The following is a 461373-nucleotide window of genomic DNA, read 5'->3' as shown; positions in this document are numbered from 1 at the left end:
AGTCATCCAGGGCAAAGATGAAGGCGTGGTAGTTCTCGCTCGACGGCGTATCGTCGCCGGACAGCTTCCAGACGTTGTTCACCTTGAACGGGCGCTGGATGCTGTTGTCGGAGATCAGCACCGAGTCGGCGGAGAGCAGGCCCAGGATGTCGCCCTGGTCGTTGCACTGGGTGCCGGGGGCGGTGACGTAGGTGATGTCGTCGGCCAGCATGATGGTGCCGTTGGCCACGATGCTCACCCGGCCGCGGAGGCGGCCGCTCACCACCACGCTTCCGTTCACGTAGACCACGCCCTTGAAGTTCGGGTTGCGCCCGAGCGGGATCAGGTACTCGTCGTCGCCGGTACGCCGCGGGGTGAGCGCGGCCAGCGGGCCGAGGCGGCGAAGCACCCAGGAGCCGCGGAAGGTCCGGGTAGCCGCATCGGTCACGGCTGCCTGCGGGGTCAAGGTGTCGATGGCCGGATTGCCGGTGCCACTGGGACCGAACAGCACCGGGTCGCCCCCCAGGTAGCATCGCTTGCCTGGCAGGTTCAGCAGCGCACGGGCGGCGGCGATGGCGGGCGCGTTGTTGGCCGAGATAGAGTCGACGTAGCGATACTCGGCCATCGATGTCAGCCAGATGCCGGCGGTGCCGATGCCGCCGCAGTTGTCGGAGTACATGTTGGGGTCGTTCGTGCTGTTGTATCCGCCATAGTTGCCGTGCGCACCAGTGGGCGTCACCAGGGTGCGGCGCGCACCCACGTAGTTGCGGTTGTTGTTGTCGGTCGCCGCCACGCCGGTGATCCGGGCCTGGAAGACGCGCATAAAGCCCTCGTCCCAGTCGAACTGGCCGTTGCCGTTGACGTCGATCGGGATGAACTCGATGCGCACGCTCGGCGTGCGGGTGTTGCCGGTGCCCATCGAGGGGGTGATGTCGTAGTCGCCACCGACAGCGTCGGACTGCTGGGCGAAGCTCTGCATCAGCGCGAACTGGGCGGCCGTGGGCCACGGCACCGTGCCGGTGCCGGTCTGGTAGCCCTGCTGGAAGTTGCCGGAGCTCGGGTTGCCCACCGACCCGGCCACCTGCACCTGCCCGGTGAAGAGCACCCGGTTGGCGCCGGTGCAGCCGCTCTGCAGGTAGAGGTTGGTGTTGGAGAAGAACGGCCCCTGCACCTGCTCGCTGCAGCCATACACGATGGCGCCACTGGTCCAGCTGTTGATGGCCACCGCGAACTTGGACCACGACTCCTGCGTGAGCAGCAGGCGCCGGGCCGCCACCGCGCCGCGGGGGTCGGAGATCACCGAGACGATCGAGGCCAGGTTGAGGCCGTACTGGCCGGCGCTGCCGAGGCCGCCGGTGCGGCCGCCGGAGCGGCCGGCGTAGATGGAGCGGGTGTAGCCCGGGATGACGTTGCCCTGGGCGTCGCGCACCGGCTGGTTGAGCTGCAGCACGGTGTCGCCGGTGGCGGGGAGCATCCCCGGGTTCCGGTTGAGGGAGTCGCGCCCCATCTCGAGCCCGGCGTCGGCGGAGGACTGCAGGCCGGCCTCGCGGGCGTGGTAGCGGCTCACCAGCGCGTTGTTGCCGGACATCATGATGGCCCCGATGGCGATGGCCGCCACCAGGAAGGCCAGCATGAGGGTCATGATGAGCGCCACGCCGCGTTCATCGCGGGGGACGCGGGGCAGTCGGCGGATCGGCATACCGGGCTCCTTCACGGGCAACGGGGCGGTGCGCATGCGTCAGTTGGTCAGGGCGGTGTCGACCACGAAACTCGACACGTTGGGGGTGCAGTCCTGGGCCACCACGGCGAAGCGGTACACCACGCCGGCGGTGTTGCCACCCGAGACCCAGGTGTAGTTGGCGCTGCCGTCGGCGCGGACGTTGCCGAGCAGCTCCCACGGCGGGGAGGGGACGGCGGTGTCATCGTGCCGGTAGATGATGTACTGCCGCACGTCCATCTCGGCGCCACCGTCGTCCGGGGAGGCCGTCCAGTAGAGGCTGTCGGTCTCGCTGCCGGCCACCCCGTCCCACCAGGCAGTGACGGTGACGGGACCCAGCGGGGTACGGCCGCAGACGATGGGCTGGGGGAGGCCGTTGTTCGGCACCTCCACCACCGTGGACACCGACCAGCGCCGTTCGTCCACGCCGACCTTGCCGTTGGTGACGCGGAAGTTGAGCCGCACGGCGCGGACGCTGTCGGGAAGCTGGTACGCCAGGGAATCCGCCGTGGTGATGCCGCTGATCAGGGGCCGGCGCATGAGCGGCAGGTTCCCGTTCGGCACCGTGATGAGGGTGTTGGACGAGATCCGGAGGTACTCGAAGAACGGCCGGCCCAGGGAGTCGGCCATGATGTTCCGGGCCACCACCGTCGGCGCCAGCGCATTGAAGCGCAGGCTCAGGGTGTAGTCGTCGGTGCGGCCGGTGGTGCCGTCCGCCGAGAAGTACAGGATGACGGTCTCCGCCGAGCCGGTGGCGCCATTGGCCATCCGGTAGTTCACGCTCGGGTAGGTGTAGGTCGGCGACGAATTGGGGATCGTCGTGGCCGCGGCCGAGTCCCAGGCCACCGCGCCCACGCTGTCGGCGTCGGGATTGAAGTACACCGCCCAGCGCATGTCGGCGGTGTCGCTCTCGGCGTAGTCGGCGTTGAAGGCAAAGGTGTTGCCGTCGCCGTAGACGATCATGGGCTGGGTGCCGGCCACGCCCGCCCCCTCGGTGCGGATGATGCGCTCCAGGGTGGTGATGATGTACCGGCCATTCTGGTACAGGTCGGTGCGGTCGGCACCGGTGGCAAAGCCGCGGGTCTGCGAGCGCAGCAGGGCCACCGCGCTGCCCATGACCAGCGACAGGACGATCAGCGCGATCATGACCTCGAGCAGCGAGAAGCCGGCGCGGCCGGAGCGGGCAGGGCGTGCGGTCATGGGCGGGCCACCATGTTGGTGAGGCTGATCGTGTCCCCGGGCAGGGTCGGGTCGGTCACCCGGACCGTGATCGTGGTGAGGTCACGCGCCGGCGAGCCGGTCTGGTCCCGGGTCACGTAGGTGCGGCGCCGCATGCCGGGAAAGCCGGGGAACCCGGTGGTGTCGGCGGCGGGCCCCGTGCCGAAGTTGCTCACCAGGGTGGTGTACCGCGGGTCCGAGGCCACCATCTGCATCCGGGCCCGGGCCACCTCGGTGGCCATGGTGCGGGCGGTGGTGGTGCGCACCCCGTGCATGAAGACCGCGACGAACCGGCCCAGGCCGGCCAGCACCACGGTCAGGATGACGATCGCGATCATGACCTCGATCAGCGTGAAGCCGCGTCGACGCATGGGAGTCCTCACTTTCCGCTCACCCAGGTACCGTTGGCATAGGTCCACCAGAACGCCCGCCCGGTGGCTTGATCGATGGCCACCGCGCGCTGCTTGAAGGCGCCGCGCGACATGCCGGCCTGGTCCTGCGCGTACGCCTTGGCCGTGGTCAGGTACAGCCCGCCCGACTCGTTGGCCGTGCCGTCGCGGTGGAACACGATGGCCGGCAGGCCGCCCTGGGTGCGGGTGAAGCTGCAGACCGCGGCCCCGAAGGCCAGGGCGGTGGCGCCGCTGGTGCGGAACAGGACGCCCTCGTCGAGCGGGGCATTGCTCACCCGCTCGCCGTTCTGGATCACCCCATCGTTGTTGCGGTCCTCGTGCAGCCGGAGGGTGCGGTTCACGGTGTCCACCGCCACCCACACGTCCATCTGGAGGCTGACCGCCTCCCGCTGTGCGTGGGCAAACGTGAGCGTGACCGTCCGCATGGCGGAGTTGGCCTTGGCGCCTTCGAAGTCGATGCGGGGGAGCCCGACGGCCGCCACGATGCCGATGATGATGATCGTGATCATCGCCTCGACCATCGTGAAGCCCGCCTCGGCGCCGGAGCGGCGCCCAGGTGCGGGGGACGGCATAGCAGGGAACTGCATGTTCCACACTCCAGGCAGCCGGGCTGTCTCGGGGAGACCCCTGGCTTTGCGTCCCGCCGTCGCCGACGGTTTGCCGTTCACTGGGAACCGCTGGCCAATGTACGGGGCAAAGCCCATAGGGAGTGAGTGAGCGGCATCACGGTGGACGCTCGCCCCCTTCGGCCTCTCACACCCTCGCCCGGCAGCAAGGGGCAAGAAGTACGCCCTCAGGGTGAATGCGGTCAACTCATTGCACAGCAATGGGTTGCAGGAGTGTCGCGGGGGGTACGCCACAGGCATGGCCGCGCGGATCGCGGCGAACTGCCTGACGGGACCGGCGCTGGCCTTCCGGACGGCCCCCCGCGTGCACCCTGAAGGGTCCCTGCACCATACACGACCCTCCCGCATCCCACAAGCGATTATCCGGTATGGACTTGGGCCGCCAAGCGCTTGCCGCCCCACCCGGATGCACCTACCTTTTGGGCCGCTCAGCCTCCCTCCACCTCCAATCAGCGACGCACGATGGCGGATACGACTCTCATGGACAAGCTGGTGTCGCTCTGCAAGCGGCGCGGCTTCGTCTTCCAGTCTTCGGAGATCTACGGCGGCCTCGGCTCGGTGTGGGATTACGGGCCGCTCGGCGTGGAGCTCAAGAAGAACGTCAAGGACCGCTGGTGGCGCGCCATGGTCCACGAGCGGGACGACATCGAGGGGCTCGACGCCGCCATCCTGATGCATCCGCGGGTGTGGGAGGCGTCGGGCCACGTGGCCGGCTTCACCGACCCGCTGGTGGACTGCAAGACCTGCAAGGCCCGCTTCCGGGCCGACAAGCTGCAGGACGCCCAGTGTCCCCAGAAGCCCAGCAAGAAGCCGGGGGAGCACAGCGCCTGCGTGCTGACCGAGCCGCGGCTGTTCAACCTGATGTTCAAGACCTTCATGGGCCCGGTGGAGGAGCAGGCGGCGGTGATCTACATGCGCCCCGAGACCGCCCAGGGCATCTACGTCAACTACCAGAACGTGCTCAACGCCTCGCGCCAGAAGGTGCCGTTCGGCATCGCCCAGATCGGCAAGGCGTTCCGCAACGAGATCACGCCGGGCAACTTCATCTTCCGGACCCGCGAGTTCGAGCAGATGGAGATGCAGTTCTTCGTCAAGCCGGGCACCGACGGGGAGTGGTTCGAGCGGTGGCGGGAGCAGCGGATGGCCTGGCACCACAGCATCGGCCTGGCGCCGGCCAGGCTCCGGTGGCACGCGCATGGCCCCGGGGAGCTGGCCCACTACGCCCGGGCGGCGTACGACATCGAGTACGAGTTCCCCTTCGGCTGGAACGAGATCGAGGGGATCCACAACCGGGGCGACTTCGACCTGGGGCGGCACCAGGAGTACTCCGGCAAGAAGCTCGAGTACTTCGACCAGGCCGCCAACGAGCGCTACCTGCCGAACATCGTGGAGACCTCCGCCGGCGCGGACCGGGTGACCCTCACGCTGCTGGTGGATGCCTATCGTGAGGAGGAGGTCGAGGGGGAGACCCGCGTGGTGCTGGGCTTCCACCCGGGCGTGGCGCCCATCAAGGCGGCGGTGCTGCCCCTGGTCAAGAAGGACGGGATGCCCGAGCGCGCCGACCGGATCTTCCACGCGCTCAAGAAGCAGTTCCCCTGCTTCTACGACGACAGCGGCGCCATCGGGCGGCGCTACCGCCGCATGGACGAGGCCGGGACGCCCTTCTGCTGCACCGTCGACGGCCAGACCCTCGAGGACGGCACCGTGACCGTCCGTGAGCGCGATGCCATGACCCAGGTCCGGGTCGGCGAGGCGCACCTGATCGACTGGATCCGCGAGCGGCTCTAGGCGGCGCCGTGCCCGGAACGCACGAGGGCTCCCCCCGGGATCCGGGGGGAGCCCTCGCTGCTTCAGGGATAGCGGGCTAGAGCAGCGCCTCGGGCACCGGATCCGGCACCGTGGCAGGGCTCGGGACGCGGCGGTACACCCGCTCGAAGATCGGGGTGGCCATGAGCGTGGTGACGATGGCCATCAGCACCATGATGGTGAACAGGGTGGGGGTGATGATGCCCCGCTCCAGGCCGATGTTGAGGATGATGAGCTCCATCAGGCCACGGGCGTTCATCAGGGTGCCGATGGCGAGGGCATCGCGGTTGTTCTCGCCGTTGATCCGGGCCGCGGCCCAGCAGGCAAAGCCCTTGCCCAGCGTGGCCGCGAGGATCACCGCGCCGACCAGGACCCACAGGGCGGGGGTGTTCACCAGCCCGATCTTGGTATTGAGCCCCGAGTAGACGAAGAACAGCGGCAGGAGGAACGTGGTGGTCATGGGGCCCACCAGCCGCTCGATCTCGCGGGCGAACTTCCCGCGGGGCATGGCGATGCCCATGATGAAGGCGCCGAAGACGGCGTAGATGTGGATGAAGTCGGTGAACCACGCCCCGAGCATGACCAGGCTGAGCACGGTGGCGAGCATGCCGTTGCTCATCTTCCCCTCACGCTCCACGATGGCGCCGAGGCGGGCCAGCAGCGGGCGGAGGAACACCATGACCACCACCACGTAGGCGATGCCGCCGCCGATGGCGGTGGCGGCAAAGGCGGGATCGTCGGTGAAGCTCGCCAGCACCACGGCCAGCACGCACCAGGCCGCGGCGTCATCGAGCGAGCCGGCGGCGAGGGCGAGGGTGCCGAGGGTCGTCCCCGCCAGGCCGCGCTCGTAGATGATCCGCGCCAGCATGGGGAAGGCGGTGATCGACATCGACGCGCCCATGAAGAGGATGACCTCCGTGGCGCTCGCGCTCGGGGCGAAGAACTCCGGCTTGCCGTGCAGGAAGAGGGCGATGGCGCCGCCCAGGCAGAAGGGGGCGATGATCCCCGCGGCGGAGATCGACAGCGCGCTCCGCATCCGCTTCTTGATCAGGTTGACGTCAAACTCGAGCCCGATCGTGAACATGTACACCGCGAGCCCGATCTGGGCGACCGCGAACAGGATGGTGTTCGAGGCCTTGGGGAACATGTAGTCCTTGGCCAAGGGGAAGAGCAGGCCGAACAGCGACGGCCCCATGACCACGCCGGCGATCATCTCGCTGACCACCTGGGACTGGCCGATCCGGGTGAAAATCATCCCCATCACCCGGCAGACCCCGAGGATGAAGGCCAGCTGGAGGAAGAACAGGACCGACAGGTCAAAGTTCGACATCAAACAATCTCCGGCGGAGGGGAAGGGCCTGCCCCAGTCTTCAGCAAGCGCGGTGCCGCCATCCCGGCCCCCGGGAACGGCATTTCCCGCGGCTTTCGCGGGCCCCGCCCCACAGCGCTGTGGCACTTGACCCACATCCGGGCCGGGACGACCCTTCCCGGGCCCGGCCCACCTCCCAGGAGTTCCCGTGCCTACCCGGCGAACCAGCGACACCCACGCCACCACCCTCGGCGGACGGACCCTCCGGCCCGAGAGCCTGATGATGAGCTACGGGTATGACCCGAAGCTCTCGGAGGGAGCGATCAAGTGCCCCATCTTCCAGACCTCGACCTTCGTCTTCGAGTCGGCGGAGGCGGGCAAGGCGTTCTTCGAGGTGGCGTACGGGCTCCGGGAGCAGGGCGCCACCGAGCGGTCCGGGCTCATCTACAGCCGCCTCAACAATCCCGACCTCGAGGTCCTGGAGGACCGCCTGACGCTGTGGGACGGCGCCGAGGCCTGCGCCGTGTTCGAGAGCGGGATGGCGGCCATCGCCACGACCCTGCTGGCCTGCGCCCGCCCCGGCGACGTGATCCTCTACAGCCGCCCCCTCTACGGCGGCTCGCACCACCTGCTGCAGCACTTCTTCGCGCAGTACGGGGTGGAGGCGATCGGCTTCCTGGCCGGGGCGCCGCTGCCCGTAGCCGAGGCGGACCTGCTGCGCGCCGTCGGCGGCCGCCCCGTGGCGGCCATCCTGATCGAGACGCCGGCCAACCCGACCAACGCCCTGGTGGACATCCAGGGCGTGGCCGGCCTGGCGCAGCGGCTGGCCCACGGAGGGCGCCGGCCCATGGTGGTGGTGGACAATACCTTCCTGGGCCCGCTGTGGCAGCAGCCGCTCAAGCACGGCGCCGACCTCGTGGTCTACTCGGCCACCAAGTTCCTCGGGGGCCACAGCGACCTGATCGCCGGCGCCTGCCTCGGTTCCCGGGAGGCGCTGGCGCCGGTCCGCGGCCTGCGCACCTTTCTTGGCACGATGGCGGGACCCTGGACGGGGTGGCTGCTGCTCCGCAGCCTCGAAACCCTCAAGATGCGGATGACCGCATCGATGAAGAACGCCCGCTATGTCGCGGACTTCCTGCGGGACCACCCCCGGGTGCGCGCGGTGCACTACCTCGGCCACCTGGAGCCTGGACACCCGATGTACGACGTGTATCGCCGGCAGTGCAGCGCGCCCGGCTCGCTCATCGCGCTCGAGGTGGAAGGGGGCGAGGCCGGGGCGTTCCGGTTCCTCAATGCCCTCAAGCTGGTGAAGCTGGCCGTCAGCCTGGGCGGCACCGAGTCGCTGGCGGAGCACCCCGCGTCCATGACCCACGCGGACGTGCCGGCGGAAGTGAAGGACGGGCTCGGCATCACCCCCGGGCTGGTGCGCCTCTCGGTGGGGGTGGAGCACTTCGAGGACATCGTGGCCGACATGGAACAGGCGCTGGCGGCGGTCTGACCGGTGCGCTTCGCCGACTTCGAGGCCCTCATCCGGCGGCTCGCCGCGGAGGTCCCGGCGGAGTTCCTCGAGGGCGTGGCCGGCATCGAGGTGCTTCCCAAGGCGTTACCCCACCCGGAACGCGCCGAGATCTACACTCTCGGCGAGTGCATCCCCTTGCCGGTCGAGGGAGGCAGGGACAGTGAGGTGGAGAGCCGGGTGGTGCTCTACCATGGCTCGTTCCAGGCGCTGGCGCGGCTCCAGCCCGAGTTCGACTGGCGGGCGGAGGCGTGGGAGACCCTGACCCACGAGCTGCGCCACCACCTGGAGTGGCGGGCCCGGGTGCCGGACCTCGAGGCCTTCGACTGGGCCGCGGAGCAGAACTTCGCCCGGATGGACGGTGCCCCCTTCGACCCGGACTTTCCGCTGTCGGCGGAGCGGGCGGGCGAGGGGGTGTTCCGTCTGGACGATGACTTCTTTCTTGACCGGCCGGTGCGGCGCCTGCCGGCCGCGGTGGCGTTCGGCTGGCACGGCACGGCGTACGCCGTGGCCGTCCCGGCAGGGGCGCACCTCCCGGCGCTCCTGACGGTGGTGGACGGGGTCGCCGAGCCGCCCCCGGGGGAGTTGGTGATCCTGTTGCGGCAGCCGCCCGGGCTCCTCGACCTCTTCCGGCGGCGGCTGCCCCCGTACCTCGGAGAGGTGCGGGCCCGTGCCGCCCCGGGCCCCGGGGGGCTATTTTCTCCCGGCGGGGCGTGAGCCCCCCTAAGGAGACGAAATGCGCGCAACGATACTGGCCCTGGCGTCCGCCCTGCTGCTCCCGGCCGCGCTGGCCGGGCAGGCCGCCACCCCCGCGTACCGGGTCGGCGTGGTGAGCGAATCCGGGGACATCGTGACCTGGCTGTGGGCCCGCGGGGGGCGACTCACGGTGGACCGGGTGATCCCCGTCGGGATCATGCCGGCGGACATCGACGGGCCGCACAACCTCGCGGTCTCGCCCGACAGCCGGTTCTACTTCATGTCGATCGCCCACGGGACGCCCTTCGGCTCGCTGTGGAAGATGGACGTGCACGGCGACACGCTCGCGGGCCGGGCCCCGCTCGAGATGTTCCCCACGACCATCGGGATCACGCCGGACGCCGAGCTGGCCTTCGTGGCCAATTCCGACTTCCACGGCGACCATCCGCGGGTGAACCTGATCAGCGTGGTGCACATCCCCACGATGACTACCATCACCCACCTCCCGGCGTGCGACATGCCCCACGGGGTCAAGCCGAATCACGCCGGCACGCGGGTCTACATCTCGTGCATGAACAGCGACGAGTTGCTCGAGATCGAGGTGGCCACCCTGCGGATCACCCGGCGCGCGTCCACCGGGGCCGGGCACGACATGAACGCGATGGCGGGGATGGACCACGGGACGATGACCCACGCCCCCGCCGCGGCGGCGGCCTCCGCTCCCGCCCCCGCCGCCGCCGGCGGTGAAAGCTGCGCGCCCACGTTCGTCTCGGTCTCGCCCGACGACCGGACGCTGTACGCCGCCTGCAACCACGGCAATTCGCTCCAGGTGTGGGACGCCGCCACCCTCACCAAGGTGAAGGAGATCCCGCTCGGCGCCGGCGCCTACAACGTGGAGCCGTCGCCCGACGGGCGCTGGGTGATCGTCACCAACAAGAAGGCGCAGAGCTTCAGCCTGGTCGACGCGGCGACCCTCACCGAGGCGGCGCGGGTGCCCACCACCAAGAAGATCGTCCACGGGGTGGCCTGGTCGCCGGATGGGGCGTACGCCTTCATCAGCCAGGAGTCGATCGGGGCGGATTCCGGCGCGGTCGACATGTTTGACCTCGCCGCGCGCAAGACCATCGCCACGATCGGGGTGCCGGCGCAGCCCACCGGCATCGCCATCCACGTCCTCCGCCCCTAGTCCACGAGCCCCTGCCATGACGCACGAGACCCTGACGTCCCTGCCCGGCGCCGACGTGATCGGCCGCGCCAAGCGCTTCTTCCAGGACCGGGTGCCGGGAAGCGCCGCATTCCCCGAGAAGGAGGGGCCCGCCTTCCTGACCTTGCGCGGGCAGGGCGGCGAGGAGATTGCGCTGGGGGTGTCACCGGTGCCGGGCGGCACCCGGGTGCGGGCCTCGACGCTGCTGTTCGACCAGGGTGTGGCACGGTTCCTCTCCACCCTGCCGGTCGTCGCGGAGGGCGCATGAGCACGATGCCGGTCCGGATCATGGTGGAGGATGCCTGGGACGAGGTGACCCTGGACCTGCCGGCGAGCACCCCGGTGCACGACGCCAAGCGCCGGGCCCTCGCGCTGACCCATCGCATGGGCGACGTGTCGGGGTACGTCATCAAGTTCCGCGGGGCCGAACTGTTCGACGAGGGCCGTTCGCTGGCCGACCACGGGGTGGTGGCCAACGCCGCGCTGATCGTGCTCCCCCGCCGGCGCCGGCCCGTCCGGTAGGCCGTGCAGAGCGCGCCGCCGCCCGCGCGCGGCCGGGCGATGACCATCCTCGCCGTCGGGTTCCTGGTGCTCGACGGCGTTCTGCTGCTCCTGGCCGGGTTGTGGACCTATCGCTGGGGACCCTTCCTCGGGGGGGCCACCTGCCTGGCCGGGGCCGCCGGCGTGGGGTGGCTGTGGCGGCGCCACCAGCGGCAGGTGGCTGACCTCGCCGCGGCGCGACAGGCCGTGAAGGCGGAGGTGCTGGCCCTGCGGGCCCTGGTCCGCGGCGAGCGTCCGGAATGAACCCCGTCGCCGTCTTCACCCATCCCGACTGCATCCGTCACGATCCCGGCCCCGGTCATCCCGAGGCCCCGGCGCGGCTCATCGCCGTGGTGGAGCGTCTCGAGGATGACCCGCGGGCCCGGATCGCGGTGCCCCCGGCGGGCGGCCGCTTTGACCTGCTGGCGGTGCACCCCGAGACTCACTTGCGGCACCTGGAACAGTGGAGCGCGGGCGGGGGCGGGGTGGTCTCGGTGGATACCATCACCAACGAGGCCAGCTGGCCGGCGGTGCTGGGGGCGGTGGGGGCGGTGATCGCCGCGGTGGACCACGCCCATGCCGGACGGGGCCACGCCTTCGCCGCGGTCCGGCCGCCGGGGCACCATGCGCTGGCCCAGCGGGCGATGGGCTTCTGCCTGGTGAACAACGTGCTGGTGGGCGCGCGCCGGGCGCAGCGGTTCGGGCGGGAACGGGTGCTCGTGATCGACTGGGACGTGCACCACGGCAACGGTACACAGGCCCTGATGGAGCATGACGAGACCGTCCGCTACGTCTCCCTCCACCAGCACCCCTGGTACCCCGGGACCGGGATGGCGGAGGAGCGCGGGGTGGGCAACGTCTTCAACGTGCCGCGGGGCCCGGGCGCGCCCGCGGAACGGTACGTCGAGGACCTCTGGGCCGCGATCGTGGCGGCCACCGACCGCTGGACCCCGGAGATGGTCTTCCTCTCCGCGGGCTACGACGCCATGGCGGGGGATCCGCTGGGCGGCTTCACGCTCGAGGCCCGCGACTTCGTGACCCTCACCACCCGGCTCCGCGAACGCCTCCCCAGGTCGCCCGTGGTGGCCGTCCTCGAGGGGGGCTACGTGCCCGCCCGGGTGGCGGAGGGCGTGGCCGCGACCGTCGGCGCGCTGCTGTAGCCTCCCACCACACCCCGCGCGGGCCTACAGCGGCACCGCGGCGCGCAGTACATTACCTGCCCACCCACGCCACCTGGAGCCGTTCGATGTCGTCATCCCTGCGCATGGAAGCCGAGGTCCTGAACCTCCGGACCCGCCATCCGTTCATCATCTCGCGCGGGGGGCAGAGCGACTACCGGACCATCTGGGTGCGCCTGGTGGACCACGACGGCGTCGAGGGCTGGGGCGAGGCCGCGCCGGCGCGCATCTACGGCGAGTCGACCGAGACGGTGCTGGCCTCGCTGCAGAACTACGCCGAGCACCTGGCGGCGAGCCCATTCCACCTCGAGGACATCGAGCGCCAGTGGGAGACGCAGATGCGGCTCAACCCGGCCGCGCGCTGCGCCCTCTCCGCCGCGCTGCACGACCTCATGGGCAAGAAGCTCGGCGTCCCGGTGTACCAGCTGTGGGGCCTCAACCCGGCCAAGGCGCCCCGCTCCACCTTCACCATCGGGATCGACACCGCCGAGAAGCTGCGGCAGAAGGTGCTGGAGGCGGAGGAGTACCCGATCCTCAAGATCAAGCTCGGCACCGACCGGGACGTCGAGATCCTCAAGACCATCCGCGACCTCACGGCCAAGGAACTGCGGGTGGACGCCAACACCGGGTGGAACACCAAGCAGGCCATCCGGATGCTGCCGGTGCTCGAGGAGTTCGGGGTGACGGTGCTGGAGCAGCCGCTCCCCGCCGATGACCTCGACGGCCTGGCCCAGGTGACCCGGCACTCCCGCATCCCGGTGATCGCGGACGAGAGCTGCCTGGTGGCGGCCGACATCCCGCGACTGGTCGGCAAGGTGGACGGCATCAACATCAAGCTGGCCAAGTGCGGCAGCCTCCGGGAGGCGCTGCGGATGATCGCGATCGCCCGGGCGCACCACCTGATGGTCATGGTGGGCTGCATGATCGAGAGCTCGATCGCCATCACGGCGGCGGCGCACTTCACCCCGCTGGTGGACATCGTGGACCTCGATGGCGCGGCCCTGCTCGCCAACGACCCGTTCGCGGGCGCCACCATCGCCGGCGGCCAGGTCCGCCTGCCCACCGGTCCGGGGCTCGGCCTCAGCCGCCGATGACCCCGGCGTTCGGGCTGGTGGCGCTCCCCCTGCCACTGGCCCAGCCCTACAGCTATCGCGTTCCCGAGAGCCTTGCCGACCGGGTGGTACCGGGCGCGCGCGTGGTGGTGCCGGTCCGCCAGCGCGAGGTGGTGGGCGTCGTCGTGGCGCTCACCGACGAGGCCCCGGCCCAGGCGGCGCGCGACATCCTCGCCGCGCCGGATGACGAGCCCGCCCTCCCCGCCGCCCTGCTCGAGACCGCGCGCTGGATCGCCGGCTACTACGGCGCGCCGCTCGGCCTGACCCTCCGGGCCATGCTGCCGGGGGCCCTCTGGGGCGAATCGCGGGTGCTGGTGGCGCTCACCGGCCGCGCGGTCCCCGGGGGCGTGGCGGGCGAGGTCGGCGCCTACCTGGAGCGGAAGGGCGGGGCGGTGGCGGTGGCCACGATCGCCCGGGCACTCAAGCGGCCGGTCTGGGACCCGATCAACCGGCTGGCCCGGGTGGGGGCGGTGTCCCTGACGGTGGAGGCGGCCGACACCGACGCGGCAAGGCAGACGGAACGCGTGGCCGCGCTGGCGGAGACGCTCCCCTCGCTCGCGGAGCGGGAGACGCTGTTCCGGCGGAGCCCCGCGCAGCGCGCCCTGCTTGAGGCGCTGGAGGAGTTGGGTGGCCGCGCGCCGGTGCGGCACCTGCTCGACCAGCTGGGGCTCTCCCGGGCCGGCCTCGACGCCCTGGTGCAGCGCGGGCTGGTGGGCATCGAGGAGGTCGAGGCCGCCCGCGACCCGTTCCGCGACCTGCCATCCTCCCCGCCGCCCCCCACACCGACCCCGGCGCAGGTGGCCGCCCTCGCGCAGATCGCCGCGCTGGCGCCCGGCGACGGGGCGCTGTTGTTCGGGGTCACGGGGAGCGGCAAGACCCTGGTCTACCTCGAGGCCATCCGCGCCGCGCTCGCGGCGGGCCGCGGGGCGCTGCTCCTGGTGCCGGAGATCGCCCTCACGCCGCAGACGGTGAGCCGGGTGCGCGGCGTCTTCGGCGACCAGGTGGCGGTGCTCCACAGCGGTCTCTCGGACGGGGAGCGGGCCGACGCCTGGCGGGCGCTCCGTCGCGGGGAGCGGCGGGTGGCGGTGGGCGCGCGGTCGGCGGTGTTCGCCCCGGTCCGGGACCTCGGCGTGATCGTGGTGGACGAGGAGCACGAGGCCAGCTACAAGAACGGTGAGGCGCCGCGCTACCATGCCCGCGACGTGGCGCTGGTGCGGGCCCGCCTGGAAGGGGCCCGGCTGGTGCTCGGGAGCGCCACGCCCTCGCCCGAGAGCATGCACCGGGTGGGACCACGGCTCACCCTGGTGCGGCTGCCGGAACGCGCCGGCCTGCAGCCGCTTCCGCCGGTGGAGCTGGTGGACCTGCGCTCCGCCCCCCGCGTGCGCGAGGCCGGCCCGCTGCCCTGGACGGCGCCGCTCGACGCCGCGGTGCTCACCGCCCTGGCGCGGCAGGAGCAGGTGCTGCTGCTGCTCAACCGCCGCGGCTACGCCGCCACGCTGCAGTGCCAGGCCTGTGGCGCGGTGCGCCAGTGCGGCCAGTGCAGCATCTCGCTCACGGTGCACCAGGCCCCGGCGGGGCTGCGCTGCCACTACTGCGGCCACGACGAGCCGATCCCGGCGGCCTGCGTCGAGTGCGGCGGGGCGGTGCAGCGGATGCGCGGGGTCGGGACCCAGCAGCTGGAGCGGTTCCTCGCCGGGCGGTTTCCGGAGGCGCGCCTGGCGCGGATGGACCTCGACACCACCAGCACCCGCTGGTCGCACCAGGCGATCCTCGACCGGGTGGGCCGCGGCGAGGTCGACATCCTCCTCGGGACGCAGATGATCGCCAAGGGGCTCGACTTCCCCAACGTGACGCTCGTCGGCGTGGTCGACGCCGACACCGGGCTGCACCTGCCGGACTTCCGCGCCGCGGAGCGTACCTTCCAGCTGCTGGCGCAGGTGGCCGGCCGGGCGGGGCGGGGCCCAAAGGGCGGGCGGGTCGTGATCCAGACCGCGAACCCCGCGCACTACGCCCTGACGATGGCCGCCCGGCACGACACCGAGGGGTTCCTGCACCTGCTGCTGGAGGAGCGGCAAGCGCCGCCCTATCCGCCGCTCGCCGCGCTGGTGAATGTGGTGGTCTCGGGGGAGGTGGACACCCAGGTGGCCGATGGCGCGGCAGAGGTGGCCGCCTGGTGCACGCGCCTGGTGGAGCACCAGGCCCTGCCGGTGAGCGTGCTGGGCCCGGCGCCCTGCGCGCTGGGCCGGATCAAGGCACGCTGGCGCTGGCACCTGGTGCTGCGTGGCGAGTCCGACGCGCTGGGCCGGATCGTGCGCTACGCCACCGGCCGTCTCCCCACGCCGGACGGAACCCGGGTGGTGCTGGACCGGGATCCGGTGAGCCTGCTGTAGTCGAGTCCCTGGCCCCGCGGCAGCGCGGCGGCCGTCACGCGCGGGAGGAGCCTGCATGTCCGACGAGCTTGGTGCCCTGTACCTGCGGGACGCCATCGAGCGCTTCAAGGCCCACAAGAAGCTGGGGGAGCGGGCCATCGCGCAGGTGTACGATGGCGGGCTGGCGCGCACCCTCGACCCAAACGCCAACAGCATCGCCGTCCTGGTGAAGCACCTGGCCGGCAACATGCGCTCGCGCTGGACCGGCTTCCTCACCACCGACGGCGAGAAGCCGGATCGCGACCGCGACGCCGAGTTCGTCGTGGCGCCCGACGTGTCGCGGGCGGAGGTGCTGCAGTGGTGGGACGACGGCTGGGCCCGGCTGTTCGAGGCCCTCGGCGCCCTCCGGCCGGCCGACCTGACCCGGACGGTGCTCATTCGGGGCCAGCCCCACAGCGCGCTCGCGGCCATCAACATCCAGCTGGCCCACTACGCCTATCACGTGGGGCAGATCGTGCAGCTGGCCCGGCACCTCGCGGGGGCGCAGTGGCAGACGCTGTCGGTGCCGCGGCGGAAGCCCTCGTGAGCCTGGCGTTCGTGGCGGGCGCCACCGGGTACACCGGGCGCGAGGTGGTCCGGGCGCTCCGCGCACGCGGGATCGAGACCGTGGCCCACGTCCGGCCCGACTCGGCTCGCCTCGCCGAGTGGCGCGACCGCTTCGCGACGCTGGGGGCGCGGACCGATGCCACCCCGTGGGATGGCCGCGCCCTGACCCAGGCGCTCACCATGCTCCGGCCCGATGCGGTGTTCGCGCTGCTGGGCACCACGCGCGGGCGGGCCGCGGAGGCCGCCCGCGCGGGTCGGGACGAAGGCTATGAGGCCGTCGACTACGGCCTCACCATGGTGCTGTACCACGCCGCGGCGTTGTCGGGCGGGACGCCGCGCTTTGTCTACCTCTCCTCCGCCGGGGTGCGCGAGTCCGGCGGGAATGCCTACCTGCAGGTGCGGGCGCGGGTGGAGCGGGCGCTGCGGGAGGGTCCGCTCCCCTGGGTGTCGGCGCGCCCCTCGTTCATCACCGGGCCGGACCGGGACGAGGTCCGCCTGGGTGAGCGGATCGGCGCGAAGGTGGTCGACGGCCTGCTCGGGGCGGCGGCGCTGCTTGGCGGGAGGCGGCTATGGGCGCGTTATCGCTCCACGACCAACGCGGCGCTGGCGGAGGCGCTGGTGCGGCTGGCGTTCGATGCGGGCCGGGTGAACCGCGTGGTGGAGTCGGAGGAGCTGCGGTAAGGCGGCGGGGAGGGGCAGCGCCCTTCCCCGCCCCTGGATCAGAACACGACCTGCAGCCCCGAGGTGAGGTAGCGGTCGGTCTTCTTGAAGCCGGGCTCCGGCTGGTTGTCGAAGCGAATGACGTAGCCCGCCTTGAACGCGATGCGCGAGGAGAGCGGCGCCACCAGCGCGGTCTCCGAGTTGACCCGGGTGTCCGAGCCATCCTCGAAATTCTGCAGCACCTCCGCCCCCTGCTGGAAGTACGCCGCCGCGTTGAGCATCTGCTTGAACAGCAGCGCCCCGCGGCCGCTGGCGAAGTTGTCGCTGAGGCCCGCCAGGTCCCGCTGCTGGTTGGCGGCGGCGCCGGCCTCCAGCGTCAGGGAGGTGCGCGGCTGGACCACGGCCTTGAGGCTCAGGCCGGCGCCCTCCTCGAACCGCCGCGAGATGCCGGCGAACTCATTGCGGTCCCACCCTCCCAGCCCGTACAGCGCCAGTCGCGGCGTCAGGGCGTAGTCGGCGCGCAGGCCCGCAGTGTAGCTCTCCGCGGACTTGGTGCCCTCGGTGCGGCCATAGACCGCCCCGAAGCCCTGCGCGAGGGTCCAGCGCCCGGAGGTGTAGCTGGCCTTCTCGCCGGCGTTGAGCGTGGTGGTCGAGGTGTTCCCCGACGTATTGACGAAGCCGAAGTCGGTCTGGAGCGTCCAGGGCCGCTTCGGCGCGGCCTCCTGGGCCAGCACCGGCTGCGCGGCCACGAGGGCCATGGCGAGGGCCAGCAGCCGGCCGTACACATGCGATTGCATTGGTCGTGAGTTCCTTGCGGGAGACGGGTGGGGCTACTTCTTGGCGACGGACTCTTCCTTGAGCACCTTCTTGGAGAACATGAACACCAGCCAGGCCACGATCACGAAGTTCACCAGCGCCGCCAGCACCAGCCCAATCTGGAAATTCCCGACCGTCCAGGTCTGCCAGTCGCCGCCCGGCAGCACCAGGCCGACCACCGGCATCAGCAGCCCATCCACGATCGCCTTCACCAGCTCGCCCGCCTTGCCGCCGATGATCACGCCGATCGCGAGGCCGATGACCCCGTATTCCTTCAGGAACTTCATGAACTCGCCCTTCATGGCACGCCTCCTCAGGGGGAAAAAGGCGGCCGGTGGGTGCGCACCGCGCGCCCACCGGCCGGTACTGGAACATCAGTTGGTGCGGCTCAGCTCCACCCGGCGGTTGGCCGCGCGGCCCGCCACCGTGGTGTTCTCCTGCACCGGCTGGTCCGGGCCGTACCCCTTGGCCGTCAGCCGGGCCCCGTCAATGCCCTTCCCGATCAGGTAGTCGCGCACCGCGTTGGCCCGCGCCGCCGACAGCCGGGTGTTCGTGGCCCGCGACCCGGTGTTGTCCGTGTGCCCGCCCACCTCGACGGTCACGTCCGGGTTGTTCGCCAGCGACTCCGCCACCCGGTCGAGCACCGCCGTCGATGCCGGCAGCAGCACGGCCTTCCCGGTCTCGAAGTTCACGCCCTCGAGCACCAGCGGCTGGCCCGCCTGGAACAGCGCCGCGCAGCCCACCGCGTCCACCGTGGTCCCCGCCGGGGTGTCCGGGCACTTGTCCACGGCGTTCAGCACGCCGTCCCCGTCACTGTCCGCCGGGCAGCCCGTGGCATCCACCGCCGTGCCGGCCGGGGTGTTGGGGCACGTGTCGGCCGCATCGAGCACGCCGTCGCCATCGCTGTCCTTCGGGCAGCCATTGGCATCCACCGCCGTGCCGGCCGGGGTGTTCGGGCACCGGTCCGCCGCATCCACCACGCCGTCGCCGTCGCTGTCCTTCGGGCAGCCGGTGGCATCCACCGCCGTGCCGGCCGGGGTGTTCGGGCACTTGTCCGCCGCGTCCACCACGCCGTCGCCGTCGGCATCCTTGGGCAGCGAGCAGCCGGTGGCGTCCACCCGGTCGCCGGCCGGGGTCGCCGGGCAGCGGTCGAGGTTGTCGGTCACGCCATCGCCGTCGGCGTCCTTGGGCAGCGAGCAGCCGCTGGCATCGACCTTGTCCCCGACCGGGGTGGCCGGGCACTGGTCGGCCGAGTCAGGCACGCCGTCCTGGTCACGGTCGCCGTCGCCGTGCTTGCCGAGCAGCAGCGACAGGCCGGCCTGGAAGCCCCAGTTGAGGTTGTGGTCGGCCTGCTGGACGCCCAGCGCCGGGAACGGGCCGCCCTTGCTCTCGGCCGAGGCGATGTAGTCGAGCGTGCCGTCGAGCCGGATGCTCAGGGTGCCGCCGGTGCCGAGCCGCAGGCCCGCCAGCGCGCCCGGGCCGCCCTTGCTCTCCTCGTACCCCTTGCGGAAGAGGTTGTGGGCATAGCCGCCGCCCAGCAGGAAGGCCGTGTGGCCGCCGATCGGCAGGTTGTACACCAGCCGCCCGTGCAGCGGGAAGTTGCGCACGTACACGTCGGTGGACGTGTAGGTGGGGTTGTAGGCGGCGTCGGCCTCGAGGGCGAGGTTCGTGAGGACGAAGATGCCGAGCCGGCCGCCGACGCCCACGCGGTCGTCGAAGTTCAGGTCGGAGTCGTAGTGGGAGAAGCGGCCGAACGCGCCGACTTCGACCGTCCCCGGCGCCTGCGCCACCAGCGGCGCGGCGGCCAGGGCCAGCAGGGTGGCGGGAATCCAACGCATCCTTCGCATCATCAGCCTCGTGCAGTGGGGGGAGAAGGCGCTGCCGCGCGGTCCCGCAGCAGCGTGAACAGCAACTCGGCCAGGTCCGGCAGGGGCCTGGGGCGGGTGATCAGCAGGTCCACCGCGTGGCTCGCGGCCAGCGCCTCGTCCGGCTCGAGGGGCGGCGCAAGGAGGCACACCACCGGCGGGTGGACGGCCAGGCGGGCCCGGGCCGCGAGCGCGATCCCTTCCGCCGCCCGCCGCCCGAAGTGGTAGTCCGTCAGCATCACGTCGTAGGCGGTGACGCCGAGCTGATTCCAGGCGGTCTCGGGGTCCTCGGCCTCGTGCACCTCGAACCCGCGCATCCGGAAATAGTCCGCCACGGAGAAGCGGATGCCGCGCTCGCCGTGGACGAGCAGCAGGCGCCGGGTGGCCTCGGGGGACGAAGGATCGTAACGCATCGCTGCCCGCGCCTTGGCAAGGGCAGGGCCACCACGATGGGCCCGGGCGCGGGGCCGGATGTGCTTGCGGGGCAAGAACTTGGCGGGAGGCCGCGGGCCGGCCGGGGGACGGGAGGAGGCTGTCGTCCGGGGCCGGGACGGCCGGTCCAGATTCAGGACGCCATCAGCTGCCGCGCGCGAGGATCTGGCGGGAGAGCGAAACGAACGCGTCTTCCACTCCCTCGCCGGTCTTGGCGCTGGTCTGGAAGATGGTCCAGCCTTTTTCCTTGAGCCATTCCTGCTGGGTGGCGCTGATCCCCCACTGGCCCCACAGGTCGGCCTTGTTGAGGCACAGGACGAAGGGCAGCTCCTCGGCGCGGCCCGCGGCATTCTCCTGCAGGCCGAGGGCCACCTCGAGGGTGTCCTGCCGGGTGCCGTCGGCCACGAGGATGTAGCCCGAGGCGCCCTTGAGGTACTGCAGCCGGACCCACTGGTAGCGTTCCTCGCCTTGCAGGTCCCACAACATGAGGTTGAGCGTGTGGTCGTTCACCGCCACGCTCTTCTTGTCGATCTTGACGCCGATGGTCGAGAGGTACTTCTCGGAGAAGACGCTGTCGACGAAGCGCCGCACCAGGCTGGTCTTGCCGACGCCGGGCGCGCCCATCATGCAGATCTTCTTCTCCAGGACCGTCATCTAGGCCTCCGCCGCTGGTGCATGTGCCGCGAGCAGCCGCCGGGCGAGCTCGCCGAAGGTTTCGTCCACGCCCGCGCCGGTGCGGGCGCTGGTCTCGTACACCGTCCACCCCTCCGCGCGGAGGGTGGCAAGATCGCCCGCCGTCACCTGCGCCTCGGCCGCGAGGTCGGTCTTGTTCACCACGAGGAGCCAGGGGATCCCGGGCAGGAGGTCCCCGGCGCGCGCCACCAGGCTGTGGGCCACCTCGAGGGTGGCCCGGCGCGTGGCGTCCGCCACCACGAGGTAGCCGGCCGAGCCCCGCAGGTACTCCAGCCGCGCCGCCTGGTGCTCGGCCTCGCCCTGCAGGTCCCACAGCATGAGGTTGAGCGTGTCGGGCCCGACGGTGACGACCTTGCGGTCGATCTTCACGCCCACCGTGGCCTGGTAGCGCTCGGAGAACAGGCTCTCCACGAACCGGCGCACCAGGCTGGTCTTGCCCACGCCGACCGCGCCCAGCATGCAGAGCTTCTTCTGGAGCACGCTCACGGGGCCGCCTCCCCCGCGGGCAGCAGGAGGGTCACCAGGGCACGGGCCGAGCGGCGGAGGGCCCGGACCGAGTCGGTGACGGCCACCCCGGAATCGGGGGGCAAGGTGGTGAGCGCCACCGGCAGCGTCGGCGGGAGCAGCGGCACCAGGGCGTCCCGGGCGGTCTCGGCCCGCAGCCGCCGCAGCCGCTCGTTGACGTCCTCGTTGCCCACGTCATCGGCGGAGCCGGCGAGCACCAGCTGCAGGGTGAGCCCGAGCCCGCGGGCCACGCTGTCGAGACGGGCCACGTCGGCGGCGAGCGCCGAGAGCTCCTGCGCCGCGGCGCCCTCCACGGCGGCCACGCCGCTCGGGAAGCGCAGTCGGCGCCCCTCGACCGCGGCCACCAGGGGCGCCACGGCGGGGAGGTCACGGGCGGCCATGCGCTCCTCACGGTAGGTGCCCACGCCGCTCAGCGCCGGCGCCAGCCCGCCGGCCCGCGCAAACCACTCGGCGGTGGCGGCGCCGCCGGCCACCAGGGTGTCGCCGGCCACGCGCAGGGTGACCGTGGCGGGGGGCGCCAGCGCCCGTTCCGCCCGGCGCAGCACGAAGCCCGGCAGCAGGGCCACATAGGGCTGCCACTGGCCACGCACCTGGCTCGTGTCGAGCCGGAACTCGCCCAGCAGCGCCGCGGGGTCGCTGGCGAGCGGGTCGCGGAGGCCGCGCACCACGAAGCGGCCGTCCTCACGCGTGGCGTGGGTCACCACCACCCCCGGCTCGTTGCGCAGCCGGGCGACGTAACGATCCCAGCGGTGCTGCCGGATCACCGCCGGGATCCCCAGGAACAGCAGCAGCCCCGCCGCCACCGCCAGCAGCAGCCAGGTGCGCCAGGGGGCGTGCCCGGCGGCCGGGCCGTCGCGGGTCTCGGCCAGCAGCAGCGCCTCGAGCTTGGGGCGGCTTCGGTCGAACACCGAGGCATCGCCGTTGAACTTGAGCAGCTCGGGGGCGTGGGCCGCCTCGATCTCCTCGAGGGTGCGCTGCAGCTCCACCCGGAGCTCCACCGGCGCGTGGCCCCGGATCACCGCGGCGAGCAGGGTCCGGCCGCCCTGTTCCACCCACACGGTCAGCTCGCCGACCTGCATCGTCTCCAGCATCTCCTCCTGCGCCACCTGGAAGGAGTCGCGGGCGAAGTCCTGGATGGCGGTCAGCATCCCGGCCACCATGTCGGGAGCCTGGGCGGCGATGCTCTGCGCGGTGAGGTGGTGCAGCAGCAGCCCGCTCTCGCGGTGCACCAGGAACACCTGCTCCACGCGGTACAGGAGGGTGTGCCGCAGCACCACCTCGGCGAAGGAGGCGCCGGTGCGCATCGCCTCCCAGCGCCAGGCCAGCCCCTGCAGCGAGAACGACTGCTCCAGCGCGTGGTTCACCGACTGCAGCAGCCCCGCCAGCGCCTGGCTGATGGCGCGGCGGATGGCCGGCCCCATCACCGGGAAGAGGGCGTCGGCGAGCGGGCGGGGATCGCGCTTCACCGAGGAGGTGAGGGCCCGCTCGACCACCGGGGCCAGCGCCACGGGGTCGTCGAGCCGCTGCTCCAGCCGGCGCACCGCCTCGCGCTCGCGCCCCACGATGATGGCCCGCAGCCGTTCCACGCCGTCGTCGGGCGGCGTGGCGGCGCGGCGGCCGGGCGGCTCCGCCGGGGCCGCCGCGACCGCGGGGTCGGGCAGGGGAGGCGCCTTCACGTCAGGCGTCATTCGGCTTCCGGTCATCGTCCGCCAGCCGGGCCGCGAGTTCGGCGAAGAGGGCGCCGAGCGCCGCCCGGTCGGCCTTGCGGGTGTGCAGCTCGTCCGCCTCGCGCTTGAGGGCCCCGCCCAGTTCGGCCGAGCGGCGGTTGAGCTCCTCGGCGAAGTTGGCCGCGTGCCGCGCGAGCTCGCCCCGCAGGTCGCGCTGGGTGCGGGCGATCTCCTCGCCCGACTCCTGGAAGCGGCGGTCGGCGGTGCGGTGCACCGTCTCCAGGCTTCCCGCCAGTTCCTGCAGCTGGCTCACCCGGCCGCGCTGCTCGCCCGAGATCCGCTCGTTGAGCGTGTCCATCTCGCGGCGGATGTACTCCTCGAGGGAGGCGTAGCGCTGGCGCAGCTCCTCGCGGAGGTCGGCGGAGTCCTTGAGCAGCCGCTCCTCCAGCTGCGCGAAGCGGCGATCGTAATCCCGCATCTGCGCGCCGAAGATGATGTCGCGGATCTGGTCAATGTTGCCGCCGGTTTCGGCCTGGTCCATGGCTGCCTCGGAATGACGGGGTCGGGCGCGGGCCCGTGCTACGCCCTGGGCACCGCGATCTGGTACTGCTTGAGTTTCTGGTACAGCGAACTGCGGGGGATGCCGAGCCGCCGCGCGGCCGGCTCCACCTTGCCCTTTTCCTCGCGCAGCACCCGCTCGATCTGCTGGCGCTCCAGCTCCTTGAGCGTGAGCCCCCCCAGGTCCGGTGCCGCGGCGGCGGGCGGCGCGCCGAAGCCGGCCTCGAAGCGGAGGTCCGCCGCGCGCAGCTCGGTGCCGTCGCCCAGCAGGGCGGCGCGCTCCAGCACGTTGCGCAGCTCCCGGATGTTGCCCGGCCACGGGTAGTGGGCCAACGCCGCGAGGGCGTCGGGGGCCAGGCCGATGGCCGGCCGCCCGATGTCCTGCGCCAGGCCGTCCAGCAGCACGCGGGCCAGCGCGGGGATGTCTTCCACCCGGTCCCGCAGCGCCGGCACCGCCAGCGGAAGGGTGCTGATCCGGAAGTACAGGTCGCCCCGGAACTGGCCACCGGTCACCCGGGCCGCGAGGTCCTGGTGGGTGGCCGCGATGAGCTGCAGGTCCACCTGCCGGTCCCGGACATCCCCGACCCGCCGGAAGCGCTGTTCCTCGAGCACCTTGAGGAACTTGGGCTGGAGCGCGGGCTCCATGTCCCCGATCTCGTCCAGGAACAGCGTGCCCCGGTGGGCCAGGTCGAGCAGCCCCACCTTGCTCTGCACCGCGCCGGTGAAGGCGCCGCGCTCGTGTCCGAACAGCTCCGACTCCACCAGTTCGCGGGGGAGGCCGGCGCAGTTGAGGTCCACGAAGGCCTCGTCCGCCCGGGGGCCGTGGGCGTGGAGCCAGCGCGCCACCACGCCCTTGCCGGTCCCGGTCTCGCCGCGAAGGTACACCGGCCGCTCCGCCCCCGCGACCCGGCGCGCCTCCGCCGCCAGGGTCCGGATGGCGGCGCTGGTGCCGAGAAACGGGTCGACCGTGCGGCGCTCCTGCCGTGCCTTGCGGGCCAGCTGCTGCTGCCGGTTGCGCTGGTGCTCCAGGCTCCGCTCCAGCACCACCAGCAGGGCCGGCAGCGTGACCGGCTTGGTCAGGAAGTGCTCGGCGCCTTCCTTCATGGCCTGGACCGCGAGCTCCACGGAGCCGTGCCCGGTGAGCAGGATGACCGGCACCTGGTCGGCGATGGCGCGCAGGCGCGGCAGCAGCTGCAACGCGTCGCCGTCGGGGAGGCGGTAGTCGCTGATGACGGCGTCAGGGGGCGCGGCGCGGAATGCCTGCTCCGCCGCCAGGGCGGTGGCCGCCTCCTCCACCCGGTACCCCCGGGTCTCGAGGAAGTCGCGCAGGCCGAACCGGATGGCGGCGTCGTCATCCACGATGAGAATGCGGTTGCGCGCCATGGGCTCAGCCGGGGAGGAGGGGCAGGGTCACGGTCAGGTGCGCGCCGCCGGCGGGCCCGTTGGCGGCGGTGAGCCGGCCCTCATGTTCGGCCACCACGCGCTGCGCGATGGCCAGGCCCAGGCCGGTGCCGCCCTGGCGGCGGGTGAAGAACGGCTCGAACACCCTGGGGAGGTCTTCGGCGCGGAATCCCGGTCCCTCATCGCTCACCGTGAGGGTCACCTCACCGGCCTCCCGGCGCACCTCCACCGCCACCAGCACCTGGCCGTCCTTCGGGGAGTGCTGCACCCCGTTCTCCACCAGGTTCTGCAGCAGCTGCTGGAGCCGTGCGGCATCCATCCGGACGGCCGGGCCGGTTGCCGGGCCGGTGCGGGCCAGCCGCACGCCGTGCTGCTCGGCCACGGGCCGGCAGCCGCCCAGGGCCTGGGTGACCACCCTGGCCAGGTCGCCCGGGACCCGCTCAGTCCGGGCTGGCTTGCCGTATTCGAGCAGGTCCCGCATCAGGCGGCTCAGGCGCTCCACCTGCTCGCCCAGTACCTCGAGGTAGGGCTGGAACTCGGGGCGCTCCCCGAAGCGGGCCCGGAAGGCATCGAGGGTGGAGGAGATTCCGAACAGCGGATTGCGGACCTCGTGGGCCACGCCGACCGCCACCGCCCCGAGCCGCTGGGCCCCGGCTTCCACCTCGGCCCGGGCCCGCTCCAGCTGGATCTGCTCGGTCACGTCGTGGATGATCTCGTACAGCAGGGTGCGCCCGTCGAGGTGGCAGGGGCCGGCGTAGATCTCCACCAGCCGGAGGTCCCCCGAGGCGAGGCGGTGGGGGAAGCCGCGGTAGTGGCCGCCGACCAGGGAGGCGAGGAGCAGCGCCTGCCGCACCTCGTCCTCCGGCAGGGTCTCGATGCGGGTGACCGACATCCCGCGCAGGGTCTCCCGGGGATAGCCGTAGAACGCTGCCGCCGCCGGGTTGGCATCCACGATCACGCCCTGCTCCGGGTCGAGCAGCAGCTGGACCGCCCCCACCTGCTCGAAGCGCTCGCGGTAGTGGGCGTCGGTGGTGGCGAGGGGAGGCGTGACGAGCATCTCGGGGGGTGGCGGATACCGGTAAGCTGCAGGAACCGGGGCCGGACCGAAAGAGGGGCATCCGGCACGGCAAACGGCGCGGGGGCACCCGCCGACCCCGGGAGGGGAGGTCAGTTCCCCCCGTGGCCGTCAGGCACCCCCGCCGGTCCCGCCGGTTCCGTGTCCCCGCCCTAGCGGGCGGCCCAGCCGATCTCGGCGCCCACGTAGTAGTTGCGCCCCGGCGCGGGCTCGAAGACCCGCCCGAAGGCCCCGTTGATGGTCAGGGCGCTCACGTAGGTGCGGTCGCCCAGGTTGTTGATGCCGAGGAACGGCCGGATCCAGGCGCCCCCGGAGGTGCCTTCCCAGCTGAGCCGGAGGTTGGTCACCCCGCTGCCGATGCCGGGGATGTCGCCGGTCGACGGCTTGGCGCCCCAGCCCGAAACGTAGATCGTGTTCTTGTCGTCCGCGAAGAGCGACGAGGACATGGTGTGGTCCAGGTCGAGTGCGAAGCCCCGGATCGGGCCGGCCCGGAGTCCCAAGCGGATGAAGGCCTTGGGCACCCCAGGGAGGCGCTTGCCGTCCAGGGTGTCGACGGTGGCGCCGGTGACGATCCGGTACGTGTCATACCGGTAGTTGGCGTAGGTCCAGTTGCCGAAGACGCGCAGCGGCTCCGCCACCCGGGCGCTCACCCCAAGCTCGATGCCGTCATTCTTGAGCCGCCCGGCGTTGGTGAAGTAGCCGCGGCCGCTCACCTCGCTGAACTGCACGATGGCGTCCTTGACCCGTCCCACGAACCCGGCCACCGAGTAGGTGAAGCGGCCCGCGACGCCCCGGGCGCCCAGCTCGTAGTTCACCGAGCGGGAGGGATCGATGGTGGTATTGAACCCGCTCGTCGAGTTGGGCTGGTTGGCGAGCTCGGTGGTGGTCGGGGTCTCGAAGCTGGTGGAGACCGTCACGTAGGGGCTGAAGGCCTGGTAGCGCAGCCAGGTGGCGCCGAGGTTCCCGGAGGCCGCCGACATGGTGCGATCGCCGGTGCCATCCACGCCATCGAGCAGGTGCTTGTCCGCCACGTCGAAGCGCACCGCGTCATAGCGGAGGCCGCCGCTCAGGGCGAGGTCGGCCGACGGCGACCAGTGCAGCTGCAGGAAGGGGCCCACCTCCGTCACCTTCTCGAGCTGGCTCTGGATCAGGGTGTCGGGCTGGCCGTCCACCGAGCGCCAGCCGCGGCGGTCGTCCCGCATGGTCTGCAGGTCGAGCCCCGCGACCACCCGGACGGCGCGCTCGGAGCGTCCGAGACGTTGGTCGCCGGCGAGGCGCACGCCCCCGGCCTTCCGGCCGATCTCGTTGTAGATGCCCACGTTGGCGCCGGGCCCCTGGGGCGGCGGCGAGCCGAGGGCGTTCTTGAGGTCGCGCTGCACGCCGAAGAGCGCCACGCTCCATTCACCGCGCCCGGTGAAGTGCCGCGCCGTGACCGCGAGCTGGCCCTGCCACAGGTCCTTGTCGGCCCGGCGGCGGATGCTGTTGGCGGAGGCGGAGTCGGGGTTGGCAAGGAACTCCGTGGCGGTGAGGGCGCCCGGGTTCCGCGCGATCGGGGCATCGGTGTACCCGAAGCGGAGTCCGATGGTGGTGGCCCCGCCCAGGAGGTAGTCGCCGCCCAGGTTGAGCTGGGTGAACTCGCTGCGACTCCACTGCCGGCTGCCGTCGGCGGTGGTGCGGGACAGCGACAGGGTGCCGCTCGCCGCGCCGCGCCGCGCCGTGGTGCGGCTGTGGATCCGGAACAGCCCGAACGACCCGCCCTCGGCCCGGACCGACTGGGAGAACGGCCCCGGCCCCGCCGGCTCGGTGGTGAGCGAGACCACGCCGCCCGAGGCATTGCCGTACAGCGAGCTGGAGGCGCCGCGCAGCACCTCGATGCGGCCGAGGTTGGCGAAATCCACGTTGTTGAGCTGGCTCTGGCCGTCGGGCAGGGTCTGGGGAATGCCGTCGAGCATCACCTTGATGCCGCGCAGCCCGAAGTTGGAGCGGGTACCGAAGCCCCGGATGACCAGCCGCTGGTCGAGGTTGAAGTTGTAGCGATTGGCGACGTAGACGCCCGGGAGGTTGTTCAGCGACTCGTCCAGCCCGAGGTTGGCCTGCGCCCCCTTGAGGTCCCGCGGGTCGACCACGCTGACGGCGGCCGGCACCCGGCTCACGGTCTCCTGGGCGCGGGTCACGGTCACGGTCAGTTCCGGGAGCACGCGCGCGGTGTCCCGCGCGGTGGAATCCCGGCGGGCCGGGACCTGGGCCGCCAGGGGCGCGGCAAGGAGGAGCACCAGGGCACCGCACGACACAGCTCGCATCACGACTCCCGATGGGGTGGGTGAAAGCACGCAGCGCGACGCGCGCGCGACCGGCCCAAGGCAGGTCTTGTGCCGGGCATCGATCCATGCGTCCACGGGTCGTCTCCCGCCGGCGCTGGCTCACCAGCCGCATGGGTGGTGGGCCATTTCCACCAGCGGTGGGGCAAATCCCCCATCCCGGCTTGCCTTGAATCACCCTCCGGCCATCCCTTAGATTGCGGCACCCTATGACGCCGCAAGAGTATTCCGCGCCGGACTTTACGGCCCCCGCGCTGGCCCGTGCGCCGGAGGCCCGCTTCGAGGCGGTCGCGGCCGACGGCGTCCTCCCCGACGGGTTCTTCTCCACCTCCAACCTCCCCACCTACGTCCGCGCCGGGGGCCGCTGGCACCTGCCCACCCGCCCGCGGATGGACTGCGCGATCGTGGAGCGGAGCGATCACCTCGAGGTGATCGAGCCCCGGCGGCTCCGGCGCGGCGAACGCGTGGCCATGGGGCTGGCCGAGGACGGCAGCGAGGGCATCTACGTCCACACCGCGGGCTTCCTCGGCGGCGCGCACAGCGCCAACGAGTTCCGCTTCATGTCGAGCGAGGTGAGCCGCGAGCGGCCGGTGAACTACGAGGAGCTCGCGGCGCGGCTGATCGAGGAGAAGCGGCGCGGCGGCTTCCTGATCTGGGTCGCGGGGCCGGCGCTGGTGCACGCCCGGGCCCGGCACGACTTCGAGTGGTTCATCCAGCAGGGGTACGTGCACGCCATGCTGGCGGGGAACGCCGTCGCGGTGCACGACATCGAAGCCGCCATCTACGGCACCACCCTGGGCATGAGCAGCACCGGCAAGCCTACCGACGGTGGGCACGGCCTGCACATGCGGGCCATCAACCAGGTGCGGGCGCTGGGGTCCATCGAGGCGGCCGTGGCCTCGGGGCTGGTCCACAGCGGCATCATGCATGCGCTGGTGACCCGGAAGATCCCGTACGTGCTTGCCGGCTCCATCCGGGACGATGGCCCGCTGCCGGGCATCCACACCGACGCGCTCGCCGCCCAGGACGCCATGCGGGAGCAGACGGTCCATGCCACGGGGGCGATTCTCATCGCGAGCGCCCTGCACGCCATCGCGGTGGGCAACATGCTCCCCGCCTACCATACCCGGTACGACGGCGTGCCCACCCCGCTGATGACCATCTGCGTGGACCAGACGGAGTTCGTGGTGCACAAGCTCAAGGACCGCGGCACCCACCAGGCGTACGGCGTCGTCACCAACGCGCAGGACTTCATGCACGTCCTGCGGTTCTACGTCGAGAAAGGCACCCGCGCGTGATACTCAATCAGCCCGGATCAGGCTGGGCCCGGCTGGCCGGCCAGGTCGCCGCCGAGATCCCGGTGACCGAGGTCGATGGCGTCTGGCAGTTCCGCACCATCCGGAAGGACGGGCGGGAGTGGGGGACGGCGATGATCTCCCGGGTGGACGGGCCCGCGCAGGAGCGGCGCCGGATCTACACCGCCCGCTTCATGCACACGCTCAAGGGCAAGGAGCGCGGCAAGTTCGAGGCGTTCCTGGAGGAAGTCGGCAGCGGGCCGGTCGAGACCCTGGGCGACCTGCTCGCCGGGGTGCGCCGTCGGCTGGAAGACGAGGACCCGCGCCCGATCCCGGTCGCGGAGTGGTTCCCGGTGCTGGATGGCGCGGCTCAGCCGGGCTGAGGGGGAGGTCCTCCTCGACCGGTTCCGGCGCCACCTCAAGGATCACGGCCAGCCGGTCACCCGGCCCCGCCAGCAGATCGCCCGGGTGGTGCTGCTCTCCGATGAACACCTGTCGGTGGAACAGATCCGGCGCCAGCTCCTGGCGGCCGGCGCCTCCGTGGGGCTCGCCACGATCTACCGCACCCTGGAACTGCTGGTCGAGAGCGGGCTGGTGCGGGCCCACGACTTCGGGCAGGGGTACCGGCGCTACGAGCCGAACCCGCCCCAGCCCAGTCACCATCACCTGATCTGCCTCCGCTGCGGCCGGGTGGAAGAATTCCAGCACGAACGGCTCGAGCGCATGCTGCCGATCATCGCGGATGAGCACGGGTTCAAGGCGGAGCGCCATCGCCTCGAGCTGTACGGCACCTGCCGGGAGTGTCAACGGAGGGCGTTTGGCTGACTTTTCGCTGCTGGTTGCGTTCAGTGCCGGGATCCTGAGCTTCCTCAGCCCGTGCGTGCTGCCGCTGGTGCCTTCCTACATCGGGTTCCTCACCGGCCTCTCGCTCGACGAGATGAGCTCGCGCCGCCGGGTAGCGTTCACGCACGCGCTGCTCTTCGTGCTGGGGTTCACCCTCGTCTTCCTGCTGCTCGGGGCCACCGCCAGCGCCCTGGGCCGGACGCTCGCGTTCCACAAGGTGTGGCTCCAGCGCCTCGGCGGCGTGCTGATCATCGTCTTCGGGCTGGTGTGCCTTGGGGTGATCAAGTCCAATGTCCTGCTGCAGGACAAGCGCGTTCACCTGCAGGATAAGCCGCTCGGCTTCCTCGGGTCCGTCCTGGTCGGCATGGCGTTTGCCGCTGGCTGGACGCCCTGCATCGGCCCCATCCTGGGCGGCATCCTCGGGCTCGCCTCGGCGGCCGACACCTTCGGGCGGGGCATGCTGCTGCTCGGCGCCTATTCGGCGGGGCTGGCGGTGCCGTTCCTGCTGGCGGCCTGGGCGGTGGACCGCTTCCTGGCCTGGTTCCAGAAGTTCCGGCCCTACCTCCCCTGGGTGATGCGGGTGAGCGGCCTGCTGCTGATCGTGGTGGGGGTGCTGCTCATCACCGGCCAGTTCACCCGGCTGGCGGGGTTCCTGCAGGGCCTGACCCCTGCGGGGCTGCTGGAGCGGTTGTAGGGCCGGCGGGCCGGGGAGCACCGGGCGATTGGGCGGGTAAAGTCTATCAAACCCATAGGGTCAACCGGACATACCGATGACTTGGCACGCCTGGTTCACGCTCGCGGTCACGCTGCTCACGCTGGTCCTCCTGGTCAAGGACCTCATGGCCCCGGCCAACGTGATGCTCGCCGCCGCCATCGCCCTCCTCCTCGGCGGCGTCATCACGCCCGAGCAGGCCTTCGCCGGGTTCGGCAACCCCGCGCCGATGACGGTGGCCGCGCTCTACATCCTGGCCCGGGCCGCGGAGAAGACCGGCCTGCTGCAGCCGGTGCTGGAACGGCTCCTCGGCCAGGGCCACGGCGGGCGCTGGGCCATGACCAAGCTCCTCGTTCCCTCGGCGGCCGCCTCCGCCTTCCTCAACAACACCCCGATCGTCGCAATGATGATCCCCCAGATCCTGCGCTGGTCGGACCGGGTGCGTGAGTCGGCCTCGCGCTACCTGATGCCGATGTCGTTCGCGGTGGTGCTGGGCGGAGTCATGACCACGATCGGGACCTCCACCAACCTCGTGGTGTCGGGCATGCTGCACCAGGCCGGGGGCGCGCCGCTCGGCCTGTTCGAGGTCACCCCGGTGGGCCTCCCGGTGGCCATCATCGGGCTCATCACGATGATCATCACCGTGCCCTGGCTGCAGCCCGACCGGCGGCCCACCCGGGCCCAGCTGGAGGAGAGCGTCCGCGAGTTTGCCGCCACCATGACCGTCGTGCCGGGCGGGCCGCTCGACGGGGTGGAGGTGGAGGCGGGGGGGCTCCGCAACCTGCAGGGGGTGTTCCTGGCCGAGGTCGAGCGCGACGGCGAGCAGATCGTGCCGGTGGCGCCGAACCAGGTGCTCCGGGGCGGGGACCGGCTCAACTTCGTGGGGCGGGCCGACAACGTGGTGGACCTGCAGAGCCGCCGCGGCCTGGTCTCGGCCGAGGCGCAGCACATGTCGCACTTCGACTCGGCGCGGCACGGGTTCTACCAGGCGGTGGTGGGCGCCAACTCGCCGCTGGTGGGCAAGACGCTCAAGGAGGTGGAGTTCCGGCGGACCTACCAGGCCGCCGTGGTGGCGATCCACCGCAGCGGGCAGGCGGTGGCGGCCAAGCTCGGCGAGGTCAAGCTCCGGCTGGGCGACACCCTGCTGGTGCTGGCCGACCCCGGCTTCCGGGACCGGTGGCGGGACCGGAACGACTTCCTGATGGTGGCGGCGATGGACGGCACCCCGCCCGCGGTCAGCCGCAAGGCTTGGATCGTCGGGGTCATCGGGCTGCTGATCGTGGGAGTGGCGGGGGCGGGCTTCGTCCCGATCCTGCAGGCGGCGCTGGTGGGGGTAGTGGCGCTGGTGGCCTTCGGCGTGCTGACCGCCACCGAGGCGCGGAACGCCATCGAGCTCGACACGATCATCGTCATCGCGGCGTCGTTCGCGCTGGGGGCGGCGATGGACAAGTCGGGGCTGGCGGCGGTGGTGGCAAGGCTGGTGCTCGACGCCTCCGGGGGGCACAGCGTGCACGGGGCGCTGCTCGGGCTGGTGCTCGCCACGGTGGTCACCACCGAGCTCATCACCAACAACGCCGCGGCGGCGCTGCTCTTCCCGATCGCCTTTGCCAGCGCGCAGCAGCTCGGCGTGGACCCGCGTCCCTTCGCGATCGCGGTGGCGGTGGCGGCGTCCAACAGCTTCCTGACGCCCATCGGGTACCAGACCAACACGATGGTCTACGGGCCGGGGGGCTACCGTTTCTTCGACTACGTGCGGGTGGGCCTGCCGCTCACCATCACCACGGTGATCACCACGGTCCTCGTCATCCCCTGGTGGTGGGGGCTCTAGGCGGTACGGGGCGCCGCCTCAGGCGTGCGGCGCCTGCTCCTCGAGCTCCGCCTCGACCTCCTGGCGCTGCAGCAGCTCCCAGTAGCGGCCCTGCCGGGCCATGAGGTCGTCGTGGACGCCCTCTTCCACGACCCGGCCCCCGTCCAGCACCAGGATCCAGTCGGCATCGCGCACCGCCGAGAGGCGGTGGGAGATGATCACCCGGGTGCGCTGGGCCAGGGCGTCGCGCAGGCCGCGCAGGATGCGCAGCTCGGTCTCGCCGTCCACCGCGGAGAGGGCGTCGTCCAGCACGAAGATCGGCGGGTCCTGGGCCAGTGCGCGGGCGATGGCCGTCCGCTGCCGCTGCCCGCCCGAGAGATTCACGCCGCGCTCCCCGAGCATGGTGTCGATCCCGCGGGGCAGGGAGGGGAGGGCCTCGACCAGCTGCGAGGTCTGGATCACCCGCTCCAGCCGGCCGTCGTCCGGCGCGCCCAGCAGGACGTTGGCCCGCAGGGTGTCGCTGAACAGGAAGGTCTCCTGTGGCACGAAGCCCACCACCCGGCGCAGGTCGTCGAAGCGCAGGTCGCGCAGGTCCACCCCATCGATCAGGATGCGGCCCCGGTCCGGGTCGTAGCTGCGGACGATCAGCTCGGCCAGGGTGCTCTTGCCCGAACCGGTGGCACCCACCACGCCGAGCGACCCGCCGGCGGGCACGGTGAAGGAGATGTCGGAGAGCACCTCGCCGCGGTCGTGGGCGTTGGGGTAGCGGAACGCGACCCCCTCGAAGGCCAGGCTCCGGGCGGTGGCCGCGGGCGGCAGCTGGCGCGGGGTGGCGGGCTCCTGGATGGCCGGCACCGCGTCCATCAGTTCGTTGATGCGGCCCATCGAGGCTTCGCCCCGCTGCACCAGGTTCACCACCCACCCCAGGGCGATCATCGGCCACACCAGGGTGACCAGGTACACCCCGAAGGCCACGAACTCGCCGGCCGTCATGGTGCCCTGGATCACCAGCCCACCCCCGACCCAGATCACCACCGCCGCCCCGAGCCCGCCGAAGAGGGCGAGCAGGGGGTGGAAGGCCCCCGCCACCCGGGCCAGGGCGAGATTGCGGCCGGCGTAGTCCGCGTTTAACGTGCTGAACCGCGCGATCTCCGCCGCCTCCTGGCGGTAGGCGCGCACCACGCGGGCGCCTGACAGGTTCTCGTGGACCGCGCTGGAGAGATCGCTGAACGCCGCCTGGATGCGCTGGCTGCGGCGATGGATGGCCTGCCCGAACGCCACCATGCCCACGGGCAGGCCCAGCAGCGGCAGCAGGGCCAGGCCGGTGAGGCGCGGGCTGATGTGCAGCATGTACGGCAGCACCAGGGCGGTGCGGACGATCGTGTCGCTCAGGTACATGAGTCCCGGCCCGGCGACCATGCGGACGGCCAGCAGGTCGTTGGTGGTGCGGGCCATGAGGTCGCCGGTGGCGTAGCGGTCGTAGAAGGCCGCCGAGAGCCGCTGCAGGTGCTGGTACAGCCGGTCGCGCAGGTCGGTCTCGACCCGGCGGCTCACGCTGTTGAGGGACTCGCGCATGCCGTAGCGCGCGATGCCCCCCGCGGTGGCGACCGCCAGCAGGCTCAGGATGGCCTGCCGCACCGTGGCGGCGGTGCCGCCACCACCCAGCGCATCGATGCCCTGCTGCAGGAAGCGGGGCGCGAGGGTGGTGAAGAAGTTGGAGAGCAGGACACACACGAAGCCGGCGGCAAAGACGGCCCAGTAGGGCCGGGCCGCGGGCAGGAGTCGCCGAAGGTGGAGCATCGTTCATCAATGTCGCCCCGTCGCGCCGCGCCGGGCAAGTCATCTGGAGAGGGAGGTCCCATGGTACGGAAGCTCAGCACCGGTCTCGCGCTCGTGGCCCTGATCGCCTGCGGCAAGGGCGGCGGGCAGCAGGCCCAGGCCGACAGCCTGTCGCGCGACCTCCAGCTGGCCCCCGCGGAGTCGACCACGGCGCTCAACGACCAGCCGGCACCGGCGGACACCGCCGCGCCCACGCCGGCCACCGTCCCCGCGCCCGCCCCGGCCCCCGCGCCGGCGCCGGCGCAGCCCAAGCCCAAGCCGACGGCCAATCCGGCCACCGCGCCCGCGCCGGCGGCGCCCGCGCCCCGGAAGATGACCCTGGCCAGCGGCACCAGCATCGACGCCAGCGCCAACGACTCGCTGCACTCCCGGCACAACAAGGTGGGCGAGAAGTTCCACGCCACCATCAGCGCCGACGTGAAGGACGCCCAGGGCCGCGTGGCGATCCCCGCCGGTTCCGTGGTGACCTTCAAGGTACTGGTGCTCGAGCCGGCCAAGAACAAGAACGACGAGGACGGCCGGGTGCGCATCGCGGCCGAGGAAGTGGTCATCGGCGGCACCGCCTACCCGATCACCGGCGAGGCGGGCACCAAGTTCATCGAGCACGACCTCAAGGGGCAGGGCGTCACGGCGGGCGGCGCGGTCCGGGTGGGTGCCGGCGCGGCCGGCGGCGCGGTGGCCGGCAAGGTGGTGGGTGGCAAGACGGGCGCCGTGGTGGGCGGCATCGCCGGTGCCGTCGGCGGGGCGGTGCTCGCCAACCAGACCGCGGACCGCGACGTGATCGTCGCGCCGGGGTTCAAGGTGATCTTCACCCTGGGCGCGGACTTCACCATCACCCGCTAGGCTGCCTCCAGGTCCGCGGCAACAGCAAGGGAAGGCGCGGGGCATCCCCCGCACCTTCCCTCGCTCGTTTCCCCCCCCGTTGTCCCCGCCTAGTAGCCCGCGCCGCCCCCCCCCAGCCGCGGATCCGAGACGCCCTGCCACCCGGTGGGCGTCCGGATGATCGCCTCGACGTCCCCCCAGCGGCCGCGGTACTCGAGGGCATGTCCCAGCGCCTCGAGCGCGGCGATGGCGCCGGGCTGGAACCCGTTCCGCTCCAGGCGGATGGCGTCGGGCAGCGCCTGGTGGTGCATGCGGGGTGCCGCCACCGCGTCGGCCAGCGACATCCCGTGGTCGATCACGTTGGAGATCACGTGGTACACCTGGGTGATGATCGTCGGCCCGCCCGGGGTGCCCACCACCAGGTAGAGCTGGCCCTCGGGGTCCAGGACGATGCTCGGCGTCATGGCGGAGAGCATCCGCTTGCCCGGCTGGATCGCGTTGGCCTCGCCCTGGATGAGGCCGTAGCCGTTGGGCTTCCCCGGGGCCGTGGTGAAGTCGTCCATCTCGTCGTTGAGCAGGAACCCCGCGCCCGAGACCGCCACGGCGCTGCCGTAGCTGTCGTTGAGGGTGGTGGTGCAGCTGACGGCGTTGCCCTCGGCATCGACCACCGAATAGTGGGTGGTGGAGTTGCCGTCGCGCAGGGTGGGATCGAACGGCGGCGTCGGCGTGGCGTGCGACGGGTCGATCTGCTGCCGGAGGGTAGCGGCGTACTCCTTCGAGAGCAGTCGCTCGAGCGGCATGCGCACGAAGGCCGGGTCACCCAGGTAGATGTTGCGGTCGGTGAAGGCGCGCCGCATCGCCTCCGCCTCGCGATGCAGCAGGGCCGGCGAGCCGAACGGGGGCAGCCGGTCGTAGCCCTCGAGGATGTTGAGGATCAGGCCCAGGGTCACGCCCCCGGAGGACGCCGGGGGCATGGAGTAGATGGCATAGCCCCGGTAGGTGATCCGGACCGGGTCGCGCCAGATGGCCCGGTAGGCGGCGAGGTCCTCGTGGCTGATCAGCCCGCCGCCCCGCGCCATCTCCGCCACGATCGAGTCGGCCACCCAGCCCCGGTAGAACCCGTCGGCGCCGTGGTCGCGGATGGCGGTCAGGGTGCGGCCCAGGTCCGCCTGCACCAGGGTGCTGCCGGGGGGCGGCGCCTGGCCGTTCTCCGGCAGGAAGTAGCGGCGCGAGGCGGGGAAGGTGTACAGCCAGGCGCGGTAGCCATCGATGGAGCGGCTGCGATAGTCGTCCACCAGGAACCCCTCGGTGGCGAGCCGGATGGCCGGATCCAGGACCGAGGCCAGCGGCAGCCGACCAAAGCGCTGGTGCGCGGTCACCATGCCCGCCACCGACCCCGGGACACCGGCGGCGAGGTGCCCCTTGTCGGACAGGGCGGTCGGGTCGCCGGAGCGGTCGAGGTACATGTCGTGGGTGGCCCGACCTGGCGCCGCCTCGCGGTAGTCGAGCGCGGCGGTGGTGCCGTCGGCCATGCGGAACACCATGAAGCCGCCGCCACCGATGTTCCCCGCCTCGGGGTGCACCACCGCCAGCGCAAAGCCCACGGCCACGGCGGCATCGACCGCGTTGCCGCCGGCCTCGAGCACCTGCCGGCCCACCTCGCTCGCAATCGGGTTGCCCGAGACCACCATGGCCTGCCGTCCCACGGCCACCCGCGCCTTGCCGGCGAGCGGCCAGGCCGGGTTGATCCCTGCGGTCGGCGCCGGCACCGTCGGGCCGCTGCGGGAGGTGATCGGGCCGGAACTGGTGCAGGCGGTGCCCAGGGCAAGGCTGGCGAGCAGGAGCGAAGGGACGCGGAGGCGCACGCGGGTCTCGGGGGCCAGGGGATCGGGTTGTTGCTGGGGCGGATGGACCTCCCCTAATTTACGGCGCGCACCCCGCGCCCACCAATGACCGACTCCTTCCTCGACCCGCGACTGACCGAGCGGCGCAACCCGCGCACCGCCGGCATCGACCGCGCCACCGCCCTGGAGCTGGTGGACCTCATCAACGCCGAGGACCAGGCGGTCCCGGTGGCGGTGGGCCGGATGCGAGCGGAGATTGCCCGGACCATCGACCATATCGAGGCGGCCTTCCGTGCGGGGGGCCGCCTCTACTACATCGGCGCCGGGACCAGCGGCCGTCTCGGCGTGCTCGACGCCTCCGAGTGTCCTCCCACCTTCGGCACCGACCCGGAGCTGGTCACCGGCATCATCGCCGGGGGCTTCAAGGCCCTCGTCCGCTCGGTGGAGGGCGCCGAGGACGACCTCAACGCCGGCATCGCCGAGATGGATGCCCACCGGGTGCGCAACGTCGACGTGGTGGTCGGGATCGCCGCCAGCGGCTCCACGCCCTACGTGCGCGCGGCGCTGGGGCGGGCCCAGGCGCTGGGCGCGCGCACGGTGCTGGTGACCTGCGCCGAGCCGCCGCAGGTGCTGCGGGACACCTGCGACGAGTGCATCGTGCTCCGGGTCGGTCCCGAGGTGGTGACCGGCTCCACCCGCATGAAGGCCGGGACCGCCACCAAGCTGGTGCTCAACATGCTCACCACCGGCGCCATGATCCGGATGGGCAAGACCTGGGGCAACCTGATGGTGGACCTCCGCGCCTGGAACGCCAAGCTGCAGGACCGCAGCGAGCGGATCCTGATGGAGGCCACCGGGGTGTCCCGGGACCGGGCCCGCGACCTGCTCCAGGCCGCCGCGGGCCGGGTCAAGCCGGCCATCGTGATGGAGCGCCGCGGCGTGGACCTCGCCGGTGCCGAGCAGCTGCTGGAGGCCCACCAGGGCCGGCTTCGTGAGATCATCGGTGACCCCCCGGGAGTGACCACCCCATGACCGAACGCCCGACCCTCGCCGTGGGCCTGATGTCCGGCACCTCGCTCGATGGCGTGGACGCCGCCTTGGTGCGATTCGAGGGCCCCACCCGCTGCCAGCTGCTCGGGTTCGAGACCCGGCCCTACAGCACCGCCGAGCGGGAGCAACTCCTCGCGGCGATCGCGGCCGGCGGCGCGCGGGAGCTGGCGCTGCTGCACGTGCGGCTGTCCGAGTGGGCCGTGGAGGCGGTGGAGGGGGTGCTGGCCGAGACCCACACCCGCGCCTCGGACCTCGGGTTCATCGCCATGCACGGCCAGACCATCTGGCACGAGCCACCGGCCGTGAGCTGGCAGCTCGGGGAGCCGGCGGTCCTGGCGGAGCGGTTCGGGGTGCGCGTGGTGAGCAACTTCCGCGCGCGTGACGTGGCCGCGGGCGGGCAGGGCGCGCCGCTCGTGCCGATGGCCGACAGCCTGCTCTTCGGCCATCCGGAGCATGCCCGGGTGCTGCTCAACCTGGGCGGCATGGCCAACCTCACCCTAGTGCCGCGCCGCTCGGCGGAGCAGGGGGTGCTGGCCTTCGACACCGGGCCCGGCGTGGCGCTCATGGACGCGGTGGCGCGCATGGTGGATCGCGCGCTCCGGTTCGACCACGACGGCCGCCTGGCCCGGCAGGGGCGGGTGCACGAGGCGCTGCTGGCGGCCCTGCTCACCGACCCGTTCTTCAGCCAGGCGCCGCCCAAGAGCACCGGGCGGGAGCGGTTCGGTCTGGCGCTGGCGGAGCGGATCCACCGCGAGGCGCCCGGCGCCGACGGCGTCGCCACCGCGGTGGAGCTCACGGCGCGGACCGTGAGCGAGGCGCTGGCCCGCTGGGTGCCGGGCACCCCGGAGGTCATCGGCTCCGGGGGCGGGATGCACCACCCGGTGCTGCGGGAGCGGCTCGAGGCGCTTCTCGGCGCCCGCGGCCAGTCGCTCGCCCTGTTCGATGACCTGTTCTTCACCGGCGACGCCAAGGAGGCGGTGGCGTTCGCGCTGCTGGGGTACCTCACCGTCCACGGGCAGCCCGGGAACATCCCCGCCGCCACCGGCGCCGCCGCGCCACGGATCCTCGGGCAGGTCACGCCCGCATGAGGCTGGCGCGCCTGGTGCTCCCGGCCCTGCGCTGGCGCCGGGAGACCGGCTTCCACCACGAACACGAGGCCATCGACGCCGCGCTCGCGCTCGGCGTGGGCGGGTTCATCCTCTTCGGTGTCCCCGGCGCGCGTGCCGACGAGGTGGCGGCCCTCACCGCCCGGATCCGCGCCCGGGCCGGGCGGCCGCTGCTCCTGGGTGCCGACCTGGAGCGGGGCGCGGGCCAGCAGGCCCGGGGCCTCACGCCGGTGCCGCCGCCGGCCGCGCTGGCGAGCCTCGAGGACGAGGCCGCGATCGCCTGGGCGGGGCGCGTCACCGCGCGCGACGCTCTCGCCGTGGGGCTCAACTGGATCTTCGCCCCGGTCGCCGACCTGGACCTGGAGCCGGAGAACCCGATCGTGCAGACCCGTGCGTTCGGCGCGGATCCGGCGCGGGTGGGCCGGCAGGTGGCCGCCTGGGTTGCCGCCTGCCAGGCGGAAGGGGCGTTGGCCTGCGCCAAGCACTATCCCGGGCACGGTCGTACCCGCCACGACTCGCACGACCGGCTGCCGACGGTGGACCTCCCGCTGGCCGCGCTGACCACCAGCGACCTGGTGCCCTTTGCGTCGGCGGTGGCCGCGGGCGTCGGGTCGGTGATGACCTCGCACGTGGCCTTTCCCCGCTGGGATCCGGCCGGCGTGCCCGCCACCCGCTCGCCGGTGATCCTGGGCCACCTGCGGGAGGCGCTCGGCTTCCAGGGGCTGGTGGTCACCGACGCGTTCATCATGAGCGGCGCGCAGGCCGGGATCACCGAGGCCGCGGCGGCGGTGGCCTCGATCGCCGCCGGGTGCGACATCCTGCTCTATCCCGGGGACCTCGCGGGGACCATCGCCGCGCTCGACCGTGCCGCGGCCGACGGGACGCTCCCCGCGGATCGCGTGGCCGGCGCGATGCGCCGCTACGGGGAGGCGCTCGCGCGGGTGTCGCACGCCCCGGGAACGGCCGAACCCGATCCGGCCGGTGCGGCGGCGCTCGCGGGCCGCCTGCTGGCGCGCGGCGCCCGCCGCGGCGAACTGCCGCCGCGGCTGGCGGGCGTGGAGCTGGCGGTGGTGGACGATGACCAGGGCGGATGGTACGCGCCGGGCCCGAGCGACATCGTGCGCCGCACGCTCGCCGCGCGCGGTATCGTCGAGTCGCATGGTGGGGCGCGGGTGGTGCTGGCCTTCGCGGAGCCGCGGGCCGCCAAGGGCCGCGCCGGCTTCGGGCCCGAGGCGTGGGCCCGCCTGGCCGCGCTGGTGCCGGGCGCCGCGCTGGTGGTGCTGTTCGCGCACCCGCGCCTGCTCGACCAGGTGCCCGAGGGCTGCCCGGTGCTGCTGGCCTGGCACCGGCAGCCCCTCATGCAGCAGGCGGTGGCGGGGTGGATCGCGGAGCGGCTGGCACCGGTGGGCGCGCCGCGCTGAGCGGCGACCGGCCGCCACCGGCCCTACCCGTCAGACGGTGGCGGGGCGGGTCCTGGGGGAGAGCGGCGGCAGCTGGCCCCGGCGGGCCACCGCCTCCGCCGCGCCGGTGAGCGGCGGGCCCAGCATCAGCTGCTCCAGGGGCACCGGCTCCCCGATCGCAAAGCCCTGGGCGTAGTCCACCCCCAGCGTGCGGAGGGTCTCCAGGGTGTCGAGGTTCTCCACCCCCTCGGCCACCACCTTGAGCCGCATGACGTGCCCCACCCGGGTGATCGCCTCGACCATCGCGTACTCCACCGCATCGGTTTCGATGTGCCGCAGGAAGGCCCCGGCGATCTTGAGCGCATCCACCGGCAGGCTCTGCAGGTAGGCAAAGGACGACATCCCGCTGCCGAAGTCATCCAGCGCGAACCAGCAGCCGATGGCCTTGAGCTCGCGGATGAAGTGGGCCGCCAGCGCCAGGTTGGCGATGGCCGCCGTCTCGGTGATCTCGAAGCAGAGCGTCTCGGGCGGCAGCTGGTGCCGCGCCAGCATCTCGCGCACGTAGGCGAGCATGCTCGGGTCGCCGAGCGAGGCGCCGGAGAGGTTGATCGAGGCGATCGGCACCGGGCCCTGGCGCACCGCCCGGTCGTAGAGCGTCATCACCTCGCGCACCACCCAGCGGTCCACCGCCCCCATCAGGTTGTAGCGCTCCGCCGCCGGGATGAACGCGCCGGGCGCGATGATCGACCCGTCCCGCTCGATCAGCCGCAGCAGCACCTCGAGCCGGGGCGGCTCGTTGGGCCGCGAGACCAGCGGCGCGATCACCTGCCCGTAGAGCCGGAAGCGCTGTTCCTCGAGCGCGCTGGTGATGCGGGAGACCCACTGCATCTCCCCCTGGCGCACCGCCAGCAGCACGTCGTTGGGTTCGTAGAAGTGGACCCGGTTGCGGCCCCGCTCCTTGGCGGCATAGCAGGCGGCGTCGGCGTCGCGCAGGATGGTGGCCAGGCTCTCGCTCTCCGCCGTGATGGGCACCACCCCGATGCTCACCCCGAGGGCGAAGGGCTTGCCCTCCCAGACGAAGCGGAACTCCTGGATGGTCTCGAGGAGGTCGTGGGCCACCCGGGCGGCCTGGCCCGGCGGGCAGTGCTCCAGCAGCACGCCGAACTCGTCCCCGCCGAGCCGCGCCAGGGTGTCGCGGCGGCGGATCTTCCGGGTCAGCGCCTGGGCCAGCTGCCGCAGCAGTTCATCCCCCGCCACGTGGCCGCAGGTATCGTTGACCACCTTGAACTGGTCGAGGTCGAGGAAGCAGAGGGCGTGGGTCACCGCCTCCTGCTGCGCCCGGGTGAGTGCCCGGCCCACCCGGCGCTCGAACTCGTGGCGGTTGACCAGCCCGGTGAGGAAATCGTGGCTGGCCTGGTGGGCCAGCTGCCGGGCCAGGCTGCGGGCGCGGCTCACGTCGTGGAAGATGAACACCGCGCCGAGGATCTCGCCGTCGGCGCCGGCGATCGGCGCCGCGCTCTCGTCGATGGCGAATTCGCGCCCGTCCGGCCGGATCAGCAGCGAGAAGTTGGAGCGCCCCACCACCCGGCGCTCCCGGAGGGCGGTCTCCACCGGGTTCTCCAGCGGCTCGCGGGTGGTCTCGTGCACCAGGACGATCTGCCCCGCGATCGACTCGCCGATGAGGGCCGCCGGCGTCTCGCCGAGCAGCTCCGCCGCCACCGGGTTCAGGTACTCGATGACCCCCAGCGCGTCGGTGCGGATCACCGCGTCGCCGATCGACCCCAGGGTCACCTCGGCCCGTTCCTTCTCCTCGGAGAGCCGCCGCTCCAGCTGCTTCCGCTCGGTGATGTCGCGCGCCAGCGTGGAGTAGAAGTCCACCACCCCCTGCTCGGTGCGATGGCAGATGAGTACCTGGGACAGCGTCAGCTCGCGGCCATCGGCCAGCAGCAGCGTGCTTTCCCCGCTCCAGGTGCCCCGGTCCTCCGCCGCCTGCCGCGCCTCGGGACGGAGCAGCACCCGCGCCGCGAGCAGCGAGGCGTCCTCGGTGCCGCCGGCGCCCAGCAGCAGGCGGCGTCCCGCTTCATTGAGGTAGAGCGGGGAGCCATGCGAATCGGCGAAGCAGACCGGGTCGGTGGTGGACTCGAGCACCGCGGCCAGCCGGTGCTGCAGCGCGGTGAGCGCCACCGCCCGGCGGCGGGCCAGCATCACGCTGGCGAGCACGGCCAGGAAGAGCAGGAGCGTGAGGCCCAGCGCCACCAGCAGTGCCCGCCGGGCCGTCTCTGCCACGTGGTAGGCCTGGGCCACCTCCGCCTCGACGGCCAGTCCCAGCCCGAGCTGCGCGTCCCACTCCCAGGCGCCGACCACGGCCCGGCCCTGGAAGTCGCGATAGCCGTCGAGGTCGAGGTCCGCGCCGCGGTCCACGGCCGCCCGCGCCATCCGGGTGAGCTGCTGGGTGCCGGGCTCCACCAGGCGGCTCTCCTGGCCCCAGGGGGGCAGGCTGACGCTGCTGCCGAGGATCCGGCCGGTGCGGTCGAAGAAGTAGACCTGCCCGAGGCTCCGGTGATGGCTCTGGGCCGCGATCTGCTCCAGCTCCGCCTGGGCGGGGAGCGCGAGCCCGAGCACCGCCACCGTCACCCCCTGCCGGTCGCGGATGGGCGCCAGCGCGGCCACCGGTCCGGTCTGCCCCGATGCGAGAAGAAAGGTGCTGACGGTCGGGAGGCCGTCGAGCGCCCGCTCGAACGGCTCCTGCATGCTGGGAGGCAGCCGCGAAGGGAGGGTGGCCGGCCAGCGGCCGAGGCTGCGCCCGTCCACGTCGAAGATCCAGAAGCCCCGGAGCGAGTTGGCCCGGATGCCCGGATCGAGCACCCGCTCGAGTTCGCGGGTGGCCAGTTCGGTGGACCGCCCCCGGTCGGCGGCGCTGACCAGCGCCGCCACGGCCTCGCCGAGCGAGCGATCGGAGGCGAGGCCCGCCACCAGCACCTGCTGGCGGGTCACCCAGTGATGGGTGGCCTCCCGCGCGTTGGCAAGCACGGTGGTGAGGCCGGTGCGGACCGTGCCCCGGACGGCCTCGTTGATGCGGTCCAGCGTCCACCAGGTGCCCGCGGCCGCCCCGGCCACGAACAGCACGATGCCCCCGAGCGCGGCGCTGCTCAGGAGCCTGCCGAAGATGGCGCGGAACATGGCCGTCGGTTTGGGGGGCATTCCGCTCATCATGTGAGCGGGAGGGGCGTGGGGGCGGTGACCCCCCTCACCCCGGGGGGTTATTCGGTCTCGGCGAGCAGCCGCTGGGCAAAGCGCACCGGAACCCCGTACAGGATCCGGCCGTTGCTGCCGGGCTGACCCCCGTACAGGATGCCGATGACCACCCCGGTCCGGTCGAGGATCGGGCTGCCGCTAGAGCCCTGGGCGCCGTAGCCATCCAGCTGCACCAGGGTGGGCTGCACCCGGCTCACGGTGCCCAGGGTCACGGTCGAGGCCACCCCCACCGTGGTCCAGTCCCGGCCACCGGCCAGGTCGAGACCGAGCGGGTAGCCGAGCACGGCGGCAGGCTCTCCGGGCTCCACGGTCCGGAGGCTGTCGGCAAGGCCCTTGATCACCGGGAAGCCGCGGTGCACGCTGGCGCGCAGCAGCGCCAGGTCGGCGTCGGCGGCGACCTTCACCAGATCGGCCCGGAAGTTCTGCCGGGTGCCCTCGAACACCACGCCGATCCGGCTGGCGATGGTGCCGTTGGAATCCACCACCACGTGCTTGTTGGTGAGCAGCAGCCCGCCGGTCGGGTCGGAACGGACGGCGAAGGCCGTGCCGGTCACCACCCGCCCGCCGGGGAATTCCACGAACACCATGGCCATGGCGTCGCGGTTGGCGGCGGTGAGCGCCCGCGCGTCCATGGTGGCGGCGCCCGCGAGCGAGCGTTGCTGCCGGAGCGCCGCCTCGAGCCGGGAGCGCAGCTCAGCGATCTGCGCCTCGTCGTTGGGCGCGTCGGCCAGCAGCGCCCGCAGCTGGCCTGCCTCGGACTGCGCCGAATCGAGCGCCGCCCGGAGCCCCTCGCTCCCCTGCGAGAGCAGGGTGATCTGCTGCATCAGGCTGTCCACCGTGCCCAGGAGCAGCTGCCGCTGCGCCGCCAGCACCCGGTCGGTCTGGCGCACCTGCCACAGGTAGGCGGCCGCCACCACCAGCAGCAGGGCGAAGAGCCCCAGGGTGGTGTTGCGGAGCGACTTGGTCTGCCGCCGCACCTCCATGCGCACCTTGGTCTGGGTGCCGGGGCCCGGGGTCCGCCGCGGGCTGCGCTGTTGCTCCGGGGTGAGCTTGGGGGCGGGGGGCGGGGCGGGGGGCTCCTGGCTGCCGAAGACCACGGTACCCCCGCCCTGGGCGCCGGGCGCTTCCCCGGCCGGCGCGGAGCCCGCGCGCTGGGCGCCGATCACCGTGAATTCCACCCGGGGCCCGTTGGCGCCGAAGGTCAGCACGTCGCCCGAGGCGAGCACGTGCTCCCCCGTGAGCTTCTTCCCGTTCACCAGGGTGCCGTTGGTGCTGCCGAGGTCGCGCAGGACGTAGAACTCACCCACCAGGGTCACCGCGGCGTGGCGGCTGGAGACGTCCAGGTCCTTGTCGGCGTCGAAGCGGAGCTCGGACTGCGGGTGCCGGCCGATGCTGATGTGGGCCTGGCTGAAGATGTCGGTCTGGCCGGTGCGGGAGCCCGAGAGAAAGGTGAACTGGGCTTTCATCCGGGGCCCGTCAGCGGCTGCCGAAGGCGAGGTAGAGGGCGGCGGCCAGCGCCAGCAGCGCGAGCAGGCCGAGCAGGGCGCGGCGGGGAGGCGCGGGCTGCTCGCTGATGGGGACGGGGGCCGGGCTCCCGGTGTAGACGGGGACCGGCTCGGTGGTGGTCTCTTCTTCCCGCAGCGGGTAGACCTGGTGCCCCACGCCCGCGGCGCCGTCCGGCTCGGCCAGCCCGTCGCCGCCGAAGCGCGCCGCGATCGCGGTGATGTTGTCGGGGCCGCCGCGCTCGTTGGCCAGGGTGATCAGGCGGGAGCAGAGATCGACCAGCTCCGTCGCCTCCGCGGCGACCTGGGCGATCTCCTCCTTCTTGACCTGCCCGGAGAGGCCGTCGGAGCAGAGCACCAGCAGGTCGCCCCGCCGCAGCGCCTGGTAGGTCAGGTCCACCTTGACCCGGGGGTCGGGGCCGAGCGCCTGCAGGATGATGTTGCGCCGCTCGCTCTGCTCGGCCTCTTCCTCGGTGAGCTCGCCCGCTTCGACCAGCCGCTGCATGAGCGACTGGTCCTTGGTGATCTGGGTGATGCCGCCACGGCGGACCAGGTAGGCGCGGCTGTCGCCCACCTGCGCCAGGTAGAGGTCGGCGCCGAAGACCCCGGCCACGGTGGCGGTGGTGCCCATGCCGCGCACCTCGGGGTGATCCTTGGCGTGCTGGTGGATGCGGTTGTTGGCCAGCTCCACCGCCTCCTTCATGCGGTAAGCGAAGCGCTGGGCGCTCACCTCGCCGTCGTCGGCCCAGACGCTCGACATGTGGCTGAACACCACGTCGGCGGCCATCCGGCTGGCCACCTCGCCGGCGGCGGCGCCCCCCATGCCGTCGGCCACCATGAACAGCGTCCCGCGGGCCCCGACGTCGTGCTCGCGCACGTCGGGCTGGAGGCTCGCGACCTTGCGGGTCAGGTCCGCGACGAGGAAGGTGTCCTCGTTGTGGTCGCGGGTCTTCCCGACGTCGGTCTTGCCGAAGACGGAGATGTGGATGCTGCCTTGGGCCATGCGGTTCCTCAGTTCCCCAGCAGCTGCTTGAGACGATTGATGAGCCCCTGCGTCTGCTCGCTCGGGCGCAGATCGTTCGACCGGTTGGCCCAGGTCAGCGCGTCGGCGTACTTCTCATCCTGCTGGTACGCCGCGGCCACCATGTTCGCCGCGGCGGCGCGGACGGAATCGGTGACGTCGCGCCGGCGGTAGATCGCCTCCGCCTTCTGGCGGGCGGCGTCCCGGAGCGCGGGGTCGAAGATGTCCTCGACGTCGGGGAGGACCACCGTCGCGCGTGGTGGATCGGACGCGCCGGGGTTCGAGGTGCCGCCCGGCGTGGTGCCGGGCGTGGTGCCGGGCGTGGTCCGCCCGCCCGCGGGCCTGACGTTGCCGGGTTCCACCGGTTTCGCGGTGTCGGGGTTGCTCAACTGGGTGACCGGACCGGGGTCGGTGCCCGCCGGCCTGCCGGTATCCGCCGCGACGGGCTGATGAATGCTGTCGCCGGTGCCCGTGCTGTCCGACCCGCCGCCCAGCAGCGCGTCCTTGAACAGGAACCCGCCCCCGCCCAGCACGATCACCGCCGCCGCCACCGCGATCGGCACCATCGGCAGGCCCGCCTTGGCCGGCGGGGCGCTCGGGGCGCGGGACCCGGCCACCTGGGTCGGCGGCGCGGCCTTGGGCGCGCGCCCCGCCGCGGGGTCGACGCGGGTGGCGGGGACGGCGGCCTTGAGGTCCTCCGGCTTGACCACCTGGGTCCCGGCCTCGACGTCCACCGCGCCCATCGAGTGGGTGGCGAGGGCCTTCACCTCGCGGGCCAGTTCGCCGGCGGTGCGGTAGCGCTGGTCGGGATTGCGGGCCAGCGCCCGGTCGATCACCCGCTGCACCTCCGCCGGGAAGCGCACGTCCGGACGCGCCACCGCCAGCGGCAGCGGGTCGTCGGTCAGGCGCTTGATCATGGTCTCCTGCTGGCTGTCGGCGGGGAAGGGGCTCGCCCCCGTCAGCATCTTGTAGAAGACCAGGCCCAGGGAGTAGAGGTCGCTCCGGCCGTCGACGCCGTCCCCCGCCAGCTGCTCCGGGCTCATGTACTCCGGGGTGCCCACCACGAAGCCCGTCTTGGTGACCTTCTGCGCCTTGCCGTCGTCGCCCCCGATGGCCTTGGCGATCCCGAAGTCCACCACCTTGACGGTGTCCTTGTCGCGGGCGGTGATCACCATGATGTTGTCGGGCTTGAGGTCGCGGTGCACGATGCCCAGGTCGTGGGCTACCTGCAGCGCCTCCGCCGTCTGGGTCACGATGGCCGACGCCCGTGCCAGCGGCAGGATCCCGGCGTCTTCCATGAGCCCGCTCAGGCTCTTGCCCTCGATGAACTCCATGGCCAGGTAGATGAGCCCGTCCGGCGTCTCGCCGAAGTCGTAGATGGCGCAGACGTTGGGGTGGCTGATCCGGCTCGCGTTGGCCGCCTCGCGGTTGAAGCGGCTGATGGCGTCCGGGTCGCTCATCGTGCCCGGCATCATGATCTTGATGGCGCAGCGGCGGCCCATCTTCACGTGCTCGGCCAGGTACACCTGGCCCATGCCGCCCTCGCCCAGCTTCTTCGTGATGTGGTACCGCTCGGCGATCACCTGGCCCAGCAGGTCGCCCGCCGCCCCCGACTTCCGGAGCGGCGTGCCGTCCCGCTGGCAGAAGAGCTGGTCGTCGCCGTACTCGGCGGCGCAGGTGGTGCAGACCTTCATGCGATCTCCGCGCGCAGCATCTGGTCCCCGACGAGCAGCCGCGCCCCGGGGGGCACCCGCCGCTCGCCCTTCACCGCCACCGCCACGCCGTTGCGGCTGCCGGCGTCCACCAGCACGAAATCGGCGTCCTCGCTCCGGATGAGGGCGTGCAGCGCGCTCATCGAGGAGTCGTAGGGGAACTGCCAGTCGCCCTGCTCCCGCCCGATCCGCACCGAGCGTCCCGGCGAGAGGGTGAGGAGGTCCCGCGCGCTGCCGTCGCCCCGCACCTGCGCCAGGTTGGCGATGTCGGCCGCGGGGGTGAGGCTCCCCAGCCGGCGGGTGGCGTCCTGTTCCGGCGGACGCGGGCCGGGATAGCCCAGCCGACGGTAGCGCAGGATCTGGCTGCCGAGCAGGATCAGGTCGCCGTCGGACAGCTTGTGGGGCTCCTCGAGGTAGAGCCAGGTGCCGTTCTTGCTCCCCAGGTCACGCAACGTCAGGATGCCGTCGAGGAACAGGAACTGCGCGTGCAGGGGGGAGAGGTAGTCGTCGTCGGGGAAGTTGATGTCGGCGCCCTGCCGCCCGAGCGTGGTCACCGCGTTCACGAGCGCGAACCGCTGGGCCACCTGCCCGCCGCGGTCGAGCAGCGCCAGCTGGGGGACGCTCGCCGGGGCCTTGGCGTTTCCGGGCGTGGGGACCAGCGGCTGGGGCCCGGTGCTCCCGAAGGCGGCGCCGCAGGCGGGGCAGAACTTGGAGCCCTGTTCATTGAGGCGGCCGCAGCGGGTGCAGGCGTGCGCGGCCCGGGCCTGCGTCAGGCGGGTGCCGCACTGGCCGCAGAAGGGCAGGTCGGCCGTGACCCCCGCGTTGCAGCTGGGACACTTGAGGCCGGGTCCGCCCGCCGCGCCACGGGACACCTCGGGTGCCGGGGGCGACATTACGCCACTGCCCCGGACCGGGGCGCGGCGAATCGCCGACCGTTACACGCCAGGCGCTTGATGATGGTGCATTCCTCGGACAAGGGCAGTGCGGGGAAGGGTTCCCTCAGCAATCTAGGATTGCCCGGGTGGAGCGTCAACGGACGATCTGCCCTAAGTCGCGGTGGCTGTGTACCTTGCAGTCCATGGCCCTCCCGCGCCACCGGCGGCACCTCCTTCCCCTCCTCCTGCTGGCCGGCTGCGGCCACCTCCCGGCGCCCGCGGGCCCTGCCCCCGGCGGCCTTCCCCCGGTCCCCGAGGTCCACGGCCCGCTCGACCTCCGGGTGGTCTATCCCGGTCCCAACGATCTGGTCGAGGCACGCGACTCGACCTTCCTGTTCGGGAGCCTGGGCGACGGTCGCGCCACCCTGACCGTCGACGGCGCGCCCGTGCGGGTCTGGCCCAACGGCGCCTGGCTGGCCTGGGTGGCCGTCCCCCCCGATTCGGCCCCGGCCTTCAGCCTCACCGCCCGGACGGCGACCGACAGCGCCCGGCTCGAAGTCCCGATCCACCGCCCGGTGCGCTACCAGCCGCCGGCGGCGGCGGTATGGGTGGACAGCACCAGCGTGAGCCCGGCGAGTCGCGCCTGGTGGCCGGCGGAGGAGTACCTCCCGGTGAGCGTCCGCGCCGCCGCGGGCTCGGAGGTCCGGCTGGTCCTCCCCGACGGCGCGCGGGTGCCGCTCGTGCCGGATCACGCCCCGGGGGAGGTCGCCTGGGGGATCCGCGCCTTCGACCGTGACACCACGCGGCTGGCCCAGCCGCCCCAGGCCGATCGCTACGTGGGGATGCTCCGCGGGCGTGCGCTGGGGACCTCACCGGGCGCCGTCCTGGGTGGAACCGGGGCGGGCTGCTGCCTGGCCGAGGGGCCGGTGATCATCGAGGCGATCCGGGGGGCCGACACCGCGCGGGCCCAGTGGCCACTCCACCTCGCACTACTCGACACGCTGCCCCTCGTGGCGGAGCTCGACGACGACACCGCCGGCCGGGGCGGCAGCGACAGCCTTACTGTTGGGCGCGCCCGTCCGGGCGCCACCTACCACTGGTTCTTTCCCACCGGCACCCGCGGCGTCGTGACCGGCCGGCTGGGCGACGACCTCCGGCTCCGGCTCTCCCGCGGCCAGGAGGCGTGGGTACCCGCCGCCGACGTCGTCGCGCTGCCCCCGGGGACCCCGGCCGTGCGGGCCACGGTGCTCTCCCTGACCGTCACGCCCCTCCCCGACCGGGTGGTGCTGCGCATCCCGCTCACCGCCCGGGTGCCCTTCCGCCTGGAGGAGGAGCGGGGGCGCCTGACCCTGCGGCTCTACAACACGGTGAGCGACATCAACTGGACCCGCTACGGCCCCGACGACCGCTGGCTGCGCGAGGTGCGCTGGGTGCAGGCCGGCTCCGACGAGGTGACCATCACCCTGGAGCTGGCCGGGGCCCTCTGGGGCTACCGGACCCGGTGGAGCCGCAACGACCTGCTGCTCGAGGTGCGGCGCCCGCCGGCGGTGGACCGGCGCCACCCGCTGCGCGGCCGGCGGATCGTGGTCGATCCGGGGCATCCGCCCGCGGGCGCCACCGGCCCCACCGGGCTGCGCGAGGCGGAGGCCAACCTCGCGGTCTCGCTGGCGCTGGCGCGGCTGCTCGAGGCCGATGGGGCCGAGGTGATACTCACGCGACGCACCGACACCGTGCTCGACCTCGCCACCCGCCTCCGCCTGGCCGACTCGGTGGAGGCGGAGGTGCTCGTCTCCATTCACAACAACGCCCTGCCGGACGGGGTCAATCCGTTCACCAACAACGGCTCGAGCGTCTTCTACAATCACCCGCGGAGCCTGCCGCTGGCCCGCGCACTCCAGGCGGCGCTGGTGCGCCACCTCGGCCTGCGCGACCTCGGCGCCGCGCGGGGTGACCTCGCCCTCACCCGGCCGACCTGGATGCCGGCGGTGCTCACGGAAGGGCTCTTCATGATGCTGCCGGAGCAGGAGGCGGCCCTGCGCAGCCCGGCGGGACAGCGGGCGTACGCCCGCGCCGTGCGCGACGGGCTCCTCGCCTACCTGCAACGTGTGGCAGCGGAGCCGGGTGCCGACGTCCCCTAGCCCGAGAGCCGTTCCAGTGGCGTGTCGTTCCCGTCCATCCTTGAGACTGATGCCGATTCGTCGCGTCCTCGCCATCCTCTGCCTCGTCGCGGGTGCCGTTACCGGCGCCGGGCGGCTCGTGGCCCAGTCCCCCGAGGACCGGGTCGCGGTCGAACGCTTCCGCGACTCGCTGGACACGGTGGCCGACAGCGCCCCGGTCATCGCCCTCGAGCAGCGCCTCATCGCCGCCGCCCGGGCCGACCGCAACAACGCCATGCGCCACCTGCACCTCGGCTTCGTGGCCCTGCGCCTCGGCGAGCTGGGCAGCAAGACCCGCTTCGAGGACGCCGCCGGCGAGTTCCAGTGGGCCACCGAGCTGGAGCCCGAGTGGCCCTGGGCCTGGTACGGGCTCGGGATCGCCGAGGACCGGGTGGGCGACAGCGAGATCGCCCTGGTGTCGGGCCTCCAGGCGATGTTCGGCAAGGATCACCTCACCCGCGCCGCCAACGCGTACGCCCGCTCGATCCAGGCCGATCCTTCCTTTGTGCGCGGGCTGGTGGAGCTCGCCGCCACCGCGCTCCGGCAGCGGATCAACGTGAAGACCGCCCTGGCGCGCGAGGCGCTGCGCCAGGCGGCGGCCACCAGCGCCGCCGCCAACCCCGAGGTGCTGCTCTTCCGCGGCCGCCTCGAGCGTGAGGTCGGCGACGTCGACTCGGCCCGCGTGGCCTTCCAGGGGTATCTCGACCGGGGCGGCAACGAGGGCCTCGGCCTGCTCGAGATGGCCCGCACCGAGCTCGTGGCCGGCCAGCTCGTCGGCCAGCGGCCCTACTACCAGGGGGCCGTCCTCGATGACCCCGCGTCGGTCCGGGAGTACCGCGCCGACCTGGCCCTGGTGGCCAACGACAGCGCGCTCGCCGAGTACGACGTCAGCACCGGCGCGCGCCGGGTGGCGTTCCTGCGGCGCTTCTGGAACCAGCGGGACCGCGCCGAGCTCCTGGCCGATGGCGAGCGGCTGCGGGAACACTACCGCCGCCTGTACTATGCCAAGCGCACCTTCCGGCTGGTCTCCTCGAACCGCCACTATGACATCGTCGAGCGCTTCCGCAGCGGCAGTCGTGACTACGACGATCGCGGCATCATCTATATCCGGCATGGCGAGCCCACCCGGCGGGCCACCTACAGCGCGCCCGGCGTGCAGCTCAACGAGTCGTGGATGTATGAGCGGGCCGACGGCAACATGGTGTTCCACTTCCTGGCCCGCGAGGACGTGCAGGACTACAAGCTGGTGGAGAGCCTCTTCGACGTCCTCGGCTTCAGCGACGCCCTGGCCCTGCGCGGCGACCGCGACAATACCGCCACGGGCCGGGTCAATGAGCTGCTGCTCACCCGGGACCGGCTCGACCCGGTCTACGGCCGGCTGATGCAGGCCGGGAGCGCGGGGTCGCAGCGCTACCTCACCGAGGAGCGCCGGCTGGGCCGCCACAGCATCGACCGCGGCACCCGCAGCGACAGCTACGAGCTGAGCTACGCCCGCAAGCTGCGCCTGATGACCGACGTGGTGGTGGCCGGCCAGGACTCGTCCGGCAGCTTGCTCCACGTCTCCTACGCGATCCCCGGCTCGGCCCTCAAGCCCATGGTCTCCGAGCAGGGCCACCTCTATCCGGTGCGGGTGCGGTTGAGCGTGGTGGACCGCACCGGGCGCCCGGTCGTGGCGGTCGACAGCACCCGCTACTTCCTGAACGCCGTGCCGGTGCCGGACAAGGAACACCTGGTGGGCGAGCTCCGCGTCCCCGTCCTCCCCGGACGGCTCACCTACCGGCTGGCGGTGGAGCAGGGCAGCGACAACGGCGTGGTGCTCGCGGCCGACACCATCACCGCAGGCGACTTCTCGGGCCGGACCTTCGCCCTGAGCGGAGTGGTCCTCGGCAGTCGCGCTACCAACGTCACGTGGCGTCCCGTCCCGACCGACACGGTCTGGTTCAATCCGCTGCGGCGCTACAGCCGGGCGGCGGCCATGCAGATCTACTATGAAGTGTATGGCCTCCCCGCCGGTGCCCCGTTCACCACCGAGGTCATGGTGATCAAGCAGGGCGGAGGGGGATTCCTCGGCCTCTTCGGGTCCCGCAAGCCGGCCATCCGGCTGGGCTTCCAGGACCAGGCAGAGGGTCCCGCCACCCGCCTCAGCCGCGCCGTGACGCTCGACCGCCTCTCCCCCGGCAAGTACGAGCTCCTGCTGATCGTGAAGGACGCCGCCGGCGAGACGCGACAGAGCCTCGCGGGCTTCGAGGTCGTCCCCTAACTCTAGAACTTCAAAGCACTTGACTCACCGCGCCGTTCCCCTCTAGGTTCGGCCATGTTCTGTTCACGGTGCGGAACGGAAGTCGACAAGCCCACGCAGTTCTGCCCCACCTGCGGCCTCGATCTGCGGGTGTCGACCCCGGTCCAGGCGATTGCCACCGGCGATGTCACCGAGCTCGACATCGTCCGCGAGGCCCTGGCCGAGGAGTACGAACTCCTCGAGGAGCTGGGGCGCGGCGGCATGGCGATCGTCTATCGCGCCATGGACAAGCACCTCGAGCGCGAAGTCGCCATCAAGGTGCTCCCCTTCTCGCTCGCCTTCGACGCCGAGTTCGTCGAGCGCTTCACCCGTGAAGCGCGCACCTCCGCCCAGCTCGAACACCCCAACATCATCCCGATCTACCGCGTCGGGAAGACCGGCCGGGTGATTCACTTCGTGATGAAGTTCCTGCGCGGAGGGTCGTTGTCGCGGGTGCTGGCCGAGCGCAAGAAGCTCAACCCGCCCGAGATCCGGAAGCTGCTGGCCGACGTGGGGAGCGCCCTCGGCTACGCGCACAAGCGCGGCATTGTCCATCGTGACATCAAGCCCGACAACATCATGTTCGACGAGTTCGGGCAGTGCGTGGTGACCGACTTCGGCATCGCCAAGGCGGGGAGCGGCTCCAAGCTGACCGGCACGGGCATGTCCATCGGCACGCCGCACTACATGAGCCCGGAACAGGCCCGCGCGCAGAGCACCGATGGCCGGAGCGACCTCTACAGCCTCGGCGTGCTGGCCTACCAGGCGCTGGTGGGCGAGGTGCCCTACGACGGCGAGGACAGCTTCTCCATCGGCTACAAGCACATCATGGAGCCGATCCCGGTGCCGCTGCTCGACACCGTCGAGGAGCGGCGGCTGTTCGAGATCATCAAGCGGCTGATCGCCAAGGATCCCTTCGACCGGTTCCAGGACGCCGACGGACTGCTCAAGGCACTGGAAGGGCAGCCGCGGGAGTCGGTGATGCAGCGGCGGGTCTCCGCCGCGCAGGCCATCCTGGCGGTCCAGTCCACGGCGCCGCTGTCCGCCTCATCGGTGCCGCTCAATCCCGTCTCCGGCTCCAATCCCGCGCAGCCGCGGCGTCCCTCGGACTCGGTGATGCTTCCCGGCGAAGCCCGCCGCCCGGTGATGCGCCGGTCGGTGGTGGCGCAGGAGCCGCCGCCGGTGAGCTGGGTGCCCTGGGCGCTTGCCGGCATCCTGGTGCTCGGGTTCATCCTGGGCGGGCTCTACCTGTACCGTGCCGGCGTGCTGGGCGGCCCCGTCCGGCCCGACAGCGCCCCTGCCGCGGTGCCTGCCGACTCCCTCCAGGCCGACAGCGCGCTGCTCGATGACGCCGACGGCGGCACCGAGCCTGGCCGTTTCGGCGACCCGTCGTCCGGTGAGGCGCCGATCAGCCGGCCGGCGGCGGCCCAGGCGGCCCCGGAGCGGCCGCCGGCCCCGGTGTCCACCGACAGCGGCACCCTGCAGTTCACCCCGCTCCCGTCCGGGACCGCGCTGTACATCGACTCACGGGTCGAGACCCGGGTCGGCTCCGGGATCCGGCTGCCGGCGGGCTGGCACGAGATCGGGATCTCGGCGCCCGGGTTCGCCCTCTACATTGATAGTGTCCGGATCGAGCCGGGGCGGACGGTCACGCTCTCGCCCAACCTGAGCGCCAGCAACTCCCCGACGCCGCCGGTGGGCTCGGCGGCGGAGTTGCGTCAGCGGGCACTCGCCCGGCTCGATTGCGACAATCCCTCGGCTGCCAACCGGTTTGGCCAGGCCTGCTACGACTCACGGCCCCAGCCCCTCGGCCCACTCCGCGTGGGCGTGCCGGCCGGGGTCCGGGGGACGCCGAGTCCGGTGATTCTGATCGTGAAAGTGTCGCGACAGGGCCGAACGCTCGCGATCAGGACGCGACAGCGCTCCAGCGACGATCGCTTCACCGCGGCCGTCGAGGCCTATGCCCAGTCGCTGCAGTGGACCCCCGCCATGCGCGAGGGCCAGCCGGTTGATGGCTGGACTCAGGCGCCCTTCCAGCCCGACATCCCATGAGCACTCCCCGGATTCACCCCACGGCCTTTGTCGCGCCCACCGCCGCCGTGATGGGCGACGTGGAGCTCGGTGAGGAAGCAAGTGTCTGGTACGGCGCGGTGCTCCGTGGCGACACCGACCGCATCCAGGTGGGGGCCCGGACCAATCTCCAGGACGGCACGATCATCCACGTGGACGAAGGGGTCCCGTGCCGGGTCGGGGAGCGGGTGGGCGTGGGGCACCGGGTGATCCTGCATGGCTGCACTGTCGAAGATGACTGCCTGATCGGCATGGGGAGCATCATCCTCAATGGTGCAGTGGTGGGGCGGGGGAGCTTCGTGGGGGCCGGGGCGCTCATCCCCGAGGGGATGGAGGTGCCGCCAGGGATGCTGGTGATGGGCATGCCCGCGCGGATTGTCCGTCCGGTGGACGAGCGCCTGGCTTCGCGGATCGCGCAGACGTGGCAGCATTACGTGACGCAGGCGCGCCGGCATCGCTCTGGCTCTTTTCCACTTGTCAAGTGACGGCGGCGCGGTTGGCGAAGGCGAGTGGGCGCTCCCGGAACGGCCGCGGATTGATCGTCGGCACCTTTGTGATGTGAAAAGCAGTTTTCCGCGCGATTGCGTGGGTTTCCCGCGTATTGTCGTTGGGCCCCTCCGTTTCTACTTTTGACTCCCCCGAAGTTGACGATTCCGTGATCTGACAACGGCTGTTTGGTGACACCTCTCGCCCCGACTGCAGGGACCGCCATGGCGATTTCCAACGATTCGAAGCACGTGCTCGACCTGTCCGCCAACGCCATCACGGTGCTGGAAAAGCGCTACCTGATCAAGGATGACCAGGGCAAGCCCACCGAATCGTCCCCCGACCTCTTCTGGCGCGTGGCCCGCACCATCGCGGAGCCGGATCGCCGGTACGGCGCCTCCGCCGGGGCCGTCGAGGCCCTGGCCGAGGCGTTCTTCGGCCTGATGGCCCACCGCATGTTCATGCCGAACAGCCCCACCCTGATGAATGCCGGCCGGCCCCTGGGCCAGCTGTCGGCGTGCTTCGTGCTCCCGGTGGAAGACGCCCTGTCCAACGGCCGCAGCGGCATCTACGACACGCTGCGCTCCATGGCCTTGGTGCACCAGTCCGGCGGGGGCACCGGCTTCTCGTTCTCGCGGCTGCGGCCCAAGAACGACATCGTCCGGTCCACGATGGGCGTGGCCAGCGGGCCGGTGTCGTTCATGAGCCTCTATGACGCCTCCACCGATGTCGTGAAGCAGGGTGGCACCCGCCGGGGCGCCAACATGGGGATCCTCCGGGTGGACCACCCGGACATCATGGATTTCATCACCTGCAAGGACGACATCACCAAGATCACCAACTTCAACATCTCCGTCGCCGTCACCGACGCCTTCATGGCGGCGGTCGAGGTCGATGGCGAGTACGACCTGATCCACCCCAAGACCCAGCAGGTCGTGGGCAAGCTCAAGGCCCGCGAGGTCTGGAGCCGGATCATCCACGGCGCCTGGAAGACCGGCGAGCCGGGGGTGTTCTTCATCGATCGCGCCAACCAGTACAACCCGGTGCCGCACCTCGGCGCCTACGAGGCCACCAACCCCTGCGGCGAGCAGCCCCTGCTGCCGTATGACGTCTGCAACCTCGGCTCGATCAACGTCGGGTACTTCGTCAAGGACGGCCAGGTCGACTGGGAGCACCTGCGCCAGGCGATCCACCTCTCGACCCACTTCCTCGAGAACGTGATCGACGCCAACAACTACCCGCTGCCCGAGATCGACGACCTCTCCAAGCGCATCCGGCGCATCGGCCTCGGCATCATGGGCCTGGCCGACCTGCTCATCCGGCTGGGCATCCCGTACGACAGCGACGAGGGCGTGGAGATGGGCCGGCGGATCATGGCCTTCCTCGACGAGGAGGCCAAGGTCGAGTCGGAGCGGCTCGCCAGCCAGCGTGGCGTCTTCCCGGAGTGGGAGAAGAGCATCTGGGGCCCCGACGCCAGCTGTGGCCGGGATGCCCAGGGCAATCGTGTCCGCCCCATGCGCCGCCTGCGCAACTGCAATGTCACCACCGTGGCGCCCACCGGCACCATCTCGATCATCGCCGGCTGCAGCTCCGGCATCGAGCCGCTGTTCGCCGTGGCCTTCATGCGCAACCAGGCCGGCGTCCTGATGCCGGACGTCAACGAGGATTTCGTTGCCACTGCCCAGCGCGAGGGGTGGTATTCCGAGGCCCTCATGAAGCAGATCGCCGAGGCCGGCACCATCCACCTCCCCGAGGTCCCGGAGAAGTGGCAGCGGGTCTTCGCCACGGCCAACGAGATCCAGCCGGAGTGGCACATCCGGATGCAGGCGGCCTTCCAGGCCCACAACGACAGCGCCATCTCCAAGACCTGCAACTTCGCCAACGACGCCACCGAGGAATACGTCGAGGAGATCTACCGCCTCGCCTTCTCCCTGGGCTGCAAGGGCGTCACCGTCTACCGCGACGGCAGCCGAGACATGCAAGTGCTCTCCACCGGCTCCACCGCCAAGAAGGTGGCCGAGCAGGCCACCAGCTCCGGCAAGGCGGAGGCCCGCGCCGACCTCGACATGTCGGGAGGCGCCGAGGCGCCGGCCCGCGCCGATGCCGCCGACCTCCATGGCGAGATCGCCGAGATCCGCGCCGAGAACGAGCGGCTCCGCCGCATGGTCCTCGACCTCGAGGCCGAGAACCTGCAGCGTCGCCAGAAGCGCTCCCGGCCCGAGATGCTCCGCGGCATCACCCGGCGCGTCGAGACCCCGCTCGGCACCCTCTACGTCACCATCACCGAGGACGACCGGGGCCAGCCCTTCGAGGTCTTCATGAGCCTCGGCAAGGCCGGCGGGGCCATCATGGCCGACGTCGAGGCCATGGGCCGCCTCATCAGCCTGGCGCTTCGTTCCGGGATCCCGCTCAAGGAGATCCACCGCCAGATCCGCGGCATCAGCTCCGACCGCGCCATCGGCCTCGGCCCCAACAAGGTCCTGTCGGTCCCGGATGCCGTCGGCATCGCCATCGAGAAGTGGATGCAGGAGAAGGCCGGCATCCAGCAGGAGCTGCTGCCCACCGGCGGCCAGCCGGCGGCCCTGCCGCCCACGTCCCTGGTGCCCACCGTCGCGCAGGTGCAGAAGTCGGTGGCCCCGGGCGGCGAGCAGCTCCACTCGGTGCACCAGCAGCCGGTGCTCACCGGTGCCTGCCCCGATTGTGGCTCGCAGCTCGAGTTCGCCGAGGGCTGCATGAAGTGCCACGTGTGCGGGTTCTCGGAGTGCGGCTGAGGTAGGCCGCTCCGCGGCGGCCCTGGCCGCGCGGTGCCCGGGGGGGATGTGCCAGTCGGGGCTGGCCATCCCCCCTTGGCGCATCTCCCGTCGCCCTCCCGGCCGGGGAGGGGCAGATTGCAGCAGCCCCCCGATCCGGCCGGCCCCCTCCGCAGGAGTGCCGATGGACTACCCTCGCGAGTACCTCCCCGCCGCCGAGCTGCCCCGCGCGGCGAGCCCGCTGCTGCAGCACCTGCTCGATACGTACCTCTCCGAGACCAACAAGACCGCCGCCGTCTGGGCCGAGCTCCGCGATGACCAGCTGGGGTTCCGGCCGCACTCGAGGAGCAGCACGGTGGGCGAGATCCTCAAGCACCAGCTCCTCTCCGAGCGGCGCTTCTTCGCCGAGTTCATCGGGCTCGCCGAGCCACCCGCCGCGGAGCTGTTGCCCCCGGGGGAGCCGACGGTGGCGGCCTACATCGACCGGTACGTGGCGCTGGCCCGGCCGCGCCTGGCGGCGCTCGCCGGCCGCGACGAGGCGTTCTGGCTGGGCCACGTTCCGTTCTTCGACGTGACGCGGGAACGGATCTGGGTGTTCTGGCGCCGGGTGCTCCATACCGCGCATCACCGGGCCCAGGTGGGGGTGTTCCTCCGGCTCCTGGAAGACCGCGTGCCGCCCACCTACGGCCCGACCGCCGACGTGACCTGGGCCGCCGCCGACCCCACCCGCACGGTGGCGGCAGCCGAACGCAGGCAGTAGCTTGGCACTCGACGCAGGATTCCGGCGACACACCTTTACCGAGGTTCGTGCCATGTCCGACCAGTCGGGCGAACTCGCCCCGATCAAGCCCGAGCGCATCGCGCAGGAGCTGGCCAAGTTCCACGCCGATCGCCAGAGCGGGAACTTCAAGACTCCCGTGCTCGACCAGAAATTCGCCCGCATCGTGCAGGAGCTGCGCGCGCGTCGCATCGACGGCACCCGCGAGGAGGTCCGGGCCGCCCTCAAGCCGCTGGTGGACAACGGCTCGATCTCGGCCGGCGAGTGCGACCGGCTGCTCACCCAGCTGGGGATGGGGTGAGGCCCACCGCGGCCTGATGTTTCCTTCCCGCGCGGCCAGGCAGACCGTCCCCACCAGGGACGGTCTCGTGTTCCGGGGCCGGTGACCGTGCGCCGGCTCCCGCTCGGTCCCGGCCTCCCGCCCGTCTCGGTGATCGGGTACGGCGGGATGCACCTCTCCATCACCGACCGCCCGCCAGAGTCCCAGGCCATCCGGGTCATCCACGCGGCGCTCGATGCCGGGATGACCCTGATCGACACCGCCAACGCCTACTGCCTCGACGCGGCCGAGACCGGGCACAACGAGCGGCTGATCGCCCGGGCGCTCCGGGAGTGGCCGGGGCCACGCGAGCGGGTCGTGGTGGCCACCAAGGGCGGGATCGTGCGCACCGGCGGACGCTGGGACCGCGATGGTCGGCCGGCGAGCCTCGTCGCCGCCTGCGAGGCCAGCCTCACGGCGCTCGGCGTGGAGCAGATCGGGCTGTACCAGCTGCATGCCCCGGATCCCGCGGTGCCGTTCGAGGAGAGCATGGGCGCCCTGGTGGCGCTCCAGCACGCCGGGAAGATCCGCTGGATCGGCCTCTCCAACGTGTCGGTGGAGCTGATCCGCCGGGCACAGGCGCTGGGGCCCATCGCCACCGTGCAGAACCGCCTCAACCCGTACTTCCGCGAGGCCCTCGCCGACGGCGTCGTGCGCTACTGCGGGGAGCGTGGCATCGGCTTCCTGGCCTACAGCCCGACCGGTGGGGGCCGGCTCACCCGGAAACTCCCGGCCCACCCGGTGCTGGCGGCGATGGCCGCCCGGCGCGGGGTCACCGTCCACCAGCTCTGCCTGGCCTGGGTCCTGGCACAGGGGCCGAGCGTGGTGGCGATTCCCAGCGCCCGGACGGTGGACCACGCCCAGGACAGCGCCGCCGCGGGCGCGCTGGCGCTCGGGACCGCGGAACTCGCCGAGATCTCCGCCGCCGCCTTCGACCGCACCTGACGCCTCCCCCTCCACGATTCCGGGGCCTCCCGCCCGGGATATATTTCCCGCCATGTCATACGCCCAGCGCCGACTGACCGTCACTGCCCGGGTCGGGGACGTTCCCGTGGGCAGCGCGCATCCGATCGTGGTGCAGTCCATGACCAACACCGACACCGCCGACGTGGCGGGGACCATCCGCCAGGTGGCGGCGCTCGCGCGCGCGGGGAGCCAGCTGGTGCGGGTCACGGTGAACAACGAGGAAGCGGCCGCGGCGGTCCCGCACATCGTCGAAGGCCTGGAGCGGGCGGGGGTGAGCGTCCCCATCATCGGCGACTTCCACTACAACGGGCACCTGCTGCTCACCCGCCACCCCGGCTGCGCGCGGGCACTGGCCAAGTACCGGATCAATCCCGGCAACGTGGGCGGGAAGCGCGCCGACGAGAACTTCCGCGCCATCATCGAGGTGGCGCTGGCCCACGACAAGCCGGTGCGCATCGGGGTCAACTGGGGGTCACTCGACCAGATCCTCCTCACCGAACTCATGGACGCCAACGCGCGGCTGCCCGAGCCCCGGGACGTCCGCGACGTCATGCTCGACGCCATGCTCGAAAGCGCGCTCCGCTCCGCCGCCCACGCCGAGGCCCTGGGCATGGGGCACGACCGGATCATCCTGAGCGCCAAGGTCTCGGGCGTGCAGGATCTCGTGGACGTCTACCGGATGCTCGCCGCGCGCTGTGACTACCCGCTGCACCTCGGGCTCACCGAGGCGGGGATGGGGGCCAAGGGCATCGTGGCGAGCGCGGCGGGGCTTTCCATCCTGCTGCAGGAGGGAATCGGCGACACCATCCGGGTCTCGCTGACCCCGAAGCCCGGGGGCGACCGGACCGAGGAGGTGCTGGTGGCCCAGCAGATCCTCCAGTCGCTCGGGCTGCGGAGCTTCACCCCGCAGGTCACCGCCTGCCCGGGATGCGGCCGCACCACGAGCACCTTCTTCCAGCAGATGGCCGAGGATATCCAGGGGTACCTCAAGGAGCGGATGCCGGAGTGGCGGGCGCACTATCCCGGCGTCGAGGAGCTCAAGCTGGCGGTGATGGGGTGCGTGGTGAACGGGCCGGGGGAGTCCAAGCACGCCAACATCGGCATCTCGCTGCCGGGGACGTTCGAGGAGCCGAAGGCGCCCGTGTACGTGGATGGCCGGCTGATGGTCACCCTCAAGGGAGACTCGATCGTCGCCGACTTCCTGCGGATCCTCGACGAATACGTGGACACCCGGTATGGCGCTGCCGCTCGATCAGGTCCTGCGTGAGCAGCCGGTGACCGGCCTGGCCCTGATGTTCGGGGCCGGCCTGGTCACCAGCCTCACGCCCTGCGTCTACCCCATGATCCCGATCGTCGCGGGCGTGCTGGGGGGCGCCGCGACCGCCGGCCGCGGCTGGAAGCGCACCGCTCTGCACACCGCCATCTACATCCTGGGCGTGGCGCTGGTCTACGCCTCCCTCGGCCTCCTGGCGGGCCTCACCGGCTCGCTCTTCGGCGCGGTGAGCTCCAATCGCTGGGCCTATTTCGCCATCGGGAACCTGCTGCTGGTCTTCGGGCTGGCGATGTTCGACGTCTTCCCGCTGGCCGCGCCGCAGCGCCTGCTGGCCTGGGCCAGCCGGTTCGGGGGCGGCTCGCCCGGGGGCGTGTTCGCCATGGGCGCGACCTCGGGCCTCGTGGCCGCGCCCTGCGGGGCACCGGCCTTCGCGGCGGCGCTGACGTTCGTGACTGCCACCGGGAGCGCCGTGTGGGGTTTCCTGTACCTGTTCGTCTTTTCCCTCGGGATGACGGCGCTCCTGGCCGTGGTGGGGCTGGTGGCCGGGGCCGGGGCCGCCCTGCCGCGGAGCGGCCGGTGGACGGCCTGGGTCAAGCGGGGGGCCGGCGTGGTCCTGCTGGGGATGGCGGAGTACTACTTCATCCAGATGGGAAAGGTCTCCTGATGCGTCGCCTGGTTTCCACCGGCGGGATCGCCGCCGCGCTGCTCTTCGCCCTCCCGCTCGCGGGGCAGGGGGAGTCCGGGATCCCGCTCGGGACCCGGGCACCCCTGGTCAGCGTGAACGACCTCGATGGCAAGGCCGTGGACCTCGGCCAGTGGGTGGGGAAGAAGCCGGTCCTGATCGAGTTCTGGGCCACCTGGTGCTCCAACTGCGAGGAACTGCTGCCCCGCTTCGTGGCGGCGCACCGCGAGTTCGGCGACCGGGTGGAGTTCCTGGGGGTGAATGTGACGGTGAACCAGACACCGGAGCGGGTGCGCCGTTACCTTGAGCAGCACACGGTCCCCTTCCGCATCCTGTACGATGACCGGGGGGCCAGCACCCGGGCCTACCAGGCGCCGGCCACCTCGTTCGTCGTGATCCTCGACGCGGCCGGCCGGGTGGTCTACACCGGCGTCGGGGCGGACCAGCGATTCGAGCCGGCGCTCAAGCAGGTGGCTGGCGTAAAGGAGTAACTGATGCGACTGCACGCCCTCCTCATCCCGGCCTTGGGGGCCCTCCTCGCCGCCGCCCCCGGGGGTGGCCCAGGCGGCTCCCGACAGCGCCATCGGTCGTCCCACCGCGGTACTGGTCGACGGGCCCCGGGTCGGCGACCGGGCCTCCGACTTTTCCCTCCCGTGGGCCTCCAGGGACGGGGTGGTCACCACCGAGCCCTGGTTCAGCCTCAGCGCCCAGCGGGGCCGGGTCGTGGTCCTGGCGTTCTTTCCGCGGGCCTTCACCCCGGGATGCACCGCGGAGATGCGCACCTTCGCCGAGCAGTATACCGAGCTGTTCGGGGACGACGTGGTGGTGGTAGGGATCAGCGCCGACTCCCTCGAGACCCAGCAGCGGTTCGCCGCCAGCCTGGGGCTGCCCTTCCGCCTCCTGGCCGACCAGGACCAGCGGGTGGCCCGGGCGTACGGCAGCGCCGCCGACCGCCCCGGCTACAACCGCCGTACCGTCTACGTCCTCAATCGGAAGGGCGAGGTGAGCTACACCGACCTCCGCTTCCGGGCCCTCGAGCCTGACTCCTACCGTGACCTTGGCCGGGCCGTGGCTGACGCCCGGCAGGGTCGTTGACACCCACTCCGGATCGCTGCCGATGACCGTCCCCCGCCGCCCGCTGTGTGCCGGATCCGCCGCCGTCCTCCTTGCAGCACTGCTCGCCGGCCCTGCCCTCGCGGCCCAGAGCGGCGGCACGCTCCCCCCACGGGAACCCAAGGTCGCCTGGGACCTGGGGCCCACGCGCGGGGGCTGGTGCGTGTACTTCCTGATGGCGCCCAAGGCGGCCGGCGAGCTGCTGCTCCGCGGGGCGCGGGCCGTCCCCGCCCGGGAGGATCCTGCCCTCCAGCCCGCCCTCCGGCGGGTGATCACCGACGAGCCGACCTACGCCGACTGGATTCCCGCCCAGATCTGCACCTGGTACACCGAGGGGGTCTCGGTCAACCGGCGGGCCTACGACCGTGGTGATGGTGGCAAGCAGCTGGCGCTCTTCTGGTGGGGGATCAGCGCCACCGGGGAGCGCCTCGGCGCCCGTCCCGGCCTCTCCCAGGTGGTCCTGGGTACCAACAGCTCCGGGCTCAAGCGCCAGATGCAGCTGGAGTTCGTGGAGATGGAACGTCTGGAGATCAACCGGCTCCCGGTCAAGGAGTCGGAGGACGAGGAGTTCTCGTTGAGGCTGGGCCGGACCACCGTGGCCTTCGCGGGGCACCCCAGCCCGGACTCGAGCCTGGCGGTGGCGCCCGTGTCCTACCAGTCGGTCGTGAAGGGGGAGGACAACCGGATCTGGCTGGTGGCGTTCCAAGCCACCCCCACGGGAATTGCCGGGTTGTCCGGTTCGCTCCGGATCCAGGGAAAGGGAGACCTGGCCAAGTCCCTCACGGAATCACCGATCCGGCTGGTCGGCCATCTCGTCACCGGTGGTACGGGGCGTGTGGATTTTGTCGAATAAACGGTAGCGGGGCGTGGTGCTCGAGCCGACGACAGCGACCCCGGTGGGCCCAGCCCGCCGGGGTTTTCCACGTCCACCGCGGTCCCTGACTCGTGCTCAGGGAAGATGGGGATCGAGGCCGGACAAGGGTCGAAAGAGGGCTCCGAGTTCTCCCCATCGGCAGGCCGGACCCGCCTCTGGGCAACGGCGTCACTGTCACTTCGATTGTATACACAATCTGTGCATAGAATACCCAGTACTGACGACACTGTCGCCAGTTACATTATCAACATCCAGCGAGTGCTTTTTCCCATTGTGGGCATTGTGGTTAGCTGATTGACTTCAAGTGGAAAACAAGGTGGCGGTCTAGTGCTTTGTCCGGATGGGTTCTACTGGCCAGCCTGCGGCCATTTCCCCATTCCACATGTGGAAAAACCAGCCAATCCACAGACGTTGGTGACTCCTGGCTGGGCTGCCGAGCGGGTTGCGCCGTTGGTGTCGCGTTGTGGAAAAGTAGCAATCCATGCAACTCCGGATTTCTGGTCTGCCGGTGGTGAACGCAGAGGTCCCCGGACTAAGTTGGGTTGTGGATATTCCCCTCGCCGTCCCCGCCAGTGGCCTGCTCCGCGGAGGCCGGGTCCTGTCCCTGATTCCCGGGGTGGAGGGAGACGCCATCTGGTGGCAGGATGGGGTCATCCGGGCGGTCGGGGCGGCGCGGGAGCTGGAGCGGCGGGTCCCCTCGCGGGTGGCGCGCTTCGACCTCCCCCGGACCCTGATCACCCCCGGCTTTGTGGACGGCCACACCCACTTTGCCATGTGGGCCCAGAACCGGCGGCGGGTGCACCTGGCCGGTGCCGCCCGCCGGTCCGAGGCCCTGCGCCGGGTGGCCGGCGGGGTGCCGGAGCAGGGCTGGTTGCGGGGGCATGGCTGGGATGCCAACCGGTGGGAGGACGCCCCCGACCGCCGCTCGCTGGACGCCGTGACCTCGGTGCCAGCGTTCCTCGAGTCCATTGATATCCACGCCGCCTGGGTCAACTCCGCCGCACTCGCAATGGCCGGTATCGGACGTGACACCCCCGACCCGGCCGGCGGGCGGATCGTGCGGGACCCCGGCGGCGAGCCGACCGGGGTCCTGCTGGAGCGCGCGGTGGACCTGGTCCGCCGGGTGCTGCCCGACCCGGATCCCTCCGCCATCCTGACCGGGCTCCGGGAGGCCCAGCAGGCCGCCCACCGCCTCGGGCTGACCGGCATCCACGACGTGGAGGGGCCGGACGCGCTTCGGGGGTTTCGTGCCCTCGAGGCGGCCGGGGAGCTCCGCCTGCGGGTCCTCTTCCACCCGCCGGTCGCCCAGCTCGGCGACCTCCTGGCCGCCGGCGTCCGCAGCGGGCTCGGGACCCCGTGGCTCCGGCTGGGCGGGGTGAAGCTGTTCCTGGATGGCAGCCTGGGCAGCCGCACCGCCTGGATGCTGGAGCCCTATGAGGGGACTGCGGAGCTCGGGGTGCCCCTGGCCGAGGCCGGCAATGCCCGTCGCGTGGTCCGGGTGGCGGCGGAGGCAGGCATCAGCCTGGCCGTCCACGCCATCGGCGATGCCGCCGTGCGCCAGGCCCTCGACCTGCTCGAGCCGCTGCCGGGGACCGCGCTGCCGCACCGGATCGAGCACTTCCAGTGCGTGCACCCCGATGACCTGGGCCGCGCCGCGGCCCGCGGCATCGTGCTCTCCATGCAGCCGGCCCACCTGCCGGCCGACGTCGGGCTCGCGGAGGAGCGCTGGGGCGGCCGCGGCCGCGGGGCCTACGCCTTCCAGGGTCTGCGCCGGGCTGGCGCGATCCTCGCCTTCGGCAGCGACGTGCCGGTGGCGACCCCCGACCCGCGCCACGGGATTGTCGCGGCGATGGCGCGGGTGGCGGCGGATGGCAGCTTCGGGGAAGGGTGGTACCCGGAGGAGCGTCTCACCTTTGAGGAGTCGGTGCGCGCCTATACGGTGGGCAACGCGATCGCCGGCGGGGTGGCCGATCACAGCGGTCAGCTCGCGCCCGGCTTCGACGCCGACCTGGTGGTCTGGGGGATGGACGCGGGCGCGGAACGGGGGGACTGGCTGGCCGTGCGCGAGGCGGAGGTCCGGCTGACGGTGGTCGGGGGGGAGGTCGTGTACCGGCGCTGAATCACCTCCTGGCCGGCCCCGGTCCGGGGGATTCCAGGCCGCGTTTCACGCCGTTCCGTCACCCCCTCCGCGCGATTAGACTCCCACCACGCCAAGCCATCCGCCCAGCCCGAGGAGTCCCGTGCCAGAGTCCGCCATCCGCCGCACCAAGATCGTGGCCACCCTCGGGCCGGCCTGGGCCCGGCCCGATCAGATGCATGCCCTCTTCGACGCGGGCGTGAACATCGTGCGGGTCAACGCGTCGCACGGCACCCCCGAGATCCGGCGGGAGTGGATCACCACGGTGCAGCGGGTGCGCACGGAGCGGAAGGAGTCGATCGGCCTGTTGCTCGACCTGCAGGGTCCCCGCATCCGGGTGGGCGTGCTGCCGCAGCCGGTGATGCTGGTGAAGGGGGCGCAGGTGGTGTTCGCGCCGGAATCGGTGGTCACCGCGGGCGAGATCCCCACGACCTATGACGCGATCGCCCGCGACGTGCATCCCGGCGCCCGGATCCTGCTCAATGACGGGCTGCTCTCGGTGCGGGTCAACGACATCCAGGGCGACCGCGTGCTCACCACCGTGGAGTATGGCGGCGAGCTCAAGTCCAACAAGGGCATGAACCTCCCCGGCATCGAGGTGAGCGCGCCGGCGCTGACCGAGAAGGACCGCGAGGACGTGGTCGACGCGGTGGCGCTGGGCGTGGACTACGTCGCGCTCTCGTTCGTGCGGAAGGCCGCCGACCTCGACCTGCTGCGGCGGCTGGTCCCCAAGGGCATCAAGCTGGTGGCCAAGATCGAGAAGGACACGGCGCTCCGCGACCTCTGCGGCATCCTCGAGGCCTCGGACGCGATCATGGTGGCCCGCGGCGACCTGGGGGTGGAGCTGCCGTTCGAGGAGGTCCCGCTGGTGCAGAAGCGGATCATCCGCGAGGCCAACCTCCACGGCAAGCCGGTGATCACCGCCACCCAGATGCTCGAGTCCATGGTGCACGCCCCGGTGCCGACCCGCGCCGAGGCCTCGGACGTGGCCAACGCCATCCTCGACGGCACCGACGCGGTGATGCTCTCCGCCGAGACCGCAGTGGGCGAATACCCGCTGGAGGCGGTCCGGGCGATGGACCGGATCGCGCGCGAGATGGAATCGCACCGGCAGGGCCGCAGTCCCGCCTTCGACGCGGCCGTCGGCCGCCGTGCCGGGGAGTCGGACGACAAGCGGCACCCGCGCCCCGGCGCCAGCACGATCCCGGCCCGCACCGAGGACGCCATCGGCGTCGCGGTCTGCGCCGCCTCGGAGCTGCTGCATGTGCCGCTGATCCTCTGCTTCACCAGCAGCGGCTTCACCGCCCGGAAGGTGGCCACCTACCGACCCACCGTGCCCATCGTGGCGGCCACGCCCGAGGCGGAGACCTATCGCCACCTGGCAATGGTGTGGGGCGTGCTCCCGATCCAGACGGCGCACTCGAGCGACTACGACACGCTGCTCTCCCAGGCGCGGACCCAGATCCTCGACCGGGGGCTGGCCCGGCCGGGCGAGCGGGTGGTGGTGACCGCCGGGGTGCCCTTCGACGTGCCCGGCACGACCAACCTCCTCAAGATCGAAGCGCTCTGAGGGTGCGGCTCACCTTCCTCGGCACCGGCACCTCGTTCGGGGTCCCGCAGATCGGCTGCCGCTGCGCCGTCTGCACCTCGTCCGACCCGCGCGACCGCCGGTCACGCTCCGGGGCCCTGGTCGAGGCGGGGGGGCGCACGCTGCTGATCGACACCGCGCCGGAGCTGCGCCTGCAGCTCCTGGCCGCGGGGGTGGAGCGGGTCGACGCGGTGCTCTACACCCACGAGCACGCCGATCACCTCAACGGCATCGACGACCTGCGGATCTTCTCGGTGCGCTCCCGCACGCCGCTCACCTGCTACGGACCGGCCGAGACGCTGGCCCGGGTGCGCGAGGGGTTCCGCTACATCTTCGACCAGGACGTGCACGCCTTCGAGGGCACCTCCAAGCCGCTGCTCGAGCTGGCCGCGCTCGAGCCGGGGGTCCCGGTGGAGATCGCGGGCATCCCGGTGCTGCCGCTGGCGTTCGAGCATGGCTACCTGCGGGTGTTCGGCTACCGCTTCGGGCCGGTTGCCTACATCACCGACGTGAAGGCCATCCCGCCGGCGGCCTACGGCGCGCTGGCCGGCCTCAAGGTGCTGGTGCTCAACTCGCTGTGGTGGCGGCCGCACCCGACCCACCTCTCGATCGGCGAGGCCATCGAGACCGCCCGCGCCCTGGGCGCGGAGCGGACCTACCTGACGCACCTCACCCATGAGACGGGGCACGCCGAGCTGGAGCGGCAGCTGCCCCCGGGCGTGTTTCCCGCCCACGACGGACTTTCGATCGAGGTCACGGCATGAAGCTGCAATACGGACGGATGCTCGGCGACCGGCTGGACGGCGTGCACGGCCTCCCGCGCCCCCGGCTGCTGGAACTCACCCGCCGGTTCGGCGACGTGCAGGCGGAGGTGCGCCGGCGCCGCGGCCAGGGGGAATACGGCTTCTACGGGCTGGGCAGCCAGGACGCGTCGGTGCAGCAGATCCGGCGCTTTGCCGACGGGGTGGGGCAGGCGTTCGATCACGTCCTGGTGCTCGGCATCGGCGGCTCCGCGCTCGGGATGAAGGCGCTGCTCAACGCCCTCAAGCGCCCCGCCTGGAACGAGCTCGACGACGAGGGCCGGGAGTTCTTTCCCCGCCTGACGGTGCTCGACAACGTCGACCCCACCTCCGTCGGAGAGGCGCTCCGCCGGATCGATCCCCGCCGCGCACTCGTCAACGTCATCAGCAAGTCGGGCGGCACCGCCGAGACCATGGCCCAGTACCTGGTGGTGCGGCAGTGGCTGGAGGCGGCGCTGGGACCCGCCGCGGTGCGGCACCTGGTCTTCACCACCGACCCGAAACGGGGCGCCCTGCGGGAGATCGCCGCCCGGGACGGTATCGCCGCCCTGGAAGTCCCCGCCGACGTGGGCGGCCGCTTCAGCGTCCTCTCGCCCGTGGGCCTGCTGCCCGCGGCGCTGGTGGGCATCGACATCGAGGGGCTGCTCGCGGGGGCGCGCACCGCGCTCGTCAAGGCCGACGCGGACGACCTGCTGCGCAACCCGGCCGCCCTCTGGGCCGCGCTGCACTGGGCCGCCGACACCTCGCTCGGCGCCCGGATTCATGTCCTGATGCCCTACACCGACCGGTTGCGCGAGTTCGCCGAGTGGTTCCGGCAGTTGTGGGCCGAGAGCCTCGGCAAGGCGCGGGATCGCCGGGGCCAGGAGGTCCATACCGGCCCCACCCCGCTCGGGGCCGTCGGGCCCACCGACCAGCACAGCCAGGTCCAGCTGTTCATGGAAGGCCCCTACGACAAGGTCGTGACCTTCATGGCGGTGGACCGTCTCGGCGAGGACATCACCATCCCCGCCGGCAAGGACCTGCCCGCCGACCTGGCCTACCTCCCGGGGCATACGCTGGCCGGGCTCTTGCAGGCCGAGTACCAGGCCACCTCCGCGGCGCTGGCCCGCATGGGCCGGATGAGCTGCGCCCTGCACCTGCCGGAGCTTTCGGCGGCCGCGCTCGGCGAGGCCATCATGTTCTTCCAGCTGGCCACCGGGTACGCGGGGGTCTGGTACGGCGTGGACCCCTTCGACCAGCCGGGGGTGGAGCTGGGCAAGCGCCTGACCTTTGCCGCGATGGGCCGCCCCGGGTTCGAGGCCGAGCCTCTGGGCCTGCCCGCCGGCGATGAAGCATGACGGACCTCCAACACCCACAGGATGCCGACCCCATGCGAAGCACCCGTTCTGCCGCCCGTGTCCTGACCCTCGCCGGCCTGCTGGCGGGTACCGCGCTCCTGCTCCCCGCCGGCCTGCGGGCCCAGGCCCTGCTGCGCCCGGGCACCGAGGCGCGCGGTGAGCTCAAGTCGGGCGACCTGCGCCTCGACGACAACACCTACGCCGACCTCTGGCGCTTCAGCGGGACCAGCGGGCAGCGGGTGCGGATCACCATGCGCTCCGACGCCTTCGATGCCTACCTGAGCATGGGCTGGATCGATGACAGCGGGGAGTTCCACCTGGTCGAGTCGGACGACGACGGCGCCGGCGGCACCAATCCCCAGGTCACCGCCGTCCTGCCGCGGAGCGGCGAGTTCGTGGCCCGCGCCAACACGCTGAGCGAGGGCGAGACCGGCGCCTACACCCTGCTCCTCGAGACCGATGTCACGGGCGATGCCCCGGTGGCGGCCGGTGGCGGAGGGGCCGACCGGCCCCGCGTGGTCGGCGCCATCACCGTCGGGACCCCGGTGTCCGGCGAGCTCAAGCAGGGCGACGAGGTGCTCGACGACGACAGCTTCGCCGACAGCTACAGCCTGCGCGGACGCAGCGGCCAGACCCTGGCCATCACGCTGACCTCCGCCGACTTCGACGCCTACCTGGCCGTCGGCCGCCTGGTGGATGGCGCCTATGTCAGCCTCGAGAGCGATGACGACGGGGCCGGCGGCACCAACTCCAAAGTCGACGTCACCCTGCCGGCCGAGGGCGACTATATCGTCCGGGCCAACACGCTCTTCAAGAACAAGACCGGCAGCTACACCCTGCTGGTCACGGCGGGCGGCGACGCCCTGCCGGTCGAGGCGCCGGTCAGCACCGGCGGCAACCCGCTGGTCTCGAGCGTCCCGGGCGCGCACATGCCCGTGGTGCTGGGCCAGGAGCTGCGCGGCACCCTCGGCGCCGGTGACGAGAAGATCTCCGATGGCAGCTACGCGGACATCTGGGTGTACCAGGGCCGCGCTGGAGAGACCCTCACCATGATCCAGCGGTCCACCACGATCGACGCGTACCTGACGTTCGGCCCGGTGACTGACGGGCGGTGGAGCTGGGAGAAGAGCGACAACGACGGCGCCGGGGGCGATGACGCCAAGCTGGTCGTGACCCTCGCCCGCGACGGCGAGTACTGGGTCCGTCCCAACGCCCTGTTCTCGGGCGAGGGGGCCTACACCCTGATGGTCACCAGTGACCGCGCCGGGCCGGCCGCCGCGCCCGCCGCCGCCCAGCCCGCGCCGCCGTCGCAGCCGGTGCCGGCCGCGGGGCCGCTGCAGTCGGGGCTCAATCTCAGCAAGGCCATCAAGGGCCAGCCGGCGGGCGCCGCCCGGCGCGAGGTGAAGGAGCTCAAGAAGGGCGAGGAGACGCGCGGCCGCCTCACCGAGGACGATGAGGACAGCGGCGACGGCACCTACGTGGACACCTGGTACTTCGAGGGACGGAAGGGGCAGGTGGCCATCATCACCATGAAGTCAGAGGACTTCCGGCCCTACGTGCTGCTGGGGCGCGCCCCCTCCGGCGACGCCACCTTCAGCTCGATCGAGAGCGAGGGGGCGCCGGTGGGCGAGCCGGCGAAGATCACCCTGGAGCTGCCGGCCAACGGCCGGTACTGGATCCGGGCCAATACCTTCGACAAGCTCACCGGCCGCTACACGCTCAAGCTCAGGATCCGCTAGCCGCGAGTCCCCCGGCGTCGGTTTGACGCCGGGGGGCCCACCGGCCTAGATTCGACCATTCCTGGTCTGTAACTCACAAGAGGACAGAGACTTATGGCCGATCACCGCGCCGATCTCATTGCCCTGTACGGTGGCGCCGTCGCGCGCGCCGGTGAAGGGGTCACGGTCCGCACTCCCGCGGCGCTCGCGTCCGAGACCACCGATCGGGTGGTCTGGGAGGCGGTGTTCGGGGCGCCGGCCGTCCGGGATGCCGCGCGCTGGCTGCTGTGGGAACTCGGCCAGGCGGTCGGGGCCCGCCCCGCGTCGATCGCGGCGGTGTACTTCGCCCGGGGGCGCGGGGAGTGCCGTGGGTTCACGGTGCCCGCCATCAACATCCGGATGCTGGCCTACGACTCGGCCCGGGCGGTGTTCCGCGCCGCCAGGGCCCGCAACGCCGGCGCCATCCTGCTCGAGATCGCCCGCTCGGAGATTGCCTACACCGAGCAGCGCCCGGCGGAGTACGTGGCGGTGATGATCGGCGCGGCGCTCCGCGAGGGCCACTACCTCCCGATCTTCATCCAGGGTGACCACTGCCAGGTGAACGCCAGGAAGTACCAGGCGGACCCGAAGGCGGAGGTGGAGGAGGTCAAGCGCCTGATCCAGGAGGAGGTGGGCGCCGGGTTCTACAACATCGACGTCGACACCTCGACGCTGGTGGACCTCTCGAAGGAGACCCTGCTCGAGCAGCAGCGGCTCAACTTCGAGCACGCGGCGGAGATCACCGCGTTCATCCGCGAGATCGAGCCGGCGGGCTTCTCCGTCTCGGTGGGCGCCGAGATCGGCGAGGTGGGCCACAAGAACAGCACGGTGGAGGAACTGCGCGCGTTCATGGACGGGTACATCCCCTCGCTGCGGCGGGTGGGCGACCTGGAGGGGATCTCCAAGATCTCGGTGCAGACGGGGACCAGCCACGGCGGCGTGGTGCTGCCGGACGGCTCGATCGCCAAGGTGAAGCTCGACCTCGACGCGCTGGCCGCGCTGTCCACGGCGGCGCGCGAGGAGTACGGGATGGCCGGCGCCGTGCAGCACGGCGCGAGCACCCTGCCGCCGGACGCCTTCGGCAACTTTGCCCGGCTGGAGACCGCGGAGATCCACCTCGCCACCAATTTCCAGTCGCTGGTCTTCGACCACCCGGCGCTGCCGGCGGAGCTGCGCCAGCGGATGTACGCCTGGCTCGACGCCAACGCGCAGAGCGAGAAGAAGGCCGGCGACACGCCGGAGCAGTTCTACTACAAGGCGCGCAAGAAGGCGATCGGGCCGTTCAAGCGTGAGGTCTGGGGGCTGCCGGCCGCGGCGCGCGCCGCGATCGGCGCGGACCTCGAGAAGACCTTCGGCTTCCTCTTCGACCAGCTCCAGGTGGCCGGCACCGCCGACCTGGTGCAGCGCCTGGTGCGGGCGCCGTACCAGTCGCACGCGTCGCTGGAGCGGGCGCTGGTGACGGCCGAAGACGATGCCGAGGCCGGGGAGTGACCATGAGCCGGGATGACGAGCGGGACGTGGTGTACGTGGAGCGGGACGGCGGGTCGCTCAAGCCGATCCTCTTCGGGGCGCTGCTGGGCCTCGCGGCGGGACTGCTCTTTGCGCCGCAGAGCGGGGCGGAGACGCGGCGGGCGCTCAAGCGGCGGTTGCGCAAGGCGCGGGCGCTGGCCGAGGAGAAGATCGGCGAGCTCTCGGAGAAGGTGAGCGACGAGTGGGCGCGTCCGTCGCCGGCGCCGACCGCGACGGAGCGGCGTGACGAGGTGCGCAGCGAGCTGGAGCGCCGGCTGGCGGAGGCCCGCGCCCGGCGCCGCGCGCCCGAACCGGCCGACGAGGACGAGGAGCCGGTCGCCTGACCGCGGGTGAGGTTGTCGCCCGCCTCCGCGGTGCCGGGGCGTTCCTCCGGCGGACGGTGCACCAGGCGGACCGCCACAACATCCTGTTCCTCGCGAGCGCGCTGACCTTCGACGCGCTGCTCGCGGCGATCCCGCTGCTGCTGCTCCTGCTGGTGGCGCTCACCCACGTGGCCCACCTCTCGCCCCGCTCCAGCGCGCAGGATCTCCACCAGCTGTTCCAGCGCGTGGTGCCGCCGGCGGCGAGCGCGGGGGGCACGGGGCCGTTTGCGGCGGTGGAGCAGTTCCTGCTCGGCTTCACCCGGGCCCGCCTGACCATCTCGCTGTACGCGGTGCCGCTCTTCCTCTGGTTCGCCACCCGCCTCTTTGCCTCGGTCCGCACCGCGCTCACCCTCGTCTACGATGTGCCGCGCCGGCCGACGGGCCAGCACTTCGTGCTGGGCTTCCTCGCGGGCAAGCTGCGCGATGCCGTGATGGTGCTCTTCACCCTGGCGCTGCTGGTGGGGAACGCGACGCTCACCACCGGGCTCCGGGTGCTCAACACCCGTGGGCAGGACCTGATCGCCCGCTGGCCGGGGCTCGGCCTCCTGGTCGGGTCCATCGGCCGGAGCGTCAGTGAGGTGGTGGCGTTCGTCTTCTCCGCCGCGCTCTTCTACGTGGTCTACCGGCACGCCTCGCCCCGCCGCCTGCCGCGGCGCGCGGCGCTGGCCGGGTCGCTGTTCACGGCGCTGCTGTTCGAGGTGGCCAAGCGGTTCTACGGCTGGTACCTGCACAACCTGGCGGTGGCCGACCGCTTCTCCGCCGACGCCAACCTCGGCGCGGTGATCCTCTTCATCCTCTGGCTCTATTACACCGGCGTGGTGTTCCTGCTGGGCGCCGTGGTCGCGGAGACCTTTGACCTGCTGGGCCGCCAGCGCGCCAGCCATGCCCGGCCCGTCGTGGCCGGTGGTGGCTGACGGCGCCCGCGCGGGCTATACTCTCGGGCGGACCGGCAGGGGCCGGCCCACCAACGCAGCTTCACCTCCAGCCCTCCCGCCATCCTCATGCGACTGCTGACCGCCCTGCTGCTGCTGCCGACGCTGCTCTCGGCCCAGGAGTTCGACTTCTACGCCCGTGGGCCGTACCGCGCCACCGTGCCGCGCCCCGACGCCCTCAACGGCTATCCCGCCGGCGCCCAGCACACGATGTACCACCAGCAGCAGCAGGCCTTCGACCGGATGATGGCTGCCGCGCCGGACCGGGTGCGGAGCGAGGTGATCGGGCGGACCGTGGAAGGGAAGGTGATGCGGCTGCTGATCATCTCGGCGCCGGAGAACCTGGCACGGCTCGACGAGATCCGGGACAACCTGGCCCGGCTGGCCGACCCGCGGCGCACCACGGCGGCGGAGGCCCGGGCCCTGGCCGAGCGGACCCCGGTGACGGTCCTGCTCACGCATTCGGTGCACGGCAACGAGCCGGCGGGCTTCGAGGCGTCGATGCAGACCGCCTACCAGCTGCTGGCCTCGGACGAGCCGGCCACCCTCGAGATCCTCCGCAACGTGGTGGTGCTCATCAACCCGTCGCAGAACCCCGACGGGCACGAGCGGTTCGCGGCCTGGTCCAACTCGGTGGCCACGGGCACCGACGACCCCGCCGCCGTGGAGCAGACCGAGCCCTGGGCCATCTGGGGCCGGTTCAACCACTATCGCTTCGACATGAACCGGGACCTGCTCGCCCAGTCGCAGGCCGAGTCGAAGGCCCTCGCCTCGGTCTACGTCCGCTGGCGGCCGCAGGTGGTGGCCGACCTGCACAGCACCACCTCGCAGTACTTCTTCCCGCCGGTGGCCCAGGCCCAGAACCAGAACCTGCCCGCGCGCACCTACGGCTGGTTCGAGCGCTTCGGTCGCCGCAATGGCCAGGCGTTCGACGGCTTCAGCTGGCAGTACTACGTCCGCGACGTGTTCGACTTCTTCTATCCCGGCTACATCGACATGTGGCCCACGATGCGGGGTGGGGTCGGGATGACCTACGAGACCGATGGCGGCCCCGAGCTCAAGAAGCGGAAGGACGACGGTACCTGGGTGACGTTCGAGATGGCGATCGCGCACCACTATGTGGCCTCGCTCGCCACGCTCGGGTACGCCGCCGAGACCCGCGCCGAGCGACTGCGCGATTTCCATGAGTTCCACGCCACCGGCATGGCCGAGGCGCAGCGCCGGCCGATGCGCCGGGTGCTCTTCTCGGGCGCCGACCCGGTGCGGCTGGCGTGGCTGGTCCGGCGGCTCACCGGGGAGGAGATCGAAGTCGTACGCCTCACCCAGCCGTGGACCACCCTGCGCGCCACCTCCTACTACGGCGGCGCAGCCGCGCGGCGGACCTTCCCCGCGGGGACCTACGTGGTGGACTTCAACCAGCCCGAGGCCCGCCTGGCCACCACCATGCTCGAGCCCCGGGCCGCCTTCGATTCCGGCTTCGTGCGCCAGCAGCTGGGCCACTATCAGCGCAACCAGCGTCGCGGCGAGGAGAGCGACCGCGAGGGCTACGAGTTCTACGACGTTACCGGCTGGTCGCTCCCCTTCACCCTCGGCCTCGACGCCTGGTGGACCGACGATACCACCCGGGTCACGGCCGAGCGGCTCACCGCCGCGCCACCGCTGGTGGCGGCGGCGCCGCCCCGGGCGCGGTCGGCGTACCTGTTCGGCAACGAGAGCGAGGCCGGCGCCCGCCTGGCCATGCGACTCCTGCGCGAGGGCGCCAAGGTCGGCGTGGCCACCCGTACCCTCACCGCCAACGGTACCGGCTTCCCGGTCGGGACGTTCGTGGTGCGGGTGCAGCGCAACGCCGAGACCGTGCATGCGCGGATCACGGCGCTCGCGGTGGAGCTCGGGGTCCCGGTGACCGCTGCCCAGTCGGCGTTCCCGGACTCGGGACAGTACGGGGTGGGGAGCGAGACGGTGGAAGCGCTCCACGCACCCCGCATCCTCCTGGCGGCGGGTGAGGGGGTGGACCAGACGGCGTTCGGGGCCCTGTGGTTCTATTTCGAGCGGGAGCTCGGCATCCCCGTCACGCTGGTGAACCTGGCCACCCTGGGCTGGATGGACCTGGCGCCGTACAATGCGCTGATCATCCCCGACGGTTCCGCCGGCCGGATGTACCGGGAGCTCGGGGAGGGCGGGGCCACCCGGCTGCGGCGCTGGGTCGAGGAGGGCGGGGCCGTCATCGCCGTCGGCGACGCGGTGGAGCTGGTGGGCCGCAAGGAGGTGGCGCTGACGACCGTGGCCACCGTCACCGGCGACAGCGCCGCCGCCAAGGACACCACCGTCACCGGGGGCGAGCCCATCGGCCCGCCACTGGTGTCGCCCACGGCGGCCGGCGGCAATCGGCCCGAGTTCATCCCGGGCAGCATCTTCCGCGCGACGCTCGACCGCACCCACTGGCTCACCTTCGGCTACGATCGCGACCAGCTGCCGGTGTTCCTGGAGACGAGCGCGCTGCTCAAGCCCTCGGAGAAGGGCGCGAACCCCGTGGCCTTCACGGGGGCCGACCTGCTGCTCTCCGGCTGGAGCTGGCCGGCGAACACCGAGAAGCACCTCCGCAACAGCGTCTACGCGGCGGTGGAATCCTCGGGTCAGGGCCAGGTGGTGCTCTTCGCCAGCAATCCGGTGTACCGCGGGTTCTGGCGCGGTCCCGCCAAGCTCCTCACCAACGCGGTGCTGATGGCCCCGGGGCGGTGACCGCCCCCGCGCTCGTCCTGCTCGCCGCCGGGCTGGGCAGCCGCTACGGGGGGCTCAAGCAGCTCGATCCCCTGGGCCCGGGCGGCGCCACCCTCATGGACTACGCCGTCTTTGATGGCTGGCGCGCCGGCTTCGGGGCGGTGGTGTTCGTGATCCGGCCCGAGATGGCGGAGGCCTTCGAGCAGCAGGTCGGGTCCCGCTATCGCGGGCGGCTCCCGGTGCGGGTGGCGTTCCAGCGGGCGGAAGCGCTGCCCCCGCCGTTCACGGTGCCGGCGGGCCGCACCCGGCCGTGGGGCACCACCCAGGCGGTGCTCGCGGCCCGGGAGGCCGTCGAGGGGAGCTTCGCCGTGCTCAACGCCGACGACTGCTATGGCCGCGACGCCATCGCCGCCGCGGCCCGCTTCCTCGCCGCCACGCCGCCGGACGCGCCCGACCACGCCGTCGTCGGATACCGGCTCGACCAGACGGCGAGCCCCGCGGGCGGCGTGAACCGCGCGGTGCTGCGGGTGTCCCCGGAGGGGCTGCTGCAGGGCATCACCGAGACGCGGGACCTGGTGGCCGGCCCGGGTGGCGACTTCAGCGGCATCGGACCGGGGGGCCATGTCCAGGTGGCGAAGGACACCCCGGTCTCGATGAACCTCTGGGCCTTCACCGGCGCCATCTTCCCGCTGCTCGAGGCGGCGTTCCTTCGGTTCCTCGAGGCCGGCCCCGGCACGAGCGGGGAGAGCTACCTCCCCGACGCGGTGCAGGAGGGCCTCGACCGCGGCCAGGCGCGCGTCCGGGTGCTGCCCACCACCAGCCGCTGGTGCGGCGTGACCTACGCCGCCGACCGCGAGTGGGTCCAGCGCCAGCTGGCCGCAGCGGTGGACCGCGGCGACTATCCCGCCGCGCTGTGGCCCTGAGTCCGGGCCGCCTCGCCGCGCTGCTCGCGCGCTTCCGGGTCCACCCCGACGCGCCGCCTGCCCTCCAGGGGGGCGGCCACATCAACGACTCCTACCTCGTGACCGGCGCGGGGCCCGGCGGCCCCGGGCGCTTTCTGCTGCAGCGCCTCAATCCGCACGTCTTCCCCGACGGTGCCCCGGTCATCACCAACGCGGCGCGAGTGGCGGCCCACCTCGCGGCCGCGGTGCGCGCGGACCCCGTGGGTGGAGCGGGGTGGCGCGTGCCCGAGCCGCTCCACGCGGACGACGGCGTGCCCGGCTGCCGCGATGCCGACGGGGCCTGGTGGCGGGTCTTCCCCTGGCTCGACGGGGTGCGGGCCATCGAGCGGGTCGGGACCCCGGCGGAGGCCTTCGCGGTGGGGCGCGCCTTCGGCCGCTTCCACGCGATGCTGGCCGACTTTCCCGGGCCTCCGCTCGTCGAGACGCTGCCGGGGTTCCACGACACCCCCGCCCGCCTGGCCGCATTCGATCGGGCGGTGGCCGGCGCGGTCCCGGACCGCCTGGCGGGCGTGGCGGCGGAACTCGCGTTCGTGGAGACGCACCGCGTCTGGGTGGGACTGCTCGCGGCGGCGGACCTCCCGTGCCGCGTGGTGCACAACGATGCCAAGGCCGGGAACGTGCTGCTCGACGCCGCCACCGGCGAACCGGTCGCGGTCATCGACCTCGACACCGTGATGATGGGCACGCTGCTGCACGACGTCGGCGACCTGATCCGCTCGGGTGCCACCCACGCCGCGGAAGACGCCGCCGCGGAGGCGCCGGTGGCGGTGGACGTGGCGCAGTTCACCGCACTGGTGGAGGGGTTCGCGGCGGGCCTGGCCCCGGTCGGGCTGGCGCCCGCGGAGCGTGGGCTCTTCGTCGCGGCGGGGCTGGTCATCACCTTCGAGCAGGGGCTCCGGTTCCTGGCCGACCACCTCGCCGGCGATCGCTACTACCGGATCGATCGGCCGGGACAGAACCTCGACCGGGCCCGGGTGCAGTTCCGCCTGGCAGCGGCCCTCGGGCAGGGGCGGCGGGAGCTGGAGCGGATCGTCGCCGCCGTGTTCGGCGGGTAGCCGCGGGCGGGAGAGGGGACGGGGGCAGGGGAGCGCGACCGGCGCTCCGCTGCCCCCGTGGCGCATCGGGCGGTCCCGGGTCAGCCGGACGTGCTGCTGCCCCAGATGCGCGGCACCAGGCGCAGCAACCCGACGCCGCTGACCACGAAGACCACGAGCCAGACCAGGGCCTGGCTGGTCCGGCCATACAGGAAGCTGCCCGTGCCGAAGAGCGCGGCATAGACGAAGGCGATCCCCGTGGCCCAGCCGAGCAGCGCGAGGGGGAGGCTGTCGTCGGCCGGCCCCACGCCCGCCTCGGCCCGGACCGAGGCCCAGCCCGGCCCCGCCGGCCGCACCAGGCGGTAGAACGTGACCAGCTGGGCGCGCGCCGTGGGGGCGGTCAGGAGCGTCGTGGCCACCCAGGCCACGGTGGTGATGCCCACCGTGGCGAGCAGCGCCACGTGCGAGGGGATGGCAAGGCCGGCGCGCGGGGCCAGGGTGAAGCCGACGGTCGCCACGAAGCTCGCGACCATCGCGGCGATCTCGCTCCAGGCGTTCACCCGCCACCAGAACCAGCGCAGCAGGTACAGCAGCCCCGTCCCGGCGCCGACCGAGAGCAGCAGGTCGAACGCCTGCCGGGCCGTGTCCAGCACCATCGTGAAGCCGGCCGCGACCACCATCAGCAGCGCCGTGGCGATCCGGCCCACCATCACGTAGTGGGCCTCGGTCCGGCCGGGGCGGTAGAAGCGGCGGTAGAGGTCATGCACCAGGTAGCTGGTGCCCCAGTTGAGGTGGGTGGAGATCGTGGAGACGTACGCCGCCAGCATGCCGGCGATCATCACCCCCATGAACCCAGGGGGCAGGAACTTGAGCATGGCGGGGTACGCCATGTCGTGCCCGATCAGCCGCGGGTCCACGTAGGGGAAGGTCCGGGCGATGTCGTCGAGGGTGGGGAAGACGAGCATCGAGCAGAGCGCGACGATGATCCACGGCCAGCTGCGGACGGCGTAGTGCGCCACGTTGAAGAAGAGCGTGCCGGCGAGGGCATCGCGCTCGCTCTTGGCGGCGAGCATCCGCTGGGCGATGTAGCTCCCGCCGCCCGGTTCCGCGCCGGGGTACCAGACCGACCACCACTGCACCGCCAGCGGGATCACCAGGACCGAGAGGGTGAGGCTCCAGTCGCCGAAGTCGGGGACCAGGTTGAGCGTGGCCGGGTCGGTCCGGGCGATGAGCCCCGCGAGGCCGCCGACCTCCGGCTGGCGCAGCGAGAACACCGCGAGCGCGATCGCGCCGGTCATCGCGATGCCGAACTGGATGAAGTCGGTCACCAGCACCCCCCACAGCCCCGACGTGGCGGCAAAGAGGATGTTGAGGACCGCGCAGATGAGGAGCGTCTGCACCATCGGCCAGCCCAGCACCACGTTGGCGATCTTGGCCGCGGCCAGGTTCACCGTGGCCATGATCACGCAGTTGAAGAACAGGCCCAGGTAGATGGCCCGGAAGCCGCGGAGCAGGGTGGCGGGCCGGCCGGAGTAGCGGATCTCGTAGAACTCGAGGTCGGTGAGCACGCCGCTGCGGCGCCACAGCCGGGCATAGAAGAAGACGGTGGCCATCCCGGTGAGCAGGAACGACCACCACGCCCAGTTGTTCGCCACGCCCTTCTCCCGCACCAGGTTGGTCACCAGGTTGGGCGTGTCGGTGCTGAAGGTGGTGGCCACCATCGACACGCCGATCAGCCACCACGGTGCCGCGCGGCCCGAGGTGAAGAACTCGGCCGTGCTCTGGCCGGCCCGCCGGGCCAGCACCAGGGCCGGGATGAAGGAGACCACGATCGACAGGACGACGATGGCCCAGTCGAGCGGCGTGAGCGTCATGGACGGCTCCGGGGGGGGCGGAGGGCGTGCCGGCGGATGGCGGAAGGAAGGCGACGAGTAGAAATGAAAGTGCCCCAGGCACCCCGAAGCGACACTGGACATCGCTTAGCGCTGCTACCGGCGAGGTCCTGACGCGGTTCGCGCGCCAGCGCCCTTCGGACCTGGGGCACCGGGAATGTAACCCGCGGGCGGCGGCCCGTGTACCCCCGCGCCGCCGAGCCGTCTAGCCGATCCGCCGCCGGGCCGACTACCTTCCCCGCCATGGCTCTCGCGCTCGCCCGCAAGTACCGCCCCCGCCGCTTCAGCGACCTCCTGGTCCAGGACCACGTCGCGCAGGTGCTGCGGGGCGCCGTGGTCAAGAACCGGGTGGGCCATGGCTACCTGCTCACCGGCCCCCGGGGCGTGGGCAAGACCACCGCCGCCCGCATCCTGGCCATGGCGCTCAACTGCGAGCGGAAGGGCCAGGTGGATCCCGCCGGCGAGCCCTGCGGCGCGTGCGACAGCTGCCAGCGGATCTGGACCGGCGTGGCCAACCTCGACGTGGTCGAGATCGACGCCGCCAGCAACCGCGGCGTGGACGATGCCCGGGAGCTCCGGGAGCGGGCGATGTACGCGGCGAGCAAGGAGGGCCACCACAAGGTGTACATCGTGGACGAGGCCCACATGCTCACCCGGGAGGCCTGGAACGCGCTGCTCAAGATCCTCGAGGAGCCGCCCCCGGGGGTGGTGTTCGTCTTTGCCACCACCGAGCCGCAGAAGATTGCCCAGAGCGCCGCCCCCGTGCTGTCGCGGCTGCAGCGATTCGACTTCCGCCGCATCGGCGCCGGCGCCATCCGCGACCGCCTGCGCGGGGTCCTCGAGGCGGAGTACATCGAGGCCGACGACGACGCCCTGACACTCATTGCCCGCCAGGCCGATGGCGGCATGCGCGACGCCCTCTCCGTGCTCGACCAGTGCCTCTCCTTCGGCGAAGGGCGGGTCACCGCCCTCCGGGTGCGCGAGATCCTCGGGCTGGTGGCCGACGACGCCTACGGCGACCTCCTCGGCCTGCTGGTGGCGCGGCAGCCCGCCGGGGTCTTCGCCCTGCTGGACCGCCTGGAAGACGCCGGCGCCGACCTGATCGAGTTCATGGGCGGGGCGGGGGATGCGCTGCGGTCCCTGCTCATGCTCGAACTCGGGGCGCGCCCCGATGGGCTCACCGAGGCGCTGCTCCAGACCCTGGAAGGGCTCCGGGGCCAGCTCGCGGTCGGGGACCTGGTCCGGATGCTCAAGCTCCTGGGCGATGCCGAGGCGGGGATCCGCCGGAGCGCCAGCCCGCGGCTCGCGGTCGAGACGCTCCTGCTCCGCTGGGCGCTCCTGGACCGGACCGTGGATCTGGAAGCGGTCCTGGCGGGCGCCGGCAGGCCCGATCCGGGTCCCGCCGGGCCCCCCAGGCCTCCGGAGACCAGGGCGGCGGCCGTGCCGGCGCCAGCGGCTCCCCCCCGCCGGGGCGCACCGGAAGCCGCCGCGCCGTCCGTGCCGGCCCCCGCGCCCGTCGCCCCGGCTCCGGCTGCGCCGGCGATGGTGCGGGCGGAGTTCACGCTGGAGGGCCTGGTCCGGTCCTGGCCCGACCTGGTGGCGGTGGCGCGGGCCCAGGGGCGCTTCCTCGGGGAGGCCATGGCCTCGGCCCGCCCCGCGGCCGCGGAGGCGCCCATGGTCACCCTTACCGTCCCCGACGGCAACCCGATCCACGTCGAGGGCCTGGAACGGCAGCGAGACGCGGTGCAGGCGCTGCTCAGCGAGGCCCTCGGCGCCCCCGTCCACCTGGGGATCACGGCCGGCGGCCCCGGTCCCGGGAGTACCCCGAGGGCCCGCCGGCTGAGCGAGTCGGAATCCCGGGCCGAGCGCCTCCGGGTGCTCAAGGGCCGGGACCCGGCGCTGGAAGCGGCGGCGGAGAGCCTCGATCTCGAGGTGCTGGAATAGGGCCCGGATTGCTTGCCTTGGCCCCCCGGTACCTCTACTTTCCTCAGACTTTGCAGGGACTTAGCGATACTCCTCCCATGGCGGATTGGCAGCAGTTCATGCAGCTCGGCCAGCAGATGCAGGGGCGTCTCCAGGAGCTCCAGCGGAACCTGGCGGAGACGACCTACGACGCGCAGGCCGGAGCCGGCCTGGTGCGGGTCACGGTCGATGGCAAGGGTGCGCTCCGCGCGTTGTGGATCGATCCCGAGGCGTTCGCCGGGCGCGATGCCGAATTGCTGTCGGACCTGATCGCGGGGGCGGTGGCCGAGGCCCAGCGACGGGCCGCCGAGGCGCTGCAGGCGGAGATGCGGCGCGCGGCCCCGTTCCCCTTTCCCCTCCCGTCGTAGGCCGTGGGCGCCCTGGACGACCTGGTGACGGAGTTCGCCCGGCTCCCCGGCGTGGGTCGCAAGACTGCCCAGCGGCTGGCGCACCACCTGGTACAGCAGCCGGGCGAACGGCTGACCCGGCTGGCTCAGGCGCTGGTCTCGGTGGCGGAGCGGGTGCGGCCCTGTACCGTCTGCGGCAACGTCGCGGAGGGCGAGCGCTGCGACATCTGCCTCGACGCGCGGCGGGACGCCGGCCTGATCTGTGTAGTGGAGGAGCCGGCGGCGGTGACCAGCCTCGAGCGCGCCGGGGAGTATCGCGGCAGCTACCACGTGCTGGGCGGCCGGCTCGATCCGCTCGGCGGGATCGGTCCCGAGGCGCTCCGGCTGGACCAGCTGGTGGCGCGGGTCCGGGCCGGTGGGGTGCGTGAGGTCATCCTCGCCACCAATCCCTCCATGGAGGGTGAGGTCACCGCCACCTACGTGCAGCAGCTGCTGGCCGGCGCGGCGGTGAAGGTGAGCCGGCTGGCGCGGGGCCTCCCGGTGGGCGGCGACCTCGAGTACGTCGACGGCGTCACGCTGGCGCACGCGCTCACCGCGCGGCAGGAGCTCCGCTGATGGCGCGGCGTGGCGCGGTGTTGTTCGGCCTGGCGGCGGGGGCGGCCGTGGGGTGGTGGCTGGCGGGGCAGCACCGGGCCCGGCACCGGACCGACCTGTTCAGCCCGCGGCCCCTGCAGCGCCTTGCGGCGCTCTCGGGGCTCGGCGGGGCGGTCACCGTCGAGAACGTGCGGCTGCTCCGGGACTACCTCGAGTGGGAGCGTCACCCGATGCTGCTGCGTCGGGCGCGCGCGCTGGTGCGCCAGATGGAAGCGGCGCTGGGCTAACGGAAGGGGAAGCGATGTCAGGTGCCTCCAGCTGGTCATTCCGGGAGGAGGATTCCACCCGGATCCACGCGATTCTCACCGGCTTCCTGCGCGAGTCCAACGCGCGGACCGGGATGATCGTGGACCGGACCGGCCAGATGGTGGCGGTCGTGGGCGAGGAGCCGAGCTTCGACCCCACGGCGTTCGCGTCGCTGACGGCGGCGGACTTCTCCGCCAACGACCAGCTGGCGCGGATGATCGGCGAGCCCGAGTTCGGCAGCCTGTTCCACCAGGGGGAGAAGGAGTCGATGTACCTCGCCGATATCGCGCGGCGGGTGATCCTGGTGGTCCTGTTCGACAACCGCACCACGCTGGGGCTGGTCAAGCTCCGGGTGCGGGCGACGGTCCTGGAACTGCGGCAGGTCTTCGAAGAGATGTTCACGCGGGGCGCGTCCGGCCAGCCAACGGTCGAGACGGGCTTCCTGGGCGAGGCGGAAGATGAGCTCGATAAGCTGTTCGGGGCCTGAGGCGGAGTGACGATCCCATGTCGATGATCAACTACGCCTCGCGCGAGATCAACTGCAAGCTGGTCTACTACGGACCGGGTCTCGGCGGGAAGACGACGAATCTCGAGTTCGTCTACAACAAGGTCGCCCCCAACAGCCGGGGCAAGCTCATCTCGCTCGCCACCGAGACGGAGCGGACGCTCTTCTTCGACTTCCTCCCGGTGGACCTCGGCACCATCCGGGGCTTCAAGACCCGGTTCCACCTCTATACCGTGCCGGGGCAGGTGTACTACAACGCCTCCCGCAAGCTGATCCTCAAGGGCGTCGACGGCGTGGTGTTCGTGGCCGACAGCCAGATCGAGCGCATGGAAGCCAACATCGAGTCCATGCAGAACCTGTACGACAACATGGCGCAGCACGGCTACAACCTCACCAGCATCCCCTTCGTGGTGCAGTACAACAAGCGCGACCTGCCCAACGCCGCCACCATCCGCGAGCTGCAGTCGGCGCTCAATCCCGGCTGGCCGGTGGACGATCCCGCCAAGCAGAAGGCCGCCCCCGACCCGTACCACGAGGGCGAATTCCTGCTGGAGCAGCTCGATGGCCAGTGGGTGGAGCGGGCGCCGTACTTCGAGGCGGTGGCCATGACCGGCGACGGGGTCTTCGACACCCTCAAGGCGGTCAGCAAGCTGGTCCTCAAGAGCCTGGGATCCTAGCGGCCCCCGGCCGGCCCGGGCCCGCGTGCGCCGCATGGTGAAGGAGCTGGTATGACCGGTGCCTCCGGGCGCGACGCCAGCGGTCCGGGACAGCCCGTCCGCCCTGCGGCCGAGACCTGGAACCTGCCCAACCTCCTCACCCTGGTCCGGATCCTCCTCACCCCGGTCATCGCGCTCCTGCCGTTCATCGACGGCTACTGGCCCAAGCTGGTCTGCTTCCTGATCTTCCTCTTCGCGGCCGTGACCGACGTGGTCGACGGCTACCTCGCCCGGTCCCGCAACCTGGTCACCGACCTGGGCAAGCTGCTCGACCCGCTCGCCGACAAGCTGCTCCTGTTCGCCACGATCATCCCGATCTACTGGATCTCCCGCACCCGCCACAGCCTCTACGACATCCCGGTGTGGGGCAGCATCCCGCTGTGGGTCTGTGTGCTGCTGATCGGTCGCGAGCTGGCCATGACCGGCTTCCGGTTCTGGGCCCAGCGCCGCGGCATCGTGATCCCCGCCGCGGGCGCCGGCAAGCTCAAGGCGACGATCCAGAACATCTACATCGGGGCCACCTTCCTCTGGTTCACCTTCCGCGACGCGCGGAAGCCGATGGGCTGGGAGCACAACCGCCTGGCCGAGTACTGGAACCAGTTCCACGGCGGCGTGGTGGCCCTCACGCTGGCGCTGGCGACCGCGCTCACGGTGTACTCCTTCGCGGTGTACATGTACCGGTACCGCGCCCTTTTCAAGACCAATCACTGAGCCGCGGCCGCGTGGCCATCGAACTCCTCACCATCGGCACCGAGCTGCTGCTCGGCCAGACGGTGGACACCAACGGCGCCGAGCTGGGCCGGGCCTTGGCCGCCGCCGGCATCCCCGTGGTGCGGCGCACCTCCGTCACCGATGACCCCGCCGCCATCCGTGAGGCCGCGAGCCAGGCCCTGGCCCGCACCGGCGCGGTGCTCACCACCGGGGGGCTCGGGCCCACCGCCGACGACATTACCAAGAAGCTCATCGCGGAGCTCTTCGGCATGCCGCTCACCTTCCGGACCGAGGTCTGGGAGGCCCTGGTGGCGCGCTTTGCCCGGGCGGGGCGGGTACCGGCGGAGCGCAACCGCTGCCAGGCGGAGGTCCCCGAGGGCGCCGTGATCCTCCCCAACCGTTGGGGGACCGCGCCCGGGCTCTGGCTCGAAGGCCCGCCCGGACTCGCGATCCTGCTGCCCGGCGTCCCCGCCGAGATGCGGGGCCTCCTGCACCACGAGGTGCTGCCCCGCCTGGCCCCGCGGGCCGGCGGCCGGGTGGTCCGGTCCCGGACCCTGCGCACCTCCGGGATCCCGGAGTCGAGCCTGGCGGAGCGGCTCGACCAGGTCGAGCACCGGCTGGCGCCACTCTCGCTCGCCTACCTGCCCGGCGTCGCGGGTGTCGACCTTCGGCTGACGGCGTGGAACCTCGCCCCCGACGCCGCCGACGCGGCCCTGGCCGCCGGCATGGCCCTGCTGCGGGAGGGGGCCGCGGGGTGGGCCTACGGGGAGGAGGACCAGGACCTGGCGGCCCTGGTGCTTCAGGCGGCCCGCGAGCGGGGGCTGCACCTCGGGACGGCCGAGTCCTGCACCGGCGGCGGCATCGGCGCCCGGCTGACGGCGATTCCCGGCAGCTCGGAGGTGTATCGTGGTGGCGTGGTGGCCTACGACAACCGGCTCAAGGTGGACCTGCTCGGGGTCCCGGAGGAGCTCCTGGCCCGCGCGGGGGCGGTGAGCGCCGAGGTGGCGGAGGCCATGGCCAGCACGGCGCTGGGCCGTCTCGGCGCCGACCTGGCCATCTCAGTGACGGGGATCGCTGGCCCGGGCGGGGGCACTCCCGAGAAGCCGGTCGGGCTCGTGTACCTGGGCCTGGCCACCCGGGCCGGGGTCCGGGCCACCCGCCACCAGTTCCCGGGTGATCGCGAGGATGTCCGCGCCCGGGCCGGGCAGATGGCGCTCTTCCGGCTGCTGCAGGAACTCACCGGCCAGGACGGGCAGGCCGGTCCCACTGTGTAGGCTTCTCCCGCTCATCCCCTGACAGCCCGGGCCGATACTGCAAGGGACCCCCACGCTTCCCCCGGTCGCCTGCGTGCCGCGGGAGCCGTGGAGCTGGCCCGACCAGGACCCGAGGATGCGCCGACTCCATCTGTTGCTCTGCTGTCTCGCGCCTGGCCTCCCGGCCTGCGGGGGGGCGTCGCCTCCGGAACTCCGCATCGGCATCAACCCGTGGCCGGGGTACGAGCACTTCTTCCTCGCGCAGGAACTCGGGCTGTACGACACCACGCTGGTCCGGGTTCGGGTCGTGGAGCTCAGCTCGCTGTCGGACACGCGCCGGGCCTTCGAGCGTGGACAGCTCGACGCGTTCACGGGCAGCACCATCGAGTTGCTCAAGGCCCGGGAGCTTTCCTCCCGGCGCCCGCGCCTGATCCTGGTCAGCGACTACTCCGACGGGGCCGACGTGGTGCTGGCGCGGCCAGGCATCCCGGACCTCCGGTCGCTCCGGGGGCGCCGGGTCGGGATCGAGCCGGGAACCCTCAACCTGTACCTGCTGGCGCGCGCGCTCGAGGGGGCCGGACTGGCCCTGGCCGACATCGAGCTCGTCCCGGTGGATCTCCCGCAGATGCCGGCCGCCTTCCGCCGCGGGGCGGTCGACGCGGTGGTCACCTACCCGCCGGCCTCGCTGGATATCGCCGCGCTGCCCGGCACCCGGACCCTGTTCTCCAGCCGTGACCTCCCGGGCGAGATCCTCGGCATCGCCGCGATCGACAGCGCCTTCCTCGCCGCGGAGGGGGCGGCCGTCACGGCGCTGCTCAGGGGGTTCGAGCGGGCGCGGCAGTATGCCCTCGCGCATCCCGTCGAAGCCGACGCCCGCATGGCCGCGAGGGAGCGGATCTCGCCACAGGCCTTTCGGGCGGCGCTCGACCAGGGCATGCGCCTGGTCGCGCTGGCGGAGCAGGAGCGCTTCCTGGGTGCCGATGGCAAGGCCGCCGAGGTCCTGTCCCGCACCCACCAGATCCTGGTGTCGGTCGGGGAACTGCGGGGGCCGCAGTCGCTCGACCGGGTGCTGGCCCCCGAGGCCACGGCCGCGGTGCTCGGGAGTCCGCCCCGGTGGTCGGCGCCATGATCTGGTCGATTCCTCGCCCGCGGACGCTTGCGTTGAAGGTGTCACTCCCGATCGCGCTGGCCGGTGGCCTGCTCGCGGGGCTGGCCGCGGCCATCAACCACGCGCTGGTCGACCGGGAGGTGGAGCGCGCGGCGCGCGGCCGCGGCATCGCGCTGGCGCACGCCGTCGCCCTCGCGGCCGAGACCCTCTCCGATCCGACCGACCTGGCACGCTTCGTCTCCGCGCTCGGGGCCGAGCCGGGAGTCACTCGCATCGCCGTGGCGATGGGCACGCCACCCCGGGTGGTGGCCTCCACCCGGGGTGACTGGTTCGGGCGCCGCCTCGATAGTACCGCCGCCGAAGCGCTGCCGCGCCTGCTGGCGGATACCGCGATCGGCGAGCGCGAACTGGTGGAGGCCTCCCCCGACGCCGCCGAGCTGACCTTCGCCCTGCGCTTCCTGCGGCCGGGCAAGGTCGGTCTCGGGCACCCCCTGGAGTACGCCGGGGTCTCGGTCCGGCTGAGCCGGCAGGCGCTGCTGCAGTCGGCGACCCTCACCACCACCCGGATCACACTCCTCAGCCTGGGGGCGGCGCTCGGCATCCTGCTCGTCACGGCGCTCGCCGTGGACCGGCTGGTGCGCCGCCCGCTATACCGTGTCGGGCAGGCGGTAGCCTCGGAGGATGCCGCGGGGCTGGGCGCCGTCGTCCAGGCGCTCCCCGAGGATGAGGTCGGGACGCTCGGGCGCCGCCTGCATGACGCGATGATGCGCCTGGCGGCCTCGGAGGAGACCCTGCGGCACACGCTCGAGCGGACCGGGGAAATCATCTTTGCCGCCGACGCGGCGGGGCGCCTCACGCTGGTGAGCTCCGCCTGGGCGCGGCTCACCGGGCTGCCGGCCACGCAGATGCTCGGGCGGCCCCTGCCGGACCTGGTGCACCCGGACGATCGGGACCGCGTGGCCGAGGCCCTGGTGGCCCACCGGGCCGTTGCCGGGCCGCAGCGCGTCTTCACCTGTCGCCTCCCGACCCAGGACGACGGGGCATGCTGGGTCGAGCTGACCCTTGCACCGACCCGGGTGCCGTTCGACTGGGCCCAGGGGATCGCGGGCGCACTGCGCGACATCACCCGCGAGCGGCTGGCCGAGGCGGCCCTCCGGCAGCAGGCCGAGTTCGAACGGGGAGTCCTCGATTCCATGGACGCCCAGGTGGCCGTCCTCGCCCCGGATGGGACCATCCACGCCGTGAACCGGGCGTGGCGTGAATTTGCCGCCATGAGTGTCGGGGCGGGCGAGGACTGCCCGCGGAGCGCGGGGGTCGGCTCGAACTACCTGCAGGTCTGCGCCGGGGCCCGCGGCCAGCGGAGCGAGGAGGCCCTCCCGGCGCACGAGGGCATCTCGGCGGTCCTGGCAGGCCGGCTGCCGCGCTTCGAGCTCGAGTACCCCTGCGACAGCCCCACCGACAAGCGCTGGTTCTCCCTGCAGGTCACCCCGCTCGGCGATCCGGTGCTCGGCGCCGTGGTGGCGCACCACAACATCTCTGAACGGAAGCAGGCGGCGGAAGCGCTGGCGCTCGGCGAGGAGCGGTTCGCCCTGGCGGTGCAGGGCACCAGCGATGGCATCTGGGACTGGAATGTCGTCGAGGAGCGGGTGTGGTACTCTGCCCGCCATGTCGACCTGCTGGGCGTGGCCGCGGAGGAGCTGAGCGGCGCCCCGGAGGAGTATCTCCGGTACGTTCATCCGGAGGACCAGGAGCGCTTTCACGAGGCCTTCACCCGCGGCCTCGCGTCGGGCGCACCCGTCGACGTCGAGTACCGCGCGCGGCACGCGGACGGGACCTGGCGCTGGCTGCGCGGGCGGGGGCAGGCGGTCTGCGACGCTACGGGCCGGCCCATCCGCATGGCCGGTTCCACCAGCGACGTCACCGCGCGCCGTCAGGCCGAGGAGGCGCTGCATCGGTCCATGCGCGAGCTGGCCGACGCGCGTGATCGGGCCGAGGCCGGCACCCGCGCCAAGTCCGAGTTCCTGGCCATGATGAGCCACGAGATCCGGACGCCCATGAACGGCGTGATGGGCATGACCAACCTCCTGCTCGACACCCCCCTGGACGCCGAGCAGCGGGAGTTCGCCGAGACCATCCGGGCGTCCGCCGACGCGCTGCTCGCGGTGATCAATGACATCCTGGACTTCTCCAAGGTCGAGGCCGGCAAGCTGGCGGTCGAGGCCGTCCCGACCGACACCCGGCGCGCGGTGGAGGAGGTGGCCGACCTGCTGGCCCCGCCGGCCGCGGAGAAGGGGCTCGAGGTGACCGTCTCGTTCCCCGGTGACCTCGACCCCCGGCTGGTGACCGACCCCGGCCGCCTGCGGCAGATCCTGCTCAACCTCCTGGGCAATGCCCTCAAGTTCACCGAGCAGGGTTCGGTGACCATCGAGGTCAGCGAGCGCCGGGAGCCGTCGCGTCGCCTGCTCGCCTTTGCGGTGCGGGACACCGGGATCGGAATCCCACCCGAGGCCATGGCCCGGCTCTTTCAGTCGTTCGAGCAGGCGGAGGTCGCCACCACGCGGAAGTACGGCGGGACCGGCCTGGGCCTCGCCATTTCGAGCCGCCTCGCGGAGCTGCTGGGAGGATCGCTGGAAGTCGAGAGCGCGCCCGGCGAGGGCAGCTGCTTCACGCTCGTGCTGCCGGCGCCCCTGGCCCAGCCGGAGGCGTCCGGGCCGGCACCGCGGCCGCTGGTGGGGAGACGCGTCCTGGTCGTCGACGACCTGCCGCTCTCCCGCAAGGTGTTCCAGAACCAGCTGCGGCGGGTCGGGGCCGAGGTGCTGCTGGCCTCGGGGGCGGAGGAAGGCCTGCAGCTGCTCCGGGGTGAGGCGGGGGCCGCGCGGCGGGTGGATGTGGTGGTCGTCGACCACCTGATGCCCGGCACCGACGGGGTGGGCTTCGCGGAGGCGGTGCTCGAGGGGTTCGGCGCCTCGGCCCCCCGGATGCTGCTGGCCTCCTCGAGCGGGCTGCGGGTCGCACGTCCGGAACTGTTCCAGGCGATGGTCAGCAAGCCGGTGCCGGAGGCTCGCCTGGTGGCCGAACTCGAGCGCTGCCTCAGCGTGGAAGTCGCGGTCCAGGCGCCCCCGACTGCCGCGCCGCCCGCGGCGTCCGCGGCGTCCGAGCCCAACCCGGGTCCGCGCATTCTCCTGGTCGAGGACAACGTGGTGAACCAGAAGGTGGCCACCAAGATGCTCCGGAAGCTGGGCTGCCGGGTGGATGTCGCGGGGAACGGCATCGAAGCGGTGGAGATGGTCGGCCATTTCACCTACGACCTCGTCCTCATGGACTGCCTCATGCCAGAGATGGATGGCTTCACGGCGACCCGGTTGATCCGCGAGACCATCGAGTCCAGCCGCCTGCCCATCATCGCCATGACCGCGAATGCCATGCAGGGTGACCGGGAGGCCTGCCTCGCGGCCGGCATGGACGACTACCTCACCAAGCCGGTAGGAATCGAGGACCTGAACAGCCTCCTGCAGCGCTGGCTGCCGATCTCCGGGCCCGCGCCCGCGCCCTGACAGCCTGCCAGACTGGCCCACTCTCAGGGCACGCCCGTTGCTGTTATCTTTGGTTCGACCGCAACGAGGCGATCTGGCAAGTGGATGACAGACAGGATCTTGAGGGTACCCCCCTCCCCGAGGATACCGCTCCCACCGGCGATGCGGGTGCCCGCGGCGGCGGGGTCCGCCGATCCGGCCGTTGGCGGGCTGCCGCTGGAGCCTGCACCCGAGGCCATCCGGCGGCTGGAAGACGAGGTGGCGGCGGCTCGTGACCGGCACCTGCGTCTCGCCGCCGAGTACGACAACTACCGCAAGCGGGCCGCACGGGAGCGCGAGGAACTGACTCATCGCTCTCAGGCCGCGCTCGCCGTCCGGCTGCTCGATGTGCTCGACGATCTGGACCGGGTGGTGGCCGGCGCCACCACCGGCAGCGGCGATGTGGTGCAGCAGGCGCTGGTCATGATCGACCGCAAGCTGCGCAAGGAGCTGGAAGCCGCCGGCCTCGAGCGCATCGACCCCGCCGGCCAGCCGTTCGACCCCGCGATCGCGGAGGCGGTGTCGGTCATCGCCCCGCCGGCGGCCGCGCAGGATCACACCGTCGCCGCCACCTTCCAGGCCGGGTATCGCTTCAAGGGCGGGCTGATCCGCCCCGCCCGGGTCCAGGTGTATTCGGCCGAAGGGCATGCCTGACCGTGGCCCGGGACTTCTACCAGGTCCTCGGGGTTCCCGATAGCGCGACCCCGGACGAGGTCAAGAAAGCCTACCGGCGGCTTGCCAAGCAGTACCATCCCGACGCCAACCCGAACAACCCGCAGGCCGCCGAGCGCTTCAAGGAGATCTCGGAGGCCCACTCCGTCCTCGCCGACGCCGACAAGCGCAAGCAGTACGACCAGATGCGCCGGCTGGGCGCCTTCGATGGCGGCGGCTTCCGTCGCTCCGGCGCCTCCTCGGGTGGGGCCGGCCGTCCCGCCGCCGGGACCACGGGGGGCGCCGGTCCGGGGACGGAGAGTTTCGATTTCTCCGACCTCGGCAGCTTCGGCCTGGGCGACATCTTCTCCTCGATCTTCGGCCGTGCCGGCGCCGGCGGGGCGCGGCGCGAGGACACCTCGGCCGACGCCATCGAGACCCTGGTGGAGATCCCCTTCCGCGTGGCCGCACTCGGTGGCAAGGTGCCGGTGCGCCTGCCCCTGAACGAGACCTGCCGCAGTTGCGCCGGCAGCGGGGCCGCGCCGGGCGCCAAGGTGACCAGCTGCCCCGAGTGCAACGGGCGCGGGTCGGTCACGTTCGGCCAGGGGGGCTTCGCGGTGAGCCGGCCCTGCCCGCAGTGCCGGGGCCGCGGCAAGATGCCGTCGATCCCCTGCCCGGCCTGCCAGGGGGAGGGCGAGGTGCGCGCCGAGCGCGAGGTGCTGATCACCGTCCCGGTGGGCACCGAGTCCGGGACCAAGGTCCGGCTCAAGGGTCAGGGCCAGCCCAGCGCGCCCGGGCTGCCGCCCGGCGACATCCTCGTGACGTTCCAGGTCCAGGCCGACCGGTTCTTCCACCGGGAGGGGCTCGACCTGGTCTGCGAAGTGCCGATCAACCTGGCCCAGGCGGTGCTCGGCACCCGGCTTCGGGTGCGGACGCTGGATGGGAAGAAGGTGGTGCTCCGGATCCCGCCCGGCACGCAGCCGGGGCGGAAGTTCCGGATCAAGGGCCTGGGGATCGAGAAGGGGGAGCGGAAGGGCGACCAGCTGGTGCAGATCCAGGTGCAGATCCCGGAGCAGGTCACCCCCGAGCAGGAGGAACTGCTCCGCAAGTTCGCCGAGGCGAGCGGACTCGCGATCTAGCTCAGCGCTGGGCGGTGGGAAACTCCCCGGTCAGTCGCCCGGTCTCGCGGTAGCTCTCCACCAGCACCCGATGGGTGGCCAGCTCCAGTTCGGGGGCCGGGGGCTGGCGCTGGGTATAGCGCCCATCCGCGGTGAGGTCCCACGCCTGCCGGTTGTCCTGCCACATCAGCACCAGCAGGTCGCGCAGCGCGGCCCGGTGCGCCGGGTCGAGGATCGGCGTGACCGCCTCGATGCGCCGGTCGAGGTTGCGCGGCATCCAGTCCGCGGAGCCGATGTAGACCTCCTCGTGCCCGCCATTCAGGAAATAGAACGCCCGCGAGTGCTCCAGGAACCGGCCGATGATGCTGATCACCCGGATCCGCTCACTCACGCCCGGGATCCCGGGGCGCAGGCAGCAGATGCCGCGCACGATCAGGTCCACCGTGACCCCCGCCTGCGAGGCCTCGTAGAGCGCGTGGATCAGCGGCGCGTCGACCAGCGCGTTCATCTTGGCCAGGACCCGCGCCGGGCGCCCGGCGCGGGCGTGCTCCGCCTCCCGACGGATCATGGCCAGGAAGCGCTCCCGCATCCCCCGCGGGGCGGTGATCAGGCGCCGGTAGTGCTGTGGCGCGGCGAAGCCGGTGAGCACGTTGAAGAGGTCGGTCAGGTCGGCGCCCAGCTCCGGGTCCGCCGTGAACAGCCCGAAATCGGTGTAGAGCCGGGCGGTGCGGGGGTGATAGTTGCCGGTGCCCAGGTGCAGGTAGCGGCGCATGGTGTCCCCCTCGCGCCGCACCACCAGCATGACCTTGGCGTGCGTCTTGAGCCCGGCCACGCCATAGCTCACGTGCACGCCCACGTCCTCCAGCCGCTGGGCCCAGCGGATGTTGTTCTCCTCGTCGAACCGCGCCTGCAGTTCGATCAGCACCGCCACCTGCTTGCCCCGCTCGGCGGCCTGGGCCAGCAGCCGGGCGATGCTCGAGTCGCCCCCCGTCCGGTACAGCGTCAGCTTGATCGCCACCACGTCGGGGTCATCGACCGCCGTCTGGATGAACCGCTCCACGGAGCCGGTGAAGCTCTCGTAGGGGTGGTGCACCAGGATGTCCCCTTCGCGAATCACCTCGAAGATGTTCCGGGCCGAGCCCATGCGGTGCTGGGTGACGGGGTAGTGCGGAACGTCCTTGAGCGCCGGCAGGTCGATCGCCGCGGCCAGCGAGAGCAGGTCGGCCGTGTCGAGCAGGCCGCTGACCTCGTAGACGTCGTCCGCGCCGAGCGGGGCGGCCTGCGCCTCCTGGGCCGCATTGAACTCGGAGAGCAGCACCTCGCGGATGGAGTGCGGCAGGTTGGGCGCCACCTCCAGTCGCACCACCGCCCCGAACCGCCGGTTGCGGACCTCCTCCTGGATGGTGCTGAGCAGGTCCTCGGCCTCGTCGTGGTCCACCTCGAAGTCGGTGTTCCGCGTGATGCGGAAGGGGAAGCAGCCCAGGATCTCCACGCCGGGGAAGAGCGCCTCGATGTTCGCCGCCACCAGCTGCTCCAGGGGCAGGTAGCGCCATCCCTCGCCCACCCGGACGAAGCGGGGGAGGATCTTGGGCACCTTCACCCGCGCAAAGCGGTCCTCGCCGTCAGCGGCGCGCAGCGCCACCGCGAGGGACAGGCTCAGGTTGGAGATGTACGGGAACGGGTGTGCGGGGTCCACCGCGAGGGGCGTGAGGACGGGGAAGACATTGGCGTGGAAGTAGCGGTCGAGCTGGCCCCGTTCCTCGTCGGTCAGGTCGGCGATGTCGAGGAGCACCACGCCGTGGCGGGCCAGGCCGGGCAGGACCTCCGCGTGCAGCGTCCGGCCGTGGACCCGGACCTGCTCCCGCACCACTGCCGCGATGTGGCGCAGCTGCTCCTCCGGCGTCTGCCCGTCCGGGGAGCGCTCCGCGTAGCCGGCCGCCAGCTGGTCCTTGAGGCCGGCCACGCGGATCTGGAAGAACTCGTCGAGGTTGGAGCTGAAGATGCCGTGGAACTTGAGCCGCTCGAGCAGCGGGGTGCGGGGATCCTCCGCCTCGTGCAGCACCCGGCGGTTGAACTCGAGCCACGAGAGCTCGCGGTTGATGTACAGCGCGGCCTGGGTCAGGTCCGGGGCGGGCTCCGGACGGAGGTCGGCCTGGGGCAGGGTGGCGTCGGTCACAGGCCGGAATCTACCGCCCGACGGGGCGAGAGCCAGTCATCTGTAACGGCCGTGTCACGGGCGGTGGCTAGCGGCGGATCACCTTGACCTCCCGCTCGCCCACCATCAGCGAGAGGAACAGGCTCACCAGGCTGATCAGGAGCCCCGCCCAGAAGGCCGGCCAGAAGCCCGCGACCCGGAAGCCCAGGTCGAACTGGGCCGAGAGCCAGCCGGTCAGGAGCAGCAGCAGCGCGTTGATCACGAACAGGAAGAGCCCCAGCGTCACCAGCACCAGGGGGCAGGTGAGCAGGGTGAGCAGCGGGCGCAGGAAGGCGTTCACCAGCCCGAACAGCACCGCCACCAGCAGCAGGCCCACCGGCCCCCGGTCGTAATCCACCCCCGGCACCACCTGCACGGCCACGTACAGCGCCAGGGTGTTGATCAGCCAGCGGACGAAGAGGCTCCGCATCAGGCCGCCGGCCGGAGGTACTGGTCGCACCAGTCGAGCACCGTCGCCCACCACAGCCGGCGGTTGCGCGGCTTGGCCACGAAGTGGTCCTCGTCAGGGAAGTAGAGGAACTTGGCCGGGATGTCCCGCAGGCGGAGCGCCGTGAAGGCCTGCAACCCCTCCGAGATGTCCACCCGGTAGTCGAGCTGGCTGTGGATCACCAGCATCGGGGTGCGCCAGTTGCCGGTGAAGTTGGCCGGCGACCACTTCTCGATCGTGGCCCGCGCGGCCGGGTCCCACGGCAGCCCGCCGAACTCCCAGGTCGGGAACCAGAGTTCCTCGGTGGTGCCCGCCATGCTGAGCGGGTTGAAGATGCCGTCGTGGGCCACCAGGGCCTTGAACCGGTTGGTGCGCCCCGCCATCCAGTAGACCATGTACCCGCCGTATGACGCGCCGGCGGCCGCCATCCGGGTGCTGTCCACGTACGGAAGCCGCGCCAGGATGTCGGCGCCCTTCATCAGGTCGTCGTAGGGCAGCCCGCCCCAGTTGCGGCTGATGCTGTTGGTGAAGGCCTGGCCGTACCCGGTGGAGCCGTGGAAGTTGACCGCCGCCACCACGTACCCGCGGGCGGCGAACATGGCGTAGTTCCAGCGCCCGTGCCACTGGTCGAGCCACGCCCCCTGCGGCCCGCCGTGGATCAGGTAGATGAGCGGGTAGCGCCGCGCCGGGTCGAAGCCCGGCGGCTTCATGATCCAGCCGAACACCGAGTCGCTGGCCCCGCCCACGAAGCCGAACTCCTCCAGCGCCGGGATGTCCCAGGCGCCGAAGCGGTCGTCGTGGACGTGCGTGACCTGCCGGACCATCTTGCCCTCAGAGGTCGTGGCGAACACCTCGGCCGGCCGCCGCGCGGTGGAACGCAGGAAGACCACCACGTCGGCCCGGCTGGCCAGCTGGAAGCCGGTGCTGGTGCCGCCGCTGAGCAGGCGGGTGGCGCGCCCGGTGGGTACCTCGACGCGGTAGAGGCTGTGCCCCCCGCGCTCCTCCACCTCCGCCAGGACGGCGCGGGCATCCGGCAGCCAGTGGAAGGCGGAGATGCTGAGGTCCCACTTGGGCGTGACCGAGAGCCGGCGCCCGCTGGCCCGGTCGTAGAGCATGAGCTGCTGCCGGTCGGCCTCGAAGCCGGGGGTGGCCATCGACAGGTAGGCGATGTAGCGCCCATCGGGAGAATACTGCGGAGAGTGGTCGTTGCCCCGCGCGCTGGTGATCGCCTGCCGGGCCGAGCCGTCGGGTCCCATTACGAACACGTCGTTGTTGGTGCTGGTCGCCAGCGCGCTGTCGGAGTTGTAGACGATGGCCAGTTCGGTCCCCACCGGCGAGACGGCGATATCGGCCCCGCCCAGCGCCAGCGGCGGGACGTCACGGTCGATCGGGGTGATGTCGGTGGTGGTGCCGTCCGCGAGGTCCACCCGGAAGAGGTGGGAGCGGACGCCGAGCCGCCACTCGTTCCAGTGCCGGTAGAAGAGGTCGGTGAAGATCCGCGCCTCCGTACCCCACGGCGCCGCCCGCCGCGCGGCCTCGCTCGAGTCCCCCCAGGCCACGTCGGTCCAGAAGTACAGCGCCTTGCCGTCCGGCGACCAGAGGAAGTCCGAGACCCCCTCGCGGACGCTGGTGACCTTGACCGCCTCGCCGCCCCGGATGGGCATGCGCCAGATCTGCGGCCCGCCCTCCCGGGTGGAGATGAACGCCAGCACCTTGCCGTCGGGCGACCAGCGGGGCGCGCGGTCACTGCCCGCGGCGGCCGTGGCCTGCCAGCTGTCCCCGCTTGCGAGGTCGGCCAGCCAGATCCGGGTGCTGCTCCGGTTGTCCTGGAGCGAGGGTGTGGACACCGTGAAGGCCACCAGGCTCCCGTCCGGGGTCACCTGGGGATCAGCCACGCTGGGCGCCGTGATGTAGTCCTCGATGCCGATGGCGCGCGGCGCCTGGGCCGCGAGCGACGCCGAGGAAAGGAGGGACGCGAATACGACCGACGAGAACGCACGCATCAGGCAATGACTCCGCCGCCGAGCACCTGGCCGTCCGCGGCGTACAGGACGCCGGACTGGCCCGGGGTGATCGCGCGCACCGGGGTGGAAAGGACGAGGCCGAGGCCGGCCGCGTCCATGCTGTGGACGGTGGCCGGCACCGCGGCCGCACGGTACCGTACCTGCACCAGGCAGGTGTCGCCGCTCTGGAGTGGCTCGGCCAGCCAGTTGAGCTCTCCCAGCCGCACCTGGTGCCCCAGCAGGTCGTCGGCCTCACCAACGACGACCTCCCGGGTCTCCGGCCGGATGGCCACCACGTACCGTGGTGTGGTGGCCCCGCCGGGCAGGCCCCGGCGCTGGCCGATGGTGTAGCGGGCGAATCCGTCGTGCTCGCCCAGCCGCTCGCCGGTGGTGCTCACCAGCGGGCCCGGGGTGAGGGCCGCGGCGCCGGCGGGCAGGTGCTGCTCCAGGACCTGGACGTAATCGTCGCCCGGCACGAAGCAGATCTCCACCGATTCCGGCTTGTCGGCGGTGGCCAGGCCCAGGCGGCGCGCGTGCGCACGGGTCTCCGCCTTGGTGAGCGCGCCCACCGGCGTCAGCATCCGCGTCACCACCGCCCGGTCGATGCCCCACAAGAAGTAGCTCTGGTCCTTGGCCGGGTCGGCCCCGCGGTAGAGGCGTCCGTCGCGGGCCTGCGCATAGTGCCCCGTGGCGATCGCGGCGCAGCCCAGTGCATCGGCGTGGGCGAGCAGGTCGCGGAACTTGGTGAAGGAATTGCACCGCACGCAGGGGATCGGCGTCCGCCCGCGGCTGTACTCCGAGACGAAGTTCTGGATCACGTCGCGGCTGAACCGGTCCTCGAGGTTGAGGACGTAGTGGGGAATGCCGAGCGCGTGGCAGACGTCTCGGGCGTCGTTGATGGAGTCGAGGGAACAGCAGGGCCGGTCAGGCACGCTGTCACCGTAGCAGAACAGCTTCATCGTGGCCCCGATGACCTCGTAGCCCCGGGCCACCAGCTCCGCGGCTGCCACCGAGCTGTCCACCCCGCCGCTCATCGCCACCAGCACCCGTTCAGCCACGACTCAGGGCTCCCGTCGCCGCCCGGGCCCGGGCCACCGCCTCGGGAAAGACCGCCACGGCCGCCGCCACGTCGCCCGCGGTGCTGTCGTGCCCCAGGCTCAGGCGCACCAGCCCGCGCGCCAGGCCGGGAGGGACCCCCATCGCGGTCAGCACGTGCGACGGCTCCACCGCGCCGGTGGCACAGGCGGAGCCACCGGAGGCGGCCACCCCCGCGCGGTCGAGGTGCATCAGGAGCGTCGCCGACTCGGCCTCGGGGACCAGGACCGCCAGCACGTGCGGTGCGGTGATGCCGCCGGCCGCCACGACCACCAGGTCGGGCAGCGCGGCCTGAAGCCCGGCCAGGAGGTCGGCGCGGAGGCGCGAGAGGCGGGCATGCTCGACCGCCACCTCGTGGGCGGCGAGCGCGGCCGCCCGCCCGAGCGCGACCGCGCCCGCGATGTTCTCGGTGCCAGGGCGGATGCCCCGCTGCTGGCTGCCGCCGGTCACCAGCGGCTCGACGGTCGTCCCCCGCCGCACCACCAGTGCGCCGATCCCCTTCGGAGCCCCGAGCTTGTGCCCCGAGAGGGTGGCGAGGGCCACCGAGGTGCCGGCCAGCGTGGCGGGCACCTTGCCGAAGGCCTGCACCATGTCGGTGTGCAAGGGGACGCCGGCGGCCGCGGCCTCGGTCGCGAGCTCCGCCACGGGGTGCGCCACCCCGGTCTCGTTGTTGACCCACATGACCGAGACGACTGCGGGCCGCGCCGCCAGCGCGGCGGCAAACGCGGCCCGGTCGATCATCCCCAGCGCGTCCACCGGAAGGAGCTGTTCCCGGCCCCCGAGCCTGGCCACCGCGTGGGCCGCGGCGAGCACCGCCTTGTGCTCGGTGGCCGCCACTGCCACGCCGAACGGTGCTCCCACGGCGCGCGCCGCGAGCGCGCGGCCGATCACCGCGAGGTTGTCCGCCTCAGTGCCACCGGAGGTGAAGTACACCTCGCCCGGCTCGGCCCCGAGAGCTTCCGCCACCTCGCGGCGCGCCCGTTCCAGTCCCCCCCGGGCGGCGCGCCCGAAGGCGTGGCTGCTCGACGGGTTGCCGAAGGTGGCGCCGAGGTAGGGGAGCATCGCCTCCACCACCTCGGGGCGAACCGGGGTGGTGGCGGCGTGGTCCAGATAGGCGGGGGCGCGGGACATGGGGGCTAAGATAGTCGTCCGGGCGTTACATGCTCTGGACGCCGAGGGCCACCACGTCCGCGATGTCCACCGTCTCGTGGGTGAAGAACGGCTCGCCGTAGCGGGTGCGGATCAGCGAACCGTAGTGCGCGTTCTGGACCTCGACCAGCGAGTAGAGGTCCTGCCCGGTCGGGAAGATCTCGCCGGCGGCCTTGGCGCCGTCGAACTGGCTCGCGTAGCAGCGGATCGCTTCCATCTTGGCCGGGAACTGGTCACTGATGTCCACCACGAAGGTCGGCTTGACCGGGTCCTCGCGGTAGGCCAGTGCATACAGGATCTTGTGCGGGCGGTGGGGTTCGCCGGCGGCGGTGTAGCGCGCCAGCCCCGCGAGGAAGCAGGCGTCGCGTCCCAGCTCCGAGGCGATCCGGTGGTCGGGGTGGCGTCCCACGGCGTACGGCAGGATCACCGTGCGGGGCCGGAAGTGCCGGAGCTGCTCCACCACCACCCGGCGGGTATCGTCGGTGTTCTGCAGGTAGGCGTCGGGGAGTCCGGCATTCCGCCGTTCCGCCACCCGCAGCACGGCGGCCGCACGCACCGCCTCCTCGGCCCGGAGCGCGGCGCTGCCCCGGGTGCCGGACTCGCCGGCCGTGAGGTCGAGGATCCCGGTGCGGTACCCCTGGGTGGCGGCCTTGAGCAGGGTCCCCGCGCAGGTGAGTTCGACGTCGTCCCGGTGGGCGGCGATGGCGAGCAGGTCGACGGGCATGGAGACGGCACTCACGGGTAATAGGAACGGGCAGCGGGAAACGGCCGAAATCTATACGCCGTTTCCCGCTTCCCGCTTCCCCACGGGGTTTCCCCGGCCCGGATCAGCCGTGCCGGCGCCGCCAGAACCAGCGGAGACCCAGCAGCCCCAGCACCAGCAGGACTCCAGCGGGGACCAGCACGCCGAGCGAGGCGATCAGGCCCGCGATGAAGTGGACGAAGTTGCGCCAGGCGTCCCGGAAGGCGTCGGCGATGACCCCGCCGCTCCCGGTCTCGCCCACCACCGGGGCGGGCTCGTGGACGGTCACCGTCAGGCTGGAGGTCGCGACGTGGGCCTTGAGGTACCGGAGCCGGCCCTCCATCCGCTCGATCTCCTCCCGGACCCGGGCCAGCTCCCGCTCGATTTCGAGTACGTCGGAGAGCTTGCCGGTGCGGGTGGCCAGGAGTTCGATGAGGCGGCTCTCCAGGCGCCGCGCGTTGGCGACCCGGGCGGTGATGTCGGTGAACTCCTCGCCCACGTCCTGGGCGGAGACGTTCACGTACTCGAGCTTCCCGACCGGGGACAGCCCATGCACCAGGTCGTCGAACCGGCCGGACGGGACCCGGATCTCCAGGGTGGCCGAGCGCACCTGGTCCTGGCCTGCCTGCACTTGGCTGTTGGCCACAAAGGCCCCGACCTGCCGCGCGAGCGCCTCGACCTGCGCGATGGCGGTCTCGAGGGAATCGACCTGCAGGCTGGCCTGGCCCGTCCGGATGATCATGGCGGGCATGGCGGTCGGGTCGGCGGCGGCGTTGGGCACCTGGCCCTGTTCCACGCCCCCCGCGGTGGGGGCTGGAGCGGCGGCGGGGGCCACGAAGCCGCTCGCCTCCCCTGGGGCCTCGTTCGTGGCCACGGCGTCCATCCGCGCCCCGCCGGACGCGGCCTCGCCAGGGGACTCGGAGCGGGCCATGCAGGCGGAGGAGAGGAGGCACAGCAGGAGCGCCCGGCGATGGATCGTCAGCATGGTACCCTCGAAGCGTGGAAGAGGACGCCGGGGGATGCGCCGGGGCGCCAGGGTTGCACGTCCGCGCCGGCCGGCCCGGGCTACTCGTGCCGCAGCGCCTCGACCGGGTCCATCCGGGCGGCCCGGTTGGCGGGGAACAGCCCGAAGACCAGCCCGATCAGCACCGAGACCACCGTGGCCACCACGGCGCTCCACAGCGGCACCTCCGACTGCCAGCCGAAGACCCACTCGAGCAGCTGGCCGCTCAGGAGCCCCACCAGCACCCCCACCAGCCCCCCGATCAGGGTCAGGGTGGCCGCCTCCACGAGGAACTGCCACATGATCTCGCTCCGGGTGGCGCCGACCGCCTTGCGCAGGCCGATCTCGCGGGTGCGGTCGGTGACCGAGACCATCATGATGGCCATCACTCCGATCCCGCCCACCAGCAGGGCCACGCTCGAGAGGGCGATCATGGCGGTGAAGAAGTAGTTGGTGAAGTTGCTGACGATGTCCAGGATCTGGTCCTGGGTGATCAGGTCGAAGGTGTTGGGCATGCCGGGGCGCAGCCCGCGCACCCGGCGCAGCGCGGCGGTGGTGATGTCCTGGGCCGACGCCACCGAGACCCCGCTCGCCGGCCGCGCGGCGATGAACAGGTTGTTGGTCTCGTCGTAGCGATAGTTGCGCCGGGCCGTCTCGAAGGGGATGATGGCGCCGATCTGCTGCCCGGGGGGCTCGAAGAGGTTGGCGGGGCGCTGGTAGATCCCGATCACCCGGAGCGCGACGCCGCCGATCCGGATGATCCGGTCCATCGGGTCGATGGGCCCGAACAGCACGTCGGCGGTCTCCTCCTCCAGCACGGCCACCTCGCCGCCGTTGAGCTCGGAGCGGTTGAAGAACCGGCCGCGGAGCAGGGTGCCGCCCTGGATCTCCATGTAGTGCTCGTCGGCGCCGAAGACCGTCACCACCTGGGTGGCGAGGCTCTGGTACTCGATCCGCTGGAAGAGCTGCACCCACATCCCCGCGTAGCCGATGCCGGGCGCGCGCGCCAGCGCGTCGGCGTCGGGCTGCGCCAGCACCGGCCGGATCCGCACCTCGTAGGGCAGCCGTTCGGGATTGAGCGGGGTCTGCGAGAAGTACCGGACGACGTAGAACGCCGTGGGGCCGGCGGCCGAGATGGCGTTGAAGATCTGGGTCCGGATGCCGGCCACCAGCGACGCGATGGTCATCACCGTCGTCACCCCGATGACCACGCCGAGGATCGTCAGCCCCGAACGCAGCTTGTTGCTGCGGAGGGAGTCGAACGCGATCGTGACCCCTTCCCCGACGTTGTGGAGGATGCGGCTGGGCACGGCGGGCGCTACTCGGCCCGCAGCGCGGTGATCGGGTCCAGTCGGGCCGCCCGGCTGGCGGGGTAGACGCCGAAGAGGATCCCGGCCCCGGCGCCCAGGAGCAGCGCGGCGGCCACCGACCAGAGGGTGATCCGGGCGGGCAGGGGGGTGAGGCTCGAAACGGCAAAGGCCAGCAGCCAGCCGCCGAAGACGCCCAGCAGGCCACCCAGGGTGGAGAGCACCACCGCCTCCACGAGGAACTGCCGCTGGATGTCGCGCCGGGTGGCGCCGATGGACTTCCGGATGCCGATCTCGCGGGTGCGCTCGTTCACGGACATCAGCATGATGTTCATGATCACGATGCCGCCCACCACGATCCCGATGCAGACCACGGCGGGGATCGCGGTGAACAGCCAGCCGGTGAGCTGCTTCCAGAAGGCCACCACGTTGTCGGCCTTGTCCACCGTGAAGTCGTTCTCCTCGGCCGGGTGCAGCTGGTGCGCCAGCCGCATGGCCTCTTCCGCCCGGGCCATCGCGCCGTCGAGCGCCTCGGCGTCGGCCATCTTCACGGAGACCACCGTCGTCTTGCGGCGGCCATACATCCCCTCGAACGTCGAGAAGGGGATCAGCACGAACCCGTCGAACGACTGCCCCAGCACCCGTCCCTTCCGGGCGATCACGCCCTTCACGGTGAGCTGCGTCCCCGCGATCCGGACCTGGCGGCCGATGGCCATCTCCGGCGGGCCGAACAGCCGGTCCGCGATGTCGTACCCGAGCACCACCACGTGGCGCCGCTCGCTCACGTCGGGGTCGGCCAGCGGGTCGCCGGCGGCGAAGCGGTAGTCCTGTACCAGCTGGTAGGGCGGCGTCACCCCGAAGACCAGGACGTCGCCGACCGTGCGGTTGCGGTAGATCACGTCGCTCATCGGGGTGGGCCAGCCGGATTGCAGGGCCACCGCCACCGCCTCCGGGATGGCGCGGCGCACCACCTCGGCGTCCGCGCGGGTGATCAGCGGGCGGCGGTTGATGGCCTTGATCTGCTCGTCGTCGAGGAACCCCGGCGCGATCGGCGTCCGCCGCACCTGGAAGGCATTGGTCCCGATCATCGACGCCATCAGGTTGTCCTTCACGTACGAATTCATCCCCTGGATGATCGCCACCACCACGACCAGGAAGCCCACCGAGACGATGATGCCGAGCAGGGTGAAGAAGGAGCGAAGCTTGGCGCTGCTGATGGACTGGAGGGCGAGGCGGAAGGCTTCGGCGAGCGGCATGCCGGGAATCTATGCCGAACCGGCAACCGGGAAAGTGCGGCGGGCGCGGGGGCGCCGCGGGGTGAGGAGGCCTTCATCCTCCCCCGCGACGCCGCCGGGTCACTCGTAGCGGAGCGCCTCCACCGGGTCGAGGCGGGAGGCCTTGCTGGCGGGGTAGAGGCCGAACGCGATCCCGGTGACGGTCGAGGCGAGCACCGCGACCACCACCGACCACAGCGGCACCGCCGCCGGGATCGGCGTGAACTTCTGGATGGCCAGGGCGATCAGGCCACCGAGCGCCATGCCGGCGAGGCCGCCGACCAGGGTCAGGGTGGCCGCCTCGATCAGGAACTGGAACATGATCTCCCGCCGGGTGGCGCCCAGCGCCTTGCGGACGCCGATCTCGCGGGTCCGCTCGGTCACCGAGATCATCATGATGGCCACCACCCCCACGCCGCCGACCATGAGCCCCACGCTGGAGAGGGCCAGCATCACCACGAAGAACCCGCTGGTGATGCTGTTGAAGCTGTCCAGCAGCTTGTCCTGGGTCACCACCGAGAAGTTGTTCTCCTGGGCCGGCTTGAGCCCGCGGAAGGAGCGCAGCGCCGCCGTGACGCGGTCCTGGGCCTCCGCCACGCTGAGCTCCGCCTCGGGGATCACCGCGAACTGCATCCATCCCTTCCAGTAGTCCGCCACCTTGGTGAAGGTGGAGTGAGGAATGCCGATGTAGGGCGATTCGGAGTCGCCGAAGAGGCTCTTCGGCTCGGAATACAGGCCGATCACCTCGAAGGGCTCCCCGTAGGCCTTGAGGCGCCGCCCGACGGGGTCGAGGCCGGGGAAGAGGTCCTGGGCCAGCCGGTCGTTGATCACCGTGACCCGGGCGCCGGCGGCGTACTCGAGCTGGGTAAAGTTCCGCCCCGCCACGATGGTGCCGCCCTGGGTGAGGATCCAGTCGGGGCTGAGCCCGAGGATGTTCACCCCGGTCAGGTTGTTGCTGCCGGCGGCGACGGGGCCGCCGCTGCCTTCCTGCCACGAGACGCTCCGGATCCCGGGCACCTTCTGCAGCATCTCCGCCTCGGCCACCGACAGCCACGGGTTGCGCCGCCAGGGTGACATCTCGTCGGAGCCGTCGCTGACGTTGAGGCCGGCCTGGAAGAAGCGGAACACGAAGAACGTCTTGGGGCCCAGGGTCTCGATCTGGGCCGCGACGCTGCGGTTGATGCCGGTGATCGCCGAGGCCATGGCGATCACCACCATCACGCCGATGGCCACGCCCAGGATGGTGAGGGCCGCGCGCACCTTGTTGGCGCGCAGTGAGTCCAGGGCGATGCCGATGCCCTCGAAGAAGCGGGTGAATTCCATGGTGGCTCCCGGTTACTCGGACCGCAGGGCGGTGATCGGGTCGAGCTTGGAGGCCCGGCTCGCGGGGTAGACGCCGGCCACCATCCCGACCACCACGCCGAGGGCCACCGCCAGCCCGATGGACCAGGGCGCGACGGCCGCGGGGAGCGGGGTGAGGGCGCGGACCCCGAACGCGAGCCCGATGCCCGTGCCGATGCCGAGGGCCGCGCCCACGGTGGACAGGGTGGCGCTCTCGATGATGAACTGGGCCAGGATGTCCCGCCGCTTGGCGCCGAGCGCCTTGCGGATCCCGATCTCGCGGGTCCGCTCGGCCACCGCCATGAGCATGATGTTCATGATGACGATCCCGCCCACCACGAGCGAGATGGCCACCAGGCCGGGCAGCGCGGTGAAGAGCACCTTGGAGATCTTCTTCCACCCCTCCAGCGCGCCCGAGGCGTTCTGCAGGTCAAAGTTGTTCTCCTCGCCCGGCTTGAGCCCGCGCCGGGTGCGCATGATCGCCTCGGTCTCGGCCATGGCCGTGAGCATCATGTCGGGGTTGGCGGCCTTGATCTGCAGCTCGTCGAGCACGTTGAGCGGGCAGATGTAGCGCCGGGCCGGGGCCCGGAAGGGCATGACCGCGAACTTGTCGAGCGAGATCCCGAAGAGCGTGCCGCGCTTGGCCGCCACCCCGATCACCCGGTACGGCAGGCCGCGGATCAGCACCTCCTTGCCGAGCGGGTCGAGGCCGGCGAACAGCTTCTCGCCGATCTCGCTGCCCAGCACCAGCACCGGCGCGCCCACCCGGACTTCCTGGGGCGTGAAGATGCGGCCGCTGGCGATCTCGACGTTCTTGATCTCGAAGTACGACGGCTCGGTGCCCATCAGCTCGATGTCCTTGGCCGCCTTGCCCCCGTAGTTGAGGGTCATGCGGTCGGAGCAGTAGCGGGCCGTCAAGGCGGGGGTCTTGAGCCGCTCGGTCACGTAGTCGGCGTCGTCGTAGGTGATCCGGGGCCGCCGCATCCAGCCGCGCCAGGTCTCCTCGGTGACGTTGCCGGTATTGATGCCCGGCTGGCGCCGCAGGGTGAAGGTGTTGAGGCCGATCAGCCGGTTGGCGAACTGGTCCTCCATGTACACGTTCATCCCCTGCACGATGGACACCACCGCGATCAGGAACGTGACCCCGATCAGCACCCCGATCAGCGAGAAGAAGCTCTTGAGCTTCTGCGCCGCGATGGTGCGGAGCGCCATGCGGACCGCCTCGAAGACCGGCATCTCAGGCGGCCGCCTGGCCCGTGCGGGTGTCGGAGTCCAGCCGGCCGTCGCGCAGGACCACTACCCGCGCCGCGTGGGCGGCGATCGAGGGCTCGTGGGTCACGACCACGATGGTCTGCCCGTCGCGGTGCAGGTCCCCGAAGACGCGCATGATCTCCTCGCTCGTGGTGCTGTCGAGGTTGCCGGTCGGCTCGTCGGCCAGGAGCAGGGAGGGGCGGTTGACCAGCGCCCGGGCGATCGCCACGCGCTGCCGCTGGCCGCCGGAGAGCTCGTTGGGGCGGTGGTGCATCCGGTGTTCCAGCCCCACCCGGGCCAGCGCCTCCTCGGCGCGCGCGCGCCGTTCGCGTGCCGGGGTGCCGGCGTAGATCAGCGGCAGCTCGACGTTGTGCAGCGCGGTGGCGCGCGGCAGCAGGTTGAAGGTCTGGAACACGAAGCCGATCTCCTTGTTCCGCACCCGGGCCAGCGCGTCGTCGGACAGCCGGGAGACCTCCTGCCCGCTCAGCCAGTACGCCCCGCCACTCGGCGTGTCGAGGCAGCCGATCAGGTTCATGAACGTGGACTTGCCCGACCCGGAGGGCCCCATGATCGCCACGTACTCGTTGCGGCGGATGGTGAGGGTGAGCCCGCGGAGGGCCTGGACCCGCTCGCTGCCCATCAGGTACTCGCGGGCGAGGTCCTCGACGTGGATGACCCGGTCGCTCATGACTGCTTCGCCCTGGCGCTGTCGGCCCCCGCGCCCTTCACCTTGGTGCTGTCGCGCAGATCGCGGATCGCCTGGTAGGTCCCGGCCACGATCGTCTCGCCGGCCTTGAGCCCCTCCAGCACCTCGAAGTACTCGTCGCCCGCGATGCCCACCTTCACCGGGCGGAACATCGCCTGGCCGTCGTTCACCACGAACACGCCCTCGACGTCCTTCTTGGCCTTGCCGGCCGCGGAGGTGTCGGTCCGCTCGGCCGGGACGGCCTCGTTGGGGACCTTCTGGTGCTCACGCACCGTCAGGGCGATGATCGGGATGCTGAGCGCGCCCCGCCGGGTCTCGGTGACGATCCGCGCCGTGCACGAGAGGTCCGGCCGGATGTCCTTCGGCGGGTTGCGCAGGGTGATCTCCACGTCGAAGTCGACCGCCCGGTCGTTGGAGCCGGAGGCGGTGGAGGTCGAGGTCAGCTGGGCGCTGTTGCTGATCTTGGTGACCTGCCCGATGAAGGTCGTGTCGGGGAAGGCATCGATCGACACCTCGACCGAGTCGCCGTCGGCCAGGCGCACCACGTCGGTCTCGTCCACCTGCACCTTGGCCAGGATCACGGACAGGTCCGCGATCGTCATCAGCAGGCCCACGTCACGGGAGAACGTGCCCGGGACCGCGACCTCGCCCTCCTCGACGGCCAGCCGGGTGATCCGGCCGGAGAGCGGGGCCACGATGCGGGTCTTGCGGAGGTTGTCCTGCGCCTCCTGCAGGCTGGCGCGGGCCTGGTCCAGGCCGGCCTGGCTGGCCTTGGTGTTGGCCACCGCCACGTCGTACCCGGTCTGGGCCTGTTCCACCGATTCCTGGGTGATCAGGCTCGAGTTGGTCCGCTGCAGCTCCATCGAGCGGTCGAGCGCCCGCTTGGCCTGGTCCTGGTTGGCCTTGGCGCGCAGGTAGTCGCTCTGGGCGCTGGCGACGAGGGCCTGGCTCCGGCTGACGGCCGCCTCGTAGATCGCCGCGTCGATCTGCAGCAGGAAGTCCCCCTTGCGGACGACGTCCCCCTCCTTGACCGCGATCTTCGTGATGCGGCCCTGGATGTCCGACAGGACGTCCACCTTGAGGTCGGGCTCGATCTTGCCGCTGGCGGTGACCACCGAGACCAGGTCACGGGTGCCCACCTGCTCCAGGCGGACCTCGACCGCCTTGTTCTTGCTCTTGGCCGCGCCGAGGGCCATGACGACCCCCACCACCACCACGAGCAGACCGGCGAAGAGCCCCAGCTTCATGCGACGCGACATGGCTGCGTTCCTTTACGTGTGCTTGCTTATGGGCGGAGCGGGCGGCCGACCGCGGCTTCGAGCGCCGCGATTGCCTTGTGATAATCGTAGATCGCGGTCACGTAGTCGCCTTCGGCGCGCTGCACGGTGTTCTGCGCATCCGAGACCTCCAGCGCGGTGCCGCTGCCGAGCCGGTACCGGTCCTGCGCCAGGCGGAGCTGGTCGCGCGCCGCGTCGCGGCTCGCGCCCTGCACGGTGATGGCCTTGTAGGCGGTGGCCAGCGCCAGGTAGCGGCTGTGCACGTCGGCGTCGACCTGCAGGGCCTGCGCCCGCACCGACTCGTCGGCGTCCTGGGCGAACTCCCGTGCCTGCTGCAGCCGGAGCGAGCGCCCGAAGCCGGTGAACACCGGCAGCGAGATCGTGAGCCCGATGCTGAAGGGCTGCTTGGTGAAGTCGAACGGGAAGGTGCTGTTGGCCGACAGGATCCGGCGACGGACCGTCGGGTCGAGCTGGGTGCCCGTGGCGTCGAGCCCGGCGTTCTGGAAGCAGCCGGCCTGCCCCACGGGGGTGAGCCCGGCCCCGGTCCGGATCGAATCCTGCGCGATGCAGGCGCTGGCCGAGCCGAGCGCGCCACCGAGTGACTGGCTGATGAGCAGCCCATCATCCGTCTGCTGCTGGGTGAAGCCGCTCCAGCCCGCGCGCACCGAGAGCGACGGCAGGAACGCGGTCTTGGCGGAGGTGACCCCGATCGACGCCGAGCGCTCCCGCGCCGTGAGGGCGCGCAGGGCCGGGTTCTGCGCGCGCGCCTGCGCCAGCAGTTCGTCCAGGTTGAACGCCGGCTCCAGCACGGGGAAGGAATCGCTCAGCCCGATGCGGTCCACCGCCATCGGCGGCTGCACCCCGAGCCGGCGGAACAGCTCGATCTTGGCCTCGTTGTCGGCCTGCACGCTGCGCAGCAGCGCCACGTCGGCCTGGGCCTTCTGCACCTCGGCCTGGCGCACCTCGATCAGCGTCCCCTGGCCCACCCGGTACTTGGCGCTGGCCAGGTCGAGGAAGTTCTGGTTCCGCTCCACCTGCTGCCGGGAGACCGCCACCTGGGCCGCGGCCTGCAGCGCCGTGAGGTACTGCTGCGTCACCGAGAACTTGAGGCTGCTCTCCTCGTTGGCGATATCCTCGTCCACCGCCCGCTGGTTGGCCCGCTGTTCCCGCGGCGCGAGCAGCCGGGCGCCATCGAGCTGCCAGCTGAAACCCAGGCTGTAGCTGGAGCCGATCGTCGCCGAGGTGGCGTTGGTGAAGCCCTGGCCGAAGCTCGCGGTGCCGGCGCCGGTGTAGTCCATGCCGCCGCTGACCGAGGCGTTCGGCAGCAGGCCGCCGTAGGCGTTCCGCAGCTGCATCCGGGCCGTGGCCGCATTGTTGAGCCGCTGGCGGAAGAGCGGGTTGTGGTTCCTGGCCTGGGCCAGTGCCTCCTCCAGGCTCAGGGTCGCGGCCGGAGCCTCCGGGGCCTGGGCGGTCAGCATGGCCGGCAGGGCCAGCGTGCACGCGATCAGCCAGCAGCGTCGCATTGAATCGTCCTGTGGGTGATGTGAATCACGGCTGCCCCGCTTACGGGACGGGCCGACCGGGAGTTTCAGGTTGGGACAACGACATCAGTCGCGCTTCCGGACGGCCTCCATACCCAGGCTGGGATAGAGGATGCGGACGACTTCGCCCCCCGGGCCCAGATCGATGGAGGCTTCGAGGTCGCCGGTGATCTGGACCTGGTCACTCCCGCCGGCCGCGGCGGGCACCCGGCGGATGGTCAACGCGAGCTTCCGCCCGGACCGGGGAATGAACGCAGTAACCGCCCTCGGGGTTTCCGCCGCGAGGCTGATGGCCTGCAGGATGGGGCTGAAGGTGCTGTCCGCCAGGAGGAGGATCGACGGGCCGCCGGGCACCTCGCTCGCCCGTTCCGCGCCCTTCTCCACGCGCCGCATGGTCAGGCGGCTGCGCTGCTGCACAGCGTACACCTCCCCCGCCCCCGCGACGCCCCGATAGGCCAGCTGGAACGCCAGGGCGCCGGTGGCCGTGCGCTCGGAGTTGACCGTGAACTCCGTGGCGGGCCGGGTGCCGGTGAACACGCTCTTGCTCGCGACACGGACCGTCCCCTCGGTCACCGTGACGCGGAAGCTCTCCCCGCCGACCTCCCGGTCGCCGGCATGGATCACGAGCGTGCCTTCGTCGGGGGACTGCGCCGCGGCGGGCGCCGGCGGAACGGCGGGGGTGAGGAGCAGGGCGGCGAACCGGACGGTAGCGCGGATCTTCATGGCAGGGAACAATATATAGTGACTAACTTCCCGGCGATGCGGGCGCATTCCACCCTGATCTCCCGTGCCACGCTCGTGGCCGGTCTGCTCGCCGCGCTGGTCGCGGCGGAATGGTTGCGCGCCCCCGCGTCGGGGTGGCTCATGGTGGCCGGCGCGCTGGGACTGGCAGGGCTCGCCTCGCTCTCCCGCCTCCCGACCCGGCAGCGTCCGATTGCCCTCGCGCTTCCGGTGCTGGCGCTGCTGCTGCTGTTCGCCGGCCGCTACCTCTCGCGGCTGGCCCACGAGTGGCCCGCGGAGCGGGAGGCTCGGGTCAGCGCGGCCTACCGGCGGCTGAGCGGGGAACTGCGCGCCGCCTACGAGCGCACCGACCAGGCGGCCGCCCGCGCGATTCCCCTGGCGGAGGGCGACCGGGCGGCGGCGTTCGGCGCGCTCGACCGCGAGCTCCCGCGCGACGGCGCCGAGGTGGCGGTGGCCATTCTCGAGCCCACCGGCGTCCCGTGGGCCTGGGCGGGCCGGCACCGGCTGGCCCCGCAGGCGGAAGGACCGGCCGTCGGTGCCCGGCTCACCCGGTTCTACGGCACCATTGAAAGCCGGCGGGTCAGCCGGTCCGGGCGGGTGGTGGTTGCGTCCACCCTGGTGTGGGCCGACTCCTCAGTGCCGCGGCCGGACCGGAGCCTGGCGGCGCGCTTCGGCGCGTCGGCCGGCGTACAGCTCCGGCTGTTTGCCCCGGGCAGCGCGCCGCCGGCGACCGACCTGTTTGACTACGCGGTCCCGACGACGGGAGGCGAGCAGTTGCTGTTCAGCCTCCAGCCCGTGCCGCCCGACCAGGCCACGGCGCGGCGTGAGGCCGGGGCCGCCATGGCGCAGCTCATCGGCTGGGCCATCCTGGTGGTGCTGCTGCTGACCCTCGTCGCGACGGGCAGCGCCGCGGAGCGCCTGGCACTCGTCGCCATCCTGGTCTGGTGCACGCTGCGCGCGCCGCTGGGCGCGGCGATCGGCCTGGACGACCTGTTCTCACCGGCCACGTTCTTCCGCGGCCTGCTGCGCCCGGTGTCCGGGTCGGCGGGGCACCTGCTGGTGGCGGGCACGGCGCTGCTGCTGCTGGCGCTGTGGCTCTGGGACCGTCGCCTGCCGCGGCGGCCGGCGGGGGTGGGGCTCGCGCTGCTGCTCCTGCTCGGCGCGCCGTACCTCGTCGCTGAGCTGGGCCGCGGCATCACCCCACCGATCGGCGGGGTGACCACCACACTCTGGGTGAGCTGGCAGGCCACGCTGACCATCGCCACGTCGGCCCTGATCCTCCTCGCGGCGGCGCTGCTCCGGGGCGTGGCGGAACCGGCGCCGCGCCTGGGCGGGCTGCTGCTGGCCATGGGCATCGCCGTGGCGGCAGCGACCATCGGGCTGCTGGTCTGGCAGCCCCGGGGCGGGTGGCCCGAGTGGTACACCTTCCTGTGGACGCCGGCGCTGCTGCTGGTCGCCCTGCCACGGGCCCGGTGGGCCACGATCATCGGCGCCGCGATGGTGGCCGGCACGGCGGCCACCCTGCTCACCTGGGGCGCGGAGCAGACCGGCCGGGTCACCGCGGCGCAGCGGGACCTCGCCCGGCTCGGCGATGCCGACGACCCGCTCGCCGCGCCGCTGCTGCAGCGCTTCAGCGAACAGGTGGCCCGGTCGCCCGAGCCCGCCAGCGCGGCGGAGCTGTTCCTGCTGTGGCGCGGCTCCGACCTCGCCGGCCAGGAGTACCCCGCGCGGCTGGCCCTGTGGAACCCCGACGGCAGCCGCCTGACGGAGCTCGCGCTCGACTCCCTCGACCTCCCCGCGCCGCTGGCGTCGGCCCTGGTGCAGGGCCTCGACTCCGCGGCGCCGGCGCAGGTGGTCTCGCTCAAGCGGGTCCCCGGGCGGCACTACGTGCTGCTGGCGCGGCTGCCCAGCGGCCGGGTGCTCTCGGCCGCGGTGGGGCCGCGGACCCGGCTGCTGGTGCCCACCCGCCTGGCCCGGATGCTCCGGCCGCCGAGCGAGGGCCCCCCGCTGTACGAGCTCACCCTGACGCCCCCCTTCACCCGCGGGCTCGGCCCGCTGCCCGCCGAACAGTGGGTGCGCCACGGGCCCGAGGTCCGGACCGACCGGGTGCTCGACCTGCCTGGCGGGTCCCGGCACGTCCACGCGGTGGTGGCCTTCCGCCCGATGCCTTACCTGCTGGTGCGGGCGGCGCTGCTGGTCGCGGGCAACCTCCTGGCGGTGCTCGTGGTGGCGCTGCTCGCCTCGCTGCGGTGGCCCGACCTGCGCCGCCGTCTGGCCCCGCGGCGGCTCGCCCGGTCATTCCAGCTCCGGCTGGCGCTGGCGCTCGCCGGGTTCTTCATCGTGCCGGCCGCCGGGTTCACCCTGTGGGGACTGGGCCGCCTGACGGACGAGAGCAACCGGACCCGCGACCTCCTCATCACGTCGGTGCTCCGCGACGCCGTCCTCACCGCCGGCGGCCTGCTGCAGGAACCGGAAGAAAACCTCGCCGAGGGCCTGGGCGAGCTCTCCAACCGGCTCGACGCGGACCTGGTGCTCTACAGCGGCGGGCGCCTGGTGGCGGCGAGCACCCCGATCCTCCGCGAGCTCTCCCTGGTGGAGCCGGTGATGGAGGCGCGGACCTTCCAGCGCCTGGCGCTGGGCGATGAGCTCGAGCTCACCCGGCAGGCCACCACCTACGTGGCGCCGGTGCGGGTGGGGTACCGCGTGGCCAGCGCGGGCCCGCCGGGCGGGGTGGGAATCCTCGCGACCCCGCAGCTCACCTTCGACTGGACCCGGCGGCGCGATCAGCTCGACCTGCAGTACTTCCTGCTGCTGGCGATGCTGACCGGGGTGGGCGCCGCGACCATTGGGGCCCAGCTCGCGGCGCGGGCGCTCTCGCGGCCGGTGGCCGACCTGCGCCGCTCCGCCGCCGCAGTGGGGCGGGGGGAGCCGCTCCCCGCGATCGCCGCCCCCCCCGCCGAGTTCGAGACCGTCTTCGCCTCGTTCGATCGCATGGCGCAGGACATCCGGGAGAGCCAGGCCGCCCTCGACGGCGCCCGCCGCCGCACCGCGGCGGTGCTCGCGAACGTGGCGACGGCGGTGGTGGCGCTGGACGGTGCAGGCCGGATCATCCTGGCCAACGCCCGGGCGCGGCAGCTGCTCGGCGCCGAGCTCCGGGAGGGCGAGGAGCTTGCGGGCGCGCTCGCCGCCGGCTGGGCCCCGCTGCTCGAGGCGCTGGCGCGCGATCACGGCACGGCGCCGGGCGACGCCGACGTCGAATGCGGGGGCCGGATCTACCGGGTCCAGCTCGCGGCGCTGGGCGCCAGCGCCGGCGAGGGACTGGTCGTGGCGCTCGATGACCTCACCGAGCCCACGCGGGCCGCGCGCGTGCTCGCGTGGGGTGAGATGGCGCGCCAGGTGGCCCACGAGATCAAGAACCCACTGACCCCGATCCGCCTCGGCGTGCAGCACCTGCGGCGGGTCCGCCGGGAGCGTCCGGAGCAGTTCGACGGGGCCCTCGAGGAGACCACCACCCGCATCCTGGCCGAGATCGACCGGCTCGACACCATCGCGCGCGCCTTCAGCCGGTTCGGGCTCCCGGGTAGCCTGAGCGGTCCGCTCGAGGCCGTGGAGCTGGTGGCCACCGCGCACGAGGTGGCGGCGCTCTATCGCCTCAGCGACGATGGCGGGACCGTCGAGGTCGCGGGGGTCAGCGGCGCCACGGTGCCCGCCCGCCGCGACGAGGTCAAGGAAGTCCTCGGCAACCTGGTGGAGAACGCCCGTGGCGCCGGCGCGCGGCGGGTCGTACTGGTGATCGACCTCGACGGGTTCTCGGTGGACGACGACGGGCACGGGATCCCCGCCGACCTGCTGCCCCGCATCTTCGAGCCGCGGTTCTCCACGACCACCAGCGGTGCCGGCCTGGGCCTCGCCATCGTGCGGCGTCTGGTCGAGGGCTGGGGGGCCACGGTCCGGGTGGCGAGCGCGCCGGGGCAGGGCACCCGCGTCGAGGTCCGGTGGCCCGCGGTGGTTGCGCCGGGGCGCACCGGGGAGCATTCTACGGTCCGGTAGCCCAGCGGAACCATGGACGGTTGCTGGCACGTTCGGCCCGACTCCTGCATTTCCCGGGGAGGACCGTGGCGATGTCCCGCGCTTGTCGTCCTCGAGGCCCGCATCCATGACCCCTGAGCCGATTCCACAGGACCTGCTCGCCGTTCACGACCTCCTGCGCGAAACCCTTGCCACTGCAAGGGATAACGGGGGCCCGTTCCAGTACGGCGTGGCCGTCTTCCCCCGGACCGGACGGTTCGGCGCCCCGGTGTTCGGGATCGCCACCAGTGGCGGCGAGTCCACAGTCCTGACCTACCGGATGCTACAGTCGTTGGTGGAACTTCCCGTCTACATCTCGGGTCGGGTGCCGGCGACCATCCGTGAGGGGCTCTCGTACGGGCCGCCCCGGGTGATCCCGGTGGCGCTGCTGGACCAGCCCGTCCTGCGGGTGGGATTCACCTGCTGCATCGGGGCCAGCCGCGACGACCTCGACCGCACCCAGCCGCTCGAGACCAGCGTCTTCGCCGGCGACCTCACCGCCCCGATCATCCTGTTGCTCGACGTGCGCCCCGACGGCTGGCCCAACTAGCGGGTCTGCTGATCCGTCCCGCCCCGCGCGCCGCCCCCCCCGGGCGGCGCGCGTGCTTTGCGTCCGTTGGAGCCAGGGTGCGTCGGCGGGATACCTGCGGCGCGCCGGTGGCGCCCCATACTCGGGGCCACTCCACCGGAGCACGCATGCTGGCACGGGTCCGTTCCGCCGCGGTACTGGGCATCGATGGCTACGTCGTGGACGTCGAGGCAGACCTGGCCAACGGGTTGCCCTCGTTCAGCACGGTCGGGCTGCCGCACGGGGCGGTGAAGGAGGGGCGCGAGCGGGTCACGGCGGCCCTCCTCAACAGCGGGTTCGACGCGCCGCTCAAGCGCATCACCGTCAACCTGGCCCCGGCCGACATCCGGAAGGAGGGGACCGGCTTCGACCTGCCCATTGCCATCGCGCTGCTGGCCGCGAGTGAACAACTCCCCGGCGCGCGGCTCGACGGCTATCTCCTGGTGGGGGAATTGGGGCTCGAGGGCGACCTCCGGCCGGTGCGCGGGGCGCTGTCGGTGGCGCTCGCCGCCCGCAGCGCCGGCTGCCGCGGGTTGATCCTTCCCGGCGCCAACGCGCGGGAGGCCGCAGTGGTGAGCGGCCTCGAGGTGCTGGGCCCCGCCACCCTCCGGGCGGTCGCCTCCCACTTCACCGGGGAGGCGCCGCTGGCGCCCGTCCCCGAGACGCCGTGGCCGTTCGCGACCCGCGTCGCCGCGGAGCCGGTGGACTTCGCCGATGTGCGGGGGCAGCCCGCCGCCAAGCGGGCGCTCGAGGTTGCCGCCGCCGGCGGCCACAACATCCTGCTCATCGGTCCGCCGGGCTCGGGCAAGACCATGCTGGCCCGCCGGCTCCCCGGCATCCTCCCGGACCTGACCCTCGAGGAGGCCCTGGAAACCACCCGGATCCACAGCGTGGCCGGCCTGCTGCCCCCCGGGCAGCCGTTCCTGGTCCAGCGTCCGTTTCGCGCCCCGCATCACACCATCAGCGACGCCGGGTTGATCGGCGGGGGCCCCACGCCCCGGCCCGGCGAGGTCAGTCTCGCCCATGGCGGGGTGCTCTTCCTCGACGAGCTGCCAGAGTTCCGCCGCAACGTCCTCGAGGTGCTCCGCCAGCCACTCGAGGACGGGATCGTGACGCTCAGCCGGGCGGCCGTCAGCCTCACCTACCCCTGCCGCTTCACCCTGGCCGCGGCCATGAATCCCTGTCCCTGCGGCCACGAGGGCGATGGCCAGCGGCCCTGCCGCTGCGACCCGATGGTGGTGGAGCGCTACCTGGGCCGCCTCTCCGGGCCGCTGCTCGACCGGATCGACCTCCAGATCCGCGTCCCCGCCGTGCGGCCGGCGGAACTGGGGCTCGAGTCGGCCGAGGAGGCGAGCGCGGTGATCCGGGGGCGGGTCGCCGAGGCCCGGGAACGGCAGCGACGCCGACTGGCGGGGCTGGCCGGGCTGCACGCCAACGCCCACCTCGGGCCGCGCGAGCTGCGCCGGTTCTGCCGCCTCCAGCCGGCGGGCGACGAGCTGCTGCGCACCGCGATCATCCGCCTGGGCCTCTCCGCCCGCGCCTACCATCGGCTGCTCAAGGTGGCCCGCACCATTGCCGACCTGGCCGGGACGGAGCAGATCGAAACGCCGCACCTGGCTGAGGCCATCCAGTACCGGACGCTCGACCGTCCGCGGGGGCGCGCGATGGCGGGCGCCACCTGACGGGAATGCTCCGCGCTTACGCCGGTGTGCTCACCGTCGTAACTTCCTCGCGTGCCCGTCGCCTCCCCTCGCCGCTGGCCCCTGTCCGCCCTGCTCGTCCTGCTTCCCGCCGCGGCGGGGTGCACGGCCATGGGCGCGTGGGTATACGACGATCCCTCGTTTGCCCTGCGCACGGTCACCGTCCGGCGGGGGGCCGAGATGGGTGCGGGGGCGGCGGATTCGCTGGAGCTGATGTTCCTGGGGTGCAACCGGAACGACTACGACCTGATGAGCGACGGGTTCACGGCCCGGCTGGCGCTCTCGGGGCGCACGGTGGCGGAGGGGATGCGGGACCAGCCGGTCTTCCTGGGCACGCGGGACACCAGCAGTTTCGTGATCGTGATGCCGCTCCAGCCCAGCGACCTTGGCACCCCGGACCGGGTGCTGCCGTTCGAACTGAGCGGGACCGGCGTGGTCCACACCCCGATCGGCAACCGCCCGGTGCAGTTCCGGCTCAAGGGCCGGGTCGACTCGCACGGCGAGGGAATGCGCTGGATGGGCGAGGGCGCCGTGCCCTGCCGCCCGGGGCTGTCCGCGCTGCCCGGGATCTTCGACCGCCGCGTGCCCGCCGCCGGCGAGGACAGCACCTCGCCGCCGCGCCGGCCCCTCTATCCCAACGATCCCAACGGCCCCGTGGTGCCGGGTCCCGGCCAGCAGCCGGGCGAGGGCGGCCGACCCTAGCCTAGGTCGAGGTTCCCGACTTCTTGGGCTTCTGGCTCGAGAACCACGTCAGCGCCGCGATCACCGCGGCGATCCCCACCCCATAGCCCAGCAGGTCGCGCTGTCCGTCCCAGGTCACCACCTGGCCCAGGAAGAGCACGCCCATCACCACCACCACCACGCCGATCAGCTTGTCCTTGAGGTCATTGAGGTCGTGGATCTCGAGCCAGTTCGGCAGGTCCAGCCGGTCATCGACGAACAGCTCGAACAGGCCGATCGCGATGACGTACAGCACCGTCGCCAGCAGGAAGAGGTCGGTGAGTTCGATGAACGCGAGGATCAGCCCCTTGGCCCCCTTCGGGCCGGAGCCATCGGCGAGCCACACGCCGCGCAGCACCGCGAAGGTCTCGTACGCGCCGTAGGCCAGAAGCGCGGTGGCCGCCACCAGCGTGGAGAGGACCGCGATGATGATGAGGTAGCGGCTGCCGGAAAGGGCGCGGAGCAGGCGCGGCGACGGGTGGTCCGGAGGCGAAGTGCTCATGCGTCGGGAATCGGGGTTGGGGTCAGGAGTGGGCCGCACGTCCCAGCCGGTCGCGGATCGCGGCCCAGGCGGGCGTGTCCGGCAGGGCCGTCACGACGATCGTGGTGGCGCCGAGGTCATCCAGCTGGTGCAGCGCCTGGTACAGCTCCCGGGCGTAGCCGGCCGGGTCCGCGGGCAGGCGGAGGGCCACGTCGGCCGCGCCGGCGGGCGCGTCGCCGAGCAACAACGCGCCGAGGCGCCCGCCCGCGGGCGCCCGCGCGGGCGCCTCGCCCGGCGCCAGCAAGCGCAGCGCCGCGCGGGGCGCATAGTGGCGGTCGAGCATCCCGGGCGAGGGGCGCGCCGCTTCCGCGCCGCCGGCATGGTTCGGGTCAGCAATCGGGCCGATCACGGCCTCCAGCTCCGCCCGGGCGATGCTGCCGGGCCGCAGCAGGACCGGCCGCGGCCCCGACAAGTCGAGCACGGAGGATTCAATCCCGACGCTGGTCGCGCCACCGTCGAGCACCAGGGGGATGCGGCCATCCAGGCTCCGCGCCACGTGCCGTGCCTGCGTCGGGGAGACCTCACCCGAGCGATTGGCACTGGGTGCGGCGAGGGGCATGCCGGCGGCGGCCAGCAGCGCACGCGCCGCGGGGTGGGCCGGCACCCGCAGCGCCACCGTGGGCAGACCCGCGGTGACGATGTCCGGCACCTGCGCGGCCCGGGGCAGGACCAGCGTCAGCGGTCCGGGCCACCACCTCGCGGCCAGCCGGTCGGCGATCGCGGGCCACTCCCGCGCCAGCACCCGTGCGGCGGCGGCATCTGCCACGTGGACGATCATGGGGTTGTACGCCGGCCGGCCCTTGGCCGTGTAGATCCTGGCCACCGCCGCCGGGTCGAGGGCGTTGGCGCCGAGGCCATAGACGGTCTCGGTCGGGAAGGCCACGACCTCGCCGGCGCGCAGCAGCGCCACCGCCTCGGCGATCCCATCGGCGTCCGCGGGGAGCACCCGCGGCACGGGGCGGTGCTCAGTCATCCCGGTCTGTGAGGCGTCGGTCCCGCTTCCGCGCGCTCTGCCGGCGCTTGGCCACCAGCCGGCGCTCCTTGGAGGCCTTGGATGGCCGGGTGGCCTTGCGCGTCTTGGGCACGTGGAGCGCGGCCTCGAGGGTCTCCCGGAAGCGCTCCACCGCCGCCTGCCGGTTCTGGGCCTGGCTTCGGGTCTCCGCCGACACCACGCGCAGCCAGCCGTCCTCGGTGATCCTGGTCCGGAGGCGGGCATGCACCCGGGCGCGCTCCGCGGCGGTGAGGCTCGGACTTCCGTCGAGGTGCCACCAGAGCTCCACCCGGGTGGATGAAGTGTTCACATGCTGCCCCCCGGGCCCACCGCTCCGGGTGGCGCGGAAGGAGAGCTCGGCGAGGGGAATCCGCACGGTGGGGCTGACCCGGAGGGTGGCGTCGTCCTGCATCGCGGAAAAGTGGTGCGGGACGGGCCGGGGTGGAAGGTGCGCCTGTGCCACGGGGCACCGGGCCTTTACGTTTCCCGCATGCCTGCTGCTGCCGATCCCCGCGTGCTCGCGGCCCACCTCGAGGGGCTCGGTCGGGTGCTGCTCGGCTACTCCGGCGGGGTCGACTCCGCGCTGCTGGCCGTGGTGGGCGCCCGGGCGCTCGGGCCGGACCGGTTTCTCGCGGTGATCGGGCGGAGCGAGGCCTATCCCGAGGTGCAGTACCGCGCCGCCACCGCCATCGCCCGCCAGTTCGAGGTACCCCTGGTCGAGGTGGACACCCTCGAACTCGAGGATCCTCGCTACCGCGCCAATGCCCCGGATCGCTGCTACTTCTGCAAACAGGAGCTGTGGACCCGGCTGGGCGCGCTCGCGCGCGCGCGCGGCTTCACCACCATCATCGACGGGACCAACGCCGATGACCTCGGGGAACACCGCCCGGGGATACGCGCGGCCGCCGAGTTCCGGGTCCAGTCCCCGCTCGCCGACCTGGGCTGGACCAAGCCGATGATCCGTGCCGCCGCCCAGGCGCTCGGCCTCCCCACGTGGGATGCGCCAGCGGCGCCATGCCTGTCGAGCCGGATCCAGTACGGGCTGGCGGTCACCCCGGAGCGCCTGCGCCAGGTCGAGGCCGCCGAGGAGCTCCTGCGCCGCGCCGGCGTCACCGGCGATCTCCGGGTGCGGCACCGCGGTGATCACGCCTCCGTGGAGGTGGCGCTGGAGCAGGTGGAGATGCTCGCCGCGCGTTGGCCTGGGCTCTCCGTGGAACTCGCGGCGCTGGGGTTCGGCCGGGTGGAACTGGATCGCCGCGGCTATCGTCGGGGTGCCTTGCTGGCCGCGCTGCCGGTCCTCGGCGGCTGATGCGGCTCTTCGCTGCGCTGCCGGTGGAGCCGCCGGCGGATGGGGAACTCGCCGAGTTGCTCGTGGCGCTGGGTGCCGCGGGGTGGCCGGTGCGCTGGGCCCGCGCGGAGGGGCTGCACATCACCCTCAAGTTCTTCGGCGAGACGGACGCCAGCCGGGTCGAGGCCGTCGGAGAGATGCTCGTGACGGCCGCGCGCGGGACCGGGGCGCTGCCGTGCGGGGCGCGGGACCTCGGGGCATTCCCCGGCTGGACCCGGGCCAAGGTGCTGTGGGCTGGCTACGAGGGTGCGCCGGCGCTTGAGCTGCTGATGCACCGGGTGGAGCAGGGGGCCGAGCGGCTGGGGTATGCCGTCGAGGGGCGGCCCTTCCGGCCGCACGTGACGCTGGGCAGGCTCCGGGAGGGGGCACGGCTCCCCGACGCCGCGGTGGACCGGCTCACGGCGCACCAGCTCCGCGAGAGTTTCGTGGCACGCCGATTGGTGCTCTTCAGAAGCGATGCCGCGCCGGGCGGCGCAGTCTACACGCCGCTCCGGACCCTTGACCTGGAAGGCTGATGCGCTGGTTGCTGCTGCCGTTGAAGCTGCTGGGCCTGCTGCTGCTGGCCGCGCTCCTGAGCGGGGGCTGGCTGTTCCGTGACCAGATCCTGCGCCGGCTGCGGCCGCAGGTGTCCCGGGTGACTGGCGTCCTCACCGGCGCGGACGCGGGGGTTCCCGATGCCGCGGGGCTGACACGGGCCCGCGACAAGGTCGACAGCCTGCACGGCTGGCACGCCGACTCGGTGCTCCTCTCCGCCTCGGAGATGGCCTCACTGGTCCGGGAGGGTCTCCCGCCGGAGGTGCGCGACCGCATGGACTCCCTGCGGCTGGACCTGGGGGAGGGCCGCCTGACCGTGTCCGCGCGGCTCGAGACCTCGCGCATTCCTGCCGACGCCCTGGGCCCGCTGGCCGGCGCGCTGGAACCATGGGAGCCGGTCTCCGCCACCGGCGTGGTCGAGGTGACCCGGCCCGGCCAGGCCCGCTGGCGGGTCGATGGCCTCACCCTGCGGGGCTTCACCTTGCCGGAGCAGGCCAGCCGCGACCTCGTCGGCCGGGCGCTGCCCGGGGCGCCCGACGGGGCGATCCCGTTCGACCTGCCCGCCGGGGTGGCCCGCCTGCGCATCCGCCCCACGGGCGTGGCGCTGTACCCCAAGGAGACCCGATGACCCAGCGGCTGCTGGTGGTGGATGATGAAGTGGGGGTCCGCAACGCGCTCAAGCAGGTGCTCGAGTACGAGGGCCTCGAGGTGCGCACCGCGTCCTCCGGCGGCGAGGCGCTCTCGCTCTATCCGGAGCTCCGGCCCCACGTCGTCTTCCTCGACGTGAAGATGGCCGGCATGGACGGCATCGACACCCTTGGCCGCCTGCGCGAGCTCGACCCGGGCGCCGTGGTGGTGATGATCTCGGGACACGCCACGGTGGCCACCGCGGTGGAGGCCACGCGGCGCGGGGCCTTCGACTTCCTGGAGAAGCCGCTCGACAGCGACCGCCTGCTCGTCACCGTCCGGAAGGCGCTCGAGTTCGCGGAGCTGAGCGGCGACTACCGGCGGCTGCGGGCCGACGCCGGCCGGCGCTACACCATGGTGGGCGACAGTCCCGCGCTGCAACTGCTGCGGGAGGTCATCGCCCGGGTGGGCCCCACCAGCGGCCGGGTGCTCATCACCGGGGAGAACGGCACCGGCAAGGAGCTGGTGGCGCGCGCGCTGCACGAGGCCTCGACGCGGAAGTCGCGCGCGTTCGTGGAGGTCAACTGTGCGGCGATCCCCGCGGAGCTGATCGAGAGCGAGCTCTTCGGCCACGTGAAGGGATCGTTCACCGGCGCCAGCGCCGACCGGGCGGGCCGGTTCGAGCAGGCCGACGGGGGCACGCTCTTCCTCGACGAGATCGGCGACATGACCCTGTCGGCCCAGGCCAAGGTGCTGCGCGCGCTGCAGGAGGGCGTGGTGACCCGGGTGGGGGGCGCCAAGTCGGTGGAGGTCGACGTGCGGGTCATCGCCGCCACCAACAAGGAGCTCGAGGCGGAGATCGCCGCCGGCCGCTTCCGCGAGGACCTCTTCTATCGCCTCAACGTGGTGCCGATCCACGTCGTGCCGCTGCGCAGCCGGCGCGAGGACATCCCCGCGCTGGTCCAGCACTTCGTGGGCCAGCTGGCGGGCGGGACCGGCAAGGGCGCCCGGAGCCTGGAGCCGGGCGCGGTGGAGCGGCTGGCCGAGCGGGACTGGCCCGGCAACGTGCGTGAACTGCGCAACGCCGTGGAGCGATTGCTGATCCTCGCGCCTGGCAAGGCGGTGACCGCCGGGGACGTCGGGCGCGTGCTGGGCGGGGGAGGTGGCGGGACGTCGGCCGCGGACCTCCTGCGGCCCGAGGACCGGGACCTGGGCTTCGACGAGCTCATGACCGAGGTGGAGCGCCGGCTGATCACCGAACGCCTGAAGGACAGCGACTGGAACGTCACCGAGACGGCGCGGCTGCTCAAGCTCAGCCGCTCGGTGCTCTACAAGAAGCTCGAGCGCCTCGGCCTGGACCGGGAAGTCAAATGAGCGAACAGCCACGTGACTGGGACAAGGAACTCGCGGCGATCGACAAGGTGATCGCCAAGCAGCCGGTCGGCAGTGCCGCGCCGGCACCGGCCACGGCCGGACGTTCCACCCCCGCCGCCACGCCAGCGCCCGGCGGCGGCGGGGGAGGGAAGCTCGCCACCTTCACCACCTGGCTCCGGGTGCTGCTCGGGCTCGCGCTGGCGGTGGGCATCACGCAGTGGCCCTACGCCAATGCCTGCGGATTCAACCTGGCCGTCTACCTGGGCGCCATCGCCACCGTGGTCGTGGCGGGACTGTGGAGCTCCATCACCTCCTGGCAGCGACGCCTGGGACTGGCGCACTTCCTCTCGCTGGCGGTGCTCCTGTGGGGGCTGGTCCTCGCCGCCCGGGAGGTGCTGCCCAGGGTCGGCTACGCGCGGGTGGCTCGCACCTGGACCTGCACCACCGGGGTCGAGGCGCCCTAGGCGCCTGTCCTGCGGTGCCCGCGTCCCCACTTCTCATCCCAGGGTCCCCATGGGCTCGACCTACCGGAACCTGATCGGCGGCGAGTGGTTTGCGCCCAGCACCCGGCGCTATCTCGAGAACCGCAACCCGGCCGACGCCGGCGACCTGATCGGCCGCTTCCCCGACTCGGGACCGGCCGACGTCGCGCGCGCGGTGGCGGCGGCCGCCCGCGCCTTCGAGGGCTGGCGGCGCGTGCCCGCGCCCGCCCGCGGCGACCTCCTGCGCCGCCTCGGCGACCTGCTCGCGCGCGACAAGGAGGCGCTGGCCCAGGGGATGTCCCGCGAGATGGGCAAGGTCCTCACCGAGACCCGTGGCGACGTGCAGGAAGGGATCGACACCGCCTATTACGCCGCCAGTGAGGGGCGCCGGCTCTTCGGTCGCACCGTGCCCTCGGAGCTCCGCGCCAAGTGGGCCATGAGCTGGCGCCGGCCCATCGGCGTCTGCGGCCTCATCACCCCGTTCAACTTTCCGCTCGCCATTCCCACCTGGAAGATGTTTCCTGCGCTGGTGTGCGGTAATACGGTGGTGCTCAAGCCGGCGGAGGACGTACCGTGGACCGCCCACCGCCTGGTGGAACTGGCGGAGGAGGCGGGGTTCCCGCCCGGCGTGATCAACCTGGTGCACGGCCGTGGCGAGACCGCAGGGCGGGCGCTGGTGGAGCACCCCGAGGTGCCGGTGCTCTCGTTCACCGGCTCCACCGCCACCGGCGCGGGCATCGGCGCGGCCGCCGGCCGCCTGCACAAGCGCCTGTCACTGGAGATGGGCGGCAAGAACGCCATGATCGTCCTGGACGACGCCGACCTGGACCTCGCGCTCGATGGCGTGCTGTGGGGCGCGTTCGGCACCACCGGCCAGCGCTGCACCGCCACCAGCCGCCTGCTGCTGCATCGGAAGATCCACGACCGGTTCCTGGCGCGGCTCGCCGAGCGCGCGGCCAAGCTCCGCCTCGGCGACGGCCGGAAGCCAGGGACCGAAATGGGGCCGCTGATCCACGAGGCTGCCCGCGCCAAGGTGGAGGCGTATGTGGCGGTGGGGCGGGGCGAGGGCGCGGAACTGGTCACCGGCGGGGCGCGGCCGCGGGGCGCCGCGCTGGCCCGGGGCTGGTTCTTCCAGCCCACGATCTTCGCCGGGGTCAGGCCGGGCTCGCGGCTGGAGCAGGAGGAGATCTTCGGCCCGGTGCTCAGCGTGCTGCGGATCGGCTCGCTCGATGAGGCCATCCGCGTCAGCAACGGGGTGCGCTACGGCCTCTCCAGCGCCGTCTACACCCGGGATGCCCAGGCCGCGTTCCAGGCGCTCGAACGGCTCGACAACGGCATCACCTACATCAATGCCCCGACGATCGGGGCCGAGGCGCACCTGCCGTTCGGGGGCGTGAAGCAGACCGGGAACGGGCACCGCGAGGGCGGGTGGGAGGTCTACGAGTTCTATTCGGAGACCAAGGTGGGCTACGTCGACTACTCCGGGGCGTTGCAGCGGGCACAGATCGACAACTATCGGGACGGCTAGGCCCCGGTGCGGTTGCCCCCCGCTTGCGCGGGTTTTTCAGGGCGGCTAAGGTTCCGGGAGAAGCTCCTCCTGCCTGTGGTGAGGCATCGTCCATGCGTCCAATGCGAGTAGGTACCGGCAAGCGCGGATCATCGTCATTCGACGAGGGCTCGCTCGACCAGTACCTGCGCGAAATCAGCCGGTATCCGCTGATCAATCAGGAGGAAGAGGTCCGCCTCGCCCAGTGCATCCGCGTCGGGGACGAGGAGGCGCTGGACAAGCTCGTCCGCAGCAACCTGCGCTTCGTGGTGTCGGTGGCCAAGAAGTACCAGAACCAGGGCGTCTCGCTCTCCGACCTGATCAACGAGGGCAACCTCGGCCTCATCCGCGCCGCCCACAAGTTCGACGAGACCAAGGGCATCAAGTTCATCAGCTACGCCGTCTGGTGGATCCGGCAGGCCATTCTGCAGGCCCTCGCCGAACAGAGCCGCATCGTCCGGGTGCCGCTCAACCGCGCCGGCACGCTGCACCGCATCGGCAAGCGCTCCTCCGCGCTGCTGCAGGAGCTCGGTCGCGAACCGACCCCCGCCGAGATCGCCGAGGGCATGGACATCACCATGGAGGAGGTCCAGAAGACACTCTCCATCTCGCAGAACCACCTCTCCCTTGACGCCCCGCTCACCCCCGGCGAGGACAACAAGCTCCTCGACTACCTTCCCGACACGCAGAACGCCGGCCCCGACAGCGAGACCTTCGAGAAGGCCCTCACCAACTCCATTGAGGAGGTGCTGGGCACCCTCAAGGAGCGTGAGGCCAAGATCCTGCGGCTCTACTTCGGCCTCGACGGCCCGGAGCCGATGACGCTCGAGGAGATCGGCAGCCTGCTCGGCATCACCCGCGAACGGGTCCGGCAGATCAAGGAAAAGGCGCTGACCCGGCTGCGCCACGTCAGCCGGGCCCGCGCCCTGGAGTCGTTCCTCACCTGAGCAGTGCCCCGCGGTCAACCTTCCCGCAGTATCCGCTCCACCTGCCCGAACTCGATCAGAAATGCATCATGCCCGTACGGGGTGCTGATCTCGGCATACCGTGCGTTCGCGCCGCCCGCCCGGTACCCCTCGACCCAGTCCCGTACCTCGGCCGGGTAGTACAGGATGTCGGTGTCGATCCCGACGCCGATCACCGCGCCCACCTGGCGCGCCGTTCGGGCGCCCGCCGCGGCCAGCTCACCCACGTCCTGGCTGTCCATGGCGTGCATCAGCGCCATGTAGCTCCGGGCGTCGAACCGGGCCACCAGCTTCTCGCCGTGGCGGCGCAGGTAATGCTCGACGTCAAAGCGCCCGGGGACCCGCGTCTGCTGCCGGCCGAAGCGGCCGGCGAACTCCACCTGTGACCGGTAGGTGATCATGGCGATGGCCCGGGCAGCGGCGAGGCCCGCGACCGGCCCCTGCCCGGCCGGGTACCGCCCCCCGGCCCACGCCGCGTCCGCCTCGATGGCCAGGCGCTGCGCGGCGTTCCAGGCGATCGCCTGGGCGGTGGCCACGGCGGGTGCGGCGAAGACCACCAGGCGCTCCACCGGGACGGGCGTGATCAGGCCCCACTGCAGCGCCACCATGCCACCCAGTGAACCTCCAGTGACCAGCGCCAGCCGTCGGATGCCCAGGGCCTCGAGCAGGGGCAGGTGGGCGCGCGCCAGGTCGGCGCTGGTCAGGGCGGGGAAGCTGCCATTGGAGACCTCGGCCGGCCCCGAGGAGCCGTAGCAGCTGCCCAGCAGGTTGGCCGCGAGGATCGGGTGCCGGCTGGTGTCGAGCGCGCGCCCCGGGCCGATCAGCGGCTCCCACCAGTCGTCGATCTCCGCGCTCCCGGTGAGCGCGTGGAAGACCAGGATCCAGCCGTGCGCGGCGCCGAGGGCCGGGTCGCCGATCACCCGGTACCGCAGCTGCGCGTCCCGGATGACGCCACCTTGGTCGGGACGGAAGTCGCCGAGGGAGAGCGTGGCGCGCTGGGTGGCGGGGCCGGCGAGCGCGGTCATGACGCGCGACGCACCGGGCTGGAACATCGCCGCTCGCCCTCGACCAGCACCCGATGCACCACGCGGAGGGCGAGCGTGGCCTGCGCCTCATTCACCAGCAGGCGCAGGCCCCCGGCAGCGGGCTGGCGGTCGAGCAGGAGCACTCCCTCCGCGACCAGGGCCTCCCGCAGGGCTTCGGCGGCCAGGACCACGTCCCGCGGATCCGCCGCGAGCGCCGTGATGGCGGTGACGCCCTCACCGGCCGGGGTGGAGGCCACCGCGCACAGGCCGGGAACCGACCCAACAGACCCGACCGTGCTGAGGGGCTGGTCGGATGCCAGCGAACAGAATTCGAGCGCCACGCCCCGCTCCTCGGCCAGGGCGGCGGCCTCGGCCTGGACGATGCGTGCCCCCGCCGCGGTGAGCGCCGTGAGGAACGCGTGCGGCGCCTCGGGAATGGGACGTGACTCCGGCACCAGCCTCGGGTCGGCGGTGCGCAGCCCCTCCGCGTCCTTTACGAACCGCACCCGGTTGCCCCCGAGTGCCGCGGCCAGCGCGATGGCGGACGTGTCGGTGCCGCCGCGCGCCAGCGTGGCCACCCGACCCCGGTGCCAGCCCTGGAACCCGGTGATGACCGGCACAATCCCGCGTGCAAGAATCTGCTGGATGCGTCGCGGCTGGATGTGCCGGATCCGCGCCCGGCCAAACCGGCCCGACGCGCGGACACCGGCTTCCCGTGCATCGAGTGACACGGCGGCCACCCCGAGGCGGTTGAGCGCCAGGGCGAGCAGGGAGGCCGCGACCACCTCGCCGGTGGCGACGACGCGATCCCGTTCCGCCGAGTCCTCCGGGAGGGGCGGCGCCGAGCCGTCCAGCCGCCGGGCCGCCGTGTCGACTTCGTCGGCGAGGCCCAGCAGGCGGTCGGTCACGCCCCGACGGGCGCTCGCCACCGCCACCACCGGGCCCCGCGCCGCGTGGCCCGCGATCCGGTGCGCCTCCGCGGCGATCCGCTCGGGGGAGGCCAGCGCATCGCCCCCGAGCTTGATGACGAGCGGGGTGGTCACCGGCCCGCCCCGGCCGCCCCGGCCGCCGTGGCCTTGCCGCCTGAGGCCGTGGCCGCCTCACCGCCGAGCGCCTGGTCCAGGTCGGCGATCAGGTCGCGGGCGTCCTCGAGCCCGGCCGAGATGCGGACCAGCTCGGGCACCACGCCGGTGGCCCGCTGCTGCTCGGGGGTGAGCTGCTCGTGCGTGGTCGAGGCCGGGTGGATGATCAGCGACTTGGCGTCGCCCACGTTGGCGAGCAGGGAGAACAGCTTGACCCGGTCGATCAGCGCCCGCGCGGCGGTGAGTCCGCCCTTCACCCCGAAGGTCAGCACCCCGCCGAAGCCCCCCTCGAGGTAGCGCGTGGCGTTCCTGTGCTCGGGATGCGAGGGCAGGCCCGGATACGACACCCACTCCACCCGCGGATCCTTCTGCAGCCAGGTGGCCAGGGCCAGCGCGTTGTCCGCGTGGCGCCGGATCCGCAGCGGCAGCGTCTCGAGCCCCTGCAGGAACAGGAAGGCGTTGAACGGCGAGAGGGCCGGGCCCAGGTCACGCAGCAGCTGGACGCGCAGCTTGATGATGAACGCCAGGTTGGCGAACGCCTGGGTGTAGACCAGCCCGTGATATGACGGGTCGGGTGCGGAGAACTCCGGGAAGCGGGCCCGGGCCTTGTCGCTGGTCCAGTCGAAGGTGCCGGCGTCGACCACCACCCCGCCGATGGAGGTCCCGTGCCCGCCGATCCACTTGGTGGCGGAGTGGACCACGATGTCGGCGCCGTACTTGATGGGGCGGCACAGGGTCGCGGCCCCGAAGGTGTTGTCCACCACCAGCGGGATCCCCGCCTGGTGCGCGATATCGGCCAGCGCGGTGAAGTCCGGGACGTCGAGGCGCGGGTTGCCGATGGTCTCCACGTAGAGGGCGCGGGTCCCGGCGTTGATGGCCTGGCGCACGGCGTCGAGATTGTGGATGTCCACGAAGGTCGTGGTGATGCCCCACTTGGGCAGGGTGTAGGCAAAGAGGTTGTAGGTCCCGCCGTAGAGCGTCTGGGACGAGACGATGTTGTCGCCGGCGCGCGCCAGGTTGAGGATCGTCAGGGTCTCCGCGGCCTGCCCGCTGGCCACGCCGAGCGCCGCGGCGCCGCCCTCGAGCTCGGCGATCCGCTTCTCGAAGACGTCGGTCGTCGGGTTCATGATCCGGGTGTAGATATTGCCGAACTCCCGGAGCCCGAACAGGTTGGCCGCGTGTTCGGTGCTGTTGAACACGTAGCTGGTGGTGGCGTAGATGGGCACGGCCCGCGAGTTGGTCGTCGGGTCGGGCACCTGGCCGGCGTGGATGGCGAGAGTGTCGGGATGGTACGTCATGATCGGGCTCCTCGTGGTCAACGGTGAAGGCTGGTTCGCGCATGCGAAACGGCCCGGTTCACGTTGGGTGAACCGGGCCGTCGGGGTCTCTGGAGTGAGCTGAAACTGCTCAGGTCATCGTTCCGAGACGCGCGCTGGCGCGGTCCACCCCGCGAGGGGTGCACATGCACACACAGCGACACATCTTGGGGCAGCGCGTCATGGCTCTGATGCGTTTCCCTCGAAGCGCGCGGTGGGTACAAGCACAAACCCCCGCGGCAACGAGCGCGGGGGTTGATGACCCTACCGGCGCTTTAGCTCTTTGGTTTGGGGCCGGAGCCCCGGGCGGTAGCAAGTTGCCTTAAATCCATCCGCCGGAAACCAACCTAGGAACTCGTACCGCATCCGTCAAGTAGGCCGCACGCCCTGGCCGGCCCGCACACGCCCGGTGCTACAGCTCGCCGAGGTCCTCGAGGTCCTCCACCGTGGTGTCGGCCTCGGTGGTCGGGTACATCGCGATGCAGATGTAGTTGGCGGGGTGCGCCCGGGCCCAGGCGCGGAACGCCAGCTGCTGCTGGAGCGCCGCCTCGAGCTCCGTGCGAGCCGCCTCGGAGACCGCCTCGAACCCCTCCCGCTTGTGCCGGTGCATCTCCTGGATGCTGGCCGAGAGCAGTGTGATGAGCAGGTCCCGGTTGATGCACAGCTCCACCGGCATCAGCATGTTGATGCCGCGGGGCAGGGGGTAGCCGCCGGTCTGGCGCTCCACCTTGGGCGCCTTCGGCTCCTCCGTGGCGGGGAGTTCGGGGTGCCAGTCGGTCATCAGGTGCCGAATGCGGTTCTTCATCGGGGGCGTCCGTAGTGGGAATCTCCTTTTATCCTCGGGCGGAGGCGGTGAAAACTTGAGGGTCCCGGCTTAGATTGAAAGTCCAAGTGGCATCAGCGGTTACACCAGACACCCGAGCCGGATCATGGCCAGCAACCCTTCGTTCGACGTCTCGACCGGTGCCGACCTCCAGGAGGTCGACAACGCGATCAACCAGGCGGTGAAGGAGGTCGCCCAGCGGTACGACTTCAAGGGCACCCACTGCACTATCGAGTTCGACCGGGAGAAGGCGGAGATCCGTCTGCATGCCGACGACGATTTCCGCATGGACCAGCTTCTCGACATCGTACAGACCAAGATGGTCAAGCGTGGGGTCCCGGTGAAAAATCTCAAGATCGGCGACCCGGTCGCCGCCACGGGGACGTCCGTTCGCCGGGTCATCGGCCTGACCCAAGGGATCGAGACCGACGTGGCCAAGAAGATCACCCGGGCCATCAAGGACCATGGGTTCAAGAAGGTCCAGCCCGCCATCCAGGGTGAGGAGATCCGGGTCACGGCCCCCTCCCGGGACGAGTTGCAGGCGGTGATCGCCTTCCTGCGGACCCAGGACTTCGGGATCGAGCTCAAGTTCGGGAACTACCGCGGTTGACCGTCCCGGTCGTCGCCCGCCGGCTTGGCGTACTGGCCCTCCTGGCCGGGGGGCTCGTGACCTGCGCCCCCCAGGAGGCTCCTGAGGCCGGCCCCGCTCCGGAGGGTCGGGCCCCGGAGATCCGCGTCGGCCTGGCCACGGGGGCAGCCCGGGTGACGTTCGCCGGGGACAGTGGACTGAGCTTTCTGGACGGCGAGGGGGCCGCCCTCGCCGCCGCCGAGCCAGGGAGCACCTGGCAGGCCCGCGCATCGGCGGATGGCTTCACGGTGGCCGGCCCCACCGGCTGGGCCATCAGCGGGCAGCCAGCCGTGACGGTGGTGCCGCGCCAGGACGGGGGGATCGTGCTGGTGAACGGGAAGGGGTACCGGGGAACCGTGCAGCTCTCCCGGGACCGCGCCGGCCTCACCGTCATCAACCGCGTCGGGATGGAGGACTATCTCACCGGGGTGCTTGGCGCCGAGATGGGCCGGCGCGACTCCGCCGAGGCGGCGGCCCTCGAGGCCCAGGCCATCGTGTCGCGGACCTTCGCCATCCGGAACCTGGGCAAGCGCGCCACCGAGGGGTTCGACCTGTACGCCACCGTGGCGGACCAGGTCTACGGAGGGGTGGGCGCCGAGTATCCGCTGGCCCGGTGGGCCGTCCAGGCCACCGCCGGCCAGATCGTCAGCTGGCAGGGCCTCCCGATCGATGCCTTCTTCTTCTCCACCTGCGGAGGCCGGACGGCCACGGGCACCGAGGTCTTTGCCGCGGCCGACCGGCCCTACCTCCAGTCGGTCGTGGACACGGATCCCGAGGGCCAGTCCTACTGCCGGATCTCCCCCCGCTATCGCTGGCGCGAGGAGTGGACCGGCGCGCAACTGGATGACGTGCTGCAACGGTCGCTCCCGCCCGCGGCGGCCGGCGTCCACGCCGCGGACGTGGCACCGGTCCAGGGGGTCAGCGTCACCCGTCGGACCGGCAGCGATCGCGTGGCCCGGCTCAGCCTGGCGATCCGCCGGGGCACGGTGACGGTCGAGGGACCGGCGGTGCGCCGTGTCCTGCGCCCGGTCGGCGAGGCCTCGCTCCGCAGCGCGGTGTTCCAGCTGATCGAGACGCGCGCCGGCGCCCGCCTGGCGAAGCTGGTGGCCGAAGGGGGCGGGGCCGGGCATGGGGTGGGGTTCTGCCAGTGGGGGGCGGTGGGGCGGGCGCGCGCGGGACAGGATGCGGTGACGATCCTCCGTGCCTACTTTCCGGGCACGGAATTGAGCCGGGCGTACTGAGGGCACTCTCGAGGAGCGTGCATGTCCGACACCCTGAAGCTGGCCATCATCGGCGCCGGCGCCATCACCCAGGTGGCCCACCTCCCCGTGCTCCGCAAGCTCAAGGGGGTGCAGATCGTGGGGATCTGCGATACCGACCTCCCCAAGGCCAAGGCCCTCGCCGACCGCTTCCAGGTCCGGGACGCCTTCAGTGACATCGAGGAGATCCTCGAATTCGAGCAGCTCGACGCGGTGGCCATCTGCACGCCCAATCACCTGCATGAGCCCCACGTCCAGGCCGCGCTCTCGCGCGGGGTGCACGTGCTGGTGGAGCGTCCGCTGGCGCTGAGCGCGGCCGGAGTGCAGAAGATCCTCCGCCTCGCGGAGAAGAAGAACCGCATCCTCCACGTCGGCATGAACCACCGATACCGGAGCGATGTCCAGATCGTCCGCAGCTATGTGCAGAGCGGGGAGCTGGGCAAGCTCGAGAGCATCCGCGGCAGCTGGCACGTCTTCCGGCCTTCCCGGGCCCAGCTCGGCTGGCGTCAGCGGCGGGAGGAGGCCGGGGGCGGCGCCATGCTCGACCTGGGCCACGCCATCCTCGACCTCGGCTTCTGGCTGGCCGGGAGCCCCACGCCGGTGCGGGTGAGCGCCAGCCTCACCGGCGGGGACGGAAACCGGGGCGTGGAGCAGTCGGGCAGCGCGTTCGTGGTGTGCGAAGGGGGCTTCTCGATGTTCCTGGACGTGACCTGGCACCACGTCGGAGAGGGCGAGCGCTTCGGCCTCGGGTTGCGCGGCAGCAAGGGCACCGCCGGCATCAACCCGTTCCATGTCTGGAAGGAACTGCACGGCGTGCCCACCGACGTGGCACCCACCGGGGCCATCGGTCGCGAGAACGCGTTCACCGCGTCCTATCGGGCGGAATGGGCTCACTTCCTGGCGGCGCTGCGCGGGGAGGCCAAGCCGTTCGACAACCAGGAGCAGCTGGTGCTGCACCGGGTGATCGACGCCATCTATGAGTCCGCAGCCAAGGGGAAGGACGTGGAGTTGTGATCGGCGACTCGGCACTGCAGCGGTTCGGACGGTCGGTTGCGCTCTGCGCACTGCTCGGATCAGCCGTGCCCGGACCCCTCGCAGCGCAGGGGCGAACCGCCCAATCCCCGAACCGTCCCGAACCCGGCGCGGAGCTCACCATCTCCGTGCTCACCATGGGCGTCGGGGCCGAGGTCTGGGAGCGATTCGGCCACAACGCCATCGTGGTGGAGGACCGCAGCCGCGGGACCAGCCTCGCCTACAACTACGGGATGTTCAGCTTCCGGCAGGAGAACTTCCTGCTCAAGTTCGTCCAGGGCCGGATGCTCTACTGGATGGCGGGGTACCCCACGGCGGACGACGTGCCGCGGTACATCGACCGGCGGCGCTCGGTGTGGCAACAGGAACTGAACCTCACCCCCGCCCAGCGCCTGGCCCTGCGCGACTTCCTCGAGTGGAATGCCCAGGACGAGCACAAGTTCTACCGCTACGACTACTACCTCGACAACTGCTCCACGCGGGTCCGCGACGCGCTCGACCGGGTGCTGGGCGGCGCCATCGAGCGCCAGTCCCGGATGCCGGGGCGGAGCTTCCGGTTCCATACCCAGCGCCTCAATACCCACAACCCGCTGCTCTACGCCGGCCTGATGCTGGCCCTCGGCGCGGGCGCCGACCAGCCCCGCACCCGCTGGGAGGAAATGTTCCTGCCGCTCAAGCTGCACGAGTACCTGCGCGAGATCCGGCTCCCGGACAGCGCCGGGGGATTCGTGCCGCTGGTCAAGTCGGAGCGGGTGCTGTACGAGAGCGCGGCCTACCCGGTGCGGGACGCGCCACCGGCCTGGTGGCCCGGCTTCCTGGCCCTTGGGGTGGCGCTGGGGGGACTGCTCGCCTGGACCGGCGTGCGCCATGGGCGGAGCGGGGCGGGGCGGACGGCGTTCGTGTTTCCCGCCACCACGGTGGCGCTCCTGCTCGGCCTGGGCGGGATGCTCCTCGCCGGTCTGTGGGCCTTCACGGACCATGTCATGGCGGCGCGCAACCAGAACGTCTTTCAGCTGAATGACCTGACCCTGGCCCTGGGGGTGCTGCTCCCCTGGGCACGGCCCTCGCGGCCCGGCGTGGTGCGCGCGGTGCGCCTGCTGGCCTGGCTGGTCGCGGGACTGTCGCTGGTGGGGGTGCTGCTCAAGCTCCTGCCGGTGTGGCCCCAGGTGAATGGGCAGGTGCTGGCCCTGCTGGTCCCGCTCAACCTCGGGCTGGTGGCCGGGGTGCTGGCCGCCACCCGGCCCGGCCCGCGGGCAGCCTGATCAGGGGCGGGGGATGGCCAGGCTGTCCCTTCGCCCCGCCTCGCTGGTTTCGTCCCAGGCCTTTGATTCCACGAAGATCCGGAACAGCTCGGCGTCCAGCTGGCCGCGCGTCACCTCGTCGGCCAGGATATCGAGCGCGCGGGTCACCGGCAGGGCGCGCTTGTAGGGCCGGTCCTGGGCGGTCAGGGCGTCGAAGATGTCGGCGATGGTCATCATCCGGGTCTGCAGCGGGATGGCCTCGCCCCGCACCTTCCGCGGGTAGCCGGTGCCGTCGAGCTTCTCGTGGTGCCCGCGCGCGATCTCCGGCACCCGCGAGAGCGCCTTGGTCCAGGGGATCTTCCGCAGGAAGTCGAAGGTGTGGCTCACGTGGCTCTCGATCTCGAGCCGCTCGCGCTCGTCGAGGCTGCCCTTCCGGATGGAGAGGTGCTTCTGCTCCGTGGCCAGGAGGAACGGCTGCGGCTGGCCCTCGATGTCCACGTACGCCATGGCCGCGAACTCCCCCAGCGCCGCGAAATCCCCCTCCGCCAGCACCGTCGGCTCGTTGGAGGTGAGCACCACCTGCAGGAACCGGTCGGCGGTGGCGAGCGCCTCCCGCTGCCGGGCCTCGAGTCCGGCCAGGAAGGCGTCGTACCCCTCCCGGCCGTGACGGGCCAGGTAGTCCGCCCGCTCCTTCTCGAAGGTCCACTCGGCACTGCGCCGCACGAAGGCGTGCCGCTGCCGGATGAGGGCGAGCTCCCCGTCGTAGAGCTTCTTGGCCTTGACCAGCACCTGCTCCCGGACGCCGACCTTGCCGAAGTCGTGCAGCAGGCCCGCGTAGCGCAGCTCGCGCAGCTGCTCCCGGGTGAAGCTCACCTGGGAGAACGGTCCGTCGCGCAGGTGGTCCACGGCGCGGGCCAGCGCCACCGTGCGGGTGGCGACCCGCTCGGAGTGGCCCGACGTGGTCGGGTCGCGCTGCTCGATGGCCAGCACCGCCGCCTTCACGAATCCCTCGAACAGCCGCTCGATCGACTCGTACAGCTGGCTGTTCTCGATCGAGACCGCCGCCTGGCCGGCCAGCGCCTTGACGATCTTCACCGTATGGGGGCTGTACGCGATCAGCTGGCGCGTGGCCTCCTCCGGCGTGGTCAGCCGGGCGGCGAAGTCGCGCTTGCGGTTGAGCAGCTGCAGGACCCCGATGACGTCGCCGTGGTGGTTCTGCATCGGGATGACCAGCATGCTCCGCGTGCGGTACCCGTACCGCTCGTCGAACGACCGGTTGAACGAGTACTCGACGTCCGGGGGCAGCATGTACACGTCCTCGATCGCCAGGGGCTCGCCCTCGGTGGCGGCGTACCCGGCCAGCGAGGCGTGGTCGATCGGGATGGTGAACTCGACGAACGGGATGTCCGGCCGGCTGTCGTTCTGGCTCAGCTTGAAGCGCAGGCGGCGGGTCCCGTGCTCGTCCGTCTCGACGATGTACAGGCTGCCGGCGTCCGACTGGCTCACCCGGCGCGCCTGGGTCAGGATCAGGTCGAGCAGGGTGTTGGTGTCCTTCTCGGTGGTGAGCAGCACCCCGATGTTGGCCAGCTCCGACAGCTCGTTGAGCCGGGCGGTGCTCTCGGCCCGGGCCCGGGCGTGGTCGCGGTGCGAGGCCGACACCCGGAAGGCGCTGCGCAGGGCCACCAGCAGCTGGCGCGGGCCCACCGGCGCCCGCAGGAAGCCGCTCAGCAGCTCCGCGGGGAGGTCTGCCGGGACATCGTCCTCGCCTGCCTCTCCCAGCGCCAGGACGGCCACGCCCTGGTCGCGGAGCGCGGTCAGGACCTGCGGCGTCACGTGGGCCCGCGCGGCCATGTCCAGCAGATAGGCGGTGGGACGGTCCTCCCCCCGCGCGTCGCCTGGCGTCTCCACCTCGCGCAGCTCCACCTGCTCGGTCTGCAGCGTGTGGGCCAGCATCCGGGGCGACCAGGTCGGCGGGTGGTAGAGCAGGAAGCTCACGGCGCCGCCTCCACGATCGAATCGCGGGGCAGGGCGTTCACCCCGGTGACCAGCCGGTGAGGCCGGCGGGTCACGGCGTCGATGAAGTGCTCGAGCTTGGCGCTCACCACGTACATGTTGGTGATCGTCCGCTTGAGGTCGGGGGTCAGCTCCCGGGTCAGCCCCGTCATGGTCGTGGTCAGGGTGTCGGCGTCGTTGAGCAGCTGCCGGGCATCGGAGAGGGTGGCCAGCAGCGAATCCTGCAGGGTGCCGACCCGCGCGTCGGAACTCGCGATCAGCGCGTTCGCGCTCGCGATGGCCGGCCGCAGTTCGTCCAGCGCCGCCTGCATCCGGGTCAGGGTGCCGCGCAGCTCGGGGGCGGTGGCATTGAGCTGGGTCTCGGCCGACTGCGCGGTCCGGTCCAGCGTGGCGAGCAGCTTCCGGGTGTCCCGGAGGATGTCGGAGACCTGGGTCTTGAGGCTGTCGGCCACTTCCTTGAGGGCATCGGTGGCGCTCTGCCTGAGGCCGGCGCGGATGGTGTCGCCGGGGGCCAGCGCCGCCGCGCGCTGGTTGGGCGGCACCAGGAGGGCCACCGAGGCCGCGCCGATCAGGCCGCTGGACGCGATCTCGGCCGAGGTGCCGAGCGGCAGCACGATCGGCACCCCGTTGGCGTAGCGCTCCCGCAGCCGGAGCGCCACCAGGAACTCGGGCGGGCCCATCGCGCCGCTGTCCACCAGGGGCGAGATCGCCGCCACCTCGCCGATCGCCAGGCCCTGGAGGTAGACCGGGGTGTCTTCCTTCAGGTCCTGCACCGACGGGCTCAGCATGAAAATGGTCACCCGTCGCTCGGTCCAGCCGCGGGTAACCACCACCGCGAGGACCACTACCAGGATGGCGCCGAGGACCAGGACGCCCACCAGCGCGTCGGCGGTACGGGTCCGCATGCTCACCGGACTTCCTCCACGAGGCCACGGGTCATGCGGTAGGTCCGGTCCACCCGGGGGCGGATCAGGCTCGGCAGGTCAGGTCCGGTGAGGAACACGGTGCGTCGGGCTCCCTCTGCGGTTTCGCCCCCACGGGCGGCCTCCAGCAGCTCGGCGGCCGCGCGATCGGTGAGTCCATCGAACGGCTCCTCCAGCACCACCAGCTCCGGGTCGAAGGCCAGGGCCCGCGCCAGTGCGGCGCGCCGGCGGTCCTCGGCGTTGGCCTGGGCAGGGCGCAGGTCCGCCACGCGGCTCAGGCGAAGCTGCGCCACGATCACGTCCACCCGTCCCTCGATCTCCCGGCCCCGGAAGTCGCTCCCGAAGCGCAGGGGCAGCCGGATGTTGTCCCGAAGCGTGAGATTCTGCATCAACCCGTCGCCGGCGGGAAGGTACCCGACCCTCCGGCGGAAGGCGAGTTGGACGCTGCGCTCCAGGCGGCCGATCTCGGTGCCCAGGGTCCGCACCTGACCCAGCGCCGGCATCTCGAGCCCGAGCGCCAGCCCGCCCAGCGTGTCCACGCCGCTGGTCTCGTCGCCGAGCACGGCGACCGTCTGCCGTGCCGCCAGCTCCAGGGTCAGCACGGTGTCCGGACCCGCGGTGGCAAGGGGGATGCTCGAGAGGGTGGATCGGGCGGCCCGCCCTACCGACACCTCGACGAACGCCAGGGGGGAGGTCATCCGCCGAGGAGCCCCACGATCACGGCGGCCAGGATGAAGATCACCGCCAGCGAATGCACCGTCCCCCGGATCACCGCCTGGGGGATCTCCGTCGGGCCCCGCCGTACCATCAGCCCCTCGTACGCCGGGATGGTCCCGATCACCAGGCCGAAGAGCACGCCCTTGAGCACGGTGAGGACGACGTCCTGCGTGGTCAGGTTGGCCAGCACGATGCCGAGGTAGCGCGAGCCGCTCATCCCGGCGAAGACCCCCGCCGCGAGGTAGCCCCCCAACAGGGCGATCACGTCGAACAGCACCATCAGCGTCACCACCGAGGCGATACAGCCGAAGAGCCGCGGCAGCACCAGGTAGTGGTAGGGATCGATCCCCATGCCCTTGAGGGCGCGGACCTCGCCCAGCACCGTGTTCGTCGCCAGTTCGGCGGTGATGGCGGTGCCGCTCCGGCCCACCACGGCGATGGCCGTGAGCAACGGGCCCAGTTCGCGGACGATCACCACCACCATCAGCTTCCCGATCAGTTCCGAGGCGCCGACCTTGTCCAGCTGGGCCAGGGTGCTTGAAATCGTCAGGTAGCTGAGCACCCCGGAAAGGAGGACGATCAGTCCCACCGCCTCCAGGGCCGTGAACCGGAGCTGGTTGAGCAGCACCCGGGCGGCGACTCTCCGCCCCGCGCCTGGCAGCGTCCCGAGCGAGGCGCCGGCCTCAAAGGCGAAGCGCGCCAGCAGGCCAACCCGGGCCAGCCAGCGCGCCGTCCCGCGTCCCAGGGCCGCGAGAAAGTCGATCACGCCTCAGCTGCCCTGGACTTTCCTCAGGCCCTCCTGGGCCTCGGCGTAGTTGGGGAAGGCCTCGATCGCCTTGCTGAAGAACTCGGCCGCCTTGTCCTTCTCGCCACGGTCCTGGTACAACAGGGCGCGGCTGTAGTAGGTCAGCGCGGCGGTCGGTACGTTCCGTTGCCGGACCGCGGCGCCCAGCTCGGCGGGCAGCGGCGGCAGCCGGGTCTCGACCATGAGCTTCTCGGCCAGGGTCTGGATCAGCTTGAAGAGGTCCTCGCGCTTGCCGTCGCTCTTGACCACCTTCACGATCTCGCTGGTCTCCACGTTCACGATCCGGGCGTCCATCCGGAAGCGCCCGTAGAGGTCCACGAAGCTCCCCATGATCATGTAGCGGGCGCCGACCAGCTTGCCGATCCGTGCCGCGGTGGCGGCGTCCACCCGGCCGTCCTTCGCCAGGTTCTGCTCGGCCAGCATCGACTCGATGCCGTCACGGTCCACCACGCGCGCGGCGGGGTTCTGGGACAGCTCGCTGATGAGCATGCCCGGAATCCCCTTCTGCAGCGCCTCGAAGTTCTCCTTGTCCTGGCCGTAGGACCCGCCGTTCTCGAACGGGAGCACCGCGATGCCCGGACGGGTGTCCTGTCCCGCGAGCGGGGACAGGGCGGCCACGGTGGCCAGGGAGAGGGCCAGCAATGCACGGCGTCGCATAGGCTCCAACCTCGTCAGAGGGTCAGGGACATCCCTTCCATGGCGGCTTCCAGCTGCAGGCCCGGGGCACGCGCCGCCGCGTAACTCCGGGCTCCGATCACCAGGGCATCCACCGCCCCGTCATCATGCTCCGGCTCGTGGTGGAACAGCACCAGTCGCCGCACGCCCGCCTCGGCCGCCAGGTCCACCGCCTGCTCGGGGGTGGAATGCCCCCAGCCGGCCCGCGACTCGATCATGGCCTCCGAGTACATCCCATCGTGGATTAACGTATCCACCCCACCCAGGAATCTCACCAGCTCCCGGCGCCAGTCCGGGGGCACGTCGTAGCTGCCCCCCAGGCCCAGTTCGTTGTCGGTCAGGTAGGCGATGGTGCGCCCCCCCCTGGCCGGCACGAGCTTGTAACCCAGGGTGGTCCCGGGGTGCCGCAACCGGAACGCCTCCACCAGGAAGCCGTCGATCTCGAACCGCCCGCCGCTGATCTCGGTGATCCGCAGGTCGGCCGCGAGGGCCTTGAGCGGCACCGGGAACACCACCGGGTCCATCTGGCGGTCCAGGATCTCTTCCAGCGGGACCCCCGCCTGGGCCGCCCCGTAGATCCGCACGCTGTTGCCCCGGGTATTCAGCGGCTGGAAGAAGGGCAGGCCCTGGATGTGGTCCCAGTGCGTGTGCGAGAGGAGGATGTCGAGGTTCATCGGCATCGAGGCCACGCGCATCAGCTCCCGACCGAGCAGCCGGATGCCGCTGCCCGCGTCGAGGATGACGAGCTGGTCCCTGGCGCCGGTCACCGCCACGCAGGAGGTGTTCCCGCCGTACCGCGCGGTATGCACGCCTGGCGTCGGGATCGATCCCCGGGTCCCCCAGAAGGTGACGGTGTAGGCCACGACTCCTCTCGGTTGCATCCGATAGAACGGTGCAAGGACTCTGCCATCCGGGACGTCGCCGGCGCTCACGCCGGCGGCGTGCGCCGGATCACGAACGTCCGGCGGCCCGCTCCAGCAACTGACGGTTGGTGATCGTGATTTCCTTCCGGGTGACCTGGATCAGGTCCCGCTCCACGAAGTCCCGCATGGTCCGGGAGACGGTTTCCCGGCTGGAGCCGATCATCTGGGCGATGACGTGGTGGGTGATCTTCTTGGTGACCCGGTCGCCGCCCTCCTCCTCCGCCATGCGCAGGATGAGGTCGGCCACCCGGCCGTTGACGTCGAGCAGCACCAGGCTGCCGATCTTCTCGTCCGCCCGGCGGAGCCGCCGCGACAGCTCCCGCATCAGGGCGATGGCCACTTCGGGAGAGGTGCGCAGCCGGGTCTGGAAGTCCTCCCGGCGCAGCACCAGGACCGCGGCGTCGGTCATGGCGATGACCGTGGCCGACCGGGGCTGGTCGTCGATCAGCGCCATCTCCCCGAAGAAGCTGCCCTCGCTGAGCACCGACAGGATGACCTCCCGGCCGTCCTCGCCGATGAGCACCACCTTGACCTGGCCGGCCGCGACCAGGAAGAGGGCGTCGCCGGGGTCGTCCTCGAAGACGATCACGCTGCCTTTGGGATAGCTTCGCTCCCGGACGAGTTCCGCGAAAGCGGTGATGTCGCTTTCGCGCATCGACGCGAACAGCGGCACCTTTTTGAGCACCTCTAGGGGGCTGAGCGGCACAAGGCCCTCGACATGGTGGAAGTATAGGTAAATACGATAGTTAGGTCCCTCTGCGGTGTCAAACTGACGGCACCGGCCTCCGCGCCTGGCTGGCCCCCGGCCCAGCACGGCCGTCCGGGGGGTGCGGCAGCGACCGGGAATCCGTCCCCGCCCGGCCTCCCAAGGTGGCGAGGCGCCTCGGCCCGGAATCGCCGCCGGTTGCCTTCCTGTTGGCTAAGCGGCTATATTGCCGAGCTTTACGAGCGCCTGCATCGGGCGCCGGGAACAGTGCACAGGAGCGAACAGTGAAGGCGAACGTCCATCCGGTCTACCACAAGCTGATGGTGAAGTGCGCGTGCGGGAACGAGTTCGAGACCCGCTCCACCAGCAGCAACGTGCACGTCGAAATCTGCGCCAAGTGCCACCCCTACTTCACCGGCCGCCAGCGTCTGGTGGATACCCAGGGTCGGGTGGATCGCTTCCGCAAGAAGTACTCGGGCGACAAGGCCGCCGCGGGCCCCCAGGGCTAGCGCGTGGAGGCCCGACTCCGCCAGGCGCTCGGCCGGGCGGAGGAGGTCGCCACCGCGCTGGCCGACCCCTCGACCGCGGCCGATCCCGCCAAGCTCCGCGCGCTCGGGAGGGAACACAACCGGCTGGCGCCGGTGGTCCAGCTCGCCGACCGGCTGCAGAAGCTGCAGGATGCCCTGGCACAAGCTCGGGAGTTGGCCGGTGAGGCCGATCCCGAGCTTGCCGCATTGGTGCAGGACGACCTCGACCGCCTGCCCGTCGAGATTGCCCCGCTTGAGGCCCAGCTCCACGAGTTGCTGCTCCCCCGTGACCCGCTCGACGACCGTGACGCCATCGTCGAGATCCGCGCCGGCACCGGCGGCGATGAGGCGGCCCTGTTCGCCGCCGACCTGTTCCGCATGTATCAGCGGTTCCTGCAGCGACGAGGCCTGACCGTCGAGATCATCTCCCTCAGCGACGGCACCTCCGGCGGGATCAAGGAAGCCATCTTCGCGGCGCGCGGCGACGATGCCTTCGGGCAGCTGCGGCGGGAGGCGGGCGTGCACCGGGTGCAGCGGGTGCCCGCGACGGAGTCGGCGGGCCGCATCCACACGTCGGCCGCGACGGTGGCGGTGCTGCCGGAGGCGGAGGAGGTGGATGTCACCATCCACCCCAACGACCTGCGCATCGACGTGTTCCGCTCGGGCGGCCCCGGGGGCCAGAGCGTGAACACCACCGACAGCGCGGTCCGCATCACCCACCTCCCGACCGGCCTGGTGGTCTCGCAGCAGGACCAGAAGTCGCAGCTCCAGAACAAGCTCAAGGCCATGGAAGTGCTCCGGGCCCGGCTGCTCGACCGTCGCATCGCCGAGCAGGAGGCGGCCCGGTCCCGCGATCGCCGGGCGATGGTGGGCACCGGCGACCGCTCGGCCAAGATCCGCACCTACAACTATCCGCAGAGCCGGGTGACCGACCACCGGATCAACCTCTCGGTGCACGACCTCCCGGGCGTGCTCGACGGCAAGCTCGATGAGTTCATCGACGCGCTGCGCATGGCGAGCCGCCAGGAGCAGCTCGGTGACTGAAGCGCCGCCCCGGGCCGCCCTGATCGACGAGGGAGCGGCCCGGTTGCGGGAGCAGGGGATCACGGAGCCGCGCCGCGAGGCGGTCCGGATCTGGGCCGACCTGGCCGGCCTGCCGAGCTACACCCTCCCGGCCGACGACGCGCCGCCCGCACCCGAGGCGATTGCGCGGTTCCGGCAGGCGGTCACCCGGCGGGCGGCAGGGGAGCCGCACGCGTACGTCACCGGCATCGCGGGCTTCCGCCGACTGACCCTGCGCGCGGACCGGCGGGCCCTGATCCCGCGCCCCGAGACCGAGGGCCTGGTGGAGCTGGTGCTGGCCCAGGCCGGCACCGGTCAGGTGATCGACGTCGGCACCGGATCGGGGTGCATCGCGCTGGCGCTGGCGGACGAGGGCCGGTATCGGCTGGTCGTGGGCATGGACCGCTCGCGGGACGCCCTCGGGCTGGCGGCGGAGAACCGGTCCCGGACCGGGCTCGGCGTGGTGCTCCTCGCGGGCGACCTGCTCGCGGCGGTCGGGCCCGGAACGATGGACGCGGTGGTTTCGAATCCGCCCTATCTTTCCGAGGCGGAGTATCAGGCGCTGGACAGCAGCGTCCGGGACCACGAGCCGCGCGCGGCGCTGGCCAGCGGGGGCGACGGCCTGGCCGACACGCGCCGCCTGCTGGGGCAGGCGGTCCGGGTGCTCCGGCCCGGGGGAGTGGTGGCGCTGGAGATCGATGCGACCCGTGCGGCGGCCAGCCTGGCGCTGGCCGCGGCGGCGGGCCTGGCGATGGCGACGGTGCGGGACGACCTTTTCGGCCGCGCGCGGTACCTCCTCGCGCGGAGGAGCGAATCATCGTGATCTGGGACAAGGCAGAGGAACTGGGCCGGATGATCGGCCAGACGCAGGAGTACAAGGCGCTGCGGCGGGCCGAAAGCGCGCTCCGGGAGGACGCCGAGGCCCAGGCCAAGGTGGAGCTGATCCAGAAGCTCGCGCGCCAGATGGACGAACTGGTCTCGCAGGGCCAGATGCCCGACCAGGCCACCGCCGAGACCTACGAGACCGCCGTCCGCGAGCTCGAGGTGAGCCCGACCGGACAGGCCTACGCCGTGGCCCGCGCCAACTTCGAGAAGGTCATGATCCGGGTGAACCAGCTCATCGGCCAGGGGATGGAGAAGGGCGCCAGCAGCAGCATCATCACCCTCGGATGACGCCGGGCGGCTTCCTCGTGGTCGAGGGGCCGGAGGGGGCGGGGAAGAGCACGCTCGTCCACGCCCTGGCCGATCGGCTGCGCGCGGCCGGCAGGGACGCGGTGCTGGTGCGCGAGCCCGGAGGCACCCCGGTGGCGGAGCGGATCCGGGAAGTGTTGCTCGACCCGGCGCAGCCGATCGAGCCCGTCAGCGAGCTGTACCTCTTCCTGGCGGCGCGGGCCGACCTGGTGGCGCGGGTGATCGGCCCCGCGCTGGCCGCCGGCCAGACGGTGATCGCGGACCGCTTCCAGCTGTCCACCGAAGCCTACCAGTGCGGCGGGCGCGGCATCGACCGGGCGCTCTTCCTGGCCGCCAACCGGGCGGCCACCGGGGGCCTCCAGCCGGACCTGACCCTGGTCCTCGACCTGCCGCCGGAACTCGGCTTCGATCGCATCCGTCAGGCCGGACAGGGGCTGGACCGGATCGAACGCGCGGGCCGGGAGTTCCACGAACGGGTCGGCGCGGTGTTCCGGAATGCGACCGGCCCCGGCGTGGCCCATCTGGACGCCGCGTTGCCGCCGGAACAGCTCTTGCGAGCGGCTTGGGAGGCGATGGTCGCTGCCGGGGTGGGGGCGGGCGGGGCCGCGGCAGGTTAGCTTACGAACGCCGGGGGCACGGCCAGGCATGGCCGGCGCGGCCCCGAGATCCGGAGGTCGTCATGCGGCAGCGATGGGGGCTGATCGCCTTGGTGGCGGTCATTTCGTTCTTCACGGGCGGCTGGCTGCTCCAGCGGGGCACCTCCCGGGACGGCGACGTCTACCAGCAGGCGCGGCTGTTCGACGACGTGCTGTCGCACGTCAGCGCCTACTATGTCGACTCGATCCCGCAGAGCGAGCTGTACCAGCGGGCCACCACCGGCATGCTGGAGCAGCTCAAGGACCCGTATTCGGTCCTGCTGCAGAACGACGACTACAAGCAGCTGACCGAAACGACCACCGGCAACTACGGCGGCCTGGGCATCCAGATCGACGTCCGGGATGGCTGGATCACCGTGGTGGCACCGCTGCCCGAGACGCCGGCCGAGCGGGCCGGGGTCGAGACTGGCGACCAGATCATCTCCGTGGATTCCAAGTCCACCGAGGGCTGGACCAACGACCAGGCGGTCAAGGCGCTCCGGGGCACGCCCGGCAGCAGCGTCGAGCTCAAGATCCGCCGCGCCGGGTTCGCGCAGCCGATCGCCTACCAGCTCACCCGGGCCACCATCCACGTGCGTTCGGTCCCGCCGGGCAACCTCTTCCCCGGCAACATCGGCTACATCTCGCTCAATCCCGTCGCCGAGAGCTCCACGCAGGAGCTGCGGCGGGAGATCGGCGCGCTGCTCGGCAAGGGTATGAAGAGCCTGGTCCTCGACCTGCGCGGCAACCCGGGGGGCCTGCTCGACCAGGGGGTCAAGGTCGCGGACCTGTTCCTCGACAGCGAGCAGGAGATCGTCTCCACCAGGGGCCGGGCCCGGGGCGCCACCAAGCAGTTCTCCGACCAGGCACGACAGGAATGGCCCACGCTGCCGATCGTCGTGCTGGTCAACGATGGCACCGCCAGCGCGGCGGAGATCATCTCCGGCGCCCTGCAGGACCACGACCGCGCGGTGGTGGTGGGCGTGCCCACCTTCGGCAAGGGCCTGGTCCAGACCCTCTTCCCCTTCTCCGAGAACACCGCGCTCAAGCTGACCACGGGCCGGTGGTACACCCCGAGCGGGCGGACCATCCAGCGCAAGGTCCGGAGCGAAGAAGACCAGGCGTCGGTGGCGGCGGCCGACGCCGCCCACAAGCCCGGGGACAGCACGGCGGCCGACTCCGCCCGGCCGCTCTACCACACCGACAGCGGGCGCCTGGTGCGGGGGGGCGGCGGTATCGTCCCCGACCTCATCGTCCGGCAGGATTCGCTCACCGACGAGGAGCGGACGTTCGCCACGGCGCTGGCGTCCAAGTTCACCGAGTATCGTGACGCGATCACGGCGACCGCGCTGCAGATCAAGACGGACAAGGGGGTCACCAGCGAGGGCTTCTCGGTCACCCCGGCGATGCGGGCGGAGGTGCTCCGCCGGCTGCGGGCCAAGGGCGTCGAAGTGACGTCCGAGACCTTCGCCAAGGCGGGGACGCTGATCGACGAGCAGCTCGGCTACGAGATCGCGCGGTACGTCTTCGGGCGGCCCGCGGAGTTCCGCCGCCGGGCGCATGACGACCGCCAGATGCAGGTGGCGCTCGACCTCCTCGGCCGGGCCCAGACCCCGAAGGACCTGCTCTCCGTGGCGATGACCCAGGCCGCTTCCGCGGCCCCGCCGGCCTCGCGGAACTAGCGATCCCGGCTGCACTCGAGGTCCCCGCGGCCTTCGCCGTCGGCCTGCTGGTTGGTGTGCTGTCGGCGGTGGCGGGGGTGGGCGGCGGGGTGCTGATGGTGCCCTTCCTGTACGCGGTCTATGCCGGCACGCAGGTGACTCCCTCCGCCCAGACGGTCGTGGCCCACGCGACCAGTCTGGGCGTGGCGTTTGTGACCTCCTCCATCGGCACCTGGCGCTACGGGCTGGCGCGGGCCATCGCCTGGCGTCCGGCGGCGGCCTACGCCCTCCCCGGGGTGTTCTCGGCGTTCGTGGTGGCGCGCATCCTCACCAAGGTGGGGGAGGCGCACTGGGTCCGTGCCGCGTTCGGCGGCTTCCTCCTCTTTTCCGCCTGGGACCTCGCGCGCCGCGCGCGGCAGCGGCGCGTGGAGCAGGATACCACCCCGGCGACGCATTCCTGGGGGTGGCTGGTGGCGGTGGGGTTCGTCGGCGGCGCCCTGTCGGCGCTCCTCGGCATCGGGGGCGGGCTGATCGCGGTGCCGGTCCTGCTGTACGTCGGCAAGCTGCCGATCAAGTCGGTGGCCCCGACCGCGCTCGCGGGCGTCTGCCTCACCACGCTCTCCGGAGGGCTCGGCTACCTCACGGCCGGGGAGGGTCCGCCCGTCTCGTCGTGGATGGCGGGCTTCCTGGACCTTCGGATGGCGCTGCCGCTGGCGCTCGGGGCGGCGGTCACGGTTCCCCTCGGCGTCCGGGTCAATCGCCAGGCCAGCCCGCCGACCCTCTACTGGCTCTTCGCCACGATCTTCGCTGGCATCGGGCTCTGGCTGCTCGTGGCGTGGCGCTCTGGACAGCAGGGATGATCGCGATCGTCGGCGGCGGCCGCATGGGCCGCGGGCTGGCGCGGGCGCTGGGCGAGGCCGGGGAGCGGGTGGAGCTGGCCTCGGGACGCGGCCCTGGTGCTGGCGAGGCGGCGGACGTGGCCGGCGGCGCCACCACGGTGATCCTGGCGGTGCCCGACGATGCCATCGCGACCGTGGCCCGCGGGCTCGCGGAGCGGGGAGCCGTCACCGCGGACCAGGTGGTGCTCCACCTCTCCGGCCTGCACGACCACCACGCGCTCCAGCCGCTCGTACCGTCTGGCGCCGCCCTGGGCTCGTTCCACCCCCTCCAGACGATTGCCGATCCGGATACTGCCGCCGCCCGCTGGCGTGGTGCCTACGCCGCGATCGAGGGACAGCCCCGGGCGGTCGCCGAGGCGGAGCGACTGGCGCGGCTGCTGGCGCTCATCCCGATCCCGCTGCCGCCAGGCGCCAAGCCCCGATACCACGCCGGCGGGGTGTTCGCCTCGAACTACCTGGTGGTCCTGGCCGCGATCGCCGCCAGGGTGGCGGAGGATGCCGGCGTGGACCCGTCGCTGGCGGCGCGGATCTACCTTCCGATGATGCGCGGGGCGCTGGAGAACCTGGAGCGCCTGCCGCCGGCCGAGGCGCTCACCGGCCCGGTACGGCGAGGCGACGTGGCCACGGTGGTCCGTCACCTGGCGGAGCTGCCGGTGGCGGAACGGGAGACCTACGCCGTGCTGGGGATGGAGGCGGTCCGGCTGGCGGAGGCGGCGGGGCTCGAGGCGGGTCGCGTTGCGGAGCTTCGGGCGCTGCTCCGCGCGGCGCTTCCGTAGCGCCGGCGCGGGCCTACTGGTCGACGATTCGCACCCCGTCAGGGGCGCGGAAGGTGAATGTCTCGGGTCCGACGCGGCGGCTGGTCTGCACGCCGGTGAAGGTGAGGGTGCGGACCTGGCCGCCCCGTTCCCGGATCTCGAGCCTGCGGGGCAGGTTGTCGAACTGGTCGAGCCAGACCACTGCCTCACGGAACGGCAGGGTGCGGTCCCTGGGCGTAAGGACGAGCACGTCGGCGCCGCGGCCGGCCACCTGGTCGTTGCGGAGGTAGCGGCTTTCGTAGCGCCGGGCGGGGTCGGTGAGGATCCAGGCCAGCACGTTCGGGCCGTAGGTCGGGTCGGTGGGGAGCTTGAGCCGCAGCACCTGGCCCGGGGTGGTGCTCGGGGTATAGACCCAGATGTGCTCCCCGTCCATCATGATCGCATCGCCATTCGGGTCGGTGAAGCGCATCGCGAGCCGTGACTCGCCGGCCTGGACGATCCGGCCGCGGCTCTCGTAGGTGCCGATCATCGAATCCGCGATCACCTGCGTGAAGTCCGCGGTGAAGGAGTTGATCGCCCGGTAGGCGCGGGCCGCCTTCTCGATCAGGACCCGCGGGTCCGGGTCGGCCTGCGGCGGCGCGGCCAGGAGGAGGAGCGCGGCGAGGAGCGCCTTCACGCGGGCACCCCGGCCGGGAGCGCCACCCGGCGGCCGATGGCCTCGGCGATCAGGCGCACTTCCTTCATCATCCGGGCAAACTGCTCCGGGTAGAGGCTCTGGGCGCCGTCGGACAGCGCACGGTCCGGGGCGGGATGGACCTCCACGAGGAGGCCGTCGGCGCCCGCCGCCACCGCCGCGCGCGCCATCGGGGTCACCATCTCGCGGTGCCCGGTGCCGTGGCTGGGATCGGCCACGATCGGCAGGTGCGAGGCGGCCTTCACCACCGGGATGGCGGAGAGGTCGAACAGGTTGCGCGTGGCGGCGTCGAACCCGCGGACGCCGCGCTCGCACAGGATGACCTGCGGGTTGCCCTCGGCGAGGATGTACTCGGCGGAGAGCAGCAGCTCCTGGATGGTGGCCGACAGGCCGCGCTTGAGCAGCACCGGCTTGCCCAGCCGGCCCACCTTCTTGAGCAGCGAATAGTTCTGCATGTTGCGGGCGCCGACCTGGATGATGTCGGCCACCTCCGCCACCCGTTCCGCCCCCTCGGGGTCCATCGCCTCGGTGACGATTCGCAGGCCGGTCTCGGCCCGGGCCCGGGCCAGGAGCCGCAGCCCCTCGGTGCCCAGCCCCTGGAACGAGTACGGGGAGGAGCGCGGCTTGAAGGCCCCGGCGCGCAGCACGGTGGCTCCCGCGGCGCGTACGGCCTCGGCGGCGGCCAGGATCTGGGCCTCGCTCTCCACCGAGCAGGGGCCGGCCATGACCACGACCTCCTCACCGCCGATCGCCAGGCCGCCCGCGAGCTTCACGACGGTGGGCTCCGGGCGCCACTCCCGCGACACCTGCTTGTACGGCTTGGAGACGTGGATCACCTCGGCCACGCCCGGCAGCGCCTCGAACCGCGAGCCGTCCACCCGGCCGTCGTTGCCCACCAGGCCGACGGTGGTGCGCTGCTTGCCCGGCATGGGCCGGGCGGCGTAGCCCATCTCCTGGATGGTGTCGCAGACGCGGCGGACCTGGTCCTCGCTCGCGTCGGTGTGCATCACGATCAGCATGCGGTGCTCCTCAGACCCGTTCCAGCTCGCCGAGGCGTACGCCCACGATGGACGAGACGCCCGGCTCCTGCATCGTCACCCCGTAGACCGACTCTGCCGCCTGCATGGTGCGGGGGTTGTGGGTGATGACGATGAACTGCGTGGACTTCCGGAACTCCTCCAGCAGCCGGATGAACCGGCCGACATTGGCGTCGTCGAGCGGCGCGTCCACCTCGTCCATCAGGCAGAAGGGGCTGGGCTTGGTCAGGTAGATGCTGAACAGCAGCGATACCGCCACCAGGTAGCGCTCGCCGGTGGACAGCAGGTGGATCCGCTGGACCTTCTTGCCCCGCGGCGCCGCGTGGATGTCGATCTCGCTCTCGAGCGGGTCCTCGGGATTGGACAGGCGCAGGTCGCACTCGCCGCCGCCGAACAGGGTCTGGAAGACGTGCAGGAAGTTGGTGCGGATCGCGGTGAAGGTCTCCAGGAACATGGTCCGGGCGGTGCCGTCGATCTCCCGGATGGCCTGCTGCAGCGACTGCCGCGCCGCCACCAGGTCGTCGCGCTGGGCGGTCAGGAACTCGAGCCGCTTGGCCTCCTCGGCGTGCTCCTCCACCGCCAGGGCGTTCACCGGCCCGATCCCCTCCAGCGCCTCCACGATGCGGCGGGACTCGTTCTCGAGCGTCTCGAGGTCGAGGTCCAGCATGGTGGCCTCCGCCAGGAGGGTGTCCACCGGCTTCTTCCACTCGGTCTCGACCCGCTCCACGATCGACCGGCGGCGGCCGCTGGCCTCGGTCATGCCCAGCTCCAGGCGGTGATACTCCGCCGTGAGCTGCTCCACCCGGTCGCGGTTCTGGTGCAGGTCGAGCTCCGCCGACTCGAGTGCGGCCCCGGCCGTGGCGGCGGCCTGGTCGGCCTCCTGGGTGGCCGTCTCGAGCTCGGTGACGGCCACGCGGCGCTCGCCGCGGGCCTCGATCCACTGCGCCTGCTGCGCGGCGAGCTGGGCGGTGTCGGTCTCGATCCGCTCGAGCTCCCCGGCCAGCGAGACCGAGGCGTGGTCGGCCTCGGTGCCGATGCGCATGGCGCGCTCGAGCGCGGTGGCAGCCCCGTCGATGCGCGCCTGCAGCTGCGCCTCCTGGACCTGCCAATGCACCCGGGCGTCGCGGGCCGATTCCTGCTGGCTCTCGAGCTCGGCGAGGAGGGCGCGGCCCTGGCCCAGGTTCTCGTCGAGCCGGGCGCGGGCGAGGTCCCCCTCGGTGAGCGCCGCATCGATCTCCTGCAGCCGCCGCTCCGAGCGCTCGATCCGTTCGGTGAGCGCCCGGAGGTTGGTCTCCGCCTCGCCCCGCTCGCGGGTGACGGCGTTGGCGATGCGGATGGCGTCCTCCCGGCTGGCCACGGCGGTGCGTTCGGCCTCGCGTGCGTGGTCCGCGGCGTGGCCCGTCGCCTCCTGCTCGGCCTCGGCTTCGGCGAGCCGCGCCACCGTGGCGCCCAGCGCCAGGTCGGCGCGGTGCAGTGCGGCCTGGGCCTCGCTCACCTCGGTGCCGAGGCTCTCGAGCTCCGCCCGCCGCCGCAGCGGCCCGGACGGGCTGGGGGCGCCGGCAAGGACGATGGCGCCGTTGGGCCGGCGCAGGGCGCGGCCGGCCGGGTCCAGGGCCTCGGTGCCCGCGAGGAAGGCCCGGACCCACGGCTCGGCCGGCCCCTGCGCGTACAGCCGGTGGGGCAGGGGGTCGGCACCGGCGAGGCCGGCGGGGAGGTGGCTGGCAGGCAGCAGGGCAATCGCGCCAGGCTGCTCGGCGGCGTGCCAGGCCAGGATGGCCGCCACCACGCCCTCATCCCGCACCAGCACCGCGTGCACCCATTCGCCGAGCAGCCGTTCCGCCAGCTCCGCGTCCTCGCGGCCGGTCCGGATGAAGTCGGAGAGCGGGCCGATGATCGCCTCGCCGAACTGCTCCCGGGCGGAGAGGAGCGCGGCGGCCCCGGGGGCCAGGCCCACGCGATCCCGTTCCAGCTCTTCCAGCGCCTGGCGCCGCGCCGTCAGCTGGGCCAGGGTCTCCTCGGCGCCGCGGCGGTCGGCTCGTTCCAGCGCCTCGCGGCGGCGCAGCTCGCCCACCAGGTGCCGGGCGCGCTCCGCCTCGACGGCGGTGCGCTTGGCCTCATGGCCATGCCGCTCGGCCACCTCCACGGCGTCGGCCCGCCGGCGCTCGGCCACCTCCTGCTCGGCCTGGGCCGCCTGCAGCCGGCCGCTGGCGGTGGTCGCCTGCTCCCGCAGCGAGGCCAGGTCGGACTCGAGCGAATGGCGCTCCCCCTCGAGGGCGCGCAGCGTCTGCATCCGCTTCTGGATCTCCTCCTCCAGCTGCCGGACCACCTGCCGCTGCTCCCCCAGGCGCAGCCGCACCTCCTGCTCCGCCGCCGTCCGGGCCCCGAGCTCGGCCTGGATCCGCTCCCGCTCCGCCTGCGCCGCGGCGTGCTCCGCCTGGGCCGCCTCCCGCTCCCGGGTGGCCTGCGACCGGCGGCTTTCCATCTGGCCCCGCTCCTCGGAAGCGCGGAGCTTCCGGGCGGCGGCGTTGGCCAGCCGCTCGGCGGCGAGCGCGAGGTCGCCATCGAGGCGCCCCAGCTCCAGCCGCTCATCGCCGAGGTGGCGCGCGATCTCGGTGCGGCGGGACTCCGCCAGGCCACGGGCGCGGGCGGCCTCGTCGCGCCGTTCCTCGAGCGCCGTGAGCGCCTCGCGGGCCTGCGGCAGCTCCTGCTCCAGCACCGCGTGCCGCTCGGCGGAGGTGGCCATCTCCTGGCCCAGGTCGGCGAGCAGCCGCTTGGCGAGCGTGAGCTGCACCGCAAACTTCTCCTCCATCAGCCGGGCATGCCGCTCCGCCTTGCCCTTCTGGCGGGCCAGACTGCGCAGCTGGCTCTGCACCTCGGCGATGAGGTCCTCCACCCGCTGCAGGTCTCCGCCGGTCTCCTCCAGCCGCCGCTCGGTGGTCTGGCGCCGGTCGCGGTAGAGCCCGATCCCCGCCGCCTCCTCGAACAGCGACCGGCGATCCTCGGCGCGATCCGAGAGCAGCCACTCGATCATCTTGGCCTCGATGACCACGCCGGCGTCGGTGCCGAGCCCGGTGCCGCGAAGCAGGTCCTGGATATCCCGCAGGCGGACCACCGTGCCGTTGAGCAGATAGTCCGACTGCCCGCTGCGGGAGAGCCGGCGGGTGATCTGCACCTCGCGATAGGCGATGGGGAGGTCCCCGTCCGTGTTGTCCAGGAACAGCGAGACCTGGGTCACGTTGACCGGCCGCCGCGCCGTCGAGCCCTGGAAGATCACGTCCTCCATCTTGCCGCCGCGGAGGATCCGTGCCGACTGCTCGCCCAGCACCCACCGCACCGCGTCGGAGACGTTGGACTTGCCGCAGCCGTTCGGGCCGACGATGGCGGTCACCCCGTCCTGGAAGGTCAGGGTGGCGGTGTCGGCGAACGACTTGAAGCCGGACAGTTCGAGCTTCGTGAGCCTCATGCGCGGGCGTTCCTGGCTTAGCGGTCGGGTTGATAGATGAAGAACGGGCGGCCGAGGCGGCGGCCCGTGGATTCGGCGACTTCCCGCGTGGGATAGGGCCCGAGCACCACCCGGAAGCCCTCCTCGCCATCGCGGGGCTCCAGCACTGAGGCGGGCAGCCCCTGCTGCTCGAGCTGGCGAGCCAGCTCGTCGGACCAGGCCCGGTTCTGCGAGCTGGAGACCTGCAGGTACACCCGGCTCGCGGCCTCGTCGTCCGGCGCGAGCGGCGTGGTGGTGTCGGCGGCCGTCTCCGGCAGCGCGCTCGCGGTGCCGGTCTCCGGGGTCCAGGCCAGCGGCAGCCAGAAGTCCCCGGAGCCATCGCGCACGCGGCCCGCCTCGGGGAATTCACCGTTGGTGAGGTCGTACGCGACGACGTCCCGCCCCAGCTTGAGCAGCAGCGTCTGCTGGTTGGTCACGGTCGGGAGGTCGGAGGACCAGTCAGCGGCGAACCCGCCGACGTAGCGATCGGTGGCAAGGTCCACCAGCCAGAGCGAGTCGGCCCCCGTGGGGTGCACCAGGAGCCAGCGCCCGAACGGGTCCACCCGGAGCGCGCCGGCGGGGCCGGGCAGGTCGATCTCGCCGACCTTCTGGCGGGTGAAGCGGTTGTACACCAGCACGCCGCCCTCCCGCCGCGCCACGTAGAACCGGTGGCCGGACGGCGAGAAGAGGACGGCCCGGGCGTGGCCGCTGACCGGCAGGCTCTGCAGCAGGTCGGGCTGCTCGGGGTCGGCCAGGATGACGGCGGAGTCGGCCGCGATGGCGAGCAGGTCGCCCCAGAAGGCGGCCGCGGCGTCGCCGGTGGGGAGCTCGGCCCGCTTGGGCGGCTCGCCCGGGTGCAGCAGGGTGAGGCCGTTGGCGGCGCCGGCGGAGATGGCGATCAATGTGGCGCCGCGGGTCCCGAAGAGGTCGCGCGGGCGGGCAGGGAGCCGGGTGGCGTAGCGGACCGGGTTGCGCCGGACGAACTGCACTACCCGCAGGCTGTCGTCCACCGTGAAGAGGGTGCCATCGGGACCGATGGTCACCTCCCGCACACTCTGGGCTAGGACGGGGCGGGGGCGTGCCGTCTGGAGATCGAGGGCGACGACCTCGTTCTTGTCCGTCAGGGCGTACACCAGCTCCTGGTCCAGGTCGGCCCCGACCACCCGGCGGAGCGGCGGGAACGGCGTGCTGGTCCGCCAGTCCCACGGCGCGAGCCCGGGCACATGGTAGAGCGCCGCCGGCCCGCCAGCCGCCGGGAGCCGCAGCAGGCTCGAGGGTGGGATGGTCGAGGCGGCGGAGAGACCGTGGGCGTAAGGCTGGGAGCCGGACTGGCAGGCGAGGGCCGCGAGGACCATCGTCACCAGGAGGGGACGGGTGGACACGGCGGTAATCTAGCCGGGAGGGGGGGGCGGGAAAAGCTTTGGCGCGCAGGGCTCGAGAGCCTTGCGCGCCATGAGCTTACGCTGTGCCGCCGAGGGGCTAGAAGGCCGGGCCCAGGCTGAGCGTCCAGTACCCCTTGAGCGCGGAGCGCTCCTGCGGGATCGAGTAATCCAGCCGGAGGATCACGAAGTTGAACAGGTTCATGCGCGCCGACGCCCCCAGGGTCTGCATCGGGGTGCGCACATCGACGGGGTCGTCGCCGGCCCGGCGGCGCCAGCGCAGCGTATTCCCCTCGTTCCAGGCGATCCCGACGTCGTAGAACAACGCCCCCTCGATCGGCGGGAACCCCGCGGGGAGGAACCCCATGCGCGGATCGAGGATGGGGAACCGCAGTTCGGTGCTCCCCACGGCGAGCTGGGTGCCGACCAGCCGGTCGAGCTCGATGCACCCGGTATAGGTGCCCGGGTCGGAGGTCTTGCACTCGTTGCGATAGTAGCTGCCGGAGGTGTGGCCGCGGAGCAGCTCGGTGCTCCCCAGGAACACGCGGAAGCGGTCGGCGTCCCGACCGATGCGCCCGAAGTACAGGGCGCGGGTGGCCAGGGTGAAGGGACCGAAGAGGTGGTCGTAGCGCCGGTAGTCGCCGAGGCCCTGGAAGTAGCGCCAGCCGCCGATCGACTGAGCCGCCTCGAAGCGGTAGCGGCGGCCGTAGAACGGCGACACGTACCCGAAGAGGCTGTTGTCGAAGGTGTACGCCAGCGTCGGCTGGATGTAGCTCCCGCCGGAGAGGCTCCGCTCGCGCGAGGTGGCGTCGTCGGTGGGGAAGCCGCTGATCGGGTCGTAGGGCTCGAGGATCTGCTGCAGCCGGTCGCTGATGGTGGCGGCCGTGAGCCCGAACTCCAGCCGCTGGAACCGGCTCAGGGGGTAGATGCCCTGGAGCGAGGCTGAGCGGAGCACGATGCGCCGCAGGTTGGTCACGAAGGTGTTCTCGCCGGCCGTCGGCGAGTCGACCACGATCCGGCTCGGCTCGAGGAAGTAGTACGGCTCCTGGCCGACGCTCACCGCCCAGTTGAGCCGGCGGTTGAGGTTCACGTAGGTGGCGTTGACCAGCGCCTCGCTGATCCGCCCGTTGACGTACGCGGCGAAGATCAGCTCGTGGTTGCCCAGCATGTCGGAGAGCGCCACCGCGCTGCCGCCATAGAACCCGCGGCCGAAGGTGTCGCGGGTGTAGCCGATGGTGGGCCGCGCCACGTAGTCGGGGCGGAAGCTCACCTTGTAGCGGTTGACCTTGAATTCCGCGGTGTCGGGGAGGGGGATCTCCACCGAGTCCATCAGGGCGGTGATCGTGAGCGGGCGCACCACCGAGTCGGTGCGCGGGACGGTGTCGGCCTGGCGGAACCCCTCGGGGGTCACGTAGAGCGAGCCGCTGGTGGTCACCGGCCGGGGCGGGGCGAAGGCGCTGTCGCGCCCCACGATGGTGGTGTCGGCCGGCGCCACGGCCACCGGGGGCTCCACCCGTGCCGAGTCGCGGCCGAGGAGGGTCGGCGGCGTCCAGGGCGCGTGCTTGAGGCCGCGCGGATGGTCGAGGGCGTAGACGTCGTACTGGTCGCGCGAGTAGTAGACGAACGCGAGCCGGTCCGCGCCGCGGGCCCACGAGAGCACCGGCGAGAGCGGGGTGATGCCCTGCGCGCCGGTGAACAGGTCGGTCAGCTGGTAGGTCTGCCGGTCGGCGAGATCGTACAGGAAGATGTTGCTCACCCCGTCGCGGTCGGAGACGAACGCCAGCGCCTCCCCTTCGGGCGACCACTGCGGGCTCACGTTCTTGCCCCGCTCCATCCCCGGCAGCACCTCGATCCGGCCCGAGGCCACGTCGTAGGTGGCGATCTTCATGTTGCCGATGTGGAGCGTGCCGAAGTCGGTGTCGGGGCCACGGTCGGTGGCGAAGGCGATGGTCTTGCCGTCGGGTGACCACACCGGGTGCAGGTCGGCGTACCGGTCGCGGGTGAGCCGGCGGAGGTTCTTGCCGTCCGCGTTGACCACGAACAGGTCCGACAGCCCGCCGTCGTAGCCGGTGAAGACGAGTTCCTTGCCGTCGGGACTCCAGGAGGGCGTGGTGACGCCATTGAGCTTGACCTGGATCCGGCGGGCCTCGCGGTTCCGGGGCACGTCGATGATGACGATGTCGTCCCGCGCGCCGCGCTTGGCGGCGATGGCCAGGAACCGCCCGTCGGGCGACCAGCTCCCGGCCGAATTGATGAAGCGGAAGGTCTCGTAGTTGCTGCTGTAGGAGGACTTGAGCAGGCGGCGGCGCACCTTGCCGCTGGAGGCATCGGCCAGGTAGAGGTCGACGAAGTAGAAATCCTTCTCGCTGAAGTACGCGACGTCCTTGCCGTCGGGTGAGAGGGCCGGGGCCAGGTGGAGGGTGCCCTCGGAGCGGGCCTCGGTGAGCAGGGGATCCGCGATGTCGCGGGCCTTCTGTCGCGAGGCGACCTCGGGCAGGTAGGTCTGCTGCACGTGCTCCTTCCAGAGCACCGACAGCTGGCGGTAGTCCACCCCGAGCACCCGGCGGATCGAGCCCTCGAGCCCGCCCCCGCCGGCCAGGGTGCCCTGCATGATCGCGCCGATGGACTCGTCGCCCCAGCGCTGCCCGATGAAGGCCACCAGCGCCTGGCCGTACCGGTACGGGAAGATCCGGTAGTCGTACTCGAGCTGCGCGATCGTGGGGATCTTCCCCTCGATCGCGGCGTCGCGGAGCCACATCGCGGTGTTGGGGTCCACCCCGCCCAGCGACAGGTACTCCGCCATCCCCTCCACGAACCAGAGCGGGGGGTTCACGTTGATGATGGTGCCGATGCCCGCGCCGGCCCGGCCGCGGCTCCAGATGTCGTACTGGAACTGGTGCACCATCTCGTGCTGCAGCACGTGCTCCAGCTCCTCGTAGGAGCCGGTGAAGGGCAGGATGACCCGCTGCTTGAAGAAGTCGGTGACGCCGCCGGTGCCCTCGCCCGGGGACTCGCCGCCCAGCGCGTTGGTCTGCTGGAAGTCGGAGTGCGAGGCGTAGAGGATGATCGGCTTCCGCTCGCGGTACTCGTGCCGCAGGATCCGCGACAGCTGCTGGTAGGAGCGCTCCGCCATCCGCCCCGCGTCGAGCGCCGCCTGGCGCGCCTCGGGGTAGAAGTGGATATCGAAGTGCTCGGTGCGCAGCACCTGGAAGTCGAAGGTCCGGTACTGGACCTTGTTCTGCCCGAAGTAGTACTGGGCGGCGAGGGTGGCGGGGGCGCCGGAGGCCAGGAGGACCGCGAGCGCGAGACGACGGATCATGAGCTCACCTGCCGGTTCAGGCGCCGGACCGGAGCTCCGGCGCATCGCTCCAGAGGCGCTCGAGCTGGTAGAAGCTCCGCGCCTCGGGATGAAAGAGGTGGACCACGAAGTCCACGAAATCGAGCAGCACCCACCGCCCGGTCGAGAGGCCCTCGACGTGATGCGCCCGCAGGCCCCGCCGGTGCAGCTTCTCCACCACCGAGTCCGCGATGCCGCGGACGTGCGCGTCGGAGGTACCCGACGCCACGATGAAGTAGTCCGTGGCGTCGGTCAGGCCGCGCAGGTCGAGGACCATGATGTCGCGGCCCTTGAGGTCCTCGATCGCGGTCACCGCCGTGCCAACATCCCCATCGGGGACCCGCCCCGCCGCCGGCGCGGGGCTCACGCGGCCCCGCCCGGATGGGCCGGCGTGCCGTCCTCGACCTGCCAGAACACCGCCCAGGCGCCGAAGCCGACATGCGCCCCGAGGACGCCGGTGGCCAGGTTCACGAACACGTCGCGGGGCCGGTACGCGGCCACGAGGGCCGCCCGCACCCGGTCGGCGACCTCCGGGGCCTCCGCATGGACGATCCCGAACCGGACCGCCGCCGGCCGCGGCGTGAGCCGCTTCTCCAGCAGACTCAACACCCGGGGCACCACATTGTTCCGGCCGCGCACCCGGTCGACGGGCGTCACGGCGCCCTGGCTGTCGAGGCTCAGGATCGGCTTGACGTCGAGCATCCCCGCCAGCCAGGCGCGACCCCGGGTGACCCGGCCGGAGCGGAGCAGGTTGTCGAACCGGTCCACGGTGATGAAAGAGCCGGACTGCTTCTGGATCCGCCGCAGCTCCTCCACGATGGCCGGCGCCCGCCACCCCGACTCGGCCAGCTCCGCCGCCCGCAGCGCCTGCATCCCGAGCCCCAGCGAGGCGGAGGCGCTGTCCACCATGTGGACCTGCTCGATCCCCGCCACCTTGGCCGCGGTGACCCCCGACTGGTACGTCCCGGAGAGCCGGCTGGCCAGCACCACCGCCACCACTTCCTCAGCCTCCGCCCGGGCCTCGCGCAGCACCCGGACGAACTCCCCCGGCGTCGGCTGGGAGGTGGTCGGGTGGGCCCGGGAGCTCCGCATCATCCGGTAGAACTCCGCCGGCTTGAGCTCCACCCGGTCCCGGAAAGTCTTGTCCCCGAAGATCACCTGGAGGGGCACCAGGGTGATGTGATGCCGGTCCAGCACTGCGTCGGGGAGGTCGGCCGAGGAGTCGGCGACGATCGCCACCGGCCGGCGGTCCCCATGGGCCAGCCGCCGGTGCTGGGCCCGCATGTCCTCGGCCTTGGTCTTCTCCACCGCGCCCCAGCGCGCCGCAAAGGTGAAGACGGCATCCGGGGTGTCGGTGTGCACATGGATCTTCAAGATGTCCCCGGCCACCACCACCTGGACCGAGCCCCCGAAGTTCCGGACCTGGGCCCGGACCTCGTTGGCGGCGGGGAGCTGGTCTCCCCGGATCATCACCTCGGTGCAGTACTGGAAGTCCCGCTCCGCGGCCACCTCCACATGCGCGGCGGGGGCGAGTTCGGCCTCGGTCTCGGCAAAGGGGGCGGCCGGGAGGATGGGGTCCCCCTCGATATAGCGCACCACGCCCTCGAGCATCCGCACGAAGCCCTTCCCGCCGGCATCCACCACCCCCGCGTCCTTGAGCGCCTGCATGAGCTCCGGCGTCCGGGCGAGGGAGACCTCGCCCTCCTGCAGCAGGCGGGTCATGAAGGCGGAAATGTCGGGGGAATCGGACGCCGCGCGCTCGGCGGCCACGGCCGCCTCCCGGGCCACGGTGAGGATCGTGCCCTCACGGGGGTCGTCGAGGGAGGCGTAGAGGTGCTCCGCCCCGCAGCGGAAGCCGCTCGCCACCTCGGCGGCGGTCGCCTGCTCCTTCCCGCGCATCTGTTCGGCGAAGCCGAGCAGGAAGTGGGCGAGCATCATCCCGGAGTTGCCCCGGGCCCCGAGGACGGCGCCGCGCGCGGCGGTGGCGGCGGTCTCCCCAAGCGGCGCGTCGCCGAGCGCCCGGAGGGCGTCGGCGACGGCACGCAGGGTCAGGCTGAAATTCGTCCCCGTGTCGCCATCGGGCACGGGAAAGACGTTGATGCGGTTGATCTCTTCCCGGCCGGCGGCCACCCAGTCCGCCGCGGCCAGGAGGGAGCGAGCCAGCCGCGGCCCGTCCACGTACCGGATGGCCACCGACATCGGCCGGGAGCTACTCGGCCACGACCGTCAGGCGGACTTCGGCCATCACCTCGTGGTGCAGGCGGACCGGCACGGTGTGGTGCCCGATCGTCTTGATCGGGTGCTCCAGCTCGATCTTCCGCTTGTCGACCGCGTGGCCCTTGGCGGCCAGGGCGTCGGCGACGTCCTGGGCGGTGATCGAGCCGAACAGCCGATCGCCCTCGCCGGCCTTCCGGGCCAGGGTGAGGCTCACCCCACCCAGCGCCCGCGCGATGGTCTCGGCGCCGGCCTTCTCTTCCGCGATCCGGGAGGCCCGGGCCTTGGCCTCGGCCACGATCCGCTTGCGGTTGCCCTCGGTCGCCTCGTAGGCCAGTCCCTGCGGCAGGAGGTAGTTGCGGGCGTAGCCCGGCTTCACCTTGACCATGTCCCCGGCCTTGCCCAGCGACCGCACGTCCTCGCGCAGAATGACTTCCATGGTTCACTCCCCTCGCTGATCGGCGACGGCATAGCGCCGCCGGAAGTCCACCCAGGTATCAGCCAGCCCGAGGGCGAAACACCCGCCCAGCGCGACCGGCAGCACGAACAGTACTCCCACCAGAATCACGAGCAGCACCGGCAGCGGGAAGCCGTCGAGGGTGCCGCTGAGGATCGCGGCCCCACGCGCGGCGTACAGCCCGCCCACCACCAGCGCCAGGTTGCCCACCAGCGCGTTCACCGGGGCCGGCAGGGGGATCACCAGCACCACCATGCAGACCACCACCAGCCAGATCAGCTGGTCGCTGAAGCTGAACTCGCCGAAGCGCGGTGCCGGCCGGCCCGTGGGCTGCGCCGCGATCCGGTGGTACCACGCCCAGGCCAGGGCCAGGCCCGGCAGGGCCGAGAGCACCAGCAGGCCCGGGAAGAGCTGGGCCATGACCGCCACGCCGTCCGAGAGGGCCCCGACATACACCCGGAGCGCGGCCATCCGTTCCGGCGTGAGCCCGCCCTGGTCGAGGAGCTGCCGGCAGAAGTCCCAGCCGGTGTGTGCCACCGCCAGCTGGATCTCCTGCCAGCGGGTGCCGAGCCACCAGGTCCAGGTGGTCGCCGCCCCCAGGCCGAAGACCGTCGCCAGCAGCGCGCCGGGCACCAGCGGGATCCGGCCGGCCAGCATCAGCACCACGAAGGCGCCGGTCACGAACAGGGCCCACGCATGCAGCATCTGGGCGGCGAGGCCGCCGGGTTGCCACAGGCTCACCACCAGCCACAGGACCGCCGCCCCGATCCAGGCCCCTTCCCGCAGCGTGCGGGGCCGCGAGGCCACCAGCAGGCCCGCCAGCGGCCCCAGCACGAACAGCGGCGGGAACAGCACGACGTAGGCGCCGAGGAGGAGGATCGCTCTCCACGTCACCGGTGGCCGCGCCGCTCCCGGCAGGCTCAGCTCACGCCCCGCTTGATGTAGGGCAGCAGGGCCAGGTAGCGGGCCCGCTTGATGGCCACCGACAGCTGCCGCTGGTGCCGCGCGCTGATCCCGGACAAGCGGGCGGGAAGGATCTTCCCCCGCTCGCTCAGGAAGCGCTGCAGCATCTTCTCGTCCTTGTAGTCGATGTAGTGGATCCCGGCTTCCGCCAGCGGATCACCCTTGCGTGCGCGCTTCATTCGTCGTCCTCCTCGAACTTGCGGTCCGCGGCGGCGCGAACCGGGGCGTAGTCGTGCTCATCGGCCACCACCAGGAAGCGGAGGACGGCGTCGTCCAGCTTCAGGGCGCGCTCGAACTCCGGGAGCTGGCTGGGCTCCGCCTTGAAGTTGGCGATGACGTAGTAGCCGGTTTCGCGCTTCTTGATGGGATAGGCGAGCGTGCGCTTGCCCCAGTGATTGTACTTCACTGGCTCATCGCCGGGCTGCGGCGTGAGGGCGTGGAAGCGGGTGAGCTTCTCGGTGATGGCGGCTTCTTCGAGCGCACTGTCGAAGATATAGACCGCCTCGTACGGACGGGCCATGACACCTTCCTTTGGTCGTGGTCGCCCGGGCCCTGGTGTGAGGCCCGGGAGGAGGAATGTTGAGCGGGAAAACCTAGTCAGGAGAACAGGTTAGGGCAAGGCCACCGGGGCGACGGGGGTGGGGCAGAGACCCCACCCCCGGGGGGCGGCCCGGACGGCTAGCGCCGGCGGCCGAACAGGCGAAGCAGGAACAGGAACAGGTTGATGAAGGCCAGGTACAGGCCGAGCGCCCCCACGATGGCGTGGGAACCGATCCGGTCCTCGGGGAGGGACAGCGCCAGCTCCCGCATCTGCTGGGCCCGGTAGGCGGTCAGGGCCGTGAACACCAGCACGCCGCACACCGACAGGACGAACTGGAACATGTCGTTCTGCCAGAAGAGGCCGACGATCGACGCCACCAGCACGCCCAGCAGGCCCATCATGGCGAACTGGCCGAGGCCGTCGAGGTTGCGCCTGGTCACGGTGCCGTAGAGGGCCAGGCCCCCGAACGCCGCCGAGGTGGTCAGGAAGGTCGAGGCAATCGAGGCGCCGGTGTACGCCAGCAGGATGACCGAGAAGGTGACGCCGTTGAGCGCGGCGTACGTCACGAACAGCGCGGCCGCGGTGTTCGGGGCGAGGTCGTCGACCCGGGCCCGCAGGTACCAGACGAAGCCGATCGGGGCCAGCAGGACCACCCAGAAGAGCAGCTGGTTGCTGACGAGGGCGCCGACCAGGGCCGGCGAGCTGGCCACGAAGAACGCCACCGCCGCGGTGATGGCCAGGCCGGCACACATCCAGCCGTAGACCCGCATCAGGAAGGCGGTGACGCGCTCGGCCTGGGCCCGCTGGGCGGCAAAGCCCGGGGTGGCGTCAATCGGATTCGACATCGGACGACCTCTCGGGAGGGGTGAGGGCCGGAAATCTAACGCGGCAGCACGTTGAGCGCCCGCTCCCGCCGGACCCGCCGCCCGTTGCCCGCCTCCTCGACGGCGACCACCAGCACGTACGCCCCCGGCTTGAGGTTGGCGAGGCCCAGCCCGCGCGAGACCCGCTCGTACGTCGCGGTGGCAGTGAAGTCGAACGCCACCTGCAGCTGCGGCCGCGCCGTCGGCCGGTCCTCGGCCTTTCGGACGGTGCTGGTGACCGAGTACCGCTGGCCGGGCGCCAGGCCCCCGATCTCGTAGAACAGCTCGACGCCCGCGCCCCGGGGCACGGCGTTCAGCGGGTTGAGCGGGACCCGCTCCCCGGCATACATCCACGCGAGGCCGCTCTCCGGCCGGCCCAGGATGAGGTCCGAGAGGATCATGTCGCGGGGGTTGGCCGGGATGGAGACGCTGTCGCGGCCCACGCCGGTGGCGGCCTCGAGGCCGGGCTGGCTGACCAGCGCACGCACCTGGTAGGCGCCCGGAGGCACGGCCAGTTCCAGCAGCCCGGAGAGGTGCTGGTCCCCTCGCAGCGTGTCGGGCGCGAGGAAGGTGCGGGTGGTGTCCATCTGCCGGATCACGCCGGTGCCGCGGTCCAGGGCGATGACCCGGAAGTTGATCGGGTAGAGCACGCCGGGTCCGCCGTCGGGGCGCCGCCGCGGCACCAGGCGGGCCCCGGGTACCGCGAAGACGGTCAGGATACGCTGGGTCTCACCCTGCCCGAAGCCCACGCCGTACACCTGGACGATCGCGTCGAGCGAGGTCTTGTAACGCTGGGGAAAGCCATCGCTTGCCACCGCGGCCGCTATCGCCCCGCGGTTCCGCGCCGCCTCGCGCCACAGCACGTCCGCGCCGAGGCGGGTCATGCTCTGGTTGGCGATGGCATTGGTGACCGACTGCGCGTTGAGCGCCGCGCCGGAGCCGGACTCCAAGCTGGCCTCGAGCCCCGCCTCGCGGGCCTGGGCCGCGTTGAGGCTCTGGTTGGTGCGTGCCTGCGCCTCCAGGCGCTGGATCCGGTCGGCGAGCAGGGCGTAGCGACTGTCGAGGTCGGCCCGGGCGTCGAGCATGTCGGCGTCGAGGGGCAGCGAGGCGGTCAGGGTGGTGGCCGACTGCGTCCCCAGCGCCCGTGAGCCGAGGAAGTGGTAGACCCGGCGGCCCTCGGGCAGGTCGTAGGCCCACGACTCGTTGGGGGGGCCGGCCACTGAACTCACCCGCTTGGTGGGTTCGCCATGCCGAAGGTACATCACCCCCCGGTCGTCCAGTTCCCACTGGGTGCGCCGGTAGGTGCGGAAGGCGGGGATGCCGCCGGCCACCTCGGTCATCACCTCCGCGATGGCGCCCACCTCGAACAGCGAGGACTGGTCCTGCGGCCCGAAGCCCTCGGCGTTGGCCGGGACGTCGTCGGGGCGGTGTGACAGGAAGTTCTCGTGCGCGTAGACCCAGCGCCGCAGGTGCTCGATAAGCCGTTCGTTGGGGGCGCGCAGGTTCAGGGCGTCGCGTTCCCGCCAGAACTGGCCCACCCAGGCCGGGACCGCGGCGAGGGCCAGGGTATCGAGGACGTCGATCTCGTCCTGCCCGGCCACCCATCCGAGGTCCTCCCGGTAGGCCAGGCGGCCGGTCTCGGTGAGGCCGGTGAGGCCGGCGAGGTAGGCCGCGGCTGCCGCGTCGGGGCGCTTGAGCGCCGAGAGGGTGCGCGCCTGTTCCACCCCGGCCACGCCCCGGTCGCCGCCGCGGCGGACGTAGTCGCCCAGGATCTCGAGGGTGCGTTCGTACTCCTGGTTGCCGAACGCCACGGCGGCGGCGGCCAGGTTCACCTGCGGTGCCGTGCCCGGCACCAGCTCCACCCGGCGGAGCGGCTCCGCGAGCATCCTGGGCAGCAGCCGGTGACCCAGCGAAAGGGTGATGCCGGCGAGGGCGTCGGCCGCCGGCACGAAGGTGGAGTCCTTCTCGATGGCCCGGGCAAAGGACCGCAGCGCCGCCTCACGGTACGAGGCGCCGGCCGGCGAGTAGTTGGTGGCCTTGACCACGAAGGCGCGGCGGTAGCAGGCGATCTGGGTGACCCCGAGCGCGAACCACGGATGGGGCCAGCGGCCCTCGCCGTCGATGGCGCGTTCGAGCAGCTGGATGGCCTGGTCGTACGGGCCACGGTCCTGGCCCAGCTCCCCGCGCCGCAGCGCGGCGAGGCCGCTGCGGATCAGCCCGAGGGCGCCCGTCGCCCGGGTGGCCTCGAGGGCGCGGACCTGCTCCACGGTCGTGGCGGCGGCGAGGGAGTCGGCATAGGCCAGGAGGGCCGCCCGGTCGGCGGGGGACTGGGCGGGCAGGGTGGTCGCGAGGCACACGGACAGGCAGAGGCTCAGCAGCCGGTACGGCCTGGGGGCGCGGGGGGCCATCGGACCTCGACTGTGGACTGGGAGTTGGACATGGGGACGACCGCGGCCGCCGCGGCGGCACAGCCCGGCGGGCCGCTACCAGTCCCGGTCGCCGCTCCCCGTGGTCTTGGGCCGGCGACCCTCATGCGTGGACAGCTGCTGCCGTTCGATGGCCTCGAGCATGGAGCGCGCCTGCTGGTCGTCCAGCTCCTCGACCGACTCCCCCTCGTCGCCACCCGTGCCGCCGCCGGCCAGCGCGCCCACGGCGGACTGGCGGCTGCCCTCGTAGCCCTCCTCCTGTCCTCCCTGGCCGTACTCGGCCCGGCCGCCCATGCCTCGCGAACCTTCCTGACCCACGTCGCCGCGGCGCTGCAGCGCGATCTCGAGGTTCCACTTGGCGTCCTGGTCGGCCGGGTTGAGCCGCAGCGCCTCCTCATAGGCGTCGAGCGAGCGCTCGAGGTAGCCGCTCAGGGCATTGGCGTCCTCGTCCGCCCGGACGAAGGCGTTCCCCATGTTGAAGTACGCCTCCTGCCGCAGCTCCGGCGGGGCGCTGTTGAGCGCGTCGCGCCAGGTCTTGGCCGCCTCGTTGTACTGGCGCAGCCGGTAGAGGGCGTTGCCGGAGTTGTAGCGCAGGTCGGGGCCACCCTGCTGCCGCAGCACCGTCTGCCAGGCCTCGTAGGCCTCGAGGTACTTCCCCTGATCGTAGAGTTGCTGTCCCCGTGCCTGCTGCCGCTGGGCGGTGCTGCAGGAGAGCAGCGGGAGCCCGAGGGTGACGCCGACCGCGCCGATGGTGGCGGCCACCCGGCCGAACGGGGCGCCCGCGATGCGTCCGGGCCCACGGGCCGGCCGGGACGCGGGCGGCCGCCGGGCCCCGAGCAGCAGGTCGCCGAGCAGGCAGAGCACGGCGAGCAGCAGGGGCCACTGGTAGCGCTCCTGCGGTTCGGTGGCGGGCTGGGACGCCAGCACCCGCGCCTCGAGGCTCTGGAGGGCGGCGGTCATGGCCTCGAGCGCCCGGGGGTCGTCGAACCGGGCGTACGCGCCCCCGGTGGCGGTGGCCAGGGAATCGAGCCCGCCCTCGTTCAGCCGGGAGATGATCTGGCGGCCGATGCCGTCGAGGTGCCACGGCCCCTCGGCGGCGCCGGAGTCGTTGGGGATGAGCCCGCCGGCGGCGCTGCCGATGCCCACCGCAAAGACCGGGAGGCGGGCCTTGACCAGCGCCTCGATCGCGGGCGCGATGGGCCCTTCGTTGCGTTCCCCGTCGGTCACCAGCAGGATGGCGCGCGACCCGATCGCGGTGCCTTCCCGGCGCAGCGCCCGCTCCGCCACCCGCAGCCCGGCAGCGATGTCGCTCGCGGGGTCGCCGATGTCCTCGGGGGAGGCGGCGTCGAGGAACAGCTGGAAGGTGGCGAGGTCGCCGGTCGGCGGGAGCGCCAGGAATCCCGCGCCACCGAAGACCACCAGGCCGATGCGGTCGCCGGGGCGGGCCGAGGCGAGCTGCCACGCCAGGCGTTTCGCGGCGCGGAGCCGGGTGCCGCCGACGTCGGCCACCTTCATGGAGCGGCTCAGGTCGAGGGTCACGATGATGTCCCGGCCGGTGCGGGCCAGCGGCTTGGGCTGGCGGCCGATCTGGGGCCGCGCCAGCGCGAGCACCGCGGCCACGAGCGCCAGCCAGCGCAGCGCCACCCGCGCCCGCGAGGCGGGGCCCGGCAGGGACGAGGTGCGGCCGAGGAGGGCGGGGTCGCCGAAGCGGGCCAGGGCGGCGGTGCGTTCCTGCCGGGCGTGGCGGGCCAGCAGCCAGAGGGCCGGGAGCACGAGGAACAGCGCGAATGCCGCCGGCTGCGCGAAGATGCTCACGGCAGCCTCCGCTGCCAGGTGACCAGCAGCAGCGTCTCGAGCAGCACCAGCGCGAGCCCGATGCCCAGCAGCACCGGGAAGAGTTCGTGCCACTCGCGGGTCTCGCTGATCTGCACTTCGATCCGTTCCAGCGGGTCGATCTCGCGCATCACCTCGCGGAGCATCTCGGGGTCGGTGGCCTTGTAGAACTGGCCCCCGGTCCGGGTCGAGACGTCCTTGAGCACCGCCTCGTCCCGGCCGGACAGCCGGGCGTTCACGTTGCGGACCGTCCAGACGCCGTTGAGCGCCACCGAGAAGGTGTCGGCAGAACTCAGGCCGATCGTGTGCACCCGGACGCCCAGCGCCCGGGCCGCCTCGGCGGCCTGCACGGGCGAAACGTCCCCGGCGTTGTTGGCGCCATCGGTAATCAGGATGATGGCGCAGGAGTTCCGCGGCAGGTTCTTGAGCTGGTTGAGGCTGAGCGTGATGGCGCTGCCGATGGCGGTGCCGTCGGGCAGGAGCCCGATGTCGGCCTGCTCGGCCAGGCGGTCGAGCACGCTGATGTCGGTGGTGAGCGGCGCCTGCAGGAAGGCGCGGCCGGCGAACAGCACCAGCCCCACGAGGTCGCCGTCGCGGCGCTGCAGGAAGTCGCGCAGGATGGTGCGCGCCACCGCCAGCCGGTTGCCGGGCTGGAAGTCCGCGGCCTTCATGCTGCTCGAGATGTCGAGCGCGAGGACGAGGTTGCGTGACTTGACCCGGGTGGGTTCCGAATCGCCGGGCACCTGCGGCCGCGCCAGCGCCACCACCAGCAGGGTCACCCCGAGCAGCGCGAGCCAGCCGGGGAGCCGGTGCCACCGCGCCCGCAGGGTGGGCCGCGCCGCCCGCGCGAAGCGCAGCGCGGGGAAGGCGATGCGCTCCGGGGGCGCCGCCCGCCGCAGCCGCCAGCGCTGGATGCCCAGCCACAGCGGCGCCAGCAGGAGCACAAGGAAGAGCGGATCGGCAAAGCGCATCTCAGCCCTCCCCGGGTTCGGCGGGGGGCGCGGCGGCGGCGCGCCAGCCCTCGAGGAGGGTGCGGGTGCGCGCCACGTGGTCGCCGGCGGCCGCGTGGTCCGGCCGGACCTTCGCGAACTTGACGAGATCGGCCTCGTCGAGGACGGCCTCGCAGCGGCCGCGCTGGTCAGCGGTGGAGAGCCAGTCGGGCAGCCGTTCCCCGACCTCCCTGGTGGTGAGCCCCGGGTGCGGGATGGCGCCGACGCGGAGCAGGCAGTCGCGGACCACGGCGGCCACGGCGGCGTAGAGTGGCACCACGCCGTTGCCGCTGGCGTGGGCCGCGGCTTCGAGCTCGCGCAGCCGCGCCAAGGCGGCATCGAAGGGTCCCTGCAGCACGGCGGCGGGCACGGCCGTGGCGGTCCGGCGCCGCCCGCCTCGTCGCCACAACCACCAGAACCCGGCTGCGATGGCAGCCAACAGGCCGGCGGCCTGGGCCCAGACCGGCCCGCCGAGGGGCTGCAGCGGCTTGATGTCGCGCAGTTGGGGATTGCCGGCCTCGAGGATCGGGGTGATCTCGATCGACACCGGCATGTGCAGCAGGGTGTCCGGCGGCGCGCCGACGGCCTCGCGGTAGAGCAGGGTGAGCGTGGGCACCGGTTGCGGCCCGAGCCGGTAGAACGCGATCACGGCCGTGCCGCGATAGACGCCGTTGCCTGCCGGACGGAGGGTGTCGGCCGAGAGGACCCGGATCCCGCGAGGCGGGGCCACGAGCGTGCGCGGGGAGACGTCGATCAGCTCCATGCCGGGCCGGAGCCGGACCGTGAGATTGAACGTGATGGGGTCGCCGATGGTCGCGCGGCTGCGCTCGGGCACGAGCTCGAGCGACTGCGCGACGGCCCCGGCCGGCAGGGCCAGGCAGAGCAGGAGGCAGGGCAGGTCGGGGAGGCGCCGCATCAGGCCCGGCGGAGTTCGCGGCGGCTGAAGAAGGCCGCCAGCCGCTCGCCGTAGGCGTGGTTGGTCTCCAGCCGCAGCAGATCGATGCCCCGCTGCGTGGTGTAGCGGGCGAAGGCCTCGTCGAAGGCGCGGCCTTCGGCCTCGAACCGGGCCCGGACCACCGGGTCGCCGGCGTCCACCACGTCCCAGTCGCCGCTCTCGGGGTCCCAGAGCGTCACCAGCCCGACCGGCGGCAGCTCGCGCTCCCGCGGGTCGGTCAGCTGCATGGCGATGAGGTCATGCCGGGCGGAGAGGCGATCGAGGCCCCGCCACTGGTCCTGGTCGAGAAAGTCGGAGAGCACCACCACGGCGGCCCGGCGCCGCAGGAGCGGCTCGAGGAACTGCAGGGACGCCTCGAAGTCGGTGGCGCGCCCCTCAGGCTCGTAGGAGAGCACCTGGCTGACCACCTGCAGCGCCTGCCCGCGGCCGCTCCGGGGCGGGAGGAACCACTCCACCTTGTCGGAGTAGAACGCTGCCCCGACCCGGTCGCGATGCCGGGTGGCGGCCAGGGCCAGGACGGCGGCCACTTCGGCGGCCAGCTGCCGCCGGGTCCGCTGCACCGTCCCGAAGCCGCTCGAGGCGCTCACGTCGACCAGCAGCAGCAGGGTCAGCTGCCGCTCCTCATGGAAGCGCTTGATGAAGGGGGTGCCGAGCCGGGCGGTGACGTTCCAGTCGATGGACCGGACGTCGTCGCCGGGGAGATACTCCCGCACCTCGGCGAACTCGACCCCGCGGCCGCGGAAGGTGCTGGTGTAGTCGCCCGCGACGAGGTCCCGGACCAGCTCCCGGGTCGTCAGCTCGATCCGCTTGACCTCCCGGAGCAGTTCCGCCGGGGTCACGGAACCGGCACGGCCGCGAGGATGCGGTCGAGCATCTGGTCGGAGGTGACGCCGTCGGCCTCCGCCTGGTAGGTCGGGATCAGCCGGTGCCGCATGGTGTCGTGGACCATGGCCTTGACGTCGTCGGGGAGCACGTAGGCGCGCCCGGCCAGGAAGGCGTGCGCCTTGGCGGCCTTCACCAGGTTGATCCCCGCGCGGGGCGAGGCCCCGAACTGCACCAGGCCGGTAAGGTCCTTGAGGTGCCACTGGTCCGGGTGCCGGGTCGCGGCCACCAGATCCAGGATGTACTCCTTGATCTTCCCGTCGACGTACAGGCTGCGCACGATCTCCCGCGCCCGGAGCACCCGGTCCGGGTGGATCACCACCTGGGTGACCGGCTCCGCCTGGTCGGTCATCCGGTCGATGATCTCGCGCTCCTCGGTGCGGGAGGGGTAGGTCACCACCAGCTTGAACAGGAAGCGGTCGACCTGCGCCTCGGGCAGCGGATAGGTGCCCTCGTGCTCCAGCGGGTTCTGGGTGGCGAGCACCAGGAACAGCTCGGGGAGCCGGTGGGTCTCGCCGCCGATGGTCACCTGCCGTTCCTGCATCGACTCGAGCAGCGCGCTCTGCACCTTGGCCGGCGCGCGGTTCACCTCGTCGGCCAGCAGGATGTTGGTGAAGATCGGCCCCCGCTGCACCGTGAAGTCGCCCTCGCGCTGGTTGTAGATCAGCGTGCCGATGAGGTCGGCGGGGAGGAGGTCGGGGGTGAACTGCACCCGGCGGCAGTCGCAATCGATCGTGGCGGCCAGGGTGCGGACGGCCAGGGTCTTGGCCAGCCCGGGGAGGCCCTCGAGCAGGAGGTGGCCATCCGCGAGGAGCCCGATGAGCAGCCGCTCGAGCAGCACCTGCTGGCCCACGATGACCCGGCTGATCTCGGCGAGCACATCCCGGAACGCGGCGCTCTCGGCGGCGATCTCGGGGGCGCGCGCGAGCGCGGAATCGGGGCTGAATGCGTCGAGGGCGCGAGGAGGGGAGGAAGTCATGCGTAATTATACACCTTCTTGACGGACCGGAAGGGGACCGTGCACCTTCGCCCGAACCTTGGACGACCACTCCCGCATCCCGACCCCCGGCGCATGATGGCGCGCGCCGCCCACGGCCCCGACGACGGGCCCCGGGGCTTCCCCGCGACGCGCTACTCGGTGGTGGCCGCGCTCGCCGACGCCGATCCCGAGGTGCGGCGCGTCGCGTTCGACGCGCTGGTGTCCGCGTACTGGCGCGCGGTCTACCTCCACCTGCGCTGGCGCTGGCACCAGCTGCCGCAGGACGCGGAGGACCTGACCCAGGAGTTCTTTGCCCGCGCCCTCGAACGCGACTTCCTCCAGGGGTACGATGCGTCCCAGGCGCGGTTCCGCACCTTTCTCCGGCTGTGCCTGGACCGCTTTGCCGGGCGGATGCACCGCGACGCCCGGCGCCTGAAGCGGGGCGGCGGGCGGGAGCCGCTCGCGCTCGACTTTGCCGGTGCGGAGGAGCGCTTCGCGGCCGCGGGCCAGGTGTCGGAGGCCGCCGCCGAGGAGCTGTTCCACCGGGAATGGGTCCGGGCCCTCTTTGGCGCGGCCGTGGATGCCCTCGCCGGCGACTGCCTCGGGACCGCGCGGGAGGTGCGCTTCCGTCTGTTCGAGCAGTGCGACCTCGGGGCCGTCGACGGGGGCGCGCGGCCGACGTATCGCGAGCTGGCCCGGACCTTTGACCTGCCGGAGACCCAGGTGACCAATCACCTGGCGTGGGCCCGGCGGGAGTTCCGGCGGCATGTGCTCGAGCGATTGCGCGCGCTCTGCGGCTCGGACGACGAGTTCCGCGCCGAGGCCCGCGCCCTGCTCGGGGTCGATCCCGGGTGACGGAGCTCCCCGACCCGGCCCTGGCCCACCTCCGCCGGGTCCTGAGTGCACCGGAGGTGCCGGGCGACCGGTACCAGCCCGCCGAGCTGCTCGGTGAGGGCGGGATGGGGCTGGTCTACCGCGCAGAGGACCGTGTCCTGGGCCGTGCGGTGGCGCTCAAGGTGCTGCGCCCGGAACTCGCGGACGCGCCGCTCGCCGACCGGCTCGCGCGCGAGGCGCGGATCCTGGCGGCGCTGGAGCACCCCGGGATCGTCCCGGTGCACGACGCGGGTACGCTGGCCGACGGCAGGGTCTACTACGTGATGAAGCTGGTGCGCGGCGAACGGCTGGACGCCTTCGCGGCCTCCCGACCGCTGAGCGCCGTGCTCCGCGTCTTCCTCCAGGTGTGTGAAACCGTCGGGTTCGCCCATGCGCAGGGCATCATCCATCGTGACCTCAAGCCGTCCAACATCATGGTCGGGTCGTTCGGCGAGGTGCTGGTGCTCGATTGGGGGATCGCCCGGGTGCTGGGGCAGGTGGACGCGGCCGGAGGCACGGAGCCTCCTGCGCCGGGCGCGCTGGCGCCGGAACAGACGGCGGCCGGGACCGTGCTCGGTACCCCGGGCTTCATGGCCCCCGAGCAGGCCCAGGGCGCGGTGGGGCAGGTCGATGCCCGGAGCGACGTCTGGGCTCTGGGGGCCATCCTCCGCGGGCTGGCGGGCGCGGCCGCCCCGCGGCCCCTTGCCTCGGTCTGCCGGCGCGCCACCGCGCCGGCCCCGGCGGATCGCTATGCCAGCGCCGCGGAGCTGGCCGCCGATGTGGCGCGCTACCTGGACGGCGCGCCGGTGCTGGCCCATCGCGCCTCGCTGGCGGAGCGGTTGGGCCGGTGGTATCTCAAGTACCAGACCCCGATCATCCTGGTGCTCAGCTACCTGGCGATGCGGCTGCTCTTCCTGCTCTGGCGGGGCCGCTAAAGGCCCGGGCCGGAAACGGGTAATGAGAGGGTGCACCGCATACCGCGGGCTCACTTCACCACAGGAGCAATGACATGAACAAACCGATGCTGGGCCTGGTGCTCGGCGGGGTCCTGGGAGCACTCGACGGGCTCACCGCCCTGGTCTCCGCGCCCGAGGTGGCGCCCCAGATCATGGGGATCGTCATCGGCTCCACGGGCAAGGGGCTGGTGGCCGGTGTGCTCATCGGGGCCATCGCCCGGAAGCTCAACAACCTGCCGCTCGGGATCCTGATCGGTGGCGCGATCAGCGCGCTGATCGCGCTCCCCATCGCCCTCGGCCGGAACCCTGACACCGGGGCCGTCTACTTCTGGGAGATCATGATCCCGGGGGCCATCGTCGGGCTGATCGTCGGGTTCGCGACCCAGAAGTACGGCACGGCCCCCGCCCGCGCCTGACCCTCCACCCTCCGACTCCAAGGCAAACAGATGCGCCTGCTTGCTCTCGCCGTCGTCCTCGGCACCTGTGTCGCGCCTACCCTCGAGGGGCAGGCCCCCCCGGGCTGGGCGTGGCAGACGGACGGACCCGTGCAGCTCACGGCCACCACCGACCGCCCCACCGACTCCCTCCTCGCCTTTGTCCGGATGCCGCCCGGCTGGCACATGACGATGGGCCCCGGCGGGGTGCTCTTCGACCCACGGTACTTTGCCGAGGGGAGCTACACCCTGGAGTCGCAGTACTTCCACTTCCCCAACAGCAGCGCCGCGGAGTACGGCCTCATGGTCGGTGGCCGCGACCTCGCGGGCGGGGGCGCCCGGTACGTGGCCTTCGTGGCCCGGGGGGATGGTAGCGTGGCGGCCTGGGAGCGGGTGGGGGGCACGGACCGGATGCTCGCGGAGTGGCGCCGCGCCGACGCGGTCCGCGCCACCGACGGCAAGGAGGTGGTGGGCAACCTGCTGCGGCTCACGGTGTCGCCGAAGGAAGCGGTGTTCAAGGTCAACGGGCTGGACGCGCTGATCCTGCCGCTCGAGGGGCTGAGCCTCGACGGCCAGTTCGGATTCCGGGTGGGCCGGGGGATGAACCTGCACGCCAGCACGCTCACGGTCACGCAGCGGCTGGCGCCGGTACGGGGGCAGTAGCCGATGGCTCGACCGCCCGGCGGCTCAGCCGAGCCGCCGAGCGGTCAGGTGTTGAAGCGGAAGAGCATCACGTCGCCATCCTGCACCACGTACTCCCGGCCTTCGGCGCGGGCCAGTCCCTGCTCCCGCGCCGGTTTCCATCCGCCGACCCGCACGAAGTCGTCGTAGCTCACCGTCTCCGCCCGGATGAAGCCCTTCTCGAAGTCGGTGTGGATCACGCCGGCGGCGGCGGGCGCCTTGTCGCCGCGGTGGATGGTCCAGGCGCGGACCTCCTTCTCGCCGGCGGTGAAGTAGCTCTGCAGGCCGAGCAGGTGGTAGGCCGCGTGGGCCAGCCGGTCGAGCCCCGACTCGGTGGCGCCGAGGGAGGCGAGGAACTCGCCCCGGTCCTCCGGCGGCAGTTCGGCGAGTTCGGCCTCGACCTTGCCCGAGAAGATCACCAGATCGGCCTCCTCGCCGTCCCGTGCGATCGCGGCCTTGAGCGCGTCGACGTGGGCATTGCCCGCCGCGAGCTCGGACTCGAGGACGTTGGCGGCGTACAGTACCGGCTTGCTGGTGAGGAGGTTGAACGCCCGGTAGGTGGGCCGCTCCTCCTCCGTGGGGACCACGACGCGGGCCGGCTTGCCGTCGGACAGGGCATCCTTGAGCGCGGTGAGGAGCCGGGTCTCGAGCTTGGCCTGGGCATCGCCGGACTTGGCGGCGCGGGCGGCCTTGTCGAGCCGCTTCTCGACCGACGCCAGGTCGGAGAGCTGCAGCTCGATGTTGATGACCTCCCGGTCACGGGCGGGGTCCACGGGGCCCATGACGTGCTGTACGTCGTCGTCCGCGAAGCAGCGGATCACGTGCACCACCGCATCCACTTCGCGGATGTTGGCCAGGAACTGGTTGCCGAGGCCCTCGCCCTGGCTGGCGCCCTTGACCAGGCCGGCGATGTCCACGAATTCGACGGTGGCCGGCAGCACCCGCTGGGGCGTGATGATCTTCGCGAGCGCGTCGAGCCGCGGATCCGGCACGGTCACCACGCCGGTGTTCGGCTCGATGGTGGCGAAGGGGTAGTTGGCGACCAGCGCGCCCGCCGAGGTGAGCGCGTTGAACAGGGTGGACTTGCCGACGTTGGGCAGTCCGACGATGCCGAGTCTGAGCATGTTAGCCCGCCAGCCGCGCGAACCAGGGCGCGAGCACGAGGGAGACGATGGTCATGAGCTTGATCAGGATGTTCATGGCGGGGCCGGACGTGTCCTTGAACGGGTCGCCGACGGTGTCGCCGACCACGGCCGCCTTGTGCGCGTCGGAGCCCTTGCCGCCGTGCAGCCCGCCCTCGATGGCCTTCTTGGCGTTGTCCCAGGCCCCGCCGGCGTTGGCCATGAAGAGCGCCAGGAGCACCCCCGAGAGGGTGGCGCCCGCCAGCAGTCCGCCGAGGGCGCGGACGCCGAGGAGGGCGCCGATCGCGACCGGGACGAAGATCGCGGTGACGCCCGGGAGGATCATCTCGCGGAGCGCCGCCCGGGTGGCGATGTCCACGCAGCGCGCACTGTCGGGCCGGGCGGTGCCCTCCATCAGCCCCGCGATCTCGCGGAACTGCCGGCGCACCTCCTCCACCATCCCGCCGGCGGCCCGGCCCACCGCCGTCATGGTGAGGGCGCCGATGACGAACGGCAGGGTGCCGCCAATGAACAGGCCGATCACCACCATCGGGTCGACGAGGTCGAGCACCAGCGGCGCGCCCGCCGCGGACACCGCGGTGGCGTAGGCGCTGAACAGGGCCAGCGCCGTGAGCGCGGCGGAGCCGATGGCGAAGCCCTTGCCGATCGCCGCGGTGGTGTTGCCCAGCGCGTCGAGGCCGTCGGTGATCCGCCGCACCTCGGGGCCAAGATGGCTCATCTCCGCGATGCCGCCGGCGTTGTCGGCGATCGGGCCGTAGGCGTCCACCGTCATGGTCACCCCGACCGTGGCCAGCATCCCCACGGCAGCGATGGCGATCCCGTAGAGTCCCGCCGCCCAGAACGACACATAGATCCCGGCGCAGATGAGCAGCAGCGGCACCAGGGTGGACATCATGCCCACCGCCAGCCCGGCGATGATGTTGGTGGCCGGCCCGGTGGTGGAGGCGTCCGCGATCCGCCGGACCGGGGCCGCGCTGGTGTAGTACTCCGTGACCATGCCGATGGCGATGCCGGCGACCGTGCCGGCCAGCACCGCCCAGAAGGCGCCCGCTGCGGCCTCTGGCCCGGCCCCGACCGGAAAGGCGCGGCACAGCGCCCAGGCTCCGGCCAGGAAGAGCCCGGCGGCGAGCAGCGTGACGGTCCGCAGGGCGGTGGCCGGGTTGCCGCGGTCGAGGAGCCGCATGCCGGCGATGGCCACCAGGGAGGCCCCGAGCCCGAGGACGATGAACAGGATGGGCAGGGCCACGGCGTTGGCGCGGTACCCGGCGGCGATCGCCGGGCTGGTGGCGGCGAGGGCCACGGCGGCGATGACCGCGCCCACGTAGCTCTCGAAGATGTCGGCGCCCATGCCCGCCACGTCGCCGACGTTGTCCCCGACGTTGTCCGCGATGGTGGCCGGGTTCCGGGGATCGTCCTCCGGGATCCCCGCCTCGACCTTGCCCACCAGGTCGGCGCCGACGTCGGCTGCCTTGGTGAAGATGCCGCCTCCCACCCGGGCAAAGAGCGCGATGCTGGAGGCGCCCATGGCGAAGCCGCTGATGATCTCGGCGAAGCGGCGGTACCCCGCCTCGAGCTGGTCGCCGGGGGGCAGGGCGCCGCCGGGGATGGTCAGCGCCGAGACCACGCCGATTCCCACCAGGCCGAGCGCGGCCACGGCCAGCCCCATGACCGAACCGCCATCGAAGGCGATGCGCAGCGCCCGGGCCTGGCCGCTGCTGCGCGCGGCCTCCGAGGTGCGCACGTTGGCCTTGGTGGCGGCCTTCATGCCGAAGAGCCCCGCCAGGATGGAGCAGCCGCCCCCGAAGACGTAGGCCAGGGCCGTCGATACGCCGACGGCCCACCCCAGCAGCGCCGCCACCAGCACCACGAACGGCAGGAGCACCGTGTACTCGCGCCGCAGGAAGGCCATGGCGCCGGTCTCGATGAGGCCGGCCAGCTCCTGCATGGCGGCGGTGCCGGCGGGCTGGCGCCGAATCGCCGCGTAGATGAGCGTGGCGGCGCCGAGACCGAGGAGGCCAGCCAGCAGGGCGATCAGGGAAGGCAGGGGCAGGGCCATGGGGCGATGTCGGGTCTGGGTGTGTGGCGCGTCAGCGGGTGTTGCAGCGGTTCATGGCGATCTCGATCCCCTCGGCCAGCCAGACCTCCACCGCCTCGGCCATGGGCGCGAGCAGCGCCTCCAGTGCCTCGCGTTCCGCCGGCGCGAACGGCGCGAGGACGAACCCGGCGGTGTCGCCCAGGCCGGGTGGCAGCGGGCCGATGCCGATGCGCAGCCGGGCGTAGTCCTGACGGCCGAGCTCCGCCTCGATGCTCCGGAGGCCGTTGTGTCCCCCGGCCGAGCCGGCCCCGCGCAGCCGGAACCGGCCCAGCGGCAGGGCGAAATCGTCGACCAGTACCAGCAGGTCCGCGGCCGGGTCGAACCCCGGAAGCGAACGAAGCGAGGCCAGCGCGGCCCCGCTCCGGTTCATGTAGGTCTGCGGCTTGAGCAGCCGGACATCCTGGTCCCCGGCCCGCCCGGCGGCCTCGCGCGCCGCCGGCACCCGCCGGAACGGTCCCAGCGACCAGCGCCGGGCCAGGTGATCGGCCAAGAGAAACCCGGCGTTGTGCCGGGTTGTCTCGTACTCCGGGCCCGGGTTGCCGAGGCCGATGATCGCGCGCAGGGGCTAGGCCTTCTCGGCGGCCTCGCCCTCCTCGGGCTTCGCCTTGCGGATGAGCTCCGGCTCGGTCGGCGCCTCGGCGGTGGGCGCCACGGTGGTCTCCTCGGTACGCGGGGCCACGCAGGAGCAGACCGGCAGCGTGGGCTCGTTGAGGATCTCGCCCTTGGCCAGCTTCACGTCGCGGACGAAGATCGACTTGCCGATGCCGAGGGTGGTGACGTCGACGTCGATGCTGCCCGGGATGTCGCCGGGGAAGACCCGGATCTGCAGCTTGTGCAGCACCTGGTCGAGGATGCCGCCGAAGTTGCGCACGCCGTCGGAGGTGCCGACGAGGTGCACCGGCACCTCGAGGGTGACCTTCTCGTTGGCGCTGACCTCGTAGAGGTCCACGTGCAGGATGTCGGTGGCGCGGAGGGGATGCCGCTGGATCTCGCGGATCAGCGCCTTCACCGGGGCCTGGCCGTCGACGGTCACGTCGAGGATGGTGCTGCCGGCGCTGATGCCGCTCAGCAGCCGGCCGAACGCCGCGCTCTCGAGCGCGAGGGCCTCGGGGGCGCGGTTATGCCCGTAGATGACGGCCGGGATGCGGCCGTCGCGACGGAGGCTGCGGGCGACGCCCTTGCCGGTGTCGGTGCGGCGGGAGGCGGTGAGAGCTGCGGTGGCCATGGTGTCCTTCCTCGTTACCAGAGCGGGCGGCCCCGATGGGCCGCCCCATGTTGATCAATCGAACAGCGAGCTGACCGACTGGTCGCTGTGGGTGTAGCCGATCGCCTTTGCGAGCAGCGGGGCGATCGAGAGGACCTTGAGCTTCCCGAACTTCCGTTCTGGCGGGAGGTTGATGGTGTTGGTCACCGCCACCTCCGTCACCGGGCTGTTCTGCAGCCGCTCGACCGCCGGCCCGGAGAGCAGGGCGTGCGTGGCGCAGCAGTAGATGTCCAGGGCCCCGAGCCGCTTCACGGCATGGATGGCCTCGGTCATCGTGCCGCCGGTGTCGATCATGTCGTCCGGGATGATCACGTCCTTCCCGGCCACGTCACCGACCACGTTCGCCACCTCGGCCACGTTGGCGGAGGGCCGGCGCTTGTCGATGATCGCGAGGCTGGCGTTCAGCCGCTTCGCGAACCCGCGCGCCATCTTGGCCCCGCCCACGTCCGATGCCACCACCACCAGCTCCCGCAGCGACTTCTGCCGGTAGTGGTTCACGAAGACCGGCGCCGCGTACAGGTGATCCACCGGCAGGTCGAAGAACCCCTGCATCTGGTGCGAGTGGAAGTCCATGGCCAGCACCCGGTCGGCGCCCGCCGTCGGCACCATGTTGGCGATGAGCTTGGCGCTGATCGCCACCCGGGGCTGGTCCTTGCGGTCCTGCCGGGCGTAGCCGAAGTACGGGATCACCGCCGTGATCCGGGCCGCGCTCGCCCGCCGCGCCGCGTCGGTCAGGAGCAGCAGTTCGAGCAGGTGCTCCGCCGGCGGGTTGGTCGGCTGGATGATGTACACATCCCGCCCCCGCACGTTCTCGTCGATCTTGACGAACAGCTCGCCGTCGGAGAACCGCTTGACCGTGACCTGACAGAGCGGCTGCCCCAGCTGGAACGCGACCTCTTCCGCGAGCGGCCGATTGGCCGTTCCGGAGAGGAGGAGCATCTGACTGCGCGAGAGAAATTCACTCATGGCCCGAGCCGCCCAAAATAGCTGGGGGGTTGGGCTTAGGTCAACTGGCAGGGATTGGCCCCGGTGGATTCGAACCACCATTCGCGGATCCAAAGTCCGCTGTCCTGCCGTTGGACGAGGGGCCAGCGCCCCGAAAAGTAGCGCCAGCGCCGGTCCCCGGCCACCGCGAAGCCCAAGCCGGGTCAGGACCTAGGCGGTGTCCGGGGGGGCGGGGAGGCCGGCCAGTGTCTCCACCGGGATGACGCGGCCCAACCGGGGCGGGAGCTGCTGCCGGGCCTCGTCCCGGTCCTGGGCGGTGCGGTAGACGGCGAACAGGGTGGACCCGGACCCGCTCATGCGGCACAGCAGGGGATGCGTGCCGGCGAGCGCCTCGAAGGCCTGCCGGAGCTCCGGGACGCGCCCGAACAGCGCAAACTCGAAGTCATTGCCCGCCAGCCGGCCGATGCTGCCCCAGCCCTGCAGGGCCTCAAGGTCGAGCGCCACGGCGCCCCGCGCCCCCGCGCCGTGGCGGGCGGCATCCACCTGCCGAAAGGCGTCGGGGGTGCTCACCCCCACCGGCGGCTGCAGCAGCAGCGCCGGCGCGCTGGGGAGGGGTGGCAGCCGCAGCATCCGCTCGCCGTGGCCCCAGGCCAGGGCGAGCGGCCCACCGGCCACAAAGAAGGGAACATCGCTGCCCAGCCGGGCGGCGAACTGCAGCAACTCATGCCGCGGGACGGCGTGCGCGGCGAGCGCATTGACGGCAAGCAGGGCCGCCGCGGCGTCGCTCGAGCCCCCGCCCAGGCCGCCCTGGACCGGGATCGCCTTCTCGAGGGTCAGGTGCACCCCGAACCGCCGTCCGGTGGCGGCCAGCACCAGGTCGGCCGCGCGCACCGCCAGGTTCTGCTCCGGCGGCCCGCACTCCGCGCCCTGCACGTCCAGAGTGATCGCGTGCCCGTCGCGGCGCTCCGCATGCAGCCGGTCCGCCAGCGACACCAGGCAGAACAGCGTCTCGAGGCCGTGGTACCCGGAGTCCTCGCGGGCCAGCACCCGGAGGAAGAGGTTCACCTTGGCGTGCGCCGCCAGGGTCACCGAGGTGGTCATGCCGGGGGGCGGCGGAGCGCGGCCAGTCCGAGGTTGGTGCGCGCCACCGACCAGGCGCCGAGCAGCGTGATGGGCAGGAAGGTCAGCACGTGATAGGTCAGGGCGTAGGCGGCCGCCAGGCTCTTGTCCACGCCGTACAACGCCAGCACCGCGATGATCGGCAGCTCGAACGCGCCCACGTAGCCCGGCGTCGAGGGCAGCGCGATCCCGAACATGATCAGTCCCTGCATCAGCAGCGCGCCCGAGAAGTCCACCTCGATGCCGAAGGCGGCGAACATCACGTAGAAGGAGAGCGCGGACAGCCCCCACACGCCGAGCGACCAGAACGCCGCGCCCAGGATGCGGCCCGGTGAGCTGAGCACCGACAGGCCGTGCCGGACGCCCTCGATCACGGCCACCAGCCGGTGCGCCAGCTTCTCCCCGGGCACGAGGCGCCGCACCAGTCGCTCTGCTGCCAGCGGGAAGGCCACCACCAGGGCCCCGGCCACCAGGCCTCCGACGGCCGCGATGCCGGCCACGGTCACGATCCGCCCGATGCCGAACCCGGCCACGGCGCTCTCCGGCAGCGTCACCGTCAGCAGGCCGATCGCGAGGAGGGTGACCACGGTCAGGGCGTCGAACAGCCGTTCCACGGCGATCGACGCCAGCACCGAGGTGAAGCGGGTCTGGGTGAGCTGGCTCGCTGCGAAGGTCCGGACCACCTCGCCCATGCGGAGCGGGAGCACGTTGTTGGCCATGAAGCCCATGGCGATCGCGTGCCACAGCGGCGCGATGCCCAGGGTGCGGCCATCATCGCCCCGCAGCAGGATCCGCCAGCGGAAGATGCGCACCACGAACGGGATGGTGGCCAGCACGACGGCCAGCAGCATCGGCGCCAGCCGGGCGGTGCGGACGTGCGCCAGGACCTCGGCGAAGTGGATGCCGCGCAGCGAGACGTAGAGCAGGACGGCCGAGATGGCGACCCCGGCCAGGATCTGCCAGACCGGGGTGCGACGAGCGGGAGCGGGTGCGGTCAAGGGATCAGTCTGCGATGGCAAGCTCGACCAGGTCGAGCAGTTCATCCACGAGGGGCTGGAGGGTGGCGAGGGCGGGGGCACGGGCATTCAGGGCGCGCAGCTCGCGGCGGAGCTCCTCGGCCCGCTCGAGCGCGGCGCGGCCGTGGTACAGCAGCTCGCCGATCTCCACCACGGTGTCGGCCGGGGTGACGGCGGAGGCGCCCGCCGCCGCGAGGGCCGGCGTGACGACCGGCGCGGCGGAGACGCCGGCCACCAGGGACTCGTATCGGGCAAAGCTGGCGGCGATGTCCCAGCCGTCGTCGCCCGGGAGCGGCACCGGCGCCGCGGCGAGGACGGGGGGGGGCGCCACGAGCGGCGCCGCCACGGCCACCGGCTCCTCGTCCGGTGCCAGCGACTCGATCGGCACGATCGGCAGGTGCGCGTACGGATCGACCGGCTCCGGCGCCGGCTCGGGGTCGGGCGCGAGGGACTCGATGGGCACCACCGCCGGCTCCGCCGGGACCTCGGGTGGCGCGACCGCATGCGGGATCGCGAGGGACTCCCGCTCCACGGCCGCGATGGCCGGCGGCGGGGCCACAGCGCTGCCCAGCCGCTCGAGGCGAGTCACCAGCGGTTCGAAGCCCGCGGCGAGCGTGGCCGGCTGGGTGATCTCGGTGTACCCCCGGAGCCGCGTGCCGGCATCCCGGATACAGTCGGCGAAGCGCAGCGCCTCGGACGCGGCGGCGCCACGGAGGATCGCGGAGCGGGCGGCCGCCGCGAACGCCTCCACGCTCACGTCGAGCACGGACGGCAGGCCGGCCGCGAGGGTGCGGAGGTCCTGGAGCAGCACGTGGAGGCGCAGGTCTCGCTGGGCGGTCGACGACGCCTCGGCCAGCTCGTCGGCGGCCTGCACGAGGTGCTCGCCGCGGCTCACCACCGCGGCGGCGGCCAGCGGCTGGCGGGGTTCCGGCCGCGGCGCCAGCCCGCGCTTCACCAGACCATCCTCCCCGGCAAAGTAGAGCGATTCGATGTCGACGACCGGGGCGCTGTCCGCATCGGCGGTGGGGTGCAGCAGCAGGCCGGCGAAGCGCTGGAACTCCTGACCGTGCGGGTCAGGCCGCCCGCGGTCGGCGATCTCGCGCGCCGCGCGCACCAGCGCGTCGGCGGCCGCCGCCAGGCGTTCGGCGCCGGCGTGGGGCGGGAGCTCGAGCCGGCTCAGGCTCACCGCGGTGCGCTCGATGCCGTCGAGCAGGTCCGGCAGCGGCGGGAAGTCCGTCAGCGCGGCCAGCCCCCGGAGGGGAAGCAGCCGCCGCACCAGCGCGGCCAGCACCTCCTCCGAGGTCGTTCCGGTCGCGAGGCTCCTGGCGGTCTGGTCGAGCGCGCTGCCGAGCGCCGCGGACTCGCGCGCCAGGAAGGCCCGCACCCCGGCGTCGGACTGGGCGCCCGGCGGTGGGGCGGGGCGGGCGCTGCCGCCCCCCGAGACCTGCTCGAGCTCGAGCGCCAGGCGCTCGGCCCGGGCGGCATCGTCCGGGGTCCAGGTACGGACCCGCTCCACCAGGGTGCGGAGCACGTCCACCGCCTCGCGGGTGCGGGCGGGCAGCTCGGCGGTCCACTCCAGCCGGCCGTCCCGATAGCCCCGGAGCAGGTGTTCGAGCGCGTTGGCCGCCCGCGCGATCGCCGGCTGGTTGGCCATGAGCGCACTGCCGCGCAGGGCGCGGGTGAAGCGGACGAGTTCCTCGCCGCTCGGTGGGGCCGCGCTGGCCGCGAGCGTGCCGAGGCGCCCGAGGTACTCCCCGGCCTCGAGTACGAAGAAGTCGTCCAGTCCGAGCGGCTGATTCATGTGGCCTTTAGTGTAGGAGAGGACGGGGGCCGGGTCAAATCGTGGCCCGGGCCGCGTCGATCAGCCGGCGCATCTCCAGGGTGGCCGCCCCGATCCCGGTGGCCATGGCCCGGCTCACGATGCTGTGCCCGATATTCAGCTCTTCGAGCTCGGGCAGCGCGGCGACGGGCGTCACATTCCTATATGTGAGCCCGTGGCCGGCGTGGACCGCCAGGCCCAGCTCCCGGCCGCGGCGGGTCGCCGCGGCAAGCTCCGGCGAGGGCCGCACCGCCCTCCTGCCAGTGGTGCGCATAGCGTCCGGTGTGCAGCTCGACGGCGGGGACGCCGAGGGCGCGGGCCCGTTCCACGCTCTCCAGCGTAGGGTCGATGAACAGGCTCACCCGGACGCCCACGGCGCCCAGCCGCGCGATCACGGCGGCGAGGCGCTCCGGATCGGCGGCGAGGTTGAGCCCGCCCTCGGTGGTGACCTCCTCGCGCCGCTCCGGCACCAGGGTGGCCTGGAAGGGGCGGAGGCGGCAGGCCAGCGCCACGATCTCCTCGCTCAGGGCGAGCTCGAGGTTGAGCAGCGTGCGCACGGTGGCGGCGAGCCGCTCGATGTCGTGGTCCTGGATGTGCCGCCGGTCCTCGCGCAGGTGCGCCGTGATGCCGTCGGCGCCGTTGGCCTCCGCGAGCAGCGCGGCCTCCACCGGATCGGGTTCGTCCGTGCGGCGTGCCTGCCGCACGGTGGCCACGTGATCAATGTTGACGTACAGCCGCATGCGCGTCATTGCCCGCTCCAGAGGCCGCGTTTATGTTGCGCACTTCGCATCCCGCTCCGTGGAGGACGGCGTGTCCCGACGACTGATGCTGGGTCTGCTGTGCGTGGTGCTCGGGTGTGGCGGCGGTGCCGCCACCGGGGCGGCGCCGGATGAGTCCGCCACTGTTCCAGAAGCCGCGGTGCGGAACTTCATGCAGGCCGTGGCCGACAGCAATATCACCCGGATGGCCCGGTTCTGGGGAACTTCCAAGGGCCCCGCGGCGATTACGGGGCAGCCGGCCGACTACCGGGACCGCCTGGTCGTCGCGCAGGCGTTCCTTCGCCGCTCGCCCTTCCGCCTGGTCCGGACCGACATGGTCCCCACGCAGAACGACCGGCGCGCGGTGCTGGTGGAGTTCGAGCGGACCGACTCGGACGGCAAGCAGTGCACCAAGCAGGTGCCGTTCACGGTCCTCCCGGCGGGGAAGCATGGCTGGATCGTGGTGGCGATCGACCTGAACCAGGTGGGCAGCCCGGGACGCGCCTGCACGCCGGCGCAGGCCTCGCCCTGAGGCGCTACTCGGTCAGTTCGATCAGGATGCCGGCCGTGGCCTTGGGGTGGACGAACGCGATGCGATGCCCGCCGGCGCCCGTGCGGGGCACCTCGTCCACCAGCCGGTAGCCGGCGGCGCGACAGGCGGCCAGGGCGGCCTCGAGGTCGGGGACGCGGTAGCAGACGTGGTGAATCCCCGGCCCGCGCCTGGCCAGGAACTTCGCGATCGGGCTGTCGGGGGCGCGGGGCTCGAGCAGCTCCACGGCGGAATCGCCGAAGGGCAGGGAGACGATCCGGGCGCCATCGGCCTCCTCCGGGGGACCGGGGGTCAGGCCCAGGACGTCGCGGTAGAACGCGAGGGCGGCCTCGATACTCTCGACGGCCACCCCGAGATGGGCGATGCGGGGAGCGGATGGCATGGGCACCAGGCGGCGATAGGGGCCGGAAGGACGGCGCACCGCGCCGTGATGTGTCGAGGGCGACGGCGCCGGGCTGTCGCCGGCAAAGTAACGTGAAAGGACCGGGAACGCATGGCCAGCGCGAACATCGTGAACGTGACCGACGCCAACTTCGCCACCGAGATCCAGCAGATGCAGGGACTCGCGCTGGTGGACTTCTGGGCCGTGTGGTGCGGCCCCTGCCAGGCCATCGCGCCGGTGGTGGACCAGCTCGCCGAGCAGTACGTGGGCAAGCTCAAGGTGGCCAAGCTCGACACCGACGCCAACCAGGAGACGGCGGTGAAGTTCAACGTCCGCTCGATCCCGACGATCATGTTCTTCAAGGACGGGAAGCACGTGGATACCGTGGTGGGCGCCGATCCCCGGATCAAGACCATCCTGCAGGGCAAGATCGAGCAGCACCTCGGCTGACCGCCCGTCGGGCGCGCCGGAACGACTGACGGGGGAAGGGCGCCACGGGCGCTGCTTCCCCCGCGCGGTTTTCCGGTCCCCCGTTCCTCCCCCAAGCCCCTAGATTCCGGCATGCCCGAGCCCGCCACCCTCTATGTCGTCGCCACGCCGCTCGGCAACCTCGGCGACCTGAGCCACCGCGCCGAAGCCACGCTGCGGACCGTGCCGGTGGTGGCGGCGGAGGATACCCGGCGGATCCGGGGGCTGCTCAGCCACCTCGACGCCCATCCCAAGGTACTCAGCTTCCACGCCCACTCCCCGGAGCGACGGCGCGAGTCCCTGCTCGAGATCCTGGCCGATGGGCGGGACGTGGCACTGGTGACCGATGCCGGCACCCCCGGCGTGTCCGATCCGGGCGAATCGCTGGTGGAGGCGGTCCGCGCGGCGGGGGTCCGGGTGGTGCCGATCCCCGGGCCGAGTGCCGTGACCACCGCGCTGTCGGCGTCGGGCCTCTCCGCTGACCGGTACCTGTTCCTGGGGTTCATCCCGCGCAAGGGCAAGGACCGCGAGCGCCTGCTGCAGCAGGCGGCAACCTGTCCGTGGACCGTGGTCTTCTACGAGGCCCCGCCGCGACTCGCCGAGCTGCTCGCGGATCTCTCCAGGGTGGCGGGCGCCGACCGCCAGGCGGTGGTCGCCCGCGAGCTCACCAAGCTGTTTGAGGAGTTCCGGGCCGGAACCGTGGCCGAGCTTGCCGCGTACTACGAGGCCACGGAGCCGCGTGGCGAGATCACGGTCGTTGTGGCCGGGCGGCCGGAAGGCGCGTCTCCCGCGGAAGACCTCGCCGACGCCGGCGAGCATGCCGCCCGCCTGCTGGCGACGGGGCTCTCCCGCAAGGACACCGTGCACCACCTGGTCCAGGAGTTGGGCATTCCCCGCAACGAGGCGTACCGGATTGTGACGTCGCTGCCATGACCCCGGGTCGCGGGATCCTCCTTGCGCTGCTGCTGGCTGCTGCCCCCACCGCGGCGCAGACGGCGGGGCCGGTTGCGGGGACCATGACCATCGGGCGGCTGCACTACGACGGCGGGGGCGACTGGTACGCCAATCCGTCGGCGCTGCCCAACCTGCTCGAGGCGATCGCCCGGCGCACCGTGCTCCGGGTGAGTCCGCGTGAAAAGGTGGTGCGCCTGGTCGATGACGAGATCTGGAACGTCGGGTACATCCACCTGACCGGCCATGGCAACATCCGCTTCAGCGACCAGGAGGTCGCCATCCTGCGTCGCTGGCTGCTGGCGGGCGGGTTCCTGCATGCCAGTGACAACTACGGCCTGGATGAGTCGTTCCGCCGCGAGATGACCCGGCTGTTCCCGGATCACGCGCTCGAGGAGGTGCCGCTGACCCATCCGGTCTACCACCTCGTCTACGACTTCCCGCAGGGGCTCCCCAAGATCCACGAGCACGACGGCAAGCCGGCCCGGGGCCTCGGGCTCTTCCTGGAGGGACGGCTGGCGGTGTTCTACGACTACCAGAGCGACCTCGGGGACGGCTGGGAGGACCCGGAGGTGCATCGCGATCCGCCGGAGACGCATGAGGCGGCGCTGCGCATGGGCGTGAACCTGTTCGCGTACGCCGTCGGGTACGCGGGAGGGGCACCGTGAGCCTGACGGGTCAGCGGCTGCAGGCCCTGCTGTCCGGCTTCCGCCGGCTGGCGCTGGCGTCGTGGGCCGGGGGCGGCCTCGGGCTCGCGTGCGTGCTGCTGGGCGCCGCCGCGTGGGCGGCCCGGCTCGGCTGGTTCGGCCAGCCCTGGTGGGTGCTCGCCACGTGGGGGGTGGTGCTGGCGCTGGCCGGGGCGGTGCTGCTGCGCTCCCGGCGGCAGCTCGCCGGACTGTCGCCGGGGTGGGTGGCGGAGCGGCTCGAGGCGGCGGGGTTCCGTCAGGGCGCACTGCGTGCGCACCTGGAGCCCGCCGCCGCCGGCACCAGCGCGGCGCTGCTCGCCCTGGCAGACGGCGAGGCGGCGCAGGCGGTCGGGGCGCGCGGACCGGACCTGCTGCGGCCGGTGCTCGAGCGGTTCCGGCGGGCCGCGCTCCTCGGGGGCGGGGCCCTCGTGGCCGGCCTGCTGCTGCTCGGCAGCGCGCGGCCCACGCATGGCCGCCCGGCGCTGCTGTGGCGCCCCGTGGAGGCGTGGACCGCCACGGTGGCGCCGCTCCGGCTCTCCCTGAGTGTGGCCGAGGTGGACCGGGGCCAGTCCGTGGCGGTGACGGTGGCGGCCCCCGGGCGTGAGCGCGCGATCCTCTGGGTGCGGACGCCCGGGGAGTCGTGGCGCGGGCAGGGGCTGGTGCTCGATTCCGCCGGCCGCGCCGCCACCAGCCTCGGACCGCTGGAGCAGGACCTGTTCGTCCGGGTCACCAGTGGCGGTCGCAGCTCCGACACCCTCGCGGTCCGGGTCCGGCTGCCGGCGTTCCTCGGCACCCTCGCGCTGACCGCGCGGTACCCACGCTATCTCGGGCTGGAGGATGAGCCCGTCCCGACCGACGGTGATACCCTGGTCCTGCCCGAGGGCACCCGGCTGGAGACCATTGGCGAGGCCACCTCGGCGCTCGCCGCGGCCGGGTGGCGCGCGGATGCGGTGAGCCTGCCGCTTCGCGTGGACGGGGGCCGGTTCCAGGGCAGCTTCACGCCAGCGGGGCGGCGGACCTGGGAACTCGCCCTGCAGCCCGCCTCGGGCCGCCCCCTGGCCGGTGACACCATCCGGGTCCCGATCGTCGTGGTCCCGGACAGCGCGCCCCGCGTGGAGGTGCCGGTGCCGGGCGCCGATACCCTCGTCCCGCTCACGCTCCGGGTGCCACTGGTGGTGGATGCGCAGGATGACCACGGGCTCACCCGTGTCACGGTCGAGAGCCGGCGAATCAGCCGCCTCGGGTTCGAGGATCCCGAGCGGCTCGAAGTCGTGGCACTCCCCGAGGGTGTGCGCGACCGTGCCATCCTGCCCTTCGAGCTCGACCTCAACCAGCGCGGCCTGCTCCCGGGTGACACGGTCCGGTTCGTGGTCCACGCCACCGACAACGCCCCGGCGCCCCACGCGGCCCGCTCGCGGGAGTACGTGCTCCGGCTGCCGACCCTGAGCGAGGTGCGTGAGGCCACCCGGGAGACCTCCCAGCAGGTGAGCCGCCGGCTCGACAGCATCGCCGAGGCGAGCCGCCAGCTCGAGCGACAGACGGAGGACCTGGCGCAGGAGCGGCCGCGGCAGGCCGGGGCCGAGTCGGGGTCGACCGACGAGTCCCTCAGCTTCGAGAATGCCAAGCGCGCGGAGCGCGTGGCCCAGTCGCAGGAGCAGCTCCTGCGCGAGGCCGAATCGGTGCGTGAGGCGGTCGAGGCGCTGCGGCAGAGCGCCGAGGCCGCTGGGCTCAACGATCCCGCCTGGCAGCAGCGGCTGCAGGAGATCCAGGACCAGCTGGAGCGGGCGATCACGCCCGAGCTGCGCGAACAGCTGGCGGAGCTGCAGCAGGCCCTGCGCGACCTCGACCCGGAGCGGAGCCGCGAGGCGCTGGAGCGGCTGGCGGAGGCGCAGCAGCAGCTGCGGGAGGCCCTGGAGCGGAGCCGCGAGCTCTTCAAGCGGGCCGCCCTCGAGGGCGACATGGCCAACCTGTCGGCCGAGGCGCGGGAGCTCACCCAACAGCAGGAGCAGTGGGCCAGCCAGGTGCCGGTGCAGGATAGCGCGCGCGCGGCCCGCGAGGAACGGGCGCTGGCCCAGCAGGCGGACTCCCTGGCCAGCGCGCTGCAGCAGCTGGCCCAGCAGCTCGGTGAGCAGGACGCGGAGCGGCAGGAAGGGGTGGAGCAGGCAGCCGAGCAGGCCCAGCAGGCGGCCGACCAGATGCGGCAGGCCGCGCAGTCGGCGAGCAAGGGCCAGAAGTCGCAGGCGCAGCAGCAGGGCCGCGAGGCGGCCCAGAAGCTCGAGCCGGTGGGCGAGCAGCTCGACCAGGAGCGGCAGCAGATGCAGGAGCAGTGGCGGGAGGAAATCGTCCAGGCGCTCGACCAGGCGCTGGCCGACGCCAGCCGGCTCGCGGAACGGCAGCTGGCCGTCACCGAGGCCCTGCGGCGGGGTGAGGCCACGCCGTCGGTTCGGGCGGAGCAGGGCGCCATCGAGGAGGGCGTCGAGCGGCTGCTGGAGCAGATGAAGGAGGTCAGCGGCAAGAATGCGCTGGTGGGGCAGCAGACCAGCGTGGCGCTCGCCGCGGGGCGGGACAACATGCAGAGCGCGCGCGAGGCCCTGGCTACCGCCGCCCCCAACCCGCGCGAGGCCGGCCGCCGCGCCGGGGAGGCGGTGGACGCGCTCAACTCGGCGGCGCACAGCCTGCTCCGCAGTCGCGGCTCGGTGGAGGGCGCCGGCTCCGGGTCCGGCCTGCAGGAAGCGATGCAGCAGATGAGCCAGATGGCGCAGCAGCAGGGCCAGATGGGCCAGCAGGCCGGCGGCATGCTGCCCATGATGGGGCAGGGTGGCAGCCAGATGCAGGAGCAGCTTCGCGCCCTCGGCGCCCGGCAGCGCGCCATGGCCGAACGGCTGGAGCGGATGCGCGCGGGCGGCCAGATCCCCGGAGCGGCCGAGATGTCGCAGGAGGCGAAGGACCTCGCGCGGGCCCTCGAGGCGGGGCGCCTCGACCGGCAGACGGTCGAGCGCCAGGAGCGGCTGTTCCGCCGCATGCTCGACGCCGGCCGCACCCTGCAGGGGCAGCAGGAGGACGAGAAGCAGGAGCGGCAGAGCACCACGGCGAGCGGCGACTCCATGCGCCTGCCGCCGGCGCTGCGGCGCCGGCTCTCCGCCGACGAGTCGGCGCTCCGGGTCCCCACGTGGGAGGAACTGCAGGCGCTCTCGCCGGACGAACGGCGGCGGGTGGTGGAGTACTTCCGTCGCCTGGCCGAGTCGCCCGAGCCGGCACCCCGGACGCCCGCCGGGCGGCCCCCGCGATGACGGCCCGCGCGTCGGGCATCGGTGCCCTGCTGGGCGCGCTCCTCCCGCTGCTCGCCGGGGGGGCGGGGCTCACGGCGCAGGATCCGCTGTCCCGGGCGTTTGACCTCGAACGGCGGGGCAGCTACGCCCAGGCCGCGGAGATCTATCGGACCGTGCTCCGGGACCAGCCGGGGGAGGTCACCGCCCTGCTCGGGCTGGAGCGCGCGCTGACGCCGCTCAACCGTGCCGCGGAGCTGCTCCCGGCCGTGCGGGCGGCGCTGGCGGCGGCGCCGGGTTCGGTGCCGGTGTACGGCGTGGGGCTCCGGGCCTATGCGGCCCTCAACCTGATGGACAGCCTGCCGCGCCTGGTGGACGCGTGGAGCAAGGCCGCGCCGGGGGACGAGACGCCCTACCGTGAATGGGCCTCCGTGGCGCTGCAGCGGCGCGACCGGGCCACGGCGCGCCGGGCGTTCCAGCTGGCGCGGGAGCGACTCGGCGAGCCGGACGCGCTGGCCGCCGAGTTGGCCCAGCTGGCGACCGCCGAGGAGGACTGGCCGGCGGCCGTGCGGGAGTGGCTGCGCGCGGTCCGGCAGCTGCCGGGCTACCGCTCCTCCGCGACCACCGGCCTGGGGCAGGCGCCGGCCCGCGCCCGCCCCGACATCCTGGCGGCGCTGGGCCGGGAGACGGGGCCCGATGCCGCCCGGATGAGCGTGGACCTGCGGGCACGCTGGGGCGATCCGCTCGGCGCCTACGAGGCGCTGACCGCGCTGCTCACCGGCCCGCTGCCCAAGCAGGTGGACCTGCTGCAGACCTTCCTCGAGCTGGTGCGGCTCGAGTCCACCGCGCCGTACCTCAAGGCGCAGGCGCGGACCCTGGAGGAGCTCGCCAACCGGTGGGTGAACGCGCCGCAGCGGGCCCGCTATCGCCTGGAGGCCGCCCGGGCCTACGCCGACGCCGGCGAGCGCCCGGCGGCCCGCCGGATGCTCACCCAGATCGCGGGGGATTCCTCGAGCGGCGCGCCGGTGGCGGCCGGCGCCACTGCCACGCTGATCGACCTGCTGGTGCTGGAGGGCAGCACGGCGGAAGCGAGCGCGCAGCTCGACCGGTACCGGGGCGCGCTCGCGGTGGACGAGTACCTGCGGCTGCGGCGCGCCGTGGCCGCCGGCTGGGCCCGTGCCGGCGACGTAGCGCGGGGCGAGGCGATGCTGGTGGCCGACAGCAGCGTCGAGGCGCTCGCGCTCACCGGCCGCTTCCGCCTCTACGCCGGCGACCTCAAGGGCGCGGCCGACCGCTGGAAGGCTGCGGGCCCCTTTGCGGGGAGTCGTGGCGAGTCCACCGAGCGCTCGGCGCTGCTGGCGCTGATCCAGCCCATCGCGGTGGACACCCTCCCGGTGTTCGGCGCCGCGCTGCGGCTCCTCGACGCGGGCGACAGCGCCGCGGCCGCGCGGGCCATCGAGCGCGTCGCGGCCGACCTCCCTCCCGATGGCGGCCGCGCCGACCTCCGGTTGTTCGCCGGTCGGCTGTACGCCGGGGCGCGTCAGCCGGCGGAGGCGGAACGGGTGCTGCAGCAGGCGGTGGTCAAGGACGTGCCGGGCACCGCCGCCGCCGCGCTGCTCGAGCTGGGGCGGCTGTACCTGGCGGGCGACCGCGGCCCGGAGGCGGTGGCCGCGCTGGAGCAGATGATCCTGGAGTACCCGGGGAGCGCGCTGCTGCCGCAGGGGCGCCGGCTGCTCGACCAGGCGCGCAACGCGGTGCCCCGCACATGAGGCGGCGGCACTTCGTCGGCGCGGCCGCGCATGGGCTCGGCGGCCTGGTCGCCGGCGACTGGGCCCTCCGCCGGCGCGGCTGGCCGGCGGAGGCACCCTACCTGCTGATCCCCATGGACGAGAGCCAGGGCGATCACCTCAAGGCCTACGGGCTCACCTACCGCGCGCTGGAGCGGGGCGGTCGCGCCGAGTGGTTCCTCAACTACCGCGGCGGCTCCTTCCTGGTGCCAGGCGACGCCGCCACCACGCGCGATGCCGCCCTGGCCGGGGTGACCAGCGAGCCGCTCGGCGAGGGACAGGTCACCGACATCAAGGCCCAGATCCAGCAGCAGAACATGGACGCGGTGCCGCTGGAGAAGCCGCCCAAGGTGGCGGTCTACGCGCCCCCCAACGCCTCGCCATGGGACGACGCCGTCACCATGGTGCTCAACTACGCCGGGATCGCGTTCGAGAAGGTGTGGGACACCGAGGTGCTGGCCAAGGGGCTGACGAAGTTCGACTGGCTGCACCTGCACCACGAGGACTTCACCGGCCAGTACTCCAAGTTCTTCCTCAATTACTCCGGCGCGCCCTGGCTGGCCGACATGGTGGCCCGCAACCAGGCAGTGGCCCGCCAGCTCGGCTATCCGAACGTGCCGGGGCTCAAGCGCGCGGTGGCAGAGGAAATCCGCGCGTTCGTGGACCGGGGCGGGTTCCTGCTGGCCATGTGCACCGCCACCGAGACCCTCGACCTCGCGCTCGCCTCGGCCAAGGTCGACATCGCGGCCAGCTACGCCGACGGCTCGCCGATGGACCCGGACGCCGGGCGGAAGATGGACTGGAGCCGAGCGCTGGCCTTCCAGGGGGCGCAGCTGCAGCTCTCCCCGAACGTCCCCGCCTTCTCCGACATCGACGGCCACCAGGTGAACAGCCTGGACCGCCGGCAGCAGCTCGGGGCCTTCAAGCTGTTCAACTTCAGCGCCAAGATCGACCCGGTGCCGACGATGCTGGTGCAGTGCCATCGCGATGTGATCCCCGACTTCTACGGCCTGACCACCTCGTTCACCAAGGCCACCCTCAAGCCGTCGGTCACCGTGCTGGCCGACGAGCCGGGCGCCCCCTGGGCCAAGTACATCCACGGCGAGCTGGGGCAGGGCACCTGGACCTTCTACGGCGGCCACGATCCGGAAGACCCGCAGCACCAGATCGGGGACCCGCCAACGGACCTCTCGCTGCACCCGCACAGCCCGGGGTACCGGCTGATCCTCAACAACGTGCTCTTTCCCGCCGCCAAGAAGCGCGAGCTCAAGACCTGACGCCGGGCTCCGCTATCTTTCCCGCCATGTCCCGCATCGCTCCCGGAGTCCAGGAACGCCTGGCGGCGGAAATCGCCGCGGCCGGCGGCCGCGAGGTCTCGTTCGTGGCCACCCTCGACGCCGCCGACGTGGTGGTGGGCGCGCGCGCGGTGGCGCGGGGGACGGTCGACCGGGTGCTGGCGCTGCCGGGCGTGGCGGCCCGGGGCGAGATGCTGCTGCACAACCACCCGAGCGGCCAGCTCGACCCCTCCATGGCCGACCTCTCGGTGGCGGCGCGGCTGCACGACGGCGGCATCGGCTTCGGCATCATCAACAACGCGGGCCGCGAGCTGTACGTGGTGGTCGAGGTCCCGCGCGACAAGGGACTCGCCCGGCTCGACGCGCTCGACGTGGTGGCCCAGCTGGGGGAGCACGGCCCGGTGGCGCGCGCCCTCGGGGCCTATGAGGATCGTCCCAGCCAGCGCGACATGGCGGCCCACATCACCGATGCCTACAACGATGGCGGCGTGCTGCTGCTCGAGGCGGGCACGGGGGTGGGGAAGTCGTTCGCCTACCTGGTGCCGGCGCTGGCCTGGGCGCGCGCCAACGGCGAGCGGACGGTCATCAGCACCAACACGATCAACCTGCAGGAACAGCTGGTCGGGAAGGACCTGCCCTTCCTGCGGGACGCGCTGCAGGACGAGCTCAAGGTACCGACCTTCGCGCTGCTCAAGGGGTGGCGCAACTACCTGTGCCTGTCGCGGCTGCACCAGGCGGTGGGCGCGCAGCGCTCCCTGCTCGAGCCGGAGAAGTACGACGAACTGACCGGCCTGTTCGAGTGGTCCGGCCACACCGCCGACGGGACCCTCGCCGACCTGCCGTTCCAGCCCTCGAGCGAGGTGTGGGACGAGGTGAGCGCCGAGGCCGACCTCTGTCCCCGGCTCCAGTGCTCGCACTTCGACGCCTGCTTCCTGTTCCGCGCCCGGCGCCGCGCGGCGGAGGCCGACGTGGTGGTGGTGAACCATCACCTGCTCTCCGCTGACCTCGCGGTGCGCCGGGCCTCCGACAACTGGCGCGAGGCGGCGGTGCTGCCGCCCTACGATCGGCTCATTCTCGATGAGGCCCATCACCTCGAGGACGTGGCGGCCGCACACCTCGGCGCCCAGGTCACCAGCCGGGGCCTCCGGCGCCTGCTCGGCCGCTTCGAGCGGAACGGCAAGGGGCTGCTGCCGGCGCTCGCCGCGGACCTGGTGGCGCAGGGCGACCTGCTGGCGCGGGCCAGCCTCGACCTGCTCCGCGAACGCCTGCTCCCCGCGGTGGCCGACGCCCGCCGGGCCGCCGACCAGCTCATCCTCAGGCTGCACGGCCGGCTGGAGCGCGAGCAGGGCGGGGTGCTCCGGCTCACCGACGAGTTCCAGGCGGACGCGGTGTGGGGGGAGGGGCTGCAGCGCGAGCTCGACGCGGCGCTGATCGCCTTCCGCGCCATCCGGGATTACGTGGAGACCATCGCCGACCGGATGGCCGGGGGGGAGCTCACCGAACGGCGCACGCAGCTGCTCGGGGAGCTGCGGGGCGTGATGCGCCGGCTGGAGACCGTGTCGGACGGGCTCAACCAGTCGCTCCGGCCGGCGACGGGGGGGCCGCCGATCGTCCGGTGGCTGGAGCGGAGCGGGGCCAAGGGGCAGCAGGTCTCGCTCGCGGCGGTCCCCCTCGACCTCGCGCCGATCCTCCGCGAGGCGATCTTCGAGCGGGTGAAGACCGTGACACTCACCAGCGCCACGCTGGCCGCCGGCGGCGAGTTCGATTTCCTGGAGTCGCGCCTCGGGCTGAGCGCCGACCCCAACCCGGTGACGGTCAAGACGATCCTGCCGTCGCCCTTCGACTATGGGGAGCAGTGCCTCTTCGGCATCCCCAACGACCTGCCCGACCCCCGTGAGGACGAGGCCGGCCACGCCGGCGCGGTGGTGCAGGTGGTGCACGACCTGGCCTGGGCGTCCGATGGCGGGATGTTCGTGCTGTTCACCAGCCACGGGGCGCTGCGCCGCGCCGCCGCGGAACTGCGGAGCGTCGCCGGGGAGCGCTGGCCGATCCTCGCCCAGGGCGACGCGCCGCGCGACGTGCTGCTGCGGCGGTTCCGCGAGCTGGGCCGCGCCATCCTGCTCGGCACCGACTCGTTCTGGGAGGGTGTGGACGTGCCGGGCCGGGCGCTGCGGTCGCTGGTGATCACCAAGCTACCCTTCAAGGTGCCTTCCGAGCCGCTCACCGCGGCCCGGCTGGAGCGGCTGGCGGAGCAGGGGGAGGATGGCTTCATGGGGTACCTGCTCCCCCACGCGGCGCTCAAGCTCAAGCAGGGGTTTGGCCGCCTGATCCGCACCCGGGCCGACGTCGGGGCCGTGGTGCTGCTCGACAAGCGCGTCGTCACCAAGCGCTATGGACCGCTGGTGCTGAGCGGGCTCCCGCGCGCCGACAAGATCGTCGGACGCTGGGCCGACGTCCGCACCCGCATCGAGGATTTCTTTGCCCGCCACGGCATCGGAGCCAGCGTATGATCCCGGTGAACCCCACCAAGATCGTCTGCATCGGCCGGAACTACCTGGCCCACGCCCGTGAGCTGGGCAACGAGCTGCCGCCCGAGCCGCTCATCTTCCTCAAGCCGCCCTCGGCGCTGCTGGCCCCCGGCGAGCCGATCGTGCTCCCGCCCCAGTCGCAGCAGGTGGAATACGAGGGCGAGATCGGGGTGGTGGTCCTGGAGCGCCTGCAGGGCGTGTCGGTGGCCCAGGCGGAGCAGGCACGGCTGGGCTTCATCTGCGTCAATGACGTGACCGCCCGCGACCTGCAGAAGAGCGATGGCCAGTGGAGCCGCGCCAAGGGCTTCGATACCTTCTGCCCGGTGGGCCCGGCGGTGGTGGAGGGACTCGACTGGCGCACCCTCGAGGTGCGCACCCGGGTCAATGGCGTGGAGCGGCAGCACGGCCGCACCGCCGACATGGCCTACAGCATCCCGGTGATCCTCTCGTACATCAGCCGCGTGATGACGCTCGAGCCCGGCGACCTGATCCCCACCGGCACCCCGGCCGGGGTGGGGCGGCTTGCGTCCGGCGACGTCGTCGAGGTGGAGGTCCCCGGGATCGGCATCCTGCGGAACCCGGTCCGATGAAGTTCTCCGAGCGGCTGCAGCGGCTCCCCGGGTACCCGCTGGCCGAGCTGCCGGCGCGCAAGCGCGCGCTCCTGGCCCAGGGCGTGGACGTGATCGACCTCGGTGCGGGCGATGCCGACTATCCGCCCCCCGCCGAGGTGATTGCCGCCATGCGCGAGGCGGTCGGCGTCACGGCGCTGAGCAAGTACGGCTTCCAGCAGGGCAACCCCGCATTCCGGGAGGCCGCCTGTCGCTGGATGGAGCGGCGCTTCGGCGCCCGGTTCGAGCCAGCCACCGAGACGCTCCCGCTCCTCGGTTCCAAGGAGGGGCTCTCCCACCTGCCGCTCGCGGTGCTGGACCGCGGCGACGTGGCCGTGGTCCCCGAACCCGGGTATCAGGCCTACCTCGGTGGCACGGTGCTGGCCGGCGGGGAGCCGTACGTCTACCCGCTCACGCCGCACACCGAGTACCTGGTGGAGCTCGAGGAGCTGCCGTCGCAGGTCCTCGACCGGGTGCGGCTGGTCTTCCTCAACTACCCGAACAATCCCACCGCCGCCATTGCGCCGCGGGAATACCTGGAACGCACCGTGGCGCTCTGCCGGGAGCGGGGGATTGTCCTGGCCTACGACAATCCCTACTGTGACCTCACCTTCGATGGGTACCGCGCCCCGAGCATCTTCGAGATCCCGGGGGCGCGGGAGGTGGCGGTGGAGTTCTTCTCGCTGAGCAAGAGCTTCTCGATGACCGGCTGGCGGCTCGGCTGGGCCGCCGGTGACCGGAGCTTCATCACCGCGCTGACCCGGGTGAAGTCCTACGTTGACACCGGGCCCTGGCTGGCGGTCCAGCAGGCGGGGGCATTCGCCCTGGACCACGCCGAGCGGCTGATGGCCCCGAACGTGGCGGAGCTCCAGGCCCGGCGGGACGCCGGCGTGGCGGCGCTGCGCGAGGTGGGGTTTGCCGCCGAGCTGCCCAAGGCCACGATGTACCTCTGGGTCCCGCTGCCAGGGGGGCTGCTCTCGGCCGAGTTTGCCCGGCGGGCCCTGGACGACGCTGGCGTAGTGGTCCTCCCCGGCAGTGCCTTCGGCCCGGGGGGGGAGGGGTTCTTCCGGATCGCGCTGACGGTGGGCGCGGCTCGCTTGCGGGAAGGGGTGCTGCGCCTGGGTGGAGTGTTGTCGCGTGCCGGCGCCGCCTGATCCGCGCCCGGGGCGGGGCGCCGCGCGGTGGGTGGCGGTGGCGGTCAGCGTGGCCGTCCACAGCCTGCTGTTCCTGGTGGTCATCGACGGGGTGGCACCCCGGCTGCCACTCCGGCGGATGACGCGGAGTCCGGTCGCCATTCCCGATGAGGCGCGGATGGTCACGCTGCCATCGTTCCGGCCCGTGCCGGCGCCGCGCACCAGTGGCGAGCCCCGCCCGCTGCCCGCGGAGCCGCTCCTGGTGCCATCGCTGCCGGACAGCCAGCTGCCGCCGCGGGTGGCGCTGCTGCCCGACTCCGTGCCGGCCGATCGGCGGCGGGGCCCGGCGGGACGGATCGGTCCCGCGGCGGGCGATGGGAGGCTCTGGGTCCGGCCACTGCCGGTGCCGCCTCGTGACCTGGCCGCGCGGCTGGCGCCGAGCCATGTGGAGCTGGTCGACAGCGCGGTGACCGCGATCGTGCAGGGGTACCTCGACTCCATCGCGCGGGAACCGGGTGCCGACCGGGTGGCGCTGCCGGACTGGACCACCACGATCGATGGCCGGAAGTTCGGCCTGGACTCGCGCAACATCTACATCGCGGGGCTCAAGATTCCGGCGGTGGTGCTGGCCCTGCTGCCGCTACCGTCGGGCGGGAACCAGCGCAACGCGCTGGACCACAGCGGGCAGTGGATCGCCGAGGACCTCCGCCGGGCGGCGCAGCGCGCCACCTCCCTGGAGGACTTCAAGCGGGCCGTGCGCGACCTGCGGCTGGAGAAGCAGCGACAGAAGGACCTGGAGCGGGCCCAGCGGGAGCGGCCCGACAGCACCGCCCCGGCGGACTGAGAGCGAGCGAGAGCGATGAAGCTGGTGGATACCGACGAGACGATCGTGCTGGTGACCGGATCCGACATCCGGGCGGAGGAGCGGGACCGGCCCACCGCGTACCGGCTCAAGCAGGAGATCGACCGCCTGAGCGACGGGCAGCCGTTCCGGCGGGCGGTGGTGGTCGGCGATGCGTGGTATCTCGACAACCGCATCTTTCACCTCAACCCAACGGTGGCCATCGGTGGTCCAGGCGTCAACGGGCTGGCCGCCGGGCTCACCCAGCAACTGCCGGTGGTGTGGAGCCGCGACCAGCGGGCGTTCGTGCAGACCGACTTCGAGGCCGATCCCAAGCGCGCGGTGCTCTGGGGCCTGGACGCCGAGTCGACGATGGTGGCGGTGGAGACATTCGTGAGCCAGGGATTCCTCGCCGACCTGCTGCGGCGGATCTGGCGCTTCCGGACGGAGGTCTACGTATGAGGCCGTCATGCACCCCGATGGTGGTGCTCCTGGCCCTCGCGCTCGCGGCCTGTGACGGGGGATGGCCGGCCGGGGGTGGGGCACCGGGCCTGGCCGAGGTGGCGGTCCGCGCGGCGGCGCCGCCGGCCTACGCGAGCGCGCCGGGCCTCGCCGTGGAACGGCTCAAGCTGAGCCTCCTCCGGATCAACCAGCTCATCGACGCCTACGACACGGTGGCCTCGCGGACCGCGAGCTTCGGCCCGGACCGCGACGCGATCTCGCTCTCGCTCAGCGTCTTCCTCTCGCAGCCCGAGACCCTCATCGTGGACCTGCAGTACCAGACGGCCGCGGGGCTTCCCCTGTTCGTGGCGTCCGGCTCGGTAGTGGCGGTGCCTGGGAGCCCCACCTCCAGTCCGATCGTGCAGCCGTTCTATATCGGGCCGGGCAGCAACGTCGCGGTGCTCAACCTCTCCCCGCTCGACACCACGATCACCAGTGGCGACACCCTGGCCTACGACGTCACGGCCCTCGACGCCAACCAGGCCAGCGTGCCGCAGTTCTACGTGCACTGGCAGACCGATGATGCCCGGGTGAGCATCAACGCCCTCGGCGTGGTGCGCGCCCCGGACATCACCCGGCAGGTGACGGTTGTCGCCACCACGCCCAACGGGACCCAGGCCAGCACCTCGCTGGTCATCCAGGGCAGCGCCGGCCTGGGCCTGTCCCCGGACTCGGTGGAGGTCTCGATCTTCAGCGGCGTGAGCTTCGGCGTGGCCATCGGCGGGTTGCGGACGTCGGTGTACGCCTGGTCGGTGGAGGGGGTGGATGGCGGGGACGGCGTGGTCGGGAGCGTGGACAGCGCCGGGTTCTACAGCGCCCCGGGCGCGCTGCCGGCCACCAATCCGGTCCAGGTCTGCGCCCGCGACACAACCCGGACCGGCTTCCAGGGCTGCGCCACCGTGGTGCTGACGGACGCCGTCGGGGCACGGCGCTAGCGCACGCCCCGGCTGCACATGCGAGGGGCCCCGTGCCGTCCGGCACGGGGCCCCTCGTGTCATGCACGACCCTCGGGGTCAGGGCGCCGTGACGGTGCCGTCGTCGGCGATGCGGGCACCGGTCTCGGGAAAGTCGAGGCGGGTGACCCGCTGCAGCAGGGTGATGGCTCCTCCCGACTGGTCGGGAAACACGCCGGCCTGGGGCAGCTGGAAGAGGGCGGGCATCCGGGCGGCGCGGAAGCGGCCGTCGCCCTCGAGGTCGAGCTGCAGAATGGTGGTCTGGCCCAGCGCGCCCTCGAGGTTGAAGCCGCGATAGGTCAGGAAGTTGCCGAGGGAATAGAAGATCGGCTTTCCGTGGTAGAACTCCACGCCGCGGAGCACGTGCGGCCCGTGGCCGACGACCGCGTCCGCACCGGCGTCGAGCACCGCCCGGGCCCAGCGCCGGAGGTTGCCCCGCGGCTCCTTGCCCAGGAACTCGGGCCCCTCGGGCGTGCGGACCGCGGCGGCGCCCTCCTTGCCGCCGTGGAAGGTCACCACCAGCACGTCCACCAGGGGCCGGAGGGAATCCACGATGGCCACGCTGCGGGCCAGGTCGAGCAGATTGTAGGCATGCGGGTAGGTGGCAAAGCCCACCAGCCCCACGAGGGTCATCTGCCCGTCGCGGAGCACCGGCGTGATGGCCACCTGCTCGAGCGGGCCGTACACGGTGAGCCCGTGGGTCCGGAGGGTGGCCTCGGTATGCCGCCGGGCGTCGAGACCGTAGTCGTTGGCGTGGTTGTTGGCGAGGTTGGCGTGGGTGAACCCGGCCTCGGGGAGCCGGGCCGCCAGCCAGGTGGGCGTGGCGAAGGCGTAGCAGCGGGTAGAGCGGGGGGCGCACTTGCTCGAGGTGCCCGAGTCGGACAGCACGCCCTCGAAGTTGCCCACGACGAGGTCGCCGCGGAGCAGGCTGTCGACGCCCTGCAGCAATCCGCGACCGCTGTCGGGCGGGATGCCGTCCTCGAGGGTGCGGGTGCCGAGGTTGATGTCGCCGGTGAAGACCAGCCGGACCGGCGCGGGGGCGTGGCTGATGCCCTGGCCGGGCAGCGCGCCCGCGCCCAGCAGGAGGGCGAGCGCGGTGACGCGGAGGCTCATCCGCGCGCGGCCGCGATCCGCTGCAGGCTCTCGTCCCGGCCGACCACGGCGAGCAGCTCGTTCACCGGCTCGGAGACGGTGCCGCCGGTGAGCGCCACGCGCACCGGCTGCATGATGTCGCCGAGCTTCCTGCCCTCCTTCTCGGCGAGGCCCTTGAGCGCCGCCTCGAGGGCCGGCGCGGTCCACTCGGCTTCCGGGAGCGCGCCCAGGGCCGCGCCCACCAGCTCGAGGTTGGCGGCGAAGGCCTTCCCGAGCTTCTGGGCCAGCTGGGCGCCCTTGGCGTCACGGGTGATCCGGCTCGCGTCCACCCGGACCGCCACCTGGGCGGCGATGTCGAGCAGGGTCCGGGAGCGGGTCTTCACGGCGTCGATGAGCAGGACCAGCGGGCGGCCCCCGAGGTCGACGCCCATCTCGTCCAGGTGGTGCCGGACCGGCCCCTCGAGCTCCGCGGCGGGGCGCTGGGAGAGGTACTGCCCGTTCATCCATTCGAGCTTGGTGAGGTCGAAGACGGAGGCCTTCTTCTGGATGCCCTCGAGCGAGAAGAGGGCGATCATCTCCTCCTCGGGGAGGATCTCCCGGTCGCCGCCCGGCGACCAGCCGAGCAGGGCCAGGAAGTTCCGCATGGCCAGGGGGAGGATGCCCTGGTTCTGGTAGTCGCCCACGGCGGTGGCGCCGTGGCGCTTGGAGAGCTTCTTCCCGTCGCTGCCGAGGATCATCGGCACGTGGGCGAAGACCGGGGCCGCCTGGCCGAGCGCGCGGTAGAGCGCGATCTGCTTCGGGGTGTTGGAGATGTGGTCGTCACCCCGGATCACGTGGGTGATCCGCATGTCGATGTCGTCGGAGACCACCGCGAGGTTGTAGATCGGGGTGCCGTCGCTGCGGAGGATGATGAAGTCGTCGAGGTCGCGGCCCTGGAAGCTGATCCGGCCGTGCACGGCGTCTTCCCAGGCGATCTCCTCGTCGGGCATCCGGAGGCGGAGGCTGAAGGGCGTCCCCGCGTCGAGCTTCCGCGCGATGTCCGCCGGCGCCAGCCGGCCGCAGCGCCCGTCATAGCGGAAGCCGGCGCCCCCGTGCTCGGCGGCCTGGCGCGAGGCGTCCAGCTCCTCGCGGGTGCAGAAGCAGCGGTAGGCGCGGTCGCGGGCCACGAGCCCCTCCGCGTCGGCACGATGCCGCCCGTACGACTGGCCCTGGAAGAACGGCCCCTCGTCGTAGGTGACCCCGAGCCAGCGCAGGCCGTCGAGGATCACCTGGGTGTGCGCCTCGGTGCTGCGCTCCTTGTCGGTGTCTTCGATCCGGAGGACGAACACGCCGCCGGTCTTCCGCGCGTACAGCCAGTTGAAGAGGGCGGTGCGGGCGCCGCCGACGTGCAGGTAGCCGGTCGGGGACGGGGCGAAGCGGACGCGGACGGATGCCATGACGGGAGTCGGGCCGGGTATGGGGGACGAACCGGGGGTCAAGCAACGAGGGGAACGGGGAGGTGGGGTGTGCCCCCGGTCCCGGTTCCCCTCAGCCTGGTGCACTCAACGGAGTCGGAGGGATTCGAACCCTCGATAGGGCTTTTCAACCCTATAACGGTTTAGCAAACCGCCGCCTTCAGCCACTCGGCCACGACTCCGGGGAGCCGGGATTCTAGCGGGCCGCGGGGGCCCCGACAAGGCCGGGGTCGCGCCCGACCGGCACCGGTGTAACCGGGGTTACAGCGAGAGGGGGGCACGCCAGCCTACCATGCAGCGATCTCGCCCCCGTTCCGGAGTCCCTGCATGCGCGTCACCCCGCGCCTGGTCCTGGTTGTGCTCTCCTGCACCGTCGCCTGCGGCGGCGCCAGCGATCCCTCGACGCCCCCGATCGTCTGGGGGCCCGGCCTCGGTCCGGGGGCAAGCCTCGAGGGGCGACGCCCGTTCCCGGACGACAATCCCTGGAACACCCCCGTGGACCAGGCCGCCATCGATCCCGCCTCGGATGCGCTGATCGCCCGGATCGGGGCCACCGGCGCGCTGCATCCCGACTTCGGGGCCAACTGGAATGGCGGCCCCTTCGGCATCCCGTACGTCGTCATCGACTCGACCATTCCCGCGGTGCCCGTGACGTTCACCTACGACGATGAAAGCGACGCCGGGCCCTACCCGATTCCCGCCGGCGCGCCGATCGAGGGCGGCAGCCGGAGCAAGGGCGACCGCCACATCCTCGTGGTGAATCGCGACTCCTGGATGTTGTACGAACTTTTCGCGGCGTACCCCAGGGGCAACGGCTGGAAGGCGGGCTCCGGCGCCGTGTTCGACCTGGCCAGCAACGCCCTCCGCCCGGCCGGCTGGACCAGCGCCGACGCTGCGGGACTGCCGATCTTCCCCGGGCTGGTTCGCTACGACGAAGTGGTGGAGCAGGGCGAGATCCGCCACGCGCTGCGCTTCACGGTGGCCCAGACCCGGCGCGGCTACGTCGCGCCGGCCCGGCACTTCGCCAGCAACGACACCGATCCCGGCCTGCCCCCCATGGGGATGCGGGTGCGGCTCAAGGCATCGTTCGACACTACGGGGTACCCGCCGCAGGCCCAGGTGATCCTGGCGGCCCTCAAGACCTACGGGATGATCCTGGCCGACAACGGCAGCGACTGGTACCTCTCCGGCGCGCCGGACGCGCGCTGGGACGACGACCAGCTCAATGCCCTCAAGCAGCTGCGGGGCGGGGACTTCGAGGTGGTGCAGATGGGGCCGGTCACCACCGACTGACCGGCCCGGGGCGGCTCAGTCGTCGCAGCCGCGCTGGCTGGTGAAGGTGCAGGAGTTGTCGTGGCAGTCGGTGCAGGTGGCCGGTTTGTACACCGGCGGGTTGTGGCACTTGTCGCACCGGCCATTGGCCGACTCGTGGTCCACGCTGAACATCGAGTGGTACTGCCGCGGCAGGTCCACCCCGAGGTCCCACGCCGTGGTATTCTGGCTGCCGACGTGGCACGTGGTGCAGGTCTGCGGCCACCCGAGCTGCTCATGGTCCGGGCCGGTGGTCGCGGTGAAGTCGCTCAGGTGACACGCCTGGCAGGCCGTCGGCTTGCCGTTGTAGACCCCATCCGCATGGCACTGCTCGCAGGTCGTGACCCGGTGCTGCCCGGTCAGGGCAAAGCTGGTGGCGTCGTGGTTGAAGGTCGCGCCCAGCCACTGGACGGTCGTGTGGCAGGCCTCGCAGTCGGTGGGAAAGCTGCTGGCCTGGTGGTCGGGGTTGGTCGAGTTGTCGTAGTCAGCCTGGTGGCACGCCAGGCAGGTGGTCGGCTTGCCGCTGAACACGCCGTCGCCATGGCACTGCTCGCAGGCGGTGGCCTTGTGGGCGCCCGTCAGGGCAAAGCCAGTCTTGCCGTGGTCGAACGGCGTGTTCCACGACCGGGTGCCGTGACAGGAGGCGCAGTCGGTGGGGAACTGGGCCGCCCCGTGGGCGGGGGACGTGGTCAGATCGTAGTCGGCCTGGTGACAGCTCACGCAGGCCACCGGGGCCCCGCTGTACTGGTTGTTGAGGTGGCACTGGTCGCAGGCCACGCTCCGGTGCGCGCCGGTGAGCGGGAAGCCGCCCCGGTCGTGGTTGAACCGCGCGGCGTTCCAGTTGGTGGAGGCGTGGCAGGTCTGGCAGTCGCGCGAGAAGCCCGCGGTCACGTGATTGGGGGACTGCGCCGCGGCAAACTGCGCCGCGTGGCAGCCGTCGCACTGCAGCGGGCGTCCCACGAACTGCAGCATCCCCTGCCGCTGGGCGGGATGGCAGCTCTCGCAGTCGGCGGCGCGGTGCGCCCCCTCGAGCGTGAACCGGGTGGTCTGGTGCTGCTGGATCATCCGGCCGCGGTCGAGGAAGCTCCGCTCGGTGTGGCAGGCGGCGCAGTCCTCGCCCACCTCGCCCCGGTGGATGTCCTGGTGGCATTCCGCGCACCGGGAGGGCGTGTCGGTGAAGGTCAGGGTCTGGTGGCACCCCATGCACGTGGCGGTGGCATGCGCCGCCGTCAGCGGGTACCCCAGGGCGGCGTGATCGAAGGTCGGGCGAATCCGCACCGGGCGCCAGCCGGTTTCCCGATGACACTCCAGGCAGTCCATCGAGAGCTCGCCATGCGGGCTGGCCGTCGTCTCCTGAGCGGCGAGGCGGAGCGCCCCCATCGCCAGCGCGGCGAGGAGCGGCAGTGCCGTGCGGATCCAGCGGGTGCAGGCCCGGACCCGCGTCACGCGGACCCCAGAGAGTAGTGGCATCGGCCCGGAAACAGTGCAAGAAACGGGCACCGCCACGAATCGCTCCATGAAGGTCCAAGCGATTGTGAGGAAACAGGATAGCCCCGATGCCACGGGGCCCTTCTCGTGTGCTGGGCGAGACGGGTCGTGCCACCTGCCACGAATCGTTCCGGAAAGATGAACGCGGAGCTGCGGGACGGCGTGGGTGAGATTCGAACTCACGGAACCCTTGCGGGTTCGGCGGTTTTCAAGACCGCTGCATTCGACCGCTCTGCCACCACGCCCGAACGCGGGGAAGCTTGGCGAGCCCCGGAGCGTCCCGCAAGCGGGGATGTTTAGCTCCATGGGACCCGCTCCGATACTTCGAAGGTGACGACCGGGACCTCCATCGCCTGCCCCCGCTGCGGCGCCGCAACCGACGGCGCAGCCCGCTTCTGCATGCATTGCGGCGGGCCGGTACAGGCCACCGACCTGACTCTCTCCGGCCTCTTCGGCTCTCCCCCGGTGGATGCGCTCCGGGAGCAGCTCGCCGCCGCCACGGCCGGCGAGTACCGGATCGAGTCGGAGCTGGGCCGCGGGGGAATGGCCGCCGTCTACCTTGCCGAGGACCTGGCGCTGGGGCGCCGGGTGGCGATCAAGGTGATGATCCCCGGCCTGGAGGGGAGCGACGGAGTCGCCGACCGGTTCCTGCTCGAGGCGCGCACCGCCGCCCAGCTCGGGCACCCGCACATCATCCCCATCTACGCGGTCCGCACCACCGGCCAGCTTCGCTTCTTCGTGATGAAGTACATCGCCGGCCGCTCCCTGGACCGGGTGGTGGCCGAAACGGGGCCGCTGCCGCCGGGGGTGGTCCAGGCGGTGCTGGCGCAGGTCGGGTCCGCGCTGGAGCATGCCCATCGCAAGGGGGTGATCCACCGCGACATCAAGCCCGCCAACATCATGCTCGACGAGGATGGCTCCGCGATCGTGGCGGACTTCGGCATCGCCAAGGTGGCGCAGGGGGTGAGCCTCACCCAGACCGGCTCCACCGTCGGCACCCCGACCTACATGAGCCCGGAACAGTGCACCGGCAAGCCGGTCACCCCCGCCTCGGACCAGTACGCGCTGGGCTGCGTGGCGTTCGAGCTCATCGCGGGGCGGCCCCCGTTCAATCACGTCGAGGTGCTGCCGGTCCTGCTGGCCCATGTCTCCGACCTCCCGCCGCCGCTGCTCGCGCTGCGCGCCGACTGCCCGATCGAGCTCGCGGCGGTGGTGGACAAGATGCTGGCCAAGGACCCGGGCGACCGCTGGCCCTCGCTCGGCGAGGCGATCGCGGCCGCCGAGGCGCTGCCCCGGGCGGCCGATCCGGCGGTGCGTGCAACGATGCAGGTGCTGGCCGGCGCGCCCGCCTCGGGCATGGTGGTGCCGCTGCCGAGCGTCCCGGTGAGCCCGGTGCCGCGGCCCCATACCACGGTGGCACCACCCCCGGCCCCGACCCGGCTCTCGCGGCCGGTGCAGGCGGCCGACGAGGCCCCGGTGCACAGCATCACCATCGAGCCCAACGGCGCGGTGTTGCAGGCCGGCTCGGGGGTCAAGCTCCGGGTCACCGCGCGTGACCGCGCCGGCCTGACGGTCGGGGAACCCGCCGTGCAGTGGGGCAGCAGCGCGGTGTCCGTGGCGACCGTGACCGACTCCGGCGTGGTGACCGCGCTGCGCGAGGGCGAGGCGGGGATCACCGCGGTGGTCGACGGCGTCCGCGCCACGGTGCAGGTCCGGGTGGGCCGGGTCCCGGTGGCGCAGGTGCGGGTGAGTGCCCCGGCCGGCCCCTGGCAGGTGGGGGAACGCCGCCTCGCGGTGGCCACCGCGCTCGACCAGGCCGGCGCCGTGCTCCCCGGCCGCGTGGTGCGGTGGCAGGCGCTCGATCCGGCGATCGCCCGGGTCACGCCCGATGGCACCGTCGAGGGCGTCGCCGAAGGCCAGGCGCGGATCGAGGCGCGGGTGGAGGAGCAGGCCAGCATCGTGCTGGTCGAGGTGCGCCGCGCCACCGGGTCCCTGACCATCGTGCCGGGGGAGGGCGCGCTCACCGTCGGGCAGGTGGTGCCGCTCACCGCGCTCCTGCAGGAGGCCGGCCAGGCGGCGCGGCCGGCGGCGTCGGTCAACTGGAGCACCACCGATCCCAGCATCCTCCGGATCAACGCCCGGGGCGAGCTCACCGCGGCGGGGCCGGGGGCGGCGCGCATCCGCGCCTCCGTGGGCGGCGTCGTGGCGGACGTGCAGTTCCAGGTGACGCGGGTGGACGTGGCCCGGGTGGACATCGCGCCGCGCATCTCCCAGATCGGGGTGGGGGAGGAGCTCCAGCTGATGTCGCAGTCGGCCGACCGCCTCGGCGCCACGTTGCCGGGACGGGTGGTGACCTGGAACTCGAGTCACCCCGACGTGGCGACGGTGGGCCCGCTGGGCCTGCTGCGCGGGCTCAAGGCGGGGACGACCCGCATCAGCGCCACCATCGGCGGGGGCCAGGCCGCGATCGACGTCCGCGTGCTCCCGGTGAGCGTGGCCGGGGTGCGGCTCGAGCCGGCCAACCTGGTGCTGCAGCGCGGCGAGACGGGCGCCCTGCGGGCGCTGGTCCAGAGTGCCCGGGGCGGGGTGCTGGTGGGCGTGCCGGTGGAGTGGCAATCCTCCGACCCGATGATCGCCAGCGTCAACGCCGAGGGACAGGTGACCGGCCACCGGTTCGGGAGCGTACGCATCGCGGCCACCGCGGGCGGACGTCGCGCCACGGTGGCCGTCGAGGTGCGGGCGCCGGCCACGCTCTCCGCGGGGCGCCTGCGGGTGGGCGGCTGAGCCGCGCCTAGCGGAGGTTGGCCTCGACCGCCCGGGCCACCGAGTCCGCCCGGAGCGCGGTGACGGTGTCGCCGGCGGCGCGGAAGCTGCTGCCCGTGGTCCCGTAGATCACGCTGTACAGCGACAGGATGGACTGGGACGGCCGGTCCACCCACCCGGTGGGGCGGGCGCGGGCGGCCGCGGCGTAGGTATAGGTCCCGAACATGAGCTCGCGGGAGCGGGCCAGGTCGAGGTACCCCAGTCCGCGATTCAGCACGATGTTCTCCCCCGGCTCCAGCAGGGTCTCGTTGAGCCGCCGCAGCAGCCCCTGGGTGCTGAGGTAGGGCGTCAGGTTGAGGGTCTGGTCGGGGAAGCCGCCGGCGCTCCACGCGAAGTAGATCGGCCGCTTGCCGATGTTGTCGCGGATCAGGAAGACGGTGATCAGGTCGGAGAGGATCAGCGTGTCCCGCCCGAAGGCGACCTGCAGGTCCCCGAACTTCACCCCGGAGTTGTGCGGCACCAGCTGCGCCTCCGGCATCTCGTTGAGCTCCTGCTCGGAGAGCCGCAGCACGGGGTCCTCGGGCTTGGGCCCGCTCCACGACTTCCAGAGGTCCGCGGCCTGCGCGGGATCGAAGGTCGGGGTCTGGCGGCGCCGCAGCTGCTGCAGGTGCCAGCGGGTGTTCATCAGCGAGAGGTTCGCGATGGTCACGTCGGGCCGGATGCCCTCGACCTCCTGGGCGTACCAGAGGGGGAACGTGTCGTTGTCGCCAGCGGTGACCAGGATGCCGTACGGCTCGACCGACTCCAGCATGTCGCGGGCGAAGTCGCGGGCGAGGGTCTCGTGGTCGCGGCTCGCGGTCACCCGGTTGCCGAACACCGGGACCAGCGCCAGCAGCAGGACCGGGCTCGCGAGCAGGTAGGCGGTCTGCGGGGCCGAGCGGCCGCGCAGGGCGTCGGCCAGGCCCTGCATCACCGCGCCGAAGCCCACCGCCACCCACAGGCCGAAGACCGAGAACGACACCACGAAGAAGTAGTCGCGCTCGCGCACCTCCCGGAGCACCTGGCCCAGCCCCGGCCGGGTGGGGTAGGAGAAGCCGTACTTGAAGTTGAGGTAGAAGACGAGCGCGAGCGTCACGGTGAAGATGAGCGTGGCGCTGGCCCAGAAGGCACGGCGGTCGCGCTGCCACAGCGCGCCCGCGCCGGTGAGGCCGAGCAGGGTGAAGAGCGCCATGGCCGCCCGGCTCCCCACGCTGCCCCAGTCCCGGGCGAACTGCCAGCCGAAGTACTGCAGGTAGTTGCCCACCTGCGAGGCGAAGTCGGCCTGCCGGTACAGCACCGAGGGCTTGCCGTACTGGGCCCGGTTGAGCACGTCGAGCAGCGCCCGCCAGGTGGTCGGCTCGCCCTCGTTGATCGGCGGATACTGTGCCGCCCGGATCGGGAGGAAAGCGTAGTTGAGCGAGATGCCCACCACCACCGCCAGGATCGAGAGGTAGAGCAGCGGTCGGCGGAACTCGCCGGCATCGCGCCAGGCGGTGTACGCCACCAGCGCCAGCAGCAGCACCGCCACTACGGCGCGGTCGCCGGCCGGGCCGTCGATCAGCGCGGTCCACTTGCCGCTCACCGCGAGCCCCACCAGCACGCCGAGCCACAGGGCCCACGGCTTGAGCAGCAGGCTCGGCTCGGTGAAGACCACGTAGATGGCCACGGCGGGCGCGGCCAGCACGCCCATCATGTGGTTGGTGGAGGAGAACGTCAGGAGATAGCCGATGAGGACCAGCCACCGGTCGCGGTGCTGCCCGGGGATGTCATCGGCCCAGTGCACCCCCAGCCACAGCACCAGCGCGGTGGAGAGCATGGAGACGGTGTACACCTTCTCGTTCACCGTGGACTGGTTCCACACCGTCCAGGTCAGCGCGCCCACCAGGATGCCGGCGAACGCCGCCGCCAGCCGGGCCCAGCGCACCGGCACCACGTCCCGCATCCAGCGGTCGGCCACCAGGAAGAGGAGCCCCGCCGTGGCCGCGCTGGTGAAGGCGGCGAACAGGTTGATGCGGACCGCGTAGGCCGCCGCGAGCGGCAGGGCGCCCCACACGTGCGCCAGCAGCGTGAACAGCGGGTTGCCGGGCGGGTGCGGGATGCCGAGCACGTACGCGGCCGCGATGTACTCGGAGGTGTCCCAGAACGCGGTGGTCGGCGCCAGCGTTGCCACGTAGATGAGGAAGACGGCGAGACCGGTCAGGGCGGCCCAGAGGTACGGCGGCGGGTCGCGGCGGTCGGTGGCGGCGTGGGTCATCGGGTCGGGGGTCGGGGTTCCGGGGCGGGCGGCGACGGGGCCGCCCGGCGTGCCTGCTGAGGGGACGTCGGTGGGGCGATCAGTGACGGAACTGCCGGCGGCCGGTGATCACCATCGTCAGGCCATGCCGGTCGGCGGCGGCGATCACCTCGGCGTCGCGCACCGACCCGCCCGGCTGGATGATGGCGGTGACGCCCGCGGCGGCCGCCTCCTCCACGCCATCGGCAAACGGGAAGAACGCGTCGGAGGCGAGCACACTTCCCTTCGGGTCGTGGCCCTGCTGGCGGGCCTTGTGGACCGCCAGGAAGGAGCTGTCCACCCGGCTCATCTGGCCGGCGCCGATGCCGATGGTGGTCTCGTCCCGGGCCAGGAGCACGGCGTTGGACTTGACCGAGGCCACCGCCGCCCAGCCGAAGCGCAGGTCGGTCCACTCCGCCTCGGTCGGCTTCCGCTTGGTCGGGATGGTCCAGTCCGCCTCGGTCATGTCCGGCACGAAGCGGTCCTGGACCAGCAGGCCGCCGCGCACCCGCTTGAAGTCGAAGCCCGCCCCGCCGCGGAAGGTGGGCAGTTCCACGGCCCGGAGGTTCTTCTTGGTGGCAAGCACCGTCAGCGCCTCGTCGTGGAACGACGGCGCCACGACCACCTCCAGGAACAGCTCCACCAGCCCCTCGGCGGTCTTCCGGTCGACCACCGTGTTGAACGCCACCACGCCCCCGAACGCCGACTGCGGGTCGCAGGCCAGCGCCTTGCGCCAGGCCTCGGTGGCGCTCGCCGCCACGGCGAGCCCGCAGGGGGTGTTGTGCTTGATGATCGCGCAGGCGGGGCGGTTGGACCACAGCGAGGCGGTCCACATCGCCGCGTCGAGGTCGAGGATGTTGTTGAACGAGAGTTCCTTGCCCTGCCGCTGCTTGAGGTCCCGCAGGCCGCGGGGCTCCTCGTCCACGTAGAGCCCGGCGCGCTGGCTCGGGTTCTCGCCGTAGCGCAGCTCCAGCAGCCGCTCGAACGAGAACTGGATCCGTCCCGGGAGGCCGTCCTCGTGGGGCGTCAGGTAGCGGGCGATGGCCCCGTCGTAGTCGGCGGTGTGGCTGAAGACCTTCGCGGCGAACCCGCGGCGGGAGGCGTGGTCCACGCCGCCCTTCCGGAGCAGGTCCAGCACCAGGGTGTAGTCCATCGGGTCGACCACCACGATGACCGACTCGTGGTTCTTGGCGGCCGAGCGGAGCATCGACGGCCCGCCGATGTCGATGTTCTCGATCGCGTCCTCGAAGGTGACGTGCGGCTTGGCCACCGTCTCGCGGAACGGGTACAGGTTCACCGCCAGCAGGTCGATCGGGGCGATCTTGTGCTCCGCCAGCGCGGCCATGTGCTCCGGCACGTCGCGGCGGGCGAGCAGCCCGCCGTGCACCGCCGGGTGCAGGGTCTTCACCCGCCCGTCGAGGATCTCCGGGAAGCCGGTCACCGCGTCCACCGGGAGGGCCGGCACCCCGGCCTGCCGCAGCGCGGCGAAGGTCCCGCCGGTGGAGAGGATCTCCCAGCCGAGGTCCACCAGCCCCTGGGCAAAGGCGACGATTCCCCGCTTGTCACTTACCGAGATCAGCGCGCGCGGCACGGGCAACTCCTCACAAGGACTGCTGCTCAGGTTCAGGAAGGGGCACCGGGCGCCCGGCCCGGGCGGCGGCCAGGATCACCGCGGGCAGCAGCCGGTGCTCCGCCTCGAGCACCCGTGCCGCCAGCGTCCCCGGGGTGTCGTCGGGCCGGACCGGCACCCGGGCCCGGGCGAGGATCTGCCCCCGGTCATACTGCTCGTCCACCAGGTGCACGGTCGCCCCCGACTCCCGGGCGCCGCTTGCGAGCACCGCCTCGTGGACGTGGTGCCCGTACATCCCCGGGCCGCCGAAATCGGGCAGCAGGGCCGGGTGGATGTTGAGGATCCGTCCCGCGTACGCCGCGGTGACCGCGGCGGGCACCAGCTTGAGATAGCCCGCGAGGACGATCAGGTCGACGCCATGCGTCGCCAGGCGGCGCAGCCACTCCGCGGCATCGCGATGGTCGGTGAGGCTCTCGGCCGCGATGCCCCGCTCCCGCGCCCGCTCGAGGGCGGGGGCGTCGGCCCGGTTGCTGAGCACCAGCGCCACCGCCGCCTGCCGTTCGGTGGCCAGCGCGTCCAGCAGGGCCACCAGATTGCTGCCCCGGCCGGAAACGCAGACGGCAAGCTTCATTGGCATGGCGCAAGAACTTAGCGGCCCCATGGCAGGGGTTGAAGGGGCCGCGCGAAGGCCGATTGGGCCCTGGGCAGGCTCCAGTCAGGTTCGCTCTCTGCCGATAATCCCCTGCAGCCATTGGAGTTAGCCCGATGTGACCGCCGGAACCGTCGCCGGGTGGCTCCCGCTGGCCCCGTGATTGCCCCCGCTGGGAGGGCAGGTTCGATCCCCATCCTTGGAGCTCGAGGTTTTCGATGATCGCACTCCCCATTTCCGCGCGCCGTCGGGCCGCCGGCCTCGGCTTGGCGCTGGCCCTGCTGACCTCCTGTGAAGCGGGCCTCAAGCCGAACACCGGCTTCAGCATCGAGGACTTCATCACCGGCGTGACCGACCAGAGCGGCACGGTCCACGCCGTCCTCCATCGCGGCGCGCCCCCGACGGCCAGCACCGCCGATTCCACCAAGGTCTCCGGCATCGCCGTGGTGATCAACGGCGGCAGCTCGCCGCAGAACATCACCTCGCCGACCCTGTTCACCCGGGTGATCTTCTCGGTGGAAGGGCTCACCGACTACTACGAACTCACCCTGCCCGCGGGCCAGACCGCGCAGGGCGTGCTGGTGGGGCTCTCGACCTCGGCCACCGCCGGGCAGTTCTACTTCAACTACGCGGCCGGCGATGGCGCCGGGGTGTTCCAGACCGCGCGGCAGCTGATGCGGATCCTGCAGATCGGCACCGGCGACATCCAGGTGAGCGTGGCCTGGACCGACACCGCCGACGTCGACCTGCACATCGTCGATCCGGACGGGGGGCATCTCTACTTCGGCAACAAGACCGTGCCGAGCGGCGGGAACCTCGACCTCGACGCGAACGCCGCCTGCAGCAAGAACACCCTGCCGGACGGCTCCCAGGCCTACGTCAGCAACGAGAACATCTACTGGCCCACCGGTGGCGCGCCGAACGGCAGCTACACGATCTACCTGGACTACTGGTCCGATTGCGGCGTGGCCCAGACCGACTGGGTGGTCACGGTGCAGCAGCAGGGCGCCAGCCCGCAGGTCTACACCGGCTCGTTCGTGGGAAGCTCGAGCGGGATGCCCAACGACACGGTGGCCGTCCTGACGTTCTGAGTCGGGTCACGCGCAGGTGGGCGGGGCGGCCGGGATCACCTCCCGGCCGCCCCGCGTGCGTTCGGGGCCGGCCTAGCCGGCCAGCGCCGCGTGGACGGCCGCTGCCACTCGCGCGTCCTCGTCCGGCGGGAGGGTGCGCGGGTCGAACAGCACGCGGTCGTGCTCCACCCGCGCGATGAGCGGCGGGTCGCCGAGCCGGAGCCGGACCGCGAGCCCGTGGGCGCCGAGCGCCCCGGCATCGAGCGCCACGATCGTGGTGGGGAGCACCGCGCCGGGAAACGCCCCACCCCCCACCGCCGATTCGCCAGCGACCGCGCAGGCCCGGACCTCGGGGGGCAGCTGCGCCACCAGCCGATCGGCACGCGCCGCGAGGTCGGCCGGCGCCGCCGTGAGCATGGCAAGCACTGGGATCCCGGTGCGCGCGGCGCCCGGATCGCGGTAGAGCGCCAGCGTGGCCTCCAGCGCTGCGAGCGTCATCTTGTCGGCCCGCAGCGCACGGGCCAGCGGATGGTCCCGGCAACGCGCCACCAGCTCCCGGCGTCCCACCATGCATCCCGCCTGCGGCCCGCCGAGCAGCTTGTCTCCGGAGAAGAGCACGAGGTCGGCGCCGGCGGCCACGGCGTCCGGTACCCGGGGCTCGCTGGTGAGGCCCCAGGGCGCAAGGTCGGCGAGGAGCCCGCTCCCCACGTCGTGGAGGTAGGGGATGCCGGCGTCACGCGCCAGCGTGGCAAGCTCGGCCGGCGGCGGCGAGGTCACGAAGCCGCGCTGTTCGAAGTTCGAGCGATGGACGGTGAGGATCACCGCCGCCCCGGGGAGCGCCCGGGCGTAGTCGCCCAGGTGGGTGCGGTTGGTGGTGCCCACTTCGGCCAGCACCGCGCCGCTCTGCTCCATGATCTCCGGGATCCGGAACGAGCCGCCGATCTCGATCAGTTCGCCCCGGGAGATGAGCACCCGCCCGCCGGCGGCGAGGGCACGGAGCGCCAGCACCAGGGCGGCCGCGGCGTTGTTCACGGCCAGGCCATCGTCCGCGCCGCTCAGCTCCGCGAGCAGCGTGCGGCAGTGGTCGCCGCGGTGCCCCCGGGCACCGGTAGCCAGGTCGTATTCCAGCGCGCTGTATCCGCCCGCCACGCCGGCCACCGCCGCGAGCGCGGCGGCGCCGAGCGGGGCGCGGCCGAGATTGGTGTGGAGCACCACGCCGGTGGCGTTGAGCAGCGGGCGGAGGGACGGGAGGATCTCCCCGGCCAGCCGCTCCGCGACCTCCTCGGCCCAGTCCGTCGGCGGGCCGCCGCGGCCGGCCCGCACCGCCTCCACCGCCGCGCGCGCCGCCGCCACCACCGCATTCCGTGGCGCCCGTTCCAGCAGGGCCACGATTCCCGGGTCCCGGAGCAGCCGGTCCACCGACGGGAGGTCGCGGCGCGGATCGGTCACGGCCTGGCGGGCGCGGGCGCCGGGGCCGGGGCGACGGCCGGCTTGGTGGAGTCGGCCGCGACGCTGTCGGCGGGGGCGGGCTTGGGCGGCGGGGGCTTGGGGATGACCAGCACGTTCCTCGCCTCACCGGTGACACCGGCGGCACTGCGGATGCGCCGGATCTCCAGGACGTACTTGGTGTCGGCCCGGAAGGCGGAATCCACCCGCAGCACCAGCTTGTCGAAGAGCGCCGGTCGCGTGGCGATGATGGAGTCGGTGACGGGGTCGTGGCTGCCGCCCGGGTCGCGCGGGCGGAGGTCCGGTCCGGGTGTGTTGCGCGGTGGCACCGGGCGGTTCGCGGTGGAGTCCCGTGGCGTGGTGTCCCGGGCGGCGCGCAGCGAATCCTCCTGCTGCCGGCGCTGGGCCTGCAGGCTGTCGTCCAGCGGCTTGGGTAGCAGCGAGCGGAACGGCACCACGCTGGAATCCGACTGCAGCCGCAGGGTGGCGTCGAGGCTGTCGAAGGGCTGGGTGGGGTCGAGCGGCTGGGAGAAGGTGGCCACCGCACTGAGGCTGTCGGACGGCGCCAGGCCGGTCAGCCGGGGGCCGAGCGTGTCGCGCGGGATGAGCCAGAGCGGGGCCACGGCGCCGGTGCCGGCCGGCACCTCCACCGAATCAAAGCTCTCCCGGCGGTCGCGCCGGAGGTTGCGGTTCTGGTCGATGGCGCCGAAGGCGCGCCACGCGCCCTTGGGGAGCGGGCCCAGCGCGAACCGGCCACCGCTGTCGGCCACGGCGCGGTACACCAGGCTGTCCGGCAGCAGCACGAGCTCGATGAGCGCCTGGCGGGCCGGCTTGCCGCTGACCCAGTCGATGGCGAGCCCGCGCAACGTGTCGGTCGGCGGCTCGCCGCCGGTGCTGAAGGTGAGCACCACCGTGGTGTCGCTCTTGTTGCGGCGCAGGTCCACGATGCCGGGCAGCAGCTCCACGCGGTACACACGGTTCGGCTTCCAGCCCTCGCGCGGCCGGACGGTGATCCGGTCCCGCTTCCAGCGCACCACCGGCACGCCGGCGCTGGGGGAGAGCAGGATCAGCTTCTCGAGGTCGCCGGTGCCGAGGCCCATGCTGGCCGACGAGCCCTCGGAGACCACCTCGTCGAACGTGAACTCGACGTCCTGGTGCCAGGCCGGGTAGGCGCCGGTGCTCTCGGGACGCGTGGACAGGATCTGCGGTGCCACCTTGTCATCCGGCCCGCCCGACGGAGAGCCGATGCGGGCGCAGGCGATGATCCCGAGGAGGGCGAACGCGGTCACGCCGCGGCGGGTCAGCGGCATCCGAGCTGCTCCCGCTTCTCGGAGAGGGCGGCCAGCTGCTGCTCCAGCGAGGCGAGCTTTTCCCGCTCGTGCTGCACCACGCTGGCGGGGGCCCGGCTCACGAACTGCTCGTTGCCGAGCTTCTTCCGCTGCCCCTCGATCAGCTGGGCCAGGCGTGCGGCTTCGGTCCCCAGGCGCTCGCACTCCTTCTGCACGTCCACCAGGTCGCCGAGGGCGATGTACAGCGACGTCCCGTCCGCGAGCACCGCGTTGGCCCCGGGCTCCGGGAGCGCGGCGCCGAAGCTCAGGCTGCCCACCTTGGCCAGGCGGCGGATGCACCCCTCCTCCTGGCGGAACGCCTCGTGGGCCCGGCTCACCCGCACGTTGACCGACTTGCCCGGCTCCACGCCATACTCCGCGCGGATCTGGCGGATGGCGCCGACCAGTTCCTGCACTAGGGCAAAGCCGCGTTCGGCGCCGGGCGCGGCGGCCCGGGCGTCGGGGCGCGGCCATGCGGAGCGGGAGAGCGTGGCGTCCGCGGTGCGGCCGGGGAACCGGCCCCACAGCGTCTCGGTGACGAACGGCATGATCGGGTGCAGCACCGCGAGCGCCACCTCGAAAGTGCGGCCGATGACGGCCCGGGCCACGTCCCCGCCTGGCTCGCTGCCGTAGAGCCGCGGCTTGGCCTGCTCGAGGTACCAGTCGGCGAGGTCGCTCCACAGGAAGTGGTACACCGCCGAGGCCGCCTCATTCAGCCGGAACTTCTCGTAGTTGGTGGTGGCCTCGCGCACCATGGCGTCGCACCGGGCGATGATCCACCGGTCGGCCAGCCCCAGTTCGTCCGCCCGCACGACGTCGGGATACGGGCCCGCAAGGGGCCGGGTCGACGAGTCGCCCAGGTTGGTGAGGATGAACCGGCCGGCGTTCCACACCTTGTTGGCGAAGTTGCGCCCGGGGGCGAACGAGGTCTCGAGGTCGTCCGGGTCGAGGATGACGTCGGTGCCGACCGCCATGCCGGCGATCACCGTGTACCGCAGGGCGTCGGCGCCGAACTTCTCCACCACCTCGATCGGGTCGATCCCGTTGCCCAGCGACTTGGACATCTTCCGGTGCTGGGTGTCGCGCACGGTGCCATGGAGGTACACCGTGTGGAACGGGATGTCGCCCATGAACTCGCAGCCCGCCATCACCATGCGGGCGACCCAGAAGAACAGGATCTCCGGCGCGGTGACCAGCACCGAGCCGGGGTAGAAGCGGCGCAGGTCGTCGGTGCGGTCCGGCCAGCCGAGGGACGAGAAGGGCACCAGCCAGCTGGAGAACCAGGTGTCGAGGACGTCCTCGTCCTGGCGCACGGCGCCGCCACAGTGGCACCGGGTCACGTCGGTGCGGCTCACGAGGGTCGCGCCGCACGCGTCGCAGTACCACACCGGGATCCGGTGGCCCCACCAGAGCTGCCGGGAGATGCACCAGTCCCGGATGTTCCCCATCCAGTTGGCGTACTCCTCGCCCCGGCGCTCCGGGATGAAGCGGAGCCGGCCGTCGGTGTAGGCCTGGAGCGCCGGCTCGGCGAGCGGCTTCATCCGCACGAACCACTGGTCGGAGAGCCGCGGCTCCACCACGGTATCGCAGCGGTAGCAGTGCCCCACGGCGTGCCGGTGGTTGTCGACCTGCTCCAGCAGGCCGAGCGCCTCGAACTCCCGCACCACCTGCTTGCGAGCCTCGAAGCGGTCGAGCCCCTGGAACCGCTCGGGGACGGTCTCCGCCATCCGGGCCTCGGGGGTCATGATGTCGATGGCGGGGAGGCCGTGCCGCTGCCCGATCTCGAAGTCCACCGGATCGTGGGCCGGCGTCACCTTCACCGCGCCGGTGCCGAACTCGCGGTCGATCGCCAGGTCGGCCACGATCGGGATCTCGCGGTCCACCAGCGGCAACCGCACCGTCCGGCCGATGAGGTGCGCGTAGCGCTCGTCCTCGGGGTGCACCGCCACCGCGGTGTCGCCGAGCATGGTCTCGGGACGCGTGGTGGCCACCGTCAGGTGGCCGCTCCCGTCAGCGAGCGGATAGCGGAGCCGCCAGATCCGGCCGTCGGTCTCCTCCTTTTCCGCCTCCTCATTGGAGAGCGCGGTGAGGCACCGCGGGCACCAGTTGATGATGTACTTGCCTCGGTAGATGAGCCCCTTCTCGTGCAGCCGCACGAACACCTCGCGCACCGCCCGCGAGAGGTCCTCGTCCAGCGTGAAGTAGGTGCGCGACCAGTCCGCGCTCGAGCCGATGGCCTTGAGCTGGTCGAGGATGGTGCTGCCGGTCTGGTCCACGAAGGCCCACACCCGGCGCACGAATTCCTCGCGGCCCAGGTCGAAGCGGGTCTTCCCCTCCCGGGCCACCAGCTTCTCCACCACGTTCTGGGTGGCGATGCCGGCGTGGTCGGTGCCCGGGAGCCAGAGGGCGGGCCGGCCGCGCATCCGCTCGAAGCGGACCAGCACGTCCTGCACCGTGTTGTTGAGCCCATGACCCATATGGAGCACCGCCGTCACGTTGGGCGGCGGCATCATGATCACGTAGGGCGGGGCGGTCGCGTGGTCGGCGGGGGCGAAGGCACCGGCCGCGAGCCAGGACCGGTACAGGTCGGCTTCGATGGCGGCGGGGTTGTATTGCGGCGGCAGGCTGGTCGGGTCGGTCATGCGGGCAGGTCGGCCACGTCGGGGGTGTCGAGAAGGGTATCGTCCTCGCCGTGCACGAGGAGGCAGTTCACCAGCGTGTCGATGCCGGGCGCGGCGGCCACGGCCCGGGCCGCGCGGGCCCGCAGGCCCCGGCTCGGCACCCAGCCGTGCAGCTCCACCACCCCGGGGCTGACGGCGATCGGGGTCAGTTCGAGGTCGCGCAGGGCCGGCTCCTGCGCCAGCGCCGTCTGGGCGCGGCGGGTGGTCTCGGCAGCGCCGGGACGGGGCAGCGGCTCGGCCTCGGGGTCGGCGCCCTCTGGCACGGCGCGCGAGGCGGGACGGCGTCCGACGGGCCCCAGCCACTCACCGAGGGCAAAGCCGGCGGCCACTCCCACGGCGGTGCCGACCAGCATCCAGGCGAGCAGTTCGGAGGCGGAGGAACGGTGGCGCATCTCTGTGTCTTACCTGTGACTTACGCGTGAAAACGGTGAGCGATTAAGTTAACACCATGCCTCTGGAAAATGAGCGGACGCCCTCAGGCGATCTCGGATGGTGGGTGGTGCTCGGGCTGCTGTTCTCGGCCTGCCTCGTCGCCTACTTCCTCTATTCTCCCCGCGTCGCGCCGGTGATCCGGCCGGCGCCTGCCGTCACGGAGTCGCCGTGAGCACGGTTCGCCTGACCCTCCCGGACGGCAGCGTCCGCGAGGTCCCGCAGGGCACCACCAGCCGCCAGGTCGCCCAGTCCATCGGCGCCGGGCTCGCCCGCGCCGCCCTCGCCGCCCGGGTCGACGGCCAGATCCGCGACCTCGACCGCCCGCTCACCCAGGACGCGCGCTTCGCGATCCTGACCGAGAAGGATGCCGACGCCCTGGAGGTGCTCCGCCACTCGGCCGCGCACATCCTGGCCACGGCGGTGCGCGAGCTCTTCCCGCGGGCGGCGATCGGCTTCGGCCCGCCCATCGAGGACGGCTTCTACTACGACTTCGAGGTCGAGCGGCCCTTCACCCCCGAGGACCTCGAGGCCATCGAGAAGAAGATGGCCGAGGTGGCCGCGAAGGACTACGCCTTCGTGCGGGAAGAGGTGAGCCGCGACGAGGCCAACGTCCGCTTCAAGGACGACCCGCTCAAGCTGGAGCGGATCGCCGACCTGGGCGCCGACGAGACCATCAGCGTCTACACCGATGGCCCCTTCGTGGACCTCTGCCGCGGCCCCCACATCCCGAACACGGGGAGGCTCAAGCACTTCAAGCTGCTCTCCGCCGCCGGCGCCTACTGGCGCGGCGACAGCCGGCGCCAGATGCTGCAGCGCATCTACGGCACCGCCTGGTTCAAGAAGGAGGAGCTCGAGGCCTACACCCACCGGCTCGAGGAGGCGAAGAAGCGCGACCACCGCAAGCTCGGCCGGGAGCTGGACCTGTTCCTGTTCCACCCGTTTGCGCCGGGCGCCGCCTTCTGGACCGAGCGGGGCACCTCGCTGTACAACACGCTCAACCAGTACATGCGGGAGCTGCAGCAGGAGGGCTACCAGGAGATCCGCACCCCGCTGCTCTACAACAAGGGGCTGTGGGAGATCTCGGGCCACTGGGGCAAGTACAAGGAGAACATGTTCCTCGTCCACAACAACGAGACGGGCGAGCAGGACATGTCCCTCAAGCCGATGAACTGCCCGAGCCACCACCTGCTCTACGGCACCGGCAAGCACAGCTACAAGGAACTGCCGATCCGCTACAGCACCTATGACGTGCTGCACCGCAACGAGGTGAGCGGGGCGCTGTCGGGGCTCACCCGGGTGCGCCAGTTCGCCCAGGACGACTGCCACATCTACCTCATGGAATCGCAGATTCCGGAGGAGGTGCGCCGGCTGACCGCCTTCATCCTGGCCTATTACACCACCTTCGGCCTGGAGGCGACGCTCAAGTTCGCCACCCGGCCGGAGCAGCGGATCGGTGACGACGCCATGTGGGACCGGGCCGAGGGGGCGCTGCGTGCCGCCCTCGAGGCCACCGGGCTGCCCTACGAGCTCAAGGAGGGCGACGGCGCCTTCTACGGTCCGAAGATCGACTTCGACGTGGCCGACTCGATCGGCCGGAAGTGGCAGCTGGGCACCATCCAGCTCGACTACGCCGCGCCGGAGCGCTTCAACCTGCACTACGTGGGCGAGGACAATCACGAGCACCGGCCCGTGATCATCCACCGCGCCGTGAACGGCTCCTTCGAGCGGTTCATCGCCATCCTGATCGAGCACTTCGCCGGTGCCTTCCCGCTCTGGCTCTCGCCGGAGCAGGTGCGGGTGCTCCCCATCTCCGACCAGCAGGCGGAGGCGGCCGAGCGGGTGCACCGGACCCTGCGGGCGGCCGGGATCCGGTCCACCCTCGATGCCGGCAGCCAGACCCTCAACTACCGGATCCGTGAGGGCGAGATCGGCAAGGTGCCGTACATGGCCGTGGTGGGACAGCGCGAGGCCGAGGCCGGGACCGTGGCGGTCCGGACCCGCGGGGCGGGGAACAAGCAGGAGATCATCCCGGTCGCGGAGTTCAGCACCCGCCTGCAGGCGGCGATCCTGGACCGGCGCCTGACGCTCTGACGCCGGCGGGTCCGGGCTGGCCCCCGGTCCGGCCGGTGCCGGCGGGTGCATGACTATGCAATGCCACCCGGCCCGCTGCCCCTAAGCCCGCGCACCTTCTATACTTCCGCCCGTTGGCGGGCTCGCCGTGGGCCCGCCGCGTCACCCCTCACTCCCAGCGGAAGCCGTGTCCGACGCCACCACGCCAGTCATCCTCTCCGCCTGCCGGACCCCGATCGGCAAGTTTCTGGGCGGGCTCGCGAGCCTGTCGGCCCCGCAGCTCGGGGCCCGCGCCATCCGCGAGGCGGTGGCCCGCGCCGGGATCGATCCCGCCGCCATCGACGACGTGATCATGGGCCAGGTGGTCCAGGGTGGCACCGGTCAGGCCCCCGCCCGCCAGGCGATGATCCACGCCGGGCTGCCCGCCACGATCCCCGCGCTCACCATCAACAAGGTCTGCGGCTCGGGCCTCAAGGCGGTGATGCTGGCGGCCCAGGCCATCAAGGCCGGCGATGCCCAGTGCGTGGTGGCCGGCGGGCAGGAATCGATGTCCTCGGCCCCGCACTATCTCTTCGGGTACCGCAACGGCGTGAAGGCCGGCAACCAGACCATCAGCGACGGCATGATCCACGATGGGCTGTGGGACTCCTTCGGCCAGAACCACATGGGCGAGTACGCGGAATACACCGCGGAGAAGGCTGCGGTGAGCCGCGCCGACCAGGATGCCTTCGCCGTGGCCAGTCACCAGAAGGCGCTGGCCGCGCAGGCCGCGGGGAAGTTCCAGGCCGAGATCGTCCCGGTGGAGATCGCCGGGAAGGGTGGGAGTACGACCGTGACGGTGGATGAATCGCCGCGGAAGGACACCAGCCTCGAGTCGCTGGCCCGGCTCAAGCCCGCCTTCCGCAAGGAGGGCACCGTGACCGCCGGAAATGCGCCCGGCCTCAACGATGGGGCCAGCGCACTGGTCGTGACTTCGCTGGCCTTTGCCCGGGCACATGGTCTCGCGCCGATGGCGCGCGTCACCGGCTACGCGACGGGTGGCGGGGAGCCGAAGGAGCTCTTCTTTGCTCCGATCCTCGCGGTCCAGAACCTGATGCGGAAGACCGGGACCAGCATCGGCGCCTACGACCTCATCGAGGCCAACGAGGCCTTTGCGGTCCAGGCGCTGGCCGACGGCCGGGCCCTCGGCTGGGACTGGGGCCGGGTCAACGTGCACGGGGGCGCCGTGGCGCTGGGCCACCCGATCGGCGCCAGCGGCGCCCGCGTCCTCACCACCCTCCTGTACGCGCTGCGTGACCGGCAGCAGGCCACCGGTCTCGCCACACTCTGCCTCGGCGGCGGCAACGCCGTGGCCCTCTCGGTCGAAAGGATCTGACCCCGATGACCTCTCCCGCCGTGCGCCGCCCCTCCGCCCCCCTCAGCGCCCCCAGCCGGCGCTCGCGGGTGCCGCTGGCCTGGCCCGCGACCCTCGCCGCGGGGGCCGCGGTGGTGGCCCTGTCGGCCCAGGTGGCCATCCCGGTGCCGTTCTCGCCGGTGCCCATGACGCTGCAACCCCTCGCCGTGCTGCTGGTCGGCGGGATGTTCGGTGCCGCTGCCGGCGCGGGAGCGCTCCTCCTCTATCTCGTGGCGGGTGCCTTCGGCGCCCCGGTCTTCGCACCGATCGGGCCGCAGGGGCTGGCCCGGCTCTTCGGCCCGACCGGCGGCTACCTGCTGGCCATGCCGCTGGCCGCGGTGGTGGTGGGCCGGCTGGCCGAGCGGGGCCGCCTGGTGCGCTCGGTGCTCGGCGCCCTCACGGGCATGGTGGTGATCCACCTCGGCGGCTGGGCCCAGCTCGCGGTGCTCTCCGGCAACCCGGCGCAGGCCGCACAGCTCGGCACCCTGCCGTTCCTGGTCCAGGACCTCCTCAAGGTTGCGCTCGCCGGGCTGGTGCTCTGGCGCGGCCACCACGTGCTCCGCCTGCGCGCGTGACCGCAGCCCCGGTGCCCCAGCCGCTCTCCGCCCCGCGGGCGGTCGGCTGGGCCATCCTTTTCCTGGTGGTCGGCTTCGTCCTGATGATGGCGTTCTACGCCGTCGGGGCGTTCCTGACGGGGGGCCTCGGAGGCCTGGGCACGGCCCGGCTGATCCTGGTGCAGTCGGTGGCCGGGCTGCTCGCCTTCGGCCTGCTGACCTGGGGCCTCGGCGTACGGTATCTCGGGCTCACCCTCGCCGAGCTGCGCTACGCGGTCCCGACGGGGGCGGCCCGCGGCTTCGGGCTCGGGCTTCTCGTCGGGTGGGCCCCGGCGGCGCTGGCCCTCGGCCTCTCGCTCGTGGTCGGCGGCGCGCGGGTCCTCGACGACAGCGGCACCACCGCCGACTACCTTGGCGCCATCCTCCGCACCACCCTGCTGCTCGCCCCCGCCGCGCTGGTCGAGGAAGTGATGTTCCGCGGGGTGAGCCAGGTGCTGCTGGCCCGGGTCGTCGGCCGAGCACCGGCGCTGCTGGTGCTCTCCGGGCTCTTCGCGCTGGCACACGCGTACAACCCGAACACCACGCCGCTTGGCCTGATCAACATCGGGCTGGCCGGTGTCTTTCTGGGCGCCGCGTTCTACACCCCGGGCGGCCTCTGGGCGGCCTGGGGCGCGCACCTGGGCTGGAACGCCACCCTCGCGGCGCTGGACGCGCCGGTGAGCGGACTGCCGTTCCCGATTCCCCTCATCAACTACGAGCCGGGCGGCCCGCCGTGGCTGACCGGCGGGACCTTCGGCCCCGAGGGCGGGATGCTCGCGACCGTCGCGATCGTCCTCGCCACGGCGGCCGCCTGGCGCTGGAGCCGGAAGGAGCAGCTCGCATGAAGGTCGCGGTGATCGGCGCGGGGACCATGGGCAACGGCATCGCCCAGGTGTTCGCGATGCAGGGCCATGCGGTGACGCTGGTGGATGTGTCGGCCACGGCGCTGGAGAAGGGCCTGGCGGCGGTGCAGGGGAGCCTGGCCCGCCTGGTGAAGAAGGGCAGCGTGACGCCGGACGCCGCGTCGGCGGCCGCCGCGCGGATCGCGGTCGCCACCACCGTGGACGCCGCCCGCGACGCGGAGCTTGCCATCGAGGCGGCCACCGAGAATCCCACGCTCAAGTTCGAGATCTTCCGCCAGCTCGACGCCGCCTGCGCGCCCGGGGTGATCCTCGCCACCAACACCAGCTCGATCTCCATCACCGAGATCGCGGCGAAGACCCGGCGGCCCGAGCTGGTGATCGGGATGCACTTCATGAACCCGGTGCCGGTCATGGCGCTGGTCGAGGTCATCCGGGGGCAGGCCACCAGCGAGGCGACGACCAGGGCGGTCATGGAACTCGCCACGGCGCTGGGCAAGACGCCGGTGGAGGTGAACGACTACCCCGGGTTTGTCAGCAACCGGGTGCTCATGCCGATGATCAACGAGGCGATCTTCTGCGTGATGGAGGGGGTGGCCACGCCGGAGGCGGTGGACACGGTGATGAAGCTCGGGATGGCCCACCCGATGGGACCGCTCATGCTGGCGGACCTGATCGGGCTCGACACCTGCCTCGCCATCCTGGAGGTGCTGCACCGGGGGCTGGGCGATGACAAGTATCGCCCCTGTCCGCTGCTGCGGCGGATGGTGGCGGCCGGCCAGCTGGGCCGGAAGTCGGGACGCGGCTTCTACACGTACTAGGCCCCGGTGCGCCGGGACCCGCGGGATCTTCCCTGAGGAGTGTATGGACACGTTCAAGGCGATGGCGGCATACAATCACGAACAGCTGGTGCTCTGCCACGAGCCGTCGTCCGGCTACTACGGCATCATCGCGATCCACGACACCACCCTGGGGCCCGCCCTGGGCGGCACCCGCTTCTGGCACTACGGGTCCACCGAGGAGGCCATCACCGACGCGCTGCGGCTAGCGCGGGGGATGAGCTACAAGTCCGCGGTGGCGGGCCTCAACCTGGGCGGCGGCAAGTCGGTGATCGTCGGGGACAACAAGCGGAAGGACCGGGAGGCGGTGTTCCGGGCGCACGGCCGGTTCATCGAGTCCCTCAAGGGCCGCTACATCACCGCCGAGGACGTCGGGACCAGCCCCGCCGACATGGAATACGTCCGCATGGAGACCAGCAGCGTGGCCGGCCTGCACGGGCGATCGGGCGATCCGTCCCCGGTGACGGCGTACGGGGTCTACGTGGGCATGAAGGCGACGGCCAAGGTGCGCTGGGGCTCCGACAGCCTGGCGGGCAAGAAGGTGCTGGTCCAGGGCTGCGGCAACGTGGCCCGGACGCTGTGCGAGCACCTGCACGCCGAGGGCGCCAAGCTGACGGTGACGGACATCGACGCCGAAAAGGTGAAGCGGGTGGTGCAGGCCACCGGGGCCGAGGCGGTGGCGCCCGAGAAGATCTATGACGTGCCCGCCGACATCTACTCCCCCAACGCCCTGGGGGCCACCGTGAACGATGATACCCTCACGCGGCTCAAGGTGGAGGTCATCGCGGGTGGCGCCAACAACCAGCTGGCCGAGGAACGGCACGGCGACGAGTGCGAGCGGCGGGGCCTGCTGTACGCCCCCGACTACGTCATCAATGGTGGCGGGGTGATCAACGTGTATGGGGAGCTGATGGGCTGGGACCACGACCGCGCCAAGCGGAAGGCGGCCCAGATCTACGACACGCTGCTCAGCATCTACGCCACCGCGCGGGAGCAGAAGATCCCGACCTACCAGGCGGCCGATCACGTGGCCGAGGCCCGCATCCGCGGGGTGGGAACGATCGCCGGGATCCGGGTGTAGCGCGCCCCGGGGCAGGGCGGGGCGGCCTGGCCGCCCCGGGTTCCTGCCCCTTACAAAACCACTTGAATTTTTATACACTTCCCCATGCCTGAAGTCATCCCGATTGGCGCCGACCACGCCGGCTTTGCCCTCAAGGAGCGGCTCAAGCAGGAACTGGCCGCGCTGGGCTACGCGCCGCTCGACCTCGGTACCCACTCCGCCGACAGCACCGACTATCCCGACTACGCGCATCCCGTTGCAGCACGGGTGGAGCGGGGCGAGGTTGCGCGGGGCATCCTGCTCTGCGGGACGGGGCTGGGGATGGCGTATGCCGCCAATCGGCACCAGGGGGTGCGGGCGGCGGTGGCCTGGACCCCGGACGTGGCCCGGCTGGCGCGGGCCCACAACGATGCCAACATCCTCGTGCTGCCCGCCCGCTTCGTGAGCGAGCAGGACGGGCTCGACATCCTGCGCGCGTGGCTGGACACCCCGTTCGAGGGTGGCCGCCACCAGCGCCGGGTGGAGAAGATCGAACCCTGAAGGGAGACGTCATGCCGCTGGACCACAACGCCTCGCTCCGCCACGCCGATCCCGAGATCGCGCGACTGATCGACGGGGAGCTGCACCGCCAGCAGTACGGCCTCGAGCTCATCGCCAGCGAGAACTTCGCCAGCCGCGCCGTCATCGACGCGATGGGGACGCCGCTCACCAACAAGTACGCCGAGGGGTACCCTGGCAAGCGGTACTATGGCGGGTGCGAAGTGGTGGACAAGGTGGAGCAACTCGCCATCGACCGGGCCAAGCAGGTCTTCGGCGCGGACCACGCCAACGTGCAGCCGCACTCCGGGGCGCAGGCCAACTTCGCGGCCTTCATGGCCTTGGCCAAGCCGGGCGAGACCATCATGGGCCTGGCGCTGCCGCACGGCGGCCACCTTTCCCATGGCGCCGCGGTGAACCACAGCGGCGCGGTCTGGCGGGCGGTCCAATACGGGGTGAACCCGGCCACCGGCCGGATGGACTACGACCAGATCCGCGACCAGGCGCGGGCCGAGCGCCCGAAGATCCTGATCGCCGGCGGGAGTGCCTACGCGCGCATCATCGATTTCGCCGCCATGCGCTCCATCGCCGACGAGGTGGGCGCCTCGCTGCTGGTGGACATGGCGCATTTTGCCGGGCTGGTGGCCGGCGGGGTCCATCCCTCGCCGGTGCCGCACGCGCAGGTGGTGACCAGCACCACGCACAAGACGCTGCGGGGTCCGCGCGGCGGCATCATCCTGTGCATCCAGGAGCTGGCCGCGGCGGTCAACAAGTCGGTCTTCCCCGGCACCCAGGGCGGGCCGCTCGAGCACGTGATCGCCGCCAAGGCGGTGGCCTTCGGTGAGAACCTGACGCCGGATTTCAAGCGTTACGCGCGGCAGGTGGTGGAGAATGCCCGGGTGCTCGCCGAGGCCATGATCGAGTGCGGCTTCGCGATCGTCTCGGGGGGCACCGACACCCACCTGATGCTGGTGGACCTGCGGCCCAAGGGCCTCACCGGCAAGGAGGCCGAGGCGCTGCTCGGCCGGGCAGGGATCACGGTCAACAAGAACACCATTCCCGATGACCCGCAGTCGCCCTTCGTGACCAGCGGGATCCGCCTGGGCACGCCCGCGCTTTCCACCCGGGGCATGGGCCCGGCCGAGTTCCGCCGGATTGCGCGCCTCATCGACGAGGTGCTCACCCGCCGGGACGACGCCACGATCGCCCGCGTCAAGGGCGAGGTCGGGGACATGGCGCGAGCGTTCCCCCTTTATGCTCCGCGTCGCGCTTGACCCCCCGGCGTCCGGGTCCTAGGATTCCGATGCCTATGACCCGGGCCCCCCTCCCGCGCCATGCCTGACGTGCAGTTCTCTCCTGACGTCCTGGCGCGCCTGCGCGCCGGCGATCGCCGGTACGACGAACGCGCCTACCTGTTCGTGCTGGCGGCGATCGAGTTCCTCCAGACCCAGTTGACCGCACGGCGGCATGTTTCGGGGGCCGAGTTGTCGTGGGCCTGTCGCGATTTCGCGGTGCGCCAGTTCGGGCTGCTGGCGCCCGACGTCCTGGGGTACTGGGGCGTGCGGCGCACCGACGATTTCGGGCGGATCGTGTTCACCCTGGTACGGGCCGGCCTGCTCTCCACGCAGCCGGCCGACCGCGAGGAGGACTTCGCGGCGGTCTACGAGTTCGCCCAGGCGTTCGGCGAACCCTATGCCTGGGAGGGCGTGGCCGCCCTGACCGCAGGCGCCCCGTGCCCGGACGAGGTCTGACGCCAGCCCGGAAGAGGGACGATGGACATGCGTGAATGGCCAGGATGCCGGAAGTGCGTGCAAGGAATGCTCATCCCGCTGTCCGACTACGGCCGCGACGGTGCCCCCATCACCTACAAGGCGTGGGTGTGCACCAATCCGGATTGCGGCTTCAACCTCCGGATCGACAACGGCGAGATCTCGATCGGCCGCGCGATCGGCTTCTCCACGAAATAGCCCGGGGGCCGGGCGGCGGGGCCAGTCGCCATGTCTCTCCCCATCCTCTCGCCGGACGAGAGCGCGCGCTGGGACCACCGGGCCGAGCAGGCCGGGATGGCGCTCGAGACGCTGATGGATGCCGCCGGCCGTGCCGCCGCCCAGGTGCTGGCGGCGCGCTTCGGGCACCGCACCGGCGGCGGCGTCCTCGTGGCCGTGGGCCCCGGCAACAACGGCGGTGATGGCTGGGTACTGGCCCGGGCGCTGCACCGACTCGGCGTGCCCGTCTTCGTGGCGCCGGCGCCGGGTGAACGCTCCTCCCTCAATCAGCGGGCGGCCCTCCGCGCCCAGGCGGAAGGCATCCGGACCGTCGAGCCCGACGGCCCCTGGCCCCAGGCGCAGGTAGCCGTGGATGCCCTGCTCGGCACCGGCGCCCGCGGCGTCCTCCGTCCCCCCATCCGGGCGTTGGTCGAGCGCCTCAACGACCTTGCCGTCCCGATCCTCGCCATCGATGGCCCCACCGGGGTAGACCTCGGCACCGGCGCGAGCCACGGGGTGCTGGTGCGCGCGGAGTTGTCGGTCTCCTTCGGAGGCCTGCGCCGCGGCCACCTGCTGGCCCGCGAGGAGTGCGGCAGCGTGATCGTGGTGGACATCGGACACCCCGACCCCGATCCCGCGTGGCCGGTCCTGTTCACCGAGGCGGAGGCGGCCCGCACCCAGGATCGGTTCGGGGCGCGGGACCACAAGGGGCACCGGGGCCGCATCGTGGTGGTCGGCGGCGAGGCCGGGATGAGCGGCGCGCTCCGCCTCGCGGCGCGGGCGGCGTTCGCCGGCGGGGCCGGACTGGTGCATGCGGTCGCGCCCGACGCCACCATCGATGCGCTCATGGCGGCGGAGCAGGACCTGCAGACCCTCCGCCACGGCTTCACCACACCACTCGCCCCCGCGCTGCTCGCGCTCCTGGGGCAGGCGGATGCCGTGGTGATCGGGCCGGGGCTGGGCCGGGGAGCGGGGCGCCGGGAGTTCGTGGCCGCACTCGCCACGGCGAGCGCCCCGGCGCCGCTGGTGCTCGACGCCGATGCGCTCAACGCCTTTGCTGATGCGCTCCCCGACCTGGCCCGGCTGGTGGCGGGGCGGCCCGCCCTCCTCACCCCGCATATCGGCGAGTTCCGTCGGCTGTTCCCCGACCTGGGCGAGGGTCTCGAGGCGGACCCCTGGACGGCCGCGTCCGCAGCCGCTGCCCAGGCGGGGTGCGCGGTGCTGCTCAAGGGCGTCCCGACGGTGGTGGGACATGTCCAGGGTGCTCCCCTGACGATCGCCGCCGGGAACCCCGGATTGGCCACGGGCGGCAGCGGAGACATCCTCAGCGGCCTGGCGGGCACGGCCCTGGCCCAGGTACAGCACCCCGCGGCCGCCGCCGCGCTGGCGGCGCTGGCGCTCGGGCGGGCGGCGGAGCACGCGGCACGGCGGGTCACCGCCCGCGCCCTGCGGCCGATGGACGTGCTCGCCGCGCTGCCGGAGTTGTGGCGCGCCTGGGAGGTGCTGCGCACCACGTCGGCCGTCCCACGCCCGCCGATCCTGCTCGAGCTCGAGGCACCACAGCGATGGTAGCCTCCCGCGGTCGGGCCGGGTTGCCGCTGCTCCTGTTCCTGCTGCTGCTGCCCGACGGACTTGAGGCCCAGGGCCGGGAGTGGGCGCCCGCCGATCGCGCCGTGATCGGCGAACTGGGCCGGATCAACGCCCTCGCCAGCAGCCGCGACCGGGTCTACGTGGTCAGCCCGGCCGGTATCCTGGAGTTCGATCCCCAGTCGCGCCGATGGAACGGTCCCTGGCAGCCCCCCGGCGACGGCCTGCTCGCCGGCGTCACCGGTGCCCTGGCCGACCCGCTCGACGGTTCGCTCTGGATGGTGCTCCCCTCCGGCTGGATTCGCTTCGATCCGGGCATCCAGAGCTGGGAGGACGGCACGGTCCCCGGCCGGGTCACCGACGCGGCCCTGGACGCGCTGCTCCCCGCGAGCGGCCTGTTCCTGCGCACCAGCGGTGGCTGGTATGTCGCGCAGCGCGGCGGCTTCGCGACCTCGAGCGCCGCACCCCAGCGACCGGTGAGGATCACCACGGCGGAACAGGTGCTCCGCACGGTGCCCGCCATCCAGGCGTCGGCGGCGGCGCTCCGGGTGGAGGGACGCCTGCGCGACGTGCGGCTCACCGCCGCCGCCCGGGCCGATGGATTCCTCGGGCTCGGCTGGTTCCTCGGCACCGATGGAGTAGGCCTCCTCTACTACGCGGATGGGGCGGGTCTCCCCGAGCGATTCCCGCTGGGCCTCCCCGCGGCGCGGGTCGAAGCGCTGTTCCCCGGGAACGGGGGTGTCTGGGCGGTCACCCCCCGTACAGCGCGGGCCGATCCGGCGCTGACCTTCGTGGCCAGCGATCTCGGCCAGTTCCGCTCCTTCCAGGGACCCACGGCCCGCGGCCTCCCGTTCACCGAGGCCCGGCGCATGGTGGGGCGGGGCTCCGAGTTGTGGCTCGCGACCGGCAACGGGCTGGTCCGGATCAACCCGCGTGACGAGGACGCCCGGGTGTTCGATGAAGCCCGCGGCCTGCCGGATGCGCGCGTCCTCGACCTGGCCCAGCGGCGGGGGAGAATCGCGGTGGGGACCCTGCATGGGGTGGCACGCTGGGACGACTCGACGGGCCTGCGCACACTGGCCCCGGAGTTCACCGGGGCCGCCGCGGCGGTGGAACTCTCCGGCGACACCGTGTGGGTGGGAACCGATCGAGGTCTCTTTGCGGCACTGCCGGAGCAGCCGGACCTGTTGCAGCCGAAGGCGCTGCAGGACGGCCTGAGCCTGCAGGCACCGGTTGTCGACCTCGCATGGCGAAGCGACACCCTGGTGGCACTCACCCGTGACCGCCTGCTCTGGCGGGATCCGGGCACCGGGCGCTACAGCGCCGGGCCGCTGCTCGGGGCCGGGCTCGGGCAGCTGCACACGGTGGTCAATGGGGCCGGCGGGCTCTATGTGGCCGGGGAGCGCGGGGTGGGATTCGCCACGCTGGCGACGCCGCTCCGCCGCGCCCTCGCCACGCCGGGCGACCTGCCGGGCCGGGTGTACGACCTCGCGGTGGACGACGACTACCTCTGGGTGGCCACCGAGGCCGGGCTGGTCCGCTTCCGGCGCGACCTGGTGGGGCGATGATCACCTCCCAGCTCGGCCCGGGGGGCGAGTTCGACCGGATCCGGCGGATCGCCGCCGCGCTGGGCCCGGTGGCCCACGGGCTCGGCGACGATTGCGCCATCCTGCCGGCGGGGAGCGGAGAGGTCGTGCTGAGCGCCGACCTCTCCGTGGAGGGAGTGCACTTCCGGACCGACTGGCTGAGCTTCGAGGAGATCGGCTGGCGGGCGGCGGCGGGGGCGCTGTCCGACCTCGCGGCCGCGGGGGCCACGCCGGTGGGGCTCCTGGCGAGCGTCGGTGCGCCGCGCGGCGTGGACGAGGTGCGGCTGGTGGAGCTGATGCGGGGGGTCGGGGCCGCCGTGGCTTCCGTGGGCGGCGTGGTGCTCGGCGGTGACCTGAGCGCGAGCCCGCACTGGCTGGTGGACATCACGGTGGTGGGACGCGCCCCGCGCCCCGTGCCGCGCAACGGGGCCCGTCCCGGCGATGGGATCTGGCTGAGCGGCACCCCGGGCCTGAGTCGGGCGGCGCTGGTGGCGTGGCGGCGCGGTGCCGCGCCCGAATCCGCCGCGCGGGAGGCCTACGCGCACCCGGTGCCGCGGATTGCGCTGGGAATGGCGCTCGCGGAGGCCGGGGCCCGCGCCATGATCGACCTGAGCGACGGCCTCGCCGGCGATGTGCGTCACCTGGCCGCGGCCTCGCAGGTGGCCATCACGCTCGACCTGGAGCGGATCCCGATCGCTGCGGCGGTGCGCCAGGCGGCGGGGACCGCCGAGCCACCCGCCGTGTTCGCCGCCACCGGCGGCGAGGACTATGAGCTCCTCGCCGCGCTGCCGCCGGCGTTCTCCGACCCGGAGGGCGCCGAGCTGGCCGCGCGGTGCGGGCTGCCGCTGACGCGCGTCGGCGTGGTGACCGCAGGGAAGGGGGTCACGCTGCGGCTCGACGGACAGCCGGTGCAACTGGGCGGATACGATCATTTCGCATGATCGCGGCGCTGCGCTACATCCTCAGCATGTGCTGCTGCACGGTACATCACGCCGCCCGCATCGTGCTGGCGGCCGGGCGCGGGGAGCCGTACACGCCGGGCGGCATCTTCGACGAGGGGCCCCGGCAGTACGCCCGTGACCTGGTCCGCATCAACGGGATCACCCTCCGAGGCGAGGGGCTGGAACGGGTCGAGGGTATGGGCCCCTGCGTGTTCGTCGCCAACCACCAGTCGTGGCTCGACATCCTCGCGCTGCTGGTGCTCCTGCCCGGGTCGGTGCGCTTCGTGGCCAAGAAGGAACTTGGGCGGGTGCCCCTCTTCGGGCCGGCCATGCGCGCGGCAGGCCATATCGAAGTCGACCGGCGTGACCTCCGCTCGGCGGTCTCCGCCTACGAAGCGGCGGGCCGGGTGATCCGGAGCGGATTCTCCGCCCTGGTGTTCCCCGAGGGGACCCGGAGCCGCGACGGCCGGCTGCTGCCGTTCAAGAAGGGGCCGTTCGTGCTGGCCATCGTGGCCCAGGTGCCGGTCGTCCCGGTGGTCATCCTGGGGAGTCACGAGGCCCTCCCGCGCGGGAGCGTCCGGCCGCGGCCGGTGCCCATCACCGTCCGCCTGGGCGGACTGATCCCGACGGCCGGGCTGACGTACGCCGACCGGGATACCCTGGCCGGGCGGGTGCGGTCCGCCATGCTCGCCCTCGGTGCGCGGGAGTAGGTCGCGCCCCCGCCGGCCGCCCTTGGCGCACGCCCCCGCTGCCGCTTACGTTCCCCCCGTCGCAGGGTCCGACCCCCCCAAACCCCAGGTCCCATGTCCACCATCATCGAAGTGCACGGTCGCGAGATCATCGACAGCCGGGGCAACCCCACCGTCGAGGCCGAGGTCGTCCTGTCCAGCGGCGCCACCGGGCGCGCCGCGGTTCCGAGCGGCGCCAGCACCGGTGAGCACGAGGCGGTGGAATTGCGGGACGGGGACGCCAAGCGGTACCTGGGCAAGGGTGTGCTCGAGGCGGTGCGGAACGTGAACGAGGTGATCGGGCCGCGGCTCGAGGGCATGGCCGCCGAGGACCAGGTCTCGATCGACCTCGAGATGCTCGACATGGACGGCACCCCCAACAAGAGCCACCTCGGCGCCAACGCGATGCTGGCGGTCTCGCTCGCCGTGGCGCGGGCGGCGGCCCAGGACGCCGGCCTGCCGCTCTACCGCTACCTGGGCGGGCCGCTGGCGCGGGTGCTGCCGGTGCCCATGATGAACATCCTGAATGGCGGGGCCCACGCGTCGAACAACGTGGATGCGCAGGAGTTCATGGTGGTCCCCATCGGCGCCGACACCTTCGGCGAGGGGCTGCGCATGGGCGTGGAAGTCTTCCACGCGCTCAAGAAGGTCCTGACCAGGATGAAGCTGTCCACCGCCGTGGGCGACGAGGGCGGATTCGCCCCGATGCTGCCCTCGAACGAGGCGGCGCTCGACGTGGTGATGGAGGCCATCCAGGCCGCCGGCTACGAACCCGGCCGCGACCTCGCGATCGCCCTCGACGTGGCGGCTTCCGAGCTGTTCCAGGACGGGGAGTATGTCTTCAAGAAGGGCGACGGCAGCCGGCGCCCCGCCTCCGGCATGGTCGACCTCTACGCCGCCTGGGTGGACCGGTACCCGATCGTCTCGATCGAGGACGGGCTGGCCGAGGACGACTGGGACGGGTGGAAGCTGCTCACCGACCGGCTGGGCGACCGCTGCCAGCTGGTGGGCGATGACCTCTTCGTCACCAACGTGGACCGGCTCTCCCGCGGCATCGAGCAGGGGGTCGGGAACGCGGTGCTGGTCAAGGTGAACCAGATCGGCACCCTGACCGAGACGCTCGAGTGCATCGAGATGGCCAAGACCGCGGGCTATGGGTCCATCATCTCGCACCGGTCCGGCGAGACCGAGGACACCTTCATCGCCGACCTCGCCGTGGCGGTGGGGACCGGGCAGATCAAGACCGGCAGTGCCAGCCGCACCGACCGGATCGCCAAGTACAACCAGCTGCTCCGCATCGCGGAGGAGCTGGGGGACATCGCCCAGTATCCCGGGCGGGACCTCTACGCGCTGTGAGCCGGGCCCGGCTGGCCACCCTGGGCGTCCTGCTGGCGGCGCTGGCGGTGGCGCTCTTCGGCGGCGAATACGCGATCCATGACTGGCTGGCGCTGCGCCGCGACACGCGCGCGGAACAGGCGAGGATCGACCAGCTGACGGTCGAGGTGGATTCGCTCACCCGGTACCTGGGCCAGCTCGGGTCGGACCGAAGGCTGGTGGAGCGCCTGGCCCGCGAGAACATGGGGATGATCCGGCCGGGGGAGTTCCTGTACCGGATCGAGCCCGACAGCCTTGACGGGCGCTAGGTCCGCTGGGTAGGATATCCGCCCCAAGGCTGGGTAGCTCAGGTGGTTAGAGCACGGCACTCATAATGCCGGGGTCGGCGGTTCGAATCCGCCCCCAGCTATCCGCAGGGCCCGGACTCCCGTCCGGGCCCTTCGCGTTCCCCCGCGCCCCATCCCGAGGCAGGCGATGTCCGCTGGCATGCTCGGCCTTCTGCTCCTCCCGGGGCTGCTTGGGGGCCAGGATACCGCCGCGCGGATCCCCGTGACCTTCGCCCGGCATCCGCGTCTGGTGGCCGCCGCGCGGGTGCTGCTGCAGTCTCCGGCGGGCCGCGCGGTGCTCGAGCGCTACGCGGCCTCGGGTTATGCGATCGTCTTTGCGGACGCCTCCGGCCGCGAGGCCAACGCCGCGAGCGACCTGGCTCGCGCCGCCGGCCGCGCCCCCGACTTCCTGACCGACCACCGGGGCCAGCAGGTCATCCTGTACAACGACACCCTGACCCCCGTGCTCCTCGCGGTGGGGCTGACCCACGAGATCGTGCACGTCGTCGGGAACGCCGCCGCGGGCACGCGTCGGCTTGGGGAAGAGGAGCTGATCGCCTGGAACGCCGCGCTCGACTACTTCCTCAGCCTGCCCGCGTCGCTGCGCACCCAGGCCGAGGCCAAGTATGGGCCCTACGCCCGGTGGCGCGCGGCGCAGCCGTTGCAGTTTGCTGAGAGCCTGCGCTGCATCTACCCGAATACCCCCGGCTGCCCGGTCCCGGCCCATCCACCGGTGCCGCCGATTGGGGCCGGTGTCACCGCCGACCCATCCCCCTGACCTCCCGGCCCCCACGCGAGCCAAACCAATCCGGGCCGGGTGGCATCCGATGGGGGTCCTCGCTCCCGCGTAACGCGGGCGGGGTCTCAACCGGGACAATTCAGGGGAGGTCGCAATGCTGATGATCGGGAAGTGGGCCGCGGTGGCGGCCCTTGGGCTGGGCGCCGCGAGGGCGGTGGGCGGTTGGGCGGTCGTGTCGGTGGAGAACCCTCCGGAGGTGCTCCGGGCCGGCGCCACCTACCGGCTCGAATTCACGGTGCGGCAGCACGGCGTCACCCTCCTCGACGGGCTCAGCCCCCATGTCCGGGTGGCGGATGCTGCGGCCCGGGCAGCGTCGGGCAGGGGCCAACCGGATCGCGGCAGAGCCCACCGGGTCCAAGGGCCGGTACGCCGCCACGTTCACGGTGCCGCAGGGGGATCGGGTGCTGCTGACCGTCGAGTCGGGATTCGGCCGGGGGCGGCGGACCGAGCTCACGCTCCTGCCGATTCGCGTGGTGCGGGCCGGCGAGTCACTCGCCGCCGCTGTCCCGGCGGAACGTGGCCGGCAGCTGTTCGTGGCCAAGGGGTGCGCCAGCTGCCACCTCAACGGCGACATCGAGGAGTTCGGGCAGGCCAACGAGAGCCACGCCTTCGGTCCTGAGCTGACGGGTCGGGCGCTCGAAGCCGCGTACGTCAGGCAGCGGATCACCAACCCGGCGAGCCTGCCTCCCATCGGGGAAGGGACCCTGCGCATGCCACGCCTGGACCTGGCTGCGGCGGACGTCGACGCGCTCGTGGCATTCCTCAGCCGGCCGCAGGAGCGGGCTGCCCAGTAGTCCGCTCCCCGCAGCGCCTTCCCCCGGGGGCCCGGCCGGATCGGTCGGGCCCCCGTGCCTTGGAGGGACGCATGGGTGGCCCCACTGGGCGGCATCGGGTAGAATGCACCCTGGCGCGGGGGTGCCGCCGATCACCGCTGGAAGTGCCGGTACCCAGATAGGTTATCCCCGCCTCCGGCCCCGGGAATGTCATGAACGCGACCTGCCGCACGCTGCTCCGCCTCACCCGCCACCCCTCGCTCTTCGGCCTCGCCCTGCTGGGTGCCTGTGCCTCCAGCTCGCGCCAGGATCCGGTCGTCCCCGGGCCTGTGGCCGTGGTCGAGGTCTCACCGGCGGCGGACACCGTGTTCCTGTCCGGGCACATCCAGCTGGTCGCCGTGGCCAGGGACTCCGACGGGACCGTCCTGGCGGGCAAGACCTTCACCTGGCAGAGCAGCAACGGCACGCTGGCCTCGGTCACCTCGACCGGCCAGGTCGTCGGCCTCGCGGCGGGGCAGGTCACGATTTCGGCCACGACAAGCGGGATCAGCGGCGGCGCGGCCGTCCTGGTGCAGGCGGCGCCGGCCGGGAGCGTGGTGATCACCCCGGGCGCGGATTCGGTGGCCGGGGGCAGCGTGCTGCAGCTCGGGGCGCAGGTGCGGAACGCCGGCGGGCAGCCCATCACCGGGGTGACGGTGAGCTGGACCAGCGCCAATCCATCGGTCGCCACCGTTACCCAGGCGGGATTCGTCACGGGCGTCAGCAACGGCACGACCGGCATCATCGCGAGCTACAACGGGATCGCCGACACCGCCACCGTCAAGGTCCGTGGTGCCTTCACCCGTGCCGACGGCGGCCGGGTGGCGCTGACTGACCTGGGAAGCGCCAGCTACCAGGGCTTCAGCGGGCTGCTGTACCCGGGTTCGAATGCCCTCCCCGCCGCCCACCTGGCCGCCGGCGTCGCGCTGGCCAACCAGGTGGTGCCGCTCGACGCCGCCGGTACTCCCTCCGCCAGCGGCAAGGTGGTGCTGCTCTCCATCGGCATGTCCAACGCCACCCAGGAGTGGTGCACCAAGTTCGCCGGCGATCCGTGCAACGCCTGGTCCTTCACCGGCCAGAGCCAGGGGGTGCGCCGGAGCACGGTGAAGGTGGTGAACGGGGCGCACTCCAGCTCGACGGCCGAGGTGTGGGTCTCGGCCGCCGGGTCGGAATACCAGCGGGTCCTCGACTCGGCGCTCACGCCTGCGGGGGTGACCGAGAAGCAGGTGCAGGTGGTCTGGCTCAAGCTCGCCCTCATGCACCCGACCTCCTCGCTGCCCCGGGCGGATGCCGACGCCTTCCAGGTCCTCACCGACGGCGGGCAGATCCTGCGGGCGCTGCGCACCCGCTACCCCAACCTCAAGCTGGTCTTCGTGGCGAGCCGGATCTACGCCGGCTACGCCACCACCACGCTCAACCCGGAGCCATACGCCTATGAGGGCGGCTTCTCGGTAAAGTGGCTGATTGAGGCGCAGGTCCAGCAGATGGCGGCGGGCGGCAGTATCGTGAACCCGGTTGCGGGCAACCTCAATTACAGCACCGGTGCCGCCCCCTGGGTGGGCTGGGGGCCGTACCTCTGGGCCAACGGCACCACGGCGCGCTCCGACGGGTTGCAGTGGTTCCCGGCCGACCTCGAGGCGGACGGAACCCACCCCTCCGACCAGGGGGAGGCGAAGGTGGCCGGCCTGCTGCTCGATTTCTTCTCCACGTCGCCCGTGGCGCGCTGCTGGTTCATCAGCGGCGCCACCTGCCCCTGAGCCGGGACCGGCCGGGGCCGCGCGGGCATCATCTCCACCGAGGTGCGCGATGAGTCTGCCACGGTTGATCCTCTCCGGTCTCCTCCTGCCGGCCGCGCTGGCCCCGGCCCTGCTGGGCCAGGCCGTCAACCGGCCCGCCGCCGCGCCGCCGCCGGCGGGCGCCGCCATCACGAAGAGCTGCCCGGTGCTCCGGGCCGCCACCGCGGCCCGCGCCCGCCCGCGCGCCACCCGCGGCCCCACCGTCGAGGGGATCACCGAGTACACCCTGCCGAACGGGCTCCGGGTGCTCCTCTTCCCGGACCCGTCCAAGCCGACGGTGACCGTCAACGCGACCTACCTGGTCGGGTCCCGGCATGAGGCGTACGGCGAGACCGGCATGGCCCACCTGCTGGAGCACCTCGTCTTCAAGGGCACGCCCTGTCACCGGAACATTCCGCAGGAGCTGTCCGAGCACGGCGCCAATCCGAACGGCAGCACCTGGTTCGACCGCACCAACTACTTCGAGACCTTCGCCGCCACCGACGCGAACCTGGCCTGGGCGCTCGACCTCGAGGCCGACCGGATGGTGAACAGCTACATCGCCCGCGAAGACCTCCAGTCGGAGTTCACGGTGGTGCGCAACGAGTTCGAGATGGGGGAGAACGACCCCGGCTCGATCCTCGAGGAGCGCGTGATGTCCACCGCCTTCCTGTGGCACAACTACGGCAACTCCACCATCGGCGCGCGCGCCGACCTCGAGAACGTGCCGATCGAGCGGCTGCAGGGCTTCTACCGCAAGTACTACCAGCCCGACAATGCGATCCTGGTCGTGGCCGGCAAGTTCGATGAGGCGAAGACGCTGCGGCTGATCGAGGAGAAGTTCGGCCGCATCCCGCGGCCCGCCCGCACCGGCGACATGAAGCTCTGGCCCACCTACACCCTCGACCCGACCCAGGACGGCGAGCGGGAAGTGACCCTGCGCCGCGTGGGCGACGTGCAGGTGCTGACGGCCGTCTACCACGTGCCGGCCGGCTCCCACCCCGACTTCGCCGCGGTGGACGTGCTGGCCCGGGTCCTCGGCAGCCAGCCCTCGGGACGGCTCTACCAGGCGCTGGTGGTGCCCAAGAAGGCGGCCAACGCCTTCGCCTTCGCGTATCGCCTGCGCGAGCCGGGGGCACTGCTGGCCACGGTGCAGGTGCGCAAGGAGGACCCGCTCGGCCCGGCGCGTGAGGCGCTGCTGGACGCCCTCGACGCGGCGGTGAGCGACCCGGCCACGGCCGAGGAGGTGGAGCGGGCCAAGGTGGAGATCACCAAGAACACCGAACTCCTCATCAACAATTCCGAGCGGGTGGCGCTGACCCTCTCCGAGTGGGCCTCCATGGCCGACTGGCGCATGCTGTTCCTCCACCGGGACCGGGTCAAGCAGGTGACCCCGGCCGACGTGCAGCGGGTGGCCGCCGCCTATCTCAAGCCCAGCAACCGGACCCTCGGCACCTTCCTCCCCACGGAGAAGCCGGACCGGGCGGAGATGCCGGCCACACCCGACTGGATCCCGGTCGTCACCGCGTATCGCGGGGACACCGCCGTGACCCAGGGCGAGGCGTTCGACCCGAGTCCCGCGACGATCGACCAGCGCACCGCCCGCCACCGCGTCGGCGGGCTCGCGGTGGCGTTCCTGCCCAAGCGCACCCGCGGCGGCTCGGTGAACGCGAGCCTCTCGCTCGACTTCAACGACATGGAGGGGGCGCGGGGCAAGCGCGCCATCGGTTCGCTCACCTCGCAGATGCTGCTGCGCGGCACCCGCTCGAAGAGCCGGCAGCAGATCAAGGACGAGTTCGACCGGCTCAAGGCGCGGGTCGGGGTGTTCGGTGGGTACGACGCGGCCAACGCGCGCATCGAGACGGTCCGCGGCAACCTCCCCGCGGTGCTCCGGCTGCTGGGCGAGGTGCTGCGTGAGCCGGCGTTCGACGAGAAGGAGTTCGGCGAGCTGAAGCAGCAGTCGCTGGCCCAGCTCGAGGAGAGCCGGTCGGATCCGCAGGCGCTCGCCTTCACGGCGTTCGAACGCTACCTGAGCCCGTACCCGAAGGACGACCCGCGCTACCGGCCGACCATCGAGGAACAGGTGGCCGAGCTCTCCGCAGTGACCATCGAGGACGTCCGCCGCTTCTACGCCGAGACCTACGGGGCGGGGCATGCCACCCTGGCGCTCGTGGGCGACTTCGACCCGGCCGAGATCACCCCGGTCCTCACCGCGATCTTCGGCGAGTGGAAGAGCCCGCGGCCCTGGGTGCGCATCCCGAGCGCGTTCCACGACCAGCCCGCCACCAGCATCGCGATCGAGACCCCGGACAAGGCCAACGCCATGTTCCTGGGCGGGATCAACCTGAACCTCCGCGACGACGATCCTGACTACGCCGCGCTGCTCCTCGGCAACGAGGTGCTCGGCGGCGGCTTCCTCAACTCCCGGCTGGCCACCCGCATCCGCCAGAAGGATGGGATCAGCTATGGCGTCGGGTCGTTCCTCAGCGTCTCGTCGGAGGACAAGGCGAGCCGCTTCATGGGCTACGCGATCTACGCGCCGGAGAACGCGGCCAGGGTCGAGGCGGCCTTCCGCGAGGAACTCGAACGGGTGGCCCGGGAGGGGATCACCCAGGACGAACTCGACAAGGCGCGCCAGGGGTGGCTGCAGAACCAGCAGGTGGGTCGCTCCAACGACGGCCAGCTCTCCGGCGACCTCCAGGGCAAGGTGTACCTGGGGCGGACCATGGCGTTCGACGCGGACCTGGAGCACCGCGTCTCGGGCCTGACCCTCCAGCAGGTGAATGGGGCGCTGCAGCGCTACCTCGACCCTGCCAAGCTGACGGTGGTCAAGGCGGGCGACTTCGCCAAGGGGCGCCAGCCGGCCAGTCCCTGAACGGCGGCGGGTTCGGGGGCGGGGCCGGGTGGCGGGGAACCGCCCTCCCGGCCCCGTTCCCCTTTCCCCCCCCGGCTTTCCCCGTAGCTTTCCCCCATGCCCTCGCGGCCTTTCTACTACCGGGTCACCGACGGACTCCGGATCACGGTCCGGCCGGTCTACCTGCCCGAACGGTCCAACCCGCTCAAGCAGCAGTACGTCTTTGCCTACTTTCGTCCGGATCGAGAACCTCGCCGGATCCACCGCGCAGCTCCGCTCCCGCCGGTGGCGCATCCACGACTCGATCGGCGAGGAAACCGTGGTCGAGGGGGAGGGCGTGGTGGGCGAGCAGCCGGTGCTGGGCCATGGCCAGGTCCACGAGTACCAGAGCTTCTGCGTGCTCAAGTCCGACAGCGGCACCATGGAGGGGGAGTACCTCTTCGTGCGGGAGGACGGCTCGACGTTCGAGGCGGCGATTCCGCGCTTCCCCCTCGAGGCCAGGGAATCGGCGGAGCCGCTGCACTGAGATGAACCTCGAGGCCTGGTTCCTCGCCACGCTGGAGCGCCTCCGCCCGGCGCCCGGTCCGGTCCTGCTGGCCATCTCCGGCGGCGTCGACTCGATGGTGCTGCTCGAGCTCATGGCCCGCACCCGTGCCGGGCACGGACGCGCCCTCCTCGTGGCCCACGTAGATCACGGCATTCATCCGGAGAGCACCGTGCCCGCGGCACTCGTGGCTTCCCGGGCACGGGCGCTGGGCCTGCCACTGGTCCAGACACGGCTCCATCTCGGCCCCGAGTGCAGCGAGACCGCGGCTCGCCGCGCCCGCTACGCCTGGCTCCGGGCGGAGCGGGTCCGTCAAGGCGCCCGGTGGATCGTGACGGCTCACCACGCCGACGACCAGCGGGAAACGGTGCTGATGCGCGCCCTGCGCGGCAGCGGCCCCGCCGGGCTGGCGGGGATCGCGCCCGCGAGGGGAGGCCTCCTCCGCCCCCTCCTGGGCGCCTCCCGGCGTACCCTCCTGGGCTACGCGAGCGCGCGGGGGCTCGACTGGTGGGAGGATCCCGCCAACGCCAACCCCGCGCACCTGCGGTCGTGGCTCCGCGCGCAGCTGCTGCCGCCGCTCCGGGACCGGCTCCCGGACCTCGACCGCCGCCTCGACCAGACCCGGCGGCACGCCGCCCGCCAGCGCCAGGCGTGGCGGGCCGCCCTCCGGCACTGGCCCGGGCTCTCGGTGCGGATGGAGCGGGGCGGGGCCTCCCTGGCCGTCGACGTGCTCGACGGACTCCCCCCGTCGCTTCGCCTCACGCTGGTGGAGGCCTTGCTGCGCCAGCTGGGCGCCCCCGTCTCCCCGGCCCGGTTGCGGCGGGCCCTGCCGGCGGTGCTGGCGGGACCCAGTGGCGCCCAGGCGCCGCTCGGGGCGCGGTGGCTGCTGGAGCGCGCCTTCGAGCGGCTGGCGGTGGTTCCGCCCGAAGGGCCCGAGCCCATGGGCCTGGAGCTGGCGTCGCCCGAGGGGGAGGCGAGGTGGGGGCCCTGGCACCTGCAGTGGACCCTCGACACCGCCCCTCATCGGCAGCCCCGCGACGGAGCGACCGCCTGGTTCATCCCCGGTGAGCTCGCGGTCCGGGCCTGGCGTGCCGGCGACCGGCTGGCGCCGCTGGGCGGCACCGGACACCGGCTGGCGGTGCGCTGCTTCCAGGATGCCCGCATTTCTCAGGGGGACCGGCGGCGCTGGCCGCTGATCGAAGGGCAGGGCAGGCTGGCGTGGATCCCAGGGGTCTGCCGCTCCCGTGAACTGCTGCCCGAGCCCGGCGCTCCGGCGCTCCGGATCGATGTCCACCCCGCTCCATGACCCCAGGGCGGGGAGCCGCCCGCTCCGCCGGGTCGTCTTCGACGAGGCCGCCATCGCCGCGCGGGTCCGGGCGCTGGGGCAGGAGATCACCCGGGCCTACCCGGAGGGCGATCTGCTGCTGGTCGGGCTCCTCAAGGGGAGCTTCGTGTTCCTCGCCGACCTGGTCCGGAACATTGAACGTCCCCTGGCGGTGGACTTCCTGGTGGCGAGCTCCTACGGGACCAGGACGGTCTCGAGCGGGGAGGTCCGGCTGCTCTACGAACCGGCCTCCCGGCTGGCGGACAGGCATATCCTGCTGGTTGAGGATATTATTGATAGCGGTCGAACCCTGGCCTCCCTGATGGACCGGTTGCGGTCCCGGGGACCTCGGAGCCTCGCGGTCTGCGCGTTGCTGGACAAGCGCATCGCACCCCCCCTGCCGGAACTTCGGTTCGTGGGGTTCACGGCCCCGCCGGCATTCCTGGTGGGTTACGGCCTGGATCACGCGGAGGATTTCCGGCACCTCCCGTACATCGCGGAAATGGGTTGAATGGCTGAACGATTGCCGCCGGGCCCGCCCCGAGCTGATTGGCGGAGCCTGAGCAAGAACCTGGCGCTGTGGCTCCTGGTCGCGCTCGTCGCGATGGCGCTCTTCCAGCTGATGAACAGCCAGAAGACGTCCATGCAGGAGTTCACCTATACGAACTTCAAGCAGCAGCTCGCCGCCGGGAACGTGAAGAACGTCACGGTCTACGACGGCAAGCAGCTGGAGGGCGATTTCGTCAACCCGGTGCCGCAGGACGGGCGGCCGGCCAAGTCGTTCGTGGTGCTGCTGCCGATCAAGGACAGCGAGCAGATCCTGGGCGAGCTGGAGCGGGCCAACGTGCAGGTCTCGGCCAAGGAGCCGAAGATCGGCGTGGCCAACTTCCTGCTCGCGGCGCTGCCGTGGATCGTGATCATCGGGCTGTGGGTGTTCCTGCTGCGCCAGCTGCAGGCGGGCGGGAGCAAGGCGTTCAGCTTCGGGAAGAGCAAGGCCAAGCTGCTGGCCGGCGACACCCCGAAGCTGACCTTCGCCGACGTGGCCGGCGCCGACGAGGCGAAGGTGGAGCTGCAGGAGATCATCGAGTTCCTCAAGGACCCGGGCAAGTTCACCCGGCTCGGCGGGCGGCTGCCCAAGGGCGCCCTGCTGGTCGGGCCCCCGGGCACCGGCAAGACCCTGCTCGCCAAGGCGGTGGCCGGCGAGGCGGGGCGGCCGTTCTTCTCGATGTCCGGCTCCGACTTCGTCGAGATGTTCGTCGGCGTGGGCGCCAGCCGGGTCCGCGACCTCTTCGAGCAGGGCAAGGCGCACGCTCCCTGCATCATCTTCATCGACGAGATCGACGCCGTGGGCCGGCACCGCGGCGCCGGCCTGGGCGGCGGGCACGACGAGCGCGAACAGACCCTCAACCAGCTGCTGGTCGAGATGGACGGGTTCGAGTCGAACGACGGCGTGATCCTCATCGCCGCCACCAACCGGCCCGATGTCCTCGACCCGGCGCTGCTGCGGCCCGGCCGCTTCGACCGCCAGATCGTGGTGGACGCCCCCGACGTGCGCGGTCGCGAGGGGATCCTCCGGGTGCACACCCGGAAGATCCCGCTCGCCGCCGACGTGACGCTCGAGACCATCGCCAAGGGCACCCCGGGCATGGCGGGCGCCGACCTGGCCAACCTGGTGAACGAGGCGGCGCTGCTGGCCGCCCGGCGCAACAAGGCCCTCGTCGACATGCAGGACTTCGAGGACGCCAAGGACAAGGTGATGCTCGGCGTGGAGCGGAAGAGCCTGGTCCTCTCCGAGGACGAGCGCCGCCTGACCGCCTACCACGAGGCGGGCCACACCGTGGTGTCGCTCAAGACGCCGGGGTCGGACCCGATCCACAAGGTCACGATCGTTCCCCGCGGGCGCGCGCTCGGGCTCATGATGTCCCTGCCCGACAAGGACCGCTACGGCCAGACCAAGGAGTGGCTCCTCGGCCGGCTGGCGATTGCCTTCGGGGGCCGGGTCGCGGAGGAGCTCATCTTCGGCCCCAACAAGGTGACCACCGGCGCCGGCAGCGACATCGAGCAGGCCACCGCCATCGCCCGGCGGATGGTGACCCAGTTCGGCATGTCGGAGAAGATCGGCATGATGGCCATCGGCGACCGCGAGCAGGAAATCTTCCTGGGCCGCGAGTTCGGGCAGCGGCGCGAGGTCTCGGAGCGCACCGCCCAGGTGGTCGACGACGAGGTGAAGCACTTCCTCGACGAGGCCCACGAGAGCTCGCGCCGCATCCTGCTGGAGCACCGGGTGCTGCTCGACCGGATCGCCGCCACGCTGCTGGAGCGCGAGACCATCGACCGCGAGGACATCGACCTCCTCGCCGAGGGGAAGGACCTGCCCCCGGTGGCGAGCCCGCCGCCCTCGCCGCCCACCGCCGTGGCCACCGCGCCGCGGCCGGAGCGTGAGGCGCAGCGGACCCCGATCCTCGGGGTGCCGCCCGCCGAACCGATGGGCGCGTGATCGCCCGTCGGCTCCCGCTGCACTCCCCGCGCGCCGTGCTGGAGACCCTGGTGGCGCGGGGCTGGGACCCGGGTCGAGCCGCCGCCGCGGCGGGCGGAATGCCCGCCGCGGCGATCGAGCTTTCCGGGCTCGACGATCCCACCCTCCTCGCCCTGGTACAGCACGCCGCCACGCTCGGGCTGGAGGTCCTGACCGGCGCGGACTGGGCCGTCGTGGCCGGGAGCGAGTCGCGGCTTGGCGCGCTGGCCCGCCCCTGGGTGGTGCCGCCGCCGCTGGCCGAGGTGGCCACCGCGGTGGGCCTCCGCCTCCGGCCCGACCTGCCCGAGGTGTGGGTCACCGCCCGGGGCGGGGTGGCCCTCGACCGGCCGGTCATCGTCGGCATCCTCAACCTTACACCGGATTCCTTCAGCGATGGCGGGCGGTTCCTGTCCCCCGACGCGGCGCTCGCGCAGGCCGACCAGCTGCTCGCCGATGGCGCCGGGATCCTGGATCTCGGCGGCGAGTCGACCCGTCCGGGGAGCGAGCCGGTTCCCGAGGCCGTGGAACTCGGGCGGGTGCTGCCGGTGCTCGAGGCCCTGGCTCGCCGGCATCCCGCGGTGCCGCTCTCGGTGGACACCGTCAAGGCCCCCGTGGCACGCGCGGCGGTCGAGGCCGGCGCCGCGATCATCAACGACGTGTCGGCCTTCCGGCTCGATCCCGCGATGGCCGCGACCGTCGCCGCCACCGGCGCTGGGGCCATCCTGATGCACAGCCGCGGCACGGTGAGCACGATGGCCCGGCTCGATCACGCGGAGTACGCGCCGGATGTCGTCACCGGGGTCCGGACCGAGCTTGCGGCGTCGCTGGAGCAGGCGGTGGCCGCCGGGATCGCCCCCGACCACCTGGTCCTCGATCCCGGGTTCGGCTTTGCCAAGACGGCGGAGCAGAACCTGGCGCTGCTCGACGGGCTCGACGCCCTCCGTGGCCTCGGGCGGGCGCTGCTGGTCGGCCCCTCCCGCAAGCGCTTCCTGGGCAGCGTCACCGGCCGCGAGGTCGCCGACCGGGACGTCGCCACCGCCGCCGCCTGCGTGCTGGCCTGGGAGCGGGGGGCGCGGTTGTTCCGGGTCCACAACGTGGCCGCCGCGCGGGATGCGCTGGCCGTCGCGCAGGCCGTGCGCGGGGCGTGGTAGGCGCGACCCGCGCCACGCCCGGCCGATCCACACCACCATCCACCACCCCGACCGGATTCGATGACCCGTCGCCCTCCGTACCTCCTCGCCGTGCTGGCCACCCTCCTGGTGCTGACCGGGTACATCCTCACGCTCGCGCCGACGGTCACCTTCTGGGACGCCGGTGAGTTCATCGCCGCCGCGAAAAACCTCGGCATCCCGCATCCGCCGGGGACGCCGCTGTTCGTCATGATCGGGCACGTGTGGGGAGCGCTGGTGCCGCTGGCCGACTACGCCCAGCGCCTCAACCTGCTCTCGGCCACGCTGAGCGCGATGGGGGCGGGGTTCTTCTTCCTGGTGGCTCACGAGGTGCTCACCCGTGCCACCCCCGACCTCGAGGGAGGCGCCGCCACCCTGGTGCGGGTGGGCGGTGGGCTGGCCGCGGCGCTGGTGGCGGCGTTCAGCTTCACCACCTGGCAGAACTCGAACGAGACCGAGGTCTACGCCGCGGCCACCTTTACCATCGCGGCCATCGCGTGGCTCTGCCTGACCTGGCGGGCCCTGCGCGGCACGCCGCGGGCGCCGCACCTCCTCCTGCTCATCCTCTACCTGGCCGGCCTCTCCATCGGCAACCACCTGCTGGCGCTGCTGGTCGGGCCGGCGGTGGTCGCCTTCCTGGCCGCCACCCTGAGCGCCGATCCCGCCACCGACCCCGCGCGGCGCGCCGCCGAGTGGGCCGAGACCGCGGTGGTCGCGGGCACCTGGGCGCTGCTGATCGGCAGCGGCCTGGGGAGCGCCACCCTGATGACGCTGGGCGGCATCTCGTACCTGGCCGCCTTCGGACTGGCCCTGCGGGCGCGGCACGTGACGTTCGCGGTCGTGGCGGTGCTGATCGCCGCCATCGGGGTGACCAGCTACCTCTTCCTCTACATCCGGGCCGGGCAGCATCCGGTCATCAACGAGGCGCAGCCGGACAACTGGGAGTCCCTGCTCGCGGTCATCCGGCGGGAGCAGTACCCGATCCGCACGCCGCTCGACGATCCCACGGTGCCGCACGGCCCGGGGAACCCGGGGCGCAGCGGCCAGATCATCATGCTCCAGCTGCTCAACTACTTCCAGTACTTCGACTGGCAGTGGGCCAACGGCATCGGCAAGGCCATCGGATTCGGGAGCGGGCAGCTGCCGCTGCGCTCGCTCGTGACCCTGCTCTTCGCCGGCCTCGGCATGCACGGCCTGATCACCCACCGCCGGGCCGACCGCGGCAGCTGGTGGCTGCTCTTCGGGCTGTGGCTGATCACCGGTCTCGGGCTGGTGGTGTACATGAACTTCAAGCCGGGCTTCAGCATCGGGTACAACCTCTACCCCGAGTCGAGCGACCATGAAGTCCGCGACCGGGACTACTTCTTCGTGGTCAGCTTCGCGGTCTGGGGGGTCTGGTCGGGGCTGGGGCTGGCAAACCTGGTGCGCCGGGCGATGACGCGGTGGCGCCTGGGCGTGGCCGTCGCCGCGGTGCCGCTGGCCCTGGGCGCGCTGATCCCCTTCGCCGGGAACTTCACCGCCGCCAGCCGGCGGCACGGCCCGGATGCCACGCTCGCGGCGGACTTCGCCTACAACCTGCTCAACTCGGTGCCGCCCTACGGGATCCTGTTCACGTACGGCGACAACGACACCTTCCCCCTCTGGTGGGCCCAGGAGGTGAAGGGCATCCGCCGCGACGTCCTGGTGGTCTGCCTGGCCCTCTCGGAGACCGACTGGTACAAGCGGCAGCTGCGGGAGTTCCCGGTGCGGCCCTTCGACGAGGCCGCCGCGCCGAAGCTCTGGCAGGGGCAGAATCCCGTCGCTCCCACGGGCCAGGCGCACTCGATGACCGATGCGCAGATCGCGCAGGCGCAGGGCGTCCTGCTCTCGCAGGACGTGCCGGTGAACGTCGGGGCCATCCGCCATGTGCTGCCCAAGGGGACCCCGGTCTACAGCCGGGACTTCGTGGTGCTGCGCATCCTGCAGGAGAACGCCGGCAAGCGGCCGATCGCCTGGTCCATGACCACCGGCGCCGAGTACCTCGGCCTGGACCAGTATCTGCTGCAGCAGGGGCTCGTCATGCAGCTGCAGCCGAGCCCGCCGGACACGACGCAGCCGGGCATCGACAACCACCGGATCCTCGGGCTTCCCCTCGACATGCCCACCACCGAGCGGCTGGCGTGGGAGACCTATCGCTACGCCCGGCTCCTCGAGGCCCCCCGGGGGCGGCTGGAGCCGACGGCCGCCGGCGTCGCCAACAACCTCTCGCTGCCGTTCGCGCAGCTGGCGTACGGCTACGAGAGCCGCGGGGATGGCTCCAAGGCGATGGAGAACCTGACCCGGGCCGGGAAGCTCTCCTCCAACCCCAACCTGCAGCGGGCGCTCCAGGCGCTGCTGCTGCCGAGCGCGGGGGACAGCGCCCCATAGGGTCCGGCCCCTGTTGCCAACCCTAACGCCCGCCTACTTTTACCACCCATGTCGTATCCGGGGATCGGGTCGCGGGTGGCCGAGGTGCGGGCCCGGATTGCCGAGCACCAGGCCCGCGCGGGCTGGCGCCATCCGGTGCTGATCGTGGCGGTCACCAAGACGCATCCCGCCGCGGCGGTGCGTGCCGCCGCGGAGGCGGGGCTCACGGCGGTGGGCGAGAACCGGGTGCAGGAGGCGCTGGCCAAGCAGGGGGAACTCCCCGACGTTGCGGTCGAGTGGCACCTGATCGGCTCCCTGCAGCGGAACAAGGCGCGCCACGCGGTCAACCGCTTTGCGCTGCTCCACTCGGTGGACAGCCTGGAGCTGGCCCGGGAGCTGGACCGGCGCGCCGCGCCACGGTCGGTGCAACCGGTGCTGCTGCAGGTCAACTGTTCCGCCGAACCGCAGAAGGGCGGGGTGGAGCCGGATGGGCTGCCGGCCCTGCTCGACGAGGTGGCCGCGCTGCCGCGGCTGCGGCTGGCGGGACTGATGACCATGGCCGAGCTCACGGACGATGCCGGGCGCCAGCGGGCGGCCTTCCGGCGCCTGCGTGAGTTGCGCGACGCCGGGGAACGGCAGGGGCACCGGCTGCCGGAACTGTCGATGGGCATGTCAGGGGATTACCTCGTGGCGGTGGAAGAGGGAGCCACGATGGTTCGGCTGGGGACCCTCCTCTTCGGAGAGCGCGGCACATGAGCGACGATGCGTTCCACCTGACGCCCAGCGACGTGCGGGCGCAGGAGTTCCAGCGGACCTTCCGCGGGTACGACCCGGCGCAGGTGGACGAGTTCCGCAACCGGGTGGCGGAGGAGCTCGAGCGCCTGGTGCGCGAGCGGGCCAAGCTCGACGAGCGGCTCACCGGGTTCCAGGAGCAGCTGCGCGCGTTCCGGGAGCGGGAGCGGGCCATGAACGAGGCGCTGCTCGCGGCACAGCAGCTCCGGGTGGCCGCGCAGGAACAGGCCGAGAAGGAATCGGAGAGCATCATCCGCGAGGCCCGGGCCGACGCGCTGCGGCTGGTGGGCACCGCCCAGGAAGAGGAGCGGCAGGTGCGCGAGCGGCACGAGATGCTGCAGCGCCAGTTCGCCGCCTACCTGGCCAACTTCCGCGCCCTGCTCGAACGGCAGCTGGGCGAGATCGAAGGGCTGCAGACCCACGCGCAGCTCACCCACCAGGTCCAGACGGAGCTCCTGCTCAAGCGACACGCATGACAGCCACCGACCTTTACGATCGCATCCAGCAGGCGGCCGCCGTGGTGCGCGGCCGCTGCTCGTTCGCCCCCGACGTCGGCATCATCCTCGGCACCGGGCTGGGCGGCCTGGTCAAGGAGATCGCCGCCGAGGCGATCATCCCCTACGAGGAGATCCCCGGGTTCCCGCTCTCCACCGTGGAGAGCCACGCCGGCAGGCTCATCCTCGGCACCCTGCGCGGGCGCCGGGTGGTGGCCATGCAGGGCCGCTTCCATCGCTACGAGGGGTATTCGCTCCAGGAGGTCACCTTCCCGGTGCGGGTGATGAAGGCCCTCGGCGCCAGGGCCCTGGTGGTCACCAACGTGAGCGGCGGGATGCACCCGCTGTGGGCCCCGGGCGACCTGGTGCTCCTCGCCGACCACATCAACCTGCTGGGGGATAACCCCCTCATCGGGCGGAACGACGACCGGCTCGGTCCCCGCTTCCCCGACATGTCGGACCCCTATGACAGCGGGCTGCGCGCGCTCGTGCGGCAGCTGGCGCTGGCCCAGGGTGTCACCCTGCGCGAGGGGGTCTACGTCTCGGTGCCCGGGCCCAACCTCGAGACCCGGGCCGAGTACCGGATGCTCCGCGCCATGGGCGCCGACATCGTGGGCATGTCCACGGTGCCCGAGGTGATCGTGGCGGTGCACCAGGGGATGAAGGTGGCGGGGCTCTCGATCGTCACCGACCAGTGCCTCCCCGACGCCCTGGTGCCGGCCGACATCGAGCACATCATCGCGATCGCCAACGGGGCCGAGCCCAAGCTCACCCGGCTGGTCGCGGAACTGGTCCAGCAGATTCCCGCATGACCTACCAGCCCTGGCCGGACGGCGGTGCCGACCGGATGGAACAGGAGCTGCTTGCCCGATGGAAGGATGAGCGGCTCTTCGAGCAGACCCTCGCGGCGACCCGGGACGGGCCCCCGTTCGTGTTCTTCGAGGGCCCGCCGACGGCCAACGGCAAGCCGGGCATTCACCACGTCTTTGCCCGGACCATCAAGGACCTGATCTGCCGCTACCAGGCCCAGCGCGGGCGGTCCGTGACCCGGATCGCCGGCTGGGACACCCACGGGCTGCCGGTGGAGATCGAGGTCGAGAAGCAGCTCAGCCTCAACGGCAAGAAGGCCATCGAGGCCTACGGCGTGGAGGCGTTCAACCGCCTCTGCCGGCAGAGCGTCTTCACCTACAAGACGGAGTGGGAGGAGCTCTCCAACCGCATCGGGTACTGGCTGGACTACGAGCACGCCTACATCACGTACAGCAACGAGTACGTGGAGACCGTCTGGTGGCTGCTCGGCCGCCTCTTCGAGCGGGAGATGCTCTACCGCGGGCACCGGGTGCTCCCGTACTGTCCCCGCTGCGGCACCGTGCTTTCCAGCCACGAGCTGGCCCTCGGCTACGCCGAGGTGAACGACAGGTCCATCTACGTCACCTTCCCGCTCGAGGACGGCAGCGGGCGCGAGCTGGTCGTCTGGACCACCACGCCGTGGACCCTGCCGTCGAACGTCGCGGCGGCGGTGCACCCCGAGCTCGAATACGGCGTCTACCGGCACCCGAAGCACCCCGGCCGCGCCTTCCTCATGGCCACCACCCGCGAAGCCAAGCTGCGGGAGATCCTGGGCGAGGACCTCGCCCTCGAGGCGGTGGTCCCCGGGGGGTCGCTGGTGGGGCTGCGGTACCGCCGGCCCCTCGACGTGGTGCCGCTCCCGGATGGTCGCGCGCATTCGGTGGTGATCCCGGGCGCGTTCGTCACCGCGGACGACGGGTCCGGCATCGTGCACATGGCGCCGGCCTTCGGCGCGGATGACTACGCCGCCGGCCAGCAGCACGGCCTGGCCATGCTGCGGCCGGTGGGGCCGGACGGCCTCTTCACCGGCACCACCTGGCCCGAGATCGAGGGCCGGCTCGTCACCGCGGATGAGACCAACGAGCTGATCATCCGCCGGCTCAAGGCCGACGGCCGCTGGCTGCGCACCGACCAGTACGTCCACAGCTATCCGCACTGCTGGCGCTGTTCCAGCAAGCTCATCTACTACGCGCGGGACAGCTGGTTCGTCCGCACCTCGAAGGTCAAGGCGCGGATGCTCGAGATCAACCGCACGGTCAACTGGCAGCCCCCGGAGGTGGGGGAGGGCCGGTTCGGCTCGTGGCTCGAGAACAACGTGGACTGGGCGCTCTCCCGCGACCGCTACTGGGGCACCCCGCTGCCGGTGTGGGTCTGCGACCGCGAGCCGGCCCACGTCGAGGTGGTGGGGAGCTACGCCCGCCTGGCGGAGCGCTGGGGGCGGCCGCTGCCCGCGGACTTCGACCCGCACAAGCCCTACATCGACGCCTACCACTGGGACTGCGCCTGCGGCGGCACCATGCGGCGCGCGTCCGAGGTGATCGACACCTGGTTCGACTCGGGCGCGATGCCCTACGCCCAGTGGCATTACCCCTTCGAGCACGTGCCGGAGTTCCAGGCCCACTTCCCGGCCGACTACATCTGCGAGGGCGTGGACCAGACCCGGGGCTGGTTCTATTCGCTGCTGGCGATCGCCACCACGGCCTTCGACAGCCCGGCCTACCGCAACGTGATCGTCAACGAGCTGGTCCTCGACCCCGAGGGCCAGAAGATGTCCAAGAGCAAGGGCAACGTGGTGAACCCCTGGGACATGATCCGGGAGTTCGGCGCGGACACCGTCCGGCTCTACCTGCTGGTGTCGAGCCAGGTGTGGCTCCCCAAGCGGTTCGACCGCCGGCAGGTGCCGCAGGTCACCGGCGACTTCTTCCGCGCGCTGCGCAACACCTACGAGTTCTTCCGGCTCTACGCCGGCCGGCTCGAGGGGGCGCCACCCGTGGCCGGGCGGCCCGACAGCGACCGCTGGATCCTGGCGCGGCTGGACGCGACCACCCGGGCCGTCACCGCCGCCTGGGAGGGCTACGAACCCACGGCCGGCGTGCGGGCGCTCATGGACTTCGTGGTGGACGACGTCTCGAACTGGTATGTCCGGATCAACCGGGACCGGTTCTGGGCGCCGGATGGCGAGGCCGATCGCGCGGCGGTGGCCACCCTGCGGGAGTGCCTCGAGACGGTGAGCCGGCTGATGGCCCCGGCGGCGCCCTTCGCGGCGGACTGGCTGCACCGCTCGCTCGCCGGGTCCCCGGTGCACCTCGCCGGATGGCCCACCGCGCCCGCGGAGGCGGGCGTCGAGGCGGGCGCCCTCGATGCCGCCATGGATGCCATCCGCCGGCTGGCCTCACTGGCGCGGGCCGCCCGGGAAGCCGGCAAGCTCCGGGTGCGGCAACCGCTCGGTCGCATGCAGGTGGCGATCCCCGTGGCGGTGCGCGGGCCCGTGTTCGAGCGCCTGCTGCCCCTCCTCATGGCGGAGGTGAACGTCCGCCGGGTCGAGGTCGCGGAATCCGACACCGCGCTGGTCCGGCTCCGCGGGAAGGCCAACTTCCGCTCCCTGGGCAAGCGGTACGGCAAGGAGACCCCGGCGGTGGCCAAGGCGGTGGAACGCCTGACCCCGGACCAGCTCCGGGCCCTGGAAGCCGGGGAGTCGGTCCGCCGACATGAAAACGGGATGGAACTCGTTTACCTTTCCGAAGATGTGGTCGTGGAGCGGGAGGTCGTGGCGACCGGATGGCTGGTCGAAAGCGACGGCCCCTTCGTGGCCGCTCTGGATCCCCAGCTTGATGCCGATCTGGCCCAGGAAGGACTCGCGCGGGAGCTGGTGCACCACATCCAGCGGCTCCGGCGGGACGCAGGTTTCGCGGTGAGTGACCGCATCGCCCTCGGGCTGGACGGGCCGACGGCGGTCCTCGCGGCCGCGACGGCGCACCGGGACGTCATCGCCAGCGAGACGCTGGCGCGAGCCATCGAGCTCGGTGGCGCGGTCCCCGGGGCCGAGTACCAGCAGGCAGTGGACGTCGACGGACACCAGGTGACCTTCAGCATGCGCCGGCTCGGCGCGTGAGCGCACCCCCAGCGGACGGGAAGGTATTCGCGGTATGAACAAGAAGCAGCTGGCGCATTTCGAGAAGCGGCTCATCGAGGAGCGCACCCGGGTGATGAAGGAGATCGGGTACTACGACGAGTCCTTCAACGCCACGCTCCAGAACGAGTCGGGCGACCTCTCGTCCTACTCGTTCCACATGGCCGACCAGGGCACCGACGCGATGGAGCGCGAGAAGCAGTTCCTCTTCGCCTCGCAGGAGGGCCGGTACCTGTGGCACGTCAACGAGGCGCTCCGGCGGCTGTACAAGACGCCCGACCGCTTCGGCATCTGCCACACCTGCGGCAAGGAGATCAACTTCGAGCGGCTCGACGCGCTCCCGCACGCGCGGCTCTGCATCGAGTGCAAGGAAAAAGAAGAGAATGGCAAGCGGCGCTGAGCGCCGGCTCTACTGGGGCGCCGCCACGGTCGCGCTGGTCCTCGACCTCCTCACCAAGGCCCTCGCCGAGCAGTACCTGTTCCGCTCGGCGGGGCACTCGGTCATCGGCGACGTCTTCCAGCTCCGCCTGGTCTACAACCCGGGCGCGGCGTTCGGCCTGCACCTCGGGCCGTTCTCGCGCTGGATCTTCATGGCCATCGCCGTCGGGGCCGTGGTGCTGCTCTACCGCTACCACCGCGCTGCCGCGCCGGGCGACTGGTTCCGCCAGCTCTCGCTCGGGCTGGTCAGCGGGGGCGCCATCGGGAACCTCGTGGACCGCGTCCGCTCCCCGCGTGGCGTCGTCGACTTCCTCGACCTGGGGGTCGGTGGCTACCGCTGGCCCACGTTCAACGTCGCCGACATGGCGGTGAGCTGCGGCGCGGTGCTGCTGGCCATCTCCCTCTGGCAGGAGGATGCCCGGCGCGACGCCCAGGCGGAACCACCCGGCCGCCCGCTGCCTCCCGAGCCCACGCCGCCAGAACCGGTCTCCGTGGCCCGGGGCGACGAGTGAGCGCAGCCGGGAGGGGAGACGACGCCTCGGACCTCCTCGCCCGCTATACCGCGCTGACCTTCACGGTCCTCCCGCCCGCGACCGAACGCCTCGACCGCTTCCTCGCCGACCAGCTGCAGCTCTCGCGCACCCAGGCCGCACGCCTGGTGGCCGACGCGCGGGTGCAGGTGAACACCGACGTGGCCCGCGCCTCCCGGACCCTGGCCCGCGGCGAGACCGTCCGGGTGGCGTTCCCGGAGGACGAGGCGCCCCGGACGCTCACCCCCACCGCGATCCCCCTCGAGATCCTCTTCGAGGACGATCACCTCGCCATCATCAACAAGCCGGCGGGGCTCGTGGTGCACCCGGCGCCGGGCCACTGGGACGACACCCTGGTGAACGCCCTGGTGGCCCGTGGCACCACCCTCTCCGGCGGGGCGGAGGGCCGTCCCGGCATCGTCCACCGGCTCGACCGCGACACCAGCGGCCTCATGGTCGTGGCCAAGACGGACCTGGCGCACCGGCGGCTGGGCGCCATGCTGGCCGCGCGGCGCATCCGGCGGCGCTACGCGGCGCTGGTCTGGGGCCACCTCGATGAGAGCCCGCTGGTCATCAGCGCCCCGCTGGCCCGTCACGCCCGCGACCGCAAGCGGATTGTCGTCGATCCGGCGGGACGCGAGGCGAAGACCGATGCGTACGTCATCGCCCGGCTGCCGCTCGTGGACCTGCTCCGGCTGGAGCTGCACACGGGCCGGACCCACCAGATCCGGGTGCACCTGGCCCACGTGGGCCATCCGGTGGTGGGCGATCCGGTCTACGGGGCCGGTGGCAGCCGACGGATGTCCGATGGCCAGCGGACCGCCGCCGAGAGCCTGGAACGCCTAGCTCCCCGGCAGGCACTCCACGCCGCATGGCTGGAATTCAGTCACCCCATCACGGGCAGTCCCCTCGAGTTCCGGGCGGAATGGCCGGCCGATCTGGCGCCACTCCTGACCCGCGCGGTGGGTCCCGAACACGCCGTTGCTCCCCTCGAAGCCCTGCGGTATCTTCATTTCTTTGAAGCACATGGGTGATTCCGAGCGGCTCCGCGTGGTCCTCTTCCGGCTGGGTCCGCACCTGGCGGCAGCGGTCGCGACGGCGGTCCGGGAAGTGATCCCTTCGGTCCCGGCCACCCGGGTGCCCGGGGCCGACCGGACCGTGGCGGGACTGTTGAATCTGCGCGGCACCCTGCTCACCGTGGTCGACGGCCGGCGCGCGGTGGGACTTGCCGATAGTGAGGATCGGGGAGACTCCGTCCTGGTCGTGGACCGGGGCGACCGGACCGTGGGCCTGGTGGTCGACGAAGTGCTGGACCTGGTCGACGTCGTGACCAGCGAACTGGAGGCCGGTCGGCAGCTCCCCGGCATCGACCCGGGACTGGTACGGGCCGTCGGCCGGCACGCCGGGCAGGTCTTCACCCTGCTGGACACCGACCGGCTGCTGGCGCCGGCGGTCGGCTGAGCGGTCCGGGCGAGGCGACTCAAAGCGGAGGTTCGGGTGAGCCACAGCGTGCTGGTCTGTGACGATGCCATCTTCATGCGGACGATGATCTCCGACATCCTCACCCAGGCGGGGTTCGAGGTGGTCGGCGAGGCGGAGACGGGGCGCGAGGCGGTGGAGAAGTACCGCCAGCTCAAGCCCGAGCTGGTCACGATGGACATCGTCATGCCCGACATGGGTGGCATCGAGGCGGTGCGCGAGATCTGCAAGGAGCACCCCGAGGCGCGGATCCTGATGTGCAGCGCCATGGGGCAACAGGCGCTGGTGGTCGAGGCGATTCAGGCCGGCGCCAAGGACTTCGTGGTCAAGCCGTTCCAGCCTTCCCGCGTCCTCGAGGCGGTCCAGCGCGTGCTGGGCTGACGCCCGCATGGACCTCGCCCGCTACGCCGCGCTGTTCCTGACGGAGAGCCACGAGCAGCTCGGCCTCTGCGGGCAGGCGCTGCTGGCCTGGGAGCGGACGCCGGGAGCGGCCGAGCCGGTGGTGAGCCTGTTCCGCGCCATGCACACGTTCAAGGGCATGGCCGGCGCCATGGGGTACGGCAACCTCGCCGAGCTGGCGCATCGCACCGAGTCGGTGCTCGACGTGCTGCGCAGCGACCCGGCTGCGGGCCGGGAGAGGGTGGACCTGTTCTTCCGGGTGGTCGACGCGCTGGAGCAGGGCGTGGAGCAGGCGGTGGACGGCCATGACGCCGAGCTTGCGTTCGCCGGCCTGCTGGCGGAGCTGGACCAGGCAACGGCCTCGACCACCACCACCGGCAGCTGGGCCATCCCGGCGCCCCAGCCGGTCCCGGTGGTCCCCGCCGGACCCGGCGGCCGCAGCGTCGAGGTGACGATCCGGCCCGAGACCCCGCTCCGGGGCGCGCGGGCGCTGCTGGTGCTGCGCAAGGCGGCCGCCCTGGGCAGCGTGAGCGCCGTACGGCCCGCCGTCGGCGCGTTCGAGGCGGACGATTTCGACGGCCGCTGCGGCTTCCTGCTGCAGAGCGAGGCCACCGACGCCGCCATCATCGCGGCCCTGAGCGCGGTGGGCGACGTGGCGGGGGTGGTCATCGGCGAGGCGGCGGCGCCGGCCGACGACCCGGCGGCCCGGGGCCGGCAGATCCGGATCGATGCCCGCCGGCTCGACGCGATCATGAACCTGGTGGGCGAGCTGGTGGTGGCAAAGGGACGGCTCGGGGAACTGGCGGACGTCAGCGCGGACCCCGAACTCCGGGCGGTGACGGCGCGCATCGGCCGGGTCACCGGGGAGCTGTACGGCGAGGTGACCCAGGCACGGCTCACCCCGGTGTGGCAGGTGTTCGACCGGTTCCCCCGAGTGGTGCGCGACCTCGCGCGGCAGCTCGGGCGGCGGGTGCGGTTCGAGGTCGAGGGCGAGGACACCCAGCTCGACCGCGCCATCCTCGACGAGATCGGGGAGCCGCTGCTGCACCTGCTCCGGAACGCGGTGGACCATGGGATCGAGCCCCCCGCCGAGCGGGTCCGCCACGGCAAGCCGGAGGAGGGGCTGATCCGCATCGTCGCGGCGAGCCAGCGCAACACGGTGGTGTTGCGGGTCATGGATGACGGGCGCGGCATCGACCGGCGCCGGGTGCTCGAGGCCGCCCGCGCCGCAGGGCACCTGCCCGCGGCCGCCTCGGTGCTGAGCGACGACGACCTGCTGCGGGTCCTGGCGCGGCCGGGGTTCTCCACCGCGGCGGAGGTGACCGACGTCTCCGGACGCGGGATGGGCATGGACGCCGCGCTCACCCGGGTGCGGACCCTGGGTGGGTCGGTGGAGCTGACCACGGCGCCGGGGGAGGGGAGCACCTTCACGCTCCGGCTCCCGACCACGCTTGCCATCGTGCGGGCGCTGCTGGCGCAGGTGGGTGAGGAGCGGTACGCCATCCCGATCGCGGGGGTGGCGGAGACGGTCGAGTACCGCCCCGAGCGCGCTGCCCCGCTGGGTGGCGAGGAGGGGTTTGTGCTCCGCGACGAGATCCTGCCGCTGGTGCAGTTGCGGGACCGGCTCGGCGTTCCGGGGCCGCGGCTGCCGGGCCGTCCGCCGGTGGTGATCCTCGAGGTGGGGGAGCGGCGCGCGGCGCTGCTGGTCGAGGCGCTGGTGGGTCAGCAGGAGATCGTGGTGGAGCCCTTCGATGCGCCGAGGGGCATGCTCCCCGTGTTCAGCGGGGCGACCATCCTCGGTGACGGTGTGCCCGCGTTGATCGTGGACCCCGCCGCCCTGGTCTGAGGAGGCCGTCATGGATGACGTGCGGGAACTCCACGCGCTGCAGCGCGATGCCCTGCGCGAGGTGGCCAATATCGGGGCGGGGCACGCCGCGACGGCGCTGTCGCAGCTCACCAACCGCCGGATCATGATCTCGGTCCCCGAGGTCAACATCACGCGGCTGGAGGAGGTGCCCGAGATCCTCGGCAAGGCCGACGACGTGGTCGCGGCCGTGCTGATGCACATGATGGGCGACCTCACCGGCCGCACCCTGGTGCTGTTCCCCGAACCCTCGGCCCGGCAGCTCTGTGATATCCTGCTGCGCCGCCCGCTCGGCACCACCACGGCCTTCGCCGAGATGGAGCAGTCGGGCCTCAAGGAAGTCGGCAACATCCTCTCCAGCGCCTACATGAACGCGCTGTCGGACTTCATGGGCATGATGCTGGTGCCCTCGGTCCCGAGCCTCGCCATCGACCTCTCCGGCGCGGTCCTGACCTCCATCTACATGAACTTCGGCTACGACCGCGACTACGTCTTCTGCGTCGAGACGCAGTTCCTGTTCGAGGACCCGGGACTGCACCTGCGGGGGCACTTTCTCCTGCTCCCCGACCTGGCCAGCCTCCGGGCCATCTTCGACGCCATCCGGCTGCCCTGAGCGCCCCGTGCCCGGACCCGCCCTGTCCGAGCGTGATCTCGCCGTCCTGCGGTCGTTCGCCCGCCGGATCGACCCGGCGGACGCGGGCGCGCACAACAACCTGGGCGTCTTCTACTACCAGAAGGGCCTCGTCCCCGAGGCGATCGAGGAGTTCCTGCGCGCGCTGGAGCTCGATCCGCGCATGCAGGTGGCCACCGAGAACCTCGAGATCGCCTACCACGCCACCGGCTACTACGACCGGCGGGTGGCCGAGCTGCGCGAGCGCCTGCGCCGCGAGCCGTATGACACCGAGGCGCGCTGGGAGCTGGGCCGCACCTGCGCCGCGCTGGGGCACTGGGAGGAGGCGGTCCGCGAGTTCCAGCTGATCCTCGCCCGCCGCCCCGACGACGTCCCCGCGCTGCTCCAGCTCGGCCTGGCGGAGCGGGGCCGCGGCAACCTCGAGGCGGCCACCCAGGCGTTCGAGCGGGCCCGCGCGCTCGACCCGCACAGCTCGGTGACCCTGTTCTATTTCGGCGAGGCCCTCTACAACCGCGGGCTCTCCGAGCAGGCCCGGCAGGCGCTCGAGGCGGCGGTGCTCCGCAACCCCGACAACGCCGACGCCTACTACCTCCTGGCGTTCGTCTACGGCGACCTGGGCGAGCACGAGAAGGCCCGCGCCGCCACCACCCGCGCCACCGCGCTGAATCCCACCCTGGCCCGGGCCCAGAGCAACCTCTCGCTGGCCCGCAGCTCCGGCGCCTTCGCCGCTCCCGCCGGCGGGGGCGCCCCGCAGGCGCCGCGGCCGATGGTCGCCGAGGGCGCCGCGCTGGCGCACTACAACCTGGGACTCGCCTTCCGGCAGAAGGGCTACTACGTCGAGGCGCTGCGCGAGTACCGGCTGGCCCTCGACGCGGGCGAGGACATGCGGCTGGTGCGCCAGGCGATGGCCGAGGTGCACCTGCTGCGGCGCGACCTGGCCGCCGCGCTCGAGCTGTACGATGCCCTGCTCGCCGACGATCCCGAGTCGCCCAAGCTCTGGAACGAGCGCGGCGTCTGCCTGCAGCAGTCGGGGCGCCGGGACGAGGCGCTCGCCACCTACGAGCAGGCGGTGACCACCGACCCGGGCTATGCCCTCGCCTGGAACAACCTCGGGGTGCTGCGCACCCAGCTCCCCGACGGGGACGAGGCCCTGGCGGCCTTCCAGTCCGCGCTGCGGCTCCGCCCCGACCTGGTCTCGGCCCGGCTCAACCTGGCGCTGGCGCTCTTCCACCGGCGGCGGTTGCAGCTGGCGCTGGAGGCGTACCGCCAGGTCCTGGCCGACCTGCCGCAGCACAGCGTGGCGTGGAACGGGGTCGGGCTGGTCTTGGTGGAGCTCAAGCGCTACGAGGATGCCAAGCACGCCTTCTCGCGCGCGGTGGAGGCGGACCCGGCCCACGCCTCCGCCCACTACAACCTGAGCTTCACGCTCAGCCACCTCGGCGACTTCGACGGGGCGCTCCGCGCCACCAAGCGCGCGCTGGAGCTCGAGCCCTTCTACGTGGCCCAGAAGTACGCCCTGACCATCGACCTGCAGTACGAGCATCCGGAGATCGCGGTGGTGCCCGCGATCTCCGCCGATGTCACGGCCGACCAGGTGGGCGAGGAGTTCCACTTCGACGAGCGCCTGCTCGACCGCATCTTCGATGAGCTCCAGCCGGAGGACCGGGCCCCGGCGGTGGCGGAGGACCCGCTCGCGCTGGCGTCCGACTACATCGCGAAGGGCTTCCTGGAGCATGCCACCGTCCAGGTGGAGCGCGCCCTGGCGCGGGGCGCCGAGGCGGGGCGGGCCACCACCCTCCTCGGGGAGGTGTTTGCCCGCCGGGGGCTGCACGGCGAGGCGCTGGAGCGCTTCCGCGCCGCGCTCGAGCTCGAGCCGGGGCAGCCGCGGGCCCTGCTGGGCGAGCTGCGCGCGCTGCTCGCGCTCGGCCGGGGCGAGGCCGCGCTGGAGCAGGCCGAGGCGCTGGCGCGGACGGCGCCGGGCGATGTCGAGGCGCTGGTGGCGGTGGCCCGGGTGCGGCTCGCCTGCGGGCTTGCCGCCGGCGCGCGCGATGCGCTCCGGGACGCCCGTGTGCTCGAGCCGGGGCGGCCCGACCTGCTGCAGCTGGAAGCCGCGGTGGCGGACCAGCTCGGCGATCCGGAGGCGGCGGTGGAGGCGCTCCACGCCGCGCTGCAGCTCGACCCGATGGTCCCGCAGGTCTGGCGCGACCTCGGCCGGCTGGAGGAGCGTCGCGAGAACTGGGTGGGGGCACGGGTGGCCTACCAGCACGCCCTCGACCTGCTGCCTACCTACATGGAGGCCGCGCTGGCGCTGGGCGACCTGCTCCGTCGCGTGGAATCCCCCGGCGCCGCCGTCGAGCTGCTGGTGGACGTCCTGATGCTCGAGCCCTGGGACCTCGACGCGCTGCAGCTGCTGGCCCGGGCGCTGCTCGACGATGGCCGGCCCGAGCGGGCGCTCGAGGCGCTCGACCGGGTGCTCAAGTTCGACCCGGACCACGACGGCGCCCTGTTCCACACCGGGGTGGCCCTGGCCCGCATCCGGCGGTACGGGGACGCGGTCCGGGCGTGGGAACGGGTGGTGCAGGTGAACCCGTCGGGCAGCTTCGCCCAGGCGGCGCGGGTGCACGCCCGCTCGGCCCGCGACCTGGCCCACATCTTCGCCGGGGCGGCCTGAGTCATGGCCATCGAGGGACCGCTCAAGGAGCTGAGCATCCACGACGTCTTCCAGCTGCTCGACCTGAGCCGGAAGACCGGGACGCTGCGGGTGGTCTCGGACCTGCGGCAGAACGCCGGGACGGTGTTCTTCGAGGATGGGGTGGTGGTCGGGGCCGAGATCCGCAGCAACCCGCACCCCCTCGGCCGCCTGCTGGTGCGGGCCGGCCGGGTGAGCGAACAGGACCTCATGCGGGCCCGGGCGCTGCAGGCCGCCGGCGACCGTCGCCGGCTGGGCGAGATCCTCGAGGCGCAGGGCCTCGTCACCCCGCGCGACCTGGTGCGCTACGTCCGGCAGCAGATTGAGGAGGTCGTCTTCGAGCTGGTGGGGTGGTCCGAGGGCTATTTCGCCTTCGAGGAGGGGAAGCAGGGCGACTGGCCCACCGAGGCCGAGAGCCGCATCGCCACCGGGCTCCTGCTCATGGAGGCGGCCCGTCGCACCGATGAGTGGTCGCGGATCGAGAAGCAGATCACCCACCTGGGCCTGGTGCCGCGGCTGGCGCCGATCGTGGACACCGCGGTGCCGCTGGACCTCCTGCCGGCCGAATGGGAGGTGCTCGCCGTGGTCGATGGCGAACGCACCGTGCGCGAGCTCGCCACGCTGCTCGGCCGGCCCGAGTTCGAGGTGGCGCGCACGCTCTTCGGGCTGACCACGGCGGGCATCGTGCAGCTCGACGACCCCGCGCGCCGGGCCATGGAGGCGGTAGGGGGCGCCGACCTGCCGATTCTCCTCGGCGAGGTCGACCAGTTGCTCGGCGCCGGCGACCCGGAGGCGGCCCGGCAGGTGGCGGAGCAGGCGGTGGCCAGCCACCCGCAGCAGTCGCTGGCCCACCTGGCGCATGGCCGCGCGCTGCTGGCGGCGGGCCATCCGGCCGACGCGGCCGAGTCGCTCTGGCAGACGGTCCAGCTGGACCCCGCCTCCGCGCCGGGATTCCGGTGCTTCGGGCTGGCCCTCGCGGCGGTGGGACGCTTCCGCGAGGCGGCGCAGGTGTGGGAGCAGTGGAAGCGACTGGCCGACAAGCCGCCGGAAGAAGAGGCCCAGGGCCCGGTCATCGACCGGGTCCGCCAGGCGGCGCTGGCGCTCGATCTCGCCCTCAGGGGGTCACGTGACTGAGGATATCCGGGCACTCTCCGCGCAGTACGCCGCCGATCCCTCGAGCCTGGTGTTCCTGCGGCTGGGCGAGGGGCTGCGCCACCGGGGCCAGCTCGACGCCGCGCTCAAGGTGGCGCTGGCCGGGCTCAACCGGTACCCGCACCTGCCCGACGCCCACGACCTCTACGCCCGCATCCTCGCCGACCGGCGCGACTACGCCAGCGCCTTCGACGAATGGGACACCGTGCTGCGGCTGGCGCCGCACCATATCGGGGCCCACAAGGGCATCGGGTACCTCTACTACCGGGCGGGCGAACCGGAGCACGCGCTGTTCCACCTGCGCACCGCGGCCGAGCTCGATCCCGGGGACCCCGGCCTGCGCAGCGCGGTGGAGCGGGTGGCCGGCGGCCGGGAGATCTGGGAGACCCCGATGCCGGGCGGGCCGGCGCCGATGGCGGCGGAGCCCGACCCGCGGCCGGCCAGCACCGCGGCCGACCCGTTCGCCGGGGTGGAGGGCGCGGGGCAGCGGCTGCTGCTGGTCGACAGCGACGGCCTGCGCCTCGGCGGCGCCCTGCAGTCGCCGGGGAGCGGGGACGTGAGCGAGGAGGCCGCCGCGGCCCTGGCGGCGGTGGCCGTCGAGGCGGACCGCGCGGCGCGGCTGCTGGAACTCGGCGAGTGGAGCTACCTCACGGTCGAGGGGACGGAGCGGTCCGCCTGCGTGCTCTGTCCGGCGGCCGACGCGGTGCTGCTCGCCACGATGGACGCGGGGCTCCCGGCGGGCCAGCTCATCTTCTACGCCGAGCGCGGTGCCAAGTCGGCGCGGGCCTGGCTGGAGCGGGTGCGATGACGGCCACCTACGCGGCGCTGCTCGACAGCCTGACGCGGCTGCGCGGGATCCGGGGCGCGATGGTCGTGGCCGCCGAGGACGGGCTGGTGGTGGCCGAGTCGCTGATGGGCGGGGTCAAGGGGACGGCGCTCGCGGCAATGGCCGCCAACCTCACCGCGCGGGTCGACGACCTGGCGGGGCGGGGGCGCATCGGCGGGCCGCGCTTCCTCCACCTCCAGGGGCAGGACGGCGCCCTGCTCGTGGCGCCGGCGCCGGCGGAGCTGCTGCTGGTCGCGGTGGCGGCGCGGGACGTGCCGCTCGGCCTCATCCGCCTGGAGATGCTCCGGCTGGCGGAGCGCCTGGCCTGATGCGGGCGATCGAACCCTGGGTGCTCGGCCCGCTGCGCGCGTTCGTGGGGGAATCCTCCGCGCGCCTGGCGCTCCTGATGACCACCTCGGGGCAGGTGGTGGCGCAGCACGGGTTCACGGGGGCGCTCGACCTCATGGCCTGCGCGGCGCTGGGGACCGGGATCATCGCCTCGAGTGGCGAGCTGGCGCTGCAGATGGACTGGCCGCCGTTCCGGGTGGTGGCGCACCAGGGGCAGCGGCAGAGCCACTTCCTGGCGTGGTTCGACACGCCGCGGGGCCGCTGGGTGGCGCTGGTGGTGTTCGGCAGCGAGACCAAGCTGGGACTGGTGCAGGTCTACTTCGATCAGCTGGTCGAGGAGCTGGTGGCGGCCGCACCGCCCGAGCCCGTGCAGCGGAAGGAAGTCCTTGCGGCGGACTTCGAACGGGAACTCAACGCGAGCCTTCGCGCTCTTTTCGGACGCTAGCCATGTCGCTCGTCAACTTCACCACCCGCGAGATCACCTGCAAGATCGTCTACTACGGGCCCGGGCGCTCGGGGAAGACGTCCAACCTGCAGTACATCTACGGGCGGGTGCCCGAAGCGCGGCGGGGCCGGATGGTCTCCCTGGCCACGCAGACCGACCGCACCCTCTTCTTCGACTTCCTGCCGCTGGACCTCGGGGTCATCAGCGGCTTCACCACCCGGTTCCAGCTCTACACGGTGCCCGGCCAGGTGTACTACAACGCCACCCGCAAGCTGGTGCTGCAGGGCGCCGACGGCGTGGTCTTCGTGGCCGACAGCCAGGCCCGCCGGCTCGACGACAACATCGAGAGCCTGCAGAACCTGCAGGCCAACCTGCTGGGCCAGGGGGTGGACGTCCGCACCTTCCCCATGGTCATGCAGTACAACAAGCAGGACCTCCCCGCCGACCTGATCCTCGCCGCCGCCGACCTGGACGACGCGCTCAACTTCCGGGGGCTGCGCAGCTTCCCGGGCGACGCGCTGCGCGGCGCCGGCGTCTTCGAGACCCTCAAGGGCATCAGCGAGCTGGTCCTCAAGCGCCTGGCCCAGACGGGGACCGGAGCGGCCTGATGCCCCGGCTCAACCCGCGCAACCGGTTCGACAGCTACGTCGTCGGCTCCGCCAACCGCCTCGCGGTCACCGCCGCGCGGGCGGTGGCGGAGTCGCCGGGCGCGGTCTACAACCCGCTGTTCATCTACGCCGGCTCGGGGCTCGGCAAGACCCACCTCCTCATGGCCCTCGGCCACAGCGCGCTGGAGGTCAACCCCTCGATCACCGTCGAGTACCTGACGCTCGACGAGTTCATCGAGTCGTTCAACGCCGCCATCGCGCAGGGGCAGGGGGAGGCCTACCGCCGCCGCTACGCCGACGTGGGCGTGCTGCTGGTCGACGACGTCCAGTTCCTGACCCACCGCCGCGAGATGCAGGCGGAGCTGCTGCGGCTCACCAACACCATGCTCACCTCGGGCCGCCAGATCGTGCTGTCGAGCGACCGGCCGCCCAACGAGATCGCGGCGCTCGACGAGCGCCTGATCCAGCGCTTCGCCGGCGGCCTCGTCATCGACATCTCGGCGCCCGACTACGAGACCCGGGTGGCCATCCTGCGGCGCCAGGCCGAGGAGCGGAAGGCGACCTTCGACGCGAGCGTGCTGGAGGCGGTCGCCACCCTGCCCATCGGCTCCATCCGGGAACTCATCGGCGCCTTCAACCGGCTGATCGCCTACCAGGCGGTGCAGCCCGGCCCGATCTCCTCGGTCGAGGCCCGCGAGGTGCTGGCGCGCTCCATGCCCCTCACCCTTCGCGCCGCCACGCCGGCGGCGGAGTCGGCCACGGTGGTGGGCAGCGGCGACCTCTCCGCGCCCGCCGCGGAGGCCGAGGCGCCGGGCGCCCTCCTCACCGGGGATGAGTTCGGCGCCTTCCTCTCGGAGATCTCCTCCGCGGTGGCGCGGCAGGTGGAGGCGTGGCGCGGCCGGGTGGCCGAGGCGATCCTGCGCTGGCAGGGCGAAGCCTACCGGACCGAGCGGCTGGAACGGCTGCTCGAGGGCGAGGCGCCGGTCGATCCCGACGCGGCGCTGCGGGACTACGAGGACGACATCGAGCGGCTCAAGGTCCTGGAGCTGGAGGCCCGCGAGCTCGATGCGCAGGTGGCCAACCTGCCGGTGTTCCACGACCCGGACCGGATGGAGGATGCCCGCGAGGAGGTGGCGCGGGCCCGCGAGGGGCTGAGCCCGCCCCCGGGGCCCTCGCCCATCTGGCGGGTGGAGGAGTTCGTGGAGTCGGGCAGCAACCGCGAGGTCACCCAGGCGGCGCGCGCCGTGCTCGAGGCGCCGGGCGAGGCGTGGAACCCGCTGGTGGTCTTCGGCCCCGTCGGGGTGGGCAAGACGCACCTGCTGCACGGCATCGGCAATGTCCTCGCCGCGATGCCCGGCATGGTGGTGGCGTGCCAGCGGGCCGAGGATTTCGTCGACGAGCTGATCAAGGCCATCGACCGCGACCGGGTGGCCTGGTGGCGGGCGCGGTACCGCCGGGTCACCGCCTTCCTGCTCGACGACGTGCACCTGCTGGCGGGCAAGGACCGCACCCAGGAGGAGCTCTTCTGGCTGTACAACCAGCTGGCCGACCAGGGCCGGCAGATGGTCTTCACCTCCCAGGTGCCACCGCAGGAGCTGGCCGGGCTCGAGGACCGGCTGCGGACCCGGCTCGAGGCGGGGCTGGTGGTGGCGCTGCCAGCCCCTGACCGCGAGGTGCGCGAGGCGATCATCACCCGGCTGCTGCGCGAGCGGCTGGGCGAGGCGGAGCCGGAGCTCTCCGCCTACCTGGCGGACCGGCCCGTCGACACGGTTCGCGGGCTGCAGGAGCTGGTGCAGCGGGTGCTGGAGGCCGCGGAGACCGAGCGGGCGCGCCCCTCCGCGGGGCTGGCGCGACAGGTGCTCGAGGGCAGCCCCGCGGCGCCGGCCCGGCGCACCACCGGCACCCGCACCAGCGGGCTGCTCTCGCCCACCGGCAGCCTGCGCAGCCGCGAGAAGATGGTCTGGGACTGGCCCGACATCGCCGACCGCCTCATCGAGGACCAGCGCTGATGGCGATCAAGGGCTCCCTCAAGGAGGCCAGCCTCCCCGACGTGCTGCAGCTCCTGGCGCTGGGGAAGAAGACCGGCTGCCTGGCGGTCGCCGACCGCCAGAACTTCGGCTACATCTACTTCGAGGATGGGCGCATCAGCTACGCGTCCATCGTCAACCGGCGCGACCGGATCGGCGACCTGCTGCGCAAGAACCAGCTGGTCACCAGCGACCAGCTCGACCAGGCCATCCGGGTGCAGGAGGTCCATCGCGACCGGCGGCTGGGCGACATCCTGATCGAGCTGGAGATCGTCACCCGCGAGCAGCTGGAGCGGCTGCTCTTCCTGCAGATCGAGGAGGCGGTCTACCACCTCTTCACCTGGACCCAGGGCACCTTCAACTTCGAGGCCGGCGTCCGGCCCGAGCAGCAGGTGTTCACCGTCTCCATCAACCCCGAGTCGCTGCTGCTCGAGGGGGCGCGCCGGGTTGACGAGTGGAGCCAGATCGAGAAGAAGATCCCGAGCTTCGACCTGATCTTCGCGGTGGACGCGGCCCACGCGCCCGGGGCCGAGGTGGAGCTGTCCCCCGCCCAGGCCCGCATCCTGCCGCTGCTCGACGGGACCCGCGACGTGCGCCAGGTGATGGATGAGTGCTCGCTGATCGAGTTCGAGGCGGCCACCGCGCTGTTCGGCCTGATCACGGCGGGCTACGTGCGCCGGGTGGGCACCTCCAGCAAGGCGCAGGCGCCCAAGGCCAACGACTCCCGGGTCCAGGAGCACCAGAACCTGGGCATCGCCTTCTACAAGACGGGGATGCTCGACGAGGCGCAGCGGGAGTTCCGCCGGGTGGCCGACCTCCGCCCCGACGAGGCGTCGGCGCACTACTACCTGGGGCTCATCGCGCTCAAGCAGGCCCGGTGGCTCGAGGCGGTGGATGTGCTCTCCCAGGCGGTGGAGCGGGGCGGGCGCCGCGCCGCGGCGCTGCACAACCTCGCCTTTGCCTACGAGCAGCTGGGCCGCCTGGCGGAGGCGGAGGCCGCCTACGCCGAGGCCGCGTCCAAGGCCCGGGAAGACGCCCGGATCATGCTGGGCTGGGGTGTCGCGGCGCTCAAGCGGAATGACGCCGAGGTGGCCCTGGGCCGGCTGCAGCGCGCCGGGGAGCTGTGGGGCGAGCGGGAGAAGCCGCCCACCTGGTACTGGGCCATGGCGCTCGCGGTCGGCTGCCAGGGAGACCTCGTGGCCGCCCTGGCGCTCGCGGACGAGGGCGTGGCGCGACACCCGGGCATCGCCGCCCTGCGCAACAACCTCGCGGTGCTGCAGGAGCTCGCCGGCGACCTGCCGGTGGCCGAGACCACGCTCCGCGCGGCGTTGAGCGAGAGCCCCACCCTGGCGCAGGTCTCGAAGAACCTGGGCGACCTGCTGTACCGCGCCGGTCGCTACGACGACGCCTTCGAGGCCTACGAACGGGCGGCCAAGCTCGCGCCCGGGCTGGGCGATGACCTGTTCTTCAAGATGGGCAACATCGCCTTCAAGCGGCGGGACCGCGACCGGGCCCGCGCCTGCTGGCGGCGGGTCACTGAACTCAACCCCGGGCACCAGCTGGCCCGCGCCAACCTCGACACCCTGGACGCCACCGCGTGATGCCCGTCGACGACCCCGGCTTCTCGCTCCTCGCCGAGCGCATCGCCGGGCGGACCGGGCTGGATGTCGGCGCGTACAAGGAGCGCTGCCTGCGGCGGCGCATCGCGGTGCGCATGCGCGCCTGCGGGGTGACCACCTACGTGGACTACGTGGGCCTCCTCGACCAGCTCCCCGGCGAGTTGGACGCGCTGCTCGACGCCCTCACCATCAACGTCACCCGCTTCTTCCGCAACCCGGAGACCTGGGCGGCCCTCGCGGCCGCCCCGCTGCCGGCGCTGCTGGCGGCGCGGGAGGGTCGGCTGCGCGCGTGGAGCGCCGGCTGTGCCTCGGGCGAGGAGCCGTTCACCCTCGCCATGCTGGTCGCCGACCTGCCCGCGCCCGGCGGTCCTTCCGACCGGCTGGCGCGGCTCCACATCGACGCCACCGACCTGGACCGGGCCTCGCTCGAGCTCGCCGCGGAGGCGACCTACCCGGCCCCCGCCTTCGCCGAGGCCGACCCGGCGTGCGTGGGGCGCTGGACCGAACCGGCCGGGGAAGGGCGCCGCCGGGTCCGCGGCCCGATCCGCACCGTGGTGCACCTCTCCCGGCTCGACCTGCTCCGGGAGGATCCGCCCGCCGCCAGCTACGACCTGATCCTGTGCCGCAACGTGATCATCTACTTCGACCGCCCCACCCAGGACCGGCTGATGGAGCGCTTCGCCGCGTTGCTGGCCCCGGGGGGGCTGCTGGTGCTGGGCAAGGTGGAGACGATCCTCGGCCCGGCGCGCCAGGGCTTCCAGCTCCTCGAGCCGCGCGAGCGGATCTACCGCCGGGCCGGCTGATGGCGCGCGAGATCATGGTCCGGGTGGCGGAAGTCGCCGCGGGGGGCGCCGATGCCGTGCTCGTCACCCTCGGGCTCGGCAGCTGCGTGGCGATCATGCTGCATGACGGCGAGCGGCAGGTCGGGGGCCTCGCCCATATCCTGCTGCCCTCACGCTCCCTGAGCCGTTCGGCCGAGAATCCCGGCCGCTTCCCCCAGACCGCGCTGCCCGCGCTGGTCGAGGAAATGACGGCCCTCGGCGCCGACCGGCGGCGGCTGACCGCCCGCCTGGTCGGCGGCGCGAGCATGTTCGCCAACCTGGTGCCCGCCGGCTCCATGCAGATGGGTGACCGCAACGTCATCGCGGTGCGCGAGGTGCTCAATCACCTGGCCATCCCGATCGTGGGGGAGGCCGTCGGCGGCAGCAGCGGCCGCTCGGTCTGGTTCACCGTGGCGGAGGGCCGGGTCGAGGTCCGCTCGGCGGGGCAGCGTGACCAGGCCCTCTGAGCTGCCCGGGGTGCTGGTGGTCGACGACAGCCCGTTCTTCCGGCGGCTGGTCAGCGAGCTGGTGGCGAGTTCGGGGGAGTTCCGCGTGGTAGGCACCGCGGCGAACGGCCAGGAGGCGCTCGCGCTGGTCCATTCGCTGACGCCCGACCTCGTCACGATGGACCTGCAGATGCCCGAACTGGGCGGGCTCGACGCCATCGGGTACATCATGTCGGAATCGCCGCGCCCGATCGTAGTGGTCAGCGCGCATGCGGGGCAGGGGACCCCCGCCGCCATCCGGGCGCTGGAGCTGGGGGCCGTCGAACTCGTCCCCAAGGACGACGGGCAGGGCCGCCTCTCCGCCATCCGCATGGCCCCCCGCCTGCTCGGGGCGCTCCGGGCCGCCGCGGCCGCCGACGTCCGCCGGGTGCCGGTGCTGGCCCGGCCCCGGCAGAGCGGGGCGCAGGCCTTCGCGGCGCGGCCGGGAGAGGCCCGCCGCGTGGTGGCCATCGCGGCGTCCACCGGCGGCCCGCGCGCGCTGGCGGAACTGGTGCCGCAGCTGCCGGTCGGGCTGGAGGCGGCGGTGGTGATCGTGCAGCACATGCCCGCCGGCTTCACCCGGAGCTTCGCCGAGCGCCTCAACGGGCTGAGCGCCCTGACGGTCGTGGAGGCGTCGGACGGGATGGACCTGCGGGCTGACACCGCGTACGTGGCCCCCGGGGATTATCATTTGCAGGTGCGGGCCCGCGACGGGGGGCTGCGGCTGGCCCTCGACCAGGAGCCCACGGTCTGGGGCGTGCGGCCCGCCGCCGACCCGACCTTTCACTCGGTGGCCGCCACCTTCGGCGCTGCCGCAGTGGGGGTGGTGCTCACCGGCCTGGGCCGGGATGGCGCCACCGGCCTGCGGGCGATTCATGACGCCGGTGGCGTGGGGGTGGCGCAGGACCGTGGCACCGCCACGATCTACGGCATGCCCGGGGCGGCGGTCGAGGGCGGTGGCACCGACCTGGTGCTGCCCCTTGGAGCGATGGCGGAACGGATCGGGGCGCTGCTGCGCGAGCTGCCCCGGCGCTGAGGCCGGGCGGGCCCGGCGGCCCGCCCCAAGCAAGGAAGGACTCGGGATCCCGTGGCGGGCAGCCGATACCGTGACGTGGTGGCGGGCGATGAACTGCAGTTCATCGTGTTCCGGCTCGCGTCGGCCCAGCTGGCGATCAACATCTTCCAGGTGGCGCGGATCCTCCGCTACACCGTGCCCGAGGCGCTGCCGGACGGTCCGGCCGGCACCCTGGGCGGCATTGCGTTTGGCGGCACGTTGGTGCCGGTGGTGGACCTGCGTGCCCGGCTCGGCCTGCCGGCCGAGCTGCGAGAGGAGACCCGGATCATGGTGCTGGAGTTCGAGGCCGGTCGGCTGGCCGTGGTGGTGGACCAGGTCCACGAGGCGATGCGCGTCGACACCCGGACCATCGGGCGGGTGGAGGGCGCCGACCCGGTGATTCCCGCCGACTGGATTGCGGGGGCCATCGCCCGGCCCGGTCGCCAGGTGCTGGTGCTCCACGCGGCGCGGCTCCCGGGCGCGACCGGTGGGACGGCGCGGAAGGAGGCACGCGCGTGAGCGACGGTCCCCTGATCGACCCGCTGGTGGCCGGCTTCCGGCAGCAGTACCGCGAGATCGCCGAGCGGCTGGAGAAGGCCGGCGGCTTCGCCGAGCGCGAGGCCGTGAAGCGCGAGATCATCGGCTTCTTCAAGCGCGTGGACGTGGCGCTGGTGGAGCTGGGCCAGGTCAAGGAGGAGATCCGCGCCCTGGTGGAGCGGTACAAGCAGGTCGCGGCCGCCACCGACACGGCCCAGGCCCCGCAGTTCACCGGGGCGCGGCCGGTGGTGCAGCAGGACCACCTGGGTGCGTCGACCTACATCGAGAAGGGCTGGAGCCTCATCTCCCTGGGCGACTACGCCGGCGCCATCCAGGCGCTGACCAAGGCGCTGGCGCTGGCCCCCTCCGAGGTGCAGGCCCAGTCGCTCCTGGGCTGGGCTCAGATGCTGCACGAGGACTACGATGAGGCGCTCACCACGTTTTCGCGGGTCCTGATGAAGGAGCCGGCCAACTCGCTGGCGCGGATCAACGTGGGCTACATCTGCCTCAAGAAGCGGATCTTCGGCGAGGCCATCGAGCACCTGTCCAAGGCCATCCGCCTCGACAACGACCGCAAGGCCACCCTGTACGCGCACTACTACCTGGGCCTCGTCTACCTCGAGCGCGAGATGTTCGAGGACGCGGTCACCTTCTTCCAGAAGACGCTGCAGCTCGGGCCCAACCTCATCGAGGCGTACTACGAACTGGGGCGCGCCAGCTGGTTCATGGGCGACCCGGAGGCGGCCAAGGTGGCGTGGACCGACGGCTTCAAGGCCAACAAGTTCAATCCGTGGGGCAAGCGCTGCAAGGAAATGCTGGACCTCACGGCGGGTGGAGGCGAGCCCCCTCGCACGGCCTCCTAGGCGTCCTCTGGCTCCTCGCGCAGGGCCCGGAGCCCGCGGTGCAGGTCGGGTCGGTCACCGTGGTGGCTTCGCCCGCCCGGCGGGGCCTGGCCGTCCTGCTGGCCGAGCGGGCCGAATCGCCCCTCACGTGGCCGGGGCTCGGGCGGCGCCGACCACCGCCATTCACCCTGGTCCTGGCCGACGACTCCGCCTCCATGGCCCGGCTCACCCGGGGCCGGGCACCGGGGTGGGGCGCCGGCGTGGCGTTCCCCGGGGCCCGCGCCGTGATCCTGCGGGCCGACCTCCCGGACCTCGAGCGGACCCTGCGGCACGAGCTGGCCCACCTGGTCCTCCGCGACGTGGTCCGGGGTCGCCTCCCCCTGTGGTTCGAGGAGGGGTACGCGGTCTACGGCGCCGGGGAGTTCGATCGCGCCGACGCCCTGGCCCTCAACCTGGCCGTCGCGGCGGGACGGGTGCCCACGCTGCAGGAGCTGGACGCCATGCTTCGGGGCTCCGCCACCAGCGCGGACCTGGCCTACGCCCTGGCGGCCTCCGCGCTCGAGGAGATCGCACGCCGGCCGGCCCCGGGCGGCCTCACGCCGCTGCTCGACCGGCTGGCCGCCGGGGAGGACTTCCGGGCCGCGCTGCTTGGCGCCACCGGCCTCGATGAGGACCGGTTCGAGGAGACCTGGCGGCTGGGCCTCCGGCGGCGCTACAACCTGCTGACGTGGATCGTGACCGGCGGCATGTGGGCCATTCTCGCGCTGAGTCTCGGGGCCCTGGCGTGGGAGCGGCGGCGGCGCGACGCCCCCCGGCGGGAGGCGCTCAATGTCGGGTGGGAAGTGGCCCCGGAGCCGCCGGAGGGCGGGGGGGAGGCCTCGGGGACCCCCACGGTCCCGGTTGACCAGCGGCCCCCGACGGAGTAAGCTCAACCCCCATGCCAAGTTCCGAGTCCGCTGCCCCCGGGCACCAGCTGCGTTTCGGCCGTCGCAACGTGGTGCTGATCGCGGCGGCCGTCGTCTCCCTCATTGCCGGGTACGCCTGGCTGGATGCCGGCGGCACCACGGGCGCGGCGGCGTTGCTGGTGCTGGGGTACTGCGTGCTGTTCCCGCTCGGCATCGCGCTCTAGGCGGCGCCACGCCGCCGGGCGGCAGGAGCCACGGACCGCCCGCGCGGTCCGTGCGCGTGTGTATTCCGGGCGAATAGCTCAGCTGGTCCAGAGCGCCTGCCTTACACGCAGGATGTCGGGGGTTCGAATCCCTCTTCGCCCATGCCGCAGGTCTTGAATCGCCGTCCGGTACGCCGGTTGCATTGCATGCCGGAGTCCCTCTTCCGTGGAGAGCGTTCCGATGCGCCTGGTCCGTCCGTTCACCTTGAGTCTGCTGCTGGCCGGCGCCACGGCCCTGTCGGCACAGATCCCCACGCGACCCCGCAACGCCCCGGCCGGCCCGGCGGCGACGCGCATGCTGGTCGGGAATCCCCACTCCTTCAGTGCGCAGGATTCCGTCCCGTCGGTGACGATCGGTGACGGGATGCGGACCCGGATGGAGAAGCTCGTCGGCAGCCAGTTCCGGGTGCTCACCCGGACCGAGATGAACGACGCGCTGCTGCAGTACGGGTACCCCAAGGACGCCATCCTCTCCGCGCTCCCGCTGCGGAGCCTGGCCCAGTCGCTGACCGCGCGCGCGATGATCGTCGCCACCCTGACCCGCGATGCCGGCGGGAAGTTCACGGTGACGGCGCGGCTCGCAGGCCTCAATGATGAAGCCGGCAACGTCGTGGTCCTGACGCAGGGCGCCGGCCAGGCATTGCCCGAGGTGGGTGCCAAGGCCGCCGAGGGCTTCCAGCCCGTCCTCAAGACGTGGGCAGACGCCAAGGCCTGCGTGGACCAGGCCAAGTCGGCGCCCGAGAAGGCCGCGCAGGCGGCGCGGAAGGCGATCGCGGTGGTGCCGAATCACGGGCTGGCTAACCTCTGCCTGGGCCAGCTCGCGCTGGCGCGCGGGAAGCGGGCCGACAGCGCGGAGGCCATGGGCTTCTTCGGCACCGCGGTGAAGGGCGACCCGCTCAGCCTCAACGCCTGGACCTTCCTCGCGGCCGGCTACGAGGCCACCGCCGACACCGGCAACACGGTGGCGGCGCTGCGGCAGATGCTGGTGATCGCGCCGACCAACCAGCCGCTGCGCGACCTGGTGTTCAAGAAGCTCTTGTCGTACGGCCGGGTGGCGGAGGCGGAGCAGGTGGCCGACGACGGCCTCAAGCTCGACCCGAGCAATGTCGACATGCTCGACCTGCGCGCCAACGCGCGCATCTTCCGTGAGAACTACAGCGGCGCGCTCGACGACCTGGAGCAGATCCTCGCGCTCGACTCGACCCGTGCCGACACCACCTTCTACGCCAAGTACCTGGCCACCGCGAGCGTGCAGCCCGACACCGTGCGCCTGGTGCGCTGGTCGGCGGCGGCGGTGCGGCGCTACCCCGACAACCTCAAGCTGCTGCAGCAGGTGGCCGGGGCGTACTCGCAGGTCGGGCTGTCCGACAGCCTGCTCGGCACGCTCAATCTGCTGGTCAAGCTCGACACCGCCTCGGCCGTCGGCGCCGCCCTCCAGGAGGCCAAGGCCCGGCAGGACCTCAAGCAGTTCCCGCAGGCGCTGCCCTTCATCGAGTTCGCTTCGGCGCACGGCGATGCCGCGTCCAAGGAAGGCGCCAGCGGGCTGCTGCTCAACGGCACACTGCCGCTGATCCAGCAGACCCCGCCCGACTGGGTGGCCGCCACGGACGGCTTCCGGAAGGTCATCGCCCTGGCCAACCCCCAGGGGCGCTACGCGCCCATCGCGAACTACTTCCTGGGCCTGGCCCTGGTGAACCGGATCATCGCCACCGACAAGGAGGCGGAGACCCAGAAGTCCTGCGACCTGGCCCGTCAGGTGGAGGCCATGACCGCCGAAGGCGAGCAGGCGCTCGCGCTCGGCGCCCCGTACATCGACGGCGCCGGGGCCAGCCAGCGCGGGACCTACGAGCAGCTCAAGGGGTACCTGCCGACCCTCAAGCCGCGGACCGCCTCGATGGTCCGGGTCTACTGCAAGTAGGCGCGCAGGCGGAGGGTGCCCCCTACCATCGGGGGCACCCCCTGCCTATATTCTCGCGCCGCCGCACCATGGGGCTGTAGCTCAGCTTGGTTAGAGCGCCGCACTGTCACTGCGGAGGTCGCGGGTTCGAGCCCCGTCAGCCCCGTCCCATGTTGGCCACGCACCCCGTCCGGTCCGCCGGACGGGGTGTGTGCGTTTCCCGCCGCCCGAGGCCCGCATCGTGACTCCGCCCGCCGTGCCCTTTGCCCACCAGCCGGTGCTCGCGGCCGAGATCGCCGAGCGGGCCCGAGGTGCCCGTCGTGTGGTGGACGCCACGCTCGGGGGAGGAGGCCATGCGTCGCTCTTCTGGGCCGCGGGCGCCGCGGTGCTCGGCATCGACCGGGATCCCCGCGCCATCGCCGCGGCCCGGGCCCGGCTCGGCGAGGAGGGAATCACCTACCTCGAGGCGCCGTATGCGTCGGACGCCGCGCTCGAGGCCATCGGGCGCTTCGCGCCGGACGTCATCCTCCTCGACCTCGGCGTGTCCTCGCCCCAGCTCGATGACGAGGCCCGCGGATTCACCTTTCGTCCCGGCGCACCGCTCGACATGCGGATGGGGGACGACGCGGCGACGGCGGCCGACCTGCTCAACACCGCCGATGCCGAGGAACTCCGGCGGATCTTCCGGGAGTATGGCGACGAGCGCCAGGCGGGGCGGCTGGCGCGCGAGATCGTGCGGCGCCGGGGCACCGCGCCGTTCGCCACCAGCGACGAGCTGGTCAATGCCATCCGGGCGGTGCTCGGCCCCCGGAGTGGCCCGCCGGATTTCGCCCGCCTGTTCCAGGCGGTCCGGATCGCGGTCAATGACGAGCTGGGTGGCCTGGCCCGGGCGCTGCCCGCGATGCGCGATGCCCTGGTCCCGGGTGGGCGAATCGCCGTGATCAGTTATCATTCGGGCGAGGACCGGATCGTGAAGCACAGCTTCCAGGAGTGGGCGCGCACGTGCGTCTGTCCGGTGGAGCAGCCCGTCTGCACCTGCCGCGGGCGGCCGCTCGGGCGGCTCGAGCCGCGCAAGCCGGTCTACCCCTCTGATGCCGAAGCGCAACACAACCCGAGGGCCCGAAGTGCCACCCTCCGCACCTTCCGGACAATCGAAGTTTAGGGGCCGCCACTGGGTCATGCTGTGGCTGGTGGTGTTCCTCGGCGTGGCCGTGGCCGTGAACGCCCGCCAGGCCGCCGGCGTGGAGCTGGCCGGGGAATACGGGCGCCTGCGCGACCGGCGCACCGCCCTGGAAGCCGAACACGCCGCGCTCCAGCGCGAGATCCGCCTGGCCACCAGCCGGCGCGTCCTCGGCGAGCGGGCCGCGGCGGAGCTGGGCCTGCACCAGCCGGGGAATGGCGAGTTCGTGGTGCTGCGGCTCGGCCGCGCCCCTCGCTGAGCCATGGCCAAGCCCACCGCGCGGATCGGGCTGCTCCAGGCCGGGCTCCTGCTCGGGGCCCTGGGGGTGCTGGCACGCGCCGGGCAGCTGCAGCTGGTCGAGGGCGCCGACTGGCGGGAGAAGGCGGACCTCACCCGGAAGGCCCGGGTGGTCCTGCCCGCGAGCCGGGGGGGCATCTACGACCGCAACGGCGAGGCGCTGGCCGTCACCCAGGAGTACTTCGAGGTCGGGATCGCGCCCAACGAGTTGCGTGGCGCGGCCCGGGATGCCCGCACCATCGCGAAGGCCCTGGACCTGCCGCTGGCCCGGGTGCAGCGCGATCTCGCCACCCGGAAGTGGGTGTCGTATCCGGGGCCCTACAACGGCCTGCAGGTGCAGGACCTGCGCGCCCTCCGCGGGGTCTACCTCGACGGCGAGTACCAGCGCCACTACCCGGCCGGCCCGCTGGCCCGCGCGGTCATCGGCTCGCTCACCCCGGACAGTGGTCGCGGGGCGAGCGGGCTGGAACTGGCGCTCGAGGCCGCGCTGGCCGGCACACCCGGGGAGGCCGTGGTGCTCAAGGACACCCGGGGCCGGCGGTACGTCTCGCCGTCGCGGGTGGAGCGGGAGCCGGTGCCGGGGCGCGACATCTACCTGACCATCGACGCCGAGCTGCAGGAGATCGCCGAGCGGGCGCTGGAGGAGGCGGTGGCGGAGTACGAGGCCCGTGGCGGCGACGTGGTGATCCTCGACCCGCGGACCGGGGAGCTGCTGGCCCTGGCCGCGCGCTGGCGGGACGGCGAGCGCACGGTGGTGAACCGCGCCTCGTTCTTCACCGATCCCTTCGAGCCCGGGTCCACGGCGAAGCTGTTCACCGCCGGTGCGCTGCTGGCCCTGGACAAGGTGGACTCGACCGACGCCGTGTTCGCGGAGAACGGGGTCTGGACCTTCCCGGTGAACTCCCGCGGGGACACCCGCCAGATCCACGACGCGCACAAGATCACCGGCAGCGTCACCCTCGCCGAGGCGATCAAGTACTCCAGCAACATCGGCATGGGGAAGTTCGCCGAGCGGCTCACGCCGGCCCAGCAGTTCGACGCGCTCCGCGCGTTCGGCTTCGGCAGCCCGAGCGGGGTGGAGTTCCCCTCGGAGGCCCGCGGGTTCCTCCGCATGCCCCACCAGTGGGACGCCTACGGGAAGGCCAGCGTGGCCATGGGCTACGCCTTCAACGTGACCTCGGTGCAGCTGGCCGCCGCCTATGGCGCCATCGCCAACGACGGCATCCTCCTCACGCCCACCCTGGTGCGCGAGGTACGGGCACCGGACGGCGCGGTCCTGTACCGCCACCGGGCGGAGCCGGTGCGGCGGGCTGTCGCGCCGGAGGTGGCGGCCACCCTGCGACGGTACCTCCAGCTGGTGGTGGGGGATGGCGGCAGCGCGGAATCGGCGCAGCTGGCCAACTATCCGATCGCCGGCAAGACCGGCACCGCCATCCGGTTCGATGGCGGCAAGTACCAGGATGGGCACTACACCGCGTCGTTCGCGGCCATCTGGCCGGCGGCCGATCCCCAGCTCGCGATGGTGGTCAAGCTCGATGACCCCCGCGGCGCCCGGTACTACGGCGGCACGACGGCTGCGCCCACCACCCGGGCCATCCTCGAGGAGGCGCTCGCCTCGCGCCGCAGCGCCATCGACCGGCGCCGGCTGGCCGGTCCCGCCACGCCCGTGGAGGCGGCCCCCGAGACCCCGACCGACACCGCCGCGCACGAGGCCGAAGCGGTCTACGCGCTGCCCTTCGTGGCGGACACCGCGAGCCGTCCGGGCCGCCGCGCCGTGCCCAACGTGGCCGGTGTCACCCTGCGCAAGGCGGCGAACACCATGCTCCGGCGCGGGTTCCAGGTGGCGGTGCATGGCTCCGGACGGGTGCGCCGGACCACGCCGGCCGCGGGGGATTCGCTTGGCTTCGGCAAGACCGTGACCCTGTGGGCGGAGTGAGATGAGCCAGACCCTTCCGGCCCTCGAGGCGGCCCTGCGGCGTGCCGGCCTGCTCACGGCCAGCGCCGGCGCCACGCCGGCCCTCACGGGCGTCACCGCCGACAGTCGCGCGGTCGCGCCCGGCATGGTCTACGTCGCGGTGCGCGGCTCCCAGGCCGACGGGCACCGCTTCGTGCCCGACGCCGTGGCGCGGGGGGCGGCGGCCGTGATCGTGGAGCGGCCAGACGGCGTCACCGTGCCCTGCGTGGTGGTGGAGGACGGCCGCCGCGCCGCCCTCGTGGTGGGCCGCGCCTGGCACGGCGACCCGGGGGCCCGCCTCTCGCTGGTGGGCATCACCGGGACCAACGGCAAGACCACCACCACGGCGCTGGTGCGGCACCTGCTCAACGACGCGGGCCACGCCGGGAGCATCGGGACCCTGGGCGCCTTCGATGGGGCGGGACGCGCGGTCGAATCCACCGCGGGCTCGCTGACCACGCCGGGACCGATCGACCTCCAGGCCACCCTCGCCGCCATGCTGCGGCGCGGGGTGACCCGCGTGGTCATGGAAACCAGCTCCCACAGCCTGGACCAGGGCCGCCTCGACGGCCTGAGCTTCGCCGCGGGGGTCTTCACCAACCTTACCCGCGATCACCTGGACTATCACGGCACCATGGAAGCCTACCTCGCCGCCAAGCTGCGGCTGGACGGCCTGCTCGCGCCGGACGGGGTACAGGTGGTGAATGCCGACGATCCGGCCTGGGCGGCGCTGCCCGGCGGCCGACGGCGAGTGACCTTCGGGCTCGACCCACGTGCCATGGTGCATCCGGACGCGCTCGTGCTTGGCAACGCCGGCAGCCGGTTCCGACTGGTGACGCCCGGTGGTGCGGCGGAGGTGGCATTGCCGCTGCTGGGCGAATTCAACGTGGCCAACGCCCTCGCCGCGGCGGGGGTGGGGATCGGCCTGGGGCTCGATCCGCACGCGGTGGCCGAGCGGCTGACCCTGGCGCCGCAGGTGCCGGGGCGGATGGAGCGACTGGCCGAGCGGCCCGCGGTAGTGTTGCGCGACTACGCCCACACCCCGGACGCGCTGGAGCGGGCCCTGGCCGCGCTGCGGCCGCTGACCCCGGGGCGCCTGCTCGTCGTGTTCGGCTGCGGGGGCGACCGGGACCGGGGCAAGCGGCCGGTGATGGGCCGGATCGCCACCTCGCTCGCCGACCTGGCCATCGTGACGTCGGACAACCCGCGCACCGAGGACCCGGAGCGGATCATCGACGACGTGGAGCAGGGCATGGGGGCGGCGCCCCACCAGCGGGTCGCCGATCGCCGGCAGGCGATCGCCACGGCGCTCGAGGCGGCCACGGCCGGCGACACCATCCTCCTCGCGGGCAAGGGGCACGAGACCTACCAGGTGATCGGGACCGAGAAGGTGCCGTTTGACGAGCGGGCCATCGTCCTCGGGCTCGGGGCGAGCTGATGCGCTGGACGCATGACGCCGTCCTCGAGGCGCTGGGCGCCTGCCTGACGGGATCCGACCCGGTCCCGGGCGTCCCGCCCACCTTCAGTTCGGTGTCCACCGATACCCGCACCCTGGAGGCGGGCGCGCTGTTCGTGGCGCTCAAGGGCGAGCGGTTCGACGGGCACGACCACCTGGTCTCGGCCCGGGACGCCGGTGCCGCCGGCGCAGTGGTGGTCACCGGGACCGCGGCGGTGGCCGGGCTCATCCTGTATTCGGTCACCGACACCCTGGAGGCCTACGGCTGGCTGGCCCGGGCGCGGCGGCGCGAGATCCGGGGCCCCGTGGTCGCGATCGGCGGCGCCAATGGGAAGACCAGCACCAAGGAGATGGTGGCGGCGGTGCTGGGCGTGAAGTACCGGGTGCATTCCACGCCGGCGAACGACAACAACCTCGTGGGCATCCCCAAGACCATCCTGGCCGCCCCGGACGACACCGAGGCCCTGGTCATCGAGGCGGGCGCCAGCGAGCGCGGGGAGCTGCGCCGGGCGCGCCCGGTCATCGAGCCCACCGCCACGCTGACGACCAACGTGGCGCTGTCGCACCTCGACGGCTTCGGGAGCCTCGACGGCGTCCTGGAGGAAGAGCTCGACCTGCTGGAGGGTGCCCCGCTGGCCATCGTGGGGCTCGAGCCGGCCGCGCTCGCGGAGCGGGCACGGGGGCGCGCGGTCCGGGTGGTCACCGCCGGCCTGGCCCGGGGGGACCGGGTGCCCCAGTCGGTCTCGATGGATTCGACCGGCCGGGCCACCCTGACCGTGGACGAGCAGCGGATCACCCTGCCGCTTCTCGGCCAGCACCAGGCCACCAACGCGATGCTGGCCTGGACCCTGGTGCAGGAGCTGGGCCTCGACCGGACCGCGGCCGCCGACCGCCTCCGCAACCTCCGGATCCCCGGGGGGCGGGGCGAGGTGATCGAGGCGGGCGGCCTGACGATCATCAACGATGCCTACAACGCCAACCCGGCGAGCTTCCTGGCCGCAATCTCCACCGCGCGGGCCATGCGGGGGAGCCGCCGGCTGGTGTTCGTGGCCGGCACCATGCGCGAACTTGGGCCGGACAGTCCCCGGCACCATGCGGGGGTGGCGGCGGCGCTGGTGGGCCTGGAGCCCGACCTGCTGGCGGCGGTGGGCGACTTCGTGCCCGCCATCACGCCGTACGCCGCCAAGCTGGGCGACCGGCTGCTGGTCGCGCCGGACGCGCCGACGATGGGGCCGCTGCTCAAGGCCCGCCTGCACGGCGACGAGCTGGTGGTGCTCAAGGCATCCCGTGGCGCCGCGCTCGAACGTATACTTCCGTTCCTCACCGGTCAGCACCACTCGACACACTGAGGCGCCGTGTTCTATCACCTGCTCGCCCCGCTGGGCAAGCACCACATCTTCTTCAACCTTTTCAACTACATCAGCTTCCGCGCGGCCGGGGCGACGGTCACCGCCATCCTGCTCGCGTTCCTCGTGGGGCCGGCGATCATCGCGCGGCTGCGGGCCCGCAAGATCGGGCAGGTGATCCGCGCCGAAGGCCCCGCCAGCCACCAGGGGAAGCGCGGCACCCCGACGATGGGCGGCGTGATCATCCTGCTCGCCACCGTGGTCCCGACGCTGCTCTGGGCCCCCCTCAACAACCGCTTCGTGCTGTTCGCGCTGCTGGCCACGCTCTGGATGGGCGGCATCGGGTTCCTCGACGACTACCTCAAGATCGTGGAGGGGAAGTCGCGGGGCCTGGTGGCCAAGTGGAAGCTGGTGGGCCAGGTGAGCTTCGGGCTGGTGCTCGGCACGCTGCTGCTGTTCTTCCCGGTGATTCCCCCCGACACCATCCCCGCCTCGGCCACCACGCTGCCGTTCTTCAAGTTCGTCATCGTGGTGTTTGCGCCCTGGGTGTACGTCACGTTCGTGACCTTCGTGATCACCGGCAGCAGCAACGCCGTCAACCTCACCGACGGCCTCGACGGCCTGGCCACCGGGCTCTCGGCGATCGCCGCCGGCGGCTTCGCGCTGTTTGCCTACCTGCTGGGCCGCGTGGACGCCACCGGGTACCTCAACCTGTTCTACCTGCCGGGCGCCGGGGAACTCACGATCTTCTGCGCCGCCCTGCTGGGCGGATGTCTCGGCTTCCTCTGGTTCAATGCCCACCCGGCCCAGGTGTTCATGGGGGACACCGGCAGCCTGGCCCTCGGGGGCGCGTTCGGCACCGTGTCGATCCTGCTCAAGTCGGAGTTCCTGCTGCTGGTGATCGGCGGCGTCTTCGTGGCGGAGGCGGTCTCGGTGATCCTGCAGACCGGCGTCTACCGTTGGTACAAGCGCTCCCGCGGCAAGGAGTACGCCGACCAGCACCGGGTCTTCCGCATGGCGCCGCTGCACCACCACTTCGAGAAGCTGGGCTGGCACGAGAGCACGGTGGTGACGCGGTTCTACATCCTGGGCATCTTCTGCGCCATGGTGGCCCTTGCCACCCTCAAGCTGCGGTGAGCTTCGCGCGCTGGCGGGCCGGCGGCCGTGAGGCCGCGGTGATCGGGCTCGGGAAGAGCGGGGTGGCCGCGGCGCTCCTGCTGCGGCGCGAGGGGATTCCCGTCTACGCCTCGGACGTGGCCCGCGACCTCGCCAAGGTGCTGGGCACGGAGGCGGAGGCGGCGGGACACCGCCTGGCGGAGGCCGGGGTCGCCGTGCAGCTCGCGGGGCACGACCTGGCGCGGATCGGCGGGGCGGGGCTGTGCGTGGTGTCACCCGGGGTGCCGCCCGACGCGCCGCCGCTGGCATCGGCGCGCGCGGCGGGCGTGCCGGTGATCTCGGAGATCGACGTGGGCTACGCCGCGCTGCCGGGGGCCCGGTACGCGGCGATCACCGGGACCAACGGCAAGACCACCACGACCGCCCTCACCGCGCACCTGCTCCAGGCAGGCGGGATCGCCGCCCTCGCGGCGGGGAACATCGGGCGGGCGCTGTCCGAGGTGGCGCTCGCGGGGGAACGGCCGGCCTGGGTGGCACTCGAGATGTCCTCGTTCCAGCTGCACGACACCCATGACCTCGCGCCCGCGATCGGCGCCACCACCAACCTCGCCCCCGACCACCTGGACCGCTACGCGACGCTCGAGGAGTACTACGCCGACAAGGACCTGCTGTACCGCCACGCGGGGTCGGGGTCGTGCTGGGTGCTCAACGGCGATGACGCGGAGGTGGAACGGCGCGCCGCGCCCCACCCCGGCACGCGGCAGCGGTTCAGCGTGCGCCACGAGGCCGATGGCTGGTACGACCGTCCGGCGCGGCTGCTCCGGCTGGGCGCGGCCCCGCTGCTCCCGCGTGATGACCTGGCCCTCTTCGGCGACCACAACGTGGCCAATGCGCTCTGCGCGGCGCTGATCGCCGCCCGGGCGGGCGCGCCGCGTGCGGGGATCGCGGCGGGGCTCCGGAGCTTCCGGGCGCTGCCGCACCGCATGGAGCCGGTGGGCACCGCGGGCGAGGTGCTGTGGATCAACGACTCGAAGGCCACCAACGTCTCGTCCACCCGCGTGGCCGTCGAGGCACTGGAGCGCCCGTTCGTGCTCCTGCTGGGTGGGCGTCACAAGGGCGAGCCGTACACCGCGCTCGCGGCCGCCGCCGGCGACCGCTGCCGGGCGGTCGTGGCCTACGGCGAGTCGCGGGCGATCATCCGGCAGGACCTCGGCGCGCTACTGCCCGTGGTGGACGGCGGGACTGACTTCGGCGCGGTGCTGGCCGAGGCGCGCCGCCTGGCGCGCCCGGGCGACGCCGTGCTGCTCTCGCCCGCCTGCTCGAGCTACGACATGTTCCGCAACTACGAGGACCGCGGGGCCCAGTTCCGCGCGGCGGTGGCGGCGCTGTGACGCGCCCTGACGACGGGAGGGGGGCATGAGCAGTCCGGTGGTGCGCCATCCGGGCGAGCTGCGCTGGGAGACCCGCCTCCTCGCGGTGGTCACCGCGACCCTGGTGGCGCTGGGGATCGCCACGGTGTACGGCGCCTCCAGCCTGGTGCGCTCCGCCAACGGCATCGCCGGGGGGAGCTACGCGCTCACCCAGTTCACCGGCGCGCTGGTGGGGGGCATCCTCATGCTGGTCCTCGGCCGGATCGACTACCGCCTGCTGCGCCCCCTGGCCTGGCCGCTGCTGCTGGGCTCGCTCCTGGCGCTGGTGATCGTGGTCCTGCCCTTCACGCCGTCCTTCATCGCCCCGCGGTACAACGGGGCCAGGCGCTGGCTCCGGCTCGGGCCGCTCCAGTTCCAGGTCTCGGAACTGGTGCGCCTGGTGGTCATCATCTGGTGCGCCATGCTGGCCACCAAGAAGGGTGACCAGGTCCGCCAGTTCAAGAAGGGCATGCTGCCGTTCCTCTTCATCCTGGGCGTGGCCTCCGCGCTCATCATGCTGCAGCCCAACATGTCGATGGCGGTCCTGATCTCGCTGCTGGGCGGGATCGTACTCTTCTCGGCGGGGGCCAAGATCGGGCACTTCCTGCTGCTCGGGCTCGGCGCGGTGATCGCCGGGCTGCAGCTCATCCAGCGGGCGGGCTACCGGGCGGAGCGGTGGGACAAGTTCATCAACGGCGCCGAGGGGACCAGCCAGATCTACCAGTCGCTGGTGGGCATCGGCTCGGGGCGGCTGTTCGGGGTGGGATTCGGGATGGGGCAGCAGAAGATGGGCTACGTGCCGTACGCCTACTCCGACTTCATCTTCTCCGCCATCGCGGAGGAGTGGGGGTTCGTGGGCGTCTGCCTGCTGGTCCTCCTGTTCGGGATCTTCGTGTGGCTGGGCCTGCGGATCGCCCGGACCGCCGCGGACCCCTTCGGCCAGTTCCTGGCGGTGGGACTCACGGCGATGGTGGGCGTGACCGCCCTCATGCACATGGCGGTCAACCTGAGCCTGATGCCCACCACCGGGCTCACGCTGCCCTTTGTGAGCTACGGCCGCACCAGTCTCGTGGTGTCGCTCGCGGGCGTGGGGATCCTGCTCAGTATTGGCCGGCTGCGCGGGAAGCCCGCGGGGCGCGGACCCACCACCACCGCCCAGCGCAGTCCCCGCTGATGGCCGCCCCACCACCGGCGCGGCGTGACGGGCCCTCGGGGCGCCGAACGGTCCTCATCGCGGGCGGTGGAACCGGCGGGCACCTGATGCCCGCGCTCGCCATCGCGGCGCGGCTCCGTGCGCAGCGGCCCGACCTCGAGCCGGTGCTGGTCGGGGCCGAGCGCGGGATCGAGGCCACGCTGCTCCCCACCCGCGATTTCCGCTACCACCTCCTACCCGTCGAGCCCATCTACCGTCGCCAGTGGTGGAAGAACGTGCGCTGGCCGGCGGTCGCGTGGGGGCTGCTGCGCCGCCTGGGGCGGCTGTTCGCGGAGGAGCAGCCGGTGGCCGTGATCGGTACCGGTGGCTACGCGTCGGGGCCCGCGGTCTGGTGGGCCACGCGGCGGGGCATCCCGACCGCGCTGCAGGAACAGAACGCCTTTCCGGGCGTGGTCACCCGGCTCCTGTCGCGCCGGGTGCGCCACGTCTACCTGGGCCTCCCCGAGGCCAGATCCCGCCTGCGGTTCGGGCCCGCGACCGAGGTCTTCGACACCGGAAACCCGATCGTGGCGCCGGAGCCGGGCCGGCAGGCGGCCGCGCGGGAACGATTCGGCATCCGGGGCGACCGTCCGGTCCTGCTCGTCACCGGGGGCAGCCAGGGGGCGCTCGCCATCAACGAGGCCGTGGCGGGCTGGCTGGAGCAGGGCGGCGGCGAGGGGTGGCAGGTGCTGTGGGCCACGGGTCGGGGGAGCCACGAGCGCTTTGCCCGGTACCACCAGCCGCCCGCGGTGCAGGTGGTCGGATTCCTCGACCCCATGGCCGACGCCTATGCCGTGGCCGACCTGGTGGTGAGCCGCGCCGGCATGATGACGGGGGCGGAGCTCTGCGCCTGGGGCCTCCCGTCGCTGCTGGTGCCGCTGCCGACCGCGGCGGAGGATCACCAGCGCCACAACGCGGAGGCGCTGGCCGGGGCGGGCGCCGCCCTCCTGCTCCTGCAGCGGGACCTGAGCCCCGCCGCGCTCGGGCGAGGCGCTGGCCGCCCTGCGGGACGACCGCCCCCGCCGCGAGGCCATGGCGGCCGCCGCCCGGAGCCGCGGTCGGCCCCACGCCGCCGAGGCCATCGTGGCCCATCTGCTGGCCCTGGTCTGAGCCCGTCAGGGTTTCCCAACTCTAGGCGGGGTTTTAGATTAGCGCACCAACCATGGATCTGTTCGACCCCGCCGATTCCCGACCTGTCCACTTCATGGGCATTGGTGGTGCCGGCATGAGCGCCTTGGCGCTCGTGGCCCGCCGGCGCGGCGTCGCGGTGACTGGCTGCGACCCCGATCCCTCCGGTGCCCAGGATGTCGCGGCGCTCGGCGCCCGGGTGGTCCAGGGCCATGATCCCTCCCATGTGCTGGGCGCACGCGCGGTCGTGGTGACGGCGGCGGTGCCTCCCTCCCATCCCGAACTGGAGCGGGCCCGTGCGCTCGGGGTGCCGGTGGTGCCACGCAAGGTGGCGCTGGCGGCGCTGGTGAATGGCGGCACGGTCGTGGCGCTCGCCGGCACCCACGGCAAGTCCACCACCACCGTGATGACCACCGAGGCGCTCGCCGCCGCGGGGCTCGACCCGACCGGGCTCGCGGGGGCCGGGTGAACAGCTGGGGCGGGAACGCGCGCCTGGGTGGTGACCGGCTGTTCGTGGTCGAGGCGGACGAATACGACCAGGCCTTCCTCACGCTGCAGCCCACCGTGGCGGTGATCAACAACGTCGAGGCCGATCACCTCGAGTGCTACGGCAGCGTGGCGGCGCTGGAAGCGGCCTTTGCCACCTTCGGCGGGCGGGCGCGGCGGGTGGTGATCGGGGCCGACGAGCCGGGTCCCCAGCGGGTCGCGGCGCGGCTCCGGGCGGCGGGCGCGGCGGTCTGGACCTTCGGCCTCGGGGGCGATGCCGACCTCCGCATCAGCGATGTCGTCCAGTCGGAAGCCGGCAGCCAGGCCCGGGTGGCGCTTCCGGGGCGGGAGCCGATTACCCTTCGGCTCGGCGTGCCGGGGCTGCACAACCTGCGGAACGCCACCGGGGTGCTGGGCGCGGCGCTGGCCCTCGAGGCGCCGCTCGAGCCGGTGATCCAGGCACTGGGCAGCTATCGCGGGCTGGGCCGGCGATTTGAACGGCTGGGCGAGGCGGGCGGGATCGGGTTCGTGGACGATTACGCCCACCACCCGACCGAACTGGTGGCCACGCTGGCCGCGGCGCGGCAGGCGTTTCCCGGGCGGCGAATCGTGGCGGTGTTCCAGCCCCACCTGTTTTCGCGCACCGCCGAGCATCATGGGGCGATGGGCGCGGCGCTCGCCGGGGCCGACGTGGCGCTGGTCACGGCGATCTACCCGGCCCGGGAGCAGCCGATGCCCGGGATCACCAGCCAGCTGGTGGTGGATGCGGCGGTGGCGGCGGGGGCGCGGGTGCTGCACGAGCCGGACAAGGCGCGGCTCCAGGAGCGCCTGCGTGAACTCACCCGCGCCGGCGACGTGGTGATCACCCTGGGCGCCGGCGACGTGACCAAGATCGGACGGGAGTACCTGGCGTGGCTGCAAGCCGCCTGAGCAAGCCGGGGTACAAGGTCCTCGGCGCGGCGGCCGTGGTGGGGCTCCTCTGGTGGGGCGTCCCGCGACTGGTCGGGGGGCTCGAGTTCTTCCGGGTGCGCCGGGTCGAGGTGCGCGGACTCGCCAACCTGCGGGCGGACCAGGTGATCCCGAAGCTGCCGCTCCACCCCGGCGCGAGCATCTTCGAGGACCTGCATCCCCTGCGGGTGGCGGCGGAGTCGCTGCCGGGCGTCGAGTGGGCCGGGGTGAGCCGGCGGCTGCCCGGCACGATCGTGGTCACGCTGCGGGAGGCCCGGGCGGTGGCGCTGGTGATGCGGCGCGGGCGGCTGCAGCTGCTCAGCGAGCGGGGCCGGCCGCTCGACTTCGACCCGACGGTGGCGGCGCCCGACCTGCCCATCGTGGAGGCGGCGGATTCGGTGGTGGCGGGCTTCCTGGCCCGGATGCGGCTGACCGACCCGACCTTCTTTTCCCGGATCATCACCGGGCGGCGGCAGGGTCCCGACGTGGTGGTGACGGTGGATGGGCAGCGCTACTGGTTCCGGCCCGATGCCGGGGCCGAGGTCATGCGGGCGGTGGCCGCGGTGGTGCAGGATCTCGAGAAGCAGGGACGCCGCTGGGCGGAGCTCGATGCGCGCTTCGCCGGGCAGGTGATCATCCGCTGGGAGGCGGCATGAGCGTGGCGCCGACGCGCCTGGTTGCGGCACTCGACCTGGGGAGCACCAAGGTCGCGGCCGTCATCGCGGAGGTCCAGGGCGAGGCCCGCAGCGCCACCACCCGGATCCTCGGCGTGGGGGTGGAGCGGTGCGCCGGCGTGCGCCGGGGCGTGGTCCGCGGCATCGAGGAGACTACCCGGGCCATCCAGAAGGCCATGAAGGACGCCGAACGGATGGCCGGCGTCGAGGTGGGCTCGGTCTACGTGGGGATCGCGGGGGAGCATGTGGCGGGGCAGACCTCCACCGGCGTGGTCTCGGTGACCGGCGGCGAGATCCGCACCGGCGACGTGGCCCGGGTGAATGACGTGGCCTCGAGCGTGCCGCTCGGCAAGGACCACGAGCTGCTGCACGCCATCCCGCAGGACTACCTGGTCGACATGCAGCCCGGCATCAGCGAGCCGATCGGGATGACCGGCTCCCGGCTCGACGCGCAGGTCTACCTGGTCACGGTGCTCTCCAGCGTGCCGCAGAACCTGCGGAAGTGCGTCGAGGGGGCGGGGTACCACGTGGCGGAGTTCGTGCTGGAACCGCTGGCCGCGTCCCTGGCGGTCCTGACCCCGGACGAGCGCGACCTGGGCTGCGCCCTGGTGGAACTGGGCGGCGGGAGCACCAATGTCGCTATCTTTCAGGCGGGCAAGATCCGGCACACGGCCTCCCTGCTGATCTCGGGCGGCCACGTCACCAACGACATCGTCCACGGGCTGCAGGTCACCCAGCAGGATGCGGAACGGCTGAAGGAGCGGGCCGGGGCGGCCTGGGAGCCGCTGGTGCCCGAGTCCGACGTCGTCGAGCTGCCGGGGACGCCGGGGCAGGGCGCGCGCAACGCGCACCGCCAGGTCCTTGCCCACATCATGCGGATGCGGCTGCAGGAGACCCTCGAGTTCGCCATGGACGAGATCACCCGGGCCGGCTACCACCAGCGGCTCCCGGCGGGCGTAGTGCTCACCGGCGGCGGGGCTCAGGTGCCGGGGATCCGGGAGCTGGCCCGCGAGGTGTTCGCCATGCCGGTCCGGGTGGGCAAGCCGGGCCAGGGGCTGGCGGGGCTGACCGACAGTGTCGAGGCGCCGCGCTTCACGGTGCTGGCCGGCCTCGGGATCTACGGGACCAGGCAGCTGGTGCAGGGCGCCGGGTTCGGCGCGGGCAAGCGGGGCAGCCAGGCGGTGGAAAAGTGGGTCGGACCGGTGCGCAAGTGGCTCCAGGACATTTTCTGAGAGAACATCCCATGATCTTCGAGCTGGAAGAGACCGGGGCACAGAACGCGCGGATGAAGGTCCTCGGCGTCGGCGGGGGCGGCGGCAACGCCGTCAACCGCATGATCGAGGAACAGCTGCGGGGGGTGGAGTTCATCTCGGTGAACACCGACTCCCAGGCGCTGACCTCCTCCCGCGCGGACGTGAAGCTCCAGATCGGGCGCAAGCTCACCCGCGGCCTCGGCGCCGGCGCCCGCCCCGAGATCGGGCGACAGGCCATCGAGGAGAACCGCGAGGACGTGGTCGCCGTGATGCAGGGGGCGGACATGGTCTTCGTCACCTGCGGGATGGGGGGCGGCACCGGGACCGGGGCCGCGCCCATCATCGCGCAGATGGCCCGGGACATGGGCGCGCTCACCGTCGGCATCGTGACCAAGCCGTTCCTCTTTGAGGGCAAGAAGCGGATGCGGCAGGCGGAGATGGGCATCGCCGAGATGCGCAACTCGGTCGACACCATGATCGTGGTGCCGAACGAACGGCTGCTGGCGGTGGTCGGGAAGGGGATCCCCTTCCAGGACTCGCTCAAGAAGGCCGACGAGGTGCTGCTGCAGGCCACCCAGGGCATCGCCGACCTGATCACCAAGACCGGCATCATCAACGTCGACTTCGCCGACGTGCGCACCATCATGCAGAACGGTGGCGCGGCGCTCATGGGCACCGGCATCGGCCGCGGCGAGAACCGGGCCATGGAGGCGGCGCAGCAGGCCATCTCGAGCCCGCTGCTCGACAACGTCTCCATCGCCGGGGCCAGCGGCGTCCTGATCAACATCACCGGCGGCAACGACCTCACCCTCGGTGAGGCCACCACCATCAACGACATCATCCACGACGCCGTCGGCGACGAGGCCGAGATCATCTTCGGCGCGGCCACCGATCCCTCGATGCAGGGCGAGGTCCGGGTGACGGTCATCGCCACCGGCTTCGACCGGGTGGACACGACGCCGGTGCCGCAGCCGCTCGCCAAGCCCGCGCCGGGCGTCATCAACTTCCCCACCGGCAAGCGCACCCCGGCGCCGCCGCCGGTGCAGGTGACCCCGCCGCCGGTCGCCCCATCCCGCCCCGAGCCGCGCCGTCCCTCCGGGGCCAGCGACGTCCCGGAGATGGAGATCCCGACCTTCATCCGGCGCCAGATGGACTGACGGGGTCGATGAAGCGTTCCACCTGGGCCGACGCCCTCCAGACCTTCGCCGGCTTCGCCGCCGCCACGAGCATCCTCGTGGCGGCGGGCGTGTATGCCGCCGGCGACAGTTGGCCGTGGCGGAAGCCGGTGGACGCGCCCCTGCCTCGCGTGACCGAACTGTTCACCGAGCAGGTGGATACCCTGCGCCGCGGCGAATCGGTGGGCCAGCTCTTCTCCCGGCAGGGCCTCGACGACTTCCAGCTGGCCCCTTCGGCCGCCGGCGGCCTCTTCGATCCCCGTCGCCTCCGGGCGGGGCTGGTGTTCAGCTTCCAGCGCCGGGGCAGTGACTCGCTCCCGACGCGGGTAATCTTCCGCAGCGGGCCGGAGCAGCGGGTGGCGCTGGTGCGCACCGACGATGGCTGGACCCCGATTGCCGAGCCCATCCGCTGGACCAGCGAGCCGGTGGTGCTGGAGGGCGGCATCACCACCTCGCTCTACGACGCGCTCAGCGCCCCCGCTTTCGACGCCCTGCTCGCGCCCGAGGACCGGATCCGACTCGCGTGGGACCTGGCCGACGTCTTCGCCTGGCAGGTGGACTTCAGCCGGGACATCCAGCCCGGCGATGCCTTCCGCGTGGTCGCCGAGCGGCTCATCGCGGAGGATGGCGAGACCCGCTTTGGCCGGGTGCTGGCCGGCGAGGTGGTGGTCGGCGGCACCGCCTTCAGTGCCTTCCGCTGGACCGCGGGCGACGGCACCTCCGGCTTCTATGACGCCGAAGGCCGTTCGTTGCGGCGTGCCTTCCTGCTGGCCCCGGTGCAGTTCCGCCGGATCTCCTCGTCGCTCAACCGCGCCCGCCGCCATCCCATCCTCGGCGTGGTGCGTCGGCACGAGGGCATCGACTACGCCGCCGATCCCGGCACCCCGGTGATGGCCGCCGGCGAGGGCGTGGTGGCCCGGCGCGAATGGTCCGGTGGCTACGGCAACCTGGTCGAGGTGCGGCACGCCAACGGGGTCACCACGCGATACGGCCACCTGCAGGGCTTTGCCAAGGGTCTCGCAGTGGGGCAGCGGGTGACCCAGGGCGAGGTCATCGGCTACGTGGGCTCCACCGGACTCGCCACCGGCCCGCACCTGCACTACGAGTTCCGCGTCAACGGCGCCTCCCGCTCGCCGGCCGGGGCGGACCTCGGCAACGGCGATCCGGTGCCCGTGGCCGAGCGGGGGAGCTTCGACGCCGAGCGGGGCCGGCTGGCCCGGATCCTCGACGGCGGCGCGCCGGTCTACGCCGGGCGCCTGCCCGACTGGGGTGCCACGCTCCCGTCGGCCGGCGCCGACTTCTGAGCGCCCGCCCGGGCGCGATGCGACGTGGAACTCTATCCCGCCATCGATGTGCGAGGGGGCCGGGTCGTCCGCCTGAGCCAGGGCGAGGCGGCCCGCGAAACTTCCTACGGCACTGATCCCGTAGCACAAGCCGAACAGTTCGTCGCCGACGGGGCGCGCTGGCTCCACGTCGTGGACCTCGACCGCGCCTTCGGCACCGGAGACAACCTGCCGGTGCTCGCCCGGCTCGCCGCCGCGCTCGGCCGGCAGGTCCGGATCCAGGTCGGCGGCGGGCTGCGGTCCCTCGAGGCGCTCCGGACGGTCCTCGACCTCGGCGTGACCCGCGGGGTGCTGGGCACGGCCGCGGTCACCGACCCCGCGCTGGTGCCTCAGGCGGTGGCCGCCGTCGGCGCGGAGCGGGTGGCCGTGGGGCTCGATACCAAGGGGGGGCACGTGGCGATCCGGGGCTGGGTCGAGACCACGCCGCTGCTGGCCACCATTGTCTGCCGCCGCGTGGTGGCCGAAGGGATCCACACCATCATCTACACTGACGTGAGCCGCGATGGCATGCTGAGCGGCCCCGATCTCGACGGCGCGCGCGCGCTCCAGGCGCTGGGCGCCGGCGTCATCGCGAGCGGCGGGGTGGCGTCGGTGGCCGACCTCTGCGCGGCGCGCGAGGCCGGCCTCGCGGGCGCCATCGCCGGCCGCGCGATCTACGAGGGCCGGTTCACGGTGGCCGCGGCGCTGGCCGCGCTGGCCTAGCCACATGCGCCTGGCCCTCGCGATCCTGCTGGGCGCCGGCCTGGCCTGGTTCACCTATGGGCGCCTGGAACGCCTGGGCCGGCGCGCCTGGCCGGCGGCGGCCGCGCGGGCCGTGGCCTGGGCTGCGCTCGGCGTGCTCCTGCTCGACCTGACCTGCGCGGCGCCTTCCGCCAGTGGTGCCAGGCCACTGGTACTCCTCGATGGCAGCCTCAGCATGACCGCGGCCGGCGGCCGCTGGGCCGAGGCGCGCGACAGTGCGCGTGCCTGGGGTGAGGTGCGCCTCTTCGGCGACGCTGCCACGGCCCCCGAATCCCTGCCGACGTTCGGGCGATCCGACCTCGAACCCGCCCTGCGTGCCGCCGCCGCCTCCGACCGCCCCGTGCTGGTGGTGACCGACGGTGAACTCACCGATGCCGGAGATCTTCCGCCGGAGCTGCTGGCACGGGCCGGCGTGCGCGCGTTCGGGCGCGAGGCGCCCGCCGACCTCGCGATCGGCCGGGTGACCGGGCCGCTCCGCGCCACCGCGGGCGATACCATCCGTCTCGATGTCGAGGTCCGCAGCGCGGGGCGTGTCCCCGATTCCACGACGGTGGCGGTGCGCCTCGGGGCACGGGTGCTGGCCCGCCGGGGCCTGCGCCCTGGTGCCGATGCCAGCCGCACCGTGACCCTGCCGGTGCCCACCGCCGGGCTGGCCGGCGATGTCGTGCTCGAGGTGGCGCTGGCCCACGACGGCGACGGGGAGCCCCGCGACGATGCGCGGCGCTGGGTGCTGCGAGTCAGCCCGACGCCCGGCGTGGTGCTGCTCGCGAGCCCGCCCGACTGGGACAGCCGCTTCCTGTTCCGGGCGCTGCGCGACGTTGCCGAACTCCCCCTCCGCGCCTATGCCCGGCTCGACCACGGCCCGTGGCGCTCGATGAGCACGCTGCAGCCGGTCCCCGCGGAGGAGGTCCGCCAGGCGGCTCGCCGCGCCGACGTGCTGGTGCTCAAGGGCCGCATCCCCGAGGAGGCGCGCGGCGCGGCGCCGCGCGGCCGGTGGCTGTGGCCCAGCGGCGAGGGCGGGGAGACCGTCGTGCCGGGCGAGTGGTACGCCGTAGCGGCGCCGGCCTCGCCGGTGGGAACGGCATTCGTGGGGCTGCCGGTGGATTCGTTCCCGCCCCTGGTCAGCGTCACGCCGATCGAGCCCGCGCCGGAGGACTGGGTGGGGCTGACGGCCCAGCTGTCCCGTCGCGGCGCCGACCGGCCGATCCTCACGGGGCAGGTGCGCGGTACCCGTCGCGAGGTGCTCACGGCTGCCGATGGCTTCTGGCGCTGGGCCTTCCGCGGCGGCTCCAGCGAACAGGCCTATCGCGGGCTCGTCGCCGGAACGCTCTCCTGGCTGCTGGGCGCCGCGGACAGCGCCGCCGGGCGGGCCCGCCTGGCCCGGCCGGTGGTGAGCAACGGGCGGCCGGCGGTCTTCCAGTGGTCGGGCGGCAGCCCGCCCGAGCCGACCGGGATCACGCTCGTGTCGGGTGCCATCACCCGTCGTGACACGCTGGTGTTCGACGGTGGCGGGCGCGGGGAGCTGCGCCTTCCACCGGGCACCTACGCCTGGGAGCTCGAGGGCGGCGGACGTGGGACGCTGGTGGTGGATACCTGGTCCGAGGAGTGGTTTCCCCGACCGGCGCGGCTGGCGGATCGCCCCCTGCCGGCGCTGTCGCTGGGGGCCGAGACCAGCGCCCGCCGCTGGGTCTGGCTGTTCGGGCTGCTCCTCGCCGGGCTCGGTGCCGAGTGGCTGTTCCGCCGCCGCCTCGGCCTGCGCTAGGCCTCCGGGAGCGTCTCGGCCCCCGCCGCTGATCCATGTAGATTCCCCGCCCATGACCAGTGGACGCATCGGAGAGGGCCAGCGGCTCTCGCTGTGGCAGCGCGTCAAGCGCATCGCCCTGACGGACGTCGGGGCGCTGGTCCGCGGCATGAACGCCGCGGACCTCGAGGCCCTGGAGCGCACCCTCATCGAGGCCGATTTCGGGGTGCAGGCCACGGTGGACCTGGTGCAGACGGTGGAGGATGAAGTCCGCCGCGGCCGGCTCAAGACCGAAGATGACCTCAAGCAGGCCGTGGCCCGCCGGATCACCGAGATCCTCCTGGTGCCCGGCAGCGATCCGGGGGCGCTGGCCCGCGCCACCGACGGCGTCACGGTCCTCGTCTTCGTCGGGGTGAACGGGGTGGGGAAGACCACCAGCGTGGCCAAGGTGGCGCGGCGCCTGACGGCCGAGCGGCGCACCGTCCTCCTGGCCGCCGCCGACACCTACCGGGCCGGGGCCATCCAGCAGCTCCAGACCTGGGCCGAGCGACTGCAGCTCCCCTGCGTGGCCGGCGCCCCCGGCGGGGACCCCGCCGCGGTGGCCTTCGACGCCATCGAGGCCGCGGAGAAGCGTGGCGCCGATACCGTGCTGGTGGACACGGCCGGCCGCCTGCACACGCAGGAAGGCCTGATGGAGGAGCTGCGCAAGGTCACCCGGGTCATCGCCCGCAAGCGGACGGGCGCGCCGCACGAGACGCTGCTGGTGCTCGACGGCACCGTGGGCCAGAACGCCATCCAGCAGGGGAAGCTCTTCGCCCAGGCGGTGCAGCCCACCGGCATCATCGTGACCAAGCTCGACGGCAGCGCCCGCGGCGGCGCCATCGTCGCGCTGCGCAAGGAACTCGGCATCCCCATCCGCTTCCTGGGCCTGGGCGAGACCGTGGACGACCTCCGCCCCTTCGACGCGGCGGCCTACGCCGCCCGCTTGCTGGAGGACGGGCCGGGCGCGTAGGGCCGGGCGCGGGCAGGACCCCGCAGCCTCGGCCCCCGGGACTCGGTCCTTCACTCATGCCCATCCTCCGCCCCGACACCTCCGTCAAGTTTCTCAAGGGCATCGGCGAGCGCCGGGCCGAGGCGTTCGCGCGGCTCGGCGTGCGCACCGCGCAGGACCTCCTGTGGCACATCCCCTTCCGCTACCTCGATGCCTCCAGCGTCACCCCGTTCGCGCGCGCCAAGGTCGGCGAGGACGTGGCGTGCGTGGGGACCGTCATCGCCAAGCGGCTGATGCCCACCCGGAGCGGGCTCCGGATCTTCACCGCGGTGCTGCGGGATGAGAGCGGGATGCTGGAGTGCGCCTGGCCGGGGCAGGGGTTCCTGGACCGCACCATCCAGGTCGGGCAGACGCTGCTGGTGGCGGGGGTGGTGCGCTTCTATCACGGCCGGCAGCTCAATCCGCGCGAGTACGTCATCCTGGCGGAGCCGGACGGCGAGGAGGACGGCCCGCCGGCGGGCCGGGTGCTGCCGGTCTACCGCGCCACGGAGGGGCTCAGCCACAAGGTGATCCGCGGGCTCATCGACCGGCACCTGGACGGGATGATCGCGTTCAGCCGGGATCCGCTGCCCGAGTCGGTCCCCGCCGACGCCGGGCTCCCGCCGCTGCCGGAGGCGCTGCGCTCGGTGCACCGGCCGGCCACGGTCGAGGAGGCGGAGGCCGGCCGGCGCCGGCTCGCCTTCGACGAGCTGCTGGACCTGCAGCTCATGCTCGCCCGGGCGCGGCTGCTGGCCAAGCGGAGCCGCCGCGGGGTGCCCTTCACGCTGCAGCACACCTACACCCGCGCGCTGGCCGCGGCGCTGCCCTGGCCGCTCACCGCCGACCAGAAGCGGGCCCTGCGCGAGATCACCGCCGACATGACCGCGCCGGAACGGATGCACCGGCTCCTGATGGGCGACGTGGGCACCGGCAAGACGGTCGTGGCGCTGTTCGCCATGCTCCTCGCGCTCGAGAATGACCACCAGGCCGTCCTGATGGCGCCCACCGAGCTGCTGGCCGAGCAGCACTTCGCCACGCTGACGACGCTGCTCGAGCCCATCGACCTAAGGCCCGAGCTGCTGGTGGGGCGCCAGTCGGTGGCGGAGAAGGCCGCCCGCCGGAAGAAGCTCGCCAGCGGCGAGGTGCGGCTGGTGGTGGGCACCCACGCGCTGATCGAGGACCAGGTGGCCTTCCGCCGGCTCGGCCTGGTGGTGATCGACGAGCAGCATCGCTTCGGGGTGGAGCAGCGGGCCAGCCTCATCGGCAAGGGCGATGCCCCCGACGTGCTGCTCCTGACGGCCACGCCGATCCCCCGCTCCCTGGCGCTCACCCGCTTCGGGGACCTCGACGTCTCCACCCTGCGCGCGCGGCCGCCGGGGCGCGGGGCCATCCGGACCGGCGTGCGCACCGGGGACCAGCGCGAGAAGGCGCTTGCCTTTGTCCACGCGGAGTGCCGCGCCGGCCGCCAGGCGTACGTGGTGCTGCCGGTGATCGAGGAGTCGGAGAAGGTGGACCTCCGCGCCGCCACCACGATGGCGGAGAAGCTCCAGGCCCTGTGGCCCGACCTCGCCGTGGGGCTGGTCCATGGCCGCCTGAAGGCGCCGGAGCGGGATGCGCGCATGCGGGAGTTCCGGGCGGGGGAGGTCGACGTGCTGGTGGCCACCACCGTGATCGAGGTGGGGATCGACGTGCCCAACGCCACGGTCATGCTCATCGAGCATCCCGAGCGCTTTGGCCTGGCGCAGCTGCACCAGTTGCGCGGCCGCATCGGCCGCGGCGGGAACGAGAGCTACTGCATCCTGATGGCCGGGGAGTCGGTGCCGCCGCGGCTCGAGGCGTTCGCGCGGACCACCGACGGCTTCAAGATCGCGGAGCTGGACCTCGAGGAGCGGAAGATGGGCGACCTGATCGGCGAGCGGCAGGCGGGCGACTTCGAGCTCCGGCTGGCGCGGCTGCCGGACGATGGCGACCTGCTGCAGGCGGCGCGGGACGCGGCCCGCGCGGTGCTGGCCGCCGACCCGATGCTGGCCCAGTCCGCGCACCAGGGGCTCAGGGAGCGCGCGCTGCAGCGCTATCCGCGCGCGGTGGAGCTGTTCCGCACCGGCTGATCAGAAGTGCAGGATGAGGCCCATCTCGGTCCGGGGCCCGATCACCCGGAAGCTGGGCTCGAAGGGAATGTCCTTGGGTGGCGCCTTGGGCCGCGTCAATTCCCAGACGAACAGCCCCGCCGCGCCGAGCAGCGCCGCCTCGCCCCCCAGCAGCCAGCCCCGGGCCCGCCGGTCCCCGCTCAGGGCGGCCTGGTAGTACCCCTCCGAGACCGGGTCGAGGTACCGTCCGCCGGGGCCCCGATCGCAGCGGGACCGGTCGTCGACGCAATAGTCCTCGAGGCGCTGGAAGGAGCGGTCGGCGTCGTGATGCGCGCTCGACGCCTTGAGTCCCATCCCCACCGCGGCGGCGAGGACCGCCCACTTCCCGTACTTGACCAGCGCCGGCGCGGCGCGCGGCCGGAAGAGGCTGTCGGCCGGCTGCTGCGCCAGGAGCGGCAGCGCGAGCGCCGCGCCGAGTCCCAGGGTGACCAGCGCGCGGCGGATCATGGTTCCCCCAGGCGGATACGGTGCAGGTCACCCTGGCCGCCGACCGCCACGAAGTCGCCCTCGCCCAGCGCCACCGGCGCGAGCTCCAGGGGGCGGCCAAGGGGCGTCTGCCAGGCCGGCTCCGCGCCGGCCAGGGCGAAGGCGCGCAGCGAGCCGTCCGAGCCCCCGACGAGCAGCCACTCCCCGAAGAGCTGCGGCGCGCCGGTCACCGCCCAGGGCTCGGCCCGCAGGCGCTCGGCGGCGCGGACGTCGCCGGGCGGCACCCGGTAGATCGAGCCCGCCAGGGTCACGGCGTAGATGGTGTCGCGGCGCACCACGGGGCTGGAGAGCACCGGCGCGTCGAGGCGCACCGACCAGTCCACCGTGAGTGAATCGGGATCGAGCGCCACGAGGAGCGAATCGCCGGTGGCGCCGAGCAGGCGGGAGCCGAGCGGCACCCATGGGGCGGTCACGGCGCCGGGGGCGCGGCGGCGGCGCTGGATGGTCCCGTCGGCCGGGCGCACCAGGTAGAGGCTGTCGTAGCCGGTCACCAGCACCAGCCCGTTCGCCAGCAGCTGCGGCGCGATCCGCTGGGCCGCGAGCCGGCGCCGCCACAGCACCTTGCCGGTGGAGCGGTTGAGCGCGAGCACCTGCATGCGCCGGGTCAGCACGATGATCCGGTCGGGGAGGATGGCCAGGGGGGCCTCGACGTAGCCCGTCCCGGTGGACCAGAGCTCGCTGCCGCTCACCGCCTGGAAGGCGTGCACCTTCCCCTCGGGGCGGCTGGTGGCGGCGTACACCACGTCGCCCGCGACCTGGACGCCCCCCAACATCGGCCCTGCCACGCGGTGGGCCCAGCGGGTCTTCCCGGATGCGAGGTCCACGGCGACCACGCGCCGGTCGGCGCCGCCCAGGTACAGGTTCTGGCCGTCCCGGCCCACCGGGGCGGTCGGGCCGCGCAGGGGGCGGACGCGCCAGAGCCGGGTGAGGGGGGTCCCGACCAGGGCGGCGGGGCGGGGCAGATCCCCGGGGTCGAACTCGGGAACGGGGCGGTACCCGGTGCAGCCCGCGTTGACCATGAGGAGACCGGCGGCTAGACTCCACGCCCCGCGCCACCGGCGCCGTGCCCTTCGCCCCGACAGCTCATGACCCGCGTCCGCATCAACGAACTCGCGCGCCACGACGGCGCTTCCGTCACCGTGCAGGGCTGGGTGAGCACCACCCGCTCCAGCGGCAAGATCGCCTTCGTCGTGCTGCGCGACGGCACCGGCGCCCTGCAGGCCGTCTTTTCCCGGAAGGACGTGGCCGCGGAGACCTGGGAGCGCCTCGGCGGCCTCACGCAGGAGACCTCCGTGGCCATCACCGGCACCGTGCGCGCCGAGGCGCGGGCGCCGGGCGGCTACGAGATGCATGGCGCCGAGCTGGTCGTCATCGGGGCCAGCGAGGATTTTCCGATCCAGCCGAAGGAGCACAGTACCCAGTTCCTGTTCGAGCACCGGCATCTCTGGCTTCGCAGCCGGCGCCAGGTGGCGATCGCAAGGGTGCGCAACGAAGTGGTGCAGGCCATCCGCGACTTCTTCTACGAACGCGACTTCATCCTGGTCGACACCCCGATCCTGACCGGCTCCATCGGCGAGCAGGCGGGGGAGCTGTTCAGCACCGAGTACTTCGACCTCGGCAAGGCCTACCTGGCCCAGACCGGCCAGCTGTACGTGGAGGCCGCCGCCGCCGCCCTCGGCAAGGTCTACTGCTTCGGCCCGACCTTCCGCGCCGAGAAGTCCAAGACCCGGCGGCACCTCACCGAGTTCTGGATGGTGGAGCCGGAGGTGGCCTTCCACGACTCCAACGACAACATGCGGCTGCAGGAAGCGTTCGTGAGCTACGTCGTGGGCCGCACCATCGAGCGGCGCGCCGAGGAGCTCAAGGAGCTGGAGCGGGACACCGCGCCCCTCCAGCGCGTCCAGGCGCCCTTCGCGCGCATCTCCTACACCGACGCGGTGGCCAGGCTCAACGCCCTCGGTTCCGACATGGAATGGGGCCGCGACCTCGGCGGCGACGACGAGACCCTGCTGGCCCAGCAGTATGACCGGCCGGTGTTCGTGTACAACTACCCGAAGGGCGTCAAGGCGTTCTACATGAAGGAGAACCCGGACGACCCGCGGACCGTGCTCAACAACGACTGCCTCGCCCCCGAGGGCTACGGCGAGATCATCGGCGGGTCGCAGCGGGAGGACAGCTACGACCGGCTGCTGGCCCGCATCCTCGAGCAGGGGCTCGATCCCGAGGCGTACCGCTGGTACCTCGACCTGCGGAAGTACGGGACCTTCGTGCACTCGGGGTTCGGTCTCGGGGTGGAACGTACGGTGGCCTGGATCTGCGGGCTGCCGCACATCAGGGAGACGATTGCCTTCCCCCGGCAGATACACCGGTTGTATCCGTAGCCGGCTCGGCGGCTCGGCGGCGCTGCCGTACGATTGCCTCGCCGCCAACGCCTCAGCGCCCCGCCTTCACCTCGTCCCACAGCCCATCCAGCACCGCCAGCCCCGCGGTGGTCACGTCGATCCCGCGGGCCTGTGCCAGCCGCTCCACTCCTTCGAAGCGCGCGCGGAACTTCCGGTTGGCGGCGTCGAGCGCGGTGGCGGGCTGCACCCGCGCCTTCCGCGCCAGGTTCACCACCGCGAAGAGCAGGTCGCCGAGCTCCTCGGTGACGGCCGCGGTGGCTGGTGGGTACACCGGTTCGCCGGTCTCCGCCGGCGCGGGCGGCGGCGGGGGGACGGCGGCCGCCTCGTGCAGGGCCTGCAGCGTTTCCGCCAGCTCCTCGCGCACCTTCGCGGCGGGCCCGTCGGTGTCGGGCCAGTCGAAGCCGACGCTCGCGGCGCGCTCCTGCAGCCGGTAGGCCAGATGGAGGCTGGGCAGGGCGGGGGGTAGCCCCTCGAGTACCCCGCGGAGCTTGCCCTCGCGGCGCTTGAGGGACTCCCAGCGCTCCCGCGGCCCGAGGTCGAAGAGGTGCGGGTGGCGCCGGCGCATCTTGCGCTCGAGGTCGGCGGCCACGTCCCCGGCCGTGAACTCGCCCCGCTCCTCGCCCAGGACCAGCTGCCAGGCCAGGTGGAGCAGCAGGTCGGCCACCTCCTCGCGGATGGCGGTCGGGTCCCCCGTGGCGATGGCATGGTCGAGTTCGAAGACCTCCTCGACCAGGTAGGGGCGGATCGTCTCCCGGGTCTGAACCCGGTCCCAGGGGCAGCGCTGGCGCAGGTCGCGCACCATCTCGAGGGCGCGTCCAAGCGCTGATCTGTCTTGCATTTATCCTCCGTGGCCGGTATCATACGCGCCGCTTGCGCATGCCGTCAATCGCGGATCATCTCCCCCGCGCGTGGGCCGAGGTTGACCTCGCCGCCGTCGTCTCCAACGCGCGTACCGTGTCCCGCATCGCCGGGGCACGACTCCTTCCCATGGTGAAAGCGAACGCGTACGGCCTCGGCGCCGTGCCGGTGGCGCGCGCCCTCGAGGCCGTGGAGCCCTGGGGCTATGGGGTGGCCACGCCGGAGGAGGGGGCGGAGCTGCGGCGGGCGGGCATCGCGCGCCCGATCGTCGTCTTCAGCCCCCTGGGGCCCGCCACGGTGGAGCCGTGCCTGCGCGCCGACCTGCGCCCGGTCATCGGCGACCTGGAGGGGCTCGCCGCCTGGCAGGCGGCGGGCCGGCACCCGTTCCACGTGGAGGTCGACACGGGCATGGCGCGCGCCGGCTTCCGCTGGGACGAGGCACCGGCCTGGCGATCAGCCGTGGCGGCCGCGGGCGCGGCCTGCGAGGGGATCTTTACGCACTTCCACTCGGCCGACGAGGCGCCGGCGAGCATGGTGCGGCAGTGGGAACGGTTCCGCGACGTGCTCGCGCTCCTGCCGGACCGGCCCGCGCTGGTGCACGCCGCCAACAGCGCCGCCGCGCTGCGGGGCCCGGACTACGCCGCCGACCTGGTCCGGCCGGGGATCTTCCTGTACGGGGGCGCGGCGGCCGGTCACGAGCCGGCCACGGCGGTGCGCCTGGAGGCGCGGGTGGTGGCCCTGCGGACGGTGGCCGCCGGTGACAGCGTGAGTTATGGTGCCAGCTGGGTCGCGCCGGCCGCCACGCGCATCGCGACCCTCGGCGTGGGCTACGCGGATGGCCTCCATCGCAGCCTGGGCGGGTGCGGCGTGGTGGAACTCGGAGGCCGCCGGGTCCGGGTGGTGGGACGGGTGACGATGGACTTCACGATGGTGGCGGTGGAGGGCCCGGTGGCCCTGGGTGCTGTGGCGACGGTGTTCGGCGGCCTCGTCTCCGTCGACGAGCAGGCCGCGCTGGCCGGCACCATCGCCTATGAACTGCTGACCGCGCTGGGGCCGCGAATCCCCCGGCGCTACGAGGGAGCGGCATGAACGAGCACTTCGCGTCGCTGGTGGTGGGCCTGGCCCACCAGGCCGAACAGGCCATCCAGGGCCGGCTGCCCGAGGGCACGCCGGGCGCACCGGATGCCCGGCAGGTGGCCCGCACCCTCATCGATACGCTCGGGATGCTCGAGGAGAAGACCCGCGGGCGGCTGGACCCCGACGAGGCCCGGCTGCTCACCGAGGCGCTCACGGCGGTGCGGTTCCGCTTTGCCACGACCGAGCCGCGTCCGTGAATCGGCGTCGGGCCGCGCTGATCGTGCTCGACGGGGTGGGGATCGGGCCGGCGCCCGACAGTGCGCGCTACGGCGATGCCGGCAGCCACACGCTCGGGAACGTGGCGCGGGCGGTGGGGGGCCTCCGACTACCGAACCTGGAGCGGCTGGGGCTCGGCTGCTGTGCCCCGCTCGCCGGGGTGGTGGCGGTGGACGCGCCGGGCGCGGCCTGCGGCGTGGCGCGCCCCGCCGGGGCGGGCAAGGACAGCACCACCGGCCACTGGGAGCTGCTCGGGCTCTGCCTGGCGGAGCCGTTCCGGACCTACCCGCAGGGGTTCCCGGCGGCGTTCGTCGAGGCGCTGGCGCGGGAGACGGGGCGCGGGGTGCTGGGCAACCGGACCGCCTCGGGGACCGTGATCCTCGACGAGCTGGGGGAGGAGCACTGCCGCACCGGGGCGTGGATCCTCTACACCTCGGCCGACAGCGTCTGCCAGCTCGCGGCGCACGAGGAGGTGGTGCCCCTCGCCGAACTGTACCGGGCCTGCCAGGTCGCGCAGCGCCTGCTCGAGGGTCCGGACCGGGTGTCCCGGGTGATCGCGCGCCCCTTCGTGGGGTCCGTGGGGCGCTGGCAGCGCACCGACCGGCGCAAGGATTTCAGCGTTCCACCGCCGGGGGAGACGCTGCTCGACCGGCTGGTGGCGGCGCACATCCCGCGGGTGGGGGTGGGGAAGGTCGACGATCTCTTCGCGGGCCGCGGGATCACCAGCCTGCACCCGGCGGGAAACCCGGCCAGCTATCGCGCCATCGAGAGCGCGCTGCGCACCATGCCGCGGGGGTTCCTGTTCGCCAACGTGATCGAGTTCGACCAGAGCTGGGGGCACCGCAACGACGTGCCCGGCTTCCACGCCGGGCTGCTGGCCCTGGACCGTGCGCTGCCGATGATGCTGGCCCCGATGCGCGACGAGGACCTGGTTATTATTACCGCCGATCACGGCAACGACCCGACCACCCCGTCCACGGACCATTCCCGTGAGGTGGTGCCGGTCCTGGCCGTCGGACCCCGCGTCGTTCCGCGGGCGCTGGGCATCCGGGACACGTACGCGGACGTCGGCCAGACGCTCGCCGAGTTCTTCGGTGTCCCCCCGCTCACGACCGGGCAGTCCTTCCTCCGGGAGATCTGGCATGGCTGACGCCCTCCTGGCCGCGGCCACGGCGGCCCGGGAGCGGGCCTACTGCCCGTACTCGGGGTTCGCGGTGGGGGCGGCGCTCGAGGCCATGGACGGGCGCATCTTCACGGGCTGCAACGTGGAGAACGCGTCCTACGGGCTGACCGTCTGCGCCGAGCGGGCGGCGGTGTTCGCGGCGGTGGCCGCCGGCGTGCGGCAGTTCCGCCGGGTGGCGGTGGTGGCGGACCGGCATCCGCCCATCAGTCCCTGCGGGGCCTGCCGGCAGGTGCTGGCGGAGTTCGGGCCGGAGCTGCTGGTGCTGGGCGTGGGGCCCGGCGGGAGCCGGCAGTGGACGCTCCGGGAGCTCATCCCGGACGCCTTCGATTTCAACCGCGGGGCCTGACAGGAACGCATGCGACGACCCGACTCGATGATCCGTCCCTTCTCCCTGGCGCTGCTCGCGGTGGCCGGCCTCGCGGCGTGCCAGGAGAAGCTCGCGGCCCCTGCCGAATGCCCCGACCTCTGCCCGGGCAACTTCGACGTCCGGGACACCGTCATCACCCCGGTGCTCGGCAGCGACAGCGCCTTCGAGGGCTACCTGCAGCCCGGGCTGGGCGGCTCGCTCCGGGTATCGTGGCAGTACCCGCTGAGCGAGGATCGCGCGGTGGTGCGGTTCGTCCAGCGGCCCGACTCCTTCAGCGTCGGCGATTCGCTCTACCCGTATACCATCGACTCGGTGTCGCTGGCGCTGTCGGTGCTGGCCCGGGACAGCGCGGTCAAGGGTCTCACCATCTACCTGTACCGGATGCCGGCCACGGTCGACTCGACCGTGACCTTCACCGACATCGACACCGCCTTCACCCCGGCCAATCTCGTCGACAGTGTCGAGGTGCCGGACTCGGTCGCGACGGGCCGGTTCACGCGTTTCCTCACCGGCGCCAACCTCGCGCGGGTCACCATGACCCCGGGGGACAGCGGCGTGCTCGCGCTCGGCCTGCAGATCCGTGCCGCGAGCGGCACCGGCGTGCGGCTGGGGAGCGGCGCGGCCGGCAGCTCCGCGCCGAGCTTCGTCACCTACGTACAGGTGACCACGCCGGACACCACCTTCGCGCGCACCCTGACCCGCGGGGTGCAGTTTTCCCGCTGGGTGCCGCAGGTGGCGCCGGTCCTCGATCCCGACCTGCTGACCGCCGGCGGGGGACCCAGCGCCCGATCGCTGCTGCGCTTCCCGTGGCCGGACTTCCTGCGCGACTCGGCCCAGCTGGTGCGGGTGACGCTGGAGCTGCTCCCCGCCGCGCCGATCGCCGGGCTGGCCCTGGACACCGCCTTCCTGCAGGTGCGGCCCATCCTCACGGACCTCGGCAACAAGAGCCCGGCCTCCACCGACGCGCTGTTCATCACCTCGGTGCCGCTGGTGGCCGGGTCGGCGGACACGGTCCGGGTGGAGGTGCGCCGGGCCGTCAGCCTGTGGCAGGGCACCCAGCCGCTGCCGCCGGGCTTCATCCTGCAGCTGATCCCCGAGGCGTCCAGCTTCACCCGCGCCACCTTCGGGTCGAGCCGGAGCCCCGGCCTGGTCCCGCGGCTCCGGGTGACCTACGCGCGCAAGTTCCCGTTCGAGGCCCCCTGATGCCGCGACTCCTGCGTCCGCTGGCCCTGCTGGCCACCCTCGCCGCGCTGCTCGCCGGCGACCCGCTGCCCGCGGCGGGGCAGTCCTCGATGTTCGGCGTGCGCGGCCTCGGGCTGCCGGGCCGGCCCCTCACCCCGCGCACCCGCGCCACCAGTGGGAGCTTCGGGCTCTTCGACGGCGAGAGCGACGTGAACCCCGCCGCGCTGCCCAACCTCCGCTCGGTGGCGGCCGGGTTCGTGATGGCGCCGAACTGGCGCAGCTGGCAGTCGCCGGCCGGGGATGCCTCGCTGCGCGAGACCCGCTTCCCGCTGGTCTACGTGGGTGGGCCGGTGCCGCGCACGCGGCTCGGGCTCGGGATCTCCATCGGCAGCTACGCCGACCGCGACTTCCGGCTCGCCACCACGGACACGGTGGTGCTGCGCGGGGCGCCGGTGGCGGTGTTCGACACGCTCAAGTCGCTGGGCGGACTCAGCGAGATCCGGTTCGCGGCCGGGCTGCAGGTGGGCAGCCGCACCTCGATCGGCGCGGGCATCCACTGGATCACCGGCTCCAACCGGCTGGAGTCGCGCCGCGCGTTCGAGGACTCGACGTTCATCGCGTTCCGCCAGACGGCGGAGCTCTCGTACCAGGGCGTGGGCTTCTCGGCCGGGCTCACCCACCAGCTCTCGTCCAAGGTGCAGCTGGCCCTGACCCTGCGCAGCGATGGCAAGGCGTCCGTGGACCTGGACAGCGCCCGGGCCTATTCCATCGACCTCCCGATATCGGTCTCGGCGGGCGCGCTGGTCCGCGCTTCCCCGCGGCTGACCGTCGCCACCAGCGGCCAGTATCGCACCTGGTCCGCCGCCAACAGCGACCTGCAGGCCCGGGGCGGGGTGGGCGCGGAGAACACCCTCGAACTCAGCCTCGGGGGCGAGTACGTCCGCAACACGCGACGCCCGTCCACCCTGCCGATCCGGGCCGGGGTGCGCTTTGCGCAGCTGCCCTTCCCGGTCCAGGCGGGGAACCGCCCCCGCGAGTGGAGTCTCTCCGCCGGCACCGGCACCCGGTTCGCGCAGGACCGCGCCGGGGTGGACCTGGCGATCGAGCAGGCCTGGCGCAGCGAGGGCGGGGCCTACAAGGAGCGGGCCTTCAGCATCATCCTCGGCCTCTCCATCCGGCCCTACGGGGGCGGCGGGCGCTGAGCCCCGGCCGCCCGGCCCGGGCTGGCCCGCCTATCGCCCACGCGGGTGGGCGCCGTATTATTCGTGCGTCATGAAGCGCCTCTACATCGAGACCTACGGCTGCCAGATGAACGTCGCGGACACCGAGCTGATGCTCGGGGTCCTCGCGCGCGAGGGGTATGTCCAGGTGGACAGCCCCGAGGGCGCCGACGTGCTCCTGGTGAACACCTGCGCCGTCCGCGACAACGCCGAGCAGCGGGTGATCGGGCGGCTGGGTGAGCTGCAGCAGCACACCCGGCGCGGCGGGGTGCTCGGGGTGGTCGGGTGCATGGCCCAGCGCCTCGGGCCCCGGCTGCTGGAGCAGGTGCCGCGGGTGGACATCGTGGCCGGGCCCGACGCCTACCGGAACCTCGCGTCGCTGGTGGTCCAGGCCGAGGCGGGCGACCGGCGCGCCGACACGGCGTTCCGTTCCTGGGAGCACTACGAGGACGTCCCGCCGGTGCGGGAGCCCGGCGCCACCGCGTTCGTGACGGTCCAGCGGGGCTGCGATTACAAGTGCACCTTCTGCATCGTTCCGTATACGCGGGGACCGGAGCGCAGCCGTAAGCTCGAGGACGTGGTGCGCGAGGTCCGCGCGCTCGCCGACCAGGGCACCTCCGAGGTCACGCTCCTTGGGCAGACGGTCAACAGCTACCACGACGGCATCGCCGACTTCGCCGACCTGCTCCGCGCCGTCGGGGCGGTCGATGGGATCCGCCGGGTCCGGTTCACCTCCCCGCACCCCACGGACTTTACCGCTCGCGTCATCGACGCCATGGCGACGGTGCCCGCGGTCTGTGAGCATGTGCACCTGCCGGCGCAGAGCGGCTCCAACGCCGTCCTGCGGCGGATGCTGCGGCGCTACACCCGGGAGCAGTACCTCGACGTGGTGGCCCGGTTGCGGGCGGCGATGCCGGCCATCACCTTCAGCACCGACCTCATCGTCGGGTTCCCGGGGGAGTCCGAGGCGCAATTCCAGGAGACGCTCTCCCTGGTGGCCGAGGCGGGATTCGACGACGCCTACACCTTCCGCTACTCGGTCCGCGAGGGCACGCCCGCGGTTCGCCTGGGCGACCATGTCGCCGACGAGACCGGGGCCGAGCGGCTGGAGCGGCTCATCGCGGCGGTGCGGGCCCAGGCCCGGGCGCGCAACGCCGGGCGGGTGGGCCAGACCGTGGAGTTGCTGGTGGAGCGGCCCGCGCGCCGCGGCGACCTCCTCCTCGGCCGCTCCCGGACCAACCTGCTCGCGCTGGTGGACCTCCCGGCCAGCGCCATCGGCGAGTACCACACGGTGCAGCTTACCGGCACCACCGGTTCCACGTTCACCAGTCACCTGGTCCGTCCCCAGCTCGCGGTGCTCGCATGACCCCACCCGTGATCCGCAACGCCGTCGAGGAGCACGTCATCGACGCCTACGCCCAGCTCTCGGCCCACTTCCCCGACTTCTGCGGCTGCGAGACCTGCCGGCTCGACGTGCTGGTCTACGCCCTCAACCGGCTGCCGCCCCGCTACGTCGTGGGGCTCGAGGGGTCGATCGTGACCGACGTCAACCTCGACAAGGACCAGAACCGGGCGTCGATCGAGGTCGCCGTGATGGAGGGCATCCGCAAGGTCAACCTCGCGCCGCGCTGCAAGCGCCGAAGCGCCCGCACCTAGTCGCGGGTGCCGCCGGCGGGGCCACATGAGGCCCGCCTACCTCCTGCTGGCGTGCTATGGGGCCGGTCTCGCGACCGGCCTCCTGCGTTTCGGGGCCCCGGCAGGCGTCGCGGGGCTCCTGATCACGGTCGGTGCGTGGTGTCTGTGGTGGCGCCCCGGGGCCGCGGTGTGGCCCGCCGTCGCGCTGGCTGGCGTGCTCAGCGCGCAGCTGGCGCGGGGGGCGGAGGCCACCGCCTGCGCACGGCACCTGCAGCCGGGTGCCCTCACGCTGCGCGTGCGGGTGGAGGAACCGGTCTTCGAGGACCAGCGCCTCGCCGCGGTGTCGCTCCCCGGGGCCGGGTGTACCGGCCTCGTCGATGCCCGGTGGCCGGGGGAGCCGGTACGTGCGGGCACCCGGGGACGGGTCGAGGGGCGGTGGCTGGCCCGGCCGGACCGCGCCGGCCGGACCGGCGGCATGCTCCTGGTGCGGGCGTTCACCGCAGAGGCGGTGGACCAGGCCATGGGCGACCGGTTCCACAACTGGCTCGGCGAGCAGATCCGGGCGCTCTTCGGCGACCGCGCGGGGACGGTCGAGGCGCTGCTGATCAACCGCCGCGGCGGGATGGCGCCCGAGCTCAAGGACCGCTACGCCCGCGCCGGCCTGGTGCACATCCTCTCGATCTCCGGCTTCCACGTCGGCGTGATCCTGGCGTGGGTGCTGCTCGGGGTCCGGCTGCTCACGCCGCGCCGGCACCTGGCCGCGGCCATCGGGGTGGCGGTGGCTGGTGGGTACGTGGCGTTCATCGGCTGGCCCGCACCGGCCGCCCGCGCGGTGCTGCTGGCCGCGATCGCCGCGCAGGCCCGGTGGCGGCAACGGGCCCTTTCGCCGCTCCCCCTCCTCGCGGTGACGGGGGTGGTGGTGCTCCTGGTGGATCCCTGGGCGGCGCTCGATGCCGGTGCCTGGCTCTCGGTGGCCGCGCTGGGCGGCGCGCTGCTCGCCACGCGGTGGAGCGACCGGCGGCTGGGCCGCGGCTGGGGCTGGCGCCTGCTGGCCGGCTCGGCCGGCGCCACCATCGCCACCGCGCCGATCAGCGCGGCGCTGTTCGGCACGGTCTCACTCGCGGGGCTGGGGCTCAATTTCGTCGCCATCCCGCTCGCCGCGGTGGTGGTGCCCGGGCTGCTGCTCAGCCTGGCGGCCTCGGCGCTCGTGCCGGTGCTGGCCCCGCCGCTCGCCGCCGGCTCCGGTATGCTGCTCGCCGCCCTCGATGCGGTGGCCTGGTACGGAGGCGCGGTCGAGGGGCTGGTGGTCATCCAGCCCGCCGGGCCGGTCGCCGCCGTGCCCTGGCTCGGACTCGCGGCGGTGGCCTGGTGGTGCACCTCCGACGGCGCGCGGCGCCTGGTGGCGCTCCGCCGCGCCATGCTGGCGGCGGCCATCGCGGTCTGGGTCCTGGCGGGGGTGGAGCAGGCCGGGGTCGTCCGTGCCGCCGGTGGCGGGCTGGCGTTACATTTTCTCGATGTGGGACAGGGTGACGCCGCCCTGCTTCGCACCCCGCATGGACAGTGGATCCTGATCGATGCCGGACCCCGGACGGAACGCAGCGATGCCGGCCGCCGGGTGGTGGCCCCGTTCCTCGCGCGCCACCGGGCGGGTGGCCTGGCGCTCGCGGTCGTTTCCCACGCCCACGCGGATCACCTCGGCGGCCTGCCCGCGGTGCTCGACCGCTTCCCGGTGCGCCAGGTGCTGGAACCGGCGGAGCTGGTGGCCGACTCCCTGTACGTGGGGCTGCTCGACCAGCTGGAGGCGGCCGGTGTCCCATGGCAGGCCGCGCGGGATGGGATGCGCTTCGAGATCGACAGCGTGCGCTTCTCGCTGCTCCATCCGGACCCGGCCTGGCAGGAGTGGCAGGCGGACCTGAACGAGGATTCCGCGATCCTGCTGGTGGAATACGGCGGATTCCGGGCGCTCTTCCCCGGCGATGCCGGCCTGGTGGCGGAGGCGCGGCTGGCGGGGCGGGTGGGCCGGGTGGACGTGCTCAAGCTGGGGCATCACGGCTCCCGCTCGGCCAGTGGCGATGCGTGGCTCTCGGAGCTTGCCCCGCGCGTCGCGATCATCAGCAGCGGTGCCGGCAACCGCTACGGGCATCCCCATCCCGAGGTCCTCGCGCGGCTGGCCCGGCACGGGATTGGCGGGTGGCGGACGGACCAGTCGGGCACCATCCGGGTCACCACCGACGGGCGCAGCCTCACCATCGTCGCGGGCCCAACGCAGGCAACCTTCCCGGTCGGCGGACCCCCGTGAGCGCGCGCCGCGCGCCGCGGGTTCACCGCCGGGAGCTTCCCGAGGACATTCCGTGCTGCCCAATTCACGCGTGATCACCATCGAACGCTTCATCCTCGACCAGGAGGAGAAGTACCCCGAGGCGACCGGCGAGCTCTCCAACCTCCTCTACGACATTGCCCTCGCCGCCAAGATCATCGCCGCCAGCATCCGGCGCGCGGGACTGGTCAACATCCTCGGCAGCGCCGGCAACACCAACGTGCAGGGCGAGGAACAGCAGAAGCTCGACATCTTCGCCAACGAGACCATGACCAACGCGCTCAACCACACCGGGCGCGTCTGCGTGATGGCGTCCGAGGAGGACGAGCAGATCATCCCGGTGCCCGACCAGTACCCCGCCGGCAAGTACTCGGTGCTCTACGACCCGCTCGACGGCTCATCCAACATCGACGTGAACGGCGCGGTGGGCACCATCTTCAGCATCTACCGCCGGGTGAGCATGGAGGGCCGCGGCAGCATGGCCGACGTGCTCCAGGCCGGCTGCAAGCAGGTGGCGGCGGGATACGTGATCTACGGCTCGAGCACCATGCTGATCTATTCCACGGGGCAGGGGGTGGCGGGCTTCACCCTCGACCCCTCGATCGGCGAGTTCCTGCTCTCCCACCCGAAGATGGTGACGCCCCGCGTGGGCAAGTACTACAGCGTCAACGAGTCCAACTTCGCCCGCTGGAGCAAGGCGACGCAGTGGGCGGTGCGGGGGTTCCACGGCGACCGGCCCGAGGAGATCCCGGGCAAGAACAGCCGCTACATCGGCTCCCTGGTGGCCGATTTCCACCGCAACCTGCTGGCGGGCGGCATCTTCATGTATCCGGCCGACAGCAAGAACCCGCGGGGCAAGCTGCGGCTGCTCTATGAGGCGGCGCCCATGGCGTTCATCGCCGAGCAGGCCGGCGGCTCGGCCACCGACGGGGTGCACCGCATCCTCGACATCGTGCCCCAGGACCTGCACCAGCGCACTCCGCTGGTGATCGGCAGCCGCGAGGACGTGGGCTACGTGGCCGACACGCTGCGGCGGATGGGGGAGGGATGAGCGGGCGGGCCAGCGGCCCCGGGGACTGGACCGGCGATCCGGCGCGCGACCTCGGCGCGCCGGGCCGCTTCCCGTTCACCCGCGGCGTCTATCCGGCGATGTACACCGAGCGGCTGTGGACCATGCGCCAGTACGCCGGCTTCGGCACCGCCGAGGAGACCAACGCCCGGTTCCGGCTGCTGCTCGACGCCGGGCAGAGCGGGCTCTCCACCGCGTTCGACCTGCCCACGCAGATGGGCTTCGACTCCGATCACCCGATGGCCGCCGGCGAGGTCGGGCGCGTCGGCGTGGCCATCGACACCGTCGAGGACCTGCACGACCTCTTCCGCGGCATCCCGCTCGACCAGGTCTCCACCTCGATGACGATCAACGCCACCGCGGGGATCCTGCTCGCGATGTACGTGGTGGTGGGCGAGGAGCAGGGCGTGCCGCGTCCCAAGCTCCAGGGCACGGTGCAGAACGACGTGCTCAAGGAGTACATCGCCCGGGGGACCTACATCTACCCGGCGGAGCCCTCGCTCCGGCTCACGGTGGACCTGTTCCGCTTCGTGGCCGAGGAGCGGATGAACTTCAACCCCATCTCCATCAGCGGCTACCACATGCGCGAGGCCGGTGCCACCGCGGCGCAGGAGGTGGGCTTTACCCTGGCCAACGCGCTCGAGTACGTGGGGCGCGCGGTGGCGGCCGGGCTCGAGGTGAACCGGTTCGGCCCCCGGCTCTCGTTCTTCTTCGCCGCCCACAACGACCTCTTCGAGGAGGTCGCCAAGTTCCGCGCCGCCCGGCGGCTCTGGGCCCGGCTGGCGCGGGAGCGCTTCCAGGCCGACGACCAGACCTGCCGCCTGCGCTTCCACACCCAGACCGGCGGGGTCACGCTCCAGGCCCAGCAGCCGCTCAACAACGTGGTGCGGGTGACGGTGCAGGCGCTGGCCGCCGCGCTCGGCGGCACCCAATCCCTGCACACCAATGGCTACGACGAGGCGCTCGCGCTGCCCACCGCCGCGTCCGCCACCCTGGCGCTGCGCACCCAGCAGATCCTGGGGCATGAGAGCGGGCTCGACCGCACGGTGGATCCGCTCGCGGGCAGCTGGTACGTGGAGGCGCTCACCGATCGGATCGAGGCCGAGGCACGCGCCATCATCGGCGAGGTGGACCGGATGGGCGGGGCGGTCGCGGCGATCAATCGGGGCTGGTTCCAGGAGGCGATCGCCCGGAGCGCCTGGGAACTGCAGCAGGCGCAGGAGGAGGGCCGCCAGGTGGTGGTCGGCGTGAACCGGTTCACGGACGGCTCGGACGCCCCGGCGATCGCGCGGCCCGACTATTCGGCGCTGCAGGAGCGCCAGCAGCGACGCCTCGCGGACGTCCGTGCCCGCCGGGATGGCGCGGTGGTCGCGGCGCGACTGGAGGCGCTGGCCAGCGCGGCCGGCGGAGCGGCGCCGCTCATGCCGCCGATCATCGAGGCGGTCCGCGCCCGGGCCACCCTCGGGGAGATCAGCGACTGCCTGCGCGGGGTCTGGGGCACCTACCGTCCCGCCTGACCGGCTGCCCTGCTATCTTGTGCGTCCCCCCGACATGGAGCGTGTGTGGGTCTTCTCGATGATGTGATGGGACAGGCGCAGCAGCACCTCGGCAAGCAGGCGGCGGGCGGCAACACGGCCGACCTCCTGTCAGGCCTCACCCAGCTGCTCGGCGGGCAGGGCGGAGTCGGTGGCCTGGCCGGGCTGGTGCAGCTGTTCAACCAGGGCGGGCTGGGGAACATCATCCAGTCGTGGATCAGCACCGGCCAGAACCTGCCCATCTCCCCGGCACAGCTCCAGCAGGTGCTCGGCCAGGGCCCGCTGCAGAACCTCGCCGCCAAGACCGGCCTGGCCCCGGAGGCCCTGTCCCAGCAGCTGTCGCAGCTGCTGCCCCAGGTGGTCGACAAGCTCACGCCCGAGGGCAAGCTGCCCAGCGGCGACCTCATGGGCGACGCCATGGGCATGCTCAAGAAGTTCCTGTAGTCCGCCGCGCGCCCGAACGAGGCGGCCCCCGGGGAGGACTCCCCGGGGGCCGTCGTGGCGTCTGGGCGGCGCGAGGCTAGAACCCGACCTGAACTCCCAGGTGCACGATCATCAGGTCGGTCTCGCTCTCGATGGGGGTGAAGGACACCCCGCCCCCGGGCTGGGGTTCGATGCTCCCCTCCCGCAGGTACCGCGTCTTGCCGTGGCGCTGGTAGCGCACCCCCCCGTCAATGAACACCGGCTTCCGTCCCCCCGAGACCCGGATCATGGCCCCGGCGCCGCCGTACCAGGCGAAGGTCCAGTCGTTGAAGTTGGTGCTGGTGGCGAACGGGGTGACGTTGTCCGTGCCCTCGGCACTGGTGGTGGTGGCGAAGTTCGAGGCGCCGATGGCCCCGTGCAGGTAGCCGCGGATCGGCCCGCTGCCGACCCGCAGCTCGGGGCCCACGCCGAAGGTGTAGATGTCGTTGGCGGTGGTCAGGTCCACGAGGAGGCCCGGCAGGGTGGGGCTCAGCGGCAGCCGCTCGGTGGTCCGGCCATACTGGATCCAGGAGCCGAACAGCCGCAGCCCCACCACGTTCTTCTGGTCGAGGAAGAAGGTGAAGTTACCCCCGACGCCGTACCCGGTCCCGACGAACTGCTTGAACTGCCCCTGGGGGAACCCCAGCTGGACGTTGATGCCGAAGTAGCTCCGGGGGTCGGCCTGGGCCGAGACCTCCCGGTAGTTCTGGGCCGCGAGCGGCGCGGCGAAGAGGGCCAGCGCCACGGCGACCGGACGAGCCGAGGGATGCACGCAGTGCTCCGGGGAATGGTGAGTGGCGGAAGGTAAGCCAGCCCGGCGGGGGCCGGTCAAGCGCCTCTGGTCCCCCCCGGGACAGGGGGGTACATTGGCTCCGGTCATTGCCACTCGCCCCATGGATGGGACGGGACCCCAGCCGGAGAACCTCGCCATGCGGGCCGATGGCGATCCCATCCACACCGCGGCCGTTCGCGCCGCCGGTGTCATCATGATCCTCTGCCTGGCCGTCGCCGGGCCGCTCGCCGCCCAGGGGGCTCGCGCCTCCGAGGCCGCCTTCGCGCGCGGCAAGCCGCTCGGGGAGTGGCTGGCGCAGGCCGATCATTACATCCCCGAGCTCCGCCGCGAGGCGGTGAAGGCCATCGCCACCCTCGGGCCGGGAGCGCGCGCGGCGCTCCCCACGCTCCTGCGGGCGGCGCGCGATGAGCACCAGGAGGTTCGCTACTGGGCCATCGAGGCCATCCGCCGTATCGGCCCCGACGCGCGGGACGCCGCGCCGGTGCTGCTCACGGTCCTCGCGGACGATGTCCGGCCGGTGCAGCAGGTGGCCCGCCGGGCGCTGGAGGCCCTCGGCCCACCCGCGACCCCGCTGCTCCTTCCCTCGCTCGGCTCGCGCGACGCCTGGGTCAGGGCCAACGCGGCGGAGGCCATCGGGGTGATCGGCGCCGCGCCGGGGAAGACCGTCCGGCAACTCGCCCTCCTCCTGGCCGATGATTCCCTCTGGGTTCGCGCTTCCGCGGCGTGGGCGCTCGGGCACCTGGGACGGGCCGCGAAGCCGGCTACCCGCCCGCTCATCGACCTGCTGCAGGAAGAGCTGCGGCACGATCCCACCCTGGCCGACCCGGCGCAGCGGGCGAGGGTGGAGAACCTCTGCTACGCGCTTGGCCGGATCGGCAAGGACGCCGGCGATGCGGTGCCGGCGCTGCTCTCGGTCTTCTTCGATGGCGGCGACTCCCTCCGCAGCGTGGCGGTGGCTGCGCTGGCCGGGGTAGGGAACCGGGCGGCGGAGCCGCTGGGCAAGGCCGCCCGGAGCGGTCCGATGGCGGTCCGCCTCGATGCGGCACAGGCCCTCAGGTTGATGGGTCCCGAGGGCCGGAAGGCGGTGCCCGACCTGGTGAAGGTCCTCGAGGGCACCGATGAGCTGGAGGGTGGGCACGACCTGGTGATCGCGGTGGCGGATGCGCTCGGGGCCATGGGCAAGTCGGCCCGCCCCGCGCTCGGCGTGCTGGAGCGGCAGCGCCGGAAGAGCGTGAGTCCGGACGTGGTGGCCGCGCTCGACCGGGCGCTCCGGAAGGCCCGGCTCGGCGGGTAGCGGATCCCGGGTTGGCCCCCGGCGCTTGAATCGCCGGGTCGGAGCGGCTAAAATATTGCGCCCGTTTCTCTTAGGACGCAGTCGCCGATGCCGACCTACGAATACCAGTGCCCCGCGGGGCACGACTTCGAACTGTTCCAGAAGATGTCCGACAAGCCGCGGGCCAAGTGCCCCGCGTGCGGCAAGGCCGCGACCCGGAAGATCTCCGGTGGCGCGGGCCTGGTCTTCAAGGGCTCGGGCTTCTACATCACCGACTACGGCAAGGACGGCAAGGGCCCGCGGAAGGACACGGACAAGCCGGCGGCCAAGTCGGAGGGCAGCGCGAGCAGCTCCGCGAAGCCCGAGAGTGCCTCTCCCAAGGCGGAGAAGCCCGCGGCCGCCAAGCCGGCGGCCGGCAAGAAGGCCGCCGAGTGAGCGAACAGCAGATCCGCGCCGAGTTGGCGCGCGTGGCGGCCGCCCTGGGCGCACCCGAGGCGGCCTTCGTGCTGGAACGCCCCCGCGACACCGGGCACGGCGACCTCTCCACCAACCTCGCCATGCTGCTGGCCAAGTCGCTCAAGACCAACCCGCGGGCCCTGGCCGAGCGGGTGATCGGCGCGCTGCGCATTCCCGCCTCCGTGGTGGCGCGCACCGAGATCGCCGGGCCCGGCTTCATCAACTTCTGGCTGGCGCAGGACGCCCTGGCCACGCTGCTCCAGACCATCATCGGCGCGGGCGCGAGCTACGGCCGGCTGGACTTCGGCGGGGGGCAGCGGGTCAACGTGGAGTTCGTCTCCGCCAACCCGACCGGCCCGCTGCACGTGGGCCACGGGCGCGGGGCGGCGCTCGGCGACGCGATCGCCGCGCTGCTCGAGTGGACCGGGCACGCCGTGACCCGCGAGTTCTACATCAACGACGCCGGGGTGCAGATCGAGCGGGTGGTGCAGAGCCTGTGGGCCCGGGTGGAACAGCAGCTCGGGCGCCCGGCCGAGATCCCCGAGGGCGGCTACCACGGCGCCTACCTGGTGGAGCTGGCGGCGCAGCTGCTGCGCGAGCAGCCGGAGCTGGCCACCGTCACCGCGCACGAGGGCCTCGCGGCCTGCCGGGTGGCCCCGCTCCGCATCCGCCAGGAGCAGGAGGACCTGCTGCGTGACCTCCACGTGGTCTTCGACGTGTGGAGCAGCGAGCAGGCCGTGCGCGACCAGGGCCGGGTCGAATCGGCGCTGCGCCTCCTGGCCGAGCGGAGCCTCACCTTCGAGGAGGACGGCGCGCTGTTCCTCCGGACCAGCAGCTTCGGCGACGACAAGGACCGGGTCCTTCGCAAGAGTGACGGCAGCCTCACCTACTTCGTGCCGGACATCGCCTATCACATCGACAAGCACGACCGCGGCTTCGCGCGGGTCATCGACGTGTGGGGCGCCGATCACCACGGCTACATCCCGCGCGTGCGGGCGGTGCTGCGGGCGCTGGGGTACGGCGAGGACTTCTTCGAGGTGGCGCTGGTGCAGCTGGTCAAGGTGATGAAGGCCGGGGAAGAGGTGCGGATGTCCAAGCGCTCGGGGGAGTTTGTCACCCTGCGCGACCTCATGGACTGGGTCGGCGTCGACGCCACCCGCTACTTCTTCCTGATGCGCCCGGGGCAGTCGCCCTTCACCTTCGACGTGGACCTGGCCCGCAAGCAGACCGACGAGAACCCCATCTTCTACGTGCAGATGGCGCATGCCCGCATGAGCGGCATCTTCCGGGTGGCCGGGCGGGCGCCGGAGTCGGCCAGTGGGGACGTGTCGTTCGACGCGCTGCCCGCGGCCGAGGACCTCGAGCTGCTCAAGAAGCTCGCCACGTTTCCCGAGGTGGTGGCCCGGGCGGCGCGGGCGCGCGAGCCGCACCGGGTCACCGATTACCTCGAGGACCTGGCCCGGCTGGCCCACGGCTGGTATCACAAGTGCCGCGTCCTCGGCGAGCCGCCCGCCACCGAGGCGGCCCGCCTCGCGCTGGCGCGGGCGGCCCGTATCGTCCTCGCCAACGGCCTCGCGCTGCTCGGCCTCTCCGCCCCTGACCGGATGTAACCCGATGAAACTCCTCGTGGTGGGCAGCGTCGCCCTCGACTCCATCCTCACGCCCTTCGGCGAGGTGCACGACGCGCTGGGGGGCAGCGCCGTCTACTTCAGCGTGGCCGCCTCGGTGCTCACCGGGGTGCGCATGGTCGGCGTGGTGGGCGATGACTATCCCATGACCGACCTCAAGGCGGTCGGGGCGCGGGGCGTCGACATCTCGGGCGTGGAGCAGGCCCCAGGCGAGAGCTTCCGCTGGAAGGGGAAGTACAGCTTCGACCTGGCCAGCCGTGAGACCCTCGAGACCCGGCTCGGCGTCTTCGCCGACTTCCGGCCCCGGATCCCCGCCGGCTTCCGCGACACACCCTACGTCTTCCTGGGCAATATCCACCCCGACCTGCAGCTGGCGGTGCTGGACCAGATGCACGAGCCGCGGCTGGTGGCCTGCGATACCATGAACTTCTGGATCGATAGCGCCCGCGAGCGCCTGATGCAGGTGCTCAAGCGGGTGGACCTGCTCATCATCAACGACGAGGAGATCCGCCAGCTCTCCGGCGACTGGAACGTCCACCGCGCCGCCCGCTGGGTGCTGGGGCAGGGCCCCCGCCGCGTGGTGGTCAAGCGGGGCGAGCACGGGGCGCTGCTGGTGGAGACCGGGCGCAGCTTCTACTGTCCGGCCTATCCGCTGGAGGAGGTGTTCGACCCGACCGGCGCCGGCGATTCCTTCGCCGGGGGGTTCCTCGGCTACATCGCCCGCACCGGGGATACCTCGAGCGATGGGCTCCGCCGCGCCATGGTCTTCGGCGCCGCGATGGGGTCGTTCGCCGTGGCGAGCTTCGGCATCGGCGGCTTCGACGGGGTGACGCCCGCCAGCCTGCACCAGCGGGTGGGCAGCTTCAAGGACCTGACGCACTTCGAGATCGCGGAGGCGGTGGCATGACGGAGCGGCAGTATGCGCAGGCCGGGGTCGACCTGGTGAGCGCCGAGGCGGCCAAGGAGCGGATCGGGCAGCTGGTGGCCGGGACACGCACCGCGCACTCGGTGGGCCACGTCGGCGCGTTCGGCGGGATGGTGCGGGTGCCCGGCGGGATGCGGTCGCCGGTCCTCGTCATGAGCACCGATGGCGTGGGCACCAAGGTGCTCGTGGCGCTGCAGGCGGCCCGTTTCGATACGGTGGGCGAAGACCTCGTCAACCACTCCGTCAACGACATCCTGGTCCACGGCGCCCGGCCCCTGGCCTTCATGGACTACGTGGCCGGGGCGGCTCTCACGGTGCAGCAGATTGCCGGGATCGTGGAGGGGGTGGCCCGGGGCTGCCGGGCGCACCAGATCGCCCTCGCCGGCGGCGAGACCGCCAGCATGCCCGGGCTCTACCAGCCCGGCAATTTTGACCTGGCCGGCACGATCATCGGGGTCGTCGAGGAGGAGGAGGCCCTCCACGGGGATCGCATCCAGCCCGGGGATGTGCTTCTTGCCTATCAGTCCACCGGGCTGCACACCAACGGGTACACCCTCGCCCGCCGGGTGATCTTCGACGTCATGAAGCTGCAACTGGCCGACCGCCTTGGAGATACGGGCCAGTCGGTGGCCGACGCCCTCCTGGCCGTCCACCAGAGCTACGCCGCGGCCGTGATGCCGGTCATTTCGGGCCTGCATGGCATCGCACATATCACCGGGGGTGGCATCCCCGGGAATCTGGTCCGTGTCTTGCCAGATGGGTGCGAGGCGGTCGTGGAAACCCGCAGCTGGACCTGGCCTCCGTTGTTCCGGCTGCTGCAACAGGCAGGGAAGGTCAGCACCGAGGAGATGCGGGACGTCTTCAACCTCGGCGTGGGCCTGATCGCCGTGCTGCCGAAGGACCGGGTGGCGGGCGCGGAAGCCGCCGCCCGGGCGCAGGGCGTTCCCACCTGGGTGCTGGGCGAGATCCGCCGGGGCACCGTGGGGGTGCGATTCAGCGACTAGCAAACCTCTTCGTGGAGTCATCGATGCGTCGTTCCGTGATGTTCCTCGCCGCCGCGCTCGCGGCGCCCCTGTCCCTCACGGCCCAGACGCCGTACTCCGCGTGCAACCAGCCGCTCATCATCGCCTCGCAGCAGAACATCAACATCTGCAACGCGGCCATCGACGGGGCGGAGATCTTCCACCCGGTCGCCGGCATCCTGGTGAGCGGCGGCAACCCGGTTCTCGGCAGCGTCGGCACCCTGGGCGGCCTCCCGCACTTCGCGATCACCGCCCGTGGCAACGCCACCCAGCTCGTCACCCCCGACCTCGACTATGACGGCACCGGCACCACGGTGCCGCGCAGCGACAAGCTCTTCGCCCCGGCCCCGGTGATCGAGGCGGCGGTCGGCATCATCCGCGGGCTCGGGCCCAGCGGGTTCCTGTCGATCGACCTGCTCGGATCGGCCTCGCTCCTCCCCACCAGCCAGATCGACGGGCTCTCCGTGGACAAGGACGCCACCAAGATCGGCGAGATCGCCCTGGGCCTGGGCTACGGCGCCCGGGTGGGCGTGATCCGGGGCCGCGGGTTCATCCCCTCGGTCACCGTCTCGGCCATGAAGCGGAGCATCCCGCGCATCACCTACGGTGATGTGGCTGGCGGCGACCAGTACGCGTACAGCGTGGACCTCGACGCCACCAACCTGCGCGCCGTCGCGGGTTACCGGCTGGCCCTGCTCAACGTCGGGGTGGGCGTCGGGTACGACAAGTACACCAGCGAGGCGATCATCACCTTCGAGGACCAGCTGCTCGCCGCCCCGATCACGGTGCGACACGACCTGGAGAACAGCCGGAACCTGGCCTTCCTGACGGCCTCGCTCGACATGCCGGTGGTCAAGATCGGCGCCGAGCTCGGCTACCAGCTCGGGAAGGACGAGACCTACAAGACGGATTTCCAGGGGATCGATCCCAGCGCCAACCGGCTGTTCGGCAGCGCGGGCATCCGCTTCAGCTTCTAGCCCGCGGCCGGTTTCCGGCCAGTCCCACGACGGCGTCCCGGTCCTCAGGACCGGGGCGCCGTCTGCCGATACTGGCACCATGAACCGTCTCGCCCCGCGGCTCCGCCGCCTTGCCACGCTCCTGCCGCTGCTCACGCTCGTTCCCGCGCGCCTCGCGGGGCAGGACAGCACCGCGGCCGGGCCCTGCGTGGCCGACACCACCAGCGCCAGCCGCATCTGCCAGGCCGGCGTCGATGCCCTCACCGCGTTCCTCCCCATCGAGGGCCTGCTGGTCAGCGGCGGCAATCCGGTGCCCGGGACCGCGGCGGGGATCGGGAAGTTCGGGCACGCGCGGATCGCGGGGCGGGTGGGCATCGCACGGGTGACGCTGCCCAGCGCCTCGTACGACGGCACCAGCGACACCGTGGCCGCTGACAAGCAGCTGTACGTCCCGGTGCCGCGGCTCGACCTGCAGCTCGGCCTGCTCAGCAAGAAGCTCAAGCTCGGCACCGTCACGGCGGACTTCCTTGCCTCCGCGGTGGTGATCCCGACCGGCGCCACCACCCGCATCCGGATCGACGACAATGCCCGCACCCTGGCCGGGATGGCCCTGGGCCTCGGCTTCGGCCTGCGGCTGGGCCTCGCGATGCCCGCGCCCAAGCCCACGGTCTCGCTCAGCGTGATGAAGCGGGACATGCCCGGCATCCGCTTCGGTGACCGTGCCGCCGGCGATCAACTGTCGGCGTCGACCACCCTCTCAGCCATCAACGTGCGCCTCATGGTCGGTGGGCGGCTCAAGATGCTCACGCTGGCGGCCGGGGCCGGTCTCGACCTCTACAAGGGCACGGGTGCGGTGACCTTCGCCGACAGCACCGGCGCGGACACCACCGTGGCGGTGGACCTCAGCACCTCCCGGATCATGACCGCGCTCAATGCCGGGCTGGACGTCGGGCCGGTGAAGGTCTGGGCCGAGGGTGGCTTCCAGGTCGGCAAGAAGACCGAACTGGCCACGACCTTTGAACGGAATGATCCGAGTTCCGGTCACTTCTTTGCCGGGCTGGGCGCCGCGATCCAGTTTTGAGCTTCCGGCGGCACCCCCTGCCGCCGCCCTACCGCCACCCCGCCATACCGCCGTAAATTCCCGTCCGTGAACCACTTCGACGCCATGGGCAGGGCTTTCGAACTGGCCCGGATGGGGTGGGGCAGGGTCTCCCCCAATCCGATGGTCGGGGCCCTGATCCTGCAGGGGGATCGGGTCGTCGCCGAGGGGTGGCATGCCGAGTTCGGCGGGCCCCACGCGGAGGCGGTGGCCTTGGCGCGGGCGGGGGCGGCGGCGCGAGGCGCCACCGTGGTGGTCACGCTGGAGCCATGCAATCACCAGGGGAAGCAGCCCCCGTGCGCGGAGGCGTTGATCCGTGCGGGCGTGGCCCGGGTGGTGGTGGCGGTGCCGGACCCGAACCCGGAGGCGCGGGGCGGCGCGCAGCGGTTGCGTGATGCAGGTATCGCGGTCGAGTTCGGGGTCCGGGAGGACGAGGCGCGGGCGCTCAACGGGATCTTCTTCCACCGGTTCGCCGGCCTGGGCCGGCCGTTCCTGGCGCTCAAGCTGGCGACGACCCTCGATGCGCGGATTGCGGACCAGACCGGCCGCTCGCGGTGGATCTCGGGCGAGGAGGCGCGGGACTACGTGCACTGGCTGCGGGCCGGCTTCGACGCCATCGCGGTCGGTGGGCACACCGCGCGGGTGGACAACGCGTCGCTCACGGTCCGGGGCGACATCGAGCCCCGGCGGCCCCCGACGCGCGTGGTATTTGACCGCCATGGGGAGCTGCCCGACGCCCTGGCCCTGGTCCAGACGGCCGAGGCCGTGCCGACGGTGCTGATCACCGAGCTGGTCGGGCCCTCGGCGCACCTGGCCCGGCTCGAGGAGGCCGGGGTGACCGTCTCCCGGGTCGGCGGGCTCGCCGAGGGGCTGGCCGCGCTGCACCAGCTGGGGATCGGGTCGCTGCTGGTGGAAGGCGGGGGCCGGCTCGCGGGGGCCCTGCTCGAGGCGGGGCTGGTGGATCGGTACTACTGGATCCAGGCCCCGGTGTGGCTCGGGGATGCGGGAGTTCCGGCCATCACGGGGTATCCGGGCACCACGCTGGTGGAAGCGGAGCGGTGGTCCGTGGTCGAGCGCCGGGCGCTGGGCCAGGACACCCTGCTGGTGGTGGATCGGGAGCCATGTTCACTGGAATCGTGACCGCGGTCGGCACGGTGCGGGCCGCCACCCGCGGCCCGGACGGCCTCACCCTGCGCATCGGCGCGCCGTTCCGCGCGGTGCGAACGGGCGAGAGCATCGCCGTGGATGGCGCGTGCCTGACCGTGGAGCGGACCGGGAAGGGCTGGTTCTCGGTCCACGTGGTGGCCACGTCCCTGGAGCGGACGCTGTTCGGGGAGTACGCCAAGGGCCGGCGGGTGAACCTCGAGCGGGCCCTCAAGGTGGGCGACCGGCTGGGTGGCCACCTGGTCCAGGGGCATGTGGATGGCGTCGGCCGGGTGGAAGCGGTGCGGCGGCAGGGCGACGCATGGCTGGTGGATGTCCGGGTCCCCGCGGAGGTGGCCCGGGTGTCGATTCCGCTCGGATCCATCACGGTGGACGGGGTGAGCCTCACCGTGAACGCCATCCCGGCGCCGGGCTGCATCCAGCTCTCCCTGATTCCGTTTACCTTTGGGCATACGACGCTCGGCGACAAGACGCCGGGCGCGGGAGTTCACCTCGAGGGGGACACGATCGGCAAGTATGTGGCCTCCCTGTTGCAGAACAGGCGCGCATGACCTTCGGGACCATCGAGCAGGCGATCGACGACCTCCGGAACGGCAAGCCCATCATCGTGGCCGATGACGAGGACCGTGAGAACGAGGGCGACCTCATCTGCGCCGCCGAGCTGGTGACGCCGGAACTGGTCAACTTCATGATCACCCACGCCCGCGGCTGGGTGTGCCTGGCGCTCACGCCCGACCGCTGCGAGGAGCTGGGCCTGCCCCAGATGCAGGCGCAGAACACCGAGTCGCAGCGGACCGCCTTCACCGTCACCATCGATGCCGACGCCCGCTTCGGGGTGTCCACCGGCATTTCGGCCTCGGATCGCGCCAAGACCATCCACGTGGCCATCAACCCGAAGACCGTCGACACCGACCTGCGGCGGCCGGGCCACATCCAGCCGGTGCGCTCGCGCCCGGGCGGGGTGCTGCAGCGGGTGGGGCACACCGAGGCGGCGGTGGACCTGGCCCGGCTGGCCGGCCTCTACCCGGCCGGCGTCATCTGCGAGATCCTGCAGGCGGACGGATCGGCGGCGCGGCGGCCGGAGCTCGAGGCGTTTGCCGCGCAGCACGGGCTCACGTTCGTGACCATCGCGCAGCTGGTGGCCTACCGCCTGCGGACCGAGCAGCTGGTCCACCGCGCCGGCGTGGCGCGGATGCCCACGGAGCTGGGTGAGTTCCGGATCGTGGCCTACGCCAACGACGTGGACGGGGCGCAGCACGTGGCCCTGGTGATGGGCGAGGTCGAGGGTCAGCGCGATATCCTGGTGCGGATGCACTCCAAGTGCCTCACCGGCGACGTCTTCGGCTCGCAACGCTGTGACTGTGGTCCGCAGCTCGAGGCCGCCATGCGGCAGATCGCGGAGGCCGGACGCGGCGTCATCGTGTACCTCGACCAGGAGGGGCGCGGCATCGGGCTGGTCAACAAGATCCGCGCCTATGCCCTGCAGGACGAGGGCGATGACACCGTGGAGGCCAACCAGCGCCTCGGCTTTGCGCCGGACCTGCGCAACTACGGCATCGGGGCCCAGATCCTCCGGGACCTGGGGCTGTCCTCGATCCGCATCATGACCAACAACCCCCGCAAGCTCGTCGGGCTCGAGGGCTATGGCCTCGAGATCACCGAGCGGGTGCCCCTGGTGACCGCCCCCCACGCCGAGAACCGCGCGTATCTGGACACGAAGCGCGACAAGCTCGGCCATCTCCTCGCCCACTGATTCCATGCCCGAGATCCGCGGCCAGCTCCGGGCCCATGGCCGGCTGGCCATCCTTGTCAGTCAGTACAACGAGCGGGTGACCGCCCGGCTCCTGGAAGGCGCCCTCGAGTGCTGCCGCGCGGCGGGGATGTCGCCCGACGCGGTCGACATCGTGTGGCTCCCGGGGGCGTTCGAGCTGGGGGCCGCGGCGGCCGCCGCGGCCGGCACCGGGCGCTACACCGCGATCGTGGCGCTTGGCGCCGTGGTCCGCGGGGAGACGGCCCATTTCGAGTTCGTCGCCGGCGAAGCCGCCCGGGGCCTCAGCGCGGTGGCGGTCCGTCACGGCCTCCCGGTGGCCTTCGGGGTGCTCACCACCGAGACGATGGAGCAGGCGCTGGCCCGCGCGGGCGGCGCCGCCGGCAACAAGGGCTACGAGGCCACCGAGGCGGCGCTGCGCACGGCGGACGCCCTCATCCAATTGAAGGGAAGCTGATGCTCCGTCCGGAAACCAAGGCCCGGGCCCGCGCGCTGCAGATCCTCTACTCGGTGGACGTCGCCACGGGCCTGCCGCTGGTCGACGCGGTGACCCGGCTGGCCCAGCTCACCGGCCCCGACCCCACGGTCTACGACCAGGCCGAGGCGCTGGCCGAGGCGGTGGTGCGGGAGCAGGCGGAGCTGGACCGCTACGCGGTCGACGCGGCCGAGAACTGGCGGCTGGAGCGGATCGCCGCGGTGGAGCGGAACATCCTCCGGATCGGCATCCACGAGCTGCTCAAGGGCGAGGTCCCGCCCAAGGTGGTGATCGACGAGGCGGTGCAGCTGGCGCACTGGTTCGGCGGGGCCAAGGCGCCGGCGTTCATCAACGGCGTGCTTGACCGGGTGGCGCGGGGGCTCGGCCGGTTGTGAACATCCTGCTGGTGAACTGGCAGGACCGGGAGAATCCCCAGGCGGGCGGGGCCGAGATCCACCTGCACGAGATCTACGGCCGCCTGGCGGCGCGCGGCCATCGGGTGCGGCTGGTCTGTTCGGGCTGGGCCGGCGCTCCTGCCCGGGCGCTGGTGGATGGCATCGCGGTGGAACGCACCGGCGACCGGCACAGCTTTGCGGTGCGGGGCCGGGGGGCGGTGCGGGCCGCGCTGGGCGCCGAGCGCCCCGACATCCTGGTCGAGGACATCAACAAGATCCCGCTGTTCCTGGCGGGGCTCACGACGGGCCCGGTCGGGGTGATCATCCCCCACCTCTTCGGGACCACCGCCTTCCAGGAGGCGTCGTGGCCCATGGCGGCGCTGGTCTGGCTCCTGGAGCGGCCGATCCCGGCGGCCTATCGGCGGGCCGGCTTCCACGCCATCAGCGAGAGTACCCGGGATGACCTCGTGGCGCGGGGGGTGGCGCGGGAACGGATCACCGTGATCCATCCCGGGGTGGACGCCCGGCAGTTCACGCCGGGCGGCGCGCGGACCGCGGCGCCGACCTTCTTGTACATCGGCCGGCTGCGCCGGTACAAGGGGGTCGAGGTCGCGATCCAGGCGCTGGCCCGGGCGCGGGTCATGCGGCCGGAGCTGCGGCTGGAGATCGCGGGCAGCGGCGTGGACCGGCCCCGACTGGAGGCGCTGGTGGCCGGACTGGGGCAGGGGGAGGCCGTGCGGTTTCTCGGATTTGTGCCGGAGGCCGCCAAGCTCGACCTGCTGCGCCGCAGCTGGGCGAATATCTTCCCCTCACCCAAGGAAGGGTGGGGCATCACAAACGTCGAGGCGGCGGCCTGCGGGACCCCGTCGCTCGCCTCCGACAGCCCTGGCCTGCGCGATTCGGTGCGGGACGGGGAGACCGGATACCTGGTGCCGCACGGCGATGCCGCGGCGCTGGCCGCGCGGATGCTGGAGTTTGCGGCCGACCCGGGGCTGGTCGACCGGCTGGGGCGACAGGCGCGCGCCTTTGCCGAGGGACTGAGCTGGGACCGCGCCGCTGACCTGACCGAACGCTGGATGACCGGGCTGCTCGCCGCCGGCGGGGCCGCCCGTTAACCGCACACCCGTGGAGGAGGATCGCATGCCGATCACCATCACTGCCCGCCACTGCGAGATCTCCGACGAGCTGAAGCAGCGCGCCCAGGCGGTCGTGGACCGCCTCGAGGCCCTCGCCAGCCGTCCGTTCGACGGCACCCTCGTGTTCGACGTGGCGCCCACCTCGTCCACCGCGGAGCTCCGGCTCAAGGGCGGGAAGGGCGAGCCGCTGGTGGCCACCGGCGAGGCGAAGGATCACCGCTCCGCCCTGGACCGCGCGGAGGAGAAGATCCGCCGCCAGCTGGAGAAGGAAACGGCCAGCCGCCGCGGTCGCGGCGCCCGGGACGCCGTGTGACCATCACGGTCCGGGACCTCCTCTCGCGGCGGGGCGATCCGCTCCAGCTCGAGCCGCTGACCGGCGAGCTCGGGCTGGACCGGCCGCTGCCCGATCCCGAGGTGGCGAGCCCGGGGCTGGCCCTGGCCGGCTACACCAGCCGGTTCATGCCCCGCCGGCTGCACGTGCTGGGCGAGACGGAGATCAGCTACCTGCGGGAGCTCGACGCCCCCGAGCGGCAGTCGCGGCTGGAGAAGTTCTTCGCCTTCGAGCTGCCGTGCGTGTTCGTCACCAAGGCGCTGGAGGTCCCGGCCGAGCTGCTGGACCTCGCGCGGGTGCGGGGCACCCCGCTCATCCGCAGCCGCCTCAAGACCGCGGAGTTCTACAAGCGCCTCAAGCCGATCGTGGAGGAGGCCTTCGCGCCGCGCACCACGCTGCACGGGTCGCTGGCCGACGTGTATGGCGTGGGCCTGCTCTTCATCGGGCAGTCGGGCATCGGCAAGAGCGAGTGCGTGCTCGACCTCGTCGAGCGGGGCCACCGGCTGGTGGCCGACGACATCGTGCAGGTGAGCCGGCGGGGGAGCGACATCCTCATCGGCACCGGGCATGAGCTCGCGGCGCACCACATGGAGATCCGGGGCGTGGGGCTCATCGACATCCCGGCGCTCTTCGGGGTGCGCTCGGTCCGGCAGCAGAAGCGGATCGAGGTGGTGGTCCAGCTCGAGGCCTGGGAGACCGCCAAGGACGCCGACCGCACCGGCCTGCAGACCCTCGAGACCACGATCCTCGACGTCAACCTGCCCCGCGTCATCGTTCCCCTCAATCCGGGCAAGAACATCACCGTCATCTCCGAGGTGGTGGCCATGATGCATCTGCTGCGCTACTCCGGGGTGGACGTGGCCGCCGCGTTCAACGAGCGGCTCATCCGGAAGATGAAGGAAAAGCGTGGCCTGCGGGAATACCTGGTGGAAGACTATGAGTGAACCGCTGCACGGCGTGGTGGTGGCCCACGGAGCGCTCGCGCCGGCCCTCGTGGGGGAGACCGAGCGGATCAGCGGCCGCACCGGGGTGCTGCAGGCGGTCTCCAACTCCGACTGCGGCCGCGAGGAGATCGAACAGCGGGTGGCCGACGCGGTGGGGAACGGGCCCGCGGTGATCTTCGTGGACATGCCCTGCGGCTCCTGCTTCTTCGCCGCCATGCGCCTGGGGCGGCAGCGGCCGGACGTGAAGGTGGTCACCGGGGTCAACCTCCCGATGCTGCTCGACTTCGTGAACCAGCAGGCCCTCCCGCCGGCGGAGAGCGCCGGCCGCGCCGCCGGCAAGGGCGCCGACGCGATCCGGCAGGGCTGATGGCCATCGTGCTGCACCGGGTGGACGACCGGCTGGTTCATGGGCAGGTGGTCATCGGCTGGGGCCGCCCGCTCGGGGCCACGCGGATCATCCTCGTCGACGACCAGGTGGCCGCCAGCGACTGGGAGCAGGAGCTCTACCGGATGGGGGTCCCGCCGGAGCTCGAACTCGAGTTCGTGCCGGTGGCGGCGGTGGCCGGGAATGCGCCCGGCTGGGCAGTGGACCCGCGCCCCGCCATTCTCCTCACCGGCGACGTGGCCACGATGGCGGCGGTCTGCCGGGCGGCGGCGCCGGTGGGGCAGGTGAATCTGGGTGGCCTCCACCACAAGGCCGGGCGGACCCAGCGGCTGCCCTACATCTTCCTGTCCGAGGACGATTACCACGTCCTCGAGGGGCTCGCGGCGGCGGGGACCAGCGTGACGGCCCAGGATCTCCCCACCAGCGCGCCGGTGGCGCTGGGAGCGCTGCGATGAGCCCGCTTCCGCCTGCGGTCCTCGCCGGGCTCGTCGGGTGGAGCACGGTGGCGGGAGTCGACCTGGTGAGCTTCCCCCAGGCGCTGCTCTCCCGCCCGCTGGTCACCGGCGCCGGCGCCGGTCTGCTGCTGGGTGAGCCCGCCGCCGGGCTGCAGGTGGGCCTGCTGCTCGAGCTGTTCGCGCTGGACGTGCTCCCGGTGGGCGCGGCGCGCTATCCCGACTACGGCCCCGGCGTGGTGGGCGGCGTGGTGGTCGCCTCCGGCGGGGCGCTCCACCTGACCCTGGGCGTGGCCGGCGGGTACGCCCTGCTGGTGGCGGTGCTCGGCGGCTGGAGCCTGCAGGCGCTGCGCCGCGTGAACGGGCGGGTGCTGCAACGCTACGCGGCCGGGCTGGCGGCCGGCGACGCGGCCACGATCCACGCCGTGCAGTACCGGGGCCTGGCCGCGGACATCACGCGAAGCCTGGTGCTCTCGGTGGTGTCGATCGGGGGCGCGCTCTGGCTGCGCGACCGGCTGCCGGCCACCGACCGGCTGGCGCTGGTGACGGCGGTGGCCGTCGGGACCGCGCTCGCCGCCGCCGCCGGGGGCGCCATCCGCAGTGCGGGCCGCGACGCCCGGCTCCGCTGGCTCGCGGCCGGCGCCGGCCTCGGCCTGCTGATGGCGGCGCTCCGATGACCAGCGGCTTTACCCGCGCCTACCTCCGACTGCTGTCGGTGCAGGGCGCCTGGAACTTCGAGCGGATGACCGGCATCGGGATGGGGTACGCCGCCGAGCCGCTGCTGGAGGACCTCAAGGCGGCCGACCCGGCCCGGCACGCGGAGGCGGCGGTCCGGTCGGCGGAGTACTTCAACTCGCACCCGTACCTGGCGGGGCTCGCGCTGGGCGCGCTGGTGCGGGCGGAGTACGACCAGGTGCCCGGCCCGCAGATCGACCGGCTGCGCACCGCGCTCACCGGCCCGCTCGGTTCGCTGGGCGACCAATTCTTCTGGGCCGGACTGGTGCCGGCGGTGATCGGCGGGGCGGTGGTGGGGCTCGCGGCGGGCTACGGCTGGTGGGCCATCGCGGGCGCTGTGCTGCTCTACAACGCGGTGCGGCTGGCCACCGGGGTGTGGGCGCTGCGGACCGGGCTCGCCCATGGCATGAAGATCGGGGCGGCGCTGGGCGCCTCGTGGCTGCCGCACGCGCTGCCCCGGGTGGGCCACGCCGCCGGGCTGCTGGTGGGCATCGCCCTGCCGCTGGGGCTGGCGGTGCTGCTCGAGGGGCAGCCGCCCCGCTCGATCGTCATCGCCACCGGGACCATGCTGGTGGCGCTCCTCGCGGGCTGGCGCGCCGGCCCGCATGTGACCTCGGTCCGCTTCGGACTCGCCGCCATCGGCGGCGCCCTCGCCCTCGCCTGGAGCTGGCCATGATCGAGCGGGACGCGACCATCGTGAACCAGCTTGGGCTGCATGCCCGGCCGGCGGCCAAGATCGTCAAGCTCGCGAGCGGCTTCGCGGCCGACATCGAGATCGCCAAGGACGGCATGGCGGTCAACGGGAAGAGCATCATGGGCGTGATGATGCTGGCCGCCGAGTGCGGCAGCGCCATCACGGTCCGGGCCACCGGCGCCGACGAGGCCGCGGCCGTGGAGGCGCTGCTGGCGCTGGTGGCCTCGGGCTTCGGGGAGGCGATTTGACCGACCGACTGCTCCAGGGCATCGGCGTCTCGCCGGGGGTCGCCTTCGGGCCCGCGGTGATCGTGCGCCTGGACGTGCCCGACGTCCCCAATCGCTTCATCGGGGACGACGAGGTGGACTCCGAGCTCACCCGGCTCAAGCTTGCGGTGGCCGGGGTGGCGGAGCTGCTCGCGGCGCTGCGGGACCGGGTGCGGGAGCGGGCCGGGCGCGAGGAATCGCACATCTTCGACGCCCAGATCATGATGGCGGAGGATCCCGACTTCCTGCGCCAGGTGGAGCAGTGCATCCGCGACGGCATGAGCGCGGAGACTGCCTACGAGTTCAAGGCCCTCGAGCTGCGCAACACCTGGAGCGCCTCCGGCAACGCGCTGCTGCGCGACCGGCTCGCGGACCTCTCGGCCATCCACAACCGGATGCTGCACCGCCTGCTCGGCCGCACCGAGGAAGAGCTCTGGTCGCTCCCCGAGGGGTCCGAGGTGGTGATCGTGGCGCGGGAGCTCTCCCCCGGGCTCACCGTGCAGCTCGACCGCGACCGGGTGGTCGGGCTGCTGAGCGAGGAGGGCACGCGCACCTCCCACGCCGCGATCCTGGCCCACTCGCTCGGCATCCCCGCGGTGATGGGCGCGGTGGGGGCGCTCGACCGGATCCGCCAGGGCACCGTGCTCCTGCTCGACGGCCAGACCGGCACCATCCTCCTCGACCCCAACCGGGCGGAAATCGAGCGGGCGCGGGCCCAGCTGTCGCGGCGCCAGAAGCTCGAGTTCGAGCTCGAGGCCGCGGTCACCCAGGCCGCGATCACCCCGGACGGGGTGCAGCTCACGGTGATGGGCAACGTCGACCTGCCCGACGAGATCGCGGCGGCGGTGCGCCTCGACGCCCAGGGGGTCGGCCTGCTCCGGACCGAGTTCCTCGTCACCGGCCGCGCCCATCTCCCCACGGAGGACGAGCAGGCCGACTACTTCCGCCGGGTCTGCGAGGCGTTCCCGGAGCACCCGGTGGTCATCCGGTCGTTCGACCTGGGCGGTGACAAGTTCCCGGCGGCGTTCCGCGCCCCGCAGGAGGCCAACCCCTTCCTCGGCTGGCGCTCGATCCGGGTCTGCCTGGATCATCCGGAGATCTTCCGGCCGCAGCTGCGCGCGGTGCTGCGGGCCGCCGCCGACCGGAAGATCCAGCTCATGCTCCCGCTGGTGACCCAGGTGGACGAGGTGATCCAGGCCCGCGAGATGCTGCTCGAGGAGGCGCTCAAGCTGGCGCGCAACGGGGTGCGGGCCGCGGCCTCGGTGCCGGTCGGGGTGATGATCGAGACACCCGCGGCGGCGATCCTGGCCGACCAGTTCGCGCAGCACAGCGCCTTCTTCAGCGTGGGCACCAACGACCTGGTGCAGTACACCCTGGCGGTGGACCGGGGCAACGCGCGGCTGGCCGACCGCTTCACGCCGCACCACCCCGCGGTGGTGCGCCAGCTCAAGGGCATCGTCACGGCCGGGCAGCAGGCGGGGATCGGGGTCAGCGTCTGCGGCGAGATGGCCGCCGACCCGCTCTCGGTGGTGCTGCTCATCGGCCTGGGCTACCGCTGCCTGAGCGTCGGCCCGCCGGCGATCCCGCTGGTCAAGTGGGTGGTCCGCACGGTGCCCGTGGCGGTGGCCGAGGCGGCCGCGGCCGCGGCGCTCGCCGCCGACCGGCCCGCGGACGTGACGGCCGCCCTCCGGGACGCGGTGAAGGACCGCTTCGACCCGCGCGTGTTCGAGTCGCTCGCGGCGTTGCCGCGCCCGTCGGGCCCCGCTACTTTGCGCTCGTGATCCCCGCGGCCCCGCCGCGTCCTTCCCCCCACAACGCCCACACTGCCATGGCCAAGGCTCACCGCCACGTCTTCACGTCCGAGTCCGTCACCGAAGGGCACCCCGACAAGGTCGCCGACCAGATCTCCGACGCGGTGCTCGACGCGATCCTGCGCGATGACCGGGCGGGGCGGGTGGCCTGCGAGACCCTCGTCACCACGGGCATGGCGGTGGTCGCCGGCGAGATCACGACCACCACGTACGTGCACATCCCGGACGTGGTCCGTGACACCATCAAGCGCATCGGCTACACCGACGCGAACTACGGCATCGACGGCAACACCTGTGCGGTGCTGAGCTCCATCGACCGGCAGTCGCCCGACATCGCCCAGGGCGTGGACACCGGCGGCGCGGGCGACCAGGGCATGATGTTCGGCTACGCCTCGGACGAGACCCGCGAGCTGATGCCGGTCCCGATCCAGCTGGCGCACCGGCTCGCGGAGCGGCTCGCCGCGGTCCGCAAGGGCGAGAAGGGCCTGGAGACGCTCGAGTGGCTGCGGCCCGACGGCAAGAGCCAGGTCTCGGTGGAGTACGAGGGTGACCGCCCGGTGGCGGTGCGCACGGTGGTGGTCTCCACCCAGCACGCGGCGCAGTGGAAGGGCCGGGAGCTCTCCCAGCGCACCATCCGCGAGGGCGTCATCGAGCAGGTGATCCGGCCGGTGCTCGCCAAGACCGGGCTCGACACCCGCCGCACCACCTTCCACATCAACCCGACCGGCCGCTTCGTCATCGGCGGCCCGCACGGCGACGCCGGCCTGACCGGCCGGAAGATCATCGTCGACACGTACGGCGGCATGGCCCGCCACGGCGGCGGCGCGTTCAGCGGCAAGGACCCCTCCAAGGTCGATCGCTCCGCCGCGTACGCCATGCGCTGGGTGGCCAAGAACATCGTCGCCGCCAAGCTGGCGCGACGCTGCGAGGTCCAGGTGGCCTATGCCATCGGCGTCCGCGACCCGGTCTCGGTCATGGTCGACACCTTCGGCACCGGCGTCGCGCCGGACGTGCGGATCGAGCGGGCGGTGCGCGAGGTCTTCGACCTGACGCCCGCCGGGATCATCAAGGCGCTCGACCTGCGCAAGCCGATCTACTCGCCCACCGCCGCGTACGGGCACTTCGGCCGCCGGCCCTACACCCAGGGCAAGCTGCGGTTCTTCCCGTGGGAGGAGACCAGCAAGGTGGCGCAGCTGCAGCGCGCGGTGGGATGATCGAGGTCACCGTCGCCCAGCTCGGGCTCGACCGGACGACCAACTCCCCGGTGGTGATCCTGCGGGAGAAGGACGGGCAGCGGGTGCTGCCGATCTGGATCGGACCGGCCGAGGCGAGCGCCATCGCGATGGAACTGCAGGGCATGAAGCCCCCGCGCCCCATGACGCATGACCTGCTCAAGACGGTCATCACGGGGCTCGGGGCCACGGTGCAGCGGATCCGGATCAGCGCCGTGAAGGACAAGACCTACCTCGCCGAGCTCTGGCTGGCGCGCGCCGACCATGTCTTCCAGCTCGACGCGCGCCCCTCCGACAGCATCGCCCTCGCGCTGCGCACCCAGGCCCCGATCTTCACCGAGCCGGAACTGCTCGAGGACTTCGCCGGCGCCGATGCGCCCGCGCCGATGGCCCCCGATCCCGCCGACGAGGCCGAGAAGCTGCGCGCCTGGCTGGAGAAGATGAACCCCGAGGACTTCGGGAAATTCCAGCCGTGACCCACCGTGCCTGGCTTGTCCTCACCCCGGTCCTGGCCGGGGCCCTCCTGCTCGGTCCCACCGTCCTCGCCGCCCAGGGCACCGTCACCGCCGCCGGGCGGGTGGTCCGCGAGCAGGGCAGCGATACCATTCCCGTGCCCGCCGCCCGGGTGGTGCTGCACCGGGTGGGGCGCGACCAGCAGGGCCCGATCGACTCCCTGGTCACGGGGGCCGACGGCCGGTTCCGCTTCCGCTACCTGGCCGACACCGCCGCGGTGTTCCTGCTCTCGAGCGGCTACGCCGGGATCGAGTACTTCTCCACCCCGCTGCACCTCGACCCGAACGCGCCCGACACCGGCCTCGCGTTGTTCGTCTCCGACACTTCGAGCGTCACGCCCCTCGAGGTGGTGTCCCATCACGTGGTGATCAGCCAGCCCACCGCCGACGGCACCCGCCCCGCGCTGGAGATCGTGGTGCTGGGGAATCCCGGCACCGTCACCCGGGTGGCGGGCGACAGCGCCCACCCGAGCTGGAGCACCGCGCTCCCCCGCGGCGCCCTCGGGGCGGCCATGGGCCAGGGCGACGTCTCGCCCGAGAGCGTGGTCTTCCGCGGCGACAGCCTGCTCCTCTACGCGCCGATCGCCCCAGGACGGAAGGAAGTGGTGTTCGGCTACAGCCTCCCCGCCGCGCCGGGGCCGGTGACGTTCACGCTCCCGGAGGGCGTCGCCAGCTTCACGCTGCTGCTGGAGGAGCGGGGGCGGACGGTGACGGGCGGGGGACTCGCCGCCGTGGACAGCCAGGCCATCGAGGGCCGCACCTTCCAGCGGTGGACCGGCGAGCCGGGGCCCGACAGCCGGATCGTGATCGACTTCCCGGGGGGCGGCACCCGCTGGCTGCTGCCGCTGCTGGTGGGGTCGGTGGCGCTGGCGCTCCTCGCGGTGCTCACCCGGGTGTTGCGCCGGCCCGTGGCGCCGGCGAGCAGCGGCCCGAGCCCGCTGCTCGACCAGCTGGCCCGGCTCGACGCCCGCTACGCGGGGCGCCAGGCCGAGGTGCCGGCGGCGGAGTGGGAGCGGTACCAGTCGGACCGCGCGGCGCTCAAGGCCGCGCTCGAGTCGGAGCTTGCCGGGAGGCGGGCCCGCACTTAGGTTGGACGCGCAGTCACAACTCTGCACGCGAGTCGGGATGCTCGGAAGCCGGTGCAAAGCCGGCGCGGCCCCGCCACTGTAACGGGCAAGCAGGATTCTCGCTCATTCGCCACTGGGAAACCGGGAAGGCGAGCGAGGTGCCCGGAGCCAGGAGACCTCTCGTCTCGCGCCACCACGAACACCCTCGGGGGAGGGATCGGTGGCGACTTCAGCCGCATTGCGCCGGCTCCTGTCCGCCCATCTCCAGTGCCCCGGGGATGGGCGATTCCATTGAAGCGGATCCTCCCGCTTCTCCTCGCCCTCCTCGGCGCCTGCAGCGCGCCGGCCCAGCGGCCGGACGCCGGCCTCGTCATCGTCGATGACGCGGGCGACTCGGTCCGCCTCGCCCAGCCGGCGCGGCGCATCGTGTCGCTCAGCCCGGCCACGACGGAGCTGGTCTTCGCCCTCGGGGCCGGGGGCCGCCTCGTCGGCCGCACCCGCTGGTGCGACTACCCGCCGGCCGCGCTGGCCGTGCCCAGCGTGGGCGACGGCCTCCCCCCCAACATCGAGAGCGTCCTGGCCCAGGCCCCCGACCTGGTGCTGGTCTATCGCTCCCCGCAGAACGCCGCCGCCCTCGAGCGCTTCCGCGCGGCCGGCATCGCCGCCGTGCAGCTCGGCATCGATCACCTGGCCGACGTGCCCCGGCTGGCCCGGCTGCTCGGCCCGGCCGTCGGCCGGGGCGCGGCGGGTGATTCCCTCGCCACGGCCTTTGAGGCCGGGGTGCGCGCCGCCGCCGAGCGGACCGCCGCGCTCCCCGAGGGGCGCCGCCCGCGGGTGCTGCTGCTCGCGTGGGACCAGCCGCCCATCGCGATCGGCGCCGGCAGCTTTCAGAGCGAGATCCTGGCGCTGGCCGGCGCGCGCAATCTCTTCGCCGACCTCAGCGCGCCCTCCGCCACCGTGAGCATCGAGGCCATCGCGGCGCGCGATCCCGACCTGGTGCTCGTGGCCGATTCCGGCCTCCCCGCCATCGCCGGCCGGCCCGAGTGGGCCGCCGTGCCGGCGGTGCGCGAGCGCCGCTTCGTGCGGCTGGTGACGTCGGTCTTCGGCCGGCCCAGCCCCCGGGCCATGGAGGCGGTGGCGGAGCTCCGCGCCGCGCTCGAGGCGCCCCGATGACCGGCACCTCGCGCTGGCCGCTCCTGCTGACGGTGGCGCTGCTGGCCATCGTCACCGGCCTGGTCTTCGGCGCCGTGCGGTTGCCGCCCGCGGCGGTCTGGGCGGCGCTCACCGATGCCGGCGCGGCCGGCGCGCCGATCGTGCGCGGGCTCCGGCTGCCGCGGGTGCTGCTCGGATTCCTGGTGGGTGGCAGCCTGGCCGTCTCCGGGGCGGTGCTGCAGGCGCTCATCCGCAACCCGCTCGCCGATCCCTACCTGCTCGGCATCTCCGGGGGGGCCGCCATCGCCGCGGTGCTGGTGATCGCCCTTGGGGCCGGGGCCGCGTGGGTGCTGCCGCTCGCCGCCTTCGCCGGGGCCATGGCCGCGCTGCTCCTGGTCTATCGGCTCAGCCTGGTGCAGGGGCGCCGGCTCGATCCGCACATCCTGCTGCTGGCGGGCGTGGTGGTGAGCGCCTTCACCGGCGCCCTGGTGAGCGCGGTGCTCACGCTCTCGCCGGCGGCGCAGCTGCGCAACGCCTTCCTGTGGATGCTCGGCGGGCTGGGCGGCGCGTCGTGGCAGGCGGTGGGGATCTTTGCGGCCTACGCGGTGGTGCCGCTCGCGGTTCTCGCCCTTCGCGCCCGGGCCTTCGACCTGCTGGCGCTGGGGGACGACACCGCCCGCCACCTGGGGGTGGAGCCGGCGGCCCTGCGTCGCACCGCCTACGTGGCCACCGGCTGCCTCACGGCCGCCGCGGTGGCCACCTGCGGCATGATCGGCTTCGTGGGACTGGTGGTGCCGCACGCCATCCGCCGGCTGTGGGGCCCGCTGCACGTGACGCTGCTCCCCTCCGCCTTCCTCCTCGGCGGGAGCTTCCTGGTGCTCGCCGACACGGTGGCACGCGCCATCGCCCCGCCGATCGAGCTGCCCGTCGGTGTGGTCACTTCGCTGGTGGGCGTGCCGCTGTTCGCGATGCTGCTCCGGCGGACCCTGCGATGATCCTGAGCGCGCGCGCGCTCGCCGTGCAGTACCCCCGCGCCGCCACCCCGGCGATCGCGGGGGTTTCTCTCGACCTCGCGGGGGGCGAGCTGGTGGCCATCGTGGGCCCCAACGGTAGCGGCAAGACCACGCTGCTCCGCGCCCTCCTCGGCACCCTGCCGCTCGCCGCGGGCGCCGTGACGCTGCTCGACCGCCCGCTGGCCGGGTGGACCAGCGCCGAGCTGGCCCGGGTGGTGGGGGTGGTGACCCAGCGGGAGGAGTCGCTCTTCCCGCTGACCGTGGAAGAGACCGTGAGCCTGGGCCGGTACGCGTTCCTCAGGCCGCTGGCCCCGCTGGGCGAGGCCGACCGGCGGATCGTGGCGGACGCCATGGCCCGGGCGGACGTGGCGCAGCTCGCCGCCCGGCCCACCGACCAGCTGTCCGGCGGCGAGTGGCAGCGGGTGCGGATGGCGCGGGCGCTGGCCCAGCAGCCGCGGCTGCTGGTGCTCGATGAACCCACGGCCTCGCTCGACGTCCGCCACGAGATGGAGGTCTTCGAGCTGGTGCGCCGGCTGGCCGGGCAGGGGATCGCCACGATCCTGGTGAGCCACCACCTGAACCTGGCCGCCCGCTATGCCGACCGGGTGCTGCTGCTGCACCAGGGCCGCGTGGTGGCCGATGGCCCTCCCGCCACCGTCCTGACTGGCCCGACCGTGACCCGCGTCTTCGAATGGCCCGTCGCCATCACCACCTGGTGCGACGGTGCGCCGCAGGTTGTACCACTCAAGCCCGGCGAATAGCCGGGATCGAAAGGTCCGTCATGCGTTCCCCCATCCGTGCCCTTCTCGCCGCCGTCGTGGCGCTCGGCGCCCTCGCCGGCTCCCTCCGGGCCCAGGACGCCCGCGATACCGTGCGCCTCGAGGAGCTGGTCGTGACCGCCGACCGCTCGCCCACCCCGGCCGGCCGCGTGGTGGCCGCCACCACCGTGCTCACCGGCGAGCAGCTCCGTGAGGCGGGGATCTACTTCGTGGACCAGGCGCTGGCCCGCGTCCCGGGGGCGGCGGTGGTCCCCACAGGCTCCTATGGCGGGGTGTCCTCGGTCTTCCTGCGGGGCGGTGAGAGCGACTACACCAAGGTGCTCATCGACGGGGTGCCGGTGAACCAGGGCGGGGGCAGCTTCAACTTCGGGACGCTCAGCACCGACAACGTGGAGCGGATCGAGATCGTGCGCGGCCCGGCCTCGGTGCTCTACGGCTCTGACGCCGTGACCGGCGTGATCAACGTCATCACCCGCCACGGGCGCGGCGGCTTCCGGGCCGAGCTCGCCTCGCAGGCGGGGAGCCACGGCACCTGGCGCGGGGACGTGAGCGCGAGCGGGTCCACCCCGGAGGTCTCGTACTCGGCCGGCCTCTCGCGCTACCGCACCGACGGCCTCTACCGGTTCAACAGCGGCTTTGCCAGCACCGTCGGTTCCGCCGCGCTGAGCGTGCGGCCCGACGCGCGCACCGACGTGACCCTCACCGCCCGCACCGGCGACAACCGCCTCGGCTACGCGACCGACTTCACCGGCGCGGTCACCGACAGCAACCAGGCGGGCCGCCAGGATGCCACCACCCTCGGCCTGGAGCTCGGCCGCCGGTTCACCGACGCCGTCGAGGTACGGGTGCTGCTCGCCTCGCACGGGCAGACCGACCGCGCCGAGGACCTCCCCGACAGCCCGGGCGATTCCCTCGGGTTCTACTACCAGAGCCAGGCCCGCTCGCTGCGCCGCTCGGTCGATGCGCGCGGGATCGTCCAGCTGGCCGGCGGCGTCCGGCTGACGGCGGGCGCGCAGGCGGAGTTCGAGCGGCTGGAGGAGTTCTCCACCACCGGCGCGCCCTTCGAGGCTTCCCGGCGCAACGTGGGGAGCTACGCCCAGGCGGTGGTGGACCTCACCGCGCGGCTGCTGCTCAACGCCGGCCTGCGGGTGGATGACAACCAGAAGTTCGGCACCCACGCCACCTATCGGCTCGGTGCCATCTACGGCGTCGCCGGCCGCACGCGCCTCCGCGGCGCCATCGGCAGCGCGTTCAAGGAGCCATCGCTGCGGGAGAATTTCGCCCGGAGCGCCTTCGAGGTCGGCAACGCCCGCCTCGAGCCGGAGCAGAGCCGGAGCTGGGAGGTCGGCGTGGAGCAGGGCCTGGCCGGCGGCGCGCTCACCCTGGCGGTCAACTACTTCGACCAGCGCTTCCGCAACCTGATCCAGTACGACGGGGGCGCCGCGCCCGGGGCGCCCACCTACGCCAACGTGGCGCGGGCCACGGCCCGCGGCGTGGAGCTCACCGGCGATTTCCGCCCGACGCCGGACCTGGCGCTCACCGCCTCCTACACCCACCTCGCCACGCGGGTGGATGACCCCGGGTTCAGCAGCGGCGCCGGGGACGCCTTCGTGGATGGCAAGGCACTCATCCGCCGGCCGCGCCACAGCGCACGGCTCGATGGTCACGCCCGCGTGGCTGATCGCGTGGGCCTCGGGCTGGGCGTCACCTACCTCGGCGAGCGCGCCGACGTGGATTTCCGGCCCTTCCCGTCGGTGCGCACCCGGCTCCGCGGCGTGGTCACGCTCGACGCCGACGCGACCATCGACCTGCTGCGCGAGGCGGCCGGGCGGCCCGGCATCACGGCCACGCTCCGGGGCGAGAACCTGACCGATGCCCGCTACTCCACGGTGGTGGGCTTCCGGGCGCGCGGCCGCGCGGTCTTCGCCGGCCTCCGCGTGGGGATCTGAGCCTGCCGGGCCTCGGGCGGGGGGGCGGCCCGCGGGCGGGTCGCATCCCCGGTCCGAGGGTGGCATCTTTCCCGGCATGAGCCCCCGCCTTGCCCTCCTCCTCCTGGTGGCCGGACTGGCCTGCGCCGAGGCCTCCGCGCCGCTGCCCCCGCCGGAGGAGGCGCTGCTGGTGGTCAACCAGGCCCCCGCGGCCCTGACCCTGATTCCCACCGTGGCGCCGACCGCCGGTGTGACCATCCCGCTCGGCGCCGGCGCGGCGCCCTCCGGTGTCAGCGCGCTCAATGGGTGGGCGATCGTCCCCACCGGTACCGGCGATGCGGTCGCGGTGGTGGACCTCGTGGGCCGCACCGTGGTCCGGACGGTGCACCTCGCGGCCGGGAGCGGAGCCACCGGCAGCGCGATCGTTGATGACTCGATCGCCTACGTGGGGAACCCCGGCCTGCAGACGGTCACCCGCGTCAATTACCTCACCGGCGACACCGCGAGCGTGGCCGTGGGGCTGAGCCCGCAGGGCGTGGTGTTCACGCGGGGCAAGATCTTTGTGCTGAATGGCAACCTCGTCGGCGGGGTGCCCGCCGGTCCGAGCTGGGTCTCGGTGGTCGATCCGGTGACCAATCACCTGGCCACCGGGGTCGACTCCATCCTCATGCCCGGCCCGGGGAACGCCCGCGCCTCCGCCGTGGCGCAGGATGGCGTGCTCTACGTGATGAACACGGGGCCCGAGGATGGCGTCACCGCGGGCCGCCTGAGCCTGATCGATCCCGTGGGCCGGACCGAACTCGGCAGCTTCGGAGGCTTCGGCGCCGGCCCCGGGGGCGTGGCCACCGATGGCGCCGACCGGCTCTACGTCAGCTCCCCCGTTGAAGGGGTAATGGTCTTTGACCTCGTGGCGCGCCAGGTGCTGCGCGGGGCGGGCAACGGCGTCGGGATCCCCGGCAACAGCGCCGTGGCGGTGGACAGCGAAGACCGGGTGTACGCCGTCGAGCAGGGGCCCTGCGACGGCAGCACCGAGGGCAGCGTCCACATCCTGCGCCGCAACCTGAGCGAGATCCGGGAGGTTCCGGCGGGCTCCTGCGCCGTGGCAGCGCTCATCACCGAAATCCCGCCGCCGTAGGCCGGCGGCCGCGCGCCGCGCCCGATGCCGCTCATCTCCACCCCCGCGATCGTGCTCTCCACCCTGCGTTACGGAGAGACCTCCAAGATCGTCCGCCTCGCCACCCGGGAGCATGGCGTGCAGAGCGCCATCGCCAAGGGCGCCATGCGGCCCCGCAGCCGCTTCGGCGCGGCGCTGCAGGCGCTGAGCGGCGGCCAGGCGCAGCTGATCCTCTCGGAACGCCGCGACCTCCACACCCTGACGGCCTTTGACGTGGCCACCTTGCCCGTCCGGCTCGCCCGCGAGGTGCCACGCTACGCCACCGCCGCCGCGCTGGCGGAGCTGATGCTCCGCGTGGCCCCCCCGGAGCCGCACCCGGAGGCCTTCGACGCCCTCGCCGCCGCGCTGGCCCAGCTCGAGGAGGCCGGGACAGAGGGGTTTGCCGGCGTGGCGGTGCGGACCCTCTGGGGACAGGTGGCGGCCCTGGGCTTCGCGCCCTCGCTCGGGGCCTGTGTCCGCGACGGCCGACCACTCGAGCCGGAGGGGCCGCTCCTCTTCAGCGCCGGGGAGGGCGGGGCCCTGTGCCGGATCTGCGGCCGGAGCGGCGACGTCACCGAACTACCGGAGGAGGCGCGCCACGCCCTGGCGGCGCTGCTCGACCCCGGCGTCCCGATCCCCGACCTCGATCCCCGCCACGCGGCCGCCCATCGCCGTCTGGTCTCGCGCTACATCCGCTACCACCTGGCGGAAGGCGCCCCGCTGCCCGCGCTCGAGTTCTGGCTCAGCCAGGCCTGGGCCGGCCGATGATTCTCGGCACGGCCGGTCATATCGATCACGGCAAGTCGGCCCTGGTCGAGGCGCTAACCGGGCGGGCCATGGACCCCTTCGCCGAGGAGCGGCGGCGGGGGATCACCCTCGACCTGCACTTCGCCCCGCTGCCGCTGGACGATGGCGCCGTGCTCGGTGTGGTGGATGTGCCCGGGCACGAGGACCTGATCCGGACCATGGCAGCCGGCGCGGCCGGGATGGACCTCGCGCTGCTGGTCATCGCCGCCGACGAGGGGATCATGCCCCAGACGCGTGAGCACCTCGCGGTGCTGGAGCAGCTCGGGGTGCCGCGCGGGATCCCGGTGGTCACCAAGGCCGACCTGGTGGAGCCGGAGTGGCTGGAGCTGGTGCGGGAGGAGGTGGCGCGCTGGCTCGCCGGGAGTCCGGTCCGTTTCGGCCCGCCGGTGGCCGTCTCCGCACGGACGGCCGTCGGCATTGGCGAGCTGCGTGCCCGGATCGCCGTCACCGCGCGTGAATCCTCGCGACCGCGCGAGGCCGCGGATCTGGCCCGGCTCCCGGTGGACCGGGTGCTCACCCTCCAGGGCACCGGGACCGTGGTCACTGGAACCACCTGGTCGGGCGTGTTCCAGGTGGGCGACCTGGTCAAGTTGCTCCCCTCCGGGCTGGAGGGCCGGATCCGGAGTCTCGAGGCGCATGGCGCGGCCCTGATGGCCAGCCAGCCGGGGCAGCGGCTGGCGGTGGGGCTGGCGGGGATCGAGCGGGGCCAGGTTCATCGCGGCGAGGTCCTGGTGCGAGGGGAGGATGGCTGGCAGGCCACCGATGTGCTCGAGGCCGCCGTCCAGCTGCTGCCCACCGCGCCCCAGCCCCTGGGCCATCGGGCGCGGGTCAGGCTGCACCTGGGAACGGCAGAGGTCATGGCGCGAGTCCATGCGCGGCAGGCCCTGACCCCGGGCACGCCGGGCGTGGTGCGGCTGGCGCTCGAGGCACCGGTCGTGGCGCGGGGCGGTGATCGCTTCCTCCTTCGGAGCTTCAGTCCGGTCGAGGTCGTCGGCGGCGGCTGGGTGGTGGACCCGCTCCCGCGCCGGGGCCGGTCACTCTGGGACCCGGGGACCCCGGTGCACACCCCGGCGGAGCGCCTGCGGGCACTGGTGGTCCGCGAGCCCGGCGGGGTCAGGATCGGCGACCTGCCGATCCGCCTTGGCGTCCGGCCCGAGGAGGTCGAACCGCTGGCCGCTGACGCAGGCCTCCTCAGCGCCGACGGGGCCTTCGTCGCGGCGGGGCGCGTGGAGGAGGCGGCCACCGACGCGTTACGCCGGGTGACGGCCTTTCACAAACTGCACGCCGCCGAATCCGGGTTGCCGCTCGAGACGCTGCGGCAGGCGATGACCGGCTTTGGCGCGGCGGGCGTGGCGGCACTGGACCGGCTGCTGGCGCTGGGGCGTCTCGTCTCAGCCGGCGGCCTGGTGCGCGATGCCGAGTTCCGGGCCACGGCCGCGGGTGGGGACGCCGCGCTCGACCGGCTGGTCCGGGCGGTGGAGGCGGGCGGCCTTACCCCGCCGACCATCCCGGAACTCGAGGCGGCGCTGGGCCTCCGTGGCGCGGCGGATGCACTGCGGCTCGCCGCGCGGCAGGGGCGCGCGGTGCCGGTCGAGCGGGACCGCTACTTCGCGCCGGCGGTGCTGGCGGAGTTCGCGGTCACCCTGCGGACCATCGGCGCCGCCGGTCCCATCACGCCGCCCCTGGTGCGCGACGCCACCGGGCTGTCACGGAAGTTCCTGATCCCGCTGCTCGAGTGGGCGGACCAGCAGGGGATCACGCGGCGGGAGGGCGAGGCGCGCCGCCTGCTGCCGCCTCGCTGAACACCCGGGCAGGTGCGGTGCGCGGGATTGCGCCGCCCCCGGGCGCTGATGATCTTGCGGCACGATCCGTGGAGGTGCGACCGGCAGCCCTGTTTCATTGTGGAGGAGGCGCCCATGGCCTGGCAGTGCAGGCCGGGTTGGGCGTTGGCGCTCCTCACTGGCCTGGCCGCTCCCGCCTCCGCGCAGGAGCGGGCCCCGCCGCCGGTGGAGCTCCGCGAGAACTACCCCAACCCGTTCTTTCCGGCGACGACGATTCCGTTCACCCTCAACCCCGAACTCTGTGAGCGTGGCCATCAGCCCCTGGTCAGTCTGAAGATCTACAACGTGCTCGCGCAGGTCGTGGCCGTCCCGATCCTGCTCAGCTCCAACGGCGAGCGCCTCGATGGGCTCCGGCTCCGCTGCGGCGACCACGAGGGATACTGGGATGGGAAGTTCGTGGACCGCCGGCATGAACTCACGCCGGGCCTGTACTATGCCCACCTGGTGGTGGACGGCGAGCGGTACACGCTGAAGATGATCGCCCGCCGCTAGGCGGTCGGCACCGCAACCCATGAGGGACCTGCTCCGCGACGTGGCGGGGCAGGTCCCTCGTCCGTTCACCGTGGCAGGTCCGCACCCCATTCCCGCGCGTTTCCCCTGCCAACCCGGCAGCTTTCCGGGGCCTGCCGTTTGCTTTTCTCCCCGCCGGGTGCCAGAGTCACTTGCCTTGCCCGGACGCGGAGACCGCGCCCGGCGGGCTGTGCATTGCCGAGCCGAGGAGTACCGATCCATGATCCGCCCCGAACGCCTGACCCTGAAGGCCCAGGAGGCCTACCGCGACGCCACCGCCGACGCGTCGCGGCGCGGCAATCCGGTGGCGAACGACACCCACCTCTTCCACGCGCTGCTGGCGCAGGACGAGAGCGTGGTCCGGCCGCTGCTGCAGAAGGCCGGCATCAACGTCGCCACGCTGCAGCAGGAGGTCGAGCGCGAGCTGGCCCGGCTGCCGCGGCAGGAGGGTGGGGCGGAGCCCACCCTGGCCCGGGAGCTTCACAAGGTCTTCGATCGCGCCGAGGCGGAGGCGAAGGCGCTGGGCGACGCCTACGTCAGCACCGAGCACCTGCTGGTGGGCCTGGTCGACGAGAAGGGCACCACCGCCCGGCAGCTGCTCGGCGTCCACGAGGTGGGCGCGGACCAGCTCCGGGCGGCGCTCAAGGACGTGCGCGGCGCCCACCGGGTGACCGACGTCTCGCCCGAGAGCCAGTACCAGGCGCTGGAGCGCTTCACGCGCAACCTCACCGACCAGGCCCGCAACGGAAAGCTCGATCCCGTGATCGGGCGCGACGAGGAGGTGCGCCGGGTCATGCAGGTGCTCTCCCGCCGGACCAAGAACAACCCGGTGCTGATCGGTGAGCCCGGGGTGGGCAAGACCGCCATCGTCGAGGGGCTGGCGCAGCGCATCGTGCATGGGGACGTGCCCGAGTCGCTGCGGAACAAGCAGATCGTCGCGCTCGACATCGGCCTGCTGCTCGCGGGCGCCAAGTACCGGGGCGAGTTCGAGGAGCGGCTCAAGGCGGTGGTGAAGGAGCTGACCCAGGCCGAGGGCCGCTACATCGTCTTCATCGACGAGTTGCACACCCTGGTCGGGGCGGGCGCCGCGGAGGGGGCGGTTGACGCCAGCAACCTCCTCAAGCCGGCGCTGGCCCGGGGCGAGTTGCACGTGGTTGGCGCCACCACTCTCGATGAGTACCGCAAGCACGTGGAGAAGGACGCCGCCCTCGAGCGCCGCTTCCAACCGGTGCTGGTGGGCGAGCCGAGCGTCACCGACACCATCGCCATCCTGCGCGGTCTCAAGGAGAAGTACGAGGTACACCACGGCGTGCGGATCACTGACAACGCGCTGGTGGCCGCCGCCACCCTCTCGGACCGCTACATCGGCGACCGGTTCCTGCCCGACAAGGCCATCGACCTCGTGGACGAGGCCGCCAGCCGCCTGCGCATGGAGATCGACAGCCTGCCGCAGGAGATCGACGAGGTGGAGCGGCGCCTCCTGCAGCTCGAGATCGAGCGGCAGGCGCTGCTCAAGGAAAAGGACCGGGCGGGCGTGGAGCGCCGGACCGCGGTGGAGCAGGAGATCTCCCAGCTGCGCGAGAAGTCCAACTCGATGAAGGCGCAGTGGCAGGCGGAGAAGCTGGCGATCACGGAGATCCAGGGGCGGCGCCAGGAGGTGGAGAGCCTGCGGGGCGAGATGGACCAGGCCACCCGCCGGGGCGACCTCCAGAAGGCGGCCGAGCTCCAGTACGGCCGGATCCCCCAGCTGGAACAGGAACTCGCCGCGCGCGAGCAGCGCCTGGGCCAGATCCAGGCCACCGCCAAGTACCTCAAGGAGGAGGTCGGGTCGGAGGACATCGCCGAGGTGGTGGCCAAGTGGACCGGGATCCCGGTGACCAAGATGCTCGAGTCGGACCGCGAGCGGCTCACCCGGCTCGAGGCCGAGCTGGGGCGGCGGGTGGTCGGGCAGCGGCCGGCGGTGCAGGCGGTGGCCGACGCGGTGCGGCGCAGCCGGGCCGGCCTCTCCGACCCGAATCGCCCCACCGGGTCGTTCATCTTCCTGGGCCCCACCGGCGTGGGCAAGACCGAGACCGCGCGCGCCCTGGCCGAGTTCCTCTTCGATGACGAGCGCGCCATGGTGCGGCTCGACATGTCGGAGTACATGGAGAAGCACTCGGTGGCCCGCATGATCGGCGCGCCCCCGGGCTACGTGGGCTACGACGAGGGGGGCCAGCTCACCGAGGCGGTGCGCCGGCGGCCCTACAGCGTGGTGCTGTTCGACGAGATCGAGAAGGCGCACCCCGATGTCTTCAACGTGCTGCTGCAGATCCTCGATGACGGCCGCCTGACCGACAGCCAGGGACGGATGGTGGACTTCCGGAACACCGTCATCATCATGACGTCCAACATCGGCAGCCCGCTGATCCTCGAGGCGGGCGAGCAGGACCCGGCGGGCTGGGCGGCGGTGGAGGCGCAGGTGCGCGACCAGCTCCGGCTGCACTTCCGGCCCGAGTTCCTCAACCGGGTGGACGACATCATCGTCTTCCGGCAGCTGAGCCGGGCGGACATCGGCGCCATCATCGAGCTGCAGCTGGAGCGCCTGCGCCGCCAGCTCGCCGACAAGCGGCTGGCGCTCACGGTGGCGCCCGACGCACTCGCCCTGCTGGCCGCGGAAGGCTATGACCCGGCCTTCGGGGCCCGGCCCCTCAAGCGGGTGATCCAGCGGCGGCTCCAGAACGCCATTGCCCTGGAGCTGCTGGAGGGGCGCTACACGGAAGGGGATACCATCGCGGTGACCCGCGACGGGGATGGTCTCCGGTTCACCCGGGGCTCCTGAGACCGCCCGGGGCATGCTACTCTTGGGCATGCCCCCTCAGCTGACCCCCGACGACGATGCGGGGATGCAGGCCGCCCTCGCGGAAGCCCGGCTGGCCCAGGCCGACCATGAGGTCCCGGTCGGCGCGGTGATCATGCAGCAGGGTGCGGTGGTCGCCCGGGCGCACAACCGCGCCGTGGCCACGGGCGCCCCCATGGCCCACGCCGAGTTCCTGGCCATTGTCGAGGCGCTGGACCGGCTCGAGACCAACCGCCTCCCCGACGCCACGCTGTACGTGACCCTCGAACCCTGCGCCATGTGCGCCGGGGCGATCGTGCTCGCCAAGGTAGGGCGGGTGGTCTTCGGCGCATGGGATGACAAGGCCGGCATGGCTGGATCCCTCGGCGACCTGCTGCGCCATCCCCGGCTCAATCACCAGGCCGAGGTGCTCGGTGGGGTCCATGCCGAGGCCTGCGGGGAGCTGCTGCGGGAGTTCTTCCGGGGCCGGCGGGGCCCGGGGTAGGGGCGGGCCCCGCGCCCTATCCGCGGGGCAGCAGGGCCCCTACATTCGTCCGGGTACGGCATCTCCGTTCATGACGACCCCTGGCGGCGGGCCATGCTCAACCTCTTCCTGACGTTCCTCACCAGCCTGCTGCTTGGCATGCGGCACGCCACCGACCCCGACCATATCATCGCGGTCTCCACGATCGTGAGCCGCGAGCGCTCCGTGGGCAAGGCCGCGGGCATCGGTGCCGTCTGGGGCCTGGGGCACACGCTCACGATCTTCCTGGTGGGCGGCGCGATCATCCTCTTCCAGCTCGCCTTCACGCCACGGATGGGGCTCTCCATGGAGTTCACGGTCGCCGTGATGCTGGTGGTGCTCGGCGCGCTGAACCTCTGGCGTATCGGACCCGCTGCGCGCCCCATCCCGAGCCTTCCGCCGTTCATCGTCGGCGTCGTGCATGGGCTGGCCGGGTCCGCGGCCGCCACCCTGCTGATCCTGCCGCTGATCCGCGACGCGCGCTGGGCGGTCGCCTACCTGCTGGTCTTCGGGCTCGGGACCGTGGCCGGCATGACCCTGGTGACCTTCGCCATCGCGGCGCCCTCGGTGTACGCCGCCGAACGCCTCGGCGCCATCCAGCGGGGGGTCCGCGCCGTCTCGGGGGTGGTCAGCCTGACCTTCGGCCTCTATCTGGCCTGGAAGATCGGCTTCGTGGACGGGCTGTTCACCAGTCACCCCACCTGGACGCCGGGGTAGGGTGCCGGGCGCGCCCGGGTGCTTTGCCCGTTTCCCCTTGCTGGTTACTTTTCCCGCCCGCCGTACCCGGGGCGCTGGTGCCCTCCGGGGGGCGCGGCCTGGACAGGTGTCCGAGTGGCTGAAGGAGCCGGTCTCGAAAACCGGTAAACCCGCAAGGGTTTCGAGGGTTCGAATCCCTCCCTGTCCGTTCCAGTTCCGCATGTCGCCCGTGGGGGGCGGGCTCCGGCCCGCCCCCCGTTGGTTTCCGGTCCCGCCTGCCGATACTCGGGCATGGCTCAGGCACTCCTCATGACCCGACCCACCCTCGACCAGGTGACCGGCTCCCTGCTCGGCCTCGCCGTGGGCGACGCCGTGGGCGCCGTGGTCGAGGCGCACCCCCCGGACGATGCCCGTCGCTACGCGGAGACCATCCTGCGTCCGGGCCGGCTGCCGGAGCGCGGGCGCGAGGCGTTTCCCTTCGGGCAGGTGACCGACGACACCCAGCTGGCCCGGGAACTCCTGCTCAGCGTGGGAGTGGATGGCACGTTCGATCCGGCCCGCTTCGCCACCCGGCTGCTCAACCTCGTGGCCTCGGGGCGGTTCGTCGGCGGTGGCCCCGCCGCGCATGCTGCCGCGCGGCAGCTGGCCCTGGGCGTCCCCTGGCACGACGCGGGGGTCCCCGCACCGTATGCCGGGAACGGGGCGGCCATGCGCGCCGCGCCGCTGGGCCTCCTGTATGGGCACGACCGCCGCCTGCTGGCCCGGGTGGTCGCCGACCAGGCCCGCATCACCCACCAGGATCCCCGGGCGGCCGCGGGCGCGCTCGCCGTCGCCACGGCGGCGGCGCTCGCCTCCCTGCGTGAGCGGGTCGTCCCGGTGGAGTTCCTGGTCGAGATCAGCCGCGCCGTGGAGCCGATCGACGCCGGGACCGCCACCGTGGTATGGGACATGGCCACCTGGGCGCACCTTCCGCCGGACCAGGCGGCAGGGATGCTCCAGGAGCACGAACCGGAGGCCCGGGATGGCTGGCACGGGATCTCCTCGTTCGTGACCAGCAGCGTCTGCTGGAGCCTCTACGCGTTTCTCCAGGCCCCGGACGACTACTGGGAAGCGGTCTGCATCGCCATCCAGGTGGGCGGCGACACCGATACCCTTGGCGCGATGACTGGCGCGATCGCGGGTGGCCGGCTCGGGAGTGCTGCAATTCCGGCACGCTATCGCGAACGACTGACCGACCATGGCGCCTGGGGCGCCGGGGAGCTCGCGGCCCTCGCCGATCGCGTGGCCGGATACGTAACTCGGCCGGGTACCTGAGCCTGGCACCGGTGGGAGGCGCGCGGCTCCGGGTGTCCAGGGCGAGGGGCCGGGAGACTGGACTCAGGTTCTGCCGCCGGGTGACGATAGCCATGGGTGGAGGGTAGCCACGGGGTGGCTCCCGAGGCGGCAGGCTCGCTGGTCAGGTGCGCGGCCGGATGGTGGGCGCGGGATGGGGAGGGGTGGTGCGGATTCTGGTGGCGGACGACGATGAGCAGTACCGGGCGCTGATCCGGCGGACGCTGGAGCGCGCGGGGCATACGGTCGTCGCGGTGGCCGATGGGCTCGCCGTGATGGGCGCGATCGACGCGCCGGGGCTCGAGCTGGTCGTCCTCGACCTCATCATGCCGGGCAAGGAAGGGCTGGAGACGATCATGGAGGTCCGTCGCCTGCGGCCGGACCTGCGGGTGATCGCCATCTCCGGGGGCGGCCGCGGCCGCCCCGGCGACTACCTCAAGGCGGCCAGGCTCCTGGGTGCCGCCCAGACGCTCGAGAAGCCGTTTGCAGTGAAGGACCTGCTCGACGCGGTCGAACTGGTGGGCGGCGCGGCCTGAGGCCGTCGGCGCAGGGGAACGTGGCAGAGGCCGCCGGTCACCGACCGGCGGCCTCCTGTTGTGCCCCCCAAGGGACCGGTCCTGCGGCTACTGCAGGTTGCTCCGCAGCTTGGCGATGTCCAGCATGGGGATTCCGCCCTCCGTGGGCACCAGGATCACCAGGTTGTTCGAGCCCTTCATGTCGTGCAGCACCTCGAGGTACTGCTTGGTCAGGGCCTCGGCGGTGAGGGTCTGGTTGAGCAGCTTCTGCTGCTCGCTCTGCAACCGCGCCACCTCCACCCGGTGCCGCTCGGTCTGGATCTGCTGCTCCTGGGCGATCTTCCCGTTGATGGCCTGGACCACCTGGTCCGGGGGCTGCAGGTCGCGCAGGAAGAAGGCGGTGACCTCCGCGATCCGGAACGGCTCCCCGCCGGAGCGGGGCTGCGTGATCAGCGCGCTGTCCACCAGGGACTGCATGAACGAGGCGATCTCGGTGCGCTTGGAGATGTCATTGATCGAAAAGCGCACCATGCCGTCGCGCACCCCCTGGCGGATCGCGTTGTGGACGATCGAGTGGATCTGCTCCTCGGTGCCGATCTCGAGAAAGATCCGGGGCGCGTCCTGGGGGTTGATCTGCCAGCGGAGCCCGGCGTCGACCGCCATGCCCATCTGCTCGCTGGAGAGTGCCTCGATGGTTTCCGCCTCCATCCCCGCCTGGGGGAACTGCTCCTCGCGGGTGGAATAGCGCTCCACCGATGACCAGGGGGTCACCATGTGGATGCCCGGCAGCAGGGGGCGCTCGTCCACCGTGCCGAAGGCGTGCTTCACCCCGACCTGACCCGGATCCACGACCACCACCAGGGCGCCGAGAATGAACAGGAGGCCCACGGTGCTGAAGACCGCCGCGAAGACCCGCAGCAGCCCGGAGCTCTTGCCGCCGGCGGCGCTGGAGCGCGCGATCATCAGGAAGAACGACACCAGCAGGAGCACACCGCCAAAGACGAGCTTGCCCATGGGATCTCCGGAGTGGGGGAGGGAAGCGCGTGGAAACTACATGCGGCCGCCGGGCCCAGCGAGGGGGGAGGCGTGCCGCCCCGGCGCTTGACTTCACGCGCGGCGCGGGTAAGACTCCCCGCCCGCGCCCCGGGGAGAAGCGCCCCCGGCGCGCCCTCGGGACAGATGGCCGAGTGGTTTAAGGCGCACGCCTGGAGAGCGTGTATACCTCAAAAGGGTATCGAGGGTTCGAATCCCTCTCTGTCCGTCCCCCCTGGGGCCGATGGCGGTGCCGGATCCCCGGCTTCCCCCTGTCGGCCCCGCGGCGTTTCCCTCCCGAAGGAACCGGCGGTCGCCCCGCGGCGTATCTTCAGGAACCCTCAGGCCTGGAGTCCCTCCCGTGCTCATTCGCCGTGCCCCCGACCTCCGGGCCGCCGACGTCACCGACGAATCCCTGTACCAGAACCGCCGCGGCTTCCTGGCCGGGCTCGCCGCGGCCGGGGTGGCCCTCACCCTCGGCGAGCGCCGGGCCCTGGCCCAGGGGCTGGCCCGCGAAGGCGGGGCGGCGCTCCGGGGTGATGACGATCCGCTGACCCCCTTCGAGACCGTCACCACCTACAACAACTTCTACGAACTGGGGACCGGCAAGGACGACCCGGCGCGGAATGCCGGCACCCTCCGCCTGGCCCCGTGGAAGGTGCGGGTGGAGGGCGAGGTGGCGAAGCCGGGCGACTACGACCTCGAGGACCTGCTCCGGCCCCACCGCGCGGAGGAGCGCGTCTATCGGCATCGCTGCGTCGAGGCCTGGAGCATGGTGGTCCCCTGGCTGGGGGTGCCGCTCAAGGACGTCATCGCCCGGCTCGAGCCGACGGGCCGGGCCCGGTTCGTGGAGTTCACCACCCTCCTCGACCCGGTGCAGCTCCCGGGGCAGAAGAGCCGGTCGTTCCCCTGGCCGTACGTCGAGGGGCTCCGGCTGGACGAGGCGCGGCACCCGCTCACGCTCCTGGCCACCGGCCTCTACGGCAAGTCGCTGCTGGGCCAGAACGGTGCTCCGATCCGCCTGGTGGTGCCGTGGAAATACGGGTTCAAGGGCGGCAAGTCCATCGTGAAGATCCGGTTCACCACCAGCCAGCCGGCCAATACGTGGGCCGTGATTGCGCCGGACGAATACGGCTTCTACGCCAACGTGAATCCCGCGGTGGACCACCCCCGCTGGAGCCAGGCCCGCGAGCGGCGCCTGGGCGAGTACTTCAAGCGAAAGACCCTCCCCTTCAACGGCTACGCCGACCAGGTGGCCGGACTCTACGCGGGGATGGACCTGGCGAGGGACTACTGAGCCCGGGGCAGGGCCGGTGAACCGCGCCGCGCTGGTGCGCCACGCGCTGTGGCCCGTCGTCTTCGCCGCCGCCCTCGGGCCGGCGCTGTGGCTGGCCCGGGCGGCCTTCGGCGGCGGGACGCTGGGCGCCGACCCGGTCAAGACGCTCCAGGTCACCACCGGGCTCGCGGCGATCGTGCTGCTGCTGGCCACGCTCGCGATCACGCCGCTGCGCCGACTCACCGGCTGGAGCGAGCTGATCCGGCTGCGCCGGATGCTCGGCCTGTGGAGCTTCGCCTACGTCCTGCTGCACGCCGTGATCTACTTCGTCTTCGACCAGTCGCTCGATCCGGCCCTGATCTGGAGCGACACGGTGGAGCACCCCCGTATCGCGGTCGGCTTCGCCGCCTTCCTGCTGCTCATCCCCCTCGCGCTCACCTCCACGACCGCGATGATCCGGCGGCTGGGCCGCCGCTGGGGGCTGCTGCACCGGCTGGTGTACCCGGCGACGGTCCTCGGGTTGCTGCACTACCTGATGGTCCAGAAACTCGACTGGCGGGTCGGGACCTGGTATGTGGTCGCCTTCACGGTCCTGATGCTGCTCCGCCTGGTGCGGCCCCGCGCGGGCGTTCGCCCCCCCGTCGCGGCCGGCTGAGCGCGAGGCCCCAGTTCCCTCCACCGGTGGGAGTGGCTACCTTCCCGCCACCATGCCCTCCCGCTCGATTCTTCTCGACGACCGGGCAATCGCCCGGGCGCTCACCCGCATGGCCTCCGAAATCGTGGAACGCTGCCACGGCACCGCCGACGTGGTGCTGGTCGGCATCCAGCGCCGCGGCGTCGAACTCGCCCAGCGGCTGTCCCGGCTGGTCGAGGGACAGGAAGGCCGGCCGCTGCCCTGCGGCAAGCTCGACATCACCCTCTACCGCGACGACCTGCAGGCCATCGGGCCGCGCCCCGTCATCGGCGAGACCGACCTGCCGTTCGACCTCGATGGCCGCTCGGTGGTCATCGTCGACGACGTGCTCTACACCGGCCGGACCATCCGCGCCGCCATGGACGAGCTGGCCGACTTCGGGCGCCCGCGGCGGATCCTGCTCTGCGTCCTCCTCGACCGGGGTGGCCGGGAGCTGCCCATCCAGCCCGACGTGGTCGGGGTGCGGCAGGAGGTCGGTCCCGGCGACCGGGTGGACGTGCTGGTGCAGGAGCTGGATGGCCGCGACGCGGTGGAGCTGGTGAGGGCCGGCCGATGAGCGGACCCGGGCTGGGCAAGGACCTGATCGGGCTGGAGACCCTGAGCGCGGCGCAGATCCACCTGCTGCTCGACACGGCCGAGCGGTTCAAGGAAGTGAGCGAACGGCCCATCAAGAAGGTGCCGGCGCTGCGGGGCAAGACGATCGTCAACCTGTTCTTCGAGGCCTCCACCCGCACCCGGATCTCGTTCGAGTTCGCCGAGAAGCGGCTGTCGGCCGACACGGTGAACGTGGCCTCGAGCGGCAGCTCGGTGAGCAAGGGCGAGACCCTGGTGGACACCGCCCGCAACCTGGAGGCGATGCGGATCGACATGGTGGTGATCCGGCACCCGGCCTCGGGCTCCGCCGAATTCCTCGGCAACCGGATCCGCTCCAACGTGATTAACGCCGGCGACGGCAAGCACGAGCACCCGACCCAGGGGCTGCTCGACCTGCTGACCCTGCGCGACCGCTTCGGGAAGATCGAGGGCCTCAAGGTGGCGATCTGCGGCGACGTGACCCACAGCCGGGTGGCCCGCAGCAACATCTGGGGGCTCAAGAAGCTCGGCGCGGAGGTGGCCGTCTGCGGCCCCGCCAGCCTGGTGCCGCGCGACATCGCCGCGCTCGGGGTGGAGGTGATCACCCGGATCGAGGACGCCATCGCCTGGGCCGACGCGCTGAACGTGCTGCGGCTGCAGCTGGAGCGGATGACCAGCGGCTTCATCCCCTCGCTCCGGGAGTACAACCGGGTCTTCGGCATCACCTCGGAGCGGCTGGCCCGCGCCCCGAAGGAGCTGGTGATCATGCACCCCGGGCCCATGAACCGCGGGGTCGAGATCGACAGCGACGTGGCCGACGGGCCGCACAGCGTGATCCTGCCGCAGGTGACCAACGGCGTGGCCGTCCGCATGGCGGCGCTCTATCTCCTCGCCGGCGGCTCGCCCGACTGGCAGGGCCAGGGAGGCAGTGAGTGATGCGTCCGATCCTCATCCGCGGCGGCCGGGTCATCGATCCCTCGCGCCGCAGCGACGGCGTGGCCGACGTGTACCTGGTGGACGGCAGGGTCGCGGCGGTCGGGCGCAACATCACCGGCGAGGATGGCTGCCAGGTGATCGAGGCGAAGGGCCGGGTGGTCACCCCGGGCCTGATCGACCTGCACGTGCACCTGCGCGAGCCCGGGTTCGAGCACGTCGAAACGGTGGCCACCGGCGCCATGGCCGCGGCGGCCGGCGGTTTCACGGCGGTCTGCGCCATGCCGAACACCGACCCGCCGCTCGACAACCAGGGCGCGGTGGGCTTCGTGATCAGCCAGGCCCAGAAGGCCGGGAAGGCCCGGGTGTATCCGGTCGGCACCATCTCCCTCGGGCAGAAGGGCGAGACCCTCTCCGAGTTCGGCGAGCTGCTCTCGGCCGGCGCGGTGGCGGTGAGCGACGATGGCAAGCCGATCATGTCGAGCCACCTGATGCGCACCGCGCTGGAATACGCCAAGACCTTCGGGATCCCCGTGGCCGATCACTGCGAGGAGATCACCCTCGCCCACGGCGGCGCCATGCACGAGGGGATCGTCGCCACCCGGCTCGGCCTCAAGGGGATCCCGGCGGCGGCCGAGGAGATCCACGTGGCCCGCGACTGCATCCTGTCCGAGCTCACCGGCGGCCATATCCACCTCTGCCACATGAGCACCCGGGGCTCGGTGGAGCTCATCCGCCGGGCCAAGGCCAAGGGGCTCAAGGTCACCGCGGAGGTGACCCCGCACCACTTCACGCTCAACCACGAGTCGTGCGAGGGGTACAACACCAACGCCAAGATGAACCCGCCCCTCCGCGAGCCCGAGGATGTCGAGGCGCTGCGGGAGGCGCTCAAGGACGGCACGGTCGACGTGATCGCCACCGATCACGCGCCGCACCACTACGACGCCAAGGAGCGCGAGTTTGATGATGCCCCCAACGGCATCCTCGGCCTGGAGACCGCCTTCGGCCTGGCGGTGACCGAGCTGGTGAAGCCCGGGCTGATCCCGCTCCCCGACCTCCTCTTCCGGATGAGCACGCGGGCCGCCCAGATCTACAACCTTCCCGGCGGTACCCTCGCCATCGGCGCCCCCGCCGACGTCGCGATCCTCGACCCGGACGCTGCCTGGACGGTGGATCCGGCCCGCTTCTACTCCAAGAGCCGGAACACCCCGTTCGGGGGCCGGCAGCTCCAGGGCCGCTGCGATCTCACGATCGTCCGGGGGAGGGTGGTCTACGACCGCTCCACCGAGTAGTCCGCAGCCGCCCAGCCTCGCCGAGGCTGGTGAGGCGATCATCCGGGTGTGCCGGCGGCTGTGGGAGGCGCGGCTGATCGCGGGGGCCGACGGCAACGTCTCGGTCCGGGTGGGTCCCGACGCCCTGCTGGTGACCCCCCGGGGGCTGCTCAAGGGGGAGCTGACCGCCCAGGATCTGGTCCGGGTCTCCCTGGCCGGCGCCCCCCTGGGCGGCTTTCGTAAGGCCACGAGCGAATTAGATTTGCACCTGCGTATCTATCAGGCCAGGCCGGATGTCGGCGCGGTGGTGCACGCGCACCCCCCCACCGCCACCGGGTTCGCCGTGGCGGGCGAGGGGCTGCCGGCGACGGTGCTCCCGGAGCTGACGGTCCTCTTTGGTGAGGTGCCGCTGGTGCCGTACGCGCTGCCGGGGACGCCGGCGGTGGGCGCGGCGATGGCCCCGTTCCTCGCACGAAACGAGGGCGTGCTGCTGGCCAACCACGGCGCCGTGACCTGGGGCGCCGACCTGATGTCGGCACAGATTCGCATGGAAAGCCTGGAACACGCGGCGCGGATCATCCTCGCCGCGCGGACCATCGGACGGGTAGTGCACCTGACCCCTGAGCAAGTCCACGAGTTGGCACGGCCACGAGGGATGTCCGGACATGACCAAGCCGAGCCCTGAGGGCGGGACCTCGATCGAGAAGCTGCTGGAGGACCGGGCCCAGTTCGTCAGCTGGCTCACCCGGCTCAACTCCAGCTCGGGCGCGCCGTCCCCGGTGCCCGAGGCGGTGCGGGGCCGGGTGCGCGCCGACTACGAGCGGCGGCTGGAGGCGGTCCTCGCGGAGCTGCGCAGCCACACCAGCGCGCTCGAGGACCAGGTGTCCGGCCTGCAGGCCCGCGCCGGCGAGCTCGCCAGCCGGGAGGGCGAGCACAAGGAGCACCTCTCCGAGGCCGAGATTCGCCACATGGTGGGCGAGTACGACGACTCCAAGTGGGACGGCATCCGCACCGAGCTGCTCAAGGTCCTGGCGCACGTCCACGATGAACTGTCCCAGACCCACGCGGAGATCGACCGGCTGAACGAGGTGCTGGGGACGATCCGGAGCCCGGTGGCGGCCGCCCCGGCCGAGCCGGAACCGGAACCGATTCCCGAGCCACCGGCCCCCCCGCCACCGGCGCCGACGATCGCCTCGGGGCCGCGCCCCGCGGTCACGACCTCAGGCTCCCGTGCCGCGCTGCCACCCGAACCCATGGCCCCGCCGCCGGCTCCCGCGCCCCCGCCGCCGGTGGTGGAGCCGATCCGTCCGGCGGCGACGGCGCCGGCCCCGGCCAGCGCCGAGATCCCCTTCCGCCCGGCCCCCCCGCGGCCGCAGCCCAAGCCGCCCGCGCCGCCGGCGGCGCCGGTCAAGAAGGACGATCAGCCGAGCCGGACGCTGTGGTTCCCCAGTGGCAAGCCGGCCGAGACCGGTGGGGGCGGTGGGAAGCTGGATGAGCTGGCCTTCCTCAAGTCGGTGACCGGCAACGAGGCCCCGGCGGCGCCTCCGACGCCCGCGCCGCTGCCGGCCCGCGGCCGTGCCAGCGGCGGGTTCACCCGGGCACCGGAGCCGGTGGCACCCGAACCGCCGCCCGAGCCCAAGGCCCCCGCCGTCGACGCGGCCAAGGACCGGTCGAGCGGCAACGGCCAGAAGACCCTCAAGTGCGGGGAGTGCGGCACGCTCAACCGCCCCACGGAGTGGTACTGCGAGCGGTGTGGCGCGGAGCTGGCCGCGCTGTAGGCGGCCCCGGGATGGGTGGCAACGAGAACGGGCGGAGATCCCCTGGGGGAACTCCGCCCGTGGCGCTTCGGAGGGCGAGCTTACTTCTTGGCGGCGGCGAGCTTGGCCAGCCGGCTCTTGGTTCGGTTGGCGGCGTTCTTGTGCACCAGGTTCTTGCGGCCGGCGCGGTCGAGGAGCTTGGCGGCCTCCACGAACGCATCCTTGGCTTCGGCCCCGTTGGCGGCGGTCCGGACCTTCTTGATGGCGGTGCGCAGCTGGCTGCGACGGGTGCGGTTGCGCTCGTTCGCAGCGATGGACTTCCGCAGCGCCTTCTTGGCGGACTTGATACGGGGCACGGACAACCTCGCGTTCGGTTCCGGACAGCCAGCCCGGGTGGGCCGGCGGGAAGCCGACAACCTAGGCAGGCGGAGGCGCAAGGTCAAGCGGGGGGCGGGTTTTCCGGGCTTGGGGGGCGGGTTAGATTGGGCCTCCCGATGCCAGATCTCCGTGAGTTCGTCCTCATCGCGCCCATCCTGCTGTTCTCGTTCGTGGCGCACGAATATGCCCATGCGCGCACCGCGCTGTGGCAGGGGGACGATACCGCCTATCTGCTCGGCCGGGTGACCCTCAACCCGCTGCCCCACATCGATCCCTGGATGACCATCCTGCTGCCCGCGCTGCTGTGGGTGGTCTCGAGCGCCGCCGGGATGCCCTTCACATTTGGCGGGGCCAAGCCGGTCCCGGTCGTCCCGCGCAAGTACCGCAAGTACGTCCAGGGGGACCTCCTCGTCTCCTCCGCCGGGGTCATCACCAACTTCCTGCTGGCGCTGCTCTGCGCCGCGCTGTTCGTGGGCCTGGCGCCGCTCGCCGGCCTGGCGCCGGGGATGGCGGAGGGGTTCGCGCTGCTGCAGCGCATGATGATGTGGGGCATCTGGCTCAACCTGGTGCTCTGTTTCTTCAACCTGATGCCCATCCCGCCACTCGATGGCTCCCATCTGCTCTACCATGCGCTCCCCCCCGCGTGGGGCGCCCGGTACCGGGCCCTGGGGCAGTTCGGGTTCCTGCCGCTCATGGCGGTGCTGATGTTCCTGCGCCCGCTGACCAACCTGTTCCTGGCGCCGGCCTATTGGGGCTTCAGCCGTCTCTACGGGCTGGTGGCGGCCTACGGCATCGGCGACACCTGGAAGCCGTTCGGCGCATGACCCACCCCGACGCCCCCACCGCCGCGCTGGGCGCCGAGCCGGCGTTCGTGGTGCAGCTCGACGCCTTCAACGGCCCGCTCGACCTGCTGCTGCACCTGCTCCGCGAGGAGCAGATCGACATCGCCGACATCCCGATCGCGCGGATCGCCGACCAGTTCCTGCACGCAATCCAGCACCTCGGGCTCAACCAGGCGGCCGACTACCTCGAGATGGCGGGCCGGCTGCTGCGGCTCAAGGCCCAGATGCTGCTCCCCCGCCGGGACGGGGAGGAGGGGTGGGAGGATCCGCGCCACGAGCTGGTCCGCCGCCTGCTCGAGTACCAGCTCATCAAGGAGGTGGCCGGGTGGCTGGAGCGTGCCGCCGACCGCCGCGCCGACCACCATCCGCGTGGCTACCTGCCGGCCCCGCCCGACCTGCCCCCGCCGCCGCTCACCCTGGACCTGGTGGAGCTGCTGCGTGCCGTGGAGAAGGTGGTCAGCGAGATTCCCTCGCCGGTGCTGCACCGCGTGGTGCCGCGGCCCCTCGATACCGAGGGAGCCACGCGGCGGCTGGAGGCGCTGCTGGAGGAGCGGGAGGAGTTCTCCTGGCTCGAGGCCCTGGGTCCGCGGCCCACCATCGTGGACCTGCTGTCGACCCTGCTGGCGCTGCTGGAGCTGGCCAAGCGGGGCCGCATCCTGATCACCCAGGCCGAGGTGTTCACCTCGTTCCTGATCCGGCGCCGCACGCCGGAGCCGGAGCCGGAGATTGCGCCGCGCGCCGGGGCCGCCCCGGGACCCACGGGTGCCGCTCCCCTCAGCGCGGAATCACCGGCGGTCCCCGCCGCGGAGGAACCTGCCCCATGATGCCCCTGACCCAGCTGGTGGAGGCCGCGCTCTTTGCCGCCAACCGCCCGATCACCATCGAGGAGCTGCAGACTCTCGAGGCCGAGGCGTCGCTGGCCGACGTGCGGACGGCGCTGGACGAGCTGCGGGAGCACTACGACTTCGACGGGCACGCCGTCGAGGTGGTCGAGCTGGCCGGCGGGTACCAGATCCTGACCCGTCGCGCCTTCGCCGAGGCCATCGAGCGGGCGCAGATCGCGGTGCGCACCCCGCGGCTCACCGCCGCCGCGATGGAGACGCTCGCGGTCATCGCCTACCGCCAGCCGGTGGGGCGGGCGGAGATCGAGGAGATCCGGGGGGTGTCGGCCGGGGGCGTGCTGCGCAGCCTGCAGGAGCGCGGACTGATCGAGGTGGTGGGACGCAGCGAGGCGATGGGCCGCCCGCTGCTGTATGGCACCACGCCGCTGCTGCTCGAACTCCTCGGGCTCCGCGACCTGGGCGAGCTGCCGCGCACCGACGAGTTCGCCGTGGCGCTGCAGCCGCACAAACCCGAACAGGCGGACTCGGCCGAAGCGGCCGCGTCGGTCCCGGCGGAATCATGAGCGAGATGCGGCTGCAGCGGGCGCTGGCCCGCGCGGGGATCGCGAGCCGGCGGGCCGCGGAGGAGCTGATCGAGACCGGCAAGGTGCGGGTCGACGGCGCGGTGGCCACCCTCGGCATGAAGGTGGATCCGGACCGGCAGAAGATCACCGTCGGCGGGAAGGCGATCCCACGGCTGGAGCGGCGCTGGCTCGCCTTCCACAAGCCGATGGGGGTCGTCACCACAGCGAGCGACGAGGAAGGCCGCCGCACGGTGTTCGACTTCGTGAAGGACCCACGCGGGCTCACCTACGTGGGCCGGCTCGACGTCAACACCACCGGCCTGCTGCTGCTCACCACCGACGGCGAGGCGGTGCATCGCCTGACGCACCCGAGCTCCCGGATCCCGCGCAGCTACACGGCGCTCGTGCACGGGCTGGACCTCGCCGCGATCGAGGCCGCGATCAAGCGCCGGGTGGCGGTCGACGGCAAGCCCGTGGTGCCGACGGCGGTGCGGGTGCGGCCGGGGCGCGACGGCCGCGCCATCCTCGACGTGACGCTCACCGAGGGCCGCAACCGGATCGTGCGCCGCTGGTGCGAGGAGATGGGACTCAAGGTGGAACGGCTGGCCCGCCTGGCGTACGGCCCCATCCGCCTGGGCGAGCTCGCGGTGGGCCAGACCCGGCCGCTGACCCCCGCTGAGGAGGACAAGATCTACGCGATCCTCGGCCGCGCCGCCGACGCCCGCGCCAAGGCGGCCACGCCCGCCAAGCCCGCCAGGCCCCGCGGGCGCCCGGCGCCGCGGGCGCCGGGTGAGGCGCGTCACACCCCGCGGCGACGGGGCTGACAACGCGCGGAGGCGCGACTATCCTCCCACATCCTTCAACCCCGCCCCCTGCCATGACTGCACGACCCTCCGCTTCCTCCCGCACGGTCGACGCGGGGCCCATCCAGCAGGTCGTGAACGAGGTCGGCCGCCGGATCGTGGGGCAGGAAGTCATGGTCGAGCGGCTGCTGGTCGGCCTGCTGACCGGCGGTCACATCCTGCTCGAGGGCGTGCCGGGCCTCGCCAAGACGCTGGCCGTCAAGACGCTCGCCGAGGTGGTCGAGGCCAGCTTCTCCCGCATCCAGTTCACCCCCGACCTGCTCCCCGCCGACGTGATCGGCACCATGGTGTTCGACCCGAAGAGCCAGGAGTTCCGGGTCAAGCACGGGCCGATCTTCGCGCAGATCATCCTCGCCGACGAGATCAACCGGGCCCCAGCCAAGGTGCAGGCGGCGCTGCTCGAGGCCATGCAGGAGCACCAGGTGACGATCGGCGGCACCAGCTTCCGCCTGGAGGAGCCGTTCCTGGTGCTGGCCACCCAGAACCCGATCGAGAACGAGGGGACCTATCCGCTCCCCGAGGCGCAGCTCGACCGGTTCATGCTCAAGGTGCGGGTCGGGTATCCCACGCGCGACCAGGAAAAGGAAGTGCTGCTCCGCCGCAGCGGGGGTGAGGAGGCGGCGGTGCGCCAGCTGCTCGACCCGGCGATGATCCTCGCCCTGCGCGAGACGATCAGCGCCACGTTCATGGACCAGAAGGTGGTGGACTACATCGTGGACCTGGTGCGCGCCACCCGCGACCCGTCGGTGGTCGGGCTGGCCAACCTGCGGCCGCTGGTGGCCTTCGGCGCCTCGCCCCGGGCGTCGATCGCGCTGGCGCAGGCGGCCCGGGCGCACGCCTTCCTGCGGGGCCGCGGGTACGTGATCCCCGAGGATGTCCGCGCCCTCGCCCTCGACGTGCTGCGGCACCGGGTGCTGCTCACCTTCGAGGCCGAGGCGGAGGAGATCGACGCCGACCAGGTCGTCACCCGCATCCTCGACGCGGTGCCGGTCCCGTAGGCTCGCACGCCCGTGCGCGCCTCCGGCGCCGGCACCGGCGTCCACCCCCCGCCCATGCCGCCGATCTCTCCCGAAATCCTCAAGCAGGTCAAGGCGATCGAGCTCCGCTCCCGGGGCATCGTCTCCTCGCTGTTCGCCGGGGAGTATCGCTCGGTGTTCCGGGGGCAGGGGATGGAGTTCGCCGAGGTGCGGGGGTACGAGCATGGCGACGACTTCCGCGCCATCGACTGGAACGTCTCCGCCCGGCTGGGCCATCCATACATCAAGACCTTCATCGAGGAGCGCGAGGTCACGCTCCTCCTGGTGGTGGACCAGTCGGGGTCCACGCACTTCGGCACGCCCCGGTCCAAGTCCGCCGTCGCGGTGGAGGTGGCCTCCATCCTGGCGCTCGCGGCCGCGAGCACCAATGACCGGGTGGGCGCGCTGCTCTTCGCGGAGCGGGTGGAGCGGGTGATCCCGCCCGGCAAGGGGCGGCGGCATGCGCTGCGGGTGATCCGCGACCTCGTCGCGTTCACGCCCGCCAGCCGACGCACCGACCTCGCCACTGCGCTCCGCTACGCCACCGGCCTGCTGCGGCACCGGAGCATCGTGGTGGTGCTCTCCGACTTCCTCGCGCGTGGCTGGGAGCAGCCGTTGCGCCAGCTCGCGGTGCGGCACGATGTCGTGGCCGTGGCCGTGGAAGACCCGCGTGAGACCGACCTCCCCGATGCCGGCTGGATCGAGCTGGAAGACGCCGAGACCGGCGCGCGGCAGGTGGTGGACACCGGCGAGCGCCAGGTGCGCGGCCGGTTCCGGGCCCTGGCCGAGAAGCGCCGGGAGGAGCGGGGGCGCGGGCTGACGGCGGCCGGCGTCGACCAGGTGCTGATCCGGACCGACCAGGACTACGCGCCGGTGCTCCGGCGGGCCTTTGCCATGCGCGCCCGGCGGCTGCAGCGATGATCCCGCTGCTGCTCGCCCTGCAGGCGCCGCTCCCCACCGTCGGTGACACCATCTGGCTGGAGCGGCGGGTGACGCTCCCCGGCGGCGCGGAGGTGCGCCCCGCGACCTGGGAGCTCGAGGGCAGCGTCGGGCTGCTCGGGCGGCCCCGCACCCGGCGGGAGGGCGGGGAACTCGTCATCGCCTACCCGGTCGTGGCGTGGACCGCGGGCACCCACCAGCTGGTCATCCCCGGCCCGATCCTGGTGCGCGCCGACGGCAGCTCCGACACGCTGGCGGCCGAGCCGCGCATCATCGAGGTGGCCAGCGTGCTGCCGGCGGGGGCGGTGCCGGAACGGACGGCGCCGCAACCCGAGGCCGGAATCGTCGACCAGCGGGTCACCACGCCGCTCCCCCTGCTGGCGTGTCTGCTGCTGGCCGGGCTGCTCTTTGCGCCGCTCGCCTGGTGGTGGCTGCGCCGGGGGCCCGCGATGGTGGCCGCGGCGGGGGCCGCCCCGCCGCCACGAGCCCCGATGGAGGAGTGGCATGAGGCGGGCGAGCACCGGGCGGTGGCGGCCGTCGCCGCGCGCGAGCTGCGCCGGGCGGTGACCGGCCACCTCCCCGGCAGCGTGCCCGGGCTGGTGACCTCCCGGCTGCTGCGGGTGGTCGCCGAGCAGCGGCCCAGGTGGCCCGCCGAGGAGATCGGCACGGTGCTGCGGGCCCTCGAGGCGGCGGAGTTCGCCGAGCGCCCCGGGGCCGACGTGGCCGCGCTGGCGGCGCGTGCCGTCGAGCTGGCCCGCACGGTCGAGGGGGCGGCGTGAGCTTCGCCCGGCCGTGGCTGCTGCTGCTCCTGCTGCTCCCGGTGGCGTGGTGGTGGTGGCGGCGCGGGCAGCGCGCCGCCGGCACACGGTTCAGCGACCTGGGCCTGGTGCAGCTGGTCCGGGAACGCCGGTGGCTGGCCCGGCTGCCGCTGGCCCTGCGCGCGCTGGCCTTCGTGGCCTGGGTGGTGGCCGCCGCCGGTCCCCGGGTGGGCGGGGCGCAGGTCGAGATGAAGAAGGAAGGCATCGCGATCGTCATCGCGGTCGACATCTCGAGCAGCATGCTTGCGGAGGACTTCGCCCCGAGCAACCGGATGGAGGTCGCCAAGCAGCAGGCCATCGCCTTCATCAAGGGTCGCAGCGCCGACCGCATCGGGGTGGTGGCGTTCGCCGGGGAGGCGCTCACCCAGGTGCCGATCACCGTGGACTACCCGGTGCTCATCGAGGCGGTGGGCAAGCTCCGCATCGGGATGCTGGAGGACGGCACCGCGATCGGCACCGGGCTCGCGACCGCCGTGAACCGGCTGCGCGAGGCGCCGGGCAAGTCGAAGGTGGTGCTGCTGCTCACCGACGGCGTCAACAACCGGGGCACGGTCGATCCCCGCACCGCGGCGGCCGCCGCGTCCACCCTCGGCATCCGGGTCTATACCATCGGCGTCGGGACCGAGGGCGAGGCGCCGATCCCGACCGGCCGCGGCCTGTCGGGCTTCCGGTACGAGATGCTCCCGGTGCAGATCGACGAGCCGCTCATGCGCGACATCGCGGCGAGCACCGGCGGGCGGTACTTCCGCGCCAAGGACAGCGAGTCGCTGAGCCGGGTCCTGCAGCAGATCGACGGGCTGGAAAAGACGCCGATCCGCGTCACCCGCTACGTCCGGTACGACGAGATTGCCAAGCCGCTGGTGCTCGCCGGCTTGCTCGCGCTGGCCCTGGAGCTGCTGCTCAGCGCCACCCTCGTGGTGCGCACGCCATGAGCTTCGACAGCCCGCTGCTCCTGCTGCTCGCCCCCGGCATCGCGGCCGCGATCGGCCTCGTGGCCCTGCTGGCGCGGCGGCGGCGGATCGCGCGGGCGGCCGCGTGGTCGGCGGAGCTGGGTCGTCAGTCGCGGGCCAGTGGCGCGATGGCGCCGCTGCTCCTGGCGCTCGCCGGCCTCGCCGCCGGCGTGGGGATCGCCGGGCCCCGGGGCGGGCACGCCACCGTGAAAGCGGAGACCCAGGCCCTCTCCGTGGTGTTCGTGATGGACATCAGCCGGTCGATGCTGGCCGAGGACCAGGCGCCGAGCCGGCTGGCCCGCGCGGCCCGCGAGGCGCGCCGCCTGGTGCAGGACCTCGACCAGGACCGGGTGGGGCTCGTGGCCTTTGCCGGGCAGAGCTATATCCTGAGCCCGCTCACGCTCGATGGCGGCGCCATCACGCTGTTCCTCGACGCCCTCTCGCCGGACCTCGTGAGCCAGGGGGGCACCGCGATGGGGCGGGCCCTTCGACAGGGCGCCGATCTCCTCAACGCCTCCCGTGAGGCGGGCGACCGGGTCCTGGTGGTCTTCACCGACGGCGAGGCCCACGACTCCCTGCCGGACGTGCTGGCCGCCGCGCGCGCCCTGCGGGAGCAGCAGATCCGGCTGGTCCTGGTGGCGGAGGGCGGCACCAAGCCGGTACCCATTCCGGTGCGGGACAGCGCGGGGACCCTGATCGAGTACAAGACGGACGCGCAGGGCGCGGCGGTGGAGACCTTCCGCCGCGACCCGGTGCTGCAGCAGGTGGCCGACGCGGCCGCGGGCGCGCTGGTCCCCGCCGAACTGCCGGACCAGGCGGGCGCGGTGCGCGAGCTGCTCTCCGCCTTCCAGCGGGCCCCGACCACGAGCAGCAGCACCCAGGACCTGCTGCCCCTGGTGTGGATCCCGGCGCTGCTGGCGGCGCTGTTCCTGGCGGTGCAGACGGTCTCGCGCCGGACGGCCGCGCTGGTCGGGCTCGCCGCCCTGCTGTGCGCGGGCGGGCTCGCGGCCCAGCGCCCCGCGCCCGGGGTGCGCGACTACGAGGCGGGGCGGGCCGCCGCGGCCGCCCGCCAGCTGCAGGCCCGGCTGTCGCCCGCCGCCTCCGACACCGCCTACTACAACGCCGGCACCGCGCTGCTCGGCGCCGGGGAGCTGCCGGCGGCGGAGCAGGCGCTGGCCCAGGCCGCCCGGTCGCTCGATCCGGAGCTCCGCTACCGGGCCCTCTACAACCAGGGCGTCGTGCTGCTCCGGCGCGCGGCCGCCGATTCCGCCCGGCGCGATTCGCTGCTCGGCGAGGCGGCCGACCGGCTGCGCCAGGCGCTCACCCTGGAGCCGGCCAGCCCGCGCGCCAAGTGGAACCTCGAACTGGCGCAGCGGCAGCGCACCCCGCCGCCGTCCGGCGGCGGTAACGCGCCCAAGCCGCCGCCCCCGCGCGGGCAGCAACCCCAGAACCAGCAGCAGGGCCCGACCCGGCCTCCCGCGGGGATGCCCACCCTCTCGCCGGAGCAGGCGCAGCAGATCCTCAACTCGGTGACCCGCGAGGAGCGGGACACCCGCGCCCGCCGCCTGGGACGCGCCCGGCCCACGCCCCCCACGGAGCGGGACTGGTGATCGCGCTGGCGCTGGGCCTGATGCTGGTGGCGCAGCAGGCGCGCGGACCCGAGGTGATGCTCGCGGTCGACCGTGATCGCGTGGCTCCGGGCGACGTGATCACCCTGACCATTCGCGTGGTCAGCGATCTGTCCGATCCGATCCGGGTGGACCTCCCGACGCTGGGCGGCGTGGAGCTCGAGTCGCGCAGCGAGCGGAGCGACGTCAGCACCGGCGACAAGGCCGGCCGCAGCACCTGGATCGAGCTCAAGCTGCGGGCGGTGACGCCGGGAGAGTGGCGCCTCGGGCCCGTGAATGTCCGGCAGGGCATCGCCTATGCCCAGGGCGATGCCGTGGCCATCACCATCGAGGGTGGTACCCCCGCCGCCGTCACGGCGAGCCTCTCCGACCGGCTCAGCCGGATCATCCAGCGGGCCCCACCCCCGGGCGCCCTCGGCGCGGCGGGAATCTCGGTGGCGCTCTCCGATGATCGCGTCGTCGTGGGGCAGCAGGTGGACGTGGTGACGCTCGCCTGGTTCGAGCGCGAGACCCGGCAGCGGCTGCGCCGGGCCCCGACCGTCGAGCCCCCCCAGATCGAGGGCGTCTGGAGCTACCCGCAGCTGGTCCCCGGGGGCATCGCCGCGACCCGGCAGGTCGGCGGGAAATGGTACGACCTCTTCGTGCTGCACCAGGTGGCGTTTCCGCTGACCCCGGGCCGTTTCGCCGTGAGTCCGGCGCGCCTCACCTATCACCTCCCCCTGGCGTACCAGTTCTTCAGCCAGGAGGAGCGCTACGAGCTCGCCAGTGACCCGACCAGCTTTGCCGCGCTGGCGCTGCCCGACGCCGGCCGGCCCCCCGGCTTCGCGGGGGCCGTGGGGCACGGACTCAGCGTGACCCGCACCCTCACGCCCGCGAGCGGCCGGCAGGGTGAGGCGTTCACCGCCGAGATCGTGGTGCGGGGCGAAGGCAACGTGGCGCTGTGGCCGGAGCCGGGGGTGCGCTGGCCGGCCGGGGTCCGGGTGTATCCGGAGGCCGCCGAAGAGCGGCCCGCCTCGAACGGCGGCCGGTTCGGGGGCCGGAAGACATTTCACTTTCTCCTGATCCCCGATTCCGCCGGCACCCTCAGCGTCCCCGCCCTGGCCTATCCGTACTTCGACCCCGAGTCGGGGACCTACCAGCAGGTGACGGTGCCCCCCGGGGTGATGGTGGTGGCGCCGCGCGGCGAGCGAGTGGTGGCCCGGGCCGAACCGCCGCCGATCCGGCTCGACCTGCGGGTGCCCCTCGGCCGCCGAGTGCAGGCGGCGCTCCCCGTGGCGGCCTGGTGGCTGCTGGCGCTCGCGCCGCTGCTCGTGTGGCTGGTCCCCCGACTTCCGCGGCTCAGGCGCCCGCGCGGCCCCGCGCCGGCTCCCCGTGCCGAGACCCTCGGCCTGGCGCACCGCCGGGTGGTGCGCGCCCTGGCCGAGGTGGGCGAACGGGGCGAGGACGCCGGTCGCCTGGGGGCCCTCAAGGCCCGGCTGGACGCGGCGCGGTTCTCCCGCGATGCCGTCGCCGGGGAACATGCCCTGCTCACCGAGGTGGAGCAGGTGCTCGCCTCGCACCCCGACGGCGGCTCCCCCAGCCGGCGGCGCTGGCGGCAGCGGGCTGGGCTCATCGTGGTGCTCGGCATCCTGGGAGCGGGGGCCGGCGCGGCGCAGGCGGGCCCGGAGCAGCTCTATGAGGCGGGGGCATACCGCGCCGCGGCGGTCGGCTTCCTGCGCCGGGCCTCACTCGGGCCCGACGTCACCGCCCACTGGTTCAATCTCGGCGCCGCCGCGTTCCGCGGAGGCAGCGATGCGGCGGCGCTCGTGGCCTACGTGCGGGCGGCGCGGCTCAGCCCGCGGGATGGCGGGGTGCGGCGGGCGCTGGTGCTGCTGCCGCCGGCCGACTCCCGCGCGGCCGATGACCTGTGGGTGGCACCGGTCACGCCCGAGGAGTTGTGGCTGGTGGGGCTCGTCACCTGGCTGGCCGGCTGGGCGGGCATTCTCGTGACGCGGACCTGGCGGGGGCGGTGGGTGGTGCTCCTCGCGGGCGGGGCCACGCTGGTCGCGGCGGGGGAGGGGCTGGCCTGGCGCTACGCGCGCCCGCTGGCGGTCGTGGCGGAGAACCAGCAGCTCCGGCTCTCACCGCACGAGCTGGCCCCGGCGGTCGGCGAGGCCGCCCTGCTGAGCACGGTGCGGCTGGGCCCGGCGCGGGGCGCCTGGGTGCAGGTCGAGCTCCCCGGTGGTCAGCGCGGCTGGGCGGAGGCCGCGGGCCTCGTCCCGCTGGATGCGCCCCGGATCCCCTGACGGAAGCCGGTTCGGGCTTATCTTCTTCCCATGCCACGCCGCATCGCCATCCTGCCCGACACCGTCGCCGACCAGATCGCCGCCGGCGAGGTCGTCGAGCGCCCCGCCTCCGCCGTCAAGGAACTGGTGGAGAACGCCATCGATGCCGGCGCCAGCCGCGTCCGCATCGAACTCGAGCAGGGGGGCAAGACCCTCATCGAGGTCAGCGATGACGGCCACGGCATGGGCCGCGAGGACGCCATCCTCGCCCTCGATCGCCATGCCACCAGCAAGATCCGCAGCGCCGCCGACCTGGTGGGGGTGCGCACCTTCGGCTTCCGCGGGGAGGCGCTCCCGGCCATCGCCTCGGTGTCGCACTTCCGGCTGAGCAGCTCGGAGGGGGAGGGCGAGGCCACCGAGGTCGACGTCAATGGCGGCCGGGTGGACCAGGTGCGGCCCGCGGCGCGCCAGCGCGGCACCACCATCACGGTGCGCGGGCTGTTCTTCAATACCCCGGCCCGTCGCAAGTTCCTCCGCTCCGCCTCCAGCGAGTCGCGCGCGTGCTGGGAGGCCGTGGCCACCCTGGCGCTGGCGCATCCGACGGTGGGGCTGGAACTCGTCTTCGACGGCCGCACCCGGCTGCAGGTGCCCTCGGGCCAGTCGCCGGTGGAGCGGCTCGAGGCGGTGTGGGGCCCCGATCTCGCCCGCACGCTGGTCCCGGTGCAGTACGCCGTGGGCGGCTTCCAGGTGCGCGGCTTCATCCAGCGCCCCGCCGATGCCCAGCCCACCGGCCGCCGCACCCAGCTCTTCATCAATGGCCGGCCCTTCCGCGACAACTTCCTGGTGCGCGCGGCGGAGGCGGGCTACCGCTCCGCCATCCACCCGGGGGACCGCCCCTCGCTCTTTCTCGAACTCGAGACCACCAGCGACGACGTCGACGTCAACGTGCACCCCGCCAAGCTCGAGGTGCGGTTCCGCGACCGCATCGGCGCCGAGCGCGCGGTCGAGGAAGCGGTGCGCGACGCCCTCGGCAAGCTGGAGGCGGCCGCCCTGGTGAGCGGCCCGAGTCGCCGGGAATTCCAGCCGGTGGGGACCGCCACGCTGCCGGCCGGGTACGATGCCTCCCCGGGGCTCTTTGCCCCGCTGGACGGCGAGGCGCCCGAGGACGACGGGCCGGACGCGGCGCCCGCCACCGACCGCCCCGCGTGGGAGCTGGGCCCGATCACCCAGCTCTTCAACACTTACCTGGTCTACGAGTCGGCCGACGGCCTGGTCTTCGTGGACCAGCATTCCGCCCACGAGCGTGTGCTCTACGAGCAGGTGCTGGAACGGCTCACCGGCGGTGGCCTCCCCGGGCAGCGGCTGCTGCTCCCCGTGACGCTCGACCTCACCGACGAGGAGCTCGAGGTGGTGGAGCAGTACGGCGAGGTGCTCCGCCGGGTGGGGTACGAGGTGGAGCCCTTCGGCGGGCGGACCGTGGCCCTGCAGTCGGTGCCCTCCCCGCACCCGCGGTTCGATGCCGCCCGCTGCTTCCAGGAGATGGTGGCCGACCTCGCGCGCGGCCGCTTCGGGGGCTGGGCCAACCGGCTGGAACGGTTCGCCGCGACCTACGCCTGCCGCGCGGCGGTGAAGGGGGGCGATCCGCTCGATGAGCGGGAACAGCGGGAGCTCCTGGCCCGTCTCTTCGGCTGCGCGCTCCCCCCGCACGACGTGCACGGCCGCGCCACGATCGTGCAGCTCCCGCGGGAGGAGCTGGAGCGGCGCTTTGGCCGCCGTTAGGACCCCGGTCCTCCTCGGCCCCACCGGGATCGGCAAGACCGCCGTCGCCTTCGCCCTGCTGCAGCACTGGCCCCTCGAGGTGATCTCCGCCGATTCCCGCCAGGTGTATCGCGGGCTCGACATCGGCACCGCCAAGCCCCCGGCCCGCTGGCTGGCCCGGCTCCCGCACCACGGGCTCGACCTCGTGGCGCCGGGCGAGCGCTACAGCGCCGGGCGCTTCGCCGCCGACGCGCCGCTGTGGATCGCCTCCATCCTCCTGCGGGAGCGGATGCCGGTGGTGGTGGGTGGCACCGGGCTCTACGTGAAGGCGCTGGTCGACGGCCTCTTCGCCGAGCCGCCGCTCGACCCTACCCGCCGCCACGAGCTCGAGCGCTGGACCCGGACCCTCGAGCCGATCGACCTGGTGCGCTGGGCCGCGCGCCTCGATCCCGGGTTTCAGGGGGGCGGGCGGCAGCGGGCGGTGCGGGCCGTCGAGGTGGCGCTGCTCACCGGCCGGCCGCTCAGCTACTGGCAAGCGGCCGCGCGCGCACAGGGGGCGGTGCGCCCCTGGTACGTGGTGCTCACGGCGCCGCGCCCGGTGCTGCACCAGCGCATCCTGGTCCGGGCCGAGGAGATGGTCCGCCGCGGCATGATCGAGGAGGTGGCGGCGGTGCTGGCCGACGGGCTCCGGCCCGGCGCGCCGGGGCTCGACGCGATCGGCCCCCGGGAGGCGGTGGAGTACCTGCACGGCCTGCGCACCCGGGACAGCGTGGCGGAGGCGGTGGCGATCGCCAGCCGGCAGTACGCCAAGCGCCAGGAGACCTGGTTCCGCCACCAGCTCGACGGGCCGGTCCTCACGCTCGACGCCACCCGTCCACCGGAGGAGATCGCGGCCGAGATCGCCGCCCGCTGGGCCGCGGCCGGGCCCTGAGGCGCCACGGTGCGGCGGGCGCCCGCCAGCATTAGCTTCTGCCGCCATGGACCTCCGCGCCGAACTCGCCAGCGCCGCGCAGACGGGCGATGTCGCCCGCCTCCGCGAGCTGCTCGACCACAATCGTGACTTCTCCACCATGCCCGACCAGGCCGGCTGCACGCCGCTCCACTACGCGGCCTACTTCGGGCATCTGGAGGCGGCGCGCTACCTCCTCTCCATCGGGGCGGACCCGGCCGCGCTCTCCATGGACCCGCTGCGCAACCAGCCGCTGCACGCGGCCGCGACTGCGGGTCACGCGGCGGTCGTGACCCTGCTGCTCGGCGCCGGCGCCGACCCGAACGCCGAGCAGAGCGGCCAGTGGACGCCCCTGCATGGCGCGGCGGAGAAGGGCCACGTCGAGGTGGTGCGGGCCCTCCTCGCGGCGGGCGCACGGCCGGACCGCGCCAGCTATTCCGGGGCGACGCCGAGGTCGCTGGCGCGCGACAAGGCGCACGCGCAGGTGGTGGCCCTCCTCGAACCCGCTCCCGGCACCCCGTAACCGGATCCGTCATGCGCATCGGCATCACCTGCTATCCCACCTACGGCGGATCGGGGGCCCTCGCCACCGAACTGGGCCTGGCCCTCGCGCGGCGCGGGCACGAGGTGCACTTCATCTCCTACGCGTCCCCCTTCCGCCTGCGGGGCTTCGCGGAGCGGGTGGTATTCCACGAGGTGGACACGGCCATCTCGCACTACCCGCTGTTCGACCACTTCCCGTACACCCTGGCCCTCGCGTCCAAGCAGTACGAGGTGGCCCGGCGGGAAGAACTCGACATCCTGCACGTGCACTACGCCATCCCCCACGCCACCACCGCCTGGCTGGCGCGCGAGATGCTGGCCGGCGAGCGCAAGGTCCGGGTCATCACCACGCTGCACGGCACCGACATCACCCTGGTGGGGCAGGAGGCGAGCTTCTACCAGATCACCAAGTTCTCGATCGAGAAGTCGGACGAGGTGACGGCGGTCTCCAACTTCCTGCGCGATGAGACCTACCGCACCTTCGGCTGCGTCAGCTGCAACGTCGAGGTCATCCCCAACTTCGTGAACCTCGAGGAGTACCGCCCCGACCCGGACGCGCGGCGGGAGGCGCTCGCGCCGGCGGGGAACCGGGTCGTCACCCACATTTCGAACTTCCGTGAGGTCAAGCGGGTCAAGGACGTGGTCCGGATCTTCGCCCGCATCCGGAAGGCCATGCCGGCCACCCTGGTGATGATCGGTGACGGCCCCGAGCGCGGCGACGCCGAGCGGGAAGCGGAGCAGCTGGGCGTCGCGGAGAGCGTGCGGTTCCTCGGGCGGCTCGACCGGGTGGCGAGCATCCTCCAGGCGAGCGACCTCTTCCTGCTGCCGAGTCAGTCGGAGTCGTTCGGGCTCGCGGCGCTCGAGGCCATGGCCTGTGGCGCGCCCGCGGTGGGCAGCCGGGTCGGCGGGCTCCCCGAAGTGATCGAGGACGGGGTGTCGGGGCTGCTGGAACTGCCCGGCTCCGTGGAGGCCATGGGGCGCCGGGCCGTGGAGCTGCTGCAGGACCCGGGACGGTACGCCGCGATGCGGGAGGCCGCGATCGCGCAGGCCAACCGCTTCTCGGCCGACCGGATCGTCCCGATGTACGAGGCGGTCTACGCCCGGGCCATGGCGTGACCCCGGGCGAGTTCTTCGACGCCTCCGTCCTCGGGCTGGTCGAGGGTATCACCGAGTTCCTGCCGATCTCGAGCACCGGGCACCTGATCGTCGCGGCCGACTGGCTGCAGTTCACCGGGCCCCGCGCCAAGACCTTCGAGATCTTCATCCAGCTGGGCGCCATCCTGGCCATCGTGTGGATCTACCGCGACCGGTTCCTGGGGGTGGCGCGCCACGCGCTCCATGAACCCGACAGCCGGCGCTTCCTCACCAACCTGCTGCTGGGATTCCTGCCGGCGGCGGTGGTCGGGTTCCTCATCCACGGCTGGATCAAGGAGCACCTGTTCACGCCGACGGTGGTGGCGTGGGGATTCATCGGCGGCGGGGTGGTGATGCTCCTGATCGAGCGCCGCCGCCCCGTCCCGACGGTCACCGATGCCGCGACGATCGCCCCGTCCACGGCCTTCGCCATCGGCCTGGCGCAGATGCTCGCCCTGGTGCCCGGCGTCTCCCGGTCCGGGGCCACGATCATGGGAGGGTACCTGCTCGGCCTCTCCCGCACCGCGGCAACCGAGTTCTCGTTCTTCCTCGCGGTGCCGGTCCTCGCCGCCGCCGCGGGGTACGACCTGCTCAAGAGCCTCGACCTGCTGGTGGCGGCCGACGTGCCGGTCTTCGCGGCGGGCTTCGTGGTGGCGTTCCTGTCGGCGTTCGTGGTGGTCAAGGCGCTGCTGCGTTACGTGGCGCACCACAGCTTCGTGCCCTTCGCCTGGTACCGGATCGCCTTCGGGGCCTTCCTCCTCTGGCTCGCCGGCCAGCGCGGCCTCGGCGCCTGAGCCATGGACGGGCCCACGGTGTGCCAGCTCGACGAGACGGCCTCCACCCAGGACGTCCTGCACGAGATGGCCGCGGCCGGGGCGGCGACCGGCAGCGCCGTGGTGGCCCAGGCGCAGACCGGCGGACGCGGGCGCCGGGGGCGCACCTGGGCCTCGCCGGCGGGGGGCCTGTGGCTGAGTGTCCTCTGCCGCCCGCCCGCCGATGGCGCCCTCGACGTGCTCAGCCTCCGGGTGGGCCTCGCGGTGGGCGGCGCGCTCGAGGCCGCCTGCCCGGGCACGCGGCTGGCGCTCAAGTGGCCCAATGACCTCATGCTGATGGACCGGAAGCTGGGCGGCATCCTGTGTGAGGCACGCTGGCAGGGCGGGGTGCCGGGGTGGGTCGCAGTGGGCCTCGGGCTGAACGTCTGCAACCCCATCCCGGAGGACCTCGCGCCGGTGGCCATCGCGTTGGCCGCCGTGGCGCCCGACGCGACCCCGGGAGGCCTGCAGGAGCGACTCCTCGGCGCCATCCGCCACGCCGGAGGGCAGGGAGGCCCGCTGCGTCCGGCAGAGCTCGCCGACTGGGCCGCGCGCGACTGGCTCGCGGGGCGGCGGCTGGCGGCGCCGGTGGCGGGGCGGGCCGCCGGGCTCTCCGCCGATGGTGCGCTCCGGGTCACCACCGACGATGGCGCCACGGAGTTGGTGCGTGCCGGCACGGTGGCGCTGGATGCGGGAGCCCCCGGGCCGTCCCAGGGCGGCGCGATCCGTCCGTAACCCTCGACACCACGCGCCCCGGGCAGGTGCCCGAGGACACCCGACTTGAGCCGGCCCACCCTTACGCTACCTTGTTCAACCATGCTCCTCACACTGGACGTCGGCAACACCGAGATCACGGTCGGCCTGTTCCAGGGCGAGGCGCTCGCCGGGCACTGGCGGCTCACCACCAATCCCGACCGGACCCCGGATGAATGGGGCACCTCGCTCGGGGCCTTCCTCCTGCACGCGGGTCACTCCCCGAACGAGGTCCGCGCGGCGGTCATCGGGTCGGTGGCGCCGGGGGTCACCCAGAGTCTCCTCGAAGCCGTCCGGAACCTGACGGGCGCGCGGGTCACCGTCGTGGATGCCACCTCGCCGCTGCCCATCCGGCTCGATGTGGACGAGCCGCTCAGCGTCGGCGCCGACCGGATCATCAACACGCTCGCCGCCGTGGAGCGCTATCGGTGCGATACGGTCGTGGTGGACTTCGGGACGGCCACGACCTTCGACTGCATCACCGCCGATGGCCGCTTCATCGGCGGGGTCATCATGCCGGGCCTGCGGACCTCGGCCGACCACCTCACCCGCCGCGCCGCCAAGCTGCCGGCCACCGAATTGCGGCCCCCGGAGCGGGTGATCGGGCGGCGCACCGAGGAGTGCATCCGGGCCGGCGTGCTGCTCGGGGCCGCCGACGCGGTGGACGGCCTGGTGGCCCGCATCATCGCCGAATGGCCGACGCCCACGCGGCCCCGGGTCGTGGCCACCGGCGGGCTGGCCACCACCATCGTGCCGCTCACCCGCAGCATCGAGCTGGTCGACCCGGACCTCACCCTCCACGGCCTCCGCATCGCCGCCGGCCACCTGGGGGCACAGTGGTGAACGGGGGCGGTGGTCAACCGCGCGGGGCGCCCTTATACTTCCGGCGTCCTACATTCAGCCTTCCGGAGCGATCATGAGTGCCGCGGTCCACGCCCATGCTGGGGCCGACCATACCGAGCTGCCCTACGTCCTGCGGGCGGCCGTCAAGCTGGGCATCCTCGAATCGGTGGCGGTCCTGGTCATCGGCTCGGTCTCCAAGTACCTCGACGGCATGGCGGAGATCGCCCTGCTTGCGGTGCTGCTGACGGCCGCGATCGCCGCGGTGGCCTTCCTGCCGGGACTCTGGACGCGCGCCACCACCATCGAGGGCATCGCCGGGGCGGCCGGGATCGGCCTCGCCGCGACGATCGTCTTCATGGTGTTCGACGTGGCCCTCTTCCAGCCCTTCGGCCTGTACACCAACCGGTGGCTCGAGATCGGCGGCGGCAGCAACTGGTGGTACCATCCGGTCTGGTGGATGGCGGGCACCTACCTCCCGTGGCTCGGCGCCTGGGTCCTGGCCACGCAGGTGGCCAAGGGCAACCAGCCCAGCCTGGTCGGCGGCATGGCGGTCGTGCTGGTCGCCACGCTGGTGTGCATGGTCGCCGGCGTGGTGCTCCATGTCCCCGGGGCGGGGTGGAATGTCGGGACCTACGGGGTGGCATTCATCCCGGGATTCGCCCTCGCCACCGCGATCTCGGTCCTCGGGGCGCGACGGAAGTAGGAGTGGATGCGTTGGCTCATCTTCCTGGCCCGGATCGTCGGCTGGCTGCTCACGCCCCTGGTGGCGTGGGCAGCTTCGCTTTGGGGGGCGTGGCTGGTCCTCACCCGGGACGCCAGTTTCGCTAGCCCGCGCCACGCGCTGTACGCCGCCCTCGGCACCGGACTCGTCCTGGCGGTCATCGCCCTGCTGTTCTGGATCGAACTGCTGCGCCGCTCGCCCCGCCTCCGCCACTCCCTCCACGTGACCCGCGAGGGGCTCCCGGACCTCGAGGACGTGGTGGCCACCGATCCCGCCCCGATCCCCCCACCCTCGACCACGGAGCCTCGCCCATGACCACCCGCGCGCTGTCCCTGCTGCTGGTCGGCCTGATGGCCTGCGGCGGATCCGAGCGGCAGGCCGATGCCGACGCCGAGCCGGCGGAGGAGGAGGGCATGGTCTCCTCCGGAAGCAGTGATTCCCTGGCCCTGCGCACCCCTGGGGGCCAGGAGATCTGGTTCGTCGGGAGCCGGCCGGCCGCGGACTCCGCCGGGACGGTCTGCGTCGAGCGGACCATGCAGATCCGGGATGGCGACCGGAAGATCAACATCCCGCTGCTCTACACCGGCAGCGCCCCCCGCCTGGTGAACGATTCCACCATCGAAGCGGCCATCTGGCTGCGTTGCCGCCCCGGAAACCTCTACCAGGTGAACCTCCGGACCGGCCAGCCGGTGCGCGTCCGATGAGAGCCGCACTGGCGCTGCTGCTGCTCGGCGCCACGCCGGCCGCCGCCCAGGGGCCGGGGTTCCAGATCGGCCACCTGTTCACGGACCCGGCGGCGAACAGCTACCGCCTGGGCACCGCCGGGCGGCTTACCGGGCCGCTCGGCGCCGCGCTGCACGCCACCGTCGTCGATGGCCGCGCCCCGTTGGGCAACCTGTGGGGGATCGGCGTCGACTTTACCCTGTTCCGGAGCGGCGCGGCGGGCGTCTACGTGGTCGGCGGGGTCGAGGGTGGCCTCGCCACCCGGGGTGACCAGGAGCTCTGGGGCAGCTGGTCCACGGGCCTTGGCTACGAGGTCTTCCCCCTGCGGGGGCTCTCCCTCGCGGCCGAGGGCCGGTACCGCGAGGTCAACGGCCGCTACGACGGCATGGAACTCGGCGTCCGGCTCGGGCTGGACCGCCGCAGCCGGGGTGGCGGATCGAGCCGACCCTCGCCCCCGGCCGCCGCCGGCCCGAGCGCGCTTGCCACCTCTGCCGCCGATGCGGCGCCCGCTCCGGAAGTGGTCCGGGCCGACCTGGACCGCGCCGGTGTGACCGAGGAGCACGGCCGGTTGATCGGCCTGGTGGTGCAGGACGCGCTGGACGTGATGGGCATGCCCTACCGCTGGGGCGACGAGGGCGAGGAAGGCTTCGACTGCTCCGGGCTCATCCAGTACGCCTTCGGCCGCCACGGGATCGCGTTGCCGCGGCGCAGCACCGACCAGGCCCGACAGGGCACCGAGGTCCCCCGCAGCCTCGAGAGCCTGCGCCCCGGCGACGTCCTGACCTTTGCCAACCGGGGTACCCGCATCACCCACGTGGGGCTCTACGTGGGCAATGGCCGGTTCATCCACAGCGCCCGGGGCGGGGTCCAGCTGAGCGTGCTCGGCCCGGACGATGTCTCCGGACGGTGGTGGTTCCGGCGCTGGATCGGGGCGCGCCGCATCATCGGTTGAGCCTGACGGGGCGGGCACGGGACGCGGGGCAGCGGTCGTCCCGACCGGTGCCCCACCTCATGTCACGCCCCCCTCATGGCGTCTGCTGCGGCTCCATCCCCGCGTGATCGTGCCCATCGCCGGCGCCGGTCCTCATCCCCATGCCCATGATCTCGAGCGAGGCCAGGTCGCGCTGGTAGTCAGGATCGCGGTCGTCGATCCGGGGCAGGGCACGCACGTCGTCCGGGGCGAAGAGCGCGGCGAGGTGGGCCATGCCGCCGTTGACCAGCAGGGTCCCGGTGGGGTTGTCGTACACGCCCACCACGCGGTACCGGGATCCCGCCCTGAGCCGCACCCCGGCCCCTCGCACCCCGGGCAAGCCTCGGCTCACCCCGCGGACCCGGCCCGCCCGGTCGGCATCGGCCCTCACCTGCGCCAGCACCCGGCCGGAGGCCACGTCCTGCAGGCGCACTGTCCGGCCGTAGTCGTGCAGGTGCCCCCCGTAGCCGATGATCCGGCCCCCCACGGGGAGGGTGAATTCGTAGGCCCGCTCCGAACGCCCCGGTGGCAGGTCGAACGTGTTACTGCCGCCCACCCGCAGGTCCACGTCCATGTAGAGGGGGAAGACGTCCAGGGGCCGCGGGTTCTGGTTGCGGGGGAGGTACTCGATCGTCATGGCGAGGTACACGCCGTCGAGGTCGGCACCAGTGTCGTTGTGCCAGGCGATGTAGAAGCCGAGGTCCATGCCCGGCGTCATCGGCACGCCAATCGTGGCGGGCAGCCGGGCGTCCTCGGTCTCCTGTCCGGCGCCGAAGAGCCGCTCGGCCGCCGGGTAGAGCACCTGCCGGCGACCGTAGTTGATCACGACCATGTGGTGCATCAGCCGCCGGGGCAGGGCCTGGCCGCCGCCGCCCACCACGGCGGTCCGGAAGCCGCGGAACCACCCCTCCACCGGCCAGGCAAAGTGGAATACCGGCGTGCTGTGGGCCGCCCCCAGGTCCATCGCGTGATGGTCCATGGCGCCCATGTCGGGCAGGTGGAACGGGCCGGCGCGAATGGTGAACTCGTGGCGGGAGGAATCGACGGTGACGGTGACCGTCGGATCCACGGCGGGCCGGGGAGGGAGGGGCCTCCCCAGCGCAGTCAGCAGCAGGAAGGAGAGCATCGGCGCATTCTCGGTGTGGTACTGCCTCGGGCCTGGCGTGCCGGGCATTGGATGCGGGCAATCTAGGACTGCCTGGGAACGCTGTCATGGCCGGTCCGGTTCCCGGCCATGGGCTTCGGGTATGCGGTGAGGCCGCCTGGAGGAGGTTCCGGTATGGGCGGCCGAGCTGGCACTCGGAGTTGACAAGTGCTAGTCGCGGCTTATCTTTGCTTCCATTCGCTGGCAGTCTCGCTAGCGAACTGCTAATTAATTGCTGTTCAACAGTTTACATACCGACGTGGGAGGACCGATGGCGACCACGAAGGCCAAGCCGAAGCTCAAGATCCAGCCCCTTGAGGATCGTGTGGTGATCTGGCCGGATGACGAAGGCGAATCGATGCGGGGCGGGCTGTACATCCCCGACACCGCGAAGGAAAAGCCGACCCAGGGTGAGGTGGTGGCGGTCGGGCCGGGCCGGGTCGAGAAGGGCGACCGGGTCCCGATGGACGTGAAGGTCGGGGACAAGGTCCTCTACGGGAAGTACAGCGGCACCAATATCACGGTCGACGGCGAAGAGGTCGTCATCGTGAAGGCGTCGGACATCCTCGCCAAGATCGGCTGAGCCGGTCGGGCTTCTGACAGGAGAGCATTGCCATGGCTGCAAAGGAACTGCTGTTCAATAGCGAGGCCCGTGCCCGCCTCAAGAAGGGCGTGGACGCCCTCGCCGACGCGGTGAAGGTGACGCTCGGCCCCAAGGGCCGGAACGTCGTCATCGACAAGAAGTTCGGCTCCCCGACCGTCACCAAGGACGGCGTCACGGTGGCCAAGGAGATCGAGCTCGCGGACCCGATCGAAAACATGGGCGCGCAGATGGTGAAGGAGGTGGCCACCAAGACCTCCGACCTCGCCGGCGACGGCACCACCACCGCGACCGTGCTGGCCCAGGCGATCTATCGCGAGGGCCTCAAGAACGTCACCGCCGGCGCCAACCCGATGGAGCTCAAGCGGGGCATCGACCGCGCGGTCGAGGCGATCATCGACGAGCTGAAGCGGATCTCGACCCCGTCGGCCGGCAAGAAGGAGATCGCCCAGGTCGGCACCATCTCCGCCAACAACGACCATGAGATCGGCAAGCTGATCGCCGACGCCATGGAAAAGGTCGGCAAGGACGGCGTGATCACGGTCGAGGAGGCCAAGGGCCTCGAGACCACCCTGGAGACCGTGGACGGCATGCAGTTCGACCGCGGCTACCTCTCGCCGTACTTCGTCACCGATCCCGAGAAGATGGAGGCGGTGCTCGAGGACGGGTACATCCTGATCCACGACAAGAAGATCAGCGCCATGAAGGAGCTGCTCCCGGTCCTCGAGAAGATCGCCCAGACCGGCAAGCCCCTCCTGATCATCGCCGAGGACGTCGAGGGCGAGGCCCTCGCCACCCTGGTGGTGAACAAGCTCCGCGGCACGCTCAAGGTCTGCGCCGTCAAGGCGCCGGGCTTCGGGGACCGCCGCAAGGAGATGCTGGTCGACATCGCCAAGCTCACCGGCGGCAAGGTGATCTCCGAGGAAGTCGGCTTCAAGCTCGAGAACGCCGTCCTCGCCGACCTGGGCCGCGCCAAGCGGATCGTGGTGGACAAGGACAACACCACCGTGGTCGACGGCAAGGGCAAGGATGACGACATCCAGGGCCGCATCGCCGAGATCAAGGTCGCCATCGACAAGAGCACCAGCGACTACGACCGCGAGAAGCTGCAGGAGCGGCTGGCCAAGCTCTCCGGTGGCGTGGCGGTGATCCACGTGGGCGCCGCGACCGAGACCGAGATGAAGGAGAAGAAGGCCCGGGTCGAGGACGCGCTGCACGCGACCCGCGCCGCGGTCGAGGAAGGCATCGTGCCCGGCGGCGGCGTGGCCCTGCTGCGCGCCCAGTCGGTGCTGGAGAAGGTCAAGGGCACCGAGGACGAGAAGATCGGCGTGGACATCGTGCGCCGCGCCCTCGAGGAGCCCATCCGCATGATCGCCCAGAACGCGGGCGCCGAAGGCTCCATCATCGTGGCCAAGGTGCGGGAGTCCAAGGACAAGACCTTCGGGTACAACGCCGCCACCGACACCTACGAGGACCTGGTGAAGGCGGGCGTCATCGACCCGACCAAGGTGACCCGGACGGCGCTGCAGAACGCCGCCTCGATCGCCGGCCTGCTGCTCACCACCGAGTGCGTGGTCGTGGAGCGGAAGGAAGAGAAGCCGGCCCCGGCAGCTCCGGGTGGCGGCGGCATGGGCGGGATGTACTAGTCGGCACCGGGCGCCGGCCCCGTGCCGGCGCCCCCCGATCCTGCAGTCCCGGCGCCCCGGACCTCCACGGTCCGGGGCGTCCGGTTTAGGTGACCGGGCTCACAGGTTAGATTGGCGCGGTTCCTGCCCTGAAGGGTCCGGAGCCGGGCAATCGGCCCGGAAGTGTCCTCTGGAGGAGACATCGTGCGGAAACACCTGTTCCTGCTGCTGGCCTGCGCCGTCGCGGGTGCCTCGTCGCTGGCCGCGCAGAAAGACGCCCCGATCGTCGGGACCTGGCAGGCCGAGCTCAAGGACCAGAACCGGCAGGATGCCCCGCGCGAGGTGATCGTGCGCGCGGACTCGAGCGCCAGCTGGGGCAAGGAGACGGTGCGCTGGCGGCTCAAGGCGGACAGCGTCATGATCGCGCTCGGCGGCGAGTGGGTCACCTACAAGCTCAAGGTGGACCGGACCCGCCTTACGTTGTCCGGTGGGGACCTCGCCAAGCCGGTGACCCTCACGCGGGTGGGAGCGCCGACCCCGCGTCCCGAGGGGGTGGCGGTCCCTCCCGATCCTGACACCGTTCCATAGCGGGGCCTGGAGCATGCCGCGGCGCGGGGCGGGTCCTTCCGGGACTCGCCCCGCGCTGCTTACAGGAAGCGGGGCGGGGCGGAGATCACGATCGCGTCAAGCGGGCCATCCTGCCGTGCCACGTGCAGCGCCGTGGCATGGCCCGCGAGCGCCGGCAGCACCTCGGCCCGGGCGTGGTCGGCGGTGTTGCAGCGCTCGCTCAGGTGGGCCAGCACCACCGCCTCGAGGCCCGCGTGCGCCACGTCGGCCAGCAGCTCCGCCGCCGCCCGGTTGGAGAGGTGCCCCCCCGACCCGGCGATCCGTTCCTGCACCACGGGGGGGTAGCTGCTGGTGCGCAGCAGCACCTCATCGTGGTTGGCCTCGAGCACGATGGCGTGCGCCTCCCGCAGCAGGTAGCGGACGGCGGTGGTGGGGCGGCCCAGGTCGTAGGCCACCGCCACGCGGTGCCCGTGGGCGGTGCGCACCGAGACCGCCACCGGCTCCGCCGCATCGTGGCTCGTGGCGCATGCGGTGATGGTGAACCCGCCCAGCTCGGTGGCGCCAAGCAGCGCCAGCGGCACGAACGGAACGGTGGGCATCCGGGGACGGAGCCGGTCCCAGGTGCCGGGGGCGGTGAGGATCGGGATGCGGAGCTTCTGGCAGAGCCGGGCGGCGCCGGTGGTGTGGTCGCCGTGTTCGTGGGTCAGGACCAGGCCGATGGCGCGGCGCAGGTCGAGCCCGGCGAGCGCCGCGCGGCGTTCCATCTCCCGGGCGCTGAACCCGGCATCGATCAGGAGGATCTCGTCCTGGCTCTGGATGGCCAGGGCGTTGCCCGAGGAGCCCGACCCGAGGACGTGGAGGGTGGTCACCGACCGGTGACGCGGCGGTACATCCGCTCGAGGGCGGCCTTCCGCTCCGGGGTCCAGTCCACCTCACGCCGGGGGAGCACCCGCTCCGCCACCTTGAGGAACCCCTCCTCGGTCATGCGGTCGGAGCCGGCGCTGCCCCACGCCATCGCGGGGAGCTCCTTGGGCGGCGGGGCGTCGCCGAAGACGTTGGCGCCGGCCCCGACGATGGTCCCGGTGCCGAGCATGGTGCCGATCGCGGTCTTGGCGTGGTCACCGAACAGGGTCCCGAGGAACTGGCGGCCGGTCTCCAGCCGCGCGCCCCCCGAGACCAGCTGGACCGTCCCGTAGGTGTTCTTGAGGTTCGAGGTGGTGGTGAGCGCGCCCAGGTTCACCCAGTGCCCCAGGACGCTGTGGCCCACGAAGCCGTCGTGGCTCTTGTTGGCGTAGCCCAGGAACACGGTGTTGCTGACCTCGCCCTTCACGCTGGAGCGCGGCCCGAAGACGGAGGCCCGCAGGTGTCCGCCCAGCAATCGGGACCGCTCCCCGGCGTACAGCGGGCCCTCCAGCCGGGCGCCGTGGCGCACCTCCACGCCGGCCTCCAGCACGATTGCGCCGCCCCGGGTGTCGAACACCACCCCGGGCTCCACCCGGGCGCCGCGGCAGAAGACCAGCGCGGGGTCGCCGAGGACGATGCTCGCCGTCGGGACCGGATCCGACGCGCCGGCGGCAAAGCCGAGGCAGTCGGCGGGGAGGAAACGCTCGAGCGCGGTGACCAGGTCCCAGCTGCCCCGCAGCAGCAGCCCCTCGATTGGGAGCGCGGGGCCCGCGTCGCCGGGGCCGGTCCAGCGCGCTCCCGCGGGCACCACCCACGCCACCGTCTGTCCACCATGCGTGAGGCGCCGGGTGTCCGGCGCCAGCACGATCGGTTCCCCGGTGGGCGCGAACCAGGCGGCGGCCACCAGCGCGGGCCCGTCCACGGGGCCGGCCTCGCGCACCGCGGGCTCGTCGAGTTCGTGGAATCCCGCCACGTGGTCGCCGAGGATGGCGGCGGTATCGAGGTCCAGCGCTGCCTCCCACCGTTCCCGCACCTTCCAGACGCCGGCCCGGAGCTCGGCCAGGGGGCGGACGCCGCCGAAGGGGGCCCAGACCGCCCCAGGCTGCGCCGGTTCAAGGAGGTAGAGGTTCACGGGAGGTCGCGGACCTCGGGGGGCAGCTGGTCGAGGATGGTCTTGAGGCCGGCCGCCTGGTGGCGCGGCAGCACCAGGAGGCGCCCGTTGGCGTGCACCACCACCAGGTCCTTGAGCCCGCTCAGCACGATCGGGTCACCGGTGGCCCAGACCACGCAGTCGTCGCAGTCGAAGAGCTGCACCGGCCCATGGGTCACGTTGCCCCGCGCGTCGCGCCGGCGGACCCGGGCCAGGGCATCCCAGGTGCCGACGTCGTCCCAGGTGAAGCGGCCCGGCACCACCGCCACGGCGGCGCTCCGCTCCAGCACCCCGACATCGATCGAGACCGACGTGACCGCGGCAAAGAAGCCGGCCACGTCGCCGGCCGCGAGGCGGGGCAGGTGGGGTCCGATCTCCGGGGTGTGGCGCGCCACCTCCGTCAGCAGGTCGTCGGCGGTCCAGGCGAACAGCCCGCTGTTCCACAGGGCGCCGCTGGCCATCAGGTCGAGGGCCGTGGCCGCGCTCGGCTTCTCGGCGAAGCGCGACACCGTGCGGGCCACGTCGTCCAGTGGCGGGCCGGAGACGATATAGCCGAAGCCCGTGTCCGGGCGGGAGGGAAGGATGCCGACGGTGACCAGCCGGTGGTGGCGGACGGCGGTGTCGAGCGCCTGGGTAGCGGTGTGCCGGAAGGCGGCGTCCTCCCGGATGCTCCAGTCGGCATGGAGGGAGAGCACCTCCGCGGCCGGGTCGCGGCGGCGGGCCTCGAAGCTGGCCCAGACGAGGGCCGGCCCGGTCGAGGCGGCCCGCGGCTCGACCAGGATGTTCTCGGGCGGCAGCCGGAGGACGGCTTCCATGCGGGGCGCGAGGGCGGGTCCGGTGACCACGAGGATGCGCTCGCGGGGGATCAGCCCATCGAGCCGCAGGACCGCCTGCTCGGCGGTGGAGAGCTCACCAGCCAGGGGCAGTAGCTGCTTCGGCGTGGTAGGGGTGCTCAGCGGCCAGAAGCGGCTGCCGGAGCCACCCGCCAGGATGACGGCCCAGCGCATGTCAGTCGGGTGGGGTCAGAGGATGACGGCGAGGTCCGGCGCCCGCTGCCGGAGCTCGTAGAGGAGCGCCCCGATGTTGGTGCCGCGGGCGCCGAGCAGGAACAGGTGGCCTTCCTGGCCGAGGGGGCGGAGGATGGCCAGGCGGCCATCGAACTCGAGGACCCCGCTGGTGAAGCCGTCACACTCCGCCGCCTGGCCCAGGCGCCGGGCGCCGTTGGCGAAGGTGGCTGCAAGCGCCGCCACCGCCTCGACATCCACCGCCTCGCGGCCGGCCGAATCGATTGGCAAGCCGTCGCTGCTCAGCACCACCACGGCATCCACGTCGGGACGGGCCGCGAGGCCCTGGACGACGTCGCGCAGGCCGGACATGAGGCGCTCTCCGGAATCGAAGGGGGACGAGATTCGGGATTGTAGGGGGGCGAGTAGGGCGAAGTCAAGGAATGACTGCGGGTTGACCACGTTTTGCCGCCCCCCTAGAATCCCCCCATGACACGCGCCCGTTTCTGGCTCGGCGTGGCGGGCTTTACGCTCGTCGCCGCCTGCAGCGATCCCAATGCCATCCCCAAGGCCAGCCTCACCAACGAGGTCGACACGCTCACGCTGTGGGCGCTCGACGGCGGGCCGCTGACCAAGCCCTCCGCCTACTCGCTCAACGCCCGCAGCGGGGTCCGCACCTGGGACGTCGGGACCAACTTCGAGTTCGCCTTCACCTTCGACCCCGCCGGCCGCGCCGTGCTGCTGCCGCTGGACGTCATGGGGCTCGCCAGTGCCAGCTCGCTCAAGCCCGGGCTCAAGCCGACCACGCTCACCTTCGACGGCATGAAGCGGGGGGCCCGCAACGGGTACATCACCGCCGACACCATCGTGATCACCGAGGGAGAGCGCTACTTCCTCCGGACCGGTGTCAACACCTGCTCCTCGTACGGCGTGCCGCTCTACGGCAAGCTCGAAATCCTGGACCTCGACACCCTGGCCGGCACGCTGCAGCTGCGCGTGCTCGGCAACCAGAACTGCGCCTACCGCGACCTGGGCCTCGGCATCCCGAAGGACTGACCGGCCGTGATCGACATCAAGCTGCTCCGTGCGGATGCCGCGGCGGTCCGCGCCCAGGTGGCCCGCCGGCTGGATCCCGCCCTCGACGCCCTGCTCGACCGCCTCACCATCCTCGATCGCCACCGCCGCGACGCCCTGACCCGGGTCGAGGCGCTCAAGGCCGAGCGGAACGCCGCCTCCGAGGAGGTGGCGCGCCGCAAGCGGGCCAAGGAGCCCGCCGACGCGCTGCTCGAACAGCTGAAGGTGTCGGGCGAGGAGGTCAAGGCGCTCGACCAGCGGGTGCGCGAGATCGAGGCGGAGATCGACCTGCTCATCATGCAGGTGCCGAACCTGCCGCTCCCCACCGTACCGGAGGGCGACGCCAGCGCGAATGCGGTGGTGAAGGAGGTCGGGTCGCACCCGGTGTTTGCCTTCACGCCGAAGCCCCACTGGGAGCTCGGCGCGGCGCTCGGGCTGTTCGACCTGCCGCGCGGCGCCAAGCTCAGCGGCTCGGGCTTCCCGCTCTTCACCGGCCCGGGCGCCCGGCTGGTGCGGGCGCTCAAGAACTTCCTGCTCGATCTCCACACCACCGAGCACGGCTACACCGAGATCGCGCCGCCCTTCCTGGTGAACCGGGCCTCGATGACCGGGACCGGCCAGCTCCCCAAGTTCGCGGAGGAGCTGTACACGGTCACCGCCGACGAGCTGTTCCTGATCCCCACCGCCGAGGTTCCGGTCACCAACATCCACCGGGACGAGATCCTCGAGGGCGCCGACCTGCCGCGGGGGTACTGCGCGTACACGCCCTGCTTCCGGCGTGAGGCCGGCGCGGCGGGAAAGGACACCCGCGGGCTGATCCGGGTGCACCAGTTCGACAAGGTGGAGCTGGTCCGGTTCTGCCGCCCCGAGGACAGCCCGGCCGAGCACGAGAAGATGACCCGCCACGCGGAGACGGCGCTGGAGCGGCTGGGCATCCCGTACCGGCGGCTCGCGCTGGCGGCCGGTGACACCGGCTTCGCGAGCGCCTGCACCTTTGACCTTGAGGTCTGGGCCGCCGGCGTGGGCACCTGGCTCGAGGCCTCGAGCGCCAGCAGCTTCACGGACTTCCAGGCGCGGCGGGCGGGCATCCGCTTCCGCCGGGAACCGGGGGCCAAGCCCGAGTTCGTGCACACGCTGAATGCCTCGGGAGTCGCCTTCCCGCGGACGATCATCGCCCTCCTGGAGAACAACCAGCAGGCGGATGGGTCGGTGGTGATCCCGCCGGTCCTGGTACCGTACCTTGGCACCGACCGGCTCGTGGCGCGTGCGTAGGCGGGGCCTGCGCCGGTTCGCGCCGGCGCTGGTGGTGCTGCTGGTGCTGCTCCTGCTGGGGCTCTCGGCGGGTTCGGGGTGGATCGTGGTGGCGCACTTCCAGAGCGATGCCACGGCGATCAGTCGGCTCTACGCAGGGGTGTTCGCCGGGCTGAATGACCCGCGAGAGGGCGCGGCGGTGGACGCGCTGCTGCGCCTGGGGGAACAGGTGCGGCGGGTGGGCATCCCGCTCGTGGTGACCGACACCGCCGGCCGGGTGACCGCCGCCGCCAATCTCCCCTTCGACGCCGCGCCCGACGACCCGCGGGTGCGGCTCTTCGCCGCCGAGCTCGATCGCGAGAACCCCCCGATCACCGAACCGTCCCTCGGGACGCTGCACTACGGGCCGGTGCCCACCAAGCGGCAGCTCACGGCGCTCTCCATCCTGCAGGCGTTCATCCTCGTCACCATCGTGGGCGTGGGGCTCGCGGCCTACCGGAACGCGATGACGGCCCAGCGCGACCGGCTCTGGGTGGCCATGGCGCGCGAGGCGGCGCACCAGATGGGCACCCCGCTCATGAGCCTGCAGGGGTGGATCGAGCAGCTCCGGTCCCGCGCCACGCCGCCCCCGCGGCTGGCCGAGCACCTCGAGGCCGACGCGGAGCGGCTGGAGCGGGTGGCGCAGCGCTTTGAGCGGATCGGCCACAAGACGCGGCGCGACCCGATCGACGCCGGCCAGCTCGCCCGCAAGGTGGCCGGGTACTTCCGGCCCCGCCTGCCGAGTCGCGCCAACCGGATCGAGATGGTGGTCGACGCGCCGGAGTCGGGGCCGGTGGTGCTCGGCGACCCGATCCTGCTCGAGTGGGCGCTGGAGTCGCTGGTCAAGAACGCCATCGACGCCCTCAGCGGCCGGGAGGGGACGATCACGCTGCGGGTGGACCAGGAGGCCGATGCCGCGGCCCTGCGGGTGATGGACGACGGACCCGGTATCCCGGGCGACCTGCGCCGGCGCATCTTCGAGCCCGGCATCACCACCAAGTCGAGCGGATGGGGCATCGGGCTCGCCCTGGCGCGACGCGTCGTGGAGGACTCCCACGGCGGCGAATTGCTCCTCGAATCGAGCGAGCCCGGTGCGACCTTCCTGATCCGGATCCCCATGCATGACGCCTGACCGTGCCCCCCTGATCGGCCTCGAGGGCCTGAATCCGCCGCAGCGGGAGGCGGTGGAGCACGTGCATGGCCCGCTGCTGGTGGTGGCGGGCGCCGGCTCGGGCAAGACCCGGGTGCTCACCATGCGCATCGCGCGGCTGATCGACCAGGCGGGCGTGGCGCCCACGCGGATCTTCGCGGTGACCTTCACCAACAAGGCCGCCGGCGAGATGAAGGAGCGGGTGGGCCGCCAGCTGGGCCAGGATCCTTCCGGCCTGTGGATCGGCACCTTCCACTCCCTGTCGGCGCGGCTGCTCCGGCGCGAGGCCGAGGCTCTCGGCTTCACCCGCCAGTTCACCATCTACGACGAGGATGACCGCCTCTCGCTCATCAAGCGGTTGATGGAGCAGCGGGGGCACTCGTCCAAGCTGTTCCCGCCCAAGCTCATCCAGGGGCTCATCTCGGCGGCCAAGAACCGGATGACCTCCCCGGACGACCTCGCCGCCTCGCCCTTCGACCGGCCGGCGCAGGTGGCCGCCGACGTCTATCGCGCCCTCGGGGCCGCGCTCAAGGCGCAGAACGCGATGGACTTCGATGACCTGATGCTGCACCCGCTCACCCTCTTCCGGGAGCGGCCCGACCGGCTGCGGTACTACCAGGAGCGCTTCGCCTTCCTGCTGGTGGACGAGTTCCAGGACACCAACTCCGCGCAATACCAGCTGGTGCGGCTGCTGGGTGCCCACGGCAACGTCTGCGCGGTGGGCGACGACGACCAGTCGATCTACGGCTGGCGCGGCGCCGACGTGCGCAACATGCAGTCGTTCCTCACCGACTTCAGCGGCAGCCGGGTGGTGCGGCTGGAGGACAACTACCGCTCCACCCAGGTGGTGCTCGACGCCGCCAATGCCGTCATCGAGGAGAACAAGGGGCGCATCGGCAAGACCCTGCGCACCCGGCGGAAGGGCGGGGAGAAGGTCACCGTGGTGGCGGCGGCCGATGAGCGCGACGAGGCGGAGTGGATCGTCTCCGAGCTGCGCACCCGCGCCGGCAAGGGCGACTGGGCCTATCCCGAGATGGCCGTGCTGTACCGCACCAATTCCCAGTCGCGCGCGCTGGAGGAATCGTTCCGGCGCGCCGGCATCCCGTACCGGATCATCGGTGCCATCAGCTTTTATGACCGGCGGGAGGTGAAGGACCTGCTGGCCTACCTCCGGCTGATCGCCAATCCCGCCGACGACGAGGCCTTCCTGCGGGCCATCGCGGTGCCGCGGCGGGGGCTCGGCGAGTCGAGCCTCGCGGTGCTGGCGGAAGCCGCCGTGCGCTGGGAGAAGCCGCTCCTCTCCGCCGCCGGCGCGGCGGAGATGGTGCAGGGGCTGCGCCCCAACGTCCGCGGGGCGCTCGGCGGCTTTGCCGAGTTGATCACCGGGCTGCGCGAGACCACGGCCACCTGGTCGCCGGCGCAGGTGCTGGAGCAGGTGATCACGGCCATCAACTACGAGCAGGTGCTCCTGGCCGAAGGGCCCGAGGGGATGGATCGCTGGGAGAACGTGCGCGAACTGGTGGCCAGCGCCGCCGAGTGGTCGGAGGTGATCGAGCCGGCCGAGGACGATCCCACCACCCCGCTGGAACGGTTCCTCTCCGAGGCGGCGCTGCTCTCCTCCCACGACAGCATCCAGGGGCCCAACGAGGGCGTCACCCTCATGACCCTGCACACCGCCAAGGGGCTGGAATGGCCGGTGGTGGTGCTGTCCGGCCTCGAGGACGGGCTCTTCCCCCTGGCCCGGGCCGAGGAGCAGGAGAACGGGCTCGAAGAAGAGCGCCGGCTCTGCTACGTTGGTATCACGCGCGCCAAGGACAAGCTGTACGTGAGCTGGGCCCGGGCCCGGCGGCGGGGTGGGCAGCTGATGCCTGGGCGGCCCTCCCGGTTCCTGACCGCGCTGCCGCCAGGCGTGGTCGAGGAGAAGCGGACCAGCTCCATGTGGGCGCCGAGCTGGAGCGCCGGCGCCACGCCCCGGCGCCCTGGGGCCCCCGCGGGCGGTGGCCCGGGACGGCGCGACGCGTTCTTCGATGAGGACCTGTCGCCGGGCCGGCCCGCGGCCGAAGAACCCGAGGTGTCGCAGGATGCCCCCCGGTACGTGAAGGGCGAGCGGGTGCGGCACCGGCGTTTCGGCAGTGGGACCATCCAGGGCCTGACCGGCACGGGGCGGGACCTCAAGGTGTCCGTGAAGTTCGATGACGAGGAGCATGGCGTGAAGCAGCTGCTGGTGGCCTACGCCGGGCTCGAACGGGAATGGGAGAGCGCATGAGCATTCGTCGTGAGGATGTGCTGCACGTGGCGCGGCTCGCGGAACTCGAGGTGGCCGAGGCCGACCTGCCGCGGCTGGTGGACCAGATGAGCCGCATCGTGGACTTCGTGGCCCAGCTGAACGAGGTCCCGGCCGGCGAGGAAGCGCCGCCGTTCGTGGCCGGGCCGGCGGCGGTCCGCCTGCGGGCCGACGAGCCGGCCTCCGACCGGCTGGTGCATCCGCCGGCGGCCATCGCGCCGGAGTTCCCCCAGGGCCTCTTCGCGGTGCCCCGGCTCGGGGCGATGGAGGGGGCGGAATGAGCGGCGTCGACTTCATCGCGCGCTCGGTGGGGGAGGACCGCACCAGCGCCGCCTCGGTGGCCCGCGAGGTGGGCAAGCGGCTGACGCGGGCCGCCCCCCTCAACGCCACCCTGCACTGGTCACAGGAGGTGCTCGACCACGAGGCCGCCCGGATCGACGCGATCCCGGCCGCGGTGCGTCGCGCCCTGCCGCTGGCGGGCGTGCCGGTGGCCATCAAGGACAACATCGTCACCACCGACCAGCCCACCACCTGCGCCTCGCGGATCCTCGAGGGCTACGTCTCGCCCTTCGACGCCACCGTGGTGCGGAAGCTCCGGGCGGCGGGGGCGATGATCGCCTCCAAGACCAACCTCGACGAGTTCGCCATGGGCTCCTCCACCGAGCACTCGGCGTGGGGGCGGGTGCGCCATCCGCTCGATCCCAGCCGCGTCCCGGGCGGCTCCTCGGGCGGCTCGGCGGCGCTGGTGGCCGCCGGCGTGGTCCCGGCGGCGCTCGGCTCCGAGACCGGCGGATCGGTGCGCCAGCCGGCGAGCTTCTGCGGCATCGTGGGCGTCAAGCCCACCTACGGCCGCGTCAGCCGGTACGGCCTCGTGGCGTTCGGCTCGTCGCTGGACCAGGTCAGCGTCTTCGGCCAGACGGTCGACGACGCAGCGCGGGTGCTCGCCGTGATCAGCGGGGAGGACCGCTTCGACGCCACCACCGCGGTGGAGCCGGCGCCGGTCCTCGAGGCCGCCCGCCGGGACCTCACCGGCGTCACCTTCGGGATGCCGCGGGAGTACTTCCCGCCCGACCTCGACGGCGCGGTGCGCGCGGGCCTCGACCACACCGCGCGCCTGATCCAGCAGCTCGGCGGCACCATCAAGGAAGTCTCGCTGCCGCACACCAGGTACGCCGTGCCGACCTACTACATCGTGGCCCCCGCCGAGGCGGCGGCCAACCTGGCCCGGTTCGACGGCGTCCGCTACGGCCCGCGGCACGTGGGGCCCGAGGGCGACGTCCGCGCGCTGTATCGCGCCACCCGCGGCACGGGCTTCGGCGCCGAGGTGCGGCGGCGCATCCTGATCGGCACCTACGTGCTCTCCTCCGGCTACTACGACGCCTACTACCGGAAGGCGCAGCAGGTGCGGGCGCTGCTGGCCGATGACTTCCGCCGGGTCTTCGACGGCGGGGTCGACTTCCTGCTCACCCCGACCACCCCGACGCCGGCGTTCAAGGCGGGCGACAAGACCGAGGACCCGGTGGCGATGTACCTGGCCGACATCTTCACCTGCTCGATCAACCTGGCCGCGCTCCCCGCGCTCAGCCTCCCCATCGGACGCGCGGAGGGGCTGCCCATCGGGGCCCAGCTGGTGGCGCCGATGTTCGCGGAGGGCCGCATGCTCGCCGTGGCCGGGGCGCTCGAGGCCAACCTTGACGCCCGGCGGGAGGTGCGCTGATGACCTGGGAAACCGTCATCGGGCTCGAGGTGCACGTGCAGCTCCTCACCCGGACCAAGATGTTCTGCGGCTGCACCAACCGCTTCGGCGCCGCGCCCAACACTCAGGTGTGCCCGGTCTGCCTGGGCCTGCCCGGCGCCCTCCCGGTGCCCAACGAGCACGCCATCCGGCTGGCCACGCGGGCCGCGCTGGCGCTCGGCTGCACGGTGCACCCGACCAGCGTCTTTGCCCGGAAGAACTACTTCTATCCCGACCTCCCCAAGGGATACCAGATCTCGCAGTTCGACCAGCCCCTCGCCACCGGCGGCGCACTGGTCATCGAATCGCCCGAGCGCGGGCGGCTGCGGCTGGGCATCACCCGGCTGCACGTGGAGGAGGACGCCGGCAAGTCACTGCACGACCGGCTGCCCGGCCGCACCGCCGTGGACCTCAACCGCGCGGGTACCCCGCTGGCCGAGATCGTGAGCGAGCCCGACATGCGGAGCCCCGGCGAGGCGCGGGCCTACCTCACCACGCTCAAGCAGGTCCTGCTGTACTGCGAGATCAGCGACTGCAACATGGAGGAAGGCTCGCTCCGGGTGGATGCCAACATCTCCATCCGGAAGGCCGGCGACACCCGCCTCGGCACCAAGACCGAGGTGAAGAACATGAACAGCTTTGCCAACGTAGAGCGGGCGCTGCAGGTGGAACGCGACCGCCAGATCGCGCTGGTGGAGTCGGGCGGGCAGGTGGAGCAGGTCACCATGCTCTTCAACGCCGGCACGGGCGAGGTCCGCCCCATGCGGTCCAAGGAAGAGAGCCACGACTACCGCTACTTCCCCGACCCTGACCTGCCGCCGCTGGTGCTGAGCCACCTCTGGGTGGAGCGGCAGCACGCCGCGCTGCCGGAGCTCCCCGAGGCCAAGCGCGAGCGCTTCATGGCGCTGCATGGCCTGCCGCCGTACGATGCCGGCGTCCTCGCGGCCGAGCGGCCGGTGGCCGACTACTTCGAGGCGGTGGTGGCGCGGGGCGTGGAGCCCAAGACCGCCTCCAACTGGGTGATCAACGACGCCATCCGCGCCTACAACGAGGGGGGACAGTTCATCGTCACGCCCGAGCGGCTGGCCGAACTGGTGGCGCTGGTCAAGGATGGCACGGTCAGCAACCAGGCCGCCAAGCGGATCTTCGGCGAACTCGGGGCCGGCACCGAGGCCCCGCGCGCGATCGCCGAGCGGATGGGCCTCCTGCAGGTCGGCGATGCCGATGCCCTCGGCCAGTGGGTGGACGAGGTGCTCGCGGCCAATCCCAATGAAGTGGAGCGCTATCGTGGCGGCGAGACCAAGCTGATGGGCTTCTTCACCGGGCAGGTCATGAAGAAGAGCGGCGGCAAGGCCGACCCGAAGAAGGTGGCGCCGCTGCTGCTGGAGAAGCTCACGTAGGCGCGGACGGGGTTCGTGATGGATAAGGGGGAGGCGGCGCCATGCCGCTTCCCCCTTTTGCCGTCCAGGCTATGTCAGGGGCCTGGCGGCTCCCCGAGCAGGGCCAGCACGCTCATCGGATCGACCGTTACCCCGCCGTAGCGCATCACCCAGTGCAGGTGCGGCCCGGTAACGCGGCCACTCTGGCCCACCGAGCCGATCACCTGGCCGCGCTCCACGGTGTCCCCCGTGCGGACCAGCGCCTTGCTCAGGTGGAAGTAGGCCGAGATGAGGCCCTCGCCGTGATCGAGGTAGACCACCTTGCCGGCGAGGTAGAAGTCGGCCACCAGCGCCACCCGCCCGCGATTCGTGGCCCGGACCGGTGTGCCGACCGCGCCGGCGAAGTCGGTGCCCAGGTGCCGGCTGGTGACGGCACCGTTGTACTCCCGTGCGGTGCCGAAGCGACTGGTGATCCGGGTGGGGCGGGGGCGGAGGAACGGGGCGCTCCACTGTCGGGCCGTCTGCTGCGCGCCGCGGCTCACCTCGCGGGCCCGGGCGACCTCCCGCGCGATCCGCGCCCGGGCCGCGCTGTCCGGCTCCGCCATCGCGGGCGCCACCCGCAGGCGCTCGTGGGCATAGTCGCCGGGAGCCACCGCGATGCTGGTGCGGACCGTGTCCGGGCGATCCCCCTCCCACAGCACCAGCAGGAGGGGCAGCGAGTCTCCCCCCTCCACCGGCACCGGGGCCAGGGCCGTCCACAACAGCCCCTCCTCGCGGGTGAAGTGCAGTGGCTCATCGGCCACGACCCCCTCGATCCGGTCCACCGGGGCGGGCCCGGTCGGGGCCAGGCGCAGCTGGAACAGGGCGCCCCGCACCGGAGTGGCGGGGGTGGTGGCCAGCGACACCTGGCCGGCCAGGACCGCGGGCGCGAGCAGGGTGATCGCCGCCGCCAGGGTTCGGGTCCGCATCACCGGTCCTTTGCCGTGAGGAGCTGGCCGGCCTCCGCCTGGCCCGTGAGCAGCAGGCCGAGCCGCTCGCGCAGCGCGTGGGCGGCGGCGAGGTCCTCGGTGAGGGTGTCCGGCGTGGCGCTGCCGGCGTGGAGCTTGAGCAGGCCCAGTCGCAGCGCCTCGAGCATGGTGACGGTCTCCTTGAGCCGCGCCGCCCACAGCGCCCGGGCCTCGCCGAGCGCGCCGGCGCCGCCGTCCCCGGCGGCCTTCTCGCCCTCGAACAGCGTCGTCGGGGCGGCCTGGGCGATGAGATCGTCCAGCTCCTCGATGCGGGCGCGCATGTGCTGGGCCTGGGCGGCGAGGTGGCGCAGCTGGTCGGGCAGCTGCCGGAGGTCCCGGCGTTCCGCGGCGGGCAGGGCCCGGTAGAGCGCTTCCGCCGCATCCCCGAGCGCCACTTCAGTAGGCCGGTGCAGCAGCTGTTCCGGGGCGGCCTTCGCCCCGAGGCGCCACCCCGCCAGCCGGGTAAGCCGCTTGCCGAATCCACCTCTCCAGAAGCGCAGTGCGAATTCCGACCAGCGATCGCGCGCGCCGGAGCGCGCCCCGGGAATCAGGTTCCGCAGGGAGAAGAGCAGCAGCGCCAGCCCGCCGGCGGTGACGCCGAGGCCGATGGGAATGGCCTCGTACTTTGCGGGCGTGGCGAAGGCCAGCAGCAGGCTCAGGCTGGCCACCGCGGTGCCGATGACGATCCCGGCGTGCACCAGCCGTCCGACCCGGGTGGGCGTGGTCCCGTGCTCGAAGGCGAGCTCCTCCCGCCGGCGCTCCGCGTGCTGCTCCAGCGCGAGCACCAGGTCGGCGTGCGAATAGCCGGCCGCCAGCAGCTTGCGGGTATGGAGGATCCGGGAGCCGAGCACGAAGCACCACGGCAGGCTGAGGAGCACCACGATGAACGCGGTGAGCCCGAGCCAGCTTCCCCCGCCCCCGGAGGCCAGGGCGAACATGCTGCCGATGAGCATCGGCATCGACCACAGCAGCGAGATCACCACGGCGGGGCTGCGCCGCTGTTCGCCCTTCTGGATCCAGACCCGGAATGGCGCCGGGAGGTCGGTGGCCCCGGTGCCCAGCTGTTCCAGCGCTCCCGCCAGCTCCTCGCCGGTCTGGAACCGGGCGCTGGGCAGTGAGGCCAGGCAGCGGTCGATGGTGCGGCAGAGGGCGCGCGGCACGTGCGGCGCGGCCTCGGCCAGGGGCGGCGCCAGGCCGGCCAGCTGCCGCTCGATCAGGGCGCTGAGGCTGGTGACCGGGTAGGGGAGCCGGGCCGAGAGGGCGTAGTAGCCGACCACGCCGAGGGCGTAGAGATCGCTCCGGCCGTCGACCCGCTCCCCGGTGGCCTGCTCCGGGCTCAGGTAGGCCACGGTCCCGACGACCTCGCCCCCCTGTTCCGCGGGCGCCGCGATGCCGAAGTCCGCGATGAGCGCCCGGCGCCCCCCGGCCTCGAGCAGGATGTTGTCCGGCTTCACGTCGCGATGCACCACGCCCTGGGCGTGCGCGTACCCGCGCGCCCAGGCCACGTCGCGCAGCAGCCGCGCGGCCTCGCCGGGGGGCAGGCTGCCGCGGGCACGCAGCCGGGCCCCCAGGGTCTCGCCCGGGACGTAGGCCATCGCAAACCAGACCAGGCCGCCGTGCTCCTCCACGGAGTGGATCGGCACGATGTTGGGGTGGGAGAGCCGGGCGGCGAGGCGTGCCTCGCGCAGGAATCGTTCCCGGAGCGCGGGTCGCGCGGCCAGCTCCGGCGGCAGGAGCTTGAGGGCCACCAGCCGGTCCAGCGAGACGTCCCGGGCGAGGAACACCACGCCCATGCCGCCGCGGCCCAGCTCCCGTTCCAGCGAATAGCGTCCCGCCACGGCCTCCTGCAGGGCCAGGAAGAGGGGGTCTAGCTCCGCCATGGCCGCAGGATCTCCGCGCCGGCCCACACGGCCAGCGACCGCTCGGGCAGGCCGAAGCGACCTTCTGCCACCTCCTGCACCCGGGCGCGGTCCTTCCAGCCGCCCGCGAGCAGCGCCTCGCGCCGCATCCGCTTGGCCACCCGGAGCGGCTCCTCGCCGCTGGGGTCGAAGCGGCGCGATTCCGCGTTCGGCTCCGCCAGCATCCCGATGATGAACTCGAACGAGAGCGCCAGGTGCCGCTCCACGTCGGGGACCGGCAGGTCCCACCGGCTGCGCCGGTCGGCCACCTGGAAGGCGCGCTGCCACCCCTGGGTCTCGGTCAGGTGCACCATGCCGCGAAACAGGCGGCGGTTGGTTCGCACGCTGAAGATCGTTGGGGAGATGATCTGGTCGAGATGCGCGTCGGCCGGGGCGTGATCCAGGAGGATGACCTCCTTGGCCGTGCGGGCGAAGCGGTCGCCCAGCGGGGTCTCGAAGCGGCTCTCCCAGTAGGAGTGCCCGAACCCCGTGGTGGTGCTGGTGAGGACCAGCTGGCGGGGCACGAAATAGTTGTGCGCCACCACGTCGGCGGCCAGGTGCGAGAGGTAGCCCAGCCCGAAGGCGCGCAGCGCGTCGCTCCGGGCCAGGTCGAAGATCTCCTGGCCCACGTGCCACGCGTGGCAGTGGCGCCCCACCGGGGCGTACTTCTTGGCGATGGAGCTGTCGGCGGCGATATTGCCGTAGAGGAAGTCGAACGGAAAGGCGCGCAGCAGGTCGGCCACGGCGGCGGGGAGGAGGCCCAGGTTGCCCAGCACCGCCTCGCCCAGGTAGATGTGCGTCCCGGGTGTCCAGGCGTACAGCGGGGCGGGCAGGCAGAGGACGAGCAGGGCCGCCACCCCCAGGGCCACAACGACGGACCGCCGGCTCAACGCCGCCGCCCGCCTCCGAGCAGCCGCCGGATGCGGCCGAACCAGCCGGCGCCGCTGCGGAAGGTGCGGAGGGTGACCGCCACGTCCACGGCGGTGTCCTCGATCTCCTCCTCGAGGACATCGTAGATGGCCTCGAGGTTGGCCAGCCGGTCCTTGAGTCCCTCCCGGAGCTGCCGACTGGCCAGGACCAGCTCCTCCGCCTCGGTGCCGACCATCCCGGCCAGCCGCTGGCCCTCGCCCGAGACGGCCTGGACGGCCGTCAGCGCCGGGGCCAGGTCCGTCCGAAGGGACTCGATGACCCGGGACAGCTGCTGCATTTCCCTGGCGGCCTGGCGCGCCGCCAGCGCCGAGGCGGCGGCGATCACCAGGAATGCACCCGCGATGATGACGAGGGAGATCGCCATCGTGGGGCCGACCCAGCCGGCCACCACGCCCGCCTGGAGGAAGAACATGATCCTAAGATAACGCCGCTTGACGGTCGCACCATGCCGCGAGACCTTTCGCCATGCCTCCTCGCTTCGTGGTGCAGGGAGGGCGTGCCCTCAACGGCAGCGTCCGTCCCGCCGGCAACAAGAACGCCGCGCTCCCGGCCATCGCCGCCACCCTCCTGGCCGACGGGCCGGTCGACCTGGGCAACATGCCGCGCATCCGGGACGTCGAGACGATGCTCGCGCTGGTCGCCGACCTGGGCGCCACGGTCGAGTGGACCGGCCCCAACACCGTCCGGGTGGATGCCCGGCCGGCGCGGCCCAAGCCGCTCGACCCCGCCCTCTGCTCCCGGATCCGCGCCTCGATCCTGCTCGCCGGCCCGCTGCTGGCCCGGTTCGGCACCGTCACCCTCCCGCCGCCGGGCGGTGACGTCATCGGCCGCCGGCGGGTGGACACCCATTTCCTGGCGCTCGAGCAGCTCGGGGCCTCGCTCTCCCTCGGGGAGAGCTACGAGATCGAGGCCAAGGCCCTCACCGGGGCCGAGATCTTCCTCGATGAGCCGAGCGTCACCGGCACCGAGAACGCCCTGATGGCCGCCGTGATGGCGCGGGGGCGCACGGTGCTCCGCAACGCCGCCGCTGAACCCCACGTGCAGGACGTGGCGCGCCTGCTGGTGGCCATGGGCGCCCAGATCGAGGGTATCGGGACCAACGTCTACACCATCCACGGTGGCAAGCCCCTCGGCCCGGCCAGCTACGCCATCGGCCCCGACCACATCGAGATCGCCAGCTTCATCGGGCTGGCCGCGGTGACCAACGGCCACCTGGTCATCGAGGGGGTCCGCCCGGACGACCTCCGCAGCACCTTGCTCGGCTTTGAGCGCCTGGGCGTCCGCCCCCGGGTGGATGGCGACCGCCTGGTGTGCGAGGCGGGCCAGGAGCGCCGGGTGCGGCCGGACCTCGGCGGGCACGTGCCCAAGCTCGAGGATGGCCCCTGGCCGGCCTTCCCGGCCGACGCCATGTCGATCGCCGTGGTCACCGCGACCCAGTGCGAGGGCATGGTCCTCATCTTCGAGAAGATGTTCGAGTCCCGTCTCTTCTTCGTGGACAAGCTGATCGGGATGGGGGCCCGGATCGTCCTGTGCGACCCCCACCGCGCGGTCATCTCGGGCCCGGCACAGCTCCGGGGCGGCACGGTGGAATCGCCCGACATCCGCGCCGGGATGGCCATGCTGCTCGCCGCCCTCGCCGCGGAGGGGCAGAGCACCATCCACAACGTGGGCCAGATCGAGCGCGGCTACGAGCAGATCGACACCCGCCTGCGCGCCCTCGGCGCCCAGATCGAACGCCACGAGTAGCTCCCGGGGGCGCCCCAGCGGCGCCCCCCGGGGTCTTCCACCGAGCCAGGAGCGATGGCATGACGGAAGGTCCGGGCGCCGCCGCGCGCGTCCGTGAGGTACGCCTGCCCGGTCCCGTACCCCGCTACGAGGTGCCTGGATGGCGGGAGCGATTCGGCGTGGTCGCCGGGATCACCGGCCGCGGCGAGGGGGAGGGACGGGGCTTCGACCTGGGACTCTGGACGGAGGCCCCGGTTGGAGAGGTGATGACCCGCTGGCGGGCCTTCCGGCGGGTGGAGGAGGGATTCGGGGGCGTGATCCTGGGCACCCAGGTGCACCAGGTGGCGGTGGCCCGCCACCGGGTGGCCACGGGCTGGGTCCAGATCGATGGGGTAGACGGCCACGCCACCGGCACGCCTGGCCTGCTGCTGACCGTCACCGTGGCGGACTGCATCCCGGTGTACCTTGTCGACCCGGTGGCGGGGGCGGTCGGGCTGCTGCACAGCGGGTGGCGGGGCACGGCGGGCGGGATCCTGGCGGCGGGTGTTGCCGCGCTGGTCGAGGAGTTCGGTGCCACCGTGGAAAACATGGCAATGCATTGCGGGGTCGGGATTTGTGGCCCGTGTTATGAGGTGGGTTCTGAAGTGATGGAGGGCTGCGGGCTTGGGCACGACGGGCCCGGACCGTGGCATGCCGATCTGCGCGCACTCCTGGTGGAACAGGGGCAGGCCCTGGGCATCCGGCGCATTTCCACATCACAATGGTGTTCGGCTCACGACCGCCCCGCTTTCTACAGCCACCGGGCCTCCCGCGGCGCCGATGGCCGGATGGTGGCGTACCTCGGCCGCCCCGTGGCGGGCGGGCCACGGTCCTGATTGACGAATCCCCGCCCCATCCCTATACTTCCCGCGCTGTAACGGGGAGCTCCAGCGCGCGACGCTGACCTGTGTGGGGGAGTTCCCCCACATTTTTTTTGGCCCCAACTCATGGTCGCTGACCCGCTGCTCCCGGCTGTACGCCGCCTCGTGACCGACCTGGGATTCGAGCTCGTCGAATACCGCCGGGTCGGCCCGCCGCAGCATCCTTCGATCCAGGTAAGGATGGACCGGCCTGACAGCCGGCCGGGCCACGGGGTGACCGCAGAGGATTGCGCCCGTGCCGGCCGCGCCCTTCTGGCCTACCTGGCCACCGAGGCCGGGTACGGCGACCGTGTCGAGCTGCAGGTCTCCTCGCCGGGGATCGAGCGGCCGGTACGGTTCCCGGAACACTGGCGCCGGTACGTGGGGCGCACCGTCAAGCTGACGGCCCGGGGCGTCTCGGGGCACCCGCTGGCCGTGATCCTCGCGGTGCCGGACGACGCCTCGGTGCGGGTGCGGCTGCCCGACGGGCAGGAGGCAGTGGTCGCGCTGGACCAGGTCAAGGAAGCGTTGCTCATGGAGCAGGGGCCGGCGGATGGCCGCCGGGAGCCATAAGGGCAGGAGAGACGATGTCTGGATCACCGGAAGTCCTGAGCGCCATTCGGGAGCTCACCACCAGCAAGCAGCTTGACCGGGCCGAACTGCTCGATCTGCTGCGTGATGGCATCCACGCCGCGCTGGCGCGCCGCTACGGGCCCAACGTGCGCTTCGAGCTCGAGTTCGACGAGCTGAAGGGCGCGATCAAGGTCGTGCGGTTGCGCCAGGTGGTGGAGGCGGTCGAGGACGAGAGCGCGCAGATCTCGCTCGAGGAGGCCCAGTACGAGGATCCCGAGTTCGCCATCGGCGACATGCTCGAGGAAGAGGTGCCCTTCGCCGAGTTCGGGCGGCTGGCGGTGCAGGCCGCCAAGCAGCGCATCATCCAGCGGGTGCGCGAGGGCGAGCGGACCCGCATCCGGGACGAGTTCGCCAGCAAGGTGGGCGAGCTGCTCTCGGGCGAGGTGCAGCAGATCGAGCGGGGCAAGCTGGTGATCATGCTGAACAAGTTCCGCGAGGCCGAGGCGATCATCCCGTACCGGGAGCAGAACCACCGGGAGAAGTTCCACCAGGGCGACACCATCCGCGCGGTGCTCAAGCGGCTGGAGGAGACGCCCAAGGGACCCCGGCTCATCCTCTCCCGCGCCGACCCGCTGTTCGTGAAGGCGCTGTTCAAGCTCGAGGTGCCGGAGATCCAGCAGGCGGTGGTCGAGATCCGGGCCTGGGCGCGCGAGGTCGGCAGCCGGACCAAGATCGCCGTCATCTCCCGCGACGACGCCATCGACCCGGTGGGCGCCTGCGTGGGCCTCAAGGGCTCGCGGGTGCAGGCGGTGGTGAACGAGCTGGGCGGCGAGCGGATCGACATCGTGCCGTGGTCGCCCGATCCGGAGCGGTTCGCCCGGCTGGCGCTGGCGCCGGCGCGGGTGGCCAAGGTCTTCTCCGATCCCGCGTCCAAGACCATCCAGGCGGTGGTCGACGAGGACCAGCTCTCGCTGGCCATCGGGCGCAACGGACAGAACGTGCGGCTGGCCTCCGAGCTCACCGGCTGGAAGATCGACCTGTATTCGAGCCGCGAGTGGCTGGAGCGGGGTGGCGAGGGGCCGCTGTTCGCCCCGCTGCCGCCCGAGGACGAGGCGGTCATGCAGCTGCCGCTCACCGAGCTCAAGGGGCTTTCCCCGGAGCTGGTGGCCATCCTCAACGGGGCCGGGTACCAGCGGCTGAGCGACGTGCTGGACCTGGAGCGCGAGGACATCGAGAAGATCCCGGGCATGACCGCCGAGCGGAGCGACCAGCTGGTGGCCTTCCTGGCGGAGCTGACCGAGGACGGTGGAGACGACGCCGCCCGCTGAGCCGCTGCTCCGGCTGCTCGGGCTCGGCCTCCGGGCCGGCACGGTGGTGCTCGGGGTGGAGGGCGTCCGGACCGCCCTGCAGGCGGGGCGGGTGTGTGGGGTGGTCGTCGCGGCGGACGCGAGTCCGCGGGCGAGGGACAAGGTGGTGCGACTGGCCCGGGCGAAAGGGATCCCCCTCTTCACCGGGCCGGCCGCGGAGGCGATCGGGGCGCGGCTGGGACGGCCCGCCATCATGGTCGCCGGCGTGTTGGACCGGGCGCTCGTCCAGGGACTCGCACAGGCGGGTCATGGCGAAGCCCACAGGGAGGCGTGAGTGGTAAAGACGCGAGTCCACGATCTGGCCGCTGAATTCGGCGTGCCCGCGGAGCAGCTCATGAGCCTGCTCCGGGACATGCACATCTTTGCGCGGAGCCACATGTCCGCGCTCGAAGATGCGCAGGTCTCCGCCATCCGTGTGCGCTGGGAGCGCGAGAAGCGGAAGGCGGCGCAGGCCTCCGACGAGCCGGCCCCGAAGAAGCGCGCCAAGAAGGCGGCGAAACCCGCTGCCGAGCCCGAGGCGCCGGCCGAGGCCGGCAAGCCCGCCAAGCGACGGCGCACCGCCGCCGAGGTGCAGCAGGCCGAGGAGAAGGCCGAGGCCGAGCGCGCCGCCGAGGTGCTGCGCCAGGAGGCGCTCGAGCTGACCCGCCCGGTCGAGAAGCGCGAGGAGCCGATGCTCCCCGCCTCGATCGAGGAGCGGGCCCGGGCCCTCTTCAAGGACCTGCCGCCGCTCCCGGTCGAAGAGCCCGCCGCCCCCGAGGCGCCCGCGTCACCGTTCCGGGAAGAGCCGCGGGAGCGGGCCACCCCCGAGCCGGTGGCCGAGGCGGCCCCCGCGACCCCGGCGGTCCCGCCGGTCCGCCCGCCGCTGCCGCCCGCGAGCGCCGGCGGCACCGGGCTCCCGCGCATCCCCACCCGGATCCCGCGCCCGGTGGCGCCTCCCGGTGGCGAGGTGCCGCGCTTCCAGCGGCCCAAGCCGGTGTTCAGCTCCAGTACGCCGGGCGGGGGGCAGGGCACCCGGCCGGGCGGTCCGCGTCCTGGTGGCCCGCGTCCCGGGGGGCCCGGTGGCCCCCGTCCGGGTGGCCCGGGGGGCCGGCCGGGTCAGGCCGGTCCCGGTCCCTCCGGTGGCGCCGTCACCGGGGAGCGGCCGCGCAACTTCGGGCCGGATGCGCAGAAGGGTGGGGCGCGCAAGAAGAAGAAGGGGCGCAAGACGGGCGTGGACCAGGATGCGGTGCTGGCCAACATCGAGAAGACCCTCGCGGGCATGCACCGCGGGACGGCCAAGCGGACCGGCCGCCGCGATGATGGCGGCTACCGGGAGCAGCTGCTGCGGCAGAAGGAGGAGCGCGAGCGGGAGAAGACGCGCATCCGGGTCAACGAGTTCATCTCGGTCTCCGAGCTCGCCGACCTCATGAAGGTGCCGGCCTCCCAGATCGTCCAGCTGGCCTTCAAGGGGCTGGGCCTGATGGTGACGGTGAACCAGCGGCTGGACTTCGACCAGATCGAGCTGATCTCCTCCGAGTTCGGCTTCGAGGCGGTGAAGGAAGAGGAGTATGCCGCGCCGGAAGACTCCGCCCAGGTGGTGGAGGAGGATGATGCGCAGCAGGTGGCACGGCCGCCGGTCGTGACCATCATGGGGCACGTCGACCACGGCAAGACTTCGCTGCTCGACTACGTCCGCAAGGCCAACGTGGTGGCGGGCGAGGCGGGTGGCATCACCCAGCACATCGGCGCCTATCACGTCACCCTGCCGGACGGACGGAAGATCACCTTCCTCGACACCCCGGGGCACCAGGCGTTCACCGCCATGCGCGCCCGCGGCGCCCAGGTGACGGACATCGTGGTGCTGGTGGTGTCGGCGGAGGACGCCGTCATGCCGCAGACCGTCGAGGCCATCAGCCACGCCAAGAACGCCGGCGTGCCGATGATCGTGGCGATCAACAAGATCGACCTCCCGGCGGCCAACGTGCAGAAGGTCAAGCAGGACCTGCTGTCGCACAGCGTGGTCCTGGAGGAGTTCGGCGGCCAGGTGCTGTCCACCGCCATCTCGGCCAAGAAGGGCACCAACGTCGAGAAGCTGCTGGAGCAGATCCTGCTGCAGGCCGAGATCCTGGACCTCAAGGCCAATCCCGAGCGCTCCGCCACCGGCACGGTGGTCGAGGCCACCCTCGACCCGGGCAAGGGGCCGGTGGCCACCATCCTGGTGCAGAAGGGCACCCTGCACGTCGGCGACAACTTCATCTGCGGCAAGTTCTCCGGCCGGGTGCGCGCGCTGTACGACGAGCGCGGCAAGAACACCAAGGTGGCCGGCCCGTCGATCCCGGTGCAGATCCTGGGCTTCGAGGGGACGCCGTCGCCGGGCGACAACTTCCTGGTGACCACGGACGCCGTCGAGGCGCGCGAGATCGCCCAGAAGCGCCAGCGGCTGGAGCGCGAGGCGCAGAACCGGCGCACCGCCCGGGGCGGGTCGCTGGAGGATATCTCCCGCGCGCTGGCGCAGGGCCAGATGGGCGCGCTGCGGCTCATCATCAAGGCCGACCAGGGCGGTCCCGCCGAGGCCCTGGCCGACGCGCTGGGCCAGCTCTCCACCGGCGAGGTCCGGGTGGACATCGTCCACCGGGGCGTGGGCTCGATCAGCGAGAGCGACGTGCTGCTGGCCAAGGCGTCGGGGGCCATCATCATCGGCTTCCACGTGCGCCCCGATGGCGGCGCCCGGGCGGCGGCGGAGCGGGAGCAGGTGGACGTGCGCACCTACCGCATCATCTACGAGGCGGTGGATGACGTGCGCAACGCCCTCGAGGGGCTGCTCAAGCCGGAGAGCCGGGAGACGGTGCTGGGCGACGCCGAGGTGATGCAGCTCTTCAAGGTGAGCAAGGTCGGCACCATCGCCGGCTGCCAGGTGCGGCACGGGACGATCGTCCGCACCGCGAAGGTCCGCGTGCTGCGCGACGGGGTGCAGGTCTACGACGGCATGCTGTCGAGCCTCAAGCGCTTCAAGGACGACGTGCGCGAGGTGAAGGAAGGCCTGGAGTGCGGCATCGGGGTCGAGAACTTCAATGACGTGAAGGTGGGCGACATGATCGAGGCCTACCGGGTCGAGGAGATCAAGCGGACCCTCGCCGGCTCGGGCTCGGGCGCGGCCTGAGACGGGATCGTGACCGGCCGGGGACCGCACCGGGGCGTCGGCGCGTAGGCTAGCCCATGCACGCGCTGACCCAGACCTGGGACCTCCACCTCGAGGGGTGTCACTCCCTCAAGGACAAGCGGTCGATCCTGCAGTCGCTCAAGGCGGACCTGCGGCGCAGGCTCAACGTGAGCGTGGCCGAGGTGGAGCACCAGGAGCTGTGGCAGCGGGCGGGGCTGGCCTGCGCCGCGGTGGGCAGCGACCGGCGCGTCGTGGAGGAGATCCTCCGCGAGGCGGACCGGCTGATCGAGGCGGCGGACGGGGTGCGCATCATGATGACGGAGCGGGGCACGGCGTGAGGGGCCCGAAGCGGCGCCCCGACCAGGTGGGGGAGACGATCCGGCAGGTGGTCGCCGACGCGCTCCTCACCGAGCTGCGCGATCCCCGGATCGGCTTCGTCACGGTCACCGAGGTGCGGGTGACCAACGACCTGGCGGTCGCCACGATCCGGGTGAGCATCATGGGTGAGGACGCCGAACGTGACGCCGCCCTGGAGGGCCTGGGCAGCGCCGCGGGGTACCTGCGCAAGCTGGTGGCACAGGCGCTGTCGGTCCGGATCGTCCCGGAGCTGCGCTTCGAGCTGGACCGGGGGCAGGAGCACTCGGCGCGGATCAACCAGATCCTGAGTGAGCTGCACGAGGAGCGCGGGGACTGACCGGCGCGCTGCTGCTCGACAAGCCCGCCGGGCTGACCAGCCACGACGTCGTGGCCCGGGTGCGGCGGGTGCTCGGCACCCGCGCGGTGGGCCACACCGGGACCCTCGATCCCTTTGCCACCGGGCTGCTGGTGGTCCTGGTGGGCCGGGCCACCCGCCTGGCGCGGTTCGTGGAGCAGCAGGCCAAGACGTACCTGGCCACGGCGCGGCTGGGCGGCGCCACCACCACCGACGATGCGACGGGCGAGCCCCTGGGCCCGCCGGCGGCGCCGGCGACGATGCCCGGCCTCGCGGACGTCCAGCGGGTGCTCGCCGCGGGCACCGGGGCGCGGGGACAGCGGCCGCCGGCCTACTCCGCCAAGCACGTGGCGGGTGAGCGCGCCTATGCGCGGGCCCGCCGGGGTGAGACCGTGGAACTGGCCGAGGTGCCGATCGTGGTGCAGACGCTGGAGCTGGTCCGGTATGCCTACCCCGAGCTCCAGTTCCGGACCACCGTGAGCGCGGGAACCTACGTCCGGGTGCTGGCGCGTGAGCTCGGGGAAGCGCTGGGGACGGGCGCCCACCTGACAGCACTCCGCCGGGAGGCCATCGGGGCACTGTCGGTCCGGGACGCGGTGACGCTGGAACAGCTGACGCCGGCCGCGCTGCGGTCGCCGCTGGCGGTGCTCGGCCACCTGCCGCGGGTCGACGTGTCGGAGGCCGCCGCGCGCGCCCTGGGCTTCGGGCAGGCGGTGCGGGAGCTGGAGCTGGGAGCGGCGGCGGATGGGCCGGTGGCGGCGGTTGCGCCCGGCGAGCGGCTTGTGGCGGTGGGCCGGCTGCAGGGCGGGGCGTTCCAGCCGGAGGTCGTGCTGGAGTCGGCGAGCTGATGGCGCCGCTGCTGCCGCCGCATCCCGAGGGCACCGTGGTCACCGTCGGGACCTTTGACGGGGTGCACCGGGGCCACCTGGCGGTGCTCGAGGAGATCACCGGCCGGGCCCGCGCGGCGGGCCGCAAGAGCGTGCTGGTGACCTTCGACCCGCACCCGCTCGAGGTGGTGAACCCGCAGGCGGCGCCGGCGCTGCTGACCACCGGGCCCGAGCGGCGCGAGGCGCTTGCCTTGACCGGGCTCGACTACGCGGTGTTCCTGCGGTTCGACCGGGCGCTGGCCAACTACACCCCGGAGCAGTTCGTCCGCGAGGTGCTGATCGCGCGCTGCGGGATGCGGGAACTGGTGATCGGGCACGACCACGCCTTCGGGCGCGGCCGCAGCGGCGATGTCGACACCCTGCGCCGGCTGGGGGCCACCGACGGGTTCGTGGTGGACGTGGTGGGAGTGGTGGCCCAGGGGGGCCATGCGATCTCCAGCACCGCCATCCGGCGGGCCGTGGCGGGCGGAGACCTCGCCACCGCGGCACGGCTGCTCGGGCGGCCGTACACCCTGAGCGGGCGGGTGGTGCGGGGTGAGGGACGGGGCCGGACGCTCGGGATCCCCACGATCAACGTCGGGGAGTACCCGGAGCGGAAGCTGCTGCCGCCCGACGGCGTGTACGCCGCGCGGGTGGAGTGGGCCGGCGGGGTGGCGGGCGGGATGCTCAATCAGGGTCCCCGGCCCACGTTCGGGGAGTCGCGGCGGTCGGTGGAGGTGCACCTCTTCGGGGTGGACGCCGACCTGTACGGCCAGTGGGTGCGGGTGGAGTGGCTGGAACGGCTGCGCGACGTCGAGCGATTCGGTTCGGTCGCGGAGCTGAGGACCCAACTCGAACGGGACCGGCATCGGGCACTCGACGCGCTCACCCGGCACGGTCCCCAGATGGACAAGAGCCGCGCGTCACACGCATAGACAGGCATGATCGTCACGAATCTCAGGACCCGGCTCGGCCTCATCGCCGCCATGCTCATCGCCTCGGCCGTCTCGCTGATCCCGCGGGAGGTCACCCAGCGCGAGCGCGGCGCGGATGGCATCATCCGGGATACCGTCGTCAAGCGGGTGCCGCTCAAGCGCGGCCTCGACCTCCAGGGCGGCATGCACCTGGGGCTCGAGCTCGACCAGTCCAAGCGGGTCTCCGCGGACCCGGTCCGGGACATCGACCTCGCCCTCACCGTCCTGCGCAAGCGCATCGACGAGTTCGGCGTGACCGAGCCGCTCATCCAGAAGCAGGGGGAGGACCGGATCGTGGTGGAGCTGGCCGGGATCACCGAGCCCGCCCGCGCCAAGGCGATCGTGCAGAAGAGCGCCTTCCTCGAGTTCCGCATCACCGACCGGTCGCAGGCGCTCGACAAGGCGCTGCCCGCGATGGACCGGGCGCTGCAGCGGCTCGGGGTCCAGGCGGTGGCGGGCGCCGCCGCGCCGGCTACGGCCGTCACCCAGCTGCTGCAGGGGGACAGCGCCCAGCCCGAGGCCGCGGCGGACACCGCGCCGGTCACGGGGGGCGCGCTCTCCACCCTGGTGCTGGCGGGCAGCTCGGCCGGGTACGAGCTCACCCCCGGCGAGTACCTGGTGGAGGAGGGCGCGGTGGCGCGGGCCGACAGCCTGCTCAACCTGCCCGACGTGCGGACGCTGTTCCCGCGACGCTACGAGTTCCGCTGGGCGGCGCAGGCGGTCAGCGTGGGGGCCAAGAGCTTCCGCTCGCTGTACGTGCTGGAGGACCGGCCGATCGTCACCGGCACCAACCTGGTCGACGCCAAGGAAGACATCGACCCCCTCACCAGCGGCCCGATCGTCACCTTCGAGCTCGACCGCAAGGGCGCCCGGGACTTCGGCGAGGGCACCGGCAAGAACGTCGGCAACTACATGGCGATCATCCTCGACGACCGGGTGCAGGGCCGGCCGCCGGTGATCCAGGAGCGGATCGAGCGCCGCGGGCAGATCACCCTCGCGGGCAAGTCCTTCCAGGACGCGCGCGACCTGGCGCTGACCCTGCGGGCCGGCGCGCTGCCGGTGCCGCTCAAGATCGTGGAGGAGTTCCAGGTGGGCGCGAGCCTGGGCGAGGACTCGATCAACTCGGGCCTGCTGGCCGGGCTGGTGGGGACGGCCCTGGTGGTCCTGATCATGCTGGTGGTGTACCGGATGAGCGGCGCGCTGGCCGTGGCGGGGCTGGCCTGCTACATCCTGCTGTCGTTCGGGGCGCTGGCCATGATCGGCGCCACGCTGACGCTGCCGGGCCTGGCCGGCCTGATCCTCTCGATCGGCATCGCGGTCGACGCGAACGTGCTGATCTTCGAGCGCATCCGGGAGGAACTCGCCCTGGGCAAGACCGTCCGGCTGTCGATCGAGGAGGGCTTCAAGCACGCCATGAACGCCATCGTCGACTCGAACGTCACCACGGTGATGACGGCGCTGTTCCTGTTCCAGTTCGGCACCGGCCCGGTGAAGGGCTTCGCGGTGACGCTGACCATCGGCATCATCTGCTCGATGATCACCGCGGTGTTCGTCACCCGTACCTTCTACATGGTCTGGCTTGATCGCAAGCCGGCCATGGCCACCCTGAGCATCTGATGATCCGCTTCTTCGCCAACGCCAACTACGACTTCATCGGCTACCGGAAGATCGCCTACGGCGTGACCGGGGCGCTGTTCGCGCTCACCCTCGTGGCCATGCTCGGGTTCGGGTTCGACTACAGCATCGAGTTCACCGGCGGCACCCTGGTGCAGGTCCAGGCCGAGCCGGGCGCCAACGTCGGCGCCATCCGCGGCGCCCTCGACGCCAGCGGCATCAGCGGCGCCGAGATCCAGACCACCGGCACGCCGGGCGAGTTCCTGATCCGGGCCCGGACCGCCAAGGCGGGGACGGACGCTGACAATACCCAGGCCACCGCCAGCGCCGTGGGGGGCGCGCTCGACCAGGTCCTGGGCAGCGGGACGTACACCATCCGGAAGACCTACGCGGTGGGTCCCAAGGTGGGCGGCGAGCTGCGCAGCAAGGCGCTGCTGGCCATCATGTACAGCTTCCTGGCGGTGCTGGCGTACCTGGCGTACCGCTTCGAGTGGCGGTTCGGGCTCGCGGCCATCGTGGCCACGGCGCATGACATCGTCCTCACCATCGGCTTCATCGCGCTGATGCGGCTCGAGGTGAGCCTGGTGGTGGTGGGCGCCGTGCTCTCGATGGTGGGGTACTCCCTCAACGACACGATCATCATCTTCGACCGGGTCCGCGAAAACCTGCACAAGTACAAGCGGGACCACTTCGCCGACATCCTCAACCGGTCGGTGAACGAGACCCTGCCGCGGAGCATCCTGACCCACGGCACCACCCTGGCCACGCTGACCGCCCTGTCCGTGTTTGGCGGTGACGTGATCCGGCCCTTCGCGCTGGTGATGTTCTTCGGCGTCTTCACCGGCACCTTCTCGTCGATCTACATCGCGGCGCCGGCGCTGATGGCCATCGAGCGCAAGTGGCCGGGCGCCGATGCCCGCGGCGTCAAGCAGGCGGCCCGCGCGGCGGGCGAACCCCGGCAGCCGGTCGGCGCCTAGGGCCGGATGCTGATCGACACCCACTGCCACCTCGGGGCGGAGCCGTTCGCCGCCGACGTGGCGGGGGTGCTCGAGCGGGCGCGGGCGGCGGGGGTGGGGCACGTGGTGGTGATCGGCGAATCGCCGGCTGCCGCCGCCCGGGCCCTCGCGCTGGTGGAGGCCCACCCCGGGCTCTCGGCCACGGCGGGGCTGCACCCCCATGAGGCCGCCAGCTGGACGGCCGAGACCGAGGCCTGGCTGCGGGCGGCGCTGGCCGATCCGCGGGTGGTCGCGGCGGGGGAGATGGGGCTCGACTACCACTACGACCACTCCCCCAGGGCGGTCCAGCAGGCCGTGTTCGAGGCACAACTCGGGCTGGCTGCCGCGGCGGGACGGCCGGCGGTGATCCACGCCCGGGACGCGGACGAGGACATCGCCGCGATTCTCCGGAACCACCCCCAGGCCACGGCGATCCTGCACTCGTTCTCCAGCGGCCCCGGCCTCTTGCGGAGCGCCCTCGCGGATGGGCACTATGTGTCCTTCAGCGGCATGGTCACCTTCCGGAACTGGGGGCGGGACGACCTGCTCACCGCCGTCCCGGCCGACCGGATCCTGGTCGAGACCGATGCCCCGTACCTGGCCCCGGTGCCGCACCGGGGCCAGCGGAACGAGCCGGCGTTCGTCCGGGACACCGCCGCGCGCGTGGCCGCGGTGCGGGGCGTGTCGCTGGACCAGTGCCTCGCGGAGACCGGCGCCAACGCCGCCCGGGTGTTCGGCCCACGCGTGAGCGGCTGACCGCGACGGGGTTCACGTCCCGTTCATCGATTGAGGCCTACGTTCCCTCGGATGACCCTTGGCCCAGAGCCGGGGCGTCCGCGCACCGCGACTCCCACACTTCTCCCAGGGGAAGCCCGCCCGCCATGTCCACCGTCCCGACCGATATCGAGATTGCCCAGGCCGCGAAGCTCCGTCCCATCGCCGAGGTCGCCGCCGAAATCGGCCTGGGCCCCGACGAGATCCTCCCCTACGGCCGCTACAAGGCCAAGATCACGCCCGAGGCCATCGCCCGGCGCTCGCCCAAGGGACGGCTGGTCCTCGTCTCGGGCATCAACCCGACCCCCGCCGGGGAGGGCAAGTCCACGGTGACGGTGGGGCTGGCCCAGGCGCTCCGGAAGCTGGGCAAGAAGGTGGTGGTGGCCATCCGCGAGCCCTCGCTCGGGCCGGTGTTCGGCGTGAAGGGCGGGGCGGCGGGCGGCGGGTACGCGCAGGTGGTCCCGATGGACGAGATCAACCTGCACTTCACCGGAGACTTCCACGCCATCACCTCGGCGCACAACCTGCTCTCCGCCATGCTGGACAATCACATCCATCATGGCAACGCGCTGGGCTTCGATACCCGCCGGATCAGCTGGCCCCGCACCATCGACATGAACGACCGCGCGCTGCGCTCGATCATCACCGGGCTGGGCGGGCTCAACGGGGGGCCGAGCCGCGAGGAGCGGTTCGTGATCGTGCCGGGCAGCGAGATCATGGCGATCCTCTGCCTGGCCACCGACCTCCCCGACCTGGAGCAGCGGCTGGCCCGGATCATCGTGGGGATCACCCGGGACAAGAAGCCGATCCGCGCCGGCGACCTCAAGGCGAGCGGCGCCATGACGCTGCTGCTCAAGGACGCCATGCTGCCGAACCTGGTGCAGACCCTGGAGGGCGGCCCGGCGCTGGTGCACGGCGGGCCCTTCGGCAACATCGCCCACGGCTGCAACTCGATCGTGGCCACCAAGCTCGGGCTCGCGCTGGGCGACATCGTCCTCACGGAGGCCGGCTTCGGCGCCGACCTGGGGGCGGAGAAGTTCTTCGACATCAAGTGCCGCTTCGGCGGGCTCAAGCCGGAGGCGGCGGTGGTGGTGGCCACGGTGCGCGCCCTCAAGATGCACGGCGGCGTCAAGAAGGATGCCCTGGGCACCCCCGACGTGGCGGCGCTGCAGCGGGGGCTGGTGAACCTCGAGGCGCACGTGAAGAACGTGCAGAAATTCGGGGTGCCGGTGATCGTGGCGCTGAACCGGTTCCTCTCCGATTCCGTGGAGGAGCAGGACGCCGTGATCGCGGCGGCCCGGACCTGGGGGGCCCGCGCCGCGCTGTCGGACGTGTGGGCCCGCGGTGGCGCCGGCGGCGAGGCGGTCGGCAACGAGGTGCTGGCGGCCCTGGCGGAGGGGAAGGCGGACTTCAAGCCGATCTACGACAGCGCGCTGCCGATCAAGCAGAAGATCGAGACCATCGCCACCCAGATTTACGGCGCCGACGGCGTGACCTTCTCCCCCACCGCCGAGAAGTCGATCACGCAGTGCGAGGACATGGGGCTCGGCAACACCCCGGTGTGCATCGCCAAGACGCAGTACTCCTTCAGCGACGACCCCACCAAGCTGGGCCGGCCGAAGGGCTTCAAGATCAACATCCGGGACGTCTATCCCTCCGCCGGCGCCGGCTTCGTGGTGGCGCTCGCCGGCGAGATCATGACCATGCCGGGGCTTTCCAAGACGCCGTCGGCGGAAGCCATCCGGGTCCACCCCGACGGCCGCATCGAGGGACTGTTCTAATGCCGATCCAGTGCGTCTCGACCGAGCAGGCCCCCAGGGCCATCGGGCCCTACAGCCAGGCCACCATCGTCAACGGCCTGGTGTTCACGGCGGGCCAGATCGCCTTCAATCCCGCCACCATGGAGATCGTGGGCGGGGGGATCAAGGAGCAGACGGAACGGGTGCTGGCCAACCTCCAGGCGGTGCTGGCGGCCGCCGGCTCGGACCTGCAGAAGGTGGTCAAGACCACCGTGTTCCTGGTGGACATGCAGGACTTCCCGGCCATGAACGAGGTGTACGCCCAGGCGTTCGGGGAGCACAAGCCGGCGCGTTCCACGGTGGCCGTGGCGGGCCTCCCCCGGGGGGTGCGGGTCGAGATCGACGTGGTGGCCACGCTGTAGCGGCGGCCGCACCCACGCCGGGGACGGGCCACGCGAGGACCGCGTGGCCCGTCGCGCACCCGGCCGCGGCAGGCCACCCTGCAGCGGCCTTCATATTCGCCTCACACCTGCCGATTACCATTGCATCGGGAGGGCACGGCCGGGGGCCGCCGCCCGGTCCCGGTCCACCCACTGCAAGGAGCCTCGGCCCGTGTCCAGTATCCGTCTGCACTCCCTGGCGTTGCTCTCCGCCCTCGGCGCCGCCGGCGCAGGAGCCGGCGCGGTCGGCGACCCGCGTCCGGACCAGCCGGGGGCGCCGCGCGCCCCGGTCGCGACCGACTCCGCCGACTACCAGATCTGCAGCGCGTGCCACCAGCCCAACGGGCAGGGCATTCCCAAGACCTTCCCACCCCTGGCGGGCTCCACGATCGTCAATGGGCCGGGCGGCCCGCATATCGCGATCGTCCTCAAGGGGCTGGTGGGGCCCACCACGGTGAAGGGGCAGGTGTACAACGGCGCCATGGCGCCCTGGGAGAGCCTGACCGACGCTCAGATCGCCGGCGCGATCAACTACGAACGGACCCACTGGGGCAACACCGGGGCCAAGGTGACCGTGGCCGACGTGGCCCGGGTCCGCCAGCTGGTGAAGGCCCGGAAGACGCCCTTCACGATGGACGACCTCAAGAAGCTCAAGCTCTAAGGCCCGGCCGGCGAACGGCCGGGGCCTGGAGGCAACCGAGGGCAGGCCTCCCGCAGGGGAAGCCTGCCCTCGCCGCGTGAGTCGGGGTCAGACGGCGGCGGTGGAGCGCCGAGCCGGGGTCCGCCGGGCGGTCTGCTCGCCGATCCGGAACTGGGCCACCAGCGCCTGAAGCTCCGTTGCCGCCGCCGCGAGGTCCCGCCCGGCTCCCTGGCTCTGGGCGGCGCCTTCGGTGGTGTCCTGGGCCGCCTGGGCCACCCCCTGGATGTTATGGGCGATCTCCTGGGCCCCGCGCGCGGCCTCGCTGACATTCCGGCTCATCTCGTTGGTCGTGGCCGTCTGTTCCTCGACCGCGCCGGCGATCGTCGTCTGGATGTTGTGGATCCGGCCGATGACCTCGCCGATCTCCCGGATGGCGCGCACCGCCTCGCTGGTGTCTGCCTGGATGGCCTCGATCTTGAGCCCGATCTCCTCGGTGGCACGGGCGGTCTCCCGGGCCAGGTCCTTGACCTCGTTCGCGACCACCGCGAACCCCTTGCCGGCGGCGCCGGCCCGGGCGGCCTCGATGGTCGCGTTCAGGGCAAGCAGGTTGGTCTGCTCCGCGATCGAGGTGATCACCTTGATCACCTGCCCGATCTCCGCGCTCGAGGTGCCGAGCTTGCCGACGGTCCCGTTGGTCCGGTCGGCGATGCGGACCGCCTGGCTGGCCACCTGCGCCGCCTCAGCGGCGCTCTTGGCGATCTCGCGGATCGAGGCCGACATCTCCTCGGTCCCGGCCGCGACGGTCTGCACATTGCGCGACACCTCCTCCGCCGCGCTGGAGACGACGGTGGCCTGCGCCGAGGTCTCGGTGGCGGTGACGCCGAGGCGGCACCCGACCGCGTTGACTTGCTCCGACGACGTCGCCACCGATGCCGCCGTCCGGGCGATGTTGGCGACGCTTCCCCGCAGGTTCTCGAAGAAGCGGGCCAGGCCCTCGCCCAGCCGGCCCACGGTGTCCTCGCCGCGCACCGCGACCTCCCGGGTCAGGTCCCCGGCCCCGGCCGCATCCACCACCGCGAGGATCGCGTCCACCTTGGCGCGCAGGTCCGCCGTCCGGGCATGCTCTTCCGCGGCCCGAGCCTGCTGCTCCGCCTCGCGCTCGGCGGCCTCACGCTGCCGGCGCTCGCCCGCCTCGGCCTCGGCCTGCCGGCGCAGCTCCGCATTCCGCAGCTCCTGCACCTGGGCCTCACGCACCGCCCGTTCCGCCGCCAGCTTCTCGGTGACCACCTCCCAGGTGACCATCGCGCCGATGGCGCTCCCGTCGCCGTCCCGGATCACGCACGCCACGGAATCGATCACCTCCGGCCCGAGCGCGAACCGGGTGGCGTGGGGCGGGGCAGCCGGATCGTCGAAGAGCGCCCGGTGCCCCGGGTCGTGATGCACCTCCTCCAGCGACCGGCCCACCAGCTGGTCTGGCGCCACGGGCAGGTGCGCGGCCATGCGCCGGAAGGTGGCCAGGGCGGCCGGGTTGAGGTACTGCAGCACCAGGTCGCGGTCGGCGTACATGGTCGGCGTCGGCGCGTTCTCGACCAGCTGGCGGATCCGGGTGATCTCCGCGCGCTGCGCGCCGACGGCGGTCCACTCCACGTGGTCGGCGCCGAGGGCCTCCCGCATCCCCTGGAGCGCCCGTTCGAGGGCCTCGCCCATCCGGCGGGCCTCGGTGACCGAGGTCGTGGCGGCCCGGCGGCTGAGATCCCCCGCGGCCACGGCCTCGAGTACTTCCACCGTGCCGGAGAGCGGTCGCAGCATCCCGTGCACCAGCGCCCGGCTCACGCCCAGCAGGATCATGGCCGCCAGCGCCGCGCTGGCCAGGACGATGGCCGAGTGCTGCCGCACCTCGGCGGCCGCCTCGAGCTCCCGTGCCGCGCTCCGGGCCCGGGCGGCGGCCAGCACCTGGTCCACCACGGCGCGGTGCCAGTCGTAGATCGGGGTCAGCTGCTGGTCGAGCACGGCGGCGGCGCGGGCCCGGTCGCCCCGTCGCACCGCGGGCAGGAAGTCGCGGTCGAACGCGTCGAAGAACCGGAGGGCGGGTTCGTAGGTGTCGGTGATCAGGGCGCGCTTGAGGCTGTCATCCGGCAGGGACGCGGCCCAGTACTGGTGCCTGGTCTCGAATTCGGCGTGGAGGGCTGCCGCCTTGTTCGCCAGCACATCCACCTCGGCCTCGCTGGACTTCCGCGCGATTTCGTGCGCTACCAGGTAGCTCTCGATGATGTAGAGCGGCGGCGGCGTGATGTCCGCAACCAGGTCCTTGCTCTGCGCGATCTCCCCGTACAGGGGACCGCCGACGGCCAGGTGAGCCAGCGTCACGCGGGACAGCGCCGCGAGGCCGCCGAGGGCCAGGAGTGACACGCCACCCACCACCGCCATGCGGCCGCGGACCGACCGCAGGCTCTCGAACATCGTGGAATGCACCATTGGTATTCTCTCGCCGTCGACAGGATCCCTCTGGCCGAGTCTCGGCAGGAACGGCTGCTGCCTGAAATCCGACCAGACGGGCCGGAAAGGCCGGGACGGCACGCATGCGCATGGGCCGGCGGCCCGGGGTCGCGAAATCCGCGGGCCGGAGCGAACTTGCCGAGAGCATGGGGGTGGATCGGGCCTGGTGGCCTGGCCGGTCTTCAAAACCGCGACGGAGGTGCCTCTGGCGGCTCCGGTGGGTTCGATTCCCACACGCTCCCGCCACTGACCGGCGCCCGGGGCACCCACAGCGGGTGCCCCGCGGCGCATATGGCGGTCGCCCCCGAAACCGGCGACATTCCCGGCATCGTGAAGACCATTCTTGTGGTGAATCCCGCCGCCGGGCGCGGTCGGGCGGGTCGGCGTGCGCCGGAAGCCCGCCGGGCCCTGGAAGCCACCTTCGGCAGCCTGATCCAGATCGAGACAACCGCACCCGGCACCGCCGTGCAGCAAGTCCGCGAGGCGGTGGAGGCGGGGGCGGAGCGGGTCGTGGTCCTCGGCGGTGACGGGACGCTGCATGAGGCGGCGAATGGCTTGCTGCGCGCAGCGGTGGCGGAGCGGCCACCCATCGCGATCCTGCCCGCCGGCACAGGGAACGACTATGCCAAGATGGCCCGGACCCTCGGGCTGCCACTGTCGGAGGCGGTGCGGCGGTTGGGGCGCGGTGCCATCCGGCGGTTCGATGTCGGGGTGGCGTGGGAGGAGTACTTCCTCAACTCCGTGGGGATCGGGTTCGATGCCGAGGTGGCCCGCGTGGTGAGTCGCTGGAAGCGCTTCACCGGGCTCCCGGCCTACCTGGCCGCTGTGCTGCAGGTGCTGTCCCGGTTCGAGACCCTCGACCTGACGGTGGAGACCGATGGCGGCAGCTTCCGTGACCGGCTGCTCTTGCTGGAGATCGCGATCGGGCCCTGCGTCGGGGGCGGGTTCCGCCTGACCCCGGATGCGCAGCCGGATGATGGCTGGCTCGACCTCTGCGCCATCCGGCAGAAGTCCATGGGGGCCATCCTGGCCCGGTTGCCCCTGGTCATGATGGGGAAGCATACCGGCCTCAAGGATGTCCGGATGCTCCGCGCCACCCATGTCTCCGTGACCGGGCATTCCGGCCCCCTGCACGCGCAGTTCGACGGTGAGCTGCGCGAGGTCTCCGGCTCGATGAACGTCCGCCTGGAGGCCGGGGCCCTGCCCGTGCTGATCGCCGCATGAACCCCCGCGCCTTTGCCAGTGACAACAACGCCGGGGTGCACCCGGAGGTGCTGGCCGCCCTCACCGCCGCGAATGGTGGCCACGTCCGCAGCTACGGCCACGACGCGCTGACCGAGCGCGCCCGCGAGTTGTTCCGCACCCACTTCGGCCCCCGCGCGGACGCCTGGCTCGTCTTCAACGGCACCGCGGCCAACGTGCTGGGGCTCGGGGCGGTGATGCGGCCGCATCACGCGGTGATCTGCTCCGACGGGGCCCACATCCAGGTGGATGAATGCGGGGCGCCGGAACGGTTCACCGGCAGCAAGCTGCTCCCGGTGCGCTGCCCCGACGGCAAGCTGCGGCCGACCGACCTCCCTCCACTGCTGCACGGCCTCGGCGATGAGCACCGCGTGCAGCCGCGGGTGCTCTCCCTGACCCAGGCCACCGAACTGGGCACGGTGTACTCCGTGGCCGAGTTGCGGGCCCTGGTGGCTGCGGCGCACGGGCATGGCCTGCTGGTCCACGTCGATGGGGCGCGGCTCGCCAATGCGGCGGTGGCGCTCGGGCTGTCGCTCGGGGCCTGCACCACCGAGCTCGGGGTGGATCTCCTGTCGTTCGGCGGCGCCAAGAACGGCCTGCTCGGTGCCGAGGCCGTGGTGTTCCTGCAGGGGGCCGGGGGCGGGGAGATGGCCTACCTGCGCAAGCAGGGGATGCAGCTGGCCAGCAAGATGCGCTTCCTGGCCGCGCAGTTCGTCGCGCTGCTGGAGGGCGATCTCTGGCATCGCAACGCCGCGCACGCCAACGCCATGGCCCGGCGCCTGGCCGAGCGGGTGCGCGACGTGCCCGGCGTCAGCATCACCCAGCCGGTCGAGGCCAACGGGGTGTTCGCGCGGGTGCCGCCCGTTCATATTCCGGCCCTGCAGGAGCGTGCCTATTTCTACGTCTGGAACCCTGAGCAGGCCGAGGTCCGCTGGATGACCGCCTGGGACACCACCGAAGCCGATGTGGACCGGTTCGCCGCCGCGGTGCGGGAGATCGTGCGATGACCCGCGCGCCCGGGTTCGCCGCGGTCATCCTGACGCTGCTGGCCTGTCAGGCCGCCCACCTCGCGGCACAGGCGGACAGCGTACCGCCGGCGCCCGCGCCTGCCGCCGCGGAAAGCGTGCTCGTGGCCGCGGTCACGCCGCGGGGGGACACCCTCTATGCCCGTGCCCCGGTCTCCCCGATGGGCGCGCTCTGGCGCTCGATCCTGCTGCCGGGGTGGGGGCAGGCCAAGCTCAACCGGAAGCTGACCGGCGCGCTCTTCGTGGCCTGGGAGGGCGTCACGCTCGGCATGGCGATCAAGAGCAACCACGAACTCGGGTACCTGCGGCGCACCAACTCCGGCAGCGTGAAGGCCAAGGAAAAGGAGCGGCAGGACTGGCTGGTGCTGCTCGCCTTCAACCACCTGTTCTCCGCCATCGAAGCCTACGTCGGCGCGCACCTCTGGGACTTCCCGCCCGACCTGGACGTCCGCGCCGCGCCGCTCCCCGGCGGCGGCACGGGGATCGGGGTCTCCATCCCCGTCCACTTCCCGTGAGCGGCGGCGCCCCCATCGGGATCTTCGACTCGGGCATCGGCGGCCTCACGGTGGCGCGGGCCATCTACGAGCGCCTGCCCGGTGAGTCCACCATCTACTTCGGCGACACCGCGCGCGTCCCCTACGGCCCCAAGAGCCCGGAAACGGTCCGTCGCTACAGCCTGGAGATCCTGCACTGGCTGGTCGGGCAAGGGGTGAAGCTGGTGGTCATCGCCTGCAACACCAGCACGGCCCACGCCCTGGCGGCGCTGCGGGAGCAGTCACCGGTGCCGGTCATCGGCGTGATCGAGCCGGGGGCGCGCGCCGCGGTGGGTGCCACGGGCGGTGGGCCGATCGGGGTGATCGGCACGGCGGGGACCATCGCCAGCAATGCCTACGCCCGGGCAATCCACGCCCTGCGGCCCGAGCTCCGGGTGGAGCAGGCGGCCTGCCCGCTGTTCGTACCGCTGGTGGAGGAGGGGTGGTTCGAGCATCCCGCGGCCGAGCTGATTGCGCGGGAGTACCTCCGGCCGCTGGCCGACGCCCACGTGGACGTGCTGGTGCTGGGTTGCACCCACTATCCGCTGCTCAAGCCGCTGCTGGGCCGGGTGATGGGGCCGGGGGTCCGGCTGATCGACAGCGCGGAGGAGACGGCGCGCTCGGTGGCCGAGACGCTCGCCAGCCGCGGTTTGGTGGCGCCGACTGGCGCCCCGGTCTATCACCGGTTCGCGGTGAGCGATGATGAACCCCGGTTCCGTCAGGTGGGCAGCCGCTTCATCGGTGCGCGGCTGGCCTCCGCCGAAGTCGTCCCGCTCGGCTGAGCCTCAGCTGGGGGCGGTGAACGCCTCGCGCGCCGCCTCGAGGACGGTCTGCCCCTCCTCGTCCACGGTTGGCGCGATCGCGGCGCAGCAGGCCTCCCACTCCGCCCGGCTCCGCCCCATCGCCTCGTAGTATCGCCGGGTCAGCCCCAGGACATCGTCGAAGGCCGGCACTCCGCGGATGGCCCAATAGCTGGGATCGGTGATGCGGTAGTGCGTGAAGAACCCCATCAACTGCCGCTCCACCAGGTCGAGGCCGCGGGGATCGGGATGCCCGGCCGTCAGCAGCGCCTCGGCGAGGATCAGCTTCTTCTGGAAGAAGGTGGAGCTCTCGGGGGCGTCCTGGTGCTGGTACGAGAGATCGAAGCACCGCTGCCACGCGGCGTGCGCCGCCTCGATGTCGCCGACCTGCACCTGCGCCATGGCCACATTGAACCAGTCCTCGGGTCCCTCGCTGCCGTCGGCGGCGGCCTGGAACATCCCGAGTGCCTCGGCATGCCGTCCCTCGAAGTACCACGCCAGCCCCGCCAGGCTGCGGGCCTTGCGCTGCCATGGCTCCCCGAGCCCTGGGAGCGCGGTCATGAGCCGGTCCACCGCCTCCCGGCGCTGGCCATCGCGAATGAGCTGGGTGGCCTGGGCCAGGATTGCGGGTTCGGTCATGCGGGCCTGAACTGGTGCAGGGTGGCGGTTCCGTCGGCCACCACGGCGTACCGATAGCCGTCAAACCAGGCGCCGGGATTCACGTAGAGCCCGCCCCGGGGCGTGGTTTGGCTGGCGGGCCGATGGGTGTGGCCCATCACTACGAGACCGAGCTCCGGATCCGCCTCAAGCTGCCCCACGGCCCACGCCGCCTGGCGCGCCACGCCCCCCTGGATCTCGGTCTCGGTGCGCTCCCGGTCGCCCAGGTAACCGCTCAGGCGATCGACCAGCCACATCCCGAGGTCGGGGTGGATTGTCCGATAGAGGGCCACGGTCATGTCGTGCCGCAGCACGCGGTGCAGCACCCGGGCCGACCAGTGCGTGTCCGTGATGCCATCCCCGTGGACCGCGAGGGCCGGCCGGCCATCGAGCGTGAATCGCGTCTCGCGCGGCGCGAAGCGGATGCCGAGTTCGCGTTCCCAGAAGGTGCCGGCGTAGCGGTCGTGGTTGCCGCCCAGCATGAGGACCGGCATGCGGCGGGCCAGCTGGGCCAGGGCGGCGAGCGCGGTGATCCCGTGGCGGGGCACGACGCGGTCGTAGGCGAACCAGAACTCGAAGAGGTCGCCCGTGACGAGCAGGCCATCGCCCAGCGATGGCACGGCGTCGAGGAAGGCCACGAGGGCGGTGGTGGTGTCGGGGGATTCGCGCCCGATGTGCGCGTCCCCGACGAGGACGAGGCGGTGGGAGAACACGCGGCAAAGGTAGGGCCGGCCCAAGGGGCAGGGAAGGGCACGCGCGGCCCTTCCGGGGCTCCCGCCAGCGGCTTACCCTTGGCCGGTCACCCCTCGGACCCTCCACCCCGGCCCGCGCCCCTGTGCACCAGCCCACCATCGAATCCGTCACCACCGTCCGGGTCAACTACTCCGAGACCGACCAGATGGGCGTCGTCTATCACGCCCGCTATGTGGTCTGGCTCGACATCGCCCGGACCGAACACCTCCGGCAGGCCGGCTACAGTTACCGCGAGCTCGAAGAACAGGGGATCCGCCTGGTCGTCACCGATCTGCAGGTTCGCTACCGCAACGCGGCCCGCTTCGACGACGTGGTCCGGATCCGCTGCCGGCTGCGTGCCGTCGCGTCCCGGCGCGTGGTGTTCGGCTATGCCGTCGAGCTGGCGGAGGGCGGGACGCCGCTCGTGGACGCCGAGACCACGCTGATCTGCCTCGATGCGCGGCGTCGCCCGGCGCGCCTTCCGGACCCGCTGCTCGCGGCGCTGCGGCGGTCCCTGCCCCCGGAGCCCGCATGAGCCGTCCGACCTGGCTGGCCCTGGCCGTCGCTGGCCTTGCGCTGGCGCCACCGGCCCTGCGGGCCCAGGACGCCGGCACGGTCGAGACCCTGGCCAGGGTGATGGCGGCTGAGGATGCCCGGCGGTTCGAGGACCGGCTCCTGCTCCGGGCGCTGTCCGACCCCGACAACTCCGTGCGCGCCATCGCCGCGGTCTCGGCGGGCCGGATCGGCGATCCCCGGGCCATCGCGCTGCTCGCGCCAGCGCTGTCCGATCCCGACAGCCTGGTGCAGGTCGCGGCGGCATTTGCCCTGGGGCTGCTCCGCGACACCACTGCGGGCCCGGCCCTGGTGCGGCGCGCGCAGGACGGCACCCATGTCTCCACGCCACTGGCCCTCGAGATGATCACCGCCGCGGCCAGGATCGGTGGACGCGACGGGGCGGGGCTCGTCCGTGGGGTGCTCGAGCGCACCCTGTGGGGCGACCGCTCCGACGCCGACCCGCTGGCCTGGCGCGCCGCGCTGGAGAGCTGGCGCCTCGGCGCCGCGGCGCCGGTGGATGCCCTGATGCCGATGCTGCAGGATCCCAAGGAGGACGCCCGGTACGGGGCCGCCTATTCGCTGGGCCGGCTCCGCGTGCCGGCGGCCGCGCCCCGCCTCATCGAGCGCCTCGGTGACCGCGCCTCCGCGCAGGTGCGCGCCAACGCCGCCCGCGCCCTGACCCGGGCCTACGTGGACTCGGCCCGGATGGCGCGCGAGCCGGTGATCGACCTGCTGGTACGGACCACCCGTGACGAGGACCCTGGGGTCCGGATCCAGGCGTTGCGCTCCCTCGGCACCTTCCAGGCCCACGCGGCGACCGAGAAGGTGCTGCCGGCCCTCAACGACCCCGTGGCCAACGTGCAGATCCAGGCAGCCGAGACGTTCGGGCTCCTGGGCGGCACCGCCGCCATTGCGGAACTCGCGCGTCACGCCGGGGCCACGCGCGGGACCTGGGCGCTGCGACGGGAGAGCCTGCTGAGCCTGGCCCGGCTCGACTCGACCCGCTTCGATTCCCTGGCGGCGCGGTGGGCGGCGAGCGCCGACTGGCGGGACCGTGCCGCGGCCGCCCGAGGCGCGGCGAGGATCAACCCCGCCCGGCTCGCGCCCTTCCTCGACGACCGCGACCCCAGGGTGGCCGTCGCGGCCCTCGGCGCCTGGATCGAGACGGTCGATGCGGCGGAGGCCGCGCTGCTTGCGGCCTGCCGCCGGATGCTCCGCAGCCGTGATGCGGCCCTCCGGAGTCTCGCCGCCGATGGCCTGGCCCGCGCCGCCGATCCCGGCGACCGCGCCGCGCTGGTCGTGGCCTACCGCGCCGCCGCCCGGGACTCCTTCCCCGACGCCGCGATCGCGGCCCTTGGCGCGCTGCGCGCCACCCTGGACCGGATGCCGGAAGGCGCCGACCTCGCCGAGCGGGCCCTGATTCCCGAGCTGGGCGGTGCGCCCGACTACCAGGTGCGGCGCTGGGCCGAGGAGCACTGGCCCGCCGCGGCCGAGAGCTTCGGCCCGGCCTTCCCCTTCGAGACCGGGCGCACGCTGCAGGACTACCGCGAAGCGGCCCGCCTGTTCCTGGTGGGGCAGGGGCCGGAGCGTTACCCCACCGTCCGAGTGGAGCTGGAGCAGGGGGGCATCCTCGAGCTCGAGCTCTTCGGGCCGGAGGCACCGCTCACCGTACTGCAGTTCCTCCAGCTGGTGGACCGTCGCTACTTCGACGGCCAACGGTTCCACCGCGTGGTTCCCGGCTTCGTGGTCCAGGCGGGTGACCCGCGCGGCGACGGCTGGGGCGGGCCCGGCACCACCATCCGGGATGAGATCAATCGCCGCCGCTACGTGGGATACATGGTCGGGATGGCGCTCTCGGGCCCGGACACCGGGGGGAGCCAGTGGTTCATCACCCTCGGCCCGCAGCCCCACCTGGACGGGACCTACACGATCTTCGGCCGGGTGCGGGACGGCATGCCCGCACTCCTCCGCCTGACCGAAGGCGACCAGATCCGGAGCATCCGCCGGTGAGCTGGCGCCGGCTCCTGCTGCTGGCCCTGCTCGGCCTGGGCGCCCGGCCGGCGGCCGCGCAATTCTTCCTGGCGGGCGAGAACAAGATCCAGTACCGCCGGCTCGACTGGCAGGTTCTCGCGGGCGCCCGGATCGACGTGTACTACTACCCGGACGAGGCGGAGCTCGCCCACGTGGCGCTGGCCGATGCCGAGCGGAACTACGACGAGCTCGCCGTCAAGTTCGGGCACACGGTCACCGCCCGGGTGCCGCTGATCGTGTACGCCTCCCATACCGATTTCGAGCAGACCAACGTCCTCCCGTTCACCCCACCGGAAGGCCTCCTCGGCGTCACCGACTTCCTCAAGCGGCGGGTCACCCTGCCGTTCCGCGGGAACCTGGCCGAGTTCCGGCATACGCTGCGCCACGAGATGGTGCACGTCTTCCAGATCAGCCTCCTGTACGACCGGTACGTGCGCTCCCCGCGCAGCGCCACGATGGCCATCCCGCTCTGGTTCACGGAGGGCCTGGCCGAGCTGTGGTCCGGCGGGGAGGACGCGCGGGACGAGATGATCATGCGGGACATCGTCCTCGGCGGCCGGCTGCCGCGGCTGCAGGACCTCGGCTCCGTCACCGGCGGGATCGTCTACCCGCTGGGCGGGCGGATCCACCGGTGGCTGGCCGACACGTACGGGGACTGGCGGATCGCGTCGCTGTACCGGGAGCTGTGGCACTACGAGACGTTCGAGGAGGCGGTGGCGGGGACGTACGGCCGCACCCTGGCCCAGCTCAACGAGGAGTGGCAGGTGGCCATGCGGAGGGCGTACTACCCGGCAGTGGGCGGCCGGCTGTCGCTCCCGGCCGCCGGCCAGCTGCTGGCCTCGGCCGCGATCAAACCGGCGTTCTCGCCCAACGACTCCACCGACGGCGACCTGGTCTACGCCTCGGCCGGCAACGGCTTCGTGACCCTGGTGCAGCGCCCGGTCGATGGCGGGTCGGCCACCTCCCTGGTCACCTCGGGGCGGAGCCCCGCCTACGAGAACCTCCACGCCTTCGATTCGCGGGTGGACGCCTCGCGACCGGGCCTCCTGCTCTTCTCATCCCGCTTCCAGGAGCGGGACGCCCTCATGATCTTCGACCGGGCGGAACGGAAGCTGGTGGGCCGCTACCAGTTTCCCGCGCTGGTGTCGATCCTGTCGCCCGCGTGGACCCCGGACGGCACCGGCGTCGTCTTCAGCGGGTTGTCCAACGCCGGCGTGTCCGACCTCTACCGGCTTTCACTGCCGGACGGCACGCTGGAACAGCTCACGAACGATCGCTACCAGGACATCGATCCCCGCGTCAGCCCGGACGGGCGGCGGGTGGTCTTCGCCTCCGATCGCACCGCCCTGGGCCTGGACGATGCCGTCAATCTCTTCCTCCTCGATCTCGAGACCCGCGCCATCCGGCAGGTAACATCCGGCGCCTGGGTCGACGAGACCCCGACCTGGCTCTCCGACGACCGGATCGTGTTCAGCTCCGGGCGCGATGGGGTGCTCAACGTGTTCTCGGTCGACACGCTCGGCGCGGGACGGCGGGAGACCTCGGTGTGGACCGGGGCCTTCGACGCCGCGCCGGTGGGCGGGCGCGACGCCTTCCTCGTGTCCGGCTTCAATGATCTCGGGCTCGGGGTCTACCTCCTGCCGGCCGACTCCGGGGCCCGGGCGGAGACCTTCAGCCTGGATCCGCCGGCTCCGCATTCCGCCTGGAGCTGGCCCGTGGGGAGCGAGGGGCGACTGGCCCGCGCCAGCAGCCAGCCCTATCGCCGGAAGTACACCCTCGACTTCGCCGCCGGGGAGTTCGTCTACGCGCCCAAGATCGGGACGGGGCAAGGCGCCACGTTCCTGATCAGCGACCTCCTCAGCGACAACCTCTTCTACGTCAACATCAGCACCTACCAGGGCCGGGAGTTCCGCAACCTCTTCGACAACACGAGCCTGCTCGGCCTCTACCTCAACCAGACCCGCCGACTCAATTGGGGCGTGGGGGCCTTCCGCTTCAAGGGCAGCCAGTACGTGGGTGATTTCAGCGCCGCCTACACCGAGAATGCGGCGGGCGCCTTCGGCCTGCTGCGCTACCCGCTCTCGCGCTATGCCCGGATCGAGGCGCAGGGGGTCCTGCAGCACTCCAACCGGGTGGACTTCACCCTGCCGGTGGACCAGCCGCGCCGCAAGGGCTGGATCGCGTCGCAGTACCTCACGTTCGTCCACAGTAACGCGCTGTGGACCTCGACCGGCCCGATCGACGGGCATCTGGTGGCCCTGACGGGAGGCGTGGCCAGCGACTTCAGCAATGCGCGCTTCGACGGGTACACCACGGTGCTCGACGCCCGCCAGTACCTCCGGCTGGGGCGGCGGGCGGCCTTGGCGGTGCGGGGCTTCGGCTTCTACAGCGGCGGGGATCGGCCGGAGCGGGTCAACATTGGCGGCACGCTCGGGCTGCGCGGCTACCCGAACTACGGCTACATTATCGGGGCCAAGGCGTGGATGGTGAACAGCGAGCTCCGGTTTCCGCTCCTCGACTTCTTCACCCTCGGCACGCCGGCCGGCCCGGCCCGGTTCCCCGAGATCCAGGGGGCGTTCTTCGGCGATGTGGGCCGCACCTGGTTCTTCCGCGAAGAGCATCGGGCGGTGCTCGGCAGCTACGGCGTGAGCTTCCGGTGGCCGATCATCCCCGGGCTGGTGCTGCGGCTGGACTGGGGGCGGCGCTGGAGTGACCGCGGTTTCCAGGGCTACGGCCTGGGGCCGGAACAGAAGCGGCGCAGCTTCGTGCAGTTCTTCTTCGGGTATAACTACTGATGCCACAATGGTTTCGGCTTGACCGCCCCGGTGGGGGGGTCTATCTTGCCCTCGTCCTTGCCGGCTGCACTGGTGCGCCGCCTTCGGTGGCCCCGAAGGGACTCGTGCCGGTCGGGCCAGCGCAGGTGGACGGGTGGGTGGCACGCACCACGCCGCGTCAGGCGGTGATGCACCGCTTCACCTGGCTGTACCAGGATGAACAGGCCAGCAAGGGTGGCCGGGGCAGCGTCCGGATCGTCCCGCCGGACTCGCTCCGGTTCGATTTCGCGGGCTCGCTCGGGATCGGGAAGGGATCGGCCGCGGTGGTCGGCGATTCCGCGATCTGGGTGGTGCCGGACCGGTCGGTGGACGAACTGGTGCCCGGGATCTCGCTGCTCTGGGCGGTCCTCGGGGTGGCGCAGCGCCCGGCACCGGGCGTGACGCTGCTGGGCCTCGAGGACCGCGGTACCACGGCCTGGCAGTACGTGGCGGGACCGGACACCACGACCTACGTCCTGACTGCCACCGACGGCTCGACCCTCGTGGCGGAGGTCCGCCAGAGCGGCAAGGTGATCGGGCGGGCCTCCGTGACGCTCACGGCAGAAGGCCGCCTGGTGAAGGCACGGCTGACGGTGCCCAGTGTGCCGTCCAAACTGGAGATCACGTTCTACGCGACGGTTCCTGCAGCGCAGTTCCCGCCTGAGATCTGGGCTCGTCCTGTCGAGCCTTAGCGGCCTCGTGCTCACGGGCTGCCTCTACGGCTTCAAGGGCGGGGGCTTCCCGCCCGAGATCAAGACCGTCGCCATCCTCCCGTTCGACAACCTCACCGCCGAGCCGACCCTGACGCAGGAAGTCGTGGATTCGGTCCGGGCCGCGGTGCAGGGGCGGCTGGGCCTGCGTCAGGCCGGCGAGGCCTCGGCAGACGCGGTGGTGCGCGGCAGCATCACCCGGTATGAGCCCGACGTGGCGGTCGCCTTCACCGGCGGCAGCAACAGCACCGTGAACGTGAACAAGCGGCTGGTGCAGCTCAGCGTCTCGGTCGAGATCATCGACAAGGACGGCAAGATCCTCTGGCAGCGGAACGGCATGTCGATCGACGGGGAGTACGAGCCCGGCTCCGAGACGGAAGCGCGGGCCCGGGGGCGCGCCCTCAGCAAGCTGGTGACCAACATCGTAGACGGAGCCCAGTCCCAATGGTGACCGCTAGGCCTTCCTCGCGCCGCGGCGCGAGCACGTCGGGCTGCCTGGTGTCCCTGGTGATCCTGGTCGCCGGGGTCTACTACGGGATCCACTTCGGCCAGCCCTGGATCCGCTACTACCAGCTGCTCGACGAAATGCGGGTGTCGGCGCGGCTGGCCCCCACGCTCAGCGATGGGGTGATCCGCCGCCGGCTCGAGGCCAAGGTCGATGAGCTCGGCCTGCCGCCGGACGCGCGCAAGTTCACCATCACCCGCAGCGGCAAGCCGCGGAAGATCACGATCTCCACCCAGTACAGCGAGACGGTCGTGGTCCCGATCTTCACGCACACCTTCCTGTACGTACCCACCGCCGAGGAGCCGCTCTGATGTCGCGGCGCCGGGCCGGCCGCCCCGGGCCGCTCTGGATGCTTGCCCTCCTCCTGATCGTGCCGACACCCCTCTGGGCCGCGGGGTCGGACGGCGAACTGCCCCATCTGCTCCTGACCGTGGCCGCGATGCTGGTGGCCGGGAAGCTGCTCGGCGAAGGCGCCGAGCGGCTGGGGCTGCCCTCGGTGCTGGGCGAACTGGTGGCGGGTGTGCTGCTCGGGGCCAGCGTCCTCGGGGTCGTCCCGGCGCCGGGGGAATCGAGCGCGGAGATGCTCCGGGTCCTGGCCGAGCTGGGGGTGATCCTCCTCCTGTTCGAGGTGGGCCTCGAAACCGACCTCCGGGAAATGTCCAAGGTCGGTGGCGCGGCGCTCGCGGTGGCCTGCGTCGGGGTCGTGGTGCCCTTCGCGCTCGGCTACTTCTACTGGGCCTGGCTCCCGCACCCGGTCACCAGTGACGGTGGGGACCTCCGGACCGTCGCGATCTTCGTCGGGGCCACGCTCACGGCCACCTCGGTGGGCATCACCGCGCGGGTGCTGGGCGACCTGGGCCGGATGGACACCCCGGAAGCGCGGATCATCCTCGGCGCCGCGGTGATCGATGACATCATCGGCCTGGTGATCCTGAGCGTGGTGTCCGGGATCGCCGCCGGGGGGACCGTCTCGGTGGCCGGAGTCGGCACCACCTTCGCCGTGGCCATCGGGTTCCTGGTGGCCGCCGTGATGCTCGGTAACTTGGTGATTCCCCGAGTGGCCGACCGCCTCCTCCGCATGCGGGTCCGCGGGATGGTCGTCGCGGTCTCGATCGCCTTCGCGCTGGCCCTCGCCGCCCTCGCCGCGCAGGTGGGCTCGGCGCTGATCATCGGGGCGTTCGCCGCGGGCCTCATCCTCCGTGGCACCCGCCACCACCAGACGGTGGAGCACCAGGTGCAGCCGGTCGCCGCGCTCCTCGCCCCCATCTTCTTCGTGAACGTCGGGGCCGCCGCCGACCTCCGGCTGCTCGATCCCACCCGGCCCGGTGCGGGCGGGATCCTGCTGGTCGCCGGGGCACTCACGCTGATCGCCATCGGGGGCAAGCTGGTGGCCGGCTGGGGCGCCCCCTGGGCCCGGTTCGACCGCCTGACGGTGGGCACCGGGATGGTGCCCCGCGGCGAGGTGGGTCTGATCTTCGCGGACGTCGGCCGGAAGGCCGGGCTGCTCAGCGACACCACCTTCAGCATCGTGCTGCTCATGGTCATGGCCACCACGTTCATCGCGCCGGTGGCGCTGAAGCTCATCTTCGCGCGGGTGCGCCGCTGACCGTGGACACCAGCACCAAGATCCGGGACCGGCGCGCCGCCGCCGCCTGGCGCGAAGGCCAGCCGGGCATCGTGGCCTTCACCAACGGGGTCTTTGACCTGCTGCACCCCGGGCACGTGGCCCTGCTCGAGGCCGCCCGCGCCGAGGGCGATGCGCTGGTGGTCGGCGTGAACAGCGACCACTCGGTGCGCCTGCTCGGCAAGGGCCCGGAGCGGCCGATCGTGCCGGCCCTGGCCCGCGCCCGGGTGCTGGCCGCCATCGCGGCGGTGGACTGCGTCGTGGTATTCGACGAGGCCACGCCGCTGGAGCTGATCCGGGTGCTCGAGCCGGACGTCCTGGTGAAGGGCGGAGACTACACCCTGGCCAATACCGTGGGCGCCGACATCGTCTCGGCGCGCGGTGGTCGGGTGAAGCATGTGACCCTGCAGGATGGCTTTTCCACCACCGCGATCGTGGAGCGTCTTCGTGGCTCGACCTGATGGCCGCCAGTCCGACCAGTTGCGCCCGCTGGTGCTGGAGCGCCGGGTGAATCCCTACGCGGAAGGCTCCTGCCTCATCCGCATGGGGGGCACCCTGGTGCACTGCACCGCCACGGTGGAACAGGGGGCCCCGGGCTGGAAGAAGGGGAGCGGGGAGGGGTGGGTCACGGCCGAGTACGCCATGCTGCCGCGCGCCACCGCCGAACGGACCGACCGCGAGCGGCGCGGCCCGGGCGGCCGCACCCAGGAGATCCAGCGCCTGATCGGGCGCTCGCTCCGGGCCGCCATGAAGACCATGGCCTTCGGCGAGTGGACCATCAAGGTGGACTGCGACGTGCTCCAGGCCGATGGCGGCACCCGGACCGCGAGCATCACCGGCGGGTGCGTGGCGCTCGCCGATGCCTGCGCCTGGCTCGCGCAGCGCGCCGGGATCGAGAACCCCTTCGGGGAACCCGTCGCCGCCATTTCGGTGGGCATCGTCGAGGGCGAGCCGCGGCTGGACCTGGCCTACCTCGAGGATCGTGATGCCGGCGTCGACGCCAACATCGTGATGGTGCGGCCCGACCGGTTCGTGGAGGTGCAGGGGACCGGCGAGCACGGCACCTTTGCCCGCGCGGAACTCGACCGGCTCCTCGAGCTTGCGCAGGGCGGCATCACCCAGCTCTTCACCGCGCAGGCGCAGGCGCTGGCCGGGTGAAGCTGCTGGTCGCCACCCGGAGCGCCGGCAAGCAGCGCGAGGTGCGCCGCCTCCTCGAGGCCGCCGGCCACGAGGTGGTGTTCCCCGACGACGTCGGCGTCCCGGAGCGGCCCATCGAGGACACTCTCGAGGTGGCCGACAGCTTCGAGACCAACGCGCGACACAAGGCCGAGTACTTCCTGAAGCTGACCGGCCTCCCCACCGTGGCCGACGACTCGGGCCTCGAGGTGTTCTCCCTCGGCGGACTGCCGGGGGTACGGTCCAAGCGCTGGGCGGGCGCCGCCGGCAGCCCGCGCGAGGTCGATGCGGCCAACAACGCGGAGCTGCTGCGCCGGCTGCGCGGCGCGGCCGAGAGCCGGCGTCGGGCGCGCTACCGGTGCGTGCTGGTGCTCCTGCGACGCCCCGGGGCCGTGCCGGAGGTCTTCGACGGGACCTGTGGCGGCGTAATCCTGGAAGAACCGCGGGGCAGCGGCGGCTTTGGGTACGACCCGCTCTTCCTGAGCGACGAGCTGGGCCGGACGTTCGGTGAGGCCGACGAGGCCGAGAAGGACCGGGTGAGCCACCGGGGACGGGCCCTGGAGCGGCTGCTCGCGGTGCTGGGAACCACGGGGGATGGCTGACGCATGGCGCACTTCGCAGCACGATCGACGATCCTCGGCGCGGTGCTCGCTGCCGCCGCCTGTGGCGGGGGCGACGGGGGAGACCCGCGCATGGCCGCCTTCCACCCCGGGAAGCCGCCCGCCCACCTGGAACGCGGCTCGGTGCTCTACGCCAGTTACTGTGCCTCGTGCCACGGGGTCCTGGGAAAGGGGCAGGGGCTGGGGCCCGCGCTGCTCGATACCCTCTTCCTCCCGGAGACCACCCCGGATGCCGCGATGATCGCCGCCCTGCGGGCCGGCGCCCCGCAACGCCGCTACCACTACGGCGCCATGCCGGCGGCCACCCGGGTCGACACGCTGGAGATGCCGCAGGTGGTGGCCTACGTGCGCTGGCTCCAGCAGGCCTACCACGGCGCCCGGGGTGGCGCCTCCACGGGGGCCCCATGAGCGCGCCCAGCGAGGGCGCCCTCCGCGCCCGGATGGCCATCGCCCTCTTGAGCCTGGTCGCCGGGAGCTCCGCCGTCTACCTGCACCTGTACAAGCTGGGGCTGGCGGGCTCGCTGCAATGCACCACGGGCGGCTGTGACCGCGCCATGTTCAGCCAGTGGGGCTGGTTCCTCGGCGTGGACGTCGCGCGGATCGGCATCATCGGCTACACGCTCCTCCTCTGCACCTCGCTCGCGAGCCTGCAGCCGCGGTGGCAGGGGGGGCTCGGCGTGACCCGGGTGCTCCTCGTCCTGGCTTCGCTGGGATTCGCGTTCACGCTGCGGCTCAAGTACGGCGAGTTCGTCGTGCTGGGGACCTTCTGCCCCTGGTGCGCCATCTCGGCGGTGAGCATCACGGTGATCCTGGTCCTGTCGGTGATCATCTTCCGCGAGGCCCGGGCGCGCCTGCACGCCGGCGGCTGAGCCGACCGCAGGGCCGCTGCACACGACGAACGGGAGCCCGGCGGCTCCCGTTCGAGCGTTGACGTGGCGGACGCCGTCGCCCACCCGGAATGGGCGGCGCCGCGTCCACAGGGATGCCATCCTCGCCTGCGCCGGCCGGGACTCGCATTCGGCTCCGGATCGTGACACCTTTCTGCCGCTCCGCATGCGGGAGGGGGCGGCAGCAGCCGAGTGAATCGCGGGGCGTAGCTTAGCCCGGTAGAGCGCCTGCTTTGGGAGCAGGAGGTCGCGGGTTCGAATCCCGCCGCCCCGATTCGTCACCGCCTCGTGGCACCCCGGTCATCGCCCGCCAGGGACCTGGTCCCGCCGCCGCGTCGCTCCATGGAAACCTCGCTCCACTTCGGCCGTACGATGACCGCGCATGGGCTCTGAGTTCCTCACCTACGCACGTCTCGGGATGCACCATATCGCGGACCTCCGCGGCTATGACCACATCCTGTTCGTGGCGGCGCTGACCGTGGCGTATCGGCCGGGCGACTGGCGCCGGCTGCTGGTGCTGGTCACCGCGTTCACACTCGGGCACTCGGTGACCCTGGCGCTGGCCACGCTGCGGCTGGTGCGGGTGGACGCCCGGTGGGTCGAGGCCGCGATCGCGGCGACCATCGTCTGTACCGCCCTGCTGACGGTGGCGATGACTGTCCGCGCGCCGGCGGAGGGGCCGGCGGCCGGTCCCGCGCGGAACCAGGGCCTGCGCTATGCCCTTGCCCTGGGATTCGGCCTGATCCACGGCCTCGGGTTTTCGAGCTTCCTGCGGAGCCTCCTCGGAGACGAGGCCTCGCTCTTCCTCCCGCTGCTCTCGTTCAACCTCGGGCTGGAGGTGGGACAGCTGGGCATCGTGCTGCTGGTGCTCGTGGCCGGCCTCGCCGCGGAACGGGTGGCCGGGCTGGTTCGGCGGGACTGGGTACTGATCGCCTCGGGCGGCATCGCGGCCGTGGGGGCGAAGATCCTGGTGGAACGTCTGGTCGGGTAGTCGGGGAGCCGGTGGGCAGTCCAACTTCTTCGTGAGAGACAGCGGATGGCGACACGCATGCGGTGGGCCGCGGGCGCGGTGTGGGCGATGGCCCTGGCGGGCGGAACGGGGCAGGTGACGGCGCAGCAGTGGCTCAATGCGCCGCCCAATCCCAAGACCAACCAGTCCAACTTCCGGGCGCTCGAGGAGTGGGCCGCCCCCAACGAGTTCCGCAATGCCGCCGGCAAGCCGGGGCCCAGGTACTGGCAGCAGCAGGTGGACTACGCCATCAAGGCCTCGCTCGACACCACCACCCACACCATCACGGGGGCGGAGCGGGTCACCTACCACAACAACTCCCCCGACCAGCTCGAGTACCTCTGGTTCCAGCTGGACCAGAACATCGACGACCCGGCGGTGAGCCGCACCATCCAGGGCGCCCCCGCGCTGCCGCGGCAGATCAGCCCGCAGGCCCGGCGCTTCCTGGCGCCGGAGCCCTTCGACGGCGGCCACAAGATCACCCGGGTCCAGGCGGTCGTCACCCGCGGCCGGGTGGTCACGCGCGTCGATGCGCCGTACGTGATCAACGGCACGGAGATGAAGGTGCAGCTGCCGGCCACGCTGGGGCCGGGCCAGAAGGCGGTGGTGGAGATCGACTGGCACTTCATCATGCCGGAGACCAGCCGCAACGGGCGGGGTGCCCGGGAACTGGTGAAGGACGGCTGGATGTACGAGGTAGCGCAGTGGTTTCCCCGCGCGGCCGTCTACGACGACCAGAACGGCTGGCAGACCGACCAGTTCTACGGGCAGGGCGAGTTCTACCTCAACTTCGGCACCTATGATGTCGAGCTGACGGTGCCGCACGATCACATCGTGCAGGCCACGGGGGTCCTGCAGAACCCGCTGGTCACGCTCACCGCCACCCAGCGGCAGCGGCTCACCCGGGCGCTGGCCTCCGAGACCCCGGTCTTCATCGTCACCAAGGACGAGGCGGCCACCCCGGCCACCCGGCCGTCGGGGACCGCGCCCATCACCTGGAAGTTCCACGCCGACAGCGTCCGCGACTTTGCGTGGGCTTCCTCCCGGGCCTACGTCTGGGACGCGGCGGGGTACCGCTACCAGCCGGGCGGCCGGGTGATCGAGATGCACTCGATCTACCCCCGGGAGGCGATGCCCTTGTGGGACAGCGTCTCCACCCGTGCCATCGCCCAGACCATGAAGACCTACGGCCGGATGGCCTTCCCCTACCCGTACCCGAAGGCCGTGAACGTGCACGGGCCGGTCTTCGGCATGGAGTACCCGATGGTGGCGTTCTGCGGCGCGCGGCCGGCCCCGGACGGCAGCTACACGGCGGGGCTTGCCCGGGCGCTCATCAGCGTCACCATCCACGAGGTGGGGCACAACTGGTTCCCCATGATCGTGGCCTCCGACGAGCGGAAGTGGACCTGGATGGACGAAGGGCTCAACAGCTTCGTGCAGTACTATGCGGAGAAGGAGTGGGACCCGCAGTATCCCACCCAGCGGGGGCCGGCGAAGAACATCGTGGGCTACATGAAGGACGCCGACCAGGTCCCGCTCATGACCGAGTCCGACATGATCCACCGCCAGTTCGGCAACAACGGCTACGGCAAGCCCGCGGCCGGCCTGGTGATGCTGCGCGAGCAGATCATGGGGCCCCAGCTGTTCGACCAGGCCTTCAGCGAGTACTCCCGGCGCTGGGCCTTCAAGCACCCCCAGCCGGCCGACTTCTTCCGCTCGCTCGATGACGGCGGCGGGGAGCTGCTCAACTGGTTCTGGCGCGGCTGGTTCTACACCACCTACGCCAACGACCAGGCGGTCACCGCCGTCGAGAACCAGCCCGCCGACAGCCTCATCGGCACCACGGCGCGGGGCCGCAACTACGTGCGCGTCACGGTCGAGAACAAGGGCGGGCTGATCATGCCGCTCCAGCTCGACCTCACCTTCGACGACGGCACCACCCAGCGGGTCAAGCTCAACGCCGACATCTGGCGCCGCAACGAGCTGCAGTACATCTACGGCCTCTTCACCGACAAGACCGTGGTGCGGGTGGTCGTGGATCCCGACGAGGTGCTCGCCGACGTGAACCGCGAGAACAACACCTGGACCCGGGGGCCCGCGGCGGCGTCATGAGGCCGGCCGCCCTGCTCCTCGCGCTCCTCGCCGGGGCGCCGCCTTCTAGCGGCGCCCCGGCGCGGGCGCACGATACCCACGTCTCCCACACCCGGATGGTCCTCGAGGGACGCACCGTGGCCCTCCGGGTGCGGCTGTTCCACGACGATCTCGAACGCGGGCTGCAGCGGTTTGCCGGGGACAGCACCCTGCGGGTGACGGCCGCCGCCCCGGCGGAATCGCTCTTCACCGCCTACGCCGCCCGGACCTTTGTGCTCGAGGTCGACGGTCGGCGCGTGCCCCTCTCCGTGACCGCCGCCGGCCTCGAGCGCGATGAGGCCGCCCAGCAGGTGGTCTGGTACGTCATGGAAGGCGCGTTGCCCGGGCCGGCCCGGAAGGTGACCCTGCTCGACGGCCTGCTCTTCGAGGTCTTTCCCGACCAGCAGAATATCGTCCAGCTGCTGCGGCTCCCCGCCGACCGCCGGCAGACGCTCTATTTCACGGCCCGCGACCCGCGCCCGCAGACCGACGCCCCCTGACCCACCACCGCCACCCGGCGACCCGGTGGGCCCCTCCCGCGCAGTACCCTCACGACACGCCTACCACTACAATTCACGGACCTGCCCCCTCGGTCCGGGGGCGCTCCAGCGCCCGTAGCTCAGTTGGATAGAGCAACAGCCTTCTAAGCTGTGGGTCGGTGGTTCGATTCCACCCGGGCGCGCTCCGCAGCCCCTGTCCCGATCAGGTGTCATGCCGCTGCAGCTTCCCCGGGGCCCCGATGTCCGCGCCTTGCTCACCCTCGCCCTCCCGGTGGTGGTGGTGCAGGTGGGGCTGATGACCATGGGCGTGGTCGACACCATCATGGTCGGGCACCTCTCGCCCGAGGCGCTCGCCGGCGTGGCGCTCGGCAACGTCTACTTCTTCGGCGCGGCGATCTTCGGGCTCGGCGCCCTCATGGCCCTCGATCCGGTCATCGCCCACGCGGTGGGCGCCGGCGACCACGACGCCATCGGCCGCGGGGTGCAGCGGGGCATGGTTCTGGCCATCCTGCTGACCGTGCCCACGGCGCTCCTCCTCTGGCCGGCCCCGCCGCTCCTCGCATTCCTCAAGCAGCCCGCCGAGGTGGCCCCCGCCGCCGGCGCCTACGCCCGCCTGTGCATCCCCGGGGTCCTCGGGCTGTTCCTCTTCACCGTCTTCCGGCAGAGCCTCCAGGCCCTGCATCGCGTGCGGCCGATCGTGATCACCATCGTCGTCGCCAACCTCGCGAATGCCGGGCTCAACTGGGTGTTCATCTACGGTCGGCTCGGCGCGCCCGCCATGGGCGTGGCGGGCGCCGCGCTGGCCACCACCATCTGCCGGCTGCTGATGGCCGTCCTGCTGCTTCTGCTCGCCTGGCCACTCCTCGGCCCCCACGTGCGGCCCTTCCACCGGCAGGCCTTCGAGCGCCGCCCCCTGATGCGCCTGCTCCGCCTGGGGGCCCCGATCGGCGCACAACACCAGCTGGAGTACGGGGTCTTCGGCGTCGTGGGGCTGCTCATGGGCAACATGGGCACCCCCCAGGTCGGTGGGCATCAGATCGCGCTCAACCTTGCCTCGGTCACCTTCATGGTACCGCTCGGGCTCTCCGCTGCCGCCGCGGTGGTGGTGGGGCACGCCGTGGGGCGGGGGGACCGGCCCGCCGCCGCGCGGGCGGCGGGCGCGGCGCTGGCCGTGGCGGTCGGCTTCATGGGCATCACCGCCCTGGCCTTCCTGCTGCTGCCGCTCCCGCTGGCGCGCCTGTATACCGGTGCGCCGGAAGTCCTGGTCATCGCGGCCGCGCTCATCCCCCTCGCGGGGGTGTTCCAGGTCTTCGACGGCATCCAGGTGACGGCCATCGGCATCCTCCGCGGGCTGGGCGACACCCGGACACCGATGCTCACCGGCCTGCTGGGCTTCTGGCTGCTGGGACTGCCGGTGAGCCTCTACCTGGGCTTCGGCCGCGGCTACGGCCCGGTCGGGCTCTGGTGGGGGCTGGTGCTCGGCCTGGTCTCGGTGGCCATCGTGCTCGTGATGCGCCTCCAGCACCGGCTGGGGCAGCCGCTGGTCCGGGTGCACCTCGACGCCGACCCGCACCTCGTGGAGGAGGCGCTCGAGGCATGAGCGGCACCCCGGGCTTCCGGACCGTCATCTTCGACTGTGACTCGACCCTGAGCGCCATCGAGGGCATCGAGGAACTCGCCGTGGCGCACCGCGAGGAGATCGCCCGGCTCACCGACCTGGCCATGCAGGGGGCGGTGCCCCTCGAGGAGGTCTACGGCCGGCGCCTGGACCTCATCCGTCCCTCCCGACAGGAGGTGGAACGGATCGGGGCCCTGTACGTGGAGCGGCTGGTCCCCGGTGCCCTGGAGACGGTGCGTGCCCTGCAGGCCCGCGGCGCGGTGGTGCAGGTGCTGAGCGGAGGCGTGTTGCCGGCCGTGCAGGTGGTGGCGGCCGCGCTCGGCATTCCCTCGGACCGGGTGGCCGCGGTGGACCTGCACTTCGATCAGGACGGCGCCTACCGCGGTTATGACCGCGATTCCCCCTTGGCCCGGTCCGGCGGCAAGCGCCAGTGGATGGAGCAGCAGGGGCGGAATCTGCCGCGGCCCAGCCTGCTGGTCGGGGATGGGGCCACCGACCTCGAGGCTCGCCCCGCGGTGGACTGCTTCGCCGCGTTCACGGGCGTGGTGCACCGCGAACCCGTGGTGCGTGGTGCGGACGTCACGCTCCCCGGTCCATCGCTGACCGACGTGCTCGCCATTCGGCCGCGCGGTGCCTGACCGGACCGCGTCCACGGCTATATTCGATCCGCCACGCGCGCCATGAGGGCGCGCCGCAGTCCCCACGGAGTCGCCAGCCATGACCGCCGTCCCCGCCGCCCCGCCGACCTTCGGCCGCTTCTTCCTCCCCGGACCCACCGAAGTCCGCCCCGAGATCCTCGCCGCGCAGGCCCGCCCGATGATCGGGCACCGCGGCAAGGGGATGGAGCAGCTCATCGCCCAGATGATGCCCGGACTGCAGCGCATCTTCCGCACCCAGCGCCCGGTGTACATCTCGAGCTCCTCGGCCACGGGGCTCATGGAGGCCTCCATCAGAAACTGCGGTGGCCGGCGGGTGCTCTCGCTGGTCAACGGGGCGTTCAGCGAGCGGTTCTACAAGATCGCGCTGGCCAACGGGGTGGAGGCGACGCCACTTGAGGTGCCGCTCGGTGAGGTGCACCGTCCCGAGCAGCTTCGGGCCGCGCTCGCCGCGGGCCGATATGACGCCATCACGGTCGTCCATTCCGAGACCTCGACCGGCGCCCTCAATCCCATCGCCGACCTCGCCCGGGTGGCGCATGAGGCGGGTGACGTGCTGCTGCTGGTCGACAGCGTGACCGGCGTGGCCGGCGCCCGGGTCGAGACTGATGCCTGGGACCTCGACTTCGTCCTCACCGGATCGCAGAAGGCGCTGGCGCTGCCGCCCGGCCTGGCCCTCGGGGTGGCCCATCCGCGGGCCGTGGACCGCGCCCGGAAGGCCTCGCATCGCGGGATCTACTTCGACCTGGTGGAGTTCGAGAGCTTCATCCTCAAGCACCAGACGCCGAACACGCCGGCGCTCTCCCTGATGTACGCCCTCGCCGCCCAGGTGGCCCGGATCGAGGCGGAGACCATCGAAGCCCGCTGGGCCCGGCACGCCGCCATGGCGGAGCGCACCTGGGCCTGGGCCGCGGAGATGCACGGCCGCGGCGTGGACATGCGGGTGCTTGCCCCGGAGGGATTCCGCTCGCCCACGGTCACCTGCCTCACCGTTCCGGCGGGGAAGACCGGTTCCGCCGTCAACGAAGCCATGAAGGCCCGCGGCTACACCATCTCCGCGGGGTACGGCGCGCTCAAGGACCAGACCATCCGGATCGGGCACATGGGCGACCACACCGTGGCCGAGCTCGACGCGCTCCTCGCGGTGCTCGCCGAGGTGGTGAGCGCATGAGCACCTATCGCGTGCTGGTGGCCGACAAGATCGCCCGCGAGGGCCTGGCGCCCCTGGCTGATGACCCGCGCTTCGAGCTGGTGGAACGCCCTGGCCTCAAGGGCGAGGAACTCGCCGCCGCCATCGCCGACGTCGACGCCGTCCTGGTGCGGAGCGCCACGAAGATCTCGCGTGAGGCGCTGTCGCGCGCCACCCGGTTGCGGGTGATCGGCCGCGCCGGGGTGGGCGTGGACACCATCGACGTCGAGGCGGCCACCGAGAAGGGCGTGGCCGTGATGAACGCGCCGGCCGGCAACACCATCTCCGCCGCGGAGCTCGCCTTCGCGCTGCTGCTCGCGGTCATCCGGAAGGTGCCCGCGGCCGACCGTTCCATGAAGGCCGGCGCGTGGGACCGCACCAGCTTCGGCGGCATGGAGCTGTACCGGAAGACCCTCGGCCTCATCGGGGCGGGGCGGGTGGGTGGCGAGGTGGGCCGCCGCGCGCGGGCCTTCGGCATGCGGGTGCTCGCCTACGACCCGTTCCTGAGCCCCGAGGCCGCCCGCGAGATCGGCGCCGAGCTCGCGGACCTCGACACCGTCCTCCGCCAGGCGGACGTCATCTCCCTCCACGTGCCGCTGACCGACAAGACCCGCGGCATGCTGGGCGACGAGAAACTCGCGCTCCTCAAGCGCGGCGTGATCATCATCAACGCCGCCCGGGGCGGGGTGCTCGATGAGGCGGCGCTGCTCCGGCGGCTGGGTGACGGCTCGATCGGCGGCGCCGCGCTCGACGTCTTCGACCAGGAGCCGCTCCCGGCCGACCACCCCCTCCGGAGCCTGGCCAACGTGGTCCTGACGCCGCACCTTGGTGCCTCCACCGAGGAAGCCCAGCTCAACGTGGCGGTGGAGATCGCCGAGGCGGTGCGCTCCGCGCTGGTGGACGGAGACTACTCCCGTGCGGTCAATGCCGCCCTGGTGGGCGGGGATCGGCTCAAGCGGCTGCGCCCGCTGCTGGACCTGGCGGAACGGCTCGGGCGGGTGGGCGCTGCCGTGGCCGGTGGCGCCATCACGGCCGTGGAACTGCGCTTCGGCGGTGAGGGCGACGACCTGCTCCGGCCGCTGGCCGCCGGGGCCGTCATCGGGCTGCTGAGCGAGGCGGTGGGGGAGGGCGCGGTGAACGTGGTGAACGCCCTGCACCTGGCGCGGCAGCGCGGGATCAAGGTGGACCGCACCCGGCTCGACGGTCCCCTCGACTACGCCGATCTGATCGAGCTCAGGATCACCCACGCCGCCGGCTCCGTCCGGGTGTCCGGGGCGCTGCTCGGCGCGGGCCACCCCCGCCTGGTGGCGCTGGATGACTTCCGGCTCAACGTCCTGCCGCTGGGCCAGCTGCTGGTGCTCCGCAACCAGGACGTCCCCGGCGTCATCGGGCGGGTCGGGACCCTCCTCGGGAACGCCGGGATCAACATCGCCGAGTACCACCAGGCCCGCCTCAGCGCCGGCGGCGACGCGCTGGCGGTGGTCAGTGTCGATGCGCCGCTTCCCGATGCCCTGCTGGGGCAGCTCCGGCAGCTGCCGGAGGTGCAGCAGGTGGCCCAGGTGAGCCTCGGCCAGGCGGGGTGATTGCCGAGCGGGCGGCTCGGAGTAACTTAGATGTACACCTGCCCCCCGGAGCCCCTGCATGCGTGCCCGCCTGGTCCTGCTCACCGCCGCCCTCCTCGCCGCCTGCGGAGGCGGTGACTCCACCGGATCCTCCAAGACCACGCTCGTCTACGGCGGCGTGTTCGCCGGCGAGGACGGCACCGAGGGCGGCAACTTCACCATCAACATCGTGGTGGAGGACAGCGCCGGCTCGGGCACCTTCGTGGTGAACGGCGACCCCAAGACCCTCTCCAGCCTGGACGTGAGCGGCACCAGCTTTACCGCCACCGGCGCCGGGTACACCTTCACCGGCACCGTCGACGACACGACGCTCAGCGGCACCTACACCAGCGCCTCCGGCGGCGGGCTCTTCACCGGCCTCCGCCGGCTCCCGGGCACCACCGTCACCGCCTATTGCGGCACCCATATCGGTACCCGGAACGGCGTCCCGATGGCGGGGGCGTTTGCCTTCGCGGAGCGGGGCAGCTCCCGCCGCGGCGTGTTCACCTCGGTGCTCGACGACCCCTTCCGTGGCTACCTCCGCGGCACCGTCGGCAACCCCGCCGTCAGCCTGGACACGCTGGCCGGTACGGCGGTCGTGGCCACGACGGGACCCGGCGGCTTCACCGGCAGCTACGCCATGGTGGCGGGTGACACTGGCCAGACGTCGGGCAGCGTGTGCCGGAGCAATGTGGCCTCGCCCATCCTGTCGGTGATCGAGGGCGTGCTCGGCAGCTTCGACGGGGCGGAAGTCGGGGACTTCTCCTTCAGCCTCTCCTCCACGGGGCTCGGCAGCAGCGGCAGCTACAAGCTCGGGGGCATCGCCCGGAACTTCCTCGCGGTCATCTCCGGCGTGAACAACCAGGTTGCCGCCTTCGACACCCTCGTCCGCTTCATCGGCGACCTGGACACTACGACGGTCAGCGGCAAATACAGCAAGGGCGGTTCGATCGCTGGCCGGGCAGCCGGCCTCGCCACGGACACGATGGCATTCGAGAAGTTCTGTGCCCAGACCACCTTCTACAACCGGCCGGAAATCGGTTCGTTCGCGATTATCGTACGGTCGGACAGCGCCCTTTTCGGCCTTTACACCGGCGGCACCGGGAACGCCTTCCAGGGCGACGTCCAGGGCGTCCGGGGCGTGGACAGCCTCACCTCGATGGAGGGTCAGAGCGGGCTCGTCGTGATCATCCCGAGCGTGGGCAACCTGGCTGGCTATTTCGACCTGCTCGACGATGCCAATGACGGCACGATGAGCGGCGGGAACTGCCCCTGACCCTGGGCCGGCGAATGACCGCGCTGTGGCGAGAGCTGCCCTTGCTGCTCTCGCTCGCCTGCTCCACCCAGGGCGGCGGGCAGGACGCCACCCCGCCCGAGGCCCTGTTGCGCGCCCGGGCGGCCGCTGCGGGTGTCACCGCGGTGGGTGCGCCGCCCGCGGCAGATCCGGCACTGGTCGCGCTCGGCCGCGCGCTCTTCTTCGACAAGATCGTGAGCGGCAACCGCGACATCTCCTGCGGCAATTGCCACATCCCGGCCTACCACACCACGGACGTGATGACCCTCCCGATCGGCACGGGAGGAACGGGACTCGCCCCGCGCCGCGCGCTTGGCACGGGAGCATTCTCCGCGCGTAACGTGCCCGAGCTGTACAATCGCGGTCACCCTGGCTGGCGACGGCTCTTCTGGGACGGCCGGGTGGAGTTGTCGGACTCCGGGTTGGTCACGCCGGCCGGAGCCGCCCTCCCCGTGGGGCTCTCGGGACCCCTCGCCGCCCAGGCGCTGTTCCCGATGATTGCCAGGGCCGAGATGCGCGGCCAACCGGGACAGAACGGCATCGCCAACCTGCCCGACGCCGATCCCCGGCCGATGTGGGACAGCATTGTGGCCCGTGTAGCGGGCCTGCCCGGATACGACTCCCTGGCCCGGGCGGCGTTTCCGGGCCGAGCGATGCCCATCAGTGGCGTCGCCGACCTCGCCAACGCGATCGCCGCGTTCATCGGCACCCGGTGGTTCATGGTGCAGGCCCCCTTCGACGATTTCCTGGCGGGCAACGATGATGCCATCAGCCCCGCTGCCGTCCGGGGTGGGTTGCTCTTCTTTGGCCGTGCTCGCTGTGCGGCCTGCCACCGGGGGCCGCTGCTCACCGATTTCGAGTTCCACAATGTGGGCGTTCCGGAGCTGGGCCCGGGCATCGGCGGGCACCCGGACCAGGGGCGAGCGGCGGTCAGCGGCAAGCCCGCCGATGCCCACGCCTACCGAACCCCCTCGCTCCGCAACGTGGCACACTCGCCTCCCTACATGCACAACGGGGCCTATCCCGATATCGTGGCCGCCATCCGGCACTACCGCGACGTCCGCCAGTCGCTGGCCGGGTTCGACACCACCGGAGTCGATCCGCGGCTGCGGGCCACCATTGATCTCTCCCCGGCGGGCCAGGCGGAGATCCAGCGCACACTGGACCCGCGGGTGCAGGTGCCGGTCCGCCTCTCCGACGACGACGTCGCGGACCTGTTGGCCTTTCTCCTCAGCCTCTCCGATCCTCGGGCGGCGGTGCTCCTCGGCGATGTGCCCCAGAGCGTGCCGAGTGGCCTGCCGGTGCTGCAGTACTGAGCGCCCACGGGTGGCGCGCATCGGTTGACAACCCGCCGTACCGGACGGAGCTTTCCTCCCGTTCCGCGCCCATCGCTCCACACCCCTCGGAAGACCCCACCCCATGATCGCACTCGGCCTGCTCCTCCTCGTGCAGCAGCCCCAGACGCCGGCGCCGCCCGCCGCCGTCCCCTCGCCCATCGCCAAGGTCGTGGTCTCGCCCTCGGTGCGGACGCTCACCGCGGGTGACACCCTGCGCCTCACCGCCCAGGCGCTCGACAGTGCCGGCCGCGCGGTTCCCAACGCCGTGATCCGCTTCACCGGCGCCGGAGGCCGCTTCGAGGGACGGGTCGATTCCACCGGCCTCGTCTACGCCGGATCTACCGGGACCCTGGGCGTCGCGGTGCTCGCGAGCGTGCCGGGGAGCCGCCCGACGATCGAACGCCTGGACATCAAGATGCTCCCGGGCGCGGCCGCGCGACTGACCGTGACACCCGCGCGCCTGCGGCTGGTCCCCGGCCAGAGCGTACTGCTCGAGGGGAGCGCCTGGTCCACCGCCGGCGACCCGCGGCCGGACGCGCCCCGCTGGCGCAGCTCCGCGCCCCGCGTGGTGGGCATCAGCGCCGACGGGCTCGTCACGGCGGTCGCGCCCGGCAAGGCGACCATCACCGCCCGGGTCGAGGGAGCGGAGCAGACCATCCCCGTGGAGGTCCTGGCCACCGCTGTCGCGGCGGTCGAGATCGCCCCCGCCAGCATCAGTGCCCGCCAGGGCGACGTCATCCGCTTCTCGCTGGTGGCCCGTGACCGCGCCGGGCGGCCCATCGAGGGGCTGACGCCGATCTGGAGCTTCACTCCGGGGCAGGGGTCCATCGACAAGGACGGCGCGTTCGTGGGGTACGAGGCCGGCAAGTACATCGTGACCGCCTCGCTCGGCAGCCGGGCAGCCAAGGCGGTCGTGAGCCTGGCCTGGCGCGACGTGCGCCGGCCGGCCACCGTCGTGGGCCGCCTGCCGCGCTCGCTCTTCACCACCGAGGAGGTCTGGCTTCACCCCAACGGCAAGATCGCCTACCTCGGCAGCGGCGGCGGCGGCGACCGGATGTACGCCATCGACATCAGCGACCCGTCCAACCCGGTGGTCACCGACTCCCTCGTGGCCAACACCCGGCGCATCAACGACATCATGACCACGCCGGACGGCAAGTACCTCGTGCATACCCGCGAGGGCGCCTCCGACCGGAAGAACGGCATCGTCCTGGCCTCGCTCGAGGACCCGGCGCACCCGAAGAAGATCGCGGAGTTCACCGACGGCGTGACGGGGGGCGTGCACTCCACGTTTATCTACCAGCAGCCGAAGTACGGGACGCACATCTACCTGACCAACGATGGCACCGGCTACATGCACGTCATCGACATCAACGACCCGTACCATCCGAAGGAAGTGGCCCGCTGGTCCACCCGGCCCGACCAGACCGGCAACGCCCTGCACGATATCGACGTCCAGGACGGGCTCGCGTACCTGAGCTACTGGAACGAGGGGCTCGTCATCCTCGACATCGGCAATGGGATCAAGGGCGGCAGCCCCGCGAACCCGCAGCTGGTCAGCCAGTTCAAGTACGACCTCAACGAGCTCTACCGTGACGTCGAGGCCTCCGGCGGCCCGGGGTTCATCCGCGGCACCCATACGGCGTGGCGGCATGGGAAGTACGTCTTCATCGCCGACGAGGTGTTCCCCGCCTCCGGCGTGAAGGGCGCAAAGGACGCGGCGTCCTACCGCGCCTACGGGCGGCTGCAGGTGGTGGATGTCAGCGACATGGAGCACCCCCGGTCCGTGGCCTGGTACGAGCCCGAGTACGGCGGGGTGCACAACGTCTGGGTGGCGGGCGACACCCTCTACATGGGGGCGTATAACGCCGGCTTCCGCGCCTTCGATGTCTCGGGGGAACTGCGGGGGGATCTCCGGGCCCAGGGCCGGGAGATCGTGCACGTCAACACGGCGGACATGACCGGCAAGGTGCAGAACAGCGCCATGACCTGGGGGGTCGTGGTGCGCGACGGGCTGGCCTACGTCAACGACGACAACAACGGGCTGTGGATCATCCGCATGGAGCCGCGGCGCGCGCCCCTCACGCCCTAGCTCAGCGCTCCACCGAGCTGGGCACCGACTCGACCAGGACTTCGACCGCCAGCGCCTCCGCCAGCGGCAGGCCCGCCTCCAGCCGGCGGTCGAAGCCCTCCAGCGCCTCCTCCGCCGCCCAGTACAGCATCCGGCACGCGGTGAGGTCGGCGGGGTGGTCGTCGCCCAGTTCATGGGCCGCCTCCCGCATGGCCTCCTGTTCCATCAGCACCCGCGCCATCAGCACCAGGTCCCGGCACCGCGCGTCGGAGATGATGGCGTCGCGGTAGCGGGGTGCCCCCGCCTGCCGGGCCACCGTCAGGTCCCGGAGCGCCGCCTGCTGCAGCAGCGCGATCATCGTGTAGCGGCGTCCGGCGGCCCGGCGAACCTCGTCGCGCTGGGCGGCGAGCGCGGCGTGCAGCGTCTCGGAGAGGCCGGGGTATTCCGCCACCTCGACCGGCACCTGTTGCCAGAGCCCCGGGACCGGGCGGCTCAGCTGCCCCCGGACCATCTCCTGGACGGCGAAGACGGTGTCACCCGTCATGGTCGCATAGCGCCAGCAGGCACGGCCGAGGGAGCCCTCACGGCCCCAGAGGGTGCGCAGGTATTCGTGGCGCTGCTGGTCGTTCGGGACGGCGGGCTTCATGTCGCGGGATTCCTGGTTGACGGATAGCGGCCTCCGTGCCGCGCCACGCGGGGTCCACCCCGCGCCATCACACCCGGTCCTGAAAGCAGCAAGCGTGCCGGTGACCCCGCGCCGACTTCAAGTAGTGCAACACCTTGGGACTAAACAACATGGATCATGTGACCGAACGTCGGATCGGAGCAACACCTTCCGGCCAGGTGGACCGACCTGCCGGGATTCTGCGGGCCGGGCGCCAGCCTGCATGACCCCTCCGGGACGAAACTCGGCACCCGGCCTCCCCAGCTGGTTCCCACTGGCCGCCGTCGCCCTGCTGGCGCTGGCCGCCGCCGCCGCCGGGCTCGGAAACGGGTTCGCGTATGACGACGTTCCCCTGATCCTCCGCAACGACCGGGTGCACGACCTGACTGGCGTGCTCCACCGGTTCCTCGAGACCTACTGGCCCCGGATTCCGCTGGGGCCCGATGGGCGGCTCTATCGCCCGCTCACCACGGCGGGATTCACGCTGCAGTGGGCGCTGGGAGGTGGGTCGCCCGGGCTCTTTCACCTCGTCAACCTGCTCCTGTACCTGCTCGTGGCGCTGCTGGTCTACGGACTCGCCCGTCGCTTCCTCCCCGCCGGGCCCGCCACACTTGCCGCGGCGCTCTTCGCCGTCCACCCGGTGCACGCGGAGGTCACCGGCAACGTGGTCGGGCAGGGGGAACTCCTGGCCGCCGCCTGGGGGCTGCTCTCCCTGATCCTCGTCGTCGATGGCGCCCGCACCGGCTGGACCAGCCGCCGCCTGGCCGCGGTGGTCGGGACCTATGCCCTGGCCCTGCTCAGCAAGGAACACGCGGTGATCGTGCTGGCACTCGCGCCCACCGTGGTGCTCGCGGCGGGCGGGCGGGCCGCGCTGCGGCAGGAGGCCACCGGGCGGGTGGTCCTTTTCCTCGTCTGTGTGGCGGTGCTGTACCTCAGCCTGCGCGCGGCGCTGCTCGGCTCCGTGGCCGGCGACCTCCCCAATCCCTTCTGGCATGGCGTGGGCACCGCCGACCGGCTCCGCACCGTGCTGTCGGCACTACCCACCGTCGCGCGCCTCCTCCTCTGGCCCGCCCACCTGCAGGCCGACTACGCCCCCCAGGAGCTGCCCCTTGCGACGACCATGACGCCGGCCGTCGCCCTGGGCGCGGGGCTGGTGGTCGCCCTTGCCGTCGGCTGCTGGGCGGGCCGTCGGCACCCGGCCATCTGGCTCGGCGGCGCCTGGCTTGTCCTCACCCTGCTCCCGGCGTCGAACCTCCTCTTCCCGAGCGGCGTGGTGCTCGCCGAACGGACCCTGTTCCTGCCGAGCGTCGGCGTCGCGCTCCTCGCGGGCGGCGTAGTGGCGCGCTGGCGGCCCACGGGCGCCGGGGCGCTCCTCTTTGGCGCCGTTACTTGGGCGCTGTTGCTGGCCGGAATCGGCCGCAGCCGCGCGCGGCTCCCGGTCTGGCGCGACAACCAGGTGCTGTACGCGGCAACTATCCGCGACGCCCCGCAGAGCTACTGGGCGTGGCGCAACTACGCCGGCGACCTCGTGCTCCAGGACCGGCCGGACGATGCCCGGGCCGCCTACGCGAGGAGCCTCGCCCTCTTCGACCGGGACCCGACCGTCTACGACGATCTCGCCGGACTGGAGCGTCGCGAGGGGCGCTGCGACCGGTCGCTCCCGCTGCTCGACCAGGCCCTCAGGCTCGACCCGGAGCGGCATCAGACCGCGGCACGCCAGATCGGCTGCCTGGTGACCCTCGGGCGCTTCGACAGCGCCCGCGCGGTGGCCCGGGCGCGCGTGGCGCGCGGTCATGAAGAATTCCGTAGCCTGCTTGGCCTGGTGGACAGCGCCGAGCGGGCACGCCACCTTGAAGTACCTCCAGCGAGCCAGCCCTGATGACCGCCACCGCGCCTGCGCACCTCGACCTCGATGCCCTCCGGGCCCGGTTCCCGGCGCTGCGGCGCATGCATGGCGGGCACCCGGTCGCGTACTTCGATGGCCCCGGCGGCACCCAGGTTCCCCTCGAGGTGGCGGCGGCGATCCAGGACTACCTGCTGCATCACAACGCCAACACGCACTGGGCGTATCCCACCAGCGAGGAGACCGACGCCCTCCTGCTGGCCGCGCGGCAGGCGCTGGCCGACTACCTCGGGGCCGCCCCCGACGAGGTCGCCTTCGGCGCCAACATGACCACGCTCACCTTCCACCTGGCCCGCGCTCTGGGTCGCGGCTGGGGGCCGGGTGACGAGGTGGTGGTCACCGAGCTCGACCACCACGCCAACGTGGCGCCCTGGCAGGCGGTGGCCCGCGAGCGGGGGATCTCCCTCAAGGTGGTCCCCCTGGTTCCCGCCACCGGCGAGCTCGACCTCGAGGCGCTGGAGAGGCTCCTCACCCCCGCCGTGCGCCTGCTGGCGATCGGTGCCGGCTCCAACGCGCTCGGCACGATCACCGACGTCGCCGCCGCCTCACGGATGGCCCACCGCGTCGGGGCCCTCTGCTTCGTGGACGCGGTGCACCTCGCGGCGCATGGCCGGGTCGACGTCGCGGCGATCGGCTGCGACTTCCTCGCCTGCTCGTCCTACAAGTTCTATGGACCGCACCTCGGGATCCTCGCCGCTCGGAGCGGAATCGTGGCCCGGCTCGACGTGCCAAAGCTGCGGCCGGCGCCGGACACGCCGCCCGAGCGGCTGGAGACCGGCACCCAGAACCACGAGGGAATCGTGGGGGCCCTGGCGGCCGTCGAGTTCATCGCCTCGCTTGGCGCCGGCGCCACCCGGCCGGCCCGCCTCACGGACGCGGCGCACCGGCTGCACGGGGCGGGGCAGGCCCTGGTGGAGCGCCTCTGGACCGGCCTGCAGGACCTCCCCGGCGTGCGCTGCTACGGCCCGCCCCCGAGCCGGCCCCGCACCTCGACGATCGCCTTCACCGTGCGGGACACCGCCCCGGAGGCGGTGGCGCGGCACCTCGCGGCGCGGGGGGTGTTCGTGTCTCACGGAGATTTCTACGCCACGACGGTCGTGGAGCGGCTGGGGCTCTCTGACTCCGGCCTGGTCCGCGCAGGCTGCGCGTGCTACAACACGGCGGAGGAAGTCGATCGACTGATTGATGGCGTCGGTGAGCTGACCCGCGGGCGCAAGGGCTAGGCACGGTGCCCGCCGACCGGCTGATCCTCGTCGCGGCCGCCGGCACCCAGGCCGGATTGGCGCTGGTCTTCGGCGTCCTCCTGCTGGCCTTCGAGCGCAGCTATCGGCGACCGTACCTCCGCTGGTGGGCGCTCGGCTGGCTGGCGCTCGCCGGGTACCTCACGCTGGGCACGCTGACGGTGGCCCAGGCATTTGCCCTGCCCACCTCCGCCCCCGTGCGGCTGGGGCTGACGTACATCGCGCAGGTGCTCGGCAGCCTGCATCTCGGCCTGCTCGCCTTCGGTCTCTGGGAGAGCGGCGAGCAGCGGCCTGTCACCCGGCGGGTCCGCCTCGGAATGGCGGCGGTCGCGCTGGGGCTGGCGGTGGTCACCACCGGCGCCTTCAGCGCGGATCCCGCCGCCGTCTGGCCCCGGTACGCCATGCGAGTCGGACTGCATGCCCTCCTGGCCTGCGCGGTGCAAGCCGGCTTCGCGCTGTACCTCTTCCGCCGCCATCGCGACCGCCCCGGCCTCGGGGGGCGCCTCCTCGCCGGGGCCCTCTTGCTCGGGGGCGCGGTAGAGGCCGTCTACTTCTACCACGCCCTGGCCCTGGCGGGCGGCTGGCCGAGCGTGCCGACCATCGGGGTGGTGGGGTTTGCGGAAGTCGTGGTGCTCGTCGTCGTCGGCCTGGCCATGGTCGGCTGGCTGCTCGAGGAGGAGCGGGCCCGCGTGGTCGCCGCGGGCCGGGAGGCGGAGGCCGCCGCGCAGGAGCTCGCCCGCAAGGAGCGGTATTTCCGCGCGCTGATCGAGAACACGTCGGATGTGATCAGCGTGCTCACCCTCGACGCCACCATCGCCTACGAGAGCCCGAGCATCGCCCGCAACTTCGGGTACACCGCCGAGGAGTGCATCGGCCGCAGCGCCTTCGACTACATCCACCCGGATGATGCGCCCCGGGTGGCGGAAGAGTTCGCCGCCGGGCTGGCCGATCCGGCGACCGCGCGCCAGACCTCGCTCCGGTTCCGGCACAAGGCGGGACATTGGCTGCTGATCGAGGCCAGTGGGCGGGTGCTGCTGGATGCCGATGGGCGCCCGGGGCAGGTCGTGGTGGTCTCCAGGGACATCACCGCCGCACAGCGCGCCGACGAGGCGCACCGGCGCTCGGAAGCCCTGCTCTCGCTGCACGTGGCCCGCACCCCGCTCGGCGTCATCGAGTTCGATGCCGAAGGCCGGGTGCGGCAGTGGAACCCGGCGGCGGAGCGGATCTTCGGCTGGGGGCGCGAGGAGGCGATCGGCCGGCATGCCGCCTTCCTCGTCCCGGAGGAGCGCCAGGCCGCGCTCGCGGCAGACTGGCAGGAGGTCCTGGCCAACCGGCGCCCCGACGGCTGGCGGTCCTCCAGCGTGAACCTGCGGCGGGACGGGCAGCCGCTCGATTGCGAATGGTTCAGTGCCAGCCTGCTCAACGCCTCCGGCGAGGTCGTCGGGGTGGCGGCGTTCGTCCAGGACATGACCGAGCAGCGCCGCCTGGAGCGCCACGTGGCGCAGAGCCAGCGGGTGGAGAGCATCGGGCGGCTCGCGGGCGGCGTGGCGCACGATTTCAACAACCTGCTCACCGCCATCTTCGGCGGCGTGGCGGCGGCGCGGGACGCACTCCCTCCCGGGCATGCCGCCCTGGCGGAGCTCGAGGATATTCAGGCCGCCGCCGATCGCGCCGCGGGGCTGACCCACCGGCTCCTGGCCTTCGCGCGGCAGCAGGTGGTGCAACCCACCGTGTTCGACCTGAACGAACTCACGGCCAGCCTGGCCCAGATGCTCCGTCGCCTGATCGGCGAGAACATCGAGTTCGTCACCGTCCTGGGCGCGCAGCCGGCCCCGGTCCTCGCCGAGCGGGGCCAGCTGGAACAGGTGCTGGTGAACCTCGTGGTGAATGCCCGCGACGCCATGCCCGAGGGGGGCCGGGTCGTGGTCGAGACGGCCCGCCTCACCCTGCGGGCCCCCGCGCTCTTCGAGGGGGAGCGGGTCGGGGCGGGGGAATACGTGACGCTCACCGTGCGCGATACCGGGGTCGGCGTGCCGGAGAGCATCCGACCCCATCTCTTCGAGCCGTTCTTCACCACCAAGGCGCCGGGCCACGGCACGGGGCTTGGCCTCGCCACCTGCCACGGCATCGTCCACCAGCACCGCGGCTGCATCTGGTGCGCCAGCAGCCCGGGGCAGGGCGCCGCGTTCACCATCTGCCTGCCCCTCGACACCGGCATCCCCCTGCCCGCGCCGGGGCCGGCTCCGGCGGCCCGCACCGCGGCGGGGCATGAGACGATCCTGCTCGTCGAGGACGAGCCTGCCGTCCGCACCATCGGGGTGCGCATCCTCCGCAGCGCCGGGTACCAGGTGATCGAGGCCGCCGACGGCGAGGAGGCCTGGTCCCTCCTCAGCCGGGGCGACCCCGAGGTCCAGCTCGTCGTGACCGACCTGGTGATGCCCCGCCTCGGCGGCCTGCAGCTCGCGGATCGTCTCAGCGCCAGCCGCCCTCAGCTGCCCATCGTCTTCACCTCGGGCTACTCCGCCGACCTCGACCGGCTTGGGGAGGGCGACGCGCGTGCCCGCCCCTTCCTGCGCAAGCCCTTCACTCCAGCGCAGCTTCGCGGCATCGTTCAGGCCACGCTGACCGCCTTGCCCGCCGGCGCCGACTGACCGGCACCGGCCATCCCCGTCCCGCGATCCCGACCCATGACCACCAGCGCTCCCGCCCGCGTCCTGCATGCCCCCACCGGTTCCACCCTCAGCTGCAAGGGGTGGCACCAGGAGGCGGCGCTCCGGATGCTGCACAACAACCTCGATCCGGCGGTGGCAGAACGGCCCGAGGATCTCGTGGTCTACGGCGGCACCGGCAAGGCCGCCCGGAACTGGGCCTGCTTCGACCGCATCGTGGCCACCCTGCGGCGCCTGGAGAACGACGAGACGCTGCTGGTCCAGAGCGGCAAGCCGGTCGGGGTGTTCCGCACCCACGAGGAAGCCCCGCGCGTGCTGATCGCCAACGCCCACCTGGTCCCCCGCTGGGCCACCTGGGATGAGTTCCGCCGGCTCGAGGCCCTCGGCCTCACCATGTACGGGCAGATGACCGCGGGGTCGTGGATCTACATCGGGACGCAGGGCATCCTGCAGGGCACCTACGAGACCTTCGCGGAGTGTGCCCGGCAGCACTTCGGCGGCACCCTGGCCGGCCGGCTGGTGGTCACCGGCGGGCTCGGCGGCATGGGCGGGGCCCAGCCGCTCGCCGCCACCATGAACGGCGCCGCCTTCCTCGGCGTGGACGTCGACGCGGAACGCATTCGCCGCCGCGTCGAGACCGGGTACTGTGACCGCCTGGCCACCACCCTGGACGAGGCCCTGCGCCTGGTCGAGGCGGCCCGCGCCAGCCGTCAGCCGCTCTCCGTCGGGCTGGTGGGTAACATCGCCGAGGTGCTGCCGGACCTGGTGCGCCGGGGGATCGTCCCCGACGTACTCACCGACCAGACCTCCGCCCACGACCTCCAGGTGGGGTACATCCCCGTCGGCTGCACCCTGGCCGAGGCCGCCCTGCTGCGGGCCCGCGATCCCGCCGGATACCAGGACCGCGTGCTCGACTCCATGGTCATCCACGTGGGCGCCATGCTGGCGCTCAAGGCCCGCGGCGCCATCACCTTCGACTATGGCAACAACCTCCGTGGCCAGGTGGCCGACCACCGCGGCCGAGCCGACGCCTTCACCATCCCCGGGTTCGTGCCGGAGTTCATCCGGCCGCTCTTCTGCCGCGGGGCAGGGCCCTTCCGCTGGGCCGCGCTGTCCGGTGACCCGGCCGACATCGCGGTGACCGACGACGCGGTGCTCGAGACCTTCCCCGGGAACGAGGCCCTCGCGCGCTGGATTCACACCGCGCGCGAGAAGGTGCACTTCCAGGGCCTCCCCGCCCGGATCTGCTGGCTGGAGTACGGGGAACGCGCCGAGATGGGCCTGCGCTTCAACTGGCTCGTGAAGAAGGGGAAGGTCCGGGCGCCGATCGTGATCGGGCGCGACCACCTCGACACCGGGTCGGTCGCCTCACCCAACCGCGAGACCGAGGCCATGAAGGACGGCTCCGACGCCATTGCCGACTGGCCACTCCTGAACGCGCTGCTCAACACCGCCTGCGGAGCGAGCTGGGTGTCGCTGCATCACGGCGGCGGGGTGGGGATCGGATACTCGATCCACAGCGGCATGGTCGCCGTGGCCGACGGGACGGACATGGGCGACCGGCGCCTGCAGCGCGTGCTCACCGCGGACCCGGGCACCGGGGTCATGCGGCACGCCGACGCGGGCTACGACGAAGCGATCGAGGTCGCCCGCGCCCGCGGGGTGGATCTCCCGATGCTCGAGACCTGAGCCCGGCGTGCCAGTCCTCCACGAGATCCGCAGCCTGGTCACCGGCAGGCACCCCGAGGGCCCGGGGCGGCTCGAGTGCATCCCCGACGCCGCGGTCGCATGGGAGGGGGAGACGCTGCGGTGGGTCGGTCCGGCCGGCGACCTCCCCACCGAGTGGCGGGACGCGCCGCGCTGGTCGGCCGGCGGTGGCGTGGTCATTCCCGGGCTGGTGGACTGTCACACCCACCTGGCCTTCGGCGGATGGCGGGCGGACGAGTTCGAGGCGCGGATCCTCGGGAAGAGCTATCTGGAGATCGCCGCGGCCGGGGGCGGAATCCTGTCCACGGTCGCGAAGACCCGCGCCGCCACCACCGCGGCCCTCCTGGCCCGCTGCCGCCACCACCTCGCCGCGATGGCCCGCCTGGGGGTGACCACCATCGAGGCCAAGAGCGGCTACGGCCTGTCGCTCGAGCACGAGCTGCGCCTGCTGGAGCTCTACCAGGCCATCGCTGCGGACACCCGCCAGCACATCGTCCCCACCCTTCTCGCCGCGCACCTGGTCCCCCCGGAGTTCCGGGAGGATCGCGAGGGATACGTGCGCCTGGTCATCGACCGGATCATCCCCGAGGCGGCACGGCGCGGGCTGGCGCGATTCTGCGATGTCTTCGTGGAGGAGCGCGCCTTCGGGCTGCCAGAGGCGCGCCGCATCCTCGAGGCGGGCCGGAGCGCAGGCCTGCAGCCCAAGCTCCATGCCGATCAGCTGTCCGCGGGCGGTGGGGCCGAGCTCGCGGCCGACGTCGGCGCCTGCTCGGCCGATCACCTCGAGTGCATCTCCGAGACGGGCATCCACCGGATGCGCGCGGCAGGGGTGGTGGCCGTGAGCCTGCCGTTCGCCTCGCTCTACCTCGGCGTGGTGCCCCTGCCAGCCCGGCGCCTCCTCGATGCCGGCGTGCCGGTGGCGGTGGCCACCGACTTCAACCCCGGCTCCGCCCCGTCCTACCATCTTCCGATGGCCATGACCCTGGCCTGCACCCTCCAGCGGATGACTCCCGCCGAGGTGCTGCATGGCGCCACGACCGTGGCGGCGCGGGCGGTGGGACTCGAGGACCGGATCGGGACCCTGGAGGCAGGCAAGTCGGCCGACTTCGCGGTGCTCGACGCCGAAAGCGTCGAGCACTGGCTCTATCACCTCCGGGACAACGCCTGCACCCTCACGGTGGCGCGCGGGGAGGCGATCTGGCGGGCTACCCCTTGAGCTGAGCCTCCACCAGCGCCAGGACCACCTGCTCCTCCGTTTCCGCCGCCGCCACGAGCGCATCGGCCTCCTGGCGGAGGGTCGCCGCCAGGGCAGGGTCCCCCAGGCCGGGGAGGTTGATCCGCACGTTGAGTCCGGCGCCGCGGATCGCCGCCCGGATGGCGAGCGCTCCGACCCCCGCATCGGACGCCGACGCCGGATTTCCCTCGGCCGCCATCGCGCGGAGCAGCGGAAATGCGCGCGCTGAGACCCGCATCACCTGCAGGGGCACCTCGATGGCACCCCGGTTGGCGTCCGCCAGGGCCGCCTTCCGGGCCCGCTTCTCTTCCGCCGTCCCCTTGGGCAGCGCGAGCGCTTCCATGACGCGGTTGAACGCCGCGGTGTCGTCATCCACCAGACGCAGCAGCTCGTCCTTGAGCTGCTGGCCCGCCTCGGCCCAGGTGGAAAACCCCTCCCAGCGCGCATCCCAGCCCCGCTTGTGGGCCGAAAGGTTGGCGACCATGGTGCCGAGTGCCGCGCCCAGGGCGCCCAGCAGGGCCGCCACGGAGCCCCCGCCGGGGGCGGCGCTCTCGCTGGCCGTCTCGTCGGCGAAGCCCTGGATCGTGAGCCGCGCCAGCGGCCGCAGCTCGGCCTCCCGCAGGCGGTATTCGATGATCCGTTCCTCGGGCTTGAACGGCGCCAGCTCCTCCAGGCCGAGCGAGCGGACCGCGAGCCGGATCAGCTCGGGTTCAGATACCCCGAGGGAACGCTGCTGCCGGCGCAGGTAGTGCCGCCCGGCTTCCAGCATGGCGGCGAGCGGCACCAGGCCGACGAGTTCGGACCCGGTGACCCGCAGGCCCCGCGCCTCGGCGCGCCGGCAGACCTCGTCGAACGCCACATGGACCGGCGTCACGCCGATGTCCGTCAGGTTCATGGACACCTGCGCCACGCCGTACTCTGGGATGTACCAGCCGATGGCCTTCACGGCCTTGAGGCTGCCGGGGACCATCAGCGGCTGCCCCTGGGCATCCATGACCACCGGGCCAGTCAGCGGGTCGCCCGAGCGCTGCGGGCGGCCGGCCTCCCGGACATCGAACGCGACCGCATTCGCCCGGCGGGTTGAGGTGGTGTTGAGGTTGACGTTGTAGGCCACGAGGAAGCCGCGTGCGCCGATGACCGTGGCGCCGGCCCTCGGGTGAAACGCCGTGGGCCCGAAGTCCGGGCGCCATTCAGGCCGGGTCATCTTCTCGGCCAGTCCCTCGTACTCCCCGGCGCGGATCACGGCGAGATTGCGGCGGGCCGGGTCGGACTGGGCCGCTTCATACAGGTACACCGGGATCCCCAGCTCCCGTCCCACCCGTTCGGCCAGCCGGCGCGACCACTCGGCGGCCTCCTCCAGTGTGATGCCGCGGATCGGCACGAGGGGGCACACGTCGGTGGCCCCCATCCGGGGATGGGTACCGCTGTGCCGGGACATGTCGATCAGGTCCCGCGCGGCGGCGATCCCCTGGAACGCCGCCTCGACCACCGCGGCCGGGGGCCCGGCCAGGGTGACCACCGTGCGGTTGGTCGCGTGGCCCGGGTCCACGTGGAGCAGGTGGACGC

The 461373-nt window shown here is 72.4% G+C and carries 415 protein-coding genes, 11 tRNA genes, 1 other RNA gene, 2 pseudogenes and 2 riboswitches (2 of these 431 only partly in view); of the genes and pseudogenes, 314 read left to right on the top strand and 115 right to left on the bottom strand.

Annotated elements, in window-relative coordinates; translation table 11 throughout:
* The 4 genes in view from IPJ95_14060 to IPJ95_14045 are tightly spaced (at most 39 nt apart) and all read right to left on the bottom strand, a layout consistent with a single transcriptional unit that may run on beyond the window.
* Positions 1-1678, bottom strand: the 5' portion of a protein-coding gene (locus IPJ95_14060; protein MBK7924730.1) for a pilus assembly PilX N-terminal domain-containing protein. It extends 299 nt beyond the left edge of the window; 1678 of the gene's 1977 nt are visible here — the first part of the coding sequence; the start codon lies at positions 1676-1678; the stop codon falls past the left edge of the window.
* 39 nt (positions 1679-1717) lie between these two features.
* On the bottom strand, positions 1718-2896 hold the full coding sequence (locus IPJ95_14055) for a prepilin-type N-terminal cleavage/methylation domain-containing protein (protein ID MBK7924729.1): 1179 nt from the start codon (positions 2894-2896) through the stop codon (positions 1718-1720).
* Positions 2893-3285: a prepilin-type N-terminal cleavage/methylation domain-containing protein gene (locus IPJ95_14050; GenBank protein ID MBK7924728.1), complete on the bottom strand. Its 393-nt coding sequence runs from the start codon at positions 3283-3285 to the stop codon at positions 2893-2895. The genes IPJ95_14055 and IPJ95_14050 overlap by 4 nt, the downstream gene beginning before the upstream one ends.
* An 8-nt stretch (positions 3286-3293) precedes the next feature.
* Positions 3294-3911, bottom strand: coding sequence for a prepilin-type N-terminal cleavage/methylation domain-containing protein (locus IPJ95_14045; protein MBK7924727.1), 618 nt, complete (start codon positions 3909-3911; stop codon positions 3294-3296).
* Positions 3912-3921: 10 nt separating this feature from the next.
* Positions 3922-3996: riboswitch (cyclic di-GMP riboswitch) on the bottom strand.
* 416 nt (positions 3997-4412) lie between these two features.
* Here IPJ95_14045 and IPJ95_14040 point away from each other — a divergent pair.
* Entirely contained in the window at positions 4413-5738 is a 1326-nt protein-coding gene (locus tag IPJ95_14040) for a glycine--tRNA ligase (protein ID MBK7924726.1), read from the top strand.
* A 76-nt stretch (positions 5739-5814) separates the two neighbouring features.
* Here IPJ95_14040 and IPJ95_14035 read toward each other — a convergent pair whose 3' ends face one another.
* Positions 5815-7086, bottom strand: coding sequence for a cation:proton antiporter (locus IPJ95_14035; GenBank protein MBK7924725.1), 1272 nt, complete (start codon positions 7084-7086; stop codon positions 5815-5817).
* Positions 7087-7273: 187 nt separating this feature from the next.
* On the opposite strand from IPJ95_14035, the gene IPJ95_14030 reads away from it, so the two are divergent.
* From IPJ95_14030 to IPJ95_13980, 11 genes are all read left to right on the top strand, one after another.
* The gene (locus tag IPJ95_14030; protein ID MBK7924724.1) at positions 7274-8563 is read left to right on the top strand and encodes a cystathionine gamma-synthase family protein; all 1290 of its coding nucleotides are present in this window, start codon (positions 7274-7276) and stop codon (positions 8561-8563) included.
* 3 nt (positions 8564-8566) lie between these two features.
* On the top strand, positions 8567-9298 hold the full coding sequence (locus tag IPJ95_14025; GenBank protein MBK7924723.1) for a metallopeptidase family protein: 732 nt from the start codon (positions 8567-8569) through the stop codon (positions 9296-9298).
* Between the two features lie 19 nt (positions 9299-9317).
* A complete protein-coding gene (locus IPJ95_14020) occupies positions 9318-10463 on the top strand; it encodes a hypothetical protein (protein ID MBK7924722.1) in 1146 nt (381 codons plus the stop codon).
* Positions 10464-10479: 16 nt separating this feature from the next.
* Positions 10480-10749 carry a hypothetical protein gene (locus IPJ95_14015; protein MBK7924721.1) on the top strand — a complete coding sequence of 90 codons (270 nt, stop codon included), beginning with the start codon at positions 10480-10482 and terminating at the stop codon, positions 10747-10749.
* Complete coding sequence (locus IPJ95_14010) at positions 10746-11003, top strand: hypothetical protein (protein ID MBK7924720.1); 258 nt, start codon at positions 10746-10748, stop codon at positions 11001-11003. The genes IPJ95_14015 and IPJ95_14010 overlap by 4 nt, the downstream gene beginning before the upstream one ends.
* A 39-nt stretch (positions 11004-11042) precedes the next feature.
* Positions 11043-11285 carry a hypothetical protein gene (locus tag IPJ95_14005; protein ID MBK7924719.1) on the top strand — a complete coding sequence of 81 codons (243 nt, stop codon included), beginning with the start codon at positions 11043-11045 and terminating at the stop codon, positions 11283-11285.
* Positions 11282-12181: a histone deacetylase gene (locus IPJ95_14000; GenBank protein MBK7924718.1), complete on the top strand. Its 900-nt coding sequence runs from the start codon at positions 11282-11284 to the stop codon at positions 12179-12181. Before IPJ95_14005 ends, IPJ95_14000 begins: the two co-directional genes overlap by 4 nt.
* A gap of 104 nt (positions 12182-12285) precedes the next feature.
* The gene (locus IPJ95_13995) at positions 12286-13293 is read left to right on the top strand and encodes a dipeptide epimerase (GenBank protein MBK7924717.1); all 1008 of its coding nucleotides are present in this window, start codon (positions 12286-12288) and stop codon (positions 13291-13293) included.
* A complete protein-coding gene (gene priA / locus IPJ95_13990; GenBank protein MBK7924716.1) occupies positions 13290-15701 on the top strand; it encodes a primosomal protein N' in 2412 nt (803 codons plus the stop codon). Before IPJ95_13995 ends, priA begins: the two co-directional genes overlap by 4 nt.
* Before the next feature lie 55 nt (positions 15702-15756).
* Positions 15757-16266, top strand: a complete 510-nt coding sequence (locus IPJ95_13985) for a DUF1572 family protein (GenBank protein ID MBK7924715.1) — start codon at positions 15757-15759, stop codon at positions 16264-16266.
* A complete protein-coding gene (locus tag IPJ95_13980) occupies positions 16263-16967 on the top strand; it encodes an NAD(P)H-binding protein (GenBank protein MBK7924714.1) in 705 nt (234 codons plus the stop codon). Before IPJ95_13985 ends, IPJ95_13980 begins: the two co-directional genes overlap by 4 nt.
* A gap of 38 nt (positions 16968-17005) precedes the next feature.
* Here IPJ95_13980 and IPJ95_13975 read toward each other — a convergent pair whose 3' ends face one another.
* The 11 genes from IPJ95_13975 to IPJ95_13925 form a co-directional block, all read right to left on the bottom strand.
* Complete coding sequence (locus tag IPJ95_13975) at positions 17006-17743, bottom strand: DUF481 domain-containing protein (protein ID MBK7924713.1); 738 nt, start codon at positions 17741-17743, stop codon at positions 17006-17008.
* A gap of 33 nt (positions 17744-17776) precedes the next feature.
* The gene (locus IPJ95_13970; GenBank protein ID MBK7924712.1) at positions 17777-18064 is read right to left on the bottom strand and encodes an MscL family protein; all 288 of its coding nucleotides are present in this window, start codon (positions 18062-18064) and stop codon (positions 17777-17779) included.
* A 72-nt stretch (positions 18065-18136) separates the two neighbouring features.
* Positions 18137-19600 carry a thrombospondin type 3 repeat-containing protein gene (locus IPJ95_13965; GenBank protein MBK7924711.1) on the bottom strand — a complete coding sequence of 488 codons (1464 nt, stop codon included), beginning with the start codon at positions 19598-19600 and terminating at the stop codon, positions 18137-18139.
* A gap of 11 nt (positions 19601-19611) precedes the next feature.
* Positions 19612-20040, bottom strand: a complete 429-nt coding sequence (locus IPJ95_13960) for a response regulator transcription factor (GenBank protein ID MBK7924710.1) — start codon at positions 20038-20040, stop codon at positions 19612-19614.
* 163 nt (positions 20041-20203) lie between these two features.
* Positions 20204-20713 (bottom strand): GTP-binding protein, encoded by a 510-nt coding sequence (locus tag IPJ95_13955; GenBank protein MBK7924709.1) that lies wholly within the window; start codon positions 20711-20713, stop codon positions 20204-20206.
* Positions 20714-21232 (bottom strand): GTP-binding protein, encoded by a 519-nt coding sequence (locus IPJ95_13950; GenBank protein MBK7924708.1) that lies wholly within the window; start codon positions 21230-21232, stop codon positions 20714-20716.
* Between the two features lie 2 nt (positions 21233-21234).
* Positions 21235-22965 carry a hypothetical protein gene (locus tag IPJ95_13945; protein MBK7924707.1) on the bottom strand — a complete coding sequence of 577 codons (1731 nt, stop codon included), beginning with the start codon at positions 22963-22965 and terminating at the stop codon, positions 21235-21237.
* Positions 22955-23485, bottom strand: coding sequence for a hypothetical protein (locus IPJ95_13940; protein MBK7924706.1), 531 nt, complete (start codon positions 23483-23485; stop codon positions 22955-22957). Before IPJ95_13940 ends, IPJ95_13945 begins: the two co-directional genes overlap by 11 nt.
* Before the next feature lie 38 nt (positions 23486-23523).
* Positions 23524-24885 (bottom strand): sigma-54-dependent Fis family transcriptional regulator, encoded by a 1362-nt coding sequence (locus IPJ95_13935; protein MBK7924705.1) that lies wholly within the window; start codon positions 24883-24885, stop codon positions 23524-23526.
* A 4-nt stretch (positions 24886-24889) separates the two neighbouring features.
* Positions 24890-25960, bottom strand: a complete 1071-nt coding sequence (locus IPJ95_13930) for a PAS domain S-box protein (GenBank protein MBK7924704.1) — start codon at positions 25958-25960, stop codon at positions 24890-24892.
* Positions 25961-26130: 170 nt separating this feature from the next.
* A complete protein-coding gene (locus IPJ95_13925; GenBank protein MBK7924703.1) occupies positions 26131-28278 on the bottom strand; it encodes a TonB-dependent receptor in 2148 nt (715 codons plus the stop codon).
* Positions 28279-28505: 227 nt separating this feature from the next.
* On the opposite strand from IPJ95_13925, the gene IPJ95_13920 reads away from it, so the two are divergent.
* The 5 genes from IPJ95_13920 to IPJ95_13900 all read left to right on the top strand — a co-directional run bounded on the left by IPJ95_13920 (position 28506) and on the right by IPJ95_13900 (position 32974).
* On the top strand, positions 28506-29594 hold the full coding sequence (locus IPJ95_13920; GenBank protein MBK7924702.1) for a hypothetical protein: 1089 nt from the start codon (positions 28506-28508) through the stop codon (positions 29592-29594).
* A complete protein-coding gene (locus IPJ95_13915) occupies positions 29591-29974 on the top strand; it encodes a hypothetical protein (GenBank protein MBK7924701.1) in 384 nt (127 codons plus the stop codon). The genes IPJ95_13920 and IPJ95_13915 overlap by 4 nt, the downstream gene beginning before the upstream one ends.
* A complete protein-coding gene (locus IPJ95_13910; GenBank protein ID MBK7924700.1) occupies positions 29952-30416 on the top strand; it encodes a transcriptional repressor in 465 nt (154 codons plus the stop codon). Before IPJ95_13915 ends, IPJ95_13910 begins: the two co-directional genes overlap by 23 nt.
* Positions 30409-31128 (top strand): cytochrome c biogenesis protein CcdA, encoded by a 720-nt coding sequence (locus IPJ95_13905; GenBank protein MBK7924699.1) that lies wholly within the window; start codon positions 30409-30411, stop codon positions 31126-31128. The genes IPJ95_13910 and IPJ95_13905 overlap by 8 nt, the downstream gene beginning before the upstream one ends.
* Positions 31129-31204: 76 nt before the next feature.
* Complete coding sequence (locus tag IPJ95_13900; GenBank protein MBK7924698.1) at positions 31205-32974, top strand: SLC13 family permease; 1770 nt, start codon at positions 31205-31207, stop codon at positions 32972-32974.
* An 18-nt stretch (positions 32975-32992) separates the two neighbouring features.
* Here IPJ95_13900 and IPJ95_13895 read toward each other — a convergent pair whose 3' ends face one another.
* Positions 32993-34753 carry an ABC transporter ATP-binding protein gene (locus tag IPJ95_13895; protein ID MBK7924697.1) on the bottom strand — a complete coding sequence of 587 codons (1761 nt, stop codon included), beginning with the start codon at positions 34751-34753 and terminating at the stop codon, positions 32993-32995.
* A 60-nt stretch (positions 34754-34813) separates the two neighbouring features.
* Between IPJ95_13895 and IPJ95_13890 the strand changes: the two genes are divergently transcribed.
* Positions 34814-35635 carry a hypothetical protein gene (locus tag IPJ95_13890; protein MBK7924696.1) on the top strand — a complete coding sequence of 274 codons (822 nt, stop codon included), beginning with the start codon at positions 34814-34816 and terminating at the stop codon, positions 35633-35635.
* Positions 35636-35724: 89 nt separating this feature from the next.
* On the opposite strand, the gene ggt is transcribed toward IPJ95_13890, so the two are convergent.
* Entirely contained in the window at positions 35725-37479 is a 1755-nt protein-coding gene (ggt, locus tag IPJ95_13885; GenBank protein ID MBK7924695.1) for a gamma-glutamyltransferase, read from the bottom strand.
* An 84-nt stretch (positions 37480-37563) separates the two neighbouring features.
* Between ggt and murQ the strand changes: the two genes are divergently transcribed.
* Genes murQ through IPJ95_13870 form a run of 3 tightly spaced genes read left to right on the top strand, consistent with a single transcriptional unit; the run spans position 37564 to position 41035 of the window.
* A complete protein-coding gene (gene murQ, locus IPJ95_13880; GenBank protein ID MBK7924694.1) occupies positions 37564-38490 on the top strand; it encodes an N-acetylmuramic acid 6-phosphate etherase in 927 nt (308 codons plus the stop codon).
* Entirely contained in the window at positions 38487-39596 is a 1110-nt protein-coding gene (locus IPJ95_13875) for an anhydro-N-acetylmuramic acid kinase (GenBank protein MBK7924693.1), read from the top strand. Before murQ ends, IPJ95_13875 begins: the two co-directional genes overlap by 4 nt.
* Positions 39593-41035, top strand: coding sequence for a hypothetical protein (locus tag IPJ95_13870; protein ID MBK7924692.1), 1443 nt, complete (start codon positions 39593-39595; stop codon positions 41033-41035). Before IPJ95_13875 ends, IPJ95_13870 begins: the two co-directional genes overlap by 4 nt.
* 30 nt (positions 41036-41065) lie before the next feature.
* On the opposite strand, the gene IPJ95_13865 is transcribed toward IPJ95_13870, so the two are convergent.
* From IPJ95_13865 to IPJ95_13845, 5 genes are all read right to left on the bottom strand, one after another.
* A complete protein-coding gene (locus IPJ95_13865; protein MBK7924691.1) occupies positions 41066-43219 on the bottom strand; it encodes an EAL domain-containing protein in 2154 nt (717 codons plus the stop codon).
* A gap of 1055 nt (positions 43220-44274) precedes the next feature.
* A complete protein-coding gene (locus IPJ95_13860) occupies positions 44275-45735 on the bottom strand; it encodes a trypsin-like peptidase domain-containing protein (protein MBK7924690.1) in 1461 nt (486 codons plus the stop codon).
* 10 nt (positions 45736-45745) lie between these two features.
* Positions 45746-46774, bottom strand: a complete 1029-nt coding sequence (locus IPJ95_13855; protein ID MBK7924689.1) for a Stp1/IreP family PP2C-type Ser/Thr phosphatase — start codon at positions 46772-46774, stop codon at positions 45746-45748.
* A gap of 8 nt (positions 46775-46782) precedes the next feature.
* The gene (locus IPJ95_13850) at positions 46783-48486 is read right to left on the bottom strand and encodes a protein kinase (GenBank protein ID MBK7924688.1); all 1704 of its coding nucleotides are present in this window, start codon (positions 48484-48486) and stop codon (positions 46783-46785) included.
* Positions 48483-49397 (bottom strand): FHA domain-containing protein, encoded by a 915-nt coding sequence (locus tag IPJ95_13845; protein MBK7924687.1) that lies wholly within the window; start codon positions 49395-49397, stop codon positions 48483-48485. Before IPJ95_13845 ends, IPJ95_13850 begins: the two co-directional genes overlap by 4 nt.
* A gap of 185 nt (positions 49398-49582) precedes the next feature.
* On the opposite strand from IPJ95_13845, the gene IPJ95_13840 reads away from it, so the two are divergent.
* The 24 genes from IPJ95_13840 (at position 49583) to IPJ95_13725 (ending at position 80302) form a co-directional block, all read left to right on the top strand.
* Positions 49583-51517: an N-acetylmuramoyl-L-alanine amidase gene (locus tag IPJ95_13840; protein ID MBK7924686.1), complete on the top strand. Its 1935-nt coding sequence runs from the start codon at positions 49583-49585 to the stop codon at positions 51515-51517.
* Positions 51518-51566: 49 nt separating this feature from the next.
* Positions 51567-53795 carry a GWxTD domain-containing protein gene (locus IPJ95_13835; protein ID MBK7924685.1) on the top strand — a complete coding sequence of 743 codons (2229 nt, stop codon included), beginning with the start codon at positions 51567-51569 and terminating at the stop codon, positions 53793-53795.
* 129 nt (positions 53796-53924) lie between these two features.
* A complete protein-coding gene (locus IPJ95_13830) occupies positions 53925-55865 on the top strand; it encodes a protein kinase (GenBank protein MBK7924684.1) in 1941 nt (646 codons plus the stop codon).
* Positions 55862-56368: a gamma carbonic anhydrase family protein gene (locus tag IPJ95_13825; GenBank protein MBK7924683.1), complete on the top strand. Its 507-nt coding sequence runs from the start codon at positions 55862-55864 to the stop codon at positions 56366-56368. The genes IPJ95_13830 and IPJ95_13825 overlap by 4 nt, the downstream gene beginning before the upstream one ends.
* 225 nt (positions 56369-56593) lie before the next feature.
* The gene (locus IPJ95_13820; GenBank protein MBK7924682.1) at positions 56594-59140 is read left to right on the top strand and encodes a vitamin B12-dependent ribonucleotide reductase; all 2547 of its coding nucleotides are present in this window, start codon (positions 56594-56596) and stop codon (positions 59138-59140) included.
* A 163-nt stretch (positions 59141-59303) separates the two neighbouring features.
* Positions 59304-59879 carry a DinB family protein gene (locus IPJ95_13815; protein ID MBK7924681.1) on the top strand — a complete coding sequence of 192 codons (576 nt, stop codon included), beginning with the start codon at positions 59304-59306 and terminating at the stop codon, positions 59877-59879.
* A 52-nt stretch (positions 59880-59931) separates the two neighbouring features.
* Entirely contained in the window at positions 59932-60198 is a 267-nt protein-coding gene (locus IPJ95_13810; GenBank protein ID MBK7924680.1) for a hypothetical protein, read from the top strand.
* A 147-nt stretch (positions 60199-60345) separates the two neighbouring features.
* Positions 60346-61161 carry an aldo/keto reductase gene (locus tag IPJ95_13805; GenBank protein ID MBK7924679.1) on the top strand — a complete coding sequence of 272 codons (816 nt, stop codon included), beginning with the start codon at positions 60346-60348 and terminating at the stop codon, positions 61159-61161.
* A 52-nt stretch (positions 61162-61213) separates the two neighbouring features.
* Positions 61214-62449 (top strand): flavodoxin-dependent (E)-4-hydroxy-3-methylbut-2-enyl-diphosphate synthase, encoded by a 1236-nt coding sequence (ispG, locus tag IPJ95_13800; protein MBK7924678.1) that lies wholly within the window; start codon positions 61214-61216, stop codon positions 62447-62449.
* Entirely contained in the window at positions 62418-63119 is a 702-nt protein-coding gene (locus IPJ95_13795) for a sulfite exporter TauE/SafE family protein (protein MBK7924677.1), read from the top strand. Before ispG ends, IPJ95_13795 begins: the two co-directional genes overlap by 32 nt.
* Positions 63119-63628 (top strand): TlpA family protein disulfide reductase, encoded by a 510-nt coding sequence (locus IPJ95_13790; GenBank protein MBK7924676.1) that lies wholly within the window; start codon positions 63119-63121, stop codon positions 63626-63628. Before IPJ95_13795 ends, IPJ95_13790 begins: the two co-directional genes overlap by 1 nt.
* Positions 63629-63692: 64 nt before the next feature.
* Entirely contained in the window at positions 63693-64232 is a 540-nt protein-coding gene (locus IPJ95_13785) for a peroxiredoxin (GenBank protein MBK7924675.1), read from the top strand.
* Between the two features lie 22 nt (positions 64233-64254).
* A complete protein-coding gene (locus IPJ95_13780) occupies positions 64255-65103 on the top strand; it encodes a hypothetical protein (protein MBK7924674.1) in 849 nt (282 codons plus the stop codon).
* Between the two features lie 565 nt (positions 65104-65668).
* Positions 65669-67243, top strand: coding sequence for an amidohydrolase (locus IPJ95_13775; protein MBK7924673.1), 1575 nt, complete (start codon positions 65669-65671; stop codon positions 67241-67243).
* A 136-nt stretch (positions 67244-67379) separates the two neighbouring features.
* Positions 67380-68831 (top strand): pyruvate kinase, encoded by a 1452-nt coding sequence (pyk, locus tag IPJ95_13770; protein ID MBK7924672.1) that lies wholly within the window; start codon positions 67380-67382, stop codon positions 68829-68831.
* Positions 68832-68833: 2 nt separating this feature from the next.
* Positions 68834-69613 (top strand): MBL fold metallo-hydrolase, encoded by a 780-nt coding sequence (locus tag IPJ95_13765; protein MBK7924671.1) that lies wholly within the window; start codon positions 68834-68836, stop codon positions 69611-69613.
* A complete protein-coding gene (locus IPJ95_13760) occupies positions 69610-70986 on the top strand; it encodes a glucose-6-phosphate isomerase (GenBank protein MBK7924670.1) in 1377 nt (458 codons plus the stop codon). Before IPJ95_13765 ends, IPJ95_13760 begins: the two co-directional genes overlap by 4 nt.
* 32 nt (positions 70987-71018) lie before the next feature.
* Positions 71019-72725, top strand: a complete 1707-nt coding sequence (locus IPJ95_13755) for a PPC domain-containing protein (protein ID MBK7924669.1) — start codon at positions 71019-71021, stop codon at positions 72723-72725.
* A gap of 93 nt (positions 72726-72818) precedes the next feature.
* Complete coding sequence (locus tag IPJ95_13750) at positions 72819-74234, top strand: class II fructose-bisphosphate aldolase (protein ID MBK7924668.1); 1416 nt, start codon at positions 72819-72821, stop codon at positions 74232-74234.
* A gap of 2 nt (positions 74235-74236) precedes the next feature.
* Positions 74237-74596, top strand: coding sequence for a YtxH domain-containing protein (locus IPJ95_13745; protein ID MBK7924667.1), 360 nt, complete (start codon positions 74237-74239; stop codon positions 74594-74596).
* Between the two features lie 56 nt (positions 74597-74652).
* Positions 74653-75549, top strand: coding sequence for a YihY/virulence factor BrkB family protein (locus IPJ95_13740; GenBank protein MBK7924666.1), 897 nt, complete (start codon positions 74653-74655; stop codon positions 75547-75549).
* Positions 75550-75636: 87 nt separating this feature from the next.
* Positions 75637-78306: a hypothetical protein gene (locus IPJ95_13735; protein MBK7924665.1), complete on the top strand. Its 2670-nt coding sequence runs from the start codon at positions 75637-75639 to the stop codon at positions 78304-78306.
* Positions 78303-79208 carry an NTP transferase domain-containing protein gene (locus tag IPJ95_13730; GenBank protein MBK7924664.1) on the top strand — a complete coding sequence of 302 codons (906 nt, stop codon included), beginning with the start codon at positions 78303-78305 and terminating at the stop codon, positions 79206-79208. The genes IPJ95_13735 and IPJ95_13730 overlap by 4 nt, the downstream gene beginning before the upstream one ends.
* Positions 79199-80302, top strand: a complete 1104-nt coding sequence (locus tag IPJ95_13725; GenBank protein MBK7924663.1) for a phosphotransferase — start codon at positions 79199-79201, stop codon at positions 80300-80302. The genes IPJ95_13730 and IPJ95_13725 overlap by 10 nt, the downstream gene beginning before the upstream one ends.
* Before the next feature lie 80 nt (positions 80303-80382).
* Here the strand turns inward: IPJ95_13725 and IPJ95_13720 are convergent, their stop codons facing one another.
* Both IPJ95_13720 and ffs read right to left on the bottom strand, forming a co-directional pair.
* On the bottom strand, positions 80383-82155 hold the full coding sequence (locus tag IPJ95_13720; protein ID MBK7924662.1) for a Na+:solute symporter: 1773 nt from the start codon (positions 82153-82155) through the stop codon (positions 80383-80385).
* Positions 82156-82223: 68 nt separating this feature from the next.
* An RNA gene (ffs, locus tag IPJ95_13715) (signal recognition particle sRNA small type) lies at positions 82224-82323 on the bottom strand.
* Positions 82324-82416: 93 nt separating this feature from the next.
* On the opposite strand from ffs, the gene dnaX reads away from it, so the two are divergent.
* From dnaX to IPJ95_13655, 12 genes are all read left to right on the top strand, one after another.
* Complete coding sequence (dnaX, locus tag IPJ95_13710) at positions 82417-84117, top strand: DNA polymerase III subunit gamma/tau (GenBank protein MBK7924661.1); 1701 nt, start codon at positions 82417-82419, stop codon at positions 84115-84117.
* 77 nt (positions 84118-84194) lie between these two features.
* Positions 84195-84503 (top strand): YbaB/EbfC family nucleoid-associated protein, encoded by a 309-nt coding sequence (locus IPJ95_13705; GenBank protein ID MBK7924660.1) that lies wholly within the window; start codon positions 84195-84197, stop codon positions 84501-84503.
* A 3-nt stretch (positions 84504-84506) separates the two neighbouring features.
* Positions 84507-85097 (top strand): recombination protein RecR, encoded by a 591-nt coding sequence (recR, locus tag IPJ95_13700; protein ID MBK7924659.1) that lies wholly within the window; start codon positions 84507-84509, stop codon positions 85095-85097.
* Positions 85097-85363, top strand: coding sequence for a hypothetical protein (locus IPJ95_13695; GenBank protein MBK7924658.1), 267 nt, complete (start codon positions 85097-85099; stop codon positions 85361-85363). The genes recR and IPJ95_13695 overlap by 1 nt, the downstream gene beginning before the upstream one ends.
* A 14-nt stretch (positions 85364-85377) precedes the next feature.
* Positions 85378-85869, top strand: coding sequence for a roadblock/LC7 domain-containing protein (locus IPJ95_13690; protein ID MBK7924657.1), 492 nt, complete (start codon positions 85378-85380; stop codon positions 85867-85869).
* 17 nt (positions 85870-85886) lie between these two features.
* A complete protein-coding gene (locus IPJ95_13685) occupies positions 85887-86564 on the top strand; it encodes a GTPase domain-containing protein (protein ID MBK7924656.1) in 678 nt (225 codons plus the stop codon).
* A gap of 51 nt (positions 86565-86615) precedes the next feature.
* Positions 86616-87314 carry a CDP-diacylglycerol--glycerol-3-phosphate 3-phosphatidyltransferase gene (gene pgsA / locus IPJ95_13680; GenBank protein MBK7924655.1) on the top strand — a complete coding sequence of 233 codons (699 nt, stop codon included), beginning with the start codon at positions 86616-86618 and terminating at the stop codon, positions 87312-87314.
* Between the two features lie 11 nt (positions 87315-87325).
* On the top strand, positions 87326-88588 hold the full coding sequence (locus IPJ95_13675; GenBank protein MBK7924654.1) for a competence/damage-inducible protein A: 1263 nt from the start codon (positions 87326-87328) through the stop codon (positions 88586-88588).
* 115 nt (positions 88589-88703) lie between these two features.
* Positions 88704-89696: an ABC transporter substrate-binding protein gene (locus tag IPJ95_13670; protein MBK7924653.1), complete on the top strand. Its 993-nt coding sequence runs from the start codon at positions 88704-88706 to the stop codon at positions 89694-89696.
* 32 nt (positions 89697-89728) lie between these two features.
* Positions 89729-93229 (top strand): response regulator, encoded by a 3501-nt coding sequence (locus IPJ95_13665; GenBank protein MBK7924652.1) that lies wholly within the window; start codon positions 89729-89731, stop codon positions 93227-93229.
* Positions 93230-93370: 141 nt separating this feature from the next.
* Positions 93371-93901: a nucleotide exchange factor GrpE gene (gene grpE / locus IPJ95_13660; protein MBK7924651.1), complete on the top strand. Its 531-nt coding sequence runs from the start codon at positions 93371-93373 to the stop codon at positions 93899-93901.
* A gap of 2 nt (positions 93902-93903) precedes the next feature.
* Positions 93904-95037: a J domain-containing protein gene (locus IPJ95_13655; protein MBK7924650.1), complete on the top strand. Its 1134-nt coding sequence runs from the start codon at positions 93904-93906 to the stop codon at positions 95035-95037.
* A 1-nt stretch (position 95038) separates the two neighbouring features.
* Here the strand turns inward: IPJ95_13655 and ppk1 are convergent, their stop codons facing one another.
* From ppk1 to IPJ95_13580, 15 genes are all read right to left on the bottom strand, one after another.
* A complete protein-coding gene (ppk1, locus tag IPJ95_13650) occupies positions 95039-97138 on the bottom strand; it encodes a polyphosphate kinase 1 (GenBank protein ID MBK7924649.1) in 2100 nt (699 codons plus the stop codon).
* A gap of 121 nt (positions 97139-97259) precedes the next feature.
* Positions 97260-97640, bottom strand: coding sequence for a phage holin family protein (locus tag IPJ95_13645; GenBank protein MBK7924648.1), 381 nt, complete (start codon positions 97638-97640; stop codon positions 97260-97262).
* Positions 97640-99661 (bottom strand): S9 family peptidase, encoded by a 2022-nt coding sequence (locus IPJ95_13640; protein ID MBK7924647.1) that lies wholly within the window; start codon positions 99659-99661, stop codon positions 97640-97642. Before IPJ95_13640 ends, IPJ95_13645 begins: the two co-directional genes overlap by 1 nt.
* A complete protein-coding gene (gene mnmA, locus IPJ95_13635; protein ID MBK7924646.1) occupies positions 99661-100695 on the bottom strand; it encodes a tRNA 2-thiouridine(34) synthase MnmA in 1035 nt (344 codons plus the stop codon). Before mnmA ends, IPJ95_13640 begins: the two co-directional genes overlap by 1 nt.
* 16 nt (positions 100696-100711) lie before the next feature.
* A complete protein-coding gene (locus IPJ95_13630; protein ID MBK7924645.1) occupies positions 100712-101887 on the bottom strand; it encodes a cysteine desulfurase in 1176 nt (391 codons plus the stop codon).
* Between the two features lie 25 nt (positions 101888-101912).
* On the bottom strand, positions 101913-102629 hold the full coding sequence (bshB1, locus tag IPJ95_13625) for a bacillithiol biosynthesis deacetylase BshB1 (GenBank protein ID MBK7924644.1): 717 nt from the start codon (positions 102627-102629) through the stop codon (positions 101913-101915).
* 103 nt (positions 102630-102732) lie between these two features.
* Positions 102733-103632: a DUF4349 domain-containing protein gene (locus tag IPJ95_13620; GenBank protein ID MBK7924643.1), complete on the bottom strand. Its 900-nt coding sequence runs from the start codon at positions 103630-103632 to the stop codon at positions 102733-102735.
* An 80-nt stretch (positions 103633-103712) separates the two neighbouring features.
* A complete protein-coding gene (locus IPJ95_13615) occupies positions 103713-104960 on the bottom strand; it encodes an ABC transporter permease (protein ID MBK7924642.1) in 1248 nt (415 codons plus the stop codon).
* An 8-nt stretch (positions 104961-104968) separates the two neighbouring features.
* Positions 104969-106213: an ABC transporter permease gene (locus IPJ95_13610; protein MBK7924641.1), complete on the bottom strand. Its 1245-nt coding sequence runs from the start codon at positions 106211-106213 to the stop codon at positions 104969-104971.
* 99 nt (positions 106214-106312) lie between these two features.
* Positions 106313-107554, bottom strand: a complete 1242-nt coding sequence (locus tag IPJ95_13605; protein ID MBK7924640.1) for an ABC transporter permease — start codon at positions 107552-107554, stop codon at positions 106313-106315.
* 12 nt (positions 107555-107566) lie between these two features.
* Entirely contained in the window at positions 107567-108808 is a 1242-nt protein-coding gene (locus tag IPJ95_13600; protein MBK7924639.1) for an ABC transporter permease, read from the bottom strand.
* Between the two features lies 1 nt (position 108809).
* The gene (locus IPJ95_13595) at positions 108810-109463 is read right to left on the bottom strand and encodes an ABC transporter ATP-binding protein (protein MBK7924638.1); all 654 of its coding nucleotides are present in this window, start codon (positions 109461-109463) and stop codon (positions 108810-108812) included.
* Positions 109464-109507: 44 nt separating this feature from the next.
* Positions 109508-110788, bottom strand: a complete 1281-nt coding sequence (locus tag IPJ95_13590; protein MBK7924637.1) for an efflux RND transporter periplasmic adaptor subunit — start codon at positions 110786-110788, stop codon at positions 109508-109510.
* A 26-nt stretch (positions 110789-110814) separates the two neighbouring features.
* The gene (locus IPJ95_13585; protein MBK7924636.1) at positions 110815-112329 is read right to left on the bottom strand and encodes a TolC family protein; all 1515 of its coding nucleotides are present in this window, start codon (positions 112327-112329) and stop codon (positions 110815-110817) included.
* An 84-nt stretch (positions 112330-112413) separates the two neighbouring features.
* Positions 112414-113070: a hypothetical protein gene (locus tag IPJ95_13580; GenBank protein MBK7924635.1), complete on the bottom strand. Its 657-nt coding sequence runs from the start codon at positions 113068-113070 to the stop codon at positions 112414-112416.
* Positions 113071-113088: 18 nt separating this feature from the next.
* On the opposite strand from IPJ95_13580, the gene IPJ95_13575 reads away from it, so the two are divergent.
* From IPJ95_13575 to IPJ95_13560, 4 genes are all read left to right on the top strand, one after another.
* A complete protein-coding gene (locus IPJ95_13575; GenBank protein ID MBK7924634.1) occupies positions 113089-117138 on the top strand; it encodes a hypothetical protein in 4050 nt (1349 codons plus the stop codon).
* A 106-nt stretch (positions 117139-117244) separates the two neighbouring features.
* The gene (locus tag IPJ95_13570) at positions 117245-117706 is read left to right on the top strand and encodes a hypothetical protein (GenBank protein MBK7924633.1); all 462 of its coding nucleotides are present in this window, start codon (positions 117245-117247) and stop codon (positions 117704-117706) included.
* 146 nt (positions 117707-117852) lie between these two features.
* Positions 117853-119406: a YifB family Mg chelatase-like AAA ATPase gene (locus IPJ95_13565; GenBank protein ID MBK7924632.1), complete on the top strand. Its 1554-nt coding sequence runs from the start codon at positions 117853-117855 to the stop codon at positions 119404-119406.
* A gap of 51 nt (positions 119407-119457) precedes the next feature.
* Positions 119458-120126 carry an LEA type 2 family protein gene (locus IPJ95_13560; GenBank protein ID MBK7924631.1) on the top strand — a complete coding sequence of 223 codons (669 nt, stop codon included), beginning with the start codon at positions 119458-119460 and terminating at the stop codon, positions 120124-120126.
* A gap of 1 nt (position 120127) precedes the next feature.
* On the opposite strand, the gene IPJ95_13555 is transcribed toward IPJ95_13560, so the two are convergent.
* Genes IPJ95_13555 through arfB form a run of 3 tightly spaced genes read right to left on the bottom strand, consistent with a single transcriptional unit; the run spans position 120128 to position 122088 of the window.
* A complete protein-coding gene (locus IPJ95_13555) occupies positions 120128-120646 on the bottom strand; it encodes a YqhA family protein (protein MBK7924630.1) in 519 nt (172 codons plus the stop codon).
* 22 nt (positions 120647-120668) lie between these two features.
* Positions 120669-121658 carry a threonylcarbamoyl-AMP synthase gene (locus IPJ95_13550; protein MBK7924629.1) on the bottom strand — a complete coding sequence of 330 codons (990 nt, stop codon included), beginning with the start codon at positions 121656-121658 and terminating at the stop codon, positions 120669-120671.
* Positions 121651-122088: an aminoacyl-tRNA hydrolase gene (gene arfB / locus IPJ95_13545; protein ID MBK7924628.1), complete on the bottom strand. Its 438-nt coding sequence runs from the start codon at positions 122086-122088 to the stop codon at positions 121651-121653. The genes IPJ95_13550 and arfB overlap by 8 nt, the downstream gene beginning before the upstream one ends.
* 78 nt (positions 122089-122166) lie before the next feature.
* Here arfB and larE point away from each other — a divergent pair, with 78 nt between their 5' ends.
* From larE to IPJ95_13510, 7 genes are all read left to right on the top strand, one after another.
* Positions 122167-122985 (top strand): ATP-dependent sacrificial sulfur transferase LarE, encoded by an 819-nt coding sequence (gene larE, locus IPJ95_13540; protein ID MBK7924627.1) that lies wholly within the window; start codon positions 122167-122169, stop codon positions 122983-122985.
* Positions 122985-123539: an RNA 2',3'-cyclic phosphodiesterase gene (gene thpR / locus IPJ95_13535; GenBank protein ID MBK7924626.1), complete on the top strand. Its 555-nt coding sequence runs from the start codon at positions 122985-122987 to the stop codon at positions 123537-123539. Before larE ends, thpR begins: the two co-directional genes overlap by 1 nt.
* Positions 123539-124186 (top strand): hypothetical protein, encoded by a 648-nt coding sequence (locus IPJ95_13530; protein MBK7924625.1) that lies wholly within the window; start codon positions 123539-123541, stop codon positions 124184-124186. The genes thpR and IPJ95_13530 overlap by 1 nt, the downstream gene beginning before the upstream one ends.
* On the top strand, positions 124183-125559 hold the full coding sequence (locus IPJ95_13525) for a sigma-54-dependent Fis family transcriptional regulator (GenBank protein ID MBK7924624.1): 1377 nt from the start codon (positions 124183-124185) through the stop codon (positions 125557-125559). The genes IPJ95_13530 and IPJ95_13525 overlap by 4 nt, the downstream gene beginning before the upstream one ends.
* Positions 125556-126023 (top strand): hypothetical protein, encoded by a 468-nt coding sequence (locus IPJ95_13520; protein MBK7924623.1) that lies wholly within the window; start codon positions 125556-125558, stop codon positions 126021-126023. Before IPJ95_13525 ends, IPJ95_13520 begins: the two co-directional genes overlap by 4 nt.
* A 49-nt stretch (positions 126024-126072) precedes the next feature.
* Positions 126073-127569, top strand: a complete 1497-nt coding sequence (locus tag IPJ95_13515) for an aldehyde dehydrogenase family protein (protein ID MBK7924622.1) — start codon at positions 126073-126075, stop codon at positions 127567-127569.
* A gap of 92 nt (positions 127570-127661) precedes the next feature.
* Positions 127662-128534 carry a sigma-70 family RNA polymerase sigma factor gene (locus IPJ95_13510; protein MBK7924621.1) on the top strand — a complete coding sequence of 291 codons (873 nt, stop codon included), beginning with the start codon at positions 127662-127664 and terminating at the stop codon, positions 128532-128534.
* Positions 128535-128548: 14 nt separating this feature from the next.
* Here IPJ95_13510 and metX read toward each other — a convergent pair whose 3' ends face one another.
* The 4 genes from metX to IPJ95_13490 all read right to left on the bottom strand — a co-directional run bounded on the left by metX (position 128549) and on the right by IPJ95_13490 (position 132780).
* Positions 128549-129577 carry a homoserine O-acetyltransferase gene (metX, locus tag IPJ95_13505; GenBank protein ID MBK7924620.1) on the bottom strand — a complete coding sequence of 343 codons (1029 nt, stop codon included), beginning with the start codon at positions 129575-129577 and terminating at the stop codon, positions 128549-128551.
* Positions 129574-130620, bottom strand: a complete 1047-nt coding sequence (locus IPJ95_13500; protein ID MBK7924619.1) for a hypothetical protein — start codon at positions 130618-130620, stop codon at positions 129574-129576. The genes metX and IPJ95_13500 overlap by 4 nt, the downstream gene beginning before the upstream one ends.
* A complete protein-coding gene (locus tag IPJ95_13495) occupies positions 130617-131957 on the bottom strand; it encodes an O-acetylhomoserine aminocarboxypropyltransferase/cysteine synthase (protein ID MBK7924618.1) in 1341 nt (446 codons plus the stop codon). Before IPJ95_13495 ends, IPJ95_13500 begins: the two co-directional genes overlap by 4 nt.
* 430 nt (positions 131958-132387) lie before the next feature.
* Positions 132388-132780 (bottom strand): hypothetical protein, encoded by a 393-nt coding sequence (locus tag IPJ95_13490; protein MBK7924617.1) that lies wholly within the window; start codon positions 132778-132780, stop codon positions 132388-132390.
* Between the two features lie 124 nt (positions 132781-132904).
* On the opposite strand from IPJ95_13490, the gene IPJ95_13485 reads away from it, so the two are divergent.
* From IPJ95_13485 to IPJ95_13470, 4 genes are all read left to right on the top strand, one after another.
* On the top strand, positions 132905-133408 hold the full coding sequence (locus IPJ95_13485) for a YajQ family cyclic di-GMP-binding protein (GenBank protein ID MBK7924616.1): 504 nt from the start codon (positions 132905-132907) through the stop codon (positions 133406-133408).
* The gene (locus IPJ95_13480) at positions 133405-134667 is read left to right on the top strand and encodes a SpoIID/LytB domain-containing protein (protein ID MBK7924615.1); all 1263 of its coding nucleotides are present in this window, start codon (positions 133405-133407) and stop codon (positions 134665-134667) included. The genes IPJ95_13485 and IPJ95_13480 overlap by 4 nt, the downstream gene beginning before the upstream one ends.
* A gap of 21 nt (positions 134668-134688) precedes the next feature.
* The gene (locus tag IPJ95_13475) at positions 134689-135699 is read left to right on the top strand and encodes a Gfo/Idh/MocA family oxidoreductase (GenBank protein ID MBK7924614.1); all 1011 of its coding nucleotides are present in this window, start codon (positions 134689-134691) and stop codon (positions 135697-135699) included.
* Between the two features lie 65 nt (positions 135700-135764).
* Positions 135765-136979: a DUF4105 domain-containing protein gene (locus IPJ95_13470; GenBank protein ID MBK7924613.1), complete on the top strand. Its 1215-nt coding sequence runs from the start codon at positions 135765-135767 to the stop codon at positions 136977-136979.
* Here the strand turns inward: IPJ95_13470 and IPJ95_13465 are convergent, their stop codons facing one another.
* The 7 genes from IPJ95_13465 to IPJ95_13435 all read right to left on the bottom strand — a co-directional run bounded on the left by IPJ95_13465 (position 136980) and on the right by IPJ95_13435 (position 143687).
* Entirely contained in the window at positions 136980-138953 is a 1974-nt protein-coding gene (locus IPJ95_13465) for a GAF domain-containing protein (protein MBK7924612.1), read from the bottom strand.
* On the bottom strand, positions 138950-139876 hold the full coding sequence (locus IPJ95_13460) for an MCE family protein (protein MBK7924611.1): 927 nt from the start codon (positions 139874-139876) through the stop codon (positions 138950-138952). The genes IPJ95_13465 and IPJ95_13460 overlap by 4 nt, the downstream gene beginning before the upstream one ends.
* 2 nt (positions 139877-139878) lie before the next feature.
* Positions 139879-140592, bottom strand: a complete 714-nt coding sequence (locus IPJ95_13455) for an ATP-binding cassette domain-containing protein (protein ID MBK7924610.1) — start codon at positions 140590-140592, stop codon at positions 139879-139881.
* Positions 140589-141377, bottom strand: coding sequence for an ABC transporter permease (locus tag IPJ95_13450; GenBank protein ID MBK7924609.1), 789 nt, complete (start codon positions 141375-141377; stop codon positions 140589-140591). The genes IPJ95_13455 and IPJ95_13450 overlap by 4 nt, the downstream gene beginning before the upstream one ends.
* A gap of 3 nt (positions 141378-141380) precedes the next feature.
* On the bottom strand, positions 141381-142073 hold the full coding sequence (locus tag IPJ95_13445) for a hypothetical protein (GenBank protein ID MBK7924608.1): 693 nt from the start codon (positions 142071-142073) through the stop codon (positions 141381-141383).
* A 14-nt stretch (positions 142074-142087) separates the two neighbouring features.
* Positions 142088-142954 (bottom strand): MBL fold metallo-hydrolase, encoded by an 867-nt coding sequence (locus IPJ95_13440; protein ID MBK7924607.1) that lies wholly within the window; start codon positions 142952-142954, stop codon positions 142088-142090.
* 88 nt (positions 142955-143042) lie between these two features.
* Positions 143043-143687, bottom strand: coding sequence for a Crp/Fnr family transcriptional regulator (locus IPJ95_13435; GenBank protein ID MBK7924606.1), 645 nt, complete (start codon positions 143685-143687; stop codon positions 143043-143045).
* Positions 143688-144004: 317 nt separating this feature from the next.
* On the opposite strand from IPJ95_13435, the gene rpmE reads away from it, so the two are divergent.
* The 8 genes from rpmE to IPJ95_13395 all read left to right on the top strand — a co-directional run bounded on the left by rpmE (position 144005) and on the right by IPJ95_13395 (position 150471).
* On the top strand, positions 144005-144229 hold the full coding sequence (gene rpmE, locus IPJ95_13430; GenBank protein MBK7924605.1) for a 50S ribosomal protein L31: 225 nt from the start codon (positions 144005-144007) through the stop codon (positions 144227-144229).
* 3 nt (positions 144230-144232) lie between these two features.
* On the top strand, positions 144233-145291 hold the full coding sequence (gene prfA / locus IPJ95_13425; protein MBK7924604.1) for a peptide chain release factor 1: 1059 nt from the start codon (positions 144233-144235) through the stop codon (positions 145289-145291).
* Positions 145284-146132: a peptide chain release factor N(5)-glutamine methyltransferase gene (prmC, locus tag IPJ95_13420; GenBank protein MBK7924603.1), complete on the top strand. Its 849-nt coding sequence runs from the start codon at positions 145284-145286 to the stop codon at positions 146130-146132. Before prfA ends, prmC begins: the two co-directional genes overlap by 8 nt.
* Entirely contained in the window at positions 146129-146482 is a 354-nt protein-coding gene (locus IPJ95_13415) for a YlbF family regulator (GenBank protein ID MBK7924602.1), read from the top strand. The genes prmC and IPJ95_13415 overlap by 4 nt, the downstream gene beginning before the upstream one ends.
* On the top strand, positions 146479-147117 hold the full coding sequence (tmk, locus tag IPJ95_13410) for a dTMP kinase (protein ID MBK7924601.1): 639 nt from the start codon (positions 146479-146481) through the stop codon (positions 147115-147117). The genes IPJ95_13415 and tmk overlap by 4 nt, the downstream gene beginning before the upstream one ends.
* Before the next feature lie 62 nt (positions 147118-147179).
* Positions 147180-148817, top strand: coding sequence for a S41 family peptidase (locus IPJ95_13405; GenBank protein MBK7924600.1), 1638 nt, complete (start codon positions 147180-147182; stop codon positions 148815-148817).
* 56 nt (positions 148818-148873) lie between these two features.
* A complete protein-coding gene (locus IPJ95_13400) occupies positions 148874-149656 on the top strand; it encodes a sulfite exporter TauE/SafE family protein (GenBank protein ID MBK7924599.1) in 783 nt (260 codons plus the stop codon).
* Positions 149653-150471: a DUF2520 domain-containing protein gene (locus IPJ95_13395; GenBank protein MBK7924598.1), complete on the top strand. Its 819-nt coding sequence runs from the start codon at positions 149653-149655 to the stop codon at positions 150469-150471. The genes IPJ95_13400 and IPJ95_13395 overlap by 4 nt, the downstream gene beginning before the upstream one ends.
* Before the next feature lie 13 nt (positions 150472-150484).
* Here the strand turns inward: IPJ95_13395 and IPJ95_13390 are convergent, their stop codons facing one another.
* The 18 genes from IPJ95_13390 to IPJ95_13305 all read right to left on the bottom strand — a co-directional run bounded on the left by IPJ95_13390 (position 150485) and on the right by IPJ95_13305 (position 173480).
* A complete protein-coding gene (locus tag IPJ95_13390; protein ID MBK7924597.1) occupies positions 150485-151126 on the bottom strand; it encodes an outer membrane lipoprotein carrier protein LolA in 642 nt (213 codons plus the stop codon).
* Positions 151123-152163, bottom strand: a complete 1041-nt coding sequence (gene aroF / locus IPJ95_13385) for a 3-deoxy-7-phosphoheptulonate synthase (GenBank protein MBK7924596.1) — start codon at positions 152161-152163, stop codon at positions 151123-151125. The genes IPJ95_13390 and aroF overlap by 4 nt, the downstream gene beginning before the upstream one ends.
* A 10-nt stretch (positions 152164-152173) precedes the next feature.
* Positions 152174-155644 carry an AAA family ATPase gene (locus tag IPJ95_13380; protein ID MBK7924595.1) on the bottom strand — a complete coding sequence of 1157 codons (3471 nt, stop codon included), beginning with the start codon at positions 155642-155644 and terminating at the stop codon, positions 152174-152176.
* 17 nt (positions 155645-155661) lie between these two features.
* Positions 155662-157044, bottom strand: a complete 1383-nt coding sequence (locus tag IPJ95_13375) for an SPOR domain-containing protein (GenBank protein ID MBK7924594.1) — start codon at positions 157042-157044, stop codon at positions 155662-155664.
* 97 nt (positions 157045-157141) lie between these two features.
* Positions 157142-160360, bottom strand: coding sequence for a PD40 domain-containing protein (locus IPJ95_13370; GenBank protein ID MBK7924593.1), 3219 nt, complete (start codon positions 160358-160360; stop codon positions 157142-157144).
* Between the two features lie 16 nt (positions 160361-160376).
* A complete protein-coding gene (rsfS, locus tag IPJ95_13365; GenBank protein ID MBK7924592.1) occupies positions 160377-160655 on the bottom strand; it encodes a ribosome silencing factor in 279 nt (92 codons plus the stop codon).
* Between the two features lie 86 nt (positions 160656-160741).
* Positions 160742-162577: a DegV family EDD domain-containing protein gene (locus tag IPJ95_13360; GenBank protein ID MBK7924591.1), complete on the bottom strand. Its 1836-nt coding sequence runs from the start codon at positions 162575-162577 to the stop codon at positions 160742-160744.
* A 10-nt stretch (positions 162578-162587) separates the two neighbouring features.
* The gene (locus tag IPJ95_13355; protein MBK7924590.1) at positions 162588-163031 is read right to left on the bottom strand and encodes a 50S ribosomal protein L9; all 444 of its coding nucleotides are present in this window, start codon (positions 163029-163031) and stop codon (positions 162588-162590) included.
* A gap of 3 nt (positions 163032-163034) precedes the next feature.
* Positions 163035-163943: a DUF2232 domain-containing protein gene (locus IPJ95_13350; GenBank protein ID MBK7924589.1), complete on the bottom strand. Its 909-nt coding sequence runs from the start codon at positions 163941-163943 to the stop codon at positions 163035-163037.
* A gap of 26 nt (positions 163944-163969) precedes the next feature.
* Positions 163970-164191: a 30S ribosomal protein S18 gene (locus tag IPJ95_13345; GenBank protein ID MBK7924588.1), complete on the bottom strand. Its 222-nt coding sequence runs from the start codon at positions 164189-164191 to the stop codon at positions 163970-163972.
* Positions 164188-164532: a 30S ribosomal protein S6 gene (gene rpsF, locus IPJ95_13340; GenBank protein MBK7924587.1), complete on the bottom strand. Its 345-nt coding sequence runs from the start codon at positions 164530-164532 to the stop codon at positions 164188-164190. Before rpsF ends, IPJ95_13345 begins: the two co-directional genes overlap by 4 nt.
* A 158-nt stretch (positions 164533-164690) precedes the next feature.
* Positions 164691-165398: a Bax inhibitor-1/YccA family protein gene (locus IPJ95_13335; GenBank protein ID MBK7924586.1), complete on the bottom strand. Its 708-nt coding sequence runs from the start codon at positions 165396-165398 to the stop codon at positions 164691-164693.
* A gap of 35 nt (positions 165399-165433) precedes the next feature.
* Complete coding sequence (locus IPJ95_13330; GenBank protein MBK7924585.1) at positions 165434-167824, bottom strand: hypothetical protein; 2391 nt, start codon at positions 167822-167824, stop codon at positions 165434-165436.
* Between the two features lie 75 nt (positions 167825-167899).
* Complete coding sequence (locus IPJ95_13325) at positions 167900-169657, bottom strand: VWA domain-containing protein (protein ID MBK7924584.1); 1758 nt, start codon at positions 169655-169657, stop codon at positions 167900-167902.
* Positions 169654-170646 carry a VWA domain-containing protein gene (locus IPJ95_13320; GenBank protein ID MBK7924583.1) on the bottom strand — a complete coding sequence of 331 codons (993 nt, stop codon included), beginning with the start codon at positions 170644-170646 and terminating at the stop codon, positions 169654-169656. Before IPJ95_13320 ends, IPJ95_13325 begins: the two co-directional genes overlap by 4 nt.
* Position 170647: 1 nt before the next feature.
* Positions 170648-171580, bottom strand: coding sequence for a hypothetical protein (locus IPJ95_13315; GenBank protein MBK7924582.1), 933 nt, complete (start codon positions 171578-171580; stop codon positions 170648-170650).
* The gene (locus IPJ95_13310) at positions 171580-172458 is read right to left on the bottom strand and encodes a DUF58 domain-containing protein (GenBank protein MBK7924581.1); all 879 of its coding nucleotides are present in this window, start codon (positions 172456-172458) and stop codon (positions 171580-171582) included. The genes IPJ95_13315 and IPJ95_13310 overlap by 1 nt, the downstream gene beginning before the upstream one ends.
* Entirely contained in the window at positions 172455-173480 is a 1026-nt protein-coding gene (locus tag IPJ95_13305) for an AAA family ATPase (protein MBK7924580.1), read from the bottom strand. Before IPJ95_13305 ends, IPJ95_13310 begins: the two co-directional genes overlap by 4 nt.
* Before the next feature lie 93 nt (positions 173481-173573).
* On the opposite strand from IPJ95_13305, the gene IPJ95_13300 reads away from it, so the two are divergent.
* The 4 genes from IPJ95_13300 to IPJ95_13285 all read left to right on the top strand — a co-directional run bounded on the left by IPJ95_13300 (position 173574) and on the right by IPJ95_13285 (position 176406).
* Positions 173574-174335, top strand: a complete 762-nt coding sequence (locus IPJ95_13300; GenBank protein ID MBK7924579.1) for a sigma-70 family RNA polymerase sigma factor — start codon at positions 173574-173576, stop codon at positions 174333-174335.
* Positions 174332-175288, top strand: coding sequence for a serine/threonine protein kinase (locus tag IPJ95_13295; GenBank protein MBK7924578.1), 957 nt, complete (start codon positions 174332-174334; stop codon positions 175286-175288). The genes IPJ95_13300 and IPJ95_13295 overlap by 4 nt, the downstream gene beginning before the upstream one ends.
* A gap of 74 nt (positions 175289-175362) precedes the next feature.
* The gene (locus IPJ95_13290; GenBank protein MBK7924577.1) at positions 175363-175725 is read left to right on the top strand and encodes a hypothetical protein; all 363 of its coding nucleotides are present in this window, start codon (positions 175363-175365) and stop codon (positions 175723-175725) included.
* A 30-nt stretch (positions 175726-175755) separates the two neighbouring features.
* Positions 175756-176406, top strand: coding sequence for a hypothetical protein (locus IPJ95_13285; GenBank protein ID MBK7924576.1), 651 nt, complete (start codon positions 175756-175758; stop codon positions 176404-176406).
* Between the two features lie 44 nt (positions 176407-176450).
* On the opposite strand, the gene ychF is transcribed toward IPJ95_13285, so the two are convergent.
* The 10 genes and pseudogenes from ychF to IPJ95_13235 all read right to left on the bottom strand — a co-directional run bounded on the left by ychF (position 176451) and on the right by IPJ95_13235 (position 186573).
* A complete protein-coding gene (gene ychF / locus IPJ95_13280; GenBank protein ID MBK7924575.1) occupies positions 176451-177548 on the bottom strand; it encodes a redox-regulated ATPase YchF in 1098 nt (365 codons plus the stop codon).
* 1 nt (position 177549) lies between these two features.
* On the bottom strand, positions 177550-179622 hold the full coding sequence (locus IPJ95_13275) for a sodium-translocating pyrophosphatase (GenBank protein ID MBK7924574.1): 2073 nt from the start codon (positions 179620-179622) through the stop codon (positions 177550-177552).
* A gap of 31 nt (positions 179623-179653) precedes the next feature.
* Positions 179654-180223 (bottom strand): aminoacyl-tRNA hydrolase, encoded by a 570-nt coding sequence (locus IPJ95_13270; protein ID MBK7924573.1) that lies wholly within the window; start codon positions 180221-180223, stop codon positions 179654-179656.
* A gap of 3 nt (positions 180224-180226) precedes the next feature.
* Positions 180227-180886, bottom strand: a complete 660-nt coding sequence (locus tag IPJ95_13265; GenBank protein ID MBK7924572.1) for a 50S ribosomal protein L25 — start codon at positions 180884-180886, stop codon at positions 180227-180229.
* Positions 180887-180940: 54 nt separating this feature from the next.
* Positions 180941-181891, bottom strand: a complete 951-nt coding sequence (locus tag IPJ95_13260; GenBank protein MBK7924571.1) for a ribose-phosphate pyrophosphokinase — start codon at positions 181889-181891, stop codon at positions 180941-180943.
* Positions 181892-181945: 54 nt separating this feature from the next.
* Positions 181946-182016: transfer RNA gene (locus tag IPJ95_13255), tRNA-Gln, on the bottom strand.
* A gap of 64 nt (positions 182017-182080) precedes the next feature.
* Positions 182081-182971, bottom strand: a complete 891-nt coding sequence (gene ispE / locus IPJ95_13250; GenBank protein ID MBK7924570.1) for a 4-(cytidine 5'-diphospho)-2-C-methyl-D-erythritol kinase — start codon at positions 182969-182971, stop codon at positions 182081-182083.
* Complete coding sequence (locus IPJ95_13245; GenBank protein MBK7924569.1) at positions 182968-183987, bottom strand: flippase-like domain-containing protein; 1020 nt, start codon at positions 183985-183987, stop codon at positions 182968-182970. The genes ispE and IPJ95_13245 overlap by 4 nt, the downstream gene beginning before the upstream one ends.
* A 4-nt stretch (positions 183988-183991) precedes the next feature.
* Positions 183992-185806, bottom strand: a complete 1815-nt coding sequence (locus IPJ95_13240; GenBank protein MBK7924568.1) for an Hpt domain-containing protein — start codon at positions 185804-185806, stop codon at positions 183992-183994.
* A gap of 34 nt (positions 185807-185840) precedes the next feature.
* Positions 185841-186573, bottom strand: a pseudogene (locus IPJ95_13235) (pyridoxine 5'-phosphate synthase).
* A gap of 61 nt (positions 186574-186634) precedes the next feature.
* Here IPJ95_13235 and IPJ95_13230 point away from each other — a divergent pair.
* Complete coding sequence (locus IPJ95_13230) at positions 186635-187114, top strand: hypothetical protein (GenBank protein ID MBK7924567.1); 480 nt, start codon at positions 186635-186637, stop codon at positions 187112-187114.
* 4 nt (positions 187115-187118) lie between these two features.
* Here IPJ95_13230 and mce read toward each other — a convergent pair whose 3' ends face one another.
* Entirely contained in the window at positions 187119-187514 is a 396-nt protein-coding gene (gene mce / locus IPJ95_13225; GenBank protein MBK7924566.1) for a methylmalonyl-CoA epimerase, read from the bottom strand.
* Positions 187515-187625: 111 nt separating this feature from the next.
* Between mce and trxA the strand changes: the two genes are divergently transcribed.
* From trxA to IPJ95_13165, 12 genes are all read left to right on the top strand, one after another.
* Positions 187626-187964 (top strand): thioredoxin, encoded by a 339-nt coding sequence (gene trxA / locus IPJ95_13220; protein MBK7924565.1) that lies wholly within the window; start codon positions 187626-187628, stop codon positions 187962-187964.
* Between the two features lie 111 nt (positions 187965-188075).
* Positions 188076-188915, top strand: a complete 840-nt coding sequence (gene rsmI / locus IPJ95_13215) for a 16S rRNA (cytidine(1402)-2'-O)-methyltransferase (protein ID MBK7924564.1) — start codon at positions 188076-188078, stop codon at positions 188913-188915.
* A complete protein-coding gene (locus IPJ95_13210) occupies positions 188912-189601 on the top strand; it encodes a DUF4159 domain-containing protein (protein ID MBK7924563.1) in 690 nt (229 codons plus the stop codon). The genes rsmI and IPJ95_13210 overlap by 4 nt, the downstream gene beginning before the upstream one ends.
* Positions 189598-192909: a hypothetical protein gene (locus IPJ95_13205; GenBank protein ID MBK7924562.1), complete on the top strand. Its 3312-nt coding sequence runs from the start codon at positions 189598-189600 to the stop codon at positions 192907-192909. The genes IPJ95_13210 and IPJ95_13205 overlap by 4 nt, the downstream gene beginning before the upstream one ends.
* Complete coding sequence (locus tag IPJ95_13200) at positions 192906-194654, top strand: hypothetical protein (GenBank protein ID MBK7924561.1); 1749 nt, start codon at positions 192906-192908, stop codon at positions 194652-194654. The genes IPJ95_13205 and IPJ95_13200 overlap by 4 nt, the downstream gene beginning before the upstream one ends.
* 113 nt (positions 194655-194767) lie before the next feature.
* Complete coding sequence (locus IPJ95_13195; protein MBK7924560.1) at positions 194768-195949, top strand: asparagine synthetase B; 1182 nt, start codon at positions 194768-194770, stop codon at positions 195947-195949.
* Positions 195950-195975: 26 nt separating this feature from the next.
* Positions 195976-198477, top strand: a complete 2502-nt coding sequence (locus IPJ95_13190) for a helicase (GenBank protein MBK7924559.1) — start codon at positions 195976-195978, stop codon at positions 198475-198477.
* The gene (locus tag IPJ95_13185; GenBank protein MBK7924558.1) at positions 198474-199085 is read left to right on the top strand and encodes a fumarylacetoacetate hydrolase family protein; all 612 of its coding nucleotides are present in this window, start codon (positions 198474-198476) and stop codon (positions 199083-199085) included. Before IPJ95_13190 ends, IPJ95_13185 begins: the two co-directional genes overlap by 4 nt.
* Positions 199082-200257: an aminotransferase class I/II-fold pyridoxal phosphate-dependent enzyme gene (locus IPJ95_13180; GenBank protein MBK7924557.1), complete on the top strand. Its 1176-nt coding sequence runs from the start codon at positions 199082-199084 to the stop codon at positions 200255-200257. Before IPJ95_13185 ends, IPJ95_13180 begins: the two co-directional genes overlap by 4 nt.
* Positions 200241-201080 (top strand): hypothetical protein, encoded by an 840-nt coding sequence (locus IPJ95_13175; GenBank protein ID MBK7924556.1) that lies wholly within the window; start codon positions 200241-200243, stop codon positions 201078-201080. Before IPJ95_13180 ends, IPJ95_13175 begins: the two co-directional genes overlap by 17 nt.
* A gap of 15 nt (positions 201081-201095) precedes the next feature.
* Positions 201096-201539 carry a hypothetical protein gene (locus tag IPJ95_13170; protein MBK7924555.1) on the top strand — a complete coding sequence of 148 codons (444 nt, stop codon included), beginning with the start codon at positions 201096-201098 and terminating at the stop codon, positions 201537-201539.
* A complete protein-coding gene (locus tag IPJ95_13165; protein ID MBK7924554.1) occupies positions 201536-202513 on the top strand; it encodes a hypothetical protein in 978 nt (325 codons plus the stop codon). The genes IPJ95_13170 and IPJ95_13165 overlap by 4 nt, the downstream gene beginning before the upstream one ends.
* A gap of 78 nt (positions 202514-202591) precedes the next feature.
* On the opposite strand, the gene IPJ95_13160 is transcribed toward IPJ95_13165, so the two are convergent.
* The 3 genes from IPJ95_13160 to IPJ95_13150 all read right to left on the bottom strand — a co-directional run bounded on the left by IPJ95_13160 (position 202592) and on the right by IPJ95_13150 (position 205259).
* Positions 202592-203644, bottom strand: coding sequence for a CapA family protein (locus IPJ95_13160; protein MBK7924553.1), 1053 nt, complete (start codon positions 203642-203644; stop codon positions 202592-202594).
* The gene (locus tag IPJ95_13155) at positions 203641-205059 is read right to left on the bottom strand and encodes a glutamate--tRNA ligase (protein ID MBK7924552.1); all 1419 of its coding nucleotides are present in this window, start codon (positions 205057-205059) and stop codon (positions 203641-203643) included. Before IPJ95_13155 ends, IPJ95_13160 begins: the two co-directional genes overlap by 4 nt.
* Before the next feature lie 109 nt (positions 205060-205168).
* Positions 205169-205259: transfer RNA gene (locus IPJ95_13150), tRNA-Ser, on the bottom strand.
* Between the two features lie 145 nt (positions 205260-205404).
* Between IPJ95_13150 and IPJ95_13145 the strand changes: the two genes are divergently transcribed.
* A complete protein-coding gene (locus IPJ95_13145) occupies positions 205405-206370 on the top strand; it encodes a hypothetical protein (protein ID MBK7924551.1) in 966 nt (321 codons plus the stop codon).
* Positions 206371-206385: 15 nt separating this feature from the next.
* On the opposite strand, the gene IPJ95_13140 is transcribed toward IPJ95_13145, so the two are convergent.
* Together IPJ95_13140 and IPJ95_13135 are read right to left on the bottom strand one after the other, a co-directional pair.
* Positions 206386-207834, bottom strand: a complete 1449-nt coding sequence (locus IPJ95_13140; protein MBK7924550.1) for a hypothetical protein — start codon at positions 207832-207834, stop codon at positions 206386-206388.
* 200 nt (positions 207835-208034) lie between these two features.
* Positions 208035-208121: transfer RNA gene (locus IPJ95_13135), tRNA-Ser, on the bottom strand.
* A gap of 85 nt (positions 208122-208206) precedes the next feature.
* Here IPJ95_13135 and IPJ95_13130 point away from each other — a divergent pair.
* Positions 208207-210660, top strand: a complete 2454-nt coding sequence (locus tag IPJ95_13130; GenBank protein MBK7924549.1) for an Ig-like domain-containing protein — start codon at positions 208207-208209, stop codon at positions 210658-210660.
* A gap of 7 nt (positions 210661-210667) precedes the next feature.
* Here the strand turns inward: IPJ95_13130 and IPJ95_13125 are convergent, their stop codons facing one another.
* The 3 genes from IPJ95_13125 to purN form a co-directional block, all read right to left on the bottom strand.
* Complete coding sequence (locus tag IPJ95_13125; protein ID MBK7924548.1) at positions 210668-212932, bottom strand: DUF2723 domain-containing protein; 2265 nt, start codon at positions 212930-212932, stop codon at positions 210668-210670.
* A gap of 79 nt (positions 212933-213011) precedes the next feature.
* On the bottom strand, positions 213012-214547 hold the full coding sequence (gene purH, locus IPJ95_13120) for a bifunctional phosphoribosylaminoimidazolecarboxamide formyltransferase/IMP cyclohydrolase (protein ID MBK7924547.1): 1536 nt from the start codon (positions 214545-214547) through the stop codon (positions 213012-213014).
* Positions 214548-214551: 4 nt separating this feature from the next.
* Positions 214552-215151 (bottom strand): phosphoribosylglycinamide formyltransferase, encoded by a 600-nt coding sequence (gene purN / locus IPJ95_13115; GenBank protein ID MBK7924546.1) that lies wholly within the window; start codon positions 215149-215151, stop codon positions 214552-214554.
* Between the two features lie 236 nt (positions 215152-215387).
* Between purN and IPJ95_13110 the strand changes: the two genes are divergently transcribed.
* Positions 215388-216260, top strand: a complete 873-nt coding sequence (locus IPJ95_13110) for a hypothetical protein (protein ID MBK7924545.1) — start codon at positions 215388-215390, stop codon at positions 216258-216260.
* 72 nt (positions 216261-216332) lie between these two features.
* On the opposite strand, the gene IPJ95_13105 is transcribed toward IPJ95_13110, so the two are convergent.
* The 4 genes from IPJ95_13105 to IPJ95_13090 are packed head-to-tail and all read right to left on the bottom strand — an operon-like array spanning position 216333 to position 222086.
* Entirely contained in the window at positions 216333-217688 is a 1356-nt protein-coding gene (locus IPJ95_13105) for an L-seryl-tRNA(Sec) selenium transferase (protein MBK7924544.1), read from the bottom strand.
* The gene (locus IPJ95_13100; protein MBK7924543.1) at positions 217685-218995 is read right to left on the bottom strand and encodes an Ig-like domain-containing protein; all 1311 of its coding nucleotides are present in this window, start codon (positions 218993-218995) and stop codon (positions 217685-217687) included. The genes IPJ95_13105 and IPJ95_13100 overlap by 4 nt, the downstream gene beginning before the upstream one ends.
* The gene (locus tag IPJ95_13095) at positions 218986-221655 is read right to left on the bottom strand and encodes a valine--tRNA ligase (GenBank protein MBK7924542.1); all 2670 of its coding nucleotides are present in this window, start codon (positions 221653-221655) and stop codon (positions 218986-218988) included. The genes IPJ95_13100 and IPJ95_13095 overlap by 10 nt, the downstream gene beginning before the upstream one ends.
* The gene (locus IPJ95_13090; protein ID MBK7924541.1) at positions 221652-222086 is read right to left on the bottom strand and encodes a BON domain-containing protein; all 435 of its coding nucleotides are present in this window, start codon (positions 222084-222086) and stop codon (positions 221652-221654) included. Before IPJ95_13090 ends, IPJ95_13095 begins: the two co-directional genes overlap by 4 nt.
* 97 nt (positions 222087-222183) lie before the next feature.
* Between IPJ95_13090 and thrS the strand changes: the two genes are divergently transcribed.
* The 75 genes and pseudogenes from thrS to recG all read left to right on the top strand — a co-directional run bounded on the left by thrS (position 222184) and on the right by recG (position 301844).
* Positions 222184-224217: a threonine--tRNA ligase gene (gene thrS / locus IPJ95_13085; protein ID MBK7924540.1), complete on the top strand. Its 2034-nt coding sequence runs from the start codon at positions 222184-222186 to the stop codon at positions 224215-224217.
* 166 nt (positions 224218-224383) lie between these two features.
* Positions 224384-225571, top strand: coding sequence for a thiolase family protein (locus IPJ95_13080; GenBank protein MBK7924539.1), 1188 nt, complete (start codon positions 224384-224386; stop codon positions 225569-225571).
* Between the two features lie 5 nt (positions 225572-225576).
* A complete protein-coding gene (locus IPJ95_13075; GenBank protein ID MBK7924538.1) occupies positions 225577-226164 on the top strand; it encodes a biotin transporter BioY in 588 nt (195 codons plus the stop codon).
* Positions 226161-227027 (top strand): CPBP family intramembrane metalloprotease, encoded by an 867-nt coding sequence (locus tag IPJ95_13070; GenBank protein MBK7924537.1) that lies wholly within the window; start codon positions 226161-226163, stop codon positions 227025-227027. Before IPJ95_13075 ends, IPJ95_13070 begins: the two co-directional genes overlap by 4 nt.
* Positions 227024-227863, top strand: coding sequence for a 3-hydroxybutyryl-CoA dehydrogenase (locus IPJ95_13065; protein ID MBK7924536.1), 840 nt, complete (start codon positions 227024-227026; stop codon positions 227861-227863). The genes IPJ95_13070 and IPJ95_13065 overlap by 4 nt, the downstream gene beginning before the upstream one ends.
* Positions 227864-227906: 43 nt before the next feature.
* Positions 227907-228962, top strand: coding sequence for a Glu/Leu/Phe/Val dehydrogenase (locus IPJ95_13060; protein ID MBK7924535.1), 1056 nt, complete (start codon positions 227907-227909; stop codon positions 228960-228962).
* Positions 228963-229046: 84 nt separating this feature from the next.
* Entirely contained in the window at positions 229047-229481 is a 435-nt protein-coding gene (gene rpiB / locus IPJ95_13055; protein MBK7924534.1) for a ribose 5-phosphate isomerase B, read from the top strand.
* A gap of 11 nt (positions 229482-229492) precedes the next feature.
* Positions 229493-230752 (top strand): serine hydroxymethyltransferase, encoded by a 1260-nt coding sequence (locus tag IPJ95_13050; protein ID MBK7924533.1) that lies wholly within the window; start codon positions 229493-229495, stop codon positions 230750-230752.
* Between the two features lie 60 nt (positions 230753-230812).
* Positions 230813-231229, top strand: coding sequence for a hypothetical protein (locus IPJ95_13045; GenBank protein MBK7924532.1), 417 nt, complete (start codon positions 230813-230815; stop codon positions 231227-231229).
* A 21-nt stretch (positions 231230-231250) separates the two neighbouring features.
* Positions 231251-231445: a hypothetical protein gene (locus tag IPJ95_13040; protein ID MBK7924531.1), complete on the top strand. Its 195-nt coding sequence runs from the start codon at positions 231251-231253 to the stop codon at positions 231443-231445.
* A 30-nt stretch (positions 231446-231475) separates the two neighbouring features.
* The gene (locus tag IPJ95_13035; GenBank protein ID MBK7924530.1) at positions 231476-233035 is read left to right on the top strand and encodes an NAD(P)H-hydrate dehydratase; all 1560 of its coding nucleotides are present in this window, start codon (positions 231476-231478) and stop codon (positions 233033-233035) included.
* The gene (locus tag IPJ95_13030; protein ID MBK7924529.1) at positions 233029-234618 is read left to right on the top strand and encodes a hypothetical protein; all 1590 of its coding nucleotides are present in this window, start codon (positions 233029-233031) and stop codon (positions 234616-234618) included. The genes IPJ95_13035 and IPJ95_13030 overlap by 7 nt, the downstream gene beginning before the upstream one ends.
* Positions 234615-235577, top strand: a complete 963-nt coding sequence (thiL, locus tag IPJ95_13025; protein ID MBK7924528.1) for a thiamine-phosphate kinase — start codon at positions 234615-234617, stop codon at positions 235575-235577. The genes IPJ95_13030 and thiL overlap by 4 nt, the downstream gene beginning before the upstream one ends.
* The gene (locus IPJ95_13020; protein MBK7924527.1) at positions 235574-236287 is read left to right on the top strand and encodes a 1-acyl-sn-glycerol-3-phosphate acyltransferase; all 714 of its coding nucleotides are present in this window, start codon (positions 235574-235576) and stop codon (positions 236285-236287) included. Before thiL ends, IPJ95_13020 begins: the two co-directional genes overlap by 4 nt.
* Positions 236288-236380: 93 nt before the next feature.
* A complete protein-coding gene (eno, locus tag IPJ95_13015) occupies positions 236381-237661 on the top strand; it encodes a phosphopyruvate hydratase (GenBank protein MBK7924526.1) in 1281 nt (426 codons plus the stop codon).
* Positions 237658-237948 carry a septum formation initiator family protein gene (locus tag IPJ95_13010; protein MBK7924525.1) on the top strand — a complete coding sequence of 97 codons (291 nt, stop codon included), beginning with the start codon at positions 237658-237660 and terminating at the stop codon, positions 237946-237948. Before eno ends, IPJ95_13010 begins: the two co-directional genes overlap by 4 nt.
* A 27-nt stretch (positions 237949-237975) precedes the next feature.
* Positions 237976-238049, top strand: a tRNA-Met gene (locus IPJ95_13005).
* A gap of 77 nt (positions 238050-238126) precedes the next feature.
* The gene (locus IPJ95_13000) at positions 238127-238744 is read left to right on the top strand and encodes a hypothetical protein (GenBank protein MBK7924524.1); all 618 of its coding nucleotides are present in this window, start codon (positions 238127-238129) and stop codon (positions 238742-238744) included.
* A 299-nt stretch (positions 238745-239043) separates the two neighbouring features.
* A complete protein-coding gene (locus tag IPJ95_12995) occupies positions 239044-239559 on the top strand; it encodes a cytochrome c (protein ID MBK7924523.1) in 516 nt (171 codons plus the stop codon).
* Positions 239560-239750: 191 nt separating this feature from the next.
* Positions 239751-241334 (top strand): Ig-like domain-containing protein, encoded by a 1584-nt coding sequence (locus IPJ95_12990; protein ID MBK7924522.1) that lies wholly within the window; start codon positions 239751-239753, stop codon positions 241332-241334.
* A 49-nt stretch (positions 241335-241383) separates the two neighbouring features.
* Positions 241384-244227: an insulinase family protein gene (locus tag IPJ95_12985; protein ID MBK7924521.1), complete on the top strand. Its 2844-nt coding sequence runs from the start codon at positions 241384-241386 to the stop codon at positions 244225-244227.
* Positions 244228-244323: 96 nt separating this feature from the next.
* Positions 244324-244732: pseudogene (gene apaG / locus IPJ95_12980) on the top strand (Co2+/Mg2+ efflux protein ApaG).
* A 1-nt stretch (position 244733) separates the two neighbouring features.
* On the top strand, positions 244734-246056 hold the full coding sequence (gene tilS / locus IPJ95_12975) for a tRNA lysidine(34) synthetase TilS (protein MBK7924520.1): 1323 nt from the start codon (positions 244734-244736) through the stop codon (positions 246054-246056).
* Positions 246037-246585, top strand: coding sequence for a hypoxanthine phosphoribosyltransferase (gene hpt, locus IPJ95_12970; protein MBK7924519.1), 549 nt, complete (start codon positions 246037-246039; stop codon positions 246583-246585). Before tilS ends, hpt begins: the two co-directional genes overlap by 20 nt.
* Positions 246586-248571, top strand: coding sequence for an ATP-dependent zinc metalloprotease FtsH (ftsH, locus tag IPJ95_12965; GenBank protein ID MBK7924518.1), 1986 nt, complete (start codon positions 246586-246588; stop codon positions 248569-248571).
* A gap of 98 nt (positions 248572-248669) precedes the next feature.
* Complete coding sequence (gene folP, locus IPJ95_12960; protein ID MBK7924517.1) at positions 248670-249740, top strand: dihydropteroate synthase; 1071 nt, start codon at positions 248670-248672, stop codon at positions 249738-249740.
* A gap of 60 nt (positions 249741-249800) precedes the next feature.
* Entirely contained in the window at positions 249801-252164 is a 2364-nt protein-coding gene (locus IPJ95_12955; protein MBK7924516.1) for a DUF2723 domain-containing protein, read from the top strand.
* A gap of 48 nt (positions 252165-252212) precedes the next feature.
* Entirely contained in the window at positions 252213-252899 is a 687-nt protein-coding gene (locus IPJ95_12950; protein MBK7924515.1) for a YggS family pyridoxal phosphate-dependent enzyme, read from the top strand.
* Positions 252896-253411, top strand: coding sequence for a DivIVA domain-containing protein (locus IPJ95_12945; GenBank protein MBK7924514.1), 516 nt, complete (start codon positions 252896-252898; stop codon positions 253409-253411). The genes IPJ95_12950 and IPJ95_12945 overlap by 4 nt, the downstream gene beginning before the upstream one ends.
* Positions 253408-254241 carry a purine-nucleoside phosphorylase gene (locus IPJ95_12940; GenBank protein MBK7924513.1) on the top strand — a complete coding sequence of 278 codons (834 nt, stop codon included), beginning with the start codon at positions 253408-253410 and terminating at the stop codon, positions 254239-254241. Before IPJ95_12945 ends, IPJ95_12940 begins: the two co-directional genes overlap by 4 nt.
* Complete coding sequence (locus IPJ95_12935) at positions 254238-257390, top strand: isoleucine--tRNA ligase (GenBank protein ID MBK7924512.1); 3153 nt, start codon at positions 254238-254240, stop codon at positions 257388-257390. Before IPJ95_12940 ends, IPJ95_12935 begins: the two co-directional genes overlap by 4 nt.
* A 34-nt stretch (positions 257391-257424) precedes the next feature.
* Positions 257425-257808, top strand: a complete 384-nt coding sequence (locus IPJ95_12930) for a TraR/DksA C4-type zinc finger protein (protein ID MBK7924511.1) — start codon at positions 257425-257427, stop codon at positions 257806-257808.
* Complete coding sequence (lspA, locus tag IPJ95_12925; protein MBK7924510.1) at positions 257792-258358, top strand: signal peptidase II; 567 nt, start codon at positions 257792-257794, stop codon at positions 258356-258358. Before IPJ95_12930 ends, lspA begins: the two co-directional genes overlap by 17 nt.
* Before the next feature lie 53 nt (positions 258359-258411).
* Positions 258412-259410, top strand: coding sequence for an RluA family pseudouridine synthase (locus IPJ95_12920; GenBank protein ID MBK7924509.1), 999 nt, complete (start codon positions 258412-258414; stop codon positions 259408-259410).
* Complete coding sequence (locus tag IPJ95_12915) at positions 259403-259837, top strand: purine-binding chemotaxis protein CheW (protein MBK7924508.1); 435 nt, start codon at positions 259403-259405, stop codon at positions 259835-259837. The genes IPJ95_12920 and IPJ95_12915 overlap by 8 nt, the downstream gene beginning before the upstream one ends.
* A 36-nt stretch (positions 259838-259873) precedes the next feature.
* Positions 259874-260236: a response regulator gene (locus tag IPJ95_12910; GenBank protein ID MBK7924507.1), complete on the top strand. Its 363-nt coding sequence runs from the start codon at positions 259874-259876 to the stop codon at positions 260234-260236.
* Between the two features lie 7 nt (positions 260237-260243).
* A complete protein-coding gene (locus tag IPJ95_12905) occupies positions 260244-262100 on the top strand; it encodes a chemotaxis protein CheA (protein ID MBK7924506.1) in 1857 nt (618 codons plus the stop codon).
* Between the two features lie 10 nt (positions 262101-262110).
* Positions 262111-262731, top strand: coding sequence for a chemotaxis protein CheC (locus IPJ95_12900; GenBank protein ID MBK7924505.1), 621 nt, complete (start codon positions 262111-262113; stop codon positions 262729-262731).
* 7 nt (positions 262732-262738) lie between these two features.
* Entirely contained in the window at positions 262739-265420 is a 2682-nt protein-coding gene (locus tag IPJ95_12895) for a tetratricopeptide repeat protein (protein ID MBK7924504.1), read from the top strand.
* A 3-nt stretch (positions 265421-265423) separates the two neighbouring features.
* The gene (locus tag IPJ95_12890; GenBank protein MBK7924503.1) at positions 265424-266572 is read left to right on the top strand and encodes a DUF4388 domain-containing protein; all 1149 of its coding nucleotides are present in this window, start codon (positions 265424-265426) and stop codon (positions 266570-266572) included.
* The gene (locus IPJ95_12885; GenBank protein ID MBK7924502.1) at positions 266565-267398 is read left to right on the top strand and encodes a tetratricopeptide repeat protein; all 834 of its coding nucleotides are present in this window, start codon (positions 266565-266567) and stop codon (positions 267396-267398) included. The genes IPJ95_12890 and IPJ95_12885 overlap by 8 nt, the downstream gene beginning before the upstream one ends.
* Entirely contained in the window at positions 267395-267745 is a 351-nt protein-coding gene (locus IPJ95_12880; GenBank protein ID MBK7924501.1) for a roadblock/LC7 domain-containing protein, read from the top strand. The genes IPJ95_12885 and IPJ95_12880 overlap by 4 nt, the downstream gene beginning before the upstream one ends.
* Positions 267745-268209, top strand: a complete 465-nt coding sequence (locus tag IPJ95_12875; GenBank protein ID MBK7924500.1) for a hypothetical protein — start codon at positions 267745-267747, stop codon at positions 268207-268209. Before IPJ95_12880 ends, IPJ95_12875 begins: the two co-directional genes overlap by 1 nt.
* 2 nt (positions 268210-268211) lie before the next feature.
* Positions 268212-268817, top strand: coding sequence for a GTPase domain-containing protein (locus IPJ95_12870; protein MBK7924499.1), 606 nt, complete (start codon positions 268212-268214; stop codon positions 268815-268817).
* Positions 268817-270826, top strand: coding sequence for an ATP-binding protein (locus IPJ95_12865; GenBank protein ID MBK7924498.1), 2010 nt, complete (start codon positions 268817-268819; stop codon positions 270824-270826). Before IPJ95_12870 ends, IPJ95_12865 begins: the two co-directional genes overlap by 1 nt.
* Positions 270826-272445: a DUF4388 domain-containing protein gene (locus tag IPJ95_12860; GenBank protein ID MBK7924497.1), complete on the top strand. Its 1620-nt coding sequence runs from the start codon at positions 270826-270828 to the stop codon at positions 272443-272445. Before IPJ95_12865 ends, IPJ95_12860 begins: the two co-directional genes overlap by 1 nt.
* Positions 272445-273266 (top strand): protein-glutamate O-methyltransferase CheR, encoded by an 822-nt coding sequence (locus IPJ95_12855; protein MBK7924496.1) that lies wholly within the window; start codon positions 272445-272447, stop codon positions 273264-273266. The genes IPJ95_12860 and IPJ95_12855 overlap by 1 nt, the downstream gene beginning before the upstream one ends.
* Positions 273266-273751, top strand: a complete 486-nt coding sequence (locus IPJ95_12850) for a chemotaxis protein CheD (GenBank protein MBK7924495.1) — start codon at positions 273266-273268, stop codon at positions 273749-273751. Before IPJ95_12855 ends, IPJ95_12850 begins: the two co-directional genes overlap by 1 nt.
* On the top strand, positions 273735-274805 hold the full coding sequence (gene cheB, locus IPJ95_12845) for a chemotaxis-specific protein-glutamate methyltransferase CheB (GenBank protein MBK7924494.1): 1071 nt from the start codon (positions 273735-273737) through the stop codon (positions 274803-274805). The genes IPJ95_12850 and cheB overlap by 17 nt, the downstream gene beginning before the upstream one ends.
* A gap of 51 nt (positions 274806-274856) precedes the next feature.
* Positions 274857-275342, top strand: coding sequence for a purine-binding chemotaxis protein CheW (locus tag IPJ95_12840; protein MBK7924493.1), 486 nt, complete (start codon positions 274857-274859; stop codon positions 275340-275342).
* On the top strand, positions 275339-276223 hold the full coding sequence (locus IPJ95_12835) for a tetratricopeptide repeat protein (protein ID MBK7924492.1): 885 nt from the start codon (positions 275339-275341) through the stop codon (positions 276221-276223). Before IPJ95_12840 ends, IPJ95_12835 begins: the two co-directional genes overlap by 4 nt.
* A gap of 38 nt (positions 276224-276261) precedes the next feature.
* The gene (locus IPJ95_12830) at positions 276262-277128 is read left to right on the top strand and encodes a hypothetical protein (GenBank protein MBK7924491.1); all 867 of its coding nucleotides are present in this window, start codon (positions 276262-276264) and stop codon (positions 277126-277128) included.
* 11 nt (positions 277129-277139) lie between these two features.
* Positions 277140-277331: a hypothetical protein gene (locus tag IPJ95_12825; protein MBK7924490.1), complete on the top strand. Its 192-nt coding sequence runs from the start codon at positions 277140-277142 to the stop codon at positions 277329-277331.
* Positions 277332-277398: 67 nt separating this feature from the next.
* A tRNA-Val gene (locus IPJ95_12820) sits at positions 277399-277473 on the top strand.
* 78 nt (positions 277474-277551) lie between these two features.
* The gene (locus IPJ95_12815) at positions 277552-279288 is read left to right on the top strand and encodes a hypothetical protein (GenBank protein ID MBK7924489.1); all 1737 of its coding nucleotides are present in this window, start codon (positions 277552-277554) and stop codon (positions 279286-279288) included.
* Positions 279289-279358: 70 nt separating this feature from the next.
* A tRNA-Asp gene (locus tag IPJ95_12810) sits at positions 279359-279433 on the top strand.
* 75 nt (positions 279434-279508) lie between these two features.
* Positions 279509-280429, top strand: a complete 921-nt coding sequence (gene rsmH, locus IPJ95_12805) for a 16S rRNA (cytosine(1402)-N(4))-methyltransferase RsmH (GenBank protein MBK7924488.1) — start codon at positions 279509-279511, stop codon at positions 280427-280429.
* 16 nt (positions 280430-280445) lie between these two features.
* Positions 280446-280706: a hypothetical protein gene (locus IPJ95_12800; protein MBK7924487.1), complete on the top strand. Its 261-nt coding sequence runs from the start codon at positions 280446-280448 to the stop codon at positions 280704-280706.
* Between the two features lie 3 nt (positions 280707-280709).
* Positions 280710-282680: a PASTA domain-containing protein gene (locus IPJ95_12795; GenBank protein MBK7924486.1), complete on the top strand. Its 1971-nt coding sequence runs from the start codon at positions 280710-280712 to the stop codon at positions 282678-282680.
* 1 nt (position 282681) lies between these two features.
* On the top strand, positions 282682-284136 hold the full coding sequence (locus IPJ95_12790) for a UDP-N-acetylmuramoyl-L-alanyl-D-glutamate--2,6-diaminopimelate ligase (protein ID MBK7924485.1): 1455 nt from the start codon (positions 282682-282684) through the stop codon (positions 284134-284136).
* The gene (locus tag IPJ95_12785) at positions 284136-285503 is read left to right on the top strand and encodes a UDP-N-acetylmuramoyl-tripeptide--D-alanyl-D-alanine ligase (GenBank protein MBK7924484.1); all 1368 of its coding nucleotides are present in this window, start codon (positions 284136-284138) and stop codon (positions 285501-285503) included. Before IPJ95_12790 ends, IPJ95_12785 begins: the two co-directional genes overlap by 1 nt.
* Positions 285504-285509: 6 nt before the next feature.
* The gene (locus tag IPJ95_12780; GenBank protein MBK7924483.1) at positions 285510-286637 is read left to right on the top strand and encodes a phospho-N-acetylmuramoyl-pentapeptide-transferase; all 1128 of its coding nucleotides are present in this window, start codon (positions 285510-285512) and stop codon (positions 286635-286637) included.
* Positions 286634-288007, top strand: a complete 1374-nt coding sequence (gene murD, locus IPJ95_12775; GenBank protein MBK7924482.1) for a UDP-N-acetylmuramoyl-L-alanine--D-glutamate ligase — start codon at positions 286634-286636, stop codon at positions 288005-288007. Before IPJ95_12780 ends, murD begins: the two co-directional genes overlap by 4 nt.
* A gap of 25 nt (positions 288008-288032) precedes the next feature.
* A complete protein-coding gene (locus tag IPJ95_12770) occupies positions 288033-289199 on the top strand; it encodes a cell division protein FtsW (GenBank protein MBK7924481.1) in 1167 nt (388 codons plus the stop codon).
* Between the two features lie 86 nt (positions 289200-289285).
* A complete protein-coding gene (locus tag IPJ95_12765) occupies positions 289286-290446 on the top strand; it encodes a UDP-N-acetylglucosamine--N-acetylmuramyl-(pentapeptide) pyrophosphoryl-undecaprenol N-acetylglucosamine transferase (protein MBK7924480.1) in 1161 nt (386 codons plus the stop codon).
* Entirely contained in the window at positions 290443-290814 is a 372-nt protein-coding gene (locus IPJ95_12760) for a hypothetical protein (protein MBK7924479.1), read from the top strand. Before IPJ95_12765 ends, IPJ95_12760 begins: the two co-directional genes overlap by 4 nt.
* Positions 290811-291761: a hypothetical protein gene (locus tag IPJ95_12755; GenBank protein MBK7924478.1), complete on the top strand. Its 951-nt coding sequence runs from the start codon at positions 290811-290813 to the stop codon at positions 291759-291761. The genes IPJ95_12760 and IPJ95_12755 overlap by 4 nt, the downstream gene beginning before the upstream one ends.
* Positions 291743-292435 (top strand): FtsQ-type POTRA domain-containing protein, encoded by a 693-nt coding sequence (locus tag IPJ95_12750; protein ID MBK7924477.1) that lies wholly within the window; start codon positions 291743-291745, stop codon positions 292433-292435. Before IPJ95_12755 ends, IPJ95_12750 begins: the two co-directional genes overlap by 19 nt.
* Positions 292432-293685, top strand: a complete 1254-nt coding sequence (gene ftsA, locus IPJ95_12745; GenBank protein MBK7924476.1) for a cell division protein FtsA — start codon at positions 292432-292434, stop codon at positions 293683-293685. The genes IPJ95_12750 and ftsA overlap by 4 nt, the downstream gene beginning before the upstream one ends.
* Positions 293686-293696: 11 nt before the next feature.
* Positions 293697-294863 carry a cell division protein FtsZ gene (gene ftsZ, locus IPJ95_12740; protein MBK7924475.1) on the top strand — a complete coding sequence of 389 codons (1167 nt, stop codon included), beginning with the start codon at positions 293697-293699 and terminating at the stop codon, positions 294861-294863.
* 8 nt (positions 294864-294871) lie between these two features.
* Positions 294872-296185, top strand: a complete 1314-nt coding sequence (locus IPJ95_12735; GenBank protein ID MBK7924474.1) for a M23 family metallopeptidase — start codon at positions 294872-294874, stop codon at positions 296183-296185.
* A gap of 24 nt (positions 296186-296209) precedes the next feature.
* A complete protein-coding gene (locus IPJ95_12730) occupies positions 296210-296926 on the top strand; it encodes a 1-(5-phosphoribosyl)-5-[(5-phosphoribosylamino)methylideneamino] imidazole-4-carboxamide isomerase (protein ID MBK7924473.1) in 717 nt (238 codons plus the stop codon).
* Between the two features lie 4 nt (positions 296927-296930).
* Positions 296931-298727, top strand: coding sequence for a hypothetical protein (locus tag IPJ95_12725; GenBank protein MBK7924472.1), 1797 nt, complete (start codon positions 296931-296933; stop codon positions 298725-298727).
* Positions 298728-298779: 52 nt separating this feature from the next.
* A complete protein-coding gene (gene ftsY / locus IPJ95_12720) occupies positions 298780-299718 on the top strand; it encodes a signal recognition particle-docking protein FtsY (protein MBK7924471.1) in 939 nt (312 codons plus the stop codon).
* A 56-nt stretch (positions 299719-299774) separates the two neighbouring features.
* Entirely contained in the window at positions 299775-301844 is a 2070-nt protein-coding gene (gene recG, locus IPJ95_12715) for an ATP-dependent DNA helicase RecG (GenBank protein ID MBK7924470.1), read from the top strand.
* On the opposite strand, the gene IPJ95_12710 is transcribed toward recG, so the two are convergent.
* On the bottom strand, positions 301845-302330 hold the full coding sequence (locus IPJ95_12710; GenBank protein MBK7924469.1) for a hypothetical protein: 486 nt from the start codon (positions 302328-302330) through the stop codon (positions 301845-301847).
* A complete protein-coding gene (locus IPJ95_12705) occupies positions 302327-303388 on the bottom strand; it encodes a PQQ-binding-like beta-propeller repeat protein (GenBank protein MBK7924468.1) in 1062 nt (353 codons plus the stop codon). Before IPJ95_12705 ends, IPJ95_12710 begins: the two co-directional genes overlap by 4 nt.
* 66 nt (positions 303389-303454) lie before the next feature.
* On the opposite strand from IPJ95_12705, the gene asnS reads away from it, so the two are divergent.
* Positions 303455-304750 carry an asparagine--tRNA ligase gene (gene asnS, locus IPJ95_12700; GenBank protein ID MBK7924467.1) on the top strand — a complete coding sequence of 432 codons (1296 nt, stop codon included), beginning with the start codon at positions 303455-303457 and terminating at the stop codon, positions 304748-304750.
* 52 nt (positions 304751-304802) lie between these two features.
* Here the strand turns inward: asnS and mazG are convergent, their stop codons facing one another.
* Positions 304803-305609 carry a nucleoside triphosphate pyrophosphohydrolase gene (gene mazG / locus IPJ95_12695; protein ID MBK7924466.1) on the bottom strand — a complete coding sequence of 269 codons (807 nt, stop codon included), beginning with the start codon at positions 305607-305609 and terminating at the stop codon, positions 304803-304805.
* Between the two features lie 38 nt (positions 305610-305647).
* Here mazG and alr point away from each other — a divergent pair, with 38 nt between their 5' ends.
* The 12 genes from alr (at position 305648) to IPJ95_12635 (ending at position 317934) form a co-directional block, all read left to right on the top strand.
* Positions 305648-306718: an alanine racemase gene (gene alr / locus IPJ95_12690; GenBank protein MBK7924465.1), complete on the top strand. Its 1071-nt coding sequence runs from the start codon at positions 305648-305650 to the stop codon at positions 306716-306718.
* Positions 306715-306963, top strand: a complete 249-nt coding sequence (locus tag IPJ95_12685; protein ID MBK7924464.1) for a DUF1844 domain-containing protein — start codon at positions 306715-306717, stop codon at positions 306961-306963. Before alr ends, IPJ95_12685 begins: the two co-directional genes overlap by 4 nt.
* Positions 306960-308132, top strand: a complete 1173-nt coding sequence (locus tag IPJ95_12680) for a phosphopentomutase (GenBank protein MBK7924463.1) — start codon at positions 306960-306962, stop codon at positions 308130-308132. Before IPJ95_12685 ends, IPJ95_12680 begins: the two co-directional genes overlap by 4 nt.
* Entirely contained in the window at positions 308125-308511 is a 387-nt protein-coding gene (locus IPJ95_12675) for a cytidine deaminase (GenBank protein ID MBK7924462.1), read from the top strand. The genes IPJ95_12680 and IPJ95_12675 overlap by 8 nt, the downstream gene beginning before the upstream one ends.
* A 9-nt stretch (positions 308512-308520) precedes the next feature.
* The gene (locus IPJ95_12670) at positions 308521-309735 is read left to right on the top strand and encodes a hypothetical protein (GenBank protein MBK7924461.1); all 1215 of its coding nucleotides are present in this window, start codon (positions 308521-308523) and stop codon (positions 309733-309735) included.
* Positions 309735-310916, top strand: a complete 1182-nt coding sequence (locus IPJ95_12665) for a hypothetical protein (protein ID MBK7924460.1) — start codon at positions 309735-309737, stop codon at positions 310914-310916. The genes IPJ95_12670 and IPJ95_12665 overlap by 1 nt, the downstream gene beginning before the upstream one ends.
* Positions 310917-310986: 70 nt before the next feature.
* The gene (gene miaB, locus IPJ95_12660) at positions 310987-312300 is read left to right on the top strand and encodes a tRNA (N6-isopentenyl adenosine(37)-C2)-methylthiotransferase MiaB (protein MBK7924459.1); all 1314 of its coding nucleotides are present in this window, start codon (positions 310987-310989) and stop codon (positions 312298-312300) included.
* Complete coding sequence (locus IPJ95_12655) at positions 312297-312590, top strand: late competence development ComFB family protein (protein MBK7924458.1); 294 nt, start codon at positions 312297-312299, stop codon at positions 312588-312590. The genes miaB and IPJ95_12655 overlap by 4 nt, the downstream gene beginning before the upstream one ends.
* A gap of 25 nt (positions 312591-312615) precedes the next feature.
* On the top strand, positions 312616-314868 hold the full coding sequence (locus IPJ95_12650; GenBank protein MBK7924457.1) for a DNA internalization-related competence protein ComEC/Rec2: 2253 nt from the start codon (positions 312616-312618) through the stop codon (positions 314866-314868).
* 55 nt (positions 314869-314923) lie between these two features.
* Positions 314924-315937 (top strand): class 1 fructose-bisphosphatase, encoded by a 1014-nt coding sequence (gene fbp / locus IPJ95_12645; GenBank protein MBK7924456.1) that lies wholly within the window; start codon positions 314924-314926, stop codon positions 315935-315937.
* A complete protein-coding gene (locus tag IPJ95_12640) occupies positions 315934-317472 on the top strand; it encodes a methylmalonyl-CoA mutase (protein ID MBK7924455.1) in 1539 nt (512 codons plus the stop codon). The genes fbp and IPJ95_12640 overlap by 4 nt, the downstream gene beginning before the upstream one ends.
* A 66-nt stretch (positions 317473-317538) precedes the next feature.
* The gene (locus IPJ95_12635; GenBank protein MBK7924454.1) at positions 317539-317934 is read left to right on the top strand and encodes a DUF937 domain-containing protein; all 396 of its coding nucleotides are present in this window, start codon (positions 317539-317541) and stop codon (positions 317932-317934) included.
* A gap of 76 nt (positions 317935-318010) precedes the next feature.
* Here IPJ95_12635 and IPJ95_12630 read toward each other — a convergent pair whose 3' ends face one another.
* On the bottom strand, positions 318011-318724 hold the full coding sequence (locus tag IPJ95_12630; GenBank protein MBK7924453.1) for a hypothetical protein: 714 nt from the start codon (positions 318722-318724) through the stop codon (positions 318011-318013).
* A gap of 157 nt (positions 318725-318881) precedes the next feature.
* Between IPJ95_12630 and IPJ95_12625 the strand changes: the two genes are divergently transcribed.
* The 38 genes from IPJ95_12625 (at position 318882) to IPJ95_12440 (ending at position 354556) form a co-directional block, all read left to right on the top strand.
* Positions 318882-320039 (top strand): HEAT repeat domain-containing protein, encoded by a 1158-nt coding sequence (locus IPJ95_12625; GenBank protein MBK7924452.1) that lies wholly within the window; start codon positions 318882-318884, stop codon positions 320037-320039.
* A gap of 87 nt (positions 320040-320126) precedes the next feature.
* Positions 320127-320453 (top strand): zinc ribbon domain-containing protein, encoded by a 327-nt coding sequence (locus IPJ95_12620; GenBank protein ID MBK7924451.1) that lies wholly within the window; start codon positions 320127-320129, stop codon positions 320451-320453.
* Complete coding sequence (locus IPJ95_12615; GenBank protein MBK7924450.1) at positions 320450-322084, top strand: arginine--tRNA ligase; 1635 nt, start codon at positions 320450-320452, stop codon at positions 322082-322084. The genes IPJ95_12620 and IPJ95_12615 overlap by 4 nt, the downstream gene beginning before the upstream one ends.
* Before the next feature lie 4 nt (positions 322085-322088).
* Positions 322089-323009: a sugar kinase gene (locus IPJ95_12610; protein MBK7924449.1), complete on the top strand. Its 921-nt coding sequence runs from the start codon at positions 322089-322091 to the stop codon at positions 323007-323009.
* The gene (locus tag IPJ95_12605) at positions 323006-324031 is read left to right on the top strand and encodes a phosphoribosylformylglycinamidine cyclo-ligase (protein ID MBK7924448.1); all 1026 of its coding nucleotides are present in this window, start codon (positions 323006-323008) and stop codon (positions 324029-324031) included. Before IPJ95_12610 ends, IPJ95_12605 begins: the two co-directional genes overlap by 4 nt.
* A gap of 23 nt (positions 324032-324054) precedes the next feature.
* Positions 324055-325026, top strand: coding sequence for a hypothetical protein (locus IPJ95_12600; GenBank protein MBK7924447.1), 972 nt, complete (start codon positions 324055-324057; stop codon positions 325024-325026).
* Positions 325027-325105: 79 nt separating this feature from the next.
* Complete coding sequence (locus IPJ95_12595) at positions 325106-326086, top strand: hypothetical protein (GenBank protein MBK7924446.1); 981 nt, start codon at positions 325106-325108, stop codon at positions 326084-326086.
* A gap of 84 nt (positions 326087-326170) precedes the next feature.
* Positions 326171-327244, top strand: coding sequence for a bifunctional diaminohydroxyphosphoribosylaminopyrimidine deaminase/5-amino-6-(5-phosphoribosylamino)uracil reductase RibD (gene ribD, locus IPJ95_12590; protein ID MBK7924445.1), 1074 nt, complete (start codon positions 326171-326173; stop codon positions 327242-327244).
* Positions 327226-327819, top strand: coding sequence for a riboflavin synthase (locus IPJ95_12585; protein ID MBK7924444.1), 594 nt, complete (start codon positions 327226-327228; stop codon positions 327817-327819). Before ribD ends, IPJ95_12585 begins: the two co-directional genes overlap by 19 nt.
* Complete coding sequence (locus IPJ95_12580; GenBank protein MBK7924443.1) at positions 327816-329021, top strand: bifunctional 3,4-dihydroxy-2-butanone-4-phosphate synthase/GTP cyclohydrolase II; 1206 nt, start codon at positions 327816-327818, stop codon at positions 329019-329021. Before IPJ95_12585 ends, IPJ95_12580 begins: the two co-directional genes overlap by 4 nt.
* Positions 329022-329025: 4 nt before the next feature.
* Positions 329026-329493, top strand: coding sequence for a 6,7-dimethyl-8-ribityllumazine synthase (locus IPJ95_12575; GenBank protein ID MBK7924442.1), 468 nt, complete (start codon positions 329026-329028; stop codon positions 329491-329493).
* Positions 329493-329906: a transcription antitermination factor NusB gene (nusB, locus tag IPJ95_12570; GenBank protein ID MBK7924441.1), complete on the top strand. Its 414-nt coding sequence runs from the start codon at positions 329493-329495 to the stop codon at positions 329904-329906. Before IPJ95_12575 ends, nusB begins: the two co-directional genes overlap by 1 nt.
* A complete protein-coding gene (locus tag IPJ95_12565; GenBank protein MBK7924440.1) occupies positions 329903-331021 on the top strand; it encodes a glycosyltransferase family 4 protein in 1119 nt (372 codons plus the stop codon). Before nusB ends, IPJ95_12565 begins: the two co-directional genes overlap by 4 nt.
* 25 nt (positions 331022-331046) lie before the next feature.
* Positions 331047-331355, top strand: coding sequence for an HPF/RaiA family ribosome-associated protein (locus IPJ95_12560; GenBank protein MBK7924439.1), 309 nt, complete (start codon positions 331047-331049; stop codon positions 331353-331355).
* Positions 331352-332317 carry an HPr(Ser) kinase/phosphatase gene (hprK, locus tag IPJ95_12555; protein ID MBK7924438.1) on the top strand — a complete coding sequence of 322 codons (966 nt, stop codon included), beginning with the start codon at positions 331352-331354 and terminating at the stop codon, positions 332315-332317. The genes IPJ95_12560 and hprK overlap by 4 nt, the downstream gene beginning before the upstream one ends.
* Entirely contained in the window at positions 332310-332684 is a 375-nt protein-coding gene (locus IPJ95_12550) for a hypothetical protein (protein MBK7924437.1), read from the top strand. Before hprK ends, IPJ95_12550 begins: the two co-directional genes overlap by 8 nt.
* Entirely contained in the window at positions 332684-333157 is a 474-nt protein-coding gene (locus tag IPJ95_12545) for a PTS sugar transporter subunit IIB (GenBank protein MBK7924436.1), read from the top strand. Before IPJ95_12550 ends, IPJ95_12545 begins: the two co-directional genes overlap by 1 nt.
* Entirely contained in the window at positions 333154-333831 is a 678-nt protein-coding gene (locus IPJ95_12540; protein MBK7924435.1) for a PTS sugar transporter subunit IIC, read from the top strand. Before IPJ95_12545 ends, IPJ95_12540 begins: the two co-directional genes overlap by 4 nt.
* Entirely contained in the window at positions 333828-334565 is a 738-nt protein-coding gene (locus IPJ95_12535; protein ID MBK7924434.1) for a PTS system mannose/fructose/sorbose family transporter subunit IID, read from the top strand. The genes IPJ95_12540 and IPJ95_12535 overlap by 4 nt, the downstream gene beginning before the upstream one ends.
* Positions 334562-334831, top strand: a complete 270-nt coding sequence (locus IPJ95_12530) for an HPr family phosphocarrier protein (protein ID MBK7924433.1) — start codon at positions 334562-334564, stop codon at positions 334829-334831. The genes IPJ95_12535 and IPJ95_12530 overlap by 4 nt, the downstream gene beginning before the upstream one ends.
* On the top strand, positions 334828-336630 hold the full coding sequence (gene ptsP / locus IPJ95_12525) for a phosphoenolpyruvate--protein phosphotransferase (protein ID MBK7924432.1): 1803 nt from the start codon (positions 334828-334830) through the stop codon (positions 336628-336630). Before IPJ95_12530 ends, ptsP begins: the two co-directional genes overlap by 4 nt.
* A gap of 47 nt (positions 336631-336677) precedes the next feature.
* Positions 336678-337874, top strand: coding sequence for a methionine adenosyltransferase (locus tag IPJ95_12520; GenBank protein MBK7924431.1), 1197 nt, complete (start codon positions 336678-336680; stop codon positions 337872-337874).
* The gene (locus IPJ95_12515) at positions 337871-338368 is read left to right on the top strand and encodes a bifunctional nuclease family protein (GenBank protein MBK7924430.1); all 498 of its coding nucleotides are present in this window, start codon (positions 337871-337873) and stop codon (positions 338366-338368) included. Before IPJ95_12520 ends, IPJ95_12515 begins: the two co-directional genes overlap by 4 nt.
* The gene (locus IPJ95_12510; GenBank protein MBK7924429.1) at positions 338365-339492 is read left to right on the top strand and encodes a hypothetical protein; all 1128 of its coding nucleotides are present in this window, start codon (positions 338365-338367) and stop codon (positions 339490-339492) included. The genes IPJ95_12515 and IPJ95_12510 overlap by 4 nt, the downstream gene beginning before the upstream one ends.
* A gap of 43 nt (positions 339493-339535) precedes the next feature.
* A riboswitch (cobalamin riboswitch) is annotated at positions 339536-339648 on the top strand.
* A gap of 114 nt (positions 339649-339762) precedes the next feature.
* The gene (locus IPJ95_12505; protein MBK7924428.1) at positions 339763-340644 is read left to right on the top strand and encodes an ABC transporter substrate-binding protein; all 882 of its coding nucleotides are present in this window, start codon (positions 339763-339765) and stop codon (positions 340642-340644) included.
* Positions 340641-341618, top strand: a complete 978-nt coding sequence (locus tag IPJ95_12500; GenBank protein ID MBK7924427.1) for an iron ABC transporter permease — start codon at positions 340641-340643, stop codon at positions 341616-341618. The genes IPJ95_12505 and IPJ95_12500 overlap by 4 nt, the downstream gene beginning before the upstream one ends.
* Positions 341615-342397: an ABC transporter ATP-binding protein gene (locus tag IPJ95_12495; GenBank protein ID MBK7924426.1), complete on the top strand. Its 783-nt coding sequence runs from the start codon at positions 341615-341617 to the stop codon at positions 342395-342397. Before IPJ95_12500 ends, IPJ95_12495 begins: the two co-directional genes overlap by 4 nt.
* A gap of 20 nt (positions 342398-342417) precedes the next feature.
* Complete coding sequence (locus tag IPJ95_12490) at positions 342418-344364, top strand: TonB-dependent receptor (protein ID MBK7924425.1); 1947 nt, start codon at positions 342418-342420, stop codon at positions 344362-344364.
* A 76-nt stretch (positions 344365-344440) separates the two neighbouring features.
* Positions 344441-345478: a hypothetical protein gene (locus tag IPJ95_12485; protein MBK7924424.1), complete on the top strand. Its 1038-nt coding sequence runs from the start codon at positions 344441-344443 to the stop codon at positions 345476-345478.
* A gap of 24 nt (positions 345479-345502) precedes the next feature.
* Complete coding sequence (gene recO / locus IPJ95_12480; protein MBK7924423.1) at positions 345503-346264, top strand: DNA repair protein RecO; 762 nt, start codon at positions 345503-345505, stop codon at positions 346262-346264.
* Positions 346261-348105: a selenocysteine-specific translation elongation factor gene (gene selB, locus IPJ95_12475; protein ID MBK7924422.1), complete on the top strand. Its 1845-nt coding sequence runs from the start codon at positions 346261-346263 to the stop codon at positions 348103-348105. Before recO ends, selB begins: the two co-directional genes overlap by 4 nt.
* A 144-nt stretch (positions 348106-348249) precedes the next feature.
* The gene (locus tag IPJ95_12470; GenBank protein MBK7924421.1) at positions 348250-348636 is read left to right on the top strand and encodes a hypothetical protein; all 387 of its coding nucleotides are present in this window, start codon (positions 348250-348252) and stop codon (positions 348634-348636) included.
* A gap of 241 nt (positions 348637-348877) precedes the next feature.
* Complete coding sequence (clpB, locus tag IPJ95_12465; GenBank protein ID MBK7924420.1) at positions 348878-351472, top strand: ATP-dependent chaperone ClpB; 2595 nt, start codon at positions 348878-348880, stop codon at positions 351470-351472.
* A 28-nt stretch (positions 351473-351500) separates the two neighbouring features.
* Complete coding sequence (locus tag IPJ95_12460) at positions 351501-351974, top strand: nucleoside deaminase (GenBank protein MBK7924419.1); 474 nt, start codon at positions 351501-351503, stop codon at positions 351972-351974.
* Positions 351975-352067: 93 nt separating this feature from the next.
* Positions 352068-352709: a high-affinity nickel-transport family protein gene (locus tag IPJ95_12455; protein MBK7924418.1), complete on the top strand. Its 642-nt coding sequence runs from the start codon at positions 352068-352070 to the stop codon at positions 352707-352709.
* A 100-nt stretch (positions 352710-352809) separates the two neighbouring features.
* Positions 352810-352896: transfer RNA gene (locus tag IPJ95_12450), tRNA-Ser, on the top strand.
* A gap of 83 nt (positions 352897-352979) precedes the next feature.
* Complete coding sequence (locus IPJ95_12445; protein MBK7924417.1) at positions 352980-354002, top strand: ADP-ribosylglycohydrolase family protein; 1023 nt, start codon at positions 352980-352982, stop codon at positions 354000-354002.
* 158 nt (positions 354003-354160) lie between these two features.
* A complete protein-coding gene (locus IPJ95_12440; GenBank protein MBK7924416.1) occupies positions 354161-354556 on the top strand; it encodes a response regulator in 396 nt (131 codons plus the stop codon).
* An 87-nt stretch (positions 354557-354643) separates the two neighbouring features.
* On the opposite strand, the gene IPJ95_12435 is transcribed toward IPJ95_12440, so the two are convergent.
* On the bottom strand, positions 354644-355549 hold the full coding sequence (locus tag IPJ95_12435; protein ID MBK7924415.1) for a hypothetical protein: 906 nt from the start codon (positions 355547-355549) through the stop codon (positions 354644-354646).
* Between the two features lie 159 nt (positions 355550-355708).
* Between IPJ95_12435 and IPJ95_12430 the strand changes: the two genes are divergently transcribed.
* From IPJ95_12430 to IPJ95_12395, 8 genes are all read left to right on the top strand, one after another.
* Positions 355709-355796, top strand: a tRNA-Ser gene (locus tag IPJ95_12430).
* A gap of 15 nt (positions 355797-355811) precedes the next feature.
* Positions 355812-356864: a protein-methionine-sulfoxide reductase catalytic subunit MsrP gene (msrP, locus tag IPJ95_12425; GenBank protein ID MBK7924414.1), complete on the top strand. Its 1053-nt coding sequence runs from the start codon at positions 355812-355814 to the stop codon at positions 356862-356864.
* 16 nt (positions 356865-356880) lie between these two features.
* Entirely contained in the window at positions 356881-357498 is a 618-nt protein-coding gene (locus IPJ95_12420) for a sulfoxide reductase heme-binding subunit YedZ (protein ID MBK7924413.1), read from the top strand.
* Between the two features lie 52 nt (positions 357499-357550).
* Positions 357551-358093 (top strand): bifunctional pyr operon transcriptional regulator/uracil phosphoribosyltransferase PyrR, encoded by a 543-nt coding sequence (gene pyrR / locus IPJ95_12415; protein MBK7924412.1) that lies wholly within the window; start codon positions 357551-357553, stop codon positions 358091-358093.
* Entirely contained in the window at positions 358090-359046 is a 957-nt protein-coding gene (locus IPJ95_12410; protein ID MBK7924411.1) for an aspartate carbamoyltransferase catalytic subunit, read from the top strand. Before pyrR ends, IPJ95_12410 begins: the two co-directional genes overlap by 4 nt.
* Positions 359046-360335: a dihydroorotase gene (locus IPJ95_12405; GenBank protein ID MBK7924410.1), complete on the top strand. Its 1290-nt coding sequence runs from the start codon at positions 359046-359048 to the stop codon at positions 360333-360335. Before IPJ95_12410 ends, IPJ95_12405 begins: the two co-directional genes overlap by 1 nt.
* A 37-nt stretch (positions 360336-360372) precedes the next feature.
* Positions 360373-360999, top strand: a complete 627-nt coding sequence (locus tag IPJ95_12400) for a class II aldolase/adducin family protein (GenBank protein MBK7924409.1) — start codon at positions 360373-360375, stop codon at positions 360997-360999.
* Positions 360980-362092: a hypothetical protein gene (locus IPJ95_12395; GenBank protein MBK7924408.1), complete on the top strand. Its 1113-nt coding sequence runs from the start codon at positions 360980-360982 to the stop codon at positions 362090-362092. Before IPJ95_12400 ends, IPJ95_12395 begins: the two co-directional genes overlap by 20 nt.
* 80 nt (positions 362093-362172) lie before the next feature.
* Here IPJ95_12395 and rpsT read toward each other — a convergent pair whose 3' ends face one another.
* Positions 362173-362427 (bottom strand): 30S ribosomal protein S20, encoded by a 255-nt coding sequence (gene rpsT / locus IPJ95_12390; GenBank protein ID MBK7924407.1) that lies wholly within the window; start codon positions 362425-362427, stop codon positions 362173-362175.
* 138 nt (positions 362428-362565) lie between these two features.
* Between rpsT and IPJ95_12385 the strand changes: the two genes are divergently transcribed.
* The 21 genes from IPJ95_12385 to IPJ95_12285 all read left to right on the top strand — a co-directional run bounded on the left by IPJ95_12385 (position 362566) and on the right by IPJ95_12285 (position 382362).
* A complete protein-coding gene (locus IPJ95_12385) occupies positions 362566-363273 on the top strand; it encodes a site-2 protease family protein (GenBank protein MBK7924406.1) in 708 nt (235 codons plus the stop codon).
* Complete coding sequence (locus IPJ95_12380) at positions 363270-364115, top strand: segregation/condensation protein A (GenBank protein ID MBK7924405.1); 846 nt, start codon at positions 363270-363272, stop codon at positions 364113-364115. Before IPJ95_12385 ends, IPJ95_12380 begins: the two co-directional genes overlap by 4 nt.
* A complete protein-coding gene (scpB, locus tag IPJ95_12375; GenBank protein MBK7924404.1) occupies positions 364112-364696 on the top strand; it encodes an SMC-Scp complex subunit ScpB in 585 nt (194 codons plus the stop codon). The genes IPJ95_12380 and scpB overlap by 4 nt, the downstream gene beginning before the upstream one ends.
* Entirely contained in the window at positions 364693-365520 is an 828-nt protein-coding gene (locus IPJ95_12370; protein ID MBK7924403.1) for an rRNA pseudouridine synthase, read from the top strand. The genes scpB and IPJ95_12370 overlap by 4 nt, the downstream gene beginning before the upstream one ends.
* A gap of 53 nt (positions 365521-365573) precedes the next feature.
* Positions 365574-366557 (top strand): MoxR family ATPase, encoded by a 984-nt coding sequence (locus IPJ95_12365; GenBank protein MBK7924402.1) that lies wholly within the window; start codon positions 365574-365576, stop codon positions 366555-366557.
* 12 nt (positions 366558-366569) lie between these two features.
* Entirely contained in the window at positions 366570-367496 is a 927-nt protein-coding gene (locus tag IPJ95_12360) for a DUF58 domain-containing protein (protein ID MBK7924401.1), read from the top strand.
* Complete coding sequence (locus IPJ95_12355; protein ID MBK7924400.1) at positions 367493-368293, top strand: hypothetical protein; 801 nt, start codon at positions 367493-367495, stop codon at positions 368291-368293. Before IPJ95_12360 ends, IPJ95_12355 begins: the two co-directional genes overlap by 4 nt.
* Positions 368290-369264 (top strand): VWA domain-containing protein, encoded by a 975-nt coding sequence (locus IPJ95_12350; GenBank protein ID MBK7924399.1) that lies wholly within the window; start codon positions 368290-368292, stop codon positions 369262-369264. The genes IPJ95_12355 and IPJ95_12350 overlap by 4 nt, the downstream gene beginning before the upstream one ends.
* Entirely contained in the window at positions 369261-370892 is a 1632-nt protein-coding gene (locus IPJ95_12345) for a VWA domain-containing protein (GenBank protein ID MBK7924398.1), read from the top strand. The genes IPJ95_12350 and IPJ95_12345 overlap by 4 nt, the downstream gene beginning before the upstream one ends.
* Positions 370889-373195: a BatD family protein gene (locus tag IPJ95_12340; GenBank protein MBK7924397.1), complete on the top strand. Its 2307-nt coding sequence runs from the start codon at positions 370889-370891 to the stop codon at positions 373193-373195. Before IPJ95_12345 ends, IPJ95_12340 begins: the two co-directional genes overlap by 4 nt.
* 30 nt (positions 373196-373225) lie before the next feature.
* Complete coding sequence (gene mutL / locus IPJ95_12335; GenBank protein ID MBK7924396.1) at positions 373226-374953, top strand: DNA mismatch repair endonuclease MutL; 1728 nt, start codon at positions 373226-373228, stop codon at positions 374951-374953.
* Entirely contained in the window at positions 374940-375863 is a 924-nt protein-coding gene (miaA, locus tag IPJ95_12330; protein MBK7924395.1) for a tRNA (adenosine(37)-N6)-dimethylallyltransferase MiaA, read from the top strand. Before mutL ends, miaA begins: the two co-directional genes overlap by 14 nt.
* 46 nt (positions 375864-375909) lie before the next feature.
* Positions 375910-376404, top strand: coding sequence for an ankyrin repeat domain-containing protein (locus IPJ95_12325; protein ID MBK7924394.1), 495 nt, complete (start codon positions 375910-375912; stop codon positions 376402-376404).
* Between the two features lie 11 nt (positions 376405-376415).
* Complete coding sequence (gene bshA, locus IPJ95_12320) at positions 376416-377540, top strand: N-acetyl-alpha-D-glucosaminyl L-malate synthase BshA (GenBank protein MBK7924393.1); 1125 nt, start codon at positions 376416-376418, stop codon at positions 377538-377540.
* Entirely contained in the window at positions 377537-378352 is an 816-nt protein-coding gene (locus IPJ95_12315) for an undecaprenyl-diphosphate phosphatase (protein ID MBK7924392.1), read from the top strand. The genes bshA and IPJ95_12315 overlap by 4 nt, the downstream gene beginning before the upstream one ends.
* Before the next feature lie 3 nt (positions 378353-378355).
* Entirely contained in the window at positions 378356-379105 is a 750-nt protein-coding gene (locus tag IPJ95_12310; protein MBK7924391.1) for a biotin--[acetyl-CoA-carboxylase] ligase, read from the top strand.
* Positions 379106-379186: 81 nt separating this feature from the next.
* A complete protein-coding gene (locus IPJ95_12305; GenBank protein ID MBK7924390.1) occupies positions 379187-379966 on the top strand; it encodes a type III pantothenate kinase in 780 nt (259 codons plus the stop codon).
* 73 nt (positions 379967-380039) lie between these two features.
* The gene (locus tag IPJ95_12300) at positions 380040-380669 is read left to right on the top strand and encodes a hypothetical protein (GenBank protein MBK7924389.1); all 630 of its coding nucleotides are present in this window, start codon (positions 380040-380042) and stop codon (positions 380667-380669) included.
* Positions 380670-380675: 6 nt separating this feature from the next.
* Positions 380676-381002, top strand: coding sequence for a hypothetical protein (locus IPJ95_12295; GenBank protein MBK7924388.1), 327 nt, complete (start codon positions 380676-380678; stop codon positions 381000-381002).
* Positions 380999-381391: a hypothetical protein gene (locus tag IPJ95_12290; protein MBK7924387.1), complete on the top strand. Its 393-nt coding sequence runs from the start codon at positions 380999-381001 to the stop codon at positions 381389-381391. Before IPJ95_12295 ends, IPJ95_12290 begins: the two co-directional genes overlap by 4 nt.
* A complete protein-coding gene (locus IPJ95_12285) occupies positions 381388-382362 on the top strand; it encodes a C40 family peptidase (GenBank protein MBK7924386.1) in 975 nt (324 codons plus the stop codon). The genes IPJ95_12290 and IPJ95_12285 overlap by 4 nt, the downstream gene beginning before the upstream one ends.
* 73 nt (positions 382363-382435) lie before the next feature.
* On the opposite strand, the gene IPJ95_12280 is transcribed toward IPJ95_12285, so the two are convergent.
* Complete coding sequence (locus tag IPJ95_12280; protein MBK7924385.1) at positions 382436-383506, bottom strand: hypothetical protein; 1071 nt, start codon at positions 383504-383506, stop codon at positions 382436-382438.
* A gap of 289 nt (positions 383507-383795) precedes the next feature.
* Between IPJ95_12280 and IPJ95_12275 the strand changes: the two genes are divergently transcribed.
* The 3 genes from IPJ95_12275 to IPJ95_12265 all read left to right on the top strand — a co-directional run bounded on the left by IPJ95_12275 (position 383796) and on the right by IPJ95_12265 (position 386338).
* Complete coding sequence (locus IPJ95_12275) at positions 383796-384107, top strand: co-chaperone GroES (protein ID MBK7924384.1); 312 nt, start codon at positions 383796-383798, stop codon at positions 384105-384107.
* A gap of 32 nt (positions 384108-384139) precedes the next feature.
* Positions 384140-385771: a chaperonin GroEL gene (gene groL, locus IPJ95_12270; GenBank protein ID MBK7924383.1), complete on the top strand. Its 1632-nt coding sequence runs from the start codon at positions 384140-384142 to the stop codon at positions 385769-385771.
* 183 nt (positions 385772-385954) lie between these two features.
* Positions 385955-386338: a hypothetical protein gene (locus tag IPJ95_12265; GenBank protein MBK7924382.1), complete on the top strand. Its 384-nt coding sequence runs from the start codon at positions 385955-385957 to the stop codon at positions 386336-386338.
* Positions 386339-386397: 59 nt separating this feature from the next.
* On the opposite strand, the gene IPJ95_12260 is transcribed toward IPJ95_12265, so the two are convergent.
* From IPJ95_12260 to IPJ95_12245, 4 genes are read right to left on the bottom strand one after another with little or no spacing between them, the layout of a single operon-like run.
* Complete coding sequence (locus IPJ95_12260; protein MBK7924381.1) at positions 386398-387186, bottom strand: MBL fold metallo-hydrolase; 789 nt, start codon at positions 387184-387186, stop codon at positions 386398-386400.
* Entirely contained in the window at positions 387183-388352 is a 1170-nt protein-coding gene (locus IPJ95_12255; GenBank protein ID MBK7924380.1) for a hypothetical protein, read from the bottom strand. Before IPJ95_12255 ends, IPJ95_12260 begins: the two co-directional genes overlap by 4 nt.
* Positions 388349-389377, bottom strand: coding sequence for a mannose-1-phosphate guanylyltransferase (locus tag IPJ95_12250; protein MBK7924379.1), 1029 nt, complete (start codon positions 389375-389377; stop codon positions 388349-388351). The genes IPJ95_12255 and IPJ95_12250 overlap by 4 nt, the downstream gene beginning before the upstream one ends.
* A gap of 15 nt (positions 389378-389392) precedes the next feature.
* Positions 389393-389746 carry a roadblock/LC7 domain-containing protein gene (locus IPJ95_12245; GenBank protein MBK7924378.1) on the bottom strand — a complete coding sequence of 118 codons (354 nt, stop codon included), beginning with the start codon at positions 389744-389746 and terminating at the stop codon, positions 389393-389395.
* Positions 389747-389863: 117 nt separating this feature from the next.
* Here IPJ95_12245 and IPJ95_12240 point away from each other — a divergent pair, with 117 nt between their 5' ends.
* Genes IPJ95_12240 through gatB form a run of 7 tightly spaced genes read left to right on the top strand, consistent with a single transcriptional unit; the run spans position 389864 to position 398307 of the window.
* Entirely contained in the window at positions 389864-390430 is a 567-nt protein-coding gene (locus IPJ95_12240; GenBank protein MBK7924377.1) for a hypothetical protein, read from the top strand.
* A gap of 6 nt (positions 390431-390436) precedes the next feature.
* Positions 390437-391720 carry a serine--tRNA ligase gene (serS, locus tag IPJ95_12235; protein ID MBK7924376.1) on the top strand — a complete coding sequence of 428 codons (1284 nt, stop codon included), beginning with the start codon at positions 390437-390439 and terminating at the stop codon, positions 391718-391720.
* Entirely contained in the window at positions 391713-392870 is a 1158-nt protein-coding gene (locus IPJ95_12230) for a HAMP domain-containing histidine kinase (protein MBK7924375.1), read from the top strand. Before serS ends, IPJ95_12230 begins: the two co-directional genes overlap by 8 nt.
* A complete protein-coding gene (locus IPJ95_12225) occupies positions 392860-395154 on the top strand; it encodes a UvrD-helicase domain-containing protein (GenBank protein MBK7924374.1) in 2295 nt (764 codons plus the stop codon). Before IPJ95_12230 ends, IPJ95_12225 begins: the two co-directional genes overlap by 11 nt.
* A complete protein-coding gene (locus IPJ95_12220; GenBank protein ID MBK7924373.1) occupies positions 395151-395453 on the top strand; it encodes an aspartyl/glutamyl-tRNA amidotransferase subunit C in 303 nt (100 codons plus the stop codon). Before IPJ95_12225 ends, IPJ95_12220 begins: the two co-directional genes overlap by 4 nt.
* Entirely contained in the window at positions 395450-396889 is a 1440-nt protein-coding gene (gene gatA / locus IPJ95_12215; GenBank protein ID MBK7924372.1) for an Asp-tRNA(Asn)/Glu-tRNA(Gln) amidotransferase subunit GatA, read from the top strand. Before IPJ95_12220 ends, gatA begins: the two co-directional genes overlap by 4 nt.
* On the top strand, positions 396889-398307 hold the full coding sequence (gene gatB, locus IPJ95_12210; protein MBK7924371.1) for an Asp-tRNA(Asn)/Glu-tRNA(Gln) amidotransferase subunit GatB: 1419 nt from the start codon (positions 396889-396891) through the stop codon (positions 398305-398307). Before gatA ends, gatB begins: the two co-directional genes overlap by 1 nt.
* Positions 398308-398381: 74 nt before the next feature.
* Here gatB and IPJ95_12205 read toward each other — a convergent pair whose 3' ends face one another.
* From IPJ95_12205 to IPJ95_12190, 4 genes are read right to left on the bottom strand one after another with little or no spacing between them, the layout of a single operon-like run.
* Positions 398382-399254 carry a M23 family metallopeptidase gene (locus IPJ95_12205; GenBank protein MBK7924370.1) on the bottom strand — a complete coding sequence of 291 codons (873 nt, stop codon included), beginning with the start codon at positions 399252-399254 and terminating at the stop codon, positions 398382-398384.
* A complete protein-coding gene (locus tag IPJ95_12200; GenBank protein ID MBK7924369.1) occupies positions 399254-401173 on the bottom strand; it encodes a serine/threonine protein kinase in 1920 nt (639 codons plus the stop codon). Before IPJ95_12200 ends, IPJ95_12205 begins: the two co-directional genes overlap by 1 nt.
* Complete coding sequence (locus IPJ95_12195) at positions 401161-402048, bottom strand: zinc dependent phospholipase C family protein (GenBank protein ID MBK7924368.1); 888 nt, start codon at positions 402046-402048, stop codon at positions 401161-401163. The genes IPJ95_12200 and IPJ95_12195 overlap by 13 nt, the downstream gene beginning before the upstream one ends.
* A 29-nt stretch (positions 402049-402077) precedes the next feature.
* Positions 402078-402533 (bottom strand): hypothetical protein, encoded by a 456-nt coding sequence (locus tag IPJ95_12190; protein ID MBK7924367.1) that lies wholly within the window; start codon positions 402531-402533, stop codon positions 402078-402080.
* 53 nt (positions 402534-402586) lie between these two features.
* On the opposite strand from IPJ95_12190, the gene murA reads away from it, so the two are divergent.
* The 16 genes from murA (at position 402587) to IPJ95_12110 (ending at position 418599) form a co-directional block, all read left to right on the top strand.
* Positions 402587-403867, top strand: a complete 1281-nt coding sequence (murA, locus tag IPJ95_12185) for a UDP-N-acetylglucosamine 1-carboxyvinyltransferase (protein ID MBK7924366.1) — start codon at positions 402587-402589, stop codon at positions 403865-403867.
* Between the two features lie 59 nt (positions 403868-403926).
* Positions 403927-404721, top strand: a complete 795-nt coding sequence (locus IPJ95_12180; protein ID MBK7924365.1) for a polyphenol oxidase family protein — start codon at positions 403927-403929, stop codon at positions 404719-404721.
* Positions 404722-404871: 150 nt separating this feature from the next.
* On the top strand, positions 404872-405318 hold the full coding sequence (locus IPJ95_12175) for a hypothetical protein (protein MBK7924364.1): 447 nt from the start codon (positions 404872-404874) through the stop codon (positions 405316-405318).
* 14 nt (positions 405319-405332) lie between these two features.
* Entirely contained in the window at positions 405333-406646 is a 1314-nt protein-coding gene (nusA, locus tag IPJ95_12170) for a transcription termination factor NusA (protein ID MBK7924363.1), read from the top strand.
* Entirely contained in the window at positions 406624-406959 is a 336-nt protein-coding gene (locus IPJ95_12165) for a ribosomal L7Ae/L30e/S12e/Gadd45 family protein (GenBank protein ID MBK7924362.1), read from the top strand. Before nusA ends, IPJ95_12165 begins: the two co-directional genes overlap by 23 nt.
* A complete protein-coding gene (infB, locus tag IPJ95_12160) occupies positions 406960-409824 on the top strand; it encodes a translation initiation factor IF-2 (protein ID MBK7924361.1) in 2865 nt (954 codons plus the stop codon). It abuts the gene before it with no gap.
* Positions 409825-409880: 56 nt separating this feature from the next.
* Entirely contained in the window at positions 409881-410162 is a 282-nt protein-coding gene (locus IPJ95_12155; protein MBK7924360.1) for a DUF503 domain-containing protein, read from the top strand.
* Positions 410159-410518, top strand: a complete 360-nt coding sequence (gene rbfA / locus IPJ95_12150) for a 30S ribosome-binding factor RbfA (GenBank protein ID MBK7924359.1) — start codon at positions 410159-410161, stop codon at positions 410516-410518. The genes IPJ95_12155 and rbfA overlap by 4 nt, the downstream gene beginning before the upstream one ends.
* Positions 410515-411384: a tRNA pseudouridine(55) synthase TruB gene (truB, locus tag IPJ95_12145; GenBank protein ID MBK7924358.1), complete on the top strand. Its 870-nt coding sequence runs from the start codon at positions 410515-410517 to the stop codon at positions 411382-411384. Before rbfA ends, truB begins: the two co-directional genes overlap by 4 nt.
* The gene (locus IPJ95_12140) at positions 411384-412337 is read left to right on the top strand and encodes a bifunctional riboflavin kinase/FAD synthetase (protein ID MBK7924357.1); all 954 of its coding nucleotides are present in this window, start codon (positions 411384-411386) and stop codon (positions 412335-412337) included. The genes truB and IPJ95_12140 overlap by 1 nt, the downstream gene beginning before the upstream one ends.
* A gap of 6 nt (positions 412338-412343) precedes the next feature.
* Entirely contained in the window at positions 412344-413993 is a 1650-nt protein-coding gene (secD, locus tag IPJ95_12135; protein ID MBK7924356.1) for a protein translocase subunit SecD, read from the top strand.
* Positions 413993-414967, top strand: a complete 975-nt coding sequence (gene secF, locus IPJ95_12130; protein MBK7924355.1) for a protein translocase subunit SecF — start codon at positions 413993-413995, stop codon at positions 414965-414967. Before secD ends, secF begins: the two co-directional genes overlap by 1 nt.
* A 6-nt stretch (positions 414968-414973) precedes the next feature.
* A complete protein-coding gene (locus IPJ95_12125; GenBank protein MBK7924354.1) occupies positions 414974-415741 on the top strand; it encodes a TatD family hydrolase in 768 nt (255 codons plus the stop codon).
* A gap of 125 nt (positions 415742-415866) precedes the next feature.
* A complete protein-coding gene (locus IPJ95_12120) occupies positions 415867-417540 on the top strand; it encodes a formate--tetrahydrofolate ligase (protein MBK7924353.1) in 1674 nt (557 codons plus the stop codon).
* A complete protein-coding gene (locus tag IPJ95_12115) occupies positions 417540-417920 on the top strand; it encodes a RidA family protein (GenBank protein MBK7924352.1) in 381 nt (126 codons plus the stop codon). Before IPJ95_12120 ends, IPJ95_12115 begins: the two co-directional genes overlap by 1 nt.
* Positions 417921-418110: 190 nt before the next feature.
* Positions 418111-418599, top strand: coding sequence for a cytochrome c (locus IPJ95_12110; protein MBK7924351.1), 489 nt, complete (start codon positions 418111-418113; stop codon positions 418597-418599).
* Between the two features lie 87 nt (positions 418600-418686).
* Here the strand turns inward: IPJ95_12110 and IPJ95_12105 are convergent, their stop codons facing one another.
* A complete protein-coding gene (locus IPJ95_12105) occupies positions 418687-421038 on the bottom strand; it encodes a HAMP domain-containing protein (GenBank protein ID MBK7924350.1) in 2352 nt (783 codons plus the stop codon).
* Positions 421039-421222: 184 nt separating this feature from the next.
* Here IPJ95_12105 and IPJ95_12100 point away from each other — a divergent pair.
* The 4 genes from IPJ95_12100 (at position 421223) to IPJ95_12085 (ending at position 424656) form a co-directional block, all read left to right on the top strand.
* Positions 421223-421320: transfer RNA gene (locus IPJ95_12100), tRNA-Sec, on the top strand.
* Positions 421321-421365: 45 nt separating this feature from the next.
* Entirely contained in the window at positions 421366-422298 is a 933-nt protein-coding gene (locus tag IPJ95_12095; GenBank protein ID MBK7924349.1) for a diacylglycerol kinase family lipid kinase, read from the top strand.
* Positions 422295-423323 (top strand): threonine aldolase, encoded by a 1029-nt coding sequence (locus IPJ95_12090; protein MBK7924348.1) that lies wholly within the window; start codon positions 422295-422297, stop codon positions 423321-423323. Before IPJ95_12095 ends, IPJ95_12090 begins: the two co-directional genes overlap by 4 nt.
* Positions 423280-424656, top strand: coding sequence for a glutamate racemase (locus IPJ95_12085; GenBank protein ID MBK7924347.1), 1377 nt, complete (start codon positions 423280-423282; stop codon positions 424654-424656). The genes IPJ95_12090 and IPJ95_12085 overlap by 44 nt, the downstream gene beginning before the upstream one ends.
* A gap of 3 nt (positions 424657-424659) precedes the next feature.
* Here IPJ95_12085 and IPJ95_12080 read toward each other — a convergent pair whose 3' ends face one another.
* Together IPJ95_12080 and IPJ95_12075 are read right to left on the bottom strand one after the other, a co-directional pair.
* Positions 424660-425313, bottom strand: coding sequence for a hypothetical protein (locus IPJ95_12080; GenBank protein MBK7924346.1), 654 nt, complete (start codon positions 425311-425313; stop codon positions 424660-424662).
* Positions 425310-426044: a metallophosphoesterase gene (locus tag IPJ95_12075; protein MBK7924345.1), complete on the bottom strand. Its 735-nt coding sequence runs from the start codon at positions 426042-426044 to the stop codon at positions 425310-425312. Before IPJ95_12075 ends, IPJ95_12080 begins: the two co-directional genes overlap by 4 nt.
* A gap of 122 nt (positions 426045-426166) precedes the next feature.
* Here IPJ95_12075 and IPJ95_12070 point away from each other — a divergent pair, with 122 nt between their 5' ends.
* From IPJ95_12070 to IPJ95_11955, 24 genes are all read left to right on the top strand, one after another.
* The gene (locus IPJ95_12070) at positions 426167-426598 is read left to right on the top strand and encodes an acyl-CoA thioesterase (GenBank protein ID MBK7924344.1); all 432 of its coding nucleotides are present in this window, start codon (positions 426167-426169) and stop codon (positions 426596-426598) included.
* A complete protein-coding gene (locus IPJ95_12065; protein MBK7924343.1) occupies positions 426595-428628 on the top strand; it encodes a peptidylprolyl isomerase in 2034 nt (677 codons plus the stop codon). The genes IPJ95_12070 and IPJ95_12065 overlap by 4 nt, the downstream gene beginning before the upstream one ends.
* Entirely contained in the window at positions 428625-431444 is a 2820-nt protein-coding gene (locus IPJ95_12060) for a PD40 domain-containing protein (GenBank protein ID MBK7924342.1), read from the top strand. The genes IPJ95_12065 and IPJ95_12060 overlap by 4 nt, the downstream gene beginning before the upstream one ends.
* Positions 431445-431581: 137 nt before the next feature.
* A complete protein-coding gene (locus tag IPJ95_12055; protein ID MBK7924341.1) occupies positions 431582-432154 on the top strand; it encodes a hypothetical protein in 573 nt (190 codons plus the stop codon).
* Between the two features lie 7 nt (positions 432155-432161).
* Positions 432162-432623, top strand: coding sequence for a hypothetical protein (locus IPJ95_12050; protein MBK7924340.1), 462 nt, complete (start codon positions 432162-432164; stop codon positions 432621-432623).
* A complete protein-coding gene (locus IPJ95_12045; protein ID MBK7924339.1) occupies positions 432620-432988 on the top strand; it encodes a hypothetical protein in 369 nt (122 codons plus the stop codon). The genes IPJ95_12050 and IPJ95_12045 overlap by 4 nt, the downstream gene beginning before the upstream one ends.
* A 38-nt stretch (positions 432989-433026) precedes the next feature.
* A complete protein-coding gene (locus IPJ95_12040) occupies positions 433027-434283 on the top strand; it encodes a cation:proton antiporter (protein ID MBK7924338.1) in 1257 nt (418 codons plus the stop codon).
* Positions 434280-434762: an adenylyltransferase/cytidyltransferase family protein gene (locus IPJ95_12035; protein ID MBK7924337.1), complete on the top strand. Its 483-nt coding sequence runs from the start codon at positions 434280-434282 to the stop codon at positions 434760-434762. The genes IPJ95_12040 and IPJ95_12035 overlap by 4 nt, the downstream gene beginning before the upstream one ends.
* Positions 434749-435459 (top strand): ribonuclease PH, encoded by a 711-nt coding sequence (gene rph / locus IPJ95_12030; GenBank protein MBK7924336.1) that lies wholly within the window; start codon positions 434749-434751, stop codon positions 435457-435459. The genes IPJ95_12035 and rph overlap by 14 nt, the downstream gene beginning before the upstream one ends.
* A complete protein-coding gene (locus IPJ95_12025) occupies positions 435456-436079 on the top strand; it encodes a non-canonical purine NTP pyrophosphatase (GenBank protein ID MBK7924335.1) in 624 nt (207 codons plus the stop codon). The genes rph and IPJ95_12025 overlap by 4 nt, the downstream gene beginning before the upstream one ends.
* 3 nt (positions 436080-436082) lie before the next feature.
* On the top strand, positions 436083-436505 hold the full coding sequence (locus IPJ95_12020; GenBank protein ID MBK7924334.1) for a cytochrome c: 423 nt from the start codon (positions 436083-436085) through the stop codon (positions 436503-436505).
* On the top strand, positions 436502-436966 hold the full coding sequence (locus IPJ95_12015; GenBank protein ID MBK7924333.1) for a vitamin K epoxide reductase family protein: 465 nt from the start codon (positions 436502-436504) through the stop codon (positions 436964-436966). The genes IPJ95_12020 and IPJ95_12015 overlap by 4 nt, the downstream gene beginning before the upstream one ends.
* A gap of 218 nt (positions 436967-437184) precedes the next feature.
* Positions 437185-437258 (top strand) — tRNA-Pro (locus IPJ95_12010).
* A gap of 108 nt (positions 437259-437366) precedes the next feature.
* Positions 437367-437975 carry a HupE/UreJ family protein gene (locus IPJ95_12005; protein MBK7924332.1) on the top strand — a complete coding sequence of 203 codons (609 nt, stop codon included), beginning with the start codon at positions 437367-437369 and terminating at the stop codon, positions 437973-437975.
* A gap of 57 nt (positions 437976-438032) precedes the next feature.
* A complete protein-coding gene (locus tag IPJ95_12000) occupies positions 438033-440105 on the top strand; it encodes a M1 family metallopeptidase (GenBank protein ID MBK7924331.1) in 2073 nt (690 codons plus the stop codon).
* Positions 440102-440623: a hypothetical protein gene (locus IPJ95_11995; GenBank protein MBK7924330.1), complete on the top strand. Its 522-nt coding sequence runs from the start codon at positions 440102-440104 to the stop codon at positions 440621-440623. The genes IPJ95_12000 and IPJ95_11995 overlap by 4 nt, the downstream gene beginning before the upstream one ends.
* Positions 440624-440731: 108 nt before the next feature.
* Positions 440732-440805 (top strand) — tRNA-Arg (locus IPJ95_11990).
* A 29-nt stretch (positions 440806-440834) separates the two neighbouring features.
* Positions 440835-442223, top strand: coding sequence for an MATE family efflux transporter (locus IPJ95_11985; GenBank protein MBK7924329.1), 1389 nt, complete (start codon positions 440835-440837; stop codon positions 442221-442223).
* Positions 442220-442879, top strand: a complete 660-nt coding sequence (locus IPJ95_11980; protein ID MBK7924328.1) for an HAD-IB family phosphatase — start codon at positions 442220-442222, stop codon at positions 442877-442879. The genes IPJ95_11985 and IPJ95_11980 overlap by 4 nt, the downstream gene beginning before the upstream one ends.
* A gap of 79 nt (positions 442880-442958) precedes the next feature.
* The gene (locus IPJ95_11975; protein MBK7924327.1) at positions 442959-444068 is read left to right on the top strand and encodes an alanine--glyoxylate aminotransferase family protein; all 1110 of its coding nucleotides are present in this window, start codon (positions 442959-442961) and stop codon (positions 444066-444068) included.
* Positions 444065-445669, top strand: a complete 1605-nt coding sequence (locus IPJ95_11970) for a phosphoglycerate dehydrogenase (protein ID MBK7924326.1) — start codon at positions 444065-444067, stop codon at positions 445667-445669. Before IPJ95_11975 ends, IPJ95_11970 begins: the two co-directional genes overlap by 4 nt.
* A gap of 58 nt (positions 445670-445727) precedes the next feature.
* A complete protein-coding gene (locus IPJ95_11965) occupies positions 445728-446963 on the top strand; it encodes a hypothetical protein (GenBank protein ID MBK7924325.1) in 1236 nt (411 codons plus the stop codon).
* Between the two features lie 14 nt (positions 446964-446977).
* Positions 446978-448297, top strand: a complete 1320-nt coding sequence (locus tag IPJ95_11960; protein ID MBK7924324.1) for a hypothetical protein — start codon at positions 446978-446980, stop codon at positions 448295-448297.
* A gap of 103 nt (positions 448298-448400) precedes the next feature.
* Positions 448401-450410 carry an Ig-like domain-containing protein gene (locus IPJ95_11955; GenBank protein ID MBK7924323.1) on the top strand — a complete coding sequence of 670 codons (2010 nt, stop codon included), beginning with the start codon at positions 448401-448403 and terminating at the stop codon, positions 450408-450410.
* A 1-nt stretch (position 450411) separates the two neighbouring features.
* On the opposite strand, the gene IPJ95_11950 is transcribed toward IPJ95_11955, so the two are convergent.
* Complete coding sequence (locus tag IPJ95_11950; GenBank protein MBK7924322.1) at positions 450412-451035, bottom strand: hypothetical protein; 624 nt, start codon at positions 451033-451035, stop codon at positions 450412-450414.
* A 241-nt stretch (positions 451036-451276) separates the two neighbouring features.
* Between IPJ95_11950 and IPJ95_11945 the strand changes: the two genes are divergently transcribed.
* Genes IPJ95_11945 through IPJ95_11925 form a run of 5 tightly spaced genes read left to right on the top strand, consistent with a single transcriptional unit; the run spans position 451277 to position 459789 of the window.
* Positions 451277-452932 carry a tetratricopeptide repeat protein gene (locus IPJ95_11945; protein MBK7924321.1) on the top strand — a complete coding sequence of 552 codons (1656 nt, stop codon included), beginning with the start codon at positions 451277-451279 and terminating at the stop codon, positions 452930-452932.
* Entirely contained in the window at positions 452932-454179 is a 1248-nt protein-coding gene (locus IPJ95_11940; GenBank protein MBK7924320.1) for a cysteine desulfurase-like protein, read from the top strand. Before IPJ95_11945 ends, IPJ95_11940 begins: the two co-directional genes overlap by 1 nt.
* Positions 454180-454184: 5 nt before the next feature.
* Positions 454185-456848 carry a PAS domain S-box protein gene (locus IPJ95_11935; protein ID MBK7924319.1) on the top strand — a complete coding sequence of 888 codons (2664 nt, stop codon included), beginning with the start codon at positions 454185-454187 and terminating at the stop codon, positions 456846-456848.
* Positions 456849-456884: 36 nt separating this feature from the next.
* On the top strand, positions 456885-458555 hold the full coding sequence (gene hutU / locus IPJ95_11930) for a urocanate hydratase (GenBank protein MBK7924318.1): 1671 nt from the start codon (positions 456885-456887) through the stop codon (positions 458553-458555).
* Between the two features lie 7 nt (positions 458556-458562).
* Positions 458563-459789 (top strand): imidazolonepropionase, encoded by a 1227-nt coding sequence (locus IPJ95_11925; protein MBK7924317.1) that lies wholly within the window; start codon positions 458563-458565, stop codon positions 459787-459789.
* On the opposite strand, the gene ftcD is transcribed toward IPJ95_11925, so the two are convergent.
* Positions 459779-461373: the 3' portion of a glutamate formimidoyltransferase gene (gene ftcD / locus IPJ95_11920; protein MBK7924316.1), read on the bottom strand. Its footprint extends 94 nt past the window's final position; the window shows 1595 of its 1689 coding nt (coding positions 95-1689); the start codon falls outside the window, past its right edge — the gene reads right to left on this strand; its stop codon occupies positions 459779-459781. The genes IPJ95_11925 and ftcD overlap by 11 nt on opposite strands.

The sequence above is a fragment of the Gemmatimonadota bacterium genome, assembly GCA_016713785.1.
Classification (GTDB): domain Bacteria; phylum Gemmatimonadota; class Gemmatimonadetes; order Gemmatimonadales; family GWC2-71-9; genus JADJOM01.
The sequence above is the reverse complement of the archived record's forward strand: the minus strand, read 5'-3'. Positions and strand labels throughout refer to the sequence as shown.

What these genes read in the sequence shown, in the direction of transcription:
- IPJ95_14055 (MBK7924729.1), bottom strand. Translation starts at nt 2,896, where the DNA reads ATGACCGCACGCCCTGCCCGCTCCGGCCGCGCCGGCTTCTCGCTGCTC.
- IPJ95_14050 (MBK7924728.1), bottom strand. Translation starts at nt 3,285, where the DNA reads ATGCGTCGACGCGGCTTCACGCTGATCGAGGTCATGATCGCGATCGTC.
- IPJ95_14045 (MBK7924727.1), bottom strand. Translation starts at nt 3,911, where the DNA reads ATGCAGTTCCCTGCTATGCCGTCCCCCGCACCTGGGCGCCGCTCCGGC.
- IPJ95_14040 (MBK7924726.1), top strand. Translation starts at nt 4,413, where the DNA reads ATGGCGGATACGACTCTCATGGACAAGCTGGTGTCGCTCTGCAAGCGG.
- IPJ95_14035 (MBK7924725.1), bottom strand. Translation starts at nt 7,086, where the DNA reads ATGTCGAACTTTGACCTGTCGGTCCTGTTCTTCCTCCAGCTGGCCTTC.
- IPJ95_14020 (MBK7924722.1), top strand. Translation starts at nt 9,318, where the DNA reads ATGCGCGCAACGATACTGGCCCTGGCGTCCGCCCTGCTGCTCCCGGCC.
- IPJ95_14015 (MBK7924721.1), top strand. Translation starts at nt 10,480, where the DNA reads ATGACGCACGAGACCCTGACGTCCCTGCCCGGCGCCGACGTGATCGGC.
- IPJ95_14010 (MBK7924720.1), top strand. Translation starts at nt 10,746, where the DNA reads ATGAGCACGATGCCGGTCCGGATCATGGTGGAGGATGCCTGGGACGAG.
- IPJ95_14005 (MBK7924719.1), top strand. Translation starts at nt 11,043, where the DNA reads ATGACCATCCTCGCCGTCGGGTTCCTGGTGCTCGACGGCGTTCTGCTG.
- IPJ95_14000 (MBK7924718.1), top strand. Translation starts at nt 11,282, where the DNA reads ATGAACCCCGTCGCCGTCTTCACCCATCCCGACTGCATCCGTCACGAT.
- IPJ95_13995 (MBK7924717.1), top strand. Translation starts at nt 12,286, where the DNA reads ATGGAAGCCGAGGTCCTGAACCTCCGGACCCGCCATCCGTTCATCATC.
- priA (MBK7924716.1), top strand. Translation starts at nt 13,290, where the DNA reads ATGACCCCGGCGTTCGGGCTGGTGGCGCTCCCCCTGCCACTGGCCCAG.
- IPJ95_13985 (MBK7924715.1), top strand. Translation starts at nt 15,757, where the DNA reads ATGTCCGACGAGCTTGGTGCCCTGTACCTGCGGGACGCCATCGAGCGC.
- IPJ95_13975 (MBK7924713.1), bottom strand. Translation starts at nt 17,743, where the DNA reads ATGCAATCGCATGTGTACGGCCGGCTGCTGGCCCTCGCCATGGCCCTC.
- IPJ95_13970 (MBK7924712.1), bottom strand. Translation starts at nt 18,064, where the DNA reads ATGAAGGGCGAGTTCATGAAGTTCCTGAAGGAATACGGGGTCATCGGC.
- IPJ95_13965 (MBK7924711.1), bottom strand. Translation starts at nt 19,600, where the DNA reads ATGCGTTGGATTCCCGCCACCCTGCTGGCCCTGGCCGCCGCGCCGCTG.
- IPJ95_13960 (MBK7924710.1), bottom strand. Translation starts at nt 20,040, where the DNA reads ATGCGTTACGATCCTTCGTCCCCCGAGGCCACCCGGCGCCTGCTGCTC.
- IPJ95_13955 (MBK7924709.1), bottom strand. Translation starts at nt 20,713, where the DNA reads ATGACGGTCCTGGAGAAGAAGATCTGCATGATGGGCGCGCCCGGCGTC.
- IPJ95_13945 (MBK7924707.1), bottom strand. Translation starts at nt 22,965, where the DNA reads ATGACGCCTGACGTGAAGGCGCCTCCCCTGCCCGACCCCGCGGTCGCG.
- IPJ95_13940 (MBK7924706.1), bottom strand. Translation starts at nt 23,485, where the DNA reads ATGGACCAGGCCGAAACCGGCGGCAACATTGACCAGATCCGCGACATC.
- IPJ95_13935 (MBK7924705.1), bottom strand. Translation starts at nt 24,885, where the DNA reads ATGGCGCGCAACCGCATTCTCATCGTGGATGACGACGCCGCCATCCGG.
- IPJ95_13930 (MBK7924704.1), bottom strand. Translation starts at nt 25,960, where the DNA reads ATGCTCGTCACGCCTCCCCTCGCCACCACCGACGCCCACTACCGCGAG.
- IPJ95_13925 (MBK7924703.1), bottom strand. Translation starts at nt 28,278, where the DNA reads ATGCGAGCTGTGTCGTGCGGTGCCCTGGTGCTCCTCCTTGCCGCGCCC.
- IPJ95_13920 (MBK7924702.1), top strand. Translation starts at nt 28,506, where the DNA reads ATGACGCCGCAAGAGTATTCCGCGCCGGACTTTACGGCCCCCGCGCTG.
- IPJ95_13910 (MBK7924700.1), top strand. Translation starts at nt 29,952, where the DNA reads ATGGCGCGGCTCAGCCGGGCTGAGGGGGAGGTCCTCCTCGACCGGTTC.
- IPJ95_13900 (MBK7924698.1), top strand. Translation starts at nt 31,205, where the DNA reads ATGACTTGGCACGCCTGGTTCACGCTCGCGGTCACGCTGCTCACGCTG.
- IPJ95_13895 (MBK7924697.1), bottom strand. Translation starts at nt 34,753, where the DNA reads ATGCTCCACCTTCGGCGACTCCTGCCCGCGGCCCGGCCCTACTGGGCC.
- IPJ95_13890 (MBK7924696.1), top strand. Translation starts at nt 34,814, where the DNA reads ATGGTACGGAAGCTCAGCACCGGTCTCGCGCTCGTGGCCCTGATCGCC.
- murQ (MBK7924694.1), top strand. Translation starts at nt 37,564, where the DNA reads ATGACCGACTCCTTCCTCGACCCGCGACTGACCGAGCGGCGCAACCCG.
- IPJ95_13875 (MBK7924693.1), top strand. Translation starts at nt 38,487, where the DNA reads ATGACCGAACGCCCGACCCTCGCCGTGGGCCTGATGTCCGGCACCTCG.
- IPJ95_13870 (MBK7924692.1), top strand. Translation starts at nt 39,593, where the DNA reads ATGAGGCTGGCGCGCCTGGTGCTCCCGGCCCTGCGCTGGCGCCGGGAG.
- IPJ95_13865 (MBK7924691.1), bottom strand. Translation starts at nt 43,219, where the DNA reads ATGCTGGCCCGCCGCCGGGCGGTGGCGCTCACCGCGCTGCAGCACCGG.
- IPJ95_13860 (MBK7924690.1), bottom strand. Translation starts at nt 45,735, where the DNA reads ATGAAAGCCCAGTTCACCTTTCTCTCGGGCTCCCGCACCGGCCAGACC.
- IPJ95_13855 (MBK7924689.1), bottom strand. Translation starts at nt 46,774, where the DNA reads ATGGCCCAAGGCAGCATCCACATCTCCGTCTTCGGCAAGACCGACGTC.
- IPJ95_13850 (MBK7924688.1), bottom strand. Translation starts at nt 48,486, where the DNA reads ATGAAGGTCTGCACCACCTGCGCCGCCGAGTACGGCGACGACCAGCTC.
- IPJ95_13845 (MBK7924687.1), bottom strand. Translation starts at nt 49,397, where the DNA reads ATGTCGCCCCCGGCACCCGAGGTGTCCCGTGGCGCGGCGGGCGGACCC.
- IPJ95_13840 (MBK7924686.1), top strand. Translation starts at nt 49,583, where the DNA reads ATGGCCCTCCCGCGCCACCGGCGGCACCTCCTTCCCCTCCTCCTGCTG.
- IPJ95_13835 (MBK7924685.1), top strand. Translation starts at nt 51,567, where the DNA reads ATGCCGATTCGTCGCGTCCTCGCCATCCTCTGCCTCGTCGCGGGTGCC.
- IPJ95_13825 (MBK7924683.1), top strand. Translation starts at nt 55,862, where the DNA reads ATGAGCACTCCCCGGATTCACCCCACGGCCTTTGTCGCGCCCACCGCC.
- IPJ95_13820 (MBK7924682.1), top strand. Translation starts at nt 56,594, where the DNA reads ATGGCGATTTCCAACGATTCGAAGCACGTGCTCGACCTGTCCGCCAAC.
- IPJ95_13815 (MBK7924681.1), top strand. Translation starts at nt 59,304, where the DNA reads ATGGACTACCCTCGCGAGTACCTCCCCGCCGCCGAGCTGCCCCGCGCG.
- IPJ95_13810 (MBK7924680.1), top strand. Translation starts at nt 59,932, where the DNA reads ATGTCCGACCAGTCGGGCGAACTCGCCCCGATCAAGCCCGAGCGCATC.
- IPJ95_13805 (MBK7924679.1), top strand. Translation starts at nt 60,346, where the DNA reads ATGCACCTCTCCATCACCGACCGCCCGCCAGAGTCCCAGGCCATCCGG.
- ispG (MBK7924678.1), top strand. Translation starts at nt 61,214, where the DNA reads ATGTCATACGCCCAGCGCCGACTGACCGTCACTGCCCGGGTCGGGGAC.
- IPJ95_13795 (MBK7924677.1), top strand. Translation starts at nt 62,418, where the DNA reads ATGGCGCTGCCGCTCGATCAGGTCCTGCGTGAGCAGCCGGTGACCGGC.
- IPJ95_13790 (MBK7924676.1), top strand. Translation starts at nt 63,119, where the DNA reads ATGCGTCGCCTGGTTTCCACCGGCGGGATCGCCGCCGCGCTGCTCTTC.
- IPJ95_13780 (MBK7924674.1), top strand. Translation starts at nt 64,255, where the DNA reads ATGACCGTCCCCCGCCGCCCGCTGTGTGCCGGATCCGCCGCCGTCCTC.
- IPJ95_13760 (MBK7924670.1), top strand. Translation starts at nt 69,610, where the DNA reads ATGAAGCTGCAATACGGACGGATGCTCGGCGACCGGCTGGACGGCGTG.
- IPJ95_13755 (MBK7924669.1), top strand. Translation starts at nt 71,019, where the DNA reads ATGCGAAGCACCCGTTCTGCCGCCCGTGTCCTGACCCTCGCCGGCCTG.
- IPJ95_13750 (MBK7924668.1), top strand. Translation starts at nt 72,819, where the DNA reads ATGGCCGATCACCGCGCCGATCTCATTGCCCTGTACGGTGGCGCCGTC.
- IPJ95_13745 (MBK7924667.1), top strand. Translation starts at nt 74,237, where the DNA reads ATGAGCCGGGATGACGAGCGGGACGTGGTGTACGTGGAGCGGGACGGC.
- IPJ95_13735 (MBK7924665.1), top strand. Translation starts at nt 75,637, where the DNA reads ATGCGACTGCTGACCGCCCTGCTGCTGCTGCCGACGCTGCTCTCGGCC.
- IPJ95_13720 (MBK7924662.1), bottom strand. Translation starts at nt 82,155, where the DNA reads ATGACGCTCACGCCGCTCGACTGGGCCATCGTCGTCCTGTCGATCGTG.
- dnaX (MBK7924661.1), top strand. Translation starts at nt 82,417, where the DNA reads ATGGCTCTCGCGCTCGCCCGCAAGTACCGCCCCCGCCGCTTCAGCGAC.
- IPJ95_13705 (MBK7924660.1), top strand. Translation starts at nt 84,195, where the DNA reads ATGGCGGATTGGCAGCAGTTCATGCAGCTCGGCCAGCAGATGCAGGGG.
- IPJ95_13695 (MBK7924658.1), top strand. Translation starts at nt 85,097, where the DNA reads ATGGCGCGGCGTGGCGCGGTGTTGTTCGGCCTGGCGGCGGGGGCGGCC.
- IPJ95_13690 (MBK7924657.1), top strand. Translation starts at nt 85,378, where the DNA reads ATGTCAGGTGCCTCCAGCTGGTCATTCCGGGAGGAGGATTCCACCCGG.
- IPJ95_13685 (MBK7924656.1), top strand. Translation starts at nt 85,887, where the DNA reads ATGTCGATGATCAACTACGCCTCGCGCGAGATCAACTGCAAGCTGGTC.
- pgsA (MBK7924655.1), top strand. Translation starts at nt 86,616, where the DNA reads ATGACCGGTGCCTCCGGGCGCGACGCCAGCGGTCCGGGACAGCCCGTC.
- IPJ95_13670 (MBK7924653.1), top strand. Translation starts at nt 88,704, where the DNA reads ATGCGCCGACTCCATCTGTTGCTCTGCTGTCTCGCGCCTGGCCTCCCG.
- grpE (MBK7924651.1), top strand. Translation starts at nt 93,371, where the DNA reads ATGCGGGTGCCCGCGGCGGCGGGGTCCGCCGATCCGGCCGTTGGCGGG.
- IPJ95_13645 (MBK7924648.1), bottom strand. Translation starts at nt 97,640, where the DNA reads ATGCGGAGCCTCTTCGTCCGCTGGCTGATCAACACCCTGGCGCTGTAC.
- IPJ95_13640 (MBK7924647.1), bottom strand. Translation starts at nt 99,661, where the DNA reads ATGCGTGCGTTCTCGTCGGTCGTATTCGCGTCCCTCCTTTCCTCGGCG.
- mnmA (MBK7924646.1), bottom strand. Translation starts at nt 100,695, where the DNA reads ATGAGCGGCGGGGTGGACAGCTCGGTGGCAGCCGCGGAGCTGGTGGCC.
- IPJ95_13630 (MBK7924645.1), bottom strand. Translation starts at nt 101,887, where the DNA reads ATGTCCCGCGCCCCCGCCTATCTGGACCACGCCGCCACCACCCCGGTT.
- bshB1 (MBK7924644.1), bottom strand. Translation starts at nt 102,629, where the DNA reads ATGCCCGTCGACCTGCTCGCCATCGCCGCCCACCGGGACGACGTCGAA.
- IPJ95_13620 (MBK7924643.1), bottom strand. Translation starts at nt 103,632, where the DNA reads ATGCTGACGATCCATCGCCGGGCGCTCCTGCTGTGCCTCCTCTCCTCC.
- IPJ95_13610 (MBK7924641.1), bottom strand. Translation starts at nt 106,213, where the DNA reads ATGCCGCTCGCCGAAGCCTTCCGCCTCGCCCTCCAGTCCATCAGCAGC.
- IPJ95_13605 (MBK7924640.1), bottom strand. Translation starts at nt 107,554, where the DNA reads ATGGAATTCACCCGCTTCTTCGAGGGCATCGGCATCGCCCTGGACTCA.
- IPJ95_13600 (MBK7924639.1), bottom strand. Translation starts at nt 108,808, where the DNA reads ATGCCGGTCTTCGAGGCGGTCCGCATGGCGCTCCGCACCATCGCGGCG.
- IPJ95_13595 (MBK7924638.1), bottom strand. Translation starts at nt 109,463, where the DNA reads ATGGGCAGCGAGCGGGTCCAGGCCCTCCGCGGGCTCACCCTCACCATC.
- IPJ95_13590 (MBK7924637.1), bottom strand. Translation starts at nt 110,788, where the DNA reads ATGTCGCGTCGCATGAAGCTGGGGCTCTTCGCCGGTCTGCTCGTGGTG.
- IPJ95_13585 (MBK7924636.1), bottom strand. Translation starts at nt 112,329, where the DNA reads ATGCGACGCTGCTGGCTGATCGCGTGCACGCTGGCCCTGCCGGCCATG.
- IPJ95_13580 (MBK7924635.1), bottom strand. Translation starts at nt 113,070, where the DNA reads ATGAAGATCCGCGCTACCGTCCGGTTCGCCGCCCTGCTCCTCACCCCC.
- IPJ95_13570 (MBK7924633.1), top strand. Translation starts at nt 117,245, where the DNA reads ATGACCCCTGAGCCGATTCCACAGGACCTGCTCGCCGTTCACGACCTC.
- IPJ95_13565 (MBK7924632.1), top strand. Translation starts at nt 117,853, where the DNA reads ATGCTGGCACGGGTCCGTTCCGCCGCGGTACTGGGCATCGATGGCTAC.
- IPJ95_13555 (MBK7924630.1), bottom strand. Translation starts at nt 120,646, where the DNA reads ATGAGCACTTCGCCTCCGGACCACCCGTCGCCGCGCCTGCTCCGCGCC.
- IPJ95_13550 (MBK7924629.1), bottom strand. Translation starts at nt 121,658, where the DNA reads ATGACTGAGCACCGCCCCGTGCCGCGGGTGCTCCCCGCGGACGCCGAT.
- arfB (MBK7924628.1), bottom strand. Translation starts at nt 122,088, where the DNA reads ATGCAGGACGACGCCACCCTCCGGGTCAGCCCCACCGTGCGGATTCCC.
- larE (MBK7924627.1), top strand. Translation starts at nt 122,167, where the DNA reads ATGCCTGCTGCTGCCGATCCCCGCGTGCTCGCGGCCCACCTCGAGGGG.
- thpR (MBK7924626.1), top strand. Translation starts at nt 122,985, where the DNA reads ATGCGGCTCTTCGCTGCGCTGCCGGTGGAGCCGCCGGCGGATGGGGAA.
- IPJ95_13530 (MBK7924625.1), top strand. Translation starts at nt 123,539, where the DNA reads ATGCGCTGGTTGCTGCTGCCGTTGAAGCTGCTGGGCCTGCTGCTGCTG.
- IPJ95_13525 (MBK7924624.1), top strand. Translation starts at nt 124,183, where the DNA reads ATGACCCAGCGGCTGCTGGTGGTGGATGATGAAGTGGGGGTCCGCAAC.
- IPJ95_13520 (MBK7924623.1), top strand. Translation starts at nt 125,556, where the DNA reads ATGAGCGAACAGCCACGTGACTGGGACAAGGAACTCGCGGCGATCGAC.
- IPJ95_13515 (MBK7924622.1), top strand. Translation starts at nt 126,073, where the DNA reads ATGGGCTCGACCTACCGGAACCTGATCGGCGGCGAGTGGTTTGCGCCC.
- IPJ95_13510 (MBK7924621.1), top strand. Translation starts at nt 127,662, where the DNA reads ATGCGTCCAATGCGAGTAGGTACCGGCAAGCGCGGATCATCGTCATTC.
- metX (MBK7924620.1), bottom strand. Translation starts at nt 129,577, where the DNA reads ATGACCGCGCTCGCCGGCCCCGCCACCCAGCGCGCCACGCTCTCCCTC.
- IPJ95_13495 (MBK7924618.1), bottom strand. Translation starts at nt 131,957, where the DNA reads ATGACGTACCATCCCGACACTCTCGCCATCCACGCCGGCCAGGTGCCC.
- IPJ95_13490 (MBK7924617.1), bottom strand. Translation starts at nt 132,780, where the DNA reads ATGAAGAACCGCATTCGGCACCTGATGACCGACTGGCACCCCGAACTC.
- IPJ95_13485 (MBK7924616.1), top strand. Translation starts at nt 132,905, where the DNA reads ATGGCCAGCAACCCTTCGTTCGACGTCTCGACCGGTGCCGACCTCCAG.
- IPJ95_13475 (MBK7924614.1), top strand. Translation starts at nt 134,689, where the DNA reads ATGTCCGACACCCTGAAGCTGGCCATCATCGGCGCCGGCGCCATCACC.
- IPJ95_13460 (MBK7924611.1), bottom strand. Translation starts at nt 139,876, where the DNA reads ATGCGGACCCGTACCGCCGACGCGCTGGTGGGCGTCCTGGTCCTCGGC.
- IPJ95_13455 (MBK7924610.1), bottom strand. Translation starts at nt 140,592, where the DNA reads ATGACCTCCCCCCTGGCGTTCGTCGAGGTGTCGGTAGGGCGGGCCGCC.
- IPJ95_13445 (MBK7924608.1), bottom strand. Translation starts at nt 142,073, where the DNA reads ATGCGACGCCGTGCATTGCTGGCCCTCTCCCTGGCCACCGTGGCCGCC.
- tmk (MBK7924601.1), top strand. Translation starts at nt 146,479, where the DNA reads ATGACGCCGGGCGGCTTCCTCGTGGTCGAGGGGCCGGAGGGGGCGGGG.
- IPJ95_13405 (MBK7924600.1), top strand. Translation starts at nt 147,180, where the DNA reads ATGCGGCAGCGATGGGGGCTGATCGCCTTGGTGGCGGTCATTTCGTTC.
- IPJ95_13395 (MBK7924598.1), top strand. Translation starts at nt 149,653, where the DNA reads ATGATCGCGATCGTCGGCGGCGGCCGCATGGGCCGCGGGCTGGCGCGG.
- aroF (MBK7924596.1), bottom strand. Translation starts at nt 152,163, where the DNA reads ATGCTGATCGTGATGCACACCGACGCGAGCGAGGACCAGGTCCGCCGC.
- IPJ95_13380 (MBK7924595.1), bottom strand. Translation starts at nt 155,644, where the DNA reads ATGAGGCTCACGAAGCTCGAACTGTCCGGCTTCAAGTCGTTCGCCGAC.
- IPJ95_13370 (MBK7924593.1), bottom strand. Translation starts at nt 160,360, where the DNA reads ATGATCCGTCGTCTCGCGCTCGCGGTCCTCCTGGCCTCCGGCGCCCCC.
- rsfS (MBK7924592.1), bottom strand. Translation starts at nt 160,655, where the DNA reads ATGGTCCTCGACCTGCGCGGCCTGACCGACGCCACGGACTACTTCATC.
- IPJ95_13360 (MBK7924591.1), bottom strand. Translation starts at nt 162,577, where the DNA reads ATGTCGGTGGCCATCCGGTACGTGGACGGGCCGCGGCTGGCTCGCTCC.
- IPJ95_13355 (MBK7924590.1), bottom strand. Translation starts at nt 163,031, where the DNA reads ATGGAAGTCATTCTGCGCGAGGACGTGCGGTCGCTGGGCAAGGCCGGG.
- IPJ95_13345 (MBK7924588.1), bottom strand. Translation starts at nt 164,191, where the DNA reads ATGAAGCGCGCACGCAAGGGTGATCCGCTGGCGGAAGCCGGGATCCAC.
- rpsF (MBK7924587.1), bottom strand. Translation starts at nt 164,532, where the DNA reads ATGGCCCGTCCGTACGAGGCGGTCTATATCTTCGACAGTGCGCTCGAA.
- IPJ95_13335 (MBK7924586.1), bottom strand. Translation starts at nt 165,398, where the DNA reads ATGTCGAATCCGATTGACGCCACCCCGGGCTTTGCCGCCCAGCGGGCC.
- IPJ95_13330 (MBK7924585.1), bottom strand. Translation starts at nt 167,824, where the DNA reads ATGGCCCCCCGCGCCCCCAGGCCGTACCGGCTGCTGAGCCTCTGCCTG.
- IPJ95_13320 (MBK7924583.1), bottom strand. Translation starts at nt 170,646, where the DNA reads ATGCGCTTTGCCGATCCGCTCTTCCTTGTGCTCCTGCTGGCGCCGCTG.
- IPJ95_13315 (MBK7924582.1), bottom strand. Translation starts at nt 171,580, where the DNA reads ATGCGGCGCCTCCCCGACCTGCCCTGCCTCCTGCTCTGCCTGGCCCTG.
- IPJ95_13305 (MBK7924580.1), bottom strand. Translation starts at nt 173,480, where the DNA reads ATGACTTCCTCCCCTCCTCGCGCCCTCGACGCATTCAGCCCCGATTCC.
- IPJ95_13300 (MBK7924579.1), top strand. Translation starts at nt 173,574, where the DNA reads ATGATGGCGCGCGCCGCCCACGGCCCCGACGACGGGCCCCGGGGCTTC.
- IPJ95_13290 (MBK7924577.1), top strand. Translation starts at nt 175,363, where the DNA reads ATGAACAAACCGATGCTGGGCCTGGTGCTCGGCGGGGTCCTGGGAGCA.
- IPJ95_13285 (MBK7924576.1), top strand. Translation starts at nt 175,756, where the DNA reads ATGCGCCTGCTTGCTCTCGCCGTCGTCCTCGGCACCTGTGTCGCGCCT.
- ychF (MBK7924575.1), bottom strand. Translation starts at nt 177,548, where the DNA reads ATGCTCAGACTCGGCATCGTCGGACTGCCCAACGTCGGCAAGTCCACC.
- IPJ95_13275 (MBK7924574.1), bottom strand. Translation starts at nt 179,622, where the DNA reads ATGGCCCTGCCCCTGCCTTCCCTGATCGCCCTGCTGGCTGGCCTCCTC.
- IPJ95_13265 (MBK7924572.1), bottom strand. Translation starts at nt 180,886, where the DNA reads ATGGCCACCGCAGCTCTCACCGCCTCCCGCCGCACCGACACCGGCAAG.
- IPJ95_13260 (MBK7924571.1), bottom strand. Translation starts at nt 181,891, where the DNA reads ATGAGTGAATTTCTCTCGCGCAGTCAGATGCTCCTCCTCTCCGGAACG.
- ispE (MBK7924570.1), bottom strand. Translation starts at nt 182,971, where the DNA reads ATGACCACCTCGGTGACCCTGGCGGCGCACGCCAAGGTGAACCTCTTC.
- IPJ95_13240 (MBK7924568.1), bottom strand. Translation starts at nt 185,806, where the DNA reads ATGAATCAGCCGCTCGGACTGGACGACTTCTTCGTACTCGAGGCCGGG.
- mce (MBK7924566.1), bottom strand. Translation starts at nt 187,514, where the DNA reads ATGCCATCCGCTCCCCGCATCGCCCATCTCGGGGTGGCCGTCGAGAGT.
- trxA (MBK7924565.1), top strand. Translation starts at nt 187,626, where the DNA reads ATGGCCAGCGCGAACATCGTGAACGTGACCGACGCCAACTTCGCCACC.
- rsmI (MBK7924564.1), top strand. Translation starts at nt 188,076, where the DNA reads ATGCCCGAGCCCGCCACCCTCTATGTCGTCGCCACGCCGCTCGGCAAC.
- IPJ95_13210 (MBK7924563.1), top strand. Translation starts at nt 188,912, where the DNA reads ATGACCCCGGGTCGCGGGATCCTCCTTGCGCTGCTGCTGGCTGCTGCC.
- IPJ95_13200 (MBK7924561.1), top strand. Translation starts at nt 192,906, where the DNA reads ATGACGGCCCGCGCGTCGGGCATCGGTGCCCTGCTGGGCGCGCTCCTC.
- IPJ95_13195 (MBK7924560.1), top strand. Translation starts at nt 194,768, where the DNA reads ATGGACGAGAGCCAGGGCGATCACCTCAAGGCCTACGGGCTCACCTAC.
- IPJ95_13190 (MBK7924559.1), top strand. Translation starts at nt 195,976, where the DNA reads ATGTCCCGCATCGCTCCCGGAGTCCAGGAACGCCTGGCGGCGGAAATC.
- IPJ95_13185 (MBK7924558.1), top strand. Translation starts at nt 198,474, where the DNA reads ATGATCCCGGTGAACCCCACCAAGATCGTCTGCATCGGCCGGAACTAC.
- IPJ95_13180 (MBK7924557.1), top strand. Translation starts at nt 199,082, where the DNA reads ATGAAGTTCTCCGAGCGGCTGCAGCGGCTCCCCGGGTACCCGCTGGCC.
- IPJ95_13170 (MBK7924555.1), top strand. Translation starts at nt 201,096, where the DNA reads ATGAAGCTGGTGGATACCGACGAGACGATCGTGCTGGTGACCGGATCC.
- IPJ95_13165 (MBK7924554.1), top strand. Translation starts at nt 201,536, where the DNA reads ATGAGGCCGTCATGCACCCCGATGGTGGTGCTCCTGGCCCTCGCGCTC.
- IPJ95_13160 (MBK7924553.1), bottom strand. Translation starts at nt 203,644, where the DNA reads ATGAGCCTCCGCGTCACCGCGCTCGCCCTCCTGCTGGGCGCGGGCGCG.
- IPJ95_13155 (MBK7924552.1), bottom strand. Translation starts at nt 205,059, where the DNA reads ATGGCATCCGTCCGCGTCCGCTTCGCCCCGTCCCCGACCGGCTACCTG.
- IPJ95_13145 (MBK7924551.1), top strand. Translation starts at nt 205,405, where the DNA reads ATGCGCGTCACCCCGCGCCTGGTCCTGGTTGTGCTCTCCTGCACCGTC.
- IPJ95_13125 (MBK7924548.1), bottom strand. Translation starts at nt 212,932, where the DNA reads ATGACCCACGCCGCCACCGACCGCCGCGACCCGCCGCCGTACCTCTGG.
- purN (MBK7924546.1), bottom strand. Translation starts at nt 215,151, where the DNA reads ATGAAGCTTGCCGTCTGCGTTTCCGGCCGGGGCAGCAATCTGGTGGCC.
- IPJ95_13110 (MBK7924545.1), top strand. Translation starts at nt 215,388, where the DNA reads ATGATCGCACTCCCCATTTCCGCGCGCCGTCGGGCCGCCGGCCTCGGC.
- IPJ95_13100 (MBK7924543.1), bottom strand. Translation starts at nt 218,995, where the DNA reads ATGCCGCTGACCCGCCGCGGCGTGACCGCGTTCGCCCTCCTCGGGATC.
- IPJ95_13095 (MBK7924542.1), bottom strand. Translation starts at nt 221,655, where the DNA reads ATGACCGACCCGACCAGCCTGCCGCCGCAATACAACCCCGCCGCCATC.
- IPJ95_13090 (MBK7924541.1), bottom strand. Translation starts at nt 222,086, where the DNA reads ATGCGCCACCGTTCCTCCGCCTCCGAACTGCTCGCCTGGATGCTGGTC.
- thrS (MBK7924540.1), top strand. Translation starts at nt 222,184, where the DNA reads ATGGTGGGTGGTGCTCGGGCTGCTGTTCTCGGCCTGCCTCGTCGCCTA.
- IPJ95_13075 (MBK7924538.1), top strand. Translation starts at nt 225,577, where the DNA reads ATGACCTCTCCCGCCGTGCGCCGCCCCTCCGCCCCCCTCAGCGCCCCC.
- IPJ95_13065 (MBK7924536.1), top strand. Translation starts at nt 227,024, where the DNA reads ATGAAGGTCGCGGTGATCGGCGCGGGGACCATGGGCAACGGCATCGCC.
- IPJ95_13060 (MBK7924535.1), top strand. Translation starts at nt 227,907, where the DNA reads ATGGACACGTTCAAGGCGATGGCGGCATACAATCACGAACAGCTGGTG.
- rpiB (MBK7924534.1), top strand. Translation starts at nt 229,047, where the DNA reads ATGCCTGAAGTCATCCCGATTGGCGCCGACCACGCCGGCTTTGCCCTC.
- IPJ95_13050 (MBK7924533.1), top strand. Translation starts at nt 229,493, where the DNA reads ATGCCGCTGGACCACAACGCCTCGCTCCGCCACGCCGATCCCGAGATC.
- IPJ95_13045 (MBK7924532.1), top strand. Translation starts at nt 230,813, where the DNA reads ATGCCTGACGTGCAGTTCTCTCCTGACGTCCTGGCGCGCCTGCGCGCC.
- IPJ95_13040 (MBK7924531.1), top strand. Translation starts at nt 231,251, where the DNA reads ATGGACATGCGTGAATGGCCAGGATGCCGGAAGTGCGTGCAAGGAATG.
- IPJ95_13035 (MBK7924530.1), top strand. Translation starts at nt 231,476, where the DNA reads ATGTCTCTCCCCATCCTCTCGCCGGACGAGAGCGCGCGCTGGGACCAC.
- IPJ95_13030 (MBK7924529.1), top strand. Translation starts at nt 233,029, where the DNA reads ATGGTAGCCTCCCGCGGTCGGGCCGGGTTGCCGCTGCTCCTGTTCCTG.
- thiL (MBK7924528.1), top strand. Translation starts at nt 234,615, where the DNA reads ATGATCACCTCCCAGCTCGGCCCGGGGGGCGAGTTCGACCGGATCCGG.
- IPJ95_13020 (MBK7924527.1), top strand. Translation starts at nt 235,574, where the DNA reads ATGATCGCGGCGCTGCGCTACATCCTCAGCATGTGCTGCTGCACGGTA.
- eno (MBK7924526.1), top strand. Translation starts at nt 236,381, where the DNA reads ATGTCCACCATCATCGAAGTGCACGGTCGCGAGATCATCGACAGCCGG.
- IPJ95_13000 (MBK7924524.1), top strand. Translation starts at nt 238,127, where the DNA reads ATGCTCGGCCTTCTGCTCCTCCCGGGGCTGCTTGGGGGCCAGGATACC.
- IPJ95_12995 (MBK7924523.1), top strand. Translation starts at nt 239,044, where the DNA reads ATGTCCGGGTGGCGGATGCTGCGGCCCGGGCAGCGTCGGGCAGGGGCC.
- IPJ95_12990 (MBK7924522.1), top strand. Translation starts at nt 239,751, where the DNA reads ATGAACGCGACCTGCCGCACGCTGCTCCGCCTCACCCGCCACCCCTCG.
- IPJ95_12985 (MBK7924521.1), top strand. Translation starts at nt 241,384, where the DNA reads ATGAGTCTGCCACGGTTGATCCTCTCCGGTCTCCTCCTGCCGGCCGCG.
- tilS (MBK7924520.1), top strand. Translation starts at nt 244,734, where the DNA reads ATGAACCTCGAGGCCTGGTTCCTCGCCACGCTGGAGCGCCTCCGCCCG.
- hpt (MBK7924519.1), top strand. Translation starts at nt 246,037, where the DNA reads ATGTCCACCCCGCTCCATGACCCCAGGGCGGGGAGCCGCCCGCTCCGC.
- ftsH (MBK7924518.1), top strand. Translation starts at nt 246,586, where the DNA reads ATGGCTGAACGATTGCCGCCGGGCCCGCCCCGAGCTGATTGGCGGAGC.
- folP (MBK7924517.1), top strand. Translation starts at nt 248,670, where the DNA reads ATGCCCGCCGCGGCGATCGAGCTTTCCGGGCTCGACGATCCCACCCTC.
- IPJ95_12955 (MBK7924516.1), top strand. Translation starts at nt 249,801, where the DNA reads ATGACCCGTCGCCCTCCGTACCTCCTCGCCGTGCTGGCCACCCTCCTG.
- IPJ95_12950 (MBK7924515.1), top strand. Translation starts at nt 252,213, where the DNA reads ATGTCGTATCCGGGGATCGGGTCGCGGGTGGCCGAGGTGCGGGCCCGG.
- IPJ95_12945 (MBK7924514.1), top strand. Translation starts at nt 252,896, where the DNA reads ATGAGCGACGATGCGTTCCACCTGACGCCCAGCGACGTGCGGGCGCAG.
- IPJ95_12940 (MBK7924513.1), top strand. Translation starts at nt 253,408, where the DNA reads ATGACAGCCACCGACCTTTACGATCGCATCCAGCAGGCGGCCGCCGTG.
- IPJ95_12935 (MBK7924512.1), top strand. Translation starts at nt 254,238, where the DNA reads ATGACCTACCAGCCCTGGCCGGACGGCGGTGCCGACCGGATGGAACAG.
- IPJ95_12930 (MBK7924511.1), top strand. Translation starts at nt 257,425, where the DNA reads ATGAACAAGAAGCAGCTGGCGCATTTCGAGAAGCGGCTCATCGAGGAG.
- lspA (MBK7924510.1), top strand. Translation starts at nt 257,792, where the DNA reads ATGGCAAGCGGCGCTGAGCGCCGGCTCTACTGGGGCGCCGCCACGGTC.
- IPJ95_12915 (MBK7924508.1), top strand. Translation starts at nt 259,403, where the DNA reads ATGGGTGATTCCGAGCGGCTCCGCGTGGTCCTCTTCCGGCTGGGTCCG.
- IPJ95_12905 (MBK7924506.1), top strand. Translation starts at nt 260,244, where the DNA reads ATGGACCTCGCCCGCTACGCCGCGCTGTTCCTGACGGAGAGCCACGAG.
- IPJ95_12900 (MBK7924505.1), top strand. Translation starts at nt 262,111, where the DNA reads ATGGATGACGTGCGGGAACTCCACGCGCTGCAGCGCGATGCCCTGCGC.
- IPJ95_12890 (MBK7924503.1), top strand. Translation starts at nt 265,424, where the DNA reads ATGGCCATCGAGGGACCGCTCAAGGAGCTGAGCATCCACGACGTCTTC.
- IPJ95_12880 (MBK7924501.1), top strand. Translation starts at nt 267,395, where the DNA reads ATGACGGCCACCTACGCGGCGCTGCTCGACAGCCTGACGCGGCTGCGC.
- IPJ95_12875 (MBK7924500.1), top strand. Translation starts at nt 267,745, where the DNA reads ATGCGGGCGATCGAACCCTGGGTGCTCGGCCCGCTGCGCGCGTTCGTG.
- IPJ95_12870 (MBK7924499.1), top strand. Translation starts at nt 268,212, where the DNA reads ATGTCGCTCGTCAACTTCACCACCCGCGAGATCACCTGCAAGATCGTC.
- IPJ95_12865 (MBK7924498.1), top strand. Translation starts at nt 268,817, where the DNA reads ATGCCCCGGCTCAACCCGCGCAACCGGTTCGACAGCTACGTCGTCGGC.
- IPJ95_12860 (MBK7924497.1), top strand. Translation starts at nt 270,826, where the DNA reads ATGGCGATCAAGGGCTCCCTCAAGGAGGCCAGCCTCCCCGACGTGCTG.
- IPJ95_12855 (MBK7924496.1), top strand. Translation starts at nt 272,445, where the DNA reads ATGCCCGTCGACGACCCCGGCTTCTCGCTCCTCGCCGAGCGCATCGCC.
- IPJ95_12850 (MBK7924495.1), top strand. Translation starts at nt 273,266, where the DNA reads ATGGCGCGCGAGATCATGGTCCGGGTGGCGGAAGTCGCCGCGGGGGGC.
- IPJ95_12825 (MBK7924490.1), top strand. Translation starts at nt 277,140, where the DNA reads ATGCCAAGTTCCGAGTCCGCTGCCCCCGGGCACCAGCTGCGTTTCGGC.
- IPJ95_12815 (MBK7924489.1), top strand. Translation starts at nt 277,552, where the DNA reads ATGCGCCTGGTCCGTCCGTTCACCTTGAGTCTGCTGCTGGCCGGCGCC.
- IPJ95_12800 (MBK7924487.1), top strand. Translation starts at nt 280,446, where the DNA reads ATGCTGTGGCTGGTGGTGTTCCTCGGCGTGGCCGTGGCCGTGAACGCC.
- IPJ95_12795 (MBK7924486.1), top strand. Translation starts at nt 280,710, where the DNA reads ATGGCCAAGCCCACCGCGCGGATCGGGCTGCTCCAGGCCGGGCTCCTG.
- IPJ95_12790 (MBK7924485.1), top strand. Translation starts at nt 282,682, where the DNA reads ATGAGCCAGACCCTTCCGGCCCTCGAGGCGGCCCTGCGGCGTGCCGGC.
- IPJ95_12785 (MBK7924484.1), top strand. Translation starts at nt 284,136, where the DNA reads ATGCGCTGGACGCATGACGCCGTCCTCGAGGCGCTGGGCGCCTGCCTG.
- IPJ95_12770 (MBK7924481.1), top strand. Translation starts at nt 288,033, where the DNA reads ATGAGCAGTCCGGTGGTGCGCCATCCGGGCGAGCTGCGCTGGGAGACC.
- IPJ95_12765 (MBK7924480.1), top strand. Translation starts at nt 289,286, where the DNA reads ATGCCCGCGCTCGCCATCGCGGCGCGGCTCCGTGCGCAGCGGCCCGAC.
- IPJ95_12760 (MBK7924479.1), top strand. Translation starts at nt 290,443, where the DNA reads ATGAGCGCCTTGGCGCTCGTGGCCCGCCGGCGCGGCGTCGCGGTGACT.
- ftsA (MBK7924476.1), top strand. Translation starts at nt 292,432, where the DNA reads ATGAGCGTGGCGCCGACGCGCCTGGTTGCGGCACTCGACCTGGGGAGC.
- ftsZ (MBK7924475.1), top strand. Translation starts at nt 293,697, where the DNA reads ATGATCTTCGAGCTGGAAGAGACCGGGGCACAGAACGCGCGGATGAAG.
- IPJ95_12735 (MBK7924474.1), top strand. Translation starts at nt 294,872, where the DNA reads ATGAAGCGTTCCACCTGGGCCGACGCCCTCCAGACCTTCGCCGGCTTC.
- IPJ95_12725 (MBK7924472.1), top strand. Translation starts at nt 296,931, where the DNA reads ATGCGCCTGGCCCTCGCGATCCTGCTGGGCGCCGGCCTGGCCTGGTTC.
- ftsY (MBK7924471.1), top strand. Translation starts at nt 298,780, where the DNA reads ATGACCAGTGGACGCATCGGAGAGGGCCAGCGGCTCTCGCTGTGGCAG.
- recG (MBK7924470.1), top strand. Translation starts at nt 299,775, where the DNA reads ATGCCCATCCTCCGCCCCGACACCTCCGTCAAGTTTCTCAAGGGCATC.
- IPJ95_12710 (MBK7924469.1), bottom strand. Translation starts at nt 302,330, where the DNA reads ATGATCCGCCGCGCGCTGGTCACCCTGGGACTCGGCGCGGCGCTCGCG.
- IPJ95_12705 (MBK7924468.1), bottom strand. Translation starts at nt 303,388, where the DNA reads ATGGTCAACGCGGGCTGCACCGGGTACCGCCCCGTTCCCGAGTTCGAC.
- asnS (MBK7924467.1), top strand. Translation starts at nt 303,455, where the DNA reads ATGACCCGCGTCCGCATCAACGAACTCGCGCGCCACGACGGCGCTTCC.
- mazG (MBK7924466.1), bottom strand. Translation starts at nt 305,609, where the DNA reads ATGCAAGACAGATCAGCGCTTGGACGCGCCCTCGAGATGGTGCGCGAC.
- alr (MBK7924465.1), top strand. Translation starts at nt 305,648, where the DNA reads ATGCCGTCAATCGCGGATCATCTCCCCCGCGCGTGGGCCGAGGTTGAC.
- IPJ95_12685 (MBK7924464.1), top strand. Translation starts at nt 306,715, where the DNA reads ATGAACGAGCACTTCGCGTCGCTGGTGGTGGGCCTGGCCCACCAGGCC.
- IPJ95_12675 (MBK7924462.1), top strand. Translation starts at nt 308,125, where the DNA reads ATGGCTGACGCCCTCCTGGCCGCGGCCACGGCGGCCCGGGAGCGGGCC.
- IPJ95_12670 (MBK7924461.1), top strand. Translation starts at nt 308,521, where the DNA reads ATGCGACGACCCGACTCGATGATCCGTCCCTTCTCCCTGGCGCTGCTC.
- IPJ95_12665 (MBK7924460.1), top strand. Translation starts at nt 309,735, where the DNA reads ATGCCGCGACTCCTGCGTCCGCTGGCCCTGCTGGCCACCCTCGCCGCG.
- miaB (MBK7924459.1), top strand. Translation starts at nt 310,987, where the DNA reads ATGAAGCGCCTCTACATCGAGACCTACGGCTGCCAGATGAACGTCGCG.
- IPJ95_12655 (MBK7924458.1), top strand. Translation starts at nt 312,297, where the DNA reads ATGACCCCACCCGTGATCCGCAACGCCGTCGAGGAGCACGTCATCGAC.
- IPJ95_12650 (MBK7924457.1), top strand. Translation starts at nt 312,616, where the DNA reads ATGAGGCCCGCCTACCTCCTGCTGGCGTGCTATGGGGCCGGTCTCGCG.
- IPJ95_12640 (MBK7924455.1), top strand. Translation starts at nt 315,934, where the DNA reads ATGAGCGGGCGGGCCAGCGGCCCCGGGGACTGGACCGGCGATCCGGCG.
- IPJ95_12635 (MBK7924454.1), top strand. Translation starts at nt 317,539, where the DNA reads ATGGGACAGGCGCAGCAGCACCTCGGCAAGCAGGCGGCGGGCGGCAAC.
- IPJ95_12625 (MBK7924452.1), top strand. Translation starts at nt 318,882, where the DNA reads ATGCGGGCCGATGGCGATCCCATCCACACCGCGGCCGTTCGCGCCGCC.
- IPJ95_12620 (MBK7924451.1), top strand. Translation starts at nt 320,127, where the DNA reads ATGCCGACCTACGAATACCAGTGCCCCGCGGGGCACGACTTCGAACTG.
- IPJ95_12610 (MBK7924449.1), top strand. Translation starts at nt 322,089, where the DNA reads ATGAAACTCCTCGTGGTGGGCAGCGTCGCCCTCGACTCCATCCTCACG.
- IPJ95_12605 (MBK7924448.1), top strand. Translation starts at nt 323,006, where the DNA reads ATGACGGAGCGGCAGTATGCGCAGGCCGGGGTCGACCTGGTGAGCGCC.
- IPJ95_12600 (MBK7924447.1), top strand. Translation starts at nt 324,055, where the DNA reads ATGCGTCGTTCCGTGATGTTCCTCGCCGCCGCGCTCGCGGCGCCCCTG.
- IPJ95_12595 (MBK7924446.1), top strand. Translation starts at nt 325,106, where the DNA reads ATGAACCGTCTCGCCCCGCGGCTCCGCCGCCTTGCCACGCTCCTGCCG.
- ribD (MBK7924445.1), top strand. Translation starts at nt 326,171, where the DNA reads ATGGGCAGGGCTTTCGAACTGGCCCGGATGGGGTGGGGCAGGGTCTCC.
- IPJ95_12585 (MBK7924444.1), top strand. Translation starts at nt 327,226, where the DNA reads ATGTTCACTGGAATCGTGACCGCGGTCGGCACGGTGCGGGCCGCCACC.
- IPJ95_12580 (MBK7924443.1), top strand. Translation starts at nt 327,816, where the DNA reads ATGACCTTCGGGACCATCGAGCAGGCGATCGACGACCTCCGGAACGGC.
- IPJ95_12575 (MBK7924442.1), top strand. Translation starts at nt 329,026, where the DNA reads ATGCCCGAGATCCGCGGCCAGCTCCGGGCCCATGGCCGGCTGGCCATC.
- nusB (MBK7924441.1), top strand. Translation starts at nt 329,493, where the DNA reads ATGCTCCGTCCGGAAACCAAGGCCCGGGCCCGCGCGCTGCAGATCCTC.
- IPJ95_12560 (MBK7924439.1), top strand. Translation starts at nt 331,047, where the DNA reads ATGCCGATCACCATCACTGCCCGCCACTGCGAGATCTCCGACGAGCTG.
- IPJ95_12550 (MBK7924437.1), top strand. Translation starts at nt 332,310, where the DNA reads ATGAGTGAACCGCTGCACGGCGTGGTGGTGGCCCACGGAGCGCTCGCG.
- IPJ95_12545 (MBK7924436.1), top strand. Translation starts at nt 332,684, where the DNA reads ATGGCCATCGTGCTGCACCGGGTGGACGACCGGCTGGTTCATGGGCAG.
- IPJ95_12540 (MBK7924435.1), top strand. Translation starts at nt 333,154, where the DNA reads ATGAGCCCGCTTCCGCCTGCGGTCCTCGCCGGGCTCGTCGGGTGGAGC.
- IPJ95_12535 (MBK7924434.1), top strand. Translation starts at nt 333,828, where the DNA reads ATGACCAGCGGCTTTACCCGCGCCTACCTCCGACTGCTGTCGGTGCAG.
- IPJ95_12530 (MBK7924433.1), top strand. Translation starts at nt 334,562, where the DNA reads ATGATCGAGCGGGACGCGACCATCGTGAACCAGCTTGGGCTGCATGCC.
- IPJ95_12520 (MBK7924431.1), top strand. Translation starts at nt 336,678, where the DNA reads ATGGCCAAGGCTCACCGCCACGTCTTCACGTCCGAGTCCGTCACCGAA.
- IPJ95_12515 (MBK7924430.1), top strand. Translation starts at nt 337,871, where the DNA reads ATGATCGAGGTCACCGTCGCCCAGCTCGGGCTCGACCGGACGACCAAC.
- IPJ95_12500 (MBK7924427.1), top strand. Translation starts at nt 340,641, where the DNA reads ATGACCGGCACCTCGCGCTGGCCGCTCCTGCTGACGGTGGCGCTGCTG.
- IPJ95_12495 (MBK7924426.1), top strand. Translation starts at nt 341,615, where the DNA reads ATGATCCTGAGCGCGCGCGCGCTCGCCGTGCAGTACCCCCGCGCCGCC.
- IPJ95_12490 (MBK7924425.1), top strand. Translation starts at nt 342,418, where the DNA reads ATGCGTTCCCCCATCCGTGCCCTTCTCGCCGCCGTCGTGGCGCTCGGC.
- IPJ95_12485 (MBK7924424.1), top strand. Translation starts at nt 344,441, where the DNA reads ATGAGCCCCCGCCTTGCCCTCCTCCTCCTGGTGGCCGGACTGGCCTGC.
- recO (MBK7924423.1), top strand. Translation starts at nt 345,503, where the DNA reads ATGCCGCTCATCTCCACCCCCGCGATCGTGCTCTCCACCCTGCGTTAC.
- selB (MBK7924422.1), top strand. Translation starts at nt 346,261, where the DNA reads ATGATTCTCGGCACGGCCGGTCATATCGATCACGGCAAGTCGGCCCTG.
- IPJ95_12460 (MBK7924419.1), top strand. Translation starts at nt 351,501, where the DNA reads ATGCCCCCTCAGCTGACCCCCGACGACGATGCGGGGATGCAGGCCGCC.
- IPJ95_12455 (MBK7924418.1), top strand. Translation starts at nt 352,068, where the DNA reads ATGCTCAACCTCTTCCTGACGTTCCTCACCAGCCTGCTGCTTGGCATG.
- IPJ95_12445 (MBK7924417.1), top strand. Translation starts at nt 352,980, where the DNA reads ATGGCTCAGGCACTCCTCATGACCCGACCCACCCTCGACCAGGTGACC.
- IPJ95_12440 (MBK7924416.1), top strand. Translation starts at nt 354,161, where the DNA reads ATGGTGGGCGCGGGATGGGGAGGGGTGGTGCGGATTCTGGTGGCGGAC.
- IPJ95_12435 (MBK7924415.1), bottom strand. Translation starts at nt 355,549, where the DNA reads ATGGGCAAGCTCGTCTTTGGCGGTGTGCTCCTGCTGGTGTCGTTCTTC.
- msrP (MBK7924414.1), top strand. Translation starts at nt 355,812, where the DNA reads ATGGCGGTGCCGGATCCCCGGCTTCCCCCTGTCGGCCCCGCGGCGTTT.
- pyrR (MBK7924412.1), top strand. Translation starts at nt 357,551, where the DNA reads ATGCCCTCCCGCTCGATTCTTCTCGACGACCGGGCAATCGCCCGGGCG.
- IPJ95_12410 (MBK7924411.1), top strand. Translation starts at nt 358,090, where the DNA reads ATGAGCGGACCCGGGCTGGGCAAGGACCTGATCGGGCTGGAGACCCTG.
- IPJ95_12405 (MBK7924410.1), top strand. Translation starts at nt 359,046, where the DNA reads ATGCGTCCGATCCTCATCCGCGGCGGCCGGGTCATCGATCCCTCGCGC.
- IPJ95_12395 (MBK7924408.1), top strand. Translation starts at nt 360,980, where the DNA reads ATGACCAAGCCGAGCCCTGAGGGCGGGACCTCGATCGAGAAGCTGCTG.
- IPJ95_12385 (MBK7924406.1), top strand. Translation starts at nt 362,566, where the DNA reads ATGCCAGATCTCCGTGAGTTCGTCCTCATCGCGCCCATCCTGCTGTTC.
- IPJ95_12380 (MBK7924405.1), top strand. Translation starts at nt 363,270, where the DNA reads ATGACCCACCCCGACGCCCCCACCGCCGCGCTGGGCGCCGAGCCGGCG.
- scpB (MBK7924404.1), top strand. Translation starts at nt 364,112, where the DNA reads ATGATGCCCCTGACCCAGCTGGTGGAGGCCGCGCTCTTTGCCGCCAAC.
- IPJ95_12370 (MBK7924403.1), top strand. Translation starts at nt 364,693, where the DNA reads ATGAGCGAGATGCGGCTGCAGCGGGCGCTGGCCCGCGCGGGGATCGCG.
- IPJ95_12365 (MBK7924402.1), top strand. Translation starts at nt 365,574, where the DNA reads ATGACTGCACGACCCTCCGCTTCCTCCCGCACGGTCGACGCGGGGCCC.
- IPJ95_12355 (MBK7924400.1), top strand. Translation starts at nt 367,493, where the DNA reads ATGATCCCGCTGCTGCTCGCCCTGCAGGCGCCGCTCCCCACCGTCGGT.
- IPJ95_12345 (MBK7924398.1), top strand. Translation starts at nt 369,261, where the DNA reads ATGAGCTTCGACAGCCCGCTGCTCCTGCTGCTCGCCCCCGGCATCGCG.
- mutL (MBK7924396.1), top strand. Translation starts at nt 373,226, where the DNA reads ATGCCACGCCGCATCGCCATCCTGCCCGACACCGTCGCCGACCAGATC.
- IPJ95_12325 (MBK7924394.1), top strand. Translation starts at nt 375,910, where the DNA reads ATGGACCTCCGCGCCGAACTCGCCAGCGCCGCGCAGACGGGCGATGTC.
- bshA (MBK7924393.1), top strand. Translation starts at nt 376,416, where the DNA reads ATGCGCATCGGCATCACCTGCTATCCCACCTACGGCGGATCGGGGGCC.
- IPJ95_12310 (MBK7924391.1), top strand. Translation starts at nt 378,356, where the DNA reads ATGGACGGGCCCACGGTGTGCCAGCTCGACGAGACGGCCTCCACCCAG.
- IPJ95_12305 (MBK7924390.1), top strand. Translation starts at nt 379,187, where the DNA reads ATGCTCCTCACACTGGACGTCGGCAACACCGAGATCACGGTCGGCCTG.
- IPJ95_12300 (MBK7924389.1), top strand. Translation starts at nt 380,040, where the DNA reads ATGAGTGCCGCGGTCCACGCCCATGCTGGGGCCGACCATACCGAGCTG.
- IPJ95_12295 (MBK7924388.1), top strand. Translation starts at nt 380,676, where the DNA reads ATGCGTTGGCTCATCTTCCTGGCCCGGATCGTCGGCTGGCTGCTCACG.
- IPJ95_12290 (MBK7924387.1), top strand. Translation starts at nt 380,999, where the DNA reads ATGACCACCCGCGCGCTGTCCCTGCTGCTGGTCGGCCTGATGGCCTGC.
- IPJ95_12285 (MBK7924386.1), top strand. Translation starts at nt 381,388, where the DNA reads ATGAGAGCCGCACTGGCGCTGCTGCTGCTCGGCGCCACGCCGGCCGCC.
- IPJ95_12280 (MBK7924385.1), bottom strand. Translation starts at nt 383,506, where the DNA reads ATGCTCTCCTTCCTGCTGCTGACTGCGCTGGGGAGGCCCCTCCCTCCC.
- IPJ95_12275 (MBK7924384.1), top strand. Translation starts at nt 383,796, where the DNA reads ATGGCGACCACGAAGGCCAAGCCGAAGCTCAAGATCCAGCCCCTTGAG.
- groL (MBK7924383.1), top strand. Translation starts at nt 384,140, where the DNA reads ATGGCTGCAAAGGAACTGCTGTTCAATAGCGAGGCCCGTGCCCGCCTC.
- IPJ95_12250 (MBK7924379.1), bottom strand. Translation starts at nt 389,377, where the DNA reads ATGCGCTGGGCCGTCATCCTGGCGGGTGGCTCCGGCAGCCGCTTCTGG.
- IPJ95_12245 (MBK7924378.1), bottom strand. Translation starts at nt 389,746, where the DNA reads ATGTCCGGCCTGCGCGACGTCGTCCAGGGCCTCGCGGCCCGTCCCGAC.
- IPJ95_12240 (MBK7924377.1), top strand. Translation starts at nt 389,864, where the DNA reads ATGACACGCGCCCGTTTCTGGCTCGGCGTGGCGGGCTTTACGCTCGTC.
- IPJ95_12225 (MBK7924374.1), top strand. Translation starts at nt 392,860, where the DNA reads ATGACGCCTGACCGTGCCCCCCTGATCGGCCTCGAGGGCCTGAATCCG.
- IPJ95_12220 (MBK7924373.1), top strand. Translation starts at nt 395,151, where the DNA reads ATGAGCATTCGTCGTGAGGATGTGCTGCACGTGGCGCGGCTCGCGGAA.
- gatA (MBK7924372.1), top strand. Translation starts at nt 395,450, where the DNA reads ATGAGCGGCGTCGACTTCATCGCGCGCTCGGTGGGGGAGGACCGCACC.
- gatB (MBK7924371.1), top strand. Translation starts at nt 396,889, where the DNA reads ATGACCTGGGAAACCGTCATCGGGCTCGAGGTGCACGTGCAGCTCCTC.
- IPJ95_12205 (MBK7924370.1), bottom strand. Translation starts at nt 399,254, where the DNA reads ATGCGGACCCGAACCCTGGCGGCGGCGATCACCCTGCTCGCGCCCGCG.
- IPJ95_12200 (MBK7924369.1), bottom strand. Translation starts at nt 401,173, where the DNA reads ATGGCGGAGCTAGACCCCCTCTTCCTGGCCCTGCAGGAGGCCGTGGCG.
- IPJ95_12190 (MBK7924367.1), bottom strand. Translation starts at nt 402,533, where the DNA reads ATGTTCTTCCTCCAGGCGGGCGTGGTGGCCGGCTGGGTCGGCCCCACG.
- murA (MBK7924366.1), top strand. Translation starts at nt 402,587, where the DNA reads ATGCCTCCTCGCTTCGTGGTGCAGGGAGGGCGTGCCCTCAACGGCAGC.
- IPJ95_12180 (MBK7924365.1), top strand. Translation starts at nt 403,927, where the DNA reads ATGACGGAAGGTCCGGGCGCCGCCGCGCGCGTCCGTGAGGTACGCCTG.
- nusA (MBK7924363.1), top strand. Translation starts at nt 405,333, where the DNA reads ATGTCTGGATCACCGGAAGTCCTGAGCGCCATTCGGGAGCTCACCACC.
- IPJ95_12155 (MBK7924360.1), top strand. Translation starts at nt 409,881, where the DNA reads ATGCACGCGCTGACCCAGACCTGGGACCTCCACCTCGAGGGGTGTCAC.
- IPJ95_12140 (MBK7924357.1), top strand. Translation starts at nt 411,384, where the DNA reads ATGGCGCCGCTGCTGCCGCCGCATCCCGAGGGCACCGTGGTCACCGTC.
- secD (MBK7924356.1), top strand. Translation starts at nt 412,344, where the DNA reads ATGATCGTCACGAATCTCAGGACCCGGCTCGGCCTCATCGCCGCCATG.
- secF (MBK7924355.1), top strand. Translation starts at nt 413,993, where the DNA reads ATGATCCGCTTCTTCGCCAACGCCAACTACGACTTCATCGGCTACCGG.
- IPJ95_12125 (MBK7924354.1), top strand. Translation starts at nt 414,974, where the DNA reads ATGCTGATCGACACCCACTGCCACCTCGGGGCGGAGCCGTTCGCCGCC.
- IPJ95_12120 (MBK7924353.1), top strand. Translation starts at nt 415,867, where the DNA reads ATGTCCACCGTCCCGACCGATATCGAGATTGCCCAGGCCGCGAAGCTC.
- IPJ95_12115 (MBK7924352.1), top strand. Translation starts at nt 417,540, where the DNA reads ATGCCGATCCAGTGCGTCTCGACCGAGCAGGCCCCCAGGGCCATCGGG.
- IPJ95_12105 (MBK7924350.1), bottom strand. Translation starts at nt 421,038, where the DNA reads ATGTTCGAGAGCCTGCGGTCGGTCCGCGGCCGCATGGCGGTGGTGGGT.
- IPJ95_12095 (MBK7924349.1), top strand. Translation starts at nt 421,366, where the DNA reads ATGGCGGTCGCCCCCGAAACCGGCGACATTCCCGGCATCGTGAAGACC.
- IPJ95_12090 (MBK7924348.1), top strand. Translation starts at nt 422,295, where the DNA reads ATGAACCCCCGCGCCTTTGCCAGTGACAACAACGCCGGGGTGCACCCG.
- IPJ95_12085 (MBK7924347.1), top strand. Translation starts at nt 423,280, where the DNA reads ATGTGGACCGGTTCGCCGCCGCGGTGCGGGAGATCGTGCGATGACCCG.
- IPJ95_12080 (MBK7924346.1), bottom strand. Translation starts at nt 425,313, where the DNA reads ATGACCGAACCCGCAATCCTGGCCCAGGCCACCCAGCTCATTCGCGAT.
- IPJ95_12065 (MBK7924343.1), top strand. Translation starts at nt 426,595, where the DNA reads ATGAGCCGTCCGACCTGGCTGGCCCTGGCCGTCGCTGGCCTTGCGCTG.
- IPJ95_12040 (MBK7924338.1), top strand. Translation starts at nt 433,027, where the DNA reads ATGCTTGCCCTCCTCCTGATCGTGCCGACACCCCTCTGGGCCGCGGGG.
- IPJ95_12020 (MBK7924334.1), top strand. Translation starts at nt 436,083, where the DNA reads ATGGCGCACTTCGCAGCACGATCGACGATCCTCGGCGCGGTGCTCGCT.
- IPJ95_12015 (MBK7924333.1), top strand. Translation starts at nt 436,502, where the DNA reads ATGAGCGCGCCCAGCGAGGGCGCCCTCCGCGCCCGGATGGCCATCGCC.
- IPJ95_12005 (MBK7924332.1), top strand. Translation starts at nt 437,367, where the DNA reads ATGGGCTCTGAGTTCCTCACCTACGCACGTCTCGGGATGCACCATATC.
- IPJ95_12000 (MBK7924331.1), top strand. Translation starts at nt 438,033, where the DNA reads ATGCGGTGGGCCGCGGGCGCGGTGTGGGCGATGGCCCTGGCGGGCGGA.
- IPJ95_11995 (MBK7924330.1), top strand. Translation starts at nt 440,102, where the DNA reads ATGAGGCCGGCCGCCCTGCTCCTCGCGCTCCTCGCCGGGGCGCCGCCT.
- IPJ95_11985 (MBK7924329.1), top strand. Translation starts at nt 440,835, where the DNA reads ATGCCGCTGCAGCTTCCCCGGGGCCCCGATGTCCGCGCCTTGCTCACC.
- IPJ95_11980 (MBK7924328.1), top strand. Translation starts at nt 442,220, where the DNA reads ATGAGCGGCACCCCGGGCTTCCGGACCGTCATCTTCGACTGTGACTCG.
- IPJ95_11975 (MBK7924327.1), top strand. Translation starts at nt 442,959, where the DNA reads ATGACCGCCGTCCCCGCCGCCCCGCCGACCTTCGGCCGCTTCTTCCTC.
- IPJ95_11970 (MBK7924326.1), top strand. Translation starts at nt 444,065, where the DNA reads ATGAGCACCTATCGCGTGCTGGTGGCCGACAAGATCGCCCGCGAGGGC.
- IPJ95_11965 (MBK7924325.1), top strand. Translation starts at nt 445,728, where the DNA reads ATGCGTGCCCGCCTGGTCCTGCTCACCGCCGCCCTCCTCGCCGCCTGC.
- IPJ95_11960 (MBK7924324.1), top strand. Translation starts at nt 446,978, where the DNA reads ATGACCGCGCTGTGGCGAGAGCTGCCCTTGCTGCTCTCGCTCGCCTGC.
- IPJ95_11955 (MBK7924323.1), top strand. Translation starts at nt 448,401, where the DNA reads ATGATCGCACTCGGCCTGCTCCTCCTCGTGCAGCAGCCCCAGACGCCG.
- IPJ95_11950 (MBK7924322.1), bottom strand. Translation starts at nt 451,035, where the DNA reads ATGAAGCCCGCCGTCCCGAACGACCAGCAGCGCCACGAATACCTGCGC.
- IPJ95_11945 (MBK7924321.1), top strand. Translation starts at nt 451,277, where the DNA reads ATGACCCCTCCGGGACGAAACTCGGCACCCGGCCTCCCCAGCTGGTTC.
- IPJ95_11940 (MBK7924320.1), top strand. Translation starts at nt 452,932, where the DNA reads ATGACCGCCACCGCGCCTGCGCACCTCGACCTCGATGCCCTCCGGGCC.
- hutU (MBK7924318.1), top strand. Translation starts at nt 456,885, where the DNA reads ATGACCACCAGCGCTCCCGCCCGCGTCCTGCATGCCCCCACCGGTTCC.